This is a genomic window from Natronorubrum texcoconense (genome assembly GCF_900100335.1).
Taxonomy (GTDB): domain Archaea; phylum Halobacteriota; class Halobacteria; order Halobacteriales; family Natrialbaceae; genus Natronorubrum; species Natronorubrum texcoconense.
This window is the reverse complement of record NZ_FNFE01000003.1, coordinates 112264-457630: the sequence shown is the minus strand read 5'-3', so window position 1 is coordinate 457630 and position 345367 is coordinate 112264. Positions and strand designations below refer to the sequence as shown.

Here is a 345367-nt window from a genome sequence, read left to right as displayed (position 1 = left end):
CAGATTTTGCGAAGGAGGCTGCGGAGCAGCCGACTGAGACAAAAGGTGGTCGCGTCAGGCTGGGGCGATCGAGTTCGAACTGCCCTGAGACGAATCGAACACCGCTCTGACGTCGATCGAACCGTCTCGACGACAGATGCCGGTGCCGCTGGCGGCCTGCGAGTTCGACGAGTTGGTGGCCTCACGGTAGCTCGTTCCGCCGATCCCCAGTACGCCGTGGCGGTGGTCGATCGGTGACTGGACCGACGGCACACTAAATTCGAGTTCGGAGACATCGATATGACCGGGTGGATCAGCAGTGGTCAGCCTCCGATTCCGTCGTCGTCTCGACCTCACCGTCCTCGAGGACGAACAGGTCGGTCCCGGGGCAGGGGTCGTCGAACGACGATTCCTCGAGCTCGGTGGTGCTCGGTTCTTCGTCGTCGATACCGACGGTAATTTCGTAATCCTCCCGCCCGTGGAGGAAGACGACGACGTGGGCCTCGGGATCGAGGTCGTAGCTTCCGTCGAACGGGGTAGTCCCGTCAGCCGACTCGATTTCGAGGGAGACGGCCCGCCGGTCGTCGTCGAGGTTCCAGAGGCGAACCCGGTGAGGCGGCTCGTCCTCGCTCCGGGAGCCAATCGTCGCTCGAGCGATCGGATCGTCCGGATCCGACGGCGGCTCGGGCTCGGAATCGTCCTGGGCGGCTGCCGACTCGGCGAGCGAGAGACAGCCCGCGAGCGCGGCGCTCGAGGCGGCGGCGCCGGCGAGCAACGAACGGCGTTGCATGGTATTATCTAGCATACACTGTTCGAGACGAAGAGTATTGGGGATGGATGTGCAGCCCCGATTTGGAGTCGTTTCGTCCGAAGCCCACCCGACTTCGGACCGTTGCGGAATCACGTACCGCTAAGTGTCCCCGTCCCCGAGAGGAGCGTAATGAACGGCAACCGCTTCGGTCGCCTCTTTCAGGTGACCACGTTCGGCGAGAGCCACGGGGAGGCGATGGGCTGTACCGTCTCCGGCTGTCCCGCGGGGCTCGAGCTTTCCGAAGACGACATCCAGGGCGACCTCGACCGACGCAAACCCGGCCAGTCGATGATCACGACCAGCCGCGGCGAACCCGACGCAGTTTCGATCAAGTCGGGCGTACAGGACGGCTACACGACGGGCACGCCGATCGGGATGGTCATCCAGAATAAGGACGCCCGCTCGGGCAAGTACGAGCCCTTCATCACCGCGCCGCGCCCGAGCCACGGCGATTTCACCTACTCGGCGAAGTTCGGCACGCGAAACTGGGGCGGCGGCGGTCGCTCGTCCGCGCGAGAGACGGTCAACTGGGTCGCCGCCGGCGCCATCGCGAAGAAGCTGCTCGCACGCGAGGGAATCGAACTCAAGGCCCACGTGAATCAGATCGGCGACGTCGAAGCGCCGGCGGTCAGTTTCGAGGAGATGCTCGAGCACAGCGAGGAGAACGACGTCCGTTGTGCCCACCCCGAAACCGCCGACGAGATGCAGGACCTGATCGCGGACTACCAGGAGGAAGGCGACTCCATCGGCGGGAGCATCTACTTCGAAGCGCAGGGCGTCCCGGTCGGCTTAGGTGCACCACGATTCGACTCGCTCTCCGCCCGACTCGGGCAGGCGATGATGGCGATTCCGGCAACCTCGGCGTTCGAGTTCGGGCTCGGAACCGAGGCCGCCGAGTGGACCGGCAAGGATCGAAACGACGACTGGGAATTTGATGACGAGGGCAACCCGACGCCCGTCGAGAACGACCACGGCGGCATTCAGGGCGGTATCTCGTCCGGCGAGCCGATCTACGGCGAGGTCACCCTCCACGCGCCGACGTCGATCCCGAAGACTCAGCAGACGGCCGACTGGGAGACGGGCGAACTCAAAGAGGAGAAGGTCATCGGACGCCACGATCCCGTTCTCCCGCCGCGTGGCGTTCCCGTCGTCGAGGCCATGCTCGCGCTGACGCTCGTCGACTTCATGCTGCTGTCGGGTCGGCTCAACCCCGACCGCGTGGACGACCAGCCCGGCGAGTACGATACCGAGTACCACCCGAGCAACCCGAACAACCAGTAACGACCGTTCTCGCGTTTCCGGGTTTTTTGTCGCCAGACTCGAGGCTCGACGGTCTCGAGTGCCAGCCTTGAGGCGGTAGTCGACTCATTAACCGCTCGAGTGAGCCGGAACCCCCCGCTCTCGCGTTTCGGACGACGTCAGGTCGTCCGACACCGGAGGCGCCGACTGTGCGTATTCGAGACCGTCGCCGCAAAACCGTATATAACCATTTCCGCTCGCGCAAGTATGGCGTCACCGACGCTGCCATCGGTCGTTCGATCGTTCACAAACAATAGATAAATTCACTAGTACACCGAACGTTCACGGTCAATAATCGCGTATATTGTGTGGTTGTTCATTCTTCACGATAGATGCATGATAATCTATAGCAAAGGCTTTAGGTCACGTAGATCAAAATCGGGATACGGTTGGCCATATCGGCCACTGATCTACTATGAGCGACGACGAACTTATCTGGCGAGTTGCAGGCGGTTCCGGAGACGGGATCGACTCGACGAGTCAGAACTTCGCAAAAGCGCTGATGCGCTCGGGGCTCGACGTATTCACCCATCGGCACTATCCGTCGCGGATTCGCGGCGGCCACACGTACGTCGAGATCCGGGCCGCAGCCCACGAGGTACAGTCACGGGGCGACGGCTACAACTTCCTGCTCTCGCTGGGCGACTCCTTCGCCCGCAACCCGCAGGAGGAGGCCTACTACGGCAACGAGGAGATCAAACCCCTGTCCGAGAACTTAGACGAGCTGCGTGAGGGCGGCATCATCGTCTACGACGAGGGACTGGTCAGCGAGGAGGACGTCGAGGAGATCAACCTCGAGGAGCGTGCCGAGGAGAACGACTGGCACGTCTTCCCGATGGACCTCCGCGGCCTCGCTAAAGAGCACGGGCGCGAAGTCATGCGCAACACCGCCGGTGTCGGTGTCACCGCGGCCCTGCTCGACATGGACCTCGAGCACATCGAGGACCTGATGTCCGACGCCATGGGCGGGGACATCCTCGAGGCGAACCTCGAGATTCTCCACGAGGCCTACGACATGACCAACGAGGAGTACGAGTTCGAGCACGACCTTCGAGCGCCGACGGGCTCACACGACACCGAGCAGGCGCTGCTGTCGGGTTCGAACGCGATCGCCTACGGCGCGATCGACGCCGGCTGTCGGTTCATCGCCGGCTACCCGATGACGCCGTGGACGGACGTGTTCACCATCCTCAGCCAGAACTTCCCCGACATGGGTGGGATCTCCGAGCAGGTCGAAGACGAGATCGCCGCCGCGGCGCTCGCACTCGGTGCGAGCCACGCCGGCGCGAAGGCCATGTCCGGCTCCTCCGGCGGCGGTTTCGCGCTGATGAGCGAACCGCTCGGACTCGCCGAGATGACCGAGACGCCGCTCGTCCTCGTCGAATCGATGCGCGCCGGTCCGTCGACCGGCCTGCCGACGAAGCCCGAGCAGGGCGACCTCGAGTTCGTCCTCTACACGAGTCAGGGCGACTCCTCGCGGGTCGTCTTCGCGCCGGGGACTATCGAGGAGGCGTACGAACAGACCCGACTCGCCTTCGAGATCGCCTGGGACTACCAGATTCCGGTGATCGTCATCTACGACCAGAAGCTCTCCGGCGAGAACAAGAACGTCGACGTCGAGTTCTTCGACCGAGAGCCCGCGCCCGACCTGGGCTCGACGCTCACCGAAGAAGAACTCAAGGAGGCCGCTCACGACGCGAGCGGCAAGTTCAAGCGCTTCAACTACGAGGACGCCGAGAACAACGTCGCCCCGCGGTCGCTGCCCGGCCAGAAGGGTGGACGGTATCTCGCGACCGGGAACGAACACAGCCCAGTCGGACACATCGAGGAAGATCCGGACAACCGAGTCGCGCAGATGACTCGCCGGATCGAGAAACTCGACACCATCCGCGACGAACTGGACGAGGAACACCCCTCGAACCAGACCTACTACGGCGACGACGACGCCGACTACGGCATCATCACGTGGGGATCGAGCCACGGTGCCGTCGCCGAAGCCGTCGAACGGCTCAACGAGGACGGCCACTCCGTCAAAGGAGTCACCGTCTCGGATATGATGCCGTTCCCCGAGGCGGAGATGACCGAATTCCTCGAGAGCGTCGACGAGGCGATGGTCGTCGAGATGAACGCCACCGCACAGTTCCGCGGCCTGATCCAGAAGGAACTGGGTCTCTTCGGCGAGAAGATGACCAGTCTCCTCAAGTACAACGGGAACCCGTTCGAACCGGCGGAAGTCGTCGAAGGCTACGAGGTCAACCTCGCCGAGGAGGACCGCGAGCCGACCGCACAGGTACGAATCGAACCCGCTGCAGGTGACTAATCATGAGTGCATTCAACGCCATCGGAGAGGAACGAGAGATCGACCGGGACGAGTTTACTCCCGGTGTCGAACCGCAGCCGACCTGGTGTCCTGGCTGTGGCGACTTCGGCGTGCTGAAGTCGCTCAAACAGGCCCTGCCGGAAGTCGGCAAGACGCCCGAAGAGGTGCTGACGGTCACCGGAATCGGCTGTTCCGGCAAGCTGAACAGCTACCTCGACACCTACGGCTTCCACACGATCCACGGCCGCTCGCTGCCCGTCGCTCGGGCCGCAAAGCTCGCCAACCCCGAACTCGAGGTCATCGCCGCGGGCGGTGACGGCGACGGCTACGGGATCGGCGGCAACCACTGGATCCACACGGCCCGGGAGAACCACGACATCACCTACATCGTCTTCAACAACGAGATCTTCGGCCTGACGAAGGGCCAGACCTCCCCGACGAGTCCGAAGGGCCACAAGTCCAAGACCCAGCCATCCGGGAGCGCGAAGACGCCGCTGCGTCCGCTCTCGATGTCGCTGAACGCCGGCGCGAGCTACGTCGCTCGCACGGCCGCGGTCAACCCGAACCAGGCCAAGGAGATCATCGCGGAAGCCATCGAACACGACGGCTTCGCCCACGTCGACTTCCTGACGCAGTGTCCGACGTGGAACAAGGACGCTCGGCAGTACGTCCCCTACATCGACGTCCAGGAGTCCGACGACTACGACTTCGACGTCCACGACCGGCGCGAAGCCGCCGAGATGATGTACGAGACCGAGGACGTCCTCAAAGAGGGGACCGTCCTGACGGGTCGATACTACATCGACGACGATCGGCCGTCCTACCAGCAGGAGAAGTCGGCCGTCGGCGAGATGCCCGACCAGCCCCTCGCCGAGCGTTACTTCGACGAGGACAGCGAGTGGGAGCGTAGCTACGACCTGCTCGACCGCCACAAGTAGCCCTCGAGGAAGCGTTTCGACGCCACTCGAGACGAAATTCGATTTTTACCCGTAATAATCCCGACGAGCGACCGCTGCCGGTGAATCAGTCCGGACGGTCTCGTTTTCACCGGTCACCGACGCTGGTCGTTAACACGCGGGCTTCGCTGACTCTCCAACGGAGACGGCAGTCTCGCTCTCGTACTCGTTGCTGGCGAACACCGAGTAGTCGACGCCGTCACACGACCACTGGAGTTCGGTTCCCTCGTCGGTGTGGGCGATCGTTCCCGTCGCGTCCCCCACGGCGACCGGATCGCCGCCGGTCGCGAACTGTCGTTGGCCGTCGCTCGTCGTGACCGCGATCGAATCGCCGTCCCCGTTCCGGTAGCTCAGCGTCACCTGCGTTCGGTCCTCGTCGTGGAACACGTACTGACTGATCTCCTCGAGTTCGACGCCGTCGGGAAGCGCGTCGGCCTCGGGTTCGGCGACCGAGAACGGCGCTGCCGCGTCGGCCTCGGCGACTGACTCGTGGTGAGTAATCGTCGGCAGCACGAACTCCTCGGAGTCGCTTCCGTCGTCGGCTTCGGGCGGATCGAACAGCCCCTCGTCGAGCGGCTCGTCGAGCGAGAGGGATCGATACGTCGTCTCCAGTTCGATCCCGTCGCCGGCGATGGCGTGTTTGACCGGGAACATGCTCTCCTGATCGAGCCAGAGTTCGACCCGGTCGGCGCTTCGCTCGGCGGTATCCACCTCGCTCGTCTCGAGGGGCAACACGTACTCGTCGGGGCCGAGCTGGACGCTGATCGAGCGGTCGATCGTCTCGTTCGCCGGTGGATCGAACTCGACGCGGTAGACCTCGTGGCCGTCGACCGTCGTCTCCTCGATCTCGGTTACGTCGTAGCTCTCGACGTACCGCTCGGGCTGTTCGTAGAGCCCCTCGAGGTAGGCTGTCGCGGTCGAATCGATCTCGTAACTCCGCACCGAATCCGCCTCGCGGTCGTGGAAGTAGCGCTCGCTGCCGTCGTTGACGATGACCATCTCGGCGCCGTCTTCGGTCGTCTCGATCCGACTCGCGCCGTCGGCACGCAGCCAGACGGTTTCGGTGTGCGTGGTCACTTCACCGTCGACCGTCTCGGTGACTTCGACCGTCGCAGCGACCGATTCGGGCGGCTCCGTCTCTGCGAATCGGTCCTCGAGGTGGTCCTGCGAGACACCCTCGTCGGGAAGAGCCACGCAGCCGGCGAGCGCGACGAGGAGCGTACAAAGGAGGACGCAGCCGAAGATCCGGACGCGGGACCGTTTCATACGGGACCCGTTCCGACCGTGGTACTATTACGTTTCCGACGTGAGTCGACATTCGTTAGCCACAGGACGAGATACAACAACCGCTCTCAGCCACGGTAGCCGAACCCGCGTGCGAACAGTTTCGTGAGGTAACTTAGAACGAGCAAAGCGACGAGTAGCCCGCCGAGTGCAGTGGGCTGGAAGCCGTAGCGCATCTCTCGGATCCCGTAGGCGACGACGAGCAGACCCATGAGCAGGGCGGTCCCGCCGGCCCACCGAGAGACGTACGCGGGGTCGACCGACTCGTCGTAGTTCGCGTGCAGGTCCGCCCGTCCGCGAATCGCGATGAGGTAGCCGAGATAGAGGATCGCGATCCCACAGAGCAGCCAGACGGTCCCGCTGATCAGGCTCGGGTCGACCATGTGCTTCTCCGGAACTCGGGTCAGTACGCGAATAAGTCCCTCGGTCCCGTCCCGGTGGACGACGCGACGAGCGTCGGCGAGGTCGTCGGTTTGCTTCGTGTCCGAATTCCGGCGGTTGAACGGTCCGAGGGCGGCGTCGCACCCGGAATTTCGGTCGTTTTCGGATACAAAAGATATTTTTCCGTCCGAGCAAAACAGTATCACATGAGCACACAGGCGACGGAGGATCGCATCCTCGACGTTCTCGAAGAGGATGCCCAGGCGTCCTACGCCGAGATCGCCGACCGCGCGGACGTCTCGAAGCCGACGGTTCGAAAGTACATCAACAAGCTCGAGGAGGAGGGCGTAATCGTCGGCTACTCGGCCGACATCGACCCGAAGAAGCTCTCGAGCAAGACCATCGCCATGGTGGGGATCGACGTCGCGAGCGAACGCTACGTCGAGGCGACGAACGCGCTCAAGGATCTCGCACAGATCGAAGCCCTCTACAGTTCTAGCGGCGATCACATGCTGATGGCCGAGGTTCGCGCCGCGGACGGCGACGCGCTGGGCGAGATCATCTCCGAAAACATCCTCGAGATCGACGGCGTCACCGCGGCCCATCCGTCGTTCCTCCAGGAGCGTCTGAAGTAGTCGGAACCGTCGGAGCGAGACACTGTTCGGCCGTTCGGTTTTTACGCTGGCCGCCGTGAGCAGAGCTATGCCGACTTACGATCGCCAGAGTACGATCGACGCGCCGCTCGAGGCCGTCTGGCAGTTTCACTCCCGAATCGAGGGGCTCGAGGCGCTCACACCCGACTGGATGGGGTTGCGCGTCGAGTCGATGATCGGACCGGACGGCGACTCGGACCCGGCCGTTCTCGAGGCCGGGACCGAGATTTCGCTGTCGATGCGTCCCTTCGGCATCGGTCCCCGCCAGTACGTCACCTCCCTGATCACGGAGCGCGAGCGCGAGGACGGCGTCGCCTACTTCCGCGACGAGATGATCGGTGGGCCGTTCGATCGCTGGCTCCACACCCACACGTTCTTCGCCGACGGCGAGGAGACGATTCTGCGGGACCGCGTCGAGTACGAACTGCCGTACGGCGGGGAACCCACCATCGGCCGACTCGTCGGTGCGGTCACGCCGTTCTCGCAGGTCGGTTTCGAAGGGATGTTTCGAACGCGCCATCGGCTGACGAAAGCGCGCCTCGAGTGACCGACTACACCGCCTCCCCCGAGCGGCGGCCGGTTCGGTGACTGAACCACGTGCGTTTTGGTGATCCGGCCGATAGCCACACGTATGACTGAACGCGACGGGCGCCTCCTCGAACGCCGACGGCTGCTCGGACTCCTCGGAACGGGAGCGGTTGCGGGGCTCGCGGGCTGTAGCGGCGGCGACGACGGGTCCGACGACGATGGGGACGAGAACGGCGACGACGAGCGGACGTTCGAACCCAACATGGAGCACCCGGGTGACGACCCCGTCGACTTCACGGGCGACCAGGACTGTCCGGTCTGCGGGATGCCGCCGACGAACTACTCCCGGTGGAACGCGCAACTCGCCCACGAGGACGGGACGGGAGCGATCTTCGACACGACCGGCTGCCTCTTTGCGTACGTCGCCGCGACGGCGTCCGACTCGCCGATTGAAAACGCCTGGACGATGGACTACGAGACGCGCGACCTCGTCGACGCGACCGAGGCGTACTACGTCCTCATCACTGACGAGGATGCGGTCGACGATCCGATGACCATCAACCCGCGCGCGTTCGGCGACGAAGCCGACGCCCTCGAGTTCGTCGAGGAGTGGGACGCGGAGGAGTTGACGGAAGACGACGTCATCGGTCTCGAGGACGTCGATCGAGACGTCGCGATGATCTACCGGGCGAGCCGACTGTAGGGCTCGATTCGTTCGGACGACGACCCACGAGAATCTGTTCTGCACTCACGTTCGGCGGTGAATCAGGAGGACGCCGACGATGACGAGTCCGCCGCCGAGAACCGTCGCAATCGTTACCGACTCGCTGAGTATCACCGCGCCCAGGACGACGGCGACGGCCGGTTCGGCGGTGCTGACGATGCCCGCTCTGCTCGCGCCGAGCCGCGGCAGGCCGGTGTACAGCAGGAGAATCGGTACCGCAGTCGAGAGTATCGACAGCGCGGCCAGTACGCCCCAGGCCGTCGTCTCGGTTGCTGCCGGCACTGCGAACGCGTCCATCGCGAGACCGATGGCGAGGAAGGCGATGCCGGCCGCGGGCAGAACGTGTGCCGTCAGCAGCTCCGGATCGACCGACTCGAGGACGCGCTCGCTCCCGATCACGTAGCCGGCGTAGCTCACGGCACCGGCGAAGACGATGAGGACGCCTCGCGGATCGGCGCCGGTCGGATCCGCGCCGACGATGAGCGCGACGCCGCCGAGCGAGAGACAGAGCGCCGCGACGAGCGTGCGGCTGATGCGGTTCGGGTTCGTGGCTATCGTCACGACGACGATGATCGCGGGATACGTATAGAGGACGATGGCGACCAATCCGGCGGTCAGATACTCGAGCCCCCAGAAGTAGAAGCCGCTCATCGCGCCGAAGCCGGCGACGCCGAGGACGATCGCGTAGACGAACGTTCGCCCGGGGAGGGGACGGAGCCGGCCCCGAACCGCGAGCAGCAGCCAGAGGACGACGGCCGCGATGGCGAACCGGAACACGAGGACGGTCGGGATCGAGAGACCGATATCGCTCGCGAGCGTGCCGAAGATCCCGGTGGCCCCGAACCCGACGGCAGATGCGAGTACGTACGCGGTGCCGACCGTCCGCTCGTCCATACGAAAACTCCCGCGGTCGGGCCTATAGCAGCGGCGATCCGGACCCGCCGTCTCCCGCTCGAAACGCGGTGACTCGAGGTCGGTCGGAAACCTTCGAACCGCCCCGTTTCGGAAGGCGTTTGAGATTCCGCTGAGTGTCACGAACCGTGCGCAGTTCCGATCTCGAGGTGACGCCGGTCGTCGCGCTGGCCTTCGCGGTGTTCGCGGCGAGCACCAGCGCCATCCTGGTGCGCTGGAGTACGGCCCCGAGTTCGGTCGCGGCCTTCTACCGAGTGCTGTTCACGACGGCGCTGATCGCCCCGATCGCCCTGCTTCGCTACCGCGAGGAGTTCGGTCGGCTCTCGAGTCGCGACCTCGGCTTCGCGATCCTCGCGGGGGTCGCCCTCGCGATCCACTTCGCGGCGTGGTTCGAGAGTTTGAACCACACGAGCGTCGCGGCGAGCGTGACCATCGTCCAGAGCCAGCCCATCTTCGTCGCGCTGGGGGCAGCACTCGTTCTCGGGGAGCGAATCAGCCGCGAGACCGTCCTGGGGATCACCGTCGCCATCGTCGGCGCGGCCGTCATGTCGTTCGGCGACGCCGGACAGGCACCGGTCTCCGACGCGACGCTCTACGGGAACTCCCTCGCGCTGCTCGGGGCGGTCACCGTCGCGGGCTACGTGCTCGCCGGGCGGTCGATCCGCCAGCGCGTCTCGCTGTTTCCCTACGTCACCGTCGTCTACACGGCCTGTGCGCTCACGCTGTGTCTGCTCGTCGGCGCGCAGGGCCACGACTTCCTCGCGTATCCGCCGCGGGAGTGGCTGCTCTTTCTCGGCATGGCCGTCGGACCCGGCGTCTTCGGACACACCGTCATCAACTGGGTGTTGAAACACCTCGAGTCGGTCGTGGTGAGCGTCGCCTGGCTGGGCGAACCCGTCGGAGCGACGCTGCTCGCGCTGGTGTTGCTCGCGGAGGTTCCCGACGCGGTGACCGTGGTCGGCGGACTGGTCGTCCTCGCGGGAATCTACGTGACGACGATCGAACGAGAGCGGCGACAGCGGCCGGAGTCCTGATCGCCGGACCGGACTGTCGCTACTCAGAAAGCGTCTCGAGGTGTCGCTCGCCGGTGTCCGTAATCGTGTACACGCCGCCCGAAATCTGGCGAATGTGACCGTCGGACTGCAGTTCGTGACACTCCTTGCTTACCGTCACCGGATGGACGTCGAGTGCGTCCGCAAGCGACGTCGTTTCGACCGCCCCGCGCTCGTCGAGGACCCGGAGGAGCACTCGACTCGAGCAGTTGGTCATCGTATAACCATCTACTAGGCGAAAATATGCATAGTTGTTTCGGTACCGTATCCGATTGAGAGAAACTCAGGGTTGTCTGTGATAATCGGCGCTCGAAGCGGGTGTCACCCGAACACCGCTACACGGGGACCGTCAGCAGCTCAGCGAGTCGGTCGAGACCGTCGATTCTTTGGTACCAGCGTTCGCAAACGAACTATGGTGGGACACCGCGGGCGCCGGAGCGGGCTCGAGTACGCTGCCCGATTCGAGCGCACGACGAAATCGGATCCTGACGGCAAACGGTGGTCGCGATGAGACGGCGAGCGTTCGTGATCGTCGGAGCGGGGGCCGTTTCGATCGCCTGCGCGGGCTGTCTCGACGACGGGAACGACGCTGCCGACGAAAGCGAGACCGAAACGACCGACGACTCGCCGCCGTTCGAGATCCAGACCCTCGACGCACCCGGCAGCGAGGCGGGAACCATTACGATTCCGCGGGCGGGGCAGGTCATGCTGATCAACTTTACCCGGACGGATTGCCCGACCAGCCGTGGGCTGTTGCCCGCGATCGACGACGCGAGGGCGGAACTCGAGGCGGCCGAGACCGACGTCGAGGTTGTGTCCCTCTTCGACGACTCCTCGGGCCCGTCGAACTCGCCGGCGGAGTTAGCCGACTGGTGGGACGAACACGACGGGAACTGGACTGTCGGTATCGACGAACGCGGCGTGCTCAACGACTACTACGACGTTCGGAGTTTCCCGACCCTGGTCGCCATCGACGGCGACGGTGAAGTCCACTGGCGCAACGAGGGCGGCACGACGGCGTCGAATATCGTCTCCGGCGTCGAGAGAACGCTCGAGGCACAGGCGTCGGCGGCGGGTGACGAAGAGACGAACGGCGACGACAACGAGGGGACGGACGACGAATCGATGGATAATGGGGCGGAAGACGGCGACGAGGAACCAGCGAACGACGGCGAAGGGGCGGCAGACGAGTCTCAGGACTAGTCGCGCGCCGGAAGCTTCGGGTACGACTGAGTACCACCGCTGGAGTTCCGAGCCACGAGCGTCGCGACCGCGGCGATACCACCCGAGACTGGCCGCCGTCGCTCCTCGTAGGAGAGGATCGTCAGATCGAGACACGCCCGGAGGAGGTCGTTCGACCGGTACTGAAACCGCTCGCTCGAGGGCCCGACCTCGACCGCGTCGCTCGAGCGCAGGTGGTGTTCGTAGACGAGGACGCCGCCGGGCGCCAGCGCCTCCTTGAGCGCGGGCAGGTGTTCGAGCGCCGCGAAGAAGCTCACGGTAATCACGTCGTAGGCGTCGGTCTCGAGGTCGATATCGGACAGATCCGCTCTGATCCAGTTCACCTCGAGGTCGCGTTCCTCGGCGCGGGCCCGTGCGTCCTCGAGCGCCACGTCGGAGATGTCGACGGCGTCGACGTCGTAGTCGTTGGCGGCGAGAAATCGTGCGTTCCGCCCGGTACCGGTCGCCACGTCGAGTGCACGCCCGTCGGGCAGGGTCGCGAGCCGTCGCTCGAGTTCGGGGATGGGGGTATCGGGCAGGCTCCACTCGACGCGATTGTACTTCTCGTTCCACCGCTCGCGCTCGTCGCTCATGGCCGTCACAACGGGCGGGCGCCACTTGGTCGTTCAGTTCCTCCCGGCGCCGTGAACGAACGAGCGTTTCGCGTTCGAGAAACGCCAGAAAACGTGTGTCGTCGGGATCGTGCGCCGGCGCTCGAGTCGCTACCGATCCCCGCTGCCGAGTCGCGTGAACAGCCCGGAGATTGAGTCCGTCAGCGACGCGTTCGAGTCGCCGATCGTCGTGATCCCGGCTTCGCCGACGGCGCACAGTCGACCGCTAGCGACGGCGAGCGACGAGACGGGACCTTCACACCGGTGGCCCCACAGTCGGGAGCCGTCGGCGGTCCCCAGCGCGGTGAGGCTCTCGTTCTCCGTGCCCAGATAGACGGCGCCGTCGATCACGGCGAGATCGGTGGTGGTCCGTCCGACGGGGACGCGCCAGCGTTCGGTTCCCGTCGCCGCGTCGACGGCGTAGACGCTGGCGTCCGAACTGGCGACGTAGGCCGTTCCGTCCGCGACGGCGGGCGACGCCTCGATCCGACCGCCGGTGTCGAACCGACACTCGGGTGAGCCGTCGGTACTCGAGAGCGCCACCAGGGTCTCGCCGCAGGCCACGTACACCCGCCCGTCGGCGACGGCCGGCGGCGTCCCGATGGCGGCCTCGAGGCTCGTCTCCCAGCGGGGGCTCCCGTCGGCGGCCGCGACCGCGAACAGCCGATCGTCGGCGGCGACGTACACCGTTCCGTCCGCAACCGTTGGCCCTACGATCACTCCGCGGTCGGTTTCGATCTCGGCCTCGAGATCGACGGTCCAGACGAGCTGGCCGGTTTCGGCGTCGATCGCGTGGAGTTCGTCGCTGCCGACGTACAGCACCCCGTCGACGGCGATCGGTGCGGTTCGGACGCGACCGTCGGTCTGGTAGCGCCAGGCGCGCTCGCCGGTTTCGGCGTCGAGCGCGTAGACGGCGCCGTCGTCGCTGCCGACGTACACCGTCCCGTCGACGGCTGCGGGCTCGGTTCTGATCGGACCGCCTGCCTCGAACCGCCAGTGTTCGTGGCCATCTTCGATCGCCAGCGCGCTCACGCTTCCGTCGTCGCGTCCGACGACGACCGTCTCGCCGACGAGTGCCGGCGCGCTCTCGATGTCGACGCCGTCGTCGCAGTCGACGCGCCACCGTTCGCTCGCTCGACGGTCGAGCGCCTCACCGGCGACGTGGCCGGTACGCATCGGCCCCCCGCGGACCATCGGCCAGTCGGATTCGCCGACCTCGTCGTCCGCGTCAGTGTCCGTGTCACGTTCCCGTACGCTCTCGAGACGCGTCGTCGCGCTCGACGACGCCTCCGAAACGCTCGGCACGGGATCGTCGCCGAGCGCGTCGATCGCGGATAGAGGGTCGGTGTCCTCGAGCGCTGCGAGCGTCCGAACGGCACGGGCTCGAACGCGGCCGTCGGGATCGGCGAGCGACCGACGAAGGTGTGTGAGGTGGTCCGTGCCGGCATCCTCGAGTTCGGGTCCGGCGTCGGCTTCGGCGCACGCGGCGAGCGCGGCCGCCGCGGTCGCCCGGACGTCGCCGTCGGGATCGGAGAGCGCGTCGACCAGCGCCGGGAACGCCTCCTCGAATCCCGCCGGATCGTCGGTCGCCATCGTCTCGAGGACGCGGCCGGCGGTAATTCGGACGACCGGATTCTCGGTCTCGAGTCCGTCGGCGATCTTCGCGACGCCGGTCGGCCGGAGGCTGTCGGACTCGTCGGCCAGAGCGGAGAGTGCGAGCAGCGCGAGCCCCGCCGCCCAGGGATCGCCGTCCAGTCGCCGCCCCATTCCGGAGAGCTGCTTGTTGATGCCGTCGGTGTGGGTCGGCGTCTCGCCGCCGGTCGCGAGCGAGGCGGCGTCGAGCAGTCGGTCGTCGACGTGCTCGAGCGCCGATCCCAGCGTCTCCCCGTCGTCGTGGTCGGTGATCGCGAGCGTGCCGAGCGCGAGCGCGGCGTAGCCGCGAATCGCCTCGTCCTCGCCGGGCCGCGTCGTCCCGTTCGACCCGTCGTCCTCGGCGCCGGTTTCGAGCAGTACCTGCAATCGATCCCGCTCGTCGACGACGTCATCTGGCGTCGTCGCGGCCAGTCGGGCGATTTCCCCGGCGATCGCGCGTCGGTCCCCGTCGCTCTCGAGTCGGTCGAGCAGGAGTCCCGTCACGGGGTTGCCGTCGCCGGCTTCGACGACCGTCGTCAGCAGGGACAGGAGCGCCCGTCGCTCGCGGCCCTCGGCCGCGTCGAATCGCTCCAGCAGCGGCGTGGCAGCGTCCCCGAGGAGTTCCGGCTCGCTCCGGGCGACGTCCGCGAGTGCGTCGGTGACGGCGGCCGCCCGCTCGTCGCCCGCCGCGAGGACCTCGAGGACGGCGTCGGTCGGCGTCGGCTCGGTGTCGACGTCAGCCGAGAGCGTCGTCTCGAGCGCGGACAGCGCGGCGGTGCGAACGGCCGGCGTCGGATCGACCAGCACCTCGCCGAGCGCGTCGATCACGGCCGCGGTCTCCTCGCCGGAGTCCGGACCGAGGGTCGCGAGCGCTTCGCAAGCGGCTACGCGAACCCGTTCCTCGTCTGCGGTCGTCGCCTCGATCGCGAGCGCGAGCGACGGCCGATAATCGCCCGTCCCGTCGGAAACGATGGTCGCGAGCACGTTCCTCACAGTCGCCGCGATCGTTCGATCGTCGTCGTCGAGCGCGCCGAACAGCGACACCAGCACGTCGGCCTCGCGGACGTCGGCGGGATAGCGCTCCGCGAGTCGGCCGAGCGCGATCGCGGCGTTGTTCCTGACCGTCGCGTCGCCGTCGCTCAATCGGTCGCCGAGTGCGGGGAAGGCGACGCGAGCGTCGTCCGGCTCCTCGGCCGCGACGGTGACGAGATCGCGCGTTGCGGCCCGGCGAACCGGCGTCGCGTCGTCCTCGAGCCGTCGGCACAGCGACCGGATCGCCGGGTGGGCGTCGGCCACCTGCGCGCTGGCTACCTCAGCGAGTGCGCGGGCCGCGTAGCCTCGGACCCACTCGTCGCCGTCCTCGAGTCGATCGACCAGCGCGGGGATGTCGGGGTCGTCGTCGGCCTCGCGCGTCGAGGAGCCGATCGGATGGTCCGAGGCCCGCTGTGCCTCGCCGGCCTCGAGCGCGATGGGGCTCAGGGCGTCGGCCGCGCGGTGGCGAACCGGTTCGTGCGGATCGTCGAGTCGATCGGCGAGGTCGGGGACGACCGGCCGGACCGCACCGGGCGCGGCTTCGGAGACGGCCGCGATGGCGCGAGCGGCGTCGAGACGGACGAGTTCGTCTTCGTCGTCGAGCACGCCGGCAACGTCGGTTACCACGGGTTCGACGGCGGTCGGACGAGCCTCCGCGACGGCCGCGATGGCCGCGACGCCGTGCGTTCGGATCTCCGGCGTCCCCTCCTCTAGCCAGTCGGCCAGCGGCGCGACGGCGTCGGTGACCGCGGCCGGTCGCTTCGACGCGACGGCCGACAGCGCTCCGGCCGCGTCAGTTCGGACGTCCTCCCGGGTATCCTCGAGGCGTTCGACGAGTTCCGAGACGGCTGGAACAGCGTCTGTGGGGTCGTTCTCCGCGACGTCACGGAGCGCCCGGATGCTCTCGGTACGAACCTCGGAGACGTCGTCGAGCCTGTGCGCGAGCGGTTCGACGGCGTCGCCCACTGCGCCGGGGCGCTCCGCGGCGACGGCGGCGATGGCGACCGCGGCGTCGGTTCGGATCCCCACCCGCGGGTCCGCGAGCCTGTCGGCGAGCGGATCGACCTCGGCTGCGACCGCGACCGGCGCCTCGAGGGCGATTGCTCGGAGCGCGCGCGCCGCGTTCGCTCTGATTGATTCGTCGTCGTCCAGACGGTCGACGAGCGGCGTGATCGTCTCGAGGACGTCACCGGGACTGTCCGTCGCGACCGCGGCGAGGATCGCCGTCGCGTTCTCGCGGACGGCAGGTGTCTCGTCGTCGGTCGCCCCGGCTACGTCGTCGACGACCGCCGCGGCCGTTTCGGGGTCGGCGTCGGCGATCGCGGCGAGGGCGTCCGTCGCTCGGACGCGAACGCGTTCGTTCTCGTCGGTCACGTAGGCGCCGAGTGCATCGGTCGAGTCGGTGACGATCCGCGACTCGTCGGCAGCGACGGCGGCCAGCGCGTCGGCCGCGTCCGCTCGGATCGCCGTCGAGCCCTCGAGTCGATCGGTCAGCGCCGGTACCGAGTCCCGGATCGCCGCTGGGTGGGTCGCGGCGAGGGCCGACAGCGCCGCGGTCGCGTGTGATCTGATCGCCGGTTCGTCCTCGAGGCGATCGGTCAGCGCCTCGACGGCCGAGCGAACCTCGTCCGGCCGCTCGGTGGCCTCGTTCGCCAGCGTCTTGGCGGCGTACTCCCTCACTTCGGGATCGTCGGCCGTCAGAAACGCCTCGAGCTGCGTGATTCCGACGGTGACTTCGATACTGTCGCCCTGGTCGTCCAACTGAAGATCGGTCGGCGTCGTGTCGTTCCCTGTCATGTATCCAACCCGTAATCACGACGCGCGTGAGAGCCACACGTCGCCGCGCAGATAGTTGTGCATACGAACACACCAAGTTAATTCTATCTCCGAGTGACCGGTTTGTAATCGAACACGATCTCGGCGATAGCGGGACCGGTAGCGCCGCTCAGGGCGAAATCGATCGGGCGGGTCGGCCGTCCCGAAGCAGAACGAATCGCCGCGAGCGTCTCAGGCTTTCGCCTGCCAGGACCGGACGCGTTCGGCGCTGATGCCGTCGACGTCCGCAGCAATGGTGTCGGGATCGGCATCCGTCAGGTCGTCGAGGCTCTCGATGCCCGCGTCGGCGAGTTTCTCGACCGTCTTCGCGCCGACGCCCTCGAGGGCCTCGAGATCCGAGCCGGTCTCGCTCTCGCGGGCCTGGAACTCCTGGTAGTTACAGATCGGACAGCCGAGTTCCCACGGCTCGTCGCCGCTGTGGATGACGAGTTCGGGGAGGTCGTGTTCCTCGCAGTGCTCGTCGGTAACCTCGATGTCGCCCCGTCGGGGCAGCGGCAGCGAGTACTCGCAGTCCGGATAGCGCGTACAGCCGACGAGTCTCGAGCCGCTCTGGAGGGTCTTGATGGCGAGTTCCCCATCATGTTCGTCACCGCAGTCCGGGCAGACGCCCAACACCGGACCCTCCCCGGCGTCCTCGGCCTTACAGAGCGGGCAGCCGTGAACGAACGTCTGGCGTCCGGCGAGCATCTTGACCTCGTTCAGGCCGTGGTCCTCGCACTCGTCTTCCATGATCAGCGGCTTGCCGGTCGACGGCAGCGGCAGCGTGTTCTCGCAGTCGGGGTAGCCGTCGCAGCCGACGAAGTACGAGCCGTGGCGGCTGCGCCGGACCAGCAGATCCTCGCCGCAGTCGGGACACGGACCTAGGCGCTTGTCGTCCTTGAGCGACTTCCGAAGCTGGTCGCCGATCTCCTCGCGCGACTCGGCGAGACTCGCGAAGATATCCTCGAGCATCTCCCGGGAGTCGTCTGTAACGTCTTGGAGCGTCGCTTCGCCGGAGGCGATGGCGTCCATGTCTCGCTCCAGTTGCGCGGTCATCTCCTCGCTGACGACCCGGTCGGCGTAATCTTCGGCCGCGTCGACGACGGCCATCGCGAGCCGCGTCGGTCGCGGCGGATCGCTCTCGATGTAGCCCCGGTCGTAGAGCTTCTCGAGGGTGTTGTGTCGGGTCGACTTCGTCCCGATCCCCAGGTCTTCCATCGTCTCGATGAGCCGCGACTGGCCGTATCGACGGGGCGGCTGGGTCTCTTTCTCCTCGAGTTCGACTTCCGAGAGGTCGAGTTCCTCGCCCTCGTCGACGCCGGGGACGAAGTTCTCGGTGCTGTTGAAGTAGGGATAGACGTCGTGGTAGCCCGCTTCGACGAGGCGCTTGCCGTTGGACTTGAGCCGGTAGTCGTCGACCTCGGTGACGACCTTGAGATGTTCCCAGATGGCCGCCTCGGCGACCGTCGCGTAGAACCGGCGCACGACGAGTTCGTACACCTCCCACTCGTCGTCGCTCACGTCGCCGCCCCGGGAGGGGATCTCGCCCGTCGGGTGGATCGGGGGGTGGTCGGTCGTCTCCTCGTCGCCTTCGGTGGGGACGATATCGTCGTCCGACTCGAGCAGACTCTCGGCGCTCTCACCCAGCGTCGGGTGGCCGACGAAGTCGTCGAGCAGTTCCTCGGGATCGAGGTCGTCGGGGTAGACGGTGTTGTCGGTCCGCGGGTAGGTGATGTAACCCGCCGTGTAGAGATCCTCGGCGATCGACATCGCTCGTTTCGCCGAGTAGCCGATCGCGCTCGCCGCACGGATGAACTGGGTCGTGTTAAAGGGCGCCGGCGGCGTGTCGGTCCGCGTTCGGCGGTTGACGTCGACGACCGTCGCGCTGTCGCGCTCGGCGAGAATCTCGTAGACCTCGCTCGCGGCAGCCTCCTCCCAAACGCGTTCGGCCTCGTTGTCGTCCTCGTCGCGGTAGAAGTACTGCGCGTCGAACGGTGTCGTTTCGCCCTCGCGCTTCTGGAGATCGGCGAACAGCTCCCAGTACGTCTCGGGATCGAACGCCTCGATCTCGCGTTCGCGGTCGACGATCAGCTTGAGCGTCGGCGACTGCACGCGACCGACGGAGATGAAGTCGTTTCCGAGTTGGCCCGCCGAAAGGGAGAGGAATCGCGTCAGCGCAGCCCCCCAGATGAGGTCGATGATCTGGCGGGCTTCGCCGGCCGCCGCGAGGTCGAAGTCGAGGTCGTCCGGTTCGTCGAACGCGCTCTGGACCTCGTTTTCGGTGATCGATGAGAACCGAACGCGTCGGATCGGAACCTCGTCGTCGACGTCGCGAACGATGTCGTAGGCCTCCTTGCCGATCAACTCGCCCTCGCGGTCGTAGTCCGTCGCGATCGTCACGCGAGTGGCCTTCCGCGAGAGGATCCGCAGCGTCGCGACGATGTTCTCCTTCGTCGCCGTCTTCTCGACCGAGGCGTCGATGAGTTCGACCGGTTCGACGTCTCTCCAGTCCGAGTATTCGGCGGGGAAGTCGACGCCGACGACGTGGCCGGACAGCCCCACGCAGCGCTTGCCGCCCCACTCGTAGACGTTGACGCCCTTCTCGCGACTCGAGTCGTACGTGCCGCCGGAGAGGATGTCGGCGATCCGTCGCGCGGCGTTGTCCTTCTCCGTGATGATCAGTTCCACGACGGCTCACCTCCGCGAGCGGTCGGTGCCAGCCGGTGCGGGCGAGTGGTCTGCATTGTCGGCCGGTACGACTGAGGATCTGATAACGCTTTCGCCGAAAACCCGCCGACAGCGCGGGTGTGCGTGCGCTGGGCGAGCGAGCGCGCTCGCAGCGGGGCGCGTGTGCGCGAGGACCCCGCGTCGAATCCGACACCGCGTCAACCACGGCGAAGCCGACACCGTGTCGGCCATGGTGAAGCCGACATCGCGTCGAAGTCGCAACCGTACCGACCGTCGCGTGGACGACGGAAGCGCTCGAACATCGCGGAGTCGGCAACCGACCCCGCGAGCCGAGCCCTTTTGACGGCCCCGCGAGAGGGACGAACGAAACGAGACCGTGGCAGAAACGGATTCACAACGCAAGCGCGTCGATATGACGACGGGGGCGATTCCCCCGAAGCTGTTGCACCTCGCGTGGCCCCTGGTCCTCGGCAACCTGCTCCAGACGTTCTACAACCTCGCGGACATGTTCTGGGTCGGCCGCGTCAGCAGCGAGTCCGTGGCCGCCGTTTCGCTCATGTTCCCGCTCTCGTGGATGTTCGTCTCGACGGCGATGGGAATCACCGCGGCGACCATCGCCCTGGTCTCCCAGTACGTCGGCGCCGACGACGACCGGATGGCCGACAAGGTGGTCGGCCAGACGATCCTGCTCACGCTGGCCGTCTCGAGCGTCCTCGCGGCCGTCGGACTCTACTTCCGACGTCCCCTGCTAACCCTGATCGGTGCCCGCGATCAGGTGTTCGTCGAGGCGCTCGCCTACATCGAAGTAATCTTCCTCGCGTTACCGCTGACCTTCCTCTTCTTCGCGTTCCGATCGTCGCTGCAGGGCGCCGGCGACACGAAGACGGCGATGTGGCTGGTGTTCATCTCCGCCGGGATCAACGTCGTCCTCGACCCCTTCTTCATCCTCGGCTGGGGGCCGTTCCCCGAGATGGGGACCCGCGGGGCCGCCGTCGCGACGTTCATCGCTCGCGCATTCGCCACCGTCGCCGGGATCTACATCCTGCTCGACGGCCGCTTCGGGGTTCGGCTCCGACTCGAGGACCTCACCCCCAACGTGGCCATCCTGAAACAGTTGGTCGACATCGGCTACCCGTCGACGATCGACGGCTGGGCGCGCAGTTTCGCGTCTGTCGCGATGGCCGGATTCGTCGCCCGATTCGGGGCGAACCCGACGGCGGCTTACGGGATCGGCGTCCGCCTGATGTCGGTCACGTGGGCCGTCTCGGGGGCCGTCGGCAACGCGACGGCGACCGGCGTCGGCCAGAATCTGGGTGCCAAAACGCCGGACCGCGCGGCGGCCGTCGCGCGAACGGCGACCGCGGGGACGATGGTGCTGATCGCCGCCGTCGCGGCCGTGCTGATCGCCTTCCCCGCTCAGGCCATGCGTATCTTCGTCGCCGATCCCGACGTGATCGCCGAGGGCGTCGTCTTCCTACGGATCATGGCCCCCTTCTGGGCGCTCTTCGCCGGTGTGATGGTGATTCAGGGGGCGTTCCGCGGCGCCGGAAACACGCGAGAGGCGATGGTGCTTTCGTTCCTCTCGCGGTGGATCTTCCGGGTTCCCGTCGCGCTCGTGCTCGCGTTCGCCTGGACGGTGACGGTGCCGATAGTCGGCCTCGAGATCGGCGGCCTCGAGTGGGGCATCGAGGGGATCTGGTGGGCCTACTCGTTCGGGATGGTCGCCTCGTTCGTCGTCGCCGTCGGCTGGTTCCGGCTGGGAACGTGGACGGAGGGGGTCATCGGTGATGAACAGGAGACGGCCGACGGGATGGACGGGCCTCGGGATCGGTCCTCGAGCGGGGATGCCTCGTAGGCAACCGGACCCGTCGTGGGTCGGTCTCGCTCGTTGCAGAGGCAGGTGACAGCTTTACTCGGCGTTTGACTGTCCGTTGCAACGGTTACACATGATGGACACGCTCGCAGTACGATCGTCGCCGCACTCCGTACGCCGGAGCAGCAACACCGCTCCGCGAAGGGGGACCGTTCGAAACCAGCCGACGGGGAACCGAATCGTAGAACGGAGGCGGAACCGATGAGAGCCCTCACCTGGCACGGCGAGCAGGACGTCCGCGTCGACGAGGTTCCTCGACCCGAGATCGCCAACCCGACGGACGCGATCATCGAGATTACGGCGACCGCCATCTGTGGCTCCGACCTTCACCTCTACAACGGGATCATGCCCGGCATGCGAGAGGGCGACGTGCTCGGCCACGAGCCGATGGGGAAGGTCGTCGAGGTCGGCGAGGCGGTCGAGACGCTCGAGGTCGGCGACCGGGTCGTGGTCCCCTTCACGATCAGCTGCGGCTCCTGTTGGTTCTGCGGGGAGGACATGTACTCGCTGTGCGACAATACGAACCCGAACGCCGAACTCATCCGCAAGGAGATGGGCCACTCGCCGGCCGGCCTGTTCGGCTTCTCGCACATGCTCGGCGGCTACGCCGGCGGACAGGCGGAGTACCTGCGAGTCCCTCACGCCGACGTCGGGCCGATCACGGTCGATTCCGACCTCCCCGACGAGCAAGTGCTCTTTCTCTCGGACATCTTCCCGACGGGGTACATGGCCGCCGAGAACGCGGAGATCGAGGACGGTGACACCGTCGCCGTCTGGGGTTGTGGCCCGGTCGGCCAGTTCGCCATCCAGAGCGCGTGGATGTTCGGCGCGAACCAGGTGGTCGCGATCGACCGCGTGTCCGAACGGCTGGACATGGCGAGCAGCCACGGCGACGCGGAGACCATAAATTTCGAGCACGAGGACGTCTACGACCGATTGATGGAGATGACCGGGGGCCGCGGTCCGGACCGGTGTATCGACGCCGTCGGAACGGAGGCTCACGGCACTGGTGTCGGCAGCGTTTCGGACCGGTTGAAACAGGGCGTCGGACTCGAGGACGACCGTCCGTACGTCCTCCGAGAGGCGATCAAGGCCTGCCGAAAGGGGGGCACGCTCTCGATCCCCGGCGTCTACACCGGGGACGTCGACGGGATCCCGTTCGGCTCGCTGATGAACAAGGCGCTGACGGTGAAGACCGGTCAGACGCACGTCCAGCGCTACCTCGATCCGCTTATGGAGAAGATCGAGGAGGGCGAGATCGATCCTTCCTTCGTCGTGACCCACCAGGCGTCGCTCGAGGACGGGCCGGAGCTCTACGAGACGTTCAACGACAAGGAGGACGACTGCATCAAGGTGATGTTGACTCCCTGAGACGGGTGTTTCGCCGCTCGAGGGCCGACTATCGACTCGGAATCCACTTTCTGAGCGTCGGGCTGAACTCGGCGGCCATCTGGGCGTCCGCGTCGGTGAAGGCGTCCGTCGCGATCAGCGTGAGTAGGTAGGTGCCGACGACCACGATGGGGAGCAGGGCGACGATGATCGCGTCCGACTCGAGGAAGTAAACGATCGGCGCGCCGGCGATAGCCGCGGGAACGCCGGCGCCGACGACTTTGGCGAAGTCCCGGGTAAAGGGGTGGATGCCGTCGAAGTAGTAGATTTCGACGAGGGTCAGACAGCCCACGAGAAAGAGCGCGGCCGCCGACCCGATCGCCGCCCCTTCGATCCCGATGAAGGGCACGAGCGTGAACGAGACGAGGAAGTTCGTGCCGAAGAGCACGAGGGTGTTACCGAAGACGACCCGCGAGTAGCCCAGACCCTGCAGCAGCGAGCCGTCGGGACCGCCGAAGGTGACGTTGAAGAGGAACGCAGCGGCGAGCAGCGCGACGATGGTGTTCGCTTCGGCGTACTGGGGCGTGTACAGCACGGCGAGGTACGAACTCGCACCGAGCGAGAGGAAGATAGCGACGGGGAGCGTAATTGCAGCGATCCAGCGGGCCATGATCCGAAACCGCTCCTCGACCAGATCGATGTCGTCCCGCGTCTCGGCGATCAGCGGCTTGAACACGGGCGACAGCGAGTTGAAGATGATCATCAGTCCCGAGCCGAGCATGTAGCCGACGCGGTAGATGCCGACGTCGTCGGAATCGAGGAAGAAGCCGAGGACGAAGTAGTCGACGTGGCCCATCAGGACGAAGACGACGCTGGTCATCGCCAGCGGGACGGAGTACTTGACGAGCGGCGCCGGCGCGACGAGTTCGATCTCGGCCGTCAGGAGCCCCCAGGCCTTGTAGACGAAGACGGCCGCGCCGATCGTGATCGCGACGAACAGGCCGACGACGTAGCCGGCGATGAGGCCGAGCAGCCCGTAGCCGACGAGCAAGAGCCCCGCGGTGACGACGAAGCGGACGATCGGCCGCACGATATCGCGCATGATGACGCGGTACTGGAGCTTCTTGATGCTGTAGTAGGAGGTCAACAGCACGTTGTAGATCGCGAGCATCGGGATCGTCACCGAGAGCAGGAGGAGCCCGATCCCCATCGCCGGCTCCTGGAAGAGGTCGGCGATGTACGTGGCGCTGAGGGCGAGAGCGAAGGCGACCAGCGAGGACGTGATCAGCACGGTCGCGGTCACCTGAACGATCACGCCTTTGGCCTTCCCGTGCTCGTCGTCGTCCAAATACTGCGGCACGAAGTAGTCGATCGCCAGCGGGAGACCGAGGTTCGCGAACACCTGCATGAACAGGATGACCGACGTCGCCAGCACGAACAGTCCGTAGACGGAGGGGCTGACGAACCGGGTCATCAGCATAACGATCGCGAAGCCAAGCGCGCCGTTGATGAGGTTGCCGACGAACGTGATGCTCCCCTGTTTCGCGAGCGTCGAGATCCCCTCGTCGCGGTCCGAGTTCGGGTCGCTCTCCGACTCGGTGTCGGCGTCCGGGCCGAGACCGAGTCCACCGTCCGAGCCCTCATCGGGATCGACACCGTCGTCGCGGCCGGGATCGGAATCGCGGTCGGAACCCGAGTCACCGTCGGTCATAGCACGGCTCCCCTCCGTCCGGTCGTCGCGGCCTCGGCTACCGACGGTTCACTCGACCGCTTCTCAAGCGAGTGCGTTCGATGCAGCCACTCCATGCGCGGTACCATCAGACCCCCGTTGCCGGCTCGAGTTCGTACGTCGTGACCGCCGCTGCGTCCTCGCCGAATCTGGGAAACTCGATCTCGAACGGCCACTCCTCCCCCGAGGAGACGTCGGCATCGACGTTCTCGATGACGGTCTCGAGTTCTTCTCCCTCCTCGTCGAAGAACGTCGCCCGGACCTCGAGGTACGAGAGCGTTCGGTCGCCGACGTTCCTGACCGCTCCCCAGACGACTACCCGCTCGTCGTCGGTCCCCGGATCGTCGCGAACGAGGTCGTGCCAGACGATCTCGACGTCGCCGGGCTCGGTAATATCCTCGCCACTGTCCTCGAGAAACTCGAGACAGCCCGACAGCGGCACGAGAGCGGCACACGCGAGAAACGCACGACGGTCCATCGCTACTGCGTATGTGGTGGCGGGGCTTCAGCGTTCTGGAGCCCCGATATCGGGTGACTCGGGTCGCAGTCGGTGATCGTTCTCGAGTGCCACCGTCGTTCGGGGTCAGCTTTCGAGCTGACAGTAGTGTCGAACGTGTCGTCGGTGTCGAGCGTACCGTCGCCGATCGACCCGGGTATTTCGGCCGTACCGCTGGTATCGTTTCGTCTTTCCGTACAGATTCCGTGCCTCACGAAAGATCGTGATCCGAACGGTTCAACCGCTGAGAGTTTCGTTCTCGACCGGGCAGTCCCGACAGACTTTTCACCACCAACTGTTACCACCTAGTTGTATGAGCGAATTCGAACAGTTCAGTCAAGTCGGCGAAGCGGACGTAACGCGTGCAATCGGTCAGGAGTGGACCGAGGAGTTCATGGACTTCTCGGATTCGGACGTGATTATCGTCGGCGGCGGCCCGTCGGGGCTGACGGCCGCGAAGGAACTCGCAGAACGCGGCGTGAAGGTGATGGTCGTCGAGAAGAACAACTACCTCGGCGGCGGCTTCTGGCTCGGCGGCTTCCTGATGAACAAGGTCACCGTTCGGGACCCCGCCCAGCAGGTGCTCGACGAACTCGACGTCTCCTACAAGCAGTCACAGGACAGCGAGGGACTCTACGTCGCCAACGGGCCCGAGGCCTGTTCCGGGCTCATCAAGGCCGCCTGCGACGCCGGCGCGAAGATGCAGAACATGACCGAGTTCACGGACATCGTCATCCGCGAGGATCACAAGGTGTCCGGTATCGTCATGAACTGGACGCCGGTCCACGCGCTGCCCCGCGAGATCACCTGCGTCGACCCCATCGCGGTCGAAGCGGACCTCGTCATCGACGCGACGGGCCACGACGCGATGGCGATCAAGAAACTCGACGAGCGCGGCGTCTTGGACGCCCCCGGCATCGCCGACGCCGAGGCCAACGCGACGGGAATGGACCAGACCGGCGACGACAGCTACGGCGCACCCGGCCACGACTCGCCCGGCCACGACTCGATGTGGGTCGGCAAGTCCGAGGACGCCGTCGTCGAACACACCGGGCTCGTCCACGAAGGGCTCATCGCCACCGGGATGGCCACCGCGACGACCTACGGCCTCCCGCGCATGGGCCCGACCTTCGGTGCCATGCTCGTCTCCGGCAAGCGTGCCGCCCAGGTGGCACTCGACGAACTCGAGGTCGACGCCGAACCCGTCCAACTCACCAGCCGCGCTGCGCCCGCCGACGACTGATCGGCCCTCGACGCCGTTCCCGCATTTTTTGCGCTCGACTCAGAACCGGCCAGTCTCGTCCGTCCGGTCGGTAGCCGTAGAATCGTCGGCTAACGGCTCCTCACAGTAGTCACAGACGCCGTCGACCGTCGTGCGAGCGCCACACGACGGACAGTTTGTTTTGGACGGCTGGGAGGACGACGTCTCGGAACTCGCGACCGCGTGCAGCAGTTCGAACTCGACGTGAATACGGAGCAAGAACAGCACGCCAACCGCGGCTAGTACCGCGGCCGTCACCAGGGATTCGGCGGTGCTGGAGGTGACGAGAAGCACGGTTTCGTGCGTCGAGATTGTCACGTGTGTCCTGTCTATTTGTCGAACTGTCTCGTAACTCTTCGGATCCAGTGATCGCTCGAGACGGTCGATCGATCGTTCCCGGCGTTGGCGTCGGCACACCGAAATCCACACCGTTTTCGCAACTCGCGAGCACCAGTTCCGCATGAAACTCGTCGTCACCGGCGCGACCGGCGCTGCGGGGAGCTGGATCGTCGATCACTTCGCGGACGCCGGCCACGAGGTGACCGGGATCGACCTCGAGCGCCCGTCGCGCGAGCGCGAAAACGCAACCTTCCTCGAGGCGGACCTCACCGAACAGGGACAGGCGCTTGAGGCGATCCTCGACCCCGAACCGGACGCGGTGATCCACTTTGCGGGAATTCCGCGCATGGGAATCACGACCGGCACCGAGACGTTCCTGACGAACGTCTCGAGCGCCTACCACGTCTTCGAGGCCGCGGGGCGGGCCGGTGCAGACGTGATCTGGGCCTCGAGCGAGAGCCTCTACGGAATGCCCTTCGCCCAGCAGCCGTTCCTGCCGGACTATCTGCCGATCGACGAGACCCACCCACAGCGGCCGGAAGACGGCTACGGCGCGTCGAAACTCGTCGGCGAGGAACTCGCGGCGAAGACGGTTCGCAAGTACGGTATTTCGGTCGCTTCGATCCGGCCGACGTGGATCCAGTACCCCGGCGAGTACCGAGCGATCGACGAGTGGACGCCGTTCGATCCCGAGACGGCCGACCGGAGCGGCTGTTTCTGGTCGTACGTCGACGTCCGCGACGTGGTCTCGATCGTCGACGCCGCGCTCGAGGCCGAGATCGACGGCCACGAGCCGTATCTGGCTGCTGCGCCCGACAACGGCCTCGGCCGGCCGACCGCGGACGCCATCGAGACTGTCTTCGACGGTCTGCCCGAGGACTGCGATCTCGAGAGCGAGCAGTCGGCGTTCTCGACGGCGAAAGCACGTCGGGAACTGGGCTGGAAGCCGGCACACTCCTGGCGCGAGGCCCGAAACGAGACGGTTGACGGACCTGCGTTTCTGGACCCCTAGACCTCTCTCGAGGCGGACACACGAACGACCGATCCGCGACCGCAAGCGTTTCACGCAGTGGTACAACTAAGTCATATATGGTCGACAACGTCATCCTCTATCGCGCCCCTTCGACGGTCGCCGACGTGGACGAGGTCGGGGACTGGCTCGAGGCTCGAATCGACGCCGCCGTGACGGTTCGCGACCGATTTCTCGACGTCCATCGAACCGAAACCCTCGCCGAACGATTCGCCGAGGCGCGGGTCAGTTCACCCTACGAGCGCGACACCGGCAACACGATGCTGGGGATCGTCCGGTACGAGGAACGCGCCCTCGAGAACCCCGAACGCGAGGGCGGCGTGCTTTACGACGGCCTGCAGGTTCAGCGGGCGCTGAACAGCGCGTTACTGGCCGCCGAACGAGGCCTCGAGACGCTCCACGTGCCGATTCTGGATCGGGCGATCGGCACCTGGGGCGACCACGACGGCCGCTGGCACAAGCGCGTGAACGTCCTCGGGCAACCCGCGCTGGTCTCGGTGCCCGGACTCTACGAGGCCCCCGCGAAGCCCGACGCGTACTACAAGGAACAGCAACGTCACGCCCTCCTGTCAGGGGATACCCCGCCGCGAGAGGTGCTCGAGAATCAGGTCGAAGGCGAGTTCCTGATCGAGGACGACCCGCGGACGACCGACGCGCTCTGTGGCTACGTTCTGCAGGCGTACCACTACCTCGAGACGGGCGAATCGTTCTGCGAGCGGGAGACGTGTCGACTCTACAACGCCCACTACCACGAGGAACTGATCGACGCCCAGTTGCGTGATCCGCAGTTTTGTACGGCCCACGCGAGACTGTACGAGTAGGGAGCAGTACCGGCCGACAGTCACTCCCATTCCGCACGACTGCGGACCGGTTGCCAGAACCACAGCCCTCTTTTGTCTCAGTCGGCTACGAACACGCAATGAACAACCCGTTTACCGTTTCGGTCCCCGTCCGGTACCGCGATCTCGATCCGCTGAATCACGTCAACCACGCCGTCTACGCGAGCTATCTGGAGATCGCACGCACCGACTATCTCGAGGAGGTCGTCGGCATCGCCGCTGAAAACATCTCCTTCGTCATCGCGAACCTCGAGATCGACTACCGACGGCCGGTCGTCATGGGCGACGATCCCACCGTCTCGCTTCGGGTCGCCCGACTGGGCGACTCGAGTTGTACTATGGAGTACGAGATTCGCGTCGACGACGACGTGGCCGCGACGGCCGAGACGACGTTGGTCCACATCGATCCCGACTCGAAGCGGCCGTCCCCGCTCCCCGACGAGATTCGTGAGCCGATCGAGGCGTACGAGGGGCTCGAGGCGCCGGCGTAGTCTCCGAATCGATTTTCCCGGCTCCTCCGGCCTTCAGCCGTCGATGGCCTCGAGGACGTCACCGTCGAGCTGTTTCGCGTCGGTGAACACGTACCGACTGACCAGCAGCGTACTCGCCATACACGTCACCGCGCTGGCCGCGAACAGCATGAGCATGATGACGAACTGGTACTGGGCGGCGTAGATCGGGTTCGCCCCGGCGATGATCATCCCGGCCATCAGCCCCGGAATCGAGACGATTCCCAGGCTCTTGATCCGGTCGAGTATCGGGATGAGCGACGCGTAGATGCTCGTCGAAACGTACTCGCTCACGACGCGCTCCGGCGGGGCGCCGACGCTCAACACCGCCTCGATTTCGGCCCGATTACTCGAGATCTCGTTCGTAAAGCGCTCGAGCGCGAGCGAGTTGGTCTTCATCGCCATCGCGATGACCATGCTGCCGACGACGATCAGGTCCCGCATCGTCCGCTCGATCGCGCCGGCGAACGCCATCGAGGCGATGACGACGGCCGAACCGAGGGCGATCGCCACGAGCGACGCGCGAAAGGAACCCGGCAGGTCGGCGCCGCGCTCGTGTGAGATCCAGGCCGCGGCGACGATCATGAACGCGAGGACGACGCTCGCCCACGCGATGTGAGCCGCGAGCAGCATCCCGATCACCGCACCGGTCGCGAGGATCTGGACGAACCCTCTGGCGCTCGTTGTGAGGAGTTCGCGCTCGAATCCGAGCTCCTGCACGTAGGTGACCCCGAGGACGACCACGGTGAGCACGACCGCGATACCGATCTGTGCGAACCCCGTGCGTATCTCGGGGTCGCTCGCGTGTTCGAGCAGCGTCGCGATCGCGTCTTCGATCACGGAATCACCTCCCGCGGCGCGCCGACCTGCGTCACCCGTCCGTCTTCGAACCGGACGATTCGGTCCCCCAGACGCCGCGCCTGGTCGGTATCGTGCGTGACGACGACGCAGGTCAACTCGTCCTCGCGGATCAGCTCCTCGAGCAACCCCTCGATCTGCGATTCGGTCGCGGAGTCGAGGTGCGCGCTCGGCTCGTCGAGCAGGACGACCTCCGGATCGACGTACAGCGTTCGCGTGATCGCCACGCGCTGTTGCTCACCCCCGGAGAGGTCGTCGATGGGCTCGTCTCGGTAGCCGCCCAGCCCGACGCGCTCGAGGAGACGAGCGACTCGCTCGTCGTCGACTGGTTCGTCGCACAGTCGGTCGCCGATCGTGACGTTTTCGACGACCGTGCCCGACTGTAACGCGGGCGCCTGCGGAACGAACCCGACGCGGCGTCGGAGCGTCAGCGGGTCGATCTCCCGGTAGTCGCGGCCGTCGAGGTAGACGGTTCCCTCGGTCGGCTCGTCGAGCCGATTCAACAACCGAAGAAACGACGACTTGCCGGCCCCGGAGGGGCCGATGACGGCTGCGACCTCCGCGGCCGGGATCCGAACGGAGACCGAATCGACGATTCGTTCGCCGTCGACGACCCGCGTGAGCGACTCCGTCTCGAGTTTCGGCGGCATTCGAGTAGACGTTCGGTCGCCGGAGGGAAGTCGTTATGCCCGAGGCTGCCAGGGAATTGCTATTCGAGAGACCGTAAGGGACGATCGCTCAAGTCGTACTACGCTTGAACTAGCGGTGAACTTATAGGCTTGTTAGAATCCATTTTACATGATGTCTTACCTATCAACAATATGGCTAGTGAACAATATTGCACACAAAATAAGGGTGACTAGGTGGAACGTCGGAAGGAATCGCTTGAGAAAATCAGCCGAAATTGATCTTGTCAGCGTCAATTGGCAACATTGAGGCAACTTCATCTTCTGACACTGGCTCACCAATAGGTGCACCAATCTGTGCACCTTCTATAGCATCCTCAAATGTTCCTTCTGCATCTATTGGGACGTTTCCAAGGGAACCAATTGATTGAGCATAGACTTGTCTTGTGATATCCGTGATAGCAATGTGAAAGTCAAGAGCAATATATTCACAATCCCACTCTCGACTTACTCTATCTAAAGCATCGGAAAATGTCACTTCATAATTTCCAGATCCAAGTGCCATGTACTTGAAAGTCAGATCAGACTCAAACCGAGTTAGAGGATCATCTATTTCGATCCCGTCGTAGGGTCCCTTATCCTGACTTCCGCCATCGGCTCGAATTTCTGGAGCAGACTTTCTCCAAAGCCGGTTCCACTGTGGTGCGAGAATAGAACCCTCTCCTCGATATCCACTTCTAAGTTCAACCTCTGCTTCTGTTGTTTTGTCGGACTGTTTATAAACAACACATTGGACTAGAAGGTTTCGAGCAGGACCATTGCCTCGGTTTTTGAGGGAAATGTTTAGCGTATCTTCATCACCAGTAATATCCTCTACATCTAAGATCGGCTGGTGGTTAGCTTCCATAAAATTTGCCTGTTTCTCCATTATATCTGTTTGTTTGTGCTGTATAGAGGCCATTATCTCTTGAAATTTGTACATTTTCCAATAAAGGACGACTAGTGCCAGGGTTAGGAGGAGGTATATTACATCCCCTAAATCAATATTGAAAAAACCACTAGGCAATGACTGTATCAGTGACATTAAGTCAGAACAGGTATAGAAGTCCTAAAAATGTTATTCATACCTGATCAAAAATGACGAGGCCCCGCAAGAATACTGCGAACGTATACATAATCCTTGAGTTACGAAGGAAACTACAAGACATAGAGAGCGTAAATGGTTATCCAGCGGTCACTGATTGGTGGGATAAGCTGTCACTCAAGTCGTCCGTCGTTCGTTCAGCCATCACAGATGGCCGCCGGTCAACCGCACGACGCCGAAGACGTGCGTCTCGTCGGCGATGGCGGCCGATCGCTCCCGCAATCGTCTGTGTGCGGCATCGATCTTCGCGTCGAGTCGGAGATCCGGCTCGTTCTCGTACCGTAGTTTCGTCGTCGGCGGCGTCGAGAGGACGACGATCGCCTTGAACACCGCGTTGACCGGCGGCGCGTACCACTCGTCGCTTCGGGCCGCGTTCGCGAGGACGACGTGTCCGTCGGGACCGACGAGATCACACCAGTCGTCGACTGCGCCCGCGGGATCCTCGAGCATCCCGACGACGAACGTCGCGAGGAGCGCGTCGACGTCTTCGACGTCGAGCGGTGGCTGTGTCGCGTCGGCCCGAACGACGTGGACGTTGTCGTACTCGGCAGTCAGGTCTCGAGCGCGCTCGAGCACCGGCCCCGTAAAATCGATCCCGACGACGGTTCCCTCGGGACCGACCCGGTCGCGCAGGTACGGCAGGTTCGCGCCCGTTCCACAGCCCATTTCGACGACGGTGTCGCCGGGCTCGAGTCGACAGGCGGCGGCCGCCCGCCGACGCAGCGCCGGGATGCCGGGCGTTCGCCGCGCGATGACGTCGTAGAGGCGCGCCCAGCGGCCGTAGAACTCCTGTGCGGTCTCCGGCTCCATCCGCGGGAGTTTCGATCTGAGGTCCGCCATCTCAGATCAGTGACCGGGCCGTGTCGGCGACCGATTCCGCGTCCGATCCCAGGACGTAGATCAGCGGCTCGATCCCCATCGCGCCGGTCTGGTAGAGCACCGTCGCCTCGGGTTCGTCCTCGATGGCCGCCCCGACGCTCGAGACGATGTCGCTTCCCTCTTCGAACTCGGCGGTCACGTGGCCGCGCTCGGTCAGTTCGGCGAGCAGCTTCGGGTCGTATCTGATATTGATCGCCGCCGAAACGTCCGCGCCGTGATCGCGCGCGGCGAGCAACACCGACGCGACGTGTTCGGAGACGCCGAACTCGGGATCGGACGGTACCGTCGCCTTCCCTTTGACGTCGAAGATGCGGCCCGGGACGCCCGCGACGTCGTCGACGTCTTCGGCGTCGGGAATGCAGGCGACCAGGTTCGAGCCGACCGCGGGGATCAACGTCGCGAAGCCGCTGGCGTTCTCGAGGATGCGCAGCCCGCGCCGGAGCGAGGAGAGCACGCGCTCGCTCGTTCGCAGATCGCTCTCGGGGTCGTGGACGCGGAAACTCGAGCCGTGGTCGGCGAGTTCGGGGACGGTGTCCTCGTGGAGTTGTGCCAGCAGGTCGCCGCCGGTCTCTAGCTCTCGGACGAGGACTTCGATCTCGATCAAGGCCTGTACCGGGGTGGTGTCACCCGCTGCCAATCCGTCGGCGAGTTCGTCGACGAGGGCCTCGACGCGCTCGTCGTCGGCGATTCGGTCGTTGGTCGCGACGTCGCCGTGGGCGTACTTCGAGACGGCGCTCTGGCTGATCCCGAGGACGTCGGCGACCTCGCTCTGAGTGAGCCCGCGGTCCCGGAGTGCCCCGGCCAGGAGCGACCGAACCGTCGGGAGAAACTCATCGACGACGATTTCTTCGACGAATTGCATTACCGGCGGCTACGGCCGCCGTCGAAATAACTTGTGGGTCTCGAGCGCGGCGTCCGCCGAAACGGCTAGCGATATTGGAGAAATAGTTCGTCGTCTAGCCGAGTAGTGTAGTTCTGCCAGAGAGTACAGATAATCGACGGAGTTATCTCACTTGCACATACTCGAATTGACATGACGTGTGACCGACGGTGGTTGCTGGCGACAATTGGATCGGCAACGCTTCTCTCGGGCTGTATTGGGACAGAAAAAGAGCCGTCTGAAGCCAACGAGCCGCCGTCCGAAGCCGAGCCTGATGAGCGCGAGATGCCGACCGTAGCCGACGATTTTGCGACCGGTTTCGACGGGGACGATAGCAGCGAGCAGGAAGTGGAGGCGGATACGGATACGATCTCAGGCGTCGATCCGACCGTTCTTGAGGTGTACTCGAGTCAGCCGCGACTCGTTGATCTCGACGAGACGCTTCGAAATGGAGTAGACGAGTATACAGCCACCGTACAGAATACCGGAATCGCGGGTGACATTGAGGTAACTCTGGTCTGGCTCAGAGACCTAGACGGGCCCGTAGACTACGACAACGTCGTCGTCGATGGATCCTACAACTCGGAGAAAGCGGCCAGCAGGAGGTCGTATTTCGATGCAGAAGAACGGCGAGACGTGTCATTTCGGGCGTCAATTCCTGTCGATTTCGAGGGCTACTTGTTCGATCTGTCCGCGGCGACGTACGCAGCCGATGTCAGAAACGACGGTGGACCAGGCGCGATCGAAGTTCGACTACGTGATACCGGCCACTTAAACGCGATCCTCGAGCGAAAGGAAGTCGTTTTCGATCGCGGAGAGACAGAACGTGTCGAATTCAACGGCACTTACCGATTCTTCGGTGATGCGTACGAAATTGAGGCTGTCCCCTCAACGTAGGTTGGCAGGGCTCATACCCCATCGACCAGCGTGAAATAGCGTGACTTACTTACGCTCGAGTTGATCTCCGCCGAACTCGTCGTCGCTCTGAATCCGGGAGGCCTGCGGGCCGTCCTGATCCTGATACTTCGAGCCGCGGTCGCTGCCGTAGGGCCGTTCGGCTTCGGTCTTCAGTTCCGTGAAGGTCAACTGCGAGATTCGCATGCCGGGTGTCAGTGCAACAGGGGCCGTGCCGAGATTCGATAGCTCGAGCGTGATCTGGCCGCGATAGCCGGGATCACATAGCCCCGCCGTCGCGTGCACCACGACGGCGAGCCGACCCAGCGACGAGCGGCCCTCGACGTGGGCGATGAGGTCCGCGGGGATCTCGACGCGCTCGTAAGTGGTCCCCAGTACGAAGTCCCCGGGATGTAAGATGAAGTCGTCGCCGTCCTCGACGACGGTCTCGGTGACGTACTCGTCGACCTCCTGCTCGGAGTTCGGGTGGATGCAAGGGATGTTCGTCCGCTGGAATTCGAGGAACTCCTTGCCCAGCCGGAGGTCGACGCTCGCCGGCTGAATCTGGAGGTCGAGGTCGTCTATGGGATCGACGACGAGGTCGCCGTCCTCGAGGCGCTGCAGGATGTCCGCGTCGGAGAGGATCATATCGAGTAGGAGCGAACACGGGGTCCTAATACTGTCGGAGCGGAGTCGGCGAGCAGCGGTCTCGAACGGGCGAACGATCGCCTTCGAATCGTTCCGTCCGGAGACAACGCACCCGATCCGACGACGGCGAAACGTGATGGATATCCTGATTTTCTTGCGTTCGGGCCGAATCGGTTAGGAGGACGGATCCCGAACACTCGTTCTATGGCGGGGCAACAAGAGCGGTTCAACGGCGATACAGGGCTGTTGCACCAACGAGCGGTGAGGATACCGCTTCCCGACGCGGACGCCGAGCGAGTGTTTCACGAGAACGTGATGACGATCGCAGCGGCTAAAGAGCGGAAGGCGGACCTGCTCGCGGATCCGGACGTGCCGCTGCTCGCCGCCTACGAGGCGGAGCTCGATCACGCCGCCGAGAGCTTCGAGCGCCGACTGCGGCGGATCGCGGGCGACGACTACGAGGAGGTCGCGATGGCGTACTACCGGGGCGAACGCGACGACCGAATCGCCGAGATCGTCGCGTACTTCTTCGAAGGTGCCTGGCGAATTCAACAGCGAACCACCGTGACCGACATGGTGTACGCCCCGCTGCTCGTGCGCTATCCCGACTGCTTTACGGTGAACATTCGCTTCGCCAGCGGCACCAGTAATCCGGAAGCGATCTACTACGAGTCGCCGGAACACGCTTCGGAAGAGCTAGCCGACGACTACGTCGAGACGTATCACGAGGAGAGCCAGTACTCACAGCGACAGGCGGCGGACTACGTCAGAGAGGCCGCAACGATGTTTCGCGAGGAGTTCCCCGATCCGGACGAGACACGCTTCGAAGAACGGAAGTACGGCGGAATCGTCTCGGCCGAGGGTCGACGCGGGTCGGTCTTCTCGACGGTGGTCGAACGCGTCGAGCCCGATCCAGACCGGTTTTCGGAGCCGGCCACCGAGCCGGCGCTCGTCGAAGCGGGGCCGGAGGCGAGGCGAACCGAACGAGCGCTCGGTCTCGACGACGAGATCGTTCACTGACGGTCGACGAACACAGCAGTCTGTCGTCGAAGAGACGGTACTCCGGTGCTAATCGGCGTTACGTGAGCGCCACTGGAAGCAGCAACAGCCCCGCACAGATCCCGGCCGTGAGCAGCGCCGTCGACGTCGCGGTCGAACGCTCGAGGCCGAACCCGGACTGGAGTCCGCCTCGCCAGATGACGGCGGCCCAGCCGCAGGCGAGTAGCGTGAGCGGGACGAACACCAAGGTATCGGGTTCGAGCGGAACGATAGTCGGATCGATCTCGAGCGCCGAAAGCGCATAGAGGAGCAGGTTCGAAACCGCCTCTCCGACCAGCATGGGGACGAGCCCCCACGCCGCGAGCGCCAAGGTGTCGGCCGGCTCGAGTCCGGCACCGAGTGCGTAGCCGACTCCGTACAGCAGCACCGTCGGGATAACCCAGTAGAGGAGCGTCGCCTCGAGCGTCTGGAGCAGATACAGTAGCGTCACGGGCTCGACTTCGATCTCAGCCGTGGCTCGCCAGAGGAGTCCGACGGCGAGCGAGCCGACCCAGTAGACGAGCACGAGGCCGATCGCACGCGGAAGGGAGCCGGCGTCCACGCGAGTGAAGTACCCGTCGGGATCGACGAGCGGTGTCGTCGCCATATTTCAGCTCACAAACTAGTTCACCAAAATCGTTCGGATCCGCGCTGCTGGTTTCGCTGCGGCTATAGGGGTTGACACACTCAGTAGAGCCATGAAACAAGCCATCGTCGCCCGCACGGATATCGGCATGGGACAGGGAAAGCTCGCCGCACAGGTCGCTCACGCGTCCCTGTCGGCCTACGAGAAAGCGGACGACCAGCTCCGGAGTCAGTGGAAACAGGGTGGCCAGAAGAAGGTCGTCCTCAAAGGCGAGAGCGAACGCCAACTGCACGAACTCTCGGCCATCGCTGACAGCGAGGGGATTCCGAACGCGGTCGTTCGGGATGCGGGCCACACCCAACTCGAGCCCGGCACCGTCACCACGCTGGCCGTCGGCCCGGCGGCGGACGACCGGGTCGATGCCGTGACCGGCGAGCTGTCGCTGTTCTGAGCGACGACCGTCGAATCGACTCGCTCTCCTCACGAGGACTGTCTCGACGAAGCGGATGGCTCGGACGGAGCCTGACCGTCACCCACGAGGGCGGCGACGAATTCGGCGGCGACGACGTTCAACTGCACGTTCAGCCTGCTCGGGCCGACCCGGTGGTGTGGGACGACGACGGCACCGTCGAGGAGGGGGGACAGCCGAACCGTCGAACCCAAGGATGGTCCTCGATTTCGACTGACAACAGCGAGACGGTCACCGACTCGGCGGTCCGCGTCGACGCGGATCTCAGCAGCGACGCCTGATCGCGTACGCCGAGGCCATGGCGATCAGTACAGCCACCGCGCTGCCCCGAGCAGTCCTACCGACAGGACGACGGCACCCACGCGGGCTGTCCGCGCCTCGAGCGGGCCGTCGAGAGTCGACAGCGCGAGCACGACGGGGAAAACGAGCAGCGTGGCGACTACGAACCCCGGTCTGAGACCGCCACCCGACACGAGCGAAACGAGACCGATGCCGACGGCGAGTCCGACCGTCAGCGCGAGCGCCTGTCGGACGTCTTTTACGTCCATACGTATCGTTCGATCGACCTGTCGAAAACGAGTTCGGTTTCGGGAGTGACAGTCGAGCGAACGGACGCGGCGGCCGAGACGTCGCGAACGGGCGTCGTCTCTCGCGAGAGACTGGTCAGTCAGCGACGGACCGCTCGCCGGTGAGGTCGTACTCCGAAACGAAGTGGCTCACGACCTCGCGGTGCGTGTGATTCCCGACGAGATGATCGTCGAGACTGCGGTCGGGAGCCAGCGTCTCCTGGCAGATCGGACACGTGGTCGGCAGCTGGAATGTCATGGTTTACTGTTCAGACTCGGCGGACAAACCGAAACAGCCTGCATACGCTCACCGGCCGGGGTCGATTCATGGCCGCCGTCGTGGAGAATGGCTGCGATGATTCGTCGTAGTGGACGATTAGATAGGCAGCAAGGCGAACGGGACGATTCCGGTGATTAGAGCCGGCGTATCCGGATCTCGTCGTCCGTGACCGCCTCGACGTTGCTTTCGTCGAGTGCGTAGGTCTCCTCGTCCGCGCGCCCCCAGCCGAGCTTCGATTTGATGCTGTCCGTGATGCCCGGATCGGGATCGACGTAGACGTCCCCCGCTTCGACGTGTTCGACGATTCCGATCGCGTCGCCGTTTTCGTTGACGACGCGCTTGCCTTCGTCGTCGCTCGTGAATGTCGCACACATTGTTCTCGACCGATTGAACAGACAGCCGGAATCACAATCAGTCCTATACATGCGAGTGCCTGCCGGGAATTCGTTGTCCGCCTCCTTCGCATCGGCGTCACCTCGAGAACGAACCGATTTACCTCCGGCCGCCGAAACGTCGCCAATCAGCATGCGTCCGGCACACCCCACAGAGCAGGCCGTCGGAATGGACCACTACGTCAGCGACGCCGACGGCGTCGGCGGCCACCTCCGCGAGGACGACGACCACTTTCGGGTTCGGGAACTCGAGCGATTCGCGACCGAGCCGGTCGACGCGCCCACGGACGCCTACCCCCACCTCGTCTTTCGGGTGACGCTGTCGGGCTGGGACACGAACGACTTCGCCTCGCGGCTCTCCAACGCGCTCGAGATGTCTCGAGAGCGGGTCAACTGGGCCGGCACGAAGGACAAGTACGCGGTGACGACGCAGCTGTTTTCGGTCTACGGCGCCGATCCCGAAGACCTGCCGGACGTCGACGGTGCGGAGGTGGAGGTAGTCGGACGGGCGGGCCGGTCCCTCGAGTTCGGCGACCTCGCGGGCAACGCGTTCGAACTCGTCGTCAGCGAGCCCGACCGACCCGAGAACGCGAGCGAGATTACGGACGAACTGCACGCGTTCGGCGGGCTCGAGTCCCCCGACGCTGCGGGCGTGTCGATTGGGATCCCCAACTTCTTCGGCCAGCAGCGCTTCGGCAGCCGACGACCGGTGACGCACAAAGTGGGCCTCGAGATCGCCCGCGGAAGCTGGGAGGGGGCCGTGATGGCCTACCTCGGAAATCCGACGGACGAGGAGCCGGAGGGGACACAGGACGCTCGCGCGTTCGTCCAGGAGACCCGCGACTGGCAGGAGGCCCTCGAGCGATTTCCCAACCGCCTGCGCTACGAGCGCTCGATGCTCCACGGGGTCGTCGACTGCGACGGCGAGCCGGGTCCCGAGGACTTTCGGGCGGCTCTCGAGCGCGTCCCCTCGAACCTCCAGCGGCTGTTCGTCCACGCCGCTCAGTCGTACGCGTTCAACCTGATGCTCTCCGAGCGCCTCGAGCGCGGCCTCCCGTTCGATGAACCCGTCGAGGGCGACGTGGTCTGCTTCGCAGACACCGACGCGCCCGCGGGACTCGAGTTGCCCGACACTGACCGTCTCCAGCGGGTCGACGAGCGCCGCGTTCGGTCCGTGACGCGCCACTGCGAACGCGGCCGGGCGTTCGTCACCGCGCCGCTGGTGGGCACGGAAACCGAACTCGCCGACGGCGAGCAGGGCGAGATCGAACGAGCGGTGCTCGACGACCTCGACCTCGCGCCCGACGACTTCGACCTCCCCGGCGAGTTCCACTCGACCGGCACCCGGCGAGCGATGCTGGTTCGAACGGATCTCGAGGTCGATACCGACCCGCTCACGCTCTCCTTTGCGCTGCCGAAGGGGTCGTACGCAACGGTCGTCCTTCGGGAGTATCTGAAGGTCGATCCCGTTGATCTCGGCTGAGGTCTGCTGCTGTCGGAGCGGTTCGGCTCGCACCGAGCAGTAGATTCATGTCGATACCGAAACTCGTTTCTCGGGAGTGCAGAATCGCGCTACGAACCGCCGCGGCCCGAACGCGGATCGCCGAGAGAGTACGAGAGACACATGATCGGAACGGACGAGCACACCGAGTTGATCGACTGGGAGAAGACGACCGACGACGGGGTTCCGGTGTACATCCTGGAGTACGACGGTCCGGTCTCGGCACCGACGGGTCGGCCGCGGACGCTGTTCGGCGCGAGCAGCGGCGGGACGGTTCCGGCGGGCGACCAGTACGTCGAGTTACCCGACGGCGAACGGTTCCCCGCGACCGAACTGACCTACGAAACCGAGGGAACAACGCTCCGGGTCCGTCACGAGTCGCCGTCGTTGCTGGATCGATGCCTGGAGTACCTGCCGTGGTGGACTCGAGCCTGAGTCGGGCGCTGAGTTGCGGAGATGGTGACTCAGTCGAGAACGTCGCGGAGCACCGCGCCGAAGCCGACGGCGCCGACGCAGAGCGAGACGAGACCGCCGATCCCGGTGAGCGCGAGCGCGCCGTTGAATCCGGCCGCGACGAGTAACGGCTTCAGCCAGCCGTCCTCGCGTCCGACCAGTCGGTCGGCGATGGCGAGGTAGCCGACGACGGTTCCGATCGCCCACAGCAGGTATGCGACGAGCAATAACGGGATGGCAACGAGGATTCCGACGAGCGTGATGAACAGGAGAAACGCCAGTATGACGATTCCCACGATGGAGAGGATGCCGTAGACGAACGAGCCGACGGGATTCTCGAGCGCGTCGGCCATCATGCGTTCGGTGAACGCGGGCGCGACCGCGATCATGATCGCACCGACGATCAGCGTCGTCAGGAAGGCGCTGACGGCGCCGCCGAGGAGGCCGTCGGTCGCCCCGATTTCGATGCCGATTCCCGGATCCGTCTGTGCGACCAGTAGCCTGGCTAAGACGGGTTGTATCGTGTCTATCATGGATACTGACGATCCGCTGTAACCAAATAAACGGACCTATTGATCGTCTGTCGGTCCCGGACGAGTAACGGCACACCGCTTTTGTGCTGTCCCGCCCGCGCTGATAGGCTTTTGTTCGTTCGAGACTTCTTGTCTACCATGAGAAGCAGTCGGTTACAGCGCCAGATAGACGATCTCGTGGCCCAAGGCTGGAAGATCGAGGACGAGGACCGTGATCGCGTCGTGATGGTCGATCGGGAGTTCGGCTCGGTCGGCTCACACATCCTCGTCGCGATACTGACCGTCTGGTGGACGATGGGGATCGGGAACATCCTCTGGGGGGCGTACAACTACGTCTCGAACTCGAGGCGACAGGTGCTCTGGGAGGAGACGACCGGCTGTCCGGCCTGCGGGGCGGACGTCTCGGTCGACGCGGCGTACTGCCGTTCCTGCGGCGAGGATCTCGAGACTCGAGTGGATCGGGAAGCGGGTGATGGAGACAAGATGCCCTGTCCGGAGTGTGACGCGGTCGTCGCCGAAGGCTCTCGATACTGCCGGTCCTGCGGGACGAAGCTGGCGGACGCGATGGGGACCTCGAACTGACGCCACTGCGGCGGAGCGCGCCGAATAGGTACTCGTATCCAGCCCGAATCCGAAGTTGTGGATATGGACGAGGACGACCAACCGGAAATTCTCCTGACGAACGACGACGGGATCGACGCGCCGGGCATTCGAGCGCTGTACGACGCGCTCTCGGCGGTCGGCTCGGTCACCGTCATCGCGCCCGACCGCAACCAGAGCGCCGTCGGTCGGTCGCTGTCGTACGGCCGGACGGCGACCGACGCCGACGATCCGGAGCTGACGACGAGCATGGCCGACGGATTGTTCACCTCGCCGGTTCCCCACGCCGACCACGAACTCGGCTACGCCGTCCGCGGGACGCCCTGTGACTGCGCCATCGTCGGCGTCAACGCGCTCGATCCCGAACCCGATATCGTCGTCTCGGGCTGCAACGAGGGAGCGAACCTCGGGGCCTACGTCTTCTCGCGCTCGGGAACCGTCAGCGCCGCGATGGAGGCCGCCTTCCTCGAGACGCCCTCGATCGCCCTCTCGATGGACACGTTGGGCATCGAACGCGACCTCGAGCCCGCGGACTTCGAGCGCGCGGGTGAGATCGCCGCGAAACTCGCGAGCGGCGCGCTCGGCACGGGGCTGTTCGACCGCGTGGACTACCTGAACGTCAACGTCCCGCGGCCCGACGTGGCGTCCGACGGCTTCGCGCTCACCCGACCGACCGAGGTCTACGAGATGGATGCCACCGTCGAGGACGGCGGCTTCCAGTTGACCAACCGGCTCTGGCAGCAGATGGCCAATCGGGACATCCCCGATCCCGACGACACGGACCGTCACGCCTTACTCGAGGGGAGGGTCTCCGTCTCCCCGATGCGGGTCCCCTTCGACGTCGTGGAGACGCCGGAGGTTCGGACGATCCTCGAACGGCTGCTGTAGCGCCCGACGGTCCCGGGCGACGCGATCGAAAACACGGCCATTTTACACGCGTCTCTCGAACCACGGCTATGGAGTGTCGTCACTGCGCCTCGCCGCTCGAGAAACCCGGCGATTTCTGTCTGGTCTGCCGGGAGCGAAACACCGCGGCGATCGTTCTCGAGGCGGGGCGAGAGCGGACGACGCTGACGATGCTTGCAGACGACGGCGACGAAGACACGGCCTCGGCGAGCGAACCTGCCGATCCGGTACTGGGTGAGACGACGATTACGACGACGCCCGAGGAGGGCGAGAACGAGGTCGTCGAGCTACGAAACTTCGCGGGACTGATCGGCGACGAAATCCGCCGCAAGCGTCCCGAGGAGGTCTACGCCGGCGGCGAACGGGCGGTGATTCAGGCCGTCCGCGAGGATATCCACCACCCGTTCTACCGCGTCGCGGACGACGATCCCGTCCGGGCGGTCCTCGAGCGCCGCGGCGAACCCGCACTCGACGTCGTCGAGACGCCGCCGGCCGACAAGATCGGGGGGAGCCATACCACGCTCATCGGCGGACGCACGGGCATGCGGGCGATCCACACCGTCGCGGACCACCCCCACGTCAAGAAGGTCATTCCGGGACCCATCGACGCCGGCGGGAAGGGGTCCCAGTCTGGATTGCGGGCGAAAGTGACCCGCGCTGACGACGGCGGTAACGTTCGCATGCTCCTGCGCGACGGCTCGAGCGTGCAGGAAAACCGAGTCGTGACGACCGCTCCAGACCGGGAGATGGGCGAGCGCATTCGGGATGATCTAAACGACGTGCTGTCCAGCGCGGAGTTCCAGTAGCCGTCCCGCCGACCCTAATCGCGCAAGAACTGTCACGGTCTCGTGGAAGTGACACTGGCTGCTGGTTGTCAGGCCCTTTTCCGACCGGGAGTAATGAGATATAATTAGCCATGTTCGAACGACCCGACGCCGTCCTGGCTGCGATTCCGCTGCTCGCCATGAGTGGACTCGCCCTTCGCACGGCCATCGCGGTGACGGGTGTCGGAACGGGGCTGCTCGCCGCACCGTTAGCTCCCGTCGGCTACCTCGCCGCGCTCGCGCTGGTCTTTCGGGAACTGCTCACCGGTCCGGTCGCCGAACGGGCGGAGAACGGATCGGCGTAACTCAACAGGTTTAAGAATCCGCTGACGATAGTTAGCCCTACTATGGCCGATAAAGGAAAAGTCGGGAGTGCGGGCCGCTTCGGTGCACGCTACGGTCGCGTCGCCCGACGTCGCGTCAGCGAGATCGAAGACGACATGAACAATGCTGAAGTCGACGGCGACGACGTCACGCGCGTCGGCACCGGTATCTGGAAGAACGAGGAGACCGGCGAGGTTTTCACCGGCGGTGCCTACCGCCCCGAGACCCCTGCCGGCCGAACCGTCAAGCGTTCGATCCGCGCCGCACTCGCCGAAGACAGCGAATAACCTCCTACCCTGTATGAGTTACAAGTGCTCCCGCTGTAAACGCGACGTCCAGATCGACGAGTACGGTGGCGTCCGCTGCCCGTACTGCGGCCACCGCGTGCTCCTGAAAGAGCGCAGCCGCGACGTCAAGGAAGTCGGCGTCAACTAACGACCGCGCGTGTCTTCTCACGATGCGACTCTCGAGTTCGACTACGAGTCGTCGACTCGAGCGACGCTCGTCGCCGAGAGCGTCGCCCGCGAAATCGGCGAAATCGACGACGATCGCTCGCGGACGACGATCGACTGCGACGGCGCGACCGTTCGAGTCGACGTCGTGGCCGCGGACGTGATCGCCCTCCGAGCCGCGCTCAACACCTGGTTCTCGCTGATCGACGTGGCCGAACGGACGGCCGAACTCGGCGACGCGGCGCTCGAGTCGTAGCAGTCGCCGGCTTTCGACTTTTGCTCTTGGAGGTGGTCCTGCGGATATGGCGACGGCTGATCGAACGCGACGTCGACTCCTGCTCTCGGGCGGCACGATCGGGTTCGGATTCGGCGCCGTCGTCGACGTCGTTATCTTTCACCTGACGCTCCAGACGCATCACCTCTTTTCGGGATTCTACGACCCCTACAGCCTCGACGGGCTGCGAACGAACGTGATGTTCGACGGCCTGTTCCTGCTCGCCATGCTCTCGATCATGGCCGTCGGGTTCGGGCTGCTCTGGCGAGTCGTCAACGGAGCCGATCGCCGATTTTCGACGCTGTCCCTCGTCGGTTCGATCGTCGTCGGGATGGGCGTCTTCAACGTCATCGACGGCGTCGTCAGCCACTACGTGCTCGACCTGCACAACGTCGTCCACGGCACCGAAGCGTGGAACCCGCACTGGCTCGTCGTGAGCGTGCTCATGCTCGCGCTCGGAGTGGTGATACTGCGCGTCGCCGACAGCCCCGCGGAAACCTGATTGCGCCGTCGTTATTTCAGTGCTATCGTCACCGTCTCGGTCTCGAGGAACGCGGTTTCGTACCCCTCGTGGCGCGCCATCTGCGGCGGCGTCTCGAGTCCTATCGAGAGTTCGTCGCCCTTCTCGAGAACGGATGGATCGACCGGCGTTCGGTACTGGTGGCCGATCCGCGATCCGACCGTCTCCCGAAGCGACCCGCCGGCGAGTCGCTCGTCGTCAGACAGGATTGTCGCGGCGAGGGAAGCAAACGGGAGCGGGTACCGGTTGTATGCCGTCCGCGCCGTCACGGCGAGCGCCGGCCCGCCTCCGTCCCGCTTGTCCGCCGCGACGAGCGCGGCGGTGTAATCGATATCCTCGCTCGCTTCCGACCCGAGTCGTGTCGCGTCCTCGCTGTCGAACGCGGCTTCGAGGGGCGCGTCGCGGGCCCGTTCGTGGTCGCTGCCGACGTCGTGGTCGTGGCCAGCGTGGGCCGCGTCGTGGTCGTGGCCAGTGTGAGCCACCATCGGTTCGAGCGCACCCGGCTCGCCACGTCCCTCGTCCTCGTCGATCAGTCGGCGCTCGAGGCCGTCGATTTCGGCCGCGTCGAACTCGAATTCGACGTCGACGGCCGTCGGCTCCTCGAGTGCGTCGAGACGGGACCCGATCGCGTTGGCGCTCGTCGGCCCGACCTCGATCGTCGCCACGTAGGTTCCATCGCCCTCGAGCGGGACGTTGTCGCCGTAATGCGGACTCATCCGCTGGGAGAGCATCGGCCAGAGGCTTCGCTCGTCGATTCGGTCGTCCTCCCTGCCGTTCGACTCGGCCCGTCGAACTTTCGTCGTTACAGGCGCGGGGACGATAGCCCCCGTCTCGACGTCTCTGACGTCGACCATGAGGTGGAGGTCGTGTCGCGACCGGACGTCGGCCCGGCTTCGCTCGGCGCCGGCGACCGTCCAGAACGAGTGCGGCCGGCTGGCCAGCAGCGATATTTCTCGGCCATCCGCCGACGTCGTCCCGTAGGTCACCATCCCGTCCGCGTGCGGGGGGACGTAGACGCCTTCCGGCGGGTCGACCACGAGTTCCCGCCAGGCGTCCTCCCGGCGGAGGGTCTCGAGACAGCCGGCCGACCCCGCGGCGAGCAGACAGCCGCCGGAAGCGAGGACGTCGCGTCGTCGCATCGTCCACTCCACACCGGCCGCTCGGATAGGCGTACGGGCTGCCGTCGACGGGATCGAGGCGTCTCGCCGCCGGGCCCCCTCGCCGACGTCAAAGCTTGGCTTTATCAGTGCGGAGGGCGACGGTCGAGATATGCAAGGCAATCTCCCACCGGAAGCACAGGAGAAAATCGAACAACTGCAGGATCTTCAGGAGACGGCCCAGACCGTCGCCATGCAGAAACAGGAGGCCGAATCGAGCCTCTCCGAGGCCGAGAACGCACTCGACGAACTCGAGAACATCGACGAGGAGACCGGCATGTACCGAAAGGTCGGCGAGCTGCTCGTCGAGACCGAGTACGACGCGGCCGAGGAAGACCTGCAGGACAAGGTCGACTCCCTCGAGATCCGCCTCGAGACCCTCGAGAAGCAGGAAGACCGAGTTCAGGAGCAGTTCGAGAGCCTTCAGGACGAACTCGAGGAACTCCTCGGCGGCGCGGGCGGCGGCATGGGCGGTCCAGCAGGCCCAGGCGGTCCGGGCGCAGGCGGCGCATAAATGTCGACCGGCGAGCCGACTGACGACGAGGTCGTTCAGACGGCCTCCGACGCTGCGGAAGGCTACGTCTTCTCGCAGTACAAGCAGTCCGCGGTGCGCGATCTCGACGTCACCGTCACCTTCGAGGAAGGCGTCCTCGAGGTCGACGTCTATCTGAACGCACCCGAGACCGAGGACGGACCCGACGCCGAGCAGGTCGCGGACGACGCGGCGCTCACCGCTCGCAACGCGGTCGACGAACTGTTCGGCGAGTAACGCTCGCGGCTGCAGTTTTTGCGGAGTCGCCACCGAGTGAGAGTGATAACGCCGAGCGTGAGGCCGTCGGCCGGACGGATTACGCTCCCTGGGACATCACCCACAACTGATTTGTAGTCGAAGCTGGACGTTCGGGGTAGGCCGATGGAGACCCGTTCTTCCCACTGAGCCGGTGTTCGCTCAACCGACGTGCCGTCGACGGAGTCGACGAGTCACCACGCGCGTGAGCAGCCGGTTCGTATTCGCTCCGACAGCCCCGCCTACACTCCGTAGCGCCGGGGCTCGGCACCGACCGCAACCACTCATGAACCCAACGCAACCACGATGTCACGAACTCACAGTACAGGCCGTCGTACAGTCGTCGCGAACCGATCGACAACCACCCCCGTCGAGACCCGCGAGATACGAGCACTCGTCCGCGCCGCCGGCGACGCGGTCGTCGCCGAACTAACCCAGATCGGCCCGGCGGATTCCGGAACGTACCTCGGGCGCGGCAAAGTCGACGAACTCGCCGAAATCGTCGCCGACCACGACGCCCGACGCGTCGTCGTCGACGGCGAACTCACGCCGAGTCAGCACCACGCCCTCGAGTCGCTGTTGCCCGACGAGACGGTCGTCATCGACAGATACCGGCTCGTTCTCGAGATATTCGAAGCCCAGGCCGGCACGCGACGGGCCCAACTGCAGGTCGAACTGGCACGGCTCAGATACGACCTGCCACGGATCATCGAGTCCGCCGACGAGGGCGCACTGAACAAACAGACCGAGAAAGGATCGCCCGTCTACGACGTTCGCGACCGGATCGACCGCCTCGAAGGTAAACTCGCCGACCTCCCGAACCCGGCCGAACAGTTCCGCGAACGCCGCCGAGAGGAGGGGTTCGATCTCCTCACGGTCGCCGGCTACACGAACGCCGGGAAGTCGACACTGTTGCACCGTCTCGCGGACGACCTCTCGCTCGAGGAAGCGCGGATCGACGACGATTCGAACCCGGACGGCTCGGAGAAGAACGCCACCGCAGCGGTCGAAGATCGGCTGTTCAAGACGCTCGAGACGACGACCCGACGGGCGACGATCGACGGCCGGCCCGTGCTCGCGACAGATACGATCGGCTTCGTCGACGACCTCCCCCACGACCTCGTCGAGTCGTTCAGTTCGACGCTTTCGGAGGCCGCGGCGGCGGACGTCGTCGTGCTCGTCGCCGACGCGAGCGACCCGCCCGCACGGTTTCGCCGACGGCTCGAGGCATCGCTCGACGTACTCGCCGCACAGGACGTCGAGGACGAGCGAATCGTCCCTGCCTTGAACAAGGTCGATCAACTCTCGAGGAGCGAGCGAACCTGCCGGCTCGAGATCGCCTCGGAATCGCTGGCCCAATCGACTGCGGAGCCGATTCCGGTGAGCGTGCTCGAGGGGACGAACCTCGAGACGCTGCTGGCGGCGATTCGTGATCGGCTCCCGACGGAATCCGCGACGATACGAATGCCCAACTGCGACGAGGCGATGACGCTCGTCTCGTCGGCGTACGATCGGACGTCCGTGGAGACGGTCGACTACGACGGGGACGAGGTGCGACTCGAGTGTCGCGGTCGACCGTCGGTGCTCGAGCGGTTCCGACGTCGGGCCGAGACACTCGAGAGGGGGCGAGCGTAGCGACTGACACTCGCTACGCGGAGTGAGCGCGAACGTCGGCGAAAAACACCGTTTTCAGCGGCTGTCGGCTCAGCGATCGGGTGCCAGAATCTCGATCGGATGCGGGACCGACCGCTCGAGTACGGTCTCGAGTTGGTCGCCACAGGACGTCCCCGAAGCGACGACCGTCTCCGCCCGCTCGAACTCCCGAGCCAGACGGTCACCGACGTTCATACTCACCTCGTAGTACTCCTGCTTGTAGCCGAAGGAGCCCGCCATGCCGCAGCACTCGACGGTCGAGGTCTGGGGCGCGTAGCCACAGCGCTCGAGCAGGGCCGTCGTGGGTGCCTCGAGGCCGAGGGTGCGCTGCTGGCAGTGGGAGTGGTAGGCGATCGGTTCGCCGCGGTCGTCGTCTGCGTGACCGTCTCCTGCGTCGCTCCCGGTCGACAGGAGCTCCGCGTCGGCGCCGTTCTCGACCAACCCGTAGATGTACTCGCAGATCTCGTAGCTGTTGTCCCGAAGCCGCTCGAACGACCGCTCGGGCAGAAGTCGCTCGTACTCTCGCTGGAACGCCGCCAGATCGGAGGGTTCGACGACGACGATATCGCGGCCGGCGTCGAGGTCTTCGGCGACGGCGCCGTAGAGGCGGCTGGCCTGTCGGTCCGCCGTCGCGACCATCCCCTGTGACAGCGGCGCGCGCCCGCTCTCTGGAAGGTCTGGGACGCTGACTGGGATACCGAGGGTCTCGAGCGTCCTGACGGCGGCCTTTCCGCGGTCGGTGTCGACGTAGTTCGTGTAGACGTCGGGATAAAGAACGACCTCGCGGTCGATATCGGCTCCGCTGGTGCGGGCTGTGGCCCGTTCCGCTCGCTGCCTCGAAGCTTCCGCGCCGCCTCGCATCTCGAACCAGTCGACGAGGGACTCCCGCTGGAAGGTCGGCAGGTCGCGACGCCGGTCGATTCCGAGGGTTCGCTCGAGCAGCGCGCGGACCGGGCTCGTTTCGGCGAGCCAGTTCGAGACGGGAGCCGTCGCGGAGCCGAGTTTCGCGGCCGTCCCGACGTTGCCGAAGAATCGCTTCCCGAGATCGAGCCCGCCCCCTTCAGCGTCCGGAGTCAACCCATCGACGAGGAAGTCGTAGGCCTCGGGCTCGGCGTCGCGGTTGACCCGGTCTCTGACGACGGTGTTGATCCACGGGATGTCGATCTTCACCGGGCAGGCGTCGACGCAGCGCGTACAGCCGGTACAGAGGTCGTTGAACTCGGCCGCGGAGTCCTGGCCGTGGACGCCGGCCTCCCAGCCGGTCGCGATCCCGCCGGAGTAGGTCTCGCCGCCGAAGCCGTGCCCGCCGACGGCCTGGAAGTTCGCACACGAGTTCGAACAGGCTCCGCACCGAATGCAGTACAGCGTCTCCCGAAGCTGTTCGTCCTCGCGCATGTCCAGGCGGCCGTTGTCGAGCAGGACGAGGTGGAACTCGCGGTCGCTTTCGGGAGCGTCGCTCGAATCGGCCGACTCGCCGTCGGCTCCGGCGCTCACAAGCGGCGCGTCGGGCTCGTCGAAGTTCAGCGTGGGCGAGTCGGTCGGCGGCGTCAGCATCGTCACGTACTGGGAGATGGGCTGGCCGGTCGCGCTCTTGGCGATGATGTCCACGAACGGCTCGAGGTCGCGAGTCGACGGGATCAGCTTCTCCACGCCGGCGACGGCGACGTGCGTGTCCGGCGTGACGGCGCACTTCCGGGCGTTGCCCTCGTTCGTGATGAGCGTCATCGTCCCGCTCTCGGCGACAACGAAGTTCGCGCCCGTAATCCCCACGTCGGCCTCGCGGATGCGCTCGCCGAGGTGGTCCCGAGCGAACCGGGTGAGCTCCTCGGCCGTCTCGAACGGCTCGTCGGGCTCGAAGCGCTCGTTGAACAGGTCGGCGATCTCCTCTCGAGTGAGATGCATCGCCGGCCCGACGATGTGGGAGGGCGTGTCGTCGGCCACCTGTAGCACCCACTCGCCGAGGTCGGTCTCGTAGACGTCGACTCCCTCGTCCTCGAGTGCGTCGTTGAGATCGATTTCCTCGGTGGTCATCGACTTGGATTTGACGACCGAGGGATCGGCGTCCGGCAGTGCCTTTCCGTCGACCACTTCAGAGATGTACCGATTCGCGTCCGCAGCGTCGTCAGCGACGTAGACGGTCCCGCCGTTTTCTTCGACCGCGCCGCGGACCGTTTCGATCAACTCCGGGAGCCGGTCGATGGCGTCTTCCTTGATCGACCGCGCTTCCGATCGCAGGGCCTCGATGTCGTCAGTCGCCTCGTAGGCCTGTTCGCGACGGAGGTTCGAGACGCTGACGTGTGCGTGAACTGCCTCGCCTTCGGTCTCGAGGAGGTGTCGAAGCCGCGCGGCGGTCTCGGTCCGCGTCTCGGGTGGCTTGGTGCGCTCTGCCATCGCTCACCGATCCTCCAGGACGATCACGCGGACCTCGCCGGGACCGTGGACGCCGTGGACGAGGTCGCCCATGTCCGCCGTCGCGCTTCGGCCGGTCGCGAAGACGACGCTGTTGCGTTCAGCGAACTGTGCCTCGAGCCGATCGAACCCCGCCTCGATATCCGGGAGGACGTCGCTCGCGGCGACGACGGCGACGTGTCGGTCCGGGTAGACGCTGATCGGTTCGTCGCCCGCAGGCCGCGACTCGATGGCGAGGCTCCCGTACTCGGCGATGGCGAACGTCGCGGGAGTGACACCAGTCCGTGCACTCGCGACGTCGCCGTTGGTCGGCTCCGTCATCACCGAATCCGGCTGCGAGACGCCCTCGAACGGGAGCGGCGTTCCGACCGCGGGTGCCTCGATCGCCGATGCGATCCGCTCGCTCGCGTCGGCGGCTGGGACGCGCTCGAGGCCGACCTCGAGGTCCTCGAGTTCGCGTTCGAACCGGCCGACTGTGTCGGTTGTCATCGTCTATCGCATTTGGGGCGACGATCAATAGCGTGACGGTCGGTTCCGGCGGGTGAAATCGTTGGCATGGTGTGCGTTACTGGAACCGAGGCGGCCAGAAAGAACCCCCTGGTCAACGAGTACCGTATTACCTCGTCCCGATCGAGAATCAAGGCTACTCCTTCCTTGTCATCTCAGCCGTTCTCGCGGAGATTGGACTCGAGATCTGTGAACTCGAATCGGAGGTGGTCCTCGAGAGCGTCGATATCAATGCTGCCGCCGGCCCCGCCGAACCACTTCTCTACGTCAGTTGTGACCTGTTCGGAAAAGCTATTTATTTCGCTACATGGTGGAAGTGATATGAAACGAAGCGCATTCCTCGCTTCCGTGGGTGCTGCCGGTTCGATTGCCCTCGCCGGGTGCCTTGGGAGCCTCCCGCTCTCCGAGGAAGACGCTCCGAGCGAGTGTCCCGATCTGGATCTAGAGACGCCGCTGGCGTACGATGTGTTCGACTTCGAAGGGGGAATTCTGGAGACGGACCAAGAGGAGGTGGTGAAAATCTTCACGAGTCGTCGAGACGTAGCCCAGTTCATTGACGAAACGGATATCTCGGAGGCACTGGAGACAGTAGACTTCGAAACGCAGTACGGTGTGATTGCGGAGCGCTCACTGCACGGGAATTGGGGTTCTCATCACGTGATCGGCGTCGATCAGCAAACCGAGCGGACGATCGAACTGCACGTCTGCACACCTGAACGGCCAGAGTCTCCGCCAAACGATGTGGTAACGACGATGTCCATCGGCCTCCTCGTCGAACTCGAGGGAGAAGTGCCGACAGACGGGCAGCTACAGCACCACTACTGAACGGTTATCGGCGGAACGTGCCGCCCGGCTGTTGTCCCTCTTCGGAAATGACTACTGCATGGCTTTGACCCAGCCGGGGACCGACGCCATTCCCTCCTTGTCCTCCCAGCCGTTCTCGCGGAGGTAGGACTCGAGATCCGTAAACTCGAAACCGAACTGGTCCTCGAGTGCTTCGAGGTCGGCGCTGTAGCCGACCTCGTTGAACCACTCGCACATGACGGTGAACTCCTCGCCGAAGCTCTCGTAGGCGTCCTCGATGGGGACGTGGACCGGTTCGACGTCCTGACCGGTGACCTCGCTCAGCACGTCGGCCGTCTCGGCGAGCGTCAACTCGTCGCCCGCGAGTTCGACGTGCTCGCCGACGAACTCGTCGGGGTTCTCGAACGCGACTGCCGCAGCGTGACCCACGTCGTCCACGTCGATCATCTGGAGGGAGACGCCCTCCTCGAGCGGCAACGCGATCTGACCCTCCTCGACGACGTCTTCGGCGAAGGCCTCGAAGTTCTGGAAGAAGAACACGGGCTGGAGGACGGTCAGCGGGAGGTCGAGTTCCTGTGCGTACTGATCGATATCCTCGGCCGAGTCGAAGTGGGGCACGCCGGTGTCCTTCTCGTGGCTGCCGACGCCGCTGAAGACGAACTGGTCGACTCCTTCCTCGCTCGCGACCTCCGCTACGTTCTTGCCCTGCTGGACCTGCTGGTCGTAGCCCTCCGTCCAGAAGTTGGTGACGGCGAAGACCGCGTCGACCTCGGCGACGTGGGGCGCGAGGGAGTCTTTGTCGTTCAGGTCTCCTTCGACCATCGAGACGCCCTGCTCGGACAGTTCTTGTGCGCGGTCGCCCGACGCGTCGCGCGTGAGTCCGTAGACGTCGAACTCGGTGTCGGATGCGAGCAGGTGTTCGACGACGCTCCCGCCCTGATTGCCGGTCGCGCCGGTGACGAGGACGCTGGTGGTCATCTCAGTTCACCTCTCCGGTGAGATCGGTGGCGGTTGTCGTCGGTACAGTCGCGTTCGAAACGCCGTTCGAGACTGGTTTCATCACGTTACCTGATTCGCTCGCGAACTACATATACGCTTGGCGACACGAGCGATACCAGCTTACACCGATGTTACCGATACCTGGTCCAGGAGATCCGTCTCGAGAACGAGAGGGCGAGATTCGTTTCCGAGCCGGGATCTCGGACGACGATCCTCGGTAATCGCTGATCCGTAACAGTGAGACAAAGGCATTATGTGCCTCCGTTCGAACGGTAAATTGAACTGGATAGGTTTGGAGATGGAGATATGAACTTCGCGTACGGCGGCATCCTCGGTTCGATACTCGGTCTAGCGATCGGATCGGTGTTCGGACCCGGCGGCGCGTTTTTCGGACTGATTCTCGGACTGATTGCTGGAGCCTCCTTCGGAGGCCGGATAGCGAATCGGTCTCGACGGATCGCGGAACTCGAGCAGCGCGTCGACGAATTAGAAGAGACCGTCGAACGGAGTCGCGAGGAGCAATAGTTCTCCGTCTCCGTCAGTCGTGATGGTGATAGCGATGACGAACGTTGTCCTGAGTGACGCCAGTCCTCGTCGGTCTCGTGTCGACACGGATCGAGTTCGTGGTGTACGAACCGTCGAACAGCGGCTCACCGGACAGACGAATTCGACCTTCACGCTAACCTCAGGCGTAGGCGTCGAACTCCTGGCCGAACAGGGCGAAGTAGCCCACGCCGACCATCCTGATCGCCGAGGCGACCACGAGGGAGAGTTCGGGGCTGGCGAACTGCCAGAGGAGGCCGCCGAGCGCGCCGCTCGGGATAACGATCGGGTTCCACAGGAAGTAGTACGAGCCCGTGAGCGGCCGTCGGCGTCCTGCTCCGCGGGCCCGACGACGAGAGCTGAGAAACCCGTGAATCAGAAACTCCTAGGTGTGTTGGACGGACGCGACTGCGTAGGAGGCGTTCCGGCCGATTCGGCAGCTGCCGTCGCTCGACTCGAGCTCCCCTACCGTTCGCAGATCTCGAGGAAGTTCTCGAAGATCTCGTCGCCCTCCTCGGTGTGGGCGACCTCGGGGTGCCACTGGACGCCGTAGAGGTCGCGGTCGGTGTCGCTCATGGCTTCGACGCCGCAGACGTCGCTTTTCGCGGTGAGTTCGAACCCCTCCGGGAGTTCCTTGACCTCGTCGGCGTGGCTCGCCCAGACGCGGGTTTCAGGGTGGAGCGAACCGGTCAGCGGATCCTCCTCGTCGACGATATCGACGGTGACGTCGGCGTAGCCGCCGTACTCGCCGCTGCCGACGCGGCCGCCGAGTTCCTCGGCGATCAGCTGCATGCCGAGACAGATGCCGAGGACGGGGACGTCGCCCTCGAGGTAGTCGGCGGAGCGGCCGATTCGGTCCATATCGGGACCGCCGGAGAGGACGACGCCGTCGGCGTCGACCTCCTCGGGGGGTGTTTCGTTGTCGATCAGGTCCGTGTCGACGCCGAGGTCGCGAAGCGCCCGGCGCTCGAGGTGGGTGAACTGTCCGTGATTGTCCACCACGACGATCGTCGTCATTGACTGCTCCTAGCCAGTCACCCGGTAAAAACGGTCCGGAACACGTTTTCGAGTCGACGCGACTCGAGCGAGAGTCGGTCCAGTCGTCGCGAGAGAGTGTGCGACAGCGTAGGTTCCTTACCTCAAATTAATCCCGCTAATAGACTCATTTGTCCGGTGTTTATCCGCTATTTCTAAAATCTTTAACCGCCGATCAGGACCATGCCGAAACATTCATGCATAACCAAGATCAATCAACAACTATGACACTCGAGGCCGAAGCAGTCGGGAGTCAGCTGGAAGACGACGGCGACGTCGTCGCTGCAGTCGACGAGATCGATGGGCAGTCACACCTCGTCATCGCTGACATCGCGCGGGACGAGACGTGGCTCTCGATGGTCGAGCGAGACGCCGCTTCGCTCGAGGCGTGGCGGTAGCCGTCGCCGTGCCGGCCATGGCGGTACCTGTCGTCAGTGGCGCCGTCGCGTTGGCGTCGCCGGTCGATCCCAATTTTCGGTACGTTTATACTCGTCTCACCGGACGGTAGCAGTATGGCAGTCGATCTCAACGAGTTCGAGCATCCGGCGTGGCTCACCGCGGTCGGAACCGGTATCGGTTATCTACTGATCCTCGCGGTGTTGACCGTCGCCCTGTTCATCGTCCCGTGGCTGCTCTTCGCGGCCCTGTAGCGGGCCAGAGTCGCCACTGACGTCGATCGGCTTCGAACGCGCTCGTCTCGTGCCTCTCGTTGCACGGTCCGACAGCGTCGACAGACCGAGTTGGTACTCCCGGTATTTTTCGTCGTAGTCTTGAGCGTCGAGCGCTGATGCTGGGCTGCTGCTGAGCCGACGCTGGTGCGATCTGCTGTGCGAAACAGGAGGAAACTGCGGATTCAGGCGAAAGTCTTCGAGACTTCGTCGTTGGTCTCGGAGTCCGCCTGCACCTTGTCCCAGGCGTTGCGGAAGTCCTCCATCCGAATCTCCGTGCGGTCGTCGCGGATGGCGAACATCCCGGCTTCCGTACAGATCGCCTTGACGTCGGCGCCGGAGGCCTCCTCGGCTTCGAGGGCTAACTCGGCGAAGTCGACATCGTCGGCGACGTTCATGCCGCGGGTGTGGATCTGGAAGATGATCTCGCGTCCCTCCTCGTTCGGCTTCGGCACCTCGATGAGGCGGTCGAATCGGCCGGGCCGGAGGATGGCGCGGTCGAGCATGTCGAACCGGTTCGTGGCGGCGATAATGCGGATTTCGCCGCGGTCCTCGAAGCCGTCCATCTCCGAGAGGAGCTGCATCATCGTCCGCTGGACCTCGGCGTCGCCGGAGGTCTTGGATTCGGTTCGCTTGGCCGCGATGGCGTCGATCTCGTCGATGAAGATGACGGCGGGTTCGTGCTCGCGGGCGACCTTGAACAGGTCGCGGACGAGTTTGGCACCTTCGCCGATGAACTTGTGGACCAGTTCCGAACCGGCCATCTTGATGAAGGTGGCGTCGGTCTGGTTGGCGACCGCTTTCGCGAGCATCGTCTTGCCCGTGCCCGGCGGCCCGTAGAGTAGAACGCCGCTCGGCGGGTCGATCCCGACGTCTTTGAACGCGTCGGGCTTCTCGAGCGGCATCTCGACGGTTTCGCGAACCTCCTGCATCTGTTCTTCGAGTCCGCCGATATCCTCGTAGCTGACTTCGGGGCTCTCGGTGACTTCCATCACGCGAGCGCGCACGTCAGTTTCGTTGGAGAGCGTCTTGACGATAGAAAGGGAGTTGTTGACCGCGACGCGGGCGTCGGGGTCGATGTCGTCGCGCATCTCGTCGGTGACCTCGGTGAGGGCCTCCTGGTTGTTCCCGTGCTGTTTGATGATGACGCCTTCGTCCGTGATCTCCTGGACGGTGGCGACGAACAGCGGGGACTGCTTGAGCTTCTTGTTCTCGTGGGTCAGCCGCTCGAGTTTCTGCTGGTACTTGTTGTTCTCGGCGTTGGCGTCGAGGAGCTTGTCCCGCATCTCCTCGTTTTGCGCCTCGAGGATCTCGAGTCGGTCCTCGAGTGCCTGGATCTTCTCCTGTTGGGACGCCTCGTCCTCGTCGTATGGGAGGTCGACGTCGTCCACGGTGTCGCTCATCACCCGTCCTTTGGGTGTTGGTTCATAAGAGACTTCGGGTCGGTGCACCCCCGCCAGACGTATTACTAGAGGGCATTTTTCGAAACAGAAAATATTATCACGCTGTATCGGCTACGGTGTACTGATGAGTGCTTCAGAGTCGCTGCGACACGAGACCGAAACGCGGGGAACGTGGGACGACGTCAAAGAACTTCCACCGAGCGCCAAACTCGTCGCGAAGGTGCTCGAGTACAACGAAACGATGACCCAACAGCAGATCGCCGACGAGACGCTGCTCCCCTCGCGGACGGTTCGGTACGCGCTGAACCGCCTCGACGACGAGCACGTGATCGACTCGCGCTTTTCCTTTTCGGACGCGCGCAAGCGACTGTACAGTCTCGATATCGAAGCCTGACTAGACGGTCGAGCGATCGACGCGTCGACGGTTCGTTTTCCTCCTCGGATTCTTCTCTTTTGGTTCGATCAGGCGGTACGGCCTCCCGACGTTCTATTCCGGACTCCGGACTAGCTTGGGTTCCGGGTGCCGGTCTTGGGTGTGCGGTGGCGCGCGCTGAGTCGCGGCGAGTGAGTAACGAGACGCGACTCGGTACCGTGCGAGGTCGTCGCGAGCGGTAGCGAGTGACGGCTTGGAAGACGCGAAGCGTCTTCCATTGGATGAACGAGCGACTTTCGGGAGCGAGTGAATCGGCTGGGGAGGACGTGGAATCCCTAGCCGCCAGGGTGGGCAACTCGTAGGCAAGCGTTCTGCAAACGTGGACACGAGGATTTCCACGTCCTCCCCAGCCGATTCGTTCAGTCGCTACGCTCCCTCACTCATCCCTCGCACGGTGTATCGACCGCCCTCACTATCGTTCGGTCGGACGACAGCGCGCGCCACTGCGCGAAGTACTGTCAATCGGCTGTTTCGGGGGGCATTTCTCCCTGTCACGATACACCCGCTGCTACACACACTTCGTTTCACTTTCACTACGGTCGCGGAACCCCTTTAGGGCGGGCCTGCCAACGAGGCGACAATGACGCGGGTTATCCACACGGGCGACACCCACATCGGCTACCAGCAGTACAACGCGCCCGAGCGACGACAGGACTTTCTCGAGGCCTTTCGCTCCGTCGTCGACGACGCGGTCGCGGACGACGTCGACGCCGTGATCCACGCCGGCGACCTCTTTCACGACCGGCGGCCGGGACTAATCGATCTGCAGGGTACCGTCGAAATCCTCCGCACGCTCGCCGACGCCGACATCCCCTTTCTCGCCGTCGTCGGCAACCACGAGTCCAAACGGGACGCGCAGTGGCTCGACCTCTTTGCCGATCTCGGCCTCGCGACGCGACTCGGAGCCGAACCCGAACTGATCGACGACGTGGCCGTCTACGGCCTGGATTTCGTTCCGCGCTCGAGACGCGACGACCTCGAGTACGACTTCGCTCCGACGCCCGACGAGGCCGAGCACGCGACCCTCGTGAGCCACGGGCTGTTCGAGCCGTTCGCCCACGCCGACTGGGACACGGAACGACTGCTCTCCGAGTCGACCGTCGACTTCGACGCCGTCCTCCTCGGAGACAACCACAAACCGGACACAGCAGAGGTGCTCGACACCTGGGTCACCTACTGCGGCTCGACGGAACGCGCGAGCGCCAGCGAGCGCGAGAACCGGGGGTACAACCTCGTCGATTTCGAGGACAATACCGTAGGAATCAGTCGTCGCGGCCTCACCGACACCCGCGAGTTCGTCTTCGTCGACGTCGACCTCGAGCCCGGCGAGGGCGTCGACCGGATTCAGGAACGGGTTCGGGAGTACGACCTCGAGGACGCGGTGGTCGTCGTCACGGTCGAGGGCGAGGGCAAACCGATCACGCCGGCGACGGTCGAGGGAGCCGCCATCGACCGCGGCGCGCTCGTCGCTCGCGTGAACGACCGCCGAGATCTGCCCGACGAGGACGAGGAGGTCTCGGTGAGTTTCGCCGATCCGGACGCAGCCGTCCGCGAACGCGTCCGCGAACTCGGCCTGAGCGATGCGGCCCGGAACATCGACGAGACCGTCCGAGACGACGACCTCGTAGACGCGAACGTTCGCGAAACCGTCGAACGACGCGTTCGGGACTTACTCGAGGACGACACCTCGGCGTTCGACCCCGCACCCGAACGCAGTCCCGACGACGCGGACGTGACGACGGTCGCGGACCAACTCGAGGGCGGTGCCGAGGCCGAAGAATCGGCCGCGACGGAGATCGATACCGTCGACGAGAGTGATGGCCTCGAGGAGAGCGCGGTCGAAGCGGTGATCGACGCGGCGACCGCCGACACCGACGGCGGCGAGCCGACTTCGGATGCGACCGAGGCGAATCCCGACGAGCACGAACCGCCATCGAACGCCTCGGAGACAAATACTGACGAATCGTCTGTGGAAAACCCGGAGACAGACACTGACGAACCGTCCACCGAGAACCCGGAGTCGGACGCCGACTCCGAGGCCGATAGTCCAGCCGATGCCGACGCCTCGCTGGGTGATTTCGCGTGAAAGTCGACCGCGTCCGCCTGCTGAACTTCAAGTGTTACGGGGAGGCCGACCTCGGTCTCGAGCACGGCGTCACCGTCGTCCACGGCGTCAACGGCAGCGGGAAGTCGACGCTGCTCGAGGCCGTGTTCTTCGCGCTCTACGGGTCGAAGGCGCTGGACGACCGAACCTTAGACGACGTGATCACGACCGGCGAGGAGGAAGCGGAGGTCGAACTCCACTTCACCCACGACGGCCGCGAGTACCACATCGAGCGCCACCTCAAGCTCCGAGGCGATCGGGCGACGACGACGAAGTGTGTCCTCGAGACGCCCAGCGAGACGATCGAGGGCGCCCGCGACGTTCGCCGGGAGATCACCGAACTCCTGCGCATGGACGCCGAGGCGTTCGTCAACTGCGCGTACGTCCGCCAGGGCGAGGTCAACAAACTGATCCACGCCTCGCCGAGCGACCGTCAGGACATGATCGACGACCTCCTCCAGCTGGGGGCGCTCGAGGACTACCGCGAACGGGCCAGCGACGCCCGCCTCGGGGTCAAGTCGGTGCTCGACGGCCAGCGGGAGGTCCTCGAGAACGTCCGCCAGCAGGTCGAACAAAAGGAGGAGAAGGGACTCCACGAGCGCCTCAACAACCTCGAGTCCAACCAGGCCGACGTGACAGAGGATATCGACCGCTTCGAAGACCAGCGCGAGCAGGCACGAAAAACGCTGGAGACCGCCGAGGACGTCCTCGAGCGCCACGAGGAGACGCGCGAGGAGATCGAGACGCTCGAGGCCGATATCGACGACCTCCGATCGAAGATCGAGGAGACCGAACGCGAGCGCGAGGACGCGAAAGACGAGATCCGCGACCTCGAGGAGCGACGCGAGGAACTCGCTGCCGAGCGCGAAGGACTGCTGGCAGAGGTCGACCTCGACGCCGGATCCGACGGCGGCGATCGAGCGGACGCGGTCGACGAACGAATCGCAGATCTCGAGGCTCGCGACGAGGAACTGCGGGACGACCTCGAGGACGTTCGCGTCTCGATCACGGAGACCACCGGCGAAATCGAACGCCTTCGCGATGAAGCCGACGACCTCGAGTCACAAGCCGAGGCCGCACGCGAGGAGGCCGACGAACTCGAAGCGACGCTCGAGAGTGACGAGAGCGCAATCGAGGACCGCGAATCGGACCTCGAGGATCTCGAGGAGCAGATCGAGACCGCACGGGATCGCTTCACTGACGCACCGATCGAGTTCGGCGAGGCAGCCGACCGGATCGACTCCCTCGAGACCGACCGTCAGGAGCTGACGAACGAAATCGGCGACGTCACGGCCGACATCCGAACCGTCGAGAACGCGATCGAGGAGGGCGAACGGCTGCTCGAGGAAGGGAAGTGTCCGGAGTGCGGTCAACCCGTCGAAGACTCGCCGCACGTCGACGTGCTCGACGAGAAACGCGAGGAACTCGCCGACCGCGAGGGGCGACTCGAGGATCTCGAGGCCGAGCGCGACGACCTCGACGAGCGGATCGAGCGCGCCGAGGAGCTTCGGGAGGCCGAACGGCAAGTCGACCGACTCGAGGAGAACCGCGACAATATCGAGACGCTGGTCGCCGAAAAGCGCGAGACGCTCGCGGATCGACGCGAGCAGCGCGACCGACTGCGCGAGGACGCCGAGGAGTACGAGACCGACGCGGAGGAGAACCGCGCGAAAGCCGACGAACTCGAGGGCGAGGTCGACGACACTCGATCCGAACTCGGTGCGATCAACACCGAACGCGGCGAGATCAAGGAGACGCTCGAGTCGCTGCGCCGCGTCGCCGATATCGACGCCGAGCGCGCAGAGCTCGCGACCGACGTCGAGAACCGCCGGGAGCGTCGGCAGGACTGGCAGACGATGAACGACGAGCGCCGCGAGACGCTCTCGAGCAAACGCGAGCGCAAGCGCGACCTCGAGTCCGAGTTCGACGAGGACCGGGTCGCGACCGCCCGCGAGGACAAGCAGAACGCGGAAAACTACATCGAGAAGGTCGACACGAAACTCGAGAAACTCGAGGAAAAGCGGACGAACCTCCAGAACGCGATCGGCGCCGTCGAGCGCGAACTCGAGGAACTCGAGGAACGACGCGAGGAACTGGCGGGACTCGAAGAGCGCTGCGAGCGCCTCGAGTCGCTGTACGACGAGGCCGAGACGCTGCAGGCGACCTACGCCGACCTGCGGTCGGAACTGCGCCAGCGCAACGTCGAGACCCTCGAGCGGTTGCTCAACGAGACGTTCGATCTGGTCTACCAGAACGACTCCTACGCGGCGATCGATCTGGACGGCGAGTACCGGCTGACCGTCTACCAGAAAGACGGCGAAGCGCTCGAGCCCGAACAGCTCTCGGGCGGCGAACGCGCGCTGTTCAACCTCAGCCTCCGCTGTGCGATCTATCGCCTGCTCGCCGAGGGCGTCGAGGGAGCGGCGCCGATGCCGCCGCTGATTCTGGACGAGCCGACCGTCTTCCTCGACTCGGGTCACGTCACGCAGCTCGTCTCGCTGGTGGAATCCATGCGCGATCTGGGCGTCGAACAGATCGTGGTCGTCAGCCACGACGAGGAACTCGTCGGCGCGGCGGACTCGCTGGTCAGCGTCGAAAAGGACGCGACGTCGAACCGCTCGCGACTCGAGCGCGGTGAGCCGCCGGAGATCGAACTGCTCGCCTCCGACTGAGAGTGAGCCGCTCGAGGGTTGGCCTTCTCTAAGCGAGGAGTGGGTGGCAGGCGCGTCAAGACTGACTTTCGTTCAGTTCACTCTACGAGACGTCGGACGTCTCCGCTGTAGCGGACGGTTCCTCGCCCGCGTCGACGCGGATCACCTCGAGTGCGCGACCGCACGTCTCCGTAACCCGATAGCCGCGCTCGCCGCCGACCTCGGCCTCCTCGATGAGCCCGGCCGCCGTCAACACTGTGAGTCGCCCGTGGAGATCGCTCTCGCAGAAGTCGTAGGCGTTGAGAAGGGTGCGGACGCCGAGCGGGCCGCGCTCCTCGAGTTCGACGAGCAGTCCGAGCGTCGCCTCGTCGTGGACGTTCGTCAGGAGCGTCTTCACCGGATCGCTCACGCAACCCGTGGCCGTCTCGAGTGCGGATTCGCTCTCGAGATCCTCGAGACGGTCGTTCTGGACGTAACACTCGTTGCCGTTCTGCGGGTCGCGGACGAGGCTCGCGTGTTCGGACCGTTTGAGAAGCAGATATCGTTTGCCGGTGTCGTCTTGGACGGTTTTCATGATCGGTCGTGATCGGCCGATGATTGTTGTTGGGTGACTCCTCCTGAAGTAGTTTCGCCTGCGATCAACTATTTCCGATCGGCGTTGTCCTTCGTCGTCCCGTTCGTCTAATCGTCGTCCACCGCTTTGCCCGTCTGATCATCGTCGGAAGCTCCCGTAGTGTCCGTTTCTCTACCGCTCGCCGTCGCCTCGTCGGTCCTGTCGTCCCTCGACGATCCCTCAGCCGAGTCGCCCGCTGGATCGGTCGTGCTCGAGTCGGACTCGATGTCGCGCCGAACGGTTCGATATCGCTGAATACCGAACCCGGTGAGGACGAGTCCGGCGGCGAACAGGTAACCGGCGTACGTGGTCGCCCCTTCGAAGACCAGAAACAGCGCTGCGAGCGCGTACGCCAGTACGGCGGCGTTGATGACGAGCACCAGCGCCCAGAAGTTCTTGAGCGTCTCTCCGTCGACGTCGGTTTCCGCCGCCGAAAACTCGGGCTCCGGGATCGCATCCTCCTCGAACTCCGATTTCAGATCGGAGCGCAGATCCGACCCCGCGTTCTCGGTCGGGACCTGTGGAATCGTCAGGGAGTCGCTCTCCGGGTCCCTGAACTCCTCCTCGGGGTCGTACTCGTCGGGTTCGTGTTCGCTCCGGTCGAGTCCCACAGTCGAATCGTCGGCGAGTAACCCAAAAAACGTTCGCGTTCGGGGTGGGGCGGTTCGCGTTCGGCGGCGTTCAGTACAGTCGATAGATCGATCAGGCGAGTTCCGTGAGCGTGAGCGTCTGGGAGGTCTCTACCCACGCGAGCGGGTTCTCGGCATCGTAGAACACGACACCGTCCTCCGTCTCGTAGGACTCGACTGTCGCGGTGCCCTCGGGTTCACTACGCGGCTCGCTTCGATCCGTCGTATCGTCGTTCACTTCGGTGGACACTTCCATCACCTGATGCTATGGTATGTGTTACCACATTATATGTCTTGTTGCCCCTGCAAAACTCGGAGGGAACCCGCCGGGTCGTGCGAGCGGGACGACCAGCCGAAGTATGGGGGTTTTTATTCGATCGCTTCCAACCCCGATACCATGACTGAGGCGGGCCAAACTGGACTCGAGGCATTTTCCGACGAGTCCGCCGAGCGACCGGCGGAGGAAGCGAAAGCCATCGCCGGCAACGGCGGCTCGGACGGTACCGACGTGATCGACGTCGTCGAGGAGGCGGTTCCCGAGGCCGACGGCGAACTCGAACTCGCCGTGATGCAGGTGGACTACACCATCGCCGGCTACGGCGACGAGGAGCGACCGATCGTGCACGTCTTCGGCCGAACGGCCGACGGCGAACTCGAGCACGTGCAGGTCGTCGGCTTCCGGCCGTACTTTTACGCGCCGACGGACAGCCTCGAGCGGCCGCCCGAAGAACAGTACGACCGGCTGACCGGCAGCCGCGAGGTCGGCGAGAACGGCGAGCCCTACGAGAGTATCCGCGGCGAGAAACTGACGAAAATCTTCGGCCAGACGCCCCGCGACGTCGGACAGGTCCGCGACGAGTTTCAGCACTTCGAGGCCGACATCCTCTTTCCGAATCGGCTCCTGATCGACAAGGACATCCGCAGCGGCGTTCGGGTGCCGGAACGGCGCGCCGACGACGACTCGCTGATCGTCCCCCACGACGAACTCGAGGCGGTCGACGTCGACGCCGACCCGCGCGTCAACACCTTCGACATCGAGGTCAACGACCGGGCGGGCTTTCCCGAAGACGGCGAGGAACCGATCGTCTGTCTCACCAGCCACGACTCCTACCGCGACGAGTACATCATGTGGCTCTACGAGGCCCCGGTCGGCGACGGGGAGATCCCCACCGAGATCGAGGCGTACGAACCGATCGAGGGCGAGATCGACCACGAAGTACGGGCATTCGAGGAGGAGGAGGCGATGCTCGAGGCGTTCGTCGACTACATCCGAGACACGGATCCCGACGTCCTCACGGGCTGGAACTTCGAGGACTTCGACGCGCCGTACTTCTTGGACCGTCTCGAGGAACTCGCGGGCTCCCACCACGACTACGACCTCTCGATCGATCGACTCTCGCGGGTCGACGAGGTCTGGCGCAGCAACTGGGGTGGCCCGGACATCAAAGGCCGGGTCGTCTTCGACCTGCTCTACGGCTACCAGCGGATGGTCTTCTCCGAACTCGATTCCTACCGCCTGGATGCGGTCGGCGAGTCCGAGTTAGGGGTCGGAAAGGAGCGCTATACCGGCGATATCGGCGACCTCTGGGAGGTCGACCCGACGAAACTGCTCGAGTACAACCTCCGTGACGTCGAACTCTGCGTCGAACTCGACCGCCAGCAGGAGATCATCACCTTCTGGGACGAGGTGCGCTCGTTCGTCGGCTGTAAGTTAGAGGACGCGCCGACGCCGGGCGACGCGGTGGACATGTACGTCCTCCACGAAGCGTACGGTCGGTTCTCGCTGCCCTCGAAGGGCCAACAGGAGGCCGGCGAGGAGTACGAGGGCGGGGCCGTCTTCGATCCGATCACGGGCGTCAAGGAGAACGTCACCGTGCTCGACCTGAAGTCGCTGTACCCGATGTGTATGACGACGGTCAACGCGTCGCCGGAGACGAAGGTCGACCCCGAGACGTACGACGGGGAGACCTACGTCGCGCCCACGAAGCCCGAGCCGATCCACTTTCGGAAGGAGCCCGACGGCGTCATGCGCGAGATGATCACCGAACTGCTCGCAGAGCGCGAGGAGAAGAAGTCCCTGCGCAACGAGTACGAGCCGGGAAGCCTCGAGTACGAGCAGTACGATCGCCAGCAGGGCGCGGTGAAGGTCATCATGAACTCGCTCTACGGCGTCTCGGGCTGGGAGCAGTTCCGGCTCTACGACAAGGAGGCGGCGTCCGCGATTACGGCCACCGGGCGCGAAGTGATCGAGTTCACGGAGACCGCCGCCACGGAACTCGACTACACCGTCGCGTACGGTGACACGGACTCCGTCATGCTCGAGCTCGGTCCCGGCGTCCCGAAGGAAGACGCCCTCGAGCAATCGTTCGAAATTGAAGAGTACATCAACGACCGCTACGACGACTTCGCGCGCGAGGATCTGAACGCGGAGGAACACCGCTTCCAGATCGAGTTCGAGAAACTCTACCGCCGGTTCTTCCAGGCGGGCAAGAAGAAACGCTACGCCGGACACATCACCTGGAAGGAAGGCAAGGACGTCGACACCATCGACATCGTCGGCTTCGAGTACCAGCGCTCGGACATCGCCCCGATTACGAAGGAAGTTCAGCACAAGGTCATCGAGATGATCGTCAGGGACGGCGACATCGAGGGCACGAAGGACTACGTCAACGGCATCATCGAAGACGTACAGACGGGGAATATCTCACTCGAGCAGATCGCCATCCCCGGTGGTATCGGCAAGCGTCTGGACAACTACGACACCGACACGGCCCAGGTCAGAGGCGCGAAGTACGCCAACCTCCTGTTGGGAACCAACTTCCAGCGCGGCAGCAAACCCAAGCGGCTCTACCTCGACCGAGTCGACCCCGCGTTCTTCCGACGCATGGAGAGCGAGGAAGGGTTCAACCCCCAGACGGACCCCCTCTACGGCGCGTTCAAGCGCGACCCCGACGTGATCTGCTTCGAGTACGACGACCAGATCCCCGACGAGTTCGAGGTCGACTACGACAAGATGCTCGAGAAAACGTTGCAGGGCCCGATCGAACGGATTCTCGAAGCCCTCGGCGTCTCGTGGGCTGAAGTTAAAAGCGGACAGGAACAGCAAGGCCTCGATCAATACTGGTAGTCCCGTACGAGGGGAGTCAATTCCAATTCAGAAGATCGATTTTGACTCAGTGAATGCCGTAAAAGAGATGAGGTGACATCGATCTAACTATTATGTCACACCAGTAAGTGGCCATATGGAACAATCAATCGGTGCAGATGACGGTGGAACTAATGCCTAAGAAGATCACTATCTCGGCTAAAAAACTCCACTACTGGTACCATGAGGAGGAGATGACACTATCGGAAATCGCGGACAAGGTTGATTGTTCGATGACGACCGTCTATAATCGGATGGAAGAGCATGGAATCGACCGCCGAACGGCGAACCAAGATGTGGAAGCACACGAAGTCCATTGCGAGTACTGTGGAACTCAAAAAGAGATACCACCGTGTGAGTACGACCAGTCTGAACGCTTCTTCTGTGATAACCAATGTCAAGGTAAGCTTTTAAAAGAGACGGGACATCTCAACGGAGAAAGTAGCCCGTGGTGGAAGGGAAAGGAGTCAGTCGAGTGCTCGAATTGTGGGGACTCGAAAAAAGTGTATCCAAGTCGTCTACGAACGAAATCGAACCATTTCTGTGATCTCAGTTGTTACGCCGAGTGGCAATCCCAACATCGGCGTGGTGAGAAACACCATCAGTGGGATCCTGACTCCCAGACTCAGTTTTACACTGGCAAGTGGAAGAACGTTCGTCGACGTGTGAGAGAGCGGGACGGAAACACGTGTAAATTATGTGAAGCCGACTCGAACGATATCGGTCGAAATCTAGATGTACATCACATTCGTCCAATCCGTGCGTTCTCCGATCCAGCAGATGCACATACGATGGATAATCTGGTCCAACTCTGTCGTCTTTGCCATACGCTCATGGAACATTTGCCGGAAGGTCAGCAGAGAGCCCTTTTGGAGGGTCACGGTCCGATAATCGGAGGCGATATCGGTAGGCAAGTTCTCGAAATGAGTTGATTCGACTTTCCACTGGTACGCATCTCTGTTCCTAATGTGGGAACTTATTTTGGCGATGCGAAACCGTATCCAATTGGATACGAAACCGTTATCAGTCAGACGACCCACCCTTCAGACGACAGAGTACTATGGCACGTCTCGAACTACGCAACCTGCACGCGGAAGTGGCTGAGGGCGACGAGAAGATTCTCGAGGGCGTCGACCTCGAGGTCAAGTCGGGCGAGATTCACGCCCTGATGGGGCCGAACGGCTCCGGGAAGTCGACGACCGCGAAGGTCATCGCCGGCCACCCGGAGTACGAGGTCACCGAAGGCGAGGTCCTCCTCCATCTCGAGGAGGGCGAGTTCGGCGACGAAATCGAGATCGACGAGGACCAGCGAACCTGGAACCTGCTCGACCTCGAGCCAAACGAGCGGGCCGCACTCGGCGTCTTCCTCGGCTTCCAGTATCCGGCCGAGATCGACGGCGTCACGATGACGAACTTCCTGCGCACGGCGCTCAACGCCAAGATCGAAGAGCGAGAAGAGCTCTTCGAGGACGACGACGCCGAGGAAGAAGAAGAGGAGGAGGCAGGATTCGAGACCTCGCCGATGGAGGGCAACGTCGACGAAGGTGACGTCGGCGTCGCCGAGTTCCAGCAGATCCTCCAGGAGAAGATGGAAGCACTGGACATGGACGAGAAGTTCGCCCAGCGCTACCTCAACGCCGGCTTCTCCGGCGGGGAGAAGAAGCAGAACGAGGTTTTGCAGGCAGCCATCCTCGAGCCGTCGATCGCCGTCCTCGACGAGATCGACTCCGGGCTCGACATCGACCGGCTGCAGGACGTTTCGAACGGCATCAACGCGCTACGCGACGAGGAGGGCACCGGTGTCCTTCAGATCACCCACTACCAGCGCATCCTCGACTACGTCGAGCCCGATCACGTCCACGTGATGATCGACGGTCGAATCGCCAAAAGCGGCGGTCCGGAGCTCGCCGAGCAGCTCGAGGACAAGGGGTACGACTGGGTCCGCGACGAGGTCTACGGCACGGCGTAACCGAATTCGGCTAGAACAACGGTAATAACGCTACAGCCGTAACCATATACACAACACATCATGAGTTCCGATCAAGACCACCTAAAAGAGACAGACACTGAAGCCCGGTTCGAGTTCAAAAAAGAGGAGAGCTCCGCAGTCAGATCCGGCAAAGGCCTGACCGAAGAGGTCATCCGCATGATCTCCGACGACAAGGACGAGCCGGACTGGATGCTCGAGCGACGCCTGCGCGCGCTCAAGCAGTACCAAAACATGCCGATGCCGACCGACTGGCCCGGCATGCCGGATCTCTCCGAACTCGATATCGAAGAGATCGTTCCGTACATCCGCCCGGACGTCGACAAGCGCGAGGGCGTCGACGACTGGACGGAGCTGCCCGAGGAGATCAAGGACACGTTCGACAAGCTGGGCATCCCGGAAGCCGAGAAGAACGCCCTCTCGGGCGTCGGCGCCCAGTACGAGTCCGAGGTCGTCTACCAGAACATGCAGGAGCAGTGGGAGGAGAAGGGCGTCATCTTCTGCAACATGGACAAGGCCGTCAAGGAGCATCCCGAGCTCGTCAAAGAGCACTTCATGACGACCTGCGTTCCGCCGAGCGACAACAAGTTCGCGGCGCTCCACGGCGCCGTCTGGTCCGGCGGCTCGTTCGTCTACGTCCCCGAGGGCGTGACGGTCGAGATGCCGGTTCAGGCTTACTTCCGGATGAACTCGGAAGGGATGGGGCAGTTCGAGCACACGCTCATCATCGCCGAGGAAGGCTCCGAGGTCCACTACATCGAAGGCTGTTCCGCGCCGAAGTACGGCACCCACAACCTCCACTCCGGCGGCGTCGAGGTCTTCGTCGGCGAGGACGCTCACGTCCAGTACTCGACCGTCCAGAACTGGTCGAAGAACACGTTCAACCTGAACACCAAGCGCGCCATCTGTGAGGAAAACGGCACGATGGAGTGGGTCTCGGGCAGCATGGGTTCGAAAGCAACCATGCTCTACCCGTGTACGATCCTCAAGGGTCGCGGCTCGACGGACACCCACATCACCATCGCCTTCGCGGGCGAGGGCCAGGACATCGACACCGGCGCGAAGGTCTACCACAACGCGCCCGACACGAGCTCGACCATCGAGTCGAAATCGATCTCCAAGGACGGCGGCCGCACCAACTACCGCGGCCTCGTCCACATCGCCGACGGCGCGGAGAACTCCTCCACCGCCGTCGAGTGTGACGCGCTGATGTTCGACAACGAGTCCACCTCGGACACCATGCCGTACATGGAGATCGAGGAGTCGAAGGTCGACGTCGCTCACGAAGCGACCGTCGGCAAGATCGGTGACGAGGACATCTTCTACCTCCAGTCCCGCGGACTGGACGACGACGACGCCAAGAAGATGATCGTCGCCGGCTTCATCGAGCCGATCACGGAGGAACTGCCGATCGAGTACGCGGTCGAACTCAACCGTCTCATCGAACTCGAGATGGAGGGAAGCCTCGGATAATATGAGCGCAGGAACGCAGGTACACGCCAATCTGACCGACGAACAGGTACGCCAGATCAGCGAGGATCTCGACGAGCCCGACTGGCTGCTCGAGACCCGTCTCGAGGCCCTCGAGGCCCTCGAGGAACTCGACATGCCGGACGTCATCCGGACGCCGGGTCGGGACTGGACGAACCTCCACGAACTCGACTTCGAGTCGCTCGTCGATCCGCTGAACGCGGCGGAGAACAAGGACCAGGTCGGCCCCGACGAGGTCGACGTACTCTCGTGGGCCGACGCGGTCCAGGAACACGAGGAGCTCCTGAAGGAACACTTCGGCTCCGTCGTCGACCCACAGGAGAACTACCTGACCGCGCTCTCGACGGCGCTGTTCAGCACCGGGACGGTCGTCTACGTCCCGGAAGGTGTCGACGCCGAGGACGTCACCATCCGGACCGAGCAAAACTCCCGCTCGCTGTTCAACTACACGCTCGTCGCCACCGAGGAATCGTCCTCGGTCACGATCCTCGAGCGGCAGTCCACGGGCGAGGAACAGGACGAGCAGTACTACAGCGGCATCGTCGAGATTGCCGCCGGCGAGAACAGCTACGTCCAGTACGGCAGCCTCCAGAACCTCTCGGAGGAGGCCTACAACTTCACGCTCAAGCGCGGCGTCACGGACACCTACTCGACGATCGACTGGATCGAGGGCAACATCGGGACGCAACTCACCAAGACGGAGGTCTCGACGCTGCTCGAGGGCGATAGCTCCGAGACGCAGATCGTCGGCGCCTTCTACGGCCACAACGACCAGCACTTCGACCTCGACGTCAAAGTCTGGCACCGCGCCGAGCACACGACGGCCGACCTCGTCACCCGCGGCGTCACCGACGACGTCGCCCGCTCGGTGTACGAGGGCGTCCAAGACGTCGGCCGCGACGCCTGGGACACCAGCTCCTACCAGCGCGAGAACACGCTGATGCTCAGTGACGAGAGCGAGGCCGACGCCTCGCCGAAGCTGATCATCAACAACCACGACACCGAGGCCAGCCACTCGGCGACGGTCGGCCAGATCGACGCGGAGGATCTGTTCTACATGACCTCCCGCGGTGTCGACCCGCGTGCCGCACGCAACATGCTCGTGGAAGGGTTCTTCGTGCCCGTCCTCGAGGAAGTCGACGTCGACGAACTGCGCGACGATCTGGTGGAGCTGATCGGCGCGCGATTGCGTCAGCGCGACTAACGGGACTCGTCTTTCGGCTTCGATTTTCGCCGTTCTTTCTCCGGCCGAGAGCCGTCGCTCGAGTCGGTACTGCTCCCCGGTCGAGACAACCGCGAGCCCGTCACCACGTCTGACGATCCTTTTTATACTCGAGCGAAAAACACCCGCTCGATGCAGGCCCTCTCCGTCGAACTCGAGGACGACACTGTCGCCGCCCTCGAGGCCGAACGGGAACTGTTCGGCTTCGAGAGTCGCCAGGCGTACGTTCGGTGGATCATCGAACACCGCGGCTCGATCGACGCCGACGGATACGATCTCGATACCACGCGGGATCGATTGCTGGCCGATCACGGCCAACGACTGGCGAAACTCGAGGAGCAAGTCGCGACCATCGCTTGTCAGATCGACCGCGACGGGGATGGCGCCCAATCGGCCGACGACCCAACGTCGGTAGATAACACGGCAGAACCGAACGAAACGTCGAGCAGGACCGGAGGCGGATCGCCTCACGATGGCGACGTAACCGGCGATACCACCGACAGAGCGGAAGCGCCCGGCCGGCGCCCTCGTCGCGACACACCGGAGCACGAGTCGCCGATCGAGGTTCGCGGCTCACCGCGCACGGTTCGGCAAGGTCCCGACTCCACGGTCCGATCGGACGACGACGAACGCTCGAATCCCGAACGAGAGGGACAGCAGCCTCGGTCGACGGACCATGGAGTCTCGAGTTCGGGTTCGACCGCGGAGTCGGAGCCGACGACCGCGTCAACGACCGAGAAATCCGGCGGGTTGTCGCCCGAGCGAATCGCACGGATTCGGGAGGACCCGGTCCACGAGGACGCCGGAATGCTCGGTAACGTCGAATCCGAACGGCTCGACGAACTCTCCCGTCGCGCGGTCGCGACCACGCGAAAGCGGCTGAATCGGGACGTCCAGACCGGCCTCGAGTACACCTCCTCAACCCGACTGGCTGGCGCGGGCGTCCGTCCCGGCGAGGATCTCACCGATCTCGACGCGCTGTCGATTCCGGGTCGGTCCGCCAAGACGGTCGAGAAACGACGCCACGCCGTCGGTCGTGCACTCGCATTCCTCCGAGACGAGGACCGAGCGCGGCGTTCGGATTTCGTCGACGCGCTCTACGCGGAGTGTCCGGCCGGCTACGAGACGGCCGATAGCTGGTGGGGTTGTATCAAGGAGGGGCTCAAACAGGTCGAAGCGGTTGAGGGCGGCGAGGGGACACGTGTCTGGCGGTATCGCGGCTGAACCGGCTATCCGAACCACTCGCTGTTGCGGTGATCGTCGCCGCTCCGATACCACCGAACGATCGTGTATCCGAACGCGACGAGACGGGCGAGTCCGATGGTCGTCGACAGCGATCCGTACTTCACCGGCGGACGAACAGCCCACGAGTAGGGACGGTTAAGTATCAGCGGCCCGGACAACGTGATATGAGTCTGGGACAGCGTGTCTCGAGCGACCACCAGCTCACCCGACTGCTACAGATCGGGGTCGTCTTAGAGGAGGTCGTCGAGTCGCGCGCCGCCCACCACCTCGACTCGCTCCCGCCAGCCGAACGGACGGCGATCGACGAGGAGATCCGCGAGTTGCTCACGGAGGCCGCCGAGGAATCGGCCGATCACCGCGAGCGACTCGAGGCGTTAATCGAGGATCTCGAGGCCGAAACCGTGGCGTACGAGGAAATAAACGCGTTAGTCGACGCCCAGTACGGGCCGCCGGAGGACACCGACGGGGTGCTCTACGATCAGCTCGCGAACGAGGAAACCGCCTACAAGTTCTACGACGATCTGATCGACGCGGTCGAAGCCTCCGACGCCGAGTTCGCCATCGATCGCGACCGATTGCTCGAAACGCTGTACGAGATCCGGGAGGAGGAAAAGGAGGGAGTCGAAGAAGTGGCCGAGATTATGGAGCACAGAGCATGATCGGGACGCTCCGGCCCGCCGCGAGCGTCACCGACCACGCGGACAGCACTGACGGAGGAATCCGATGAACACGGCAGACCAATACCTCAAGGCGATCTATCTCGCCCAACGGATCGAGGACGGCCCCGCATCGACCGGCACGCTGGCGGACATGCTCGAAATCAGTCCGGCCAGCGTCAACGAGATGATCGGTAAACTCGAGGAGCGAGGGCTCGTCGAACACGAGAAGTACAAGGGCGCGAGCCTGACCAGCGAGGGTATCGAACGCGCCCACGACTCGCTTCAGACCTACTGTATCATCGAGCGATTCCTCGCGAACGTCCTCGAGGTCGAGGAGTTCCGCGACGAGGCCCGCGCCTTAGAGAGCGTCATCGACGACACCGTCGCCGAGCGCCTCGACACGATCATCGACCGACCCAGCGAGTGCCCGGACTGCTTCGACCCCGAGCGGGATTTCTGTGAGCACCTCGAAGTCGGCCCCGACGGCTGTGCGGACTAACTCTCTGCCGTAGTCGGTATTTCGTGCGTTTTTGACGGCCGGGATCAGAAGAGCCAAACGCATCCGATAACCGGCTACTCGTTCCCGAACCGAACGTACCGATGCCCGACCAGCGCCGCGAGGGCGAGCGCCACGACGACAGTCACGCTGAGTCCGAACGGCAGCGCCCACAGCCCGCCGTCTCCCTCCCAGTCGTCCACGAACACGTCCGCGTAGTACCCCGCGATTTCCTCGCCGTACAGCGCGAGCAGGACCTCACGGTTGTTCTCGAACGCATTCTCGTTCCAGTTGGCGCTCCCGACGATAGCGGTCTCCCGGTCGATCACGACGCCTTTGGCGTGGATCTTCTCGAACCGATCCGTCTCCTCGAGCAGCCGAACCTCGAGCGACAGCGACTCCTCCGCGGCCGTCGCCTCCAGCCCCCGTGCCAATGCCTCGTTCTCGTCTTCGTGGTACCAGCTCGAGTCGAGCAGAATCTCGACGGCGACGCCGCGACGGGCCGCCTCGAGCGTCTCCTCGAGGACGGCGACGTCGTCCGCAATCGCGGCCTGCTTAACGAGGATTTCGTCGTTGGCCGCGCCCAGCAACTCGAGCAGTCGGCCCTCGGCGTTGTCCGGTGCGAGCAGCATTTCGGCGCCGTCGACCGGGACCGTCTCCGGTTCGTGCTCGCTCGGAAACGTGTGCGAGGGCGTCCCGCGGCTCTCGTCGTCGACGAACGAGGCGTTCGTCCGATACTCGCTCCCGGTGACGGTGTCCCACCCCTCGTGATCGGCTCGGAACACCGCCGCGAGATCGGCCGCGAGCGTGTCGTCCTCGAGGCGGACCCCCCAGCCGCGACTCGAGTCGCCGCCGATCCCCGACGGCTTCCAGTTCTCGGTGGTGACCAGTACCTGGTCGTCGGCGACGGCGTACTTCGGGTGGTGGTAGCGGTACCGGGATCCTTCCCCACCGATCGCACGAACGTCGACGTCACCATCCTCGAGCGTCTCGAGGACGGGTTCGGTGGCCTCAGGTGTTCCGCCGACGGGGCCGGACTCGAGGAGGACCGCGACGTCGACTCCGCGGTCGGCCGCGTCGACGAGTTCGTCGGCGATACTCTGCGAGGTGAGGGTGTAGCCGGCGAGCAGCAGTCGGTCGTCGGCTTCCCGGATCGTCTCGAGCGGGAGGTCCGTCTCATCGGGGAGGACGAACGCCGTCGCCTCGTCGACGTCGGCGCGCGAGACCGGCAAGCAGGTCGCGCCTCGCGGATGCCAGTCGCCGTCGGCTGGACGCGAGTCGGTCGCATCCTCCGCCTCCGCTTCGCCCTCGTTTCGATACCATCGTTCGGCCGTCGGCGCTCGGTCGTAGGAAACTGAATCGATCGCCGTCGAGCCGTTTCGCAGTTCGAGGTCGTCGCCGTCTGCGGCGAGTCGAAGGTGGCCCTCGAGTTCGAGTATCGGATCGTCAGTGTCGGTCAACTCGGCGGTGACGTCAGGGTCGAGACTCACTGTGACACGTCCCGAAACGGTCTCGTTTGGCAACTCGGCGGTCGTGTGGCCGTCGGTGATCGTCCAGTTCTCGAGTCGGGTGTCGGGCGGCGTCTCGAGGACCAGGTACTCGCCGACGTTCCCGTAAGTCGTCGGGTTCGGATAGAGTTCGACGATTCGGGGCGTGCTGCCGTCGGTGGCGTCGGGCTCGGCGGCGGTGACGTTCGAGTCAGCCGGGTCGGTCGAACCGGCGACGCCAGCGGGGCAGGATGGGGCGAAATCGCCACCGTTCGTCGCCGAGCCGTCGGTCGTCGACGCGTCGGAGGTCGAAAATCCGCCACTCAATCCCCCTAGAACGAGAGCGACTCCGACGAGGACGACGACCATCGCTCGACGACGATCCATCGGGCGATCTGGCCGCCTGTTCGTATATAAACTGTCGGACGAAAAACGGGTGGTGTCGGCCGTGACTGCTCAGGTCGCCGGCTCGAGGCTTGCCCGCTCGGCTTCGGCTTGGACGAGATAGGCCCGATCGTCGCCGTAGTCGGCGACGATCTCGAGGGCCTCCGCGGTGCCGATCCGGTTAAGCGCCCACGCGGCGCTGGCGCGGACGCGGTCTTCCTCGTCGTCCGCGAGGACGTCGGCGAGGGGGTCGATGGCCCGCGTGTCGCCGATCAGGCCGAGTGCGCGTGCGGCCCAGCTCCGGACGTCGGGGTTCTCCTCGACGAGCTGGTTGGCGATCGGCTGCACCGCCTCTTCGGCGCCGAGTTCGCCCAGCGCCCTGAACGAGGGCTTCTGGAGGTTCGGGTTGGAGTCGACGTAGTCGAGCAAGGTTTCGACCACGTCGTCGCTCGCGACGCCGATGTTCCCGAGAATCCGCATCGCGGCCGTATCCCGACGGTTGGCCTTCTGGAGCATGGGGTCGATGGCCTCCTCGGGGCCCATTCGCTCCAAGGCCTCCATGCAGTGTTCCTCCATGAAGTCCGAGTCGAAGGTCTCCAGTGCGAGCAGGATCATGTCCACGTTGCCCCGCTTCTCGTGCACTTTGATCGCGTGCCACTCCGGCGGGAAATCCTTGACGTGGTCGAGCACGTCGTAGAACCCCTCCCGTCGCAGCTGTTCGCGGATCTCGAGGTCGGTCCACTCGGTCGCGTCATCGACGTCTTCCTCGAGGTCGCCGGTCGCTTCGAGCAGACCCGCGATCGTCTCGGCGTCGTCGTCCGCGTCGAGGGCGGTCTGCTCGACGGCCGCTGCGGCTTTATCGAGCGTTGCATCGAGCTGTTCGGGGACGGTCTCGCCCTGATTGACCAGCGTGACTGAGGTGCCGAGCAGGTCGTTGAGATCGTCGAGGAAGTCGTCGACGGCCTCGATCAGTTCGGCGTTGCCCTCCTCGGTCCAGCGGGTGCCCGTGATCGTCCCGCTGGCGGCGTCGATCTCGCTTACGACGTCCTCTCCGTAGGGACCGCGCTGGCCCTCGAGATCGTCCTCGAGGTCCGAGAGGTCGTCCTCGATCTCGTCGTAGCGCTCCTGGAGTTCCTCTTCGGGCGTGATCTCTTCTTCCTCGTCGTCGTCCTCGTCGTCTTCGGTTTCGGGCGGATCCGGAATCTCGATCTCCTCGAACTCGCTCCGGAACGACTCGAGATCGGCCTCCACGACGTCGAGATCGTCCTCCGTCTCGGCGGCTTCGAGGTCTCCCTCGAGCGATTCGACGTCGTCCTCGAAGGCCGCGAGGGCTTCGCGGATGGCCTCGAGATCGATCGGTTCCGGTTCCTCGTCGACCGATTCCTCCTCGGTGCCCGCCTCGTTCTCGGCTGCCTCGTCATCGCTCATGGTACCACCTGGAGTTGGACCGGGAGATAACGCCGACGCGCGGCAGTGTACATGCGTTACAGTCGTCCCACGAGGGCCCTAAGCGTTTCCATGCAGTTCGGGCTCCGCGCGGCGTTCCCGGTCGCCCCAGTAGAACCACGGGCTGAGCAGCATGTAGGCGATGCCGAGTGTCAACAGGGCGTAGGGGAACGTGCGGCCGGCGACGTCGGGGATCAGGATGGCGAGCGCGTGGACGATGCCCATGATCCCGGCGTCGCGGGCGAGCAGGTCGGGGTACTGGATCCGCGAGACCATCAGGTAACAGAACGCGCCCGTGACTGCGAGGACGAGCCACGGCTCGCTCTCGCCCGCGAGGATGGCGGCGCCGAGGACCGTCGCCGCGAGCGTCGTTTGGACGCCTTCGGTGTAGCTACCGGAGATGTCGTAGGCCGTGTACATCCCGAGTCGGGTGACGGCTGCCGCGACGAACAGCGCACAGATCGCCGTGACGAGAAGCAGTTCGCCCGTAACCGCGTCGAAGCCGATCTCGAGGCCGTCGGTGACGACGACGAACGCGAGGACGGCGGGGGCGACGGCGAAGGACGCGACGTCGGCCAGCGAGTCCAGATAGGGGCCGGCGTCGGTGCCGCCGTAGCGACGCGCGAGGATGCCGTCCAGTCCGTCCGCGATAGCTGCAAGCAGAATGAGTCGGGCGGCGAGTGCGATGTCGACGAACGCGATGACGATGGCGACGAACCCCAGGGCGGCGTTGGCGATCGTCACCGCGTCGGCGACGCCGAGCCGTCCGACGAACCGGGGAAGCATACTCGCGGAATCGATGGGCAGCCACCTTACGTGTTTTTGTTTCGACACGGACGGATCAAGCGGTGGTCCTCGACGCCGAGGACGGAGGCGGGCTGCTCGACCAGTCCCACTTTCGAAGAATGAACCGGGGCCGTTATATCGCAACTATCCCAAGCGTTCGTATGAACAGGCGCGCGTACCTTGCCCTCGTCGGCTCTTCGGTCTCCGTCAGTCTGGCGGGCTGTTCGACGGTTCTGAGCGCCTTCGGCGACGACGAACTCTGTGGCGGCGACGACTGCGATATCGGAATGACCAGAAACGAGTTCGTTCCGGAGGAGTACGAAGCGACCGTCGGAGAGACCGTCGTCTGGAAGAACACCAGCGACGCCCGTCACACCGTGACCGCCCTCGACAACAGCATCCCGGAGGACGCCGAGTACTTCGCGAGCGGCGGCTACGAGGACCAACAGACCGCGGTCGACGCCTGGCACGAAGAGGAGGGCGGCAAGATCGAAATTCGAGAGACGTACGAACACACCTTCGAGGTGCCCGGCGAGTACGGCTACATCTGCGAACCCCACGTACACGGCGGCATGATCGGGACGGTCATCGTTTCAGAGTAATCCACACCTTCTCGCGTCGACCGATACGATCGGTATCTGTCGCCGATCACGGGTGACGCTGCGCGTATCGACTGACGGCATCGAACGGACGTCAGTGTCGCGCGATCAGTCGGAAGTTCTCGGCGTTACCAGTCGCGAGTTCGGGCCGATTCTCTCGAACCGCTGCCGGACGATTAGAATTATTTCTGACTCGAGTATATTCTCACATCTATCGGATTCCAAATAATACTGTTCCGCATAACGAACCGGTTACGAACGGCCCGCTGGCGGGTATGAACAGCCATACGACAGGTAGTCGGTGGGTAGGATGTGACACACACCGGTCAAAATCCTCCATGTTTATACATCGTGCTGTTGGTGGGTTACGTATATGTCCGAAACCGGGGCGGAGTCACGTCCGCTGGCCCGACAGCTTCCCGACCCGACGACAGCGTCGAACGTCCGGTACAACCCAACGCTTGCGGAGCTTCGTGAACTCGCGGCCGACGACGAGACGACGACCGAATTCGGTTCCCCGTCGTACGTCAGCGAGTATCGATCGCGAAGTTCAGATCGGACGAAAAACACCGTCGACCACGAGTTCGACGACGACGATCACGACCTGATCGGCGACGCGATCGACCGCGCCGGCGACCGCGAGATGCTCTGTGTCGATCGCCTCATGGGTCGCCACGCCGAAGCGACGTACTGTTGTCGCCTCTTCGTTCCCGTCGAACACGCCCGCATCGCCCTCGCGTGGGCGAACCTGTTCGAGCCGACCGACGGTCGCGAACCCGATCTCTACACGGTACAGGATCCCGACTATGACCAGACGGCGATCCGCGTACTCCCCGACGAGAACGTGACGGTCGTCCTCGGCAGCGACTACACCGGCGAAGCCAAGAAGTCGTTCCTCCGCCTGTTCATGTACCGCATCAAAGAGCAGGGCGGACTCGGGCTCCACGCGGGCAGCAAGCGCGTCCGCGTTCGCGACGACGACGGCGAACTGCAAACCGTCGGCCAGGTGTTCATGGGGCTCTCGGCGACCGGGAAATCGACCCTGACCTCCCACGGCTGCTGGCTCGAGGACGACGAGGACGCCGCCATGCTCCAGGACGACGTCTGTGGCATCCTCCCCGACGGCTCCGTCCCCGGCAGCGAGGGTGAGGGACTGTTCATCAAGACCATCGGTCTCGACGAGGACGAACAGCCCGAACTCTACGAAGCCGCGACGGACGAAGACGCGATCCTCGAGAACGTCGCCGTCGACGACGACGGCACCGTCCACTTCGACGAGGACCGCTACACCGCGAACTCCCGGGCGATCGTCCAGCGCGAGCACCTCGAAAGCGCGGCCGAAGACATCGACCTCGATCGGATGGATCAAGTCTTCTTCATCACTCGGAATCCGCTGATGCCGCCGGTCGCGAAGCTCACCGACGAGCAGGCCGCCGTCGCCTTCATGCTCGGCGAGTCGATCGAAACCAGCGCGGGCGATCCCTCTCGCGCGGGCGAGTCGATCCGCGTCGTCGGCACGAACCCGTTCATCATGGGCCCCGAGGGCGAAGAGGGGAACATCTTCCGGGACCTGATCGACGAACTCGAGGCCGAGTGTTACGTGATCAACACGGGCTATCTCGGCGCGAAGTCCGCGGACGTCGGCGTCGAAGAATCCGTGACGATTCTCACTGAGACCGCACGCGGGACGATCGAGTGGGCCGACGACGATCGAACGGGTCTAACGATCCCCGACAGCGTTCCTGGCCTCGAGATCGAGGACTACTACGTCCCCGACCACGTCGAGGACTACGACGAGGCGGTCGCCGATCTGCGGGCCGACCGACGCGCCTATCTCGAGCAGTTCGACGAACTGCGCGAGGAGATCAAAGACGCCGTCTACTGATCGCCCCCGCGTCACGCCGTTTTCTGCGTCACGCCGTTTTCTCTCGCCATTTCGTGGTCGACTATTCACTCGAGAGATCGATCTGTCCGACGAGAAGACAGTCACAATCGCCGGACGGCAGCACTTGCCGGCGGGGAACAAGATTATGTGTGTGTGGTTCTCACAGTGCGGTAATGAGCCTACACGTACGGACGCCAACGGCCCGCGTCTGCGAACGGTGCGGTCGAGCAGAACACTGGGATACGAACGTCGACGCCTGGCAACTCGTCCGCGAGGACGGCGAAAAGCAAGTCGGAAACCCCCACTGTCTCCACGAGTGGGATATCAACGGGACGTTCAATCCGGTCGTCGAGAACAGAAGCTAACCAACCGGTTCGGTACCAATCGTCGCCTCGATTGGCGACGATCCGCTCTCGTGCCGCGCTCGAGCGACGTGCGCGGCGCTTTTTGTGCTGTCTACCTAACCTCCAGCCATGCCGACCGTCTACATCACCGCGCCGCCGTCCGACGCCGACGAGATCGCCGAACGGCTGGTCGAAGAGCGACTCGCGGCCTGCGTCAACCAACTGTCGACGACGTCGACCTACCGCTGGGAGGACGAGATTCACCGCGACGACGAGGTCGTCCTGCTCGCGAAGACCACCGACGACGCCTACGACGACCTCGTCGACCGACTCGAGGAGATCCATCCCTACGACGTCCCCTGTATCGAGCGCTTCGACGAGAGTCACGTCCTCGACTCGTTCGCGTCGTGGCGGGCAGAAGCCGTCGAGTAGCGGAGCGACGGTGACGCCCCGGTGCGTAGAGCAACCGTCACGGCTACCGATGAACGCACGGTAGTCAGTGACAGGCCCTGATTGGGCGAATTAGCAACCCTTAAAACTCGCGCACGGGTTTCCATGGGTATGGCTGGAACCATCGAAGTGCTCGTTCCGGGTGGCCAGGCCAACCCTGGCCCACCGCTCGGTCCCGAGCTCGGACCGACTCCCGTCGACGTGCAGGCAGTCGTACAGCAGATCAACGACCAGACGGCAGCGTTCGACGGCACGGAAGTGCCCGTCACCGTCGATTACGACGACGACGGCTCGTTCGAAATCGACGTCGGTGTCCCACCGACGGCGGCGCTCGTCAAGGACGAAGCCGGATTCGACACCGGGAGCGGCGAACCCCAGAAGGACTTCGTCGCCGACCTCTCGGTCGAACAGGTCAAGAAGATCGCCGAGCAGAAACACCCCGACCTGCTCGCGTACGACACGATCAACGCCGCGAAGGAAGTCGTCGGCACCTGCGCCTCGATGGGCGTCACCATCGAAGGCGACGACGCTCGAGAGTTCAAAGAGAAGGTCGACGGTGGCGAGTACGACGACGTGCTTGCTGCAGAAGCCGACGCATAATCGGTTCGAACGTCGACGCCGGACGAGACCCCTTTTTCGAACCCAGCGCTCGAGAGCCGCCGGGCCGTCGAGAGACAGTTACGGAACGCGCGCCAGCACGTCGAGATTGTGCGCGACGTAGACGAGTTCGCCGGCCTCGAGTTCGCGCCACCGACGGGCGAACCATCGCCGACGAGCGTCGGCGCCGAGTTCGGGTGACGGCACCGCCTCGAGTGAGTCGGCCATCGTCTCGAGAACCCGAGCGACGACCGCGGCCTCGTCGTCGGGATACTCGCCATCGGTCGGTCGGACGACCCAGTCCGAGCCGCCGCCGGCGAGGACGTTCCACCCCTGTTGGGGGAGCACCGCGAGGAGTTCGCTCCCGGCCCGACTGCTCCCGTCGTCCCGAACCTCGTCCATGTGGTGGTGGTACTGCGCTTCGATTCGGTCGTCCACCCGATCCCGTGGCGCGAACGTCGTTCCTCCGTCGTACGTGATCGGCGCGTAACACAGCCCCTCATCCGCGAGGAGGTCTGCGATCCCGGGTATCGCGTCCTCGAGGTCGACGATGTCGAGCAGCGCCGCCGCGACGACGGCGTTCGCGTCGTCTTCGAGGCCGAACGCGTCGGCGACTTCGAGGGTGATCTCGAGTCGCCTGCTGCTACCGTCGTCGCTCGTCTCGTCGGGCCGAGCGACGAGCGTGGTCGATTTCGGGATGCCGCCTTCGACCGTCTCGTCGACCCCCGACTCGAGGGAGTCGACCGCATAGCCGGCCGCCTCGAGCCGCGCGGGAACCAGTTCTCGCGCGCGTTGAATACTCGCTGCGTCCCGATCGACGGCCCGGTAGGAGACCCGCGCTGGCAGGCAATTCCACTCGACGAAGCGGGCGATCATGGTGCCGACGCCGCAGCCGAGTTCGACGATCCGAACCGGTTCCGTTTCCGGTGGCGCGGAGAGTTCTGCGGCGAACCGCTCGAGAACGCGCCGGTTCAGCGCGCGGTCGTCGACGGAGCGTTTGGCCTCGAGATACGCCTGCATCGAGTCGGTCACGCCGGGTCACCTCCGGTCGACTCGCCCTCGCAACATCGTTGGAGAAACGTCCGAACCGCTCCTAGCGTTTCGCTCCAGGTTGGATGGACTGTCGCCGTCTCGAGCGCTCCGGTTCCCAGCGCCGCGAGTCGGTCGCGGTCGGCCGCGAGCGCGCCGAGTCGATCCGCGAGTCGCTCCGGATCGGTCGGATCGACGACGAACCCGTTCCGACCGTCCGCGACGAACTCGCTCGCGCCGCCGACGCTGCTGGCGATCGGGACGACGCCGTACTCCATCGCCTCGAGGTAGACCATCCCGAACCCCTCGTAGCTCGCCGGCACCGCGAGGGCGTGCGAGCGCTCGAGGACCGACTCGAGGACGGCCGTCTCGATCCTCCCGGTGAACGTCACCCGGTCGTCGAGGCCGAGCGAGCGTGCCCGCTCGCGAACCGCTCGAGCGTACGTTGGATCGGTCTCGAGGGAGCCGACAACGGTCGCTCGCCAGTCGTGTTTTCCTCCGTCGATCCGTGCCAGCGCCTCGAGCAGCGTCGTCACGTTTTTTCGCGGGACGACGTTCCCGACAAACGCGATTCGAAACGGATCGGTTCGGGCGCGCTCGCGGACGTCGTCGGCGGACAGTGCCACCCCCTCGTGCCGCCCTGCCGGCGGGGCAACGAGCGTCGGGAGATCGCCGTCCGCGAGGTCGGTCGTCCGATCGCGGGTGTACGAACTGGTACAGACCGCGGCGTCGACGGACTCGAGGTACCGTTTTTCGCGTTCGCGCACGCGAGAGTCGTCCACTACCGGGTCGGGCGTCCGGAGGAGGTGGACGAGCGAAACGATCGCTCCGGGTCGTTCGAGGTGTGGATTGTGCTCGGCTAACGTCGGGTGACAGAGTTCGTCCTGCAGGAGGACGTCGTACGGGCGGTCCAGTCGGTCGCGAATCGATCGGTCGGTACTGGAGGGATTGGAGGGTGCGGAAACCGTCTCGAGTCCCCGATCGTCGTCCGACCGCGCCGGGAGCGAGAGGACGTCGACCTCGTCCCCCCGGCGCTCGAGAAACGAGACGAGTTTCCGATCGTATCGGTAGCCGCCCGACGTTTGCTCGAGATCCCCTTCGACGACCAGTCCGACCTCCATCGTCAGAGCGAGCGCTCGTGGGCCACGCGGGCCACGTCGTCTTCTTCGATCTCGATCCGGAGTTCGGAGACGCCGTCGGTCTCGAGTCGCTCGAGCAGCCGATCGCCGAAGACGCGGGCGAATCGTTCCGCGCTCGGGTTCGCCCCTTCGAACGCGGGGAGATCGTTAAGCGTGCGGTCGCCGTAGAACGCGGCCAGCGCGTCCATCGCGTCGACGAGGTCGTCGATGTCGACGAGGTATTCGTACTCGTTCAGTTCCGAACCGCGGAGTGTCGCCTCGATCGTAAACTGGTGGGAGTGACGGTCGCCTTCGGGACCCGGTTCGGGCACCGTCAGGTAATGCTGGGCGATAATGGATCGGGAGACGGAGACCGAGTACATGGGCGCCGATACGGCGTCAGGGGGCTAAATGTCCCGCCGTTCATTGCAGCCAGTGAACGAGCGACTCTAGTGACTCGGCTCCGACCGGGGCGAAACCGACAGTTCGGGAAGCCCGTTCATCGCCGAACCAGTCACTGAAAGCTGGTTCAGCAACGGCGTCAGCGTGACCTGTTCACACTCTCGATCCCAGTCGACGACGCCCGCATCGGAGAGCGACGGGAGGTGAACGTGCGTGAGAAGCATCTGGATATCGTGTTGGTGCTCGCTCGTCACGGCTTCGGCGGGCACCTCGTGTTCGATCGCGGCGAGCTCGAGTGCTAATCGATCTACCGACACCGGGTTCGGGTTGGTCAGCAGATACTGGAGGGCGTTCCGTCTGATCGCGTTCGACAGTACCGAGTAGAACGTGTCGAGGAATTCGGGCGTTTCAATCTGTTCGAGACGAAGTTGTTCGGCCATATCAGAGACTAGAGTATGACTACCAAAGCATGAACTCATGGCTGCTCATGCCCTTTATGTAGTACTCAGGGATTCCTGACTGTCAGTTTTGCGCGTTTCGCGGACCGGATTGGGTCAACGCATCGTGGAGCACTTTGTCCGCGCCGCGGCGGATTCGCTCGGAGAGCGCCTGCACCGAGACGTCCAGCTCTGCGGCGAGTTCGTCGTACTCGACGTCTCGAGGGACTTTGAAGTAGCCGCGTTCGACGGCGAGCGAGAGCGCTTCGTACTGCGCGTCGGTGAGACCGAAGTCCGTCTCGGTGGCGTTCGCGTCTGCCATCGAGGAGACGCGAGTGAGTTGGTAGCTGATGTCGTGCGTTCGGCAGTACTCGTTGAACTGGGCGAGCCCGGAGTGATCTTCGAACCGGATCCGGAACAGCCACTCGTCGTCGCTGTGGGCCTCGAGAATCGTCGCGTCGGTCTCCGTGATCCCAGCGATCAGCTGCTCGGCCGGATCCTCCCACTCGATCTTGTACAGTGCTCGGTCGTCGTACTCGTCGAGTACGGTGATCGATCTGACGTTCGAGCTCTCGTCCATCGCGGCTTCGAACTCCTTCAGGTCGGTTCCGTACCCCCAGATGTACGGCATCACTCGCTTGTCGGCTGGGACGACGCGCTCGATTTCGACCGACAGACCGGGATACTCGGCGATGATCTGTCCCAGCAGAAATTCGTCGCCCTGAATCGAAATCTCGGCGATGATAGCCATACGACGAATAGGCGGCCCAGCGTAGTAACGACAGGGGTTACTTAGCCCGCACGCGCGGCTAGTCGTACGTCAACAGCACCTGAATCGCCTCGTCGGGACGCTCCTCGAGCAGTTCGTAGGCCTCGCCGGCGTCCTCGAGCGGCAGTTCGTGTGTGAGCAGCGGCGAGACCTCGAGTCGCTCCAGCCACTCCCAGGTGAGGTCGTGGCGTCGCTCGCGGGACCAGCGACCGGAGAGTCGCGGATCGAGCGTGCTCACCTGAGTGCTCCGAATCTCGATGCGGTCGCGGTGAAAGCGGCCGCCGAGGTCGAGCGTCGCGGGCTTCGTTCCGTACCACGAGCCGACGAGCACGCGTCCGTCGAAGCCCGTCGTCGCGATGGCGTCGTCCAGCGCGTTGGGATCGCCCGAAAGCTCGTAAGTGAGGTCCGCTCGATCGCCGGCGATCTCTCGAAACGCATCGGGAAACCCGGCGTTCGCCGGATCGAGCGCCCGATCCGCGCCGAAGCGCTCGGCACACCGTCGTCGCTGCTCGTCAGGTTCGAACGCGACGAGCGTCTCGAGCGGCGTGCGAGCGAGCAGGGCCGTCGTCAACAGGCCGACGGTTCCCTGTCCGAAGACGGCGACGCGCTCGCCCAGGAGCGGATCGCCGTCGAGCAGGAAGGTGACGGCCGTCTCGAGGTTCGCGAAGAGCGTCGCTTCCCGCGGCGAGATGCCGTCGGGGACCGGAAGGAGCGTCTCGGGATCGGCGAGAAACCGGCTCTCGTGAGCGTTGTACGCGAAGACGGTCCGGCCGATCCACTCATCGTCGACGTCCGCGCCGACGGTGGTGACTTCGCCGACCGCGGCGTAGCCGTACTGGAGGGGAAAGGAGAGGTCGCCGTCGAACGCCTCGAGTTCCTCGTCGGCCGGCAGCTCAGTCGGGGCCTCGCCGCGGTAGAGCAGCCCCTCCGTGCCGGCGCTTATCGCCGACGCCGTGGTTCGAACGCGAACCTCGCCGGGACCGGGCTCGGGGAGGTGATGGGACCTGACATCGACGGCTCTCGGGCCCGTGAAGTAGAGGGATCGAGCCCTCGAGTCGGTCTCCGGCTGCACGCGGGGTGTGTCGGGGTCGGTCACGCTGGCGCGACTTCCACGGGCCGCCACTTGGTCGTTTGTACCGACGACGTGGGGTATGGAGTCCGTACAGCCGGTACGGACCGTCGCGGTCCGGCCGACCGACTGCTGTAGGTGGGCGTTTCGACGTGCGTCTCGAGCAGTTACGGCTCGATACGTTCGGACACGGCGAGCCAGTCCCAACAGAAGTTCGCCAAGAACGGGACTGCCACGGCGATCGCGACCGCGCGCATAACAGTCTCGGCGAGAACCGGAACCAGCGCGAGCCAGATCGCAAGCATCGCGAGCGCCCCGAGGGGCCGACGGAATCGATTCGGCGGGAGCGCGGAGACGGGACGGCCGCGGTGAGTTCGCCACCACTGGCCGGCGACGAAGAGGTACCGCGCAGCGCCGACGGCGAGGAAAACGGACGGGAGTGCGCCGTCGACGACGGCGACGATCGTCCCCACGAGTACGACGAGCGCGTCGATCTCGACGTCCAGTCGCGCCCCGAGATCGGTGACGCTGTCGGTCGCCCGCGCGAGCACCCCGTCGATCGCATCTAGCGCCGCCGCGACGGCGAACAGCGCGGCCGGCACCCACGAGACGATTCCCGTTCCGGCTGGCGGTCCCGCGACGACGAAGCCGGCGAGCACCGCGACGGCCGCGCCGCGGACCACCGTGACCCACGTCGCGAGCGTGACGGGGTGGTGTCTACGCTCGCCAACGACGAGGAAGAGCGTCGACTCGAGGACCGCCACCAGCCCGACGGCGGTCAGAAAGCCGGCAGACGGGCCGGCAGTCCATCCGATCTCGAGTACGACGAGCGCGAGGGCGATGGTCGCCGCGTTGCCGGCGGTGAGACGACCCCACTGCGGGAGCGTTCGTCGCCGAACGGCCAGCGTCGAGTCGTCGGTCATGGGTTACTCACGGCGGTAGAGCACCACCAGGACGACGATCAGGAGGAGCTGTGCGACTTTGTCGACGACGCCGGCGGCCGTGAGGTCGCCGAGTCCGGTCGGCTGATTGACCGTGTACCAGAGGATCACCTGTCCAGCGGTAAAAGGGATTCCGAGGAGGTAGACGAGCCGTCGGCGGTAGTCGAGGAGGACGAGCGCGATTCCGAGTGCGAAGCCGGCGGTCGCGACGAGGAAGGCGACGCCCATCCAGTGGGGGAGAAAGCCGACCCCGAGTATCAGGTGGATGACGGCGGTCACGAGCGCCAGCGCGATGGCCACCCAGTGGACCGTCGAGACTGACTCGAGAGGAGATCGGCTGCTGGGTGCCATACGCTCGGTCTCGATCCGCGTCGAAAAACGCTTTGCGCCGAATCGCTCGAGTATCGTGTGCCTAACCGAGGCGGGAGCCTAGATTTTATTCGCGGGCGGGACGGTTCGCTCGCTGGGGTGGGTCGAGCCGCCGGCGCCTCGCATGACGCGAATGGCGCTACCGGTGCCGAGCGAGCCGGCAAACAGGACTGCGACGACGGTCGCGAGCACGGAGAGGCCGACGAGGCCGCTGAGCAGGCTCGCGACGACGACGCCGATCCACAGCTGGTGGCGACCGAATCGGGAAGCGATCGACTGACCGATCGCGACGAAGCCGGCGATCGTCAGGACGGGGATAATCGTCAGCCCGACGGCGACCAACACGATACCGAAGAACGTCCCGAGACTCGTTCCGATGATCAGATAGCCCGTGCTCACGACGGCGCCGATAACCAGGAGGCTCGGCGCGCCGATACAGATCGAGATCACCGGACTTCGACGGCACTTCGTCACCGTTTGCGGGCCGAAGTTCTGGAGCAATCCGAGGGCGACCATCGCGACGACGAGCGTTACAGCGACGTGAACTCCCGCTCGCTCCAGTGCGCTCAACGCCTGATACGTCTCGAGTCCAATATCGGTCGTGGCGAAATGGCCGATTGACTCAAGTACCGCCCCATTGACACCATATAAATCTACTGGCCCCATATACGAACGGTATACTCTCATCTCCAATAGTATTTTCGGTCAATGGTAATCTACGTCTCCCGTGAAAAGAACTCGAGGCTCCGCCCGGTTCAACGGTCGCGGCGGACCGTACGGAAGCCAGTTCGACGGGTTTAAGTTTGCCATGGCATTTCGTTCAAGGGAGACAGGCATTGCCTGTTTCACTGACCCGTAGGAGCACTCCTGCGTACTACGGAGGTGAACGATGGCAGATTCGGATATAGAAACAGCAGTCGCGCGCGCACTCGACGAGGCACCCGATCGGAACTTTACCGAGACGGTCGACCTCGCGATCAATCTGCGCGATCTCGACCTCAACGAACCGTCGAATCGAGTTGACGAGTCTATCGTCCTGCCGTCCGGAACCGGCCAGGAAACCCGTATCGTCGTTATCGCCGAGGGTGAAACCGCCGTCCGCGCCGAAGAGGCAGCGGACGAGGTTCTCTCGGAGGACGACGTGGCCGATCTGGACGACGACGAAGCCAAAGATATGGCGGACGAGACGGACTTCTTCATCGCCGAAGAGGCGATGATGCAAGATATCGCCCGGCACCTGGGTACCATTCTCGGTCCCCGGGGGAAGATGCCGGACCCGCTCGGCCCCGACGACGACGTCGTCGAGACCGTCAACAGACTCAAGAACACTGTGCAGCTTCGCTCCCGGGACCGACGAACGTTCCACACGCTCGTCGGATCCGAGGAGATGGACGCCGAAGACGTCGCCGCCAACATCGACGTCATCCTGCGACGCCTGCACGCCGACCTCGAGAAAGGTCCACAGAACATCGATGGCGTCTACGTAAAGACGACGATGGGACCGTCTCAGGAGGTAGTCTAACATGAGCGCACAGGCTGAACGCAAGACCGAGAACCTTCCACAGTGGAAGAAAGAGGAGGTCGACGAACTCGCGGAGCTCATCGAGAGCTACGAGAGCGTCGGCATCGTCGGTATCACCGGCATTCCGAGCAAACAGCTCCAGGACATGCGTCGCGACCTGCACGGCACCGCCGAGTTGCGCGTCAGCCGCAACACGCTGCAGGTCCACGCGCTGGAAGACGCCGGGCTCGACGAACTCGTCTCTCACATCGAGGGACAGGTCGGTCTCGTCGGCACGAACGACAACCCATTTACCCTCTACAAGGAGCTCGAGGCGTCGAAGACGCCGGCACCGATCAACGAGGGAGAGGTCGCCCCGAACGACATCGTCGTTCCCGAGGGTGACACCGGTGTCGATCCGGGTCCGTTCGTCGGCGAACTGCAGGGTATCGGCGCGAACGCGCGCATCGAGGACGGTTCGATTCAGGTCATGGAGGACTCGACGGTCCTCGAGGCCGGCGAAGAGGTCTCCGCAGACCTCTCGAACGTCCTCAACGAGCTCGGGATCGAGCCCAAGGAGGTCGGTCTCGACCTTCGCGCCGTCATCGCCGACGGCGTGCTGTTCGACCCCGAGGACCTCGACATCGACGTCGAGGCCTACGAGAGCGACGTGGCGACGGCCGCCGCTCGCGCTCGCAACCTCTCGATCAACGCGAGCTACCCGACCGCGGCGACCGCGCCGACGCTCATCTCGAAGGCGACGGGCGAGGCCAAGAGCCTCGGCCTGCACGCCGCGATCGAGGACGAAGACCTGATGCCCGACCTCGTCTCCAAAGCCGACGCACAGCTGCGTGCGCTCGCGGCTCAGATCGACGACGAGGAGGCCCTGCCCGAGGAGCTGCAGGGTGTCGAAGCGCCCGCCGCCGAACCGGCAGCGGACGCTGAGACCGACGACGAATCGGCAGACGAAGACACCGATGCTGAGGCCGACGCCGCCGACGCCGCCGACGACGAAGACGACGATGACGACGACGACGCTGGCGGTGGCGAAGGACTCGGCGCAATGTTCGGCTAATCACAACTGGAGGATACAACAATGGAATACGTTTACGCTGCACTCATCCTGAACGAAGCGGACGAAGAGCTCAACGAAGACAACCTGACGAACGTACTCGACGCTGCCGGCGTCGACGTCGAAGAATCCCGAGTCAAGGCGCTCGTCGCCGCACTCGAGGACGTCGACATCGACGAGGCAGTTTCGGAGGCCGCCGTCGCACCCGCTGCCGGAGCCGCCGCAGGCGGCGCCGCGGCCGGTGCGGCCGCAGGCGACGATGGCGACGACGAAGAGGTCGAAGAGACCAGCGACGTCCCGGACACGACGGACGACGACGAGGACGAGGACGACGACGCCGGCGGCGAGGGCCTCGGCGAACTCTTCGGCTAAGTCGCGACGCGACGACTTCGCACGATCCCAATTTTTCTTCGACGCCGTACGCGACAGCGACAGCTGTCGCCCGCGAAAGCGCCCGTCGAAGGCCGCGAAACGGCAGTGAGCCGTCCGTAACTCGTACTCGAGTCGTTCGGTTATCGGGAGCGATCCGGCTGCGGGTGTGACCGGCGTATTTTTTCACGAACCGGTTCGATAGGGTGAGTATCGTGACGACCGGCAGATTCGCATTCGATATCGAGACGATCAATCCACAACTCGAGGCGGACCGGAAGCCGGACTTCCAGAACCCGGACCAGTTCGAACTGTTCTCGCTGTGCTGTGCCTACCAACCCGATCCGGACGCGCCGATCGAACACGAGGTGTTCGTCCGCGAGGGCCGGGGTCCCGCGGCCGAACTCGATCTCGTCGAACGGACGGTAGACTGGCTCGACGCGCGAGGCGGCGAGTCGATACTTACCTACAACGGCGAGTACTTCGATTTCGTCCAGTTCGAGGGCCGTGCCCGCATCGCAAGCGAGGCGCTCGAGTTCCGACACGATCTCTCCGACCGGGTCGCGTCGTTCCTCGAGTCGACCGAAAGCGACGACCTCCGGATCGACGCCTGGGACTGCTTCGGCGAGTACACGTCGTTCGAAGAGGCCTGCGAGCACTGCGGGATCGAGGTCCCCCGAACGATGCTCGAGGCGTACGAGATCGATACGGACGCCTACGCCGCCCACCGCGACACGCTGGACGCGATGAAGCCGTACTTCGTCGGGGCCGACGTACCGGTCGTCGGCGAGCGCTATCTCGACTTGCTCGAGGCCGGCGCGACCGAGACGAAGACGTTCGCGGAACTCCACTCGATGCTCGAGCACTACGCGGTGACCGACGTCGTTCCGCTGTTCGACCTCGCGGACGAGCGACCGTTCGTCGCGTCCGCGTAGGGTGTTCGAACGGTCGGGACCGAGGCGTTCCGACGGTTGGAACTGAGACTTTTTCAGTGAAGCCGCGGCCAGACAGTCCGATGGCCATCACCCCGGTCGAGTTCGTCGCGGATCCGACGCTGACGCTCCAGTTGCTCGGCTGGGTGCTGGCCGGGGCGCTACTGGGGAGTTGCAGCGGGCTCGTACCTGGACTTCACGCGAACAACTTCGCGCTCTTGCTCGCGGGCTTCGCGCCGTCGATCCCCGGCGAGCCGCTGTTCGTCGGCTGTGCGATGCTCGCCGCAGGCGTCGTTCACACCTTCCTCAACGCGGTCCCCGCGATGGCGCTCGGGGTGCCCGACGCCGAGATGGCCGTGACCGCGCTGCCGGGCCATCGGATGGTGCTCGAGGGCCGCGGCTACGAGGCGATCCGACTCTCCGCGCTCGGGAGCGTCCTCGCCGTCCTGCTGGCGGTCCCACTGGCTCTGCCGATCACGTGGGGCGTGACGGCCGCCTATCCGACGATTCGGGACAACTTGGCGCTCCTGTTAGCGATGGTCGTCGTCGCACTGGTCGCCTCGGAGTACACCTGGCGCGCTCGAGTCGGCGGCGTCGTCTCCTTTCTCCTCGCGGCCGCGCTGGGACTGCTCACGCTCGATCTCTCGCCGGACGCGCCGCTCGAGGCCGGCGGGATGCTCGCGCCGCTCTTCGCGGGACTCTTCGGCGCGCCGGTGTTGATCGACGCGATTCGCGGCGGTGGCGTGCCGCCGCAGTACGACGAACCGATCGCGATGCCCCGGTGGCTCGTCGGTGCGACGGCGCTCGCCGGCGCGCTCGCGGGTGCCGTGGTGGGGTACATCCCGGGTATCTCGGCCGCGATCGCCGCCGTCGCGGTTCTCGTCCTCGTTCCCGGGCAGTCCGGCGATCGAGGCTATATCGTGGCGACCAGCGGCGTGGATACGGCGAATACGATCTTCGCGCTCTTCGCGCTGGTCGCCATCGGCCAGCCCCGAACCGGCGTGATGGTCGCCTTCGAAAACGTGAACGCGCCCCTCGAGTTACCGATTCTGCTCGCGGGCGTCGTCCTCGCCGGCCTGTTCGGGTTCGCGCTCGTGATCGTCGTCGGGGACGCCTACCTCGAAATCGTCGGGACGATGGCGTACTGGAAGATTTCGGTGGGCGTCCTCGGCCTCCTCTGTGTCCTCTCGTATCTCTTTACCGGCCCCGTTGGGATTCTCGTCTTCGCCGTCGCCGCTGCGGTCGGGATGGTCCCGATCCGGTTTCGGGCGCGACGCGTGCACCTGATGGGCGTCCTCATCGGCCCGCTGCTGTTGATGCAGTGAGCCGTGGGGTGCTCTTCGATCGGTCTCCGAACGTCTTCGCCGTCGTGACTGTGTGTGAACGAGGCACAAACCCTTTTGATCGAAACTGGTGTAGGGACTCGAGGTGTCAATACAATGGTAAACGCGACGGTCGACGTCCTCTATCGCGGGGGACTCGAGTGCGACCAGAACTACATGCTCGAGGGCCACACCCTCGGCACGCACGACGAACCGAATCCGGACGTAGACTACGACGAGATCCCCGTCTGGAGCCTCGTCATCGATCACCCGGAGGGAACGATCCTCTGGGACACCGGAAACCACCACGAGGCGCTCGAGGGCCACTGGCCGGAAGGGCTGTTGCAGGCGTTCTACCCGTACGACGCCGACGAACACCGGCTCGACGACGACCTCGAGAAGGCGGGCTACAGTATCGACGACATCGACTACGTGTTCCAGTCCCACCTCCACCTCGATCACGCCGGCGGGCTGGAGTTCTTCGACGGCACCGACGTGCCGATTTTCGTCCACGAGAAGGAGCTCAAGTACGCCTACTACAGCGCGAAGACCGACAAGGGAAGCGGCGCGTACATCCTGGACGACTTCGACCACGACCTCAACTGGCAGGTCCTCCACCAGAACCGGGAGGAACACTTCGAAGACATCGAATTCGTCCGATTCCCCGGCCACACGCCGGGACTGACTGGGACCGTGATGCACCTCGATGGCGACGGAACCGTCGTTATCACCGGCGACCAACTCTATCGAGCGGAGAACTTCGAGGACGAGATCCCCCTCGGTGCCCAGCTCCTCTGGGGGAAGACGGAGTGGTTCGAGAGCCTCCAGCGAATCAAGGAACTCGAGCGTCGCCACGACGCCCAGGTCGTCTACGGCCACGACAGCGACCAGTTCGAGGAGATCCGAGACGGCTGGGGGCAGTGAGATGAGCTACGAACGCTCCGTCTCCGCGCCCGAACACGAACTCCAGCCGGAGACGGTCTGGCACCTGCAGATGCCCCAGATCAGGTGTGGACGGGACGCCGTCGAGGAGTTGGCGTTCCAGCTCGCCGACCTCGGCGTCAGCGCCGACGACGATCCACACGGGCTCGTCGTCACCGACGAGGAACTGGTCGACATCGGCCACGTCGGTCGGGTGACGGACCACCTCGAGGACGCGGGCTACGACGTCACGGTCTGGGACGGCGCGGAACGCGAGCCGACGATCGAGAACGTCGACGGCTGCATCGAGTTCGTTCGCGAGAACGAAGGCGAGGACGGCTACGACTTCTACGTCGGCTTCGGCGGCGGAAGCTGTATCGACGTGGCGAAGACGACCCGCGCGGTGATCGCCAACGGCGGGCAGGTGCTCGACTACATCGCCGAACCGACGGGCGAAGGCGAGGCGCTGACCGACTCCGGGCCGCCGCTGGTGCTCATGCCGACGACGGCGGGCACGGGGGCCGAAATCTCGCCCGTCGCCATCCTCTCCGTCGAGGAGAAGGAGATCAAGGAGGGGATCTCGAGCAATCACATCCGGGCCGACGCGGCCGTCCTCGATCCGACGTTCACGACGACGCTGCCGCCCGAGATCACCGCCAAGTCGGCGATGGACGCGCTGGGTCACGCCATCGAGGGCTACACGACTCACCCCTTCGACGGACTCCTGCGGGCCTCGAACCCGGAGTCCCGACCCGTCTACGCCGGCCGAACCGAACTCACCGAGATGTTCTCGGTGAAAGCGATCGAACTGCTGTCCGGAAACGTCCGGACGGCGGTCCACAACGGGGACAACCTCGAGGCGCGCGCGGGGATGCTCAAGGGAGCGTTGTTCGGTGCAATCGCCGGGCTGACGGCCGGGGCGAGCCTCGCCCACGCGATGGCCTACCCCGTCGGCAACCGGTATCACACCTACCACGGCGAGACCATCGCCGTCTTGACGCCGGCGAGTACGCTCGGCTACAACGTCGCCAGCGACCCCGAACGGTTCGTCGAGGTCGCGAACATGCTCGGAGCCGACACCGACGGAATGGGGACCCGAGAGGCCGCCGATCAGGCCAGACAGGAGTTCGTTCGACTCCAGCAGGATCTGAACGTGATCCCGAGCGGACTCGAGGAACTCGCCGGAGTCACCGAGGAAGACATCGACTGGCTGGCGACCCAGACCGTCGAGACCCAGCAGCGCCTGCTGCGCTGTAATCCGCGGCCGGTGACGAAAGACGACGCCGAAGACATCTTCCGGGACGCGCTGCACAACTGGGACTAGTTCGTCGGGACTACGACTGACTCGAGTCCCGCGCCGCGACGACGGTCTCGACGCGCTCGAGCGAGACCGGGTTCGTCGTCTCGCCGCCCTCCTTCGTCGCCGTGCCGACGATAACGCCGTCGGCTCCCGCCTCGAGCGTCTCGCCGATCGTCTCGCTCGTGACGCCGCTGCCGACGAAGACGGGGGTGGCACCGTTGGCGGCGGTTTCTCGCAGCGCGCTCGAGACGCGTTCGACGTCCTCGAGCGCGGTCTCGGAGCCGGTTCCGGTTCCCGAGACGACGACGCCGTCGGCCCGCCCGCGTTCGGCCGTCTCGAGGGCGGCCCGTTCGATAGCCGTCTCGCCGACGGGCGTCGCGTGCTTGACGTGGACGTCCGCGAGGATGGCGACGTCGGCGTCGATCCGGTCCCGGAGCCTGAGAGTTTCGTGGGCTTGGCCCTCGAGGACACCCTGATCGGTCGACGCGGCCCCGACGTGGACGTTGATGCGGACGAACTCCGCGTCCGCGGCGGCAGCGATCGAGAGCGCGGCGTCGGCGTCGTTTCTGAGGACGTTGACGCCGATCGGGACGTCGACGGTTCTCGTGAGGTCCGTCACGAGGGCCACCATCTCCGCGACGACGTGTTTCGGCACGTCGTCGGGATAGAACGGCGCGTCGCCGAAGTTCTCGACGATGATGCCGTCGACGCCGCCGGCCTCGAGTCGGCGTGCGTCCTCGAGCGCGCGGTCGGAGAGCCCGGTCCGGTCGCCGTCGTAGCTCGGTGCGCCCGGCAGTGGCGGAAGGTGGACCATCCCAACGACGGGATGGGGCGCGTCGAACCGATCCAGCAGCGGTGTCGGCGGTGACATAGCGGTGCTGTGGGCTCGAATGCAATAAGTCACCCCGAACGACTGCCGCGGGGCCACATCCGCTCAGCGCGTGCGGAACCGCTGGGAGCGGGTCGACTTCCGTGCCGGCAAGGCCACCCTCGTCCGCGGTGGTTTTCCCGTGCCTCCGGTAACACTCGAGCGATGCCCGATCTCTTCGATTCGTTATCGATTCGCGACCTCGAGATACCCAATCGGCTCGCCGTCTCGCCGATGTGCCAGTACTCGTGTGAACCCGACGGACTGCCGACCGAGTGGCACCGCGTCCACCTCGGGAGTCGCGCCGTCGGTGGCGCCGGAATCGTCATGACCGAAGCCACCGCAGTGACCCCGCGAGGACGGATCACGCCCCACGATCTGGGGATCTGGAGCGACGAGCACGCGAACGAACTCGCGCCTACCACGCAGTTCATCCGCGACCAAGGTGGGGTGCCGGCGATCCAACTCGCCCACGCGGGCCACAAGGCCAGCAAGAAACGGCCGTGGGACGGCAACACCCCGATCGCACCCGCGGACGGCGGCTGGGAGGTACTCTCGCCGTCGCCCGACGCCTACCCGCCGTTCGACGGCGATCGACCGGCGATGACGAAGGCGACGCAGGACGACATCCGGGGTGTGATCGAGGCCTACCGCGCCGCGGCCGAGCGATCGCTCGACGCCGGCTTCGACATCGCCGAAGTCCACGCGGCCCACGGCTACCTGCTACACGAGTTCCTCTCACCGGTGACGAACCATCGCGAGGACGAGTACGGCGGAAGCTTCGAGAACCGATCCCGAATCGTTCGGGAGGTCGTCGACGCCGTTCGAGACGTCTGGCCGGACGAAAAACCGGTGTTCGTTCGGATCTCCGGCACCGACTGGCTCGAGGACCGCGAGTCGTGGGATATCGCTCAGTCCGTCCGGCTAGCCGACGACCTCGCCGACCGCGGCGTCGATCTGATCGACGTCAGTTCCGGCGGGCTCCACCCCGAGCAGGACGTGCCCGGCGGACCGAACTTCCAGGTGCCCCTGGCCCAGGCGGTCAGCGAGGGAGCGGATATCGCCGCCGGTGCCGTCGGCGGAATCACCGAACCCGAGCAGGCCGACGCCGTGATTCGCAACGGACGGGCCGACCTCGTCCTCGTCGGGCGGGAGTTCCTCCGCGATCCCTACTTCGGCCTGCGCGCTGCCGGGGCGCTCACGGACGACGCAGCGTCTCGCTGGCCGGTCCAGTATCGTCGCAGCGTTCGCTAGCGGGCGATCGATTCCGGCCGATTTCTATTTTCACCGCCAATTATCGGGGAATATCGAATTGTGGCCGAACATAGTCGACAGACCTCCCACTACGTGGGAATTAGGTGTCTTCTTCAATGGGAGAGGGACGCAACTGTTCGATGACGACTATCATGACCGAACACACCCGACGAACGGTGCTGAAAGCCGCAGGGGCAACGACGATCGCGGCCGTCGCCGCAGGCTGTCTCGGTGGCGACGATGACGACGGCGACGACAACGGCAACGGCGACGACGACACGTTCGACATCGACGCCGGCACCGAGATCGTCGTCGACGGCTACAACTCCCACTGGGAAGGCGTCGAACCCAGCGCGATCGACGGCGTCGAGAACCCGACGCTCGTCCTCGAGGAAGGCGAGGAGTACACGATTGAGTGGGTCAACGCCGACAACATGGCACACGACCTCCAGATCTGGGACGACGGCGGCGACGTCGTCGACGAGTTGGCGACCGACGAGATCGCTGCCGAGGGCGACAGCGCCACCCTCGATTTCACGGCGAGCGCCGAGATGGCAGCGTACGTCTGTAGCCTTCACTCCGGCTCGCAGTACGCCGACCTCGTCGTCGAGTGATCGGCCCGCCGGACGGTCACTCGACGGGGATCGTTTACCCGCCCGCTCTGAGCTTTAATCCTCGAGCGACGACACGGCACCCTTTCGTGCTCGACGATCTTCTATTCGGAAGCCGTCGTTTCGAGCCGCGTGCATCCGCTGGGGGTAGGGGATCTCGATCTCCTCGCGGTCGAACGCGGCCACGATCGCGTCCATCACGTCCGTCTGTGCGTCGTGTTTCCGACGCATCGTCGGATCGGCGATCCAGGCGCGACACTCGAGCACGATCGCGGAATCGTCGAAGCGTTTGCCGACCACCTGCGGGTTCGGGGCGTTCTTGATCGACTCGAGGTCGCTGACTGCGTCGACGATAACCGAGCGGGCGTGTTCGGGATCGTCGTCGTAATCGATGCCGACGTCGACCGCGATGCGAAGCTGATCGTTCTGGGAGTAGTTCGTCAGTTGGCTGTTCGTCACCTCGTCGTTGGGGACCAGGACGTGTTTGTCGTCGAACGTCTGTATCTTGGTGGTGAAGATGGTGACGTCGGTGACGATACCGGTGGTCTCGTTGATCTCGATCCAGTCGCCGACGTGAAACGGCCGCGAGAACAGCAGGATGAAGCCGGCGAGCATCGCCGTCAGGGTCTCGCGAGCCGTCAGCGCGACGATCGCGGTGATCGCTCCCGCGCCGATGAAGATATTCGTCAGGTCGATCCCCCACAGCGTCAGGATCATCGCCGCGGCGAGGGCGACGATCGCGACGTCCGAGACGTGGTAGGCGACCTCGCTCTGGTGTCTCGTGATCGCTCTCGTCTGGGAGAGCTTGTCGATCGACCGGTTGACGAACCGGATCGCGAGGTAGGCGGTCAGGACGATCGCGCCGGTCACCAGCTGCTGGGCGGCGAGCCACCGATCGATCGCCATCGTCCGCAGCGTGTGCTCGAGCACGAACGTGACGTGCCAGATCACGCTGAACGCGTAGACGCCACCGACGACGACGGCACCGAGGAGGAGAACGGAGCTGGCCTCGGCGAGCTGGGTGCCGGACCGACGGCGAACGACGTCCTGAAACCGAGACGCTACACCGAAGCCGAAGAGAGCGACGACGACGAGGACGACCGTCGCGAGGAGTTGCATCTCGAGCGAGGCGAGATACGTCTCCTGAATCCACGGGATCGGGTCCGGTCGGAGTGAGGACGACTGCAGCGGAACGCTCGAAACGAACCAACTCATTCGACAGTACCGATAGCGTACCTGTCCATTTCAGCGAAAAGCCGGCAGACGCAACCATCACGGACGCACTGATCTCGAGGGGGAGTATGAATCTCGACTCCGCTCGCTTCGTGGGTGACCTGAAGTTCGGAGTGTTAGTCAGATGTCATAGAGTTTCGGCGAGTCGTGCGAGATACACAGCGCGAATGTCGCACGAGATCTGGCCCGATTTGCCATCTCGACGCGTGCGTAGAACGTCACAGGCGATAATCGAGGTCGGCGTCGCGGTCGATGTCGGCACCCGCGAGGTTACAAAACGGATGGCCGAGTGGGAGGACGTCGACTTCGTCTGGCAGGTCTCGGGCGAACAGGACATCGTCGTCGTCATCGACGCCGCCGACACCTGTGGCGTCAACGAACTCATCACGCAAGCGCGCGGGCAAGAGGGGGTCGTGAGCACGAAGACGCGGCTCATCCTCGACGAGCAACTCGAGTTACGTCCTTCCACGACGGGGAGCCGGCAGTATCACGTAGCTTGCTTGTCCTCGTACTTCTCTTCCTTTTCAGACTCGTTCTCGGGTTCGTCTTTTTTCGGCTCCTCTTCGTCCGGCTCGACACCCTCTTCATCCGGGAGGGAGTCCTCCGTGAGGAGTATCTCGAACGGCTCATCGGCGGGTGCTTCCTCGGGCTCGAGGTAGCCAATCGCGAACGCGGAGTAGACGGTTCCTCCGGCGAGGGAAACGTCGATTTCGAAGACGCTAGTTTCTCGGTCACCCGCAGGATAGATGACGAGCGTATACTCGCCTTCCGGGACTTCGACGTAGCCGGATTCGCCGAACGCGACGTTCTCGAACAGTGCATCCCCAGTTTCACCGACAACGACGTCCACCGCAGGCGCATCGGGTGCGGCGTGGAGGACGCGAACGCGAGCGGCACCCGGATCGACCGGGCTGTTGTCGTCGTCGAGAAACAGCGCCTCGAGGGGCTGGTTTTGGGCGGCCACTTCACCGATCACTGCGAGGAGACCGTCGATGGTGGGGTCCTCGTCGTCGACCTCGACGGTCTCCTCGAGCACTGCTTCGGCTGGGTCTTCACCGGCGGGAACGACTTGGATCGTGTACGTGCCGGGCTCGAGGTCGCGGTAGTCGGTGACCGTCCCGTACGAGATGCCCTCGCGGACCCGCTCTCCGTCGACGTAGATGTCGATGTTGGGTGCGTCGGGTGAGAGGTGTGCAACTCGAGTCTGGAAGCCGGTATCGGTTAGCTGGTCGTTCGTTTCGTGGTCACTCGAGGCGGCCGTAGTACCTCCGACGCCACTGACCACCACGAGGCCGCCGCCGACCTGTATAATCCGCCGTCGGCTCACGCAATTTTCAGTCATACAAGTGTCATTAACGGAGATATCGGTAATAGTGCAACCACTTGCAGGCGTAGGTCGATGCAGTTCCGAGCCTCGGTATCGAACGCGTTGGGCTTTCCGAGCGAACCACCCGACATGGGTGAATCCGGATACGTTCACGCCCCGCCGTCACCGTCGAGACGGAACGTGGCCTCGTTCTGATCGACGTCGGCCCCGAGGGTATTGCCGACGCCCTCGAGGTCCACCTCTCGGATCTGGGCTATGGCCTCGAGGACATCCGGCTGGTGACCCTAATTCACCACTACGGGACCACGTCGGCGGGACCGAGCGGTCCGTACACGCGCCGATCCGAACGTCACTGCCTATCCGGAAAAGACTGCGTTTCCCGCTGGTGAACGTGAGCCGAGAACGGCGATCCACCCTCGTCTTCTAACACTGTCATCAGGTCATGAGATACTTCCTGAGTCTCGTCACTGTAGTATATGGTCTGCAGAAGTGCGAACATGAGTTGGTTCCAATCGCTGCGGTGGTCACTCAGAGAGGCATGAGCCATGAGTAAGCAGTCACACTACTGACAGACTCGTCACTCGTCGACCCACTTGATCGAACAGCCCTGCGAGGGCTGCCACTCGAGGTCCACCGACTCGCCCTCGAGCACCGAGTCGATGGCCTCCCGAACGTGGAACCGCGTGGGTTCGTCGTCGGGGTTGAGAGCATCGTCGAGACGACCCTGGTAGACCAACTGGAACGCCTCGTCGGCCTCGGACCAGGCGAACAGGAACGGATCCGGCGTACAGACCGCGCCGTACTCCCTCGCGACCGCCTGACTCTCGTCGCGCAGGTAGGCGTCGTACTGAACGTGGCCGTCGTCGACGTACTCTCGCATCGCCTCGAGCGAGTCGTCGGGATATTCCTCGGCGTCGTTGGGGTTGATGCCGACGACCGCGACGTCGTCGTACTCGGCGGCCAGCTCGTTCAGTAGGTCGAACTTCGCCTTCGCGTACGGACAGTGGTTGCACGTGAAGACGAGCAGAAGCGCCTCGTTGTCCGCGAACGACTCGAGCGTGTACGTCTCGCCGTCCGCGCCCTCGAGTTCGAAGTCGGGGGCGGGGTCGCCCGCGTCCAGTTCGGTGTCGGACTCTTTCAGTACCATATTGGCGGATTCCCGACGAGATCCCTTAAGCGTCGTGTTCGCCTAATCGTTCGGACGACTGGTTTCCGCCCCCGCTACCGATCAGTAGGGGCCGAGGCGTTTCTCAAGGGAGTATAATCCCTTCGACAACTGTCACTAACTGCGTATTGAATTTCGCGGATAGGTTCAGCACGACGTCTTCGGTAGTTTCACGCCGAAGCCGATATGCCAGCCGTCCAGTAGTTCTGCGAACTGATCAATCGTCAATCGTATTGATCATCTTGACGATCGGTACCGGCGGAATCATCGAGGGTTTGGAACTCATTGGAGCCACAATCACAGCCAGTTCTCATTCCAATTGGCTGAATAGTCTCATCATCCCGAATTTCAGCGGCATAGGCAGAACCACAGGCAACGCAGTGGGCAAGTGTTCTTTCGCTCCCTCCGGCAGGCATTGTGATACTTCTTGGCAAGTAGTGGTGGTGGTCGATATGTGATTATTCGGGTGAAAACAAGTCACTGCTCAGTCTACTACCTCTATAGTAGCCACTGAAGTTCAATGCATACCCGATTGCAGGACTGCGTTTCGATCGGTGCGTAAATTGTTTCAGTTGTTACTATAGAGTTCCTGTTCTATTGGCTCTGGCAGCGTAAACGAAAAGATTGCTCCCTCGCCGGGTTCGGACTCGACCCAGATATCACCGCCGTGCCGTTCGACAATTCGTTCACAGAGCGCTAATCCAATTCCGGAGCCGGGGTGATCGTCGTGGGGAGCATGGCTGTGGAATACGTCGAAGATACGATCTTGCTCGGCGGGGTCGATCCCTACTCCTTCGTCTCGAACCGATACGACCCAGTCTGTACCGTTTTTCTCGGCAGAAACGTACACTCGTGGCTGACTATCTCCGCAATAGTCAATCGCGTTTTTCAACAGGTTCTGGAACACCTGCCGAAGTTGGCTTTCATCGCCGCGGACGCAAGGTAACTCCTCAATCTGCACCTCGGCGTTACTCTCTGCAATTCGGGGGTCGAGGTCTCTGCGTACGTCTGCAACCACGTCGTTGAGATCGATCGGTTCGAGCGGTTCTCCCCGAGAATCTACCCGCGAATACTGAAGCAGGCCATCGATCATTGCACTCATTCGGTCGGCTCCGTCGACGGCAAATTCGAGAAATTCCTGCCCATCGTTGTCAAGTTCGTCTTCATAGCGGCGCTCGATGAGTTGCAGATACGATGAAACCATTCGCAGTGGCTCTTGGAGATCGTGCGAGGCAGCGTGGGCGAATTGTTCCAAGCGCTCGTTCGACTCCGCGAGGTCGTTCACTAACTGTTCAAGTTCGTGCTGGTAGGTTTTATCCGCGATTGCTTCGGCGAGAACGTTTGCAACGCTCTGGACGAAGGCAACGTCCTCGTCGGTAAACGATTTTGGGGCCACGTCGTGGGTGCCCAAAATGCCCCACGGCTCGTCAATTGGCCCGATAATCGTACTGATGCCGCTACGGACGTTATGACTCGTCAGCAGTTCCGGGCCGCTAAATCGCGACTCCGTTTCGAGGTCTTCAACGACAATCGGGTGGTCGTTCTCCAGCGTGTACATGGCTTGAGAATCGTCTTCAACGGCAGAGATCGTCGCTTCGCCGACGAATCCGTCCTTCCACCCAACACCTTGGCGAAGCAGTAGTTCTTGGCGTTCCTCGTCGAGATCGAGTACCTTACAATACCTGTTGTCGAGAACGTCCGCCAATTGGCGGGAGGCTTCGTGCATGATTTCGTCGAGGTCATCAGTTTCGAGTGCGAATTGCCCGAGATCGGCGACGACCTGTTGCTGTCTAGATCGACGCTTGAGTTCCAATGCACGGGTTTCCGACCGTGCATCGTTGATCCCTCCGGCAAAAGCGGGGACGAGTACGAACGCCGTGATAGCGAGGAGTGCTCGAGCAGGATTACTGAGAGCTGTACCGGGCGCGAAGTGGTAGAGAGTGAGGGTGCCGCCCAGAATACCGATGGCACCGAGACACCACTTTGTAATGGTCGGATAGAATTGGGGAGTTACGTCAGTCCGTGGCAGCCAGTAGCCACCCAGAAGGAGGACGACGCCCGGGATGCCGATAAAACCGGAAATGAAGAGGGAGTCCACCACCGGATCTCCGCGCAAGATTTCCACATAGGCCAGTCCGATTGCGAACAGGATATACAGAACTCCGAGGCTGATGATAGCTCGCCTACCACCGAAATCGGACGCAATCGACTTCCACGTATCCACGAGGTAATTGTTAGCACTGAGGGGTATTGGGTGTTCTGTATCAAACAGACAGCTCTCATCTATAAGTGTGGTTCTCACTCTTATATTATGTATTGTCGCTACCAGTATTGTCTCGTCCGCCCATTTTCTGGTACTCATTACGATCTTTCTCTCTCGTGAACGAAAAACTAATTAACATCTTAGAGATCAGATCTGTGGTTGATTCGGTAACTGTTCCATCTGTACTGAACAACCAGATGCGCTATTTGAGCCGTTCGCGGTTCTCAATCAGTCTATAAAACCCGTCGCTCAACGAGGGAGATCCCGATCCGGACGAAGGCCCGAAACACGACCCACCTATTTGTACCCCCCGCAACATCGATGTGGTATGAAGACGCTCGAGGTCACTGACGAACAGTACGCAGTCATCCAGCAACTCCGCGAAGAGATCTCCGAACAGGTCGTCGGCAAGTACGGCTTCGTCCGCGAACGCGACGCCGTCCAGTACCTGATCGACAACCTCGACGGCGAGACCGAACTCGAGATCGAACTCGACGCGGACCTCGACTCCTCGGCGACCGATGACGTCGCCGCCTCTGTCGGCGCCGCGATCGGCGGCGAGTCGACCCCGGAGGATCTCGAGGAGGTCTCCTATATCGAAGACGACTCGGTCGACGAAGACGACGATTCGGGGTCGGACGCAAATACCGACGGCACCGACGGTGAGGACGACGAGATCGACGGCGATGCCGAAGACTCGAGTGAGGACGCTACCGGAGACGACGAGTCGGCAACCGATGCGGACACGACAGCCGACGACGACAGCGGTGGTGATGGTTCGGCCGACGACGACGATATGTTAGACGAGATGATGAGCCTGCTCGAGACCCACGACGACAAGTGGTCGGAATCGAGTTCCGCGGACTACCGCTACAGCGTCGAACTCCCGGACGGGACGACGGAGGACGTCCAGACGAAAGACGACGTTCGAGCGCTGTTGTTCAAGAACTATCGATAACGTCGACCGCGTGGTCCGTGAGCGATCGACCACGGATCGATCCTGCTCGTGGTTGCAGTCGTTCGATCCACGACCCACACTCGAGACGGCATCGGCTGACCAAATCGATCGAACATCCGTCATCGCATACCACGGTATTCGAGAACGAACAGCTATCGTGACAGTACGGTCATGTTTCGATGCACTTTATGGTAGTAGTCGGTAAATTTCTAGACGAAGCCAAAAAATGAGTCGAGCCTACCCATTTCAGCAGGAGGAGGATATCACCTGTCCGGATTGTCAGCGGAGCGTTCCGATGCAATCGCGTATCTGTCCTCGGTGTGAATCGTCGCTTCATTAGGAGCTGCTGGGGATCCGCGCGCCACGTGTTGCCGACCGAACAACGGTAGACCTTTACTCGCGCTCGCGCTTCGCGTTTGTATGAGCGAACGCGAGGTGCTCGAGTTGCTTCGTGAGAACGCCCGATACTCGACCGACGATATCGCGCGAATGACCGGTCTCGACGAGCAGGAAGTCGAGGCGGCGATCGAGGAACTCGAGGCAACAGGCGTCGTCCGCGGCTATCAGGCGGTCGTCGACTGGGACAAACTGGAAGACGAACGCGTCCGTGCCGAAGTCGAGCTGAACGTCCACCTCGACCGCGAGACGGGTTACGGCGACATCGCAGAGCGCCTCGCACGGTTCCCGCAGGTCACCGCACTCAGACTGGTCAGCGGCGACTACGACTTCGACATGGAAGTCGAGGGCGACTCCATCCGCGAGGTCTCGCAGTTTATTAGCGAGAAGGTCGCGCCCGTCCCCGAGATCACCCAGACGGTCACCCACTACGTGATGACCTCCTACAAAGAGAACGGGATCGAACTCGGCGACGGCGAAGACGACGAACGGCTCTCGTTCTCACCCTGACCATGACGTTCGAACTTGCCGATCGCGTCCAGACGGTGCCGCCGTCGGGTATCCGGCGGTTTTTCGAGATCGCCGAGGAGCGCGACGACGTCATCTCGCTGGGTGTCGGCGAACCGGACTTCGCGACGCCGTGGGCGGCCCGCGACGCCGCGATTGCGTCCTTAGAACAGGGGAAGACATCCTACACGGCGAACCGTGGGAAGCGCGAACTTCGAGAGGCCATCGCGGACTATGTCGCCGACCGGTTCGAACTGGGCTACGACCCCGACGAGGAGATCATCGTCACCGCGGGCGCGAGCGAAGCGGTCGATCTCGCCTTCAGAGCGTTCGTCGATCCCGGCGACACGGTCGCCATCGCCCAGCCGTCGTACATCTCCTACGAACCCGGCGTCATCTTCGCCGGCGGCGAGGTGCTCTCGGTGCCGACGAAACAGGAAGACGATTTCCGACTCACCGTCGATGCACTCGAGGACGCCGGTGCCGACGAGGCCGACATGCTCGTACTCTGCTATCCCAATAACCCGACGGGGGCGATCATGACGAAAGCGGATCTCGAGCCGATCGCCGACTTCGCCCGCGAGCACGACCTGATGGTTCTCTCGGACGAGATCTACGCCGAGTTGACGTACGATGGAAACGAGCACACCTCCATCGCGAGCCTCGAGGGCATGCGCGAGCGCACCATCGTCTTCAACGGCTTCTCGAAGGCCCACGCGATGACGGGGCTTCGACTCGGCTACGCGCTGGGTCCCGCCGAAGCTATCGGCGCGATGAACAAAATCCACCAGTACACGATGCTCTCGGCGCCGACGACGGCCCAGCACGCGGCCCTCGAAGCGCTCGAGTCCTGCGAGAACGACGTGCGGGAGATGGTGAACCAGTACGATCGCCGTCGGCAGTTCGTCCTCTCGCGGTTCCGCGAGATCGGGATGGACGTCTTCGAGGCCAAGGGGGCGTTCTACTGCTTCCCCGAGGTGCCCGAGGGATTCACCGCCGAGGAGTTCGCCGAAGGAGTTCTGCGCGAGGAAGGTGTCGCGGTCGTCCCCGGTGACGTCTTCGGCGAGGGCGGTGAGGGACACCTGCGGATCTCGTACGCGACCGGACTCGACGACCTCCGGCAGGCGCTCGCGAGGATCGAAGCGTTCGTCGACGAGCACGCCTGAGGCTGGGACGGAACGTCGTTCGGCTCCGGTGAAAATTCAGGGCCCGTAGTGCTACGAATCCTGAAGAGAACGTGAGGGATCAGTGTAACGGGACATCAGGCCTCGAGCGTGGCGGCGACGAATAGCCATCGCTCGTCGTTGTCGGCGAACGTACCGGCGGTGCCCCACTCGTCGGTAATCGTAAACCCGGCGGCCCGCAGTTGGTCCCGCGTGGCGTCCACGCCGGCAACGTTCCACTGCATTTCGACGCCTCGCTCGAGCCAGTCCGGATTCGTCCCGCACCACTCCTCCGAGCCTTCGGACAGGAGCACGCGACCGCCGGGACGCAAGACGCGTGCGAACTCGTCGATAGCCGTCCCGTGATCCTCGAGCGGGACGTGAATCAGCGAGTGAAAGGCGGTAGCGGCATCGCACGCGTCGTCACGGACGGGCAACCTCGTCATCTCTCCCTGTACGCGCGCCGCTTCGGGAACGTTCGCCGCGGCCAAATCGAGTTGCTCGCGGGAGAGATCGACTCCGAGGGCGGTCGCTTCCGCACTCAGTTTTCGAAGGACTGGGATGCCCGGACCGCAGCCGACATCGAGGATTCGTGCCGGAGTCGCAATCGAATCGAGGAATTCGTCGAGAATCGCGTTTCCGCGGACGTCTTCTGCACGTTCCGCATCGTACGCCCCCATCAGTTCGTCGTACCCTCGACGAACCGTATTCCTGTCGATCATACGCAATGATTACTGGACGTATCTGTTTAGCCTTTGTACCAGTTCGAACGCGACGCCGTTCTCGAGGCAGTACAGCGAACGGCCCGCGATATTAACAGTTTTCTCGGTCGCCCACGCTGTCCGTCTCATGGCCGACTACCGCCCCATTCCGGACGAGCGGGACGTGTTTCACGACTACCGGAGCTACGCCTTTCGACCGGAGTTAGGGGTGCCAGCGTACGATCCCGACGAACACGAGGAGCCGCGAGACACGCTCGGCTCCCGCCGCGGCCTCTACGCGACCGAGGCAGCCGACGACGCGAATCCGCGCTGTGTCTGTCGACACTACTGGCTCGAGGCCCGCGTGCGCGGCGACACCCACCGAACCGCCGGATTGGCGTCCGTCGCGACGCCGCCGGAGTACCGCCGGCAGGGCCACGTCCGGCAGTTGCTCGCTCACTCCCTGGCGGAGTATCGCGAGCACGACGTCCGATTCTCGGTGCTGTGGCCGTTCCAGTATCGGTTCTACCGGAAGTACGGCTGGGACACCAGCAATCGAGTCGTGACCCACGAGTGCGAGCCGTCGGTCCTCTCGTTCGCGACGGATGCGACCGACGGTGCCGACGCCGATAGCACAATCTTTCGCCGACTCGAGGCCGACGACTGCGATCGACTCGAGTCGGCCTACGAGACCCACCGCGAGCGCTACGGCCTCGCCCTCGAACGCGACGAGTCCTGGTGGCGACATCGCGTCTTCGGCGGCCACGACCGCGATCCGTTCGTCTACGCATACGAGCGCGACGACCGGGTAGCGGGATACCTCGTCTATACGATCGACGGCGAGATGGGCGACCGGACGTTATCGGTCTCCGAACTCGTCGCCACCGATCACGACGCTCTGCTGGCCCTCCTTTCGTTCTGCCACGATCACGATTCGCAGGTCCAGCGCGTTCGACTTCGAGCGCCCGCGGATGTTCCGATCCGCGACGTCGCTCGCGACCCCGACGAGATCGACACCGAAGTCACGGACGGGCCGATGGTCCGAATCGTCGACGTCGCCGAGACGCTGTCCGAACTCTCCTATCCCGATTGCGAGGCTGATCTGGCGATCGCCGTCGAGGACCCGCTGACCGACTGGAACGACGGCGCGTTCCGACTCGAGGTCGCGAACGGTCGAGGCGAGGGTGACTCGGTCACCGCCGTCGCCGACGATCCGGACGTCCGCCTCGGGATCGGCGCGCTCTCGCAACTCGTCGTCGGATTCCGATCCGCGCGGACGCTCGAGCGAACGGGGCGACTCGAGGCGACGGATTCGTCGGCTATCGCGACGCTCTCGACGCTCTTCCCCGGGACCGAGACCTATCACGGCGATCGGTACTGACACTCGCTTCGGGACCGAAGCGGTCAATCGGACAATACACTAATACGGCGGTGGTGTCAACGATTGAGCATGGCAGCGACGGTCGTCATGATCGGACTGGTACTGGTGCTGATCGCGCAGTATCTCGGTGCTATCGTGATCCATTTCGACGCGAAACGGCTCGGGATCGAGAACCCGGCACACTACTCGATGGGGGTTTACGTCCCGCTCGGCGGCGTGCTGGTGGTTCCGGTGTACGTTTCGCGGCGGAAGGACCTCGCAAAGACAGACCGTGACGAAACGTCCGCTACAGAGACCGACTAACCGATCTCAGACGACGTTCCGTTCCACTCGAGCCGACTCCTCCTCGAACCGATCGCTCGAGAGCGCCTCGACATCGACCAGCGACGCCTCGCCGTCTGCGACGAGTTCGGCTACCAGTTTCCCCGTCGCGGGCGCGTGCTGGAAGCCGTGGCCCGAGAAGCCCGCCGCGGTGACGAACCCCGGAACCGTCTCCTCGACGATGGCGGTGTCGTCCGGCGTCACGGCGTACAGCCCCGCCCAGCCGCGTTTGACCGCCGACTCGGGGCCGAAGTAGGTCGTCCACTCCGAGACGGTCTCGAGGGCGTCGATACTCCACTCGAAGTCCATCGATTTGGTGTACAGATCCGGATCACAGGCCGGATCGACCGCCGAAAAGTGCCCGCCGACCAGCGCGTCGCCGTCCCGCTCGGGTCGAAAGTACGACCCGCTCTCGAGGTCGATCGTCAGCGGATCCGAGTCGGGGACGGGAGTTTCGGGTTGGGCGACGGCGATCTGGCGGCGCTTCGGGGTGATGGGGAGCGACACGTCGGCCATCGCCGCGACCTCGCCGGCCCACGGGCCCGCGGCGTTGACGACGTAGTCGGCCTCGAGTCGGCCCTCGGACGTCTCGACGCCGACCACCCGCCGCGATTCCTCGTCGTCTCGAGCGCTTCCCCCCTCCCGGATCACGTCCACGACGGGCGTCTTCGTTCGCACGTCGACCCCCGCGTCGGCCGCCGCTCGCGCGTACCCCTGCAGGGCGAGGTGCGGGTCCGCGAAGCCGTCCGTCGGGGAGTGCGTCGCCGCGACGAACTGTTCGGGGTCGATTCCCGGGCAGTGCTCGCTCGCCTCGTCGGGTGTGAGACGTTCGCTCGGAACGCCGCGGTCGTTCTGCATGGCGACGGCCTCGTCGAACCCCGCCGCGGTCTCCTCGCTCCGGGCGAGAAAGAGGTATCCCGGCCGCCGGTAGTCGATATCGGTCCCGAACCGTTCCTCGAAGGCGTTCCAGACGCGCATGCTCTCGAGCGAGAGGTCGACGTTGACCGGCGTCGAGAACTGCGCGCGGATGCCGCCCGCGGATCGTTCGGTGCTCCCCGAGCCGATCGATCCCTGTTCGCAGACGACGACGTCGACGCCGCGAGTGGCGAGTTCGTACGCGCTCGAGAGGCCAACGATTCCACCGCCGATCACGACGACTGTCATACGGTATCGAACGGCACTGTCCGGGATAAGGATTCGTTCGAATGGGGCGGACTGATACTCAGAACCGGTCCGGCGAGAGGTGGTCCCGACACTCGTCCTCGAACTCCCCCTCGAGCGCGTCGTGAACCACGTCCGCGACGGCCGGGGAGAGCGTGATCCCCTGCCCGGTCAGTCCGCAGGCGACGACGAACCCGTCGACGCTCGTCTCGCCGACGATGGGTCTGCCGTCCGGCGTGACGGTTCGACGGCCGATCCACTCGTCGACGACCGTCGCGCCCTCGAGCCCGGGGACGACGGCCGCGAGTTCCGAGGCGGAGTCCGCGTATCCGTCCGGGACGCTACAGTCGTCAGGATCGTACTGCTGGCCGTCGTCGTACGCCGTCCGGTACTCGCCGACCCACGCCCCCGGTCCGTCGTCGCCGCCCGTCGGGCGAACGTAGCGTTTGGACTCGAGGATCGTCACCGGACTCTCGAGAGGGTGGTCGGTCTCGAGGGCCGCCATCGGTCCGAGCGTCTGTCTGAGTGGGAGCGAGACGTCGACCATCTCGTGTAGTTCCGAAGCCCACGGACCGGTCGCGTTGATCACGCAGTCGGCGTCGAAACTGCCCGTTTCGGTTTCGACGCTCGAGACGGCCCCGTCGCGCGTCCGCACGTCGGTGACGGTCTCGCCCGTCCGAACGTCCACGCCCGTCTGTCGGGCGCAGTCGGCGAACCAGTTCGCGACGGCGACCGGATCGCAGAGCCGGTCGTTCGGCGTGTGCAGTCCGCCGACGAAGCCGTCGGGCTCGACGCCGAGTCGGGAGAGTTCCTCCGCCCGCAGGTACGACGCGTCGACGCCGTGTTCGCCGAGCGTCGCCGCGGATTTCTCGAGTCGCTCCGCGAACTGGTCCGTTTCGGCGAGATAGCAGACGCCGATTCGCGTCGATTCGAGCGGACCGCGATCGAACAGTTCGTCGTAGACCGAGCGGGCGCGCGCTCGGAATCGAAGGTCGAACGGCGTCGGATCGATCACGGTCTCCATCAGGATGCCTGCGGAAGCCGCCGTCGTCTCGCTACCGATCTGCGAACGCTCGAGGAGCGTGACGTCGTGGTCGGTCTCGCCGAGTCGCGCCGCGATCGCGGTTCCGACGATTCCCCCGCCGACGATGACGATTTTCATGCGCACACGTACCACGACCAGCTACAAACACGCTCCGGCGAGGCTACTGTGACCCATCTGGCTGTCGGAACGACGGCACCACTGAAGTGGGCCTGCGACGAGTTTCGCGTATGGTTCGCGTGCTCTCCGACGAGGATATCGCGTCGGTGCTCGACCTCGAGGCGCTGTTGCCCGTCGTCGCCGACGCCTTCGAGAAGCAACGGACAGGGGCGGTCGAACGACCCGAGCGGCCACACTACCCGATCGGGAGGGGGCTCGATCCCGACGCACCCACCGAGCCGACTGGGACCGGACTCTGTATGCCCGCGTACGTCCACGGCGCGGACTACGCGGCGACGAAGCTCGTCGCCGTCGTCGAGGACAACCCCGAGCGCGGACTGCCGACCGTCACGGCCCAGATTTCGCTCGCGAACGCCGAGACCGGCCAGCCGGTCGGCTACCTCGCCGGCAACCGGATCACCAACGCGCGGACGGGCTGCATCGGCGGCCTCGCCGCTCGCGAACTCGCGGCGGACGGTCCGATCGAGTTGGCGGTGATTGGCGCGGGGACACAGGCCCGCTGGCAGACCCGAGCCATCGCCGCCGCCGTCGGCGTCGACCGACTCGAGTCGATTCGAGTCTACTCGCCGAGCGACTCCCGGATCGGCTGCGCACAGGAGTTGGAGTCCGAACTCGGCGTCGACGCGACGCCGGTCTCGAGTTCGCGAGAGGCAGTCGAGGATGCGTCGGTCGTCGTCACGACGACGACGAGCACCGAGCCGGTGTTTCCGGGCGAGGCGCTCGCGGCGGGTACGCTCGTGATCGCCGTCGGCGCGTACACGCCCGAGATGCGCGAACTGGACGACACGACGATCGAGCGCGCGGCCCGCGTGGTCGCCGACGTCCCGAACGAGGCCGCCGAAACGGGCGATCTTCGAGGACACGACGACCTCGAGTTGCGCTCGCTGGGCGAGGTGTTGGCCGGCAACTACGGCCGCGAGTCCGCCGACGAGATCGTCGTTCTCGAGAGCGTCGGGACGGCAGTGCTCGACGCTGCGGCGGCCGAGTTCGTCTTCGATCGAGCCGTCGAGCGGGAGCGTGGGACGACGACCTCGCTGTAGTCGGCGACGGCCGGCTCTGTCGGCCGATCAGCCACGACACTGAAATAGCCGCCCTGCAAAGTACGTCGTAGCTAGCTCTCGATGAACACAGCGACAGTGCGAGTCGGTCGGCTCCGGGGGGATCCGCTCGCGACCGCGATCTCGAGCGACGATTGGGGTGTGGAGCCGTGACGCTGCGATCCGTCCCGATCGCCGATCGGGTCACCGACGCCTTCTTCGCGCTCGATACGGACTTCCGGTTTACCTACCTCAACGAGCGCGCAGAGACCCTGCTGAAGCGCTCTCGGGCGGAGCTGATCGGTCGCGTCATGTGGGACGAGTTCCCCCAAACCGTCGAAACCCAGTTTCCCGACCGGTTCCACCGCGCCATGGACGAACAGGTCTCCGTCTCCTTCGAGGTGTACCACGCCCACCTCGAGACCTGGTTCGAAGCCCGCGCCTACCCCTCCGAAAGCGGTCTCTCGGTGTACATGCGCGACGTCACCGAGCGAAAATCCCAGGAGACGACGCTCGCCCAGCACGCGGCGGTCGTCGAAGCCGTTCAAGACGCCGTAATCACGCTCGATCGCAACCGGGAGATCGTCACCGTCAACGGCGCTCTCGAGGACGTACTCGACGCCGACCGACGGGAGTTCGTCGGCGAGCACGTCGAAGTGCTCACCAGTCGGGCCGGGATTTCCGACGAGCACGCCGTCGAGATCGGGCGAGCGATCACCGACGTCGACGTCGGCAACGCCGCCGAGCGACAGCTCGAGTTACCGTTCACCGACGCCAACGGAACCGACCGAATCGGCGAGTTCCGGTTCGTCCCGATCGAGGACGACCTCGCGACCGTCGCCGCCGTCGTCCGCGACGTGACCGACCAGCGCGAGCACGAACGGGTCGTCACCTCACTCCACGAGATTACCCGGTGGTTGCTCGAGTCCGACGACCCCGAAGAGATCTGTGCGATCGCCGTCCACGCCGGCAGCGACCTGCTCGATCTCCCGATCAGCGGGGTCTGGCTGCTCGAGGAAGAACAGGGCTACCTCGAGCCGGTCGCCGGAACCGCCGGCGCACACGACGAGTTCGGCGGCCTCCCGCGATTCTACCCCGGCGAGGGCCTCGTCTGGGATACGTTCGAGTCGGGTGACGTCGCGCGGTTCGACGACCTCGAGACGGTCGACGACATCTACAACCCCGAGACGCCGATCCGGTCGGAGATCATCGCCCCGATCGGCACCCACGGCGTCCTCATGACCGGCTCGTTCGACGCCCACCAGTTCGACGAGACCGACGTCGACCTCATCTCGACGCTGGTCGAGAACACCCGGGCGGCGCTCGACCGGGCCGACCGCGAGCAGGTGCTCCGGGAGCGGACCGCCGAACTCGAGCGCCAGACCGAGCGACTCGAGTCCGTCGCCGACGTCCTCTCGAGCGATCTGAAAGCGCAGCTGTCGTCGCTCGCGGACGCGCTCGAGGCCGAGGGCGGCGAGACGTCGGCCGCTCGCGGAGAGACGGCGGAGAACTGGGAGTTCCCGCTCGCGGAGGACTCGGTCGAAGCGACGCTGGACCGCACCGAACGGCTCGTCGACGATATCCGTGAGTTCGCCCGGAACGCGTCGGCCGTCGGTCCTCGGAGCCGGATCGATCTCGAGTCGGCGATCGAGGACGCCCTCGATCGATCGCGACTGGACAGCGAACGCGTCGTGGTCGAGCAGTCGGCGACGCTCAGAGCCGACGCCGATCGGTTCGTCCACCTCCTCGAGACGGCGTTCGACGACGCCGCGGCCCGCGCCGACGGCGAGGTGACGATTCAGGTTGGCCTCGTCGGCTTCGGCACGAGCGACCGCTCGCGGGGCTTTTTCCTGTTGGACGACGCGACCGAAATCCCGCCGACCGCTCACGACCGAGTGCTCGACATCACGACCGACGACGGCGACGCGAGTGCCGGCGTCGAGACGAACATCGACGGGCTAGGGCTGGCGCTCGTCAGAGCGATCGCCGAAGCCCACGACTGGTCGTTGACGGTCGACAACGGAACCAACGGCGGCACGCGACTCGAGGTCCGCGACGTAACGACGCTCGAGCGCGAGTCAACGGGTTCCAGCTAACGCGTCAGTTCGACTCCTGTAGAGTCGAGTTCCGGCTGACAGATCAGCCCGACTCCTGTAGAATCGAGTCCCGGGTGACAGATCAGCCCGACTCCTGTAGAATCGAGTCCCGGGTGACAGATCAGCCCGACTCCTGTAGAATCGAGTCCCGGGTGAGGTCCCGACAGAGCTGTCGGTAGCCGTCCTGCTGGAGCAGTTCCGACATCGTCTCGTCGACCTCGACGCGGAGCACCGCGATCCGGTCTTGCAGTCGGGCGTACTCCTGGCTCGACTTCAGTTCGGCATCGGTTTTCTCGGCGTCGAGCAGCGCCTTCTTCGAGGCGAGCGCGAAGAACTCCTGGAGCTGTTCGTCGTAGCTCGATCGAAGCTGTAACTGCTCGACGATTCGGACCAGTTCCTCCTTCGAGACGGGCTTGACGAGGTAGTCGTCGAACCCCATGCCGATGATGTCGAAGTCCGGTTCGACGGCCGTTACCATCGCGACCCGACAGTCGAGACCGCGGTCACGAATGGTCGTGAGAATACGATCTCCGGAGAGCCCGGGCATGCGTCGATCGAGCAGGACGATGTCGATACTGTCGTCGATGGCGTTCAGTGCCGTCTCGCCGTCGTAGGCCGTCTCGATGTCGCACGACTCCCCGAGCCAGGCGGCGTAGAGATCCGCGAGGTCCGGTTCGTCTTCGACGATTAGGACGGACGGGGTGGTAGTGGCCATCGAACAGTGTCCTCCGGTCTCTCAGTTCGTTGGAGGAATCGTACCACGGGTATATCAAGATATCGGGCGTCAGATAAGTGCCGATTCGATGGATGATCGTCCGAGAAGCTGTCGACTACTCGAGTTCTCGTTCGATCGTCGCTCGATGCGCTCGAATCTCGCCTGCATCCGTTACGATCGTTCGATTGCCGACGGTAAGCGCGAGCGTGCCGTCGCCGGTCGCCGAGCCGAGTTCGACGACCGGTGCGACGCCGTCGAACGCCGCGCTGACGGCATCGGGAGCGTCGGTCTGGATCAACGCGCGACCGGGCTGTTCGTGGAAGAGGGCTGCAGCGACTGCCTCGTCGTCCGCGTCGTCTGCGACCGGGAGCGAGACGTCGAGTCCAGCGTTTTCGGTGACCATCTCGGCCAGCGAGACGGCGAGACCGCCGTGGCTGACGTCGTGGACCGCGAGCGTGGTGTCGTCGGTCGCCACGTCGGCGAGCGTCTCGACGACGGCCGCGGGATCGGCGGGGAGTTCGGGGAATACGTCGCTGCCACCGTGGCGAGCGAGGTACTCGGAGCCGCCGAGACGGGCCTCACCGCTCTCGAGGCCGAGATCGCCAACGAGCAAGAGCGCGCTGTCGGAGTCGGGGGCGACCGACAGCGGCGGGGCGTCGTACCCCGCCTTGGTGCCGACCATCGCGAGCGTCGGCGTCGGCGGGATCGGCCCGGTAACGGAGTCGTTGTACAGCGAGACGTTGCCGCCGACGACCGGGGCCGAGAGCGTCTCGCACATGTCGGCGAGACCGTCGACGATTCCCTTGAAGCCGCCGTAGACGTCCGGCTTTTCGGGGTTGCCGCCGTTGAGGCAGTCGACCGCCGCGAGCGGCGTCGCGCCCTTGGCCGCGACGTTCGTCGCGTTCTCGAGGGCGATCGCTTTCGCCCCCTCGTAGGGCGCGACGGTAGTCCAGTTCGGCGCCGCACCCGACGAAATCGCGAGCCCTTGCTCGGCCTCCCTAATGGCGATAATCGCCGCGTCGTCGCCCGGCCCGACGCTCGTTCGGACGCCGACCTCGTGGTCGTACTGCCGGTAGACCCACCGCTTCGAAGCGGTGTTCGGACTCGAGACGACGGTCTCGAAGGCGTTCTCGAGATCTGCGTCGGGGAGGTCGGTCTCGGGTTGGGCCGGCTCCTCGCTCTCGAGGTCGTTCATCGGAGCGCCCTCGCCGAGGAAGTAGGCGTCGACGTCGACGACCGTCTCGCCCTCGAACGTGCAGGTGTAGTTCTGCTCGGTGACCTCGCCGATGACCGAACAGCCGAGATCGAATCGCTCGGCGATTTCCGCGACGCGATCGACGTTCTCGGGTTCGACCTCGTAACACATCCGCTCCTGCGATTCGGCGAGCAGGATCTCCAAGGCGTTCATGCTCGGCTCGCGCTGGTGGACGCGCTCGAGTTCGATGTGGGCGCCGAGACCGCCCTTGGCGACGAGTTCGCTCGAGGCACCGCCGAGGCCGGCGGCGCCGAGGTCTCGAGCGGACTCGATCAGGCCCTCGTCGACGAGTTGCTCGTTGGCCTCGATGAGCAGCTTTTCGGCGTAGGGGTCGCCGACCTGGACCGCGGGTCGGTCCTCGGTTTCGGCATCCTCCGCGAGGTCTTCGCTGGCGAAGGAGGCGCCGCCCAGCCCGTCGCGGCCGGTGCCGTTGCCGACGAGGACGAGCTTGTTTCCGGGCTCCTGTGCGACGGCGGTGACGAGTCGCTCCTCGTTCGTCAGGCCGACGCAGGCGACGTTCACGAGGGGGTTGCCCTCGTAGTCGGGGTGGAAGTCGACGCTGCCGGCGACCGTCGGGACGCCGATACAGTTGCCGTAGTGGCTGATCCCCTCGACGACGCCTTCGAAGAGGTACTTCGAGTGCTCGTCGTCGAACTCGCCGAAGTACAGCGAGTCCGCCAGCGCGATGGGGTAGGCACCCATCGAGAGGGTGTCGCGGACGATGCCGCCGACGCCCGTGGCGGCCCCGTCGAACGGATCGACGTAGGAGGGGTGGTTGTGGCTCTCGATCCCCATCGTGATGTAGGTCGACCCCTCCTCGTCGCCGCCGTCCTCGCTTCCGGGCAGCGCGACGACCGCCGCGTCGTCACCCGGCCCGATGACGACCTGCTCGCCCTCGCTGTCGAAGGCCGAGAGCAGCGGTCTCGAGGAGCGGTACGCGCAGTGTTCGCTCCAGAGGTTCTCGAACAGCGCCGCCTCGGCTGGAGTCGGCTCTCGCTCCAACTCTTCGACGACGAGTTCGCGGTCCGAATCGGCAAGACTCATTCATGTCGGTGATGGAAGTCGGGTAGTAAAGGGGTTTCTATGTGCACGTTCGTGTATCGTTCGTCCGTCCGCTCGTGGGGCGGATCACGCGCGGTGGCGCGCGCTGGAGACGCGCTCGAGCGATGGTGAGAGCGTGCCGACGGATCGTGCGAGGGATGAGTGAGTGACCGGAGGGAACGAACGAGTCGGTTGGGGAGGACGTGGCGCTCCTAGCCGCCAGGAGTGCAAGACATGCTGCCTGTTCGCACTATTCGACACCGGCTGCTACCCTCGACTCACGATTCGTGGATCCAAGGATTCCCACGTCCTCCCCAGCCGATTCGCTCACTTCACTCGCTCATCCAACGGAAGACGCAACGCGCCTTCCGAGCCGTTCGCTCGTGTTACTCGCGAAGACCTCGCACGGTGTTGTGCTGCGGTTCACCGTCGGTTCACCACAGCACAGCGCGCGCCACCGCACGTGGTTTGCACTTTCGGCGCGATTCGAAGCGTATCTGTACGAACCCCAGAGTGTGTCAACCAGTCTTCGACTGAGACGTATCAGAGCGACAGTTCGGACTCGAGTCGCCCACAGTACCGATTCAGCCCTCGAATTCCTCGTCGAGCCACGAGCCAGCCCAGCACTCGATTTCGTCGAAGACGGGTTCGAGGGACCGTCCCTTGTCCGTCAAACTGTAGTAGGTTGCGATGGGGGCGTCCTCCTCGATTCGGCGTTCGACAAAGCCCATCTCGCCGAGGTCGTCGAGCACGCGCGAGAGGGTGCGCGCGTTCGCCTCGGTCGAGCGCTTGAGTTCGTTGAACCGCTGTTCGCCCTCGAGGAGTTCGTGGAGGACGGCCAGTCGCCACTGGGAGCCGATCTGCTCGAGCGATTCGATGACGGGGCAGGCGTTGGGCTGACCGTCGTTGGAAGGCGACTGGTCGTCGCGGGACGGGGATTGTTCCTCCTGTGTGTGGGGCTGTTGGGAAGACATCGATTGAATCTACGCTGGCTACGGTACGAACCGTTTTAGCAGTTCGGGTCCGAACCAGCTAACACGGCGTTAGTGGCCTCGGTACGGACCGAACGCGCGCTCACACACATGACAGACTCACCTCCGACAGACGAGATCGAACCGGACGCTACCGACGGCGGGACCGAACCGAACGACCGCACGAACTCCCTCGAGATCGATCCCGACACGCACCCGGGATCGCTCTATCGCGTGCTCTCGAGTGCGGTCGTCCCGCGTCCCATCGCGTGGGTGAGCACCCGCAGCGCCGACGGCGTTGACAACCTCGCACCGTACAGTTTCTTCACCGTGGCATCGGTCGACCCGCCGGTCTTGCTCTTTGCGCCGGTCGACGGTCCGGAGGGCCTCAAGGATACCCCGCGAAACGCCCGCGAATCGGGCGAGTTCGTCGTCAATATCGTCACCGACGGCCTCGAGGAGGCGATGAACGAGACCAGCGCGAGTTTGCCGGCGGGCGAGAGCGAGTTCGACCACGCGGACATCGACCGCGCCGCCTCGTCCGTGGTCGACGTTCCTCGAGTCGCTGACGCGAAGATCGCCTTCGAGTGCACCCTCCGAGAGCTGCTCGATGTCGGCGGCTCGACGCTCGTGCTGGGCGACGTCCGGTACGTCCATCTGGACGAGTCGGTGACTACTGATGGGAAGATCGACGTGAACGACGTCGACGCGGTCGGTCGGCTGGCGGGGAGTTTGTACACGCGAACCGACGACCGGTTCGGGCTCGAGCGGCCGCCGTAATGGATGCCGGATAGCGGTAGCGAATCGCACTCGATTCGGAGCAATCTGAATCCTTGCGGCCAGTGTGGGAACTCACGTGCCACTAGATCTCTGGGTTTATTTCACCGGAAGTCCAAAGACAGCACGTGTCTGACGAAGAAGACGACCAAATAGATTTGAATAAGATGGCCTTGGGGATTGCGTTCGGACCGCTACTAGGAGCCGCTCTTGGACTTGCACTGGGTGATATTACGATAGGTATTACATTCGGTATGGTTCTCGGTATCTTTCTCGGTGTGGTGTGGGGCCTCACGTGAACTACCACGCGCGAACTTGAACAGTTGTTGTACTCGCATAGGGACCAGGGACCTACCGAATCGAACATCGAAATACAGCGACGACCGAGACGCGTCCTACTCGACGAGCAACGCTTCGAGTCGCTCGAGCGCGCGCAGACAGACCGGGACTGAGCCGACGGCGTGTAGCGGAAGCTCGAAGACGATTCGACACCGGCTGCCCTCGAGGTCGTCGACCCGGTGGGCCGCGATCGGAAGCCCGGAGATCCGCCACGCCCACCGTCGATCCGAACAGTCGGTGATTCGGAACGAGAGCCAGACACCCGAGACCCGTACGCGACCGGTGGTCCCCGAACGAAGCCGCCGGTCGGTCGACTCGACGCCGTTGACGAGCGGCGACCACTCGGGCCACCGTGTGGTGTCGACCAGTAGCTCCCAGGCGTCCGCTGCGGGGGCCTCGAGGACGTGCGAGGCCTCGAGGCGGCGACCGTCCGGGGTGTGTGCAGTCCGGAGGCGGGTCATGTATCCAGAGGGTACGGTGTCACGGGGTATGGAGGTTTGGCAGGCGACTCGAGTGCCCGAGACGTCTTGGGGCTCCGTTCGGCGGCGATCGGCGTCGATAACTGGCGGGAGTCGATCCAACCGCCGGAACCGTTCCCCACCTACCGATACCGGAGACCGTCACTAGCCGCTACACTTTACTGACGCCTCTTCGACGCTCGAGTAACGAATGGCGATACTCGAAGTGGACGACCTCCGCAAGGAGTACGGCGGCTTTACCGCCGTCGACGGCAGTTCGTTTGCGATCGAGCGCGGCGAAGTCTTCGGCGTCGTCGGTCCCAACGGTGCGGGGAAGACGACGACGCTGAAGATGCTCGCCGGACTCATCGAGCCGACCGCCGGCACCGCCGTGGTCGCCGGCCACACCCCCGGCGACCCCGAGATGGCCCGCCGACTCGGCTTTCTCCCCGAGGAATCTCCCCTGTACGAGGAGATGACCGCGACCGACTACCTCGAGTTCTTCGCGGATCTCTACGACGTCCCCCGAACCGTCGCTCGCGACCGGATCGACCGCACGCTCGAGCGCCTCGATCTCGAACACCGCGACCGCCGACTCGGCAACATGTCGAAGGGGATGAAACGCAAGGTGGCCATCGCGCGGGCGCTGGTGAACGACCCCGACGTGCTGATCTTCGACGAACCTGCCTCCGGGCTGGACCCGCTGACGACCAACTACATCATCGAGTTCACCCAGGAGTTGAGCGACGAGGGGAAGACGATCGTCTTCAGCGCGCACAATCTCTTTCACGTCGAGAGCGTCTGCGATCGGATCATCATCATGAACGACGGGCGGATCGTCGCCCGCGGGACCATCGACGCGATTCGGAAGGCCCACGGCGGCACCGAGTACCACGTCTACGCGACGGTCGACGCCGGAAACGGAGCCCCGATCGACGACGAGTTCCGTCACGTCGTCGCGGATATGGCCGGCGTGGAGAGCGTCCGCGAAACCGTCGAACGGGACGGCGGTCGGATCACGGACATCCAGACGGAGACGCCGACGCTCGAGGACATCTTCCTCGAGGTCGCGAGCGAGAGCCGCGAAAACAGCGAAAGCCGCAAGAACAACGAGGGGCGAAACGGTGCCGAACGCGACGGCCGAGACGGCGACGAATCCGGTAGATCGGATTCCGACGAGGATACGGCGGAGGCGCGGACGTGAGCGACGAGCGCGAACGGGACACGCGCTCCGGCGCTGCTCGCCTCCGCGGCGTGCTGGCGCGGACGACTCGGATCGCCCGCTGGGAGGTCTTCCGAAGCACCGGCACGGTCGACCGAAAGACGGCGCTCGTGCTCGTGGGATTGCTCCTGACCGTCGGCATCGTCGGGATCTCCGTCGCCGACGAGGGGCTCGGTCTCGAGGACGAACTCTACGTGATGGCCGTCGACGAGGACAGCCAGTACCACGACGTCGCCGTCGAGAGTGACTCCTTTCGGGTGATCGGACTCGAGGACCTCGAGATCACCGACGACGGGGAGGACGCGAACGCCGACGTGGTGGTCACACAACGGGGACAGATCGGCCACGTCGGGCCGAACGGGGCTGTCGCCTACGACGCGTTCCGAGACGCAGTCAAGGAGTACAACGAACGACGGTTGAGTCAGGAGGCAAACCAGACGGCCGCCTATCCCGTGTTGGTCGACCTCGAGTACCGGGACCGCGACCTCGGCGGGGCGACGGCTGACGGTAGCGGAACTGACACTGACGAGAGCGAGACTGGCGATGACTCGACCACCGACGGGAACGGCGGGAGTGAGACGACGGATGGCACCGGCGATGATTCCGGAACCGGTACTGAGGACTCGAGCGACGACGACGGGGGTACCACTGACGGAACTAGTGGCACGGGCGACGGCAGTCTCCAGGTCCCCGATGTCGGCAGCGGCGCCGTCGAGGACGCCTCGGGGACGCCGGGATCGATCTCGCCGCCGTTTCCCTTCCAGTCACTGCTGCTCGCCTTCCTGTTCGTCGTCCCGATGAACTTCGTTATCCAGGCCTACGGAAGCACGATCATGGACGAGCGAATCAAACGGCGCGGCGAACTGTTGCTCGTGTCGCCGGCCTCGAGCCGAGAGATCGTCGCCGGCAAGACGCTGCCGTATTTGGCGGCTCTCGTTGCCATCGCCGTCGCGATCACGGTCGCCGTCGGTGGCGGCCCCCTCTCGGTCGCCGCGGCGATCCCGATCGCGCTGCTCTTTCTGGCGGCTACGTTCGTCGGCGCGATGCTCGCGCGGTCGTACAAGGAGCTCACGTTCGTGACGGTCACGATCAGCGTCTTCCTGACCACCTATACGTTCATCCCGGCAGTCTTCACCGACGTGACACCGATCGCGCTGATCTCGCCACTGACGCTGATCGTGATGGACCTACAGGGCGAGACGGTCCGACTGGGCGAGTATCTCTTCTCGACGGGCCCGTTCCTCGCCAGCGCGGGCATCTGCTTCCTGCTCGGTCTCGGCGTCTACCGCGAGGAGGACATGTTCGCCCAGAAGGCGATCCCGGTGAAGGTGATCGACGCCCTCGCGAGTCGACTCCACGGCTACCGAAGCGTCCCGATTCTGTCGATGCTCTTTATCCCGTTCGTCTTTACGGCTCAGTTGCTCGCCGTCGCCCTCTTGTTCGCCGTTCCGGAGACGTTCGCTCTCCCCATGATCTTCGTCCTCGCGGCGGCCATCGAGGAGTTCGCCAAGAGCATCCACGTCTACGCCGGCTTCGCCCGCTCGAAATTCGAGTCCTCCCTCCGGATCGCCGTCCTCCTCGGCGTCCTCTCCGGGGTCGGCTTCTTCGTCGGCGAGAAGCTCACCCACGTCGCCCAGTTCGTGGGCCTCCCAGAACTGACGGTCGGCGTCGCCGCCTTCGGCCCCGCGCTGTCGAGCGATCCGCTGCTCCTCCTCGCGCTCTTTTTCGCGCCGCTGGTGTTGCACGTCGTGACCGCCGTGATCTCCGCGCTCGGCGCGAGTCGCGGACAGAACGCGTACGCGGTCGCGTTCGTGATCGCAACGCTCGTTCACGCGGCCTACAACCTCGGGGTGATCGCGCTTGTCGCGTGATCGCGACCGGCGAAGCGGGCGAAACGGAGTACGCGACTCGAGCGACGAGCGGCCCCGCGACGAGCAGGTCCCCGTCCAACGCGGCCCGAATCCGCCGCGACCGGCCGACAACACGTCGAGCGCAGACTCCCGTCTCGGCTCGCTGTTCGGACCGATCGACTCGCTCTTCGGTCCCCGCTGGGCCGTCGCCCGCCGCGAACTCGGCTCGCTTCGCTCCGAGAAGACGATCGTCCTCGCGCTGGCGATCCAGCTCGTTATCGCCGGCTTCTCCTCGTTTCTCGTCGTCGGGCTGGTCTCGCTGTACGATCCCGGCTCCGCGGAGGGCTACGGTGCCGAGATCGTCATCGCCGGCCAAGACGCCGAGGACGTCCAGCAGCTTCGGGCGCTCGCGGACGAACGCGACGGTCTCGAACCGACCGTCGCCGGGGACCGCGACGAGGCGATACAGGCGTTCGACGACGGGCAGTTCGAGGCCGTTCTCGAGGTGACCAGAGACGCCGAGGACCGGCTCGTCGTCGGGGTGACCGCGGCCGACGACGGCCTCGAGACGACGCTGCTCGTCGTCCAGTTGCAGGAGCTCCTCGAGTCGCTCGAACACGAGGAGCGCGTCGCCAACGCGGACGCCCTCGAGGAACCGCCTCTGACCGTCCCGACGGAGGGCGACGCGAGTCCGTACGTCGAGTTCACCTACACCGTACTGGTGCCGTTGCTCCTGTTCCTGCCGGTGTTCATCAGCGGCTCGATCGTCGTCGACTCGCTGATCGAAGAGCGCTCGCGAGGGACCCTCGAGTTGCTCCGGGTCAGTCCGCTGTCGCTCGTCGACATCGCCGACGTGAAGCTTCTCACGATCGCCGCGCTGGCGCCGCTACAGGCTGCCGCGTGGCTCGTTCTCCTCGCGGTCAACGGGACCGGAATCGCGTTGCCGGCGGCGCTCGTCGTGTTCGTCTCCGCGCTCGCGTTGCTGGTTACGGGGGTCGGAACCGCCATCGCGCTCGTCGCGCCTGACCGGCGGCAGGCCCAGATCGGGTACTCCGTCGGCATCGTCGCCGCGCTGGTGATCGCGACCCTGCTGCCCGAACATCCCGCGAACACCGTCGCGAAGCTCGCGATCGGGAGTCCGACGGCGACGACCTGGCTCTCGCTCGCCGGCTACTGTCTGGTGGCGGTCGTCGTCTTTCTCGGGATTCGGTCGGCGATCACTCGGCTCGACACCGATTCGCTCTGACCGACGGGCCGTCACGGGCCATCGAGTGGCGGGCCGTCGTTCAAACGTCGTCACCGTCCTCGAGTCGCCCCTCGCCGGTGTTCTCCGATCGAACCGACTTTCACGTCTAAACTTCACACAGCGTGATAGTTAAGTCGGCGGCAGCGAATCGTCTGAACTGTGCCAGCAGACACCACACGCCGGGGCGTGCTCGCGGGCGCGCTTGCCGCAGGGATCGGCGGACTGACGCTGACCGGGGCTCGAGAGCTCCTGTCGCAGTTCGCGCCGCTGTCGGGGCGGGCCTGGAACACGGCCAGCCGGTCGCTTCCGGACTCCGTCGAGAACCCCTACGGCGAGGCCAGCCTCCGGGTCGACGACCACGGCGTTCCGCACGTCGAGGCCGACGACGAGGCCGCGGCGTACTTCGCCGTCGGCTACGTGCAGGCGTACGACCGACTGTTTCAGCTCGATCTCCAGCGGCGGGTCATGCGGGGCCAGCTCTCCGAACTCGTCGGCGAGGCCACCCTCGATGACGACGAGTTCCACGTCCGGATGGACTTCGCGGGCGCTGCCGAGGCAACCTGGGAGTCGATCGCCGAGACGCCCGCGGGCGAACTCGTCGAGGCCTACGCCGACGGCGTCAACACCGTCATCGAGGCCGGGTTGCTCCCCCTCGAGTTCGAACTCCTCGACTACGAGCCCCGCGAGTGGACGCCGGCGGACTCGATGCTGATGGAGAAACAGATCTCGTGGGATCTGACGGGGAACTTCGATGAACTCCGGCGGGCGCTGGTCGCCGATCGACTCGGCGAGACCGTCGCCGACGAGCTGTTTCCCGAGCGGATGGACCACGATACACCGATCCTCCGCGACGCCGTCGACGCGGATCGGCTCGAGACTGACGATGGAGACAGCGAAAACGACAACGGTGGCGACGACGATAGCGACGGAACCGGTGGGACGAACGGAGCCGACGCGGCCGGGAACGTGGGCGACGAATTGACGAACTGGCTCTCGAGGTACGAGTCGCCGACCGGCGTCGGCTCGAACAGCTGGGTCGTCTCGGGGGCACACACGGAAAGCGGTAACCCGATCGTCGCCTACGATCCCCACCTCACGCTGATGACGCCGCCGCTGTGGTACGAGCAACGCGTCGAAACGCCCGAGCGCTCGGTTCGGGGCGCGACGTTCCCGGGCGTGCCGTTCGTCATTGCCGGCGCCAACGACTCGGGGACCTGGTCGTTCACCAACGTCGGCGCCGACGTCCTCGACTGCTACCGGTACGAGATCGACGAAAATGGTGAACGGTATCGATACGACGACGAGTGGCGCGAGTTCGACCGCGAGGAGCGCGAACTCGTCGTCGCCGACGGGGAAAATCGAACGATCACGGTCAGAAAGACCGTTCACGGGCCGGTCCTCGAGCGAGAGGAGCGGACCGTCGGCGTCGCTTGGACCGGCCACACCGCCACGCGGACGACCGAGGCGATCTACGAGTTCGGCCGTAGCGACGGGCTCGAGGACTTGCTCGAGGCGACCCGCAAGTTCGACCTCCCGACGCAGAACCTCGTCTACGCGGACGTCGACGGGCGGACGCTGTACTACGCGACGGGACAGCTCCCGATCCGAACGATCGGCGGCGAGGAAGTGCCCGGCAACCGGATCTTCGACGGCTCCGCGGGCGAGGGCGAGTGGGAGGGGTTCACCCCCTTCGGCGAGTCGTCGTGGGACGGCTTCGTCCCGTTCGAGGCAAAACCGCACGCCATCGATCCCGACGTGCTCGCGACGGCCAACCAGCGCGTCGTCGACGATCCCGAACACTACGTCGGCGTCGCGTACGCCTCGCCCTACCGCGGTGCGCGCATCTACGATCGGTTGGACGAGGCCGTCGAGAACGGCGAAGGGACGGACCTCGAGTTCCACCGTGACCTCCAGTCCGACACCCACGACGGTCGGGCGGACCAACTCCTCCCCGACCTATTCGACGTCGTCGAGAGCCGTGACGTCACCGACCGACTTGCGGACGCCACGGCGACGCTCGAGGACTGGAACCGACGGATGGATCGCGACGAGGAGGGGGCGCTCCTGTTCGCCCGGTGGATGGAGCAGTTCCGACGGCTGACGGTCGAGCCCCAGTTCGAAGCGGGTGATCTCGACGAGTCGTACTATCCGGGCGACTGGGCGGTCGCGACGCTCTCGGCGGACAGCGACCTCTACGCGGACCGGTCGCGCGAGGAGACGATGCTCGAGGCGCTCGAGGCCGCGCTGGACGAGATCGACGACGAAGGGTGGGAGCGCTACGGCGACTGGAACACGACGAAGCCGATCGAACATCCCTTCGGCGTGGAGGCCCCGTTCCTCGACTACGACGACCTGCCCCTCGACGGCTCGCGGGCGACCGTCAACAACTATCGCGCCGGGAGCGCCGTCGGCTCGAGTTGGCGGATGGTCGTCGAACCCGGCGGCGAGGCGACGGCGATCCTTCCCGGCGGGAACTCGGGCGACTACTTCTCCGCCCACTACGGCGATCAGTTCGAGCGCTGGATCGACAACGACCAGAAACCGATGGCGCTATCGACGGAGGCCGACGTCACCGTTTCGTTCACGGAGGGATCCTCGTGAGCGCCAGCGGATCGGACGAGAACGGGACGCGCGAGACGACCGGGTCGGAGGCGTCCGAGGGAGCGCTCGAGAACTGTGGTTCCGAAAACAGGGCCGTCGAACGCCGCAAGACCAGTCTGGAGCGCAGCCGAACCGTCCTCGAGCGCGTCAGAACCGAGCCAGGGTTACACGCCGTCGCCGTCGCAGGAGCGGTCGTCCTCGGACTGTTGGCGTCCTGGCTCCACTGGTTCGGTCTCGTTCTCGGCGGGGCGTTCGTCGCGTTCGTCTCGCCGTCCCTTCGCCGAGGCATCGTCGGCGCGGTCGGCTTCGGTCTCGTCGTCCTCGTCGTCTTCGCGCTCACGCTCGGGGGATCGGCGTGGACCGTCCTCGAGATGACGCCCGTCGTCTATTTGGTCATCGCCAGCGCGTTCGGCCTGCCGGTGCTCGGGTCGCTGCTACGAGGGCTCCTGTGAGGGAGGCCCGTCCTCGCTAGCGAGCCACCGGATCCACTTTCCGTAGGATTCGAATCGTGCGAGTTGCGTTTCCCTCGCGGTTTCGTCGTCGAATGTCACCAGCCGGTACGTCGGCGTTCCGAGTTCCTCGCCGGGATCGATCGACAGCCAGTAGACGCGTCGTTCCCTGCTGTGCCGCGAGAGGACCGACCGGAGGTTCGCGATCGTCTCCTCGTCGAGTTGGTAGAGGACGTGTGTGCTGTAGACGACGAGGGCGGCGTCGTCCGGGGCCGCCGAGAGGTGAGACGGGAGGGCGTCGACGGCGTCGCCCTCGGTGAGTGGCGGTCGATGCTCGCGGGCGACCTCGAGCGCGGCCTCGAGTCGGTCGTGTCGCCGAACGCGATTCGGATGAATCAGTGCGTGTAGCCACCGGGCGTCCGCCTCGAGTGACGCGTCGAGGGTATTCAGGTCGATGCCGCGCCGATACGCAACCGTCGGGACGGCTCGAGAGACCGGCGGACGACGGTCGCCCCGAACCTCCGATTCGATCGTTACGGGTGCGTCGCTCGGCCCGACGGTGCCGGCACCCGCGAACTCGTACTGATACCGATCCCAATTGAGGTTGAGCCCCGCGCTCGCTCCGATCTCGACCTGCGCTACGGTCCCGGTGCCGGCCGTTCTGGCGACGTGTTCGAACGCTGGCCGGATCACTGCGGACCGCCCGACGTCGTTCGTCTGACAGCGCCGCCTCGCGACTATTGACCGCAACTGCGCCTCGTTCGCCCTGCAGAAGTCACGGAACTGCGGTACCGGGTCTGCGTCCGGATCCGCGCCACCACAGGAGGGATAGAATTGGGACAGCGGATGCTCTCGGCCGTCTAAGAGGAGCGAGTGGACCGCCGCAAGCAGGAGTTCCGGTTCGGGCTGTGCCGACCGGGCTTCCGACGCAATGTCGAGCAGGAGATCGTCGTCGGCCGCCGCCCTCGCTAGCGAGGCGTACAGCGGCGACTCGTCCGCGACCCACTCCGCGTATCGGCTGAATTTCTCGGCGGTGTCCATGGCACCTTTTCGCATGCGATCGGTTTGAACGTAACTCTGACAATTCGTTCCCGGTCGAACTCGTCCGGCAGGCGAACTGGTCGGTGGCGGCCTCCGCTTTCGCTACCGGGGACTACTCGAGTCCACGCACGACCACTGGCACAGAAAAACGGCGATACTGTGGGGAATCGAGCGACGATAGCGCTGGTCAGTCGCCGCGACTGAACACGCCCTTGATTCGCGAGACGATACCACCGTCGTCGTGCGGGATTGCCACGTTCCACGTTGCCGTACCACGTACTATTTTTTGCTCGGGGAGCGTCTCGCGGGTATGGAGTACACGACGCTCGGTTCGACCGGGATGGAAGTCAGCCGCCTCTGTCTGGGCTGTATGAGCTTCGGCTCGAGCGACTGGCGCGAGTGGGTCTTAGAGGACGAGGAGAGCGCGGAGATCATCGAGCGCGCGATCGACCTCGGGATCAACTTCTTCGATACGGCGAACATGTACTCGCGGGGCGAGTCCGAGCGCGTGCTGGGGGAGGCGCTCGAGGGCTACGACCGAGACGCACAGGTCATCGCGACGAAGGGGTTCTTCCGGATGCGCGAGGACGACCCGAACTCGGGTGGGCTCTCCCGAAAGGCGATCGACCAGGAACTCGCGGCCAGCCGCAAGCGACTGGGGGTGGAGACGATCGATCTCTACCAGCCACACCGCTGGGATTCCAAGACGCCGATCGACCAGACGCTGCGGGCGCTCGACGACGCCGTCCGTCGCGGTCACGTCCGTTACGTCGGCGCTTCCTCGATGTGGGCCCACCAGTTCGCCGAGTCGTTACACACGAGCGAGTCGCTGGGACTCGAGCGATTCCAGACGATGCAGAACCACTACAACCTCGTCTACCGCGAGGAGGAACGGGAGATGCTGCCCCTTTGCGAGAAAGAAGACGTCGGCGTGATGCCGTGGTCCCCGCTGGCTCGCGGCTACCTCGCGCGTCCGCACGAAGAGATCGACGCCACGAAACGCGGTGAGACGGAGGAGCACATGTACGAACATCCGTATCGGGAGGGCGGCGGCCAGAAGATCAACGAGCGCGTGGCGGAGATCGCCGCCGAGAAAGGGGGCACGATGGCCCAGATCTCGCTCGCGTGGCTGTTGCACAAAGAGTGGGTCGACGCGCCGATCGTCGGCACGACCAGCGTCGAACACTTAGAGCAGGCCGTCGAGGCGCTCGAGATCTCGCTGTCGGAGTCGGATATGGCGTACCTCGAGGAGCCGTACGAGCCGGTTCCCGTCTCAGGACATACCTGATTCCGCGGACAGCGGCGACAGGGGACTACGGAAGGGCTTCGACGGCCTCGAGCAGGTCGTCTTCTGTCTCCCACCGGTGGAGTCGCCCGTCGGACTCGAGCAGTTCGAAGACGCCGTCTTCCATCCAGCCGTAGGGGTGGTCTTCCTCGGCGTCGGGGTACTCCCGCTTGAGGACGTGGCTCTTCTCGTAGTACTCTTCGCTGCCCACGAGCAGCCCCTGTTCGACGAGGAAGCCGCTGGGCTCGCGCTCGGCGACGCCGACGATGTGGGTGACGAGATCCGCGATCAGACAGAACTTCTGGATACCGTTGTCCCAGTTCCCGCGAACGTCGCTCATTCGGAAGGCGTAGGCGTCCGCTCGACGGTCGAGTCGGTCGACGACGAGATCGAGCCGGCGCATCTGCGCGGGATCGTAGTTCCCGAGGACGAAGTAGGACCGATCGCGCTCGTAGATCGGCGTTAGCTCGCTCAGCGCGTGGAGGAGGTCCTCGTTCTCCGCGAGCGTGAGGTCATCGGCCTCGAGTCGCTCCGTCGCGCTCGTGAGCACCTCGTCGGGGACTGGCGGCGACTCGTCGGTCATACCCGGCGTTTCACAGGAGACGACAATAGGATTTACTACACCGTTTCCGTTTCCGAAACTGGTCCGTTATCGGCCCACGATTCACCGCAGGGTGATTTACCCCAGGGTAAACTACTTGGCGGGTGACCGCGTAGATGGGCGCATGAGTACCGACGTGGGACCGGTGGCGGGAACGGAGACGCGCGAACTCCTCCACTTCGTCACGCAAAAGACCCGATTCGCCCTGCTCACCAACATTCTGCAACACCCCGAGCAACTGCCCTCGATGTACGAACTCGAGGAACTGAACCCGAGCGTGAGCGAGGCGACGGTTTACAAGCACGTCCAGAAACTGATCGACGCCGGCGTCGTCGAGGAGCGTGCCCTCCCCGACGGCGAGCGACGGCAGGGCTATCCCTGGAAGTTCTACGGCCTGACCGACGAGGGTCGGGCGTTTCTCGAGACGCACGACGTGCTCGCAGCCGAGGAGACGCTCCAGCGAATCTACGAGACGATTTCCGACAAACCCGAAAAGATGGTCAAGTACGAGAACGCGCCGCGCCCCGACGCCGAACGCGAGTAGCACGTGCGAAGCCGCGACGAACCCGCTCGCCCGCTCGAGCGGCCTACTCTGGCGACGGCTCGGTCTGTGCGTGAATCCAGTTTCGGACCCGCTCGGAGAAGGTTCCGATACCCAGTCCCGCGAAGAACGTGAGGAGGCTTGGGATGAGAACCCACAGCAGGCTTGGATGTTCCGTTCCGGCGTGGAGTAGCGTTTCCATCATGTATAGCGCGACGTTCGCGGTTCACGACCCTCAATCTACCGCTTTCGAGGTGCCGACGGGAGCCGACTCGCCGAACGTCGACTCAGGAGAACCGCGAGGCGATGTCCGCTTCGGTGATGATCCCGACCGTCTCGCCGGCCTCGGTGATCATCACGGCCTTGTAGTGCTCGAGCAGGTTGCTAATCTCGTCTAGCGTGGCGTCTTTCGACACCGTGGGAAAGCTCTCGCTCATGTGTTCCTCGACGGGTTCGTCTCGCGCCTCGGAGTCGAGGTGAACGAGGTCGCTCTGGCTGATCGAGCCGACAGGGATCCCGTCCTGGATGACCGCCAGCTGGGAGTAGGCCTCCTCCTCCATCTTCCGGGCGGCCGCCTTGACGGCGTCGTCCGGTGTGACGTTGACGACGGCCTCGTTCATCAGATCCTTCGCGCGGACGACGTCGCCCTCCGCTTTCTCGAGGGCGTTGACGATTCGTCGCAGTGTCGACAGTCGCGGGTCGACGTCGCCGCCTTCGATCCGGGCGATCAGCGGCTGGGAGACGTCTGCCGTGTCCGCGAGTTCGCTCTGGGTCAGCCCGAGTTCGGTTCGGCGCTGGCGCAAGTCCGCGGGCGTCGGGAGTTCCATACGCCACAATAACTGCGGGTTATAGAAAATGTTTTGGGTTGAGTTTCTGTCGCGGTGACAGAGCGCCGTTACGCTATCGGTGAACGCTATTCGTCCTCTTCCGTTTCGAAGATTTCGACGACGGAGAGGGGGACGTCTCGCAGTGCACCGCCGACCTCGCTCTTTGCGATCCGGGAGGCGTGTTCCTCGCCCTCCGCGTTGAAGACCTCCATCTCGAGTCCGAGGCCGACGAGCGCGGTGTCGGCCGCGATGAACGCGGAGTCGAAGGGCTCGCCGCAGGCGGGACAGCCCGTCGCGCCGACCTCGACCTCGACGTAGTCCATGTTTTCACTGTTGAGTCGTTTCCCCGCTTCGCTGACGGCGACGCCGATCGCGTCGTCGATCTCCTCGACGTCACGAACGAGCCACGCGGCTTCCATCGCGACGAGATAGTTGGCCATACGTCGTGGTCGGTCCGGGGGGTTTCCTCTCTTGCGGTTCGTCGGCGGCGGACGAGGGTTGTTCCAGCGCGTGAGAGACGATACCGTTCGTCAACCGTGCGCTCGAGGTGCGCACGTGAGCCGGATAATGCTCATAAGTTACGAGAAATGCCCGGATCGATTGCCGCCCACTTAGCTGTACATCGCCTCGAGTCCGTCTCGAGTTGGGACTACTGAAACCTGAGTTGAACCGCAAGACTGCGTCGACCTCCTGAGCGATCAACGATCGTTACGGATTCCGCTCGTCAGGAAAGCTTATATACACCCCTGAACTGTGCCCGGTTGAACGTCGATGATATCCCGCGTCTTCCGCGCGACGCTGTTCGCACTGTACCAGTTGTGCATTGTGATCGGTATCGCCGCGATGCCACTCGCAATGGCCGCCCGCCAAGCTGGAGTTACCATCCCGGTCCACCGCATGCTCGAAACTGTCGAGGCAGTTTACGAAACCACGCAACCAACTGACGACTGATTGACCCGTCCCCGACAGAGTCGTCCCTGACCGATCCCTCCCGACCGACCACTGTTTCTCACATAAATCGACTCGAGAGCCGCTGCTACCGTCGTCTCCGCTGAAACGATTCACACACCGATCGCACGGCCGCCGTAGACGGCGTGTGCAGTGACGTTCGGCGGGGCCGATGAAACCGGAAACCTCGGCGGTGACCGCCGGGGTTTTATATCGTGCCAGCCCTACCCTTCGGTCAATGCGAGCGCCCCAACATAACTCGGACTTCTCCCGTACCGTCGACCAACTGGCCGACGATCCGGACCCGTACGGGCCGGAGATCGGTTCGATGCCCCAGAACGACCTCTCGCGTGCCGACCTCGACAACGTCAACAAGACCGGCACGACGACGATCGGCATCACGACGACCGACGGCGTCGTCATCGCGACCGACATGCGTGCCAGCCTCGGCGGCCGCTTCGTCTCGAACAAGAACGTCCAGAAGGTCGAACAGATCCACCCGACCGCCGCGTTAACCCTCGTCGGCAGCGTCGGCGGCGCACAGTCGTTCATCTCGACCCTCCGAGCCGAGGTCAACCTCTACGAGGCCCGACGCGGCGAGGGAATGAGCATCGACGCCCTCGCCACGCTCGCGGGGAACTTCGCCCGCGGCGGTCCGTTCTTCGCCATCCACCCGATCCTGGGCGGCGTCGACGACGAGGGCTCCCACGTCTACAGCATCGACCCCGCCGGCGGCGTCATGAAAGACGACTACACGGTCACCGGCTCCGGGATGCAACTCGCCTACGGTCACTTAGAGCAGGCCTATGAAGACGGGCTCTCGAACGACGAGGCGAAGACCATCGCGGCCCGCAGCATCAAGTCCGCCGCCGAGCGCGACACCGGCTCCGGGAACGGTGTCTTCCTCTGTGAGATCACCGACGAAGGCGTCGACATCCACGGACACCACGACTTCGACGAAGTCATCTAAGGCGACTCCCACGACCGATTTCGTTTTTCGACCCGCTCGTTCGATTCGACAGCGACGACTTCGTGCGCTTCGATCGTCGGTCACCGTCGCTCAGAATCGGTTAGGACGGGCGAATACAACAAACTCAGCGAAGACTGGACGCTCCGAGAGCCGTCAGTTGAGCCGTGCGCGCTGCTCGGCCTCGAGTTCCGGCTCCGTCAGTTGCGTCGCGCGCCCGGTCTCGCTCGAGCGGTAGATCGCCTCGATCACGCGCTGGACGGTGAGGGCCTCCTCGACGGTGTTCGTCTCGGGCGGGGTGCCGGCGGCGACGGCCGCGAGGAACTGCTCGTCCTGCGCCGTGTAGCCGGTGAGCGACGAATCGCCCGTGAGCGCCACGTCGGCGTAGTGATCGCCGCCGACTGTTCCCGTCTCGAGGATGTCGAGGCTCGTGTCGCCGATCTCGAACTGTGCGCCGGCGTCCGTCCCGCGCACGCGGAAGTCCATGCTCTCCTCGCGGTTGGTCGCCCACGCGGCCTCGAGCGAGATGGTTTCACCGCCCGCACAGCGGATGAAGGCGCTGACGGAGTCGTCGACCTCGTAGGTCTCGCTCTCGGCGTCCCAGTTGTCGCCGAAGCCGTCGGGATCCGCGTACTCTTCGGTCGTTCCGAACGTCGTTCTGGTGACGCCCGAGACCTCCGTGATCTCCGGGAAGTCGAGCGCGAAGAGGGCGAGATCGAGTGCGTGGACGCCGATGTCGAGCAAGGCGCCGCCGCCGGCGAGTTCGGGGTCGGTGAACCAGGAGCCGGGACCGGGGACGCCCCGCCGCCGAACGTAGTTCGCCTCGACGTGCGTGAGATCGCCGAACCGGCCGCGAGCGTGGTGCTCGCTGAACATGGCCATCGACGCGGCGTGACGGTTGTGAAAGCCCACCATACAGATGCCGTCCGCTCTCGCCGCGGCCCGTGCGACCCGCTCTGCGCTCTCTAAGGTGTGCGCGAGCGGTTTCTCGACGAGGACGTGACAGCCGGCCTCGAGGGCGTCGACGGTGATCGGTTCGTGGAATCGGTTGGGAGTCGTCACGATGACGGCGTCGACGGCGTCGTCTTCGACCAGTCCCTCGTGAGTTTCGTACGTCGCCGCGCCGAACTCTGTGGCGAAGCGCTGGCGCTGTGCCTCGACGAGGTCGGCGCCGGCGACGACGTCCGCACCGAGTTCGGAGATACTTCGTGCGTGGAGGTGCCCCATCCCGCCGAGTCCAACGATTCCGACGCCGATTCCGGCGCCGATCATCGCGAAACCCTCGATTGTTGAATCGTCGAGAAGGAAGGACGCTGAGAAACAACCCATTTCGATCTCGTTTGTGTGCGATTCCAGTCCATAGAGAGAAGGAGGCGGCGACCAAAATAAGGGTTGTGACCGATTAATTTGCGTACTATGTGTGTCTTTCTCGATGAATAACAGTATTACTCCGAGTACTTGTGGAAACAGTAGAAATAATTTTATATTTTTGTGTGACAGTCACGTCTCCGCACCGGCCGTCCTAAGCGCCTGGCCGATGAGGAGTAGTCGATGGCTGCAGTTACGATCTGGAACGAGTTTCGACACGAACGCGAAGACGACGAGGTCGCAGCCGTCTACCCGGACGGCATGCACGAAACGATTGCCGACGCACTCAGCGACCACGGCCACGACGGCGAGTCCGACCACGACGTCCGAACCGCGACGCTCGACGAACCCGAACACGGACTCTCCGAGGACGTCCTCGAGCGCACGGACGTCCTGCTCTGGTGGGGTCACGAGGCCCACGACGAGGTCTCGGATGCGGTCGCCCAGCGCGTCCAGGAGCGGGTGCTCGAGGGAATGGGGCTGATCGTCCTCCACTCCGGCCACTACTCGAAGCCGTTCAAGCGGCTCATGGGGACCACGTGTAGCCTGCAGTACCGCGAGGACGGCGCGAAAGAGCGGCTCTGGGTCGTCGATCCCGGTCACCCGATCGCGGACGGGCTCGAGGAGTGTATCGACCTGCCCCGAACCGAGATGTACGGCGAACCGTTCGACGTCCCCGAACCGGACCGACTGGTGTTCAACAGCTGGTTCGAGGGCGGCGAGGTGTTCCGCAGCGGCTGTTGTTATCGGCGCGGGAGCGGCCGAATCTTCTACTTCCGGCCGGGCCACGAGACGTACCCGATCTACGAGAACGACGACGTTCGGCGGGTGCTTCGGAACGCCGTCGACTGGGCTACGCCCACCGAGGGCGCGCCGCGGACTTTCGGCGAGCGGGACTGAAGCGGTCGACGACTCCGGAACGTGACTGTCACCCGCTTCGCTGCGTGTCGACCAGTTCGACGGCGACCTCGAGGTCAGTTCCGGTTGCCGCTTCCAGCCGTTCCCGAACGGTCTCGGCGAAGTCGGATGGTTCCTGCTCGCCGGGCGGTCGTTCGACGAGCACGGTGACCGACGGCTGGCCACCGGTGTAGACATCCACGAGTTCGTAGTCGACGGTGCGTTCGTGGAAGGCGAACTCGTCGAACGCCGGGTCGTCAGTCATCGCCTCGAGCTCCGTCTGGATATCGTGTTCGACCGCGGCGGTCTGATAGCTTCCGTAGGTGACGCCGCCGAGGACGAGCGAGAGGACGGCGATCGCGACGATGAGCACGGTGACTCGCGAGCGCAACTGGCCGTAGGCGTGATCGATCCGGTCCGTTCGGTGTGGACGGTAGCCGGAGAGCCACAGCAGGATCAGCGCGGTGAGGTTGATCGAAAGCACATTGATGAGCACGAGCGTGCCGGCGGTGACGACGACGGTCGGGTGTCCCCAGGCGATGCCGAGTCCGGCGGTCGCAGCCGGCGGCACGAGTGCAACGGCGATGGCAACACCGACGAGTACCGAGCCGACGTTACGAACGAGGCTGACGACGCCGGCGATGCCAGAGCCGAGCGCGAGAAACAGTGCGAGGACGCTCGGTGTGGTTCGCTCTCTGATCTCGGGAACGGTCGTGATCTCGAACCCCGGCGGGAGCAACACGGTTCCCCGCAGGAGCCACCCGATCACTGCCGCCGTCGCGACGGCGACGCAGATGCCGGTAACCTGCAGGATAACGCCACGCCCCGCGAGCGTATCGTCGTCGACGACGACCCCGACGCTCGCGGACAGCGCGGGCCCCATCAGCGGTGCGACGACCATCGCCCCGATGATAGTCGCCGCGGAGTCGAGTAACAGTCCGGCCGTCGCGATGGCGGTGCTCACCACGAGCAGGATGAAATAGGTCGATGCGGCGGGCGCGAGATCGGCCGCCCGCGCCTGAAGCTCCTCCCGGGAAATCCTGGTCCCGGCGAACTCGCGGTTCAGTTCATCCGTCCGGTCCGAGACGATCGTCTCAGCGGCCGTGACGACCGTGTACGACTCTTCGTCGAGCCCAGCAGCACGAAGATCCGAGAGAAACGGTTCGACTGCGGCTGGCGGAACGGGAACCGAAACGAGTGCCTCGAACTCGCCACGACACGATTGTTCGGAGACGGCGTAATCGACGCCCGTCGCCTCCGCTGTTTCGAGGACGAGATCCAGATCGCCGTGTGGAACGAACACCTGAACGAGACGCATACGAGTGATACGACGGAAACAGGGATAGGCTGTCGCCACAGGGATGTGACTGTCCGATTACGGTGATACTGCTGGACGTATCAACCTCGCTGGTAGTACTGAGCAGACCGCGCCCACCGTCAACACTGAGCAACCTCGGTCCACCGGTAGCGCTGAGCGACCCGCTCTCGTCACCAGTACCCAACGACCCGTTCTCGCCGACGGCTCAACGGGCAGCGATCGGAATCGAAGGGCGTCAGAACTCCCGGGGGCCCTCGTCCGTGACGACGCTCTCGAGTAACTCGACCGGCGTTGCGTCGTAGTTCGGATTCTCGACGGCGAAGCCCTCGGCGGGTTCCGGCATCACCTCGCTGCCGGTTCGGAACTCGTTTTCGAAGACGAACCCCTCGCTGACGATCTTCGACGCCGATCCGAGCACGGTCACCGGCACGTCGAGTTGGGCGGCCGTGGCGGCGATCGGGAACGTCCCCACGCGGTTGTACAGCGTGTCGTCGACGATACAGTCCATGCCGACGACGACGCGGTCGCAGTCCTCGAGGTAGACGCCGTGTGCGCTGTCCGTGATCAGCGTGGCGTCGACGCCGTCCATCTCGGCGAGCGTCCGGGCCGTCTTGCGGCCGATGTAGCGGGGCCGCGCCTCCGTGATGTAGACGTCGAAGCGCTTGCCCGCCTCGGTCGCCCGCTCGAGGGCCTCGAGCACCGTCGAGGAGTAGTCGTGCGTCAGCAGCGTCGCGCCGTCGTCGAGAATCTCGGCGGCGTTTTCGGCCGCCAGCCGTTTACCGGACTCGACCCGCGAGACGACCGCGTCGATCCGCTCCTGGGTGAGTCGCTTCGCCTCCTCGACGCTCTCGGGATCGGCGTCGGTGACGTCGTCGACGACGGCCCGAACCGCGTTCTGCAGCGAGGCGTGTGAGTGGTTGGCTCGCCGGAGCACGGAGCCGTTGCGCTCGAGCGATCGCACGTACTCCTCGACGGTGGCGAACTCCCGGTCGATCAACTCTTCGAGGGCCCGCGTCGCGCGCACGGCAACCACCGAGGAGCTGTGACTCTGCATCTCCTGAATCTCCTCGACCGTCTCGTCGATCATACCTGCACAGATTCCCGTCAGCGGCAAAGGTGTTCCGGGTGGATCCAGCCACCGAAACCGGACTCAGTCGCCCGATTCGACGCCGAAGATCCGCTCGAGTTCGCGCTCTATTCGCTCGACGAGTTCCTCGAGGACGACGTCGAACTGCTCGTGGTCGGCGACCGCGCCGACGCGTTCCTCGACATCGTCCGGTATCTCGACCCGGAACTCACCGCTTCCCTCATAGAACGGCTCGCTCTCGCTCAGCACCTTCCGGTCGATCGCTTTGAGCACCGTGGAGTCGTACCGGCCGTGAAGCTGGTTGTAGGCGTTGGAGTAAGCCTCCTCGAGTTCCTCGAAATAGTAGACGTACTTCTCCTCGAACTTCTCGGGGTCGAACTCGGTCATAGTAGGTCGTGGGACGGCGGGTGGGTAAACGGTTCGGACACGGCAGCGACGGTACGGATGCAGCGTCCCGCAGGCTTACGTCCTCGAGTCGCCTATATCCAGCCGATGACCGTCACCGTCCGCTACACCTGTCCCTACTGTAACGCCGTCGTGAGCCTCGAGCGCCCGCCGGATCTCGCGGATCGGTCGGTAACCACGATCCCGCAACCGGGCTGGGAGTACGCGGATCCCGACGACTCGGACCGCGAATCCGCCGACGGGATCGAATTTCTCTGCGGCGAAGACGGTCCCGTCACCGACCTCGAGGGCGAATCGGTCGAGGGCTGTGGCCGGCCCTTTTACCTCAACTTCGTGCGCTACGAGCAAGGGGTCGAACTCGATCCCGATCCGCCGACCTACGGCGGGCCGCGGTTCGACTTCAACGCGTGAGTAGGTGTAATCTGGGACCGTCGCACCCGCGAGCGACCGACGGGAGCGAGCGGCTTTTGTAGTCTACATTTTTTCGAGTGGTTCGACCGAGCGTAGCGAGGGAGGTCGTTCGAAACGGCTCCGCCGTTTCGTGCTGCGAGAAACCGTCGGTTTCTCGGCATCTCGAAGAAAAAAGGTGGGAACACAACCCTTTTCGACGGCCGGTTCCACCTTCGGACATGGACGAAGACGCCGTTCGCGACCGCCTCCGGACGGTCGAGGATCCGGAACTCGGCGACGATATCGTCTCGCTCGGACTCGTCAACGACATCAGCGTCGACGGCGACCGGGTCGATATCGATCTCGCGCTGGGTGCACCGTACTCGCCGACCGAGAGCGACGTGGCAGCCGAGATCCGCGAACTGCTTCTCGATGACGGGCTCGAGCCGGATCTCTCGGCGAGCATTCCCGACCGCGACGATTTCGTCACCGAGGAGCAGGTCCTCCCGAACGTCAAGAACGTCATCGCCGTCTCCTCCGGGAAGGGTGGGGTCGGCAAATCGACGGTCGCGGTCAACCTCGCCGCCGGGCTCTCGCAACTGGGTGCGCAGGTCGGCCTCTTCGACGCCGACGTCTACGGGCCGAACGTGCCCCGGATGGTCGACGCCGACGAGCCGCCGATGGCGACCGAGGAAGAGACGCTCGTGCCGCCCGAAAAGTACGGCGTGAAGCTGATGAGCATGGCCTTCCTCACGGGCGAGGACGATCCGGTCATCTGGCGCGGTCCGATGGTCCACAAGGTTATCACCCAGCTGACGGAGGACGTCGAGTGGGGTCACCTCGATTACCTCGTCATCGACCTGCCGCCGGGGACCGGCGACACGCAGCTGACGATGCTTCAGACGATGCCAGTCACTGGCGCTGTCATCGTCACGACCCCGCAGGACGTCGCGCTCGACGACGCCCGCAAGGGCCTCGAGATGTTCGCCAAACACGACACCGTCGTGCTGGGCATCGCCGAGAACATGTCGACGTTCGCCTGCCCCGACTGCGGCGGCGAACACGACATCTTCGGCTCCGGCGGCGGCCGGGAGTTCGCCGACGAACACGAGATGCCGTTTTTAGGTTCGATCCCCCTCGACCCCGCCGTCCGCGAGAGCGGCGACGGGGGTCAGCCGACCGTCCTCTCCGACGAGTCGGCCACCGGCGACGCGTTCCGAACGATCACCGAGAACGTCGCGAACAACACCGGGATCGTCCACCGACGCGGCGTCTCCCAGACCAGACGCAGCGAGGCCGCCTCTCCGGACCGATGACCACTGACGGCAAAGACGGGAGTGCCGGCGGAGACGACGGCAGCGATCCCGATACGGAGACGGCGTTCGATTCAGACCCCGAACGGGTCGCGTTCCTCCGCGAGGTCGCCGACGAGATCCGAAGCGACTCCAGCGAGAGCAAACAACTCGCGAACATTCTCTACCGAACGAGCGACCTCTACGACGCGGACGAGGAGACGACGCCCGAAGAGATCGTCCGCAACGTCAAGTTCATTCTCGAGGTCACCGAACGAGGCGGACTCGAGCGCTGAGAAGCCGGATTACGAGCATGCCCGCAGAACCCGCTTAGCTGACTCAACGGCCGTCCGGTAACGCTACCAGCAGTCTCAGGCGGTACGCCGACGTCGACTTCGGTGTATACGATCGATTTCACGGCTGTAATTGCGACGGACTGACAGTCGAGACTGAAACCCGCTGCCTGCAGTGAGCCGAGAGTCTACACCAACCTGTGGTATCAAATGGTCTCTAAAACCATTCAGGGGCAGCCGTTATCCGTCTCTGGCCCGTTCGGTTAGCTAGGAAATAGGGGCGAAGCATCCGTGCCTCGTCGCTCGTCCCGTCACCAACTATGACCAACGCAACCACACCAATCGAAGCCACGTTCGAACTACAGCGCCAGTCGATCAAACAGAGCCAACAGTTCGTCCAGCAGGGACTCGAGTTTCAGGAGAACGCCGTCGAGTCGTTCCTGCGCAACGGCTTCGCTGCCCAACGAAGCGCTCAGCGACAGGGAACCGAACTCGTCCGTCAACTCTTCGACGCACAGTTCGAAGCCCTCGAGTCTTCCCTCGACGAGAGCGGGCGCGACGTTCGTTCGACGATCGATCGACAGTTCGAGGAGGGAACGAAACAGACCCAACGGCTGCTAAACGACGGATTCGAGCAGAGCGCCGAGCTGTTCCAGCAGCTGCTTCACGCACAGTTCGACGCGATGGAGACGGCGTTCGACGGAAGCGGCTCTGACGTGCGGTCGACCGTCGATCGGCAGTTCGAGGAGTTCGAACAGCGCCAGGACGAAGTCTGGGACGAGTTCGAGATGGAGTTCGTCGACGCGATGTCGGAGCTCACCGACCAGCAACAGCAGGTGCTGACGGAGTCGGTCGAATCGCTCCTCGAGGCCCACCAGGAGACCGAACAGCAGACCGTCGACGGCGTTCGACGAGCCGAGGAGACCGCCGAGACCGTCCAACAGCAAACCGAGGAGGTCGCCGACACCATCCAGCAGGGGACCGAAGCGACTATGCAGACGACCCAGCAGCAGGCCGAATCGGTTGCCGAGACGACCCAAGAGAGCACTCAAGAGGTCGTCGACGAAGCCGCCGACGCGACAGAAGAGCTCGCCGTCGAGACGACCGACGCGATCGAGACCGCGACCGAGCAGGGCGCCGACGCTGCGGTCCAGAACCTGCAGACGCTCGAAGGCGTCGGGCAGACGTACGCCGACCGTCTCGCCGAAGCGGGCATCGAGACCCTCGCTGACCTCTCCCGGGCGCAAGCGAACGCCGTCGCTGAGGCCGCTGAGATCTCGCAGGTCCGTGCGACCGACTGGATTCAGGCCGCACAGTCCCAGTCGTAATCGACCTCGAGCGGTTCCCCGGGTAACGCAGCCCCCGTCGCAGTCCGGTTTTTTGTCGCGTGTTTTCGGTGTATCAGGACTCCCGAGAGAGCTCCCCCTCGCTCTCGATCGACGTGGGGCACGCACTCACCAGGCGCGTCGCTTTTAGTTTCCCCCTTCGAAACGCGAGTGTGGACGCGAATCAACGATCTCGAGCGAACCCGTACGGGATGGACGAGGAGTGCCGAAACTGTCCGGCGCTCTGTGAGACGCGGACGCAGGTCGTCCACGGCTACGGCGACGTCGCGGCGGACTTCCTGTTCGTCGGCGAGCGACCGACCGCGAGCGCCGACGAACTGGGCGTGCCCTTTGCGAGCCCCGAGCCCTCGGCGACCGACGACGCCCCGGACGCGGAATCGGAATCGGGAACCAGCCTCCGTCGGCTGCTCGAGCGACTCGGCCTCTGCGATTCGACCTCGCCAGCGGACGACCCCGTCCTCGAGAACGTCTACCTGACGAATCTGACGCGGTGTCGCGATCCGGAACGCCCGCCGACTGACGAAGAGATCGGCAACTGCGACCCCTACCTCACCGCCGAGATTCGGATGATCAACCCCGAGATCCTCATTCCGGTCGGCGAGCGAGCCCTGACGGAGATCGGCGTCGAGTACACGACGACGCCGGCCGACGACCTCTCGCTTCCGGCCGATCACGCGACGCGAATTCGGGGTCGCGGGTTCGAACTCGTCCCGATGGTGGACCCGCGCAACCAGACCGATGCACAGACCCAGGCGTGGCTCGAGGCGTTCGTCGATCTGATGGCGTCGGATTATCGCCAGACGAAGGGGCAGCGAGATCGGTGATCGACCGCGAGACTACCAGTACGGGCCCTCGAGCCACTGCTTCGAGCGCGCGCCGAGGACGACCAGCGCGCCGATGAAGACGACGGTCGCGATGAACACGGCGACCGTCGGCGCGAAGTAGTCGCCGGATTCGATCAGGTAGCTGTCCGCGAATCCCCAGAGTCCGAGCGCGACGAGCGCGGCGATAGAGAGCGTTCCGAGCAGTCCGACCGAGCGCGGAACCGATCGGGTTACGGTTTGATCGTCCATACGGAACTCCTGACGGTCCATCATTATAATTCGTCCGACGTCAGGTGGATGCTCGGGCGGACCTCGTGACTCGGGGGGCGTATCCCACGGCGAGACCGCCGCCGGAAGCGCCGCGTTCAAGGCCGGCCATCACCGAGAACTGGGCATGAAGGTCGTCGTTCCGGTCGATCCGCCCCGCGAGGGGCTCGTCCTGTCGTCGCTCGTCGATCGAACGCCGCTCTCGGACGCCGAGGCGTGCGGCCTCTACGAGGCCGCCGTCGTCGACGTGCTCCGGGCGGTCGCCTCGAGCGGGGGCGAACTGCTAGTCAACTACCGCGACGCGGAGACGCTTCCCGACGAGTTCGACGGCGGCGACCCGGAGAACGAGGTCCGCGGGCTGACCGCCAGCGCGTTGGGTGAGTTTACCGAGGACACCGACGGCACGGACGGGGACGTCCGATTCGAACGCCAGGTCGGCTCGAGTCGAACGGCCAGAGTCGGCAACACGGTCACGCATCTTCTAGAGCGCGAGGAGGCCGGAAGCGTCGGCGTGCTCGAGCCGACAGTGCCCCTCGTCGGCCGCACGCACATCGACGGCGCCGCGATGTCGACCCGTCGCCACGACGTCGTCCTCGGACCGTCTTCGGAGGGACGAACCTATCTCGCAGCCTTCGGCGAGCCGATCGACTTCGGCGACGCGTACGCCGCGCCCGAGGTGGCGACGCTGGCCGAACGTGCCCGCGAGGCCGGACTCGACGTCGGTTTCGCGCCGATACGGCCGACCGTCGCGACCCCTGCGGGGCTTCGGTCGACGATCGCGTTGCTCGAGGCGCAGCGACTCGCCGAAAAGCCGGGCGCCGAGGCGACGGCCGCTGTGGTGGACGAACTGGGACTTCGGATCGGAGCGGGCGGATCGCTCGAGCGAGCGTAACCGACAACCCTTTTTGAACGGACGGAAAAGGCGAAGGTGAGGTGGGGTGGCAGAGCGGCCTAACGCGCCTGCCTTGAGAGCAGGTGGCCTTCAAGCCTCATGGGTTCAAATCCCATCCCCACCGCTTCTGCGACGAACAACACGTGAGGAGCAGAGCGGATACGATGGGATTTGAACTAGACCGAGGTTCTGCGCCGCAGTCGCAGGTTCTCGGGCGTAGTTCACAATCCCATCCCCCCGCGTTTCCGTCGTGTCCACGACCAAACGTCCACTCCAAGCCCACTCCCATCGCTGTAGATCGCTTCTCACTCGAGTGAGAACGATCACGACGGCTGGAGAAACCGGTCTGATTGGGGATTTCGCGATCCGACGGCGACAGGAGCGACTACGTATGCTGACTCTCCGCTCAGAACTGGTATTCTGCTGTAACAATAGATTGTCGGCTGCAAGAATCTCCGCCTTTCTCAAACTGGACGGACGCAGGGTCACGTATGAGTGGGGACCAGATGAAACGGCGAACGCTTCTCAAGGGAGTCGCAGCAGGTGGCGCCGTCGGCAGTGGCGTTCTAGGCGCGAGTGCCGTCGGTGGGAACACGCTCCGTGGCAGCGTACAGGACGTCGATCGCGAACGCACCGTCCAACCGGGGGCCGAACTCCTGTTCGAAGCCGACATCGAGAATCCGGATGCGAACTGGGACGTAGAGTGGCAGATCGACGGCGAGCGTGCCCGGTACGACGCGCACTACGACATGCGAACCCAGGACTACCTGCAGTACGTCGAGCAGTACGGCGCGGCGTACTTCACCGAAACGTTCGACTCGAGTGGCACCTACGAGGTCACCGCTTTCGTCTTCTACGACCCCGAAACGGGGAACCGGGACGATCCGGACTACGAGGGGGCGGACGAAATACGGTGGACCGTCCACGTCACGTCCGACGGCGCGGCGCCGCCGTCCGTCGCGAGTTCGGATCCGGACCCCGGCGAGACGCTCGCGGTCGGCCGCAACGAGCCGTTCGAGATCGACGTCGACGTCTCCTCGCCCGACAGCGATCCCGCGCGGACCGTCTGGTGGCTCAGTCAGGCGGACGTCGTCCTCGAGTTCGGTGATGCGGACGGCTCCGGAACGGCGACGCTGTCGGTCGACGACGGCGTGGGCTGTCACACCTGCGCGATCACCTGCTGGGTGGTCACCGAGGACAACCTGCTGTTGCGACCGGATTCGTGGGTGCTCGACCACGAAGCCGAAGACGTCCCGGCGACGTTCAACGTAGCTGAGATGGCGACGAACTCCCCGATCGGCGGCGGGGAGACGCTCGAGGTCACCGCGACGATTCACAATATCGGCGACGAAACCGGGACCACCGACGTCGACCTCGTCGTCGGCCACGACCCCGTGATCGAAGACAGCCGGATGCTGACCCTCGATCCCGGCGAATCGACCGAGATCACGCTGCTGTTCGAAGCCGGCGAACCGGCGGGTGATGTCGAGGAGTTCCCGGTGGTGGTCGACACCGGCGCGGACACGGCCTCCGAGACGGTCGCCGTCGAGTCCAGGGAGCCGACGCCCGCGACGTTCGAGGTGGCGGAGATGTCGACGAACTCGCCGGTCGGCGGCGGGGAACTTCTCGAGGTCGATACCACGATCGAGAACGTCGGAGACGAAACTGGAACCACCGATATCGAACTCGTCGTTGGCCACGATCCAGTAGTCGAGGACAGCGAGATGCTGACGCTCGATGCTGGCGAGTCCGCCAACCTCACGCTCACGTTCCAGGCCGGACAGCCGGCGGGCGATGTCGAGGAGTTCCCGGTTGTCGTCGACACCGGCGCGGACTCGGCGTCGGAGATGGTCGTCGTCGAATCCGAAGCAGAACCGACGCCGGCGACGTTCCACGTAGCGAGTATCAGCACCAACTCGCCCGTCGGCGGCGGCGAGACGCTCGAGGTGAACACAACGATCCAGAACGTCGGCGACGAAACCGGGACCACCGACGTAGTGCTCATCGTCGGCCACGATCCGGCGGTCGAGGACAGCCAGATGCTGACGCTCGAGGCCGGCGAATCGGCGAACCTCACGCTGACGTTCCAGGCGGGCCACCCGGCGGGCGACACCGAGGAGTTCCCGGTCGAAGTCGATACCGGCGCGGATTCAGACGCGGTTATGGTCGTCGTCGAGCAGTAATCGACTCGCCGAGCGTCTCGGCGCGGCGACTCCGATCCGGATTTCGGCGCGTATCGATCAGTCGTCGCTCGAGAAGTCCTGGTTCCAGACCCGGTAGCCGTCGAATTCGCCGGCGTCGATCTCCGCTTCGATCTCGTCTCGCGTCTCCGCGTCGATCTTGAGGAGGTGACAGAGCGGATGGCCCGGGAGGGCGACGGGGTTCTCGAGGCTGCCGACGATCAGGCCGGTGAACGGGGCGGTGACGACGTGCTCTTCGGTTTTGAAGTGATCCGAGACGGTGCAGATGGTCTCGCCTTCGTGGACCAGCGGGTAGGGACCCCACTGCATCTCGACGAGCCCGCCGGTATCGGCCCGGATCCACTGCTTCGTGCTGTCGGCCGCGGTCTCGGTGATCCAGCTCGGTTCGGTCGGCTCGAGTTCCGGGAGCAGGTCGTACTCGGCGAGGACGCTCTCGGTGCCGGCGACGGCCTTCTCGATCAGCGCCGGCTGGAGTCGCTGGGCGCGTCCCATCTCGACGGTGATCGTCGGAATCCCGTCCGCGGTGGCCGTCGACCGAAGCGAGCCGCCGTCGCCGCCGCCGTAGAGGCGGACGTTCGCCCCGAAGGCTCGGGCCAGTCGGGTTACCTCGGGATCCTCGAGATCCGCCCGGACGTGATACATCGTCGTCCGGTTGCGCGTGGAGGTGTGGAAGTCGATGCCGTAGTCACACTGACTGATGAACGTCCGGTAGATCCGGTTGGCCATCCGTTCGGCCGTGTTGCTTCGAGCTTTTCCGGGGAACGAGCGGTTGAGGTCCTGATCGTAGATCGGGATGTATCGCTGCTGGGCGTGGTAGGCAGGAACGTTGGTGACGTGCAGGCAGACGAGCGTGCCGTGAATGTCCGACGGGTCGTATCGGTCCGCGACCTCCTGGACGACCTTGACGCCGTTGAGTTCGTCGCCGTGGATCGCAGCCGTCAGGAAGACCGTCGGACCGCCGTGGTGGCCGTTGATGATCGTCACCGGAATTTCGACGGGGTCGCCGAGGTACGTCTCGCCCACTTCGTACCGAATGTGGCGCGTCTCACCGGGTGCGACCTCGCCGTCGTATCTGAACGGTTCGGGTTCGGAATCGCGAGCATCCATATCCGTGACTGATCTCGACCGGCGATAGTCCCACCGGTCGTCGCGCTCAAAATATGGGGCGCGATTCCTGTCGTCTCCAGCGGAACTCACATCGACAGCGGCGTTTCGGCCTCGGCCGCTGCCGGCAGCGTCACCGAGAACGTTGATCCGTCTCCCGGCTCCGAATCGACCGTGATGTCGCCACCGTGTCGTTCGACGACTCGCTTGCAGATCGCCAGTCCGATGCCGGTGCCGGCGTGTTCCTCGTAGCTGTGGAGGCGCCGAAACACCTCGAAGATCCGTTCCTGATCGGCAAGCGAGATTCCGATCCCGTCGTCTCGAACCGAGATCGTCCAGCGTTTGCCGGTTCGCTCCGCCGTAACGCGAATCCGCGGGGCGTCACCGCCGTACTCGAGCGCGTTGGCGAGGAGATTCTGGAACAGCTGACGCAACTGTTCGCGATCCCCGTGGACGGACGGAAGCGAGGAGAACGTGACCTCCGCGTCGCAGTCTTCGATTTTGAGTTGGAGGTCATCGAGCAGATCCTCGAAGACGTCCTCGAGATCGACCGGTTCGAACGGCGTTCCCTGGGTGTCGATGCGGGAGTACGCGAGCAGCCCGTCGATCATCTCACGCATCCGATCGGCGCCGTCGACCGCGTACTCGAGAAACTCCTCGCCGTCTTCGTCGAGCGCGTCGCCGTATCGACGGTCGATGAGTTGCAGGTAACTCGAGACCATCCGCAGGGGTTCCTGGAGGTCGTGGGAGGCCGCGTAGGCGAATTGCTCGAGCCGTTCGTTCGAGGCGCGGAGCTGAGCGACGGTTTCCTCGAGTTCGCGGGCCCGCGTTTTGGCCTGTGCATCGTTGGTTCCGATGGCGAACCCGGCGGCGGTGCTGAGCGCCGTTAGAATGAGGACGGTCTGAAACGAGCCCGCGAGGCTGTCTGCGGGCTGGATGTGGTACAGGAGCAAGATAGAGACCATGACGGCGAGCGCGTCGAGACATCGGCTCGCGATCGTATCGTAACAGGCGGGGTGGATATCGGTCCGAGGTAGTCGGTAGCCACCGTAGCAGACGAACACGGCGGGGACGCCGATCAGCAGCGAGACGAGCATGATACTGCCCGCGGGGACCGCGTTCCCGATCAGCACGAACGCCCAGCCGACTGCGATCGCGACGTACAGCCCGCCGAGAGCGACGACGAGACCGCGTCCGCCGATCACGTCGACGAGGGGGCTCCAGCGAACCATGGAGGCTACTGGGAGAAACGCCGGTTTGTAGTTTCGGATTGGGTCGGCGGGACGATTGCGGATCGGACAGCGACGCCCGAACGAGTTCCGATCGTTCGTTGCGGCACGAAAACGCGAAATCCGGCCTCGAAACCGTCCCGGTCGGTCCGAGGTTACTGGTAGGAGAGGTCCAGCTCCCGAGCGCGCTCGAGCAGGCTCTCGTCGTAGTACTCTTCGGTCTGGGCGGGTCGGGTATCGTCGATCGATCGGACCTGCTGGACCGTGTTGCGGAAGACCTTGAACGTGGCTTCGTCGACCATCTGGCCGTCGAGGGTGACCGCGCCGGTCCCCTCGGCTTTGGCCTCGTTGAACCGCTCGATCTTGCTCACGTCGCGTTCGAGCTCCTCGGGCGTCGGCATGTGGATCGTGTTGGCCTGGATCGTCTGCTTCGGGTAGAGCGACCAGGAGCCGTCGAGTCCGAGGTGGGCCTCGTGTTCGACCTGGTCCGCGTAGGCGTCGGCGTTGTAGTAGGTCAAGCCGGCGCGTTCCTTGAACAGATCGTCGAACGGGCCGCCGATACTGAGCAGGTTGCCGGCGCTGGCTTCGTTCGAGAGCGCCTCGAGCAGGCCATCCCAGCGCGGACGACCGTCGCCGAGGTCTCGAGCGCCGAGTTCGGCCGCGTAGTCGACGGGACCGAAGACGAGTGCGGTGAGTCGAGAGTCAGCGCCAAACTTCGAAATCTCGCGCAAATCCGATCGGGCGCGGCCGGTCTCGATAATAATCGAGAGCTTGATCGACCCCTCCTCGTAGCCGTGTTCGGCCTCGGCCTCAGCGACGACGTCGGCGGCGCGTTCAACGTCCTCGAGGCGGCCCACCTTGGGGACGACGACGCCTTCGATCTCGTCGCCGATTTCGGCGACGAGTTGGTCTATCTGTTCGCGACCACGGTCACGGAACGAGGCATCCTCGTAGCTCCACTCGACGCGAGGCCAGATCTCGCCCGCAAACTCGTGTTCTGGGACGAGTTCGATCGTATTCTCGAGGCCCTCGTCTTTCATGTTCGGGGCCGTGCCGTCTTCCATGTCGGGGACGAGCCAGTCGGGAGCCTGGAACCCCTCGGCGGTGAGGCCGGAGCGGAGGTATTTCGCCGAGTCGTCTTTCGGAACGGCGGCCGGTGCGGTCTGGAACGTACGACAGAGTCGGATGTCTTCGGTCATGGTTTGTGAGTGGATGGGAGTGGATTTAGCTGCGGTCGTTTGTGATATTCGATCGTGTTAGTTAGGGCGCTTTCGAATCTCAGCCGTGCGCGTCCCCGAGTAGACGGGTTCGTCGTTCTGGTTGAACGCGATGTGCTGGAAGCGGACGGTTCCCGCTTCGTCGCTCGACGCGTCCTCGTCTGCGGAGAGTACACGCGTGAAGGCGTAGACGGTGTCGCCCACCGCGACGAACGTGTGGAACGACTCGTCGTCGAAGCCGACCTCGCGCCAGGTCTCCTCGTCCGAGCGGGCGTGGCCCAGCGCGGTCGAGCGGGTGACGTCGCCGTAGGTGACGATGTCGCCCGACGGCGAGTCGCTCATCACATCGACGTTGTGGTGCTGCTTGGCCGTATTGAGCGTCGACAGCGGCAGGGCAGCGACGGTGACGTCGTCCTGCGTGCGGCCGCGCTCGTGGCGGTAGGCGACGGCCGCGTTCTCGTCTGCCGCCTCGAGGGCCTCGACAAAATCCTCGAAGTAGCCGCCCTCGGGGGCGACGAACGTCTCGGGGAGGGTTGGGCCGTCGTCGCCGTCCTCGGCGGCCGTCGTGCCGCTCCCGTCGGTTGCAACCGGATCGCGACGCGGGATCATGTTCGTGCGCTCGTAGGAGCAGAGCACGTCGCCCGTCTCGGCGTCTTTCCCGCGGGTGCGCCAGGAGACGATGCCGTACTCGGGTCGGGAACTCGAGGTCGCCCGGTTGACGACCTCGCTCTCGACGTGGAGTTCGGTGCCCGTGTAGACGGGTGTCTCGGGGAACCGCACGTCCGTGCGTCCGAGGAAGTAGCCCCCTTTCTCGCTCAAATCCTCGACGGTGATGCCGAGCGTCGCGGCGGTGAGGTAGTCCGGATGGATCGGCGGTTCCTCGAAGCCGCGAGCCTCGGCGGCGTCGGTGCGCCAGTAGGCGGGGTCGTGGTTCAGGGTCTGGCTCATCCAGGACTCGTTGCCGAACTGGGTGAGCGTGAGACCGGGGTCGTGTTCGATGACGTCCCCCTCCTCGAAGTCCTCGAAGCAGTTGCCCTTCTCCTTGGTCTCGACCTGCTCGAGTGCCTGTGCAAATGTCTCGGGATCGGTCCAGTCAGTCATCGGCGGTAATTTCGTCAGTGTCGGTCGTTAACTCTTCGCGTTCGCGCCGAGCGATCGTCCGTCGCATCTCGTTCTCGACGATCATGTAACCCTCGTCGAAGCCCATGCCGGGCTTTGCGAGCACCTGCGCCGCGTTCGTCGCGAGCGCGACGTGGGCGCAGGCGCGTGCGGAGGTCTCCGTCTCGTTGCAGGTCCCGCCCAGGTAGGCCCGGGTGTCGGTTCCCTCGCAGTAGCGGACCGCCTGCCCGCTGCGGTGGATGCCGCCTAGGTCGGGCGTCTTGATCTGGACGAGATCGGCGGCTTCGGCGTCGACGAACGCCTGGACGTCCTCGAAGGTGTTACACCACTCGTCGGCGACGATATCGACCGAGACGCCCGCGTCGGCCAGCCCCTCGCGGAGCTCGACCATCGCCTCGATCTGTTTCCCGCGGTTGCCGACGTCCATCGGTCCCTCGATCTGGATCGGATACGGCGCGGCGGCCGCCTCGAGGTCCGCGAAGTAGTCGACGACTTCCTCGCGGTCGTAGGGTGCCCCGAAGATTTCGCCGATCATGCCGTAGACGTCGATGTGGAACCGGGGCTCGTAGCCGTCGGGTCCGAGTTCCTGCGAGCGCTCGGTGAGCCACTCGACGTACTCGACGAGCGTCTCTCCGTTTTCGCCGATCTTCTCGGCGCTGTTGATGAGCGCGTGGGGCAAAACGGGAACGCCCTTGACGAACATCTTTTCCGTGTTGTTGTAGCGGTCGTCGCCGGACTGGCCGAAGACGGGCACCGGCTCCCTCGCGGGTTCGGTGTCCAAGGCGTCGGCCATCACGTCCGTGCGGGTCGTGTTGTCGGCTTCGGCTGCTGCGGCGAGCAACGCCTGGGAGACGCCGTATCGGATCGCCGTGTGGAGACGGTCGCCGTCGACTTCCATCTCCTCGAGCAACTCGGCGTTCTCGAGGAAGTCCGTCGCGTCCCGTCCCTTGAGTTCGTCGGCGACGGGGACCTCGATGACGGGCGCGTACTCCTCGGCCTGAAACAGCGGATCGCGCCCGCCGGCACCGGAGTACTGGACCGCGGCGCAGTCGCCGCGGACGACGGTGCCGTCCGCGAGTTCGACGTCGACGATGATCGACTCGCCCGCCTGGCGAATCTCGTCGAAGCCGTCGGTGACGGGGACACCCTCGTAAGTGAAGCCGTCGTGTTCGGCACCCTGCTTGATCGCGCGCTGGTCGTCGAAAAAGAACCCGGAGTAGCCGGGCGTGGCGTACAGTCCTGTAATCATCATATCTTGACGTCACCCTGTGGTCGGCCGATGAGCTTGCCGTCGCTGATCGCGTCGACGTCGTCCGCGACCATGCGGAACGACTGTTCGCGGCCCTCCGTGGCGGCGCGCTGGGAGAGCCGAGCCTTGTGAATCTCCTTGATATCGTCGTCCATCGCCAGGTCGGCCCACTCGAAGATGCGGACGCGACCGTCGTCGTCTCGAGCGGGAAGGACGGCCCCTGCCGCGCTGTCGCTGGGTGCGAAGGGGACGTCGAGTGCGCCCGAGTCGAAGGCCTTGAGCGTCCCTTGGACGACGTCGCCGTCGCCGTGCTCGAAGATGGTGTCCATCAGACACCGGGTCTCGCGTTCGATCAGGTCCTGTTCCTCTTCGATGCCGTCGATCTGGATATCCTGCTCGATGGCCATATCGATGACCTGTCGCGTCGTCCGCAGGCCGGCCGAGTTCGCCTCCATCGTCGGCACGCCCTGGAACTCCTGTGGCGACTTGGTGATGACCTTGTCCGGCTGTGCGATGGCCGCGGTCATGCCGCCGAAGCTGATCACGCCGTTGGCGCGAGCCTCGTCCGGCGGGAAGCCCCCCATCCACTCGTGGAAGACCGTCGTGACGACGACCTCGTCGGGCAGATACTCGTTGCCCAGCTTTTTGAGGGCGTGTAAGGCGGCGACGTCCTGGACGACGTTGCCGACCTGTCCGTAGCCGAGCGTGATCGAGCGCACGCCCTGCGTGGCGGCGAGTTTCCCCTCGACCAACATCACCGCGATCGCGATCGAGGGCGGGACCAGCGTTCCGGTGAGCGGGCCGAACGGCTCGCGGTTGATCCGAATACCGCGTTCGGTGTAGGCCCCCGCCAGCCGGTCGACGAACTGCCACTTCTCGATGGTCTCCTCGAGCCCGTGGCGTTTCGTGTACGGAATGTTGTAGGAGATCGGACCCCCCTCGAAGCTCTGGAAGCCGCCCGCGAACGTAATTGCGGCGAGCAGCCGGGCGTCCGGCGTGCCGTGGCGGACTTCGATCGGGGCGTCGACCTCGTCGATCAGTCTCCGGCAGCCGTCGATGCCGTGGTTGACGGCCGGGAAGCCGTTGAGCGTGTCGTCGCCCGTCTCGCGGGCCTTCTCGAGCCCTTGCTGGGCCTTCTCGTACTCGTTGTCGCGCGTGTACGAGTCGATCGTCGTCGGGAGGAGGTCGGCTTGACCCTCCTCGAGAAGGTACTGAAGGAGTTCGATCTGGTCGTCGAGCCGGGGAACGCCGGCTCGAGGCTGGAGGAGCGGCTTATCGGCCGACTCGAGGACGTCCGCGAACCGCTTGTGTGCGGGAAGCGACTCGTGGTACTCGATGGCCTCTTCGAAGTCGACGTCTGCACCGGTGTGCCAGTCGGACCGAATCTCCTCGTCGATACGCCGTAGCTCGTCAGCGGGAATACGTTCGTCTCGTATCATCTAGGAACTGATAGTAGCGCGTTCCGACTCGGTCGGTGTAATCTGCAGATCCTGTCGGAGCGCCTCGATCGCGTCTTCGGGGTCGGTTTCGGAATCGAAGACGCGGTCGAAGCCGAGCTCCCGGAACGTGCGCCGGGTTTGCTCGAATTCGTCCTGACCGACGGCGAGGTTGCCACCGATGTAGGTGACGGCGTCGACCTCCGCCGCGTCGAGGACCTCGTGAAATCCCTGACAGTCCTGCTCGGCGTGGCCGTAGAGCGAGGAGACCAGTACGGCCTCGGCGTCGTGGTCTACCGCGGCCTCGGCGAACTCCTCCTGGGAGGTCTGAACACCGAGGTTGATGACGTCGAAGCCCGCTGCGCTGAAGGCCTGCTCTAAGATTGTGATTCCAACGACGTGGGCGTCGGAGCCGATCACGCCGAGGACGACCGTTTGGGACATCGTATGCAGAACCATGAGGAACGCGCCTATAAACCTAATGATCTTCCATGATAATACTCCTTAAACATCCTAACAGGCTCCCTATGGGACGATGTCACAATGTACATTATCGATGGTAAGGATTTTGGTCGTGGTCTGGGAAAGAGAGCGTACATGGGAGCACTTTCGAATCTACGCGTGCTCGATCTGACCCAGGTCCTCGCTGGGCCGTACTGCACGATGTTGCTCGCGGATATGGGCGCGGACGTCGTCAAGGTAGAGCGCCCGGGCGGCGATATGATCCGCTCGAACCCGCCGTTCGTCGACGACCCCGAGGCGGAAGCCTACGGCGGCTACTTCCAGAGCGTCAACCGCGGCAAGAAGAGCATCGAGCTGAACCTCGGCGACGAGGAGGACCGCGCGGACTTCCTCTCGCTCGTCGAAGAAGTCGACATCGTCGTCGAGAACTACCGCGCGGGGACGATGGAGAAGTACGATCTGGGCTACGAGACGCTCACGGAGTACAACGAGGATCTCATCTACTCCTCGATTCGGGGCTTCGGCGACCCGCGCACGGGAGAAACTGACCGACAGGGTCAGCCCTCCTTCGACCTCATCGCCCAGGCGCTGGGCGGCGTCATGGAAACGACGGGGCAGTCGGACGGCCCGCCGACGAAAACCGGCCCCGGCGTCGGCGATCTCTTTACCGCCACGCTGAACTGCATCGGCATTCTGGCTGCGGTCAACCACCGCGAACAGACCGGTGAGGGCCAGTACGTCGACACCGCCATGTACGACTCGATGCTCAGCTTCACCGAGCGCGCCGTCTACCAGCAGTCCTACACCGGCGAGGCACCCACCCGTCGGGGCAACTCCCACCCGACGCTGTTCCCCTACAACGCCTTCGAGACCGACGACGGCTACGCCGTCATCGCCGCGTTCAACAACAACCACTGGGCGCAGCTCTGTGAGATCATGGGCCGCGAGGAGTTAGCCGAGGAGTACCCCACGACGCCCGAGCGCCTGCGGAACCGCGACTCGCTTCGCGGGGTGATCGCCGACTGGGCGCTCGAGCAGACCAACGACGAACTGGTGGGGAAACTCGAGGGCCGCGTGCCCGCTGCACCCGTCCAGACCACCGCGGAGATCTTCAAGGACGAGCACGTCAGGATTCGAGACATGCTCGTCCCCGTCGAACAGCCCGGTGCCGACCGCGACGTCGAGGTTGCGGGCAATCCGATCAAGATGAGCGAGACGATGCCACGGCCCCGGGGCCGTGCGCCGTTGCTGGACGAGCACCGCGAGGACGTACTCGGTGAAAGTGAGCCGGCAGACGCCGAGACAGCAGCCGACGACTGAGCAGAATTCGGCATTTTTGTGCTGTTGATATCTGCGGGAGTGAACGCGTTCGACGTCTCGAGTCGGTTGCGTATGCGAACCCTCGGCTACCACTCGTAGTGGCCATCTGTTGTTTCGGAATATGTGCTGACAAACAGATGTATAGTCAGTAATTGTCGGTAGGTTAACTACAGCGAACACATATTTTCACCAATGACCACCCGACTACAGTGGACCAGTCACGAAACGATCGCAGCCGTTCTCGTCGCCGGAGCCGTCATCGGTGCAGGCCTATTGGGGGTCGTCGAGCCGACGCTGCAGTCGGTCAGTATCGCTATCGTTGGCGTGGTCATCGGGTTCGCACTACTCATTCCGTACGTTCCGGGCATCGACATCGGCCATCTTCCTCTATCGACCGTCGGAGTCCTCGTGGCAAGTACCGGTGTATTCGGAATGCTCACGGATACCGGAGCAGCGACACTACGGTGGGTGTTCCTTCTCGGTGGAGTCGGAATCGTTCTCGAAGACCAACTCCGTCGAAAACGCTGAATAGCTTCGGTCCCTGTTTCGCGTAACTCAAATTCGGGGGGACATGGGAGTGTGTCGTCTGTTCAGGTGAGTGCACTTCCTTGACCACTGTTTTGGCACGATCAATCTGCCCTCATCGCGTCCCTTCGATCGGTTCTCAGTAGAGCCGACAGACAACCCTTTCAGTACATTTCGCGTGGGTTCTCGACGGTGAGTCCGTCGATGTGACCGAAGTCAGTATCCGAGGCAACGATGGGAGCGTCAAGTGATCGCGCAACACCAGCGATCATCATGTCGGGGTGTTGAATACGTTTCCCTTGGTCCTCCAATTCGGCGCGAATCTGTGCGCCCTCGCGGCTGTGGGCTGGCGTGTAGTCGAGTCGGTCCACCCAGGGTAAATCCCGGTCGATCGTGGTGGGATCACGCCCGACCTTCACAGCGCCGTGATACAGTTCGTAGAACCCGATCTCGGGGAGGGCGAGACTCTCGTCCTGGTGGTCGAGTCGGTACTGCTTGGCGTGCTCACGGCCGCGGAGGAAATCGGCACAGAAGCTGCTGTCGAGGACTTTCATGGGGAAGTGTCGAAATCCTCGGTCATCTCCCGCTTTACTTCGTCGACGGCCTCGTCGATCGGCGTCTCGCTCCACGCGCCGAATCCGGCGAGCGGATCGTCGTCCTCGAGTTCACGCTCGATAACGTCATCGAAGCTCTCGGAGCCTCGCTTGCGCGCCCGGAGCTTTCGCCACGTCCGCTCGGAAACGCGAATGGTTTTGTCACCCATGTATACATCGATGTACACACGGAAACCTCTTCCGTGTTTCGCCCACATCACGACTACCGGACGAGGGTAGCGATTTTCCAACAGAACGATTTCGGGACGGAACGGTACTCAGAGAATTTGTCGCAAGATTCGCTCGAGGTCCCGTTCTAACTCCGAGGCCTGCAGATCGGATTACCCAATCCTCGGCTTAATCACTGCTAAATATCATGGAAGAATCGATGAGGCTTAAAAGAAATAGATTGTTCTATTAGTACGACAGCAACGACTGCGATTGGAAAGGAACTAATCGTTGCGAACAGCGCGCGCTTCAACCAATACATCTTCTTTACTCGAACCCGAGGACTGCGAACCGCACAGTTGCGGACGATGCGAGCCCCACCGCATAGCGTTGGAGGTGTCGTCATATACGCTCGACTGTTACTCCACCGCATGGGGTCGATAACAACCTGTCCGCTGTGTGGAGCGGACTGTGAACACCGAAACCACGTCCGATCTCACATGCACGAACACCACCGCAAATCTGAGATCATCGACGAGTATCTCGGCGCGATCGAGAACTGAACGGACCGCGAACTTCTTACGACGGGTCGACGGTGTCGCTCGCCGGCAACGAAAACGAAAACGTCGCCCCCTCGCCCGGTTCGGAGTCGACCCAGATCTCGCCGCCGACGGACTCACGCCGCTCGTCCGTCGAGCCCGGCCCCGCGCTGTTCGCCCGAACGCCGTGGCGTTCGACGATGCGTTCACAGAGCGCCAGCCCGAGTCCCGTTCCCTCGTGGTCCTCCAGAGCGTGCAGCCGCTCGAACACGTCGAAGATCCGCTCCTGTTCGTCGGCATCGATCCCGATCCCCTCGTCGCGAACCGAGACGATCCAGACCGAGCCATTTCGCTCGGCGCCGACGTGGACCACCGGCGGCGCGTCGCCGCTGTACTCGAGTGCGTTTCGAAGCAGGTTCCCCAACACCTGCCGCAACTGATCCTCGTCGCCCTCGACGCGAGGGAGGGAGTCGACGGTTACCGTTCCGTCGCAGTCGTCGATCTTCACGGAGTGTTCCTCGAGGACGTCCTCGAAGACGGCGTCGAGGTCCACTTCTTCGAACGGCTGTCCTTCTGTTTCGACGCGCGAGTACTGAAGCAGCCCCTCGATCATGCTGCGCATTCGGTCGGCGCCGCCGACCGCGTACGCGAGGAACTCCTCGCTCTCGTCGTCGAGGTCGTCGTTTCGCCGCTCGATGAGCCGGAGGTAGCTCGAGACCATCCGTAGCGGCTCCTGGAGGTCGTGGCTGGCCGCGTAGGCGAACTGCTCGAGTCGTTCGTTCGACGCCGCGAGCTGCTCGTTTGACTCTTCGAGGCGGCCGACCGTCTCCTCGAGTTCGAGCTGGATCTCCTCGAGTTCACGGTTCCGCTGCGTGACTTCGTGGGCCCGCGTTCTGGCCCGTGCGTCGTGGATCCCGACGCCGAAGCCGGCGGTCGTACTGAACGAGGTGAGGATGGGGATGGCACGATCCGGATTGGCGATGCCGCCCTCGGCCAGCACCTCGTAGAGGCCGAGAATGGCCAGCATTACGGCGAATCCGCCGAGACACCAGCCGGCGACGTAAGGGAAGTACTCCTCGCGAATGTCGGTCTCGGGCAGTTTGTAGCCGCCGTAACAGAGGATCACGCCGAACACGCCGATGAGAAAGAAGATCGAAAGCAGGCTCGAGAGCCGTTCGCCGTAGTTGGTTCGGACGAGCGTCCGTCCGAGCGCGATCGCTACGTACGCCACGCCGAAGGCGAGGACGATACGCTGTGGTCCGACGACGGACACCACCCGTTTCCAGCGACTCACTATCGCCAACCCGGGTAGCCACCTACAATAAGATTCTGTTCAGAAGAGTGTCAATCGAGTAGAGTTTCCGAAAGTGACCCTCGGAGAGGACGGATTGCTCGTCGACGCGCCCGTTTCGAACATCGCGTCCGTCCGGCCGCCGTCTCGACGATAGAGAGTAACTCTTTTGCGGGGTCCCCGCACACATCGACGTATGGACTGGCCACACGATCCCGACGGTGAACAGGGGAGCGAGGGGATGCGCAAGTTCGACATGCGAATCATCGCCGACAAAGTCGACGAGGAGGAGGACTTCCCGATGGTCCGCGACGAGTTCGTCGAGGAACACGGCGACGATCCGATCCGGATCAACTACCAGCGAGTCGTTCCGATGCGGGAGATCTTCGAGTACGTCGAAGCCGAAGAGTTCGAGACGATCCTCGACATGCACAAGGCCGTCGGTGCGGCGATGCGTGCCGGTGACTTCTGGGAGTACCACCCGAAGGGGTCTGATCCCGAGAAGAAACCGGCCTGAGCCGGCTCGCGTTCCCCGACTCCCGTTTTTCGCCCCCATCACGAATCTGGATTACGTATCACTTATACGATGGCGTTCGAAAGGATTCGTCACCGTGACTAATACGCAGGTGACGCTCGTTCAGATCGACAACTACGGGCCGTGGACCGTCACTCCCGAACCGCGGCGGGAGGCCGACCTCCAGACCCTCCAGTCCCGGCTCTACGCCGACATCTCTCAGTTCGTCGGCAACCGAGACGGCTACACCTTCTTCACTCGCTTCGACAATATGGTCGCCGTCACGAACGGTCTCGACCTCGAGGACCACGCGCTCCTCCAGGAGTCCGTCGGCAACCGCTACCCCGTGACGCTCAGCCTCGGCGTCGCGACGGGCACCAGTCCCGTCCAGGCGCTGGCGGACGCGACCGAACTGGTCCAAGAAGCCGGCAGCGCACAGGACAAGAACCGACGCGAGTGTCTCGAGGGACGCGTCGTCGAAGACGCCCACCAGGCCGACGACGACATCCAGATCGCTCACTTCGACGTCGTCGACGCGACCGGCAACTACACCGACGAACTCAACGCCTTCGACACCTTCATCGAGATCGAACAGGGCTACGCCGAACTGATGCGCCACATGCGCTACGCCCACGACAGCCTCTCCTTTTTCGTCGGCGGCGACAACATCATCGTCGTCTGCCCGGATCTCGGCGAAGCCGAGTACGAAGAGGCGATTCACCACGTCCAAGAGGCCGTCGACGTCGAACTTCAGGTCGGCGTCGGCCGCGGAAAGAGCGCCCACGACGCCGGCTTCGCTGCGAAACACGCCCTCGAGACCTGTCGCGCCGACGGGACCAGAGTCGAACTCGAGTGGTGACCGGGCCGAACCCCGCCGCCAGACCCGTTTCGGAACCCGAACGGCAGAAGCCTCAACAAGCCGAATTACGAACCTTCGAGACGAATTTGCTTAAGTGTGATGGAGGTAGCTTTTAGCCCGTCTGTGGTCATTGTTCACACATGGAATCGGAACTGTCGGTCAGGGATGTCCTGACGAACGATTACGTCGGTGTTAGCGAGTCAGACACCGTTCGCAGCGTCGTGGGACTCATGCGCGAGGAGCGTGCGAGTTGCGTCCTCGTCGTTCGCGGCGCGAACCCGGTCGGCATCGTGACCGAGTGGGACGTTCTCGGCGTCGTCGACGACGACCAGGATCCGGACGCGACGACCGTCGGCGACGTGATGAGTTCGCCGGTCATCACCTTCGACCCGAACCGGTCGCTCACCGACGCCGCGGACGTGATGGCCCGCGAGAACATCCGCAACGTCGTCGTCGAGGACGAGGACGGCGTGCTGGGGCTGGTCACCCAGCGCGACGTCATCGCCGCTGCCGGCTCGTTTCAGGCGACGATGACCCCGCTCCGATCGAGTGACGCCGCACTCGAGCGAAACCAGGACCCAGCCGCCGAGGAACGAGCCACGCAGTCGGCTGCCGCGGCGAGCGAGGAACTCGAGACGCGGCTAGTCGCTAACGGCGGCGACGAGTACACCACGCAGGGCGTCTGTGAGACCTGCGGCTCGCTCGCGGACGCGCTGTGGGACTCGAACGGCCAGTTGGTCTGTGCGGACTGCCGAACGGTCTAAGTCGAGGTGGCTCTCGGGCGGGCGGTGTCGGCACGGATTTCGAACGGTCCGACGGCTACCCGCGACCAGCAGAACCCGCGGACGCAGTTCCGTTCCGCGAAGATGATCACCGTCAGCGATTTCTCCGATGGAAAGACCTTTCGGGTGCCGCGGTGGACTGATCGATAATGACCGATACCCTCGACGATCTGGCCGTCGAAGGGACTACCGTCGGCGTCCGCGTCGATATCAACAGTCCTATCGGCGACGACGGTACCCTCGCCGACGACGCCCGACTGCGTGCCCACGTCGACACCCTCTCGGAACTGCTCGACCGCGGCGGCCGGGTCGCCGTCCTCGCCCATCAGGGACGACCCGGCGGCGACGACTTCGTCTCCCTCGAGTCCCACGCCGACCGGCTCTCGGAACTGCTCGGCCAACCCGTCGACTACGTCGACGTGACGTTCAGCGGCGCCGCCCGCGAGATCGTCGACGACCTCGACGACGGCGACTGCGTCGTCCTCGAGAACACCCGCTTCTACAGCGAGGAGTACATGGAGTTCGAACCCGAGCGCGCCGCCCGGACCCACCTCGTGGAAGGCCTCGCGCCGGTACTCGACGCCTACGTCAACGACGCCTTCGCCGCGGCTCACCGCTCACAGCCCTCGCTGGTCGGCTTTCCGACCGTGTTACCCGGCTACGCGGGTCGCGTGATGGAGTCCGAACTCGACGTGCTGGGATCGATCGAGGAGACGCCCGAACCCCGCGTCTACGTCCTCGGCGGAGCGAAAGTCACCGACTCGATCGACGTCGCTTGGTCCGTCCTCGAGAAGGGGCTCGCGGATCACGTCCTCACCGCAGGCGTCGTCGGCAACGTCTTCCTCATCGCCGACGGCGTCGACCTCGGCGACGCCAGTTCGGACTTCATCTACGACCAGGGCTACTGGGACGAGATCGACCGCGCCGCGGACCTGCTCGACGCCTACGGCGAGCAGGTCGCCCTCCCTCGAGACGTCGCCGTCGAACGCGACGGCGAGCGACACGAGATCGGCGTCAACGCGCTCCCACCGAAGAACGACGAAGCCGCGATGGACATCGGGAGTTCGACGCTCGCCTACTACGAACGGCTTCTCGAGGATGCGGGCACGGTGATCCTCAACGGCCCCGCCGGCGTCTTCGAGGAGGATGCGTTCGCGCGAGGGACACGACAGCTCTACGAGGCGGCGACCGACGTCGAGACGAGTATCGTCGGCGGCGGCGACACCGCTTCGGCGCTCCGCCGACTCGGCGTCGAAGGCTTTTCTCACGTCAGCACCGGCGGCGGGGCCGCCCTGCGGATGCTCACTGCGGAACCGCTTCCCGCCGTCACGGCACTCGAGAATGGACCCTCCCAACGACAGCCAGCCGACGATTGAACACGCCGCTCAGAACGATATCGAGCCGGTCGCGGACCTCTGGGTGCGACTCGCCCGCGACCAGCGTGAGTACGATTCTGTCGTCCTCGCCGACCCGAATCGCGAGATGATCCGTGACACGCTCGCGGCCCACCAGGTCAACGACGGCCTACTCGTCGCCCGCGTCGGTGGCGCGATCGTCGGTTTCGCATCGTTCACCCTCGAGCGCGGCTCGCTCGCCCTCGATACGACCCGCGGACTCCTCTCGAACATCTACGTCGATGCCGGCTACCAAAATCTCGGAATCGGGACGGCGCTGCTCGAAGCCGCCGAAGCCGAACTCGCCGAGCAGGGCGCCGAGACGGTGATTCTCGAGGTGATGGCGGCGAACGACGACGCACGCCGGTTCTACGACCGACACGGCTACGACACGTACCGGGTCGCGATGAAGCGAGAACTCGTGGACGACGACCGGTCGGAAAACGATACACATTCAAAGGAGGATCGCTAATCGCCAGTTGCGCCAGGGGAGCATGGGTGGTTCATGCACTCGACTTGTAATCGAGACTCCCGGGGTTCAAATCCCCGCCCTGGCTCTGCTGAACGCGAACGGACGTGAGCGTTCGCAGAGCAGATGCGGGGATTTGAATGAGACCGAGGTTCTGCGCCGCAGGCGCAGGTTCTCGGGCGTAGTTCAAATCCCCGCCCGACCAGACTATTCCTGCAAACTGACGAAGCGAAGCGATCGAACACCTGTCGCTCGACTCGATATCCGTCGATCGCCCAGACCGAACCGTGCGTCGGAGCAGGAACCGCTGTCTCCGGCCACCGATACCGACTCCTCGAGACACTATCCGTCCCGAAACCACAGCCTTAGCACGCTCCACGCGTAAGAACTGCCCAGATGGACTTCGTCGAGAAGTATCAGACGGTGTTCGTTCTCGTCGCCATCGTCGTTGGACTCGCGCTGGGTCAGGTCTCGGGCGTTCCTGCCGTCGCGGACCGCCTCATTCTGCCGTTTCTGATGGTCATGCTGTTCGCCGCGTTCGCCGGGATTCCGCTGTCGCGGCTCCGTGATGCGTTCGGGAATCGACGCGTCGTCGGCTCGGGCCTGCTCGTCAATTTCATCTGGAGCCCGCTGCTGGCCGTCGGGCTCGGTGCCGTCTTCCTTCGAGACCACCCTGCGCTGTGGGTCGGCCTCATCATGCTCATGGTCACCCCGTGTACGGACTGGTATCTCATCTTCACCGATATCGCCGACGGCGACGTGCCGCTGGCGACCTCCATCCTGCCGTATAATCTCGTCCTCCAACTCGTGCTGCTCCCCGTGTATCTATACGCGTTCGCAGGCACGCTGGTCGAACTGCCGCTGGGCGTGTTGGTTGAGAGCGTGGTTCTCGTGCTCGTCGTCCCGCTCGTGTTCGGCGGGATCGCTCGGTGGGGACTGACGCGAACGAAGGGGCGAGAGTGGTTCGCAAGGCGATTCCTCCCTACACTGAGTCCGATTCAGATCGTCTTTCTGAGCCTCGCGATCGGGGCGATGTTCGCCTCACAGGGAGAGGTAATCCTCGAGAATCCGGAACTCCTCGCCCTCCTCGCCGTTCCCGTGATCGCCTTCTACGCGATCAATCTCGGCGTCGGCTTCGGGGTCGGTCGACTGCTGTCGTTCTCCTACGAAGAGCTGGTCTGTTTCAACAACACGATTCTCTCGCGGAACTCCCCGACGGCGCTCGCAATCGCCGTCGTCGCGTTTCCGAACGAACCGCTCATCCCGCTGGCGCTGGTCATCGGACCGCTGTTAGAACTGCCGTTACTGGGGATCATCGCACAGATTCACGTCGCCGTCCGCGACCGTGAGTGGTGGCCGCTCGACGTCGCCGCCCTGCGCGGCAGAAGCTGATGCGAGGAGGCACCACCCCTAGAGTTTCGGTGAGACTCGGCCGTCGTATAGCGATCGCTACTGGGTGTGGTATCCGAAATGCCGGCCGGCGAAGGCCGACGTTGGAACGAGATGATCGATCGACGAGGGTCGATGTCTCATAGTCGAACCCCCTTCGTGGCAACGACTGGCGTTCTACCCTCGTCGATAGGATGAACATCGCACCTACTGATAGTTCTGGTTCCAAATCATGTAGGTGGTGCTTTCTCGAGGAGCCAGTATCGAAGCCCGCGACGAGTCGTTGTCACGGGAGTTGCCACACGCAGGGACGCTCGTCGAGACTGCCGCCGCCGACGTTACTGCCGGTGACTGTGGTATCATTGCTGCCGCCGCGGAGTCGACGAATGCGGGACCCGATCGGCCGATCGTAACGGCTCAGATCAGGTCGAGCAGTCGCCGTCCGGGGTGGAGTCGGACGCTTTCGTCTTCGTGTGATCGTCTCGAGGCTTCGCATCGTCTGATCCGTGCTGGTCGTGTTTGTCGTCTGGTTTCTCGGGATCAGTGTGAGGCCCGTCGTGTCTGTCTCGAGAACCCTTCGGCTCGTCTCGAGGTTGTTCCGGCTCTTTCACCGGTTCGTCGGGGTCGTCCGGATCTGCGGGATCATCAGGTTCTACTCCGGGATCGTCCGGATCTGTCGGGTCGTCGGGCTCGCTCGGGTCGTCGTCCGGCTCCCCGAAATCGACGTCCACGTCGTCGACCTCCCAGAGGAACTCGGACGTAAACGTCCCGTCGCCGGTGATCACCCACGGCACGACGACGCAGGTGTGACACAGGTCGTCGTCGACGGTGAGCGTCGCCGTATCGCTGGCACCCGACACCTCGCTCACGCCGAGGATCGCGTCGGCCTGCGTGAGCCACCAGACGACCCGATCGAGGTTGCCGTCCGGATCGGCGACGTCGATCTCGAGCGTTGTCGGCGACGGATCCTCGCGATCGAACTCGAGGATGCCCGCTTCCGGACGGGCGGCCTCGATAGTGGGATCGGCGAGGCCCCCCGGCGCGACGGTGACGGTCCAACTCGCCCGATACTGCTCGCCGTCGACGTCGACGCCGGCGACGACCTCGGACGTGCCCTGGGCCTCGAACGTCTCCTGCCAGTAGTGGGCGTCCTGTTCGAAGAAGTAGGTTCCCTGCCACGGATCGGCGAACGTGTCGCCGACTCGCTCGCCGTCGACCCACCACGTGGTCGTCTGGGGCGCGTCGGGATCGACGGCTCCGACCTCGAAGTGAACCGTCGTCTCCGGCTCGACGGTGAGTTCGGGCGCGGGGAACTGAAGCGCCTCGTCCAGCTCTTGGGTAGGGAGGATCTGGACGGTTCGCTCGTCCGAATCGCCGTTCGCCTCGACCCGGACCGTCACCGAGTCCGCCGTCGCGACGGGCTCGGTCTGGTAGCTCGGGGCGGTCGGCTGTACCGTCTCGCCGGGATCGACCGTCAGCGTCACGGTTCCGAGCGACTCGCCGTCGACGGTGTACTCGATCGTCGGTCGGATCGGCTCGTCCGTCGGGTTCTCGACCTCGACGGTCCAGTCGAGCAGCGCCCCACCCGTAACTGCCTCCGGAATTTCGACGATCCGAACGGATACGGGTCCGTTATCGGCCTCGTCCGGCCCGGGAGCGGTGTCGTCCGGTTCGGCGTCGTCCGGGTTCGAATCATCACTCGACGTTCCGCCGTCCTGTGCACCGGCCGGTGTCGTAGCGACACTCGTAGCCGGGACGATACTTCCGACTGCAACCCCTTTCAATAGCGTTCGTCTGTTCACGTGTCTAACCTCCTACCGGTCGTCAACCCGGAATCACAGCAAAAAGGGGGAGTACCGTTGTGCGCACTAATCGGATATTTGGATCGTGTCGCTCTCAACGTATATTCGATGGATGACGTTACCCTGCTGTTGTCTCCGGTTAACAACGGTAGCAGCGGCGAAATCGGACGGGGCTGGGATAGGTGATCCGTTCGGACGAACCGATCGGTCGTCGGTCGAGACACTGTCGTCAGTCGAGAACTGTACTCGGTTGGCTACTCGCGTCTCGCGACGCGTGCCTCTCCAGTCAAGGCGTCGACGTGAACGTGTGCGGTTCCCGCGTCGATCTCGAGCGGGACGATCCAGGACGCGCTGGTCCGATGTGGCTCCTCGAGCGAGGTGATCGCCTCGGCGTCGACGCCGGGCGTCTCGGCCGCGAGGGCTTCTCGAGCGATTCGGTCGGCCTCGTCGGCGTCCTCGATTCGGATGTCGTCCGTAAATCGGACTGTGACGACAGGGGCATCGGCCATGCGGACGACCCGTTCGGTGACGCTGCCGACCAGCACGCGATCGAGGCCGGTCCGGCCCTGCGTCCCCATCACGATCATGTCGATATCGTTCTCGTCGGCGTACGCGAGGATCTCCTCGTGTGGAACGCCCTGTTCGACCGCCGTCTCGACGTCGACGCCCCCTCGCTCGGCGTCGACCTCGACGCGTTCGACCGCTCGGTGGGCGGCGGGTGCCGCCGCATCGTTCTGCAGCGTCCCGAGCGGTCCCTCCGGAACGATCGACAGGGCGTGGATCGTCGCATCGAACCGCTTCGCGATCGTCAGGCCGTGGGTGATCGACTGGCGCGTCCCGTCGCTCCCGTCCGTCGGGATGAGCACGTCGTCGTACATCTGAGTTGCATCTTCGGGAGACGAACGTATATAGCCTCGAATCGAGGGGCCGAACTCGATCCGCCGACCCCGCGAGTCAACGGTCCAACAGGAATATATATTCGGTCCGAATACTGTGTAATATGACTGGACGGTTCCGACACGGGCTCCGGGTCATCGACGCCAGCCTCGGCGTGTTTCGTGCGCGTCCTCGGCTCGCCGTCCTCCCCCTGTTGAGTCTCGCCGCCGTCGGGAGTGCGTACGCAGTCCTCGCCGTGGCGATCTTGCACTACGATCTCGTCGGTGCGGTGTTCACGAGCAACGTCGTCCAGTATAGCGTTATGTTCGTCGCGATCGCCATCGCCTCCGGCGTCGGCATCTTCTTCAACGCCGCGGTCGTCCACTGCGCGACGCGTCACTTCGCCGGCGAGGAGCCGACGGTCGGCGGGGGGCTGGCCGCCGCGTGGGCGGTCCGCCGGAAGATCGTCGCGTGGGGCCTCGTCTCCGCGACGATCGGAACCGCGTTCTACGTCGTCGAGGACACCGTCCCCGGCGTCGGAACGCTCACGCACTCCCTGTTCGATCTGGCGTGGGGACTCCTGACGTTCTTCGTCGTCCCGGTGATCGTCACCGATCAGACCGACTCACTGCGGTCGGACCTGCGAAAGATCGGTGCCGCGTTCTCCCGAACGTGGGGCGAGAGCATCACCGCAGCCTTCGGAATCGGGCTGGCCCTGCTTCCGGTGAGTATCGTCGGCATCTGCCTGCTCGCAGCAGCCTACGTTTCGGCATCCGGGCTCGCCGCGTACGCGATGGGTGTGACCGGCGGTCTGCTCCTCGTCGCGTCGATCGTGCTCGCACAGGTCCTCGGCATGATCGTCCGCGCCGCCCTCTACCAGTACGCGACCGACGACGAGCACGTCGGCCCGCTCGAGGCCCTCGAGCCGGACGAAATTTTCGTCGACGACTGATCGCTCGCGGCGCGGTCGGCGGGCGCGTCGGTCGCTGTCGGTCCGCGATGGCCGAGTAGCCGCCAGTGTGAATACTCACGGCTATTGAACCGTCCTCGATGCGGAATATAGCTATTTAGCCGCGTGTCCCGTCAGTTCTACGCGGCATGGTGTCTGTTAACGAACTACAATCAATGTACGAGAACATGGTGACGGCGCGTCACTACGAGGAGCGTCTGCAAGAGGAGTACCTCGAGGGCAAACAGCCGGCGTTCGACATCTCCGCCGGCCCCATTCCGGGTGAACTGCATCTGGCCGCGGGCCACGAGGCGTCCGGCGCGGGCGTCTGTCAACACTTACGGGACGACGATACGGTGACGGCACCCCACCGACCCCACCACATCGCCATCGCGAAGGGCGTCGATCTGAAGCGGATGACCGCCGAGATTTTCGGCCGCGAGACCGGCCTGAGCAAGGGAAAGGGCGGACACATGCACCTCTTCGATCCCGAGGTCAACTTCGCGTGTAGCGGGATCATCGCCGAGGGCTGTCCGCCCGCCGTCGGGGCCGGTCTGGCCGCGAAGAAGCGAAACACCGACAGCGTCGCCGTCGCGTTCCTCGGCGAGGGCGCCATCGATCAGGGGGCGTTCCTCGAGTCGCTCAACATGGCGAGCGTCCAGAACCTCCCCGTCGTCTTCGTCGTCGAGGACAACGATTGGGCGATCAGTATGCCGAAACATCGCATCACCGACGTCGCGAACGGCGCCCGCCGTGCCGACGGCTTCGACATGCCAGGAGAGCGTGTCGACGCCGACGACGCCGTCGCCGTATACGAGGCGGCGAGAGCGGCCGTCGGCCGCGCTCGCGACAGGAACGGGCCGTCGCTGCTCGAGGTACAGGTCCACCGACGGATGGGCCACTTCATGGGCGATCCGGAAGGCTATCGCCCCGACGAGGACAAAGCGGCGGCCGAGCGACGGGATTCGATCGAGCGACTCGAAGCGGATCTCCGAGGCCACGACGTCGACGACGAAACGATAGACGACCTCCGCGACCGCGCTCACGAGCGCGTCGAGGAGGCCATCGAGTGGGCGAAGGACCAACCCGAACCGGAGCCGGCAGACGCCTACGAGGACGTGTTCGTGAACCCGGCCTCGGGCGTGACTGATAGCGAGCCATCCGTTGCGGAAACTGGGGGTGACGACTGATGGCCCAACAGGAGCGAGAGCCGGCGAGCGACGGACGGACTGACCGATCGTTGACGATGAGTCGAGCGATGGTCGAGGCCATCGCCCACGAGATGCGCGAGGACGACGACGTCTTCTACATGGGCGAGGACGTCGCGGACTACGGCGGCATCTTCGACAGCACCGACGGGCTGCTCGAGGAGTTCGGCTACGAACGGATTATGGACGTGCCCATCAGCGAGACGGCGTACATCGGGGCCGCTGTAGGTGCGGCGCAGGCCGGCATGCGGCCGATTGCCGAACTCATGTTCGTCGACTTCTTCGGCGTCGGGATGGACCAGATCTACAACCAGATGGCGAAGAACACCTACATGAGCGGCGGCTCCGTGAGCGTTCCGATGGTGCTCACGGCCGCCGTCGGCGGGACGTACAACGACGCCGCCCAGCACTCCCAGACGCTCTACGGGACGTTCGCGCACCTGCCGGGCATGAAGGTCGTCGTCCCCTCGACCGCCTACGACGCGAAGGGGCTGATGCACAACGCCATCCGCGACGACGACCCGGTCGTCTACCTGTTCCACAAGCGACTGATGGGCATCGGCTGGATGCCGGCCCCGGACGGGCCGAAGACGGGCGTTCCCGAGGACGAGTACACGATCCCGTTCGGCAGCGCCGACGTCAAGCGCGAGGGGGCTGACGTGACCGTCGTCACGCTCGGTTTGCACGTCCACCGGGCGCTCGAGGCCGCCGAGTCCCTCGCCGACGACGGGATCGACGTCGAAGTGATCGATCTCCGGACGCTCGTCCCGCTCGACACCGAGACGATCGCCGACTCAGTCGCGAAGACCGGCCGTCTGGTCGTCGTCGACGAGGACTACCGCTCGTTCGGCGTCACCGGCGAAATCGTCGCGAGCGTGGTCGAGGCCGAAGGCGGACTCGCAGATCTGGAAGCCGTCGAGCGAGTCGCCGTGCCGGACGTCCCGATACCGTACGCGCGGCCGATGGAGAACGAGGTCATCCCGGACGCGGATGATGTCGAGAACGCCATCCGCGACGTGCACGCCAGCGAATGAGTTCGGACGACGACCGCGTCGCCGTCGACACGGACGACGTCTGGCCCGAGGATACGGACGAGGACGAGGGCGTCGTCGTCAACTGGTTCCTGCGCGAGGGGAGCCGCGTCGACGCCGGCGACGATCTCTGTGAGTTCCAGGTCGAGAAGGTGAGCGTCGACGTCCCCGCACCGACCTCCGGCACGCTCGAGGAGATCGTCCTCGACGAAGACGACGAGTTCGAACGGGGGAACGTCCTCGCCTGGATTCGTCCGGACTGATCGCACTCGACCGTGGATCGTACAATCATCGTATGCCACCGATCGATACGGAGTCCGACCGGAACGACGACGAGTCGACGGCGGACACTGACGAGACGGGGCGCTCCGTCCGCGAGGAACGATCGCTCTCGCCGATGCGAGCGACCATCGCGAACCGACTGCAGGAGAGCTATCAGAACGCGGTTCACGTGACCGCGAATCGGGACGTCGACGCGGAGGAACTGCTCCAGGCGACCGAGACCGCGGACGATCGACTCGAAGCGGACGTCTCCGTTGTCGATCTCCTGCTGTATGCGGTCTCGGCGACGCTCGACGACCATCCGGCGTTCAACGCGACGTTCGAGGACGAGACCCACCGGCTGTACGAGGAGCACAACGTCGGCGTCGCCGTCGACATCGACGCGGGACTCGTCGCACCCGTACTCCGCGATATCGGTTCGAAGTCGCTCGGAGAGGTCGCAACGGAACGCCGACGACTGACGGAGGGGGTTCAGTCCGGAGAGTACACGATGAGCGACCTCCGCGGAGGGACGTTTACCGTCACGAACCTCGGCGTGCTCGGCGTCGACTCGTTCACGCCGGTCATCAACCCGCCGGAGGTCGCGATTCTCGGCGTCAATCGCATCCGAGAACGGCCACAGCGAGTCGACGACGGACTCGAGTTTCGCAAGCGAATCAGCTTCGATCTCAGCTTTGATCACCGAATCGTCGACGGAGCCGACGCCGCTCGGTTCCTCGAGTCGCTCGCCGAGTATACGGAGACCGCCGAGCGATTCGTCCCCTAACCGTAGGCACTCGTCTCTCGGCCGATCTGGCGTCCTCGAGGAGTACGACGGCTTCGCCGTCGAACGTGTCAGCCCGCTCGAGCAGCGATCCGACCGTCGAGTATCGATTCAGTCCCTCGGATCGTGACGACGGACTCGAGGGCTGACTGCAACGTGCGTGTTCTCCCGCAACCGGATCGATACCGACCCGAGTTCTGCCGTGTGAGGGAATCGTCCCTGTTGTTCGATCGTTCGTTTTCTCTTGGAAGGGGCAGCCGTCCCCTTCTTTAACAATCTTTTTTACGGTACACGGAAACGTATCGCACGGAGTATGACAAATCTTGTCACTAATCTCGCGGCAGCCGTCGAGGAATACGGCGACAACACCGCGATCGGTTATCAGGGGTCTGAAACCAGCTACGAGGAGTTTTGGGGGCAAACCGGCGCCTTCGCGACCGCACTCGAGAGTCGCGGCGTCGGGGCCGACGATCGCGTCGCGATCTATCTGCCGAACGTTCCGCCGTTTCTGATCGCCTTCCACGGGACGCTTCGGGCCGGCGGGGCCGTCGTCCCGATGAACCCGCAGTACAAAGCCCGGGAGATCGGTCACTTGCTCTCCGACAGCGAGGCCAAAGTGGTCGTCGCGCTCGCGGATCTCGTCCCGTTCGTCACTGAGGTACAGGACGAGACGAGCGTCGAACACATCGTCAGCGTCGGCGGTGATGCCGACGGTGCGACGGAACTAACGGAGTTCCTCGAGCCCGGCGACCCCGACATCGTCGAGCGAGACGACGACGATGTCGCGGTCCAGCCCTACACGTCCGGGACGACGGGGCAGCCGAAGGGGGTCCAACTCACCCACGACAACCTCGCGTCGAACGCGAACGCCGCCTCGGAGCTGATCCCTGACGGGATCCGCGAAGACGACAAACAGCTCGGCGTCCTCCCACTGTTCCACATCTACGGCATGACCGTCGTCATGAACTCGACGCTGTTCAACGGCGGCGCTTTCTACCCGCTGCCGTCGTGGGACGCCCAGGAGGCCGTCTCGCTCATCGAAGACGAGGAACTGACGCTGATGCACGGCGTGCCCGCGATGTACAACGACGTCATCAACCAGCCGAACGCCGAGGAGTTCGATCTCTCGTCGGTTCGGCTCTGTGGCGTCGGCGGCTCCGGGATTCCGGTCGAAGTCCTCCGTAAGTTCGAGGAGCTGTACGAGCCGAAGGTTTACGAGGGCTACGGACTGACCGAGACAAGCCCGATCACCCACTTCAACAGCCCGATCGAAGGGCGACGCGTCGGGAGCGTGGGCAAGACCGTCCCCGGCGTCGACTCCAAGGTCGTCGACGAGGCGTTCGAGGAAGTCACACCGGTCGACGAGGGGCCGATCGACGAGGAGACCACGGATCTCCGCGAGATCACCGGCGAAATCGTCGTCGCCGGACCGAACGTGATGAAAGGCTACTACGGGCTGCCCGAAGCTAACGAGGAGGCCTTTACCGAGGCGGGCGGCCGACGCTGGTTCCACACCGGCGATATCGGCTACCGCGACGAGGACGGGTTCTACTACGTCGTCGACCGCGAGAAGCACATGATCGTCACCGGCGGCTACAACGTCTACCCCCGTGAGGTCGAGGAGTTGCTCTTCGAACACGAGGCCGTCGCCGACGCCGCCGTCGCCGGCATTCCCGACGAACGTCGCGGCGAGACGATCAAGGCGTTCATCGTCCCCACGCCCGACGCCGACGTGACGGCGGACGAGATCAGAGAGTACTGCCTGACCAACCTCGCGGAGTACAAACACCCCCGCGAGGTCGAGTTCGTCGAGGAACTGCCGCGGACCACGACCGGGAAGGTCCAGAAGTTCAAACTCCGCGGAGAGGAGGCCGAATAATGGCGCTCGGCGATGCAGTCCTCCTCGAGATCGAGGACGACGGCCCGGCGACGATCACGCTCAACCAGCCGGATCGGCGCAACGCCTTCTCCACGGAAATCCACGAGGGGTTCGTCGCGGCTCTCGAGGAGATCGAGGGCAGCGACGCCCGCTGTGTGGTCATCGAAGGCGCAGGCGGTGCGTTCTCGGCCGGCGGCGACGTGAAGCGAATGACGAGTGCACTCGAGGAAGATCTCCCGGCCGACGACCGGGCGCAGAGTCTCGAGCAGCGGACGAAAGAGATGATGACGACGCTCGTCGAGTTCCCGATTCCGACGATCGCGGCGATCGACGGCCCCGCGGTCGGCGCGGGCGCGAACCTCGCGATCGGCTGTGACGTCCAACTGGCGAGCGATCGGTCCGTCTTCGGCTTCGTTTTCCGGCAGGTCGGCCTGAGCGTCGACGCCGGAACCTCCTACCTCCTCCCGCGGATCGTCGGTGAGAACGTCGCCAAGGAGCTCGTCCTGACGGGCGATATCTTCGGCGCCGACCGCGCGAAGGAGCTCGGACTGGTCAACCACGTCTACGGCGGCGACGAGTTCGACGAGCGGGTCGACGAGTTCGTCGAGAAGATCGTCTCCGGCCCGCCGATCGCGTTGCGCCACGCCAACCGACTGGTCGGCGAAGGGCTCGAGAAGTCCCTCGGGCAGGCCCTGACCGACGAAGCGGTCGCGCAGGGAATCGTCTTCGACACCGACGACCACGCGGAGGGTGTCAACGCCTTCCTCGAGGACCGAGAGCCCGAGTTCGAAGGCCGGTAGCACCGCAATTTTATTCGATTCATTTTCCGTTCATAATCCCGAGTTCACCACCTGTAGCAGTCGATCGCGACTCGGAGGTGTCGTGATTGCACTCGAGACCGTCACGTCGGTCGGCAACGACCGAACCGCGTCGCTTACTCCGTGTCGAGCGACCGCTCGCCAGACCACACCAGCGTCGACACCCGTGCGTTCTCCTTGATCCGCAATCCGCCCTCAGCAACGGTTAGCGGCATCAACGGGAGGTGTGACGCTACCAGTACCGACGGATGCGAACCGCCGCGAGCGAGGAGTTCGTTTCGCGGCTGGAGCTGGACCGGCTCCTCGAGGTCAGTCAGAAACTCGTTGTGCTGGATCACGTACTGGCCGCCCTCGAGATCCCACCAGCCGTACTCGTCGTCCGGATTGCGGAGTTCGGTGGACACCGGTTCGAGCTCCGCGTCCTCGAGTTCGTCACCGCCGAAGTCGAGTCGGCCGGGACCGACGACCTCGTAGATCGCGCCGACGGTCAGATCGACGCCGTGCTCGTGGACCTGTACCGATTCGTAGACGAGGTTGTCGACGACCTCGGCGAGCGCGTTTGCGGCTGACATGTCGGTCTCATTGACGCGTTCGAACGGCAAAAAGGATGGCTTCGACGGGCCGGCGCGAAGGCAATGTGTTCCACGCGTCTACCGAACGTCTGACGGGCGTCTGTCGCCCGTCAGAATACGATCCCCTACTGTTATATGGGACGATAATGGCCCGCTGAGTATGGTCCAAGAAAACGAACTCGTCCTCGAGATCGCCGAGACTGTCGCCGCGCGAGAGGGAGTCGATATCACCCAACTGGCGTCCCCGTTGCACGAAGCCATCGACACGGAAGCGCTCGAGTCGCTATTTGCGACGCCGGGAGTAGACGCGTCGGTGGCGTTCGAGTACTGCGGCTACACCGTTCGAGTCGACGGCGAGGGCGACGTTCGCGTGTCGGAGCCGACGCCCGACGCGACGGCGACGAAAGTAAGCGCGTGATCGGGCACTCAGCTGATTGATCCGACTCCGTCGGAGTCGAATCCAGTCGGAATACGACTGAAACGAACACAGCTAAGAGGTGTCGGACTGAGCGTACCGTCAATGGTACACCTCGAGCGCATTCGCGTCCATCCGATCAAATCCCTCGACGCCGTGTCGATTGCGGCGGGCGAGATCGTCGACAACGGTGGACTCGCGTGGGATCGACGGTACGCGATCGTCGAGCAGCCGTCGGAGACCGGTTCGACGGCCGATTCGGTCGGGCAGTACGTCAACGGCAAACGCGAGCGGAAGGTTCACGACCTCGAGGCGACGTTCGATCTCGATCGCGAAACGGTCACGGTGGGCGAACACGGGAGCGACGAAACCAACACGTTCCACCTCGAACTCGATCGGGACTGTTTCGCCTCGTGGCTGTCGGAGTGCTTTGGCTACCCGGTCGAGGTCGTTCGCGACGACGAGGGCGGATTTCCCGACGATACGGACGCTTCGGGACCGACGGTCATCGCCACGGACACCCTCGAGGCGGTCGCCTCGTGGTACGACGACATCGCTCCCGACGAGATGTGTCGTCGACTGCGGCCGAACCTCGTCCTCGACGCGCCGGCGTTCTGGGAGGATCGACTGTACGACGCACCCGGAAACGTCGTCCCCTTCGATATCGGTTCGAGTACGCTGCAGGGCGTCAATCCGTGCCAGCGCTGTGTCGTGCCGACGCGCGACCCAGAGACGGGCGAGGCAACCGAGGGCTTTCGCGAGACGTTCGTCGAGCGGCGAGAGGCGACCCTCCCGGAGTGGGCGAGCGAGGCCTGGTTCGACCACTACTTCCGGCTGATGACTAACACGCGCGTCCCCGAGTCGTCGTGGGGTGAGACGCTTTCCGTCGACGATTCCGTCACCATCAGCGAGACCGCTGTCGATCCCAGTTCGGCCGACTGACGTCGATCGAACTGCCGTCGCTCGATCCGCTCACGTTACTCGGACTCGAGCAGCCACCGATATCGCGGGTGGATCCACGACCACTCCTGATCGACGATCCAATCGCGCAGCTGTTGGCGGTTGGCGAGACCAGGAACCGTATCGACGAGTTTCGACGGCGACTCACCCGTGACCGGTTTGTACGCGATCGATCGAGTCGCCGTACAGTAGAACGACGCTCGCGTACACTCGTCCTGCAGGCCGATCAGGTAGCGATTGATACGGTCCTCGGAGAGCAGGTACTCGCTGATCTGCCCGATATCGAGTTCGTCGTCGTCCCGCCGGACGTCCAGGATCGCCGCCTCGAGGTCGGACTCGAGCTGGCGTTCGTGCTCCATAGTCGACGGTCGTGACCGACGGCGAAAAACTGGGTGCCGGCAGGTGAACGCGGGAGCCGGTCGACCGATTCCACGCACTGCGTCGGCGCTGCGCTGATTTTCACATCTGGTATTCGAGACCAAAGCTCAAAGAGGACGCTCTGACTCATCGATGCCATGGGATACGGTCTCGATATCGGACCTGGGGCACTCCGCGCGGCCACCGAGACGGCCGATGGGGTGGCGATCGAATCGGTACCGCCGGTCGTCGTTTCGACCGACGACGAGACGCTCGAGTCGGTCGACGGCGGGGTGGACGAGGAGCTACTGGTCCAACACGGCGAGACCACCTACGCGGTCGGGTCAGCGGCTCTCGCCGTCGCCGACACGACGGGAGAACCCCCCGAATCGTTGTTTTCGAACGGCGTTCTCACCGTCGACGAGTACGTCGAACCGGCGCTCGAGGCGCTCGTCGACGACGTGCTCGAGATCGATACCGACGACGACCGACTTTGTTATACGACGCCGGGAACCGTCGTCGACGCGGCTGAACCGACCGACGCACACCGCGACACCGTCGACTCGGTGTTCGCCGATCTCGGTGTCGACGCGACGCCGACCAGCAAGGGCTTCGCCGTCGTCTACGACCAGTTCGCGGACGACAACTACACCGGACTCGGGATCTGTATCGGCTCGCAGACGACGAGCGTCTCGCTGGCCTACTACGGCGTCCCCGCGCTGGCGTTCTCGGTGGGAACCGGGAGCGACTGGGTCGTCCAGCGGGCGGCCGGCGATACCGGCCACGAGTCCGCACAGGTTGCGAGCGTGCTCGAGGAGTTCGCGCTCGATCCCGACGCGGCGTCCGGCGACATCGAGAGCGCGCTCGCACAGGCGTTCGACGCGCTGATCGGCGACGTCGTCGACGCGATCGAGGCCGAAGCCGACGAGAACGACGTCCAGCAGGGGCTGGCCGTCCCGATCGCGGTCGCCGGGTCGGGGACCGTCGAGGGACTCGAGTACCTGCTCGGCGGTCGGTTCGACGCCGCTCCGCTGCCGTTCTCGGTCCGCGGGGTCCGTCTGGCCGACGATCCCGCTTCGAGTGCGGTCAGAGGGGCACTCGCAGCCGCCGAGGACGACGTCGACGCCTACGAGGACGTCACGTGGTCGGAGAACGGTTCGAACGGGAGTGGGACCGACGGAGACGGGCCCGGGATAGACACGGCCGAGGCGAGCGGCGCGGGCGGCCGAACGACGCTCGCGTTCGACGACGCGGTCGACGGTGGGAGTGGCACGGGCCACGACCGGGCGAACGACGCCATCGATCAGCTGTTCGACCGCCTCGCCACCCGCGACGAGGAGATACAGTCGGTCCGTACCGACCTCGAGTCCGCGTTCGAGGAACTCGACTACGTCGAGGAACGGGCGGCCGACGCCGAGTCCGTCGCGGATCTCGACGAGCGACTCGAGGCGTTCGCCGACGACCTGCGCGATCTCGAAGCCGAAAGCGAGACGCACGCGAGCGAGGGAACCGTCGACGAACTCGAGAGTAACCTTCGGGACGACCTCGACGGGCTGTCGGCGGCCTTCGACGCGCTCGAAGACGATGTCGAGGGGGTGGAGTCGACGCTCGTCGACGATATCGAGACGCTCGAGGCGGACATCGCGGACGACCTCGAGTCCGTCGAAGAGACTCTCGAGGCGATCGAGGAGACCACCGCGGACGAACGAGCGGCCCTCGGCGACCGCATCGGCGATCTCACCGCGGATCTCGAGACGGTAACCGATCGAACGGAGCGGCTCGACGATCGACTCGAGGACCGGCGAACGGAGTTGGAGGCACTCGAATCCGACCTGGAGACGCTGGACGCCGAAACCGCCTCCGCAGCCGACCTCGAGGCAGTCACGGAGACCGTCTCGGAACTCGACGACGCGCTCGAGGCCGTCGACGAGGACGTCGATCGACTCGAGACTCGGGCCAAAGGACTCGCCGGTCGGCTCGAGGAGCAGTCGGTCGAGCTCACCGGCGTCTCGGACCGACTCGACGAGGAGACGGAGCTGGCGGAGGACGAACGCGAGCGGCTCGAGGATGCCATCGACGCCGTCGAAACGACGATTTCGGACGAGATCGACGACGTCGGTACCGAACTCGAGAGCGTCGACGAACGGATCGATAGCGTCGACGAGCGACTTACGGCTACGGACGACCGCGTCGAGACGGTCGAAACCGATCTCGAGTCGACGACCGACCAGGTCGAAACCGTCGCAGACGACCTCGAGTCGACCGATGAACGACTCGAAGTCGTCGAGGCGGACGTCGAAACCGTCGGAAGCGACGTCGGTGCGCTCGAGGACACCGTCGAAGCGGTTGAAGGCGACGTCGAATCGGTCGAAACCGAGGTGGCCGACGTTCGGCAGTCCGTATCCGATCGCGCCGAGGATCTCGAGAACCGGCTCGAGGACGCTCGGGAGAGGATCGACGAGATCGAGTCGACGGCGGCCGACGGCGACCGCGTCGACGAGGTGAAAGCCGAACTCGCGTCGCTCGAGGCCGAACTCGTCGAACTCGGCGACTCGATGGCGGCCGTCTCGGAGACGGTGGCCGAACTCGAGGAGCAAACGGCGCTCGAGACGACGGTCGACGATCTTGGAGCAGATCTCGAGTCGATCGACGGCGACGTCGCGGAGCTCACGAACGAGGTCGAAGCGTTCGAGGAGACGCTCGAGTCACGTCTCGACGAAACGATGGTCGATCTCGAGGCCCTCGAAACGGCCGTCGACCGACTCGACGACGAGACCGTTGACGACGACGCGCTCGAAGCACTGTCCGACTCGCTCGCCGGCACGCGAGAGACGGTCGAATCGCTCACCGCCGAGGTCGATTCCGTCGGCGGCGACCTCGGGACGCTCGAGACCGATCTCGAGGAAGTGGAAACACGAATCGGGGACGTCGAGACGACGCTGACAGATCGTGTCGACGCGCTCGAGGACGATCTCGACGATGGCGTCACCGATCTTCGGGCGGAGGTCGAGGGCCAAACCGATCGGTTCGAGTCGCGTCTCGAGACCGTCGACAGTCGGTCCGCCGACGTCGAGCATCGACTCGAGGACGTCGCGACGACCGCCGAGACGGTCGACGCCGAACTCGAGGATCTCGACGACGCGGTCGGGAATCTCGAGACAACGACCGACACCCTCGTCGAGCGTGTGGCCACCGTCGACGAGCGCGTAGCGGCGCTCGAGGAGACGTCCGTCTCCGAGAACGACGTTACAGCGCTTGCGGAAACGGTCGAGTCGCTCGAGACCGAGATCGCCTCGCTTCGAGCGGCAGCCACCGATTCCGACGGCGAGCCCGAGCGCGTCGACGATCTCGCAGGTGCGGTAGACGAGGTGAGGGACCGACTCGACGGAGTCGCGACTCGTACCGAACTGCTCGACGACCGGACGAGCGATCACGGGGAGCGACTCGAGAGCCGTACGACCGACCTCGAGCGCCACGACGCTCGACTGGACTCGCTCGCGGCGGAGATCGAGGACCTCGAGTCGGCCGTCGACGGGGCGACGTCGGACTCCCGGGAGACGGATCTCGAAGCCCTCCGCGCGGATCTGGACGAGGTACGGAATCGACACCAGTCTCGAGCGGCGGTCGAGAGCCGATCGAACTCGAGTACTGTCCAGCACCTCGGTGTCCCAGCGGCCGCCGGTGGCGGCGGTGCCGGACTCGTCGCCGGTGGGACGCTCGTCTTCGCCGGAGACGCCGTCGTCGGTGCCCTCGCGGTCGTGCTCGGCGTCGTACTGTTCGGGGTCGCGGCCGCTCTCAGCCGATAACGCGTCGAAGGGAGTTCCGAATCGATCCGACGGACTCGGAGAGATCGGTACGGCGGACTGCAGAATCGGTGGCAGCCGCTCACGGGCGTCCGCGCAATGGCGACGACTCGACCGTACAGCAACTCCGACTACCGAACCGGATCCACGTTGCGCATCTCGCCCCCGCATCGCCGGCAGGTACTCACGAGCGCGTCCGCGACCGTCTCTCGGTGGTCACAGGACAGACACTCGTACTCGAGTGATTCGGCGAGTGACATACGAACGAGTACGTCACGAGGTGTGTTAACTCTTTCCGTGGTAAATCGGGTCTCGGAGCGCATCGACCCGGGAGTCGTCACTCCAGAGCCCAGAGCAACGCGCCGAGCACCGTCGCGGAGATAATCGACGCCGCGAGGAGCCAGAACGCGGGCTGAAAGCCGGCGACCTCCGAAAGCGTACCGACGATCACGGGAGCGACGGCACCGGCGGCCATCAGCAGCGTTCGGACGACGCCGAGCCCGCCGCCGGCGACGTCGTCGGGGATGACTTCCATCAGGTAGGCTCCTCTGACGGGACGAAAGCCGTGTGCACCGATGCCGACGGCGATCAGCGCGGCGCCGAGGAGGAACGGCCCGGCGGTGTCGGTCAGGGAGACGAACGCGACCAGCGCGGCGGAAGCGAGTCCGAGCAGCGCGACGATGATTGGAAGCTTCCCGACGCGGTCGCTGAGGTCGCCGGTCGCGAGTTGGCTCAGGCTCGCGAGGAAGAGCGCGCTGTAGAGCAAGCCCGCCGTTGCGTCGGCCAATCCAGCCTCTTGGGTGAGATACAGCGGGGCGAACGCGACGAAACCGTTGTACGTGAAGGAAAACAGTACCGTCAGGAGCGCGAAGACCGAGAATCGCCAGTCACGGAAGAGCGTCGCGTACTCGGAGAAGCCGGAAGCCGAGACGGCACTCGTGGCGGCGTCGCCCTCGGCGGCGCTCGGGACCCGTTCCGGCACCCGAATCCAGAAGGCAACGGCGAGTGCGAGTCCGACGAGTCCGGCGACGAGAAAGAGCAGGCGCCAGCTCGCCCCCAGCACGAAGCCGATGCCGGCGACGGCGACGACGGCGGCCGGAGCGACGACGCCGCCGAAGGCGCCGAACGTGTCGAGGATGCCGAGCGCACGTCCTGTTCGGGACGGGTAGGCCTGTGACAGCAGCCGAACCGCGACGGTCTTGTGTGCACCGGTGCCGACACCCATGACGAGCATAGCGGCGACGAGGACGAGAAACGGCGAGTCGACGACCAGGACGAGCGCGGCGACCGAGGCGACGAGCGCGCCCGTCGTGATGACGACGACCGAGCCGAATCGATCCGCGAGCACGCCCGACGGGAACTGCATCGCGGCGTAGACGAGCATGAATCCGGTGTACGCGGCACCGAGCACGGCGTTCGAAACGCCGTAACTCAGCTGAAACGACTCGAACAGTGGCGGAAAGGCGTATCGCAGAAATTTCGCGAGAAACCAGATCGCTGCCGTCACTACGAGGACGTCGTAGTGGGTGAGCCGACCGGCCCGCTCTCGAACCGACATCTCGTTCTCGAGGAACAATACGCGAAGCGACGGAGGAATAGCCTCCGATTCGCGACTCGAGGCCCGATCCCCGTGCGGATTCGCGCCGGCGCAACGGACGGCGGGCGGTCTCTCGGCCCAGTGGTACGCTGTGATGCGAAGGGGCGTTTCACGTGACGAGTATCGATCTCGCATCGTGATTATATGCCATATTAATTGTACTAGATCTTAACCGATTAAACCTATATGATTGTTCCTGATAGACCGGGGCACGAATGGCAGTTAACACGACGGCAGACTGGACCGACCCCATCGCTTGCCCGTTCTGCGGGGAGAAACTCGCATCACCCGGTTCCGGATTCGTCGACCACATCGACGACAATCCCGACTGTAACACCGAGTTCGACCACTGGCGAGAGAACGTCGGCGGCGACCTCGCCGGCGAGTGGTCCGGGTAAGCGGTCCGCCGTGGCTGATGCCCGTGTGAGCGCTGACTCGAGTGGTCGAACGGTCGGTGTCGAGCGGTCAACGGCCGTGCCGAACGATCGAACGGGTGATGTCCAGCGAACGTCGGCTGTCACCGGCAGGTTCTTTTGGACGGTTGTCCACTATCATAGGACATCTATCCGGATATAGTTGTTTTATCGACTATCAGGACAATGCTTTTGCGTGGCATGGTATCTCATCCCGGTATGGTTTACTCGGATCCGTACACGCCGACTCGATCGTACTACGAATGTCTCGACTGTGGCTACCGCGAAGCGACCGAGTCGCTTCGGAGCTGTCCGGACTGCGACGGTGCCACGAGAAATATCGCCGTCGGGCGGGAGTAGTTCGCTCGGCCGGCAACAGCCCATAGCTCACGCAGCAGTCCGTTTCGATTTTTCGGCGCTCCGGCGCTCGAGTCACCGCTGGTACCATCCCGTCGTTCGCTTCGTCAGTCGAAGTCCGGCAGATCCTCCGGCGGTTCGTACTCCGCTTCCCAGTCGATGTACTCTTCTTTGAGTATCACGGAGACGATCTGGCCGAACTCGGTCAGTTCGGCGTTGATCGAGGAGACGGTGCCCCACGTATCGAGCTCCGGGTGGTACTCCCGCTCCTGCCAGTCCTCCGGAATGCCGGGCGCGTGATAGCCGACGCGATCGGCGAAATCGTCCCAGAAGAAGTCGAAGCCGGCGAACAGGTCGAGATCGCGAGCGATTCCGTAGGCGCGTTCCTCGAGGTCGGTGTCTTCGAGCCACTCCGCGAACGCCTCTTCCCAGGCGCCCTCCTCGAGGAACGCCTGGAGTTCCTCGCGACGGTAGTCGATCTCTTCGTCGCCGTCGGCGCTGATCGTCGCGTCCTCGTACTCGTTGGGATCGACGAAGTCCAGTTCCGGCGGATCGGGGGCTTCGACCTCGAGTGTCATAGCCGACCGTAGGGTCGGTGCGTGCAAAAGAATTCCCACCTCGAACGGGACTGTCGGTCGCGGTCGCGTCTCTCGCTCACTGCACCCGTCGATCACGGTTCTGGCGCGATACTGTCACTCGTCGTGGTCGATCCCTACAATTATTTCCGGACGGCCCGAACGTCGGCTATGGGCAGTGAGAGCGGTGGCCGGAGTTACAGCCTCACGGAGATCTTCGCCATCAAGTTCGTCCTCGCCGACATCGTGATCATCGCGGTCTTGCTGTTGGCCGGCCCATGGTTCGCCCTCGCGATCACGCTCCTGTTCGTGGTGACCTCGTTTCTCATCTGGTATCTCGTGGAGCGTTCGGAGACGGACGAAAGCCAAGACGGCGCTGCAGTCGCTGATTCGGCGCCAGAACGCGACCCCGTGACGAAACTCCAAGAGCGATACGCGGCCGGTGAGCTCTCCGACGAGGAGTTCGAGACGAAACTCGACCGTCTGATCGACTCCAACGAGCAGGCCGAGGCGGCCGGGATCGATACGGAGGAACTCGAACTCGAGCGCTCTCGGTGACGGTGGTTCCTGAGAGAGGATCCGTATCGGCCTGGAATCTGAAAACGACGATCTCGAGCGACTGCTCGCTTGGCAGAGATCGCATTCGTCTGTTGGAAAGCGAACGCGTCTCGACCCTCCTCAAACCCAACACTCAATCGCCGGTCGACCGTAGAGACGAACGATGACCGACTACGAGGCGGCGATCCTCGACGTCGACGGGACGATCGTTCGCGGTGAGGAACTGCTGCCGAACGTGACCGACGGCCTGCACGCGCTCGAGGACGCCGGTATCGAACGACTCCTGTTCTCGAACAACCCGACGCGCGGCAGCGACCACTACGGCGAGACGCTCGAGCCCCACGGACTCGAAGTTGATCCGAACGCGGTGCTCACCTCCGCGACGGTATCGGCGGAGTACCTCGCGACGACCCATCCGGACGAACGGGTCTACCTCGTCGGCAGCGACCGGCTCGAGGCGATCCTCGAGAAAGCAGCCGTCGAGTTGACCGACGATCCCGACGCGGCCGAGGTCGTGTTGGGATCGTTCGACAGTGAGTTCTCCTACGGGACGCTCTGGGAATCCCTGCGGGCACTCGAGGGCGACGTGCCGTTTTACGGGACCGACCCGGACACGACGATTCCGATCGACGGCGGGCTGATCCCCGGCTCCGGCGCGATCATCGCCGCGATGGAGGCCGTCGCCGACCGCGAGGCCGATTCGATCCTGGGCAAGCCCTCCTCGATCGCCGCCGCGACGGCGATGAACCGCCTCGAGAGCGATCCCGAACGAACCCTCGTCGTCGGCGACCGGCTGAACACCGATATCGCGCTGGGAGAGCGAGCCGGCATGACGACCGTCCTCGTCCGCACCGGCGTCACGGAGCAGGCCGATCTCGAGGCCGCGGCCGTCCAGCCCGATCACGTCCTCGACTCCCTTGCCGAGATCGAAACGTTGCTGTAAGGGAGACTGTCGTTTCCGCATCGATATCGGCCGATCCGCTGCAGATAGTGCATCCGAGAGACATATTTATCAGCAACTGTAACGGTACTACACGTATGAAAGCACGTCTCAAACGTGTCCTGCTCCGCGCCCGGTATGCAGCCATGGGTGCGGCGGTCGGGGCCGCAGTCGGTTCAGTCTTCAGTCGAAACGCAGCCAGTACCGGCGGCGCGATCGGTGCGATGGTCGGGATGACCGTCGCGGACACCCGCGACTCGGCGAGTAGCTACCTCGAGGAAGCCAGAGCGGTCGAGTTCGGTTCGCTCTCGAGCGACAACGACGGTGACGGCGACGGCGCCCAGAACTGACGTCGGTTTCGTCGAGGGACCGTTTTATCCGATTTACAATCCAGAGAGACGGATACGAGTGCTCATGGAGACCGTGAGCGACGCTCGAGTGTCGTCCGAACTGATTTATTACTGTGGCGACAGCAACTGTGCGTGACATCCTCGCCCGCCCTAAAGGGCGGGGCTTCCTACAAGGGAAGCCTCGCATCGGAGGTTTCAGGACTCGAAGACCGCAAGCGTCGTCTGTCGGGATTGCCGACTCGGCGTGCGGTGTCCTGTGGCCGTGTCACAACGGCTCCCATTCCGTGGCGAGTCATCGCATTCCGGTTTCCAAGGAACGCTCTCTCCCCACGGATCAACGCGAGCGGCGATGTTCGCGCTCGCGTTGATATCTGCCTGATACTCCGTCACCCAACACTCCGCGTTCGTACACTTGAACTCCGCTTGCGACCCGCGACGACCGATGTGCCCGCAGGCGTGGCACGTCTGACTCGTGTAACGCGGGTTCACGAACTTGACGGGGATGCCGACTTCGAGGGCCTTGTCCTCGATACGGTTGGTGAGCCGAGCGAATGCCCACGAGTGCAAGCGCCGGTTCATGTACTTCCCATAATCCAGGTTCTCGCGGATATAGGACAAGTCCTCAAGTACGATCACCGCGTCCTCGAAGGACTCGGCGTACTCGACGGCGTCACGAGACGCTTTCTCGACGATATCCGTCAGGGCGTTCTGGTAATGGTCGAACCGCTCGTCGATCCGCCATTGTTCGGCGTCACGCTCTTGCAGACGCTTCAGTGTGGTGTACATCTCCTTGCGGAGTTGTCGGGCGCGTCCTCCGTCGTATATGTACGGTTGGGTCGGTGTATCGTTCTGACAGGCACAGCCCGTCAGAAGCTTGGACTCGCCGATATCGAACCCGATTCGAGTCGGGTCGTCCGGCGTTTCCGGTTCGGCTACGTCGTACTCGACGGTGACGTGCAACACCCAATTGGCTCGGTGCTGTTGCAGTCGGAACTCGCCGACCGTCACGCTCTCGTCGAGCAGGTCGAACCACAAGGATTCTTGTTCGGGGTTAATCCGAAGCGGAATCCAGAAGGCGTTGCCACGTCCGGCCTGTGGAACGCGCCAACAGAACTCGTACGCACGTTCGTCGGAATGGTCGAGAGTGAACCCGCGGTTCGTGTACCGAACTGGGTGGTCGTCTTCGAGTTCCGAGGCGTTGTACGTTCGGCGAAGCTTCGGGACGTAGTTCTTGAGTGCGTCCTTGGCGTAGGACGTGAGCGTGTAGGGTGTGACAATGTCGTTGACCGCCGACTGCGTATCCGCACCACTCTCGAAAGCGTCCGAGAGCGCACGGCGGTAGGTCGTCACGGTCTGCTCGAGGCGTTTCTCTTTGCCCGTAGTGGGTGGAACAAGCGTGGCTTCGAGCGTTTTCGTGGCGGTCGTCGTCACAACTACGAGTACGAGAGCACAATAGTTAAAACTAACTAAAAAGTAACCATGTGTGAAGATGCCCAACTTGAATATCGAAGTAGATCAAGACGAGTACGACCGCCTGAGCGAAATCAAGGACGCACACGGCCTCACCTGGAAAGGGATGCTGCTCCAAGGTGCGAGATCGTTGGACACCGATGGACCGTTATAGGGCGAGTCGAGACACGAACGAACGCGATTCCTCCCGCCCCTTGGGGCGGGGTTTCCTCGCTACCAGGAGATGACGGAATTCGACACGCCCCCGCCGCTCGAGCGCGGCGATCGGATCGCGGTCGTCGCGCCGGCCTCGAACGGCGCGAAGCGGTTTCCACACGTCTACGAACTCGGCCTCGAACGACTCCGCGAGGTGTTCGACCTCGAACCGGTCGAGTACCCGACGGCAACGAAGAGCGCGGACTATCTCGCCGGTCACCCCGCAGAGCGCGCTCGAGACGTGATGGACGCGTTCGAAGATCCCGAGATCGGCGGCGTGATCAGCACGAAAGGCGGCAACGACCAGATACGCATCCTCGAGCACCTCGATTCCGACGTGCTGCGCGAGAATCCGACCCGGTTCTACGGCTACAGCGACAACACGCAACTCGCACTCTCGCTGTGGAATCTCGGCATCGTGTCCTACTACGGGCCGAGCGTAATCGTCGAACTCGGAATGGATGGGCAACTCTTCGAGCACACGATCGAGTACGTCGAGCGTGCGTTCTTCGACGACTCGTTCGGGGCGCTCGAGCCGGCTCCCGAGTTCACCGACGAACCCGGCGACTGGGCGGACCCGGACTCGCTCGAGACGCCTCGCGAGACCGAGCCGAATCCGGGCTGGCGGTGGGCCGGCGGACGGGACGCCGTGGAGGGACGCCTCTGGGGCGGCTGTCTCGAGATCCTCGATCAGCGGTACCTCGCCGGCCGAGATCTCCCGGACCCGACCGATCTCGACGGCGCAATCCTCGCCATCGAAACGTCCGAGGAGTTGCCGGCCCACACCTGGGTCGCGGGTGTACTTCGCGCGTTCGGCGAGCGAGGGCTGCTCGAGCGATTCGACGGCGTGCTCGTCGGTCGACCGGCGGCGCGCTCGCACCTGGAGGCTACGCCGTCCGACCAGCGCGAACAGTATCGAACGAATCAGCGCGAGGCGATCTCGCGTGTCTTCGATCGCTACAACCCCAACGCACCGATCGTCTTCGACGTCGATTTTGGACACACCTATCCGACGACGCCGATCCCGATCGGGGGTCGCGTCGAGATCGATCCGAAAGCCGAGACGATTCGGTTCGACTGAGACCGAACGGTTGTGCTCGGATTCGTGGCGAAGGTGGTCAACAGTCTCCGTTCTCTCCTTCGAGTGCCTCCCGTCGCAGCCGCTCGGCATCCTCGCAGTCGACGGTCAACTCTGGAACCGTCGTCGGTTCCTTGTGCTCGTCGATCGCGACGTAGACGAAGTAGGACTCGGTGGTTTTCTCGCGCTCTCGAGTTCGCAGGTCCTCGCGCTCGGTGATCAGTCGAACCTTCACGCTCGAGGTCCCGGAGTCGTAGACGTAGGCCGTAATGTAGGCCGTATCGCCCACGCGAATCGGGCGCTCGAAGTTCATCTGATTGACCCGTGCGGTGACGCAGGTCTCGCCGGAAAAGAGCATAGCCGACATAGCACCCACCTCGTCCATCCACTTCATCACGTTCCCGCCGTGGGCCGTATCGAGCATGTTGGCGTGGTTGGGTTGGACCATCTCGCGGTTCTCGACCAGCGTCTCCATGAGAGTCGTCATCGGTCGTTCTTGCGCGAGGTCCCCAATCACTCTTGTCGTCGCCGTTCGCTATCGGGACGCATTCGGCTGACAGCTCCTCCCTCCCATATATAGATACAACGAAAAATCAACCGAATTTATTATTTCTACTGAGTTCGATACTGGTAAAAGTCCCCGCCGAGTTGACCCGCTAATGAGCGATGCAGGCGACGCCGGCGTGCCGGAGCCACCGGAGCCCCCCGCTGACGAACAGGGCTCGGTGCACGTCCTCGGGACGGCACACGTCTCGCAGGCGAGCGTCGACGAAGTCCACGAAACGATCGATCGGGAACAGCCGGACGTCGTCGCCGTCGAACTCGACGAGGACCGGTACAACCAGATGCAAGGCGGCACGCCCGACGATATCGAGGCCAAGGACCTCCTCTCGGGTAACACCGTCTTCCAGTTTCTGGCCTACTGGATGCTGTCCTACGTCCAGTCGCGACTCGGCGAGCGGTTCGACATCGAACCCGGTGCGGACATGCGCGCCGCCATCGAAGCCGCCGAACGCAACGGAAGCGGCGTCGCACTCGTCGACCGGGACATTCAGGTGACGATCCAGCGGTTCTGGAGCCGGTTATCGTTCACCGAGAAGCTGAAGATGATCGGCGGACTCGCCCTCGGCGTCACCGACCCGCGAACCATCGGACTCGCGTTCGGTGCCGCGGCCGGTCTCTTCGCTGGGTTCGTCTTCGCCGCGTTCCTCGCACCGATGCTCGGCCTCGGCGACGCGCTGTTGCTCGGCATCTCCGACGCGACCACGCTCCAGTACGCCGGCGCCGCCATCGGCGGGGCCGTCGGCGGGGCGCTCGTCGGACTCCTGTTTCTCCCCTCGCTCGAGTCCGTCGGCGAGTCGACCGGCGTACTCAGCGGCTTCTCGATACGACTCATCGGGGGTGCGGTGCTGGGCGTCGGCGGCTGTCTCGCGCTGGTCGCGACCGAGACGTTCGTCGGGCCGCTCTCGGCGGGAACCTTCGAGAGCGCCGGCACCTACGCGATCCGGGGAACGGTCGGCGTCGTCGCCGGTCTCGGTATCGGGGTCGCTATCGGTGCCGTGGTCGGACTCTTCCTCGACGCCCTCGGCAGCGACGTCGAGGACATAGAGGAGGTCGACATCGAGGAGATGACCGACGGCGACGTCGTCAGAGCGATGATGGAGGAGTTCCGCCAGTTTAGCCCCCGCGGGGCGAACGCACTGATCGACGAACGCGACGCCTACATCGCGAACCATCTCCACCAGTTGCGTTCTCAGGGGTACGACGTCGTCGCCGTCGTCGGTGCCGGCCACAAAGCCGGTATCGAACGTCACTTGGCGAATCCGACGGAGATCCCGACGCTCGAGTCGCTCTCCGGAGCCGCCTCGGGGCGGCGGTTCTCCCCGGTGAAAATCGTCGGCTACCTCGTCACGCTCGGCTTCGTCGGCTTCTTCTTCCTCCTGATTATGGCCGGCGTGCAGGATACGTTCCTCCTGCAACTGTTCGCCGCGTGGTTCCTGTTCAACGGCTTCTTTGCGTTCACGCTCGCGCGCCTTGCCGGCGCGCGCTGGACCAGCGCGGGCGTCGGCGGCGCGGTCGCCTGGCTGACCAGCATCAACCCGCTGCTGGCTCCGGGCTGGTTCGCCGGCTACGTCGAACTCCGACACCGGCCGGTCAACGTGCGGGACATCCAGCGACTCAACGACATCGTCGGCGACGCCGATCGACCGATGGAGGACGCGCTTTCGGAGATGTTCGACGTGCCGCTGTTCCGGCTCATCATGATCGTCGCACTGACGAACATCGGGAGCATGATCGCCACGCTGCTGTTCCCGGTCGTCGTCCTCCCGTGGCTGGCCCCCGAGATCGGCGGCGTCGACGCGCTGTTCGGAGAACTGCTCCAGGGCGCCGAGAACACGCTCGAACTGCTCAGGGGACTGCTGACATGAACGCCGGCGAACGACGATTATGAGCACGCGAACCCGCCGGTCGGAGCCCGAGTTGACCTTCTCCAGCAAAGAGCTGTTCGATCTCGCGGTCGCGTGGGTCACACTTTCGGTCGCGTTCGCGCTGCTGTTCGCCCCGATTCACCGCGGGCTGGCCGAGGTCGGCTACTTCGGCGCGATGGTCGGCCTGAGCTTCGTCACCGTCGGCGTCGCCTTTCTGTTACACGAACTCGCCCACAAGGTCGTCGCGATCGAGTACGGCCAGATCGCCGAGTTCCGCGCCGACTACCAGATGCTGTTTCTGGCGATCATGAGCGCCCTGATCGGCCTCCTCTTCGCCGCGCCGGGAGCCGTCTACCACCGGGGCCGAATCACCAAAAAGGAGAACGCGATGATCGCCCTCGCCGGGCCGATCACCAACCACCTGCTCGCGCTCATGTTCCTCCCGCTGATGCTCTTTCCCGGGCTGCTCGGCACCATCGGACAGATGGGCGTCTGGATCAATCTCCTGCTGGCAGCGTTCAACATGATCCCGTTCGGTCCGCTGGACGGCAAGTCGGTCTACGACTGGAACAAGGGCGTCTTCGCGGTCGTCTTCGTCCCGAGCGTGCTGCTTGCGGCCTACGTGTTGCTGTTCGTCGGCCTGTTCTGATTCTCGCCGAGCGACCGAACGCGGTTTGATGTTCGAATTCCGCTCGAACTGCTGAATCCGGCTGATTGCTACGTCTCGGCGCGAGACGTTGCATACGAACTAATCAGTAGTTTGTGCTGGAGAGTGATCTATTAGACAGGGATTCTAGTCCTGTGAGCCGAGCAGCAGGACGAGCCGACGGCGCCGCTCGAGGTGTTCAAGTGAGGCGACGACGAGTGCACCGCGTTCGGCACGCGAACTCCCGGCCGCTCTCGGACCGGTGACCTTTTGCTCGCCCCGAGAGGTCGTTCAGACATGACCGATTCAGCGGACGACGGGAGCGAGGAGGAACGGCTCACCTACGCCGAGACGGGCGTGGATATCGACGCCAGCGAGGACGCGACCGCGGCGCTGCTCGAGGCGTTCGGCAGCGACCTGACGACCGAGTACGCCGGCTTGCTCGACATCGGCGACCGCTATCTCGCGCTCGCGACCGACGGCGTTGGAACGAAACTCATCGTCGCCGAGGCGATCTCGGACTTCTCGACGATCGGGATCGACTGCATCGCGATGAACGTCAACGACCTCGTCGCCGCGGGCGTCGAACCCGTCGCCTTCGTCGACTACCTCGCGATCGACGAACCGGACGACGACCTGACGAACGAGATCGGTGAGGGGCTCGCCGTCGGTCTCGAGGAGTCCGGCATGACCCTGCTGGGCGGCGAGACGGCCGTCATGCCCGAGGTCGTCTCGGGCTTCGACCTCGCTGGCACCTGCGCTGGACTCGCCGGGAAGGACGACATTCTCGAGGGCGAAGCTGCGGTCGGCGACGTGCTCGTCGGCTTCGCCTCGAACGGCATCCACTCGAACGGGCTGACGCTCGCCCGAGAGGCCGTCACGCGGGCGCACGAGTACACCGACGCGTTCCCCCCGAACCCCGACCGATCGATCGGCGAGGAACTGCTCCGGCCGACGCGGATCTACACGGATCTGCTCGAGCCGATACGCGAACACGACGTCCGCGCGGCGGCCCACATCACGGGCGGCGGTTGGACGAACCTGCTTCGGATGGGCGACCGCAAGTACGTGGTCGAGGAGCCGTTCCCGGCCCAGCCGATCTTCGAGTTCGTCCAGGAGGAAGGAAACGTGACCGACGAAGAGATGCACCGGACGTTCAACATGGGAACCGGGTTCGTCGTCGCCGTTCCCGAAAATCGAGCCGACGACCTCGTGTCCGCCACCGACGGCCGGGTCATCGGTCGCGTCGAGGACGGCGAGAGCGTGGAGATTCGCGGTCTCTCGCTCGAGTAATCCGCGAATCCGATCCGTTTCGGTACTGACCGTTTGGTTCTGCTGTCAGTCTCGTTCTGCCGCCGTCTCGTTTCGTATCGGTCGGTATCCTGTCGTGAGTGACAACCGTGATATTAACACTGTCGTCGTTGAGCACAGATCCATGGACCGACGACGATTCGTGACAGGCGTTGCGACCGCCGCCACAGCCGCGCTGGCCGGCTGTGCGTTCGGGGACGAAGCAGAGCTGTCCGCGGAGCTCGAGGACGACGACGGAGAATCCTTCGAGGCCGAGGAGGGCGACGAACTCGAGGTGACCGTCACCGTCGAAGAAGAGGACGCCGTCGAGGTCTGGATCAGCTACGATCTCGACGAAACGGTCGAGAACGCGGACGACGACGAGGACGGAGCTACGGCGTACTCCGGACCCGTGCTCGACGAAACCGTCGAGGACGAGGAGACCTTCGACGTCGAAATCCCGACCGACGGCTACTACGAGGTAACAGTGACCGGCGGCTCGGCGCGAGTCACCGTCGAGTAAACAGGCGGCCGTGATCGAACGGGACTCGGCGCACAGTTACTGATCGGCCTCGTCCGCCGCCGCGAACTCGGACTGGGTCGTTCTCCCGGTCGCCGCGCGTACGGTATCGTACTCCTCGTCGCTGTAGGCGATGAACCGAACGTCCTCGAGTACGTCGGGCTCGTAGTCGCGAATCACCTCGTCGATAATCTCGGCTCCGACCGCGAGGTCGAAGCCGGCGACGCCACAGCCCAGCGCCGGGAGCACGAGCGACCGACAGTCGAGTTCGTCGGCGCGCTCGAGCGCGTTCCGGGTCGCGTCGCGGATGCTCTGTTCGGTCGCCCGTCCGTCTCCGTAGTGTGGCATCGCAGCGGCGTGGATCACGTACTCGGCGTCGAGATCGTATGCGTCGGTGACCGCGACTGCGGCGAGGTCGATCGGACCCTTCGCCGTGGCTTCCTCGTTGAGTTCCTCACCCGCACCTCGCCTGAGCGCGCCGGCGACGCCCGACCCCATCTCGAGGCTCGTACCGGCCGCGTTGACGAGTGCGTCGGCGGACTGTGCAGCGATATCGCCCTGGACGACGTCGTACTCCATGCGCGCGGCTACGGCCGCGATCAGTGTGAAAGTACCCTATGCAGCCGTCGAGGCGAGTGGGTTTTCGCACTCCCAGGGTCTTAGGCCAACCAAAACCTTTTTAGATTTAGGCTCGCCTAACTTCACCTGATGGACGTACCCGCCCGCAGGCAGGATTCCGACACCGACGAACACGAGGAGCCGGCGGCAGTCGTGTGCAGTCACGAGCCCCGCCCCGGCAAACTCATCTTTACCGAACGCGGCAACACGGACGGCTGGATCGCCACCGATCTCGCCGTCGACCTCGAGCGGTGAGTCGGTCGGGACCGTCGACTCCCGCGTCTCACTGCTGGACGACCGCTTCGGGACCGAGCGAAGCGACCGCACTCGATTTCGTCTCGCCGACTCTCTCTCGTCTCGCTGACTCGGATCGACCGCTACTCGCTGATCCCCACCGACTTCCGTCTCGAACGCACAGTCACAGCGGCTTTGTACGCCGCCCTCGAACCCGACGATCATGCAGGCCACTCGGGCGGCGCTCCTGCGGGGCGCTCTGGCTGCGGGCGGATTCTTCCTGTTCACCGGCGTCGTCACCGGTCTCCTCCAGACGTCGCTGTTCGACCGCATGGTTCCCCGAACCGCACTCGATTACGCATTGCTGTCGCTGACGGCCGTTCTCGTCGGCGCGTACGTCACGCAGCGAGCGACGCTCGACGACTGCGGCGGCGACGGCTGTGCGTACGGCGGTGCCGCGACCGGCTTCGTCGCCGTCGCCTGTCCTCACTGCAACGCGGTGCTCGTCGCGCTCTTCAGCGCGTCGTGGCTGGCGACCTACGTCGACCCGATCCGGCCGCTGCTCGGTCTCGTCGGCGTCGGGCTCCTCGCCGGAATTATTTACTACCGGGATTGAGGGACGTTCTCGACCGTACTCGACGGGACGTTACGTGACGAACGCGAGCGACGGCCGTCGCTCACGGTGGGTGAAAAATACGAGAATCGAAGCGGACTGCCGTCGTCGTCAGGCGCTCTATTTCGTCGCCTCTTCGAGCACGAGGGTGTCGTCCTCGAGGTAGTGCTCGAAGTGGTGACCGTCTTCCTCGAGCGTCACGAGGATCTCGCGCAGAATCTCGGTGGTGGCGTAATCGCCGAGGTTCTCCGCGAGTTCGATGCTGTCACGCATCGACTCGATGATGTCGCCGTACATTTCGAGGTCGTTCTGGAACATCGTTCGGACGTCGTAGACGTCCTCGCCCTCGAACTCGACGGTCGCGCGACGTTCTAAGTTGGTCGGGCCGGAGACGGGGACGCCGCCCAGCGCCTGTGCGCGTTCTGCGATGACGTCAGCGCCGTGTTCGACGTTTTCGTAGGCCTCCTCGAGGAACTCGTGGAGCGGGAGGAACTCCGCGCCCTCGACGACCCAGTGGTGCTTTTTGAGCTGGTGGTACAGCACGTACGCGTTCGCCAGCTCCGTGTTGAGCGCTTCGACGATCTGTTCGGCCTTCTCCTGATCGAGGCGAAGTTCGTTCTCCTCGACGACGTCGGCCTGTTGACGGACGGTCTTCTGGGTGCTCATCGTATTTCGATACTACACGCGCGTTCCACTTAAAGATTGCCCATGACAGAAAATTTCTTGCGTAAATGGGAACCTTTGTTTCCCGTTGCACCGTTATATTTCGGGTCGTGCCACGCCCTCGCCACTGGTGGCTGCTACCACCACACGAAGTGTAGTTTTTTCGAGAGTGAGTAAACATTTTTAGTGTGGGCGTCCTAAGCGTTCGTATGGCAACGAGAGTCGCACAGCGGAGAGAGCGGATCTACGTCGACGGGGAGTGGCTCGAGATGGAGAACGTCATCACGGTCTCGGATCTCGCCGACGGCGGCACCTTCGCCCAGGTCGACGCCGCGGATCCGGCGACGGCACAGACCGCGCTCGAGGCGGCCCACGAGATCAAACCGGAACTGCGCGAGACGTCGGTCGTCGAGCGCGCAACCTGGTGTGAGGAGATCGCTGACGGGCTTCGCGAGCGCGAGGAGGAACTGACGGAGATCATCGTCCGCGAGGCCGGCAAACCGGTCTCCTCGGCACGCGGCGAGGTCGGCCAGGCCGCAGAGCGATTCGACCGCGCGGCCGAAGAGGCTCGAAACATCGTCAGCAAGGGCGAGTATCGCGAGGGCTCGACCGAGGGCCACGAGGGCTGGCAGGCCATCGTCAAACACGAGCCGATCGGTGCGGTGCTCTGTATCACGCCGTACAACTATCCGTTAGCGACGACGGCGTTACAGGTTGCCCCTGCACTCGCCGCCGGCAACAGCGTCCTGCTCAAACCGGCGAGCAAGACGCCGATCTCGGCCGCGATCCTCGCGGACGTCATCGCCGACGTCGACGGCATCCCGGACGGCGCGTTCAACTTCGTTCCCGGCGAAGCCAGCGAGATCGGCGACGTGCTGTCGGGCGACGACCGCGTCAACGCCATCGCAATGACCGGCTCCTCGGGCGCGGGCAAACACGTCGCCCGCGAGAGCGGCATGGTCAACCTCCACATGGAACTCGGCGGCAACGCGCCGGCGATCGTCTTCGACGACGCCGACCTCGAGGACGTCGCGGGCAACTGCGCCAAGGGCTCGTTCAAGTACGCCGGCCAGCGCTGCTCGGCCGTCTCGCGCGTGCTCGCCCACGAATCCGTTCACGACGACCTCGTCGAGCTAATCGACGCCGAGATGGATAGCTGGACGCCCGGCGACCTCTTCGACGAGGACACCGCCCTCGGGCCGCTCATCAGCGAAGACCAGGCCGACTGGGTCGAGGAACTCGTCGAAGACGCCATCGAGAAGGGCGCCGACCTCGTCCGCGGTGGCGAACGCCGCGCACCCGAGGGCGTCCCCGAGGAGCTCGGCAACCAGTTCTTCGAACCGACGCTGCTCGCGAACGTCCCCCACGACGCCCGCATCGTCGACGAAGAGCAGTTCGGCCCCGTCGCCGTCGTCACGACCTTCTCGGACCAGGAGGAAGCGCTCGAGATCGCGAACGGCTCCGACCTCGCCCTGGACGCCGCCGTCTTCACCAGCGATCACAACCGTGCGATGGACGTCGCGAACCGCGTCGACGCCGGTGCCGTCCGCATCAACGGCGCGCCGAGCCACGGCCTCGGCGACATCCCCTTCGGCGGCAACAAGGACTCCGGGATCGGCCGCGAGGGGCTCGACGCCTCCATCCACGCGATGCTCCGCAAGAAGAGCATCGTCCTCTAACCGGCGGCACACGAACTGCCACACCCACGCACCTCGCCGGTCAGCCGTCCCCGCTGACCGCGTTGCGAACTCTCCTCGCTCTCTCGTTTGCGACCGTCTGCAGCGCTTCCTCCTCGAGAGCGATCGCTCGACACAGGTACGCCTAACTTGTCGGCTGCGCGAGTGGCAGCTATGACGCACGACGTACTCGTGGCCGGCGAGACGCTGATCGATTTCTTGCCCGAACGACCGGGACCGCTCGAGGACGTCCCGGGCTTCGAGCGTCGACCCGGCGGCGCCCCGGCGAACGTCGCCGTCGGGCTCGCTCGTCTCGAGCACGCGCCACAGTTTTGGACCCGCGTCGGCGACGATCCGTTCGGTCGCTACCTCGAGTCGACGCTCTCGGAGGCGGGGCTTCCGACCCGATTCGTCGAACGCGATCCCGACGCGAAGACGACGCTGGCGTTTGTCACCCACGACGAGACGGGCGACCGCGAGTTCAGCTTCTATCGCGACGGAACCGCGGACACGCGCCTCGAGCCCGGTCGAGTCGACGACGCGACGCTCGCGGAGTTCGAATGGGTTCACGCCGGCGGCGTCACCCTCGCGAGCGGCGCGTCGCGGGAGGCGACGCTGGACCTGCTCGAGCGGGCGTCCGCGGCGGGGTGTACCACCTCGTTCGATCCGAACTTCAGGCCGGAGCTGTGGCCCGACGCGGAGACCTTCGCCCGCGTCGGCCGCGACGCGCTCGCCCACGTCGACGTCTGCAAGGCCACCGTCGAGGAGCTCGAACGGCTCGGATTCGACGCCGGATCCGTTTCGACGGGTTCCGGGTCGGTATCGAAAGCCGAGAGAATCGCTCGAGCCGTACTCGAAAACGGTGGGGAGGAAGACGGCCCGCATACCGTGTTCGTGACGCGTGGAGGCGAGGGAGCCGTCGGGCTGTCGTCCCCGCGTGCGCCGTGGCCGACAGTCGATCCGGGGTCGACCACGGCCGAAACCGATCTTCGTCTCGTCGACCACCCCGGGTTCGACGTCGACGTCGTCGATACGACCGGCGCCGGCGATGCGTTCGTCGCGGGCGTGATCGCCGGGTTGCGCGACGACCGATCGCTCGAGGCGACGCTCGCGTTCGCGAACGCGGTCGCGGCGACGACGACGACCGGCACGGGGGCGATGACCGCGCTCCCGACACGGGGCGCGGTCGACTCGATTCTGGAGGACGGCGCGGAGAGCCGCCCGACCGATAGCTGAGGGGTCATAGCGAACACGGTGGCTGCAAGCCAACGGGCTATCGTGGTCCGGTGCCGTTTCTATCGTATGTCTACGGACGTTCGGGACGGCATCGCCTTCGGAAAGACGGTCGTCGACGGTATTCAGGAGAAAAACGTGCCCTTCATGGCCGCGAGCATCGCCTATCAGGCCTTTATCTCGCTGATTCCGTTGCTCGTGCTCGTCTTCTTCCTCGTGACGCTCGTCCCGGACGAACAGTTCGCGACGCAGGTCACGGAGACGACGCAGGGCACCCTCCCGGAGAGCGGCCAGCTACTCGTCGAGGAGTCCCTCGAGGACTCACCCGCAACGGCGGGCTCGACCATAATCGGGGTTGTCGTCCTCGTCTGGGGGTCACTGAAGATCTTCAGGGGACTGGACAAGGCGTTCTCCGAGATTTACGGGACGGCGGGGGAGAACTCGTTCGTCGAACAGCTGCGTGACGCCCTGCTCGTCTTCGGTGCGATTGGCGGCGCACTGATCGCGGCGGCCGGCATGGGGATCGTCTTCGCGTTCCTGCCGAGTATTCCCGGGTTCGGTCTGTTGCAGTCGCTCTTGCTCCTCATCGTGCTCACGGCCGCGTTCTATCCGATGTACTACTACTTCCCCGACATCGAGGGAATCTCCAAACGCGAGGTTATTCCCGGGGTCATCGTCGCAGCCGTCGGCTGGATGGCACTGCAGTCGCTCTTTCGCGTGTACGTCGCCTTCGCCGCCGACTCGGGTGGTGGAGCGGTCGGTGCCATCCTCCTGTTGCTGACGTGGCTCTACTTCGGCGGCCTCATCCTGCTCTCGGGCGCCGTCGTCAACGCGATCGGAACCGGCTATCTCGTCCCCGAGGAAGAGTCCGAGACCGACGACGAGGAGATGGATCTCTCCGAGGAGTCTATCGCTGCGACCGAACGCGAGTCGTTCGTCGACGAGGACCAACGCGAGCGCGAGCGACTCGCCGACCGCGTAGACAGCCTCGAGCGTGAGCGAAAGCAGATACAACTCGACCTCGAGGCCCAGCGGGACCGTCGGTACCGACTCGAGGACCGCGTCGACGACCTCGAAGCCAAAAACCGGGACCTGTCGGAGGCGAACGAACGACTCCGACGCGAACTCGAGGAGCACCAACGAGCGGCGACGGACGATCCGGCGTGGCGACGAGCGCTACGAACGGTGGCACGACACGTACAGACGCTGAAGATCGGGACCGTCGATCGCCGGCGAGAGTAGCCGGGACGAGTCGGGACACCTTAGTGACTCCCACTCGCACTCGTAGCCGTGTCGTACCCGGTCCGAGACGCTCGACGCCGGATTCAGGACGAGCACGCCGCGATCGTCGACGGGATCGATCACTGCGCGACGCAGGTCGCCGACCCCTGGGACACCGCTCGCACGACCGACCGCGACGCGGTGGTCGACGGGCTTCGAGGGGCGCTCGAGGCGACCGGTCTGCTCGAGCAGCTACCGCTCGTGCTCGCCGACGTCGTCGACGCGACGGGCTACGAACTGCGAGCGCAGCCGGTCGCCGCGCCGCCGTACGTCGTCGTCACGAGTCGCGGGCCGGTCCTGCGTGCGACGATCGATCCCGGACGGCTGGTCGTCCGATTCGACGTCTTCGACGTCGTTCGTGACCACGAGACGGGACAGTTGCCGGCGTACCGACGCCGAAACGGCGTTCGGCTCTCGGTCTCGCTCGAGTGAACGTTTTTGTGGCCCTAATCGTAACAAGAGCCCATGCATCCACGTGCGACGGCCTTCGCAGAACGTGCGCGCGACGAGTACGAGTTCGACCCCGACGTCGAGGAGTTTCCCGAAGGAACGAAAACGGCGGCCGACGCCGCGGACGCGGTCGGCTGTGACGTCGCTCAGATCGCCAGTTCGCTCGTGTTCGACGTCGACGGTTCGCTCGTCGTCTCGGTGACGAGCGGTGCGAACCGCGTCGACGAGGCCGCACTCGGTGCGGCGTTCGACGTCAGCGGCAACGCCGTCTCGATGGCGGACGCCGGGGAGATCAAAGACGAACTCGGCTGGTCGATCGGCGGCGTTCCACCGTTCTGTCACGACCGAGCCGTTCCGGTCGTCGTCGACGAAACGTTGCTCGAGCACGAGACTGTCTGGGCGGCTGCGGGCACTCCCGAGGCCGTCTTCCCCATCGATCCCGACGAGCTACGACGGCTCGCAGACGCCGAGCCGACAGTCGTCACCAGTTAACACGCAACATCTCGCTGACGCTAAGCCGTCCCTGTTTTCGGGGCTCGAGGCCGCGAACGGCTGTGTTATTGGGGCTATGTTATCCTCCCGAGATCGCTTGTTCTCCCTTAATAAGATCGTCAGCTTCATTACTAATGAGTCGCAATTCTCCGTTGATACCTATCATGACTGTAGACCCACGATCGGCAACTCGCCGAAAGCTGCTCGCAGCGTCCGGTTCGATCACACTTGCTGGTCTCGCCGGCTGTCTGGGTGGCGACGACGATGATGGAGACGACGACAACGGCGACGATGATGGAGGCGACGACAACGGCGACGATGACGACAGCCACCTCCACGTCGAGGAGTTCCATCTGCTCGACCGAGACCACGATGAAGACGTCATCGCGTACGTCCACGGCGACCACTGGGATCACGGTCCGCTGATGGTTCCGGAGGGCGACTACGTCTCGGTCGGTGCGTACGTCGAGGACGACGACGGACACGAGATCGAACTAGGCGATGGCCTCGAACTCGAGGCCGAAGAAGACGGAAACGACATCCTCGAGATCGACTCGCACGGCGATCACCTACACATCGAAGGGACCGAAGAAGGGTTCAGCGATCTCATCTTCCACCTCGTTGAAGACGGCGAGGTCGTCTACGAAACGCCCGATGGACATCCGCTCGAGGTCGAAGTCGGTGACGGCGAGCAAGAGTACACGGACCCGGACGACGGTCACGACCACGACGACGACGACCACGATCACGACGACGACCACGACCACGACCACGACGACGACCACGACCACGACGACGACCACGACGACGACCACGACCACTGATCTCGTCGTTGACCGATAACCGCTGATTCAGGGACTCGGGTTTCTACGTTCATCCCATCGCCCGCGAATTTTCGATGATAGCTCTCAGTTAATCGACCGTCCAACGACCCTTGCTAGTTCACACCGAGCTACTCGCCACAGATTGTTAACAACCGGTATCGGAATAATAATCCTTTTACCTACCCATCCGTACTGTCGCGTATGAAGCTGTCACGCCGTTCGGTGCTACAAACGAGTGCCGGGGCGCTCGCGATCAGCACGCTCGCTGGCTGTTTGAGCGAGCCCGACAACGGGGACAATCCAGATGGGGGATACGCGGCGTTTTTCACCCTCGAGGACTGGGCCGAACAGATCGCCGGCGACGAACTGAGCTTCGAGAATCCGGTCCCGGCGGGCGAGATGGGACACGGCTGGGAGCCCCCGGGCGACCTCCAGCGCGATATCGCCGACTCGAGCGCGTTCGTCTACCTGGATACCGTCGAGTTCGCGTGGGCACAGGACGTCGCCGCCGACCTCGAGATCGACTACGAACACGTCGAACTGATCGACGGGATGGCGGGACTCGAGAACCAGTTGCTCCCGTTGGGAGACGAGGGAGACGACGGTGCCGACCGTCAACCGGACGAGTACGACGGTGATCCGACTGATGTTTCGGTCGGTGGATTCGACGTCTACCACCGCTCGTCGGGGACGGAAGTTGCCTACTGGCACAACGATCACTGGCACGGTGCAGTCCCAGAAATTTCCGTCGACGGCAGCGTCGCCATCGACGGTATCTTCGAGGACGACGACGGTCGCGTCCTCCCGCTCGGTGAGGACGAACCGTTCCAGATCGACGCTCGTGTTGTCGATGGCGCGAACGAGGACGTCCTCACAATCGAGAGCCGTGACGATCACATCGTGTTCCGCGGCCACGAGACCGGCCGCACACGGATCGTCTTCGAACTGCTCGCCGACGGGGAAGTCGTCTGGGACACGAGTGCGGACAACATGAGCGTCGACGTGGTCGAAGACGCCGAGCCACCCGAGTCGTACGACCCGCACGTCTGGGTCGACCCCGTCCTCGCACAGGACATCGTCGAGACTATCGCCGACGGCCTCGCGGAGATCGATCCGGACAACGCCGACCTGTACGCTGACAACGCTGCCGACTACAACGACCGACTCGAGGAGATCCACCAGCAGTTCGAGGAACTGGCCGCGGACGCGGACCGGGATCTCGCGATCCTCGCCGGCCACGACTCGTTCCAGTATCTCGAACACCGGTACGATTTCGAGCTACACACGCCGGTAAGCATCTCTCCCGACGCTGATCTGACCGAGGAGGACGTCGCCGACACGATCGATCTCGTCGACGAACACGGTATCGAGACGATCCTCTACGATCCGTTCGAGAGTCCCGACGGCGACCTCCCGGACACTGCCGAACTCATACTGGAGGGGAGCGGAGCCAGCGACGCGAAACCGATCAGTCCAGTCGAGGGAACGACCGAGGAGTGGAGCGAGGACGACTGGGGCTGGATCGAACAGATGGAGGAGTTGAACCTCCCGTCGCTTCGGCAGGCACTCGATGCGGAGTGAGCGGACCGAGCCGAGAACGAGGAAGCGTGTCACGGACCCGGACGCTGCCTCCGTGCAACTAGCTGATAGACCAATGGAACTGAAACTGGAAGAACTAAGCACGCTCGCGTTTGAGCACGGAGTGAGTACACAGTGAGTTCGGTCGTCGACATTCAGAACGTCTCGTTTGCCTACGGCGAGCAGACAGCCGTCGATGACGTCTCTTTGACCATCGAGGAAGGGGACTTTCTCGGATTGATCGGCCCCAACGGCTCGGGCAAAACGACGCTCTTGCATCTCATGCTCGGCCTGCTCTCGCCCGATAGCGGCTCGATCGAACTGTTCGGTCAGTCCGTCGATTCCTTCGATCAGGGCGAGCGAATCGGCTACGTTTCCCAGCAGGCGACCAGCCGCGGCGGCACCATGCCCGTTACCGTCCGGGAGTGCGTCCGGATGGGCCGGTTCGCCCACGTCGGTCACTCGAGGCTGACCGACGAAGACCGCCGGATCGCCGAGGAGGCTCTCGAGACGGTCGATATTATGAATCTCGCGGATCGTCGAGTCAACCAGCTGTCGGGCGGCCAGCGCCAGCGAGCGTACATCGCGCGGGCACTGGCCTCGGAGGCCGACCTGCTCGCACTCGACGAGCCAACCGTCGGCGTCGACGCCGACTCTCGAGACGCCTTCTATCAGTTGCTGGATTCGCTGAACAACGCCGGGATCACGATCGTGCTGATCGAACACGATATCGGCGTCGTTACGGACCGTGCGAATCGTATCGCCTGTATCAATACGGAACTGTACCACCACGGCGACACCGAGTCGTTCGTCGAAAGCGACGCCCTGAGCGAAGCGTACGGCACGACGGGAACGGTCGTCCACCACCACCACTGATCGATGAGCCAACCTGAAGACACCGCCGTCGACCACGACGTCTCGAAGACCGGTGGTTCTGCCCACGTCGCGTCCTCCGATCCGGTACGGACGCTCGAACTCGTCGGCATCGGACTGGTCGGCGTGCTGGCGGCGGTGATGGTCGGTTTCATCGCGCTCGACTGGCTCCGCCTGTATCCGTACGCTGACAGCTACCCGTTCGTCGAATCGCTGTACTCGGCGACCCAGATCGATCCCGTGATCGGACAGCTCTTCGATCAGCTCATGATCGTCGGCATGTGGATGGACTACTACCTCGGAACGAACGTCTTCAAACATCCGTTCATGTGGCGTTCGATCGCGACCGGCGTCCTCATCGGTATCGTCGCCCCGCTGGTCGGCACCTATCTGGTTCACCGGCAGATGGCACTGATCGGCGAAACCCTCGCCCACACGGCGTTTGCCGGCGTCGCGGTCGGCATCCTCGTCACCGGCTTCACCGGGTTTGGCGGCTCGTTGCTGTTCATCGCGCTCATCGTGAGCGTGATCGGCGCGCTGGCCGTCCAGTGGCTCACCGAGCAAACGAGTACGTTCGGCGACGTGCCGATCGCCATCATGCTCAGCGGGAGTTTCGCCGTCGGGACGTTGCTCATTAGCTGGGCTCGAGGCACGGTTGCGGTGACGATCGACATCGAGAGTTTCCTCTTCGGGACTCTCGCCGTCGTTACGCCCGGCGGCGCCCGAATGATGGCCGTCCTGAGCGTTGCCGTCGTCGCGATCGTCGCCATCACGTACAAACAGCTCCTGTTCATCACGTTCGACGAACAGGCCGCCCGGGTCGCGCAGTTCAACGTCAGGGGGTACAACACCCTGCTCGTGGTGATGACGGCGGTCGTCGTCGTCGGCGCTATGCAGGTGCTCGGCGTGATCCTCGTCGCCGGCATGCTCGTGATCCCCGTCGCAGCCGCTTCCCAGATCGCCAGTAGCTTTCGGGAGACGCTGTATCTCTCGATTCTGATCGGTCAGGCGTCAGTGCTGTGCGGGTTCGCGTTCGCGATCAGCCAGAGTCTCCCCTCCGGTGGCTCGATCATCGTCGTGGCGATCGCGTTCTACCTGCTCGCGATCGCAGTCTCCGACCGGTCGACGTCGCTGTCGATGCACTGAGACGGGTTTCCGTAACGGGTTACCGCCGCAACCGTCTCGAGTCGTCCCCAGTAGTCGGGAGTAAGGGCGGTTTTTAACCGCTCGGGAATCGATTCGTCGAACGATGGGACGGTTATCCGCACTCTTCGATCCCCAATCCGTCGCCGTAGTCGGTGCCACCGATCGCGAGGGCGCCGTCGGCCGGGCGATCCTCGAGAACTTGCGCGACGAGTTCGACGGCGAGGTCGTGCCGATCAACCCGACGCGTGAGGCGGTGTTGGGGCTTGAATGCTACACGGACGTGTCGAGCGCGCCGGCTGTCGATCTGGCGGTCGTCGTGGTTCCGCCCGACGCCGTGATCGAAACCTTGCGGGACGCCGGCGAGGCCGGAACGGAGAACGTCGTCGTCATCACCGCCGGCTTCTCCGAGACGGGCGGTGAGGGGGCTACGCGCGAACGCGAACTCCGCGCGGTCGCCGACGAGTACGATCTCAACGTCGTCGGCCCGAACAGCCTCGGAATCATGTCGACACCGAACGGGATGAACGCCACGTTCGGCCCCGAGAACGCACTCGAGGGGTCGATCTCCTTTATGAGCCAGTCGGGAGCGTTCATCACCGCCGTCCTCGACTGGGCCAACGAACAGGAGATCGGCTTTCAAGACGTCGTCTCGCTCGGTAACAAGGCCGTCCTCGACGAGACGGACTTCGTTCGAGAGTGGGGCGACGATCCGGACACCGACGTCATCATCGGCTACCTCGAGGGGATCGACGACGGCGATGAGTTCATCGACGCCGCTCGCGAAGTGACCGACGACACGCCGATCGTCCTCGTCAAGTCGGGCCGGACGGACGCCGGGGCACAGGCGGCATCCTCGCACACGGGCGCGATCGCCGGCAGCGAGCGAGCGTACGAGGCCGGTCTCGAGCAGGCCGGCGTTATTCGGGCTAACTCCGTCCAGGAGCTGTTCGACTACGCGCGGGCGCTGTCGGGACTCCCCGAACCCGAACACGACGGCGTCGCCGTGGTGACGAACGCCGGCGGACCCGGCGTGCTCACGACCGACGCGGTCGGCGACTCGCGCCTCGAGATGGCGACGTTCACCGACGAGACGATCGCCGCGTTAACCGAGACGATGCCCGAGGAGGCCAACGTCTACAATCCGATCGACGCCATCGGGGACGCGGACGTCGAACGATTCGGCGAAGCGCTCGACACCGCGCTCGGCGATCCCAACGTCGGCAGCGCGGTCGTCGTCAGCGCGCCGACCGCCGTCCTCAAGTACGACAAACTGGCCGAAACGGTGATCGAGAAACGCGAGGATCACGACACTCCCGTCGTCACCTGCCTGATGGGCGGCGAGCGCGCACGGGCCGCCGAGGAGGTCCTCCGGGAGTTCGGCATCCCGAACTACTTCGATCCCGCGCGAGCCGTCTCGGGTCTCGACGCGCTCGCTCGCTTCCGGGAGATTCGCGAGCGGACTGTCGACGATCCCGAACACTTCGACGTCGATCGCGAACGGGCCCGCGAGATTCTCGCGCGGGCCGCGCGACGCGACGACAACCGACTCGGCGTCGAGTCGATGGAGCTGCTCGAGGCCTACGGGATTCCGACGCCCGACGGCGAGATCGTCGACGATCCGGAGCGGGCGCGCGAGGTCGCAGAATCGATCGAGGGCGACGTCGTCATGAAGATCGTCAGCCCCGATATCTCCCACAAGTCCGACATCGGGGGTGTCAAGGTCGGCGTCGCGGACGACGACGTCTACGACGCCTACGAGGACCTCGTCGCTCGAGCGCGCAACTACCAGCCCGACGCGGCCGTTCTCGGCGTACAGGTCCAGGAACTGGTCGATCTCGACACCGCCACGGAGACGATCGTCGGCGTGAACCGCGATCCGCAGTTCGGTCCCCTCCTACTGTTCGGGCTCGGGGGCATCTTCGTCGAGATCCTGGAGGACACCTCGGTTCGCGTCGCCCCGATCGGGGCGGACGAGGCCCGAGAGATGGTCGACGAGATTCGAGCCGCACCGCTGTTGCGCGGCGCTCGCGGGCGCGAGCCCGCGGACGTCGAGGGAGTCGTCGAGACGATTCAACGCCTCTCGCAGCTGGTAACTGACTTCCCGGCGATCCTCGAACTCGACGTGAACCCGCTCGTGGCGGGGCCGGACGGCGTACAGGCGATCGATCTCAGACTGACCGTTGACGCGGAGACGCTCGAGACGGACGATACGGAGAAAGCATGACCGACACCGAACCCACGGACCCACCCACCGACCCAGAAACCGGCACCGACCCAGAAACCGGCACCGACCCCGAGACGGCCGCCGACGAATCGACCGCGGCCGCGACGGACGATGCCACGAGCGAGCGGGACACCGACGCGATTCTCGTCGCGTCGCTCGCGGAGAGCACCGGCAAGACGGCGATCACCCTCGCGCTCGCCCGCATCGCCCAGCGCGAGGGCGACAGCGTCGGCTACATGAAACCCAAGGGGACCCGGCTACAGAGCAACGTCGGCAAGACGCTCGACGAGGATCCGATGCTCGCTCGAGAGCTGCTCGACCTCGAGGCCGAGATGCACGATCTGGAGCCGATCGTCTACTCGCCGACGTTCGTCGAGCAGGCGATGCGCGGCCGCGAGGATCCCGGGGAACTCCGCGACCGCGTCGTCGAGGCGTTCGAGACGCTCGCGGCCGATCGGGACCGACTGTTCCTCGAGGGCGGCGGCGAGTACGATATTGGTGGGATCGTCGAACTGACCGATGTCGACATCGCAGAGCTATTGGACGCTCGCGTCGTTCTCGTCGCCTCGTACGCGGTTCCCGGCGACATTGACGACGTGCTGGCCGCAGCGGACGCCTTCGGGGATCGGCTGGCCGGCGTCGTCTTCAACGACGTCGCGGACGCGGCGTACGATCCGCTCGAGACCGACGTCGTTCCCTTCCTCGAGAGCCGGGGCGTTCCGGTCTTCGGGGCGGTGCCGAGCGAACGGACGCTGTCGGGCGTCACGGTCGCCGAGCTAGCGGAGGCACTCGGCGCGACGACGCTCGTCGAGGGCGAGACGGACGGCTACGTCGAACGGTTCAGCGTCGGCGCGATGGGGCCGGACAGCGCGCTGCGTCACTTCCGGCGGACGAAAGACGCGGCCGTGATCACGGGCGGCGATCGCGCCGAAATCCATACGGCCGCGCTCGAGGCCCCCGGCGTCCGCTGTCTCATACTAACCGGGGGCCACCGGCCGTCCGGCGCGATCATCGGACAGGCGACGGAGCAGGGGCTGCCGATCCTCTCGGTGCAGACGGACACGCTCACGACGGTCGAGCGGGCCGAAGACGTCGTTCGGAGCGGACGGACGCGCGACGCCGAGACGGTCGATCGGATGGAGGAACTGCTGTCCGATCACACGGCCGTCGACGCGATTCTCGAGGATCAGTAGTCGGTAGCCTCTGGGAAGACCCAGTTCTGAATTTACGTATGCACGTCCCGACGACTGTCATGTCTGACCAAGATTAAAGAGTCCACCACGCATGAACCCAGACATGGACGACACTCCGCAAGAAATTACCTCTCTCGTCGGACGCGAGGTGTACTCGAACAACGGCGTCTTCGTCGGCGAAGTCGAGGATCTCCGCCTGAACGTCGACGGTCAGACCGTCACCGGACTCGCACTCGGCGACCTGAACTCCGAACTATTCACGAGCACAGCCCACGGCGGACAGGGCGTTATCGTGCCGTACCGCTGGGTTCGCGCCGTCGGCGACGTGATTCTGATCAACGACGTCGTCGAGCGCGTCCGCCAGCCCGACGAGGAAGAGGACGAACTGATCGCTTAAGCGCGGTTCACACTGTTCGTTGCCCGTCGATAGCGCGATGAGCGACTCGCATCCGTTTCGTGTCCGCTGTCGACGATGCGAGATCGGAGAACGGGTACCGCAACTGGAACCGACTCGTCAGTTTCCGTTCGACCCTTCGCTGGTGCCTTCGACACCCATCGCGTCGAACAGCGTCCGTTTGACCGCTTCCTCGGTCAACTCGAGCAACGTATCCCGCGTATCATCCGAGATTTCGATGCCGGTGAAGATGCCCAGCGGAATCTCCGCGCTGGCCTGCGTCGAGTGGCCCGCGGTCTCGCCCATCTCGCCGTAGGCGTCCTCGAGCACTTTGCCGATGTTGATGCGGATGTCCTTCGAGCGGCCGGCGAGGAAGATGGTCTCGTCGGCGATGCCGAAGACCGCCGTCGTCGTGACGCCCTCGAGATCCAGCAGGTGGCTGGCGGCCTGGGTCAGCGCCTCGCGGTCGCGAACCAGTCCGGCGTTCGAGACCAGGTGGCTGCCCTGGACGTCCCGGTTGGTGATCGCTTCGGCGAGAACGTCCAACGTCTCGGGGGACATCGACGGCGACTCGACCTGCTCTAACGTGTCGTGGTTCGCGAAGGGGTAGAGATAGGCCGCGGCGGTGAGATCGGCGGGGGTAGTGTCGCGTTTGAAATCCAGCGTCTCAGCCCGAATGCCGTAGAGGAGCGCGGTCGCGACCTCCTCGGAGACGTTCATGTCGAACTCCTGGATGTACTTCGTCATGATCGTCGACGTGGAGGACATGTTGGGCCGGATGTCGACGAACTCGGGTTCGTACTCCTCCTCGGGTTCGTGGTGGTCGACGATGATGTCGACCGAGAGATCCATCTCGGAGGACGTCGCGTGGTCGACCAGCGCGACGGTGTCGTACACCGTGTGGTCCTCGACCTCGTCCCACTGGACCAGATCGATACCCAGCAGGTTGACGAACGCGCGGTTCTCCTGGTGACCGACGTCACCCAGATAGATGATGTCCGACTCGATGCCGAGATGGGAAGCGATGGCCTGTAAGGCCGCTGCGCTCGCAATCGAGTCCGGGTCCGGACTGTCCTGCGTGACGATCGCCAGCCGCTCGGAGGTCTGCTCTAACAGCTGGGCGAGTTTCCCCGCGTTGTACTCGAGTTCGCCGGACTCGAGGGCCCGAAGCGCGGACTCGGCGATCACCGAAGAGGGGTTGATGACGATGTCGGCGCCGAGCTCCTCCAGTTCGTCGCCGGAGACGGGATCGCTCGCGCGGGCGACGAGGAACTGGGTGTCGTCGACGGCGCGGACGTGTTCGACGGCCTGTTTGTTGGATTCGACATCGGAGGCGAGGATGAGGACGACGTCACGGTCGGCGACGAGGTCGGCGGTTTCCGGCTCGCGGATGTCGGCCGTACGGGCGTCTAAGTCCTGATCGCGGAGCGATTCGACGCGGCTCTCGTCGCGGTCGATGATCAGGACGTCCTTGCCCTGTTCGACGAGTTCCTCCGCGACGGCGTAGCCGACGCTCCCACAGCCCAAGATCGCGTAGTCAGAGATCGACGAGATCGTAACCCCCGTACTCATTGAACGTGTGGTCGGACCGACCGCACTTAACGCTCCCGAAGATTGTTACGTAGCGAATGTGCGTTCGTGTCGGAACGCCGTCGTACGGCGGGTACGTACGCTGTGAGTCGGTTGACGTATGGTTACGCCTGCCACAACGCCGTCTAAGGGAAACGTATATCCCTGCCCACGAAAAAGTCGCAGGTACAGGGCCGGTAGCTCAGTTAGGGAGAGCGTCTGACTCTTAATCAGACGGTCGCGTGTTCAAATCGCGCCCGGCCCGCTTTCCTGTCGCGAACACCTTCGTGAGCGACAGGTAACGGAACCGGCGCGATTTGAACGCAGGGAGAGCGCAGTCTCCTGAACGGAGTGAGCGAGGAAGCGATCGACCGTGTGTTCATAATCGCGCCCGGCCCGCTTTTGCTCCGAGCAATCACGCGAGGAGCAGAGCGGCTCGCGCGATTTGAAGTAGACCAGAAAGGCGCAGCGAAGTCGTTCGAAACGGCTTCGCCGTTTCGTGATGACGAGAGAGCATAGCTCTCTCGAACCACGAGCATTTCTGGGCGTAGTTCATAATCGCGCCCGGCCCGCGATTCTGTTTCAGGCACTTACGCGAGAAGCGGGACCTCTATAGTACCTACCGGGAACTATTCAGTCCTCGAGTCGAACGACAACCTCCGGACCCTCGCGAACGACGATATCGAATCCGTTGTACGAAAACTCGATGCGAAGCTCGGAGTCGGTTCGACGCTCGTGGGGTTCGAAAAGGGTGTTGAGCGCGTCCGGATTGATGACGTCGTAGAGAGGTGGGAGCTCGATCGGATCCATCCTCGATACGGCCGCAACGGTCTCGATAACGGCGAGAGAAGCCGTTTGGCTCCCCGAGAAATCGTGGTGGACGCTGGTCGGTGAGCTACTCCCGGCGGTAGCATTGAGGCGTGGTTCTGGCTCCATGAAACTACTTGTTCAAACGCCATTGTTCTTCTATAAAAGCGTGTCCAATTCCTCGGCGTTTACATAATCAAACAGGCGTGTATGGATGCGATTATCCTCGAATAGCAGCTAAAAATGAGTGTCAACGACACAGTCACTGTCTCCCGATCGATATATTCGCCTCCCTTCAACCGCGTGTCGCTCGAGAGCGGAACCGAACCGGACTGCAACGTACCAACTCGGAACAGCGTGCGTCGGCGATTCAGGCCACCATCACCGATCGTCTCGAACGCCGTCGGGGAACTCGTTACCCTCGAGACCGACGGTCCCGGAATCACCGGTGATGCGGAGGGAGTACCCGTCGTCGACGGAGCGCGCGACGGTGTTCTCGATCGTGACGTCGTCCCCGCCGTTGACGACGATCGGCGTGTGCGTCGTCACGAACTCGCTGTCGGCGACGACGTAGTCCGATCCCCGCAGATCGAGGCCGCGCCGGCTGTCGCCGCCCACCTGTTCGACGTCGAGACCGACGAACCGGCAGCCGGATCGCTCACAGAAGATCGCGTGACGATTTCGGGTTCCCACCGCGTCGCCGGTGATTTGGACGTCCTCGAGGACGACCGGTTCGGCGTCCCCGCCGAGTATTCGAACCGCGTTGGCGCTGCCGTCGATGTCGATCGTGACGTCCTCGAGGGTCGTCGCCCCAGCCGCGGGATCGATCCGAACTCCGGTGTTCGGCCGGCCGCCGACGGTGAGTTCGGAACTCGAGATCGAGGCGCTGTCGACGTCGTTCATGATTCTGATCGCGTCGCCGTTGGGCTGTGGGACGTCGACGGTGACGTTCTCGAGGGAGTGATCCCCGCCGTCGAGGCGGATCGCGTGTTGGCCGTCCGAGTCGTGCGGATCGTCGTCGACGGCGACGGTCGCGTCCCTAATCGCACCCGTCGTTCCATTGAGTCGGATCGACGCGGTGGCGCTGTTTCGGAACCGGCCGCCGTCGATGCCGACGCGCCCGGTCTCGTTCGACGAGTACAGTCCGTTGTCGGGGAACCCGCCCAGGCTGCAGTCCTCGAAGACGAGCGTTCCGCGGTGTGCCGGGTTGACGATGATGCCGGTCGCACCGCGCCACCTGTTCCCCGCGTTCGGCGTCTCGTCGACGTGGACGGCACCGTCCTCCGCGCGGAACCGGGTGACCACCCCTTCGCCGTCGGGGTCGGTTACGTTGAACAGTCCCGGCCCCCAGGTTCCGCTGTCGTGGACGCCGTGGACGGTGACATCCCGGACGAGGAGTCCGTCTTCGACTTCGGCGTTGATGACCCGAATCCCCGTCTCGTCCGCGGTCTGATCGACGTCGAAGCCCTCGAACCGGAGGTCGCGGCCGGGGACGTCGCTCGTCCCTAGTCGGAACAGGCGATACTGCGGCCCGTCGAACTCGTGGTACGGCGCCGGAACCAGCGTCGCGTTCTCGCCGACGAACCCGACGTTCTCGAACCCGGTAAACCGCAGTTGCTCGTCCATATAGTATCGCCCCGCCGGGAACGTGAGGAGCGTATCGTCATCGACGACCTCCCGTAACACGGCCGTGATCGATTCGTTCCCCTCGGGATCCGCACCCGCTTCGACGACGTCGATAACAGTCTCGTACTGCTCCTCGATCTCCTCTTGGTCTTCGGTTTCGTCCAACTCCTCGGTCTCCTCCTGGTCCTCCGTTTCATCCCGTTCTTCGGTTTCGTTCGACTCCTCGATAAAGCACTGCTCGTCTGACTGGTCCGCGGCCGCAACACCGGTGACCGATAGCGTCCCGAGCCCGATGAGAGTTCCTCGTAGATACGATCGTCTTCCAACCCTCCGACTGTGTGAATCGTCTGAAGTCACGTCCATCGGTCCACACCGAGGGTTCTTACGTATATTCGCGGTAATTCCTCCCAAAACTGTCGCAGTTTTCGAACGGGTCGAACAACGGTCTCTGGCCGGATTGCGAGCGATTGAAGCGGTATCGACGCCTCGGCTGCTCGAGCAGTTAGCCCAGAACTAACCGAATTATCGACTAACGCGGTGGACGAAACAGTTGTGCTAACGTGGAGGGCCGATTCGGCGGAAATCGCGCCCCAATCCATCCTCACCGAGAAATTGTGATCGGGCGACAGGCATCACTGGCGAACCAGCTCCAGGTGTCGATCGGTGATACAAACCGCTGGCCGTCGAGGATGTCACGGCCGTTGGTGATTCGCGCTGGCTCGTGAGTAGAGACGCACCCGCACATTACTGATTATATTAATATCTTTTCTTGAATGTCAGCAGCAGAACTACAGGCCGAGTGATAAGTATGGACACAGACCATTGCTAGTCGCCGATGGTAATCACATAGGGTAGACAGTCATACTATCTGACTATCAGGGCTGCAATGGGCTCGAGCGGGTTTCGACTCCACCCTGGTCACGCAGGACTCGAGTTGTCGAGCGCTGGGGGGCGCGATGACACAAATACCGAACGCACAATGAATAGACGCAAATTCATGATCGGAACGGGGAGTATTGGCGCAGCAGCAATCGGTGGCGCGGTCCTCATGTCGGGGAGTGCCGTCGCAAAAGTCGGCGAACACACCTTTAGCGGAACTGAAATCAGCGAAACGACCGACGACGGTTCTCTCGACGATATTCAGGTCTGGGTCGACGATCTCGAGATATCTTGGGAAGGCCTCAACAGCTCGGCAACAGAAGCGACAGTCGAGCTCCAGGTATATCACGACGGAGAAGAGGAGAACGCGTACACTGTCGATACGATCACCCAGAGCGTCAGTGGAACAAGCAACAGTAACATCGAGATAGGCGATGGAGACCGCGATCTCGAAGGGAGCATAATACACGGCAACGAGCACATCAGCGCAGACGACTTCGAGGCCAGCGAGGACGGCGATGAAGACAACAAGCGCAAAGAGGATGTTACGCTCGAGCTCGTCGTGACGGTCGAATCCAACGGTGACTCAGAGGCCACTGGTAGCCGTGACACAAACCTCGAAGTCGCGATGACGAACCGCGCCGAGGGTGCCAACTCTGGTGGAGACGCCGGTGCAGAAGCAACCACGTACACCACGATCGGTGAGAGCGATGACGAGGTCGTTACAATCGGTGCTCGGTATACACCAGACGGCTACAGCTACAAGGTCGAGATCGATCGCGAAGGCTGGCCAGCTAACGACTCCGAAGCGAACTTCAACATCAACCTCGACTTCGGCGTTGACGAAGAGAACGATAACGGTGAAGACTATCAACTCGTCTGGCACGCGAGCGGAGATCGCACTGACGCTGGATTCGCCCTTATCGATGCAGCGTCGGGGGATCGCGGAGACAACGCACACCACGAGGACGAGGTAGACGGATTCAGTGGTGAGAAGCGTAGCATCAGCGAGTTCATCGTGAACATCGATGATGACGCAGATATCATCGGAGACAACCTCCCAGGAGACGGTGAGTCCTACACCTTCGCGGGTTACGCCAGCGATGGTGGTGATCCCGATGGTGAAGAGCACTTCATCACGGCAGACGGTGACTACCCAGACTGGAGCGATGGGGAGAACTTCTACCAGACATCCGTGAGCTACGAGGAATAGATGCAACGACAGAGCCTGATAGTCGGGCTCGTCGTGGTCTTAGTCACGATATCTGGTGCCGTCGTCTACACCACCCTCACAGGTTCCGATGATCCGGAACCGGAGATGGATGACGTCCCAGAGGGAGACGACGAATCGGACTCGGATGGTACGGTTGAGCCGACGGATGGTGAGAAGGACGACGACTCCACGCCGGACGAAGACGACAAGAAGGACGACGATGAGAAAGGCGAAGACGACGGTGACGAAGACGAAAAAGACCAAAAAGATGGCGACGACACTGGCAGTGGACCACCGATCGGCGGTGGTAACGGCGACGATGACGACGCCGACACGACCGTAGGCGGCAACGCAAGCGGATGCATCGTCACCGACCAGAACGACTGCAACGACTGATACCCGAGTTTCGTTTTTTACGGTTCGACACACGAATTAGCTGTCGAGTGACAATCGGCGGGATAACCGATCCTCATACGGACGCATTCTTCTGCCGGAGCCACCGACCTATAAGGCCGAAACCCGCGTACACTCGAGCGACCATGTCCACCACCTACGAGGGACTCACGTTCGAGCGGATCGGCCACGCGAGCAAGCGACTCGAGACCGGCGACGGACGAATCATCTACATCGATCCGTGGAGCGAGGTCGTAGACGACGAACCGGGCGACGGCGACGTCGTCTTCGTCACGCACGACGACTTCGACCACTACGATCCCGAGGCGATCGAGGCCGTCGCCGGCGACGACGCGACGATCGCGGTCTTCGAGGCCGTCGACACGAGCGATCTCTCGTACGACGTCGTCGACCTCCCCCACGAGGGCGATCTGACCGTGGACGGCATCGAGGTCCGGACCGTTCCGGCCTACAACGATCCGGACGGCGAGCACGTCGACGAGGACGGCTCCCCGTTCCACGCGGAGGGCGAAGTGATCGGGCTCCTCCTGACGCTCGAGGGAACGACAATCTTCTTCCCGTCGGACACGGACTTCCTCGACCACCACGGCTCGATCACGGCGGACGTGTTCGTGCCCCCAATCGGCGGTCACTTCACGATGGATCGCCACGAGGCCGCCGACTTCGCTCGCAGCGTCGAGCCAGAGCTGGTGCTTCCGGAACACTACGATACCTTCGAGCCGATCGAAACCGACGCCGAGGCGTTCGCCGAGGAACTCGAGTCCGACGACATCCGCGTCGAACTGTTCTAACCGTACCACAGTACTAGCGCACGGGCATTTTCGGCGATTTTCCCGTCGATCTCGGCGTTCGAGAAGGGGCCAGCCGATACCCTCTCAATTTGGGACAAGCCTCTTTTCCGAACGGTCACGAGCAGTGATATGGTCCATCACAACCACAGCCGTCGGCCGGACGACGACCGTGTGGAGATTCGGACCGTGCGTGAGGAATCGGAGTCGGTCACACGCATGATCTTGCGGGGGTTGTCTGTGGTAAAGAACGTCCCGATCAGGGAACTCGATCCGCTCTACGAACAGGTCGAGACCGAAGCGTTGGACAGTCTCCTCACCCATGCAGAGGGAACTGAGAGTACTGTCAGCGTCGAGTTCACGACCGACGATCACACAGTCGTCGTCACCCACCGCGACTGCGTCTGTGTTCGTACCGATGATCACCTCGCACCGACGTAGGGTGCGTTCACGACTCTACCGAATCGTTCAACCGTTGCCGCTGAGCGATCGGTGGGACCGAACGCGGCTATCCGAGCGATTGGGCGTGGACCGGCCGCTCCCGTCGGTTACTTCCGTCTATTCTTCGGAGATCGAACCGTCATGCCGACGAACGAGTCGTCGGCGCTCGTCGATACACCGGGGTGCAGACTTCCCGCGGCCTGGGAACTCCCGACGGGTGAAATACCGCTCTGGATCGAACGCTCAACTATGCCAGCCGAGCCACCTCAGACCGACGACGAAATCAAGCGAGCGGTCGTCGATCGCCTGCGAGCGGTCCAGATCCCCGGCGGCGACCCGATCAGCGAACAGTTGGTCGAAGACGTTACCGTCGAGAGCGGTGTCGTCACGTTCGTCGTGAACTTCAAACGGCTCGATCAGTCGATGGCGGACCGCATCACCGACCAGTTACAGGGTGCGGGCCTTGCAACCCCCGGCGTCGAACACGCCCGCGTCGCCGCCGTCGATGCCGCAGCGCCCGAGACGGGGCTGCCGGTCACCGGCGTCGAGTCGATCATCGCCATCGGAAGCGCGAAGGGGGGCGTCGGGAAGTCGACCGTCACCGTCGCGCTCGCGAAGGCGCTCGACGCGGCGGGACTCGAGGTCGCCGTCTTCGACGCGAACGTCCACGCGCCCGACGCGCCGGATCTCCTCGGCGCCGAGGGGCCGGTTCGATCGACGCCGTCGGGGAGCCCGATCCCCGTCGACGCCGACGGGATCGAGGTCATGAGCGTCGAACTGATCGCCGAGGACGGGCCGGTCGCCTGGCGCGGGGCGATGGTCCACGACGTCGTCACCGACCTGCTCGGAAACGCCGATTGGACGGACCGAGACGTCCTTTTACTCGATCTCCCGCCGGGGATCGGCGAGGCGGTCACCACCCTCGTTCAACAAGCACCCATCGACGGGAGCCTGCTCGTCAGCACGCCGACCGACGAAGGCGTCCGCGCGAGCGAGCGTACGGGCGCGTTACTCGACTCCTACGGGGTCCCCGTGATCGGCGCGGTCGCCAACATGGTCGCGACCGACGAGGCGGACGTCGCGTCGCCGTACGAGGGCGACGGGCGCTCGCTGGCCGCGGAGATCGAGTCGGTCGAGGTGCTCGAGGACGCCCTCGAGCCGATTCCGTTCGATCCGGCGCTTCGAGAGCTTCAGACGTGTACCTTCGACGAGCCGTCGACGCCGGGAGAGACCGCCGTCGCATCGATCACGGAGACGCTCGAGGCGTTCCTGGCGGACGCCGCCGGCCCCGAAGCGCCCGCGGACGCGGTCGACCTTCGTGGACTGCCGCCAGCCGCGAGCCAGCGACAGGCCCTCTCGGAGTTCGGCGTCACGGGAGACGCGCCGGTGTCGATGCTGGTGCGCGGCGAACCACGGGAGTTCGTCGATGTCATCGAGGGGACGCTCGAGCGCGACGACCGGTCGCTCGCGCGGACGACGATCGACGACCTCGGCCGCGAAGGGTGGCTCGTCGAGTTCGAACCGGCGGCCGACTCCTCGACGCCGTCGACGTCCGAGCCGACGGCGTAAGCGGTTGGGCTGTCGAACGGCCTCGGGGGTAGTCGATTGTTTTTCGGTTGGATGTGCCGAACCCGATACTCGCTCGGTCGACCGGTGAGTTCGGCGGTCGCGCTCCGCCGTCGGTCTCGATCGAATCGACGGCGGAATCTACCCTGTAATAAAGACCCCCTATTGGCAGGATTTCGGGCGAGACGTCCCCAGCGCGTGGGAACAGGCGCTTTTAGTAAAGCGATCGGGATCACAGTGCCGCATGTGATGGCACACGGACTACCCACAACTGATCGGCGCTGTCAGTGCTCGCGAGCGACGACATCGCCCGCCGACTATCGCCACGCCGCGTGCGTGGAGGTGGGACGATGAGCGACGCGGACGACGCCGCGAGCGGTGCGGATGACGGCGGGCTCGACCTGACCCGCCGAGAGCTCGGTGCGGCCGCGGCGGGGATCGCCGGCGCGTCCGGCCTCGGACTGCTCGGCTTCCGGCGGTTCGCCAGCGAGACCGCAGAGGACGAGGACGGGCCGATGAATCCCTTCGAGGAGTACCCCAACCAGGGATGGGAAGAGCACTACCGCGACGTGTGGGAGCCCGACGACTCCTTCATCCTCACGTGTACGCCCAACGACACCCACAACTGCTACCTCGAGGCCTCCGTCAAGAACGACGAGATCACGCGTCTCGGGCCGAGCATGAACTACGGCGAGGCCGAGGGGCTCGAGGGCGAGCAGGCGACCCAGCGCTGGGATCCGCGCGTCTGCAACAAGGGTCTCGCGATGATCGAGCGCTTCTACAGCGATCAGCGGGTCAAAGCGCCGATGGTTCGCGAGGGCTTCAAGCAGTGGGTCGAGGACGGCTTCCCGCGGGAAGATGACGGCTCGATGCCCGAAGAGTACGCTACCCGCGGCGAGGACGGCTGGGAGGAAGTCGAGTTCGACGAGGCCTACGAGCTGGCCGCACAGGCGATGTACGAGATCGCCGACCACTACACCGGCGAATCGGGCGTCCAGGACTTACTCGAGCAGGAGTACGACGAGCGCGTCGTCGAGGAAACCGGCGGCGTCGGCACCCAGACCCTGAAATTCCGCGGCGGGATGCCGCTTTTAGGCATGATTCGCCTGCAGGGGATGTACCGCGTCGCGAACCAGATGGCGCTGCTCGACCAGGACATCCGCGACGTCGACGACGACGAGGCCGTCGGCGGCGTCGGTCTGGACAACTACTCCTGGCACACCGACCTGCCGCCGGGGCACACGATGGTCACCGGCCAGCAGACGGTGGACTTCGATCTCGTGAACGTCGAGTACGCCGACCACGTCGTGCTCGCGGGGATCAACTACCTGACGACGAAGATGGCCGACTGCCACTGGCTGACCGAGGCCCGACTGAAAGGCACGAAGGTCACCGGCGTCTTCACGGACTACAACGCGACTTCCTCGAAGTGCGACGAACTGGTCATTCTCCGGCCCGCGACGGACTCCGCGCTCTTCCTCGGTGCCGCGAAGATCATCATGGAGGAAGAACAGTACGACGAGGACTACGTCCGTCGCTTTACCGACCTCCCGATGCTCGTCCGGATGGACGACAAGAAGCTCCTGCGAGCCAGCGACGTCGTCGAGGACTACGAGCCGGGGGACCTCGAGAAGTCGATGGTCGTCGAGAACGACGACGAGCGCCCGCCCGAACACACCACCGACGTCTGGGAGAACATCCTCACCGAGGACCTCCGCGACGAGTGGGGCGACTTCGTCGTCCGCAACGAGGAGACCGGCGACCTCGAGGCCGTCACTCGAGACGAGATCGGCGACGACTTCGATGTTCCGGCGAGCCTCGAGGGCTCGTTCACCGTCGAGACCGTCGACGGTGAGACCGTCGAGGTCCGTCCCGTCTTCGACCTGATCAAACAGCACCTGATCGACACCTGGGACGCGGAGTCGGTCGCGGAGGTCACCGGCTCCTCACCCGAAGCGGTCGAGAACCTGGCCGCGGACGTCGCGGACAACCAGGAACAGACGCTCATCCTCACCGGGATGGGGCCGAACCACTACACGAATCAGGACCAGAAGGACCGCGCGGTCTTCCTGCTGGCGTCGCTGACGAAGAACGTCGGCCGTCACAGCGGGAACGTCGGCAGCTACGCGGGCAACTACCGCGGCTCGTACTTCAACGGCCGCGGACAGTGGTCCTCGGAGGATCCGTTCGACATCGAGCTCGATCCGGACGAGCCGGCGAACGTGAAGAACACGAAGACGATGCAGTCGGCTCACTGGTACTCCCACGGCGACCGGCCGCTAAAGATCGAAGGCGAGTACCACATGGGCGACTCGCACATGTTCACCCCGACGAAGTCGCTGTGGGTCTCCGGCTCGAACTCGATTCTGGGCAACGCGAAGGGGAGCTACGACATCATCGAGAACATGCTCCGGACCGGCCGGATCGAGGCGTTCTTCACCAACGAGTGGTGGTGGACGGGAACCTGCGAGTACTCCGACATCGTCTTCCCGGCCGACTCGTGGGCCGAACACCACATGCACGACATCACGGCCGCGGTGACGAACCCCTTCGTGATGGCGATGCCTACAACGGGCCTCGACGAACGGATCTACGACACCCGCAACGACGCCGAGATCTACGCCGGCGTCGCTGAGAAACTCGCCGAACTCACCGGCGACGATCGGTTCGCGGACTACTGGGAGTTCATCAACGAGGAGGATCGAGCGAAGACCTACCTCCAGCGGATCATCGACCACTCGAACACGGTCAAGGGCTACGACATCGAGGAGATGCTCGAGGAGGCCGAGGAGGGCATTCCGAAGATCATCCAGACCCAGACCTACCCGAAGAAGGTCGGCGGCCGTCAGGCCGAGGACGGCGATCCGTGGTACACCAAGACCGGGCGGATGGAGTTCTACCGCGAGGAGGACATGTTCGCGGAGGCGGGGGAGAACATCCCGCTGCACCGCGAGCCGATGGATGGCACGTTCTACGAGCCAAACGCCATCGTCTCGGGGGCCGACCACCCGGTGATCGATCCCGACACGCCTGACGACCTCGAGTGGGAGGACGAGGACAACATCAGCGGGGCCGACAGCGAGGCGCGACAGGTCCGCAATCGGATCTACACGCCACAGGAGCTCACCGACACCGAGCACCCGCTCAAGGCGCTCGACGCCGGCTTCGACTACAGCTACATGACGCCGAAGTACCGCCACGGCACCCACACCTTCGCGAACTCGCTGCCGAACATCGCGGTCTGGTGGGGTCCCTTCGGCGACATGGAGCGCCACGACGAGCGCAAACCCTATTACGGCGAGGGGTACATCGAGATGAATCCCGAGGACGCCCGCGAGGAGGGGTTCAACGACGGCGACTACGTGTGGGTCGACGCCGACCCGCAGGACCGACCGTACCGCGGCGCGGACCCTGACGACGAGGACAGCTACGCCCGCGCGAAGATGCGCGTTCGCTACCAGCCGTCGATGCCCCACGGCGTCACGCGAAGCTGGATGAACCTAAACGGGGCCTCCCACGGCACCGTCGAGGCCCACGACCCCGACGGCGAGGAGGGCGACGGACTGGCGGTCAACGAGGACACCGATTACGCCTCGCTCTACCGGCAGGGAAGCCACCAGAGCGCGACTCGCACCTGGTTCCGTCCGACCCTGCTGACCGACGACATGGCGCGCAAGAACTACGGCGGCCAGAACATCGACGTCGGCTTCGAGGCCGACGTCCACGTCGCCAACGGCGCGCCCAAGGAGTCGTTCGTCAAGATCGAGAAGGCCGAAGACGCGGCTCACGAGGACGACGAGGAACAGTGGATGCCCGATCGGAAGGGGCTGCGCCCCGGCGGCGAGAACGACCGGATGCAGGAGTACCTGAGCGGCGGCTACGCGAGCGAATCTGACGACTAACTACGAGGTGACCACCAATGGCAGAAGTTTACAACTGGCAGATCGGACGCGAGATGGAATTCCCGTACGCTGAGTCCCGACCGGAAAAGCAGTGGGGCGCAGTGTTCGACATCAACAAGTGTATCGCGTGTCAGACGTGTACGCTGTCGTGCAAGACGACCTGGACCCACGGCGAGGGCCAGGAACACATGTTCTGGAACAACGTCGAGACCAAGCCCTACGGCTCCCACCCCGTCGGCTGGGACGTCGAGATCCTGGACAGACTGGGATACCAGGAGTGGGGCGAGGAGGACGGCGAGCACGTCTACCAGGGCGACACGATCTTCGAGGCCAACGACGTCGACTGGGACGACATGCTGATCGACGACGACCTCAGTAACATGCACGGCGAGGACATCGAGGGCTACCGTCCCGACAGCGAGGACTGGGCCTACCCGAACCTCGGCGAGGACGAACCCGCCGGCGAGGGCGTCGAGTCCGACACGCACATCCAAGAGGAGACCCACCCGATGTGGTTCTTCTACCTGCCGCGGATCTGCAACCACTGCACGTTCGCCGCCTGCGCGGGAAGCTGTCCGGTCCAGGCCGCCTACAAGCGTACGGAAGACGGGATCGTCCTCATCGACGAGGACAGCTGTCAGGCGGCACAGGAATGTGTGCGGGCCTGTCCCTACGGGAAATCGATCTACAACCCCGAGAAGTCCGTCTCCCAGAAGTGCGTCGGCTGCTACCCCAAAATCGAGGAGGGGCTCGTCCCGCAGTGTTTCGAGAACTGTCTGGGCAAGATCCGCCAGCACGGCTGGATCAACAAGCCGGAAGACGCCGATCCGGACAACCCGATCGACTTCCTCGTCCACGAGGCCGAAGTCGCGCTCCCGCTGTACCCACAGCTCGGACTCGAGCCCAACGTCTACTACGTTCCGCCGATCAACGTCCCGACCGACTACCTGTTCCAGATGTTCGGGCCGCGCGTTGAGGACGCCATCGAGACCTACCGCGCCGCGATGAACGGCGACGAGGAACACCGCAAGCTGCGCGGCCTGCTCCACCTGATGGGGTCGACCGAGTGGCGCGTCGAGCAGTTCGAGGTCACCGACGAGGAGGCCATCGGCTACGACGGCGACGGCTCGACGGTCGCTCGCGTCCCGATGGAGGAACCGCAGTACGAACGCGAGACGTTCGACGAAGCCAACGACGTCTACCGGCTCGACGTCACCTGATCGAGGAATACACCAATGAATCCGGAAACTCACGTTCACCGCGCACGCCTGTACAAACTCGCGTCGCTCGCGTTCGACCGCCCCGGCGACGAACTGACCGCGGCACTCGAGAGCGGCGAGTTCGCCGACCAGCTGGTCGAATCGGCCCGCGCACTCGAAAGCGACGCGCTCGCCGACCACGCCGAATTCGTGGCCGACCACAGCCCGTCGGACGAAGCCGGTATCGAGACGCTCGAGGGCAAGTACGCCGACCTCTTCGGCTTCGAGAACGGCGGCGAGCTCTCGCAGTACGAGATCGAGTACAGCCCGGGGACGATCCTGACCAGCACCGACACGCTGGCCGACCTCTCGGGCTTCTACCGGGCGTTCAACCTCTCGACGGTCGACGGCGCCCGCGACCGTTCGGATCACCTCTGTCTGGAACTCGAGTTCTGCTCGCACCTGGCCTTACAGACGGCCTACCTTCGACAGACCGGTGACGAGACGGGGATCGGCGTCCTCGAGAACGCTCAGGCGGACTTCCTCGAGGACCACCTCGGCCGCTGGATTCCGCGGTTCCGCGAGACCGTCGAGGAGGAGACCGAGGTCGCGTTCTACCGGGAACTCGCCGGCCTGCTCGACGAATTGGTGGCAACCGACGCCGACCGGTTCGGCACCGAGCCGAAGGTGTTCCCCGAGACGCCGCCGTCGCCGACCGAGAACTTCATCGGCGGCGACGAGGAGGGCGACTTCCGGTGTAACGGCTGCGGCATCGACAACATGCCCGGCCAGAACCCGACGATGCCGAACGCTCCCGGCGGACCGGGACGGAACCGCGACGGGCCGAACTGAGCTACGGACCTCCCGATTCGATCAACCGATTTCAGTTGCTCCCATTCGTCCGAGACCGAACGACTATTGCTGGACTCGCCGAACGACCGTGTGTGACCGACCCAGCCGCGCAGTTCTCGAGACCGACACCCCAGCGTTCGTCCGATCGGCGAGGACGCAGATGAAAGTCGTCTGTCTCGCCGGAGCGAGCGACTCGGGCAAAACCACGCTCGCCGAGGCCCTCGTCCCGGAACTGGCCGACCACGGCCGCGTCGCGACCGTCAAATCGATTCATCACGATATCGAGATCGATACGCCCGGCACCGACACGCACCGCCATCGAACCGCGGGCGCCGAAACGGTCGTCGGCGTGACCCCCGAACTCACCTTCGACATCAGCACGCGCGGGAAACGCGATCCACCCGACGCGCCCGACGCGAGCGACGTCTTCGGCACCGACGATGCCGACGCGAACGATTCCGAACTGCAAGCGCTCGCGAGCACGCTCGCACGCCTCGAGCGCCGAGGCTACGCGTTCGTCGTCGTCGAGGGCTTCTCGGCGGCCCCACTGCCGACGATCCTCGTCGGCGACCGCGATCCGTCCGCTGTGGGCGGCGAGATCGTCGGCCGCGGAACGGACAGTGTCGACGACCTCGTGGCAACGATCCGCTCGCTCGAGTCCGTTTCCGTCCTCGCCCGTCCCGGAGACGGCGGACTCGGAGACGAGTCGCTCGAAAGCGACGATCAGTAACGACAGTCCGTTCAGGACGCGACTGTCGGTCGACGACGCACCTCCTGGGACGGGAAACGCGTCGATCGGGCCGGCAGCCTGGGGGACCGTCCTGGTACGACCGATCGAGTATCGGATCGGTCGACTGGGGACTCGCTGCCAGTCCGACGTCCCTCAGATACCCCGCTACGGACCGTCACGACACCACTGACAGTATTCTGACGATAATCCGCGAACGCCTGTCGTTCGGAACCAATAATTCAAACTGTAATTCGTCTTCGTCGCGGCTAATCCCTTTGGAAGTGGGGTTATTGGGTTCGTCGTCGTAGCATTGATTGAGAATCATGACATCGATTGCAGACATCGAGATTCCCGCGGAGGGAACTGGCGCCGGCGAGCTGTTCGAGGCCGTCCCATCGCTCACCTGCGAGATGGAGCGAGTGATCGCCTCGAGCGGTCACGGTCTCTGGCTGTCGGGTCCGTCACAGGACGCCGTCGAGGAGGCACTGAACGACGCCACCGCGATCGGTGACTACGCGTTGATCAACAGCGACGATGATCGGTGGCTGTACGACATCGAGTTCGAGCCGGACACCGTCGACGTCTTCGATCTGGTCATCGAAGAGAAGGGGACGGTCCTGAGCGCGTCGGCCTCGAGCGGCACGTGGCTGCTGAGCATCCGGTTCACCGACCGGGAGAGCGTGAGCTCGCTCTACGACCGCCTCGACGAGGAGGACGTCGCGCCGACGATCGTTCGCCTGTTCGATCTGGCGGAGGAGAGCCACTCCCAGTGTGGGCTCACCGCTCGCCAGTACGAGACGCTCGTCGCGGCGATCGACCACGGCTACTTCGAGATCCCGCGCGAGGTATCGATGCAGGAGCTTTCCGAGGAGCTGGGAATCTCCCACCAGGCGCTCTCGGAGCGACTCCGCCGCGCCTACCGGGCCCTCGTCACATCGGAGCTGAACGTCTCCGAAGACGAGACCGTCGCCCCGCCGATGCCGTCCGACTGAACCGACCCCGAGTAGCCGACAGCCATCGCTCGAGACTGCACGACGCCGGTCGCCACCCGGCATTCCGGCAGTCGATGTTTTCACGGTAGATCGTTCCCAGCGACAATGCGTCGAGCGCCTGCGCCGGAGTAGCGGCTCTCGTGGCTGCGAACGGGTACCATTATGTCGCGCGCCAGTCACTGTCGAGCCATGCACGTCGATACCGACGACGGAATCCTTCGGATCGCGTTCGACCGACCGGGTGCGCTCAACGCCATGACGAGAGAGACCGCCGTCACGCTCGCCGACACGATCGAGGACGCCTCGCCGGACGAACACCACGCGATCATCCTCACGGGCGAGGGCGACGCGTTCAGCGCCGGCGGCGACCTCCAGGCGCTGTCTGAGAGCCCAGCCTCGGCGCGGGACGCCTACGAATCGGTCACCGACAGCTTCGGACGGGTCGTCGAAGCGATGCTCGAGTCCACGGTGCCGATCGTCGCGAAGGTCAACGGCGACGCTATCGGCGCCGGACTGGCGGTCGTCGCGCTCGCGGACATCGCCTACGCCGCCGAGGACGCGACGTTCTCCTGTGCGTTCGTCCGCGTCGGTCTCATTCCCGACACCGGCGGGACGTTCATGTTGCCACACATCATCGGCCTGCGCGCCGCGAAGAAGCTCGCGTTCACCGGCGAGTTCTTCGGTGCCGAGCGGGCAGCCGACCTCGAGTTGGTCAACGAGACGGTGGCCGCCGCCGAACTGGACGACCACGTCGAGGAGACCGTCGAGCAACTGCGAAACCGGCCGACCGAGATCGTCGGCATGATGAAACAGGCGATGCACGAGAACATGGGTCGACACTGGTCGGAGGCCCTCGACTACGAGAACCTCCTGCAGGTGCAGGCCCGAACCTCCGAGGCGCACGAGGAAGGCGTCTCGGCGTTCCTCGAGGGCCGAGATCCCGAATTCGATACGTAACTGGGCCGGCGGCGTCGGATCCAGACTGCGATCGGATCCGATACGGAACGTGTCACTACTCGAACCGCAAGCCACCGCAAGCACCACCAACTTCCACGGGTTCGCCGTCTAGTACAGTGTAATGTCTCCAGAGTTTACCGACGACGACATCGGCAAGACCGTCGTGAACGCGAACGGCGAAGAGGTCGGTCTCGTAACGGACGTCGAACACGGCACAGCCCACGTCGAACCCGACCCCGGAATCGCCGACACGATCAAGGCGAAACTCGGCTGGGGTGGCACCGACGAAGACTCCTACCCGCTCCAGGAGGGCTCGGTAGCCCAGGTGACGGACGACGAGGTCCACCTCGAGAGCGATCTCGCCGGAAGCTCCGGCGGCGGCTCGACCAGTACCGGCGGCGCCTCGGACCTGGACGCCGGCTCAACTAGATCGGCCGACACGGACGCGGGAACGCCCGGTACGGACACCGGCACCGGAACTGGTGCTGGCGCGGCGGGCGCCGGTACCGATACGGATCGCGGAACTGGGACGAGTGACGACGACCTCATCGGCGACGACGATGACGATCTGATCGGTGACGATGACGACGGCCTGACCGACGATGACGACCTCATCGGCGATGACGACGATGGTCTTACCGACGACGATGACGGCTTGATCGGCGATGATGACGATGGCCTGACCGACGACGATGATGGCTTGATGGGCGATGATGATGATGGACTCACCGACGACAGTGATGACGATCTGATCGGCGACGACGACGACGGACTCACCGACGACAGTGATGATGATCTGATCGGTGACGATGACGACGGACTCACTGACGACGACGACGATCTGATCGGCGACGACGATGATGACGACGTTCTCGACGACCGAGATACCCGGTAGTCCCGACCCCGCATCGTCTCGAGCCACCGCCAGGATCTGTCGTCGAACCAGTTCTTTTTGGTCGACCGGACCACGACTGCTGACCAGCTGCTCGAGGAGACTCCCGTCTCACGAGATCTCGTACGTTCCGACGTCTCGATCGGTCGATCGCATCAAAAACAATCGATATCTGAAACTGCTGGCGGCACGTTGTCACCCGGCGTGTGAGGTCAGTCGCGAGCGTCGCTACTCTTCCTGTTCGTCGTCCTCGTCGTCGGTGTCGTCCCGTCCTCGCTCGGCAGCGCCCTCCATGTCGTCCTGTGGCATCTCCTCCTGGTCGAAGTCGCGGTCGATCGCCTCGTCTGACGAGTCGAACTCGCCCGAAGACGAGCCACCGTCGTGCTGTCTCTGAGCGATCGGCTGTCGCTGCCGACCCCGTTCGGACTCATGTTGGTCCGTCTCGATTCGCTGTGAGTACTGCCCTCGTTCGTTGCGAGGCTGCGACGGCTGCCGTCGCGGCGTCGACTGGTCGAACTCCCGACCCCGATGGCGGTGTTCTTGCTCGCGTCCTCGAGTCGGTCGGTCGCCGTGTTGCTGTGGCTGTGATTCTTGGTGTGTCTCGTGGCCGAACTGGCCCTGCTGGGTGCCCGCGTCGGTCGGCTGAGACTGAGCTTCGCGGTGCTGGGGCTGAGACTGACGTCCAGCGTGAGACTGGGGTTGCCGGTCGGACTGGCTGCCGGGGCCCATCTGCTGGGACCGTTGCTGGCCGATCGATCCAGACGCTTCGCCGCCGTACGTCTCTTCCTGTGAGACCCACTCGCCCGTCTGCGGGTACTGCTGGCTCGGCTGGTGGGTGTGCTGTCCCATCTGCTGGCTGGACTGTGGCTGGCCGCCCATCTGCTGATCCGATTGCTGTTGTCCGCCCGGCTGCTGGTCGCTCATCTGACCGATCGACCGCTGGTCACCCATCTGGCCGCTGAACTGCTGTTGACCCTGTTGTCCGGATCGATACTGACCACCAATCCGCTGCTGGCCCGACTGCCCCATCTGTTGCTCGGACTGGTGCTGGCTGCCCATCTGCTGACCCTGTCCCGACTGGGGCTGCGTAGCCGCCTGCATTCCCTTCTCCATCGCGCGTTCCATCTCCGGCGCGACGGCCTCGAGCCCCTGCAGATAGCTCTCCATCATCGATTGGGTGAACCGCTGGCCCGGGAACCCCTGCATCATCGACTTCGTGATTTCGACACCCTGTCTCTGGGCCGTGTCCTGCCACTGCATCGCGCTCAGGGTCATTCGCGCGATGTTCCGCTGAAGATCGATCGCTTGTTCGATGGTCGCCTGCCCCTGATTCATCGTCGACTGCTGGAGCTGTTCGGTCGGTTCGTGCCGGGACTGTTGGGATTGCTGGTTGTCTCTCATCGGAAATCACTCGAGGATCGTCGATCCTCGCTCACCCAGCAGGGAGACGGAGGCTCCAATAAAGGTCGCCGTCAGTTCCACGGAGAAGAGCGACACCAACTTCTGAAACGACGCCCACCGCTCGAGCGACGGTTCGAAACGACGCACAACGATCGAGAATCGTGAGACTCGCTTTCGAGGTGTACGGGTCCCGCGCGATCGCGGGGGACATCGCGTATCGCTCCGTGCGGTGATGGTGTTCGGCGGAGTAATAGCTGGTTGACGACGCTCGAGTGACCGTTCAGGAGTCCGACTCCGGATCGCCGTGGGTGACGCCGTCGCGTTCGTCGGCACGCATGCGTCGCAGCGCTCCCCGGGCGTTGCTCGCCTCGTAGCCGAAAAAGACGTCCTTCCCGTAGGCGTCGGCGACCTCGGTGGCGTGGATCAGGTTGTCGATATCGATGTTTACCGCGTACAATTCGATATTAAAGGGCGTCTCGAGCGCGCTCTCGAAGCCCCGGGCGATCGTCTCGAGCCAGTACGTCGTCTCGTAGGCCATGTCGTACAGCGGGACGACGAACTCGTCGACGTGTTCTTCGAGGGCCTCGAGGTCGATTCCCGCTCGCTCGTAGAGGTGGCCTGGATAGGGATCGGGGTAAAGTGTCATGTAGACGGTGCCGGGGATGCGGTCGACGGCTTCCTCGACGAATTCGGTGATAACGCTCGCGCGCCACTCGAATCGGTCGTCGAACTCGCTCGCTTTGAACGACTCCTCGCAGACGCCGCAGCGACAGTACTCGGCGCGCGGGAAGCCGATGTCGTCGAGACGAACGTCTTCGTTGGCCGCGACGCAGTCGTCGATGATATCGAACAGGCCCTCGCGGTAGTCCTGCCTGGAGGGGCAGATGTACGCCCAGTCGAAGTACGTCCGATCGCGCGTGGCCGGACGTCCGAGGTCGTCGACGGCGACCAGCGACGGGTCGGCGTCCGCGGCGGCGTTGTCGCCGAAACAGGACACCATGTTCACGCCGTCTTCGATCGGTTCGGCGGACCGGCCGGTGACGTCTTTGACCTCGTAAAAGCCGCGGTCGAACTCCGGCCAGCGGACTTCTTCTGCGTTACGCGTGACGACGCCGTACATACTGTCGGGTACGGCGCCGCATCCGTAAGCCGTTCGGAATCGAACGGTTCTCGGTAGTAACAACTGAAACGATTTACACACTGATCGCACAGTTCGCGGATCGTTCCTCCCCGCTTGCTTTGCCGCGGTTCTCGCTCACTTCGTTCGCTTCGAACCGCGCTGCCCTCGTGCGATCAGGTGCGCATTGACTTTCAGTGGTTACTATATCTTACTCGACTGGGTCGTACTCGACCTCTTCGATATCGACGTCGGAGGAGCCGCTGAGTACGACTTTCCAGAGGACGGCGATAACGAACAGGGCGACCAGGACTTTGACTGTACGAGACATGTACAGCTAGACACTACATTGCAACCCACTTAGATATTCTGGATAGTTTTCTAGAAATGAAGAACGGTTCACGGGTTCCAGTCGCCGACGCTGTACTCCCCTCAGGTGTCGATCAGTGACGCGATCTCCTCGCGAACGATCGTTCCGCAGTACGCACAGCGCACGCCGTCGTCGAGCACCTCGAACTGGGACGTGACCGGTTCGTCGCCGGTCGTGATACAGCCCGTGTTGGGACAGGATAGCACGTCGTCGACGATTTCGGGGCGGTCGACGCGGTGTTTCTCGATCACCTCGTAGTCGCGGACGATGTTGATCGTCGCGTCCGGCGCGATCAGCGAGAGCACGTCGACCTCGTCTTGGCTGAGCTCTCGCCCTTCGACCTTCACGATGTCCTTGCGTGCGAGTCGATCCGACGGGACGTTCATCCCGACCGAGAGCTCCTCACCCTCGCTGCCGTCGATGCCGAGAATCGCCAGCACGTTCAGCGCCTGCCCCCCGCGAACGTGGTCGATCACGGTGCCGCTGCGGATCTTGCTGACGCGCAACTGGTGGTCGTCGCCGCCCTGGGAATCGCCGCCGTTCGCGGGCTCGTCGCGTCCGTCACTCATCGCCATCACCTCCCTCCTGCAAGAACAGGTCGAGCAGCGCCATCCGCACCGGCACCCCGTTGTGCGCCTGCTCGAAGTAGGCCGCGTACTCGGTCTCGTCGATCGCCGGCGCGATCTCGTCGACCCGCGGCAGCGGATGCATGATCGTTAGGTCGTCGCTCGCGGCCTCGAGCGTCTCCATGTCGATCTGGTACTCGCCGGCGACCTTCTGGTACTCCTGCTCGTCCGGGAACCGCTCGCGCTGGATGCGGGTGACGTAGAGCACGTCGAGCGAGGGGAGCACCTCCTCGAGCGAGTCGTGTTCGCGGATGCCGGCGCCGTCGGCCTGATGGAGGTCGTAGACGACCTCGCGGGGCAACTGGAGGCTCTCGGGGCTGACGAAGTGCTGGCGCGCGTCGAAGTTCGTCAGCGCGTACGCCAGCGAGTGGACGGTCCGGCCGTACTTCAAGTCGCCCATGATTCCGATGGTGAGGTCGTCGAGACCGGCGTTCTCGCGGATCGTGTAGAGATCGAGCAGCGTCTGCGTGGGGTGGTGGCCCGCGCCGTCGCCGGCGTTCAGCAACGGGACGTCGACGAACTCGCTGGCCATCGTCGCTGCGCCCTGTTTGGGGTGGCGCAAGACGAGCGCGTCGGCGTACCCTTCGATGACACGGACGGTGTCGGCGAGCGTCTCGCCTTTCTTGACGCTCGAGGATTCGACCGAACCCATGTCGACGACGTCGCCGCCGAGGCGTTTCATCGCGGTTTCGAAGCTCATCTTCGTCCGCGTGCTCGGTTCGAAAAAGAGCAGGCCGAGCAACCGGTTCGCGTGACGGTCGGCGACGGCCGACGGATCGGCGTCGATCTCGGCCGCCCGGTCGAGGACGGTCTCGATGTCCGCCCGCGAAAGTTGTTTACTCGTGATGAGGTGATCGTGACGCATTCGTTCGTGTTAGCTCTTGGCGCCCCCTTGAATCTCTCCATTCGGCGTCGCCGGCAGACCCCGGTAGGACCAGCTTCTCTCAGAACCAGCCGACGATCGGTTCGGCGTACACCGTGACCCCGCAGAGCCCATTGGTGGCCGCGCCCGCATCGCCGCGCTCGGACGTCAGCAAAGAGCTGTCCACCGGTATATTTACAGCGCAAACTGACTTGTTTCTAAGAATTGATTCGAAGCCAAAGAGTTATGCGGGCGGTGTGGCTACTGATCACAATTGTATGGTCGGTCGACTGGATACCGGGATCGACGTGCTGGATCGGAAACTCGACGGCGGGTTACCGCCGGGGTGTATCGTCGCGTACACCGCCCAGCCGGCCAGCCAGTCGGAACTTCTCCTGTACGAACTCACGGCCGCCCGCGGCACCCTGTATCTCTCGACCGAGCGCTCCGACGACGCCGTCCGTCACGCGATCGAGGCCTCGCCGTCCGAGGTCGGCAGTCCGACCGTCCGCCACGTCACCAGCGACGACCCGCTCGAGGAGGCGACCCGTCTCATCGGGGCCCTCCCCGACGGGGCTAACCTCATCATCGACACGATGGACGTCCTGGAACACGCCGACACCGACGAGTACGTCACGTTTCTCAACGAACTCAAGTCGCAGATGCTCGAGACCGGTTCGATCGCGGTATTACACTGTCTGGAAGGCGACGACGTACCCGCCGGGCGGACGCGGACGATCCACGCCGCCGACGCGGTCTTCGATCTCCGGACCAAGACCGCCGGCAGCGAACTCGAGAACCACTTGACGATCCCCAAGTTCCGCGGCGGCGCACAGCCGACCGAGGCGATCAAACTCGAGTTGACCGAAGAGGTGGCGATCGACACGAGTCGGGACATCGCCTAACCGAACCCGACAGCCTGGGTGCCACTTGCCCGCATCTGCCGGGCGAGCGGGCCAACGACGGCGGTCGTCAGGTTCCGTTCGTCTCGGACTCGTCGTCCGTGGCCGACCCGTCGATCGACTCCAGGGAGTGACAGCACTCGAGGAGTTCGTCGAACAGCGCCGGGGGCGAAGACCACCTGATCGCCCCGCTCCGGTGGTCGTACTCGACCAGCTTTCGATCCGTCAGTTTCGGCAGGTGGTTGTGGTAGAGATCGATGAGGACGGACTCGCGCCGTTCGGCGGAGATTCGTTCCGCAGACACCCCCGCTTCGTTGGCGGCGATCGTCGCCGCTAACGACTCGAGGCTGGCGACCTCGTGATCGCTGAGGTAGTACAGCACGTCGCGCCGGCGCTGGTGACTGAGGAGGACGAGCAACTCGTCGATCGGAGACTCGCGTTCGGATCGGGTTGGGGGGTCGAAGCGGCGGTCAGGCGTCGAGGATCGCCCGCCCGTATCCTCCGGGCTGAAATCGACCATATATTCGTAGCCAGTCGCGGGACGGCAATAAACGTACTAGGAGAATACCGGATCGGCGTATCCGAAAGGAAGAGAGACGAGCCGACACGACGTACAGTGTTTCTGTCCGATTTGTAATTATCACTGTGTGTGTCTGCCATGAAACTATGCGCGAACTATTCGTACGCGCCACGCCTACGCAGGTCCAGATGACGAAGGATACCTCTCGGGACGGGAGGGACCAATTCTCCCGTCGCCGAGTGATGGACGGGGGAGTGCAGATGCGGTCCGGTGTGGCGGTGGTGAAACGGATCGCGGACGAAACCGGCGTCTCACCGATGGAACTCCCACAGTTGAACGAGACCGTCGATCCTGACGCGCTCGACGCACTCCTCGACAGCGTCGAGCGATCGAATCGCGGCGCGTGGCCGGTCGTCACGTTTTCCTATGCGAACCGGCGCGTTCGGCTGACCGCCGACGGCCGAGTGACTCTCTCCGACCCGGACGAGCCGTCGGCGATCGGCGACTGGTCCCACGTCTCCGACGTCGACGTCGCCCGCGAGAACGACGCAACGGTCCGAATCGTCTCGGCGATTGCCGTGCACACCGACCACGATCGGGCGTACGTCCGGTCGGCGATTGCGGACACCATCGATCTCGACGCTGTCGTGCGACTCAACGCACACCGACGGAACGGCGTACCGCGATCGGGTGCGACCGTCGCGTTCTCGACGCTCGGATACGACATCGTCGTGCGACCGGACGGAACGATCGCCGCCGGCTCGACGCTCAGGCGACTGAAACGGGTCGGCGGCAACGTGCTGGTCGTCGGTGCCGTCCCGGACGATCTCGTCGACGTCGCGAGCACCAGACTCCTGGGCGACCGGGGGCGCGATCGCCACCACCTCTTCGCCTTACTCGACCGCGATATCGACGCCGTCTGGACGCGGTTATCCCCCGGCGACGCGTCAAACGCACACGTCGTCGACTACGCGGCAACCGCACGGTCTGCCGCGAGCGCCCAACCCAGCATCGATACCGATACGACGCCCAGTATCGTCGCCGAGCCCGACGACATCGACGGTCTCGAGGAGGCCATCGATTCGACGCTCCGAACGATCACGGCAGACGAAACGGAGTCCGGCCCAGCGACAACCCGTCTCTGCGTCGACTCGTTGCGCCCGATCATCGAAGACCGAGACATCGAGGTCGTCGAGCGGTTTCTCGAGTCCGTCTGCGGGTCGGTCAAAGCGGCCTCGGCGCTGGGACATTACGTCCTTCCGATCGAGCGGTCGTCGGACGCCGTCCGGCGACTCGAGGCGTCGTTCGACGCGACGGTCGAACTCCGCGTCGGGGAGTCCGGCGCCGAACAGCGCTGGCACCTCCACGAGAGCAACTACACGACCGACTGGTTCGCGCTCCGCGACTCGCGGTAGCACCGTGACGACCCGACCGGCCCGTCGACGGTCGCTGATCGACGGGAGCGAACGATCCGAAGCCGACGAGACGACGATCCTCGACGAATGACACTGACACCCACGTTCCAGCCGGCCGACGACAGACCGGGGCTCACGGTCGTCGACCCGATCGAGAACCGACAGTGCCCGATTCAGACGTCGGGACGGGTTACGCCGACCGCGGTCGAAACGGACGACTTCTCCTTCCCGGTCGACGCTGCCGTCGCGGTGACGACCGAACGACTGGTCCTCCCCTTCGTCGTCCCGACCTACGTTCGCGATCCGGAGGGAGAGATGCTGCTCGAAGCCGAACACTACGCCTACGAGACGCTGCCCGACGGGACGTACCTCGTCGAGTTGATGGCGCCGATCAAACTCTACATCCGCGTCCACGGCGAGTTGACCATCGCGTCGTCCGACGATCGCTTGGCGTTTTACTTCGGCGAGGCGACGACCGTCCGACTGGGTGCGCGGTCGCGCCACGAACGGCCGGCGACCACGGTCGAGACGACCGCCGATCCGAACGATCTGGCTCGTGCCGTGTCGACCTTCGGCTCCGCGCTAAAGACGACGAGTCCCGAACGCTCGCTGCCGTCGTTTCGGGGACACCCGCCCCGCCTCGCGCTGGCCGACGACGTTCGAATTCCCGACGGGCTCGAGACCCCCGACACCGGCGTCAGAATCGTCGTTCCACCGGAGCGGGCGGCCCTCTATACGATCTGCCCGCTCGCCTACTACCTCGGCGCGACGGTCGAGACGGGGAGTCGGCCGCGTGTCGAGACCGACCGCGGCTTCGAGTACTCGTTGGATCACTCCGCGTACACGTTCGATGGGCTGGTCGACCGCGTTCTCAAGCACGTCTTCTTTATCGACTGCGTGACCCGAACGGAGGGGCTCTATCCGGTCGAACTGTACGAGCGCCAGCAGGTCGCGGACCGCCTCGAATTGGCGTTCGACGAGCTCTACGAGCAGTCGCTGGCCGATCGACTCGCCACCGCGCTCTCGATCCCGTTCGACGCCGTCGCGGATCTCGTTCCCCGGTGGCGGCTGGTCACGTACACGACGTCGGCTCCCGAGAACGCGGCCGCGCTCCCGTATCTGGCGTACGAACTCGCGAGCGTTCGGTCGCTGCCAGCGACCCCGGAGCCGGCCACGCCGCCGACGATTCCGAGCGAGATCGAGGCGTTCACCAGATCGACGCCCCGTTCCGGCAGCGGCGAGTCGTCGGTCGACCGAGGCATCGATTCGTACGTCTCGATCCCCGAGGTCGACGCTTTCGAACGGGCGTGGCTCGGCGACGGCGTTCCGATCGGTGCGAACAAACTCCTCCAGGCCGGCTTCGAGAACGGACTCGAGGGCACCCCCTCAGGCGACGGCGTCGAGGTAACTATCGTCTGTAACGACGAGCGAATGGCCGCCGAACTCGAGGCGACCGACGACGGGCTGTACGGCGACCGCGAGGAACTCCCCTTCGACGCCACCGTCCATCGGGACGTCAGCGGCGACGAACTGCGGCGGCTCTTCGCCGCGGACGTCGACTTCCTCCACTATGTCGGCCACGTCGAGGACGACGCGTTCGTCTGTCGCGACGGCGCGCTCGACCCGAGTACGCTCGCGGACGTCGGCGTCGACGCCTTCCTCATCAACGGCTGTCGCTCGTACGAGATCGGAGCGCGAGTGATCGAGAGCGGCGGCGTTGGAGGCATCGTCACGCTTAGCGAGGTCGGGAATCAGGACGCGATCGCCGTGGGACAGTTCGTCGCCCGACTCCTGAACAACGGGTTCACGCTTCGATCCGCGGTCGCGATGGCGCGATCGTACCGACTCGTCGGCAACCAGTACATCGTCGTCGGCGACGGTGGGCTGGCCGTCGGTCAATCCGGGAGCATCGTTCCGAACAGTTGCCGTATCGAGTCGATCGACGACGAGCGTTATCGGCTCTTCGTCCAGCTCTACCACGTCGACAGCGGCGTCGGCGCGCAGTACATCCCCTACCTCGACGGCATCGATCGACACTATCTCGCGGGCAAGGAACTGCCCCCGATCGACCTCCCCGGAGACGCACTCGCTCGGTTTTTAGGACTCGAGGAGATCGCGGTCGAGTTCGACGGTGAACACTGCTGGTCGACTGACGATCGGTTCACGCTGTTATAAGAACAAAATTCGTTTCGACTCTCAGTACGTTCCGCCACCGTTTCCGGCGACGGCGGTGCCGGCCTGTGAGAGTAACACGCACGCGGCGAACAGGACGCCCATCAGTCGGGGATGCTCGGCGAAGAACGCTCGGATCTGGGATTTGCTTTCGGACATTGCGACCGTTCCTTGATCGAGGGAGATAATATAATTAACTCAAGGTATATGGCACCGAAGTAATTAGACCTTACACGTACCGGTGAAACAACTTAGTGTTTATTCCGTGAACGAAAGAGGATTACTTCAGTAGGTCCGCCGGGTTGTGCGATCTAACCGAACGACATTACGGTCGGCTACCGAGTAACCAGCGCTTACAGGTCGTAATGGGGTCCGCTGGCCGCGGGAACTGGGACGCGAGCCGATCCGATTCTGCGGCCCGAACGCCGATTGGATCGGGAGCGCCAGTGCTCGAGCAGCGAAAAATACGAGAATCGAACCGAACGGGCGAATTTACTCTTCGGCGCCTTCGAGCTCTTCGACGATTTCGTCGGCGTCGACGTCGGCGTCCTCGAGGGCCTCCTCGATGTCGCCGCCGCCCATGCCGCCCATACCGCCCATCATGCCGCCCATACCGCCCATGCCCATCCCGTCGATGGTCTCTTGGACGATGACGCGGTCGACACCGATCTGGTCGATGATCTGCTGGCCGATCTGCTGTTTGCCCATCATCCACTGCTGGTTCATGGTCATCTGGGGCGTGGCCTCGAGGTAGACCGTCTCCTTCTCGACGGTCTCGGTCTCGAACTCGGGTTCGGCGTCCTCGTCGTCCTCGTCGGGTTCGACGGGAACCTCCTCCTCGACTTCGTCCGTCTGGATCCAGAGTTCGGGCTCCATCCCGAGGTACATCTCGAACAGGCCGGCGGCCTGCTGTTCGCGGTCGTCGACTTCCTCGAGAATCTCGTACTCGTACTCGACGTCCTCGCCGGCCAGCGGGTGGTTGAAGTCGACGCGGGCGCGGCCGCCGATGATCGTGCTGATGTAGCCCTGCTGGCCGTCGACCTGCACGTTCGCACCGGGGTAGCGGTCGTCCTCGTCGATCTTCTCGGCGCTGACGGTCTGGACGTCGTCGGGGTCGTGCTCGCCGAAGGCCGCTTCGGCGGGGATCGTCACGCTACCGGAGTCGCCGGGTTCGCTGCCGACGAGCGCGTCTTCGACGCCCTCGAAGATGTGACCCTCGCCCAGGACGATCGTTCGCGGCTTGAACTCCTGACCTTGGTCGTCGACACCCTCCTCCTCGGCGACGTCGGGGTCGGTCGTGTCGACCAGCTGGTCACCCTCCGCGGTGTAGGCGGTGTAATCGATCTCGACGAAGTCGCCGTGTTGAAGCCCCTCGGCTTCCTCGGCGCTCTCGTCTCCTTCTGCGTCGGCGTCATCGGCCTGCTCCTCGAGCTCGGCCTCCTGTTCCTCGGTCATACGTTGTACGTCCCGCCGTCTACATTTAAGGTACACGTTTTCACGCGAGACGGAGAGCGACCGATACTTACGACCCCCTTTCGTGGCTTCAGCCATGTACGAAGTCGAAGTGAAGGTCCCCGCCGACCTCGAGGCGGTCAGGAGTCGGCTCGAGGCCCACGATGGAACCCGCGAGCGGGCCATCGTCCAGGAGGACACGTACTACGACGCGCCCCACCGCTCGTTCGTCGAGACCGACGAGGCGCTGCGGATTCGTCGGGAGTCGAATCCCGAAGCTGGCAGCGACGAGACGCGTATCACGTATAAGGGACCCCTGCTGGACGAGGAGTCCAAGAGCCGCGAAGAGCACGAGACGGCGGTCGGCGACGGCGAGACGATGGACACTGTGTTGCGGAACCTCGGCTTCGAGCCCGCCGCGACGGTCCGCAAGGAACGCGAGCGCTTCGCCCTCGAGAACGACGAGTACAGCTACACGGTTACCCTCGACTCGGTCGACGACGTCGGCGAGTACGTCGAGGTCGAGACCGAGGTGGAGACGGAAGCCGACCTCGAGTCGGCGCGCGACGGGGCGTACGGCGTCCTCGAGCGACTCGATCTCGATCCTGACGAGCAGCTTCGAACGTCGTATCTGGGGCTGTTGCTCGAGTCCTGACGTCGCCGGGTCACGTTCCACGGACGTATCCGACGTTCGAACGCCCGACCCGTATTACCTCCAGACATTTTCGTTTCGGTTTTGTTTCCGCAAGTTATAGAACGCCTGTCCCCCAATTCCCGGTAATGAGTGAGCGGAACATTCGGGTCGAGCCGATCGACCGTCAGGCAGTAGAGGATCAGGAAGTCGAGATCGTCGAGCGGAAGGGGATCGGCCACCCGGACTCGATCTGTGACGGAATCGCCGAGGCCGTCGCCGGCGCACTGGCCCGCGAGTACATCGACCGCGTGGGCGAAGTGTTGCACTTCAACACCGACGAGACACAGCTCGTCGCCGGCGAGGCCGCACCTGCCTTCGGCGGCGGCGAAGTCGTCGATCCCATCTATCTGCTGATCGTCGGCCGCGCGACCAAACACTACGAGGGACAGGCTATCCCCGCCGAAACCATCGCGCTGCGCGCTGCACGCGAGTACTTAGCGGAGACGATCCCACAGCTCACGTTCGGCGAAGATATCGTCGTCGACGTCAAGCTCGGCGAGGGTAGCGGCGACCTGCAGGAAGTCTTCGGCGAGGACGAAGTGAGTGTCCCGATGGCCAACGACACGAGTTTCGGCGTCGGCCACGCGCCCCTGACCGAGACCGAACAGATCGTCCTCGAGGCCGAACACCGACTCAACGGCGAGTTCGCCGAGAAGAATCCGTACGTCGGCTCGGACGTCAAAATCATGGGCAAACGCGAGGGCGACGAGATCGACGTCACGGTCGCCGCGGCGATGGTCGACGAGCACATCGCTGACCTGGACGCCTATATCGACGCCGTCGAGTCCGTCCGCGAGTTCGTCGAGGAGGTCGCGAACGAACACACCGACCGCACGGTCGACGTCCACGTCAACACGGCCGACGACTACGACGAGGGTTCGATCTATCTCACGGTGACGGGCACCTCCGCCGAGCAGGGCGACGACGGCTCCGTCGGCCGCGGTAACCGCGCGAACGGCCTCATCACGCCCAACCGCTCGATGTCGATGGAAGCCACGAGCGGGAAGAACCCGGTCAACCACATCGGGAAGATCTACAACTTACTCTCGACCGAAATCGCCGAGGAGGTCGTCGGCGAGGTCGACGGTATCCGCGACCTGCGCGTCCGACTGCTCTCCCAGATCGGCCGCCCGATCGACCAGCCACACGTCGCCGACGTCCACGTCGTCACCGAAGACGGCGTCGCGCTCGGCGACGTCGAGGACGAGGTCAGAGCTATCGTCGACGCCGAACTCGCCGACGTCACCGGAATTACGCGCAGCGTGATCGACGGCGAACTCACCACGTTCTAAGCGTCGGCGCTGGGAGTCGCGTTTTTCCAGCCGTTACTCGAACAGCCAGTCGTAGCCCTCGAGAACCGCGCGTTTTCCGCCGGTCTCGAGTATCTCGCCGTGACCAGGCACGACGCGGTCGAAGTCCCACGCGAGGACGTCACGAATCGACCGTCGAAACGAATCCTCGTTTTCGATCGTGAGCCGGAATTCGATCGGCGGACCGATCCGCTGGTAGATACGTAGGGCACGAGCGACGAGGCGGGTCTTCAGCGGGCTGCGCTCGCCGATGTGGAAGCCGACGTCGCCGAGGATGAGCGTCCGGCTCGGCCGGTGGAAGTAGGCGATTTCGGTGAGCCACCGATGACCGACGACGGCCACCTGATCGATGTCGGTTCCCCACCGCGGATCCGGCGTGTCGCCGAGTAGGTGATCGAACCGCAGATCGGACCGCCGTGCGGGAAGTCCGGGGGCGGCCAGCAGTTCCGCGTTCGGATACGCAGCCCGGTACTGCTCCATGTAGAGGTGACCGTGGAGTTTACTCGCCGGCGCGACGAACCGCACCTCGCCGAGGTCGTCGAGCGTCGCTTTCAGTTCGGGGGTTAACTCGGCCGGTGACTGGACGAAGAGGCCGCCGCTCGAGAGCTTCATCACGGACATGATTCGGCCGAGTTCGACGCCGAAGAATCGGAGCGATTCCTCGTAGGTCCAGAACCGGTCTCCGCGCTGTGTGAGCATCGTGTCTGTTCTGTCACCGAGACAACGTATATAATGGATAGGCGACTCCGAGCGACTGGGACCGGGCGGCTGCCGATTCTGCACCACAGTCGGTAAACTCTCGAGAGCGTCCCGAGCGGGTCGATTGCGCCACGATAGATCACCGGTTTCGATAGGCCCTTTAGCCAAAGCCCCGTTCGCTCAACCGAGCGAGTTACGGATCGAAACAACATTCGAGAGCGAACGCCAGTGAACCTCCCCTCTGCCAGTTCGAACCGGATCGTCCTCGCCGTCGTCGCGAGTACCTTCTTCGTCGGCTTCGGCGGCGGCGTCATCTTCCCGATCCTGCCGAATCTGGGCGAGGTGCTGGGTATCTCGGCGTTCATGGTTGGACTCATTCTGAGCGCGAACCGGTTTACACGCCTCGTAGCCAACGCGCCCGCCGGAGTGCTCGTCGACCGGATCGGCACCCGAAAACCGTTCGTCGCGGGGCTGGCGATCGAGGGCGTCGCGACGTTCATGTACGTCGTCGCGATCCTCTCGCCGATGCCCGAGTTCTGGTTCATGGTCGCCCGCATCCTCTGGGGGATCGGCAGCGCGCTCGTCTTCGCGACCGCGTACACGATCACCGCCGACGTGAGCGAGGCCGACTCGAGGGGGACCAGCATGGGCATCGTCCGAGCGGGCATCACCTTCGGTTTCCCCGCCGGACTCGTCCTCGGTGGCGTCGTCAGCGACGTCTGGGGAAACGTCGAGGCGTTCGTGCTCGCCGCGTCGTTCGCCGGCCTCGCGAGCATCATCGCCTACCTGATCGTCCCTGAAACCCACGTCGAGGAGGAACAGACGTCGGTCAAGCCCTGGGACGTCGACGTGAGCGTCCCGGCGCTGACGATCGGGCTCGTCAACTTCGGGCTCTACTTCGCGTACATCGGCGTACTCTTCTCGACGCTCGTGTTGCTGCTCGACGCCCGCGCGATCTCCATCTTCGGACTCGACGCGCAGGGGTCGTCGGGGATGCTGATGGGACTGACGGTGCTAGCCGGCGCGGTGTTCACGCTGGGCGGCGGTTACCTGAGCGACTCGGTCGGCGCACGCGTTCCCGTCATGATCGGCTTTCTAGTTACCTCCTGTATCGGCTTCGCGATCCTGGCGTTCGGCTCGAGTTTCGAGGTGCTGGTCCTCGCGTGTCTCCTGATCGGCGCCGGACAGGGCGGCGTCGGCGGGCCGCTGACGGCGTTGCTCGCGGATCTGACGCCGGAGGAGCGCGTCGGTCGCGCGATGGGGACGAACAACGTCCTCGGCGACGTCGGAGGCGGACTCGGCCCGCTCGTCTCGCTCCCGCTGGTCGACGTCGTCGGCTTCGAGATTATCTACGGCGTCAGCGCGGTCGTCCCGATGCTCGCTGGCGTGGTCCTGCTCGTCGGGATCTACTCCCACACCGGCCGTCTGAGTCCGACGATCAGCGAATCGGTCAGCTAGCCGGCACGACGGGGGCAGATCACGGTGGGAAGGGTTAACGCTTCGAAGCGCTTCTAGGCGTGTACGTTCTCGTCACTTCGTGGTGCACTCGAGCGACTATCCTCCCTCAAGAGCCCGCGACCAACCTGGACGAGCACTGAATAAACATCATGGAAGTAGAAGCCATCCCCCAGCAGAACGAACGCATCGTCCGCGATTACGTGACCGCACTCTGGCAGGACCACGAGTTCGAGAGGGTCTCGGAGTTCGTCGACGACGCGTTCACGTACACGGATCCAATCCTCTCGGAACCAGTTCGCGGGCCCCGCGAATTCCGCGAGTATCTCCGGGAGACCGAGACGGCGTTCCCGGACTTTCACGTCCTCCCCGAGTCGGTCGTCGCCGACGACGACGTCGTGCTGGTAGAGTGGACGCTCACGGGGACCCACGACGGGCCGCTCGAGGGCATTCCGCCGACGGGCCGCCAGCTGATCCTCAGGGGAATGTCGACCGTCCGACTCGAGGATGGCAAGCTGACTACCGGCCGAACGTACTGGGATACGGCGGACGGAAACGCCCAGCTGGGACTCGCGTTCCCGGCGGTCGTCGGGCAGCTCCCGAAGCTGGCCTACCGAAAGCTCACCGGTCGGCGGTAGCTCGCGGAGCGTCCGTTCGAGACGCGAGCTGACTCAACCCCGCGACACGGCTCGCGTCCGTCCCTCGTAATCCCCTTATAGCCCCGCCCGTCTATTCCGCCTATGCACCCGCCGGGAGCCGACACCGTCCTCCTTCGTCACGGTGACGTCAACACCAAGAGCAACACCGTCAAGCGGTACATGGAGGAGATCCTCGTCGAGAACCTCGAGGCCCTGCTGGCCGACCGCTCGATTCCCGGCGACGTCGAACGGCGGTGGAACCGACCGCTGATCCACACCACCGAGGAGTCCGTCGCGGCGGCGACTGCCGCTGCAACGGACGCGTTCGGGGTCGTCTCCGCGAGCCCCGCGCTGACCGTCGGGACCGAAAAGGAGCGCATCCTCGAGGCCCTCGTCGAGACGGCTCGCGAACGGTACACCGGCGGAACCTTCGCGGTCGACGCCCGACGGGCCGACAAGACGCTCCCCTACGACAGCGAGGATCTGGCCCGCGAAGGCGGGACGGCTATCTGGAACGCCGTCGAGGACGAGTTCCAACCCGAAGTCGATCTCGACGATCCGGACATCACCTTCGGCGTCGAGGTACGCGAAGAGTTGGCGTTCGTCTACCTCGAGCACGTCCCGGGACCCGGCGGGCTCCCGCTCGGTGCCCAAGAGCCGGTGATCGCGCTGGTCAGCGGCGGCATCGACTCGCCCGTCGCGGCCTACGAGATGATGAAACGCGGCTGTCCCATCGTGCCGGCGTACGTCGATCTCGGCGCCTACGGCGGTATCGACCACGAGGCGCGCGCGATGGAGACTGTCCGAAAGCTCTCGCAGTACGCACCCAACTTCGACACGCAGGTGTACAAGATTCCGGGCGGCGAGACCGTCGATCTACTGGTCCGAGAGATGGAACAGGGCCGAATGCTCTCACTCCGTCGCTTTTTCTACCGGGCCGCCGAGACGCTGGCCGAACTCGTCGACGCGAACGGGATCGTCACCGGCGAGGCCGTCGGCCAGAAGTCCAGCCAGACCGTCCGGAACCTCGGCGTGACAAGTCGCGCCGCTCGCCTGCCGATTCACCGACCGCTGCTCACGCTGGACAAGCAGGATATCGTCGCGAAGGCCCGCGAAATCGACACTTACACCGACTCGACGATCAACGCCGGCTGTAACCGGGTCGCTCCCGACCGCGTCGAGACGAACGCCCGGCTGGAACCACTCTTGGAAGCGGAGCCCGACGACGTACTCGAGCGCGCCGAAGAAGCCGCGCGAAACGCCGAACTGGTCGAGCCGTAGTCCCGCTTGTCGCCACGATAGCAACGGCTACGGTGGTGGCGCGGATTGAATCGGTATGAGCGTCATTCTGGAGTTTTCCATCGAACCGGAGGAGTTCGTCCTCGGGCAGGCCCTGTCGAGCACGCCCAATGTCTTCCTCGAACTCGAGCGCATCGTCCCGACCGAGAACGACGTCATGCCGTTCGTCTGGGCGACCGGCGACGACCTGCCGTCGTTCGAGGCGACGGTTCGAGAGAGCGAGCACGTCAAGGAGCTGTACGCCGTCGACAAGGTCGGCGAGAGCGGCCTCTACCGGATCGAGTGGGAGGATCACGACAACGACGACCTGCTGGCGGGCATCGCCGCCACGGAGGCGACCGTCCTCGAGGGCCGCGCGAACGGCGTCTGGATGTTTCGCCTGCGGTTCAACGATCACGAGAAACTCACGACGCTGTACAACTATCTGACGGATCACGAGATCACCGTCCACGTCGAACGAACGTACACGCTGACCGAGGACTCGGATCGCGGCCACCGCTTTGGCCTCTCCGAAGAACAGCGCGAGGCGCTCGTCCTCGCACTCCGAAACGGCTACTTCGAGACGCCGAGCGAGGCCAATCTCGACGAACTGGCCGTGGAGCTCGACATCACCCGTCAAGCGCTTTCCGATCGGATTCGCCGGGGCAACGAGAAGGTCCTCCGGCGGGTCTTGTTATCGTCTGTCGCGGATTTCGACTAAGTAACCCACCCCACTAAAGCGAATTGACCGGTCAACGACCGACTATTCCGTTCTCCAGTGACTACCCGCTCGATAGAAGCGCATGAAGGACGCCGATCACCGATTTCAGGACTGGCTTTCGTGTCCGGCTTGTAGTGGAGACACGGACGCCGGGATTCTCGCCCACGAGACCGATATCGTCATCGAATGCTACGACTGCGGCGCAACTTCTGAGTTCACGATTGGACAGGACGTTCCGGTCAGCAACCTCAACGTCGATCACATCGCCAGGTTCGCGACCGACGACTGAGACGGATTGCGCTGTACCGATATACCGGTGCAACCGCAGACGGATCACGGTTGCGTCGGAGATGACTGACAGTACTCCGTACGAGTGACCGCGATTCGGAGACCAAGGGGCTGGCGGAGAGCGAAACCCACATTACACCGACGCACCGAGGGAAGACCAGTGACGCGCGTCTGTCTCATCGGGACGCCCGACTGCAACCTCCAGTACGAACTCCTCTCCCGGGAGACGTCCCGCGAGGCGCTCTCGACGTACGACCTCGAGCGCCCCTTCGAGAACTCGATCGCCCTCCGGACGGTCAGCGTCGGCGCCGCCGTCTCGCTGTTGAACGACCTGAACTGGTATCTCACCCGCTTCGTCGACGAAGCGCTCGTCCAAGAGCCCAGCGTCAGCGACGACGAGTGGCTCTCGCGGCCGCTCGCTACGGAGCTCCGCAACGGGGCCGTCGAATCAGCCGAGACGGCCGAATTCTGCAAGATCTACGGGCTCGAGCGAGTCGGACCGGAGCCGGACGGGACGGAACAGTCGAGCGCGGCGAGCGACGGTGGGACCCCGGCCGGGGCGGCGACGGCATCGGCCGAACCGAGCGATCCTGACGGAACGAGCGACTCGAGCACCGACGACTCCGACGCCAGTGCCAACGGGGAACCCGACTCGAGCGATACTGCGGGGTTCGTCGGCTCGCAGTGGCGTCTCGTCGAACCGCTGTACGTGCGCCGAACCGACGGTGATCTCCCGGAGTACGACCTCCGCGACGTCGAGGAGACGCTGGTCGTTCGACTCACCGAAGCCGAACACGCGCCCTGAACTGCCCTGTCGGTCCAGAAATAGTACGCCCGATCAGGACTCGTCGCTATCGCTCTCGACGTCGATACTCAATTCGTGTGTCTCGCCGTCAGCATCGTCGATCGTCACCGACGCGCTGGTCGCGGGCTCGCCGTCGAACGTCGCGCGGACGAGTTGGCCGACGGCGATCATCTGCTGTCCGCACAGTTCGTCGTCTTCCGATTCGTCGATCACCGCTGCTTCGAGCGACAGTTGCGCGTCGCCGTCGTCCGAGTCGTCGGTCTCCTCGAGCGTCACGTCCTCGAGTGCCATCTTGTAACAGAGGTTCGGCGCGTCGCTCTCGAGGGCGAGCAGTACCGACTCCTCGAACAACGTCTCCTCGACGAACTCGGGGATCACGTCGTCGACGAACTCGTGGTCGTCGAGCCATCTGTCGGCGCGGTCCGCGCTGGTGACGAGCGTCGCTTCGGGCTCCATCGGCACGTCCGCGTGGTCGAAGCGCACGTTGGCCGTAGTCTCGAGATCCCCAGTCGCGGTGGATTCGGTCTCATTATCACCGGATTCCGGGTCGTTCCCATCGGAATCGTCGTCGTCCGTCGGGGTGTCTTCGCTCGTCGAACTGCCGAATTCGTCGAGACAGCCGGCTGAGAGGGAGAGTAGGCCGGCGCCGGCACACAGCAGCGTTCGTCTGGAGGATTCTGTCATCACTGGAGACATAGACGGAGACGGGTAAAGTACGTTGGCTAAGGTGAAAGAGCGATTTTGGCGTTGGGGCTCGCGGTTTCGTCGGTCGGTCAGCCAGGGGTTGTCGCCCCGCTCGAGGGGCTCTCAGTCGAACAGGCCCGTCGAGAGGTATCGCTCGCCGCTGTCCCAGAAGACGGTAACCACGAGCGGGCAGTCGTCGAGTTGTTCGCCGCCGTCCGGCTCCGGCGTCGCGACGGATTCGTCGAACGCGCCCGGCACCTCCGGACAGTCGAGGGTCGGTTCGGCGATTTCGCGAGCGATCTTTTGTGAGACCAGACTCGTCGCGCCGCTGGACTGGCCGACGAGGACGCCCTCCTCGCGGGCGAGTCGGCGACACTCGTTCTCGGCGTCCGCGAGTTCGACGGTCTCGACGCGGTCGATCAGGTCCAGATCGAGGTTATCGCTGACGAAGCCGGGACCCATTCCCTGAAAATCGTCGTCGCCGGCCTCGCCCGTCGAGAGCACCGCGTTCGTCGCCGGTTCGACGGCGATTACGTCCATTTCGGGAAACTCCTCCCGGAGCCGTCGGCCGGTTCCCGAAATCGTGCCGCCGGTGCCGACGCCGGCGACGAAGGCGTCGATCTCGCGGTCGCCGACCTGTTCGATGATCTCCGCACCGGTGGTCCGGTAGTGCGCCTCGGGGTTCGCCGGGTTCTCGAACTGGCCTAGCTGGATCGCACCCTCCGCCTCGAGTTCGTCCGCGCGTTCGCGGGCCGTTTCCATGTTACCGTCGACTAACTCTAGGTCGGCGCCGTAGGCGGCCATGATTCGGCGACGTTCCGCCGATTTGTCCGACGGCATCACGATCGTCAGGTCGTAGTTTCGAGCCGCACAGACCAGCGCGAGACCGATTCCGGTGTTTCCGCTGGTCGGTTCGACGAGCCAGTCGCCGGGCTCGATCGTGCCGTCTCGTTCGGCCGCCCGGATCATCTGGAGGGCCGGCCGATCCTTGGCCGAGCCGCCGGGGTTGAAGGATTCGACCTTCGCGGCGACGGTTGCGCCTTCCGGCGAGTCGACCTGGACGAGCGGCGAGCCGATCGTGTCCAGGATGCTCCCTTTCATTGGCAACCCCTAGGAAGTCGAGCCATAAACCGATGCTGGACACTGGCAGGACGTGCCGGTGTATCGGACGCCCCCGTCGATACGGTCTCGAGACGCGATCGACGAAATGAAGTCGAGTTACGAAAGAATCGTCGGCGTCCGTTCGCCGCCTTCGATTCGGTTTTTGGCGTACGCGTCGGCCGCGTCGAGCACCGTCGTGTCCCGCTCGTCGGCGAGTTCGATCATCTCGAGCAGTCGATCTCCGAGCGCGGCCGCCTCCTCGTAGGCTTCCTCGCGGGTACCCCCGAGATACTCCTTTGCGACCGTGATCAGTCCGGCGCCGTTGATCACGTAATCCGGCGCGTACAGGATGTCCTGCTCCCGAAGCACGGCCGCGTGTCGCCGTTCGGCGAGGATGTTGTTCGCCCCGCCCGCGACGATGTCGCAGTCGAGTTGCGGGATCGTCTCGTCGTTGACCACGCCGCCGACGGCACAGGGGGCGAAGACGTCGCAGGACTGGCCGTAGACCGATTCTGGCTCGACGGTTTCGACGTCGTACTCCTCGGCGAACGCCTCGACGGCATCGTCGTTGACGTCGGAGACCGTCACCGAGGCTCCGTCGGCGAGCAGTTCCTCGGCCAGCGATCGGCCGACTTTGCCGAGCCCCTGAATCACGACGTCGCGGCCGTCCATCGACCGCGTTCCGTAGACGGACTCCGCGCAGGCTCGGACGCCGTGAAAGACGCCGTGGGCCGTGATCGGCGACGGATCGCCCAACCCGTCGCTCGTCCCGACGACGTGGTCGGTCTCTCGAGCGATGACGTCCATATCCTCGACGCCCGAGTTGACGTCGACCGACGTGATGTATCGGCCCGCGAGACAGTCGACGGCCCGGCCGTAGGCCTCGAACAGGGACTCGCGATCGATCTCGTCGGGATCGCCGAGAATTACCGCTTTTCCGCCGCCCAGCGGGAGGTCGGCTGCGGCCGCCTTGTACGTCATCGCGTGGGAGAGACGGAGCACGTCCTCGAGAGCGGCATCTTCAGAGGCGTAATCGAGCATTCGCGTCCCGCCGAGGCTCGGTCCGAGCGTCGTGTCGTGGATCGCGACGATCGCCTGTAGCCCGGTTTCGGGGTCAGTGAAGTACGATACTTGTTCGTGATCCGAGTGATCGCTCGAGTCGAATACCATAGGTATAATACTTGCGGTTAGTGTGAAAATTGCTTCGGACTGTCGATCGCGGTTTCAACCTGTCTCTTCCGGTACGATATCTCGGACGAGCGCCGTCGTTCCGAGCGAAACGCCTGCCACAAACACCGTCGTTAAGCCCCCGGACTCACTACCCCCAGCTATGAGTCTCGAGACCATGCAGCCGAACCCCACGTGGGACGAGGCGTCCTACCAGGAGGCTGTCGACACGCTCGCAGCGCACGACGACGAACTGGTGTACAAGGTATGGGGCGGCGACTGGTGTAAGGACTGTCGGAAACTCCTGCCGGATCTGGGGGCCGCACTCGAGGCCGCCGGCGTCCCAGACGACCGCATCGAGGAGTACGCCCTCGACGAGGACAAGCAGGGCCCCGGCGTCTCCGAGTACGACATCGAGTACATCCCGACCGTCGTCGTAGAGACCGACGACGGCGAGGAGATCATCCGATTCGTCGAGTCGGAGGACCTCCCGCCGGCGATCTGGTTAGCGAAGCAACTCGAGGAAGCGCTGTAGACTCGACTCGATATCGACGTTTCGGTACCGTCGTTCCGTCTCCTCTCGAGTGACAGCAGTAGCAACGGATGTTCGGCGAGTGCCGTTAGAACGGACTCTCCGGCTCGTCGAGGGACGTGCCGTCACCGTCGCCACGCTCGGCTTGCTCACCCAGCCACTCGAGTGCATCCTCGATATCCTGCGTCGGCGGCGAACACGTCCGATCCCGGCAGACGTACAGCGTCGGCTCACCGTCGCGGGCCTCGCGACCGGCCCAGATCGCGGGTGCCTCCGCGAGTCCTAATTGCTCGAGCCAGGACTCGAGTCCCTCCGCGGTCGGCGGCCGAACGGCGAACAGCCGGTCGGGACGGTACTCCGCTGCAAAGCGGTCGCGCCACGCCGCGGGGAGTTCGTCCGCGGCCACGGTGATCTCGAGAGCGCCCGCCTCGAGTCGATCCGCGGCGAGACAGAGCGAGGCGTGCTGGAGCGAGTTCGCCTCGATCCGGTTGGCGTGGGTTTCGAGGACGGTCGACGCGATCTGCTCGAAGTCCTCCTCGGCGAACCCGTCGAGCGCGAGCAGCGTCTCGAGCGCGACGCCGGTTGCGGAGGGCGTCGACTGGTCGTCCAATTCCTGCGGTCGGGTGACGAGCGACTCGCCGCTCTCGGGCGTAAAGTAGAGCGTTCCGCGTTCCTCGTCCCAGAACTCCGTCTCGATAGTACGTGCGAGGTCGAGCGCGAATGCGAGGTGGTCGACCTCGCCGGTCGCCTCGTAACACCGGAGGGCGCCGCGTGCGAGGAAGGCGTAGTCCTCGAGGTAGCCCTGAACGGCGACGTCCCCGTCTTTGTACCGGCGCGAGAGCCGCTGATCGTCTTCGTTCCAGAGCCGATCTCGAACGAACTCGAGCGCATCGACGCCCATCTCGGCGTAGTCGTCCTCGCCCAGAACGAGCGCCGCTTCGGCGCAGGTGTTGATCATCAACCCGTTCCAGCTCGCGAGCACCTTCTCGTCGCGGTTCGGTCGCGAGCGCTGTTCTCGGGCTTCGAACAGTTCCTCGCGGGCGGACTCGAGTCGCTGTTCGACATCGTCTTCCGCGAGGTCGAACTCGCCGGCGAGGTCCGAAATCGAACGGACGCGGTTTGGTTGGTTCGTCCCCTCGAAGTTGCCCGATTCGGTGACGTCGTAGCGGGCACAGAACAGGTCCGCGTTCGTCTCGTCTGCGAGCACCTCGCTCACTTCGTCCGGCGTCCAGACGTAGAAGACGCCCTCCTCCTTCTCGCCGTCTTTCGTCTTGCTCTGGGCGTCGAGCGTACTGAAGAAGCCCCCCTCGTCGTGGGTCAGCTCTCGGTCGACGAACTCGAGGGTCTCCTCGGTGACTTCGGCGTATCTGTCGTCGCCCGTCAGCTGATAGCCCGCGACAAAGGCCCGCGGAATCTCCGCGTTGTCGTACAGCATCTTCTCGAAGTGCGGGACCGTCCAGTCGGCATCGACGCAGTAGCGGTGGAAGCCGCCGCCCACGTGGTCGTACAGCCCGCCCGCCGCCATCGCGTCTAAGGACTCCTCGAGCACCTCCCGGAACTGCTCGCGGCCCGTCCGGTCGTACGCGCGGGCGAGGACGTGGAGTCTCGAGGGCTGGGGAAACTTCGGCCCGCCGGAACCGAAGCCGCCGTGCTGGCGGTCCGCGCTCCGGAGCGCGGCGTCGGCCGCGGTTTCGAGCACCTCGCTCGAGGGCGGCTCCGCCTGGGCCACGGAGTCGGGCGTCTCCTCGAGTCGGTCTTTCGCCGCGTCGGTCCACTGCTGGGCGCGGTTCTCGACCTCGTCTCGGTCCTGCTCCCAGGAGTTCGTGAGTTGGTCGAGGACGTCGAGGAAGCCGGGCTGGCCTCGCTTTGCCTCTTTCGGGAAGTAGGTCCCGACGTAGAACGGCTTGCCCTGGGGCGTGAGCCACGCGGAGAGCGGCCAGCCGCCCCGACCGGTGACGAGTTGGGCGACGGTCATGTAGATGCTGTCGACGTCCGGGCGCTCCTCGCGGTCGACCTTGATCGGGACGAAGTTCTCGTTGAGCACCTCGGCGACCTCCTCGTCCGCGAAGCTCTCGTCCTCCATGACGTGACACCAGTGACACGCCGAGTAGCCGATCGAGAGGAAGATCGGCACGTCGCGTTCCCTGGCTTCCTCGAGGGCCTGCTCGTCCCACGGCTGCCAGTTGACGGGGTTGTCCGCGTGCTGGCGCAGATAGGGGCTCTCCTCCTCGTCGAGCCGATTGCGCTGGGTCGGGGCGGTCATAGGGTCTTATACGAACGGTGGTTGTAAAAACACAAGGTACGCGAGCGCCGTCACGAAGCGTGACGCTGGTTTTGGGGTCGGTCGGCCTCCGACAACGGTCCGGCTGACGAGCAACCGAGACGGTACGTCGAAATCGGTTCGACGAAAAAATGGCGATTCACGCCTTTCGCGATTCGACCACGCCCGCATCGAGGTCTTTCTCGATCCGGCGACCGGACATGGAGACGAGGACCATCGAGAACCCGGTCATCAGCAGACTCACGCCAACGAGTAGTCCGACGACCCAGGCCGAGTCGGCGGGGAATCCGGCCCAGAGCAGTCCGGCGAGGACGAGCGAGAGGACTCCGCTAGCTGCGATGTAGCCTCTCCCCTCCTGACCGTCCATCCGGATGCTCGCGGCGAGCTCCACCAGTCCGTCGACGAGCAGGTAGGCGATCACGAGGACGGTGAGGGAGGCGAGCCCAACGACGGGGTTCGCAAGAAGCACGATCCCCGCGAGAATGGCGACGACGGCGAGTACGAGTTGCCAGACTGTGCCACTCCAGCCGCGGTTCGAGAATGCGGTCGCCCCGTGGACGATCCCACTTACGATGAGGAGTGCGCTCAGTGCGTACGTGACGGAAAGTCCCGTCGCAAGGGGAAACGCGATTGCAAGTACTCCGATCAGTGCGACGATACCGCCGGTGATCCCGATCAATTGCCAGTCGACATCGAGCGGGAACTCGGCGTACGAGTCCTCAGTAGTTTCTGTTGACATTATTCCTCAGGTAGTACGGACGCTTCCAGAGGATATATACTACACTCACTATTTAGTAATAAATCAGGAATCGGACCGGTACGGTACCGCGACGATCGATCGGCAAAAAACGAACCCGAAACGCCGAGACTCGAGTCCCTTACTCCGTCAACATCCGCCGGAGCACGAGGTGGAGTACGCCGCCGTTTTCGACGTACTTCACGGCCGCGGGCGTGCCGACCTGTGCGGTGACGTCGAACTCGGTCGTCTCGCCGTCGTCGTCCTCGGCGACGACGGTGAGTTCGGCGTTTGGCTCGAGGCCGTCGTCGAGTCCCTTGATGTCGAAGTACTCGGAGCCGTCGAGGCCGAGTTCTTCCCAGCCCTCACCGTCCTCGAACTGCAGGGGCAGGACGCCCATGCCGAGGAGGTTGTCGCGGTAGATCCGCTCGTAGCTCTGACCGATGGTCGCGCGGATGCCGAGCAGGTCGGTCCCTTTCGCGGCCCAGTCGCGGCTCGAGCCGGTCCCGAGCTCTTCGCCGGCCATGACGATGAGCGGCGTGTCCTCGTCGCGATAGCGTTCGGAGGCGTCGAAGACCGTCGTTTCCTCACCCGTTGGGTGGTGAATCGTGTAGCCGCCTTCCTTCCCGTCCAGCAGCTGGTTCTCGATGCGGACGTTCGCGAACGTGCCGCGCATCATGACCTCGTGGTTCCCGCGGCGGGAGCCGTAGGTGTTGAACTCGTACGGTTCGACGCCGCGCTCGGAGAGCCACTGACCGGCCGGCAGATCCTCGCTGAACGGTCCGGCCGGGCTGATGTGGTCGGTCGTGACCGTATCGCCGAGCGTGAGCAGACAGCGGGCGTCCGCGATGTCTTCGACGCCGGGTTCCTCGAGCGGGAACTCCTGGAAGAACGGCGGCTCGCGGATGTAGGTCGACTCCGAATCCCACTCGTAGACGTCTCCCGTCGGTGCGTCGAGCGCCTCCCAGCGGTCGTCGCCTTCGAAGACGCTCGCGTACTTGTCCTTGAACAGTTCGGCGGAGACGTTCTCGTGAATCGTCTCTTTGACCTCCTGTGGATCCGGCCAGATGTCCTCGAGGAAAATTTCCTCGCCGTCGTCGTTCGTGCCGATCGGTTCGTTCTCGAGGTCGATGTCCATCTTACCGGCGAGACCGTACGCGACGACCAGCGGCGGGCTGGCGAGGTAGTTCGCGCGGATCTTCGGGTGGATACGCGCCTCGAAGTTGCGGTTGCCCGAGAGGACGCTGGTCGTCCAGAGGTCGTGCTCGTCGATGGCGGCCTCGATCGGTTCGGCGAGCGGGCCGGCGTTACCGATACAGGTCGTACAGCCGTAGCCGACGACGTGGTAGCCGAGGCCCTCGAGGTCGTCGAGCAGGTCGGCCTGCTTGAGGTACTCGGTGACGACCTTGCTGCCGGGTGCGAGGCTGGTCTTGACGTACTCGGGGACGTCGAGTCCCTGCTCGAGCGCGTTCCGTGCGAGCAGGCCCGCGGCGACCATCACCGACGGGTTCGAGGTGTTCGTACAGGACGTGATCGCGCTGACGAGAACGGAGCCGTGGCCGATCTCGACCTCGGTGCCGTCCTCGAGCGTGACGGGGATCTTCTCGTCGAGTCCGGGCTGTTCCTTGGCGACGAGTCCGCCGTCGCTCTCGGCGGCTCCGGAGTCGATGACGCCCTCTTCGGCGAGCAGCGTCGGGAAGTGCTCGTCCAGATCGCCCATCGGGATGCGGGCGTGGGGCTTCTTGTGGCCCGCGAGGCTGGGTTCGACGGTGCCGAGGTCGAACTCGACCGTCTCGGTGAACTCCGGGTCGTGGTCGCCGAACAGGCCCTGCGCTTCCAAGTACTCCCGGACGAGTTCGATGTGGTCCTCGTCGCGACCGGTCAGCTCGAGGTAGTCGAGCGTCGCGTCGTCGACGGGGAACATCGAGATCGTACAGCCGTGCTCGGGGGACATGTTCGAAATGGTCGCGCGGTCGGCGACCGAAAGCTGAGAGACCCCGTCGCCGTAGAACTCGACGAACTTGTCGACGACGCCGACCTGCCGGAGCTTCTCCGTGATGTGGAGCACGAGGTCCGTCGCGGTTGCGCCCTCGGGGAGTTCGCCGGTGAGTTCGACGCCGACGACCTCGGGGAGGGTCATCGTGATCGGCTGGCCCAGAAGGGCCGCTTCGGCCTCGATCCCGCCGACGCCCCAGCCGACGACGCCGATACCGTTGATCATCGGGGTGTGGCTGTCCGTGCCGACGAGGGTGTCGGGCAGGAGCCACTGTTCGCCGTCTTGCTCGCGGGCGTGGACGACGCGACCGAGGTGCTCTAAGTTGACCTGGTGGACGATCCCGGTTCCCGGCGGGACGACGTTGAAGTCCTCGAACGCCTGCTCGGCCCACTTGATCGCGCGATATCTCTCTTCGTTTCGCTCGTACTCGAGTTCGACGTTCTGTTCGTAGGCGTCCTCGCTGCCGAAGTAGTCGACCTGTACACTGTGGTCGATCACGAGGTCACAGGGAACTTCGGGTTCGACGATCGAGGGGTCCTTATCCGCGCGGTCCGCGGCTGATCGGAGCGCCGCGAGGTCGACGACCGCCGGAACGCCGGTCAGGTCCTGAAGAACCACGCGGGACGGCTGGAAGGGAACTTCGACGTCCGGGACGTCCGGCTCCCAGGAGGCCGCGTTTTTGACGTCCTGCGCCGAGATCATGTCGCCGTCCGCGTTTCGGAGAACCGCCTCGAGCAGCACGCGGATGCTCACCGGTAGTTTCTCGAGGTCACAGAGTCCCTGCTCCTCGAGTACCGTGAGATCTGCCATCTTGTACGTCTCGCCATCGTGTTCGAACTCCCGGATTGCGTCCGAGAACTCATCAGTTGCCATAGGAGGAGTTCGGACCGGGGGGTTTTGAATCTCCCGAGAACCCGCTGTAACGCATACTAATACCCCCGTATTTGACGGTATTGGTGTGTGGTTGTATTCTTAATATTCTATTATGGTCCTGGAACCGATCGCCCGATCGGAGCGAAGAACTCGGACGAGTGCCCCACCCGTTCAGCGTCGACGCAGGACGCGGTGTCACTCACGACGGACGTATTCGAGGAACGCGAACCCGTCGCGTTCGTCTCGAGAGACGGTCTCGAACGCATCTCGATCCCAGTCGGGGAACCGCGTGTCGCCGTCGGGATCGTCGTCAATCTCGGTCACGACCAACCGATCCAGCGCGGGGAGGAACTGCTCGTAGACGGTCGCACCGCCGGCGACGAAGAGTCGGTCTGCGTCGTCGTGGTGTTCGCGCGCGGCGGCGTCGGCTTTTTCGAGCGCGTCCTCGAGACTCCCCGCGGCGACGGCGTTCTCGGGCGTCTCGAGATCGCGGCTCGTCAACACGATCGTCGTCCGGCCCGGTAAGGGTTCGCCGAGGGTCTCGAGGATGCCCTCGTAGGTCACTCGACCCATGATGATCGGATGATCCATCGTCGTCTTCTTGAAGTGCTGGAGATCCGCGGGGATGTGCCAGGGCATGTCCCCATCCTTCCCGATGACGCCGTTCTCGGCGACCGCGACGATGCCGACGAGTTCGCGGTCGGTCTCCAGAGACGGGTGGTTACTCTCGCTCATTCTGCGACCGCGAACTCGAGTCCGTCGTGTGACTCGTACTCCTCGAGCTGGACGTCCTCGTAGCGAAGGTCGTCGATCGACGTCTCCGCGACCTCGAGCGTCGGCCGTTCGAGCGGCTCTCGGGACAGTTGCTCGAGCAGGCCGGGGACGTGGTCGAGTCGTTCATCGCCGTCGGCTTCGGCGGGGGCTTCGGACTCGAGCCACTCACGAACCGCGAGGTAGTCCTCGCGGGCGTCGGCGTCGGCCAGCCGAGACTGGAGCGCCTCGAGGTTGTCCGCGTACCACTCCCCGCGCGCGCCGCGACCGCAGTAGACGTGTGCGTCGACGACGGTGTGAGCGAAGGAGCCGGGCTCGAATCCGGTCTGCTGGGCGACGACCTTCGTCAGGAGTGCGTAGGCCGCGATATTGAACGGCACGCCGAGTGCGATGTCGCCCGAGCGCTGCGTGAGGTGACAGTTCAGTTGGTCGCCCTGCACGTTGAAGACGAACGAATAATGGCAGGGCGGCAGCGTCGAGACGGCCGCGTTGGCGGGATGCCAGGCGTTGACCACCAGACGGCGCGAGTTCGGCGAGTCGGAGAGCGTGTCGACGATGTACTGCAGTTGGTCGAAGGTCCTTCTGCCGTCGTCCTCCTCGGTGACCCATCGGTGAGAGTCGTCGGGCCAGGACTCGCCCTCGAGTTGTGCGCCCTGCTCCGGAACCGGATACCGTCGCCAGAAGCGGCCGTAGGCGGTGTCGAGCTTCCCGTCCTCGTCGGCCCACGCGTCCCAGATTTTGGTCTCCTCGCGCAGGGTTCGAATGTGCTCCTCGCCGGAGAGATACCAGCAGACTTCGTGGAGCATCGAGTTCCAGCGGTAGCCGTCCATCCGTTTGGTCGTCAGCAGGGGATATCCCTTTTGGAGGTCCACCTCGTAGTGCTCGCTGAACGAGGAAATCGTGTCGACGCCGGTCCGGTTGGGCTTGTACGCGCCCCCGCTCAGAGCCGACTCGACGAGATCGAGGTACTGTTGCATTGTGGCCCCGTTTCGCGTGCTCTCCCTTTAGCGTTGAGTTTTCCCCACTCAGTACGACTCGACATCGAGACCGTCGATTCGTTCGAAGTGATCGACGTTCCGCGTGAGGATTGGCTCTTCGTGAACGAGCGCCGTTGCACCGATGATTGTATCTGCAATTCCGATCGCTTTCCCGTCTGAGGTAAGCCGGCCATCGATTCGCCCAGCCTTCTTCATCACAGTGCTATCAGCAGGATACGCTGGCTTCGTCTCGAGTACGTTTTCGATACGTCGACGCCGCGTCCCGAAATTATCGACACGTTCGACGCTGTGATACAGTTCGAATTCTGATACTGCTGAGATGCGAAGCGGGACGTGCTGATCCTCGAACTCGCGTATCTTTCGCATAGCTCTGTCGTTGTCCTGCATCACGTCGATGAGAACGTCTGTGTCGACAATCATGAGTCCATTCGGTCAGCAAGTCGGTCTAGCTCGTCGCGCGATCGATCCTCCTGCTCGCGAATCGCTTCGCGCATCTCTTCGGCTTCGTCATCGGAAATAATCCCCGCGAGATCAAGCAACGACCGTTCGCCAGCGATTCGCTCGACGGTATCGGAAAACGATTCACCTGCCTGTTTACGACTTTTGAGTCTTTGATACGCGTCCTCGGTGAGCCGAACGTTCCGATACTCAGTGTCGCCCATGCACACATGTGTGTGCAGAATCTGCTTAATTGTTGCGGTGGTTGACTATCGATTCGTCAGTCCACAGCCGATTTCACTTTCACCCCGGTGTCCAAACCCTCTTTATTACGCCGCGCGTTCCGACGAGCGATGACCGCTCGAGACGGCGCCACCCTCCTCGCCCTCCCACCCTCGGCGATCGCCGACCGGCCCGTCGCGACGCTCGAGGATCTCGAGACGACCCTCGAGCCCGATGCCGTTTGGGTGCTCGGCCCGTCTCGAGAACCGCAGGCGTGCGCCCGGGCTCGGCGCACGTTCGACGCGCCGGCGTTTCATCCGCCGCTCGAGACGGACGGTGACGGGTCACTTCGTCGGCAAGTGATCGGCAATGGGGACCTGGAAATCGCCGTGAGCGCAGGAATTAGATCCCTCCGCGTAAATCCCAACGCTGTCTCGAGTGAACTCGATGATCCGAACTCGGCTTTCGCCGCGCTCGTCTGCGACGACGTGACGACGACCGTTCGTCCGACCGCTCTCGAGACGACCCTCGAGGGCGCGGACACGCTCGCCAGCGCACTTCCGACCGGACGGGTCACGACCGCCCTGACCGGCAGCGAGCCCGCGGGGTACGAGGAGTTGTGGCACCTCGAGGCGGAAACGGGCGCGGTCCGCGCCGTCGACCACGACCAGATCGGCGGCTTCGAGCCACTCGACGAGAACTGCGTCTCCGTCCGCGTCCAGGGGGCAGGCCCCGTCGAGGGCTACAACCAACGACAGTCGATCGCGAGCCTGACGCTCACCGCCGACGGGATCGAGCGCGTCGAGACGCACAAAATCACCAACTTCGGTCTCGAGGCCGTCTCCGGAATCGGCCCGAAGACGGCCGAGCGACTCGCCGAGCGCGGAGTGACGACCCGCGCGGAACTCCTCGAGACCCCCGTCCAGACGCTGGCCGACCTCCCGAACGTGGGCCAGACAGGGGCGCGAACGATGCACCAGCACGCGAACGTGCTCGAGACCGGCGAGCCACGACGGCTCACGGACGAGTCTCTGCCCGGCGAGAACTGGCATACGCCACCGCTTTGCATCGACATCGAGACCGACGGGCTCTCGCCGACGATCATCTGGCAGGTCGGCGTCTACGATCCCGCGACGGACGAGTACCGCGCGTTCGTCGAGCGCGACGCCCCGTCCGATCCGGGCTCGGTGCTCGAGGCCTTTTGCGACTGGCTGCTCGGCGTCCACCCCAACCGTGCACTACTCACGTGGAACGGCTGGCGCTTCGACTACCGACACCTCGGGGCCTTTATCGCCCGTCACGTCCCGTACTACGTCGACGAGTGGGAGTCGATCCCCAAGTTCGATCTCTACCTCTGGACCGTCGGCAATGACAACGCGCTCCTGCCCGGACGAACGAACAAACTCGAGACCGTCTCGGACGCGCTCGGCTACGACGGTGCCGGCACCGGTCTCGACGGTGCGCAGACCGCGGCAGCCTACCAGCGATTCATGCGAACGGGTGACCCACTCGAGTGGGGTCGCCACGAGGACTACTGCGAGGACGACTGCCGAGCACTGTGGCACGTCTACGAGCGACTTCTAGATGCGCCGCAGGCCGAATCCGATTCGGTCTCAGTCTCGAACGGCGGGGACTCGAGTCGGACGGGGACAAACGACTCTCGCGTAGATTCCACGGACCGAACGTCGAACCCGAAACCCTCGAGCGACGCGAATGGCGGCGAACAAACCGGACTGAGTGATTTCTAACCCATGAGCGAACAACATCCCGACGAAGCGGCGAACGTTCCGGTCACCGGCGACGAACTGGTCGACACTTTCCCCGGCTATCGGAACCCCGAGGATATTTCACTCCTCGAGCGGCCCGGTCGACCCGCCGAGACGGTGCCGAGTGCGGACGTCCTCCGGCCCGAACTCGCGGGGCCGCTCGAGCACGACTGCTACACCCACCAGGCCGACGCACTCGAGGCCCTCGCACGCGACGAGCACGTCTGCGTTGCGACGAGTACCTCCTCCGGAAAGACCCGCGTCTACGCGCTCCAGATCGCGCGGAACTACCTCGAGGCGCGGGCTCGAGGCGAGGAGTCGACCGCGTACCTACTCTATCCCACCAAAGCACTCTCCCGGGATCAGGAACGGAGCCTGAACGACCTCTTCGACGAACTGGGCCTCGAGATCACGGTCCGGGTCTACGACGGGGACACCGAACGCGGGCAGAATCGCAAGCGGATCCGCGAGGAGGCCGACGTCATCATCACGAATTTTGCGGGCGTGAACACCTACTTACACGACCACGACCGCTGGGCGCGATTCCTCTCGGCCTGTGATCTACTGGTGATCGACGAGTCCCACACCTACACCGGCGTCCACGGCATGCACGTCGCCTGGATCGTCCGGCGGCTGAAGCGCGTCCTTTCGTACTACGACGCCGATCCCCAGTACGTTCTGACGAGCGCGACGATCGGCAACCCCGGCGAACACTCCGCCGCACTGATCGACGAACCCGTCACCGTGGTCGACGAGGACGGTTCCCCGGCGGGGCCGCGGGATCTGGTGCTCTGGAATCCGCCGCCTCGGGCTCGCGAGGACGAGCGAAGCGAGTCCTCGGATACGCGAACGGGAGCGACGCGGACCGAGCGACACGTGAGCCGCGACGACTCGAGTGACGACCGAGACGAGTGGCGTGACGAGGACGCGGACGACGAGAGGGAAGCCGAGGACGCCGTCCTCGAGCGCGTCCCTGCTACCGTCGAGGCCCCGCGGCTGCTCTCGCATCTGACCTATCAGGACGCCCAGACGCTGCTGTTTACCCCCTCGAGGAAGCTCGCTGAACTCTCCGTCAAGCGCGCGTCGAAACATCGCGACGACAACCACTACTACACGAACCCCGACCGCGGGAGCGCGATCGAACCGTACCACGCCGGCCACTCGCGAAAGAAGCGCCACGGCACCGAACACCAGCTCAAGACGGGGGTTCTGGACGGCGTCGCCTCGACGAACGCCCTCGAGTTGGGGATCGACATCGGCGCGATGGACGCGACGGTCCAGCTGGGCTACCCCGGCCAGCGCCAGTCGTTTTGGCAACAGATCGGCCGCGCGGGACGGGGCGCGAGGCGGGCGCTCTCGGTGCTCGTCGCCGAACACCGCACGCTCGATCAGTACGTCGTGAACAATCCGGACTACCTCCTCGAGAACGACGTCGAGGACGCCGTCGTGGACATCGACAACGACGCCGTCTTCGCCCAGCACCTGCGCTGTGCGGCCGACGAACTCGCGCTCGACGAGTCCGACGCTGGCGGGTTCGCCGACCGGGAACGCCTCGAGCGCGCCGTCGAGATGTGGCGGCGCGCGGGGCAGTTGACGGGGGCGCTCGAGACCGGCGTCTCCTACGTCGGGCCGCCGCGACCCCAGCAGTCCATCTCGCTGTACGCGACGGCGGGCGAGGAGTACGAGGTGGAACTCGCCGACGGCGTCGACTCGGAGGCGGATCCGGAGATGGAACCGCTCGCGAGAGAACGCGTCCTGCGGGACTTCCACGAGGGCGCAGTGCGGCTTCATCAGGGACAACAGTACGAAATTATCGAGGTCGACCACCGCTCGCCCCGACCCTCGGTCACGCTCCGGCCGACGAACGCGGACTACTACACGCGCACGCGGACCGACGTGACCGTGCTCGACGCGATTTCAGAGGAGTCCCGTGACATCGGTAACTTCACGCTGCACTTCGGGCGCGGGCGGGTGCTGGTTTACCACGGCACCTACGACAAGGTCGCGATCCACGGCGGGAACAAGCGAGAACAGGGGATCCCGACCGAGAATCCGCCGCTGTCGATGGAGACACAACTGTGCTGGCTCGAGGTGCCCCAGGCCGTCGAAGACGCGCTTATCGAAAAGTATCGAGAGTTCTCGGTGCCGGAACTCGAGGACGGTCTTGCGGGAACCGCCCACCTCGGTTACGCGGGCGGACTCCACGCCGCCGAGCACGCGACGATCGGCGTCGCTCCCCTCGAGTTGATGGTCGACAAACGAGACCTGGGCGGGCTGGCGACGCTGACGATCGATTCGCACCTCGATCAGGAGGCGGCCGTCGCTGACGAGACAGATACTAGGATGGGGCCGGGGGTCGAAGCCAGCACTGCAGCAGGCGAGGACGACGCACCGCAGAACATCGCCGCCGCCGAGGCGACGGTGCGGGAGATCGCGATGGATCTCGAGCGAACCCCCGCGAGCGGCTGGTTCATCTACGACGGGATCGAGGGCGGGCTAGGCTTCGCGCGGGCGATCTACGAGAACTACGAGGCCGTTGCCGAGCGCGCGCGGGACCTCATCGCGGACTGCGACTGCGGGAACGTCGGCGGCTGTCCGGCCTGCGTGATGGACGAGCAGTGTGGCAACGACAATCAGCCGCTGCACCGCGGGGCTGCGGTGGACGTACTGGACCAGTTGCTCGAGAACGAGGACGTGGACGCGCTCGAGGCGTATCTCCCCGACGAGGAGTACGGTGGCGACCGACGGCCGCCGCTGTTCTACGCCTGACCGGGCCGCACTCACCAGTAGCCTGTCACCAGCCACTGCAACGCGTACGGCCTTGCCGATCCTGTCGGTAGAGAACGTATGTCCACTCACGTTCTCGTTCCGTACGACGACTCGGAGTTCGCCCACGCCGCGCTCGAGTACGCGTTGAACGAGTACTCGGCGGGAGCGATTACGGTCCTCTACCTGATCGAACCGGCGGACGGCTACGGCGGGACGAACACGGCGGTCGTCACCGACGACGAATTGGAGAACACGACCTCCGGCGGGGACGATGACTCGGTCCTCGTACGGGCACGAAAACGAGCGATCGAACAGGACCGAGAGCTGTCGACGGCGAAAGCGACCGGCGATCCACCACAGGCGGTCCACGAGTACGCCGCCGAACACGACATCGACCACATCATCGTCGGCGACCGAAACGGTGCGAGCCAGCTATTCGAGCGCCCCCTCGCGGACGACGTCGTCCGCGGGTCACCCGTTCCGGTGACCGTCGTCTAAGATATACACGGGTGTGGATACAATTCGCTCGTAGAAAGAGCAACGCTTACAGGTTCGTGCGTTCCGCTATCGATCATGCGAGAGCACGTGCTCCTGATCGGCGGCGGTGGCCGCGAACACGCTATCGCTCGCGCGCTCGAGGACAGCGAGGCCGACCTCTACGCCTGCGCGGGGAACCGAAACCCGGGGATCGCCCGGATCGCGACCGAGTTCGAGACGCTCGAGACGACCAACCCCAAGGCGGTCGTCGAATACGCCGAGGACGTCGACGCGACGATCGCCGTCATCGGTCCCGAGGCACCGCTCGAGGCCGGCGTCGCGGACGAGCTCGAGGCCGCAGGGGTCTATCCGTTCGGCCCGAAGGAGGCCGACGCCCGGATCGAGACGGACAAGGCCTTTCAGCGCCGGTTCATGGAAGAACACGACATTCCGGGCTGTCCCGACTTCGAGACCTTCGACGATATGGAGGCCGCGTGTGACTTCATCGACGACTACGACGGCGATCTGGTTATCAAACCGGCCGGACTCACCGGCGGGAAAGGCGTCAAAGTCATCGGCGATCAGGTCACGCCCGAGGAGGGCAAGGCGTACATCCGGGAGTCGGACTACGACCGGATCGTCTTAGAGGAACGACTGATCGGCGAGGAGATCACCATTCAGGCGCTCGTCGCCAACGGGGGCTTCGAGACCGCACCCGCGGTGCAGGATCACAAACGCGCCTACGAGGGCGACGAGGGACCGAACACGGGCGGGATGGGGAGTTACTCCGACGTGACCAACGAGTTGCCCTTCATGACCGAAGCGGACTACGAGGAGGGCGTCTCGATCATCGAGGCCACCGTCGACGCTCTCGACGATTATCGCGGGATTCTGTACGGTCAGTTCATGCTCACGAGCGAGGGCCCGAAGGTCATCGAGTTCAACGCCCGCTTCGGCGACCCCGAGGCGATGAACACGCTGCCCGTCCTCGAGACGGATTTCCTCGACGTGCTGACGGCCGCTCGAGACGGCGAAGCCCCGCCCGAACTGGAGTTCGCCGAGCAGGCGACGGTCTGTAAGTACGCCGTGCCGGAGGGGTATCCGACGGATCCCGAGGCGGGAGCGAAGGTGCAGGTCGATGAAGAGAGTGCTGGAGACGCCTTACTCTACTACGCCAGTGTCGACGAACGCGACGACGGTATCTACACGACCACCTCGCGTTCGTTCGCCGTCGTCGGTCTCGCGGAGTCGATCACCGATGCCGAGGAGATCGCCGAGGACGCGCTCGCGGTTGCCGGCGACGAGGGACTGCACATGCGCCACGACATCGGCAAACCCGATCTCGTCCAGCAGCGAATCGATCACATGAACGAACTCCGCGGAGAATAGCTCGACCGGCCGGTACCGGCGTTTCGTCGGGACGGGTCGTACTATGCCGCACCCGGCCCCTGTTCGTACTCACCGTCGAACTCGTCCGTCTCTTCGATCGACGACTCGACGTCCGACTGGACGGTACCGATGTCGACGTTCGAGCGCAGTTGTTCCCGATCGATCGCCTCGTCGATGGTTCCGACGTTCGTGACGGCTTGCAGCCCGTTCTGGTCGATCGCTGCCTCGAGCGATTCGGCGTCGATAGCCGCCCCGATCGAGCCCTCGTCCGCCTCCGTCGCCGCCTGCAGGGCGCGCCGAACGACGACGTAGCCGATCAGGACGGCCCCGCCGGAGGCGACCGCTCCCGGGACGCCGTAGCGTTTGTAGCCGAACGACACCGCCTTTTTGCCGACCGAGAGTGCTCCGAGCATCGTACCACGCGTTCACACGGGAACGAAAAGAGGCCGGGGCTTTCGTACGACGACCGGGAGTAAAGCGGGACTCGAGCCCTAGATGACGACGATAACCGACGCCAGCGCGCCACCGAGCAGGAGCAGTCCGCTGTAGGCTGCGACCTGTTTTCGAAAGTCGTGGTTCGACGACGTCGACGCGAGGAGCGTCTTGACCAGGATGCTCGAGACCGTCGCGAGCAAGATTGCGATCGTCGCCTCCGCCGCGCCCAGTTGCCCGCCGCGGTAGAGGACGACGGCCGAGGTGGTCGCGCCCGCGCTCGAGACGAAGCCGCTCGCGATGGCGGTTGCGTAGAAGCCGAGCGTTCCGAACCAGGTCTCGGCGAGCGACCCGAAGACGAGCACGACGAGGAAGACCGCCCCGAACGCGAGCGCGTTCTTCATCGAGAACGGACTCTCGAGTTCGATCGGTCCGGACTCGCCCCAGTCGGCGGTCGTGGCCGCGATGGCGAACGCGATCACGATGACCGCCCCGAGCGGGATGATCGCCTCGAGAAGGACATCGGTGCCGCTGCCCACGGTAAAGCCGACCGCGATGGCGAGGTTGCGCGCGGCCATCGCCGCGTTCGCGAGGAGGATCGCGGCGACGGCGTACGACGCCGCTTCGGGGCGCTGACGGACGTGATCGAGCATCGTCCCGACGACGGCCGTCGAGGAGGCCAGCCCGCCGAAGAAGCCGGTCACCGCGATCCCCCGGCCGCCGTAGGTCGAGACGATCGCGTAGTTGACGATCCCGATTCCGGCGACGGCGACGACCATCAGCCAGATCACCTGTGGCTCGAGCGGGATGACGATTCCGGCGACCTCGGGGTTCCACTCGGCGGGCAACAGCGGATAGACGACGAACGCCAGAATGGCGAACTCGGTCGTCGAGCGCATCTCCTCGCGGGAGAGTCCCCAGGCGAACTCATGGAGTTCGCGCTTGAGGACGAGCAGCAGCGACGAGAGCACGGCGACAGTGACGCCCTCGAGGATGAAGCCGGCGGCGACCAGCGCGCCGATTCCGTAGGCGACGAGCATCGACACCGAGGTCGTCAGCGAAAGTCCGGTTTCGCCGTCGTCGTCCAACAACCCCTGGACGGCCAGCAACACGCCCTGAACGATAACGAGGAGTCCGCCGAGTACGAGCAGTCCTTCGCCGATATCGGTCTCGGACGCCAGCAGGGTGAAGACGGCCCCGAGGAGACTGATCAGCGAGAACGTCCGGATGCCGGCCGATTTCTGGGACCACTCGCGCTCGAGGCCGAGAAACATCCCGAGCGCTCCGGCGAGGGCGAGCCGGACGACGGTCTCGTCCAGCGGCGCGTCCGCGAGCTGCAACGTAACCTCGTTCACTCCCGAACGTTCACCACGAGCACACATAAGCGACCTGCCGGAGTCGTCGGTGTGGACGACTCTCGCTGAAAATCGACGGCAGCGATAGTGACGGTCGGTCGTCGTCGCACTGCGCCAGCGATCACGTGCAGGATCGCGCGGGCGCTACGCAGACTCCTCGCGCAGTCGTCGCCCGTCCCGCGGACAGTACTCGAACGACGAGTCCGTGGTTCGGAACGAACCCGCCGGACACCGTTTCGCCGCCCGCTGGCGGCTTCGTTCGTCCGTTCCGTTCGACCGGCCCCACCCGAAGACGAACGGAACGAACGGGAGGAACAGAAAGAACAGAATTGTCTCGAAGTACACCCAGGCAGCGACGCTCACTACCAGTCCGCACAGCAGTCCGACGATCGCGGTGATCGTTCGTGACCGAACCACGGCCTAGAGTTCGACGTACTGTCCTTCCCAGTCGCGGCGGGCCTCGAGTTCGCGTCGGCCGCGACGCGTGAGCGTGTAGAAGTTGGTCCGGCGATCGCGCCGCCCCTTCTCGACGAGCCCCTTGTCGACGAGCGTATCGAGGTTCGGATAGAGCCGGCCGTGGTGGATCTCCTTCTCGTAGTACTGCTCGAGTTCCTCTTTGATTGCCAGTCCGTGGGGTTCCTCCTCGCCAGCGATAACGTACAGCAGGTCACGCTGGAATCCTGTCAGGTCGTACATTGGGAAAGTACCAATTGCACTTACTGTCGAATTTTAATAAGGCTATCGGGTTGTTTCGATCGAAACCGGGATATTACCGTCGAGAATCGATTTCTGGAGCAAAACCGAATGATAACGTCCATGATGAGTTTTCGGGTGGAGTTAGGTAACGTGCGGTTCATGTTTACAGTCCAGGCAAATAAGTTCGGTATTATTATAATAGTGGGACGCGAAGGCCGCCGCTCGAACTCTCTGGATTCGCCATCGAACGTAGCTGGCGCTGTTCGGTTCGTAGTCGTCGAAACAGGAAAGCAAATCGCGTGGCGGAAAAATGCCACGCGATCGCTTGCCGCCCTGAATTGGTCCCCGCTGACGCTTCGGCCCTCCAAGCGAAGCGTCAGGTGAACGATTTTGCCGAGTATACTTAAAGGTAACGACACCGACCGGACTGATGATACGTCCGTTCTCCGGACAGTCAGATGTGTTCTTCCTCGAGGACCCAGCCGATCGCGCGTTTGTAGTAGGTGAACATCTCTTTGACGCCGTCGTGGCGCATCTCCTCGCTCTCGAGGTGCTCGGTGAGGAACTCGTACTGCTCGCGGATCTCTTCTTCGTCTCGCATGGGTGGTCGGTACGCGTGCGGAACGGAAAAAAGGTCGCCGTGATCGGGCTTGCTGGGCCGGAATCCACCGGCAGTCGTTCGACGACGGTTCGACAGCTGTCTCCGGTGACGAGCATCGTTCGTTCGAGAGGGGGAGTAACAGCGGGTGTCGAAGGGCCAACACCGGATTAGGATCGTTCCTCGAGACTGTTTCCGTCGATTTCAGCGTGAAGCCGCCGGTTTCGAACCGACAACAGTTGTACGAACAGTTCACGGGAACTGTTCCACGGAGGCTGGCCCACGACTGACGCCCCCGACCGAACGTCGTGAGGCTCACTCACGGTCTGACCTAGCAGTCCGTTCCGAGGAGCGACGCCGACAGCAGCCGCTGGTCGGTCTATCGTGCGAAAAAACGGTGGGAGACGGCAGCCGATCAGTCGATCGGCCGCCCGAATTCGTGTGGTTCCGCGACGGATGCTCGAGAGTCGACGGCTCTACCGATCAGAGTCCGTCGTCTTCGTCGTCGTCCTCGTCATCGTCGTCATCGTCGTCCATCAGATCGTCGTCTTCCTCGTCAGCTTCGTCTTCGCCGAGCGTCAGCGTCAGTTCTTCGTCGTCGCCGTCGATCTCGACGTCGTCTTCGGCTTCCTCGCCGTCGTGTTCGGCGGTGACCGTGTACTCGCCGTCCTCGAGGTCCTCGAACTCGACTTCCCCGTTTTCGTCGGTCTCCTCTTCGAGCGGGAAGTCGTGTTCCTCGTCATCGTCCATCAAGTCATCGTCTTCTTCGTCGTCTTCGTCGTCGTCGAGGCCGTTCTCGTCTTCGTCTTCATCGTCGTCGAGGCCGTTCTCGTCATCCTCGTCGTCGTCCTGGATGGATGCGTCGGTTTCGGCTTCTTCGTCGTCGTTCTCGTCGTCCTCGTCGTCGTCCATCAGGTCGTCGTCTTCCTCGTCGTCCTCGTCGTCTTCGTCGTCCAGGAGGTCGTCGTCGGCCTCGTCGAGTTCGACGGTCGCACCTTCAGCGGGCTCGCCGTCCTGATCTTCGACGGTGACTGTCAGCGTGTAGGTCTCGTCGTCGTCTTCTTCTTCGTCTTCCTCATCCTCCATCGGATCCTCTTCTTCGTCTTCCGGCTCTTCTTCCTCAGGATCCTCTTCGTCCATCTCCGGATCTTCTTCTTCCTCTTCGTCACCGGGGCCCTCATCGGCACAGCCAGCGAGGACGAGTGCACTTGCGGTACCTGCTGCGGCAACGAACTTACGTCGGTTCAGTTCTGAATCGGACATATCTCTGGATAGGACCTTTCCGTTGGTTTCAGTGCGGCCTGCAACTGCCGCCCGTTAATGACGTGTTGAACGTAACCACAGAACGTGTGACCGTCATCGGCTGAGAATCGTTCGGCGGGTAACTCCGGCTGGACCGGTGAAATCGTCGGTCTGAAACAACGTTCGCGAGCCGTCCGTTCGTGGGCTACCGTCGAAGCCGTCTGTCGATTGGTTGTCGGCCGTGGACAGAGAGTACGCACGCCGACGGATTCATAACATAGTTGTAGGGTCAGTGCAATGTTCGGGTCGTGAAGCGTCGGATCGCCCTCGGCTTCGTGTTCGCCGTCGCCCTCCTCGCCCTCCTCGTTCGCGCCGTCGGTAGTCAGGACATCGTCGCGGAGCTGTCGAAGGCTAACCTTCGGTTGTTAGGTCTGGGAGTTCTCTCCGGACTGCTCGCACTGACCTTTCGCGGCCTGGTCTGGGACCGATTCGTCTCGCTGGTGGACGACACGATGCCACGCAGTCGGATCGCCGGGATCTTTCTGACGGCGATGTTCGTCAAGTACGCGACGCCGTACGGCCAGCTCGCGACGGAGCCGTTCGTGGCCTATCTGGTCTCGCGCGACGGTGAGATGGCCTACGAAGACGGACTCGCGAGCATCATCTCCGCCGATCTACTGAACTACATCCCCTACTACACGTTCGGCTTTCTGGCCCTCGGGATGATCGCCGCCGGTGGCGCAATCGGTACCGGAATGAGCACTCAGCTCGCCGCGTTCGGTGTTCTGTTCGTCGTCGTCGCCTCGCTCGTATTCGTCGGCGTCCGTCGACCGATCGTCGTCTACAGACTCGTTCTCGGAATCGCCGGAGTCGGTCGCCGTATCGTCGGTCGATTTACCGATCGGTTCGATCAACAGCTCTCCGCCGGTGCCGTTCGGTCGCGACTGGACGGGTTCTATACGACGGTCGAGACGATAACGGCGGACAAACGGACCCTCGTAATCGCGTCCGTCTACGCCCATCTCGGCATGGCCTTCCTGATGCTCCCGGTGTACATCGGCGCGATCGCGCTGGGCTATCACCTCACCCTTCCAGTCGTCGCTATCGTCGTCGCGCTCGGGAAACTCGGATCGGTCGTCCCCTCTCCCGGCGGAACCGGCGGTGTCGAAGCGGTCGTGACGGCCGGACTCACCACGCTCGGCTCGCTCGAGCCAGCCGCCGCCCTGACGGTCGCGCTCATCTATCGGCTCAGTACGTACTGGCTCACGATCGGGATCGGCGGCATCTCCGCGGCCGGATTGTTCGTCAGGAAGCCGTAGATCCCTCGAGAGCGGTGCTCGGCTCGGGCCGTCGGGCACACACCAGCGCGCTGTAAGTCCGGGCGCTCGACTCCGGTGTGGTTTTTGGTGTCCTGTCCGTACGGTCACGCATGAAAATACGGGGCGAGCGAGAGTGTACGGAGTGTGAGACTCGCTGGTCGTACTACGAGACGGGCAGCGTCGGCTGTCCGGCCTGTGGGAGCCTCCGCAGCGTCGGCGTCGACGACCGAACCGAACACACCGACATGCCGGTGGCGTTCGACCTTACGGCGGTCCGCAACGCCATCGACGAGGTCTCGAACGACGACCTCGCGGGTCGCGCCCGTGACGCGTGTCGCGAGTACATCCGCCGCCGCGGATTCGTCAACGCCGGCGACCTCCGGGACCTCGACGACAGCTACCTGGCTGCCGGCGAACTGCTCCACGTCGCCGATATCGTCGCCCGAGATATGCGTCTCGAGGAACGCGAGGAGCTCTACTTTCTCTCCCTGCTTCGCGACGCCGACGCTGGTGAACGCCCGCCCGCAGCGGAGGTCCCACACTCTCTCCGCGCGGCCCGCGGGCTCGCGTACGCGAACGCCGTCCGCGAGTACCGGCGCGACGTCCGGACCTGGGTCGAGGACCGCGAGCTGACAACGGCCGAGCGCACCGCCCTCGAGACCCTCGGCGAACACGTCACCCGAATTCGGATGCTCGAGGGCGACGTCGACCCGCGGACGGCCGACCGTCTAGTCGAGGCGACTCGCGACCTCGCGAACGGGTTGCGCGGCGACGAGGTGGCGTTCTCGCAGGCACAGGACCGACTGGAGGCGCTCGAGTTCGACGACTGAACGACGACGATGGTACGCACACGCGACGACGAAGGCGGAGAATCCACCGCGAGAAGGGTGACGTTCGAGGAGCGCCAGACGCTTCCCTCGTGGTTCGGACCGGCGGTCGTCGTCCTCTCGGTGCCGACGCTCGCGGTCACTGTCGTCGTCGTGTTCGAAGCGGAGGGGGCCACCCGTGAATCGCTCGCACTTGGCGTCCTGCTCGCACTCGTCGTCCTCGGCCCGTTACCGCTGCTTTTCCGGTCCGCGCTGCGGACCGAGGTCCGCGCCGACGGCGTCTTCTTCCGGTTCAGTCCGTTTCACCTGTCCGATCGTCACGTCCCGTTCGAGGAAATCGAGGACGTCCGTCGGAGCGAGCGCCGCGCGTACAACTTCGGACTCAAGCGCACGCGGTGGGGCTGGGAGTACCGGCCGAACTCGACGGAAGGCGTCGAGATCTATCGCGCGGCGGGGCCGGCGATCTTTCTGGGCACGGAGCGGCCACACGAACTCCGGGAGGCGATCGAAGCCGGAATGCGGCGAACTGGAAGCGAGTAAGAGAAGCGAGCCGAATAGTCCGCGTCTCATACGGTTTACTGTAAGTCATTTCCGGCACAACCGCGAACCGTCCTGCGGTTGCACCGGTAAATCGTTACAGCAATCCGTATCAGGGTAACTCGACGTCGACGTCCGCCTGCTGGCTCGCGGCCTCGACCGTGTTATAAAGTAACATTGCGCGCGTCATGGGACCGACGCCGCCGGGAACGGGCGTGATCGCGCTGGCCTGTTCTTTCGCGCTCTCGAACTCGACGTCGCCGACGAGTTCGTACCCCTTCTCGGTGTCGGCATCGACGCGATTGACGCCGACGTCGATCACGACGCTCCCCTCGCCGATCATCGAGCCATCGACCAGTTCGGGAACCCCGGCGGCGGCGACGACGATGTCCGCGTTGCGGGTCTTCTCGGCGAGGTTCTCGGTTCGGGAGTGACAGATCGTCACCGTCGCGTTGCCGTCGTCGGCCTTCTGGATCAACAGGTTCGCCAGCGGCTTGCCGACGATATCCGAGCGACCGACGATCGTCACGTCTTTCCCCTCGGTCTCGACGTCGGCGCTCTCGAGCAACTTCTGGACGCCGTGGGGCGTACAGGGTCGGAACCGTGCGTCGCCGGCGACGACGCGGCCGACGTTCTCTGGGTGGAAGCCGTCGACGTCCTTCGCGGGATCGACGCGACGGATAACCTCGCGGTAGTCGACGTGATCCGGAACGGGCGCCTGGACGATGTAGCCGTGGACCTCCGGATCGTCGTTGAGATCGGCGATCGTTTCGTACAGCTCCTCGGGCGGTGCGTCCCCGTCGACATCGACGTGAATACTCTCGATGCCGACCTCCTCGCAGTCGCGCTGTTTCATGTTCACGTAGGTCTGACTGGCCGGATCGTCGCCCATCAGGACGGTGGCCAGTCCCGGTCGCGCGCCCGCGTCGGCGAGCGTCTCGATTGCGTCCGTCAGATCGTCACGAATCTGGCTCGCGACCGCGTTGCCGTCGATGATCTCCGTCATTGTTCGAGTGGGCGGCCGCGAGGCTAATCAACCCTCGGGTTCGTGCTCAGAATCCGCATTTATACATACCAAATATGCACGTGCGTGTATACTCTCGCGTCAGAACCGTTCCTCGAGGAACGATCGAATCGCCTCGTTGACCGGCTCCGGCCGCTCGAGGTTCGACGTGTGACCGGCCGCCGGAATTCGTTCCATCCGGGCGTCCGGGAGCTCCTCGAGCATCGGTTCCGCTCGCGAGGGGTCGATCGAGGGATCCTCCTCGCCGTGAACGATGAGGACTGGGACGTCGATCGCAGAGAGCCGGTCGGTGACGTCGGGCCGCTCGAGCCAGGAGTGGAGTTCGTTGTAGACCGCCGCGCCGGGATAGGTCGCCCAGCGATTGACCCACCCTTCGACGAGTGCTGGGTTCTCCTCACGGGTCGTCTCGCCGAAGAGGTAGCCGGTGACCCCCTCCGCCAGCGACCGCGGGGTGGAATCGGTCGAGCCCTCGAGTGGGTCGACGAGTTGGCCGTACGTCTCCTGTTCTTCGGCCTCGTGCGGTGTCGCCATCGAGTCGATCAGGATCAGCCCGTCGACTCGTTCGGGGTAGGCGAGCGCGAACCGTAGCGCCATGAACCCGCCCATGGACATCCCACCGATGACGGCGCTCTCTTCCCCGATTCCGTCGAGCAGTGCGTCACAGTCTTCGACCAGGTCGCCGAGGTCGTACCCCGGTGCGTATCGGTCCGTCCGCGCGCGCAAATCGTACGCGATTGCCCGGTAGTCGGGAGCGAGCGCCTCGAGTTGCGGCCGGAACATCGTTCGATCCATCAGCGTTCCGTGAGCGAAGACGACCGGCCGTCCGTCGCCGCGTTCGGTCGTGACGGCGTCGGTTCTGGTTCGATACATCGCCGTCGCTTCTGTGTCCACCATGAGACACGGTGTCGCGGAACGCCCACAAAAAGGTACGCGAACCGGAGAGTCGATGATCTCGATCGCCGACTCAAGCCGCCCGAACGTGTTTCCCTAGAAATAAGTATTTTAAAGAACCCTTGGGTGTCATACTCTGACGGACTATCGATGTCGGGAGACGAATTCAAGCTGATTAACGAGAAGGTTGGACCGATTGCTGCGGTTGCACTGCTCATCGGGACGGCGGTGGGGATGAGCATTTTCATCGTGCCGACGCAAATGGCAGTCGTTGCCGGCCCGAGTATCATCGTCGCGATTTTGTTATCCATCATCCCGATGGTGTTAGGCATCCTGTTGCTGTTACAACTCGGGGGTGCTATTCCGGTCGCCGGCGGGGCGTACGTCTACGCCTCGCGACTCGTCGGACCGTACTGGGGGTTCTTGGGGGTTGCGGTGCCGATCATGTCCGTCTGGGCGTACCTCCTGTTCGCCGCGCTCGGCTTTGCCGAGTACGTCCCCGTCTTTGCCGACTTGCCCACGCTGCTCTCGGTCTACCTCCTTCTCGGGGCCTTTCTCGTGTTCAACTACGTCGGCGTGCGGTTGGCGGCGAACATCCAGATCGTGCTGGTCTGTCTGTTGATGGCCGCGATGCTCACGTTCATCGCCGGCGGACTCACCTCGTTCGACGCGTCGAACTTCGATCCGCTGTTCCCGTCGGGCGAGGGTGAACCATTCGCCGACGGCTACGCACCGTTCTTCCTCGCCGCCGTGACCCTGTACATCCCGTTCCAGGGCTTTGCAATGATCATCGAGATCGGCGAGGAACTCGAGAATCCGGCGAAGAATATCCCGCGCGTGCTGGCGGCAGGAATGACGCTCGTCGCAATCCTGACGATCGGTATCATCGTGGCGCTGATCGGTGCGGTGCCGTGGCAGGAGATCGTGGGCGACGACGGCGAAGCCGTCGAAGGCGGTCTCGCAGCCGTCGCGGAAGGGATCATGCCCGGCTGGGCGATCGCGTTCGTCGCGTTCGGCGCACTCGTCGCCGCCGCGACGACGACGAACACGCTGTACACGTCTTACTCGCGAACGATCATGCGCGCGGCGCGAGACGACGTTATTCCCAACTTCTTCGCGGGGATCGACGACCGATTCGGCACGCCGAATCGCGCGCTGTTGTTGCTCGCGCTGCCGCCGCTGCTGGTCGCGCCACTGACCGGTTCCCTCGGTGGGATACTCGCGGTCGACGTGCTCGACTGGCTCGTGACGATCACCGTCACCGGCATCTTCATCAGCTTCATGATCAGCGGCGTCGCGCTGTGGAACCTCCCGAAGATCTTCCCGGATCGGTACGAGTACTCGTTCTACAAGCTCCCGATGCCGCTGCTGAAGGTCGTCGCCGTGGGGAACGTCATCGTCTCGGCGATCTTCATGGTGTTCGTCGCACTCGGTGCACCGAGTGCACTCGGGGTTCAGTTCGGCTGGATCGCGCTGGTCTCGCTGCTGTACGTCTACCGCGTTCGCACGTACGACAAGGACGGCGAGGACCTTCGGGACAAGATGGCGCTGTTGCACAAACACGAGTCGATCGGCAGCGACACTGACAGCGACGACTAACCCGAACCTCCTCGCCCCGCCAACTCACCCACGGTTGACGGTTGGCAGCCGTTTCTCCAATCGATCGTAGCGGCTTCGAATTTCTGAGTCGCTAGTGTCGAACCTGTCCGTGACGAGCGTCTCGAGCCCAGGTGCTGTTCAAATCGGTGTGGATCGGTACCGAAATTCATTGTGGAGTTATGAGATCTGAGCGTGTGTCACACACTGTGACGCCGACTGATCCGTTCGGACGTGCGATTCGCGACCACCACCTCGGCAACCGAGAGGCACCGCTTTTCGACCGTGACGGCGGCGCGAGACGTGAACACGCGATCGAGGACTGGTACTTCGGCGAACACGACGACGCCGCGTGGCGGGATCGATGGCTGAACGGGCCGTTGCTCGATCTGGGTGCCGGCGCGGGGAGAGACGCGCTCTACTACCAGGATCGGTTCGAGACCGTCGCGATCGACGTCAGCGACCACCTCGTCGAGACGATGCGGGATCGCGGCGTGAACGACGCCCGTCAGGCGGACATGTTTTCGCTCCCCGACCACTTCGACCGCGATCGGTTCCGTTCGGTTCACTCGATCGGGACGCAGGTCGGACTGGCAGGATCGATGCACGGGGTTCGTGCATTTCTCGAGGATCTCGCATACGTGACGACGCCGGATGCGACGGCGGTCCTCGACAACTACATTCCGAGGGACGACGCTGCGAACGAGGTCTTCGGCTACCGAGACGACCCGGCACCCGGGCTCGCCCATCGAGTGTACCACTGCGAGTACGAGGGCGACGTCGGGCGAACGCTGCTCTTTCGCGTGTTCAGCGTCGACCGACTCCGGGAAGCGACGATCGGGACGCCGTGGGACGTCGCCGCGACCAGGTACGGCGATACCCAGTGGCGAGCGATACTCGAGAAGCGGTGATGCCGGGCCGCCGCCACGCCTCACTCTCGTCGCGGTAGAGACGGACCGGGTCTCGCGAGCGGTCGTTCACAGACCGCAAAACAAAAGTCAATCTCCCGCGGCCGAAGGGTGCTACCGTCGGTTCCTATCCGTACAGCGGGTTCGCGTCACACAGCGACTGGACTTCCTCGCGAACCTCGTCGATGACCGACTCGTCTTCCGGCGCGTCGATCACACGGGCGATCAGGTCGCCGACCTTGCGACAGTCGTCCTCGTCGAAGCCGCGGGTCGTCAGCGCGGGCGTCCCGGCGCGGATGCCCGAGGGGTCAAAGGCCGAGCGCGTCTCGCCGGGAACCGTGTTCCCGTTGAGGACGATGCCGGCGTCCTCGAGGGCCTCCTCGGCGTCGCCGCCGCTCGTCTCGGGGTGGCTCTCGCGGAGGTCGACGAGCACGAGGTGGTTGTCCGTCCCGTCCGAAACCAGCGAGAAGCCGTTGTCGACGAGGCTCTCGCCGAGCGCCTTCGCGTTCGCGATCGTCTGCTCGGCGTACTCGAGGAAGTCGGGCTCGAGGGCCTCCTTGAAGCCGACGGCCTTGCCGGCGACGTTGTGCATGAGGGGGCCGCCCTGTCCGCCGGGGAACACCGCCGAGTCGATGTCGTCGGCGTACTCCTCGCCGCACATGACGATGCCGCCGCGGCCGGCGCGGATGGTTTTGTGTGTCGAACCGGTGACGAAGTCGGCGGTACCGACCGGCGAGTCGTGGACGCCGGCGGCGACGAGCCCCGTGATGTGGGCGATGTCGGCGAGGTGGAGCGCGCCGACGCTGTCGGCGGCCTCCTGGATGCGTTCCCACTCGACTTCGCGCGGGTACGCGGAGTAGCCCGAGACGATGATGTCGGGTTCGAACGCCTCGGCCTGTTCGGCCAGCCCCTCGTAGTCGAGGTAGCCGGTGTCCGGGTCGACCTCGTACTGTTCGACCTCGTAGAACTGGCCGACGAAGTTCGCCGGGTGACCGTGGCTCAGGTGGCCGCCGTGGGTCAGGTCCAGCGAGAGGATCTTGTCGCCCGGCTCGAGCATCGCGAAGTAGACGGCCTGGTTCGCCTGCGTGCCGGAGTGGGGCTGGACGTTGATGTGCTCGGCTCCGAACAGGTCCTGGGCGCGATCGATCGCGAGCTGTTCGATCTCGTCGGCGTACTCGCAGCCGCCGTAGTACCGGGAGCCAGGATAGCCTTCGGCGTACTTGTTCGTCAACGCGCTCCCCTGCGCGTCGATGACGGCCTCGCTGACGTGGTTCTCGCTGGCGATCATCTGCAGCGAGTTCCGCTGGCGATCTACCTCTCCCTCGAGTGCATCGGCGACGGCGGGATCGACGTCCCGAACGTGCTCGTGGTCCATGTTCGTTGTGCGGTCTGGCGTCCGCATAAGTGTACCCGTCTTCGGCAAGTGGAGCCACTACTCGCGCGTCTCGAACGGGTCGAGAGAGCGCTCGAGAACCCCCGCGTAACTTCCAAACGGACTGACGTTCTCGATCGAGTGACGACCGATCTATCCCCTGTTCGTTTCCCCACCCGATACAACTAACTTACCGGAGGAACATTCAGCGTACCGAATGATAGAGTGGGCGATGGACGACGGGACGCTCCGCGTCACGGACGCCGACAACACCGAGTTGTCGGTCCAGGGTGGCGAACTCGTCGTCGATGGTCCCGGCCCGGATATCCAGCGCCCGGTCGACGAGACTGCGGTCGTGACGACGAACGAGCTCCGTTTCCCCCACGCCGTCGCCTACGTGTTCTCGCTCGGTTCGGACGAGCAACACGAACTCGACCCCGACGGCTCGCCGCTCTCGCTCCCGCCCGGCGAGTACGTCGTCGACATCGATACGGAGATCAAGACCTATCTTCGATTTTCCGGCGCGGCGACGATCGAAAAGACCGACGGCTTCGAGGAGACCGTCGTCACGTTTCCGGATCGGATCCGCGTTATCATCGGCTTCCGGAGCCACCACGAACTCCCCGCGGGAACGATCACCGTCCCGGATACGCCCGACGGACTCGCGGCGGGGATCTCCCACCTCGCCGCCTCGCACAAGACGGACGGGCCGGACCGAACCTACCCAACCCTCCGTGGCCATCCGTCGCTCCTCGAACGTGGCGACACGCTCGAGATCCCCGACGGCATTCGCGACGACTTCTCCGAGTCGGGGATCGAACTGGTCGTGCCCCCGGAGTACGAATCGCTGTTCGTGACCGCCCCGCTCGCCTACTACCTTCAGGCGACCGTCCGAACCAGCGATCACCGCGGGACTACTCCCGTTCGGCCGACGCTCCGCGTTCCCGAGTTCGCGATCGAAACGCGCCTCTCGCCGATGCCCGGGCTCGAACGCGACGTCGAGCGACTGCTCCGGAAGGTGTTCTTCCTCGACTGTCTCGTGCGCAACGCCGGTCCGTACGGAACCGATCTGGCGGAGCTAAGCGTCCTCGAGGTGCTCGGACTCGACGCCGACGAACTGTACGAGGCGAGCCCACAGGAGCGACTCGCGACCTACCTGGACGTCCCCTACGCGGCGATCGAGCACCGACTCCCCGACTGGCACCTCTCGACGTACGTCTCGCCGACGTACGAGAGCATCGAGTCGCTTCCCTTCCTGCTCGATCGCCTGAGCATGATCTACACCCCCCGAACCTCCGAACTCGAGGGGCGAGAGCTGGTCGAACGGTCGCTGGAGGACTTCTACCGCGGCGGCAGTCGAGACGCCGAACCCGATACCGCCCCACTCGACAGGGCGAGCGCCGGCAAAGTCGCGTCGGTAGATATCGTCAAACCCGAACTCCGAAACGGTCGGGTCCACGGCTGGCTTGCGGACGGCGTTCCCATCGACGTCTTCAAAACGACGCTGAACGCCTACCACAACCGACTCGACTTCATCGAGCGCTCGAGCGATTCGACCTCGATCTGCGTCGTCCTGAACGATCCGGAGATGGCCGGCGAGCACGACGACGTCGCCAGAATCTACCGCCAGCGCTCCACGGAGTTGACGATGGACGTCACCGTCGAGGAGTCGCTGACGACGGCCGACCTCGCCCACGTCTTCGAGGACGACCACGATTTCGTCCACTACATCGGTCACTGCGAGACCGACGGCCTCCGCTGTCCGGACGGCTACCTCTCGACCGACAGCCTGAGTCGGTGCAACGCCCAGACGTTCTTCCTCAACGCGTGTGGCTCCTACTACGAGGGGATGGGACTGATCGAGAAGGGGAGCGTCGCCGGCGCGGTCACGTTCACGAAGGTGTTGAACGATCACGCGATCAAGGTCGGATCGACGTTCGCCAAACTGCTCGTCCACGGATTCAGTATCGAGCGCGCGATGGGACTCGCACGCCGGCGTATCATGATGGGGAAAGACTACGCAGTTGTCGGCGACGGGACACACTCGCTCGGGCAGGGCGAACACCAGTTACCGATCACCATCACGCTCGAGGAACTCGACTCCGAGGCCGTCCAGTATCTGGCCACGTTCGACTGTTACTCGACGCGAGTGACGGGGTCGTACTACTTCCCCCACACCGAGGACAACGAGTACGCGTATCTCTGCGGCGGGACGTCGAACTTCACGCTCTCCGAGTCCGGCGTCCACTCCTTACTCCGTGAAACCGATGCGTCGGTCATCTACGACGGCGACCTCTACTGGTCGAAAGAACTCGCAGACCGGTTCGATCGCTGATCACGGTCCGCTGTAGGTCGTGACCCGCTTCGCCCGCAACCGCTCCGACCGCATCGTCGCCTCCGACGACTGATCAACGGCGTCGACCGTCACATCTCGAGAACAGGTGTACGTGTCACGCATGCGACCGCCTTTGGCCGACGCGCCCATATACGTAGTGGATCGGTAACAGGCGCGCTCGTGCTCAATTTATCGCCGTATCCGAGAACGTTTCCGCGAGTCGCGGCCCTGCCGCGTGTGTACGGGGAACCGGAGTCTCCGTCCGTGGGTGGCAAACGCGTCGATAGTTCCGCAGTTATCGCTCGAATCCTATCCGACGGCGACTTACTGCGCCCGACCCATAACTCGTCACCACTGTTAATCGATTTGTGGTATCTGCTGATTTTTTAACTTGTCCAGTATAGTTAAATAGAGCGTCGTGCACTATGGTACCGTATGGAACCGATGCTCATACTCGAGGTTAGTACGGCACTGTACGAGACGGTTACAGTCACGGCATCACTGGGCGGAGATTTCAACGTTCTCAACCGGGTCAGCACGTACAGCGGACCCTAACACGGATCGCACACTGACCGCTTTCCGGGATCCGCATCGAACCGAGCGTGAACTGCACAGTCGACCGAGGGGGCGCCTATCGCACGACTCCGCCGCAATCGTGTTCCGCAATCGTCATTGTATCTTGAAAGCGTACTGAAAATTCGATGGAAGAATCGACAAATCCTACCGCAAACATCGGCAGAGTTCAAGTTGTAGCGGTGAATCGGCCAACAAAATTAAGTGCTTTGCTAACGCTTACTTCTGTATAGACATGACCTCGAATTTACTCAACCACCAGATTGACGATATCCTCGACTCCATCCTCGAGGACGCGTCAGGCGACGTGTACATGGTCAACCCGTCCGCAGATGCGATCGAAGAGTTCGTTTCAGTCGCGACCGCGTTCGACGGTGATCTGCCGACGGTACACATGCTCGCCGACGAACGGACGCTGAAAGACGTCATGGACGACTTCATCGTCGCCTCGAACGCTGCTGACCTCATCAGCCAGGACGCACTCGCCCTGCGCACGCTCGAGGAAGCCCCCGAAAACTCGCTGCTCGTCACCGACGAGCGCGTCATTGCCGTCGTCCACGCCGGCGATCGCGTCGGCGGGCTCGTCACCGACGACGACAGCTTCGTCGAGGACACGTTCGACACCTACGCGGGTCGCTGGGCGGACGCCTCCCAGTTCAACCTCCGAACGCCGCCGATCACGGCCGTTCGCGAGACGCTCGCCGACGAGATTAGCCCCGACGCCGAGGAGGACTTCACGGCGATCCTCAACTCGCTCGAGACCGCCCGCGGCGACGGCGACGGGCTCGACGAAGTGACGATTTCGCTGCTCGTCGCGGCCAAGAACGAAGCGCTGCTGTACGACATCAGCAAGTGGGGCGAGGACGTCGGCATCGCCTCCAAGGCGACCTTTAGCCGAACGAAGACCAAACTCGAGGATATGGGCCTCATCGACACCGAGAAGGTCCCGATCGACGTCGGCCGACCGCGACTCCGCCTCAAGATCGGCGACGACCGACTCAACGAGGCCGACAACGGCCAGCTCGCAACGGTCGCACAGTCGATTCTCAACTAGGACAAACGAAATTTTACTCTGCGTTTGTTTCGCGCTGACGGCAGCGTAGCTGCCGCACAGCGCGCTGGCACTCGGTAAAATTTCGATCAAAAGCACTCCTCTTTCCGTTCGTTCGTCCTTTCAGTCCTCACTCACATCAGTCGTCGGCCCGCTCGCTCACTACGTTCGCTCGCGGTGAGCGTCGGGTGAGGGCCTGCCCTCCCCCGGGTCGCACGCTCGCCGGGTTCCGGCGAGCGTGCTCCCGGCCACGAATTTCTGTTCGGTAGATGGCGCAAACCCCAAGTCGCCGCCGCGAGACGACTCGAGTATGTACGAGGCCGTCCACGCCCATCCCGACGGAGAGAGCACGGTCGCCAGACTCGCTAAGACGGCGGCCGACTACGGCTTCGAGGGCGTGGTCGTCCGCAACCACCACGGCTCGCGGGCCGAGTACGACGCCGCGGAAATCCGCGAGGAGTACGACATCGACGTCGTGGAGGGCGTCGAGATCCGGGCCGACAGCCCGCAGGAGGCCGGCGGCTCCGTCGGCAACTATCGCACCGACCAGACCATCGTCGCGCTTCACGGCGGGACGAACGACATGAATCGGTTCGCGGTCGAAAACGACAAAGTCGACGTGCTCGCCCATCCGATGGCCGATCACGGCGACATCAACCACGTCCTCGTGAAAGCCGCCGTCGAGAACGGCGTTCGCCTCGAGTTCTCCCTCTCGGGGGTCCTCCGAAAGAGCGGCGGCCGTCGGGTCAGGGAGATCCAGTCGCTGCGTAAACTCGAAGAGATCGTCGACTACTACGACGCACCCTACGTCGTGAGCGCGGACCCCGCCTCGCACCTCGAGTTGCGGGCGCCCCGCGAACTGATCGCGGTGGGGGAGCAACTGGGGTTCTCGAGCGAGTTTATCGCGGACGGGCTCGCGGAGTGGGGCCGATTGGCTGAGCGCAATCGGGAAATCCAGTCCGAGTCGTTCATTGAGCCGGGGGTCGAACGAGGGAGATATGAAAAAGAGCCTTGAGGATCACGCCGCCAGATTCGACGAACAAGCGGGCGAGTACGACGAGTCGAACTCCGACGAGTACCGCGCCTGCGCGAACCTCGTGATCGAACACGCCGGGCCCGAGGCAGACGATATTGTTCTCGACCTCGGGACCGGGACGGGAGCCATCGCGCTCGCGCTCGCACCCGACGCGGACCGCGTCGTCGGCCGGGACATCAGCGAGGGCATGATGGCCGAAGCCGAAGCGAAGGCCGAGGAAGACGGGCTCGAGAATTTCGAGTTTGCCACCGGCAGCTTCCGCGAGCCCGAGTACGACGGTGACGTCGATGTCGTCACCTCGAACTTCGCGCTCCACCACCTCTCGGATGCGGAAAAACGCGAGGCGATCGAGGTTATCGCGGCCCTCGAGCCGCGGAAATTCGTCCTCGGGGACGTGATGTTCTTCGGCGAACCCGATCCCGAGGTGCCGTTCTACTCGCCCGAGGTCGACGACCCGGCGACCGTCGGCACCCTCGCCGACGCCTTCACCGACGCGGGCTTCTCGCTGACCGCCGTCGAGCGCGTCCACGATCAGGTCGGCGTCCTGGTCGCCGAGCGGACGCCAACCGAGGCCGGCGGTGTCCCCAGTGACGACGCGGATGACGCGGACGACGAGATCGCCACGGACGAATGAAACACCTCCCGAAACATCTCCAACCCCGCTGGCGATATCTCGCCGTCGAAATCGAGAGCTGGCCCGACGTCGCAATCGACCGCCGCGCGTTTCAGCGCGAGTGCTGGTACGCGGCCCAGAACCTGCTGGGCGATCCCGGCAGCGCCCGCGCCGATATGACGGTCGTCAGGTTCGAGTTCGACGACGGAGTCGGCGAGGCGATCGTTCGGGTTCGACGGGGGGAGACCGAACCGGCTCGCGCGGCCGTCGCCTGTATCGACGGTATCGACGGCGCTGCGGTCGGAATTCGGGTCCGCGGTATCAGTGGCACGATCCGTGCCGCTGAAGAAAACTATTTAGGTAAACGCCGGCAAGATTCGGAAGAGAGAAACGTCGTGTTCGGGAACGAGGAGCGAGTCGCCGTCCTGCGGGAATGCGATGCAGACGTGCGACTCGATGAGACGTTTACGGGCGCGACAGACCTCGATTACGATTTAGTGTGAGACTATGCAGGGACAACAACAACAGCAGGCATACGACCGAGGTATCACGATCTTCTCGCCGGACGGCCGACTCTACCAAGTCGAGTACGCCCGCGAGGCGGTCAAACGAGGAACAGCGAGTATCGGCGTCCGAACGAAGGACGGCGTCGTCCTCGCCGTCGACAAGCGAGTCCCCTCCCCGCTGCTCGAGGACTCGAGCGTCGAGAAGATTCACAAGGCCGACAACCACGTCGGCATCGCGAGCGCCGGCCACGTGGCCGACGCCCGCCAGCTGATCGACTTCGCCCGCCGCCAGACGCAGGTCAACCAGCTGCGCTACGGCGAGCCGATCGGCGTCGAGACGCTGACCAAGGAGGTCACCGACCACATCCAGCAGTACACGCAGGTCGGCGGCGCCCGCCCGTTCGGCGTCGCGCTGATCGTCGGCGGCATCGACAACGGCGAACCGCGCCTGTTCGAGACCGACCCGTCGGGGACCCCATACGAGTGGAAGGCCCTGGCGGTCGGCTCCGACCGCGGCGAACTGCAGGAGTATCTCGAGGAGAACTACGACGAGGAAGCCGACCTCGACGGCGGCATCGCGCTCGCCCTCGACGCGCTCGCGTCGGTCAACGAGGGCTCGCTGCTGCCCAACGAAGTCGGTCTCGCGACGATCGACGTCGAGAGCGAATCCTTCGAGCAGTTCGACCACGACAAGATCGAGTCCCACCTCGAGGAGAACGACCTCCTCGACGACGGTGAGGACGACGAACCCGAAGAGTAAGTAATCGAGACGGCGGCACTCCTCGCGGTTTCGTACCGATCGACCCGCTCGACGCCGGACGGTCGCGGCGGATGCCGTCAGGAAAAGCTCTTTTAGGCGGCCGGGGGTACTCCCTGGTATGATATCGCTCGACGAGGCGGTGACGGCGCGACTCGAGTCACACGGGGCGCGCTTCGAAGTGCTCGTAGACCCGGATGCGGCGCTCGCGATCAAACGCGACGAGTTCGACGGCGACTTGGAAGAGGTGATCGCCGCCGAAGACGTCTTCGAGGACGCCTCGCGCGGCGACCGGCCCGCCGAGGAGGATCTCGAGAAGGTCTTTGAGACGACGGATCCGCTCGAGATCATCCCGGAAGTGATCAAGCAAGGGGAGATTCAGATCACGGCCGACCAGCGCCGCGAGATGCAAGAACAGAAGCGAAGACAGCTGATCGACACCATCACGCGGAACGCGGTCAACCCGCAGATGGACAACGCGCCCCACCCGCCCGAGCGCATCGAGAACGCGCTCGAGGAGGCCGGCTTCACCGTCGATCCGATGGAACCGGTTCAACAGCAGGTCGACGACGCACTGGACGCGCTGCGGCCGGTGATCCCGATTCGATTCGAGGAGGTGACGATCGCAGCCCAGATTCCCGCCGAGTACGCCGGCAGCGCGCAGGCGCAGGTCCGCCAGTTCGGCGACTTAGAGCGCGAGGAGTGGCAGCCCGACGGCTCCTGGATCGGCGTCATCACGTTCCCCGCGGGGCTACAGAACGAGTTCTACAACGTCGTCAACGAACACTCGAGCGGAAAGGCGGAGACGGAGATCATCAAGGACAAGGACGATCTGAAGACGCGATAGAACGGTAGCGGTCCCGGTCTCTTCCTAGCCGCGGTGGTAGCCGATCAGGAAGCCGGTGGTGAAGCCCGCGCCGACCGAGACCATCGAGAGCACCGACTCGAGCCGGTGAGTCTCGTTCTGTGCGTGCTCTTGGGTCTCGAGCAGTCCGGCGGTGAGCCGGCTCCAGTCGACGGTCACGATCTCCTGTGATTCGAGGTATCGAAACGCCATCAGTTGGACACCGATGACGAGCGCGAGGAGCGTCGCGACCTGCTTCGTAGCGAATCCCAGCACCGCCCCGATGACCGCTCCACCCCCGAACTCGAGACCGAGCGTCGTCGGATCGACGTCTAACATCACGGCTTCGTATTCGAGTCTGCTACAATGACTGTTGTGGTTGAGAGACAGTCTTACCGTATGATGGGTCGGCCGGAGGCCGAGGAAGGCTAACAGTTCGACCGCCGAACCGACTCGAGTGCGAGCGGTCGGCCGTCGAAGCACGAGCGAACCGCAAGACGGCATCGTGCACGGGATTCAAGACGATCGGACGCGTACGGGTAGCTATGAGTATCGTCCAGCCAATGGAGGTGTTCGACCGGCATTCGTAGCGTGGTCGGGCACCTGCCGCGTCGCCTGCAACCCCGACGCGAGCGGTGTACGCGAGCGACGGCTCGCCGGGTCGACGAGTGCAGCCTCTCGCGAGGAGCCGAGCACCGACGCCCGAACTCCCCCCACCTTTTCCCATCCGCATGAACGCTATCATCGCCAAACGCGTCGACTCCGGAACGCCCGACACGAGTGAAATCCGCGACCTCGCCGCGGCGGCGGGGTACACCGTCGTCGGAGAGGTTACCCAATCGCGGCGGGCCGACGCCGCCCTCCAACTCGGCGAGGGAAAAGCCGAGGAGTTGGCCGAGGTCGCCGTCGCCACGGAAGCGACGACCGTCATCTTCGACAACCGGCTCGGCCCCTACCAGACGTACAACCTCGGACAGCTGCTGCCCGACGGCGTCGAAGTGATCGATCGATTCACCCTGATCCTCGAGATCTTCGGCCAGCGCGCCCAGACGCGCAAGGCGCAGCTACAGGTCGAACTGGCCGAACTCCGCTACGAACTGCCCCGCGCCGAGGCCAAGACGAGCCTCGCCAAACGCGACGAACACCCCGGCTTCATGGGGCTTGGCGAGTACGACGAGAGCCGCGAACGGGACATCAAAGCCCAGATCAGTCGGATCAAGGACGAACTCGAGCAGATCGAGCGGACCGAGGAGCAACGCCGGGAACGTCGCCGGGACTCCGGGTTCGATCTGGTCGCGCTCGCGGGCTACACGAACGCCGGCAAGTCGACGTTGTTGCGGCAGCTGGCCGACGACCTCACCGTCGAGGAGAACGAGGACCTCCACCCCGACCTCGACGCGACGGCCGAGTCCCAAGACAAGCTGTTCACGACGCTCGGAACGACGACCCGTCGGGCGTCCATCGAACCGCGGGACGTGCTGGTGACCGACACGGTCGGGTTCATCAGCGACCTGCCCCACTGGCTCGTCGAGTCGTTCAAGTCGACGCTCGACTCCGTCTACCGGGCCGATCTCGTCTTGCTCGTCGTCGACGTCAGCGAGCCGATCGACGAAATCCACGAGAAGCTCGTCACCTGTCACGACACCCTCTACGAGCGCAACGAGGCGCCGATCGTCACGGTGTTGAACAAGATCGACACGGTCGACGACGAGGAGCTCGCGGAGAAACGTGAAGCTCTCTCGTCGCTCGCGCCGAACCCGGTCACCGTCAGCGGCATGGAAGGGACGAACGTCGAGGAGCTGCTCGAGCGAATCGACCACGAACTGCCGGAGTGGGAGGAAGAGCGGCTCCTCCTGCCGATGACCGACGAGACGATGAGCGTGGTCTCCTGGATCCACGACAACGCGAACGTCGACGACGTCACCTACGGCGACGAAGACGTCGTCGTCTCCTTCGAGGCCCGTCCTGCGGTCATCGAGCAGGCTCGTTCGCGCGCGACGGAGTTGCGGACGACCGCCGCCGAATCGGCCTAATTGGGTTCGGTGGAGAGTTTACTTCGAGCATCGGTCCTCAATCAGGCGCACGGCCGTACCGATCACGGTTGGACTGGCGTTCTAATTCGGTTTCGATGAACTCTCGAGCGGACTCTCGCTCGGATTCGGTTTCGAAGGTGTAGAAGCCGCCGAGAATCTGTTGTTCCCAGAACTGGAGGTCGATCCCGACGTATTCGCCGTCAGCATCGGCAGGTGAGACGGTCTGCCAATTGTCGTCCTCTTGATCGACAAAACGACCACGAAGCTCGAACGTAGCGGGCCCCTCCTCCCACGTCGACTCGAGCAGATGGGTACTAGGGTTTTGGTCGCCAGTACGTTCCCGGTCAGACCCGTACGCAGGAACGTCGTAATACGTCTCGTTGAACACCTGCTCGTCGTTCCGAACGAGTTCGACTTCGAAACTCCGTTCCGCGTTCCACGAATTTATCAGCCGGATGAATACCAATTGTACTTCATTGTCGGAGCGGTTGTGACGCCACACGGCATAGCCGCCACCAGTAACTGAAAGCCCACCGAGAACGGCGAGAGTAGTTCGTCTGGATAGAGATCTGGATCCTGTCAATACTGTACCACCATGGGCGATGAAATGTAACTCTTCCTATTATTCTTGTACACATATGACTACTCTTTAATTTCGCTCGATGTAAAATAGGTACTAATAGCAGGTCAATAGAGTATTTTTTCTTGGACAGAATCCGCCTGTCCAAAGATTCTACTACCCAAATATTTTAACACGGTCCCGGAGTCTGGACAACTATGGAACGTGTTGCAATCATCGGCGCCTCGATGACCCAGTTCGGGCAGCGCGAGGGAGAGTGGGTGATGGATCTCCTCGCGGAGGCCGGGATCGACTGCCTCGAGGATTCGGGCGTCGACGCGGCGGACGTCGAGCACCTGTACGTCTCGAACATGGCCAGCGGGGAGTTCGAAGGACAGACCGGCGTGCCGAACGCCTTGGCCCACGACCTCGACGCGATGCCGGCGTACACCCAGCGCGTCGATCAGACGAGTTCGTCCGGCGGGGCCGGCATCTTCGCCGCCTGGCAGTCGGTCGCCAGCGGCGCGAGCGACATGACGCTGCTCGTCGGCGGCGAGAAGATGACCCACAAGACCACCGGCGAAGCAACGGACGTCATCGCGTCGCTGACCCATCCCGTCGAGTACAAGACCGGCGTCACGCTCCCGTCCTTCGCGGGACTGACGGCGCGTCACTACCTCGAACGCTTCGACGCGCCCCGGGACAGTCTCGCGAAGGTCGCCGTCAAGAACCACAAGAACGGCGTGGACAACCCCCACGCGCAGTTCCGAAAGGAGATCGACGAGGAGACGGCACTCGAGTCGCCGATCGTCGCCGACCCGCTGCGACTGTACGACTTCTGTCCGATCACGGACGGCTCGGCGGCGCTCATGCTCTGTCCCGAGGACGTGGCTCAGGAGTACACCGACAACTACGTCGTCATCTCGGGCATCGACGGCGCGACGGACACCCACGTCGTCCACGAGCGCGAGGATCCGACCGTCATGGGCGGCGTCGTTGAGAGCGGGAAGGGGGCCTACGAGATGAGCGGCTACGGCCCTGACGACATCGATGTCGCGGAGCTTCACGACATGTTCACCATCCTCGAGTTCCTGCAGATGGAGGGGCTCGGCTTCGCCGAGCAGGGCGAGGCGTGGAAGTTAGTCGAGGAGGGGTACACCGAGCGCGATACCGGCGAACTTCCGATCAACACCTCGGGCGGACTCAAGTCGAAGGGACATCCACTCGGCGCGAGCGGGGTCGCACAGGGGGTCGAGATCTACGAACAACTGGTCGGCGAGGCGGGGCCGCGACAGGTCGACGCGGACGTCGGGCTCTGCTGTAACGTCGGCGGCTTTGGAAACTGCGTTATCACGACCATCATGGAGGCAGCACAATGACGATGGAAGCCACGCGATACGAGGACGGTTCGATCAGCTACCCCGGCCACCCGCGCGGTCCCGGCGGCTCGGAGCCGGTGGAGACGATCGATCTCAGCGAGTACAGCGCCGAAGTGATCACCTGGACGACGAGCATGGCGACGCCGCCGGGCGTCCGCGAGCCGAACACGCTCGTGATCGTCGAGTTCGACGTCGAGGGCGAGTCGGTCCGCGCCATCGGACAGGCCACGACGGACGAGATCGAAACCGGCGACGAGGTCGAACCGGTGTACGTCGACGAACTGCGCGAGCCCGGAGCCGGCATCCGCGAGCCGGAGAGCCAGGACTGGGACGGGTATCGGTTCGAACCGGTCTGATCCCTGTGTTCTGTTGCGAACACCCGTGAGCAACAGACACAGCTGTGAAGCCGGTTCGAATCAGGGAGGAGCTTCGCTCCGACCGTGGTTCGAACCGGTCTGATCCCTGTGTTCTATCGCAAACACCCGTGAGCAACAGACACAGCTGTGAAGCCGGTTCGAATCAGGGAGGAGCTTCGCTCCGACCGTGGTTCGAACTGGTCTGATCCCTGCGTTCTGTCGCGAACACCCCTGAACGACAGACGCAGACTGAAGTCGGATAGAATCAGGGAAGAGCTTCGCTCCCACCGTGGTTCGAACCGGTCTACGAATCGGAATCGCCGTCGGTTTCGTCGCCGTTCGCATCGGAATCGTCACCAGCACTAGTTTCCTCGGCATCGTCCCCGCGAGAATCGGATCGAGCAGCGTCGTCCGTACTGCTCTCGTCGCTCTCGACGGACTCGTCACCACCATCGTCACCGTCGGATTCGCCGACAGCGTCTCCGTCCTCCTCGGCGCGATCCGCACCGCTCGAGTCCGGTTCCTCGGCGCCGTACTGATCTTTCAGCGTTTCGAGTTCGGCGTCGACGTCGACGCGCGAACCCGGATCGTCGCGTGACGTCTCGCCGCGACCGTCGCTGTCCTCGTCGTCGATATCGCCGTCGTCGATGTCGATCCGAATCGCGTCCGTCGAGGAGTCGGTTCGCTCGAGGTCGTCGTCCACGTCCCGAAGTCGGCTGTCGACGTCGTCGCGCAACGCGCGGGCCTGCGTGAGCAACTCGTCGAGCCCGTCGTCCGACGTGTCGCCCTCTGTGGTCGTCGCTCGCTGGAGTTGAGCCAGCACGGTATCGAGCTGTGAGAGCGTCGTCCGCCGCAGCGCGTTCGCCCGTTCGCCGGCGGTGTCCGCGGCCTCCGTGGTTCGATCGCGAACCTCCCGTTCGGTACGGGTGAGTTCGAGCGCTCGCTGGAACCCCTCGAGCGCCCGCACGCTGGTCTCGAGGACGGCGATTGCGGCGGGGATGGCAATCTCGTCGGCAAAGCGGAGGAGCTCCCGGGGCGTCGGGGGCCGCGGAGCCGGCGGCCGAAGTCGGGGACGGCTCTGTGTGGACTCGAGTTCCGCCCGGAGGTCGTCGATCGTGCGGGTGAGCTCGCGGACGGCGTCTGCGAGTTCGTCGTCGTGATCGGCCATAGCTGGCCTACGGACGCCGGGTGCAAAAATCCGGTCGGTTGATTTCTCGGTCGGACCCCGGCTCTCGGATCGATCGCAGAGCGTTCTACCGACCGACTCCTGTTTCGGTCGGCCGAATGCCGGAAGTGGTATCGTGATCTCGAAGAGATACCTGACGCTCGAGTGTGGAACGTCGGATAGTGGGCCGAATCCTCACCGAACGAAATCGCCTGTAACGGCCGTCCTAAACGGTCTCAGTCCAGTGTTATTGGTGTTACGGCAGAAGGTCTATATATCGAACGACCTATCGGATTACAGAGTACCATATATGGTCGAACTTGACATTCAGCTTCTCGTAGGGGCTGCAGTAACCGTTTTCCTTGCGCTCATCTTTTTCGGCGTCGTCGTGCTCTGGGACGTCGCCCTCGCACTCCGAAGCGTCGGGGACAAAATCGACAAGCTCGAGGACAATATCGACGACGACTTGATGAATATCGCCCACGCGCTGGACGGGATCTCGAACGGACCGAACAACGGCGGGACGCAGCTTCATCTGAGCGGCGGCACGATTAGCTCCGGCCCCCAGGAGCAGGGACAGCCACAAGGGCCACAGCAGGCACCGCAACAGGCTGCCAACGAAACGGTTCGGCAGCCGTCCCAACAGCCCCGGACCGGCCAGCAGCCGTCACAAGCCGGTGATCTCGGTGCTGTCGACGGCGAGAACGAGCCGTCGGCCCCCGTAGGTGGAGACGAGCAGTCAGCCGACGGGACGACAGACGCAGACGACGTGCCGGCTAACGGAAGCGACGTGCCGACTGACGAGTCCACTTCCGACGGCGACGCCGAGGCGACGGCATCGTCCAAATCGGTCCACCCGCGAGCGGAGCGAAGCCGAGGTCGATTTACCACTTCGCCCGATCGAACGGCCTGGTACGCGACCCCGCTCGACCGCGAGGCGCTCCGATCGTCGGAACCGATGATTGCCGGTGCCCTGACCGACGGTTCGGACGCGGCTGTCGACGAGTCAGAGATTATCGCTGCGGGACCCGTAGAATCGGCCGCGCCGTCCGGGCCAGCCGAAGCGGACGGCGTGTCCGAGACGGCCGAAGTGGGTGATACGGACGAGACGACCGATAGCGATCCAGACAAAACGGCCGCCGATGATTCGGGCGACGCGGACGAGCCGTCCACCAGTGCTGAGACAAATCGGGACGACGATCACGGCAGAACGAACTCGAGCGGCGGATCGGCCGCCGGCGAGACGGACGACGTCGACTCGGCTACGCAGGAGGTCGACGACTCCGACGAGACCAGTAACTCGGCGTCGACCGGCTCGGACGTCCTCGCGTTCGAGGAAGACGAACCAACCGCCGACGAGGATCTGAGCGTGACGGAGTCGGGCGACGCGGACGCCACCGACGCCACCAACCCCGAAACCGAGTCGGGCGACCAGTCGACGACGGAAACCAGCATGGAACCGGTCGACGAAACCGCACTCGAGGGCACGAGTTCGGACGAGAACGCCGACACGCTCGAGGAGGACGACGGCGCCGTATCCGAGACCGACAACGGCACCAACGACCCGGTCGGCGGCGACGTCGAGACGTTTGCGTTCGGCGACGTGGACGACGTGGACGACGTAACCGTCGAAGAGGCCGTCGAGACGATCAACGAGGACGCACCGGCGCCGGAGCTCTCGAGCCACCACTTCGACGTGACGGCGGAGGTGTTCGAGGGTGAGGACGACGACCGCGACGGCGCCACCTTGTTGTTCGAGTTCGACACGGAGACGGTCGACATCAGCGGCTCGACGAAGCGACTCCTCCAGTACCAGATGCGGAGCTTCGCGGACCGCGACTCGACGCCCGACGGCGACGTGCGTATCGGACGGGACCGAATCGTCATCGAGATTCCCGATTCGGACGGGGCCGCCGTCCAGCGGTGGGGCGAGGCGGCCGTCAGTATCATCGATCGGACGCTGTACCTCTCGGACAACAGCTCCGACGATAACTGATCGAGGATATCTGCGAACGGTCTGCAGTGTTTTACAGTCAGTTTTCAATCGATCTGGTGTCCGTCTGTGACTCCTTTGTAGATCGTCTCCGGTTCATCTGCAACCCGTGTCCGATCCGTCCACAGTGCGTAGGCTCGCCCCCGTCCGACGAACTCGAGTCCGACCCACAGTCGACAGTTCCTCGGAGGGATCCAATCGCTTTTAGTTCGCTCGGCCCCCTGACACTGGTGTGCGAATCGAGAACAGTTTCATTCCCGTCCGCGGCGTCGGGGAAACCACCGAACGCAAGCTGTGGCAACAGGGGATCACCCACTGGGACGAGTTCGACGGTAGCGTCGTCGGCGACACGGTCGCCGACCGGATCGAGTCGTTCATCGAGGAGGGCCGAACCCACCTCGAGCGCGGCGACGTCTCCGTTTTCACGGAAGCGCTGCCCGCGGCCAGCCGCTGGCGTTGCTACGAGAACGTCCGCGAGAACACCTGCTTTCTGGACATCGAGACGACCGGTCTCGACGCGAGCTGTAACGACGTCACGACCGTCAGCGTCCACCGCGGCGGCGAGACGAAGACCTTCGTCCAGGGCCGGGACCTGACGAGTCAGCGTCTCGAGGACGAACTCGAAGCGTCCTCGCTGCTCGTGACGTTCAACGGCCAGCGCTTCGACGTGCCGTTCCTGGAGACCTGCTACGATATCGACGTCGCGACGCCCCACGTCGATCTCATGTACCCCTGCAAGAAGATCGGGCTCGACGGCGGACTGAAGGCCATCGAGAAGGATCTCGGAATCGATCGAGACATGCCCGATCTCTCCGGACGTGACGCCGTCCGGCTCTGGCACGAGTACGAACGCGGCGACGAGGCGGCACTCGAGACGCTCGTCGAGTACAACCGAGCGGACACGAAGAACATGGAACCGCTGATGGAGATCGTCACGGACCGGCTTCACGAGACCGTCTTCGAAGCGGCCTGTGCCGGCGAGTAGCGAGCCGAGAGGATTTCGCAGCGCCGAGGAAACGTATAGGGCACAGTACTCGGTACAGAACAAACGATGAGCGACGAGCGCGGCGAGTCAGACGAGAACAGTGATCCAGACAACAGCTACGAGTGCGAGATTGGTATCGACGTTCGCCTCCGCGACCTCGATTTCATGGGCCACGTCAACAACGCGATTTACGCGACGTTTCTCGAGGAGGCTCGAGAGGCGTACTTCGAGGACGTTATCGGCGTCTCGCTGACCGACGTCGGAACCGTAATCGCGAGCCTCACTATCGACTACATCCGACCGATCGAAAGCGATGCCGAGGTCACCGTCGCAGTAGGCGTGGCAGAACTGGGGTCCTCGAGTCTGACGATGGCGTACGAAATTCGAGCCGACGACGAACCGGCCGCGACGGCACGAACGGTCCAGGTGCTCGTCGATCGAGAAACGGGGCAGTCCGAATCGATTCCGGGCGAGTGGCGGAATCGGATCGATGGGGCAAGCGACTGAGGAGTGTCGCTCAGCGGCTACGACGAACCGCCTCGATACCGACCCTTATCTCCCGTTGTTCAGCTCTTCGACGTCTACGTCACCGTCACTCGAGACGACGACGAGATAGCCACAGAACGGAAATTCGACGCGGCCGGAGGCTCGAGGGCTGCCGTCCTCTCGCGGCGCGAAAAGTGTATCGAGGGCTTCCGGGTTGATCGCATCGTACAGCGCTTCGTACTCCGGCGGTTCGATATCCATCGGGTCGACACCCTCACGTTCGGCGATCGCAGCAATTACGTCAAAACTGACTGAGTGGACGGCAGCGGTATCCGATCGGTCGACTGAGAGTAGCATTGGCCAGACTCTTACAGTCACTGATTATAAATCCTCTGGCCCCAACCTCACCTTGTTGGCCAGTAGCGTTCACTAAAGTATATATGTATACATTAGAGCCCATATTTTGCTCGAGTAAGAGTTTGAGATAAGTACATAGATAGTATCCTAAACAATCAGCGTAAGTCTATCAATCGTACAGGCAGCCATTGTAATGGTACCTTTTTCGAATATGTTCGGGATCACCTACTGGAACAGCCCGACTCTATGGCTAGTCGTCATGAACCCCTTCGCGACAGATCCATCCCCGACGACCGAGACCGAGCGGACGACCGACGGCTTCGACGGGTGGGACGCGTTCGATCTGGATCACGTCCCCGAACCCGGTCCGTTCCTCGAGGGACACGCCGTGCTCACGGGCGACGAACACGCCGCCTTTCACCGCCTCACTCGAGCCCTGTTCGAGGAACGCGGCGTCTACGATGCGACGTTCGGCTACAATCTCGCGCGTCTCAACCTCGACCGACGACATCCGGACGCGGGCTTTCGCTACGCCGTCGATGCCGACGAACCCGCCGTCTTGCGGGCGGAGTTCACCTCGACGACCGAGTTCTGTCCGGCGGCAGACGCGCTAGTCAAAGGTGCGTTTCGTGCGTGGAACGGTCTCGCGAGCCGCCACGAGTACGATCTCGTCCGCGTTCGCGTTCACCCGTCACACCAGCAAGCCGACGCGCTCGACGCGTCGCTCGAGCGACTCGAGCGCTCGATTCGGGAAACCGGATCGATACCGAACTCTCCGTCCGTGTAAATGAAAGCCCGCTAACCGATCGAGAGACGGATGCAACTCACCATTTGTGGCTACAGACGAGGCCCAACGCCTCCGACATCCTCCCGAGTTTCGCGATCGCCAGTCTCGTCCACGGTGGAACCGATTCGAAGGCTTCTCGCGAGCACCCCACCGATCCCGTCGGGTGCGTGTCGGTGGAGCGTCAGCAGCATATTCAGAACGAATAGGCAGAACCCGAGTGTGGCGAGCACCGCACTCGAGACCGTCATCGCGGTTGGCAGCGCGAACAGCGGCCCAGCGGTCATGCCGAGCAAGCCGACGAGCGTGAGCCAGAAGTCGGCCCGCTCGAGTCGTGCGTCGTACAGGTCGTCGACCATCGGTACCCGCTCGAAGCCGAGTCGGTCGCTGTAGCGTTCGAGCCAGATGATGAACGGGACGATGTGGTAGAGCGAGCCGACGACGACGAACCCGAAGACGCCGAAGACGAGCAGGGTCGTCGCGTCGGGGTGGCCGAACAGGGTCGCGTAGCTCGCCGGCTCGAGCCACCACGCGGAGACGGTGAGGGCGATCCAGGCCCACAGCGACGCTGCGACCACCCAGTACCGCGCGGTCATCGGCGAGCGATCGACGGTCGATCGTGCCAGTTGGCGCGCGATAACGACGGTGAACGCGGCGAGGCCGAGGAGGACGGCGAGTGCGCCGACTCGAGCGAGCGACTCAGCGGCCAGTCCGCGACCCACGGCGAAGACGAGCAGACCGGCGGGAAACAGCAGTTGCTCGAGTCTGAGCAGCCGGTCGTCGAACGGCGTTCGATCGGTCTGGGTGAACATCGTCGCGAGTTGGGCCAGCGCGCCAACGATCGTCGCGAGGACGGCACCGAAGAGCGCGAAGGTCGCGTGAATCAGTAGGACGTCGCCTCTGTCGACGAACGTCGAGTCGAAAACGCCGACCGTGAAATCGAGAGCCAGAAGGAATCCGAGCGGTGCGGCGAGGGCGAAACAGCCGAGTGCGAACGCGAAGTGTCGCTCGGTCAGATCGAACGGCCGCGCCCGTACCAGCGTTCGACCGACGTTGTAGACGAAGATCCAGAGCCCGAACAGGAGGGCTGCGGCCGCGACGAGGAGCCAGGACAGCGCCGTCGCGAGCAGCGCCGTCGCGAAGCCGACTACGCCGACGGCGACGAGGACGAGTTGTGCGACCGCCAGCCGTCGAGAGTGAATCGCGACCCCCGACCAGACGGGGACGAACTGCGTCATCGCCCCCATAATCGTGATCGCGATCCAGCCGATCAACAGGAGGTGGACGTGCGCCGCGTTCGACAGCCCAGGGACCGTCGTGACGGCCATGACGGTCCCGCCGACGACGCCCACTACGAGGAAGGCGAGTCCGACGACGAAGTGGCCGAGCGGGATCGCCATCGGCGGTTGCTGGTCCGTTCGGAGGTCGCCTCGAATCCGGTTCATATCCGACAGTCGGGTATCCACCGCCGTCCAGTTGTGTCCGAACACGTTCGGGATCGAACGGTTGCGCTTCGCGGCCGTACGATCGGATATGACCGCCGAGCAGGTTCACCAAGACGCGCGAGAAGAGAAACAGCCGAAAACGACCGTCACCGTCCGCTGCACCGGCCACGTTCGCGACGCCGTCGGCAACCACGAACTCGAGTACACCTTCGCGGGCGACCGACTCCGAGAGTTCCTCGACGCTTTCTTCGGCGAGTACGACGTCGAGGAGATGCTGATCGCCGAAACCGAGGCGGAGGCGACCGCCCACGGCTGGGCGCCCGCGCCCGAGGAACTGCCTGGTACCTGGCGCAAGAACCCCGAAGGCGAACAGACCCGAGCGTTCGCTCGCGTCTGCATCAACGGCCGGTTCAACGAACACTTCGAGGGGCTCGAGACCGAACTCGAGGAGGGCGACCGCGTGGCCCTCATCTACCCGTTCATGTTCTGTTGCTGAGACGGCACCCGAACGGGTTCGGAGCAACGGTTTGGGTCCGACGCGGACACACTCGCACACGATGTCAGCCGAGATCAACTCCGGTCGGGCCGACGGAACGACGACCGTCGACGTTCGCTGCACCGGCCGCGTTCGCGAGCGCGTCGGCAGCCACGAACTCGAGTTTACCTTCGCGGGCGACCGACTCCGAACGTTTCTCGCGGCGTTCGCCGCGACGTACGACCTCGAGGCGTTCTTCGCCGTCGACCCGGAACGCGAGCCCCATCCGATGGCGCGAGTCTGGGCCCGTCCGCCGGGCGAGTTTCCGGGCTGGCGACCGCCCGACGGCGATCGGTCCAGACCCTACGGGCGGATTTGTCTCGACGGGCAGTTCAGCGACAACCTGGACGGTCTCGAGACGCGACTCGAGGACGGCGACCGAATCGCCCTCCTGTATCCGTTCCTGTTCGCGCCGTGACCCGCTCGGCCACGCGACACAGCCGTCGCGTCCCGAACCCGTTCGTCTCAGGGCTTACTGTCGGCAGTACCGACGTATCGAATATGAGCAACAGCGCCGACCCGATCATCGAACCCGTAACCCGACGCGATCACGACGTCTCGTGGTCGGCGAACCTCGAGCAACCCTACCACGCGGCGGACCGTTCCCTCGTCGTCGAACAGGCCGTGGACGCGGTCGATGCGACGGCGAACGGGACGCACGTTAACCTCGTCACGCACCGCAATCACGGACGGCCCGAGGCGTATCTCTGGGAGGCGCTCGAGGGGACGTTCGACGGCCTCTCGCTCGAGTACGTCGACCAGTGTGGCTGTGGCGGACACGTGACTCGCGTCCACGTCGGCGGCGAGTGAGCCGGTCGCGGCCGACGTTCTTGTGCGGGCCCGGAATCGCGCTCGGCAGCCGTCTCAGTCCGCGACGCCGCCGGCCGGTCCGCCGCCGCGCCGTTCGTCCTCGCGGAGGTAACACTGCGGGTCGGGGGCGAACAGGTCGCCCGTCGTCGCCAGCGCTCGGAGTCGGGAGCCGCCGCGACAGATCGATCGGTAGCGACAGTCCGCACACGCTCCCGTTAGGTGGTCCTCCCGATTTCGAAGGGCGGACAGAAGCGGATTCGACTCGTCCTCCCAGATCTCGCCGAACGGCCGATCCCGGACGTTTCCGAGACTGTACCCCTGCCAGAACTGGGTCAGGTGAACGTTGCCCGCGTAGTCGACGTCCGCGATTCGCTCGCCCGTCGGGTCGCCGCCATTTCGCTCGAGGTGGTCGTAAACGGCCCGCGCTTTCGCCTCGCCGAACTCCTCGCGGGCGTACTCGACGAGGAAGCCGGCGTCGGCATAGTTGCCCACCAGCAGCGTCTCGATCTCCTCGCCGCGGTCGTGGTAGTCGAGCGTGAGGTCTACGACGCGCTCGACGGCCTCGCGTTTTGCCGCGGGCGAGAGATCAACGTCGACGATATCGGCCCCGCGGCCGCCGTAATCGAGGTGGTAGAAGCAGAATCGGTCGAGACCCTTCTCGGCGAGCAGGTCGACGACGCCCTCCAGGTCGGGCGCGTTGGCCTCGGTGATCGTGTACCGAAGCCCGGTCTTGAGGCCGACCTCGAGACAGTTCTCGATGCCCCGGACGGCGGCCTCGAACGCGCCGTCTCGCCCTCGAAACCGGTCGTTTCGCTCGGGGAGACCGTCGACCGAGATGCCGGCGTACTGGAGTCCGGCGTCTCGCAGCGTCGCGGCTTTCTCCCGCGTGAGCAGCGTGCCGTTCGAGGAGAGCACCGGCCGGAGGCCGAGGTCCGCGGCGTGATCGACGAGTTCGACCAGATCCTCGCGAACGAGCGGTTCGCCCCCCGAAAAGAGGACGACCGGGGCCCCGTAGTCGGCGAGTTGTGCGAGGAACGCCTTCGCCTCGTCCGTCGAGAACTCGCTCGGCGCGGCCTCGAGGTCGGCGCCGGCGTAGCAGTGCGAGCAGTAGAGGTTACACCGACGGGTCGCGTTCCAGACCACGACCGGCTTGCGCTGTTTGTCCGCGGTGATCTGGGGCTTCGAGGAGCCGGCCGCAGCGTCGTAGCGCAGGCCGTCGCCCTCGGCGTCGAGGTCGCAGAGGAGTTTGCTGATCGAGATCACGCGTCGGTCACCCGGCCCTCCCCCTCGCGAGGTTCGCCCTCAGTTCCCTCGTAAACGCGCGGTTCCTTGTGCTCGTCACGGTCGCCGTCACCGTCGTTCGGTTCGTCAGCGTCCGACTCGAGCCCCCGCGTCGAGTACCGTTCCACGTCGTCGGCCGGACAGAGCCAGAGGTCGACGGCGTACCAGCCGAACAGCCTCGAGGCGTGTTCGTGGGCCTCCGTACCGCTGGCTGCGGCCACGCTGCCGACGTGACGCAGCGGATCGCCCGACTCGTCCCGACAGAACACCTCCCACTGCTGGGTTGGATTCCCCCGTTCGTCCGCATCTACACGCTCGCGTCGTGCCTTCTCGACCATGCGGGGACGTAGGGAATCCGGCCGAAGAGCGTTCACCCAAACTCCCATCTCGTGGGAACTCTTCGCCTGCGTACCGAACGCGTTCGGCGGTGTTCCCGACCGCCGGGAACGACGGAGAGCTATTCAACCGATCGTCGTCGATATCCGACGATGCGCCCCGGTACCCTCGACACGGCCGAGCGACCGCTCGTGCTCATCTGGGAACTCACCCAGGCCTGCGGGCTCGCCTGTGACCACTGCCGTGCCGACGCGCGGCCGAACCGCCATCCGAACGAGCTCTCGACCGCGGAAGGAAAACGGCTGCTCGAGCAGGCCGCTGCCTTCGGCGACGGCCAGCTGGTCGTCCTCTCGGGCGGCGACCCGCTCGTTCGGGACGACGTCGAGGAGCTGATCGCCTACGGCGACGATCTGGGCCTGCGGATGACGATCACGCCGAGTGGGACCCACTCGTTGACGCCCGATCGAATTCGGGCGATGGCCGACGCCGGGCTCAAACGGATGGCCGTCAGCATCGACGGCGCGTCGCCCGAGAGCCACGACGCCTTTCGGGGCGAAACTGGCAGCTTCGAGGAGACGATTCGGGCCGTCGCGGACGCTCGAGCCGTTGGGCTCCCGGTGCAGGTCAACACGACCGTCTGCCGGCAGACGGTCGGGGAACTCCCCGCCATCCGGGACCTCCTCTCCGAAATCGGCGCGGTCATGTGGAGCGTCTTCTTCCTCGTGCCGATCGGCCGAGGGTCGATTCTCGAGCCGATCGATCCCGCCGAGGCCGACGCGGTGATGGCCTGGCTGGACGAGGTGAGCGAGACGGAGCCGTTCGGGCTCAAGACGACCGAAGCCCCACAGTACCGACGGGTCTCGATCCAGCGCCAGCAGCGGGGAGCGATTGCGAATCCCGACGGCGAAACGTCGAATCCCGGTCTCGAGCGGCGCACCGGTATCGTCGCCGGCGACGGCTTCGCGTTCGTCAGCCACACCGGCGAAGTCTTTCCCTCGGGATTTCTCCCGGAATCGGCCGGTAACGTTCGCGATCGACCAGTGTGCGAGATCTACCGGGAATCACCGCTCTTCGAGTCGTTGCGCGACCGCGACCAACTCACGGGGAAGTGCGGCGCCTGCCCGTACCGAACCGTCTGCGGCGGCAGTCGCTCCCGCGCGTACGCCCACACCGGCGACCCGCTCGAGAGCGATCCGCTCTGTCCGTTCGTCCCCGACGCCTACGACGGACCGTTGCCGTGGGACTCGAGCGACGGCGTCTCCGTGGGCGATTGATCGGAACGAACGCCGACGATCGAACCGTCTGCGGCGGCGCGTGCTGGATCGAAGTGAGCAGAGCGGTTCGAGACGCACCGCAGTAGAATAGTCGCAGTCAGCGAACGATACCAGCCGTCGCGATCGAGGCCGGGAACGGGTCGGCGGGTGGCCGGAGCACCAATGACTGACCAGTCAGACGCCGGAGCCGGGCACCACCCCGAGTCCGGTGTCGCTCCGGAGGCACCCGAGCCGATCGTTCGGCGTTCACCCGCGCACCGATCGTCCGGTGACGACCGGGCGACACGGTGTCGTCGCAGCGGCGTCGAGCGGAAACCGCTCGAGACCGCGTGCACCGGTCGTTTCGAGCCTCTCCCCTTCACTGCTGGCCCGCACATATTCACTGACGGAACCAGAATCGAATCCCGATCGGCGCTGAGAACCGGCTCTTAGTTCGACCTGCGGGAGTCGAATCGACCGGAGAAATCGACGCAATCGAATCGCCTCGACTCGAGAACTGTACTCGTCCACCTCGAGACCGAAGCCGCCCTACTCGAGGACGACCAGCACGTCGCCCATATCCACGCTCTGGTCTTCCTCGACGGCGATCTCGGTGACGGTGCCGCCCTTGGAGGCGACGATGTCGTTTTCCATCTTCATCGCCTCGAGGACGACCAGCACGTCACCGGCGGCGACCTCGTCGCCGACCTCGACCTTTACGTCGAGGATCGTCCCCTGCATCTCCGCGTCAACCGTCTCGCCGCTGCCCTCGAGTTCGCTTCCGCCGCTGTCCCCGCCCGCGGGCTGTGGCGGTTGAGCGCCGCCGCCACCGACGTCGACGTCGCCGGCCGGGATGGCGGGCGCGCCGTGTTCCTCGAGTTCGACCTCGAAGCGCTTGCCGTTGACCTCGACGGTGAACTCGCGTTCGACGGTCTCCTCGTCGTCGCCGCTTCCGCCGTCGCCGACGTCGCCGCCCCACTGCGCTTGGGCCTCTTCGATTCGGCTCTCGTCGATCTCCTCGTCGAGATACTTCGTGGTGTGGGTGCTCTGGACGAACTCCTCGTCGGTGAGCATGAGTCGGTGGAAGGGGATGATCGTCGGGATGCCCGCGATCTCGTACTCCCGTAGGGCGCGCAGCGAGCGCTCGATACACTCGTCGCGGTCCTCGCCCCAGACGACGAGTTTGGCGATCATCGAGTCGTAGTCGGTGACGAGGTCGTCACCCTGGCGAAGGGCGTCGTCCATGCGGACGCCGATGCCGCCCGGTGGGTCGTAGGTCTCGAGCGTGCCACCGGTCGCCGGCGCGAAGTCGTTGGCCGCGTTCTCGGCGTTGATCCGGAACTCCATCGCGTGGCCGTCGATCTCGACGTCGTCCTGTGCGAAGTCGAGCTCCTCGCCGGCGGCGATCCGAATCTGGCGCTTGACGATGTCGATGCCCGTGATCTCCTCGGTAACGGTGTGTTCGACCTGGATACGGGTGTTGACTTCGAGGAAGTAGAAGTTCGCGTCGGGACCGAGCAGTTCGCCCGGCTCTCGCTCTTCCTCTTCGACGAGGAACTCGACGGTGCCGGCGTTGGTGTACTCCGCGGCGGAGACGCCCCGACGGGCGGCCTCGCCGATCTTCTCGCGCAACTCGTCCGAGAGGGCCGCCGACGGCCCCTCCTCGATGACCTTCTGGTGACGCCGCTGGAGCGAACAGTCGCGCTCCCCGAGGTGGCGGACGTTTCCGTGGTGGTCGGCGACGATCTGGACCTCGATGTGGCGCGGCTGCTCCAAGTAGCGCTCGAGGTAGACCGAGTCGTTGTCGAAGTAGGCCTCGCCCTCGCGCTGGGCGCTCTCGAGTTGGTCCTCGACTTCGCTTTCGTCCCAGACGACCTTCATCCCGCGGCCGCCGCCGCCGCCTTCGGCCTTGATGGCGATCGGATAGCCGTGTTCCTCGCCGAACGTTTTGACCTCTTCCGGTTCGGTGACGGGGTCGGTGGTCCCGGGAACGATCGGGACGTCGGCCTCGTTCATGATCGTTCGCGCCTTGGTCTTCTCGCCCAGCGACTCCATCGCGTCGCTCGCGGGACCGATCCAGGTGATCCCGTCGGCGGCTTCGACTTTGCTCGCGAATTCGGCGTTCTCCGCGAGGAAGCCGTAGCCGGGGTGAATCGCGTCGGCGTCCGCTCGCCGCGCGGCGTCGATGACGGCCTCGTGATCGAGGTACGAGTCCGCCGCTCGCGCGGGGCCGACGTTGTACGCTTCGTCGGCGTAGCGGACGTGGCCGCCGTCCGAGTCGGCGTCGGAGTAGACGGCGACCGTGCCGATATTCAGCTCCTCGCACGCTCGCATCACTCGAACGGCGATCTCCCCTCGGTTCGCGACGAGAACCTTCCTGAACATTCCTGGCAAAACAGACGCGAACCGGCTACGTTACTTTTTCGCAACGGGTCGCCGCTGGATGGATGGGGCAACGGCTATGTACTCGAATTCGAGTGAGTTCGTCCGAAAGGGATGTGGACGAGGGAGTGGGCGAGACGTGGGGCGGAGTGAGTCGCTCGTTCCCGGGAGACGAGCGAGCGACGGGCCGGAGCGACGCGCAATGCCGGTCGTGACGTGAAAAGCGCCTGTCAACCGGCACTTGAATAATTACCGCCACGGGATAAAAAGTCAGCGGTCGCGGGATCGTCTCGTCGTCTGATGGTTTCATCCGCGATCGGCCGGGGGTAGTCGTCGATTCTGCGCCTCGAGACTACAGCCGTCGATCTCGGAGCGCCGGAAACTCCTCGCGCACGCGCTCGAGCGAGTCGAGATCGATGTCGCTCACGACCAGCGTCGGCTCGTCACCGCTCGAGGAAAGCGCGGTCCCCCAGGGGTCGTAGACGGTCGAGCGGCCGAGCAGCGTCGCGTCGGCGTCGTCGAACTCGCCGGAACCGTTGATCGTCGCGACGAAACACTGATTCTCGATCGCACGGGCACGTGAAAGCGTCTCCCAGTGTTCGATCCGCGGATAGGGCCACGCACTCGGCACGAGCACCAGTTCCGCGCCGGCGTCGATCAGCCGTCGGTAGAGCTCCGGAAATCGCAGGTCGTAGCAGGTGGTCGCGCCGACGGTGACGCCGCCGATTTCGGTGGTCTCGATGCGTTCGCCGGGCACGAGCAGCTCCGACTCGGCCGACTGGTAGCCAAAGAGGTGGTGTTTTCGGTAGACCAGCTGTAACGCGCCGCTCGAGTCGAACAGCGCGGCCGTGTTCGCGAGCCCCTCCTCGGCGGGCGTCGCGACGGTCTCGGTGGCGGCCAGATCCTCGACGATGCTTCCCGCGAGGACGGCGATCTCGTGCTCGGCCGCGGCTTCCTGCAGCTGCGTGAAGGTCTCCCCCTCGAACGGCTCGGCAAGGCGTTCGTAGCTGTCGAACGCGAAGTAGCCCACGTTGAACAGTTCCGGAAGCGCGACCAGGTCCGCACCTCGGGAGGCGGCGCTCGAGACCGCCTCGAGCGCTCGCTCGACGTTCGCGTCGATCTCGGCGGGTTCGACCTCGAGCTGGGCGAGAGCGATCCGGAGTCCGTCCGCGGTCGAGGCCGCCATCACGACTCCTCCGACCGAGTCCGCTCGATATCCCGTTCGAGCGCCCGACGGAGGTTCTCGAGTTCGCCGTCCAGATTGCGCTTGAAGAACTTCTCGACACCGGGGAGTTTGCCGTCGACGGTGAAGTTGTTCTCGAGCCGAGAGCCTGCTTCCGTCTCGACGATCTCGTGTTTTCCGGTGACCTGCATCACTTTCGATTTCCCGACGAACTCGACGTACTCCGGCGGCTCGCGAGTGACGTCTTCGGTCTCGACGGCGACGGTCTTGCGGACGAGCGGGATGGGCAGTTCGACGTGCCAGGTTACTCGCCGACCCTCGGGGTCGTCGACGGTGTACTCCTGAACGACGCTGATTGCCTGGGCCCGGTTCTCCGGGTCGGCGATGAACTCCCAGACGCGCTCGGGTGATGCCGACAGCTCGAACGAACGGTCGACCCGTACAGTCATGGCTCTACCTGCGTGAGTCACTATTAAAAAGACCGTGGACCGAGCGGGGATCGACGTCCGGACGCGTGAAACCGTGCGTGGTATGCGGATTCAACTGATGGTGACTTTCCAGGTCGTCGAACGGGCACGGCCCCACTTTTCGATGTCGACCTCGTCGGCTTTCTCCGCGAGGTGAGGGAGACGGACACCTACCTGTTTCGAGGACAATCCGATCGCGTCCGCGATGTTCTTCGCCCGGAAGTACTGTTCACCTCGGGCGGCGCTCTCTCGGAGGTGTGAGAGAATTCGCTGCTCTTCGTTGGAGTAGTCGGTCATCGTCCGTGGTCGCCTCTAGGGCGTCGTTGCTCTTAACTTTTATAGGCCGTTTCAGGTCGATTACGCTGACTGTCACCGGCGTTTCGGCCGGTGTGTGAGTTAGTCCCAGTAGAGGTGGATGCCGACGACTGCCAGCGAGCTAAAGAGCATCGCCGCCGCGAATCCCCAGGCAGCCGTCATATCTGGTGCACCAACGAACATCAACAGCGCACCGATCGACGCGACTGCGCCGAGCGCGAGCGCCAGTCCAACACCCATATCCGTCGTAGACTCGGTTTCCGTGGCCATGCTCGGGGGTTGTGTGTGGGGTCTCTTAATTGCATTCATTGACCCGCAGGAGAGGAGACGCGGAACGGCGGATTCGAGGTGCTCCGGACGACCCTGCGTTCGATACACAGAGCACGACTCGAGGCTGAGACAGCGAAAGACAGCGGCCGAACCCGCGTCAGAACCGATCGGTTCGCCCGGCAGCCGACCAGGCGTTCGTCGGCGCATCGCGTGGGACGCGCACGGTTCGTGACTGCTGGTCGCGAATCCGACCCGCGAACGCCCAGCGCTTCTCGTCCCACGTCTCCTCGCCGTCCGCGGCCGCCGCGGCGGCGACCGCCAGCGCGTGGTCGTGAAGGTGAGCACCGACGGCCGCGACGATCGCCGCGGCTTCCTCGTCGTCCGCATCGTCGGGGATATCGAGACTGGCGCCGGCCGGCAGCACGCTCGCGGCCGTCTCGCGTCCCTCGTCCGTCGCGGACCCACCCGAATCGCTCGGCTCGGCCTGTTTCTGGGATGCCATGCGTTACAGTGGGATGTTGCCGTGTTTCTTGTCCGGGTTCTGTTCGCGTTTCGTCTCGAGCATCTCGAGGTCGTCGATCAGCCGCGGTCGGGTCTCGGTCGGGACGATGACGTCATCGAGGAAGCCCTTGTCCGTTGCAGTGTACGGGTTGGCGAACTCCTCGCGGTACTCCTCGATGAGTTCGTCGCGCAGTTCGTCGGGGTTGTCGGACTCGGCGAGTTCCTTGCGGTAGAGGATGTTGACCGCGCCCTGGGGGCCCATAACCGCGATTTCGGCGGTCGGCCAGGCGTAGTTGACGTCGGCGCCGAGGTTCTTCGAGGCCATGACACAGTAGGCGCCGCCGTAGGCCTTGCGGGTGATAACGGTCAGCAGCGGGACGGTCGCCTCCGAGTACGCGTAGAGGAGCTTCGCGCCGTGGCGGATGATCCCGCGGTGTTCCTGGTCGGTCCCGGGCATGTAACCGGGGACGTCGACGAAGGTGACGATGGGGATGTTGAAGGAGTCACAGAAACGGATGAATCGGGACCCTTTCATCGAGGAGTCGACGGTGAGCGTGCCGGCGTTGACGCGGGGCTGATTGGCGACGAGGCCGACCGAGCGACCGTCGAGACGGCCGAAGCCGACGACGATCTCCTTGGCGAAGTTGTCCGCCACCTCGAAGAACGAGCCCTCGTCGACGACGCTGTCGATGACGTCGGTCATGTCGTAGGGCTTCTGGGGGCTCGGGGGAACGATCGACTTGAGTTCCTCGTCGCGGCGGTCGGGATCGTCCCACGGCTCGACGCGCGGCGGATCCTCGACGTTGTTCTGGGGGAGGTAAGAGAGCAGTCGTTTGATATCGTCCAGGGCCTGTTCTTCGCTCTCGCAGGCGAATTGGGCGACGCCGGTCTTCCCGGCGTGGGTCATCGCGCCGCCCAGTTCCTCATGTGTGACTTCCTCCCCGGTGACGGTCTTGGTGACGCCGGGGCCGGTGATGTACATGTGGCTCGTGTCTTTCACCATGAAGATGAAGTCGGTGATAGACGGCGAGTAGACCGCACCGCCCGCACAGGGGCCCATGATGGAGGAGATCTGCGGGACGACGCCGCTGGCTTCCTGGTTTCGGCGGAAAATTTCGGTGAAGCCGGCGAGACTCTTGACGCCCTCCTGAATGCGGGCGCCGGCGGAGTCGTTGAGTCCGACGATGGGAGCGCCCACTTCCATCGCCATGTCCATGACCTTACAGATCTTCTCGGCGAAAACCTCGCCGAGCGAGCCGCCGAAGACGGTGAAGTCGTGGGCGAAGACGAAGACGGTGCGCCCGTTGACCTCCCCGTAGCCCGTGACGACGCCGTCGCCGGGCACCTTCTTTTCCTCCATCCCGAACTGGCTGGTCTGGTGGGTTCGAAGCTGGTCGAACTCGGTGAAGGTTCCCTCGTCGAGGAAGTAGTCGATCCGCTCGCGAGCGGTCATCTTCCCCTTGTCATGTTGCTTCTCGATTCGCTCCTCACCACCGCCGAGACGGGCCTCTTCGCGAAGCTCCTCGAGTTCGTCGATCCGATCCTCCATGGTCATTGATGAACCCTCCCGTTCATTGCCCGAGGCAACGACCACGTTCCTCAAAAGCGTTCGGTAACTCGTAGTATTATCCCGGCCGTGGGTGTGTGTAACTTTATCACGGCCAGCCAGGAGAGCCTTCGTCGAACCAGGTCCTCTCACATTGCGCCGTCGTCAGTACGCACAGCTACGTACCGAATACCGGCCGATACGAACGGTAATTCCCGGTATTTGTCGGACAATACCCCCTCTAGCTGACGAATCGACGTTGGTCTCCGTTCACACAAGACATATATATGAGGTATTGCCACTGTTACCCATGGTGCAGCGACTCAACCGACGACGCGTGCTGAGTAGTATCGGTGCTGTGGGTACAGTCGGCCTCGCCGGCTGTATTGGGGACGAAGACGAGGTCGGCGGTGACGGACCAGACGTACTGAACATCATCGGTTACCCCGAGAGTGGAATTCAGATCTTCCGAGACTTCTACTCCGACCACGACAACGGAACCGAGATCATCGTCCCGGACGGGATGCAAGACGGCGACCTGCCGAACGAAGTCGGGAACGACATGGAGAACGTCACCGGGACGGGTCCGTCCTCTGACGGGCCGAACGAAGACGCGTACACCGACCTCTACGAAGACGCGTACGACGCGACCCCTGGGGTCTTCACCGCACACACATTCGACGCCGTCGCCGTGTGTATCCTGGCGAACATTGCGGCCGGCGAGAACGACGGCGAAGCGATCCGCGGGCAGATGCGACGGATCGCAAACCCCAACGGCGACGAGTACGGACCGGGCGAACTCGAGGAGGCGGCCGCAGCGGCTGCCGACGGCGACGACATCAACTACCAGGGTGCCTCGAGTACCGTCGACTTCGACGACGTCGGCGACCCGGCGGAGGCGGCCTACGACGTCTGGGAACTCGGTGGCGACGGTATCGAGACGGTCGATACCGTCACGTTCGAAGGATCGGACCCCGGCGGCGAGATGGACGACGACTCCCCCGGCGGAACGGACCGCGACGACGTGATGGTCTCGATGTTGCTTCCGGAGACGGGTGACCTGGGACAGCTCGGAACACCGATGGTTCAGGCGGGCGAACTCGCCGCAGACCAGTTCGACGGCACCGATTTCGACATCGATCTGCAGGTCGAGGACACCGAGACGGACGAGGACACCACCATCAGCAACGGTGGTGCCCTCATCGACGCCGGTTACCCGTCGATCGTCGGCGCGGGGTCGTCCGGGAACACCGTCTCGTTCGTCGGGGACAGCAGCAGTGCGAACGTCGTCCAGTGTTCGCCGTCCAGTACGGCGCTCAGCCTCTCGGATATCGACGACGACGGCTACTTCTTCCGAACTGCTCCCAGCGACTTGCTTCAGGGACAGGTCATGGCCGAAGTGGCGGCGAACCGCCTCGGTGCAGAGACGGTCGCAACGATGTACGTCAACAACGACTACGGTCAGCAGCTGTCCGAGCAGTTCGTCAGCGCGTTCGAAGACGAACAGGGCGGCGAAGGACTCAACCAGGTCTCCTTCGAATCCGAGCAGGGCTCTTACAGCGGCGAACTCGAGTCGGCACTGTCGGACTGAGACGACCGAGGATAGATCCGATTTCTTTTGCGTCGGTGTCGAGGGACGACTCACTCGAGCTATCGCGACCGTCGTTCGGCTGTTTCCGAGGTCACATCGAACTGATGAACCCTTTGAAATCCTCCTCTTCAGACGTACTTTAGTGTGAAACGCACGCTCACTACACTTGCACACGTATCGGGTGGGGCTAAACTGCCTATCCCTCTTGAATCAGAATATCCTGTTCGAGTGACAGTTCGTACCAAATGTCTGCCTTCGAGGCTATACTTCCCGACTCGCTGTTCGACGCTGGCCACGGAAACGACAGCTCTTCAGACGAATCTATTTCGAGATAGATACGGGAGGGGGTGTCCTCTACTGGGACATTCTCGTTGGCTGTCTCAGCGTCCATCTCGAACACTTCTTCTTGAAAGTGGCCCTCCGAAGAACTTCCAATTCGAACTGTAATCGTATGGGAGTCCTGTGAACCGTTATAGATTCCAAACTCATAATCTTGCTGCTGATCGTCGGATACAACATCTGAACAGCCAGCAGTCAGGACAGTAAGAGTGGTTCCTGCCGCAACCAGCAATGAGCGTCTCTTCACACTTCATAATATCTGTCATCAATTCAAATGTCTTCTGGGTAATAAGACTGCTACCACAGAACGCCCCCTCTATCGACCGATTCGTAGAAACCCTGTACTGACCGCAGAGGTGGGACTCCCGCAAAGGATTTCAACAGAACCGTAGAGAACGGTATCGAGCCAGCGTTCGCTCGAGCCACCGTGAAGTCAACAGAAAAACCGGGACCAGAACAGCCGACGATTAGCCGCCGAGGAACTGCTGGCGGACCTCCTCGTCGTTCAACAGCGCGTCGCCGGAGTCGACGTAGCGGTTCTGGCCCTGGACCAACACGTAGCCCCGATCACAGCGCCGGAGCGCCTTCTTCGCGTTCTGCTCGACGACGAGCAGCGCGGTCCCGTTGTCGTTGATCGCGTCGACGTGATCGAACATCTCGTCGACCAGATCCGGCGCCAGCCCGGCGCTCGGCTCGTCGAGCAACAGCAGATCGGGATCGAGCATCAGCGCACGGCCCATCGCGACCATCTGCTGTTGGCCGCCGCTCATCGAGCCGGCTTTCTGGTCCTTTCGTTCCCGCAGGATGGGGAACTGATCGTAGACGCTCTCGAGTGCGTCCTCGGGCACCTCGTCTAAGATGTACGCCCCCATCTCGAGGTTTTCCTCGACCGTCAACGAGGCGAAGACGTTGTCGTTCTGGGGAACGTAGCCGATCCCCTGATGGATGATCTCGTCGGGCGTGCGGCCGGTGATCTCTTCCTCTCGGAACTCGACCGAGCCGCCCATGTACGTCGTCAGCCCGAAGACGGACTTCATGGCCGTCGACTTCCCGGCTCCGTTGGGTCCGACGATGACCACGTACTCCTCCTCGGCGACGGTTAGGTCGACGTCGCTCAAGATCTGCAGGTCGCCGTAGCCCGCGTCGAGTCCGTTCACGTCGAGCATCGACATCAGACCTCACCTCCGAGGTAGGCCTCGATAACCTGCTCGTTCGACGTGATCGTCTCGGGCGCCCCTTCGGCCAGCACCGACCCCTGATGCATCACGATAACGCGTTCGCAGTTCTCCATGATAAGGTCCATGTCGTGTTCGACGATGAGGAAGGTGTAGCCCTCCTCGCGGAGTTCGTGGATGTGATCGAGGAGTTTGTGTTCGAGCGTCGGGTTGACGCCCGCGAACGGCTCGTCGAGCAACAGCATCTCCGGCTCGATCATCAGCGCCCGCGCCATCTCGAGCAGTTTTCGTTGCCCGCCCGAGAGGTTGCCCGCCTTCTCCTCGGCGATGTGTTCGATCTCGAAGAACTCGAGGACCTCCCACACGCGCTCGAGCAGTTCGCGTTCCTCCCGTTCGACCTCCTGGCGGGCGAACGGGAGCACCGATCGCCAGAGCTGTTCACCCGATTGATTCTGAGCCGGGAGCATCAGGTTCTCGAGAACCGTCATGTTGGCCATCTCGCGGGCGATCTGGAACGTTCGGACGAGTCCGTAGTCGGCACACTCGTAGGGTCTGATACCCGTGATATCCCGTCCCTGAAACCGAACCGTGCCGCCGTCGGGGCGGTGAATACCCGTGATGCAGTGGAACGTCGTCGACTTCCCGGCCCCGTTCGGACCGATCAGTCCGGTCATCGCGCCGGATTCGACCTCGAAGCTCGCGCCGTCGACGGCGGTAATCCCGCCGAAACGTTTGACGAGTCCGTCGACGGACAGTTCGATGTCGTTTCGCTGTGGGTCCGGGTCGGCAGCGTCGTTCGGTACTTCCGGGGATTCGATTTCGGTGTCGCTCACGACGAATCACCTCCGCGGCCGGCGGTGCTCTCGTCGCCCGGCCGTCTCGTCAACGGTATCGCCGCCGCCGTCTCCTCACGATGGCCCAGTAATCCTTCGGGCCGACGATGCATGAGGACGATGAGCGCGACGCCCATCAGGACGAACTGGAGCGTCGTGAACTCCTCGAAGGTGTACCGAACGAACGGAGCGACGTCCCCCGAGAGGATCGGTGCGACGGAGCCGGCGAACGTGTTCGGCGCGTCGCCGAACGTGACGACCTGATCGACGAGTCGGCGGAAGTACTGCGGCCCCTCGAAGAGGATGGCGACGAACAGTCCGGATCCGAGCACGCTGCCGGTGTTCGAGCCCGCACCGCCGATGATCAGCGCGATCCAGATGTAGAACGTCACGTGCGGGCGGAACGCCTCCGGCGTGACGCCCGTCCGACGGAAGCGCCAGAGGATGCCGGCCAGCCCCATCAGCGCACAGCCGAGCACGAACACCTTGATCTTGAAGTGGTTCGTGTTCTTCCCGAGCGATTGGGCCGCTTCCTCGTCCTCGCGAATCGCCTTCAGCACGCGACCGAACGGCGACCGACTGGTTCGCTGGATGAGCCAGTAGATCCCGACGAGCACCAGCACCAGCACCATCGAGTAGGCGAGCGCCCGCGCCTGCGTCGGCCCGAACCCGAACAGGCTGTTGGTCAGATCGACGAACGAACTGAACACCTCGAGTTCGAATATCACGTTCATCGGGTCGCCGTAGTTCCGGATGAGTCCGCGACCGCCGCCGGTGCCGAGTTCGGTGCCGAAGATCGTGAATTCCTGTAACGCTCCGGAGGTGATCCCGAGCCGAACGATCTCGGCGAACGCGATCGTCGTGATCGCGAAGTAGTCAGCGCGCAACCTGAGCGCCGGAATCGCGACGATCAGTCCCGCGAGTCCGGCGGCGACGACGCCGCCGATGATGGCGATCGGCATCGGCAGTCCGAGTCCGGCGTACTGGGCGGCGCCGGTCGGGTCGGCGGGTTTCGCCAGGATCATCGTGACGTACAACCCGACCGCCATGAAGCCGGCGATACCGATGTTGAACAGGCCGGTGTACCCCCAGTGGAGGTTCAACGCCAGCGTCACCATCCCGTAGACGGCGATCAGGTACGTCATCCGCCGCAGGGTGTTGACGATCCCGTCGAGCGAGTACCCCAGCGCGAGGCCGACCAGCGCGTAGGTGATGTAAATCGTGCCGAAGACCGCGAGGATCTTGACGGCGTCGTGTTCCCAGAGCGATTCCAGTTGGGCTCGCCTGTCCGTAGTGTTCGTACTCATGCTGTTGTCTTCCCTCCGAAGAGACCGGATGGTTTGATCATCAAGACGAGAATCATGATCAGGAACGCCGTGATGGTCGTAAAGTCACCGCCGGGGAGCCACACCATCGACAGGTGCATGCTGATCCCGATAATTAGCCCGCCGAAGATGGCGCCGTAGATCGACCCGATCCCGCCGAGGATCACCGCGGCGAAGATCAACAACAGGAGCAGCCAGCCGAACTGCCAGTCGATCGTTCCCGTCCACAGCACCATGAGGTAGCCGGCGCTCCCGGCTAACCCGCCGCCGATCATCCAGGTCCAGCGAATGATCTGTTCGGTCGGAATCCCGGTCACGAGCGCGAGATCCCTGTTGTCCGACATCGCCCGCATCGCTTTCCCGAGTTTCGTCCGCTGAAGCATCAAGTGGACGCCGAGCATGAGCGCCACGGCAGCGACGATCAGCGTGCCGTCGTGGACGTCGATGGAGACCCAGCCGTCGACTAACAGTAGATCGAACGAGGGGAGCCCACCGAGGGTCGTTCCGCGCGTACGGTTCGAGTAGACGAACACGATGATGTAGCGGAGTGCGAAGGCGACACCGATACTCGTAATCAACAGCGGAATCCCCCCCGAGCCACGCATCGGCTTGTAGACGATTCGGTCGATCAAGTACACGAAAAGCGCCGTGCCGATGCCGGCGACGAGCAGCCCCGCCATGATCGCGAACGGCGTCGAGGTGATCGCGATCTCGAGTTGTGCCCCACCGACGCCGCGCTGTGGGGCGACGAGCACCAAGTGACCGAAACTAGCGGCCCCCCAGCCGGCAACGAGATACGTAACACCCCACCCGAAAAACGCTCCCGACGTCACGTAGTCCCCGTGTGCGAAGTTCGCGAAGTTGAGGATGCTGTAGGTCATCGAGAGTCCGATCCCTGCGAGCCCGATGATAAGTCCGTAGAGCGTTCCTTCCACCACGTATCGAGCGACACGTGAGATACTGTACGTTCCGTTGAGGATTCCGATGATCAGATCTCCGAGCAACAGGAACGCGCCGAGTCCGACGACGAGCAGGAGCAACTGCTCGGTGGTCATCCCCCGGCCACGATCGATCACTGTATCGACGGTAGACATTCACAAACCTCCGTTCTGGTCGCTAGATTCTGCGTATGTGTGTTATATGTTGTGGTGGGGAACGGTTGTCGTTGACAGCCGAAACATAATTCGAAATTCTGGGAGTGCCGTCATCGATCGCCGTGGTAACGGCCTGATTCGACGCTAGAAGTTCGAATCGGGTGTTTTCGTTCAGCCAGAGGACTGATCGACCAGCGACGAACCCTCGAAACGGACAGCCCGCGAGGTGCACTTACCGGCAACGTACCAACTGGAAACGAGCATGTCATCTATTAGATCTTTTCGACCGTCGCCGTCCGAGCTAGTTGGTACCGATAAACACTCTGTGTGAAAAATAGCAGTCTGCGACGGGATGTCCGAACCGTTCCGTCCGCTCGAGCGAGCGAACCGAGGTGACAGCTCCCATATGATAGTTCCAATATCTAGTAAGGTATTTAGAAGTGGATTGGATTGGCTGCCGTATGGTAGAACGCGAAACGTGGGCGACGAGAACAGGCTTTATTCTCGCCGCGGTCGGGAGCGCGGTGGGGTTAGGTAACATCTGGCGGTTCCCGTTCGTCACGGGAGAAGGTGGTGGGGCCGCGTTCCTGCTCGTCTATCTCCTGTTCGTGGCGCTGGTGGGCTTCCCGGCGATTCTCGTCGAGTTCGTCGTCGGGCGGAAGACCAAACGAAACCCGGTCGGCGCGCTGATCGAACTGGGCGGGGACGCTTGGAAGTACGTCGGTGGCATCTTCATCGTCACCGGCTTCGTCATCCTCTCGTTCTACAGCGTCGTCGCCGGCTGGTTCATCCGCTACTTCCTCGAGGGCTTCCGCGGGAGTTACTCGAGTCATCTCGCCGGCTACGAGGACGCGGCGGCCGAAGCCGGAGAACCGGCGGCGCTTCTCATGTTCGGCGACCTCTCGGTCGGACTGGACGCCTTTTTCTTCCACACGATCTTCATGGCGATGACCATCGGGGTCGTCGCCCTCGGGATCCGACAGGGGATCGAACTCGCGGTGAAGGTGATGGTCCCGGCGATCGTCGTCCTGCTCATCGGGATGGCCGTCTGGGTCTTTACGCTCCCCGACGCCGGTGCCGGCTACGAGTACTATCTCTCACCGGAGTTCGGCGTCATCGCAGACAACTGGATGGGGCTGCTCCCCGCAGCGGCCGGCCAGGCCTTCTTTACGCTCTCGCTGGGGATGGGCGTGATGATTACGTACGCCTCCTACCTCGGTGAGGACCGAAATCTGGCCAAAGACGGGACGGCGATCATCGGATTCGACACCGGGATCGCGTTCCTGACCGGACTGGTCGTCTTCCCCATCTTCTTCTCGGCCGGTATCACCGAGCCGGGCGATGGCGGTCCCGGGGCGATTTTCGTCTCGATGACCGAGGCGTTCGCGACGATCTCCGGCGGTCACCTCATCGGCCTCCTCTTCTTCGGGACCGTCGCCATCGCGGCGCTCTCGAGTGCGATCTCCCTGCTCGAGGTCGTGACGGCCTACGTCATCGACGAGAAGGGCGTCGAACGGTGGAAGGCGGCGCTCGGCATGGGCGGCGTCATCTACCTGCTCGGCGTGCCGGTCACCTACGACCTGATCTTCCTCGACTTACTCGACGGCTTCGCCGACGGCGTCTTGCTGGTGTTTGGCGCGCTCATGCTGGTCATCCTCGTCGGCTGGATCACGCCGAAGTTCGCCGTGCAAGAACTCGAGAAGGGGATCGGCGATCTCGGCTCGCTCGGTACCGTCTGGATCTGGGTAATTCGCCTGCCGATTCTCGTCGTGCTCGTCGTCTCCCTCTCGCTGGGAGTGATGGATTACGTCGACTTCCTGACCGGGGACTTCGCGGGCTGGCTGGACGAGAACCTGTAATCGACTCCGACAACACGATTTTTACGCGTCGCCGTACACCGGCACAGCGGCGCCGCTGGTCACCGACGCGCCGTCGCTACAGAGAAACGCCATCACGTCCGCGATCTCGGACGGATCGACCCACGAGTCGTGATCCGAATCGGGCATCATCTCGCGGTTCATCGGCGTGTCGATCACGCTGGGCATCACGCAGTTAGCTCGGACCGTGCCGCGGTTCTCCGCGGCCAACGTCTCCGTCAGCAGCCGAATCCCCGACTTCGTGATCCGGTAGGGACCGTCGCCCTCGCCGCCCTCGAGCGACGACCGCGCGCTGATGCTCACGATCGAACCCTCGCTCTCCTGGAGCTGTGGGAGGGCGTGTTTCGCGGCCAGAAACGCGGTCTTCAGGTTGACGTTCATCAGGAGGTCGAACTCGGCGAGATCGGTCTCCTCGATCGGGTCGCCGCCGCGCCAGGTGCCGGCGATGTTCAGCAGGTGATCGATCCGGTCGTGATCGTCGACGATAGCCGAGACGAGTCGCTCGACGTCGGCTTCGTCGGTCAGATCCCCCTCGTAGAAGTGGGTTCGTTCGTCGGTCTCGAGCAGGCTGTCCTCGTCGTCGGGAGCGACGACGTCGACGGCACACACCGTCGCGCCGGCCGCCCGAAAGCGGTCGACTGCCGCGCTTCCGAGCGCGCCGCTCGCGCCCGTGATCACCGCGACGGTTCCGTCGAAGTCGACGTCGAACTCGGTCGAAGGCATACCGTCACTGCCACGGCCTGTTAGATCAAGGTCGGGGGTGGGCGGGTCGACACGCGGTGCAGGCGCGAGGAAGGCGAACTCCGGGAGTCCCCGCTCTGACGCGACGAACGCTACGAAGAGACCGGCGGCAACGCCGCCTTCTGGAGCCAGAACTCCGCGACGGCTTCGACCATCTTCTCGTACTCGATCGGATCGGTCGGCTTGGTCAGGTAGGCGTTCGCCGAAAGCTCGTAGCTGTCGAGGACGTCTTCGACGGCGTCGGAACTGGTCAGGACGAGGACGGGAATCCGCGTGAGCGTCGCGTCGTCCTTGATCGTCTCGAGGAACTCGAGGCCGTTCATCCGAGGCAGATTCAGATCGAGGAGGACGAGGTCGGGAACGGTGTCCGGATCGCTATCGCGGCGCTTCGTGAGGAACTCGAGGGCTTCGTCGCCGTCGGTGGCGACGTGAATGGTCGTCTCGATCGAGAGCTGTTTGAACGCCTCCTTCGTGAGTCGAACGTCGCCCGGATTGTCCTCGACGAGGAGCACGTCGATCGGATCGTCGAATCGGTCAGTCATGGCTGGAAGATCACCTCGCGTCAGTGCAACGTATTCGTGTCTGATACATCGGCAGCGATAATCGTTTTCGTGTAGATTGGATACCGAGTTAACGACAGTTGCTAATAGGTTTGGAACTCGGGTCGAGTTGCCCCCGGCAATCGGGGGACGGCGGCAGCTGGACCGAACACCATCCCTCGAGTACATCGGCAACGGGACCGGACGCGAGTCCCACTACCTGCCAGCGAACGAGTCACTAAAGCCGCTCGCGGCCGTTGTCCCATCGAATGCGTCTGATCGCCCATCGAGGCTTTGCCGCTACGTCCCCCGAGAACACGATCGCAGCGATTCGATCGGCCGCCGAGTACGCGGACGCCGTCGAGTTCGACGTCCGGCGCTGTGGATCGGGCGAACTCGTCGTCATCCACGACGACACGATCGACCGCGTGACCGGGAGCACCGGCACGGTCGCCGACACCACGCTCGAGGAACTCAAAGCCCACACCGTTCTCGGCTCCGGCGAACGCGTCCCCACGCTCGAGGAGATGCTCGAGGCCCTCCCGCCGAACGTCGAAGTCAACCTCGAGATGAAGGCCACCGGAATCGCTGCGGACGTCCTCGAGGCCATCGAAGACGTCGAGAATCGCGTCGTCACGACCTCCTTTCTGCTGCCCGAACTCGAGGCAATCCGCGAGATCGATCGCAGCCAGCCGACGGGGCTGCTGGTGAGTCGCCGCCTCGAGACGCCGGTTACGACCGCCGTCGAACTCGACTGCGACGTCATCGGCGCGAACTACTGGCGCTGTTTCACGACGAATCTCGTCCCGCGAGCGAAGTCGGTCGACCTCGAGATTCACGCGTGGTCGCTCGAGCGGCGGATTACGGCGAAGTTGCTCGAGTGGCGCGGCGTCGACTGCGTCTCGGCGGACCGGCCGATTCGGCTCTAGCGTTACGCCAGATCGAATTCGGAGGAGGATCGCAGCAACAGACTGATCCCGACGAAAGCGATGGCGAACCCGGCGAGGAGCAGGTGTCCCCTCAGTGCTCGAACGGCGAAGAATATCTCTGGGAGAAAACCGACGAGAGCGATCGCGATTCCGACAGAGATGAGCTTGTATTCGGTTTTCATATCATTCAGTTACTATGATCTGTGAAAATTGTTTCGCAGCCATGACCCGCACCTCGGTCCATCGAGCATCGTACTGGTTCTCACGACCAAAACCGACTGTCGGGCTCGCGCGCGGAATCGCTGCTCGACACCGATTCGAGCACGCTCACTACTCGCCGACAGTCGTCACCGACACCGTCCGCGTGCGCGGCCCGTCGCACTCGACCAGCAGCACCGACTGCCACGTCCCCAGCGCCAGCTCGCCGTCTTCGACCGGTATCGTCACGTCCGGTCCGAGCAGCGCCGCTCGGAGGTGCGAATCCGCATTTCCGTCCAACTGATCGTGTGCGTGTCCCTCGTCGGGAACCAGCTCCCGAAGGGACGACTCGAGGTCGCCGCGCAACCGCGACTCGTTCTCCTGGACGATCAATCCGGCCGTCGTGTGCTCGACGAACCCCGTCGCCGTTCCCGACTCGAGGTCGGCGGGAACGGCCGCGGCGATCCGATCAGTTACGTCGACGGTCGTCAGCCGCGCGTCGGTCTCGACGGAAAACGTCTCCCGTGCCATATGCGATTTCTCGTCGGCCAGGCACCACTGCGTTACGGTCGTCGGAGCCGAAGCGGGACTCAGGAGAGTCGATCCAACGCCCAGTCGGCCCGCTCGCGGACGATCGACGCCGGATCGTCGACCGCCATCGTCTCGAGTCGATCCGCGGCCGCCTCGACGCGCCCGTGGCCGAGCGCGACGCACGCGTTCGCCCGCGCACGATCGAAATCGTCCGTGAGCAGTTCGAGCAATGGCTCTCGTGTGGGACCGAGGTCCCGACCCGTTGCCGCGGTGACGCGCGCGAGCAATACGGCGGCGTTCGCGCGCGTCTCCGGGTCTGGGGACGCGAGGGCATCGCCGAGGTCGTCACAGACCGGCTCAACAGCCGTGGGGGCGTGGTGGGCGACGTCCGCCAGACAGCCGATGGCGTTGCGCCGAAGCGGCGGGTCGTCGTGGTCGACGAGGTCGATCGCCCGTTCGACGAAGTCGAGCCGTTCGGGGGGCGTCTCCGATCGAGTCAACCGACCCAGCGTCGGGAGGACGGGAACGCCGTTGGTCTCCGGATCCGCCGCCAACGCGTCGGTGAGCACCGGGAGCGCAGCGTGCACTGCGGTCGGCGTCGTTCGCGATATCTGCTGGATCACGCGGAGTCCCCAGTCGTCGTAGCCGGACCGGCGGTCGACCACGTCCGCGATCGTGGCCGTATGCTCGATCACGGCCGACGGCTGCTCGTCGGCGACGACGGCCAGACACCGGAGGAGTTCTCGCGCCGCCGGCCGATTCGGATTCTCATCGACGAAGGAGACGATGACGTCGACCGACGGCGCCACGTCCGCGGGCGACTCGGCCGCGAGTTCGGCCAGGCAGTACGCGACCGACTCGTGACACTCGAGCGCCGGCTGCTCGAGCAGTGCGCGGAGCTTCGGGACCGTCGGCACGCAGTCGCCGGGACGCTCCTCGAGCGTGTCGCGGATCGTTTCGACGGCCGCTCGCTGGTCGGTCGGTTCGCGCCTATCCAGTTGTGCGAGGACTGACGGCAGGTCGAACGAGTCAGCGCCGACTCGTCGCTGTTCGACCGCCTCGCCCCCTTCCCCATCCATCACATCCCGAGCATGTGCGATCGGCGGCAAAAGCCTTCCGAGTGTTTACTGCGGTCGAAAACGGCCGAAAGAACGGTCAGGCGAGCCACTCGTCGGGTTTCGTGTCGTAATCGACGTCGTCGGCCGAGAGGTGCTCGACCTCCTCCCACGGGACGTCGTCGATCGTCACGGTCTCGCCGTCGTACCGGATGAGTTTGCCGCGCTCTTCGGGTTCGGGCTCCCGGTTACGTCGTTTCGCCACCTCGATATCGTGTTCGTCGACGTCCTTGACGATCGTCAGCAGGTTCACGGGCCGGCCCCACAGCTCGAAGATCCGCTTCAAGGTCTCCCTGGCCTGCCCGAGATCGAGCATGACGCCGTTGTACTGGTGGCCCAGCAGGAGTTCGTTCGCGTTGTTGTAGTTCCCGTCGTAGACCGCGATGGTCGGCTTTCCGAAGTTGGTGAACTGCAACAGCAGCTTCTTCTTGACGTCCTCGGCGGCGTCGCTGGCGACGTGGAACTGGCCCGTCGCCTGGGAGTGTTCGTAGGTGAAGTAGTTGTTCTCCGTGATGAACTCCGTCGTGAGGAACTCGTCTAAGAACGTGACGTCGTTGTGGCTCTCGCGGATGTCGTACATCCGATCCCAGCCCGCCGAGAAGTCGACGTCCGCGAGCGCCTCCTCGACGGTCTCGTAGCGGGCGTCGTCGAAGAGGTAGCGACCGATCTGCTCGAGATCGTTCTGGCTCACCCGGGTCAGGAAGCCGCGGTGCTGGCGCTTGACCAGCGAGTAGTGGCGCCGCGCCAGCCCCTCGGTGGTCAGCACCTTCCACGGGTACGTTTCGACGTCGATCTCACCGTTTTGGGCCTGCTCGAGCGCCTCGCGGTCGACCCACTCCTCGGGGACCTCCTCGAGTCGATCGAGCGTCTCGGGCGTGATCGACGCGATGGCTTCTGGGGGTTCAAGGGTCTCTAAGACCGCCTCGAAGTCGACGACGTCCATCAGGTTACGCCAGGAGACGCCCTCGACCCGCAGGAGCTGTTCGAGAACCTGCCGGCGGTTCGTCCGGTTCTCGACGTACTCCCAGAGCTCCATCCCGAGGCTGTAGGGGTTGAGCCCGCCGGAGGCGAGAACCTTCGCCATGTGGTCGGCGTAGTTCATGAACTCGTCGTCGCCGGCGAACCCCTCGTCGGTCATCATCGTCGACTCCCAGTAGGCGGCCCAGCCCTCGTTCATCACCTTCGTCATCTTCTGGGCGGCGAAGTAGTACGCCTCCGCGCGCATCATGTCGAGGATGTCCCGCTGCCACTCCTCCATCTCGGCGGCCCGTCCCGCCTCGTCGTCGAACTGCTTGCCGTGTTCGCGGACGAACGAGAGGATGTCCTTCTGGGGCTCTTCGGGGAAGGTGACCGCCTCGTCGCTCTGCTGAAGTTTCTCGAGCCACTCCTCGTCGAACACTTCGCCTTTCACCTCGTCGGAGAGCCCGAGTTCGTCGAGTTTCTCCGCGATATCGTCGTCGAGGTCGTCGACCGGGCCGTCGACGTCGAGTCGCCGACTGAACACCTGGTGCTGGTCGATGTTGTCCTCCAGGGAGAGACAGTGGTCGATCCACTTCTCGACCTCGGCGCGGTCGATCTCCGGATCGGACATGTACTCGTCGATCGCTCGCGCGTGGCGCTCTAACATCGCGGCGGCGTTGACCTGATCCTCGTCGGCGCGACCGCTGGTGAACAGGCCGAACCACTCGTTCTTCGCGAAGAAGTCGGAGTGAGCCTCGACGTGGGTGATCACGGCTTTCTGGTCGGCCAACGTGTTCGACTCCTGCAGGAAGGCGTGGGCCGGATTGTCGTTGTTGACGATCTCGAACGCCTTCCCGCCGCCGTACTGGCCCTGTTTCTGTTGTTTGTCGTACTGCATCCCCCACCGCCAGTGGGGGTAGCGGCTCTGGAAGCCGCCGTAGGCGATGAGTTCGTTCATCTCGTCGTAGTCGATGATCCAGTACTTGACCGGGTAGGGCTCGAGGCCGAGTTTGACGGCGAGGTTTCTGGCCTCGTCGACCGGTTCCTCGAGATCGGCGGCGATCGCCTGTTTGCGGAATCGGTCCGCGTTGGAGTTGCGTTTACTCATTGTCGTCACTCTCCGTGGAGAGGATCTCGTAGATCGCGTCCGTCACGTCCTCCTTGCTGTTGACGTACGCCACCGCGACGTCCTCGGCGTCGGTACCGAAGTGTCGCTCGAGCTCCTCGGCGTGGGTGGCGTTGATCGCGTTGCCGCTGGGTTGGGTCTCGACGTAGGCGTGGAGGTTGGCGTCGATCTGTTCCATCATCGGGATGACGCGCTCGCCGGTGTCGTTGCTCGAGTTCTCCGAGTCGCCCGCCGCGAAGACGTACCGGTTCCAGTCGCTCCAGGGGTACTCCTCGAGCAACTCGTTGGCGAGTTCGTACGCGCTCGAGATCTTCGTCCCGCCGCCGGAGCGGATGCCGAAGAAGTCGTCGCGTTCGACCTCCCAGGCGTCGGCGTCGTGGGCGATGTAGACGAACTCGGCGTTGTCGTACTTGCCCTGGAGGTACCAGTCCAGCGGCGTGAACGTCCGCTCGACGAGTTCGCGTTTCTTCTCGCGCATCGAGCCGGAGACGTCGCGGATGTTGACCACGACGACGTTCTTCTCTTTCTCCTCGATGATCTCGGGGTGGCGGTAGCGCTCGTCCTCCCGCCGGAAGGGGACGTGTTTGATCCCCTCGCGGCGGATCTTCTGCTGGACGGACTCGCGTTCGACGTTCGCCTCGACTTCCTCGATCGAGGCCCACGTGCCGCGTTCCTCGTCGGGAACGTTGCTGTAAGCCTCTTCGACCCACGCCATCGAGACGGGGAGGCTCTCGCCGCGGGCCCACTCGAACACCTCGCGGGGCTCGATGCCCTCGACCTTGCACAGCTCCTTCAAGAACTCCTCGTCGAAGTCCATCGCGAGCTTGCGCTTGAGTCCCTCCTTGAACATCCGCTCGAAGTCGAGCGTGCTGTTGGGGCCGGTCCGCGTCATGTCGGTGAAGGGACCTTCCTTCTCCTCGACGACCGTCTTCCCCTTCGGATCGAGGTCGAGCCCTAACTCCTCGTCGAGCTCTTCCGCGAACTCTTCGGGGTCCATCTCGTAGTACTCGTGCTCGCCGCCCTCCTCGCCGGGTTCGCCGTCCTCGCCGTCGCCGTCGCCCGGCTGGGGCTGTGGCTGGCCGACCGGTTGGCCGGGCTGGGGTGTTCCGTCCTCACCCTGCCCGACGCCGCCCTTGTCGCGCTGGTCGTACTCGAACTCCGGTAGCGAGACGATCTTGACCGGAATCTGGATCGATCCGCGGCCGCCGGCGAGGTCGCCGTACTGGATGAAGTCGGCCAGATCCTCGCGTCGCTGTTCGCCCACCTCGCGGAATCGCTCGAGGTCGTCTCTCAGTCCCATCTGTAGCTCACCTGTCCCATGACGTGTCGGCTGGTTAGCTCGGCGGAGGCCGCCGAGTAGTCGAAGAGATCGACCATGGTGTCGATCGTTCGCTCTTTTACGGTCGCCGTCTCCGTCCCGCTCGGCGGGTCGTCCCACTGGCGCGGGTCGAAGTCCTCGAAGCTTCGCTGGACGTCGTCCCAGTCGTGGCTCTCGAGGACGCTCTTGATCACCGGAATCGCGGTGAGATCGACGTCCTCGACGGCGAAATCGTCGTCGCGGTGCTCCCACGCGTGGCGGTTCAGCGACGTGATCACCTTCTCCCGGCGGAAGTTCCGGACGCTCTCGCGGGGGAGGTTCCCCTCGTACTCGGCCTCGGAGAAGCGGCCGAGGTGTTCGATCTCGAAGAGCTTCATCTTCAGCGGATCCGGCTCGACCTCCTCGCCGCGGTCGTTGTACAGCGGCTCGTCGGTCTCCCAGGCGTAGACCTGTTCGACGTACTCGGCGACGGTCTCCTCGTCGACGCGCTTGTCGTGCATGATCGCCTCGATGACGTCGCTCTCCTGCCGGTCGAAGATGTAGTTTTTCACGGGGACGATCCGGTTTTCGAACTCCGAACGCTCGCCCGACGAGAAGACGGGGGCGTCTGCGAGCCCTTCGGCCATCGTGTTCAACACGTCCCGGGGCATCACGACGTCCTCGACCGGCAGCTCGGAGTGGTGTCGGTCGCGGTCGGTCTGGATGAGTTCCGCGAGCGTGTCCCGCGTGTACGTGACCGGAATCCCGTGTTCGCCGTCGTGGGCCTCGCCGTTGAAGTCGAACTCGTCTTTCTCGCGTCGCGTGTCGCCTTCCTGCAGGTAGCCCTGATCGTAGATCAGCGCCTTGTCGACGAGATCCAGCCCGTTGGGCAGGTTCTCTTCGTCGAGTCGCGTCACGACCGCGTACAGCGCGGCGGCTTCGATCGCGTGGGGTGCGAACTCCTCCGTTCGCGTCTCGCCGCCCTGATCTTTGACCGAGACGCGAACCGGTTCGCGGATTCGCGCTTCGAGCTCCTCGTAGCTCTCGGCCTCCCAGACGGCGGACTCGTTGGTCAGTTCGCGACGGATCAGCTCCGACTCGAGGCTGAGGTTCGTCAGGTAGCCGAACTGGTGTTTGTCCAGCCGGCGTTTGAGCGCCTTCAGCGGGTCCATTCCGTTCCGGTCGGAGTGCTGGTTGAGCTGGGCCTCGAGGTCGGGGTTCGAGATGATCAGCATCTGCGTGTCGACGTCCATCCCGATCCCCTTGTCCAGTTTGACGGACTGCTCGTCGGGGACGTTCAGCAGCTTCTGCAGCAGGTCGGCGTGCTGGGCCGCGTCCTCGACGATGGTGAGGACGCCGTTGCCCTGTGAGAGCACGCCGTCGTAGGAAAACGCCTGCGGGTTCTTACGCCCGCGCGAGTCGAGTTCCTGGAGCATGCCGTGCATCCAGGAGCCGACGAGTCGCTCCTTCGGCGGGCCGTCGTCTTCGCTGTGGAGGACGCCGACACCCTGGCCGACGTCGACGACGTAGTTTTTCACCCGTAGATGGTCGTCGTCGGTGATCGCCGAGAACAGCGCCTCTTCACCGTCGCGTCGGTAGCGCTCCTCGAGGAAGTCGTACGCCTCCCGGGAGAACGGGTCGAGTTTCGCGTCGACCCGAACGGGGACGTGGTCGTCGAGTTCGTCGTTGAGGTCGGCGAGCACGCGTTCGCGGACCTCCTCCGGGAACACCGACAGCGGGTGCGCCTGGACGGGGCTCTCGTACCAGTGTTTGTCGTCCGTCGCCGTCGGATCGGTGTTCCCGTAGCTCAGTCCACGATCCTCGCCCGCTTCGGCCGTCGTGACGTTCCACTCGACGGTGTACCGACGGCCCTCGGGTGTCTTCGAGTACTCGCGGAGCCCGTTGACCAGACAGCGCTTGAGTTCGGACTTGCCGGTCGCCGTAGGGCCCTCGAACCAGATGATCTTCTCGTCTTTCGCCCGACCCGCCGCGATCGATCGGAGGTCGTCGACGAACCCGTTTAGCACCTCGGTGTTGCCGAGGATCGCGTGTTCGCCGTCGTTGTGCGGGTCGTCGAAGAAGCGGTAGCGTTCCTTCTCCTCGCCTTCCTCGACCACGGTCCGAGTGCCCGCCGCCTCGATCGCCTCGAGGAGGTACTTCGAGGCGTGAGAGGCGATCGTCGGATTCGCGAAGATCCGATCGACGTAGGTCGCGAGGTCCATCGGCTCCTCGTAGGTCTCCTCTAACGTGCGGTCGGCCTCGGTGACGTAGTCGTTTCCGGTCATATCAATCCATCTCAGCTTTGGCGACCTCCGCACCGGCGAACTCGAGTACTTCCTTCGCTCCGCCTTCGGAGTAGCCCTGTTCCATCAGCGCGTCGATCCACGAGGAACGCTCGTCGTCGTCGAACTCGTTGGCCGACACGAGCGCGGAGAAGTTGATGTTGTGCTTCTTGTCCTCCCAGAGTTTGCGCTCGAGTGCGCGGCGCAGGCGCTCGTTGTCCTGCGGGTTGAACGCCTCGCCCTCGCGTGCGCGCCGGGAGACCCAGTTCGACACTTCCTGCCGGAAGTCTTCCTTCCGATCCTCGGGGATGTCGAGTTTCTCCTCGACGCTTCGGAGGAACGTCTCGTCGGGCTCCTGTTCCCGACCCGTGAGTTCGTCCTCGATGGTGTCGTCGTCGATGTAGGCCATCACGTGGTCCATGTACTTCTCGCCTTGGCGCTGGATCTCGTCGATGTCGTAAGCCAGCGCGTGGCGGACGTCCTCGATGGCTCGCTCCTTGTACTCCTCGCGCACGGTCTCGAGGTAGCGGTAGTACTTCTCGAAGTTCTCCTCGGGGATCGAGCCGTGGTGTTCCAGGTTCTCCTCGAAGAAGTTGAACACCGTCAGCGGCGAGAGGAAGCCGCGGGAGCGGTGTTTGGAGTCCATGATCGCCTCGGCGATCTCGTCGCCGATGAACCGGGGCGAGACGCCGACCATGCCCTCACCGATCTCGGCCTTCTGCTCGGCTTCGTCGCGGAGCTTCTTGATGTCGATGTCGTCACCTTCGTCGATCTCGCCGTTGTACGCCTTGGCCTTCGAGAGGAGGTCGACCGTCTCGGTGTCGGGCTCTTCGACTCGCGTGAGGACGCCGAACAGTCCCGCCATCTCCAAGGTGTGCGGTTCGACGTTGATGTCCGGGACGTCGGCGTTGTTCAGCATCTTCTCGTAGATGCTGGCCTCGTCCTCGTAGGAGAGGACGTACGGGAAGTCGATCCGCTTGGTGCGGTCGTTGAAGGCCTCCATCTTCTCGTCGCCCTTCTTGTCCTTGTACTCGGGCATGTTCGTTCGGCCGACGATCACCTGGTCGATGTCGATCCGAGGGTTGTTCTTCGGCTTGATCGTCTGCTCCTGGGTCGCGTGGAGGAAGTCGTAGAGGAACTCGCGCTGGAGTTTGAGCAGCTCTTCGCCGGAGAAGATGCCGCGGTTCGCGTTACAGAACGCCCCCGAGTAGTCGAACGCGCGCGGGTCGCTCTCGCCGTAGATCGCGATCTTCGAGTAGTTGACGTCGCCGGTGAGTTCGGTCTCGTCCTGGTTCTTCTTGTCCTTGGGTTCGAACGTCTCGAGGCCCTGCCGCTTGTTCTCGTCGGCGACGAAGCGGATGATCTCGACGTGGTTCTCCAAGACCTGCTGGAGGTCGTCGTCGTAGTACGCGAGCAGCCGGTCCATGTAGAACTCGCTCTCGGGGTCTAAGGCCTGCTCGTTCTGAATCGTGTACGGCGCGTCGAGGCGCTCGTTCAGGTCGTCGAGCACGCGCTGGCGTTGCTCGAGCGGGAGGAGCACGAGCGGATCCTGGTTCATCGGCGACCGGACGGTGTCGTCGGAGGGGTCCTGGTCCTTGATGACGTCACAGAGGTTGGTCCAGCGGAAGGTGTACATCCGGCCCTCCTCGCGGAGCGTGTAGTCCTCGAAGTACTTCCGGACCTGCTTGTCGAAGTGGGACTTCCCTGAGCCGACCGGGCCGAGCAGGAGTTTGATACGTCGTTCGGGGCCGAGCCGGCGGGCACCCGACTTCACCTTGTTCACGAACTCGTGGATCGACTGGTGAATTACCTTCCCGTAGAAGGTGTTCTCACCCTCGCCGAGCGGATCCTCGCTCGCGAGCAGGTACTCGACGACCCCTTCGGTCTCGTCGTAGGCCGTCCCGTAGTAGTCGAACATGTCCGCGACGCGCTGGTGGGCGTTGCGGGTAATCTTCGCGTCCTCGTAGCACTCCTGTAAGTACCAGTCGAAGGACTTGGTCTCCCGCAGGTCTGCGGGCATCGATTCCTTGTAGTCCGTACTGAGCGTCTCGAGTGTCTCGATATCACCGGTCATGGTATCATTGCCAGTTGCGATCTCCCCCGTTTGCATCGTCCGTGATCACGCGGAGTGGTCGGAGCGGACGTCGTTCGACCACCACTCTCGTCGCGGTCGAGCCGTCGGGATCCGTCGAGCCGTGTCACCATCGACCACACATCGTCACGGCAGTCGGCAGGCTCCGGGAGTAACTCGCTCTCGAAACGAACCGAACTGCGGCGGGCGGCGGTCTGTCGTGCCATGTGTGATCGATCACCACTCACGTTGCGCGACGACCTCCTCAGAGGCTCGAGCAACGGCGCGCCGGGGACGGGCGCGGAGTGGATCGGTCCGGCGAACGGATACCGATAGTATTTAATGAGTGAGTAATCCAGGTACTTAGCTTTAGCCCCAAAAGATATTTACCAGGATATTGTTCCACACACCAAGGTCGTGGATTATATATTGGCCCACGCTACCACACCACATCTTGGTCGATCGATGGCATAAGTTGCGGGCCTGCAGCGGCCGGTTTCGCTCGTGCGCGCTCGGCGTGTGGGCACACAACACGCCTCACCTCGAGTCCCCGCGACGACGAGGCTTTAGGACCGGCCGACCTACCGCCGCGCATGACGAACTCGGAGACCGGCGGGGATCCCGAACCGCCGCTCTCGTCGCTCCCCGACGCCTGGACCGTCTGGAGTCAGGGCGACGACGGCCGCCTCGTGCTCGCGTACCGACCAGACGTCTTCAACGGCGACGACTTTCCGGCAGCCTGTCTTCCCACACTGTACCTGACCCACGGAAAACGCACCCGTCGCCCCGGAACCAATCCGACCAGCCGTCCGACCAACGACTGGTACGTGACCCTCTATCTCGAGCCCGACGTCTCCGCCGACAACGAACGGTTTGAAACGCGGGCCGAGGCCCTCGAGCGCGCGCTCGAACTCGCCGACGCGTTCGACGTCGGCGAGGTCGACTACCGGGGCCTCTACCAGGTCCCCCGCGAGACGTACTTCGATCGATTGGACGAACTGACCGGCGCGGTCGGAGACGGCGATTCCGAGACGGAATCCGCGTAACAGGCTATCGCAACGAACGCGACGACCGGCGATCCGTTGGTCGACGAGTCGACACGTGAGTCTTAACCGGCGTCGCGAAGTAGGGACCGCTATGTCGACCGTTACGCTCGTCGGAACTCGGCTCGCCGACCCGGGAACCGAGTTCGTCTACCACGGCGAGGCCGACGCCTGCGCTGGCTGTCCCTATCGCAGTCAGTGTCTCAACCTCCAACCCGATACCAAGTACCGGATCACGTCCGTCCGGGAGAACGCCCAGACCCTCGAGTGCGCGATGCACGACGGCGGGGTCCGCGCCGTCGAGGTCGAACCCGTCTCCGTGCGCGCGAACATTCCCTCGAAGGGGGCGTTCGCCGGCAGCAAGGCGAGTCTCTCCGGCCCCTGCCCCTACGTCGAGTGTCCGAGCCACGAGTACTGCGAACCGGATGCCGTCGAATTCGACGAGGAGTACCGCATTCGCGACATCCTCGGCGACCCGCCACACGAGGTCTGTCACCTCGATCGGTCGCTCGAGATGGTCGAACTCGACACCGACGAGTAGGCGATCTCGGCGCGAACGCCGCTGATTCTCACGTGCGTATCACGTATCGAGGTGTTTTTGATCGCTCCACCCGAACCGGGGCACATACCCGTGCTGTCGGTTGAACTCCACGCTCACTCCGCGCTTTCCTACGACGGCCGAGACTCGGTCGAGTTGATCCTCGAACAGGCCCAGGCCGTCGGTCTGGACGCGATCGCCGTCACCGACCACGACGAGATCGACGCGAGCCTCGAGGCCGCCGAACGCGCCCCCGAGTACGGACTGATCGGCATCCCCGCCATGGAGATCTCGAGCAAAGCCGGCCACATCCTCGGTTTCGGGCTCGAGGACGCCGTCCCGCCGGGCCTCTCCTACGAGTCGACGCTCGAGGCGATCTGGGAACAGGGCGGACTCGCGGTGATCCCTCACCCCTTCCAGGAGTCGCGCCACGGGGTGATGGCCCGCATCTCTCGAGACCAACTCGCCGAGGGCGACGCGATCGAAGTCTACAACTCGCGGCTGCTCACCGGCCGCGCGAACCGGCAGGCCGAACGGTTCGCCGAGTCCCACGGCCTGCCGATGACGGCCGGCAGCGACGCTCACATCAGTGAGATGGTCGGCCAGGCCGTCACCCGCGTCGAGGCGGACGACCGCTCCGCCGACGCCATCCTCGAAGCGATCCGCGAGGGCCGAACCACCGTCGAAGGGAAACGAACGCCGTGGCACATCAGCTTCCGACAGGCCGCAGGGGGTGTCACCCGCCGCGTGCGAAACGGCGTGCTGGGGCTCTTCCAGTGACGCTCCGCGGTGCCGACCCCGATATCGTTCGCGGTGCCCTCGAGCGCGGCGACCCGTTGCCGGGAACGACCGGTTTCGCCGGCGAACTCGACGGCACGCTCGTCCGCGACGTGCTCGGCCGCGTGCCCGTGTACGTCGACCGCGAGAGTGATCACCGCACACCAGCCGCCGACTGGGCGTTCGAACCGACGGCCCTCGAGCACCCGACACTCCTCCCCGCGGGGACCACACTCGACCTGACGACCCCCGACGCCGAACCCGAACGTCGCTGGACGCTCCCCGACCCCGACCCGGAGACGGACCACGACGCCGCACTCGAGCGACTCGCCACGGCGATCCGGACCGCGGCCGACGACGCGCTCGAGGCCGACCCCGACATCGCCGTCGCCTTCTCCGGCGGCGTCGACTCGGCGCTGGTCGCGGAACTACTCGACGCGCCGTTGTACGTCGTCGGCTTCCCCGACAGTCACGACGTCGAGGCCGCGCAGACGGCCGCCGAGGCGATGGGGCGGGAGTTGACCGTCGTCGAGCTAACGCCAGCGGATCTCGAGCAAGCGGTGCCCGACCTCGCCCGCGCGATCGGCCGCACGAACGCGATGGACGTCCAGATCGCCCTCCCGCTCTCGCTCGTGAGCGAGCGCGTCGCCGCCGACGGCTTCGACGCGCTGGCGGTGGGCCAGGGCGCGGACGAACTGTTCGGCGGCTACGAGAAGGTCGTCCGTCTCGACCACCGCGTCGCAGCCGAGACGACTCGTGGTGCCGTCCGCGAACAGATCGCGACGCTCTCCGAGCAGCTTCCGCGCGACGTCCACGCGATCGAAGCGAGGGGGCTCGAGCCGGTCGCTCCCCTCCTCCACGACGCCGTCGTCGACGCCGCGCTTCGACTGCCCGACGAGCTGCTGGCCGACGAGACCGAGCGCAAACGTGCGCTTCGGCACGTCGCCGCGGAGTACCTCCCCGAAGCGGTCGCCATCCGCGAGAAGAAGGCCGTCCAGTACGGCAGTCTCGTCGCTCGCGAACTCGACCGCCTCGCCCGGCAGGCCGGCTACAAGCGCCGGATCGACGACCACGTCACGAAGTACGTTCGATCGCTGCTCGATGACGGCTCGGAGCCACCGACGGTATCCTGAGTCGCCGACACCGTCGCTTCGCTCGCTCCCGTCGATTCGACTTCGTCTCGAAATCTGGTAGCTCTGGCCGCAAACGGCCGTCACCAAAGTCGTGCCTGCCGATTCCCGGCCAACCTATTTATGTTCGTTCGGTGGTCGTTTTGCCATGGGTGAGAAAACGAACACCGAAGAGAACGTCTCGCGGGAAGAGGCGGCGGATCTGGTACAGGAACTCGCACAGGAGATTCGAAGCGGCGGTATTGCCGAAGTCCGCGTCGGGAACAAGATGCTCAAACTGTCGCCCGCACCGGAACTCGAATACGGCATCGAAGTCCAGGAGCGATCGCCGATGCTCGGCGGCCCGCGTGAAGAAATTACGGTAACCCTCGAGTGGGAAGTCGAAGAAGAGCCCTGATACGGATTGCTGTAACGATGTATCGGCCCGACCGCAGGACGGCTCGCGGTCGGGCCGGAAATGACTTACAGTAAACCGTATGAGTACCCTCGCTCGAGACGCTCGATTCACCGTGCCGCTCAAACCGATACGATAGGAGCCGTTAGTCCTCGAGTTCGGTCGGGAGCTGGTTCGTCGGGCCGCCCTCGACGTTGTCGGCGACCGTGCGGCGGTTGGTCTCGCCGATGCGGTCGGCGACCTCCGCGACGAGGTCTTCGACGGTCTCCTGGACCTCGCTCTCGTCGTCCTTGACGATCGCTCCCTCGCTGCCCTCCGCGCCGAAGTCGGGGTGGATCGGAATCTGGCCGAGCAGCGGGACGTCGTACTTGTCGACGATCGTCTTCGCCCCTTCGGTGCCGAACAGGCCGTGCTGGTCGCCACAGGAGGGGCAAATGAACGAACTCATGTTCTCGACAACGCCCAGTACTGGCGTGTCGTGTTTGTTGAACATCTGAATCCCCTTGCGAGTGTCGTCGAGCGCCATCTCCTGGGGCGTCGTGACGACGACTGCACCGGTCACCGGCATCGACTGCAGGAGGTTCAGCGTCGCGTCGCCGGTGCCCGGCGGGAGGTCGACGATGAGGTAGTCCAGCCGTCCCCACTCGACGCCCTCTAAGAACTTCAGCATGAACTTGTTGACCATCGGGCCGCGCAGGATCGCCGGATCGTCCTCCTGTTCCGTCATCATTCCCATGCTGATGACCCGAACGCCGTCCGAACGAGGCGGGACGATATCCTCGCTCGGCGTCACGCCCGGTTCGCTCTCGACCGGCAGGATGCGCGGGATGTTCGGCCCGTGAATGTCGGCGTCGAGCAGGCCGACCATCGCCCCGCGCTTCTCGAGACCCGACGCGATGTTCGCGGCGACCGTCGTCTTGCCGACTCCACCCTTCCCGGAGGCGACGGCGATGACGTTTCGAACCCGCGGCAGCACCTCGTCGTCGAAGCCGTGTTCTTCGCCGACGTGTGCGCGCAGGTCCGCCTGGAGGCCCGCCTCGTCGCAGACTTCGCGAATTCGGTTGCCCAGTTCCATCTCGGAAGGCGCGTACGGGGCGTTGAACGCGAGGTCGATCCGGGCGGTCTCGTTCTCGATTCGTACGTCGTTGACCAGGCCGAGCGAAACGATGTCCTCGCCGATATCCGGATCCTCGATCCCCTCGAGTTTGATCTGGAGTTCGTGTTCTGTAATGCTCATAATACGTCGTATGCGTTATCCGAGCATAAGGGAGCCGAACGGGATACGTGTGATGGTTCGGCGTTCGAACCCGCCGGTGACCACCGGTTCGCGATGTCGAACTCGAACTCGAGGCCGGCCCTCATACTGTCTGCTGTAAGTCGTCTCCGGTGGAGCCGTGACCCGTCCGACGGTCCCACCGGAAAATCGGTACAGGAAACCGTATCAGGAGAGGCTGGGCGCCTGCCCGTAGAAGATGATGCCGATCAAGACCGTCATGATGAGCATCGAGACCCACATGCTGGTCGCGATGCCGACGAGATAAGTGACGCCGAGCAGTCCGGTCTTCGTATCGCGCGGCTCGCCGGCGAACCATGCGATGACCATGACGTAGACCGGGAGCAGGACGATCCCGAAGATGATGTAGGTTCCCTCGTTCGGAAACCCGGTCCACCCCTCGTTCGCCTCGTAGCCGTGATAGAGGACCGCCGACAGAATGTCAACGAGTGTCATAGGCATGTTTGATCAGCCGTTGGGGTCGTGGTTTCCCCTGACTGTGCATGGGCCTCATGACGGCGGGCCGTGATCACCGTCGCGAGCAGCGAGGACGCTCGAGAGTGAGACCACGAAGAGTTGCCTCTCGGCGAGTAGCGCTGCCAATCAGCAAAAACGTCGAGCCGAGAGAATGCGGAGATCGGGTCGATCGATCGGGTTAGAACAGGAACCCGAAAATCGGAATGTCGCCGGTGGGGCCGGGGGAGCCGAGGGGCTCCGGCAGGCCGCCGTAGAACACGAAGCCGATGATGACGGTCAGGATGAACATCCCGATCCACATCTGTGCCGTGATGGCGACGAGATAGGAGACGCCGAGCATCCCGGTCTTCGTGTCGCGGGGTTCGCCGGCGAACCAGGAGACGACCATGACGTAGATCGGCACCAGGATAACCCCGAAGATCAGGTAGGTCCCGATGTTGGGGAATCCGGTGAGACCGTCGGTTCCGCTGTAGCCGTGGTAGAGCGGTTCGGCGAGTGCGGCGATGGTACTCATGCTTTCACCTCCGGTTCGGTTGCCGTTTCATCCGTCTCTTCGTGTCCGTGCCCGTGATCGCCGCGAAGGTGTTCGACCGCGTGGAGTTCGACGACCGGAACGACCTTCGAGACGACGAGGAAGATCAGCGTTACCATGCCGATCGTTCCGAGCAGCGAGAGCAGTTCGATGGCGCTCGGGAAGTACGCCCCGGGCGTCGCCGCGTAGATCTCGAACTCGGGGTGCAGGAATCCTTCGACGACGAAGATCAGCTTTTCGATGAGCGTCGCGAACAACACCGCAAACGAGGCGACGAGCGCTCGTCCCTTCGTGAACAGCGACGGTCGGATCGTCTGTGCGAAGATGTAGACGAGCGTCGCGAAGACGAGCACCATCGCGGTGATGTAGATCGGGTGCGTGATCGTCGCTTCCTGTGCGACCGCCGTGCTCACCGGTGCAGCGAACAGTCCGACGACGTTCTGCTGGAGCTGCAGCCAGAGGAACAGCAGACAGAAGAAGCCGAGCCACAGGAGCAGCCCGCGGAAGACGTCGTCCGTCATGATGTGGTCCCAGTCGTAGGCGCGACGGAACGCGTAGGCGACGATGATGACGCCGCTGATGGCCGAGGTCAGCGCGATCGTCAGGAACTGTGGTCCCTGCACCGCGCTGAACCAGGCCGGCATGCCGGGGAGCACCGCGAACAGCCACGGAATCACACCGCCGTGAAGCAGGAGCGGGGCCATGATGATGATCGCGAGCGCGAGCCACCAGACCATCCGCTCGACGACCTCGTCCTCGTCCTCGGTGTAGCCGAGGGTCAAGACGTCGTAGACGGGCGAGAAGTAGCCCGGCAGATCGTCGCGGAGACGCGTGATGTCGTACCGAAGCGTCAGTGCGAGGTAGGTCGCCGTCAGCACGAAGTAGGCCGTGATGACGGTAACGTCCCACACCAGCGGCGAGTTGTTCACCGTGATGTGGTAGTGGCCCAGCACGCTCGTGACCATCCGGTCCGGACGGCCCATGTGGACCAGAATGTAGAAGCCGGCCGCGGAGAGGCCAGCGATCGTCAGCAGTTCGGCGAGGCGGGCGACCGGCATGTAGCGATCCATGCCGAGCAGTCGGACCGCCGCGGAGAGGATGATCCCGCCGTGAGCGATCCCGACCCACCAGATGAACGCGCCGATGTACAGCCCCCAGGTCACACCGCCACCGCTCCCCCAGTCGGAGAGTCCGGTGACGGCCATCCCTTCGGCCAGCTGGTACATCCAGCCGACGAGGAATGCGCCAAACGCCAGGGTACAGAGCCCGAACAGGATGAAGTACTGTTTCGAGACGTTGTTGACCGGGCGGAGGATGTCGGCCTCGGTCGGTGATTTCGTGCTCATCGTTACCACCCTCCGAGGTTCAGTCCCGTGTCACCGACGGTCTTCTCGTCGAGCACGTCTTTTCGGTTATCGACGAGCTCTACGCGTTCGCCGTCCGCTCGCTGGTAGGAGATGTTTTCGTAGTCGACACCCGTACCGGTCGGCTCACGCTGTTCGGCGTTCGGACCGGGCTCGTTGCCGAGGTAGATGACGTTCGGGTTGGTTCCCATATCCTCGAGCAGTCGGAAGTTCGACGACGGTACGCCGGCGAACGCCTCGAGGAGGTTCTGTGCGGCCTCGACGTCCGGGCCGTCGAACTCGTCTTCGTCCTCCTCTTCGTCGTCTTCGTCGTCCTCCTCCTCATCCTCGTCGTCTTGGATGAACGAGTCGGTTTCGGCTTCCTCTTCGTCGTCACCGTTCTCGTCGTCGCCGTTCTCTTCCTCTTCGTCGTCGCCGTTCTCGTCCTCATCGCCGAGCCCATCTTCCTCGGGGTCGGGCGCGTCGGCGAGGCCGAGTTCCGAGAGCACCTCTTCGCTCTCGAGATCGAGTCCGTGGTCCGAAAGCACCTCGAGGGTGCTCATAACGTCTTGCTCGTAATCGGCGATGGTGCCGTCGCCGGCGCCCATCTCGGACTCGGCGGTGATCTCGGTCGCGAGCAACAGACCGAGGGTGTCCTCGTCCAGATCGGTCGCCTCGAGGACGGATTCGAGGTCGTCGTCCTCGCCGTCGAGGTCCTCCTCGAGGGATTCGGCGAACTCTTCGCCGACGGAGAGCAGCGACAGCGTGCGACCGCGGCTCGGGTTCGACGCGTAGACCTGCGGATCGCTGGTCTCGTCGTGCATGTTCCCGAAGTTGATCGCGTCCGGCGGACAGGCTTCCTGACACGCCGTCGTACCGACTCTGTCGTCGCCCGACAGGCCGTCCTGTCGGGTCGGACACATCGTACACTTGCTCATCGTGCCACGCGGGGCGCGACTGTCGACCCAGCGCTCGCGTTCGTCGACCATGTGGTCGCCGTCCATGCCCATATCGTCGGCCTGTTCGGCGATCTCGTCGGTCGTGATGTCCGGTTCGTCCCACTGGAAGTAGTTGACGCCGTACGGACAGGCGACCTGACAGTATCGGCAGCCGATACAGACGTCGTAGTCGGTCAGGACGAGCCCGTCCGAATCCCGGGTGTGGCGGGCCGTCGTCGGACAGACCTTCTCGCAGGGTGCGTCGGTACAGTGTTGGCACGGTCGAACGAGCCGGTTGCGGCTCGTCTCGGGGGTGCCCGCTCTGGGTTCGTCGTACTCGAGGACGTACATCCAGTTGACACCCTGGTCGAGGTTGTTCTCCTCGGCGCAGGCTTCGACACAAGAGAGACAGCCGTCACATCGCTCGAGGTCGATGGCCATCCCCCACTGGAAATCGCCGTCTCCCTCGTCGTTGTCACCCTCCTGAGAAATACCGAGACTGGGCTGGCTGTCGTCGACGGTGCCCCACGCACCGAGACCGACGGCAGCTGCACCGACGCCCATCTTCTTCATGACGTCGCGGCGACTTTCCTCGCCGTCGCCGTCGAAGGCCGAAAGCATTCGGCCCATGGCGCCGCTCGACTCCTCCTGAGCCTGATCGTAGGCGGCTTCGGTCGGGCGGTCGTCGACGCCGAACTCGTCCATCACGTCGTCGTGATACTTCTCGTGGAATTCGGCTTCCGAGAGTTCGCCTTTGGTGACCCGCATCGCGTCCTGGGCCATCTGCATACCGAGATCAGAATCGTACTCGGTCTCGTCGAGCATCCCCTCTAGTTCAGTTTCCCACTCTTGACCGAGCGGGTGGAAAGATTCGTCGTCCGTGCTCATTCCGATCGAACACCTCTGGACGAGAATCCGCTCGATGCGAAGTAATTACACGCCGACACGCAATTGAATACGGTCATCTGTGGATCCTCTGTACCGCACTCATAACTAGATAACGTTCAAGTGTTGAGCCGATTTCCACGACGTGAGAATTGACGCGAATATGTTCGCCCATATTTAAGAGAGGATAATAGCTACTACCTGTACTGTCAGGTACGGAAGATCGGTTGAGATACACGCGGTCCAGAAACAGAACAGTTGCAATAGAGACAACAACTGAGTAGGTTTCTGAACGTTTGCCTCGGTACATATATCAGTCAAATGTTAACTATCGAACCCCACGTCCGCAACTGGCTGTGCGCACGATGTCGAGTGAACGGCGGCGACCGAACCGGTTCGGCTCAGTACCTACGCCCGGGGAGCGCTGAGACTTGAGTATGACCGATTCCGATCAACCGCCGACGCCGACGGAGCGACGCCGTCTCGAGGCGCTCGAGGAAACGCCACACGCACACCTGTTCGACGGCGAACCGCAGACCATTCGACTCGCGCTCGCAGACGGCGAACGGATTCCGACGCATCGACACCCCGACCGCGAAATCGTCCTCCACGTCCTCGAGGGCCACCTCACGATGTCACTCGGCGACGACGAGTACGACGTTCACGAAGGCGGCGTCGTTCGATTCGACGGGGCACAGGATATCTCTCCGAAAGCACAGGCGGACACGACGGCACTGCTCGTGTTGGCGCGGCGGACCGACTGATCAATCGCTCGCGAGCGGGTCCTCGACCGGCTCCTTGGTATCGACGCCCGGCAGATCCTCGACGAACCGTTTGATGATCGCCTCCTCGGCCCGGTGAAGCGTCTCGCTGCAGGTCGACTTCGCGATGTCGAGATGCTCCGCGAGCTCCGTCAGCGAACTGCGTCGAGGCGTGTCGTAGTAGCCCTCGTCGACGGCGGCGACGACGACCTCGAGCTGTCGGTCCGAGAGCAACTGGCTCTCGTGGAGTCGCTCGCGGACGTGTTCGATCCGGTACTGGAGCCCGAAGTGCTCGAGCTGTTCGGCCAGTTCGGCGAGCCGACTCCGCGAGCCGGTCACTTCGACCGTCGCCTCGCCGTCGACGATCTCGACGGGGAGTTCGATCGGCATGCCGGAGTCTCGCGACGAGAAGAGCAACAGCGGGGCGGTCGTCTCGAAGTGAACGGTCACCTCGTTCTCGCTCCACTGGGCGAGCGAGAGTTCGGTGATCTGGGGGTGGTCGCGCATCTCCTCGACGATATCGGCGACCTCCGGGCCGGCGATCCGAACGAGGGCGAAGCCCGTCTCGGAGCCGGGGACCGCGGCCAGCACTCGAAAGCTCGCCGCCGGATACGCCGTCGAGAGCTGTTGAATCCAGACCTGTTCGGGCATCGTGATTGTGAGTGTCGCCTGAGCCATAGGAACGTGTTCCGTGTAGCACTATGTACCCGTGCCGTCGAATATAGTCGCGACCGTTCCCAGCCCGTGGGAATGCCGACGCGTTCGAACACGTTCGCCCGAATCTCCACGCTCGTCCGCACGGAACATCGACGTATGCCATCCGAACACACTGCCACCGAGACGACGCTCGACGTCCGCGAGATCGACGGCCCGCCGTTCGACGACATCGTGGCTGCACTCGAGTCGCTCCCGGCCGACGAACGACTGCGACTGATCGCGACGTTCGAACCGAAGCCGCTGTACGAGGTCCTCGAGGCCCGCGGGTTCGCCCACGAGAGCGAACAGCGCGACGACGTCTGGCACGTCCGCATCGAACACGCGTAGAAGGGCCACGAGGGCGAGTGGCCCCCGCCCGAGCGTTCGAAGAGCGAACACGTTCGGACGAATACCCTTGCGGCCGCGCGATCCAGATCCAGTTGCATGACACGACTCGACGTCAGGGAGATCCCACCGGTGAACCGTCACCCGAAAATCCACGATGCGTTCGACGACCTCGAGCCAGGCGAGACGCTGACCATCGTCAACGACCACGAGCCCAAGCCGTTGTTTTACGAGTTCCAGGCCGAGGTCGACGCGTTCGACGCCGACGGCTACGAGGTCGAACGCGTCGGTCCCGAGGAGTTCGTCGCCCGGTTCCCGAAAGCGACCGCCTGACACCACGACCGAGGTACCACGACACACCACCCACACCCCTGTTCTCACTTCTTCTGTGCGACCGAACACGTACGGGACGAAACCGAGGTGGCGTCGTCGCGAAGCACCGCGTATGCAGACCTACGACGCCGTCGTCGAACGAACCGATGCGCCGAGCGACCGACCACGGGAGATCCTCGACGTGCGCTCGCTCGGCCCGCCCGGACCGCTCGCGAAGACCCTCGAGACGCTGACCGACCGTTCCGACGATATCGTCCTGGTCCAGCGGAACGATCGGGTTCCGCAGTTTCTCTACCCGAAACTCGAGGACCGCGGCTACGCTTACGAAACCGTCGAACGCGCGGACGAGATCGTGACGATCATTTGGCGGGAGTGAGCCCCGGCGGGCCGGTCAGGGCCGTCAGTTCACGGATCGTCCGCGAACGACTCGAGCAGCAGGTCGGTCAGCCGCTCCGGTCGTTCGTGCTGGACCCAGTGGCTCGTCTCGGAGAGGAGTTCGAGCCGGCTGCGGTCGCAGTACTGGTCGGCGTCGATCGCCAGTTCGGTCGTCAGCGCGACGTCGTCCGTGCCCCAGACGATCAGCGTCGGAACGTCGACTCGTTCTCGGGGAAACGTGGGCGGGTATCGAGCGGCCGCCCGGTACCAGTTGTGCATCGCCGTGAGCGCCCCGTCCTGTCCCCAGGCGCGACGGTATCGGGCGAGGTCGTCGTCGGTGAAGGTACCCGGCGCGGCCATCTCCCGGAGCGCTCGCTCGAGCAGCGCGAAGTTCCCAGCACGGGAGGCGAGTTCGGGGAGCCACGGTAGCTGGAAGGTAAACGCGTACCAGCTCCGGCGCAGCTGCTCCGGGTTCGAGAGCAGGTGGTGGCGGTAGACGACCGGATGGGGCGCGTTGATGATCGCGAGACGGTCGAGGACGCCAGGATGTCGGAGCGCGAGGTCCCAGGCCACCGCACCGCCCCAGTCGTGGCCGACGACGCGAGCGCTATCGCGACCCTCGCTCGCGATCAGCTCGACGACGTCCCGCGAACACTCCCTGGTGCGGTACGGACGCACGCCATCGGGCTTCTCGCTCAGGTTGTAGCCGCGCTGATCGGGGACGAGCACGCGATAACCGGCGTCGACGAGCGGCTCGATCTGGTGGCGCCAGCCGTACCAGAACTCCGGAAAGCCGTGCAGGAGAACGACCAGCGGATCCCCTTCGTCGCCGGCCGCGACGACGTGTAACTCGATCCCGTTGACGGTTCGGACGGTCGATTCCGCCTCGAGCGACGACGGGAGTTCCGCGGCCGTCTCGAGGCGCTCGGACGTGCACACAGCCATACGTACGCTGGCCACGCGGTGCGTGAAATCCGTTGGGGGCTGAGACGCGACGAACGGCGGCTGGTTCTCGAGCGTCGAATCGCCGTTTCGCAGACTGGAGTCGCGTTCGGTCCGTACCGGGGCTGATCCGAACCGCCGGTAACGACCTTCTTTAGCCGAATATATTCGCCAATTTATTATAGAGTGGGAATTACCGCTGCGGGTGTATGGTGGGATGTCGTACTGATAACCGAGGAGAAAACTAATGACTACCGCTACCGCAGCCCCGACCCGGCGAACAGTACTCCAAGCACTCGGCGCAACCGGTGCGGTAGCACTGGCCGGTTGCCTCGCCGAGAACGACCCGAACCCAGCGGCGGCCGACGAGGGCGGACTCGAGGCGGCGAAGGCCGTCGACATCGACCGCATCGCGGCCGATCCAGCCGACCTTCCACCCCCCGTCGACTGGGACGAGCCACGGACGCACGAGATCACGCTCGAGAGTATCGAGGTCACGGCGGAAGTCGAACCCGGCGTCACGATCGACTTCATGACCTACGAAGGCCAGATCCCGGGCCCGATGTACCGAGTTCGTGAGGGTGACACGGTCGAACTCACCTTCAAAGTGCCCGGCGAGCACAACGACGCGATGCACAACGTCGACTCCCACGCGGTCTACGGTCCCGGCGGCGGCGCCGTCGCGACGACGCTCGGGCCCGGAGACGACACCGCCCGCGTCCGCTTCAAGGCGATGTATCCCGGCGTGCACATCTACCACTGTGCGGTCCCGGCGATGGACCAACACATCAGCCTGGGCATGTTCGGCGCGATCCTCGTCGAACCCGAAGACGGCCTCCCCGAAGTCGACCGGGAGTTCTACTTCGGCCAGCACGAACTCTACACCACGGGTGACACCGGCGAGGACGGACACCACGAGTTCGACTTCGACGCGGCCGCCGACGAGGACCCGACCTACGTCCTCCTCAACGGCGAGGTGGGCGCGATCACCGAAGACGGACACGGTCCGGTCATCGCGGAAGTCGGTGAGACGGTTCGGGTGTACTTCGCCAACGGCGGACCGAACCTCACCAGCGCGCTTCACCCCATCGGCAACGTCTGGAGCCGCTACTACCGCGACGGCGACCTCCTGAGCGAACCCGGCAGGAACGTCGAAACGTCGCCGGTCGCACCCGGGACCGTCACCGCGGGCGAAATGGAACTCCACGTGCCCGGCCCGATCAAGATCGTCGACCACGCCCTCTCGCGGGTGACCCAGAGGGGAATGATCGGCGTCATCGACGTCCAGGGCGAACCGAATCCCGAGATCTACGACGACGACCTGTGAGAGTCGATTCCGCCGACTCTCGTTCCTTTTTCAGTTGTGATCGACCGACGGACGCCGCTTGCGTCCGGTCGTATACTCGTTACGTCCAGACGCGCAGACACTCGTTCGAACAGAAGTGCAGATCGATCTGCTCGCCAGGGCTATCCGAAACGTGAGTCGTCAGGGTGTAGGCGACCTGCTCCGACGGACAGTTGTCACAGCTCATACCCGAATCGTATCGGTGTGGGATATTCACTATGAAGAGACTATAATCGATTCGAAACGGTTAGTGGAGAAATAACTGGCGTCAACCTGTCGTTGACGGGTGCCGAAATCGCCGTCGAGAACGCGGCTGAAGTGGGTTTCGATCAGGCCGGTGCGCCCTCTTCGGCCTCGAGCAACTCGTGGTACCGATTGCGGATGGTGACCTCGGAGATGCTCGCGACCTCGCTGACGTCGTTCTGGGTGACCTTCTCGTTCGTCAGGAGCGCCGCGGCGTAGACGGCGGCGGCGGCGAGACCGACCGGCGACTTGCCGCTGTGGAGCCCTTGCTCTTTGGCCGTCGAGAGGAGGCTCCGTGCGCGCCGTTCGGTCTCGTCCGAGAGGTCGAGGTCGCTCGCGAAGCGCGGCACGTACTGCTCGGGATCGGCGGGTTTGACCTCGAGACCGAGTTCCCGAACGACGTAGCGGTAGGTGCGTGCCACTTCGTCCTTCTCGACGCGGGAAACGGCTGAGATCTCGTCGAGGCTGCGCGGGGTGCCGGCCTGCCGTGCGGAGGCGTACAGCGAGGCCGTCGCGACGCCCTCGATCGAGCGACCCGGGAGGAGATCCTCCTCGAGGGCGCGCCGATAGATCACGCTGGCGGTCTCGCGGACGTTTTCGGGCAGGCCGAGCGCGCTGGCCATGCGGTCGATCTCGCCCAACGCCTGCTTGAGATTGCGCTCCTTGGAGTCGCGGGTGCGGAAGCGCTCGTTCCAGGTGCGAAGCCGCTGCATTTTCTGGCGCTGGCGACTCGAGAGCGACCGACCGTAGGCGTCTTTGTCCTGCCAGCCGATGTTGGTCGACAGCCCCTGGTCGTGCATCATGTTCGTCGTGGGCGCGCCGACACGGGACTTTTCGTCCTTCTCGCCGGCGTCGAAGGCGCGCCACTCGGGACCGCGGTCGATCTCGCCTTCGTCGACGACGAGCCCGCAGTCCTCACAGACCGTTTCCGCGTGCTCGGTGTCGGAAATGAGGCGACCGCTGCACTCGGGACACTCCTCCCGCTCGACTGATCGTTCTGGTGACTCCTCGGACTCCTGCTGACGTCGCTCACCGCTCCGTGTTTGGATGGTGGTGTCTGACATTGTGTTGGAAATCGATCACAACGCTCGCTGGAAAACGTGTTATCGTAAGATACACCGACGGACTGACGACGCTTAAATTCTTCGATCGTGTCGTGAGATGAATGCTAGACTATCGTGTGAGACTGTCGGACGTGTCTGTCGCCCCCGACAGCGGGTTGCCGGCGCGCGTGTCCGATACCGAGAGCGTACGGGGGAGTTCGGCTATCGAGACCGAACGGTGTGCGTATCGAAACCCTTACTCCCCGCTGGCCAGTGCGTGCACCCATGAGCGACGCCGTCAGTGCCGAGGAGGTCCGCCACGTCGCGGAGCTGGCTCGCGTCGACCTCGCGGACGACGAGGTCGACCAGTTCACGCGACAGTTCGCGGACATCCTCGAGTACTTCGAGACGCTGGACGAGGTGCCCGAGGTCGACCGCGAGGCCGACCTGACGAACGTGATGCGACCGGACGAGGAGCGCGACTCCCTCGACCGCGAGGCGGCACTCGAGAACGCATCCGAGACCGAGGACGGCTACTTCAAGGGGCCGAACGTTTCCTGATCATGAGCGACGATATTTTCATCACCGAGGAGACGATCCACGGCGACGACGACGGACCCCTCGCCGGGACGACCGTCGCCGTCAAAGACAACATCTCGACCGAGGGCGTCCGGACGACCTGCGGGTCGAAGATGCTAGCCGAATACGTCCCGCCGTACGATGCGACGGTCGTGAGCCGGTTGAAAGAGGCGGGTGCAACCATCGTCGGTAAGGCGAACATGGACGAGTTCGGAATGGGGTCGACGACCGAGACCTCCCACTTCGGCTCGACCGAGAACCCCGCCGCACCCGGCCACGTCCCCGGCGGCTCCTCGGGTGGTTCGGCCGCCGCCGTCGCCGCGGGTGAAGCCGACGTCGCACTCGGCTCCGACACGGGTGGCTCGATCCGCTGTCCCGCCGCGTTCTGCGGCGTCGTCGGCATCAAACCCACCTACGGGCTGGTCTCGCGGTACGGACTGGTCGCCTACGGCAACAGCCTCGAGCAGATCGGTCCCTTCGGCGAGACCGTCGAGGACGCCGCAGCGCTGCTCGACGTGATTTCGGGACACGACGAGCGGGACGCGACCACACACGAGGTGCCCATCGAGGACGACGCGAGCTACGCCGACGCCGCCACCGGCGACGTCGACGGGCTCTCCATCGGCGTTCCGACGGAACTGCTCGAGGGGGCCGACGAGGGCGTCGTCGAGACGTTCTGGGGCGCCATCGCCGACCTCGAGGACCGCGGCGCGGAGTCCCACGAGGTCTCGCTGCCTTCGGTCGAACACGCCGTCGAAGCCTACTACGTGATCGCGATGTCCGAAGCGTCCTCGAACCTCGCTCGGTTCGACGGCGTTCGCTACGGACACTCGAGCGACGCCGAGGGCAACTGGAACGAGCGCTTCGCCCAGACTCGCAAGGAAGGGTTCGGCGACGAGGTCAAACGCCGCATCCTACTCGGGACGTACGCCCTCTCGGCGGGCTACCACGACAAGTACTACAAGAAGGCCCAGGACGCTCGGGCCTGGGTCAAGCAGGACTTCGACGAGGCGCTTTCGGAAGCCGACGTGCTCGCGTCGCCGACGATGCCCGTCCCGCCGTTCGAACTGGGCGAGAGCCTCGACGACCCCCTGCAGATGTACCTGGCCGACGCGAACACCGTTCCCGTGAACCTCGCCGATCTGCCCGCGATTTCGGTGCCGGCCGGCGAAACCGACGGGCTCCCCGTCGGCCTGCAGCTGGTCGGTCCGGCCTTCGGCGAGGAGCGCCTAATTCGGGCCGCAAGTGCGCTGGCCTGACTCGAGCGCGGCTCACTCGCTGAATTGAAAGATAGGTTTTTATACTATTTTTGCTAACAGTACCCATACCGAACCGGTCGCTCGGTGATCGTCCAATGAAGATTACGCAAGAACACGAGGTCGAATTCGACGAGTTCTCCCGCGCGTGTGATCTCGTCGAGGAGTATTTCGGCGACTCCATCGACGACGTCGCGCTCCACGCGCCGGTCTCGCGTCGCCAGCTCGTCGCCGTGCTCGCGCGGGCACAGCTCTCGGGCCGCCAGCTCGCGATCGACGGCCTGACGGAGAAGGGCGACGTCGTCTACCAGTCGAACGACGAGACGTTGCTCTGGCTCGACGGCGGATTCTGGACGGATATGCGCGGTCGTCACCACCTGGGGGCAGACGAGGGCCGTGCCGCACGCGAGGTCCACAGGCGCCTCATCGAGGCGATCGACGGCGACGTTTCCTACTACAACCGCGAGCGCGACCCGTTCGTGCTCATCGAGCGATTCGATCCGTACGACTGACAGCGGTTTTTTGTCACGGTGAATCGGCTGGAGGGCGTGGAAATCGTCGCCGCCAGCGTGAGCAGGACACTCGATTCACTCGTCGCTCACCCAAAATAGCTTCAAGAAGCGAAATCCGACGCCGATCGGGTCCGAGCTATTCCTCGTAGGCGAGGTTCATGATCCACTGCGAGAAGGCGTCGCTGTTGGGATCGACCTCCTCCTCGCCGATAAACGGCGACAACATGTCGCCGGCCATCAGCAGGGTGAAGTCGAGGTCTCGAGCGGTCGGTGAGATGTGGTAAGTGTTGTGTCCGTCGTAAACCGTTTCCTCTCGATCGACCAGTTCCTTCTCGACGAGGGACTCGACGATTCGACTGCCCTTGCGCGAGGAGACGTCCAGCTCCTTCCAGAAGTCGCTCTGGTGGATTCCGCCGGTTTCGCGGACGAGTTCGAGACCGGCGCGCTCGTCCTCGGAGAGTTCGGCTTCGATTGTGGAAACGCTCACGGTGACCACCACTCCGTGCTCGTCGCTCGGGACTGAAGTGCGTCCATGTACGTATGAGATAGAGCGAGGCGCTTAAATGTGCCCTTCGGCGTCGCACTCGCCGTCGATGCCGACAGTCTCCGCGCTGCCGGCGGCCTCGAGGACGACCGGTTCGAACGGCGTTCGACAGGGTGGGCCCGAAGCGAACGCGTGCCGCGTCGGGCCGGCGCCGATCGCGATCAGCGACGAGGACCGCGTGCCGTACCCGTTCCCGTGAACGCAGACGCCGTACTCGTGATCGCCGAGCACCCCGGCGGCGCGCTCGAGCCAGTCCGCGGCCGACTCGTCGTTCGGAGACGACAGCGCCTTGCGGACCGCTCGGGCGTTGGCGGCCTGCTCGCGGGCCGCGTCGGGGCGAACGGCCGGGATGTCGACCGTCTCGTCGACGGCGACGTTGACCACGACGTGGACGCCGGGATCGAACGCCGTGTACGAGAGCGTCCCGTCCCACCGGTAGCAACAGGCGCTCGAGGCGTCGGCGAGCACGAGGTAGAATCCGTCGTACTCGTCGGTTCGAACGGCGTCTTCGACGATCGACTCCGCCTCAGTCGCGGTTTCGGCCTCGAGCACGTCGGCAACGAGGAGTCCGCGC

Annotated in this window: 352 protein-coding genes, 3 tRNA genes and 2 pseudogenes (1 of these 357 cut by a window edge); 200 read left to right on the top strand and 157 right to left on the bottom strand. The window is 64.2% G+C overall.

The window, feature by feature from the left end:
• Nucleotides 1-292 precede the first annotated feature (292 nt).
• Nucleotides 293-784 (bottom strand): Ig-like domain-containing protein, encoded by a 492-nt coding sequence (locus BLT08_RS12775; RefSeq protein ID WP_342707662.1) that lies wholly within the window; start codon nucleotides 782-784, stop codon nucleotides 293-295.
• 135 nt (nucleotides 785-919) lie between these two features.
• Here BLT08_RS12775 and aroC point away from each other — a divergent pair, with 135 nt between their 5' ends.
• The 3 genes from aroC (at nucleotide 920) to BLT08_RS12760 (ending at nucleotide 5347) form a co-directional block, all read left to right on the top strand.
• Nucleotides 920-2071: a chorismate synthase gene (gene aroC, locus BLT08_RS12770; protein ID WP_090307638.1), complete on the top strand. Its 1152-nt coding sequence runs from the start codon at nucleotides 920-922 to the stop codon at nucleotides 2069-2071.
• Between the two features lie 433 nt (nucleotides 2072-2504).
• Complete coding sequence (locus tag BLT08_RS12765) at nucleotides 2505-4409, top strand: 2-oxoacid:acceptor oxidoreductase subunit alpha (protein WP_090307634.1); 1905 nt, start codon at nucleotides 2505-2507, stop codon at nucleotides 4407-4409.
• A 2-nt stretch (nucleotides 4410-4411) separates the two neighbouring features.
• The gene (locus tag BLT08_RS12760) at nucleotides 4412-5347 is read left to right on the top strand and encodes a thiamine pyrophosphate-dependent enzyme (protein WP_090307630.1); all 936 of its coding nucleotides are present in this window, start codon (nucleotides 4412-4414) and stop codon (nucleotides 5345-5347) included.
• 129 nt (nucleotides 5348-5476) lie between these two features.
• On the opposite strand, the gene BLT08_RS12755 is transcribed toward BLT08_RS12760, so the two are convergent.
• Together BLT08_RS12755 and BLT08_RS12750 are read right to left on the bottom strand one after the other, a co-directional pair.
• The gene (locus BLT08_RS12755) at nucleotides 5477-6631 is read right to left on the bottom strand and encodes a LolA family protein (protein ID WP_090307625.1); all 1155 of its coding nucleotides are present in this window, start codon (nucleotides 6629-6631) and stop codon (nucleotides 5477-5479) included.
• An 86-nt stretch (nucleotides 6632-6717) separates the two neighbouring features.
• Complete coding sequence (locus BLT08_RS12750) at nucleotides 6718-7032, bottom strand: hypothetical protein (RefSeq protein WP_090307621.1); 315 nt, start codon at nucleotides 7030-7032, stop codon at nucleotides 6718-6720.
• Nucleotides 7033-7236: 204 nt separating this feature from the next.
• Here BLT08_RS12750 and lrpA1 point away from each other — a divergent pair, with 204 nt between their 5' ends.
• From lrpA1 to BLT08_RS12735, 3 genes are all read left to right on the top strand, one after another.
• Nucleotides 7237-7665, top strand: coding sequence for an HTH-type transcriptional regulator LrpA1 (lrpA1, locus tag BLT08_RS12745; RefSeq protein WP_090307737.1), 429 nt, complete (start codon nucleotides 7237-7239; stop codon nucleotides 7663-7665).
• A gap of 67 nt (nucleotides 7666-7732) precedes the next feature.
• Nucleotides 7733-8230, top strand: coding sequence for an SRPBCC family protein (locus tag BLT08_RS12740; protein ID WP_090307616.1), 498 nt, complete (start codon nucleotides 7733-7735; stop codon nucleotides 8228-8230).
• 84 nt (nucleotides 8231-8314) lie between these two features.
• Entirely contained in the window at nucleotides 8315-8914 is a 600-nt protein-coding gene (locus tag BLT08_RS12735; RefSeq protein ID WP_090307612.1) for a nitrous oxide reductase accessory protein NosL, read from the top strand.
• A 45-nt stretch (nucleotides 8915-8959) separates the two neighbouring features.
• On the opposite strand, the gene BLT08_RS12730 is transcribed toward BLT08_RS12735, so the two are convergent.
• Nucleotides 8960-9829, bottom strand: coding sequence for a DMT family transporter (locus BLT08_RS12730; RefSeq protein ID WP_090307608.1), 870 nt, complete (start codon nucleotides 9827-9829; stop codon nucleotides 8960-8962).
• Nucleotides 9830-9975: 146 nt separating this feature from the next.
• Here BLT08_RS12730 and BLT08_RS12725 point away from each other — a divergent pair, with 146 nt between their 5' ends.
• On the top strand, nucleotides 9976-10881 hold the full coding sequence (locus BLT08_RS12725; RefSeq protein ID WP_090307604.1) for a DMT family transporter: 906 nt from the start codon (nucleotides 9976-9978) through the stop codon (nucleotides 10879-10881).
• Nucleotides 10882-10900: 19 nt separating this feature from the next.
• On the opposite strand, the gene BLT08_RS12720 is transcribed toward BLT08_RS12725, so the two are convergent.
• Nucleotides 10901-11116, bottom strand: a complete 216-nt coding sequence (locus BLT08_RS12720; RefSeq protein ID WP_245724210.1) for a DeoR family transcriptional regulator — start codon at nucleotides 11114-11116, stop codon at nucleotides 10901-10903.
• Nucleotides 11117-11406: 290 nt separating this feature from the next.
• On the opposite strand from BLT08_RS12720, the gene BLT08_RS12715 reads away from it, so the two are divergent.
• The gene (locus BLT08_RS12715; RefSeq protein WP_175529304.1) at nucleotides 11407-12102 is read left to right on the top strand and encodes a TlpA family protein disulfide reductase; all 696 of its coding nucleotides are present in this window, start codon (nucleotides 11407-11409) and stop codon (nucleotides 12100-12102) included.
• Here the strand turns inward: BLT08_RS12715 and BLT08_RS12710 are convergent.
• From BLT08_RS12710 to BLT08_RS12700, 3 genes are all read right to left on the bottom strand, one after another.
• The gene (locus BLT08_RS12710) at nucleotides 12099-12713 is read right to left on the bottom strand and encodes a class I SAM-dependent methyltransferase (protein ID WP_090307592.1); all 615 of its coding nucleotides are present in this window, start codon (nucleotides 12711-12713) and stop codon (nucleotides 12099-12101) included. The genes BLT08_RS12715 and BLT08_RS12710 overlap by 4 nt on opposite strands.
• A 129-nt stretch (nucleotides 12714-12842) precedes the next feature.
• The gene (locus BLT08_RS12705) at nucleotides 12843-17192 is read right to left on the bottom strand and encodes an outer membrane protein assembly factor BamB family protein (protein ID WP_090307589.1); all 4350 of its coding nucleotides are present in this window, start codon (nucleotides 17190-17192) and stop codon (nucleotides 12843-12845) included.
• Between the two features lie 210 nt (nucleotides 17193-17402).
• Complete coding sequence (locus tag BLT08_RS12700) at nucleotides 17403-19898, bottom strand: DNA topoisomerase I (RefSeq protein WP_090307585.1); 2496 nt, start codon at nucleotides 19896-19898, stop codon at nucleotides 17403-17405.
• 412 nt (nucleotides 19899-20310) lie between these two features.
• Here BLT08_RS12700 and BLT08_RS12690 point away from each other — a divergent pair, with 412 nt between their 5' ends.
• Both BLT08_RS12690 and BLT08_RS12685 read left to right on the top strand, forming a co-directional pair.
• A complete protein-coding gene (locus tag BLT08_RS12690; protein WP_090307582.1) occupies nucleotides 20311-21753 on the top strand; it encodes an MATE family efflux transporter in 1443 nt (480 codons plus the stop codon).
• Between the two features lie 219 nt (nucleotides 21754-21972).
• Entirely contained in the window at nucleotides 21973-23142 is a 1170-nt protein-coding gene (locus BLT08_RS12685; RefSeq protein ID WP_090307578.1) for a zinc-dependent alcohol dehydrogenase, read from the top strand.
• Between the two features lie 28 nt (nucleotides 23143-23170).
• On the opposite strand, the gene BLT08_RS12680 is transcribed toward BLT08_RS12685, so the two are convergent.
• Nucleotides 23171-24811, bottom strand: a complete 1641-nt coding sequence (locus BLT08_RS12680) for a flippase (protein ID WP_090307574.1) — start codon at nucleotides 24809-24811, stop codon at nucleotides 23171-23173.
• Between the two features lie 106 nt (nucleotides 24812-24917).
• Nucleotides 24918-25307, bottom strand: coding sequence for an FxLYD domain-containing protein (locus tag BLT08_RS12675; protein ID WP_090307570.1), 390 nt, complete (start codon nucleotides 25305-25307; stop codon nucleotides 24918-24920).
• Nucleotides 25308-25638: 331 nt separating this feature from the next.
• Between BLT08_RS12675 and BLT08_RS12665 the strand changes: the two genes are divergently transcribed.
• A complete protein-coding gene (locus tag BLT08_RS12665) occupies nucleotides 25639-26568 on the top strand; it encodes a sulfide-dependent adenosine diphosphate thiazole synthase (RefSeq protein ID WP_090307563.1) in 930 nt (309 codons plus the stop codon).
• A gap of 39 nt (nucleotides 26569-26607) precedes the next feature.
• On the opposite strand, the gene BLT08_RS12660 is transcribed toward BLT08_RS12665, so the two are convergent.
• Nucleotides 26608-26904, bottom strand: a complete 297-nt coding sequence (locus BLT08_RS12660) for a hypothetical protein (RefSeq protein WP_090307560.1) — start codon at nucleotides 26902-26904, stop codon at nucleotides 26608-26610.
• A gap of 142 nt (nucleotides 26905-27046) precedes the next feature.
• On the opposite strand from BLT08_RS12660, the gene BLT08_RS12655 reads away from it, so the two are divergent.
• The 3 genes from BLT08_RS12655 (at nucleotide 27047) to BLT08_RS12645 (ending at nucleotide 29285) form a co-directional block, all read left to right on the top strand.
• Nucleotides 27047-27937: an NAD-dependent epimerase/dehydratase family protein gene (locus BLT08_RS12655; RefSeq protein WP_090307555.1), complete on the top strand. Its 891-nt coding sequence runs from the start codon at nucleotides 27047-27049 to the stop codon at nucleotides 27935-27937.
• A 77-nt stretch (nucleotides 27938-28014) separates the two neighbouring features.
• Nucleotides 28015-28776, top strand: coding sequence for a DUF7001 family protein (locus BLT08_RS12650; protein ID WP_090307552.1), 762 nt, complete (start codon nucleotides 28015-28017; stop codon nucleotides 28774-28776).
• 98 nt (nucleotides 28777-28874) lie between these two features.
• A complete protein-coding gene (locus BLT08_RS12645; protein ID WP_090307549.1) occupies nucleotides 28875-29285 on the top strand; it encodes an acyl-CoA thioesterase in 411 nt (136 codons plus the stop codon).
• Nucleotides 29286-29318: 33 nt separating this feature from the next.
• On the opposite strand, the gene BLT08_RS12640 is transcribed toward BLT08_RS12645, so the two are convergent.
• The 5 genes from BLT08_RS12640 to BLT08_RS12620 all read right to left on the bottom strand — a co-directional run bounded on the left by BLT08_RS12640 (nucleotide 29319) and on the right by BLT08_RS12620 (nucleotide 33672).
• Nucleotides 29319-30143 (bottom strand): ABC transporter permease, encoded by an 825-nt coding sequence (locus tag BLT08_RS12640; RefSeq protein ID WP_090307546.1) that lies wholly within the window; start codon nucleotides 30141-30143, stop codon nucleotides 29319-29321.
• Nucleotides 30140-30811, bottom strand: a complete 672-nt coding sequence (locus BLT08_RS12635) for an ABC transporter ATP-binding protein (RefSeq protein WP_090307543.1) — start codon at nucleotides 30809-30811, stop codon at nucleotides 30140-30142. Before BLT08_RS12635 ends, BLT08_RS12640 begins: the two co-directional genes overlap by 4 nt.
• Nucleotides 30812-31055: 244 nt before the next feature.
• A complete protein-coding gene (locus tag BLT08_RS22585; protein ID WP_139171304.1) occupies nucleotides 31056-31871 on the bottom strand; it encodes a hypothetical protein in 816 nt (271 codons plus the stop codon).
• A 204-nt stretch (nucleotides 31872-32075) separates the two neighbouring features.
• A complete protein-coding gene (locus BLT08_RS12625) occupies nucleotides 32076-32771 on the bottom strand; it encodes a class I SAM-dependent methyltransferase (RefSeq protein ID WP_175529303.1) in 696 nt (231 codons plus the stop codon).
• A 1-nt stretch (nucleotide 32772) separates the two neighbouring features.
• A complete protein-coding gene (locus BLT08_RS12620) occupies nucleotides 32773-33672 on the bottom strand; it encodes a thiamine-phosphate synthase family protein (RefSeq protein ID WP_090307536.1) in 900 nt (299 codons plus the stop codon).
• A 171-nt stretch (nucleotides 33673-33843) separates the two neighbouring features.
• Here BLT08_RS12620 and BLT08_RS12615 point away from each other — a divergent pair, with 171 nt between their 5' ends.
• On the top strand, nucleotides 33844-34587 hold the full coding sequence (locus BLT08_RS12615; RefSeq protein ID WP_139171303.1) for a hypothetical protein: 744 nt from the start codon (nucleotides 33844-33846) through the stop codon (nucleotides 34585-34587).
• A gap of 45 nt (nucleotides 34588-34632) precedes the next feature.
• Here the strand turns inward: BLT08_RS12615 and dcd are convergent, their stop codons facing one another.
• The gene (gene dcd, locus BLT08_RS12610; RefSeq protein ID WP_090307529.1) at nucleotides 34633-35232 is read right to left on the bottom strand and encodes a dCTP deaminase; all 600 of its coding nucleotides are present in this window, start codon (nucleotides 35230-35232) and stop codon (nucleotides 34633-34635) included.
• Nucleotides 35233-35436: 204 nt separating this feature from the next.
• Here dcd and BLT08_RS12605 point away from each other — a divergent pair, with 204 nt between their 5' ends.
• Entirely contained in the window at nucleotides 35437-36252 is an 816-nt protein-coding gene (locus tag BLT08_RS12605; protein ID WP_090307524.1) for a hypothetical protein, read from the top strand.
• Nucleotides 36253-36310: 58 nt separating this feature from the next.
• Here BLT08_RS12605 and BLT08_RS12600 read toward each other — a convergent pair whose 3' ends face one another.
• The gene (locus BLT08_RS12600; RefSeq protein ID WP_090307521.1) at nucleotides 36311-36877 is read right to left on the bottom strand and encodes a YIP1 family protein; all 567 of its coding nucleotides are present in this window, start codon (nucleotides 36875-36877) and stop codon (nucleotides 36311-36313) included.
• A gap of 91 nt (nucleotides 36878-36968) precedes the next feature.
• Between BLT08_RS12600 and pth2 the strand changes: the two genes are divergently transcribed.
• The gene (gene pth2, locus BLT08_RS12595) at nucleotides 36969-37307 is read left to right on the top strand and encodes a peptidyl-tRNA hydrolase Pth2 (RefSeq protein WP_006091881.1); all 339 of its coding nucleotides are present in this window, start codon (nucleotides 36969-36971) and stop codon (nucleotides 37305-37307) included.
• Between the two features lie 152 nt (nucleotides 37308-37459).
• On the top strand, nucleotides 37460-37606 hold the full coding sequence (locus BLT08_RS23030; protein WP_175529280.1) for a hypothetical protein: 147 nt from the start codon (nucleotides 37460-37462) through the stop codon (nucleotides 37604-37606).
• 24 nt (nucleotides 37607-37630) lie between these two features.
• On the opposite strand, the gene BLT08_RS12590 is transcribed toward BLT08_RS23030, so the two are convergent.
• The 3 genes from BLT08_RS12590 to BLT08_RS12585 form a co-directional block, all read right to left on the bottom strand.
• Entirely contained in the window at nucleotides 37631-37873 is a 243-nt protein-coding gene (locus BLT08_RS12590; protein ID WP_090307517.1) for a hypothetical protein, read from the bottom strand.
• 115 nt (nucleotides 37874-37988) lie between these two features.
• Entirely contained in the window at nucleotides 37989-38150 is a 162-nt protein-coding gene (locus tag BLT08_RS23025; RefSeq protein ID WP_175529302.1) for a hypothetical protein, read from the bottom strand.
• 155 nt (nucleotides 38151-38305) lie between these two features.
• The gene (locus BLT08_RS12585; RefSeq protein WP_090307514.1) at nucleotides 38306-38545 is read right to left on the bottom strand and encodes a hypothetical protein; all 240 of its coding nucleotides are present in this window, start codon (nucleotides 38543-38545) and stop codon (nucleotides 38306-38308) included.
• A 151-nt stretch (nucleotides 38546-38696) separates the two neighbouring features.
• Between BLT08_RS12585 and truD the strand changes: the two genes are divergently transcribed.
• On the top strand, nucleotides 38697-40046 hold the full coding sequence (truD, locus tag BLT08_RS12580; protein WP_090307512.1) for a tRNA pseudouridine(13) synthase TruD: 1350 nt from the start codon (nucleotides 38697-38699) through the stop codon (nucleotides 40044-40046).
• A 141-nt stretch (nucleotides 40047-40187) separates the two neighbouring features.
• Nucleotides 40188-40499, top strand: a complete 312-nt coding sequence (locus BLT08_RS12575) for a hypothetical protein (RefSeq protein WP_090307510.1) — start codon at nucleotides 40188-40190, stop codon at nucleotides 40497-40499.
• 29 nt (nucleotides 40500-40528) lie between these two features.
• On the opposite strand, the gene BLT08_RS12570 is transcribed toward BLT08_RS12575, so the two are convergent.
• A complete protein-coding gene (locus BLT08_RS12570) occupies nucleotides 40529-41050 on the bottom strand; it encodes a DUF8173 domain-containing protein (protein WP_090307507.1) in 522 nt (173 codons plus the stop codon).
• 138 nt (nucleotides 41051-41188) lie between these two features.
• On the opposite strand from BLT08_RS12570, the gene BLT08_RS12565 reads away from it, so the two are divergent.
• The 8 genes from BLT08_RS12565 to BLT08_RS12530 all read left to right on the top strand — a co-directional run bounded on the left by BLT08_RS12565 (nucleotide 41189) and on the right by BLT08_RS12530 (nucleotide 44932).
• Nucleotides 41189-41632: a zinc ribbon domain-containing protein gene (locus BLT08_RS12565; protein WP_090307504.1), complete on the top strand. Its 444-nt coding sequence runs from the start codon at nucleotides 41189-41191 to the stop codon at nucleotides 41630-41632.
• A 63-nt stretch (nucleotides 41633-41695) separates the two neighbouring features.
• Nucleotides 41696-42538: a 5'/3'-nucleotidase SurE gene (surE, locus tag BLT08_RS12560; RefSeq protein WP_090307501.1), complete on the top strand. Its 843-nt coding sequence runs from the start codon at nucleotides 41696-41698 to the stop codon at nucleotides 42536-42538.
• Between the two features lie 68 nt (nucleotides 42539-42606).
• A complete protein-coding gene (locus BLT08_RS12555) occupies nucleotides 42607-43362 on the top strand; it encodes a DUF2103 domain-containing protein (RefSeq protein WP_090307497.1) in 756 nt (251 codons plus the stop codon).
• Nucleotides 43363-43472: 110 nt separating this feature from the next.
• Entirely contained in the window at nucleotides 43473-43685 is a 213-nt protein-coding gene (locus BLT08_RS12550; protein WP_090307494.1) for a hypothetical protein, read from the top strand.
• Nucleotides 43686-43727: 42 nt separating this feature from the next.
• Nucleotides 43728-43991, top strand: coding sequence for a 50S ribosomal protein L37ae (locus BLT08_RS12545; RefSeq protein WP_090307490.1), 264 nt, complete (start codon nucleotides 43728-43730; stop codon nucleotides 43989-43991).
• Nucleotides 43992-44004: 13 nt separating this feature from the next.
• The gene (locus BLT08_RS12540) at nucleotides 44005-44139 is read left to right on the top strand and encodes a DNA-directed RNA polymerase subunit P (protein ID WP_006091868.1); all 135 of its coding nucleotides are present in this window, start codon (nucleotides 44005-44007) and stop codon (nucleotides 44137-44139) included.
• 9 nt (nucleotides 44140-44148) lie between these two features.
• Nucleotides 44149-44412, top strand: a complete 264-nt coding sequence (locus tag BLT08_RS12535) for a KEOPS complex subunit Pcc1 (protein WP_090307487.1) — start codon at nucleotides 44149-44151, stop codon at nucleotides 44410-44412.
• Between the two features lie 46 nt (nucleotides 44413-44458).
• Entirely contained in the window at nucleotides 44459-44932 is a 474-nt protein-coding gene (locus BLT08_RS12530) for a DUF2243 domain-containing protein (protein WP_090307484.1), read from the top strand.
• Nucleotides 44933-44943: 11 nt separating this feature from the next.
• Here the strand turns inward: BLT08_RS12530 and BLT08_RS12525 are convergent, their stop codons facing one another.
• Nucleotides 44944-46089, bottom strand: coding sequence for an iron transporter (locus BLT08_RS12525; protein ID WP_090307730.1), 1146 nt, complete (start codon nucleotides 46087-46089; stop codon nucleotides 44944-44946).
• Nucleotides 46090-46219: 130 nt separating this feature from the next.
• Between BLT08_RS12525 and BLT08_RS12520 the strand changes: the two genes are divergently transcribed.
• The 3 genes from BLT08_RS12520 to hflX (BLT08_RS12510) all read left to right on the top strand — a co-directional run bounded on the left by BLT08_RS12520 (nucleotide 46220) and on the right by hflX (BLT08_RS12510) (nucleotide 48529).
• Nucleotides 46220-46621 carry a prefoldin subunit beta gene (locus tag BLT08_RS12520; RefSeq protein ID WP_006091866.1) on the top strand — a complete coding sequence of 134 codons (402 nt, stop codon included), beginning with the start codon at nucleotides 46220-46222 and terminating at the stop codon, nucleotides 46619-46621.
• Entirely contained in the window at nucleotides 46622-46876 is a 255-nt protein-coding gene (locus BLT08_RS12515; protein ID WP_090307480.1) for a DUF3194 domain-containing protein, read from the top strand.
• A gap of 324 nt (nucleotides 46877-47200) precedes the next feature.
• Entirely contained in the window at nucleotides 47201-48529 is a 1329-nt protein-coding gene (hflX, locus tag BLT08_RS12510) for a GTPase HflX (RefSeq protein ID WP_090307477.1), read from the top strand.
• 69 nt (nucleotides 48530-48598) lie between these two features.
• On the opposite strand, the gene BLT08_RS12505 is transcribed toward hflX (BLT08_RS12510), so the two are convergent.
• Both BLT08_RS12505 and BLT08_RS12500 read right to left on the bottom strand, forming a co-directional pair.
• Nucleotides 48599-50938: an LUD domain-containing protein gene (locus tag BLT08_RS12505; protein WP_090307473.1), complete on the bottom strand. Its 2340-nt coding sequence runs from the start codon at nucleotides 50936-50938 to the stop codon at nucleotides 48599-48601.
• 3 nt (nucleotides 50939-50941) lie between these two features.
• Complete coding sequence (locus BLT08_RS12500; protein WP_090307470.1) at nucleotides 50942-51445, bottom strand: LUD domain-containing protein; 504 nt, start codon at nucleotides 51443-51445, stop codon at nucleotides 50942-50944.
• A gap of 339 nt (nucleotides 51446-51784) precedes the next feature.
• Here BLT08_RS12500 and BLT08_RS12490 point away from each other — a divergent pair, with 339 nt between their 5' ends.
• Nucleotides 51785-52288, top strand: a complete 504-nt coding sequence (locus tag BLT08_RS12490; protein WP_090307461.1) for a hypothetical protein — start codon at nucleotides 51785-51787, stop codon at nucleotides 52286-52288.
• A 51-nt stretch (nucleotides 52289-52339) separates the two neighbouring features.
• Here BLT08_RS12490 and BLT08_RS12485 read toward each other — a convergent pair whose 3' ends face one another.
• A complete protein-coding gene (locus BLT08_RS12485; RefSeq protein WP_090307456.1) occupies nucleotides 52340-53245 on the bottom strand; it encodes an NmrA/HSCARG family protein in 906 nt (301 codons plus the stop codon).
• Between the two features lie 327 nt (nucleotides 53246-53572).
• Between BLT08_RS12485 and BLT08_RS12480 the strand changes: the two genes are divergently transcribed.
• Nucleotides 53573-53791 (top strand): Z-ring associated ZapG family protein, encoded by a 219-nt coding sequence (locus BLT08_RS12480; protein WP_090307453.1) that lies wholly within the window; start codon nucleotides 53573-53575, stop codon nucleotides 53789-53791.
• A 160-nt stretch (nucleotides 53792-53951) separates the two neighbouring features.
• Here BLT08_RS12480 and BLT08_RS23390 read toward each other — a convergent pair.
• Together BLT08_RS23390 and BLT08_RS12470 are read right to left on the bottom strand one after the other, a co-directional pair.
• Nucleotides 53952-54169: pseudogene (locus tag BLT08_RS23390) on the bottom strand (MFS transporter); the annotation flags it as partial.
• A gap of 105 nt (nucleotides 54170-54274) precedes the next feature.
• The gene (locus BLT08_RS12470) at nucleotides 54275-54826 is read right to left on the bottom strand and encodes a GMP synthase subunit A (protein WP_090307450.1); all 552 of its coding nucleotides are present in this window, start codon (nucleotides 54824-54826) and stop codon (nucleotides 54275-54277) included.
• 242 nt (nucleotides 54827-55068) lie between these two features.
• Between BLT08_RS12470 and BLT08_RS23020 the strand changes: the two genes are divergently transcribed.
• Together BLT08_RS23020 and BLT08_RS23015 are read left to right on the top strand one after the other, a co-directional pair.
• Nucleotides 55069-55242, top strand: a complete 174-nt coding sequence (locus BLT08_RS23020; RefSeq protein ID WP_175529301.1) for a DUF7556 family protein — start codon at nucleotides 55069-55071, stop codon at nucleotides 55240-55242.
• Between the two features lie 114 nt (nucleotides 55243-55356).
• The gene (locus tag BLT08_RS23015; protein ID WP_175529300.1) at nucleotides 55357-55494 is read left to right on the top strand and encodes a hypothetical protein; all 138 of its coding nucleotides are present in this window, start codon (nucleotides 55357-55359) and stop codon (nucleotides 55492-55494) included.
• A gap of 203 nt (nucleotides 55495-55697) precedes the next feature.
• Here the strand turns inward: BLT08_RS23015 and pan1 are convergent, their stop codons facing one another.
• Nucleotides 55698-56915, bottom strand: a complete 1218-nt coding sequence (gene pan1, locus BLT08_RS12465; protein ID WP_090307446.1) for a proteasome-activating nucleotidase Pan1 — start codon at nucleotides 56913-56915, stop codon at nucleotides 55698-55700.
• 124 nt (nucleotides 56916-57039) lie between these two features.
• Here pan1 and BLT08_RS12460 point away from each other — a divergent pair, with 124 nt between their 5' ends.
• The 3 genes from BLT08_RS12460 (at nucleotide 57040) to rad50 (ending at nucleotide 62124) form a co-directional block, all read left to right on the top strand.
• On the top strand, nucleotides 57040-57309 hold the full coding sequence (locus BLT08_RS12460) for a MarR family transcriptional regulator (protein ID WP_090307445.1): 270 nt from the start codon (nucleotides 57040-57042) through the stop codon (nucleotides 57307-57309).
• Nucleotides 57310-57928: 619 nt separating this feature from the next.
• Nucleotides 57929-59434, top strand: coding sequence for a DNA double-strand break repair protein Mre11 (mre11, locus tag BLT08_RS12455; RefSeq protein ID WP_090307442.1), 1506 nt, complete (start codon nucleotides 57929-57931; stop codon nucleotides 59432-59434).
• A complete protein-coding gene (gene rad50, locus BLT08_RS12450) occupies nucleotides 59431-62124 on the top strand; it encodes a DNA double-strand break repair ATPase Rad50 (protein ID WP_090307438.1) in 2694 nt (897 codons plus the stop codon). The genes mre11 and rad50 overlap by 4 nt, the downstream gene beginning before the upstream one ends.
• An 82-nt stretch (nucleotides 62125-62206) precedes the next feature.
• Here the strand turns inward: rad50 and BLT08_RS12445 are convergent, their stop codons facing one another.
• The 3 genes from BLT08_RS12445 to BLT08_RS12435 form a co-directional block, all read right to left on the bottom strand.
• A complete protein-coding gene (locus tag BLT08_RS12445; protein WP_090307434.1) occupies nucleotides 62207-62677 on the bottom strand; it encodes a DUF7346 family protein in 471 nt (156 codons plus the stop codon).
• Nucleotides 62678-62784: 107 nt separating this feature from the next.
• Nucleotides 62785-63327: a DUF7322 domain-containing protein gene (locus BLT08_RS12440; protein WP_090307429.1), complete on the bottom strand. Its 543-nt coding sequence runs from the start codon at nucleotides 63325-63327 to the stop codon at nucleotides 62785-62787.
• Nucleotides 63328-63418: 91 nt separating this feature from the next.
• Nucleotides 63419-63601 (bottom strand): DUF7331 family protein, encoded by a 183-nt coding sequence (locus BLT08_RS12435; protein ID WP_090307426.1) that lies wholly within the window; start codon nucleotides 63599-63601, stop codon nucleotides 63419-63421.
• Between the two features lie 141 nt (nucleotides 63602-63742).
• On the opposite strand from BLT08_RS12435, the gene BLT08_RS12430 reads away from it, so the two are divergent.
• The 8 genes from BLT08_RS12430 (at nucleotide 63743) to BLT08_RS12395 (ending at nucleotide 73593) form a co-directional block, all read left to right on the top strand.
• Nucleotides 63743-66472: a DNA-directed DNA polymerase gene (locus BLT08_RS12430; protein WP_090307423.1), complete on the top strand. Its 2730-nt coding sequence runs from the start codon at nucleotides 63743-63745 to the stop codon at nucleotides 66470-66472.
• Nucleotides 66473-66609: 137 nt separating this feature from the next.
• A complete protein-coding gene (locus BLT08_RS23745; RefSeq protein WP_394328197.1) occupies nucleotides 66610-67422 on the top strand; it encodes an HNH endonuclease in 813 nt (270 codons plus the stop codon).
• Nucleotides 67423-67550: 128 nt separating this feature from the next.
• Nucleotides 67551-68459, top strand: coding sequence for an ABC transporter ATP-binding protein (locus BLT08_RS12420; RefSeq protein WP_090307416.1), 909 nt, complete (start codon nucleotides 67551-67553; stop codon nucleotides 68457-68459).
• A gap of 60 nt (nucleotides 68460-68519) precedes the next feature.
• Nucleotides 68520-69950, top strand: a complete 1431-nt coding sequence (sufB, locus tag BLT08_RS12415; protein ID WP_090307413.1) for a Fe-S cluster assembly protein SufB — start codon at nucleotides 68520-68522, stop codon at nucleotides 69948-69950.
• A gap of 1 nt (nucleotide 69951) precedes the next feature.
• Nucleotides 69952-71172, top strand: a complete 1221-nt coding sequence (gene sufD / locus BLT08_RS12410) for a Fe-S cluster assembly protein SufD (protein ID WP_090307409.1) — start codon at nucleotides 69952-69954, stop codon at nucleotides 71170-71172.
• A 150-nt stretch (nucleotides 71173-71322) separates the two neighbouring features.
• Nucleotides 71323-72414 (top strand): hypothetical protein, encoded by a 1092-nt coding sequence (locus BLT08_RS12405; RefSeq protein ID WP_090307405.1) that lies wholly within the window; start codon nucleotides 71323-71325, stop codon nucleotides 72412-72414.
• 185 nt (nucleotides 72415-72599) lie between these two features.
• Nucleotides 72600-73094, top strand: coding sequence for a rubrerythrin (locus BLT08_RS12400; protein WP_090307401.1), 495 nt, complete (start codon nucleotides 72600-72602; stop codon nucleotides 73092-73094).
• Nucleotides 73095-73158: 64 nt separating this feature from the next.
• On the top strand, nucleotides 73159-73593 hold the full coding sequence (locus BLT08_RS12395) for a metal-dependent transcriptional regulator (protein ID WP_090307398.1): 435 nt from the start codon (nucleotides 73159-73161) through the stop codon (nucleotides 73591-73593).
• A gap of 74 nt (nucleotides 73594-73667) precedes the next feature.
• On the opposite strand, the gene BLT08_RS12390 is transcribed toward BLT08_RS12395, so the two are convergent.
• From BLT08_RS12390 to BLT08_RS12380, 3 genes are all read right to left on the bottom strand, one after another.
• Nucleotides 73668-75464 carry a phospholipase D-like domain-containing protein gene (locus tag BLT08_RS12390; RefSeq protein ID WP_090307395.1) on the bottom strand — a complete coding sequence of 599 codons (1797 nt, stop codon included), beginning with the start codon at nucleotides 75462-75464 and terminating at the stop codon, nucleotides 73668-73670.
• Between the two features lie 69 nt (nucleotides 75465-75533).
• A complete protein-coding gene (locus BLT08_RS12385; protein WP_090307390.1) occupies nucleotides 75534-76889 on the bottom strand; it encodes a HEAT repeat domain-containing protein in 1356 nt (451 codons plus the stop codon).
• A gap of 78 nt (nucleotides 76890-76967) precedes the next feature.
• Nucleotides 76968-77693 (bottom strand): protein sorting system archaetidylserine synthase, encoded by a 726-nt coding sequence (locus BLT08_RS12380; protein ID WP_090307386.1) that lies wholly within the window; start codon nucleotides 77691-77693, stop codon nucleotides 76968-76970.
• Between the two features lie 161 nt (nucleotides 77694-77854).
• On the opposite strand from BLT08_RS12380, the gene BLT08_RS12375 reads away from it, so the two are divergent.
• From BLT08_RS12375 to BLT08_RS12355, 5 genes are all read left to right on the top strand, one after another.
• Complete coding sequence (locus BLT08_RS12375) at nucleotides 77855-78295, top strand: cupredoxin domain-containing protein (protein ID WP_090307382.1); 441 nt, start codon at nucleotides 77855-77857, stop codon at nucleotides 78293-78295.
• Between the two features lie 370 nt (nucleotides 78296-78665).
• Nucleotides 78666-80177 (top strand): phosphoenolpyruvate carboxykinase (ATP), encoded by a 1512-nt coding sequence (locus BLT08_RS12370; RefSeq protein WP_090307378.1) that lies wholly within the window; start codon nucleotides 78666-78668, stop codon nucleotides 80175-80177.
• 173 nt (nucleotides 80178-80350) lie between these two features.
• Complete coding sequence (locus tag BLT08_RS12365; protein ID WP_090307375.1) at nucleotides 80351-80542, top strand: HEWD family protein; 192 nt, start codon at nucleotides 80351-80353, stop codon at nucleotides 80540-80542.
• Between the two features lie 108 nt (nucleotides 80543-80650).
• Nucleotides 80651-80953, top strand: a complete 303-nt coding sequence (gene cutA / locus BLT08_RS12360; RefSeq protein ID WP_090307371.1) for a divalent-cation tolerance protein CutA — start codon at nucleotides 80651-80653, stop codon at nucleotides 80951-80953.
• 129 nt (nucleotides 80954-81082) lie between these two features.
• Nucleotides 81083-81571, top strand: coding sequence for a 50S ribosomal protein L11 (locus tag BLT08_RS12355; RefSeq protein ID WP_090307368.1), 489 nt, complete (start codon nucleotides 81083-81085; stop codon nucleotides 81569-81571).
• 78 nt (nucleotides 81572-81649) lie between these two features.
• Here the strand turns inward: BLT08_RS12355 and BLT08_RS12350 are convergent, their stop codons facing one another.
• The 9 genes from BLT08_RS12350 to BLT08_RS12310 form a co-directional block, all read right to left on the bottom strand.
• Nucleotides 81650-82600 (bottom strand): class I SAM-dependent methyltransferase, encoded by a 951-nt coding sequence (locus BLT08_RS12350; RefSeq protein ID WP_245724209.1) that lies wholly within the window; start codon nucleotides 82598-82600, stop codon nucleotides 81650-81652.
• Nucleotides 82597-83718, bottom strand: coding sequence for a glycosyltransferase family 4 protein (locus tag BLT08_RS12345; RefSeq protein ID WP_090307365.1), 1122 nt, complete (start codon nucleotides 83716-83718; stop codon nucleotides 82597-82599). Before BLT08_RS12345 ends, BLT08_RS12350 begins: the two co-directional genes overlap by 4 nt.
• Nucleotides 83719-83720: 2 nt before the next feature.
• Entirely contained in the window at nucleotides 83721-84098 is a 378-nt protein-coding gene (locus BLT08_RS12340; RefSeq protein WP_090307362.1) for a 6-pyruvoyl trahydropterin synthase family protein, read from the bottom strand.
• 66 nt (nucleotides 84099-84164) lie between these two features.
• Entirely contained in the window at nucleotides 84165-84557 is a 393-nt protein-coding gene (locus BLT08_RS12335; RefSeq protein WP_090307358.1) for a DUF7344 domain-containing protein, read from the bottom strand.
• 82 nt (nucleotides 84558-84639) lie between these two features.
• On the bottom strand, nucleotides 84640-85305 hold the full coding sequence (locus tag BLT08_RS12330; RefSeq protein WP_090307354.1) for a helix-turn-helix domain-containing protein: 666 nt from the start codon (nucleotides 85303-85305) through the stop codon (nucleotides 84640-84642).
• 58 nt (nucleotides 85306-85363) lie between these two features.
• Entirely contained in the window at nucleotides 85364-86419 is a 1056-nt protein-coding gene (locus tag BLT08_RS12325; protein ID WP_245724208.1) for a zinc-dependent alcohol dehydrogenase, read from the bottom strand.
• A 140-nt stretch (nucleotides 86420-86559) separates the two neighbouring features.
• Complete coding sequence (locus BLT08_RS12320; RefSeq protein ID WP_090307348.1) at nucleotides 86560-87315, bottom strand: CDP-alcohol phosphatidyltransferase family protein; 756 nt, start codon at nucleotides 87313-87315, stop codon at nucleotides 86560-86562.
• A 3-nt stretch (nucleotides 87316-87318) separates the two neighbouring features.
• Nucleotides 87319-87684, bottom strand: coding sequence for a DUF7475 family protein (locus BLT08_RS12315; RefSeq protein WP_090307345.1), 366 nt, complete (start codon nucleotides 87682-87684; stop codon nucleotides 87319-87321).
• Between the two features lie 78 nt (nucleotides 87685-87762).
• Entirely contained in the window at nucleotides 87763-88368 is a 606-nt protein-coding gene (locus BLT08_RS12310; protein WP_090307342.1) for a hypothetical protein, read from the bottom strand.
• A gap of 223 nt (nucleotides 88369-88591) precedes the next feature.
• Between BLT08_RS12310 and BLT08_RS12305 the strand changes: the two genes are divergently transcribed.
• The 7 genes from BLT08_RS12305 (at nucleotide 88592) to BLT08_RS12275 (ending at nucleotide 95143) form a co-directional block, all read left to right on the top strand.
• Nucleotides 88592-89224 (top strand): 50S ribosomal protein L1, encoded by a 633-nt coding sequence (locus tag BLT08_RS12305; RefSeq protein WP_090307338.1) that lies wholly within the window; start codon nucleotides 88592-88594, stop codon nucleotides 89222-89224.
• Between the two features lies 1 nt (nucleotide 89225).
• Nucleotides 89226-90278 carry a 50S ribosomal protein L10 gene (locus tag BLT08_RS12300; RefSeq protein ID WP_090307333.1) on the top strand — a complete coding sequence of 351 codons (1053 nt, stop codon included), beginning with the start codon at nucleotides 89226-89228 and terminating at the stop codon, nucleotides 90276-90278.
• Between the two features lie 21 nt (nucleotides 90279-90299).
• Complete coding sequence (rpl12p, locus tag BLT08_RS12295; RefSeq protein ID WP_090307330.1) at nucleotides 90300-90647, top strand: 50S ribosomal protein P1; 348 nt, start codon at nucleotides 90300-90302, stop codon at nucleotides 90645-90647.
• A 212-nt stretch (nucleotides 90648-90859) separates the two neighbouring features.
• Nucleotides 90860-91579, top strand: a complete 720-nt coding sequence (locus BLT08_RS12290; protein WP_090307723.1) for a hypothetical protein — start codon at nucleotides 90860-90862, stop codon at nucleotides 91577-91579.
• 80 nt (nucleotides 91580-91659) lie between these two features.
• Nucleotides 91660-92901, top strand: a complete 1242-nt coding sequence (locus tag BLT08_RS12285; protein WP_090307325.1) for a tripartite tricarboxylate transporter permease — start codon at nucleotides 91660-91662, stop codon at nucleotides 92899-92901.
• Nucleotides 92902-93015: 114 nt separating this feature from the next.
• A complete protein-coding gene (locus BLT08_RS12280; RefSeq protein ID WP_090307321.1) occupies nucleotides 93016-93822 on the top strand; it encodes an N-acyl homoserine lactonase family protein in 807 nt (268 codons plus the stop codon).
• 1 nt (nucleotide 93823) lies between these two features.
• A complete protein-coding gene (locus BLT08_RS12275; RefSeq protein ID WP_090307315.1) occupies nucleotides 93824-95143 on the top strand; it encodes a hydroxyacid-oxoacid transhydrogenase in 1320 nt (439 codons plus the stop codon).
• Between the two features lie 10 nt (nucleotides 95144-95153).
• Here BLT08_RS12275 and BLT08_RS12270 read toward each other — a convergent pair whose 3' ends face one another.
• A complete protein-coding gene (locus tag BLT08_RS12270; RefSeq protein WP_090307310.1) occupies nucleotides 95154-95990 on the bottom strand; it encodes a BtpA family protein in 837 nt (278 codons plus the stop codon).
• A gap of 162 nt (nucleotides 95991-96152) precedes the next feature.
• On the opposite strand from BLT08_RS12270, the gene BLT08_RS12265 reads away from it, so the two are divergent.
• Nucleotides 96153-97241 carry an NADH:flavin oxidoreductase/NADH oxidase gene (locus tag BLT08_RS12265; protein WP_090307305.1) on the top strand — a complete coding sequence of 363 codons (1089 nt, stop codon included), beginning with the start codon at nucleotides 96153-96155 and terminating at the stop codon, nucleotides 97239-97241.
• A gap of 140 nt (nucleotides 97242-97381) precedes the next feature.
• On the top strand, nucleotides 97382-97855 hold the full coding sequence (locus tag BLT08_RS12260) for a plastocyanin/azurin family copper-binding protein (protein ID WP_245724207.1): 474 nt from the start codon (nucleotides 97382-97384) through the stop codon (nucleotides 97853-97855).
• A gap of 54 nt (nucleotides 97856-97909) precedes the next feature.
• Here the strand turns inward: BLT08_RS12260 and BLT08_RS12255 are convergent, their stop codons facing one another.
• Complete coding sequence (locus tag BLT08_RS12255) at nucleotides 97910-99067, bottom strand: mechanosensitive ion channel family protein (protein ID WP_090307297.1); 1158 nt, start codon at nucleotides 99065-99067, stop codon at nucleotides 97910-97912.
• A gap of 199 nt (nucleotides 99068-99266) precedes the next feature.
• On the opposite strand from BLT08_RS12255, the pseudogene BLT08_RS23385 reads away from it, so the two are divergent.
• A pseudogene (locus BLT08_RS23385) lies at nucleotides 99267-99537 on the top strand (Lrp/AsnC ligand binding domain-containing protein); the annotation flags it as partial.
• 35 nt (nucleotides 99538-99572) lie between these two features.
• On the opposite strand, the gene BLT08_RS12245 reads toward BLT08_RS23385, so the two are convergent.
• The 3 genes from BLT08_RS12245 to BLT08_RS12225 form a co-directional block, all read right to left on the bottom strand.
• On the bottom strand, nucleotides 99573-100427 hold the full coding sequence (locus BLT08_RS12245; RefSeq protein WP_090307294.1) for a DUF4397 domain-containing protein: 855 nt from the start codon (nucleotides 100425-100427) through the stop codon (nucleotides 99573-99575).
• A 562-nt stretch (nucleotides 100428-100989) separates the two neighbouring features.
• Nucleotides 100990-101559, bottom strand: coding sequence for a thioredoxin family protein (locus BLT08_RS12235; protein ID WP_090307288.1), 570 nt, complete (start codon nucleotides 101557-101559; stop codon nucleotides 100990-100992).
• Nucleotides 101560-102145: 586 nt separating this feature from the next.
• The gene (locus BLT08_RS12225) at nucleotides 102146-103801 is read right to left on the bottom strand and encodes an ATP-binding protein (RefSeq protein ID WP_090307720.1); all 1656 of its coding nucleotides are present in this window, start codon (nucleotides 103799-103801) and stop codon (nucleotides 102146-102148) included.
• A 367-nt stretch (nucleotides 103802-104168) separates the two neighbouring features.
• Between BLT08_RS12225 and BLT08_RS12220 the strand changes: the two genes are divergently transcribed.
• From BLT08_RS12220 to BLT08_RS12210, 3 genes are all read left to right on the top strand, one after another.
• On the top strand, nucleotides 104169-104798 hold the full coding sequence (locus BLT08_RS12220; protein WP_090307282.1) for a hypothetical protein: 630 nt from the start codon (nucleotides 104169-104171) through the stop codon (nucleotides 104796-104798).
• Between the two features lie 420 nt (nucleotides 104799-105218).
• Nucleotides 105219-105704 carry an Lrp/AsnC family transcriptional regulator gene (locus BLT08_RS12215; protein WP_090307278.1) on the top strand — a complete coding sequence of 162 codons (486 nt, stop codon included), beginning with the start codon at nucleotides 105219-105221 and terminating at the stop codon, nucleotides 105702-105704.
• Nucleotides 105705-105706: 2 nt separating this feature from the next.
• Nucleotides 105707-106867, top strand: a complete 1161-nt coding sequence (locus BLT08_RS12210; protein WP_090307275.1) for a pyridoxal phosphate-dependent aminotransferase — start codon at nucleotides 105707-105709, stop codon at nucleotides 106865-106867.
• A gap of 95 nt (nucleotides 106868-106962) precedes the next feature.
• Here BLT08_RS12210 and BLT08_RS12205 read toward each other — a convergent pair whose 3' ends face one another.
• On the bottom strand, nucleotides 106963-107586 hold the full coding sequence (locus tag BLT08_RS12205; RefSeq protein WP_090307271.1) for a class I SAM-dependent methyltransferase: 624 nt from the start codon (nucleotides 107584-107586) through the stop codon (nucleotides 106963-106965).
• 127 nt (nucleotides 107587-107713) lie between these two features.
• On the opposite strand from BLT08_RS12205, the gene BLT08_RS12200 reads away from it, so the two are divergent.
• Both BLT08_RS12200 and BLT08_RS12195 read left to right on the top strand, forming a co-directional pair.
• Nucleotides 107714-108946 carry a GNAT family N-acetyltransferase gene (locus tag BLT08_RS12200; protein WP_090307268.1) on the top strand — a complete coding sequence of 411 codons (1233 nt, stop codon included), beginning with the start codon at nucleotides 107714-107716 and terminating at the stop codon, nucleotides 108944-108946.
• A 69-nt stretch (nucleotides 108947-109015) separates the two neighbouring features.
• Entirely contained in the window at nucleotides 109016-109249 is a 234-nt protein-coding gene (locus BLT08_RS12195) for a hypothetical protein (protein ID WP_090307264.1), read from the top strand.
• A gap of 6 nt (nucleotides 109250-109255) precedes the next feature.
• Here the strand turns inward: BLT08_RS12195 and BLT08_RS12190 are convergent, their stop codons facing one another.
• On the bottom strand, nucleotides 109256-110431 hold the full coding sequence (locus BLT08_RS12190; protein ID WP_090307260.1) for an NAD(P)/FAD-dependent oxidoreductase: 1176 nt from the start codon (nucleotides 110429-110431) through the stop codon (nucleotides 109256-109258).
• A gap of 58 nt (nucleotides 110432-110489) precedes the next feature.
• A complete protein-coding gene (locus BLT08_RS12185; protein WP_090307256.1) occupies nucleotides 110490-111590 on the bottom strand; it encodes an NAD(P)/FAD-dependent oxidoreductase in 1101 nt (366 codons plus the stop codon).
• A 110-nt stretch (nucleotides 111591-111700) separates the two neighbouring features.
• Here BLT08_RS12185 and BLT08_RS12180 point away from each other — a divergent pair, with 110 nt between their 5' ends.
• Together BLT08_RS12180 and BLT08_RS12175 are read left to right on the top strand one after the other, a co-directional pair.
• Complete coding sequence (locus BLT08_RS12180; RefSeq protein WP_090307253.1) at nucleotides 111701-112690, top strand: ornithine cyclodeaminase family protein; 990 nt, start codon at nucleotides 111701-111703, stop codon at nucleotides 112688-112690.
• Nucleotides 112691-112857: 167 nt separating this feature from the next.
• Nucleotides 112858-114783 carry a PAS domain-containing sensor histidine kinase gene (locus BLT08_RS12175; protein ID WP_090307250.1) on the top strand — a complete coding sequence of 642 codons (1926 nt, stop codon included), beginning with the start codon at nucleotides 112858-112860 and terminating at the stop codon, nucleotides 114781-114783.
• A gap of 121 nt (nucleotides 114784-114904) precedes the next feature.
• On the opposite strand, the gene BLT08_RS12170 is transcribed toward BLT08_RS12175, so the two are convergent.
• From BLT08_RS12170 to BLT08_RS12160, 3 genes are all read right to left on the bottom strand, one after another.
• Complete coding sequence (locus BLT08_RS12170) at nucleotides 114905-115498, bottom strand: HalX domain-containing protein (protein WP_090307247.1); 594 nt, start codon at nucleotides 115496-115498, stop codon at nucleotides 114905-114907.
• Nucleotides 115499-115613: 115 nt separating this feature from the next.
• On the bottom strand, nucleotides 115614-117797 hold the full coding sequence (gene purL / locus BLT08_RS12165) for a phosphoribosylformylglycinamidine synthase subunit PurL (RefSeq protein ID WP_090307244.1): 2184 nt from the start codon (nucleotides 117795-117797) through the stop codon (nucleotides 115614-115616).
• A 581-nt stretch (nucleotides 117798-118378) separates the two neighbouring features.
• Nucleotides 118379-118768 (bottom strand): winged helix-turn-helix transcriptional regulator, encoded by a 390-nt coding sequence (locus BLT08_RS12160; protein ID WP_090307241.1) that lies wholly within the window; start codon nucleotides 118766-118768, stop codon nucleotides 118379-118381.
• Nucleotides 118769-118876: 108 nt separating this feature from the next.
• Between BLT08_RS12160 and BLT08_RS12155 the strand changes: the two genes are divergently transcribed.
• Complete coding sequence (locus tag BLT08_RS12155) at nucleotides 118877-119545, top strand: flavin reductase family protein (protein ID WP_090307238.1); 669 nt, start codon at nucleotides 118877-118879, stop codon at nucleotides 119543-119545.
• A gap of 125 nt (nucleotides 119546-119670) precedes the next feature.
• The gene (locus BLT08_RS23010; RefSeq protein ID WP_175529298.1) at nucleotides 119671-119841 is read left to right on the top strand and encodes a glycine zipper domain-containing protein; all 171 of its coding nucleotides are present in this window, start codon (nucleotides 119671-119673) and stop codon (nucleotides 119839-119841) included.
• A gap of 96 nt (nucleotides 119842-119937) precedes the next feature.
• On the opposite strand, the gene BLT08_RS12150 is transcribed toward BLT08_RS23010, so the two are convergent.
• Nucleotides 119938-120342, bottom strand: coding sequence for an SRPBCC family protein (locus BLT08_RS12150; protein ID WP_090307235.1), 405 nt, complete (start codon nucleotides 120340-120342; stop codon nucleotides 119938-119940).
• 208 nt (nucleotides 120343-120550) lie between these two features.
• On the opposite strand from BLT08_RS12150, the gene BLT08_RS12145 reads away from it, so the two are divergent.
• From BLT08_RS12145 to BLT08_RS12125, 5 genes are all read left to right on the top strand, one after another.
• Nucleotides 120551-121543, top strand: coding sequence for an ABC transporter ATP-binding protein (locus BLT08_RS12145; RefSeq protein WP_090307232.1), 993 nt, complete (start codon nucleotides 120551-120553; stop codon nucleotides 121541-121543).
• Nucleotides 121540-123432: an ABC transporter permease family protein gene (locus BLT08_RS12140; RefSeq protein WP_090307227.1), complete on the top strand. Its 1893-nt coding sequence runs from the start codon at nucleotides 121540-121542 to the stop codon at nucleotides 123430-123432. Before BLT08_RS12145 ends, BLT08_RS12140 begins: the two co-directional genes overlap by 4 nt.
• Nucleotides 123422-124657, top strand: coding sequence for an ABC transporter permease (locus tag BLT08_RS12135; RefSeq protein ID WP_090307222.1), 1236 nt, complete (start codon nucleotides 123422-123424; stop codon nucleotides 124655-124657). The genes BLT08_RS12140 and BLT08_RS12135 overlap by 11 nt, the downstream gene beginning before the upstream one ends.
• A gap of 159 nt (nucleotides 124658-124816) precedes the next feature.
• On the top strand, nucleotides 124817-127258 hold the full coding sequence (locus BLT08_RS12130) for a penicillin acylase family protein (protein WP_175529297.1): 2442 nt from the start codon (nucleotides 124817-124819) through the stop codon (nucleotides 127256-127258).
• Nucleotides 127255-127710 (top strand): hypothetical protein, encoded by a 456-nt coding sequence (locus BLT08_RS12125; RefSeq protein WP_090307213.1) that lies wholly within the window; start codon nucleotides 127255-127257, stop codon nucleotides 127708-127710. The genes BLT08_RS12130 and BLT08_RS12125 overlap by 4 nt, the downstream gene beginning before the upstream one ends.
• Here the strand turns inward: BLT08_RS12125 and BLT08_RS12120 are convergent.
• On the bottom strand, nucleotides 127693-128748 hold the full coding sequence (locus tag BLT08_RS12120) for a DUF2332 domain-containing protein (RefSeq protein ID WP_090307209.1): 1056 nt from the start codon (nucleotides 128746-128748) through the stop codon (nucleotides 127693-127695). The genes BLT08_RS12125 and BLT08_RS12120 overlap by 18 nt on opposite strands.
• 310 nt (nucleotides 128749-129058) lie before the next feature.
• Here BLT08_RS12120 and BLT08_RS12115 point away from each other — a divergent pair, with 310 nt between their 5' ends.
• Nucleotides 129059-130036 carry an aldo/keto reductase gene (locus BLT08_RS12115; protein WP_090307205.1) on the top strand — a complete coding sequence of 326 codons (978 nt, stop codon included), beginning with the start codon at nucleotides 129059-129061 and terminating at the stop codon, nucleotides 130034-130036.
• A gap of 25 nt (nucleotides 130037-130061) precedes the next feature.
• Here BLT08_RS12115 and BLT08_RS12110 read toward each other — a convergent pair whose 3' ends face one another.
• Nucleotides 130062-130616, bottom strand: coding sequence for a DUF8170 family protein (locus BLT08_RS12110; protein ID WP_090307201.1), 555 nt, complete (start codon nucleotides 130614-130616; stop codon nucleotides 130062-130064).
• Between the two features lie 142 nt (nucleotides 130617-130758).
• Here BLT08_RS12110 and BLT08_RS12105 point away from each other — a divergent pair, with 142 nt between their 5' ends.
• A complete protein-coding gene (locus BLT08_RS12105) occupies nucleotides 130759-131178 on the top strand; it encodes a helix-turn-helix transcriptional regulator (RefSeq protein WP_090307196.1) in 420 nt (139 codons plus the stop codon).
• Between the two features lie 43 nt (nucleotides 131179-131221).
• Here the strand turns inward: BLT08_RS12105 and BLT08_RS23005 are convergent, their stop codons facing one another.
• The 3 genes from BLT08_RS23005 to BLT08_RS12095 form a co-directional block, all read right to left on the bottom strand.
• Nucleotides 131222-131380 (bottom strand): hypothetical protein, encoded by a 159-nt coding sequence (locus tag BLT08_RS23005; RefSeq protein ID WP_175529296.1) that lies wholly within the window; start codon nucleotides 131378-131380, stop codon nucleotides 131222-131224.
• An 82-nt stretch (nucleotides 131381-131462) separates the two neighbouring features.
• Nucleotides 131463-132002 (bottom strand): CBS domain-containing protein, encoded by a 540-nt coding sequence (locus BLT08_RS12100; RefSeq protein ID WP_090307193.1) that lies wholly within the window; start codon nucleotides 132000-132002, stop codon nucleotides 131463-131465.
• Between the two features lie 86 nt (nucleotides 132003-132088).
• Nucleotides 132089-132442 carry a DUF555 domain-containing protein gene (locus BLT08_RS12095; RefSeq protein WP_090307189.1) on the bottom strand — a complete coding sequence of 118 codons (354 nt, stop codon included), beginning with the start codon at nucleotides 132440-132442 and terminating at the stop codon, nucleotides 132089-132091.
• Nucleotides 132443-132773: 331 nt separating this feature from the next.
• Here BLT08_RS12095 and BLT08_RS23375 point away from each other — a divergent pair, with 331 nt between their 5' ends.
• Both BLT08_RS23375 and psmB read left to right on the top strand, forming a co-directional pair.
• Nucleotides 132774-132953, top strand: a complete 180-nt coding sequence (locus BLT08_RS23375; protein ID WP_090307185.1) for a hypothetical protein — start codon at nucleotides 132774-132776, stop codon at nucleotides 132951-132953.
• Between the two features lie 235 nt (nucleotides 132954-133188).
• Nucleotides 133189-133920 (top strand): archaeal proteasome endopeptidase complex subunit beta, encoded by a 732-nt coding sequence (gene psmB, locus BLT08_RS12085; RefSeq protein WP_090307182.1) that lies wholly within the window; start codon nucleotides 133189-133191, stop codon nucleotides 133918-133920.
• Between the two features lie 153 nt (nucleotides 133921-134073).
• On the opposite strand, the gene BLT08_RS12080 is transcribed toward psmB, so the two are convergent.
• Nucleotides 134074-135189 (bottom strand): Gfo/Idh/MocA family protein, encoded by a 1116-nt coding sequence (locus BLT08_RS12080; RefSeq protein WP_090307177.1) that lies wholly within the window; start codon nucleotides 135187-135189, stop codon nucleotides 134074-134076.
• Nucleotides 135190-135468: 279 nt separating this feature from the next.
• On the opposite strand from BLT08_RS12080, the gene BLT08_RS12075 reads away from it, so the two are divergent.
• Nucleotides 135469-136185 (top strand): ThuA domain-containing protein, encoded by a 717-nt coding sequence (locus BLT08_RS12075; protein ID WP_090307173.1) that lies wholly within the window; start codon nucleotides 135469-135471, stop codon nucleotides 136183-136185.
• Between the two features lie 28 nt (nucleotides 136186-136213).
• Here BLT08_RS12075 and BLT08_RS12070 read toward each other — a convergent pair whose 3' ends face one another.
• From BLT08_RS12070 to BLT08_RS12060, 3 genes are all read right to left on the bottom strand, one after another.
• Nucleotides 136214-137500 carry a TIGR00341 family protein gene (locus BLT08_RS12070; protein ID WP_090307170.1) on the bottom strand — a complete coding sequence of 429 codons (1287 nt, stop codon included), beginning with the start codon at nucleotides 137498-137500 and terminating at the stop codon, nucleotides 136214-136216.
• A 235-nt stretch (nucleotides 137501-137735) separates the two neighbouring features.
• The gene (locus BLT08_RS12065) at nucleotides 137736-138587 is read right to left on the bottom strand and encodes an eIF2B alpha/beta/delta subunit family protein (protein WP_090307166.1); all 852 of its coding nucleotides are present in this window, start codon (nucleotides 138585-138587) and stop codon (nucleotides 137736-137738) included.
• 63 nt (nucleotides 138588-138650) lie between these two features.
• A complete protein-coding gene (locus BLT08_RS12060) occupies nucleotides 138651-138974 on the bottom strand; it encodes a DUF5783 family protein (RefSeq protein WP_090307162.1) in 324 nt (107 codons plus the stop codon).
• Nucleotides 138975-139079: 105 nt separating this feature from the next.
• Between BLT08_RS12060 and BLT08_RS12055 the strand changes: the two genes are divergently transcribed.
• The 5 genes from BLT08_RS12055 (at nucleotide 139080) to BLT08_RS12035 (ending at nucleotide 143137) form a co-directional block, all read left to right on the top strand.
• Nucleotides 139080-139403, top strand: a complete 324-nt coding sequence (locus tag BLT08_RS12055; protein ID WP_090307159.1) for a DUF7969 family protein — start codon at nucleotides 139080-139082, stop codon at nucleotides 139401-139403.
• Nucleotides 139404-139621: 218 nt separating this feature from the next.
• A complete protein-coding gene (locus tag BLT08_RS12050; protein ID WP_090307157.1) occupies nucleotides 139622-140698 on the top strand; it encodes an Mrp/NBP35 family ATP-binding protein in 1077 nt (358 codons plus the stop codon).
• Nucleotides 140695-140970 (top strand): DUF7976 family protein, encoded by a 276-nt coding sequence (locus BLT08_RS12045; protein WP_090307154.1) that lies wholly within the window; start codon nucleotides 140695-140697, stop codon nucleotides 140968-140970. Before BLT08_RS12050 ends, BLT08_RS12045 begins: the two co-directional genes overlap by 4 nt.
• A gap of 317 nt (nucleotides 140971-141287) precedes the next feature.
• Complete coding sequence (locus tag BLT08_RS12040) at nucleotides 141288-142295, top strand: helix-hairpin-helix domain-containing protein (RefSeq protein ID WP_090307150.1); 1008 nt, start codon at nucleotides 141288-141290, stop codon at nucleotides 142293-142295.
• 170 nt (nucleotides 142296-142465) lie between these two features.
• Nucleotides 142466-143137 carry a uracil-DNA glycosylase gene (locus BLT08_RS12035; protein WP_245724206.1) on the top strand — a complete coding sequence of 224 codons (672 nt, stop codon included), beginning with the start codon at nucleotides 142466-142468 and terminating at the stop codon, nucleotides 143135-143137.
• 12 nt (nucleotides 143138-143149) lie between these two features.
• Here the strand turns inward: BLT08_RS12035 and BLT08_RS12030 are convergent, their stop codons facing one another.
• Nucleotides 143150-143386 (bottom strand): hypothetical protein, encoded by a 237-nt coding sequence (locus BLT08_RS12030; RefSeq protein WP_175529295.1) that lies wholly within the window; start codon nucleotides 143384-143386, stop codon nucleotides 143150-143152.
• A gap of 145 nt (nucleotides 143387-143531) precedes the next feature.
• Here BLT08_RS12030 and BLT08_RS12025 point away from each other — a divergent pair, with 145 nt between their 5' ends.
• From BLT08_RS12025 to BLT08_RS12015, 3 genes are all read left to right on the top strand, one after another.
• Nucleotides 143532-144296, top strand: a complete 765-nt coding sequence (locus BLT08_RS12025; RefSeq protein ID WP_175529294.1) for a hypothetical protein — start codon at nucleotides 143532-143534, stop codon at nucleotides 144294-144296.
• 40 nt (nucleotides 144297-144336) lie between these two features.
• Nucleotides 144337-144420: transfer RNA gene (locus BLT08_RS12020), tRNA-Ser, on the top strand.
• Between the two features lie 367 nt (nucleotides 144421-144787).
• Nucleotides 144788-146479: a COG1361 family protein gene (locus BLT08_RS12015; protein WP_175529293.1), complete on the top strand. Its 1692-nt coding sequence runs from the start codon at nucleotides 144788-144790 to the stop codon at nucleotides 146477-146479.
• 57 nt (nucleotides 146480-146536) lie between these two features.
• Here the strand turns inward: BLT08_RS12015 and BLT08_RS12010 are convergent, their stop codons facing one another.
• From BLT08_RS12010 to glmS, 7 genes are all read right to left on the bottom strand, one after another.
• Complete coding sequence (locus BLT08_RS12010) at nucleotides 146537-147604, bottom strand: succinylglutamate desuccinylase/aspartoacylase family protein (RefSeq protein WP_090307136.1); 1068 nt, start codon at nucleotides 147602-147604, stop codon at nucleotides 146537-146539.
• An 86-nt stretch (nucleotides 147605-147690) separates the two neighbouring features.
• Nucleotides 147691-148833, bottom strand: coding sequence for an ATP-binding protein (locus tag BLT08_RS12005; protein WP_090307133.1), 1143 nt, complete (start codon nucleotides 148831-148833; stop codon nucleotides 147691-147693).
• 152 nt (nucleotides 148834-148985) lie between these two features.
• Complete coding sequence (gene citE, locus BLT08_RS12000) at nucleotides 148986-150029, bottom strand: L-malyl-CoA/beta-methylmalyl-CoA lyase (protein ID WP_090307130.1); 1044 nt, start codon at nucleotides 150027-150029, stop codon at nucleotides 148986-148988.
• Nucleotides 150030-150086: 57 nt separating this feature from the next.
• Nucleotides 150087-151148, bottom strand: a complete 1062-nt coding sequence (gene mch, locus BLT08_RS11995) for a 2-methylfumaryl-CoA hydratase (protein WP_090307127.1) — start codon at nucleotides 151146-151148, stop codon at nucleotides 150087-150089.
• Complete coding sequence (locus tag BLT08_RS11990) at nucleotides 151141-152418, bottom strand: methylaspartate ammonia-lyase (protein WP_090307121.1); 1278 nt, start codon at nucleotides 152416-152418, stop codon at nucleotides 151141-151143. Before BLT08_RS11990 ends, mch begins: the two co-directional genes overlap by 8 nt.
• The gene (locus BLT08_RS11985) at nucleotides 152415-153854 is read right to left on the bottom strand and encodes a methylaspartate mutase subunit E (RefSeq protein WP_090307118.1); all 1440 of its coding nucleotides are present in this window, start codon (nucleotides 153852-153854) and stop codon (nucleotides 152415-152417) included. Before BLT08_RS11985 ends, BLT08_RS11990 begins: the two co-directional genes overlap by 4 nt.
• Nucleotides 153855-154310, bottom strand: a complete 456-nt coding sequence (glmS, locus tag BLT08_RS11980) for a methylaspartate mutase subunit S (protein ID WP_090307115.1) — start codon at nucleotides 154308-154310, stop codon at nucleotides 153855-153857. It abuts the gene before it with no gap.
• Nucleotides 154311-154448: 138 nt separating this feature from the next.
• On the opposite strand from glmS, the gene mct reads away from it, so the two are divergent.
• A complete protein-coding gene (gene mct, locus BLT08_RS11975; RefSeq protein ID WP_090307112.1) occupies nucleotides 154449-155633 on the top strand; it encodes a succinyl-CoA:mesaconate CoA-transferase in 1185 nt (394 codons plus the stop codon).
• A 192-nt stretch (nucleotides 155634-155825) separates the two neighbouring features.
• The gene (locus BLT08_RS11970) at nucleotides 155826-156161 is read left to right on the top strand and encodes a hypothetical protein (RefSeq protein ID WP_090307109.1); all 336 of its coding nucleotides are present in this window, start codon (nucleotides 155826-155828) and stop codon (nucleotides 156159-156161) included.
• Between the two features lie 161 nt (nucleotides 156162-156322).
• Here the strand turns inward: BLT08_RS11970 and BLT08_RS11965 are convergent, their stop codons facing one another.
• Together BLT08_RS11965 and BLT08_RS11960 are read right to left on the bottom strand one after the other, a co-directional pair.
• Complete coding sequence (locus BLT08_RS11965) at nucleotides 156323-156712, bottom strand: type II toxin-antitoxin system VapC family toxin (protein ID WP_090307107.1); 390 nt, start codon at nucleotides 156710-156712, stop codon at nucleotides 156323-156325.
• Nucleotides 156709-156921 carry an antitoxin VapB family protein gene (locus BLT08_RS11960; RefSeq protein ID WP_175529292.1) on the bottom strand — a complete coding sequence of 71 codons (213 nt, stop codon included), beginning with the start codon at nucleotides 156919-156921 and terminating at the stop codon, nucleotides 156709-156711. Before BLT08_RS11960 ends, BLT08_RS11965 begins: the two co-directional genes overlap by 4 nt.
• Nucleotides 156922-157350: 429 nt before the next feature.
• On the opposite strand from BLT08_RS11960, the gene BLT08_RS23620 reads away from it, so the two are divergent.
• Nucleotides 157351-157482 (top strand): hypothetical protein, encoded by a 132-nt coding sequence (locus BLT08_RS23620; protein WP_281245267.1) that lies wholly within the window; start codon nucleotides 157351-157353, stop codon nucleotides 157480-157482.
• Between the two features lie 16 nt (nucleotides 157483-157498).
• On the opposite strand, the gene BLT08_RS11955 is transcribed toward BLT08_RS23620, so the two are convergent.
• Nucleotides 157499-158752 (bottom strand): ATP-binding protein, encoded by a 1254-nt coding sequence (locus BLT08_RS11955; protein WP_090307101.1) that lies wholly within the window; start codon nucleotides 158750-158752, stop codon nucleotides 157499-157501.
• 193 nt (nucleotides 158753-158945) lie between these two features.
• Here BLT08_RS11955 and BLT08_RS11950 point away from each other — a divergent pair, with 193 nt between their 5' ends.
• The 7 genes from BLT08_RS11950 to BLT08_RS11920 all read left to right on the top strand — a co-directional run bounded on the left by BLT08_RS11950 (nucleotide 158946) and on the right by BLT08_RS11920 (nucleotide 164159).
• Nucleotides 158946-159266, top strand: coding sequence for a DUF5785 family protein (locus BLT08_RS11950; RefSeq protein WP_090307098.1), 321 nt, complete (start codon nucleotides 158946-158948; stop codon nucleotides 159264-159266).
• 94 nt (nucleotides 159267-159360) lie between these two features.
• Nucleotides 159361-160122 (top strand): GTP cyclohydrolase III, encoded by a 762-nt coding sequence (locus BLT08_RS11945; protein ID WP_090307094.1) that lies wholly within the window; start codon nucleotides 159361-159363, stop codon nucleotides 160120-160122.
• A gap of 140 nt (nucleotides 160123-160262) precedes the next feature.
• The gene (locus BLT08_RS11940) at nucleotides 160263-160886 is read left to right on the top strand and encodes a CBS domain-containing protein (RefSeq protein WP_090307091.1); all 624 of its coding nucleotides are present in this window, start codon (nucleotides 160263-160265) and stop codon (nucleotides 160884-160886) included.
• A 167-nt stretch (nucleotides 160887-161053) separates the two neighbouring features.
• Nucleotides 161054-162280: a phosphoglycerate kinase gene (locus tag BLT08_RS11935; protein WP_090307088.1), complete on the top strand. Its 1227-nt coding sequence runs from the start codon at nucleotides 161054-161056 to the stop codon at nucleotides 162278-162280.
• Complete coding sequence (locus tag BLT08_RS11930; RefSeq protein WP_090307084.1) at nucleotides 162246-162770, top strand: GNAT family N-acetyltransferase; 525 nt, start codon at nucleotides 162246-162248, stop codon at nucleotides 162768-162770. Before BLT08_RS11935 ends, BLT08_RS11930 begins: the two co-directional genes overlap by 35 nt.
• Before the next feature lie 11 nt (nucleotides 162771-162781).
• A tRNA-Thr gene (locus BLT08_RS11925) sits at nucleotides 162782-162855 on the top strand.
• 308 nt (nucleotides 162856-163163) lie between these two features.
• Complete coding sequence (locus BLT08_RS11920; protein WP_090307077.1) at nucleotides 163164-164159, top strand: arsenic resistance protein; 996 nt, start codon at nucleotides 163164-163166, stop codon at nucleotides 164157-164159.
• 419 nt (nucleotides 164160-164578) lie between these two features.
• Here BLT08_RS11920 and BLT08_RS11915 read toward each other — a convergent pair whose 3' ends face one another.
• Together BLT08_RS11915 and BLT08_RS11910 are read right to left on the bottom strand one after the other, a co-directional pair.
• Nucleotides 164579-165958, bottom strand: a complete 1380-nt coding sequence (locus BLT08_RS11915; protein ID WP_245724205.1) for a hypothetical protein — start codon at nucleotides 165956-165958, stop codon at nucleotides 164579-164581.
• A gap of 254 nt (nucleotides 165959-166212) precedes the next feature.
• Nucleotides 166213-166836: a universal stress protein gene (locus BLT08_RS11910; protein ID WP_090307075.1), complete on the bottom strand. Its 624-nt coding sequence runs from the start codon at nucleotides 166834-166836 to the stop codon at nucleotides 166213-166215.
• Nucleotides 166837-166958: 122 nt separating this feature from the next.
• On the opposite strand from BLT08_RS11910, the gene BLT08_RS11905 reads away from it, so the two are divergent.
• The 7 genes from BLT08_RS11905 (at nucleotide 166959) to BLT08_RS11875 (ending at nucleotide 173746) form a co-directional block, all read left to right on the top strand.
• On the top strand, nucleotides 166959-167786 hold the full coding sequence (locus BLT08_RS11905) for a DUF6159 family protein (protein WP_090307072.1): 828 nt from the start codon (nucleotides 166959-166961) through the stop codon (nucleotides 167784-167786).
• A gap of 173 nt (nucleotides 167787-167959) precedes the next feature.
• On the top strand, nucleotides 167960-168973 hold the full coding sequence (locus BLT08_RS11900) for a thiamine pyrophosphate-dependent dehydrogenase E1 component subunit alpha (RefSeq protein WP_090307069.1): 1014 nt from the start codon (nucleotides 167960-167962) through the stop codon (nucleotides 168971-168973).
• On the top strand, nucleotides 168973-170025 hold the full coding sequence (locus tag BLT08_RS11895; RefSeq protein ID WP_090307067.1) for an alpha-ketoacid dehydrogenase subunit beta: 1053 nt from the start codon (nucleotides 168973-168975) through the stop codon (nucleotides 170023-170025). The genes BLT08_RS11900 and BLT08_RS11895 overlap by 1 nt, the downstream gene beginning before the upstream one ends.
• Nucleotides 170022-170285 (top strand): lipoyl domain-containing protein, encoded by a 264-nt coding sequence (locus BLT08_RS11890; protein WP_090307064.1) that lies wholly within the window; start codon nucleotides 170022-170024, stop codon nucleotides 170283-170285. Before BLT08_RS11895 ends, BLT08_RS11890 begins: the two co-directional genes overlap by 4 nt.
• Before the next feature lie 32 nt (nucleotides 170286-170317).
• On the top strand, nucleotides 170318-171070 hold the full coding sequence (locus BLT08_RS11885; RefSeq protein ID WP_090307061.1) for a 2-oxo acid dehydrogenase subunit E2: 753 nt from the start codon (nucleotides 170318-170320) through the stop codon (nucleotides 171068-171070).
• Nucleotides 171071-171380: 310 nt separating this feature from the next.
• Nucleotides 171381-172946, top strand: a complete 1566-nt coding sequence (locus BLT08_RS11880; protein ID WP_090307058.1) for a long-chain-fatty-acid--CoA ligase — start codon at nucleotides 171381-171383, stop codon at nucleotides 172944-172946.
• Nucleotides 172946-173746: an enoyl-CoA hydratase/isomerase family protein gene (locus tag BLT08_RS11875; protein ID WP_090307055.1), complete on the top strand. Its 801-nt coding sequence runs from the start codon at nucleotides 172946-172948 to the stop codon at nucleotides 173744-173746. The genes BLT08_RS11880 and BLT08_RS11875 overlap by 1 nt, the downstream gene beginning before the upstream one ends.
• A gap of 134 nt (nucleotides 173747-173880) precedes the next feature.
• Here the strand turns inward: BLT08_RS11875 and BLT08_RS11870 are convergent, their stop codons facing one another.
• Nucleotides 173881-174336 carry a dCTP deaminase/dUTPase family protein gene (locus BLT08_RS11870; protein WP_090307714.1) on the bottom strand — a complete coding sequence of 152 codons (456 nt, stop codon included), beginning with the start codon at nucleotides 174334-174336 and terminating at the stop codon, nucleotides 173881-173883.
• Nucleotides 174337-174496: 160 nt separating this feature from the next.
• On the opposite strand from BLT08_RS11870, the gene BLT08_RS11865 reads away from it, so the two are divergent.
• Nucleotides 174497-174754, top strand: coding sequence for a HalOD1 output domain-containing protein (locus BLT08_RS11865; RefSeq protein WP_090307052.1), 258 nt, complete (start codon nucleotides 174497-174499; stop codon nucleotides 174752-174754).
• Between the two features lie 102 nt (nucleotides 174755-174856).
• On the top strand, nucleotides 174857-175693 hold the full coding sequence (locus tag BLT08_RS11860) for an MOSC domain-containing protein (RefSeq protein WP_090307049.1): 837 nt from the start codon (nucleotides 174857-174859) through the stop codon (nucleotides 175691-175693).
• A gap of 35 nt (nucleotides 175694-175728) precedes the next feature.
• Here the strand turns inward: BLT08_RS11860 and BLT08_RS11855 are convergent, their stop codons facing one another.
• Nucleotides 175729-176070, bottom strand: coding sequence for a hypothetical protein (locus tag BLT08_RS11855; RefSeq protein ID WP_090307045.1), 342 nt, complete (start codon nucleotides 176068-176070; stop codon nucleotides 175729-175731).
• A gap of 156 nt (nucleotides 176071-176226) precedes the next feature.
• On the opposite strand from BLT08_RS11855, the gene BLT08_RS11850 reads away from it, so the two are divergent.
• Nucleotides 176227-179874, top strand: a complete 3648-nt coding sequence (locus tag BLT08_RS11850) for a disk-shape morphogenesis protein volactin (RefSeq protein WP_090307041.1) — start codon at nucleotides 176227-176229, stop codon at nucleotides 179872-179874.
• 128 nt (nucleotides 179875-180002) lie between these two features.
• On the opposite strand, the gene BLT08_RS22570 is transcribed toward BLT08_RS11850, so the two are convergent.
• Together BLT08_RS22570 and BLT08_RS11845 are read right to left on the bottom strand one after the other, a co-directional pair.
• The gene (locus BLT08_RS22570; RefSeq protein ID WP_139171301.1) at nucleotides 180003-180131 is read right to left on the bottom strand and encodes a rubrerythrin-like domain-containing protein; all 129 of its coding nucleotides are present in this window, start codon (nucleotides 180129-180131) and stop codon (nucleotides 180003-180005) included.
• A 77-nt stretch (nucleotides 180132-180208) separates the two neighbouring features.
• Nucleotides 180209-181429, bottom strand: a complete 1221-nt coding sequence (locus BLT08_RS11845; RefSeq protein ID WP_090307711.1) for an MFS transporter — start codon at nucleotides 181427-181429, stop codon at nucleotides 180209-180211.
• Nucleotides 181430-181683: 254 nt separating this feature from the next.
• On the opposite strand from BLT08_RS11845, the gene BLT08_RS11840 reads away from it, so the two are divergent.
• Together BLT08_RS11840 and BLT08_RS22565 are read left to right on the top strand one after the other, a co-directional pair.
• A complete protein-coding gene (locus BLT08_RS11840) occupies nucleotides 181684-181866 on the top strand; it encodes a DUF7501 family protein (protein ID WP_090307038.1) in 183 nt (60 codons plus the stop codon).
• Nucleotides 181867-182100: 234 nt separating this feature from the next.
• Nucleotides 182101-182241: a rubrerythrin-like domain-containing protein gene (locus BLT08_RS22565; RefSeq protein WP_139171300.1), complete on the top strand. Its 141-nt coding sequence runs from the start codon at nucleotides 182101-182103 to the stop codon at nucleotides 182239-182241.
• A 104-nt stretch (nucleotides 182242-182345) separates the two neighbouring features.
• On the opposite strand, the gene BLT08_RS11835 is transcribed toward BLT08_RS22565, so the two are convergent.
• Entirely contained in the window at nucleotides 182346-182816 is a 471-nt protein-coding gene (locus BLT08_RS11835) for a DUF7992 family protein (protein ID WP_090307035.1), read from the bottom strand.
• A 168-nt stretch (nucleotides 182817-182984) separates the two neighbouring features.
• Here BLT08_RS11835 and BLT08_RS11830 point away from each other — a divergent pair, with 168 nt between their 5' ends.
• The 3 genes from BLT08_RS11830 (at nucleotide 182985) to BLT08_RS11820 (ending at nucleotide 184661) form a co-directional block, all read left to right on the top strand.
• Nucleotides 182985-183371 (top strand): SHOCT domain-containing protein, encoded by a 387-nt coding sequence (locus BLT08_RS11830; protein WP_090307707.1) that lies wholly within the window; start codon nucleotides 182985-182987, stop codon nucleotides 183369-183371.
• 163 nt (nucleotides 183372-183534) lie between these two features.
• On the top strand, nucleotides 183535-184314 hold the full coding sequence (locus BLT08_RS11825; RefSeq protein WP_090307032.1) for an HAD-IIA family hydrolase: 780 nt from the start codon (nucleotides 183535-183537) through the stop codon (nucleotides 184312-184314).
• A 95-nt stretch (nucleotides 184315-184409) separates the two neighbouring features.
• The gene (locus BLT08_RS11820; protein ID WP_175529291.1) at nucleotides 184410-184661 is read left to right on the top strand and encodes a glycine zipper 2TM domain-containing protein; all 252 of its coding nucleotides are present in this window, start codon (nucleotides 184410-184412) and stop codon (nucleotides 184659-184661) included.
• Nucleotides 184662-184856: 195 nt separating this feature from the next.
• Here the strand turns inward: BLT08_RS11820 and BLT08_RS11815 are convergent, their stop codons facing one another.
• Entirely contained in the window at nucleotides 184857-186092 is a 1236-nt protein-coding gene (locus BLT08_RS11815) for an RNA-guided endonuclease TnpB family protein (RefSeq protein WP_090307024.1), read from the bottom strand.
• Between the two features lie 262 nt (nucleotides 186093-186354).
• Between BLT08_RS11815 and BLT08_RS11810 the strand changes: the two genes are divergently transcribed.
• A complete protein-coding gene (locus tag BLT08_RS11810; RefSeq protein ID WP_090307021.1) occupies nucleotides 186355-187407 on the top strand; it encodes a S66 family peptidase in 1053 nt (350 codons plus the stop codon).
• Nucleotides 187408-187444: 37 nt separating this feature from the next.
• On the opposite strand, the gene BLT08_RS11805 is transcribed toward BLT08_RS11810, so the two are convergent.
• Nucleotides 187445-187891 (bottom strand): acyl-CoA thioesterase, encoded by a 447-nt coding sequence (locus BLT08_RS11805; RefSeq protein ID WP_090307017.1) that lies wholly within the window; start codon nucleotides 187889-187891, stop codon nucleotides 187445-187447.
• Between the two features lie 172 nt (nucleotides 187892-188063).
• On the opposite strand from BLT08_RS11805, the gene BLT08_RS11800 reads away from it, so the two are divergent.
• From BLT08_RS11800 to BLT08_RS11785, 4 genes are all read left to right on the top strand, one after another.
• Complete coding sequence (locus tag BLT08_RS11800; protein WP_090307015.1) at nucleotides 188064-189833, top strand: TraB/GumN family protein; 1770 nt, start codon at nucleotides 188064-188066, stop codon at nucleotides 189831-189833.
• Between the two features lie 19 nt (nucleotides 189834-189852).
• Nucleotides 189853-190482, top strand: coding sequence for a zinc metalloprotease (locus BLT08_RS11795; protein ID WP_090307010.1), 630 nt, complete (start codon nucleotides 189853-189855; stop codon nucleotides 190480-190482).
• A gap of 294 nt (nucleotides 190483-190776) precedes the next feature.
• Nucleotides 190777-191772 carry a phosphoribosylformylglycinamidine cyclo-ligase gene (purM, locus tag BLT08_RS11790; protein WP_090307006.1) on the top strand — a complete coding sequence of 332 codons (996 nt, stop codon included), beginning with the start codon at nucleotides 190777-190779 and terminating at the stop codon, nucleotides 191770-191772.
• A 142-nt stretch (nucleotides 191773-191914) separates the two neighbouring features.
• Nucleotides 191915-192292: a hypothetical protein gene (locus BLT08_RS11785; protein WP_090307002.1), complete on the top strand. Its 378-nt coding sequence runs from the start codon at nucleotides 191915-191917 to the stop codon at nucleotides 192290-192292.
• A 36-nt stretch (nucleotides 192293-192328) separates the two neighbouring features.
• Here BLT08_RS11785 and BLT08_RS11780 read toward each other — a convergent pair whose 3' ends face one another.
• The gene (locus tag BLT08_RS11780) at nucleotides 192329-192868 is read right to left on the bottom strand and encodes a macro domain-containing protein (protein ID WP_090306998.1); all 540 of its coding nucleotides are present in this window, start codon (nucleotides 192866-192868) and stop codon (nucleotides 192329-192331) included.
• Nucleotides 192869-192997: 129 nt separating this feature from the next.
• Between BLT08_RS11780 and BLT08_RS23000 the strand changes: the two genes are divergently transcribed.
• Complete coding sequence (locus tag BLT08_RS23000) at nucleotides 192998-193162, top strand: hypothetical protein (protein ID WP_175529290.1); 165 nt, start codon at nucleotides 192998-193000, stop codon at nucleotides 193160-193162.
• A gap of 202 nt (nucleotides 193163-193364) precedes the next feature.
• Complete coding sequence (locus tag BLT08_RS11775; RefSeq protein WP_090306994.1) at nucleotides 193365-193757, top strand: hypothetical protein; 393 nt, start codon at nucleotides 193365-193367, stop codon at nucleotides 193755-193757.
• A gap of 117 nt (nucleotides 193758-193874) precedes the next feature.
• Here BLT08_RS11775 and dpsA read toward each other — a convergent pair whose 3' ends face one another.
• Nucleotides 193875-194420, bottom strand: coding sequence for a DNA starvation/stationary phase protection protein DpsA (gene dpsA / locus BLT08_RS11770; RefSeq protein WP_090306991.1), 546 nt, complete (start codon nucleotides 194418-194420; stop codon nucleotides 193875-193877).
• Nucleotides 194421-194626: 206 nt separating this feature from the next.
• Between dpsA and BLT08_RS11765 the strand changes: the two genes are divergently transcribed.
• From BLT08_RS11765 to BLT08_RS11710, 12 genes are all read left to right on the top strand, one after another.
• Nucleotides 194627-196096, top strand: a complete 1470-nt coding sequence (locus BLT08_RS11765; protein WP_090306988.1) for an aldehyde dehydrogenase family protein — start codon at nucleotides 194627-194629, stop codon at nucleotides 196094-196096.
• A 171-nt stretch (nucleotides 196097-196267) separates the two neighbouring features.
• A complete protein-coding gene (locus tag BLT08_RS11760) occupies nucleotides 196268-197329 on the top strand; it encodes a carbohydrate kinase family protein (RefSeq protein WP_090306985.1) in 1062 nt (353 codons plus the stop codon).
• A gap of 66 nt (nucleotides 197330-197395) precedes the next feature.
• A complete protein-coding gene (locus tag BLT08_RS11755; protein WP_090306981.1) occupies nucleotides 197396-198568 on the top strand; it encodes a YihY/virulence factor BrkB family protein in 1173 nt (390 codons plus the stop codon).
• 48 nt (nucleotides 198569-198616) lie between these two features.
• A complete protein-coding gene (locus BLT08_RS11750) occupies nucleotides 198617-199039 on the top strand; it encodes a DUF7988 family protein (RefSeq protein ID WP_090306978.1) in 423 nt (140 codons plus the stop codon).
• Nucleotides 199040-199072: 33 nt separating this feature from the next.
• Nucleotides 199073-199549 (top strand): YbaK/EbsC family protein, encoded by a 477-nt coding sequence (locus tag BLT08_RS11745; protein WP_090306975.1) that lies wholly within the window; start codon nucleotides 199073-199075, stop codon nucleotides 199547-199549.
• Nucleotides 199550-199713: 164 nt separating this feature from the next.
• Nucleotides 199714-200373: a hypothetical protein gene (locus BLT08_RS11740; RefSeq protein WP_090306973.1), complete on the top strand. Its 660-nt coding sequence runs from the start codon at nucleotides 199714-199716 to the stop codon at nucleotides 200371-200373.
• Nucleotides 200374-200574: 201 nt separating this feature from the next.
• Entirely contained in the window at nucleotides 200575-201954 is a 1380-nt protein-coding gene (locus tag BLT08_RS11735; protein ID WP_090306969.1) for a metal ABC transporter substrate-binding protein, read from the top strand.
• Between the two features lie 132 nt (nucleotides 201955-202086).
• A complete protein-coding gene (locus BLT08_RS11730) occupies nucleotides 202087-202827 on the top strand; it encodes a metal ABC transporter ATP-binding protein (protein ID WP_090306966.1) in 741 nt (246 codons plus the stop codon).
• A gap of 3 nt (nucleotides 202828-202830) precedes the next feature.
• Nucleotides 202831-203970 carry a metal ABC transporter permease gene (locus BLT08_RS11725; protein ID WP_090306963.1) on the top strand — a complete coding sequence of 380 codons (1140 nt, stop codon included), beginning with the start codon at nucleotides 202831-202833 and terminating at the stop codon, nucleotides 203968-203970.
• 103 nt (nucleotides 203971-204073) lie between these two features.
• Nucleotides 204074-206194, top strand: coding sequence for an acetate--CoA ligase family protein (locus BLT08_RS11720; RefSeq protein ID WP_090306961.1), 2121 nt, complete (start codon nucleotides 204074-204076; stop codon nucleotides 206192-206194).
• Nucleotides 206191-207387, top strand: coding sequence for a phosphotransacetylase family protein (locus tag BLT08_RS11715; RefSeq protein ID WP_090306958.1), 1197 nt, complete (start codon nucleotides 206191-206193; stop codon nucleotides 207385-207387). Before BLT08_RS11720 ends, BLT08_RS11715 begins: the two co-directional genes overlap by 4 nt.
• A gap of 103 nt (nucleotides 207388-207490) precedes the next feature.
• Nucleotides 207491-207784, top strand: a complete 294-nt coding sequence (locus tag BLT08_RS11710) for a PRC-barrel domain-containing protein (protein WP_090306954.1) — start codon at nucleotides 207491-207493, stop codon at nucleotides 207782-207784.
• Between the two features lie 117 nt (nucleotides 207785-207901).
• On the opposite strand, the gene BLT08_RS11705 is transcribed toward BLT08_RS11710, so the two are convergent.
• On the bottom strand, nucleotides 207902-209353 hold the full coding sequence (locus tag BLT08_RS11705) for a DHH family phosphoesterase (protein ID WP_090306951.1): 1452 nt from the start codon (nucleotides 209351-209353) through the stop codon (nucleotides 207902-207904).
• Between the two features lie 188 nt (nucleotides 209354-209541).
• Here BLT08_RS11705 and BLT08_RS11700 point away from each other — a divergent pair.
• A tRNA-Lys gene (locus BLT08_RS11700) sits at nucleotides 209542-209615 on the top strand.
• A gap of 368 nt (nucleotides 209616-209983) precedes the next feature.
• Here BLT08_RS11700 and BLT08_RS23615 read toward each other — a convergent pair.
• Both BLT08_RS23615 and BLT08_RS11690 read right to left on the bottom strand, forming a co-directional pair.
• On the bottom strand, nucleotides 209984-210286 hold the full coding sequence (locus BLT08_RS23615; RefSeq protein WP_090306947.1) for a DdfA family disk-determining factor: 303 nt from the start codon (nucleotides 210284-210286) through the stop codon (nucleotides 209984-209986).
• Nucleotides 210287-210538: 252 nt separating this feature from the next.
• Nucleotides 210539-212146 carry a hypothetical protein gene (locus tag BLT08_RS11690; RefSeq protein WP_245724203.1) on the bottom strand — a complete coding sequence of 536 codons (1608 nt, stop codon included), beginning with the start codon at nucleotides 212144-212146 and terminating at the stop codon, nucleotides 210539-210541.
• 634 nt (nucleotides 212147-212780) lie between these two features.
• Between BLT08_RS11690 and BLT08_RS11685 the strand changes: the two genes are divergently transcribed.
• From BLT08_RS11685 to BLT08_RS11630, 12 genes are all read left to right on the top strand, one after another.
• Entirely contained in the window at nucleotides 212781-213875 is a 1095-nt protein-coding gene (locus tag BLT08_RS11685; RefSeq protein ID WP_090306944.1) for a hypothetical protein, read from the top strand.
• Entirely contained in the window at nucleotides 213876-214271 is a 396-nt protein-coding gene (locus tag BLT08_RS11680; RefSeq protein WP_090306940.1) for a hypothetical protein, read from the top strand.
• A gap of 143 nt (nucleotides 214272-214414) precedes the next feature.
• Complete coding sequence (locus BLT08_RS11675) at nucleotides 214415-215080, top strand: MBL fold metallo-hydrolase (protein WP_090306933.1); 666 nt, start codon at nucleotides 214415-214417, stop codon at nucleotides 215078-215080.
• A 129-nt stretch (nucleotides 215081-215209) separates the two neighbouring features.
• A complete protein-coding gene (locus tag BLT08_RS11670) occupies nucleotides 215210-215518 on the top strand; it encodes a HalOD1 output domain-containing protein (RefSeq protein ID WP_090306930.1) in 309 nt (102 codons plus the stop codon).
• A gap of 249 nt (nucleotides 215519-215767) precedes the next feature.
• Entirely contained in the window at nucleotides 215768-217087 is a 1320-nt protein-coding gene (locus tag BLT08_RS11665) for a P-loop NTPase (protein WP_090307700.1), read from the top strand.
• 347 nt (nucleotides 217088-217434) lie between these two features.
• Nucleotides 217435-220986 (top strand): molybdopterin-dependent oxidoreductase, encoded by a 3552-nt coding sequence (locus BLT08_RS11660; protein WP_090306927.1) that lies wholly within the window; start codon nucleotides 217435-217437, stop codon nucleotides 220984-220986.
• A gap of 17 nt (nucleotides 220987-221003) precedes the next feature.
• On the top strand, nucleotides 221004-222206 hold the full coding sequence (locus BLT08_RS11655; protein ID WP_090306924.1) for a 4Fe-4S dicluster domain-containing protein: 1203 nt from the start codon (nucleotides 221004-221006) through the stop codon (nucleotides 222204-222206).
• Nucleotides 222207-222221: 15 nt separating this feature from the next.
• Complete coding sequence (locus BLT08_RS11650) at nucleotides 222222-223037, top strand: TorD/DmsD family molecular chaperone (RefSeq protein WP_090306922.1); 816 nt, start codon at nucleotides 222222-222224, stop codon at nucleotides 223035-223037.
• A 160-nt stretch (nucleotides 223038-223197) separates the two neighbouring features.
• Nucleotides 223198-223767, top strand: a complete 570-nt coding sequence (locus BLT08_RS11645; RefSeq protein WP_090307696.1) for a molybdopterin-guanine dinucleotide biosynthesis protein B — start codon at nucleotides 223198-223200, stop codon at nucleotides 223765-223767.
• Nucleotides 223768-224090: 323 nt separating this feature from the next.
• Entirely contained in the window at nucleotides 224091-224759 is a 669-nt protein-coding gene (locus BLT08_RS11640) for a helix-turn-helix domain-containing protein (protein WP_090306918.1), read from the top strand.
• A gap of 189 nt (nucleotides 224760-224948) precedes the next feature.
• Nucleotides 224949-225716 (top strand): enoyl-CoA hydratase/isomerase family protein, encoded by a 768-nt coding sequence (locus BLT08_RS11635; RefSeq protein ID WP_090306915.1) that lies wholly within the window; start codon nucleotides 224949-224951, stop codon nucleotides 225714-225716.
• 121 nt (nucleotides 225717-225837) lie between these two features.
• Nucleotides 225838-226611 (top strand): hypothetical protein, encoded by a 774-nt coding sequence (locus BLT08_RS11630; RefSeq protein ID WP_090306913.1) that lies wholly within the window; start codon nucleotides 225838-225840, stop codon nucleotides 226609-226611.
• Nucleotides 226612-226836: 225 nt separating this feature from the next.
• Here BLT08_RS11630 and BLT08_RS11625 read toward each other — a convergent pair whose 3' ends face one another.
• The 4 genes from BLT08_RS11625 to pyrB form a co-directional block, all read right to left on the bottom strand.
• Entirely contained in the window at nucleotides 226837-228009 is a 1173-nt protein-coding gene (locus BLT08_RS11625) for a hypothetical protein (RefSeq protein WP_090306910.1), read from the bottom strand.
• Between the two features lie 280 nt (nucleotides 228010-228289).
• Complete coding sequence (locus BLT08_RS11620; RefSeq protein ID WP_090306907.1) at nucleotides 228290-229129, bottom strand: hypothetical protein; 840 nt, start codon at nucleotides 229127-229129, stop codon at nucleotides 228290-228292.
• A gap of 429 nt (nucleotides 229130-229558) precedes the next feature.
• Complete coding sequence (pyrI, locus tag BLT08_RS11615) at nucleotides 229559-230071, bottom strand: aspartate carbamoyltransferase regulatory subunit (RefSeq protein WP_090306901.1); 513 nt, start codon at nucleotides 230069-230071, stop codon at nucleotides 229559-229561.
• Entirely contained in the window at nucleotides 230058-230987 is a 930-nt protein-coding gene (gene pyrB / locus BLT08_RS11610) for an aspartate carbamoyltransferase (protein ID WP_090306896.1), read from the bottom strand. The genes pyrI and pyrB overlap by 14 nt, the downstream gene beginning before the upstream one ends.
• 275 nt (nucleotides 230988-231262) lie before the next feature.
• Here pyrB and BLT08_RS11605 point away from each other — a divergent pair, with 275 nt between their 5' ends.
• The gene (locus BLT08_RS11605; RefSeq protein ID WP_090306892.1) at nucleotides 231263-231889 is read left to right on the top strand and encodes an RAD55 family ATPase; all 627 of its coding nucleotides are present in this window, start codon (nucleotides 231263-231265) and stop codon (nucleotides 231887-231889) included.
• Nucleotides 231890-231956: 67 nt separating this feature from the next.
• Here BLT08_RS11605 and BLT08_RS11600 read toward each other — a convergent pair whose 3' ends face one another.
• Nucleotides 231957-232406, bottom strand: a complete 450-nt coding sequence (locus BLT08_RS11600; RefSeq protein ID WP_090306887.1) for a DUF7344 domain-containing protein — start codon at nucleotides 232404-232406, stop codon at nucleotides 231957-231959.
• A gap of 281 nt (nucleotides 232407-232687) precedes the next feature.
• Here BLT08_RS11600 and BLT08_RS11595 point away from each other — a divergent pair, with 281 nt between their 5' ends.
• Both BLT08_RS11595 and BLT08_RS11590 read left to right on the top strand, forming a co-directional pair.
• Nucleotides 232688-233821: a DUF7504 family protein gene (locus tag BLT08_RS11595; protein WP_245724201.1), complete on the top strand. Its 1134-nt coding sequence runs from the start codon at nucleotides 232688-232690 to the stop codon at nucleotides 233819-233821.
• A gap of 87 nt (nucleotides 233822-233908) precedes the next feature.
• Nucleotides 233909-235996, top strand: a complete 2088-nt coding sequence (locus BLT08_RS11590) for a hypothetical protein (protein WP_090306880.1) — start codon at nucleotides 233909-233911, stop codon at nucleotides 235994-235996.
• Nucleotides 235997-236017: 21 nt separating this feature from the next.
• Here the strand turns inward: BLT08_RS11590 and BLT08_RS23610 are convergent, their stop codons facing one another.
• Together BLT08_RS23610 and BLT08_RS11585 are read right to left on the bottom strand one after the other, a co-directional pair.
• On the bottom strand, nucleotides 236018-236152 hold the full coding sequence (locus tag BLT08_RS23610; protein WP_281245266.1) for a DUF7503 family protein: 135 nt from the start codon (nucleotides 236150-236152) through the stop codon (nucleotides 236018-236020).
• A 333-nt stretch (nucleotides 236153-236485) separates the two neighbouring features.
• Nucleotides 236486-237448 carry an FKBP-type peptidyl-prolyl cis-trans isomerase gene (locus tag BLT08_RS11585; RefSeq protein ID WP_090306876.1) on the bottom strand — a complete coding sequence of 321 codons (963 nt, stop codon included), beginning with the start codon at nucleotides 237446-237448 and terminating at the stop codon, nucleotides 236486-236488.
• Nucleotides 237449-237542: 94 nt separating this feature from the next.
• Here BLT08_RS11585 and cyaB point away from each other — a divergent pair, with 94 nt between their 5' ends.
• Together cyaB and BLT08_RS11575 are read left to right on the top strand one after the other, a co-directional pair.
• A complete protein-coding gene (cyaB, locus tag BLT08_RS11580; protein WP_090306873.1) occupies nucleotides 237543-238100 on the top strand; it encodes a class IV adenylate cyclase in 558 nt (185 codons plus the stop codon).
• Between the two features lie 125 nt (nucleotides 238101-238225).
• The gene (locus tag BLT08_RS11575) at nucleotides 238226-239431 is read left to right on the top strand and encodes a methionine adenosyltransferase (RefSeq protein ID WP_090306871.1); all 1206 of its coding nucleotides are present in this window, start codon (nucleotides 238226-238228) and stop codon (nucleotides 239429-239431) included.
• A gap of 33 nt (nucleotides 239432-239464) precedes the next feature.
• Here the strand turns inward: BLT08_RS11575 and BLT08_RS11570 are convergent, their stop codons facing one another.
• Nucleotides 239465-240148: a DUF4336 domain-containing protein gene (locus BLT08_RS11570; RefSeq protein ID WP_090306867.1), complete on the bottom strand. Its 684-nt coding sequence runs from the start codon at nucleotides 240146-240148 to the stop codon at nucleotides 239465-239467.
• A 228-nt stretch (nucleotides 240149-240376) separates the two neighbouring features.
• Between BLT08_RS11570 and BLT08_RS11565 the strand changes: the two genes are divergently transcribed.
• The 6 genes from BLT08_RS11565 (at nucleotide 240377) to BLT08_RS11540 (ending at nucleotide 245333) form a co-directional block, all read left to right on the top strand.
• Entirely contained in the window at nucleotides 240377-241606 is a 1230-nt protein-coding gene (locus BLT08_RS11565; RefSeq protein ID WP_090306864.1) for an MFS transporter, read from the top strand.
• Between the two features lie 149 nt (nucleotides 241607-241755).
• Nucleotides 241756-242241, top strand: coding sequence for an ester cyclase (locus tag BLT08_RS11560; protein ID WP_245724200.1), 486 nt, complete (start codon nucleotides 241756-241758; stop codon nucleotides 242239-242241).
• Nucleotides 242242-242343: 102 nt separating this feature from the next.
• Entirely contained in the window at nucleotides 242344-243522 is a 1179-nt protein-coding gene (locus BLT08_RS11555) for a tRNA sulfurtransferase (protein ID WP_090306861.1), read from the top strand.
• A gap of 55 nt (nucleotides 243523-243577) precedes the next feature.
• On the top strand, nucleotides 243578-244240 hold the full coding sequence (locus BLT08_RS11550) for a helix-turn-helix domain-containing protein (RefSeq protein ID WP_090306856.1): 663 nt from the start codon (nucleotides 243578-243580) through the stop codon (nucleotides 244238-244240).
• Between the two features lie 82 nt (nucleotides 244241-244322).
• A complete protein-coding gene (locus BLT08_RS11545) occupies nucleotides 244323-244529 on the top strand; it encodes a hypothetical protein (RefSeq protein ID WP_090306853.1) in 207 nt (68 codons plus the stop codon).
• Between the two features lie 159 nt (nucleotides 244530-244688).
• Nucleotides 244689-245333 carry a DUF5804 family protein gene (locus tag BLT08_RS11540; protein WP_090306849.1) on the top strand — a complete coding sequence of 215 codons (645 nt, stop codon included), beginning with the start codon at nucleotides 244689-244691 and terminating at the stop codon, nucleotides 245331-245333.
• A gap of 33 nt (nucleotides 245334-245366) precedes the next feature.
• On the opposite strand, the gene BLT08_RS11535 is transcribed toward BLT08_RS11540, so the two are convergent.
• The 3 genes from BLT08_RS11535 to BLT08_RS11525 all read right to left on the bottom strand — a co-directional run bounded on the left by BLT08_RS11535 (nucleotide 245367) and on the right by BLT08_RS11525 (nucleotide 248288).
• A complete protein-coding gene (locus BLT08_RS11535) occupies nucleotides 245367-246017 on the bottom strand; it encodes a hypothetical protein (RefSeq protein ID WP_090306845.1) in 651 nt (216 codons plus the stop codon).
• Nucleotides 246018-246140: 123 nt separating this feature from the next.
• A complete protein-coding gene (locus tag BLT08_RS11530) occupies nucleotides 246141-247118 on the bottom strand; it encodes a PLP-dependent cysteine synthase family protein (protein ID WP_090306840.1) in 978 nt (325 codons plus the stop codon).
• Nucleotides 247119-247235: 117 nt separating this feature from the next.
• A complete protein-coding gene (locus BLT08_RS11525) occupies nucleotides 247236-248288 on the bottom strand; it encodes a Leu/Phe/Val dehydrogenase (protein WP_090306836.1) in 1053 nt (350 codons plus the stop codon).
• Between the two features lie 160 nt (nucleotides 248289-248448).
• On the opposite strand from BLT08_RS11525, the gene BLT08_RS11520 reads away from it, so the two are divergent.
• On the top strand, nucleotides 248449-248820 hold the full coding sequence (locus BLT08_RS11520; protein WP_090306831.1) for a TlpA family protein disulfide reductase: 372 nt from the start codon (nucleotides 248449-248451) through the stop codon (nucleotides 248818-248820).
• An 85-nt stretch (nucleotides 248821-248905) separates the two neighbouring features.
• Here BLT08_RS11520 and BLT08_RS11515 read toward each other — a convergent pair whose 3' ends face one another.
• The 7 genes from BLT08_RS11515 to BLT08_RS11485 all read right to left on the bottom strand — a co-directional run bounded on the left by BLT08_RS11515 (nucleotide 248906) and on the right by BLT08_RS11485 (nucleotide 257134).
• Nucleotides 248906-251080 carry a thioredoxin domain-containing protein gene (locus BLT08_RS11515; RefSeq protein WP_090306827.1) on the bottom strand — a complete coding sequence of 725 codons (2175 nt, stop codon included), beginning with the start codon at nucleotides 251078-251080 and terminating at the stop codon, nucleotides 248906-248908.
• 157 nt (nucleotides 251081-251237) lie between these two features.
• Nucleotides 251238-251837 carry an HdeD family acid-resistance protein gene (locus tag BLT08_RS11510; protein ID WP_090306823.1) on the bottom strand — a complete coding sequence of 200 codons (600 nt, stop codon included), beginning with the start codon at nucleotides 251835-251837 and terminating at the stop codon, nucleotides 251238-251240.
• A gap of 139 nt (nucleotides 251838-251976) precedes the next feature.
• Entirely contained in the window at nucleotides 251977-254703 is a 2727-nt protein-coding gene (acnA, locus tag BLT08_RS11505) for an aconitate hydratase AcnA (RefSeq protein ID WP_090306818.1), read from the bottom strand.
• 195 nt (nucleotides 254704-254898) lie between these two features.
• Nucleotides 254899-255438, bottom strand: coding sequence for a dihydrofolate reductase (locus tag BLT08_RS11500; protein WP_090306815.1), 540 nt, complete (start codon nucleotides 255436-255438; stop codon nucleotides 254899-254901).
• Entirely contained in the window at nucleotides 255435-256451 is a 1017-nt protein-coding gene (gene thyA / locus BLT08_RS11495; RefSeq protein ID WP_090306812.1) for a thymidylate synthase, read from the bottom strand. The genes BLT08_RS11500 and thyA overlap by 4 nt, the downstream gene beginning before the upstream one ends.
• A gap of 48 nt (nucleotides 256452-256499) precedes the next feature.
• Nucleotides 256500-256892, bottom strand: coding sequence for a type II toxin-antitoxin system VapC family toxin (locus BLT08_RS11490; RefSeq protein WP_090306808.1), 393 nt, complete (start codon nucleotides 256890-256892; stop codon nucleotides 256500-256502).
• Nucleotides 256889-257134 carry an antitoxin VapB family protein gene (locus BLT08_RS11485; RefSeq protein ID WP_090306804.1) on the bottom strand — a complete coding sequence of 82 codons (246 nt, stop codon included), beginning with the start codon at nucleotides 257132-257134 and terminating at the stop codon, nucleotides 256889-256891. Before BLT08_RS11485 ends, BLT08_RS11490 begins: the two co-directional genes overlap by 4 nt.
• Before the next feature lie 129 nt (nucleotides 257135-257263).
• Between BLT08_RS11485 and BLT08_RS11480 the strand changes: the two genes are divergently transcribed.
• The 4 genes from BLT08_RS11480 to purD all read left to right on the top strand — a co-directional run bounded on the left by BLT08_RS11480 (nucleotide 257264) and on the right by purD (nucleotide 263533).
• Nucleotides 257264-258880, top strand: coding sequence for a ribonuclease H-like domain-containing protein (locus tag BLT08_RS11480; protein WP_090306799.1), 1617 nt, complete (start codon nucleotides 257264-257266; stop codon nucleotides 258878-258880).
• A gap of 3 nt (nucleotides 258881-258883) precedes the next feature.
• Nucleotides 258884-261667, top strand: a complete 2784-nt coding sequence (locus BLT08_RS11475; protein WP_090306795.1) for a DEAD/DEAH box helicase — start codon at nucleotides 258884-258886, stop codon at nucleotides 261665-261667.
• Nucleotides 261668-261745: 78 nt separating this feature from the next.
• The gene (locus BLT08_RS11470; RefSeq protein ID WP_090306790.1) at nucleotides 261746-262165 is read left to right on the top strand and encodes a universal stress protein; all 420 of its coding nucleotides are present in this window, start codon (nucleotides 261746-261748) and stop codon (nucleotides 262163-262165) included.
• Nucleotides 262166-262240: 75 nt separating this feature from the next.
• Nucleotides 262241-263533 (top strand): phosphoribosylamine--glycine ligase, encoded by a 1293-nt coding sequence (gene purD / locus BLT08_RS11465; protein ID WP_090306787.1) that lies wholly within the window; start codon nucleotides 262241-262243, stop codon nucleotides 263531-263533.
• 41 nt (nucleotides 263534-263574) lie between these two features.
• On the opposite strand, the gene BLT08_RS11460 is transcribed toward purD, so the two are convergent.
• The 6 genes from BLT08_RS11460 to BLT08_RS11440 form a co-directional block, all read right to left on the bottom strand.
• Nucleotides 263575-263946, bottom strand: coding sequence for a hypothetical protein (locus BLT08_RS11460; protein ID WP_090306784.1), 372 nt, complete (start codon nucleotides 263944-263946; stop codon nucleotides 263575-263577).
• A gap of 78 nt (nucleotides 263947-264024) precedes the next feature.
• Nucleotides 264025-265320, bottom strand: a complete 1296-nt coding sequence (locus BLT08_RS11455) for an MgtC/SapB family protein (protein ID WP_090306781.1) — start codon at nucleotides 265318-265320, stop codon at nucleotides 264025-264027.
• 144 nt (nucleotides 265321-265464) lie between these two features.
• Entirely contained in the window at nucleotides 265465-265683 is a 219-nt protein-coding gene (locus tag BLT08_RS11450; RefSeq protein ID WP_245724199.1) for a hypothetical protein, read from the bottom strand.
• Nucleotides 265684-265740: 57 nt separating this feature from the next.
• A complete protein-coding gene (locus tag BLT08_RS11445; protein ID WP_076578009.1) occupies nucleotides 265741-266016 on the bottom strand; it encodes a PadR family transcriptional regulator in 276 nt (91 codons plus the stop codon).
• 454 nt (nucleotides 266017-266470) lie between these two features.
• On the bottom strand, nucleotides 266471-266617 hold the full coding sequence (locus BLT08_RS22995) for a hypothetical protein (RefSeq protein ID WP_175529289.1): 147 nt from the start codon (nucleotides 266615-266617) through the stop codon (nucleotides 266471-266473).
• Nucleotides 266618-267097: 480 nt separating this feature from the next.
• Nucleotides 267098-267877 (bottom strand): hypothetical protein, encoded by a 780-nt coding sequence (locus BLT08_RS11440; protein ID WP_090306775.1) that lies wholly within the window; start codon nucleotides 267875-267877, stop codon nucleotides 267098-267100.
• 287 nt (nucleotides 267878-268164) lie between these two features.
• Between BLT08_RS11440 and BLT08_RS11435 the strand changes: the two genes are divergently transcribed.
• The 3 genes from BLT08_RS11435 to BLT08_RS11425 all read left to right on the top strand — a co-directional run bounded on the left by BLT08_RS11435 (nucleotide 268165) and on the right by BLT08_RS11425 (nucleotide 270542).
• A complete protein-coding gene (locus tag BLT08_RS11435; RefSeq protein ID WP_090306770.1) occupies nucleotides 268165-269175 on the top strand; it encodes a lysylphosphatidylglycerol synthase transmembrane domain-containing protein in 1011 nt (336 codons plus the stop codon).
• Nucleotides 269176-269285: 110 nt separating this feature from the next.
• Nucleotides 269286-270005: a DUF7117 family protein gene (locus tag BLT08_RS11430; RefSeq protein WP_090306765.1), complete on the top strand. Its 720-nt coding sequence runs from the start codon at nucleotides 269286-269288 to the stop codon at nucleotides 270003-270005.
• Nucleotides 270006-270014: 9 nt separating this feature from the next.
• A complete protein-coding gene (locus tag BLT08_RS11425) occupies nucleotides 270015-270542 on the top strand; it encodes a hypothetical protein (RefSeq protein ID WP_090306762.1) in 528 nt (175 codons plus the stop codon).
• 109 nt (nucleotides 270543-270651) lie between these two features.
• Here BLT08_RS11425 and BLT08_RS11420 read toward each other — a convergent pair whose 3' ends face one another.
• The gene (locus BLT08_RS11420; RefSeq protein WP_090306758.1) at nucleotides 270652-271545 is read right to left on the bottom strand and encodes a bifunctional methylenetetrahydrofolate dehydrogenase/methenyltetrahydrofolate cyclohydrolase; all 894 of its coding nucleotides are present in this window, start codon (nucleotides 271543-271545) and stop codon (nucleotides 270652-270654) included.
• A 99-nt stretch (nucleotides 271546-271644) separates the two neighbouring features.
• Complete coding sequence (locus BLT08_RS11415) at nucleotides 271645-272457, bottom strand: alpha/beta fold hydrolase (protein WP_090306754.1); 813 nt, start codon at nucleotides 272455-272457, stop codon at nucleotides 271645-271647.
• Between the two features lie 147 nt (nucleotides 272458-272604).
• On the opposite strand from BLT08_RS11415, the gene BLT08_RS11410 reads away from it, so the two are divergent.
• Together BLT08_RS11410 and BLT08_RS11405 are read left to right on the top strand one after the other, a co-directional pair.
• Nucleotides 272605-274053, top strand: a complete 1449-nt coding sequence (locus tag BLT08_RS11410) for an APC family permease (RefSeq protein WP_090306750.1) — start codon at nucleotides 272605-272607, stop codon at nucleotides 274051-274053.
• Between the two features lie 206 nt (nucleotides 274054-274259).
• Nucleotides 274260-274961, top strand: a complete 702-nt coding sequence (locus BLT08_RS11405) for a class I SAM-dependent methyltransferase (protein ID WP_090307692.1) — start codon at nucleotides 274260-274262, stop codon at nucleotides 274959-274961.
• Nucleotides 274962-275085: 124 nt separating this feature from the next.
• Here the strand turns inward: BLT08_RS11405 and glyA are convergent, their stop codons facing one another.
• On the bottom strand, nucleotides 275086-276333 hold the full coding sequence (gene glyA, locus BLT08_RS11400; protein WP_090306746.1) for a serine hydroxymethyltransferase: 1248 nt from the start codon (nucleotides 276331-276333) through the stop codon (nucleotides 275086-275088).
• A gap of 214 nt (nucleotides 276334-276547) precedes the next feature.
• Here glyA and BLT08_RS11395 point away from each other — a divergent pair, with 214 nt between their 5' ends.
• Nucleotides 276548-278665 carry a hypothetical protein gene (locus tag BLT08_RS11395; RefSeq protein ID WP_175529287.1) on the top strand — a complete coding sequence of 706 codons (2118 nt, stop codon included), beginning with the start codon at nucleotides 276548-276550 and terminating at the stop codon, nucleotides 278663-278665.
• On the opposite strand, the gene BLT08_RS23605 is transcribed toward BLT08_RS11395, so the two are convergent.
• A complete protein-coding gene (locus BLT08_RS23605) occupies nucleotides 278666-278788 on the bottom strand; it encodes a hypothetical protein (RefSeq protein ID WP_281245265.1) in 123 nt (40 codons plus the stop codon).
• 685 nt (nucleotides 278789-279473) lie between these two features.
• Here BLT08_RS23605 and tbsP point away from each other — a divergent pair.
• From tbsP to BLT08_RS11365, 6 genes are all read left to right on the top strand, one after another.
• Complete coding sequence (gene tbsP, locus BLT08_RS11390) at nucleotides 279474-280292, top strand: transcriptional regulator TbsP (RefSeq protein WP_090306737.1); 819 nt, start codon at nucleotides 279474-279476, stop codon at nucleotides 280290-280292.
• A 307-nt stretch (nucleotides 280293-280599) separates the two neighbouring features.
• Nucleotides 280600-281304 carry an RNase P subunit p30 family protein gene (locus BLT08_RS11385; protein ID WP_090306733.1) on the top strand — a complete coding sequence of 235 codons (705 nt, stop codon included), beginning with the start codon at nucleotides 280600-280602 and terminating at the stop codon, nucleotides 281302-281304.
• Nucleotides 281288-281959, top strand: a complete 672-nt coding sequence (locus BLT08_RS11380) for a class I SAM-dependent methyltransferase (RefSeq protein WP_090306730.1) — start codon at nucleotides 281288-281290, stop codon at nucleotides 281957-281959. The genes BLT08_RS11385 and BLT08_RS11380 overlap by 17 nt, the downstream gene beginning before the upstream one ends.
• A complete protein-coding gene (locus BLT08_RS11375; protein ID WP_090306726.1) occupies nucleotides 281956-282441 on the top strand; it encodes an Rpp14/Pop5 family protein in 486 nt (161 codons plus the stop codon). The genes BLT08_RS11380 and BLT08_RS11375 overlap by 4 nt, the downstream gene beginning before the upstream one ends.
• Before the next feature lie 4 nt (nucleotides 282442-282445).
• Nucleotides 282446-283204, top strand: coding sequence for an archaeal proteasome endopeptidase complex subunit alpha (psmA, locus tag BLT08_RS11370; RefSeq protein ID WP_090306723.1), 759 nt, complete (start codon nucleotides 282446-282448; stop codon nucleotides 283202-283204).
• Between the two features lie 118 nt (nucleotides 283205-283322).
• The gene (locus BLT08_RS11365; protein WP_090306720.1) at nucleotides 283323-284048 is read left to right on the top strand and encodes a ribosome assembly factor SBDS; all 726 of its coding nucleotides are present in this window, start codon (nucleotides 283323-283325) and stop codon (nucleotides 284046-284048) included.
• Between the two features lie 24 nt (nucleotides 284049-284072).
• Here the strand turns inward: BLT08_RS11365 and BLT08_RS11360 are convergent, their stop codons facing one another.
• Nucleotides 284073-284384, bottom strand: a complete 312-nt coding sequence (locus tag BLT08_RS11360) for an FUN14 domain-containing protein (protein WP_090306717.1) — start codon at nucleotides 284382-284384, stop codon at nucleotides 284073-284075.
• A 392-nt stretch (nucleotides 284385-284776) separates the two neighbouring features.
• On the opposite strand from BLT08_RS11360, the gene hflX (BLT08_RS11355) reads away from it, so the two are divergent.
• On the top strand, nucleotides 284777-286078 hold the full coding sequence (gene hflX, locus BLT08_RS11355) for a GTPase HflX (protein WP_090306712.1): 1302 nt from the start codon (nucleotides 284777-284779) through the stop codon (nucleotides 286076-286078).
• A 37-nt stretch (nucleotides 286079-286115) separates the two neighbouring features.
• Here the strand turns inward: hflX (BLT08_RS11355) and BLT08_RS11350 are convergent, their stop codons facing one another.
• Complete coding sequence (locus tag BLT08_RS11350) at nucleotides 286116-286544, bottom strand: hypothetical protein (protein WP_090306709.1); 429 nt, start codon at nucleotides 286542-286544, stop codon at nucleotides 286116-286118.
• Between the two features lie 311 nt (nucleotides 286545-286855).
• On the opposite strand from BLT08_RS11350, the gene BLT08_RS11345 reads away from it, so the two are divergent.
• Together BLT08_RS11345 and BLT08_RS11340 are read left to right on the top strand one after the other, a co-directional pair.
• The gene (locus BLT08_RS11345; protein WP_090306705.1) at nucleotides 286856-288016 is read left to right on the top strand and encodes a thiolase family protein; all 1161 of its coding nucleotides are present in this window, start codon (nucleotides 286856-286858) and stop codon (nucleotides 288014-288016) included.
• Complete coding sequence (locus BLT08_RS11340; RefSeq protein ID WP_090306701.1) at nucleotides 288013-288372, top strand: nucleic acid-binding protein; 360 nt, start codon at nucleotides 288013-288015, stop codon at nucleotides 288370-288372. The genes BLT08_RS11345 and BLT08_RS11340 overlap by 4 nt, the downstream gene beginning before the upstream one ends.
• Nucleotides 288373-288676: 304 nt before the next feature.
• Here the strand turns inward: BLT08_RS11340 and BLT08_RS11335 are convergent, their stop codons facing one another.
• Entirely contained in the window at nucleotides 288677-289540 is an 864-nt protein-coding gene (locus BLT08_RS11335) for a DUF7547 family protein (protein ID WP_090306698.1), read from the bottom strand.
• A 307-nt stretch (nucleotides 289541-289847) separates the two neighbouring features.
• On the opposite strand from BLT08_RS11335, the gene BLT08_RS11330 reads away from it, so the two are divergent.
• From BLT08_RS11330 to BLT08_RS11320, 3 genes are all read left to right on the top strand, one after another.
• Nucleotides 289848-291533 (top strand): hypothetical protein, encoded by a 1686-nt coding sequence (locus BLT08_RS11330; RefSeq protein ID WP_090306694.1) that lies wholly within the window; start codon nucleotides 289848-289850, stop codon nucleotides 291531-291533.
• A gap of 229 nt (nucleotides 291534-291762) precedes the next feature.
• Entirely contained in the window at nucleotides 291763-292515 is a 753-nt protein-coding gene (locus tag BLT08_RS11325; RefSeq protein ID WP_090306690.1) for a ribonuclease H-like domain-containing protein, read from the top strand.
• A gap of 66 nt (nucleotides 292516-292581) precedes the next feature.
• Nucleotides 292582-293022: an acyl-CoA thioesterase gene (locus tag BLT08_RS11320; RefSeq protein WP_090306686.1), complete on the top strand. Its 441-nt coding sequence runs from the start codon at nucleotides 292582-292584 to the stop codon at nucleotides 293020-293022.
• 45 nt (nucleotides 293023-293067) lie between these two features.
• Here BLT08_RS11320 and BLT08_RS11315 read toward each other — a convergent pair whose 3' ends face one another.
• A complete protein-coding gene (locus BLT08_RS11315; protein WP_090306681.1) occupies nucleotides 293068-293358 on the bottom strand; it encodes a DdfA family disk-determining factor in 291 nt (96 codons plus the stop codon).
• Nucleotides 293359-293569: 211 nt separating this feature from the next.
• Between BLT08_RS11315 and BLT08_RS11310 the strand changes: the two genes are divergently transcribed.
• Entirely contained in the window at nucleotides 293570-294145 is a 576-nt protein-coding gene (locus BLT08_RS11310; protein ID WP_394328196.1) for a DUF7998 family protein, read from the top strand.
• Between the two features lie 50 nt (nucleotides 294146-294195).
• On the opposite strand, the gene BLT08_RS11305 is transcribed toward BLT08_RS11310, so the two are convergent.
• Nucleotides 294196-295587 (bottom strand): hypothetical protein, encoded by a 1392-nt coding sequence (locus tag BLT08_RS11305; protein WP_245724198.1) that lies wholly within the window; start codon nucleotides 295585-295587, stop codon nucleotides 294196-294198.
• Between the two features lie 88 nt (nucleotides 295588-295675).
• On the opposite strand from BLT08_RS11305, the gene BLT08_RS11300 reads away from it, so the two are divergent.
• The 3 genes from BLT08_RS11300 (at nucleotide 295676) to BLT08_RS11290 (ending at nucleotide 296932) form a co-directional block, all read left to right on the top strand.
• Nucleotides 295676-296083 carry a MoaD/ThiS family protein gene (locus tag BLT08_RS11300; protein WP_090306677.1) on the top strand — a complete coding sequence of 136 codons (408 nt, stop codon included), beginning with the start codon at nucleotides 295676-295678 and terminating at the stop codon, nucleotides 296081-296083.
• Between the two features lie 61 nt (nucleotides 296084-296144).
• Nucleotides 296145-296540 (top strand): hypothetical protein, encoded by a 396-nt coding sequence (locus BLT08_RS11295; RefSeq protein ID WP_090306674.1) that lies wholly within the window; start codon nucleotides 296145-296147, stop codon nucleotides 296538-296540.
• Between the two features lie 83 nt (nucleotides 296541-296623).
• The gene (locus tag BLT08_RS11290; protein ID WP_090306670.1) at nucleotides 296624-296932 is read left to right on the top strand and encodes a CGCGG family putative rSAM-modified RiPP protein; all 309 of its coding nucleotides are present in this window, start codon (nucleotides 296624-296626) and stop codon (nucleotides 296930-296932) included.
• A gap of 54 nt (nucleotides 296933-296986) precedes the next feature.
• On the opposite strand, the gene BLT08_RS11285 is transcribed toward BLT08_RS11290, so the two are convergent.
• Nucleotides 296987-298195 carry a TIGR04347 family pseudo-SAM/SPASM protein gene (locus BLT08_RS11285; RefSeq protein ID WP_090306666.1) on the bottom strand — a complete coding sequence of 403 codons (1209 nt, stop codon included), beginning with the start codon at nucleotides 298193-298195 and terminating at the stop codon, nucleotides 296987-296989.
• Nucleotides 298192-298551, bottom strand: coding sequence for an Htur_1727 family rSAM-partnered candidate RiPP (locus BLT08_RS11280; protein WP_090306663.1), 360 nt, complete (start codon nucleotides 298549-298551; stop codon nucleotides 298192-298194). The genes BLT08_RS11285 and BLT08_RS11280 overlap by 4 nt, the downstream gene beginning before the upstream one ends.
• 150 nt (nucleotides 298552-298701) lie before the next feature.
• Between BLT08_RS11280 and BLT08_RS11275 the strand changes: the two genes are divergently transcribed.
• Complete coding sequence (locus tag BLT08_RS11275) at nucleotides 298702-299823, top strand: TIGR04053 family radical SAM/SPASM domain-containing protein (protein ID WP_090306660.1); 1122 nt, start codon at nucleotides 298702-298704, stop codon at nucleotides 299821-299823.
• A 528-nt stretch (nucleotides 299824-300351) separates the two neighbouring features.
• Here the strand turns inward: BLT08_RS11275 and BLT08_RS11265 are convergent.
• The 7 genes from BLT08_RS11265 to BLT08_RS11235 all read right to left on the bottom strand — a co-directional run bounded on the left by BLT08_RS11265 (nucleotide 300352) and on the right by BLT08_RS11235 (nucleotide 306469).
• On the bottom strand, nucleotides 300352-302187 hold the full coding sequence (locus BLT08_RS11265; protein ID WP_090306654.1) for an acetyl-CoA carboxylase biotin carboxylase subunit: 1836 nt from the start codon (nucleotides 302185-302187) through the stop codon (nucleotides 300352-300354).
• Nucleotides 302188-302536: 349 nt separating this feature from the next.
• On the bottom strand, nucleotides 302537-303370 hold the full coding sequence (locus tag BLT08_RS11260) for a carbon-nitrogen family hydrolase (protein ID WP_090306650.1): 834 nt from the start codon (nucleotides 303368-303370) through the stop codon (nucleotides 302537-302539).
• Nucleotides 303370-303816 carry an SRPBCC family protein gene (locus BLT08_RS11255; RefSeq protein WP_090306647.1) on the bottom strand — a complete coding sequence of 149 codons (447 nt, stop codon included), beginning with the start codon at nucleotides 303814-303816 and terminating at the stop codon, nucleotides 303370-303372. The genes BLT08_RS11260 and BLT08_RS11255 overlap by 1 nt, the downstream gene beginning before the upstream one ends.
• Nucleotides 303817-303906: 90 nt before the next feature.
• Nucleotides 303907-304131: a DUF7123 family protein gene (locus BLT08_RS11250; RefSeq protein ID WP_006091498.1), complete on the bottom strand. Its 225-nt coding sequence runs from the start codon at nucleotides 304129-304131 to the stop codon at nucleotides 303907-303909.
• 99 nt (nucleotides 304132-304230) lie between these two features.
• On the bottom strand, nucleotides 304231-304419 hold the full coding sequence (locus tag BLT08_RS11245; protein WP_090306643.1) for a DUF7525 family protein: 189 nt from the start codon (nucleotides 304417-304419) through the stop codon (nucleotides 304231-304233).
• 157 nt (nucleotides 304420-304576) lie between these two features.
• Nucleotides 304577-304921 carry a DUF8022 family protein gene (locus tag BLT08_RS11240; RefSeq protein WP_090306638.1) on the bottom strand — a complete coding sequence of 115 codons (345 nt, stop codon included), beginning with the start codon at nucleotides 304919-304921 and terminating at the stop codon, nucleotides 304577-304579.
• A 3-nt stretch (nucleotides 304922-304924) separates the two neighbouring features.
• On the bottom strand, nucleotides 304925-306469 hold the full coding sequence (locus BLT08_RS11235) for an acyl-CoA carboxylase subunit beta (RefSeq protein ID WP_090307683.1): 1545 nt from the start codon (nucleotides 306467-306469) through the stop codon (nucleotides 304925-304927).
• A gap of 307 nt (nucleotides 306470-306776) precedes the next feature.
• On the opposite strand from BLT08_RS11235, the gene BLT08_RS11230 reads away from it, so the two are divergent.
• Nucleotides 306777-308057, top strand: coding sequence for an ABC transporter substrate-binding protein (locus tag BLT08_RS11230; RefSeq protein WP_090306634.1), 1281 nt, complete (start codon nucleotides 306777-306779; stop codon nucleotides 308055-308057).
• A gap of 196 nt (nucleotides 308058-308253) precedes the next feature.
• Here the strand turns inward: BLT08_RS11230 and BLT08_RS22560 are convergent, their stop codons facing one another.
• From BLT08_RS22560 to BLT08_RS11205, 5 genes are all read right to left on the bottom strand, one after another.
• Nucleotides 308254-308643, bottom strand: a complete 390-nt coding sequence (locus BLT08_RS22560) for a hypothetical protein (protein WP_139171299.1) — start codon at nucleotides 308641-308643, stop codon at nucleotides 308254-308256.
• Nucleotides 308644-308863: 220 nt separating this feature from the next.
• Nucleotides 308864-309568, bottom strand: a complete 705-nt coding sequence (locus tag BLT08_RS11220) for an ABC transporter ATP-binding protein (RefSeq protein WP_090306622.1) — start codon at nucleotides 309566-309568, stop codon at nucleotides 308864-308866.
• Nucleotides 309568-310404, bottom strand: a complete 837-nt coding sequence (locus tag BLT08_RS11215) for an ABC transporter ATP-binding protein (RefSeq protein ID WP_090306617.1) — start codon at nucleotides 310402-310404, stop codon at nucleotides 309568-309570. The genes BLT08_RS11220 and BLT08_RS11215 overlap by 1 nt, the downstream gene beginning before the upstream one ends.
• Nucleotides 310401-311711 (bottom strand): branched-chain amino acid ABC transporter permease, encoded by a 1311-nt coding sequence (locus BLT08_RS11210; protein WP_090306612.1) that lies wholly within the window; start codon nucleotides 311709-311711, stop codon nucleotides 310401-310403. The genes BLT08_RS11215 and BLT08_RS11210 overlap by 4 nt, the downstream gene beginning before the upstream one ends.
• Complete coding sequence (locus BLT08_RS11205) at nucleotides 311708-312823, bottom strand: branched-chain amino acid ABC transporter permease (RefSeq protein ID WP_090306608.1); 1116 nt, start codon at nucleotides 312821-312823, stop codon at nucleotides 311708-311710. The genes BLT08_RS11210 and BLT08_RS11205 overlap by 4 nt, the downstream gene beginning before the upstream one ends.
• A 461-nt stretch (nucleotides 312824-313284) precedes the next feature.
• Between BLT08_RS11205 and BLT08_RS11200 the strand changes: the two genes are divergently transcribed.
• Complete coding sequence (locus BLT08_RS11200; protein ID WP_090306599.1) at nucleotides 313285-314682, top strand: sodium-dependent transporter; 1398 nt, start codon at nucleotides 313285-313287, stop codon at nucleotides 314680-314682.
• A 21-nt stretch (nucleotides 314683-314703) separates the two neighbouring features.
• Here the strand turns inward: BLT08_RS11200 and BLT08_RS11195 are convergent, their stop codons facing one another.
• Together BLT08_RS11195 and BLT08_RS11190 are read right to left on the bottom strand one after the other, a co-directional pair.
• Nucleotides 314704-315423 carry an SDR family oxidoreductase gene (locus tag BLT08_RS11195; protein WP_090306596.1) on the bottom strand — a complete coding sequence of 240 codons (720 nt, stop codon included), beginning with the start codon at nucleotides 315421-315423 and terminating at the stop codon, nucleotides 314704-314706.
• A gap of 110 nt (nucleotides 315424-315533) precedes the next feature.
• Nucleotides 315534-315983, bottom strand: coding sequence for a response regulator (locus BLT08_RS11190; protein ID WP_090306592.1), 450 nt, complete (start codon nucleotides 315981-315983; stop codon nucleotides 315534-315536).
• 266 nt (nucleotides 315984-316249) lie between these two features.
• Here BLT08_RS11190 and BLT08_RS11185 point away from each other — a divergent pair, with 266 nt between their 5' ends.
• A complete protein-coding gene (locus BLT08_RS11185; RefSeq protein ID WP_090306587.1) occupies nucleotides 316250-316909 on the top strand; it encodes a glycerophosphodiester phosphodiesterase in 660 nt (219 codons plus the stop codon).
• A gap of 2 nt (nucleotides 316910-316911) precedes the next feature.
• On the opposite strand, the gene BLT08_RS11180 is transcribed toward BLT08_RS11185, so the two are convergent.
• The 7 genes from BLT08_RS11180 to BLT08_RS11150 all read right to left on the bottom strand — a co-directional run bounded on the left by BLT08_RS11180 (nucleotide 316912) and on the right by BLT08_RS11150 (nucleotide 326492).
• Complete coding sequence (locus tag BLT08_RS11180; protein WP_090306583.1) at nucleotides 316912-317091, bottom strand: hypothetical protein; 180 nt, start codon at nucleotides 317089-317091, stop codon at nucleotides 316912-316914.
• Between the two features lie 148 nt (nucleotides 317092-317239).
• On the bottom strand, nucleotides 317240-317638 hold the full coding sequence (locus BLT08_RS11175; RefSeq protein ID WP_090306578.1) for a secondary thiamine-phosphate synthase enzyme YjbQ: 399 nt from the start codon (nucleotides 317636-317638) through the stop codon (nucleotides 317240-317242).
• A gap of 59 nt (nucleotides 317639-317697) precedes the next feature.
• Complete coding sequence (locus BLT08_RS11170; protein WP_090306575.1) at nucleotides 317698-318717, bottom strand: HEAT repeat domain-containing protein; 1020 nt, start codon at nucleotides 318715-318717, stop codon at nucleotides 317698-317700.
• A gap of 76 nt (nucleotides 318718-318793) precedes the next feature.
• Entirely contained in the window at nucleotides 318794-320821 is a 2028-nt protein-coding gene (locus BLT08_RS11165; RefSeq protein ID WP_090306572.1) for a SpoVR family protein, read from the bottom strand.
• Complete coding sequence (locus BLT08_RS11160) at nucleotides 320814-322139, bottom strand: YeaH/YhbH family protein (RefSeq protein ID WP_090306568.1); 1326 nt, start codon at nucleotides 322137-322139, stop codon at nucleotides 320814-320816. The genes BLT08_RS11165 and BLT08_RS11160 overlap by 8 nt, the downstream gene beginning before the upstream one ends.
• Nucleotides 322130-324421: a PrkA family serine protein kinase gene (locus BLT08_RS11155; protein WP_090306563.1), complete on the bottom strand. Its 2292-nt coding sequence runs from the start codon at nucleotides 324419-324421 to the stop codon at nucleotides 322130-322132. The genes BLT08_RS11160 and BLT08_RS11155 overlap by 10 nt, the downstream gene beginning before the upstream one ends.
• 1 nt (nucleotide 324422) lies before the next feature.
• Nucleotides 324423-326492, bottom strand: coding sequence for a PrkA family serine protein kinase (locus BLT08_RS11150; RefSeq protein ID WP_090306560.1), 2070 nt, complete (start codon nucleotides 326490-326492; stop codon nucleotides 324423-324425).
• A 590-nt stretch (nucleotides 326493-327082) separates the two neighbouring features.
• On the opposite strand from BLT08_RS11150, the gene BLT08_RS11140 reads away from it, so the two are divergent.
• The 5 genes from BLT08_RS11140 to BLT08_RS11120 all read left to right on the top strand — a co-directional run bounded on the left by BLT08_RS11140 (nucleotide 327083) and on the right by BLT08_RS11120 (nucleotide 330374).
• Nucleotides 327083-327535 carry a DUF5820 family protein gene (locus BLT08_RS11140; protein WP_090306552.1) on the top strand — a complete coding sequence of 151 codons (453 nt, stop codon included), beginning with the start codon at nucleotides 327083-327085 and terminating at the stop codon, nucleotides 327533-327535.
• A gap of 91 nt (nucleotides 327536-327626) precedes the next feature.
• A complete protein-coding gene (locus tag BLT08_RS11135) occupies nucleotides 327627-328073 on the top strand; it encodes a UPF0179 family protein (RefSeq protein WP_090306548.1) in 447 nt (148 codons plus the stop codon).
• Nucleotides 328074-328163: 90 nt separating this feature from the next.
• Complete coding sequence (locus BLT08_RS11130; RefSeq protein ID WP_090306544.1) at nucleotides 328164-328850, top strand: PHP domain-containing protein; 687 nt, start codon at nucleotides 328164-328166, stop codon at nucleotides 328848-328850.
• The gene (locus tag BLT08_RS11125) at nucleotides 328847-329980 is read left to right on the top strand and encodes an asparagine synthase C-terminal domain-containing protein (protein ID WP_090306541.1); all 1134 of its coding nucleotides are present in this window, start codon (nucleotides 328847-328849) and stop codon (nucleotides 329978-329980) included. Before BLT08_RS11130 ends, BLT08_RS11125 begins: the two co-directional genes overlap by 4 nt.
• Nucleotides 329981-330125: 145 nt before the next feature.
• Nucleotides 330126-330374, top strand: a complete 249-nt coding sequence (locus BLT08_RS11120; protein WP_090306536.1) for an amphi-Trp domain-containing protein — start codon at nucleotides 330126-330128, stop codon at nucleotides 330372-330374.
• Nucleotides 330375-330516: 142 nt separating this feature from the next.
• On the opposite strand, the gene BLT08_RS11115 is transcribed toward BLT08_RS11120, so the two are convergent.
• From BLT08_RS11115 to BLT08_RS11095, 5 genes are all read right to left on the bottom strand, one after another.
• Nucleotides 330517-331608, bottom strand: a complete 1092-nt coding sequence (locus BLT08_RS11115; protein WP_090306533.1) for an Mrp/NBP35 family ATP-binding protein — start codon at nucleotides 331606-331608, stop codon at nucleotides 330517-330519.
• A 204-nt stretch (nucleotides 331609-331812) separates the two neighbouring features.
• A complete protein-coding gene (locus BLT08_RS11110; protein ID WP_090306530.1) occupies nucleotides 331813-332100 on the bottom strand; it encodes a hypothetical protein in 288 nt (95 codons plus the stop codon).
• Nucleotides 332101-332299: 199 nt separating this feature from the next.
• A complete protein-coding gene (locus tag BLT08_RS11105) occupies nucleotides 332300-332635 on the bottom strand; it encodes a hypothetical protein (RefSeq protein ID WP_090306525.1) in 336 nt (111 codons plus the stop codon).
• Nucleotides 332632-333999 (bottom strand): NrfD/PsrC family molybdoenzyme membrane anchor subunit, encoded by a 1368-nt coding sequence (nrfD, locus tag BLT08_RS11100; protein WP_090306522.1) that lies wholly within the window; start codon nucleotides 333997-333999, stop codon nucleotides 332632-332634. Before nrfD ends, BLT08_RS11105 begins: the two co-directional genes overlap by 4 nt.
• Before the next feature lie 2 nt (nucleotides 334000-334001).
• A complete protein-coding gene (locus BLT08_RS11095; RefSeq protein WP_090306518.1) occupies nucleotides 334002-335822 on the bottom strand; it encodes a 4Fe-4S ferredoxin N-terminal domain-containing protein in 1821 nt (606 codons plus the stop codon).
• A 434-nt stretch (nucleotides 335823-336256) separates the two neighbouring features.
• Between BLT08_RS11095 and BLT08_RS11090 the strand changes: the two genes are divergently transcribed.
• A complete protein-coding gene (locus tag BLT08_RS11090; protein ID WP_090306513.1) occupies nucleotides 336257-336583 on the top strand; it encodes a cupin domain-containing protein in 327 nt (108 codons plus the stop codon).
• On the opposite strand, the gene BLT08_RS11085 is transcribed toward BLT08_RS11090, so the two are convergent.
• The gene (locus BLT08_RS11085; RefSeq protein ID WP_090306510.1) at nucleotides 336584-337258 is read right to left on the bottom strand and encodes a helix-turn-helix domain-containing protein; all 675 of its coding nucleotides are present in this window, start codon (nucleotides 337256-337258) and stop codon (nucleotides 336584-336586) included.
• A gap of 135 nt (nucleotides 337259-337393) precedes the next feature.
• Here BLT08_RS11085 and BLT08_RS11080 point away from each other — a divergent pair, with 135 nt between their 5' ends.
• From BLT08_RS11080 to BLT08_RS11070, 3 genes are all read left to right on the top strand, one after another.
• Nucleotides 337394-337624 (top strand): DUF2249 domain-containing protein, encoded by a 231-nt coding sequence (locus BLT08_RS11080; RefSeq protein ID WP_090307679.1) that lies wholly within the window; start codon nucleotides 337394-337396, stop codon nucleotides 337622-337624.
• 96 nt (nucleotides 337625-337720) lie between these two features.
• The gene (locus BLT08_RS11075; RefSeq protein ID WP_090306506.1) at nucleotides 337721-337954 is read left to right on the top strand and encodes a DUF2249 domain-containing protein; all 234 of its coding nucleotides are present in this window, start codon (nucleotides 337721-337723) and stop codon (nucleotides 337952-337954) included.
• Nucleotides 337955-338066: 112 nt separating this feature from the next.
• Nucleotides 338067-338330, top strand: a complete 264-nt coding sequence (locus BLT08_RS11070) for a DUF2249 domain-containing protein (protein ID WP_090306503.1) — start codon at nucleotides 338067-338069, stop codon at nucleotides 338328-338330.
• A 29-nt stretch (nucleotides 338331-338359) separates the two neighbouring features.
• Here the strand turns inward: BLT08_RS11070 and BLT08_RS11065 are convergent, their stop codons facing one another.
• Nucleotides 338360-339274 (bottom strand): alpha/beta fold hydrolase, encoded by a 915-nt coding sequence (locus BLT08_RS11065; protein ID WP_090306498.1) that lies wholly within the window; start codon nucleotides 339272-339274, stop codon nucleotides 338360-338362.
• Between the two features lie 244 nt (nucleotides 339275-339518).
• On the opposite strand from BLT08_RS11065, the gene nirK reads away from it, so the two are divergent.
• A complete protein-coding gene (gene nirK / locus BLT08_RS11060; RefSeq protein ID WP_090306493.1) occupies nucleotides 339519-340598 on the top strand; it encodes a copper-containing nitrite reductase in 1080 nt (359 codons plus the stop codon).
• A gap of 79 nt (nucleotides 340599-340677) precedes the next feature.
• Here the strand turns inward: nirK and BLT08_RS23600 are convergent, their stop codons facing one another.
• Both BLT08_RS23600 and BLT08_RS11055 read right to left on the bottom strand, forming a co-directional pair.
• Nucleotides 340678-340803, bottom strand: coding sequence for a hypothetical protein (locus BLT08_RS23600; protein ID WP_281245264.1), 126 nt, complete (start codon nucleotides 340801-340803; stop codon nucleotides 340678-340680).
• A 142-nt stretch (nucleotides 340804-340945) separates the two neighbouring features.
• The gene (locus BLT08_RS11055) at nucleotides 340946-341923 is read right to left on the bottom strand and encodes a transcription initiation factor IIB (protein ID WP_090306489.1); all 978 of its coding nucleotides are present in this window, start codon (nucleotides 341921-341923) and stop codon (nucleotides 340946-340948) included.
• Between the two features lie 264 nt (nucleotides 341924-342187).
• Between BLT08_RS11055 and gatC the strand changes: the two genes are divergently transcribed.
• The 3 genes from gatC to BLT08_RS11040 all read left to right on the top strand — a co-directional run bounded on the left by gatC (nucleotide 342188) and on the right by BLT08_RS11040 (nucleotide 344249).
• Nucleotides 342188-342463, top strand: coding sequence for an Asp-tRNA(Asn)/Glu-tRNA(Gln) amidotransferase subunit GatC (gene gatC, locus BLT08_RS11050; protein ID WP_090306486.1), 276 nt, complete (start codon nucleotides 342188-342190; stop codon nucleotides 342461-342463).
• A gap of 2 nt (nucleotides 342464-342465) precedes the next feature.
• Complete coding sequence (gatA, locus tag BLT08_RS11045; RefSeq protein WP_090306483.1) at nucleotides 342466-343740, top strand: Asp-tRNA(Asn)/Glu-tRNA(Gln) amidotransferase subunit GatA; 1275 nt, start codon at nucleotides 342466-342468, stop codon at nucleotides 343738-343740.
• Between the two features lie 95 nt (nucleotides 343741-343835).
• Complete coding sequence (locus BLT08_RS11040) at nucleotides 343836-344249, top strand: DUF8048 family protein (protein WP_090306479.1); 414 nt, start codon at nucleotides 343836-343838, stop codon at nucleotides 344247-344249.
• Nucleotides 344250-344385: 136 nt separating this feature from the next.
• Here the strand turns inward: BLT08_RS11040 and BLT08_RS11035 are convergent, their stop codons facing one another.
• Together BLT08_RS11035 and BLT08_RS11030 are read right to left on the bottom strand one after the other, a co-directional pair.
• Nucleotides 344386-344736, bottom strand: coding sequence for a helix-turn-helix transcriptional regulator (locus BLT08_RS11035; protein WP_090307676.1), 351 nt, complete (start codon nucleotides 344734-344736; stop codon nucleotides 344386-344388).
• A gap of 72 nt (nucleotides 344737-344808) precedes the next feature.
• Nucleotides 344809-345367 carry the 3' portion of an NRDE family protein gene (locus BLT08_RS11030; protein WP_090306475.1) on the bottom strand. 239 nt of this gene lie beyond the right edge of the window, so only the last 559 of its 798 coding nucleotides appear in the window; its start codon lies off the right edge, out of view; it ends in the stop codon at nucleotides 344809-344811.

Excerpts from the sequence above, each read along its gene's own strand:
- BLT08_RS12775 (WP_342707662.1), bottom strand. The coding sequence starts at position 784 with ATGCTAGATAATACCATGCAACGCCGTTCGTTGCTCGCCGGCGCCGCC.
- aroC (WP_090307638.1), top strand. The coding sequence starts at position 920 with ATGAACGGCAACCGCTTCGGTCGCCTCTTTCAGGTGACCACGTTCGGC.
- BLT08_RS12765 (WP_090307634.1), top strand. The coding sequence starts at position 2,505 with ATGAGCGACGACGAACTTATCTGGCGAGTTGCAGGCGGTTCCGGAGAC.
- BLT08_RS12760 (WP_090307630.1), top strand. The coding sequence starts at position 4,412 with ATGAGTGCATTCAACGCCATCGGAGAGGAACGAGAGATCGACCGGGAC.
- BLT08_RS12755 (WP_090307625.1), bottom strand. The coding sequence starts at position 6,631 with ATGAAACGGTCCCGCGTCCGGATCTTCGGCTGCGTCCTCCTTTGTACG.
- BLT08_RS12750 (WP_090307621.1), bottom strand. The coding sequence starts at position 7,032 with ATGGTCGACCCGAGCCTGATCAGCGGGACCGTCTGGCTGCTCTGTGGG.
- lrpA1 (WP_090307737.1), top strand. The coding sequence starts at position 7,237 with ATGAGCACACAGGCGACGGAGGATCGCATCCTCGACGTTCTCGAAGAG.
- BLT08_RS12740 (WP_090307616.1), top strand. The coding sequence starts at position 7,733 with ATGCCGACTTACGATCGCCAGAGTACGATCGACGCGCCGCTCGAGGCC.
- BLT08_RS12735 (WP_090307612.1), top strand. The coding sequence starts at position 8,315 with ATGACTGAACGCGACGGGCGCCTCCTCGAACGCCGACGGCTGCTCGGA.
- BLT08_RS12730 (WP_090307608.1), bottom strand. The coding sequence starts at position 9,829 with ATGGACGAGCGGACGGTCGGCACCGCGTACGTACTCGCATCTGCCGTC.
- BLT08_RS12720 (WP_245724210.1), bottom strand. The coding sequence starts at position 11,116 with ATGACCAACTGCTCGAGTCGAGTGCTCCTCCGGGTCCTCGACGAGCGC.
- BLT08_RS12715 (WP_175529304.1), top strand. The coding sequence starts at position 11,407 with ATGAGACGGCGAGCGTTCGTGATCGTCGGAGCGGGGGCCGTTTCGATC.
- BLT08_RS12710 (WP_090307592.1), bottom strand. The coding sequence starts at position 12,713 with ATGAGCGACGAGCGCGAGCGGTGGAACGAGAAGTACAATCGCGTCGAG.
- BLT08_RS12705 (WP_090307589.1), bottom strand. The coding sequence starts at position 17,192 with ATGACAGGGAACGACACGACGCCGACCGATCTTCAGTTGGACGACCAG.
- BLT08_RS12690 (WP_090307582.1), top strand. The coding sequence starts at position 20,311 with ATGACGACGGGGGCGATTCCCCCGAAGCTGTTGCACCTCGCGTGGCCC.
- BLT08_RS12685 (WP_090307578.1), top strand. The coding sequence starts at position 21,973 with ATGAGAGCCCTCACCTGGCACGGCGAGCAGGACGTCCGCGTCGACGAG.
- BLT08_RS12680 (WP_090307574.1), bottom strand. The coding sequence starts at position 24,811 with ATGACCGACGGTGACTCGGGTTCCGACCGCGATTCCGATCCCGGCCGC.
- BLT08_RS12675 (WP_090307570.1), bottom strand. The coding sequence starts at position 25,307 with ATGGACCGTCGTGCGTTTCTCGCGTGTGCCGCTCTCGTGCCGCTGTCG.
- BLT08_RS12665 (WP_090307563.1), top strand. The coding sequence starts at position 25,639 with ATGAGCGAATTCGAACAGTTCAGTCAAGTCGGCGAAGCGGACGTAACG.
- BLT08_RS12655 (WP_090307555.1), top strand. The coding sequence starts at position 27,047 with ATGAAACTCGTCGTCACCGGCGCGACCGGCGCTGCGGGGAGCTGGATC.
- BLT08_RS12650 (WP_090307552.1), top strand. The coding sequence starts at position 28,015 with ATGGTCGACAACGTCATCCTCTATCGCGCCCCTTCGACGGTCGCCGAC.
- BLT08_RS12645 (WP_090307549.1), top strand. The coding sequence starts at position 28,875 with ATGAACAACCCGTTTACCGTTTCGGTCCCCGTCCGGTACCGCGATCTC.
- BLT08_RS12635 (WP_090307543.1), bottom strand. The coding sequence starts at position 30,811 with ATGCCGCCGAAACTCGAGACGGAGTCGCTCACGCGGGTCGTCGACGGC.
- BLT08_RS22585 (WP_139171304.1), bottom strand. The coding sequence starts at position 31,871 with ATGTCACTGATACAGTCATTGCCTAGTGGTTTTTTCAATATTGATTTA.
- BLT08_RS12625 (WP_175529303.1), bottom strand. The coding sequence starts at position 32,771 with ATGGCGGACCTCAGATCGAAACTCCCGCGGATGGAGCCGGAGACCGCA.
- BLT08_RS12620 (WP_090307536.1), bottom strand. The coding sequence starts at position 33,672 with ATGCAATTCGTCGAAGAAATCGTCGTCGATGAGTTTCTCCCGACGGTT.
- BLT08_RS12615 (WP_139171303.1), top strand. The coding sequence starts at position 33,844 with ATGACGTGTGACCGACGGTGGTTGCTGGCGACAATTGGATCGGCAACG.
- dcd (WP_090307529.1), bottom strand. The coding sequence starts at position 35,232 with ATGATCCTCTCCGACGCGGACATCCTGCAGCGCCTCGAGGACGGCGAC.
- BLT08_RS12605 (WP_090307524.1), top strand. The coding sequence starts at position 35,437 with ATGGCGGGGCAACAAGAGCGGTTCAACGGCGATACAGGGCTGTTGCAC.
- BLT08_RS12600 (WP_090307521.1), bottom strand. The coding sequence starts at position 36,877 with ATGGCGACGACACCGCTCGTCGATCCCGACGGGTACTTCACTCGCGTG.
- pth2 (WP_006091881.1), top strand. The coding sequence starts at position 36,969 with ATGAAACAAGCCATCGTCGCCCGCACGGATATCGGCATGGGACAGGGA.
- BLT08_RS12590 (WP_090307517.1), bottom strand. The coding sequence starts at position 37,873 with ATGGACGTAAAAGACGTCCGACAGGCGCTCGCGCTGACGGTCGGACTC.
- BLT08_RS23025 (WP_175529302.1), bottom strand. The coding sequence starts at position 38,150 with ATGACATTCCAGCTGCCGACCACGTGTCCGATCTGCCAGGAGACGCTG.
- BLT08_RS12585 (WP_090307514.1), bottom strand. The coding sequence starts at position 38,545 with ATGTGTGCGACATTCACGAGCGACGACGAAGGCAAGCGCGTCGTCAAC.
- truD (WP_090307512.1), top strand. The coding sequence starts at position 38,697 with ATGCGTCCGGCACACCCCACAGAGCAGGCCGTCGGAATGGACCACTAC.
- BLT08_RS12575 (WP_090307510.1), top strand. The coding sequence starts at position 40,188 with ATGATCGGAACGGACGAGCACACCGAGTTGATCGACTGGGAGAAGACG.
- BLT08_RS12570 (WP_090307507.1), bottom strand. The coding sequence starts at position 41,050 with ATGATAGACACGATACAACCCGTCTTAGCCAGGCTACTGGTCGCACAG.
- BLT08_RS12565 (WP_090307504.1), top strand. The coding sequence starts at position 41,189 with ATGAGAAGCAGTCGGTTACAGCGCCAGATAGACGATCTCGTGGCCCAA.
- surE (WP_090307501.1), top strand. The coding sequence starts at position 41,696 with ATGGACGAGGACGACCAACCGGAAATTCTCCTGACGAACGACGACGGG.
- BLT08_RS12555 (WP_090307497.1), top strand. The coding sequence starts at position 42,607 with ATGGAGTGTCGTCACTGCGCCTCGCCGCTCGAGAAACCCGGCGATTTC.
- BLT08_RS12550 (WP_090307494.1), top strand. The coding sequence starts at position 43,473 with ATGTTCGAACGACCCGACGCCGTCCTGGCTGCGATTCCGCTGCTCGCC.
- BLT08_RS12545 (WP_090307490.1), top strand. The coding sequence starts at position 43,728 with ATGGCCGATAAAGGAAAAGTCGGGAGTGCGGGCCGCTTCGGTGCACGC.
- BLT08_RS12540 (WP_006091868.1), top strand. The coding sequence starts at position 44,005 with ATGAGTTACAAGTGCTCCCGCTGTAAACGCGACGTCCAGATCGACGAG.
- BLT08_RS12530 (WP_090307484.1), top strand. The coding sequence starts at position 44,459 with ATGGCGACGGCTGATCGAACGCGACGTCGACTCCTGCTCTCGGGCGGC.
- BLT08_RS12525 (WP_090307730.1), bottom strand. The coding sequence starts at position 46,089 with ATGCGACGACGCGACGTCCTCGCTTCCGGCGGCTGTCTGCTCGCCGCG.
- BLT08_RS12520 (WP_006091866.1), top strand. The coding sequence starts at position 46,220 with ATGCAAGGCAATCTCCCACCGGAAGCACAGGAGAAAATCGAACAACTG.
- BLT08_RS12515 (WP_090307480.1), top strand. The coding sequence starts at position 46,622 with ATGTCGACCGGCGAGCCGACTGACGACGAGGTCGTTCAGACGGCCTCC.
- hflX (WP_090307477.1), top strand. The coding sequence starts at position 47,201 with ATGTCACGAACTCACAGTACAGGCCGTCGTACAGTCGTCGCGAACCGA.
- BLT08_RS12505 (WP_090307473.1), bottom strand. The coding sequence starts at position 50,938 with ATGGCAGAGCGCACCAAGCCACCCGAGACGCGGACCGAGACCGCCGCG.
- BLT08_RS12500 (WP_090307470.1), bottom strand. The coding sequence starts at position 51,445 with ATGACAACCGACACAGTCGGCCGGTTCGAACGCGAACTCGAGGACCTC.
- BLT08_RS12490 (WP_090307461.1), top strand. The coding sequence starts at position 51,785 with ATGAAACGAAGCGCATTCCTCGCTTCCGTGGGTGCTGCCGGTTCGATT.
- BLT08_RS12485 (WP_090307456.1), bottom strand. The coding sequence starts at position 53,245 with ATGACCACCAGCGTCCTCGTCACCGGCGCGACCGGCAATCAGGGCGGG.
- BLT08_RS12480 (WP_090307453.1), top strand. The coding sequence starts at position 53,573 with ATGAACTTCGCGTACGGCGGCATCCTCGGTTCGATACTCGGTCTAGCG.
- BLT08_RS12470 (WP_090307450.1), bottom strand. The coding sequence starts at position 54,826 with ATGACGACGATCGTCGTGGTGGACAATCACGGACAGTTCACCCACCTC.
- BLT08_RS23020 (WP_175529301.1), top strand. The coding sequence starts at position 55,069 with ATGACACTCGAGGCCGAAGCAGTCGGGAGTCAGCTGGAAGACGACGGC.
- BLT08_RS23015 (WP_175529300.1), top strand. The coding sequence starts at position 55,357 with ATGGCAGTCGATCTCAACGAGTTCGAGCATCCGGCGTGGCTCACCGCG.
- pan1 (WP_090307446.1), bottom strand. The coding sequence starts at position 56,915 with ATGAGCGACACCGTGGACGACGTCGACCTCCCATACGACGAGGACGAG.
- BLT08_RS12460 (WP_090307445.1), top strand. The coding sequence starts at position 57,040 with ATGAGTGCTTCAGAGTCGCTGCGACACGAGACCGAAACGCGGGGAACG.
- mre11 (WP_090307442.1), top strand. The coding sequence starts at position 57,929 with ATGACGCGGGTTATCCACACGGGCGACACCCACATCGGCTACCAGCAG.
- BLT08_RS12445 (WP_090307434.1), bottom strand. The coding sequence starts at position 62,677 with ATGAAAACCGTCCAAGACGACACCGGCAAACGATATCTGCTTCTCAAA.
- BLT08_RS12435 (WP_090307426.1), bottom strand. The coding sequence starts at position 63,601 with ATGGAAGTGTCCACCGAAGTGAACGACGATACGACGGATCGAAGCGAG.
- BLT08_RS12430 (WP_090307423.1), top strand. The coding sequence starts at position 63,743 with ATGACTGAGGCGGGCCAAACTGGACTCGAGGCATTTTCCGACGAGTCC.
- BLT08_RS23745 (WP_394328197.1), top strand. The coding sequence starts at position 66,610 with ATGACGGTGGAACTAATGCCTAAGAAGATCACTATCTCGGCTAAAAAA.
- BLT08_RS12420 (WP_090307416.1), top strand. The coding sequence starts at position 67,551 with ATGGCACGTCTCGAACTACGCAACCTGCACGCGGAAGTGGCTGAGGGC.
- sufB (WP_090307413.1), top strand. The coding sequence starts at position 68,520 with ATGAGTTCCGATCAAGACCACCTAAAAGAGACAGACACTGAAGCCCGG.
- sufD (WP_090307409.1), top strand. The coding sequence starts at position 69,952 with ATGAGCGCAGGAACGCAGGTACACGCCAATCTGACCGACGAACAGGTA.
- BLT08_RS12405 (WP_090307405.1), top strand. The coding sequence starts at position 71,323 with ATGCAGGCCCTCTCCGTCGAACTCGAGGACGACACTGTCGCCGCCCTC.
- BLT08_RS12400 (WP_090307401.1), top strand. The coding sequence starts at position 72,600 with ATGAGTCTGGGACAGCGTGTCTCGAGCGACCACCAGCTCACCCGACTG.
- BLT08_RS12395 (WP_090307398.1), top strand. The coding sequence starts at position 73,159 with ATGAACACGGCAGACCAATACCTCAAGGCGATCTATCTCGCCCAACGG.
- BLT08_RS12390 (WP_090307395.1), bottom strand. The coding sequence starts at position 75,464 with ATGGATCGTCGTCGAGCGATGGTCGTCGTCCTCGTCGGAGTCGCTCTC.
- BLT08_RS12385 (WP_090307390.1), bottom strand. The coding sequence starts at position 76,889 with ATGAGCGATGACGAGGCAGCCGAGAACGAGGCGGGCACCGAGGAGGAA.
- BLT08_RS12380 (WP_090307386.1), bottom strand. The coding sequence starts at position 77,693 with ATGCTTCCCCGGTTCGTCGGACGGCTCGGCGTCGCCGACGCGGTGACG.
- BLT08_RS12375 (WP_090307382.1), top strand. The coding sequence starts at position 77,855 with ATGAACAGGCGCGCGTACCTTGCCCTCGTCGGCTCTTCGGTCTCCGTC.
- BLT08_RS12370 (WP_090307378.1), top strand. The coding sequence starts at position 78,666 with ATGTCCGAAACCGGGGCGGAGTCACGTCCGCTGGCCCGACAGCTTCCC.
- BLT08_RS12365 (WP_090307375.1), top strand. The coding sequence starts at position 80,351 with ATGAGCCTACACGTACGGACGCCAACGGCCCGCGTCTGCGAACGGTGC.
- cutA (WP_090307371.1), top strand. The coding sequence starts at position 80,651 with ATGCCGACCGTCTACATCACCGCGCCGCCGTCCGACGCCGACGAGATC.
- BLT08_RS12355 (WP_090307368.1), top strand. The coding sequence starts at position 81,083 with ATGGCTGGAACCATCGAAGTGCTCGTTCCGGGTGGCCAGGCCAACCCT.
- BLT08_RS12345 (WP_090307365.1), bottom strand. The coding sequence starts at position 83,718 with ATGGAGGTCGGACTGGTCGTCGAAGGGGATCTCGAGCAAACGTCGGGC.
- BLT08_RS12340 (WP_090307362.1), bottom strand. The coding sequence starts at position 84,098 with ATGTACTCGGTCTCCGTCTCCCGATCCATTATCGCCCAGCATTACCTG.
- BLT08_RS12335 (WP_090307358.1), bottom strand. The coding sequence starts at position 84,557 with ATGGCCGAACAACTTCGTCTCGAACAGATTGAAACGCCCGAATTCCTC.
- BLT08_RS12330 (WP_090307354.1), bottom strand. The coding sequence starts at position 85,305 with ATGGCTATCATCGCCGAGATTTCGATTCAGGGCGACGAATTTCTGCTG.
- BLT08_RS12320 (WP_090307348.1), bottom strand. The coding sequence starts at position 87,315 with ATGACCGACGACTCGACGCTGGCCGTTCGGCGACGAACGCTCCCGCAG.
- BLT08_RS12315 (WP_090307345.1), bottom strand. The coding sequence starts at position 87,684 with ATGGCACCCAGCAGCCGATCTCCTCTCGAGTCAGTCTCGACGGTCCAC.
- BLT08_RS12310 (WP_090307342.1), bottom strand. The coding sequence starts at position 88,368 with ATGGGGCCAGTAGATTTATATGGTGTCAATGGGGCGGTACTTGAGTCA.
- BLT08_RS12305 (WP_090307338.1), top strand. The coding sequence starts at position 88,592 with ATGGCAGATTCGGATATAGAAACAGCAGTCGCGCGCGCACTCGACGAG.
- BLT08_RS12300 (WP_090307333.1), top strand. The coding sequence starts at position 89,226 with ATGAGCGCACAGGCTGAACGCAAGACCGAGAACCTTCCACAGTGGAAG.
- rpl12p (WP_090307330.1), top strand. The coding sequence starts at position 90,300 with ATGGAATACGTTTACGCTGCACTCATCCTGAACGAAGCGGACGAAGAG.
- BLT08_RS12285 (WP_090307325.1), top strand. The coding sequence starts at position 91,660 with ATGGCCATCACCCCGGTCGAGTTCGTCGCGGATCCGACGCTGACGCTC.
- BLT08_RS12280 (WP_090307321.1), top strand. The coding sequence starts at position 93,016 with ATGGTAAACGCGACGGTCGACGTCCTCTATCGCGGGGGACTCGAGTGC.
- BLT08_RS12275 (WP_090307315.1), top strand. The coding sequence starts at position 93,824 with ATGAGCTACGAACGCTCCGTCTCCGCGCCCGAACACGAACTCCAGCCG.
- BLT08_RS12270 (WP_090307310.1), bottom strand. The coding sequence starts at position 95,990 with ATGTCACCGCCGACACCGCTGCTGGATCGGTTCGACGCGCCCCATCCC.
- BLT08_RS12265 (WP_090307305.1), top strand. The coding sequence starts at position 96,153 with ATGCCCGATCTCTTCGATTCGTTATCGATTCGCGACCTCGAGATACCC.
- BLT08_RS12260 (WP_245724207.1), top strand. The coding sequence starts at position 97,382 with ATGACGACTATCATGACCGAACACACCCGACGAACGGTGCTGAAAGCC.
- BLT08_RS12255 (WP_090307297.1), bottom strand. The coding sequence starts at position 99,067 with ATGAGTTGGTTCGTTTCGAGCGTTCCGCTGCAGTCGTCCTCACTCCGA.
- BLT08_RS12245 (WP_090307294.1), bottom strand. The coding sequence starts at position 100,427 with ATGACTGAAAATTGCGTGAGCCGACGGCGGATTATACAGGTCGGCGGC.
- BLT08_RS12235 (WP_090307288.1), bottom strand. The coding sequence starts at position 101,559 with ATGGTACTGAAAGAGTCCGACACCGAACTGGACGCGGGCGACCCCGCC.
- BLT08_RS12220 (WP_090307282.1), top strand. The coding sequence starts at position 104,169 with ATGAAGACGCTCGAGGTCACTGACGAACAGTACGCAGTCATCCAGCAA.
- BLT08_RS12215 (WP_090307278.1), top strand. The coding sequence starts at position 105,219 with ATGAGCGAACGCGAGGTGCTCGAGTTGCTTCGTGAGAACGCCCGATAC.
- BLT08_RS12210 (WP_090307275.1), top strand. The coding sequence starts at position 105,707 with ATGACGTTCGAACTTGCCGATCGCGTCCAGACGGTGCCGCCGTCGGGT.
- BLT08_RS12205 (WP_090307271.1), bottom strand. The coding sequence starts at position 107,586 with ATGATCGACAGGAATACGGTTCGTCGAGGGTACGACGAACTGATGGGG.
- BLT08_RS12200 (WP_090307268.1), top strand. The coding sequence starts at position 107,714 with ATGGCCGACTACCGCCCCATTCCGGACGAGCGGGACGTGTTTCACGAC.
- BLT08_RS12195 (WP_090307264.1), top strand. The coding sequence starts at position 109,016 with ATGGCAGCGACGGTCGTCATGATCGGACTGGTACTGGTGCTGATCGCG.
- BLT08_RS12190 (WP_090307260.1), bottom strand. The coding sequence starts at position 110,431 with ATGACAGTCGTCGTGATCGGCGGTGGAATCGTTGGCCTCTCGAGCGCG.
- BLT08_RS12185 (WP_090307256.1), bottom strand. The coding sequence starts at position 111,590 with ATGAAAATCGTCATCGTCGGCGGGGGAATCGTCGGAACCGCGATCGCG.
- BLT08_RS12180 (WP_090307253.1), top strand. The coding sequence starts at position 111,701 with ATGGTTCGCGTGCTCTCCGACGAGGATATCGCGTCGGTGCTCGACCTC.
- BLT08_RS12170 (WP_090307247.1), bottom strand. The coding sequence starts at position 115,498 with ATGGCCACTACCACCCCGTCCGTCCTAATCGTCGAAGACGAACCGGAC.
- purL (WP_090307244.1), bottom strand. The coding sequence starts at position 117,797 with ATGAGTCTTGCCGATTCGGACCGCGAACTCGTCGTCGAAGAGTTGGAG.
- BLT08_RS12160 (WP_090307241.1), bottom strand. The coding sequence starts at position 118,768 with ATGTCTTCCCAACAGCCCCACACACAGGAGGAACAATCCCCGTCCCGC.
- BLT08_RS12155 (WP_090307238.1), top strand. The coding sequence starts at position 118,877 with ATGACAGACTCACCTCCGACAGACGAGATCGAACCGGACGCTACCGAC.
- BLT08_RS12150 (WP_090307235.1), bottom strand. The coding sequence starts at position 120,342 with ATGACCCGCCTCCGGACTGCACACACCCCGGACGGTCGCCGCCTCGAG.
- BLT08_RS12145 (WP_090307232.1), top strand. The coding sequence starts at position 120,551 with ATGGCGATACTCGAAGTGGACGACCTCCGCAAGGAGTACGGCGGCTTT.
- BLT08_RS12120 (WP_090307209.1), bottom strand. The coding sequence starts at position 128,748 with ATGGACACCGCCGAGAAATTCAGCCGATACGCGGAGTGGGTCGCGGAC.
- BLT08_RS12115 (WP_090307205.1), top strand. The coding sequence starts at position 129,059 with ATGGAGTACACGACGCTCGGTTCGACCGGGATGGAAGTCAGCCGCCTC.
- BLT08_RS12110 (WP_090307201.1), bottom strand. The coding sequence starts at position 130,616 with ATGACCGACGAGTCGCCGCCAGTCCCCGACGAGGTGCTCACGAGCGCG.
- BLT08_RS12105 (WP_090307196.1), top strand. The coding sequence starts at position 130,759 with ATGAGTACCGACGTGGGACCGGTGGCGGGAACGGAGACGCGCGAACTC.
- BLT08_RS23005 (WP_175529296.1), bottom strand. The coding sequence starts at position 131,380 with ATGATGGAAACGCTACTCCACGCCGGAACGGAACATCCAAGCCTGCTG.
- BLT08_RS12100 (WP_090307193.1), bottom strand. The coding sequence starts at position 132,002 with ATGGAACTCCCGACGCCCGCGGACTTGCGCCAGCGCCGAACCGAACTC.
- BLT08_RS12095 (WP_090307189.1), bottom strand. The coding sequence starts at position 132,442 with ATGGCCAACTATCTCGTCGCGATGGAAGCCGCGTGGCTCGTTCGTGAC.
- BLT08_RS23375 (WP_090307185.1), top strand. The coding sequence starts at position 132,774 with ATGATATCCCGCGTCTTCCGCGCGACGCTGTTCGCACTGTACCAGTTG.
- psmB (WP_090307182.1), top strand. The coding sequence starts at position 133,189 with ATGCGAGCGCCCCAACATAACTCGGACTTCTCCCGTACCGTCGACCAA.
- BLT08_RS12080 (WP_090307177.1), bottom strand. The coding sequence starts at position 135,189 with ATGATCGGCGCCGGAATCGGCGTCGGAATCGTTGGACTCGGCGGGATG.
- BLT08_RS12075 (WP_090307173.1), top strand. The coding sequence starts at position 135,469 with ATGGCTGCAGTTACGATCTGGAACGAGTTTCGACACGAACGCGAAGAC.
- BLT08_RS12070 (WP_090307170.1), bottom strand. The coding sequence starts at position 137,500 with ATGCGTCTCGTTCAGGTGTTCGTTCCACACGGCGATCTGGATCTCGTC.
- BLT08_RS12065 (WP_090307166.1), bottom strand. The coding sequence starts at position 138,587 with ATGATCGACGAGACGGTCGAGGAGATTCAGGAGATGCAGAGTCACAGC.
- BLT08_RS12060 (WP_090307162.1), bottom strand. The coding sequence starts at position 138,974 with ATGACCGAGTTCGACCCCGAGAAGTTCGAGGAGAAGTACGTCTACTAT.
- BLT08_RS12055 (WP_090307159.1), top strand. The coding sequence starts at position 139,080 with ATGACCGTCACCGTCCGCTACACCTGTCCCTACTGTAACGCCGTCGTG.
- BLT08_RS12050 (WP_090307157.1), top strand. The coding sequence starts at position 139,622 with ATGGACGAAGACGCCGTTCGCGACCGCCTCCGGACGGTCGAGGATCCG.
- BLT08_RS12045 (WP_090307154.1), top strand. The coding sequence starts at position 140,695 with ATGACCACTGACGGCAAAGACGGGAGTGCCGGCGGAGACGACGGCAGC.
- BLT08_RS12040 (WP_090307150.1), top strand. The coding sequence starts at position 141,288 with ATGACCAACGCAACCACACCAATCGAAGCCACGTTCGAACTACAGCGC.
- BLT08_RS12030 (WP_175529295.1), bottom strand. The coding sequence starts at position 143,386 with ATGGACGATCAAACCGTAACCCGATCGGTTCCGCGCTCGGTCGGACTG.
- BLT08_RS12025 (WP_175529294.1), top strand. The coding sequence starts at position 143,532 with ATGAAGGTCGTCGTTCCGGTCGATCCGCCCCGCGAGGGGCTCGTCCTG.
- BLT08_RS12015 (WP_175529293.1), top strand. The coding sequence starts at position 144,788 with ATGAGTGGGGACCAGATGAAACGGCGAACGCTTCTCAAGGGAGTCGCA.
- BLT08_RS12010 (WP_090307136.1), bottom strand. The coding sequence starts at position 147,604 with ATGGATGCTCGCGATTCCGAACCCGAACCGTTCAGATACGACGGCGAG.
- BLT08_RS12005 (WP_090307133.1), bottom strand. The coding sequence starts at position 148,833 with ATGGTTCGCTGGAGCCCCCTCGTCGACGTGATCGGCGGACGCGGTCTC.
- citE (WP_090307130.1), bottom strand. The coding sequence starts at position 150,029 with ATGACCGAAGACATCCGACTCTGTCGTACGTTCCAGACCGCACCGGCC.
- mch (WP_090307127.1), bottom strand. The coding sequence starts at position 151,148 with ATGACTGACTGGACCGATCCCGAGACATTTGCACAGGCACTCGAGCAG.
- BLT08_RS11990 (WP_090307121.1), bottom strand. The coding sequence starts at position 152,418 with ATGATGATTACAGGACTGTACGCCACGCCCGGCTACTCCGGGTTCTTT.
- BLT08_RS11985 (WP_090307118.1), bottom strand. The coding sequence starts at position 153,854 with ATGATACGAGACGAACGTATTCCCGCTGACGAGCTACGGCGTATCGAC.
- glmS (WP_090307115.1), bottom strand. The coding sequence starts at position 154,310 with ATGGTTCTGCATACGATGTCCCAAACGGTCGTCCTCGGCGTGATCGGC.
- mct (WP_090307112.1), top strand. The coding sequence starts at position 154,449 with ATGGGAGCACTTTCGAATCTACGCGTGCTCGATCTGACCCAGGTCCTC.
- BLT08_RS11970 (WP_090307109.1), top strand. The coding sequence starts at position 155,826 with ATGACCACCCGACTACAGTGGACCAGTCACGAAACGATCGCAGCCGTT.
- BLT08_RS11965 (WP_090307107.1), bottom strand. The coding sequence starts at position 156,712 with ATGAAAGTCCTCGACAGCAGCTTCTGTGCCGATTTCCTCCGCGGCCGT.
- BLT08_RS11960 (WP_175529292.1), bottom strand. The coding sequence starts at position 156,921 with ATGGGTGACAAAACCATTCGCGTTTCCGAGCGGACGTGGCGAAAGCTC.
- BLT08_RS23620 (WP_281245267.1), top strand. The coding sequence starts at position 157,351 with ATGGGGTCGATAACAACCTGTCCGCTGTGTGGAGCGGACTGTGAACAC.
- BLT08_RS11950 (WP_090307098.1), top strand. The coding sequence starts at position 158,946 with ATGGACTGGCCACACGATCCCGACGGTGAACAGGGGAGCGAGGGGATG.
- BLT08_RS11940 (WP_090307091.1), top strand. The coding sequence starts at position 160,263 with ATGGAATCGGAACTGTCGGTCAGGGATGTCCTGACGAACGATTACGTC.
- BLT08_RS11935 (WP_090307088.1), top strand. The coding sequence starts at position 161,054 with ATGACCGATACCCTCGACGATCTGGCCGTCGAAGGGACTACCGTCGGC.
- BLT08_RS11930 (WP_090307084.1), top strand. The coding sequence starts at position 162,246 with ATGGACCCTCCCAACGACAGCCAGCCGACGATTGAACACGCCGCTCAG.
- BLT08_RS11920 (WP_090307077.1), top strand. The coding sequence starts at position 163,164 with ATGGACTTCGTCGAGAAGTATCAGACGGTGTTCGTTCTCGTCGCCATC.
- BLT08_RS11910 (WP_090307075.1), bottom strand. The coding sequence starts at position 166,836 with ATGTACGACGACGTGCTCATCCCGACGGACGGGAGCGACGGGACGCGC.
- BLT08_RS11905 (WP_090307072.1), top strand. The coding sequence starts at position 166,959 with ATGACTGGACGGTTCCGACACGGGCTCCGGGTCATCGACGCCAGCCTC.
- BLT08_RS11900 (WP_090307069.1), top strand. The coding sequence starts at position 167,960 with ATGTACGAGAACATGGTGACGGCGCGTCACTACGAGGAGCGTCTGCAA.
- BLT08_RS11895 (WP_090307067.1), top strand. The coding sequence starts at position 168,973 with ATGGCCCAACAGGAGCGAGAGCCGGCGAGCGACGGACGGACTGACCGA.
- BLT08_RS11890 (WP_090307064.1), top strand. The coding sequence starts at position 170,022 with ATGAGTTCGGACGACGACCGCGTCGCCGTCGACACGGACGACGTCTGG.
- BLT08_RS11885 (WP_090307061.1), top strand. The coding sequence starts at position 170,318 with ATGCCACCGATCGATACGGAGTCCGACCGGAACGACGACGAGTCGACG.
- BLT08_RS11880 (WP_090307058.1), top strand. The coding sequence starts at position 171,381 with ATGACAAATCTTGTCACTAATCTCGCGGCAGCCGTCGAGGAATACGGC.
- BLT08_RS11875 (WP_090307055.1), top strand. The coding sequence starts at position 172,946 with ATGGCGCTCGGCGATGCAGTCCTCCTCGAGATCGAGGACGACGGCCCG.
- BLT08_RS11870 (WP_090307714.1), bottom strand. The coding sequence starts at position 174,336 with ATGTCAGCCGCAAACGCGCTCGCCGAGGTCGTCGACAACCTCGTCTAC.
- BLT08_RS11865 (WP_090307052.1), top strand. The coding sequence starts at position 174,497 with ATGGTCCAAGAAAACGAACTCGTCCTCGAGATCGCCGAGACTGTCGCC.
- BLT08_RS11860 (WP_090307049.1), top strand. The coding sequence starts at position 174,857 with ATGGTACACCTCGAGCGCATTCGCGTCCATCCGATCAAATCCCTCGAC.
- BLT08_RS11855 (WP_090307045.1), bottom strand. The coding sequence starts at position 176,070 with ATGGAGCACGAACGCCAGCTCGAGTCCGACCTCGAGGCGGCGATCCTG.
- BLT08_RS11850 (WP_090307041.1), top strand. The coding sequence starts at position 176,227 with ATGGGATACGGTCTCGATATCGGACCTGGGGCACTCCGCGCGGCCACC.
- BLT08_RS22570 (WP_139171301.1), bottom strand. The coding sequence starts at position 180,131 with ATGTCACTCGCCGAATCACTCGAGTACGAGTGTCTGTCCTGTGACCAC.
- BLT08_RS11845 (WP_090307711.1), bottom strand. The coding sequence starts at position 181,429 with ATGTCGGTTCGAGAGCGGGCCGGTCGGCTCACCCACTACGACGTCCTC.
- BLT08_RS11840 (WP_090307038.1), top strand. The coding sequence starts at position 181,684 with ATGGCAGTTAACACGACGGCAGACTGGACCGACCCCATCGCTTGCCCG.
- BLT08_RS22565 (WP_139171300.1), top strand. The coding sequence starts at position 182,101 with ATGGTTTACTCGGATCCGTACACGCCGACTCGATCGTACTACGAATGT.
- BLT08_RS11835 (WP_090307035.1), bottom strand. The coding sequence starts at position 182,816 with ATGACACTCGAGGTCGAAGCCCCCGATCCGCCGGAACTGGACTTCGTC.
- BLT08_RS11830 (WP_090307707.1), top strand. The coding sequence starts at position 182,985 with ATGGGCAGTGAGAGCGGTGGCCGGAGTTACAGCCTCACGGAGATCTTC.
- BLT08_RS11825 (WP_090307032.1), top strand. The coding sequence starts at position 183,535 with ATGACCGACTACGAGGCGGCGATCCTCGACGTCGACGGGACGATCGTT.
- BLT08_RS11820 (WP_175529291.1), top strand. The coding sequence starts at position 184,410 with ATGAAAGCACGTCTCAAACGTGTCCTGCTCCGCGCCCGGTATGCAGCC.
- BLT08_RS11810 (WP_090307021.1), top strand. The coding sequence starts at position 186,355 with ATGACGGAATTCGACACGCCCCCGCCGCTCGAGCGCGGCGATCGGATC.
- BLT08_RS11805 (WP_090307017.1), bottom strand. The coding sequence starts at position 187,891 with ATGACGACTCTCATGGAGACGCTGGTCGAGAACCGCGAGATGGTCCAA.
- BLT08_RS11800 (WP_090307015.1), top strand. The coding sequence starts at position 188,064 with ATGAGCGATGCAGGCGACGCCGGCGTGCCGGAGCCACCGGAGCCCCCC.
- BLT08_RS11795 (WP_090307010.1), top strand. The coding sequence starts at position 189,853 with ATGAGCACGCGAACCCGCCGGTCGGAGCCCGAGTTGACCTTCTCCAGC.
- purM (WP_090307006.1), top strand. The coding sequence starts at position 190,777 with ATGACCGATTCAGCGGACGACGGGAGCGAGGAGGAACGGCTCACCTAC.
- BLT08_RS11785 (WP_090307002.1), top strand. The coding sequence starts at position 191,915 with ATGGACCGACGACGATTCGTGACAGGCGTTGCGACCGCCGCCACAGCC.
- BLT08_RS11780 (WP_090306998.1), bottom strand. The coding sequence starts at position 192,868 with ATGGAGTACGACGTCGTCCAGGGCGATATCGCTGCACAGTCCGCCGAC.
- BLT08_RS23000 (WP_175529290.1), top strand. The coding sequence starts at position 192,998 with ATGGACGTACCCGCCCGCAGGCAGGATTCCGACACCGACGAACACGAG.
- BLT08_RS11775 (WP_090306994.1), top strand. The coding sequence starts at position 193,365 with ATGCAGGCCACTCGGGCGGCGCTCCTGCGGGGCGCTCTGGCTGCGGGC.
- dpsA (WP_090306991.1), bottom strand. The coding sequence starts at position 194,420 with ATGAGCACCCAGAAGACCGTCCGTCAACAGGCCGACGTCGTCGAGGAG.
- BLT08_RS11765 (WP_090306988.1), top strand. The coding sequence starts at position 194,627 with ATGGCAACGAGAGTCGCACAGCGGAGAGAGCGGATCTACGTCGACGGG.
- BLT08_RS11760 (WP_090306985.1), top strand. The coding sequence starts at position 196,268 with ATGACGCACGACGTACTCGTGGCCGGCGAGACGCTGATCGATTTCTTG.
- BLT08_RS11755 (WP_090306981.1), top strand. The coding sequence starts at position 197,396 with ATGTCTACGGACGTTCGGGACGGCATCGCCTTCGGAAAGACGGTCGTC.
- BLT08_RS11745 (WP_090306975.1), top strand. The coding sequence starts at position 199,073 with ATGCATCCACGTGCGACGGCCTTCGCAGAACGTGCGCGCGACGAGTAC.
- BLT08_RS11740 (WP_090306973.1), top strand. The coding sequence starts at position 199,714 with ATGACTGTAGACCCACGATCGGCAACTCGCCGAAAGCTGCTCGCAGCG.
- BLT08_RS11735 (WP_090306969.1), top strand. The coding sequence starts at position 200,575 with ATGAAGCTGTCACGCCGTTCGGTGCTACAAACGAGTGCCGGGGCGCTC.
- BLT08_RS11725 (WP_090306963.1), top strand. The coding sequence starts at position 202,831 with ATGAGCCAACCTGAAGACACCGCCGTCGACCACGACGTCTCGAAGACC.
- BLT08_RS11720 (WP_090306961.1), top strand. The coding sequence starts at position 204,074 with ATGGGACGGTTATCCGCACTCTTCGATCCCCAATCCGTCGCCGTAGTC.
- BLT08_RS11715 (WP_090306958.1), top strand. The coding sequence starts at position 206,191 with ATGACCGACACCGAACCCACGGACCCACCCACCGACCCAGAAACCGGC.
- BLT08_RS11710 (WP_090306954.1), top strand. The coding sequence starts at position 207,491 with ATGGACGACACTCCGCAAGAAATTACCTCTCTCGTCGGACGCGAGGTG.
- BLT08_RS11705 (WP_090306951.1), bottom strand. The coding sequence starts at position 209,353 with ATGAGTACGGGGGTTACGATCTCGTCGATCTCTGACTACGCGATCTTG.
- BLT08_RS23615 (WP_090306947.1), bottom strand. The coding sequence starts at position 210,286 with ATGGAGCCAGAACCACGCCTCAATGCTACCGCCGGGAGTAGCTCACCG.
- BLT08_RS11690 (WP_245724203.1), bottom strand. The coding sequence starts at position 212,146 with ATGGACGTGACTTCAGACGATTCACACAGTCGGAGGGTTGGAAGACGA.
- BLT08_RS11685 (WP_090306944.1), top strand. The coding sequence starts at position 212,781 with ATGATCGGAACGGGGAGTATTGGCGCAGCAGCAATCGGTGGCGCGGTC.
- BLT08_RS11680 (WP_090306940.1), top strand. The coding sequence starts at position 213,876 with ATGCAACGACAGAGCCTGATAGTCGGGCTCGTCGTGGTCTTAGTCACG.
- BLT08_RS11675 (WP_090306933.1), top strand. The coding sequence starts at position 214,415 with ATGTCCACCACCTACGAGGGACTCACGTTCGAGCGGATCGGCCACGCG.
- BLT08_RS11670 (WP_090306930.1), top strand. The coding sequence starts at position 215,210 with ATGGTCCATCACAACCACAGCCGTCGGCCGGACGACGACCGTGTGGAG.
- BLT08_RS11665 (WP_090307700.1), top strand. The coding sequence starts at position 215,768 with ATGCCAGCCGAGCCACCTCAGACCGACGACGAAATCAAGCGAGCGGTC.
- BLT08_RS11660 (WP_090306927.1), top strand. The coding sequence starts at position 217,435 with ATGAGCGACGCGGACGACGCCGCGAGCGGTGCGGATGACGGCGGGCTC.
- BLT08_RS11655 (WP_090306924.1), top strand. The coding sequence starts at position 221,004 with ATGGCAGAAGTTTACAACTGGCAGATCGGACGCGAGATGGAATTCCCG.
- BLT08_RS11650 (WP_090306922.1), top strand. The coding sequence starts at position 222,222 with ATGAATCCGGAAACTCACGTTCACCGCGCACGCCTGTACAAACTCGCG.
- BLT08_RS11645 (WP_090307696.1), top strand. The coding sequence starts at position 223,198 with ATGAAAGTCGTCTGTCTCGCCGGAGCGAGCGACTCGGGCAAAACCACG.
- BLT08_RS11640 (WP_090306918.1), top strand. The coding sequence starts at position 224,091 with ATGACATCGATTGCAGACATCGAGATTCCCGCGGAGGGAACTGGCGCC.
- BLT08_RS11635 (WP_090306915.1), top strand. The coding sequence starts at position 224,949 with ATGCACGTCGATACCGACGACGGAATCCTTCGGATCGCGTTCGACCGA.
- BLT08_RS11630 (WP_090306913.1), top strand. The coding sequence starts at position 225,838 with ATGTCTCCAGAGTTTACCGACGACGACATCGGCAAGACCGTCGTGAAC.
- BLT08_RS11625 (WP_090306910.1), bottom strand. The coding sequence starts at position 228,009 with ATGAGAGACAACCAGCAATCCCAACAGTCCCGGCACGAACCGACCGAA.
- BLT08_RS11620 (WP_090306907.1), bottom strand. The coding sequence starts at position 229,129 with ATGTACGGCGTCGTCACGCGTAACGCAGAAGAAGTCCGCTGGCCGGAG.
- pyrI (WP_090306901.1), bottom strand. The coding sequence starts at position 230,071 with ATGGCGATGAGTGACGGACGCGACGAGCCCGCGAACGGCGGCGATTCC.
- pyrB (WP_090306896.1), bottom strand. The coding sequence starts at position 230,987 with ATGCGTCACGATCACCTCATCACGAGTAAACAACTTTCGCGGGCGGAC.
- BLT08_RS11605 (WP_090306892.1), top strand. The coding sequence starts at position 231,263 with ATGGTCGGTCGACTGGATACCGGGATCGACGTGCTGGATCGGAAACTC.
- BLT08_RS11600 (WP_090306887.1), bottom strand. The coding sequence starts at position 232,406 with ATGGTCGATTTCAGCCCGGAGGATACGGGCGGGCGATCCTCGACGCCT.
- BLT08_RS11590 (WP_090306880.1), top strand. The coding sequence starts at position 233,909 with ATGACACTGACACCCACGTTCCAGCCGGCCGACGACAGACCGGGGCTC.
- BLT08_RS23610 (WP_281245266.1), bottom strand. The coding sequence starts at position 236,152 with ATGTCCGAAAGCAAATCCCAGATCCGAGCGTTCTTCGCCGAGCATCCC.
- BLT08_RS11585 (WP_090306876.1), bottom strand. The coding sequence starts at position 237,448 with ATGACCGAGGAACAGGAGGCCGAGCTCGAGGAGCAGGCCGATGACGCC.
- cyaB (WP_090306873.1), top strand. The coding sequence starts at position 237,543 with ATGTACGAAGTCGAAGTGAAGGTCCCCGCCGACCTCGAGGCGGTCAGG.
- BLT08_RS11575 (WP_090306871.1), top strand. The coding sequence starts at position 238,226 with ATGAGTGAGCGGAACATTCGGGTCGAGCCGATCGACCGTCAGGCAGTA.
- BLT08_RS11570 (WP_090306867.1), bottom strand. The coding sequence starts at position 240,148 with ATGCTCACACAGCGCGGAGACCGGTTCTGGACCTACGAGGAATCGCTC.
- BLT08_RS11560 (WP_245724200.1), top strand. The coding sequence starts at position 241,756 with ATGGAAGTAGAAGCCATCCCCCAGCAGAACGAACGCATCGTCCGCGAT.
- BLT08_RS11555 (WP_090306861.1), top strand. The coding sequence starts at position 242,344 with ATGCACCCGCCGGGAGCCGACACCGTCCTCCTTCGTCACGGTGACGTC.
- BLT08_RS11550 (WP_090306856.1), top strand. The coding sequence starts at position 243,578 with ATGAGCGTCATTCTGGAGTTTTCCATCGAACCGGAGGAGTTCGTCCTC.
- BLT08_RS11545 (WP_090306853.1), top strand. The coding sequence starts at position 244,323 with ATGAAGGACGCCGATCACCGATTTCAGGACTGGCTTTCGTGTCCGGCT.
- BLT08_RS11535 (WP_090306845.1), bottom strand. The coding sequence starts at position 246,017 with ATGACAGAATCCTCCAGACGAACGCTGCTGTGTGCCGGCGCCGGCCTA.
- BLT08_RS11530 (WP_090306840.1), bottom strand. The coding sequence starts at position 247,118 with ATGAAAGGGAGCATCCTGGACACGATCGGCTCGCCGCTCGTCCAGGTC.
- BLT08_RS11525 (WP_090306836.1), bottom strand. The coding sequence starts at position 248,288 with ATGGTATTCGACTCGAGCGATCACTCGGATCACGAACAAGTATCGTAC.
- BLT08_RS11520 (WP_090306831.1), top strand. The coding sequence starts at position 248,449 with ATGAGTCTCGAGACCATGCAGCCGAACCCCACGTGGGACGAGGCGTCC.
- BLT08_RS11515 (WP_090306827.1), bottom strand. The coding sequence starts at position 251,080 with ATGACCGCCCCGACCCAGCGCAATCGGCTCGACGAGGAGGAGAGCCCC.
- BLT08_RS11510 (WP_090306823.1), bottom strand. The coding sequence starts at position 251,837 with ATGTCAACAGAAACTACTGAGGACTCGTACGCCGAGTTCCCGCTCGAT.
- acnA (WP_090306818.1), bottom strand. The coding sequence starts at position 254,703 with ATGGCAACTGATGAGTTCTCGGACGCAATCCGGGAGTTCGAACACGAT.
- BLT08_RS11500 (WP_090306815.1), bottom strand. The coding sequence starts at position 255,438 with ATGAGCGAGAGTAACCACCCGTCTCTGGAGACCGACCGCGAACTCGTC.
- thyA (WP_090306812.1), bottom strand. The coding sequence starts at position 256,451 with ATGCAACAGTACCTCGATCTCGTCGAGTCGGCTCTGAGCGGGGGCGCG.
- BLT08_RS11490 (WP_090306808.1), bottom strand. The coding sequence starts at position 256,892 with ATGATTGTCGACACAGACGTTCTCATCGACGTGATGCAGGACAACGAC.
- BLT08_RS11485 (WP_090306804.1), bottom strand. The coding sequence starts at position 257,134 with ATGGGCGACACTGAGTATCGGAACGTTCGGCTCACCGAGGACGCGTAT.
- BLT08_RS11480 (WP_090306799.1), top strand. The coding sequence starts at position 257,264 with ATGACCGCTCGAGACGGCGCCACCCTCCTCGCCCTCCCACCCTCGGCG.
- BLT08_RS11475 (WP_090306795.1), top strand. The coding sequence starts at position 258,884 with ATGAGCGAACAACATCCCGACGAAGCGGCGAACGTTCCGGTCACCGGC.
- BLT08_RS11470 (WP_090306790.1), top strand. The coding sequence starts at position 261,746 with ATGTCCACTCACGTTCTCGTTCCGTACGACGACTCGGAGTTCGCCCAC.
- purD (WP_090306787.1), top strand. The coding sequence starts at position 262,241 with ATGCGAGAGCACGTGCTCCTGATCGGCGGCGGTGGCCGCGAACACGCT.
- BLT08_RS11460 (WP_090306784.1), bottom strand. The coding sequence starts at position 263,946 with ATGCTCGGAGCACTCTCGGTCGGCAAAAAGGCGGTGTCGTTCGGCTAC.
- BLT08_RS11445 (WP_076578009.1), bottom strand. The coding sequence starts at position 266,016 with ATGTACGACCTGACAGGATTCCAGCGTGACCTGCTGTACGTTATCGCT.
- BLT08_RS22995 (WP_175529289.1), bottom strand. The coding sequence starts at position 266,617 with ATGCGAGACGAAGAAGAGATCCGCGAGCAGTACGAGTTCCTCACCGAG.
- BLT08_RS11440 (WP_090306775.1), bottom strand. The coding sequence starts at position 267,877 with ATGTCCGATTCAGAACTGAACCGACGTAAGTTCGTTGCCGCAGCAGGT.
- BLT08_RS11430 (WP_090306765.1), top strand. The coding sequence starts at position 269,286 with ATGAAAATACGGGGCGAGCGAGAGTGTACGGAGTGTGAGACTCGCTGG.
- BLT08_RS11425 (WP_090306762.1), top strand. The coding sequence starts at position 270,015 with ATGGTACGCACACGCGACGACGAAGGCGGAGAATCCACCGCGAGAAGG.
- BLT08_RS11420 (WP_090306758.1), bottom strand. The coding sequence starts at position 271,545 with ATGACGGAGATCATCGACGGCAACGCGGTCGCGAGCCAGATTCGTGAC.
- BLT08_RS11415 (WP_090306754.1), bottom strand. The coding sequence starts at position 272,457 with ATGGTGGACACAGAAGCGACGGCGATGTATCGAACCAGAACCGACGCC.
- BLT08_RS11410 (WP_090306750.1), top strand. The coding sequence starts at position 272,605 with ATGTCGGGAGACGAATTCAAGCTGATTAACGAGAAGGTTGGACCGATT.
- glyA (WP_090306746.1), bottom strand. The coding sequence starts at position 276,333 with ATGGACCACGAGCACGTTCGGGACGTCGATCCCGCCGTCGCCGATGCA.
- BLT08_RS11395 (WP_175529287.1), top strand. The coding sequence starts at position 276,548 with ATGATAGAGTGGGCGATGGACGACGGGACGCTCCGCGTCACGGACGCC.
- BLT08_RS23605 (WP_281245265.1), bottom strand. The coding sequence starts at position 278,788 with ATGCGTGACACGTACACCTGTTCTCGAGATGTGACGGTCGACGCCGTT.
- tbsP (WP_090306737.1), top strand. The coding sequence starts at position 279,474 with ATGACCTCGAATTTACTCAACCACCAGATTGACGATATCCTCGACTCC.
- BLT08_RS11385 (WP_090306733.1), top strand. The coding sequence starts at position 280,600 with ATGTACGAGGCCGTCCACGCCCATCCCGACGGAGAGAGCACGGTCGCC.
- BLT08_RS11380 (WP_090306730.1), top strand. The coding sequence starts at position 281,288 with ATGAAAAAGAGCCTTGAGGATCACGCCGCCAGATTCGACGAACAAGCG.
- BLT08_RS11375 (WP_090306726.1), top strand. The coding sequence starts at position 281,956 with ATGAAACACCTCCCGAAACATCTCCAACCCCGCTGGCGATATCTCGCC.
- psmA (WP_090306723.1), top strand. The coding sequence starts at position 282,446 with ATGCAGGGACAACAACAACAGCAGGCATACGACCGAGGTATCACGATC.
- BLT08_RS11365 (WP_090306720.1), top strand. The coding sequence starts at position 283,323 with ATGATATCGCTCGACGAGGCGGTGACGGCGCGACTCGAGTCACACGGG.
- BLT08_RS11360 (WP_090306717.1), bottom strand. The coding sequence starts at position 284,384 with ATGTTAGACGTCGATCCGACGACGCTCGGTCTCGAGTTCGGGGGTGGA.
- hflX (WP_090306712.1), top strand. The coding sequence starts at position 284,777 with ATGAACGCTATCATCGCCAAACGCGTCGACTCCGGAACGCCCGACACG.
- BLT08_RS11345 (WP_090306705.1), top strand. The coding sequence starts at position 286,856 with ATGGAACGTGTTGCAATCATCGGCGCCTCGATGACCCAGTTCGGGCAG.
- BLT08_RS11340 (WP_090306701.1), top strand. The coding sequence starts at position 288,013 with ATGACGATGGAAGCCACGCGATACGAGGACGGTTCGATCAGCTACCCC.
- BLT08_RS11335 (WP_090306698.1), bottom strand. The coding sequence starts at position 289,540 with ATGGCCGATCACGACGACGAACTCGCAGACGCCGTCCGCGAGCTCACC.
- BLT08_RS11330 (WP_090306694.1), top strand. The coding sequence starts at position 289,848 with ATGGTCGAACTTGACATTCAGCTTCTCGTAGGGGCTGCAGTAACCGTT.
- BLT08_RS11320 (WP_090306686.1), top strand. The coding sequence starts at position 292,582 with ATGAGCGACGAGCGCGGCGAGTCAGACGAGAACAGTGATCCAGACAAC.
- BLT08_RS11315 (WP_090306681.1), bottom strand. The coding sequence starts at position 293,358 with ATGCTACTCTCAGTCGACCGATCGGATACCGCTGCCGTCCACTCAGTC.
- BLT08_RS11310 (WP_394328196.1), top strand. The coding sequence starts at position 293,570 with ATGTTCGGGATCACCTACTGGAACAGCCCGACTCTATGGCTAGTCGTC.
- BLT08_RS11305 (WP_245724198.1), bottom strand. The coding sequence starts at position 295,587 with ATGAACCGGATTCGAGGCGACCTCCGAACGGACCAGCAACCGCCGATG.
- BLT08_RS11300 (WP_090306677.1), top strand. The coding sequence starts at position 295,676 with ATGACCGCCGAGCAGGTTCACCAAGACGCGCGAGAAGAGAAACAGCCG.
- BLT08_RS11295 (WP_090306674.1), top strand. The coding sequence starts at position 296,145 with ATGTCAGCCGAGATCAACTCCGGTCGGGCCGACGGAACGACGACCGTC.
- BLT08_RS11290 (WP_090306670.1), top strand. The coding sequence starts at position 296,624 with ATGAGCAACAGCGCCGACCCGATCATCGAACCCGTAACCCGACGCGAT.
- BLT08_RS11280 (WP_090306663.1), bottom strand. The coding sequence starts at position 298,551 with ATGGTCGAGAAGGCACGACGCGAGCGTGTAGATGCGGACGAACGGGGG.
- BLT08_RS11275 (WP_090306660.1), top strand. The coding sequence starts at position 298,702 with ATGCGCCCCGGTACCCTCGACACGGCCGAGCGACCGCTCGTGCTCATC.
- BLT08_RS11265 (WP_090306654.1), bottom strand. The coding sequence starts at position 302,187 with ATGTTCAGGAAGGTTCTCGTCGCGAACCGAGGGGAGATCGCCGTTCGA.
- BLT08_RS11260 (WP_090306650.1), bottom strand. The coding sequence starts at position 303,370 with ATGGCGGCCTCGACCGCGGACGGACTCCGGATCGCTCTCGCCCAGCTC.
- BLT08_RS11255 (WP_090306647.1), bottom strand. The coding sequence starts at position 303,816 with ATGACTGTACGGGTCGACCGTTCGTTCGAGCTGTCGGCATCACCCGAG.
- BLT08_RS11250 (WP_006091498.1), bottom strand. The coding sequence starts at position 304,131 with ATGACCGACTACTCCAACGAAGAGCAGCGAATTCTCTCACACCTCCGA.
- BLT08_RS11245 (WP_090306643.1), bottom strand. The coding sequence starts at position 304,419 with ATGGCCACGGAAACCGAGTCTACGACGGATATGGGTGTTGGACTGGCG.
- BLT08_RS11240 (WP_090306638.1), bottom strand. The coding sequence starts at position 304,921 with ATGGCATCCCAGAAACAGGCCGAGCCGAGCGATTCGGGTGGGTCCGCG.
- BLT08_RS11235 (WP_090307683.1), bottom strand. The coding sequence starts at position 306,469 with ATGGAGGATCGGATCGACGAACTCGAGGAGCTTCGCGAAGAGGCCCGT.
- BLT08_RS11230 (WP_090306634.1), top strand. The coding sequence starts at position 306,777 with ATGGTGCAGCGACTCAACCGACGACGCGTGCTGAGTAGTATCGGTGCT.
- BLT08_RS11220 (WP_090306622.1), bottom strand. The coding sequence starts at position 309,568 with ATGTCGATGCTCGACGTGAACGGACTCGACGCGGGCTACGGCGACCTG.
- BLT08_RS11210 (WP_090306612.1), bottom strand. The coding sequence starts at position 311,711 with ATGAGTACGAACACTACGGACAGGCGAGCCCAACTGGAATCGCTCTGG.
- BLT08_RS11205 (WP_090306608.1), bottom strand. The coding sequence starts at position 312,823 with ATGTCTACCGTCGATACAGTGATCGATCGTGGCCGGGGGATGACCACC.
- BLT08_RS11200 (WP_090306599.1), top strand. The coding sequence starts at position 313,285 with ATGGTAGAACGCGAAACGTGGGCGACGAGAACAGGCTTTATTCTCGCC.
- BLT08_RS11195 (WP_090306596.1), bottom strand. The coding sequence starts at position 315,423 with ATGCCTTCGACCGAGTTCGACGTCGACTTCGACGGAACCGTCGCGGTG.
- BLT08_RS11190 (WP_090306592.1), bottom strand. The coding sequence starts at position 315,983 with ATGACTGACCGATTCGACGATCCGATCGACGTGCTCCTCGTCGAGGAC.
- BLT08_RS11185 (WP_090306587.1), top strand. The coding sequence starts at position 316,250 with ATGCGTCTGATCGCCCATCGAGGCTTTGCCGCTACGTCCCCCGAGAAC.
- BLT08_RS11180 (WP_090306583.1), bottom strand. The coding sequence starts at position 317,091 with ATGAAAACCGAATACAAGCTCATCTCTGTCGGAATCGCGATCGCTCTC.
- BLT08_RS11175 (WP_090306578.1), bottom strand. The coding sequence starts at position 317,638 with ATGGCACGGGAGACGTTTTCCGTCGAGACCGACGCGCGGCTGACGACC.
- BLT08_RS11170 (WP_090306575.1), bottom strand. The coding sequence starts at position 318,717 with ATGGATGGGGAAGGGGGCGAGGCGGTCGAACAGCGACGAGTCGGCGCT.
- BLT08_RS11165 (WP_090306572.1), bottom strand. The coding sequence starts at position 320,821 with ATGAGTAAACGCAACTCCAACGCGGACCGATTCCGCAAACAGGCGATC.
- BLT08_RS11160 (WP_090306568.1), bottom strand. The coding sequence starts at position 322,139 with ATGGGACTGAGAGACGACCTCGAGCGATTCCGCGAGGTGGGCGAACAG.
- BLT08_RS11155 (WP_090306563.1), bottom strand. The coding sequence starts at position 324,421 with ATGACCGGAAACGACTACGTCACCGAGGCCGACCGCACGTTAGAGGAG.
- BLT08_RS11150 (WP_090306560.1), bottom strand. The coding sequence starts at position 326,492 with ATGACCGGTGATATCGAGACACTCGAGACGCTCAGTACGGACTACAAG.
- BLT08_RS11140 (WP_090306552.1), top strand. The coding sequence starts at position 327,083 with ATGACGAACTCGGAGACCGGCGGGGATCCCGAACCGCCGCTCTCGTCG.
- BLT08_RS11135 (WP_090306548.1), top strand. The coding sequence starts at position 327,627 with ATGTCGACCGTTACGCTCGTCGGAACTCGGCTCGCCGACCCGGGAACC.
- BLT08_RS11120 (WP_090306536.1), top strand. The coding sequence starts at position 330,126 with ATGGGTGAGAAAACGAACACCGAAGAGAACGTCTCGCGGGAAGAGGCG.
- BLT08_RS11115 (WP_090306533.1), bottom strand. The coding sequence starts at position 331,608 with ATGAGCATTACAGAACACGAACTCCAGATCAAACTCGAGGGGATCGAG.
- BLT08_RS11110 (WP_090306530.1), bottom strand. The coding sequence starts at position 332,100 with ATGACACTCGTTGACATTCTGTCGGCGGTCCTCTATCACGGCTACGAG.
- BLT08_RS11105 (WP_090306525.1), bottom strand. The coding sequence starts at position 332,635 with ATGAGTACCATCGCCGCACTCGCCGAACCGCTCTACCACGGCTACAGC.
- nrfD (WP_090306522.1), bottom strand. The coding sequence starts at position 333,999 with ATGAGCACGAAATCACCGACCGAGGCCGACATCCTCCGCCCGGTCAAC.
- BLT08_RS11095 (WP_090306518.1), bottom strand. The coding sequence starts at position 335,822 with ATGAGCACGGACGACGAATCTTTCCACCCGCTCGGTCAAGAGTGGGAA.
- BLT08_RS11090 (WP_090306513.1), top strand. The coding sequence starts at position 336,257 with ATGACCGATTCCGATCAACCGCCGACGCCGACGGAGCGACGCCGTCTC.
- BLT08_RS11085 (WP_090306510.1), bottom strand. The coding sequence starts at position 337,258 with ATGGCTCAGGCGACACTCACAATCACGATGCCCGAACAGGTCTGGATT.
- BLT08_RS11080 (WP_090307679.1), top strand. The coding sequence starts at position 337,394 with ATGCCATCCGAACACACTGCCACCGAGACGACGCTCGACGTCCGCGAG.
- BLT08_RS11075 (WP_090306506.1), top strand. The coding sequence starts at position 337,721 with ATGACACGACTCGACGTCAGGGAGATCCCACCGGTGAACCGTCACCCG.
- BLT08_RS11070 (WP_090306503.1), top strand. The coding sequence starts at position 338,067 with ATGCAGACCTACGACGCCGTCGTCGAACGAACCGATGCGCCGAGCGAC.
- BLT08_RS11065 (WP_090306498.1), bottom strand. The coding sequence starts at position 339,274 with ATGGCTGTGTGCACGTCCGAGCGCCTCGAGACGGCCGCGGAACTCCCG.
- nirK (WP_090306493.1), top strand. The coding sequence starts at position 339,519 with ATGACTACCGCTACCGCAGCCCCGACCCGGCGAACAGTACTCCAAGCA.
- BLT08_RS23600 (WP_281245264.1), bottom strand. The coding sequence starts at position 340,803 with ATGAGCTGTGACAACTGTCCGTCGGAGCAGGTCGCCTACACCCTGACG.
- BLT08_RS11055 (WP_090306489.1), bottom strand. The coding sequence starts at position 341,923 with ATGTCAGACACCACCATCCAAACACGGAGCGGTGAGCGACGTCAGCAG.
- gatC (WP_090306486.1), top strand. The coding sequence starts at position 342,188 with ATGAGCGACGCCGTCAGTGCCGAGGAGGTCCGCCACGTCGCGGAGCTG.
- gatA (WP_090306483.1), top strand. The coding sequence starts at position 342,466 with ATGAGCGACGATATTTTCATCACCGAGGAGACGATCCACGGCGACGAC.
- BLT08_RS11040 (WP_090306479.1), top strand. The coding sequence starts at position 343,836 with ATGAAGATTACGCAAGAACACGAGGTCGAATTCGACGAGTTCTCCCGC.